This window comes from Limnobacter sp. (genome assembly GCF_046297615.1).
In the GTDB taxonomy this organism is placed as follows: Bacteria; Pseudomonadota; Gammaproteobacteria; order Burkholderiales; family Burkholderiaceae_B; genus Limnobacter.
Map to the genome: position 1 here is coordinate 285984 of NZ_JBKBHM010000001.1, position 456516 is coordinate 742499.

The 456516-nt window shown below is 57.3% G+C and carries 429 protein-coding genes, 3 tRNA genes and 1 pseudogene (2 of these 433 running past the window's edge); 211 read left to right on the forward strand and 222 right to left on the reverse strand.

Features of this window, described 5'->3' with window-relative positions; translation table 11 throughout:
- The 4 genes from metH to ACK4FF_RS01365 all read right to left on the reverse strand — a co-directional run.
- A protein-coding gene (metH, locus tag ACK4FF_RS01350) for a methionine synthase (protein ID WP_409703810.1) crosses the window boundary here: on the reverse strand, positions 1–148 show its 5' end (the start). Its footprint begins 3650 nt before the window's first position; 148 of the gene's 3798 nt are visible here — the first part of the coding sequence; the start codon lies at positions 146–148; its stop codon lies beyond the left edge, outside the window.
- Between the two features lie 109 nt (positions 149–257).
- On the reverse strand, positions 258–962 hold the full coding sequence (locus ACK4FF_RS01355) for a hypothetical protein (protein WP_409703813.1): 705 nt from the start codon (positions 960–962) through the stop codon (positions 258–260).
- Positions 959–2434 (reverse strand): anthrax toxin-like adenylyl cyclase domain-containing protein, encoded by a 1476-nt coding sequence (locus ACK4FF_RS01360; RefSeq protein WP_409703816.1) that lies wholly within the window; start codon positions 2432–2434, stop codon positions 959–961. The genes ACK4FF_RS01355 and ACK4FF_RS01360 overlap by 4 nt, the downstream gene beginning before the upstream one ends.
- Before the next feature lie 102 nt (positions 2435–2536).
- Positions 2537–3058, reverse strand: coding sequence for a YgjV family protein (locus tag ACK4FF_RS01365; RefSeq protein ID WP_409703819.1), 522 nt, complete (start codon positions 3056–3058; stop codon positions 2537–2539).
- A 130-nt stretch (positions 3059–3188) separates the two neighbouring features.
- Here ACK4FF_RS01365 and ACK4FF_RS01370 point away from each other — a divergent pair, with 130 nt between their 5' ends.
- From ACK4FF_RS01370 to ACK4FF_RS01380, 3 genes are all read left to right on the forward strand, one after another.
- Positions 3189–5483 carry an ATP-binding protein gene (locus tag ACK4FF_RS01370; protein WP_409703822.1) on the forward strand — a complete coding sequence of 765 codons (2295 nt, stop codon included), beginning with the start codon at positions 3189–3191 and terminating at the stop codon, positions 5481–5483.
- Positions 5484–5517: 34 nt separating this feature from the next.
- Complete coding sequence (locus ACK4FF_RS01375) at positions 5518–6258, forward strand: TerC family protein (protein ID WP_409703825.1); 741 nt, start codon at positions 5518–5520, stop codon at positions 6256–6258.
- A 123-nt stretch (positions 6259–6381) separates the two neighbouring features.
- Complete coding sequence (locus tag ACK4FF_RS01380) at positions 6382–6990, forward strand: histidine phosphatase family protein (protein ID WP_409703827.1); 609 nt, start codon at positions 6382–6384, stop codon at positions 6988–6990.
- Positions 6991–7003: 13 nt separating this feature from the next.
- Here ACK4FF_RS01380 and ACK4FF_RS01385 read toward each other — a convergent pair whose 3' ends face one another.
- The gene (locus ACK4FF_RS01385) at positions 7004–7912 is read right to left on the reverse strand and encodes a DMT family transporter (protein WP_409703830.1); all 909 of its coding nucleotides are present in this window, start codon (positions 7910–7912) and stop codon (positions 7004–7006) included.
- Positions 7913–7989: 77 nt separating this feature from the next.
- Between ACK4FF_RS01385 and ACK4FF_RS01390 the strand changes: the two genes are divergently transcribed.
- On the forward strand, positions 7990–9375 hold the full coding sequence (locus ACK4FF_RS01390; protein ID WP_409703833.1) for an ABC1 kinase family protein: 1386 nt from the start codon (positions 7990–7992) through the stop codon (positions 9373–9375).
- A gap of 21 nt (positions 9376–9396) precedes the next feature.
- Here the strand turns inward: ACK4FF_RS01390 and ACK4FF_RS01395 are convergent, their stop codons facing one another.
- Positions 9397–10095 (reverse strand): sulfite exporter TauE/SafE family protein, encoded by a 699-nt coding sequence (locus ACK4FF_RS01395; protein ID WP_409703836.1) that lies wholly within the window; start codon positions 10093–10095, stop codon positions 9397–9399.
- A gap of 12 nt (positions 10096–10107) precedes the next feature.
- On the reverse strand, positions 10108–11538 hold the full coding sequence (hemN, locus tag ACK4FF_RS01400) for an oxygen-independent coproporphyrinogen III oxidase (protein ID WP_409703838.1): 1431 nt from the start codon (positions 11536–11538) through the stop codon (positions 10108–10110).
- Between the two features lie 114 nt (positions 11539–11652).
- On the opposite strand from hemN, the gene fnr reads away from it, so the two are divergent.
- On the forward strand, positions 11653–12390 hold the full coding sequence (gene fnr, locus ACK4FF_RS01405) for a fumarate/nitrate reduction transcriptional regulator Fnr (protein WP_409703840.1): 738 nt from the start codon (positions 11653–11655) through the stop codon (positions 12388–12390).
- Between the two features lie 4 nt (positions 12391–12394).
- Here the strand turns inward: fnr and ACK4FF_RS01410 are convergent, their stop codons facing one another.
- From ACK4FF_RS01410 to def, 19 genes are all read right to left on the reverse strand, one after another.
- Positions 12395–12595, reverse strand: a complete 201-nt coding sequence (locus tag ACK4FF_RS01410; protein ID WP_409703842.1) for a lipoprotein transmembrane — start codon at positions 12593–12595, stop codon at positions 12395–12397.
- A gap of 15 nt (positions 12596–12610) precedes the next feature.
- The gene (gene ccoG, locus ACK4FF_RS01415; protein ID WP_409703844.1) at positions 12611–14047 is read right to left on the reverse strand and encodes a cytochrome c oxidase accessory protein CcoG; all 1437 of its coding nucleotides are present in this window, start codon (positions 14045–14047) and stop codon (positions 12611–12613) included.
- A 35-nt stretch (positions 14048–14082) separates the two neighbouring features.
- Entirely contained in the window at positions 14083–14997 is a 915-nt protein-coding gene (gene ccoP, locus ACK4FF_RS01420) for a cytochrome-c oxidase, cbb3-type subunit III (protein WP_409703846.1), read from the reverse strand.
- On the reverse strand, positions 14990–15175 hold the full coding sequence (locus ACK4FF_RS01425; RefSeq protein WP_409703848.1) for a hypothetical protein: 186 nt from the start codon (positions 15173–15175) through the stop codon (positions 14990–14992). The genes ccoP and ACK4FF_RS01425 overlap by 8 nt, the downstream gene beginning before the upstream one ends.
- A gap of 1 nt (position 15176) precedes the next feature.
- Positions 15177–15818 (reverse strand): cytochrome-c oxidase, cbb3-type subunit II, encoded by a 642-nt coding sequence (ccoO, locus tag ACK4FF_RS01430; RefSeq protein ID WP_409703850.1) that lies wholly within the window; start codon positions 15816–15818, stop codon positions 15177–15179.
- Between the two features lie 15 nt (positions 15819–15833).
- Positions 15834–17273, reverse strand: coding sequence for a cytochrome-c oxidase, cbb3-type subunit I (gene ccoN / locus ACK4FF_RS01435; RefSeq protein WP_409703852.1), 1440 nt, complete (start codon positions 17271–17273; stop codon positions 15834–15836).
- 103 nt (positions 17274–17376) lie between these two features.
- A complete protein-coding gene (ccoS, locus tag ACK4FF_RS01440) occupies positions 17377–17532 on the reverse strand; it encodes a cbb3-type cytochrome oxidase assembly protein CcoS (protein ID WP_409703854.1) in 156 nt (51 codons plus the stop codon).
- Positions 17529–19787, reverse strand: coding sequence for a heavy metal translocating P-type ATPase (locus ACK4FF_RS01445; RefSeq protein WP_409703856.1), 2259 nt, complete (start codon positions 19785–19787; stop codon positions 17529–17531). The genes ccoS and ACK4FF_RS01445 overlap by 4 nt, the downstream gene beginning before the upstream one ends.
- 95 nt (positions 19788–19882) lie before the next feature.
- On the reverse strand, positions 19883–20131 hold the full coding sequence (locus ACK4FF_RS01450) for a DUF3567 family protein (RefSeq protein WP_409703858.1): 249 nt from the start codon (positions 20129–20131) through the stop codon (positions 19883–19885).
- 55 nt (positions 20132–20186) lie between these two features.
- Positions 20187–20642 carry a GTP-binding protein gene (locus ACK4FF_RS01455; protein WP_409703860.1) on the reverse strand — a complete coding sequence of 152 codons (456 nt, stop codon included), beginning with the start codon at positions 20640–20642 and terminating at the stop codon, positions 20187–20189.
- Positions 20643–20647: 5 nt separating this feature from the next.
- Positions 20648–22108, reverse strand: coding sequence for a TrkH family potassium uptake protein (locus ACK4FF_RS01460; RefSeq protein WP_409703862.1), 1461 nt, complete (start codon positions 22106–22108; stop codon positions 20648–20650).
- Between the two features lie 12 nt (positions 22109–22120).
- On the reverse strand, positions 22121–23497 hold the full coding sequence (gene trkA, locus ACK4FF_RS01465; protein ID WP_409703864.1) for a Trk system potassium transporter TrkA: 1377 nt from the start codon (positions 23495–23497) through the stop codon (positions 22121–22123).
- Complete coding sequence (locus tag ACK4FF_RS01470) at positions 23494–24216, reverse strand: response regulator (RefSeq protein ID WP_409703866.1); 723 nt, start codon at positions 24214–24216, stop codon at positions 23494–23496. The genes trkA and ACK4FF_RS01470 overlap by 4 nt, the downstream gene beginning before the upstream one ends.
- A gap of 18 nt (positions 24217–24234) precedes the next feature.
- A complete protein-coding gene (locus ACK4FF_RS01475) occupies positions 24235–26508 on the reverse strand; it encodes an ATP-binding protein (protein ID WP_409703868.1) in 2274 nt (757 codons plus the stop codon).
- On the reverse strand, positions 26505–27149 hold the full coding sequence (locus ACK4FF_RS01480) for a DUF4390 domain-containing protein (protein ID WP_409703870.1): 645 nt from the start codon (positions 27147–27149) through the stop codon (positions 26505–26507). The genes ACK4FF_RS01475 and ACK4FF_RS01480 overlap by 4 nt, the downstream gene beginning before the upstream one ends.
- A 10-nt stretch (positions 27150–27159) precedes the next feature.
- A complete protein-coding gene (gene rsmB / locus ACK4FF_RS01485; RefSeq protein WP_409703872.1) occupies positions 27160–28548 on the reverse strand; it encodes a 16S rRNA (cytosine(967)-C(5))-methyltransferase RsmB in 1389 nt (462 codons plus the stop codon).
- Positions 28549–29409 carry a zinc metalloprotease HtpX gene (gene htpX / locus ACK4FF_RS01490; RefSeq protein WP_409703874.1) on the reverse strand — a complete coding sequence of 287 codons (861 nt, stop codon included), beginning with the start codon at positions 29407–29409 and terminating at the stop codon, positions 28549–28551. It abuts the gene before it with no gap.
- Positions 29410–29450: 41 nt separating this feature from the next.
- On the reverse strand, positions 29451–30422 hold the full coding sequence (fmt, locus tag ACK4FF_RS01495; RefSeq protein WP_409703876.1) for a methionyl-tRNA formyltransferase: 972 nt from the start codon (positions 30420–30422) through the stop codon (positions 29451–29453).
- Positions 30423–30438: 16 nt separating this feature from the next.
- Positions 30439–30945, reverse strand: coding sequence for a peptide deformylase (def, locus tag ACK4FF_RS01500; protein WP_409703878.1), 507 nt, complete (start codon positions 30943–30945; stop codon positions 30439–30441).
- A gap of 88 nt (positions 30946–31033) precedes the next feature.
- Here def and dprA point away from each other — a divergent pair, with 88 nt between their 5' ends.
- Together dprA and ACK4FF_RS01510 are read left to right on the forward strand one after the other, a co-directional pair.
- Positions 31034–32146, forward strand: coding sequence for a DNA-processing protein DprA (gene dprA / locus ACK4FF_RS01505; protein ID WP_409703880.1), 1113 nt, complete (start codon positions 31034–31036; stop codon positions 32144–32146).
- A gap of 163 nt (positions 32147–32309) precedes the next feature.
- A complete protein-coding gene (locus tag ACK4FF_RS01510) occupies positions 32310–34847 on the forward strand; it encodes a DNA topoisomerase III (protein WP_409703882.1) in 2538 nt (845 codons plus the stop codon).
- A 7-nt stretch (positions 34848–34854) separates the two neighbouring features.
- Here ACK4FF_RS01510 and mnmC read toward each other — a convergent pair whose 3' ends face one another.
- From mnmC to ACK4FF_RS01540, 6 genes are all read right to left on the reverse strand, one after another.
- Entirely contained in the window at positions 34855–35946 is a 1092-nt protein-coding gene (gene mnmC / locus ACK4FF_RS01515) for an FAD-dependent 5-carboxymethylaminomethyl-2-thiouridine(34) oxidoreductase MnmC (protein ID WP_409703884.1), read from the reverse strand.
- On the reverse strand, positions 35943–38627 hold the full coding sequence (locus ACK4FF_RS01520; RefSeq protein WP_409703886.1) for a CHASE domain-containing protein: 2685 nt from the start codon (positions 38625–38627) through the stop codon (positions 35943–35945). The genes mnmC and ACK4FF_RS01520 overlap by 4 nt, the downstream gene beginning before the upstream one ends.
- An 87-nt stretch (positions 38628–38714) precedes the next feature.
- On the reverse strand, positions 38715–39740 hold the full coding sequence (locus ACK4FF_RS01525; RefSeq protein WP_409703888.1) for an MBL fold metallo-hydrolase: 1026 nt from the start codon (positions 39738–39740) through the stop codon (positions 38715–38717).
- Positions 39741–39743: 3 nt separating this feature from the next.
- On the reverse strand, positions 39744–40580 hold the full coding sequence (locus ACK4FF_RS01530; RefSeq protein WP_409703890.1) for an SDR family oxidoreductase: 837 nt from the start codon (positions 40578–40580) through the stop codon (positions 39744–39746).
- Positions 40581–40596: 16 nt separating this feature from the next.
- Positions 40597–41460 (reverse strand): alpha/beta fold hydrolase, encoded by an 864-nt coding sequence (locus tag ACK4FF_RS01535; protein WP_409703892.1) that lies wholly within the window; start codon positions 41458–41460, stop codon positions 40597–40599.
- Positions 41461–41607: 147 nt separating this feature from the next.
- On the reverse strand, positions 41608–42195 hold the full coding sequence (locus ACK4FF_RS01540; protein ID WP_409703894.1) for a cytochrome P460 family protein: 588 nt from the start codon (positions 42193–42195) through the stop codon (positions 41608–41610).
- A gap of 241 nt (positions 42196–42436) precedes the next feature.
- Between ACK4FF_RS01540 and ACK4FF_RS01545 the strand changes: the two genes are divergently transcribed.
- From ACK4FF_RS01545 to ACK4FF_RS01565, 5 genes are all read left to right on the forward strand, one after another.
- Positions 42437–43813, forward strand: a complete 1377-nt coding sequence (locus tag ACK4FF_RS01545; protein WP_409703896.1) for an alkaline phosphatase PhoX — start codon at positions 42437–42439, stop codon at positions 43811–43813.
- A 33-nt stretch (positions 43814–43846) separates the two neighbouring features.
- Positions 43847–45586, forward strand: coding sequence for an alkaline phosphatase D family protein (locus ACK4FF_RS01550; protein WP_409703898.1), 1740 nt, complete (start codon positions 43847–43849; stop codon positions 45584–45586).
- A gap of 108 nt (positions 45587–45694) precedes the next feature.
- Positions 45695–46609 carry an acetyltransferase gene (locus ACK4FF_RS01555; protein ID WP_409703900.1) on the forward strand — a complete coding sequence of 305 codons (915 nt, stop codon included), beginning with the start codon at positions 45695–45697 and terminating at the stop codon, positions 46607–46609.
- A gap of 50 nt (positions 46610–46659) precedes the next feature.
- Entirely contained in the window at positions 46660–46998 is a 339-nt protein-coding gene (locus ACK4FF_RS01560) for a hypothetical protein (protein WP_409703902.1), read from the forward strand.
- A gap of 84 nt (positions 46999–47082) precedes the next feature.
- Entirely contained in the window at positions 47083–49185 is a 2103-nt protein-coding gene (locus ACK4FF_RS01565) for a TonB-dependent receptor (protein WP_409703904.1), read from the forward strand.
- A 22-nt stretch (positions 49186–49207) separates the two neighbouring features.
- On the opposite strand, the gene ACK4FF_RS01570 is transcribed toward ACK4FF_RS01565, so the two are convergent.
- The 3 genes from ACK4FF_RS01570 to ACK4FF_RS01580 all read right to left on the reverse strand — a co-directional run bounded on the left by ACK4FF_RS01570 (position 49208) and on the right by ACK4FF_RS01580 (position 51458).
- Entirely contained in the window at positions 49208–49765 is a 558-nt protein-coding gene (locus ACK4FF_RS01570) for a copper chaperone PCu(A)C (RefSeq protein WP_409703906.1), read from the reverse strand.
- A gap of 6 nt (positions 49766–49771) precedes the next feature.
- Complete coding sequence (locus tag ACK4FF_RS01575) at positions 49772–50467, reverse strand: DUF4197 domain-containing protein (RefSeq protein WP_409703908.1); 696 nt, start codon at positions 50465–50467, stop codon at positions 49772–49774.
- Positions 50468–50531: 64 nt separating this feature from the next.
- The gene (locus ACK4FF_RS01580) at positions 50532–51458 is read right to left on the reverse strand and encodes a patatin-like phospholipase family protein (RefSeq protein ID WP_409703910.1); all 927 of its coding nucleotides are present in this window, start codon (positions 51456–51458) and stop codon (positions 50532–50534) included.
- 325 nt (positions 51459–51783) lie between these two features.
- Between ACK4FF_RS01580 and ACK4FF_RS01585 the strand changes: the two genes are divergently transcribed.
- Complete coding sequence (locus ACK4FF_RS01585) at positions 51784–53565, forward strand: hypothetical protein (RefSeq protein ID WP_409703912.1); 1782 nt, start codon at positions 51784–51786, stop codon at positions 53563–53565.
- 10 nt (positions 53566–53575) lie between these two features.
- On the opposite strand, the gene ACK4FF_RS01590 is transcribed toward ACK4FF_RS01585, so the two are convergent.
- A complete protein-coding gene (locus ACK4FF_RS01590; RefSeq protein ID WP_409703914.1) occupies positions 53576–54043 on the reverse strand; it encodes an Lrp/AsnC family transcriptional regulator in 468 nt (155 codons plus the stop codon).
- Positions 54044–54201: 158 nt separating this feature from the next.
- Between ACK4FF_RS01590 and leuA the strand changes: the two genes are divergently transcribed.
- From leuA to ACK4FF_RS01605, 3 genes are all read left to right on the forward strand, one after another.
- Entirely contained in the window at positions 54202–55893 is a 1692-nt protein-coding gene (leuA, locus tag ACK4FF_RS01595; protein WP_409703916.1) for a 2-isopropylmalate synthase, read from the forward strand.
- A 146-nt stretch (positions 55894–56039) separates the two neighbouring features.
- The gene (locus ACK4FF_RS01600) at positions 56040–56867 is read left to right on the forward strand and encodes a hypothetical protein (RefSeq protein ID WP_409703918.1); all 828 of its coding nucleotides are present in this window, start codon (positions 56040–56042) and stop codon (positions 56865–56867) included.
- Positions 56864–57628, forward strand: a complete 765-nt coding sequence (locus ACK4FF_RS01605) for an alpha/beta hydrolase (RefSeq protein ID WP_409703920.1) — start codon at positions 56864–56866, stop codon at positions 57626–57628. Before ACK4FF_RS01600 ends, ACK4FF_RS01605 begins: the two co-directional genes overlap by 4 nt.
- A 97-nt stretch (positions 57629–57725) precedes the next feature.
- On the opposite strand, the gene gyrB is transcribed toward ACK4FF_RS01605, so the two are convergent.
- From gyrB to dnaA, 3 genes are all read right to left on the reverse strand, one after another.
- The gene (gyrB, locus tag ACK4FF_RS01610; protein WP_409703922.1) at positions 57726–60251 is read right to left on the reverse strand and encodes a DNA topoisomerase (ATP-hydrolyzing) subunit B; all 2526 of its coding nucleotides are present in this window, start codon (positions 60249–60251) and stop codon (positions 57726–57728) included.
- 25 nt (positions 60252–60276) lie between these two features.
- Positions 60277–61383 (reverse strand): DNA polymerase III subunit beta, encoded by a 1107-nt coding sequence (gene dnaN / locus ACK4FF_RS01615; protein ID WP_409703924.1) that lies wholly within the window; start codon positions 61381–61383, stop codon positions 60277–60279.
- Between the two features lie 248 nt (positions 61384–61631).
- A complete protein-coding gene (gene dnaA, locus ACK4FF_RS01620; protein ID WP_409704825.1) occupies positions 61632–63011 on the reverse strand; it encodes a chromosomal replication initiator protein DnaA in 1380 nt (459 codons plus the stop codon).
- A gap of 201 nt (positions 63012–63212) precedes the next feature.
- On the opposite strand from dnaA, the gene rpmH reads away from it, so the two are divergent.
- Genes rpmH through mnmE form a run of 5 tightly spaced genes read left to right on the forward strand, consistent with a single transcriptional unit; the run spans position 63213 to position 67049 of the window.
- Positions 63213–63347: a 50S ribosomal protein L34 gene (rpmH, locus tag ACK4FF_RS01625; protein WP_284279709.1), complete on the forward strand. Its 135-nt coding sequence runs from the start codon at positions 63213–63215 to the stop codon at positions 63345–63347.
- Positions 63348–63395: 48 nt separating this feature from the next.
- Entirely contained in the window at positions 63396–63728 is a 333-nt protein-coding gene (locus tag ACK4FF_RS01630; RefSeq protein WP_409703926.1) for a ribonuclease P protein component, read from the forward strand.
- 38 nt (positions 63729–63766) lie between these two features.
- Positions 63767–63961 carry a membrane protein insertion efficiency factor YidD gene (yidD, locus tag ACK4FF_RS01635; RefSeq protein WP_409704827.1) on the forward strand — a complete coding sequence of 65 codons (195 nt, stop codon included), beginning with the start codon at positions 63767–63769 and terminating at the stop codon, positions 63959–63961.
- Between the two features lie 9 nt (positions 63962–63970).
- Positions 63971–65686, forward strand: coding sequence for a membrane protein insertase YidC (yidC, locus tag ACK4FF_RS01640; protein WP_409703928.1), 1716 nt, complete (start codon positions 63971–63973; stop codon positions 65684–65686).
- Positions 65667–67049, forward strand: coding sequence for a tRNA uridine-5-carboxymethylaminomethyl(34) synthesis GTPase MnmE (gene mnmE / locus ACK4FF_RS01645; protein WP_409703930.1), 1383 nt, complete (start codon positions 65667–65669; stop codon positions 67047–67049). The genes yidC and mnmE overlap by 20 nt, the downstream gene beginning before the upstream one ends.
- A 25-nt stretch (positions 67050–67074) precedes the next feature.
- Here mnmE and ACK4FF_RS01650 read toward each other — a convergent pair whose 3' ends face one another.
- A complete protein-coding gene (locus tag ACK4FF_RS01650; protein WP_409703932.1) occupies positions 67075–67542 on the reverse strand; it encodes a DUF1499 domain-containing protein in 468 nt (155 codons plus the stop codon).
- 71 nt (positions 67543–67613) lie between these two features.
- On the opposite strand from ACK4FF_RS01650, the gene ACK4FF_RS01655 reads away from it, so the two are divergent.
- Complete coding sequence (locus ACK4FF_RS01655) at positions 67614–68642, forward strand: hypothetical protein (protein WP_409703934.1); 1029 nt, start codon at positions 67614–67616, stop codon at positions 68640–68642.
- Positions 68643–68656: 14 nt separating this feature from the next.
- Here ACK4FF_RS01655 and ACK4FF_RS01660 read toward each other — a convergent pair whose 3' ends face one another.
- Entirely contained in the window at positions 68657–69223 is a 567-nt protein-coding gene (locus ACK4FF_RS01660) for an MOSC domain-containing protein (protein ID WP_409703936.1), read from the reverse strand.
- A 379-nt stretch (positions 69224–69602) separates the two neighbouring features.
- Here ACK4FF_RS01660 and ACK4FF_RS01665 point away from each other — a divergent pair, with 379 nt between their 5' ends.
- From ACK4FF_RS01665 to ACK4FF_RS01770, 22 genes are all read left to right on the forward strand, one after another.
- Positions 69603–71444, forward strand: coding sequence for a phosphoenolpyruvate carboxykinase (GTP) (locus tag ACK4FF_RS01665; protein WP_409703938.1), 1842 nt, complete (start codon positions 69603–69605; stop codon positions 71442–71444).
- A gap of 151 nt (positions 71445–71595) precedes the next feature.
- The gene (locus ACK4FF_RS01670) at positions 71596–72414 is read left to right on the forward strand and encodes a sulfite exporter TauE/SafE family protein (protein ID WP_409703940.1); all 819 of its coding nucleotides are present in this window, start codon (positions 71596–71598) and stop codon (positions 72412–72414) included.
- Between the two features lie 161 nt (positions 72415–72575).
- A complete protein-coding gene (gene mnmG, locus ACK4FF_RS01675; RefSeq protein WP_409703942.1) occupies positions 72576–74522 on the forward strand; it encodes a tRNA uridine-5-carboxymethylaminomethyl(34) synthesis enzyme MnmG in 1947 nt (648 codons plus the stop codon).
- Entirely contained in the window at positions 74519–75199 is a 681-nt protein-coding gene (rsmG, locus tag ACK4FF_RS01680; protein ID WP_409703944.1) for a 16S rRNA (guanine(527)-N(7))-methyltransferase RsmG, read from the forward strand. Before mnmG ends, rsmG begins: the two co-directional genes overlap by 4 nt.
- A 52-nt stretch (positions 75200–75251) precedes the next feature.
- The gene (locus ACK4FF_RS01685) at positions 75252–76028 is read left to right on the forward strand and encodes a ParA family protein (RefSeq protein ID WP_409703946.1); all 777 of its coding nucleotides are present in this window, start codon (positions 75252–75254) and stop codon (positions 76026–76028) included.
- A gap of 14 nt (positions 76029–76042) precedes the next feature.
- Complete coding sequence (locus ACK4FF_RS01690; protein WP_409703948.1) at positions 76043–76927, forward strand: ParB/RepB/Spo0J family partition protein; 885 nt, start codon at positions 76043–76045, stop codon at positions 76925–76927.
- Between the two features lie 156 nt (positions 76928–77083).
- Positions 77084–77416: an ATP synthase subunit I gene (locus ACK4FF_RS01695; RefSeq protein ID WP_409703950.1), complete on the forward strand. Its 333-nt coding sequence runs from the start codon at positions 77084–77086 to the stop codon at positions 77414–77416.
- 2 nt (positions 77417–77418) lie between these two features.
- On the forward strand, positions 77419–78279 hold the full coding sequence (gene atpB, locus ACK4FF_RS01700) for a F0F1 ATP synthase subunit A (protein WP_409703952.1): 861 nt from the start codon (positions 77419–77421) through the stop codon (positions 78277–78279).
- Positions 78280–78372: 93 nt separating this feature from the next.
- On the forward strand, positions 78373–78615 hold the full coding sequence (atpE, locus tag ACK4FF_RS01705) for a F0F1 ATP synthase subunit C (protein ID WP_256763350.1): 243 nt from the start codon (positions 78373–78375) through the stop codon (positions 78613–78615).
- A gap of 74 nt (positions 78616–78689) precedes the next feature.
- Positions 78690–79160: a F0F1 ATP synthase subunit B gene (locus ACK4FF_RS01710; RefSeq protein ID WP_409703954.1), complete on the forward strand. Its 471-nt coding sequence runs from the start codon at positions 78690–78692 to the stop codon at positions 79158–79160.
- A 23-nt stretch (positions 79161–79183) separates the two neighbouring features.
- Positions 79184–79720: a F0F1 ATP synthase subunit delta gene (locus tag ACK4FF_RS01715; RefSeq protein WP_409703956.1), complete on the forward strand. Its 537-nt coding sequence runs from the start codon at positions 79184–79186 to the stop codon at positions 79718–79720.
- A gap of 31 nt (positions 79721–79751) precedes the next feature.
- A complete protein-coding gene (gene atpA, locus ACK4FF_RS01720) occupies positions 79752–81293 on the forward strand; it encodes a F0F1 ATP synthase subunit alpha (RefSeq protein ID WP_409703958.1) in 1542 nt (513 codons plus the stop codon).
- Positions 81294–81369: 76 nt separating this feature from the next.
- Positions 81370–82239 (forward strand): F0F1 ATP synthase subunit gamma, encoded by an 870-nt coding sequence (gene atpG / locus ACK4FF_RS01725; RefSeq protein ID WP_409703960.1) that lies wholly within the window; start codon positions 81370–81372, stop codon positions 82237–82239.
- Between the two features lie 38 nt (positions 82240–82277).
- Positions 82278–83669: a F0F1 ATP synthase subunit beta gene (gene atpD, locus ACK4FF_RS01730; protein ID WP_409703962.1), complete on the forward strand. Its 1392-nt coding sequence runs from the start codon at positions 82278–82280 to the stop codon at positions 83667–83669.
- 68 nt (positions 83670–83737) lie between these two features.
- The gene (locus ACK4FF_RS01735) at positions 83738–84157 is read left to right on the forward strand and encodes a F0F1 ATP synthase subunit epsilon (RefSeq protein WP_409703964.1); all 420 of its coding nucleotides are present in this window, start codon (positions 83738–83740) and stop codon (positions 84155–84157) included.
- A 161-nt stretch (positions 84158–84318) separates the two neighbouring features.
- Positions 84319–84708 carry a hypothetical protein gene (locus ACK4FF_RS01740; RefSeq protein WP_409703966.1) on the forward strand — a complete coding sequence of 130 codons (390 nt, stop codon included), beginning with the start codon at positions 84319–84321 and terminating at the stop codon, positions 84706–84708.
- A gap of 28 nt (positions 84709–84736) precedes the next feature.
- Entirely contained in the window at positions 84737–85561 is an 825-nt protein-coding gene (locus ACK4FF_RS01745) for a metallophosphoesterase (RefSeq protein ID WP_409703968.1), read from the forward strand.
- The gene (locus ACK4FF_RS01750; RefSeq protein ID WP_409703970.1) at positions 85558–86397 is read left to right on the forward strand and encodes a hydroxypyruvate isomerase family protein; all 840 of its coding nucleotides are present in this window, start codon (positions 85558–85560) and stop codon (positions 86395–86397) included. The genes ACK4FF_RS01745 and ACK4FF_RS01750 overlap by 4 nt, the downstream gene beginning before the upstream one ends.
- A gap of 41 nt (positions 86398–86438) precedes the next feature.
- Positions 86439–86870, forward strand: a complete 432-nt coding sequence (locus ACK4FF_RS01755; protein WP_409703972.1) for a CoA-binding protein — start codon at positions 86439–86441, stop codon at positions 86868–86870.
- 24 nt (positions 86871–86894) lie between these two features.
- Positions 86895–87992: a uroporphyrinogen decarboxylase gene (gene hemE, locus ACK4FF_RS01760; RefSeq protein ID WP_409703974.1), complete on the forward strand. Its 1098-nt coding sequence runs from the start codon at positions 86895–86897 to the stop codon at positions 87990–87992.
- A 263-nt stretch (positions 87993–88255) separates the two neighbouring features.
- The gene (locus ACK4FF_RS01765; RefSeq protein WP_409703976.1) at positions 88256–90334 is read left to right on the forward strand and encodes a primosomal protein N'; all 2079 of its coding nucleotides are present in this window, start codon (positions 88256–88258) and stop codon (positions 90332–90334) included.
- A 58-nt stretch (positions 90335–90392) separates the two neighbouring features.
- Positions 90393–92390: a UvrD-helicase domain-containing protein gene (locus ACK4FF_RS01770; protein ID WP_409703978.1), complete on the forward strand. Its 1998-nt coding sequence runs from the start codon at positions 90393–90395 to the stop codon at positions 92388–92390.
- Between the two features lie 10 nt (positions 92391–92400).
- Here ACK4FF_RS01770 and ACK4FF_RS01775 read toward each other — a convergent pair whose 3' ends face one another.
- Together ACK4FF_RS01775 and ACK4FF_RS01780 are read right to left on the reverse strand one after the other, a co-directional pair.
- Positions 92401–93051 carry an NAD(P)H-binding protein gene (locus ACK4FF_RS01775; protein WP_409703980.1) on the reverse strand — a complete coding sequence of 217 codons (651 nt, stop codon included), beginning with the start codon at positions 93049–93051 and terminating at the stop codon, positions 92401–92403.
- Positions 93052–93053: 2 nt separating this feature from the next.
- Entirely contained in the window at positions 93054–93965 is a 912-nt protein-coding gene (locus ACK4FF_RS01780) for an SDR family NAD(P)-dependent oxidoreductase (RefSeq protein WP_409703982.1), read from the reverse strand.
- 134 nt (positions 93966–94099) lie between these two features.
- Here ACK4FF_RS01780 and ACK4FF_RS01785 point away from each other — a divergent pair, with 134 nt between their 5' ends.
- On the forward strand, positions 94100–94792 hold the full coding sequence (locus tag ACK4FF_RS01785) for a TetR/AcrR family transcriptional regulator (protein WP_409703984.1): 693 nt from the start codon (positions 94100–94102) through the stop codon (positions 94790–94792).
- Between the two features lie 28 nt (positions 94793–94820).
- Here the strand turns inward: ACK4FF_RS01785 and ACK4FF_RS01790 are convergent, their stop codons facing one another.
- Entirely contained in the window at positions 94821–95351 is a 531-nt protein-coding gene (locus tag ACK4FF_RS01790; RefSeq protein ID WP_409703986.1) for a c-type cytochrome, read from the reverse strand.
- A 222-nt stretch (positions 95352–95573) separates the two neighbouring features.
- Here ACK4FF_RS01790 and ACK4FF_RS01795 point away from each other — a divergent pair, with 222 nt between their 5' ends.
- Both ACK4FF_RS01795 and ACK4FF_RS01800 read left to right on the forward strand, forming a co-directional pair.
- The gene (locus ACK4FF_RS01795; RefSeq protein WP_409703988.1) at positions 95574–96131 is read left to right on the forward strand and encodes a cytochrome b; all 558 of its coding nucleotides are present in this window, start codon (positions 95574–95576) and stop codon (positions 96129–96131) included.
- An 11-nt stretch (positions 96132–96142) separates the two neighbouring features.
- Positions 96143–96703: a YceI family protein gene (locus ACK4FF_RS01800; protein WP_409703990.1), complete on the forward strand. Its 561-nt coding sequence runs from the start codon at positions 96143–96145 to the stop codon at positions 96701–96703.
- Between the two features lie 15 nt (positions 96704–96718).
- Here ACK4FF_RS01800 and ACK4FF_RS01805 read toward each other — a convergent pair whose 3' ends face one another.
- The 3 genes from ACK4FF_RS01805 to ACK4FF_RS01815 form a co-directional block, all read right to left on the reverse strand.
- Positions 96719–97444: an esterase/lipase family protein gene (locus ACK4FF_RS01805; protein WP_409703992.1), complete on the reverse strand. Its 726-nt coding sequence runs from the start codon at positions 97442–97444 to the stop codon at positions 96719–96721.
- A gap of 95 nt (positions 97445–97539) precedes the next feature.
- Positions 97540–99726, reverse strand: a complete 2187-nt coding sequence (locus ACK4FF_RS01810; protein WP_409703994.1) for a cyclic nucleotide-binding domain-containing protein — start codon at positions 99724–99726, stop codon at positions 97540–97542.
- A gap of 89 nt (positions 99727–99815) precedes the next feature.
- Entirely contained in the window at positions 99816–101321 is a 1506-nt protein-coding gene (locus tag ACK4FF_RS01815) for a CoA-acylating methylmalonate-semialdehyde dehydrogenase (RefSeq protein ID WP_409703996.1), read from the reverse strand.
- A gap of 200 nt (positions 101322–101521) precedes the next feature.
- Between ACK4FF_RS01815 and ACK4FF_RS01820 the strand changes: the two genes are divergently transcribed.
- Complete coding sequence (locus tag ACK4FF_RS01820; RefSeq protein WP_409703998.1) at positions 101522–104206, forward strand: penicillin acylase family protein; 2685 nt, start codon at positions 101522–101524, stop codon at positions 104204–104206.
- 102 nt (positions 104207–104308) lie between these two features.
- Here ACK4FF_RS01820 and ACK4FF_RS01825 read toward each other — a convergent pair whose 3' ends face one another.
- Positions 104309–104797, reverse strand: coding sequence for an acyl-CoA thioesterase (locus ACK4FF_RS01825; RefSeq protein WP_409704000.1), 489 nt, complete (start codon positions 104795–104797; stop codon positions 104309–104311).
- 131 nt (positions 104798–104928) lie between these two features.
- Here ACK4FF_RS01825 and ACK4FF_RS01830 point away from each other — a divergent pair, with 131 nt between their 5' ends.
- From ACK4FF_RS01830 to ACK4FF_RS01850, 5 genes are all read left to right on the forward strand, one after another.
- The gene (locus ACK4FF_RS01830; RefSeq protein WP_409704002.1) at positions 104929–105711 is read left to right on the forward strand and encodes a YdcF family protein; all 783 of its coding nucleotides are present in this window, start codon (positions 104929–104931) and stop codon (positions 105709–105711) included.
- 12 nt (positions 105712–105723) lie between these two features.
- Positions 105724–106740, forward strand: a complete 1017-nt coding sequence (locus ACK4FF_RS01835) for an amino acid ABC transporter substrate-binding protein (RefSeq protein WP_409704004.1) — start codon at positions 105724–105726, stop codon at positions 106738–106740.
- Positions 106741–106748: 8 nt separating this feature from the next.
- Positions 106749–107618 carry an ABC transporter permease subunit gene (locus ACK4FF_RS01840; RefSeq protein ID WP_409704006.1) on the forward strand — a complete coding sequence of 290 codons (870 nt, stop codon included), beginning with the start codon at positions 106749–106751 and terminating at the stop codon, positions 107616–107618.
- Complete coding sequence (locus ACK4FF_RS01845) at positions 107611–108642, forward strand: amino acid ABC transporter permease (RefSeq protein WP_409704008.1); 1032 nt, start codon at positions 107611–107613, stop codon at positions 108640–108642. Before ACK4FF_RS01840 ends, ACK4FF_RS01845 begins: the two co-directional genes overlap by 8 nt.
- 68 nt (positions 108643–108710) lie before the next feature.
- Positions 108711–110000, forward strand: coding sequence for an esterase/lipase family protein (locus tag ACK4FF_RS01850; protein ID WP_409704010.1), 1290 nt, complete (start codon positions 108711–108713; stop codon positions 109998–110000).
- Positions 110001–110027: 27 nt separating this feature from the next.
- On the opposite strand, the gene ACK4FF_RS01855 is transcribed toward ACK4FF_RS01850, so the two are convergent.
- Together ACK4FF_RS01855 and ACK4FF_RS01860 are read right to left on the reverse strand one after the other, a co-directional pair.
- On the reverse strand, positions 110028–110594 hold the full coding sequence (locus ACK4FF_RS01855; RefSeq protein WP_409704012.1) for a hypothetical protein: 567 nt from the start codon (positions 110592–110594) through the stop codon (positions 110028–110030).
- 121 nt (positions 110595–110715) lie between these two features.
- Positions 110716–113910, reverse strand: coding sequence for a DUF748 domain-containing protein (locus tag ACK4FF_RS01860; protein ID WP_409704014.1), 3195 nt, complete (start codon positions 113908–113910; stop codon positions 110716–110718).
- An 83-nt stretch (positions 113911–113993) separates the two neighbouring features.
- Here ACK4FF_RS01860 and ACK4FF_RS01865 point away from each other — a divergent pair.
- Positions 113994–114069 (forward strand) — tRNA-Arg (locus ACK4FF_RS01865).
- Positions 114070–114624: 555 nt separating this feature from the next.
- A complete protein-coding gene (locus ACK4FF_RS01870) occupies positions 114625–116487 on the forward strand; it encodes an ATP-dependent nuclease (protein WP_409704016.1) in 1863 nt (620 codons plus the stop codon).
- 217 nt (positions 116488–116704) lie between these two features.
- On the opposite strand, the gene ACK4FF_RS01875 is transcribed toward ACK4FF_RS01870, so the two are convergent.
- The 3 genes from ACK4FF_RS01875 to ACK4FF_RS01885 form a co-directional block, all read right to left on the reverse strand.
- Positions 116705–118000 carry a Y-family DNA polymerase gene (locus ACK4FF_RS01875; protein WP_409704018.1) on the reverse strand — a complete coding sequence of 432 codons (1296 nt, stop codon included), beginning with the start codon at positions 117998–118000 and terminating at the stop codon, positions 116705–116707.
- Positions 117984–118454, reverse strand: coding sequence for a LexA family protein (locus ACK4FF_RS01880; RefSeq protein WP_409704020.1), 471 nt, complete (start codon positions 118452–118454; stop codon positions 117984–117986). Before ACK4FF_RS01880 ends, ACK4FF_RS01875 begins: the two co-directional genes overlap by 17 nt.
- A 201-nt stretch (positions 118455–118655) precedes the next feature.
- Positions 118656–118856 carry a helix-turn-helix transcriptional regulator gene (locus ACK4FF_RS01885; protein WP_331132268.1) on the reverse strand — a complete coding sequence of 67 codons (201 nt, stop codon included), beginning with the start codon at positions 118854–118856 and terminating at the stop codon, positions 118656–118658.
- A gap of 144 nt (positions 118857–119000) precedes the next feature.
- On the opposite strand from ACK4FF_RS01885, the gene ACK4FF_RS01890 reads away from it, so the two are divergent.
- The 4 genes from ACK4FF_RS01890 to ACK4FF_RS01905 are packed head-to-tail and all read left to right on the forward strand — an operon-like array spanning position 119001 to position 123593.
- Complete coding sequence (locus tag ACK4FF_RS01890) at positions 119001–119225, forward strand: hypothetical protein (RefSeq protein WP_409704022.1); 225 nt, start codon at positions 119001–119003, stop codon at positions 119223–119225.
- Positions 119225–120805, forward strand: a complete 1581-nt coding sequence (locus tag ACK4FF_RS01895) for a tyrosine-type recombinase/integrase (protein WP_409704024.1) — start codon at positions 119225–119227, stop codon at positions 120803–120805. The genes ACK4FF_RS01890 and ACK4FF_RS01895 overlap by 1 nt, the downstream gene beginning before the upstream one ends.
- A 2-nt stretch (positions 120806–120807) precedes the next feature.
- Positions 120808–122028, forward strand: a complete 1221-nt coding sequence (locus tag ACK4FF_RS01900; protein WP_409704026.1) for an HD domain-containing protein — start codon at positions 120808–120810, stop codon at positions 122026–122028.
- A gap of 2 nt (positions 122029–122030) precedes the next feature.
- Complete coding sequence (locus ACK4FF_RS01905; protein ID WP_409704028.1) at positions 122031–123593, forward strand: AAA family ATPase; 1563 nt, start codon at positions 122031–122033, stop codon at positions 123591–123593.
- Positions 123594–124299: 706 nt separating this feature from the next.
- Here ACK4FF_RS01905 and ACK4FF_RS01910 read toward each other — a convergent pair.
- From ACK4FF_RS01910 to ACK4FF_RS01925, 4 genes are all read right to left on the reverse strand, one after another.
- On the reverse strand, positions 124300–124692 hold the full coding sequence (locus ACK4FF_RS01910) for a DUF4755 domain-containing protein (protein WP_409704030.1): 393 nt from the start codon (positions 124690–124692) through the stop codon (positions 124300–124302).
- 946 nt (positions 124693–125638) lie between these two features.
- A complete protein-coding gene (locus ACK4FF_RS01915) occupies positions 125639–126772 on the reverse strand; it encodes an ADP-ribosylglycohydrolase family protein (RefSeq protein WP_409704032.1) in 1134 nt (377 codons plus the stop codon).
- Between the two features lie 159 nt (positions 126773–126931).
- Entirely contained in the window at positions 126932–129229 is a 2298-nt protein-coding gene (locus tag ACK4FF_RS01920) for a hypothetical protein (RefSeq protein WP_409704034.1), read from the reverse strand.
- Positions 129230–129928: 699 nt separating this feature from the next.
- The gene (locus ACK4FF_RS01925) at positions 129929–132103 is read right to left on the reverse strand and encodes a S8 family serine peptidase (RefSeq protein WP_409704036.1); all 2175 of its coding nucleotides are present in this window, start codon (positions 132101–132103) and stop codon (positions 129929–129931) included.
- Positions 132104–132689: 586 nt separating this feature from the next.
- On the opposite strand from ACK4FF_RS01925, the gene ACK4FF_RS01930 reads away from it, so the two are divergent.
- The gene (locus tag ACK4FF_RS01930) at positions 132690–133724 is read left to right on the forward strand and encodes a CsgG/HfaB family protein (RefSeq protein WP_409704038.1); all 1035 of its coding nucleotides are present in this window, start codon (positions 132690–132692) and stop codon (positions 133722–133724) included.
- Between the two features lie 663 nt (positions 133725–134387).
- On the opposite strand, the gene ACK4FF_RS01935 is transcribed toward ACK4FF_RS01930, so the two are convergent.
- Entirely contained in the window at positions 134388–135086 is a 699-nt protein-coding gene (locus tag ACK4FF_RS01935; protein WP_409704040.1) for a hypothetical protein, read from the reverse strand.
- Entirely contained in the window at positions 135083–135628 is a 546-nt protein-coding gene (locus tag ACK4FF_RS01940; RefSeq protein WP_409704042.1) for a tetratricopeptide repeat protein, read from the reverse strand. The genes ACK4FF_RS01935 and ACK4FF_RS01940 overlap by 4 nt, the downstream gene beginning before the upstream one ends.
- A gap of 205 nt (positions 135629–135833) precedes the next feature.
- Between ACK4FF_RS01940 and ACK4FF_RS01945 the strand changes: the two genes are divergently transcribed.
- Positions 135834–136325 (forward strand): outer membrane beta-barrel protein, encoded by a 492-nt coding sequence (locus ACK4FF_RS01945; RefSeq protein WP_409704044.1) that lies wholly within the window; start codon positions 135834–135836, stop codon positions 136323–136325.
- 24 nt (positions 136326–136349) lie between these two features.
- Complete coding sequence (locus ACK4FF_RS01950; protein WP_409704046.1) at positions 136350–137507, forward strand: hypothetical protein; 1158 nt, start codon at positions 136350–136352, stop codon at positions 137505–137507.
- A 722-nt stretch (positions 137508–138229) separates the two neighbouring features.
- Here the strand turns inward: ACK4FF_RS01950 and ACK4FF_RS01955 are convergent.
- Positions 138230–138640, reverse strand: coding sequence for a hypothetical protein (locus tag ACK4FF_RS01955; protein ID WP_409704048.1), 411 nt, complete (start codon positions 138638–138640; stop codon positions 138230–138232).
- Between the two features lie 253 nt (positions 138641–138893).
- Between ACK4FF_RS01955 and ACK4FF_RS01960 the strand changes: the two genes are divergently transcribed.
- Positions 138894–139625, forward strand: a complete 732-nt coding sequence (locus ACK4FF_RS01960; protein WP_409704050.1) for a hypothetical protein — start codon at positions 138894–138896, stop codon at positions 139623–139625.
- 10 nt (positions 139626–139635) lie between these two features.
- Positions 139636–142311: a CHAT domain-containing protein gene (locus tag ACK4FF_RS01965; protein ID WP_409704052.1), complete on the forward strand. Its 2676-nt coding sequence runs from the start codon at positions 139636–139638 to the stop codon at positions 142309–142311.
- Positions 142312–142432: 121 nt separating this feature from the next.
- Here ACK4FF_RS01965 and ACK4FF_RS01970 read toward each other — a convergent pair whose 3' ends face one another.
- Entirely contained in the window at positions 142433–143149 is a 717-nt protein-coding gene (locus tag ACK4FF_RS01970; RefSeq protein WP_409704054.1) for a M48 family metalloprotease, read from the reverse strand.
- Between the two features lie 210 nt (positions 143150–143359).
- Between ACK4FF_RS01970 and ACK4FF_RS01975 the strand changes: the two genes are divergently transcribed.
- From ACK4FF_RS01975 to ACK4FF_RS01985, 3 genes are all read left to right on the forward strand, one after another.
- A complete protein-coding gene (locus tag ACK4FF_RS01975; protein WP_409704056.1) occupies positions 143360–144346 on the forward strand; it encodes a transglutaminase domain-containing protein in 987 nt (328 codons plus the stop codon).
- A gap of 203 nt (positions 144347–144549) precedes the next feature.
- Positions 144550–145251, forward strand: coding sequence for a 3',5'-cyclic-nucleotide phosphodiesterase (locus tag ACK4FF_RS01980; protein WP_409704058.1), 702 nt, complete (start codon positions 144550–144552; stop codon positions 145249–145251).
- Positions 145252–145284: 33 nt separating this feature from the next.
- Entirely contained in the window at positions 145285–145896 is a 612-nt protein-coding gene (locus tag ACK4FF_RS01985; RefSeq protein WP_409704060.1) for a Crp/Fnr family transcriptional regulator, read from the forward strand.
- A gap of 210 nt (positions 145897–146106) precedes the next feature.
- On the opposite strand, the gene ACK4FF_RS01990 is transcribed toward ACK4FF_RS01985, so the two are convergent.
- Positions 146107–147873: an adenylate/guanylate cyclase domain-containing protein gene (locus ACK4FF_RS01990; protein WP_409704062.1), complete on the reverse strand. Its 1767-nt coding sequence runs from the start codon at positions 147871–147873 to the stop codon at positions 146107–146109.
- A gap of 389 nt (positions 147874–148262) precedes the next feature.
- On the opposite strand from ACK4FF_RS01990, the gene ACK4FF_RS01995 reads away from it, so the two are divergent.
- Both ACK4FF_RS01995 and ACK4FF_RS02000 read left to right on the forward strand, forming a co-directional pair.
- Positions 148263–148691 (forward strand): hypothetical protein, encoded by a 429-nt coding sequence (locus tag ACK4FF_RS01995; protein ID WP_409704064.1) that lies wholly within the window; start codon positions 148263–148265, stop codon positions 148689–148691.
- A 387-nt stretch (positions 148692–149078) separates the two neighbouring features.
- On the forward strand, positions 149079–149504 hold the full coding sequence (locus ACK4FF_RS02000; protein ID WP_409704066.1) for a hypothetical protein: 426 nt from the start codon (positions 149079–149081) through the stop codon (positions 149502–149504).
- Here the strand turns inward: ACK4FF_RS02000 and ACK4FF_RS02005 are convergent.
- From ACK4FF_RS02005 to ACK4FF_RS02045, 9 genes are all read right to left on the reverse strand, one after another.
- Complete coding sequence (locus ACK4FF_RS02005) at positions 149461–149805, reverse strand: recombinase family protein (RefSeq protein ID WP_409704068.1); 345 nt, start codon at positions 149803–149805, stop codon at positions 149461–149463. The two genes, ACK4FF_RS02000 and ACK4FF_RS02005, sit on opposite strands and share 44 nt — an antisense overlap.
- 210 nt (positions 149806–150015) lie before the next feature.
- Positions 150016–152856, reverse strand: coding sequence for a CHAT domain-containing protein (locus tag ACK4FF_RS02010; RefSeq protein WP_409704070.1), 2841 nt, complete (start codon positions 152854–152856; stop codon positions 150016–150018).
- A 515-nt stretch (positions 152857–153371) separates the two neighbouring features.
- Positions 153372–153953, reverse strand: coding sequence for a DUF4189 domain-containing protein (locus ACK4FF_RS02015; RefSeq protein ID WP_409704072.1), 582 nt, complete (start codon positions 153951–153953; stop codon positions 153372–153374).
- Positions 153954–154868: 915 nt separating this feature from the next.
- A complete protein-coding gene (locus ACK4FF_RS02020) occupies positions 154869–155759 on the reverse strand; it encodes a hypothetical protein (protein WP_409704074.1) in 891 nt (296 codons plus the stop codon).
- The gene (locus tag ACK4FF_RS02025) at positions 155740–161088 is read right to left on the reverse strand and encodes a hypothetical protein (RefSeq protein ID WP_409704075.1); all 5349 of its coding nucleotides are present in this window, start codon (positions 161086–161088) and stop codon (positions 155740–155742) included. The genes ACK4FF_RS02020 and ACK4FF_RS02025 overlap by 20 nt, the downstream gene beginning before the upstream one ends.
- Positions 161089–161686: 598 nt before the next feature.
- Positions 161687–164383, reverse strand: a complete 2697-nt coding sequence (locus ACK4FF_RS02030; RefSeq protein ID WP_409704077.1) for a DEAD/DEAH box helicase family protein — start codon at positions 164381–164383, stop codon at positions 161687–161689.
- Entirely contained in the window at positions 164373–166298 is a 1926-nt protein-coding gene (locus ACK4FF_RS02035) for a hypothetical protein (RefSeq protein ID WP_409704079.1), read from the reverse strand. The genes ACK4FF_RS02030 and ACK4FF_RS02035 overlap by 11 nt, the downstream gene beginning before the upstream one ends.
- Positions 166295–167791, reverse strand: a complete 1497-nt coding sequence (locus tag ACK4FF_RS02040) for a hypothetical protein (protein ID WP_409704081.1) — start codon at positions 167789–167791, stop codon at positions 166295–166297. The genes ACK4FF_RS02035 and ACK4FF_RS02040 overlap by 4 nt, the downstream gene beginning before the upstream one ends.
- Before the next feature lie 426 nt (positions 167792–168217).
- On the reverse strand, positions 168218–170416 hold the full coding sequence (locus tag ACK4FF_RS02045) for an AAA family ATPase (protein WP_409704083.1): 2199 nt from the start codon (positions 170414–170416) through the stop codon (positions 168218–168220).
- A 181-nt stretch (positions 170417–170597) separates the two neighbouring features.
- On the opposite strand from ACK4FF_RS02045, the gene ACK4FF_RS02050 reads away from it, so the two are divergent.
- Positions 170598–171287 (forward strand): SIR2 family NAD-dependent protein deacylase, encoded by a 690-nt coding sequence (locus ACK4FF_RS02050; protein WP_409704085.1) that lies wholly within the window; start codon positions 170598–170600, stop codon positions 171285–171287.
- Between the two features lie 296 nt (positions 171288–171583).
- On the opposite strand, the gene ACK4FF_RS02055 is transcribed toward ACK4FF_RS02050, so the two are convergent.
- Positions 171584–172366, reverse strand: a complete 783-nt coding sequence (locus ACK4FF_RS02055; protein WP_409704087.1) for a DNA-3-methyladenine glycosylase I — start codon at positions 172364–172366, stop codon at positions 171584–171586.
- Positions 172359–173246 (reverse strand): SIR2 family NAD-dependent protein deacylase, encoded by an 888-nt coding sequence (locus ACK4FF_RS02060; protein WP_409704089.1) that lies wholly within the window; start codon positions 173244–173246, stop codon positions 172359–172361. The genes ACK4FF_RS02055 and ACK4FF_RS02060 overlap by 8 nt, the downstream gene beginning before the upstream one ends.
- A 196-nt stretch (positions 173247–173442) precedes the next feature.
- Here ACK4FF_RS02060 and ACK4FF_RS02065 point away from each other — a divergent pair, with 196 nt between their 5' ends.
- Both ACK4FF_RS02065 and ACK4FF_RS02070 read left to right on the forward strand, forming a co-directional pair.
- A complete protein-coding gene (locus ACK4FF_RS02065; protein ID WP_409704090.1) occupies positions 173443–173757 on the forward strand; it encodes a hypothetical protein in 315 nt (104 codons plus the stop codon).
- Positions 173758–173794: 37 nt separating this feature from the next.
- The gene (locus tag ACK4FF_RS02070) at positions 173795–174007 is read left to right on the forward strand and encodes a hypothetical protein (RefSeq protein ID WP_409704092.1); all 213 of its coding nucleotides are present in this window, start codon (positions 173795–173797) and stop codon (positions 174005–174007) included.
- A gap of 16 nt (positions 174008–174023) precedes the next feature.
- Here ACK4FF_RS02070 and ACK4FF_RS02075 read toward each other — a convergent pair whose 3' ends face one another.
- Positions 174024–174953: a helix-turn-helix transcriptional regulator gene (locus tag ACK4FF_RS02075; RefSeq protein WP_409704094.1), complete on the reverse strand. Its 930-nt coding sequence runs from the start codon at positions 174951–174953 to the stop codon at positions 174024–174026.
- Positions 174954–175064: 111 nt separating this feature from the next.
- Here ACK4FF_RS02075 and ACK4FF_RS02080 point away from each other — a divergent pair, with 111 nt between their 5' ends.
- From ACK4FF_RS02080 to ACK4FF_RS02095, 4 genes are all read left to right on the forward strand, one after another.
- The gene (locus ACK4FF_RS02080; protein WP_409704096.1) at positions 175065–176030 is read left to right on the forward strand and encodes a 5'-nucleotidase; all 966 of its coding nucleotides are present in this window, start codon (positions 175065–175067) and stop codon (positions 176028–176030) included.
- 74 nt (positions 176031–176104) lie between these two features.
- Positions 176105–177232 carry an ADP-ribosylglycohydrolase family protein gene (locus ACK4FF_RS02085; RefSeq protein WP_409704098.1) on the forward strand — a complete coding sequence of 376 codons (1128 nt, stop codon included), beginning with the start codon at positions 176105–176107 and terminating at the stop codon, positions 177230–177232.
- A gap of 42 nt (positions 177233–177274) precedes the next feature.
- Entirely contained in the window at positions 177275–178765 is a 1491-nt protein-coding gene (locus ACK4FF_RS02090; protein WP_409704100.1) for a DUF2779 domain-containing protein, read from the forward strand.
- Positions 178766–179025: 260 nt separating this feature from the next.
- Positions 179026–180330 carry a hypothetical protein gene (locus ACK4FF_RS02095; RefSeq protein WP_409704101.1) on the forward strand — a complete coding sequence of 435 codons (1305 nt, stop codon included), beginning with the start codon at positions 179026–179028 and terminating at the stop codon, positions 180328–180330.
- A gap of 241 nt (positions 180331–180571) precedes the next feature.
- Here ACK4FF_RS02095 and ACK4FF_RS02100 read toward each other — a convergent pair whose 3' ends face one another.
- Both ACK4FF_RS02100 and ACK4FF_RS02105 read right to left on the reverse strand, forming a co-directional pair.
- Entirely contained in the window at positions 180572–180829 is a 258-nt protein-coding gene (locus ACK4FF_RS02100; RefSeq protein WP_409704103.1) for an integrase core domain-containing protein, read from the reverse strand.
- 288 nt (positions 180830–181117) lie between these two features.
- On the reverse strand, positions 181118–181624 hold the full coding sequence (locus ACK4FF_RS02105) for an HPP family protein (protein WP_409704105.1): 507 nt from the start codon (positions 181622–181624) through the stop codon (positions 181118–181120).
- 83 nt (positions 181625–181707) lie between these two features.
- On the opposite strand from ACK4FF_RS02105, the gene ACK4FF_RS02110 reads away from it, so the two are divergent.
- The gene (locus ACK4FF_RS02110; RefSeq protein WP_409704829.1) at positions 181708–182298 is read left to right on the forward strand and encodes a TetR/AcrR family transcriptional regulator; all 591 of its coding nucleotides are present in this window, start codon (positions 181708–181710) and stop codon (positions 182296–182298) included.
- On the opposite strand, the gene ACK4FF_RS02115 is transcribed toward ACK4FF_RS02110, so the two are convergent.
- The 8 genes from ACK4FF_RS02115 to ACK4FF_RS02150 form a co-directional block, all read right to left on the reverse strand.
- A complete protein-coding gene (locus tag ACK4FF_RS02115; protein WP_409704831.1) occupies positions 182216–182602 on the reverse strand; it encodes a DUF2834 domain-containing protein in 387 nt (128 codons plus the stop codon). The genes ACK4FF_RS02110 and ACK4FF_RS02115 overlap by 83 nt on opposite strands.
- A gap of 91 nt (positions 182603–182693) precedes the next feature.
- Positions 182694–183443 carry a hypothetical protein gene (locus ACK4FF_RS02120; protein WP_409704107.1) on the reverse strand — a complete coding sequence of 250 codons (750 nt, stop codon included), beginning with the start codon at positions 183441–183443 and terminating at the stop codon, positions 182694–182696.
- A 127-nt stretch (positions 183444–183570) separates the two neighbouring features.
- A complete protein-coding gene (locus ACK4FF_RS02125) occupies positions 183571–184503 on the reverse strand; it encodes a toll/interleukin-1 receptor domain-containing protein (RefSeq protein ID WP_409704109.1) in 933 nt (310 codons plus the stop codon).
- Positions 184504–184547: 44 nt separating this feature from the next.
- The gene (locus ACK4FF_RS02130) at positions 184548–185333 is read right to left on the reverse strand and encodes a hypothetical protein (RefSeq protein ID WP_409704111.1); all 786 of its coding nucleotides are present in this window, start codon (positions 185331–185333) and stop codon (positions 184548–184550) included.
- A gap of 847 nt (positions 185334–186180) precedes the next feature.
- Positions 186181–186414, reverse strand: coding sequence for a hypothetical protein (locus ACK4FF_RS02135; RefSeq protein ID WP_409704113.1), 234 nt, complete (start codon positions 186412–186414; stop codon positions 186181–186183).
- 579 nt (positions 186415–186993) lie between these two features.
- Positions 186994–187440, reverse strand: a complete 447-nt coding sequence (locus ACK4FF_RS02140; protein WP_409704115.1) for a hypothetical protein — start codon at positions 187438–187440, stop codon at positions 186994–186996.
- A gap of 107 nt (positions 187441–187547) precedes the next feature.
- Positions 187548–189179, reverse strand: coding sequence for a hypothetical protein (locus tag ACK4FF_RS02145; RefSeq protein WP_409704117.1), 1632 nt, complete (start codon positions 189177–189179; stop codon positions 187548–187550).
- Between the two features lie 204 nt (positions 189180–189383).
- Positions 189384–190166, reverse strand: coding sequence for an FRG domain-containing protein (locus ACK4FF_RS02150; RefSeq protein ID WP_409704119.1), 783 nt, complete (start codon positions 190164–190166; stop codon positions 189384–189386).
- 296 nt (positions 190167–190462) lie between these two features.
- Between ACK4FF_RS02150 and ACK4FF_RS02155 the strand changes: the two genes are divergently transcribed.
- Both ACK4FF_RS02155 and ACK4FF_RS02160 read left to right on the forward strand, forming a co-directional pair.
- Positions 190463–191029 (forward strand): DUF1569 domain-containing protein, encoded by a 567-nt coding sequence (locus ACK4FF_RS02155; protein WP_409704121.1) that lies wholly within the window; start codon positions 190463–190465, stop codon positions 191027–191029.
- Between the two features lie 21 nt (positions 191030–191050).
- Positions 191051–191392, forward strand: coding sequence for a hypothetical protein (locus ACK4FF_RS02160; protein WP_409704123.1), 342 nt, complete (start codon positions 191051–191053; stop codon positions 191390–191392).
- Between the two features lie 33 nt (positions 191393–191425).
- Here the strand turns inward: ACK4FF_RS02160 and ACK4FF_RS02165 are convergent, their stop codons facing one another.
- Positions 191426–192304 carry a hypothetical protein gene (locus tag ACK4FF_RS02165; RefSeq protein WP_409704125.1) on the reverse strand — a complete coding sequence of 293 codons (879 nt, stop codon included), beginning with the start codon at positions 192302–192304 and terminating at the stop codon, positions 191426–191428.
- Positions 192305–192319: 15 nt separating this feature from the next.
- Positions 192320–193357, reverse strand: coding sequence for a hypothetical protein (locus tag ACK4FF_RS02170; protein ID WP_409704127.1), 1038 nt, complete (start codon positions 193355–193357; stop codon positions 192320–192322).
- 34 nt (positions 193358–193391) lie between these two features.
- Between ACK4FF_RS02170 and ACK4FF_RS02175 the strand changes: the two genes are divergently transcribed.
- Positions 193392–193898 (forward strand): cupin domain-containing protein, encoded by a 507-nt coding sequence (locus ACK4FF_RS02175; RefSeq protein WP_409704129.1) that lies wholly within the window; start codon positions 193392–193394, stop codon positions 193896–193898.
- On the opposite strand, the gene ACK4FF_RS02180 is transcribed toward ACK4FF_RS02175, so the two are convergent.
- Positions 193899–194150, reverse strand: a complete 252-nt coding sequence (locus ACK4FF_RS02180) for a hypothetical protein (protein ID WP_409704131.1) — start codon at positions 194148–194150, stop codon at positions 193899–193901.
- Positions 194151–194277: 127 nt separating this feature from the next.
- Between ACK4FF_RS02180 and ACK4FF_RS02185 the strand changes: the two genes are divergently transcribed.
- The 3 genes from ACK4FF_RS02185 to ACK4FF_RS02195 all read left to right on the forward strand — a co-directional run bounded on the left by ACK4FF_RS02185 (position 194278) and on the right by ACK4FF_RS02195 (position 197512).
- Complete coding sequence (locus ACK4FF_RS02185; RefSeq protein WP_409704133.1) at positions 194278–194811, forward strand: YaeQ family protein; 534 nt, start codon at positions 194278–194280, stop codon at positions 194809–194811.
- Positions 194812–194939: 128 nt separating this feature from the next.
- Entirely contained in the window at positions 194940–196970 is a 2031-nt protein-coding gene (locus tag ACK4FF_RS02190; protein ID WP_409704135.1) for a TonB-dependent receptor family protein, read from the forward strand.
- A gap of 50 nt (positions 196971–197020) precedes the next feature.
- Positions 197021–197512, forward strand: a complete 492-nt coding sequence (locus tag ACK4FF_RS02195) for an SRPBCC family protein (protein WP_409704137.1) — start codon at positions 197021–197023, stop codon at positions 197510–197512.
- Positions 197513–197540: 28 nt separating this feature from the next.
- Here the strand turns inward: ACK4FF_RS02195 and modC are convergent, their stop codons facing one another.
- From modC to modA, 3 genes are read right to left on the reverse strand one after another with little or no spacing between them, the layout of a single operon-like run.
- Positions 197541–198620, reverse strand: a complete 1080-nt coding sequence (gene modC / locus ACK4FF_RS02200; RefSeq protein ID WP_409704139.1) for a molybdenum ABC transporter ATP-binding protein — start codon at positions 198618–198620, stop codon at positions 197541–197543.
- Positions 198617–199300, reverse strand: a complete 684-nt coding sequence (gene modB / locus ACK4FF_RS02205; RefSeq protein WP_409704141.1) for a molybdate ABC transporter permease subunit — start codon at positions 199298–199300, stop codon at positions 198617–198619. Before modB ends, modC begins: the two co-directional genes overlap by 4 nt.
- Before the next feature lie 29 nt (positions 199301–199329).
- Complete coding sequence (gene modA, locus ACK4FF_RS02210; RefSeq protein WP_409704143.1) at positions 199330–200085, reverse strand: molybdate ABC transporter substrate-binding protein; 756 nt, start codon at positions 200083–200085, stop codon at positions 199330–199332.
- Positions 200086–200194: 109 nt separating this feature from the next.
- Here modA and ACK4FF_RS02215 point away from each other — a divergent pair, with 109 nt between their 5' ends.
- From ACK4FF_RS02215 to ACK4FF_RS02270, 12 genes are all read left to right on the forward strand, one after another.
- Positions 200195–200968 (forward strand): TOBE domain-containing protein, encoded by a 774-nt coding sequence (locus ACK4FF_RS02215; protein WP_409704145.1) that lies wholly within the window; start codon positions 200195–200197, stop codon positions 200966–200968.
- A 121-nt stretch (positions 200969–201089) separates the two neighbouring features.
- Positions 201090–201542 carry a cache domain-containing protein gene (locus tag ACK4FF_RS02220; protein WP_409704147.1) on the forward strand — a complete coding sequence of 151 codons (453 nt, stop codon included), beginning with the start codon at positions 201090–201092 and terminating at the stop codon, positions 201540–201542.
- Positions 201543–201600: 58 nt separating this feature from the next.
- Positions 201601–203217, forward strand: a complete 1617-nt coding sequence (locus ACK4FF_RS02225) for a methyl-accepting chemotaxis protein (RefSeq protein WP_409704149.1) — start codon at positions 201601–201603, stop codon at positions 203215–203217.
- Between the two features lie 457 nt (positions 203218–203674).
- Positions 203675–208183, forward strand: a complete 4509-nt coding sequence (locus ACK4FF_RS02230) for a beta strand repeat-containing protein (protein ID WP_409704151.1) — start codon at positions 203675–203677, stop codon at positions 208181–208183.
- 145 nt (positions 208184–208328) lie between these two features.
- Entirely contained in the window at positions 208329–208754 is a 426-nt protein-coding gene (locus ACK4FF_RS02235; RefSeq protein WP_409704153.1) for a MarR family winged helix-turn-helix transcriptional regulator, read from the forward strand.
- A 2-nt stretch (positions 208755–208756) separates the two neighbouring features.
- Complete coding sequence (locus ACK4FF_RS02240) at positions 208757–209155, forward strand: PaaI family thioesterase (RefSeq protein WP_409704155.1); 399 nt, start codon at positions 208757–208759, stop codon at positions 209153–209155.
- A gap of 1 nt (position 209156) precedes the next feature.
- The gene (locus ACK4FF_RS02245) at positions 209157–209621 is read left to right on the forward strand and encodes a PaaI family thioesterase (RefSeq protein WP_409704157.1); all 465 of its coding nucleotides are present in this window, start codon (positions 209157–209159) and stop codon (positions 209619–209621) included.
- Positions 209622–209625: 4 nt separating this feature from the next.
- On the forward strand, positions 209626–210984 hold the full coding sequence (locus tag ACK4FF_RS02250) for an ATP-binding protein (protein WP_409704159.1): 1359 nt from the start codon (positions 209626–209628) through the stop codon (positions 210982–210984).
- Positions 210965–211642 carry a response regulator gene (locus ACK4FF_RS02255; protein ID WP_409704161.1) on the forward strand — a complete coding sequence of 226 codons (678 nt, stop codon included), beginning with the start codon at positions 210965–210967 and terminating at the stop codon, positions 211640–211642. The genes ACK4FF_RS02250 and ACK4FF_RS02255 overlap by 20 nt, the downstream gene beginning before the upstream one ends.
- Positions 211643–211719: 77 nt before the next feature.
- Entirely contained in the window at positions 211720–214359 is a 2640-nt protein-coding gene (locus tag ACK4FF_RS02260; protein ID WP_409704163.1) for a TRAP transporter large permease subunit, read from the forward strand.
- Between the two features lie 98 nt (positions 214360–214457).
- Positions 214458–215912 carry a hypothetical protein gene (locus ACK4FF_RS02265; RefSeq protein WP_409704165.1) on the forward strand — a complete coding sequence of 485 codons (1455 nt, stop codon included), beginning with the start codon at positions 214458–214460 and terminating at the stop codon, positions 215910–215912.
- 117 nt (positions 215913–216029) lie between these two features.
- A complete protein-coding gene (locus ACK4FF_RS02270) occupies positions 216030–217376 on the forward strand; it encodes a DUF1329 domain-containing protein (protein ID WP_409704167.1) in 1347 nt (448 codons plus the stop codon).
- A 100-nt stretch (positions 217377–217476) separates the two neighbouring features.
- On the opposite strand, the gene ACK4FF_RS02275 is transcribed toward ACK4FF_RS02270, so the two are convergent.
- The 9 genes and pseudogenes from ACK4FF_RS02275 to ACK4FF_RS02315 all read right to left on the reverse strand — a co-directional run bounded on the left by ACK4FF_RS02275 (position 217477) and on the right by ACK4FF_RS02315 (position 228832).
- Complete coding sequence (locus ACK4FF_RS02275; protein WP_409704169.1) at positions 217477–219366, reverse strand: hypothetical protein; 1890 nt, start codon at positions 219364–219366, stop codon at positions 217477–217479.
- Positions 219353–220318: a fatty acid desaturase gene (locus ACK4FF_RS02280; protein WP_409704171.1), complete on the reverse strand. Its 966-nt coding sequence runs from the start codon at positions 220316–220318 to the stop codon at positions 219353–219355. Before ACK4FF_RS02280 ends, ACK4FF_RS02275 begins: the two co-directional genes overlap by 14 nt.
- 5 nt (positions 220319–220323) lie before the next feature.
- Complete coding sequence (locus tag ACK4FF_RS02285) at positions 220324–221049, reverse strand: class I SAM-dependent methyltransferase (RefSeq protein WP_409704173.1); 726 nt, start codon at positions 221047–221049, stop codon at positions 220324–220326.
- Positions 221046–222212, reverse strand: coding sequence for a Gfo/Idh/MocA family protein (locus tag ACK4FF_RS02290; RefSeq protein WP_409704175.1), 1167 nt, complete (start codon positions 222210–222212; stop codon positions 221046–221048). Before ACK4FF_RS02290 ends, ACK4FF_RS02285 begins: the two co-directional genes overlap by 4 nt.
- Before the next feature lie 3 nt (positions 222213–222215).
- Positions 222216–223331 carry an FkbM family methyltransferase gene (locus ACK4FF_RS02295; protein WP_409704177.1) on the reverse strand — a complete coding sequence of 372 codons (1116 nt, stop codon included), beginning with the start codon at positions 223329–223331 and terminating at the stop codon, positions 222216–222218.
- A gap of 2 nt (positions 223332–223333) precedes the next feature.
- A complete protein-coding gene (locus ACK4FF_RS02300; protein WP_409704179.1) occupies positions 223334–224494 on the reverse strand; it encodes an acetyl-CoA carboxylase biotin carboxylase subunit family protein in 1161 nt (386 codons plus the stop codon).
- A 103-nt stretch (positions 224495–224597) separates the two neighbouring features.
- Positions 224598–225698 (reverse strand): annotated as a pseudogene (locus ACK4FF_RS02305) (DegT/DnrJ/EryC1/StrS family aminotransferase); the annotation flags it as partial.
- 132 nt (positions 225699–225830) lie between these two features.
- Complete coding sequence (locus tag ACK4FF_RS02310; protein ID WP_409704181.1) at positions 225831–226874, reverse strand: acyltransferase family protein; 1044 nt, start codon at positions 226872–226874, stop codon at positions 225831–225833.
- A 5-nt stretch (positions 226875–226879) separates the two neighbouring features.
- Positions 226880–228832: an esterase/lipase family protein gene (locus ACK4FF_RS02315; protein ID WP_409704183.1), complete on the reverse strand. Its 1953-nt coding sequence runs from the start codon at positions 228830–228832 to the stop codon at positions 226880–226882.
- Between the two features lie 109 nt (positions 228833–228941).
- On the opposite strand from ACK4FF_RS02315, the gene ACK4FF_RS02320 reads away from it, so the two are divergent.
- Both ACK4FF_RS02320 and ACK4FF_RS02325 read left to right on the forward strand, forming a co-directional pair.
- Complete coding sequence (locus tag ACK4FF_RS02320; protein WP_409704185.1) at positions 228942–230210, forward strand: ATP-binding protein; 1269 nt, start codon at positions 228942–228944, stop codon at positions 230208–230210.
- Positions 230207–230755, forward strand: coding sequence for a response regulator transcription factor (locus ACK4FF_RS02325; RefSeq protein ID WP_409704187.1), 549 nt, complete (start codon positions 230207–230209; stop codon positions 230753–230755). The genes ACK4FF_RS02320 and ACK4FF_RS02325 overlap by 4 nt, the downstream gene beginning before the upstream one ends.
- A gap of 6 nt (positions 230756–230761) precedes the next feature.
- On the opposite strand, the gene ACK4FF_RS02330 is transcribed toward ACK4FF_RS02325, so the two are convergent.
- A complete protein-coding gene (locus tag ACK4FF_RS02330) occupies positions 230762–231325 on the reverse strand; it encodes a hypothetical protein (RefSeq protein ID WP_409704189.1) in 564 nt (187 codons plus the stop codon).
- 32 nt (positions 231326–231357) lie between these two features.
- On the reverse strand, positions 231358–232287 hold the full coding sequence (locus tag ACK4FF_RS02335) for a hydrogen peroxide-inducible genes activator (protein WP_409704191.1): 930 nt from the start codon (positions 232285–232287) through the stop codon (positions 231358–231360).
- Positions 232288–232472: 185 nt separating this feature from the next.
- Here ACK4FF_RS02335 and ACK4FF_RS02340 point away from each other — a divergent pair, with 185 nt between their 5' ends.
- The 7 genes from ACK4FF_RS02340 (at position 232473) to ACK4FF_RS02370 (ending at position 240762) form a co-directional block, all read left to right on the forward strand.
- Positions 232473–233399 (forward strand): ZIP family metal transporter, encoded by a 927-nt coding sequence (locus ACK4FF_RS02340; protein WP_409704193.1) that lies wholly within the window; start codon positions 232473–232475, stop codon positions 233397–233399.
- A gap of 116 nt (positions 233400–233515) precedes the next feature.
- A complete protein-coding gene (locus ACK4FF_RS02345) occupies positions 233516–235672 on the forward strand; it encodes an FAD-dependent oxidoreductase (protein ID WP_409704195.1) in 2157 nt (718 codons plus the stop codon).
- Between the two features lie 767 nt (positions 235673–236439).
- Positions 236440–237951: an IS21 family transposase gene (gene istA, locus ACK4FF_RS02350; RefSeq protein ID WP_409704197.1), complete on the forward strand. Its 1512-nt coding sequence runs from the start codon at positions 236440–236442 to the stop codon at positions 237949–237951.
- Complete coding sequence (gene istB / locus ACK4FF_RS02355) at positions 237941–238753, forward strand: IS21-like element helper ATPase IstB (RefSeq protein WP_409704199.1); 813 nt, start codon at positions 237941–237943, stop codon at positions 238751–238753. The genes istA and istB overlap by 11 nt, the downstream gene beginning before the upstream one ends.
- A gap of 60 nt (positions 238754–238813) precedes the next feature.
- The gene (locus tag ACK4FF_RS02360) at positions 238814–239479 is read left to right on the forward strand and encodes a hypothetical protein (RefSeq protein ID WP_409704201.1); all 666 of its coding nucleotides are present in this window, start codon (positions 238814–238816) and stop codon (positions 239477–239479) included.
- Between the two features lie 95 nt (positions 239480–239574).
- The gene (locus ACK4FF_RS02365; RefSeq protein ID WP_409704203.1) at positions 239575–240255 is read left to right on the forward strand and encodes a hypothetical protein; all 681 of its coding nucleotides are present in this window, start codon (positions 239575–239577) and stop codon (positions 240253–240255) included.
- A gap of 81 nt (positions 240256–240336) precedes the next feature.
- Positions 240337–240762, forward strand: a complete 426-nt coding sequence (locus ACK4FF_RS02370; protein ID WP_409704833.1) for an RNA-binding S4 domain-containing protein — start codon at positions 240337–240339, stop codon at positions 240760–240762.
- On the opposite strand, the gene ACK4FF_RS02375 is transcribed toward ACK4FF_RS02370, so the two are convergent.
- From ACK4FF_RS02375 to ACK4FF_RS02390, 4 genes are read right to left on the reverse strand one after another with little or no spacing between them, the layout of a single operon-like run.
- Entirely contained in the window at positions 240743–241237 is a 495-nt protein-coding gene (locus ACK4FF_RS02375; protein WP_409704205.1) for a peroxiredoxin family protein, read from the reverse strand. The genes ACK4FF_RS02370 and ACK4FF_RS02375 overlap by 20 nt on opposite strands.
- 35 nt (positions 241238–241272) lie before the next feature.
- The gene (locus ACK4FF_RS02380) at positions 241273–241953 is read right to left on the reverse strand and encodes a BON domain-containing protein (RefSeq protein ID WP_409704207.1); all 681 of its coding nucleotides are present in this window, start codon (positions 241951–241953) and stop codon (positions 241273–241275) included.
- Entirely contained in the window at positions 241946–242545 is a 600-nt protein-coding gene (locus ACK4FF_RS02385; protein ID WP_409704209.1) for a phosphoheptose isomerase, read from the reverse strand. The genes ACK4FF_RS02380 and ACK4FF_RS02385 overlap by 8 nt, the downstream gene beginning before the upstream one ends.
- 49 nt (positions 242546–242594) lie before the next feature.
- Positions 242595–243095: a YraN family protein gene (locus tag ACK4FF_RS02390; protein ID WP_409704211.1), complete on the reverse strand. Its 501-nt coding sequence runs from the start codon at positions 243093–243095 to the stop codon at positions 242595–242597.
- Between ACK4FF_RS02390 and rsmI the strand changes: the two genes are divergently transcribed.
- Positions 243094–243996 (forward strand): 16S rRNA (cytidine(1402)-2'-O)-methyltransferase, encoded by a 903-nt coding sequence (gene rsmI, locus ACK4FF_RS02395; RefSeq protein WP_409704213.1) that lies wholly within the window; start codon positions 243094–243096, stop codon positions 243994–243996. The genes ACK4FF_RS02390 and rsmI overlap by 2 nt on opposite strands.
- An 88-nt stretch (positions 243997–244084) precedes the next feature.
- Here the strand turns inward: rsmI and ACK4FF_RS02400 are convergent, their stop codons facing one another.
- The 4 genes from ACK4FF_RS02400 to ACK4FF_RS02415 form a co-directional block, all read right to left on the reverse strand.
- Positions 244085–244741 (reverse strand): hypothetical protein, encoded by a 657-nt coding sequence (locus ACK4FF_RS02400; RefSeq protein WP_409704215.1) that lies wholly within the window; start codon positions 244739–244741, stop codon positions 244085–244087.
- Positions 244742–245072: 331 nt separating this feature from the next.
- Positions 245073–245498, reverse strand: a complete 426-nt coding sequence (gene dksA, locus ACK4FF_RS02405) for an RNA polymerase-binding protein DksA (protein WP_409704217.1) — start codon at positions 245496–245498, stop codon at positions 245073–245075.
- A 49-nt stretch (positions 245499–245547) separates the two neighbouring features.
- Complete coding sequence (locus ACK4FF_RS02410) at positions 245548–246516, reverse strand: CobW family GTP-binding protein (protein WP_409704835.1); 969 nt, start codon at positions 246514–246516, stop codon at positions 245548–245550.
- Between the two features lie 156 nt (positions 246517–246672).
- The gene (locus ACK4FF_RS02415; RefSeq protein ID WP_409704219.1) at positions 246673–247695 is read right to left on the reverse strand and encodes an MBL fold metallo-hydrolase; all 1023 of its coding nucleotides are present in this window, start codon (positions 247693–247695) and stop codon (positions 246673–246675) included.
- 124 nt (positions 247696–247819) lie between these two features.
- Between ACK4FF_RS02415 and ACK4FF_RS02420 the strand changes: the two genes are divergently transcribed.
- The 3 genes from ACK4FF_RS02420 to ACK4FF_RS02430 all read left to right on the forward strand — a co-directional run bounded on the left by ACK4FF_RS02420 (position 247820) and on the right by ACK4FF_RS02430 (position 252379).
- The gene (locus tag ACK4FF_RS02420) at positions 247820–249001 is read left to right on the forward strand and encodes an isovaleryl-CoA dehydrogenase (RefSeq protein WP_409704221.1); all 1182 of its coding nucleotides are present in this window, start codon (positions 247820–247822) and stop codon (positions 248999–249001) included.
- 95 nt (positions 249002–249096) lie between these two features.
- Positions 249097–250947, forward strand: a complete 1851-nt coding sequence (aceK, locus tag ACK4FF_RS02425; protein WP_409704223.1) for a bifunctional isocitrate dehydrogenase kinase/phosphatase — start codon at positions 249097–249099, stop codon at positions 250945–250947.
- A 127-nt stretch (positions 250948–251074) separates the two neighbouring features.
- Entirely contained in the window at positions 251075–252379 is a 1305-nt protein-coding gene (locus ACK4FF_RS02430; RefSeq protein WP_409704225.1) for an OmpP1/FadL family transporter, read from the forward strand.
- Positions 252380–252396: 17 nt separating this feature from the next.
- On the opposite strand, the gene ACK4FF_RS02435 is transcribed toward ACK4FF_RS02430, so the two are convergent.
- Positions 252397–253116 (reverse strand): nitroreductase, encoded by a 720-nt coding sequence (locus ACK4FF_RS02435; RefSeq protein WP_409704227.1) that lies wholly within the window; start codon positions 253114–253116, stop codon positions 252397–252399.
- Between the two features lie 133 nt (positions 253117–253249).
- On the opposite strand from ACK4FF_RS02435, the gene ACK4FF_RS02440 reads away from it, so the two are divergent.
- Positions 253250–254770 (forward strand): flavin-containing monooxygenase, encoded by a 1521-nt coding sequence (locus tag ACK4FF_RS02440; protein ID WP_409704229.1) that lies wholly within the window; start codon positions 253250–253252, stop codon positions 254768–254770.
- Between the two features lie 20 nt (positions 254771–254790).
- On the opposite strand, the gene ACK4FF_RS02445 is transcribed toward ACK4FF_RS02440, so the two are convergent.
- Entirely contained in the window at positions 254791–255315 is a 525-nt protein-coding gene (locus ACK4FF_RS02445; protein ID WP_409704231.1) for a hypothetical protein, read from the reverse strand.
- A 248-nt stretch (positions 255316–255563) separates the two neighbouring features.
- On the opposite strand from ACK4FF_RS02445, the gene ACK4FF_RS02450 reads away from it, so the two are divergent.
- The 9 genes from ACK4FF_RS02450 (at position 255564) to ACK4FF_RS02490 (ending at position 265864) form a co-directional block, all read left to right on the forward strand.
- Complete coding sequence (locus ACK4FF_RS02450; RefSeq protein ID WP_409704232.1) at positions 255564–256172, forward strand: 2-hydroxychromene-2-carboxylate isomerase; 609 nt, start codon at positions 255564–255566, stop codon at positions 256170–256172.
- The gene (locus ACK4FF_RS02455; protein WP_409704234.1) at positions 256172–257782 is read left to right on the forward strand and encodes a carboxyl transferase domain-containing protein; all 1611 of its coding nucleotides are present in this window, start codon (positions 256172–256174) and stop codon (positions 257780–257782) included. Before ACK4FF_RS02450 ends, ACK4FF_RS02455 begins: the two co-directional genes overlap by 1 nt.
- 78 nt (positions 257783–257860) lie before the next feature.
- A complete protein-coding gene (locus ACK4FF_RS02460) occupies positions 257861–258646 on the forward strand; it encodes an enoyl-CoA hydratase-related protein (protein WP_409704236.1) in 786 nt (261 codons plus the stop codon).
- Between the two features lie 85 nt (positions 258647–258731).
- Complete coding sequence (locus tag ACK4FF_RS02465; RefSeq protein WP_409704238.1) at positions 258732–259082, forward strand: hypothetical protein; 351 nt, start codon at positions 258732–258734, stop codon at positions 259080–259082.
- A gap of 71 nt (positions 259083–259153) precedes the next feature.
- Complete coding sequence (locus tag ACK4FF_RS02470; RefSeq protein ID WP_409704240.1) at positions 259154–259711, forward strand: deoxycytidylate deaminase; 558 nt, start codon at positions 259154–259156, stop codon at positions 259709–259711.
- An 82-nt stretch (positions 259712–259793) separates the two neighbouring features.
- A complete protein-coding gene (locus ACK4FF_RS02475; RefSeq protein WP_409704242.1) occupies positions 259794–264749 on the forward strand; it encodes an RHS repeat-associated core domain-containing protein in 4956 nt (1651 codons plus the stop codon).
- Positions 264746–265021, forward strand: a complete 276-nt coding sequence (locus ACK4FF_RS02480) for a DUF6966 domain-containing protein (protein WP_409704244.1) — start codon at positions 264746–264748, stop codon at positions 265019–265021. The genes ACK4FF_RS02475 and ACK4FF_RS02480 overlap by 4 nt, the downstream gene beginning before the upstream one ends.
- Positions 265022–265209: 188 nt before the next feature.
- A complete protein-coding gene (locus ACK4FF_RS02485) occupies positions 265210–265515 on the forward strand; it encodes a hypothetical protein (RefSeq protein WP_409704246.1) in 306 nt (101 codons plus the stop codon).
- Between the two features lie 133 nt (positions 265516–265648).
- Positions 265649–265864, forward strand: a complete 216-nt coding sequence (locus ACK4FF_RS02490) for a TNT domain-containing protein (protein WP_409704837.1) — start codon at positions 265649–265651, stop codon at positions 265862–265864.
- 989 nt (positions 265865–266853) lie between these two features.
- Here the strand turns inward: ACK4FF_RS02490 and ACK4FF_RS02495 are convergent.
- The gene (locus tag ACK4FF_RS02495; protein ID WP_409704248.1) at positions 266854–267126 is read right to left on the reverse strand and encodes a DUF2798 domain-containing protein; all 273 of its coding nucleotides are present in this window, start codon (positions 267124–267126) and stop codon (positions 266854–266856) included.
- On the reverse strand, positions 267123–267617 hold the full coding sequence (locus ACK4FF_RS02500; protein WP_409704250.1) for a DUF2938 domain-containing protein: 495 nt from the start codon (positions 267615–267617) through the stop codon (positions 267123–267125). The genes ACK4FF_RS02495 and ACK4FF_RS02500 overlap by 4 nt, the downstream gene beginning before the upstream one ends.
- Positions 267618–267701: 84 nt before the next feature.
- Here ACK4FF_RS02500 and ACK4FF_RS02505 point away from each other — a divergent pair, with 84 nt between their 5' ends.
- Entirely contained in the window at positions 267702–268160 is a 459-nt protein-coding gene (locus ACK4FF_RS02505; RefSeq protein WP_409704252.1) for a helix-turn-helix domain-containing protein, read from the forward strand.
- A complete protein-coding gene (locus tag ACK4FF_RS02510; protein ID WP_409704254.1) occupies positions 268157–268777 on the forward strand; it encodes a DUF2238 domain-containing protein in 621 nt (206 codons plus the stop codon). Before ACK4FF_RS02505 ends, ACK4FF_RS02510 begins: the two co-directional genes overlap by 4 nt.
- Here ACK4FF_RS02510 and ACK4FF_RS02515 read toward each other — a convergent pair.
- Both ACK4FF_RS02515 and ACK4FF_RS02520 read right to left on the reverse strand, forming a co-directional pair.
- Positions 268774–269646, reverse strand: a complete 873-nt coding sequence (locus tag ACK4FF_RS02515; protein WP_409704256.1) for a metal-dependent hydrolase — start codon at positions 269644–269646, stop codon at positions 268774–268776. The genes ACK4FF_RS02510 and ACK4FF_RS02515 overlap by 4 nt on opposite strands.
- Positions 269647–269673: 27 nt before the next feature.
- On the reverse strand, positions 269674–270813 hold the full coding sequence (locus ACK4FF_RS02520) for an acyl-CoA dehydrogenase family protein (RefSeq protein ID WP_409704839.1): 1140 nt from the start codon (positions 270811–270813) through the stop codon (positions 269674–269676).
- Between the two features lie 210 nt (positions 270814–271023).
- On the opposite strand from ACK4FF_RS02520, the gene ACK4FF_RS02525 reads away from it, so the two are divergent.
- The 5 genes from ACK4FF_RS02525 to ACK4FF_RS02545 all read left to right on the forward strand — a co-directional run bounded on the left by ACK4FF_RS02525 (position 271024) and on the right by ACK4FF_RS02545 (position 276076).
- Positions 271024–271710, forward strand: a complete 687-nt coding sequence (locus ACK4FF_RS02525) for a TetR/AcrR family transcriptional regulator (protein ID WP_409704258.1) — start codon at positions 271024–271026, stop codon at positions 271708–271710.
- A 63-nt stretch (positions 271711–271773) separates the two neighbouring features.
- Complete coding sequence (locus ACK4FF_RS02530; protein ID WP_409704260.1) at positions 271774–272352, forward strand: NMCC_0638 family (lipo)protein; 579 nt, start codon at positions 271774–271776, stop codon at positions 272350–272352.
- A gap of 71 nt (positions 272353–272423) precedes the next feature.
- The gene (locus ACK4FF_RS02535) at positions 272424–273002 is read left to right on the forward strand and encodes an exopolysaccharide biosynthesis protein (RefSeq protein ID WP_409704262.1); all 579 of its coding nucleotides are present in this window, start codon (positions 272424–272426) and stop codon (positions 273000–273002) included.
- Between the two features lie 67 nt (positions 273003–273069).
- Positions 273070–275145 carry an acetyl/propionyl/methylcrotonyl-CoA carboxylase subunit alpha gene (locus tag ACK4FF_RS02540; RefSeq protein ID WP_409704264.1) on the forward strand — a complete coding sequence of 692 codons (2076 nt, stop codon included), beginning with the start codon at positions 273070–273072 and terminating at the stop codon, positions 275143–275145.
- Positions 275138–276076, forward strand: a complete 939-nt coding sequence (locus ACK4FF_RS02545) for a hydroxymethylglutaryl-CoA lyase (protein ID WP_409704266.1) — start codon at positions 275138–275140, stop codon at positions 276074–276076. The genes ACK4FF_RS02540 and ACK4FF_RS02545 overlap by 8 nt, the downstream gene beginning before the upstream one ends.
- On the opposite strand, the gene ACK4FF_RS02550 is transcribed toward ACK4FF_RS02545, so the two are convergent.
- From ACK4FF_RS02550 to gspG, 15 genes are read right to left on the reverse strand one after another with little or no spacing between them, the layout of a single operon-like run.
- Positions 276061–278013 carry a hypothetical protein gene (locus ACK4FF_RS02550; RefSeq protein ID WP_409704268.1) on the reverse strand — a complete coding sequence of 651 codons (1953 nt, stop codon included), beginning with the start codon at positions 278011–278013 and terminating at the stop codon, positions 276061–276063. The genes ACK4FF_RS02545 and ACK4FF_RS02550 overlap by 16 nt on opposite strands.
- Entirely contained in the window at positions 277982–278674 is a 693-nt protein-coding gene (locus ACK4FF_RS02555) for a response regulator (protein ID WP_409704270.1), read from the reverse strand. Before ACK4FF_RS02555 ends, ACK4FF_RS02550 begins: the two co-directional genes overlap by 32 nt.
- Positions 278671–280578 (reverse strand): sensor histidine kinase, encoded by a 1908-nt coding sequence (locus tag ACK4FF_RS02560; RefSeq protein ID WP_409704272.1) that lies wholly within the window; start codon positions 280576–280578, stop codon positions 278671–278673. The genes ACK4FF_RS02555 and ACK4FF_RS02560 overlap by 4 nt, the downstream gene beginning before the upstream one ends.
- A gap of 15 nt (positions 280579–280593) precedes the next feature.
- Positions 280594–281316, reverse strand: a complete 723-nt coding sequence (locus tag ACK4FF_RS02565; protein ID WP_409704274.1) for a response regulator — start codon at positions 281314–281316, stop codon at positions 280594–280596.
- Positions 281317–281326: 10 nt separating this feature from the next.
- Positions 281327–282547, reverse strand: a complete 1221-nt coding sequence (gene gspF, locus ACK4FF_RS02570) for a type II secretion system inner membrane protein GspF (RefSeq protein ID WP_409704276.1) — start codon at positions 282545–282547, stop codon at positions 281327–281329.
- 6 nt (positions 282548–282553) lie between these two features.
- A complete protein-coding gene (gspE, locus tag ACK4FF_RS02575) occupies positions 282554–284023 on the reverse strand; it encodes a type II secretion system ATPase GspE (RefSeq protein WP_409704278.1) in 1470 nt (489 codons plus the stop codon).
- Between the two features lie 10 nt (positions 284024–284033).
- On the reverse strand, positions 284034–286358 hold the full coding sequence (gene gspD, locus ACK4FF_RS02580; protein WP_409704280.1) for a type II secretion system secretin GspD: 2325 nt from the start codon (positions 286356–286358) through the stop codon (positions 284034–284036).
- 49 nt (positions 286359–286407) lie between these two features.
- Positions 286408–287142: a type II secretion system protein N gene (gspN, locus tag ACK4FF_RS02585; RefSeq protein WP_409704282.1), complete on the reverse strand. Its 735-nt coding sequence runs from the start codon at positions 287140–287142 to the stop codon at positions 286408–286410.
- Complete coding sequence (gene gspM, locus ACK4FF_RS02590) at positions 287139–287669, reverse strand: type II secretion system protein GspM (protein ID WP_409704284.1); 531 nt, start codon at positions 287667–287669, stop codon at positions 287139–287141. Before gspM ends, gspN begins: the two co-directional genes overlap by 4 nt.
- Entirely contained in the window at positions 287666–288889 is a 1224-nt protein-coding gene (gene gspL, locus ACK4FF_RS02595; protein WP_409704286.1) for a type II secretion system protein GspL, read from the reverse strand. The genes gspM and gspL overlap by 4 nt, the downstream gene beginning before the upstream one ends.
- Complete coding sequence (gene gspK / locus ACK4FF_RS02600) at positions 288886–289824, reverse strand: type II secretion system minor pseudopilin GspK (protein WP_409704288.1); 939 nt, start codon at positions 289822–289824, stop codon at positions 288886–288888. The genes gspL and gspK overlap by 4 nt, the downstream gene beginning before the upstream one ends.
- A complete protein-coding gene (locus ACK4FF_RS02605; protein ID WP_409704290.1) occupies positions 289824–290561 on the reverse strand; it encodes a prepilin-type N-terminal cleavage/methylation domain-containing protein in 738 nt (245 codons plus the stop codon). The genes gspK and ACK4FF_RS02605 overlap by 1 nt, the downstream gene beginning before the upstream one ends.
- Positions 290558–290938, reverse strand: coding sequence for a type II secretion system minor pseudopilin GspI (gene gspI, locus ACK4FF_RS02610; RefSeq protein ID WP_409704292.1), 381 nt, complete (start codon positions 290936–290938; stop codon positions 290558–290560). The genes ACK4FF_RS02605 and gspI overlap by 4 nt, the downstream gene beginning before the upstream one ends.
- Positions 290935–291417 carry a prepilin-type N-terminal cleavage/methylation domain-containing protein gene (locus ACK4FF_RS02615; RefSeq protein WP_409704293.1) on the reverse strand — a complete coding sequence of 161 codons (483 nt, stop codon included), beginning with the start codon at positions 291415–291417 and terminating at the stop codon, positions 290935–290937. Before ACK4FF_RS02615 ends, gspI begins: the two co-directional genes overlap by 4 nt.
- Positions 291418–291432: 15 nt before the next feature.
- Positions 291433–291879, reverse strand: coding sequence for a type II secretion system major pseudopilin GspG (gene gspG / locus ACK4FF_RS02620; protein WP_409704295.1), 447 nt, complete (start codon positions 291877–291879; stop codon positions 291433–291435).
- A gap of 428 nt (positions 291880–292307) precedes the next feature.
- On the opposite strand from gspG, the gene ACK4FF_RS02625 reads away from it, so the two are divergent.
- Positions 292308–292787 (forward strand): type II secretion system protein N, encoded by a 480-nt coding sequence (locus tag ACK4FF_RS02625; protein WP_409704297.1) that lies wholly within the window; start codon positions 292308–292310, stop codon positions 292785–292787.
- Here the strand turns inward: ACK4FF_RS02625 and ACK4FF_RS02630 are convergent, their stop codons facing one another.
- Positions 292788–293552: a DUF3108 domain-containing protein gene (locus ACK4FF_RS02630; RefSeq protein WP_409704299.1), complete on the reverse strand. Its 765-nt coding sequence runs from the start codon at positions 293550–293552 to the stop codon at positions 292788–292790.
- The gene (locus tag ACK4FF_RS02635; RefSeq protein ID WP_409704301.1) at positions 293549–294034 is read right to left on the reverse strand and encodes a D-Ala-D-Ala carboxypeptidase family metallohydrolase; all 486 of its coding nucleotides are present in this window, start codon (positions 294032–294034) and stop codon (positions 293549–293551) included. The genes ACK4FF_RS02630 and ACK4FF_RS02635 overlap by 4 nt, the downstream gene beginning before the upstream one ends.
- On the opposite strand from ACK4FF_RS02635, the gene ACK4FF_RS02640 reads away from it, so the two are divergent.
- The gene (locus ACK4FF_RS02640) at positions 294027–294725 is read left to right on the forward strand and encodes an HAD family hydrolase (protein WP_409704303.1); all 699 of its coding nucleotides are present in this window, start codon (positions 294027–294029) and stop codon (positions 294723–294725) included. The two genes, ACK4FF_RS02635 and ACK4FF_RS02640, sit on opposite strands and share 8 nt — an antisense overlap.
- Positions 294726–294743: 18 nt before the next feature.
- Here the strand turns inward: ACK4FF_RS02640 and ACK4FF_RS02645 are convergent, their stop codons facing one another.
- The 4 genes from ACK4FF_RS02645 to gpmA are packed head-to-tail and all read right to left on the reverse strand — an operon-like array spanning position 294744 to position 298967.
- Positions 294744–295496 (reverse strand): HesA/MoeB/ThiF family protein, encoded by a 753-nt coding sequence (locus ACK4FF_RS02645; protein ID WP_409704841.1) that lies wholly within the window; start codon positions 295494–295496, stop codon positions 294744–294746.
- 33 nt (positions 295497–295529) lie between these two features.
- On the reverse strand, positions 295530–296909 hold the full coding sequence (locus ACK4FF_RS02650) for a S41 family peptidase (RefSeq protein WP_409704305.1): 1380 nt from the start codon (positions 296907–296909) through the stop codon (positions 295530–295532).
- Positions 296910–296926: 17 nt separating this feature from the next.
- Positions 296927–298213 (reverse strand): murein hydrolase activator EnvC family protein, encoded by a 1287-nt coding sequence (locus tag ACK4FF_RS02655; RefSeq protein WP_409704307.1) that lies wholly within the window; start codon positions 298211–298213, stop codon positions 296927–296929.
- 7 nt (positions 298214–298220) lie between these two features.
- Positions 298221–298967 (reverse strand): 2,3-diphosphoglycerate-dependent phosphoglycerate mutase, encoded by a 747-nt coding sequence (gene gpmA / locus ACK4FF_RS02660; RefSeq protein ID WP_409704309.1) that lies wholly within the window; start codon positions 298965–298967, stop codon positions 298221–298223.
- Positions 298968–299081: 114 nt separating this feature from the next.
- Between gpmA and ACK4FF_RS02665 the strand changes: the two genes are divergently transcribed.
- From ACK4FF_RS02665 to ACK4FF_RS02680, 4 genes are read left to right on the forward strand one after another with little or no spacing between them, the layout of a single operon-like run.
- Positions 299082–299537, forward strand: coding sequence for a rhodanese-like domain-containing protein (locus tag ACK4FF_RS02665; protein WP_409704311.1), 456 nt, complete (start codon positions 299082–299084; stop codon positions 299535–299537).
- A 45-nt stretch (positions 299538–299582) separates the two neighbouring features.
- The gene (grxC, locus tag ACK4FF_RS02670; RefSeq protein WP_409704313.1) at positions 299583–299858 is read left to right on the forward strand and encodes a glutaredoxin 3; all 276 of its coding nucleotides are present in this window, start codon (positions 299583–299585) and stop codon (positions 299856–299858) included.
- Positions 299859–299912: 54 nt separating this feature from the next.
- Positions 299913–300386, forward strand: coding sequence for a protein-export chaperone SecB (gene secB / locus ACK4FF_RS02675; RefSeq protein WP_409704315.1), 474 nt, complete (start codon positions 299913–299915; stop codon positions 300384–300386).
- A 12-nt stretch (positions 300387–300398) separates the two neighbouring features.
- Entirely contained in the window at positions 300399–301421 is a 1023-nt protein-coding gene (locus ACK4FF_RS02680) for an NAD(P)H-dependent glycerol-3-phosphate dehydrogenase (RefSeq protein ID WP_409704317.1), read from the forward strand.
- A 20-nt stretch (positions 301422–301441) separates the two neighbouring features.
- Here ACK4FF_RS02680 and trmL read toward each other — a convergent pair whose 3' ends face one another.
- Positions 301442–301912 (reverse strand): tRNA (uridine(34)/cytosine(34)/5-carboxymethylaminomethyluridine(34)-2'-O)-methyltransferase TrmL, encoded by a 471-nt coding sequence (gene trmL, locus ACK4FF_RS02685; protein ID WP_409704319.1) that lies wholly within the window; start codon positions 301910–301912, stop codon positions 301442–301444.
- The gene (locus ACK4FF_RS02690; protein WP_409704321.1) at positions 301909–302670 is read right to left on the reverse strand and encodes a ComF family protein; all 762 of its coding nucleotides are present in this window, start codon (positions 302668–302670) and stop codon (positions 301909–301911) included. Before ACK4FF_RS02690 ends, trmL begins: the two co-directional genes overlap by 4 nt.
- Before the next feature lie 89 nt (positions 302671–302759).
- Here ACK4FF_RS02690 and ACK4FF_RS02695 point away from each other — a divergent pair, with 89 nt between their 5' ends.
- The 8 genes from ACK4FF_RS02695 (at position 302760) to ACK4FF_RS02730 (ending at position 309034) form a co-directional block, all read left to right on the forward strand.
- Entirely contained in the window at positions 302760–303596 is an 837-nt protein-coding gene (locus ACK4FF_RS02695) for a methyltransferase domain-containing protein (RefSeq protein WP_409704323.1), read from the forward strand.
- Positions 303597–303764: 168 nt separating this feature from the next.
- On the forward strand, positions 303765–304295 hold the full coding sequence (locus ACK4FF_RS02700) for a DUF2244 domain-containing protein (protein ID WP_409704325.1): 531 nt from the start codon (positions 303765–303767) through the stop codon (positions 304293–304295).
- A gap of 54 nt (positions 304296–304349) precedes the next feature.
- On the forward strand, positions 304350–305528 hold the full coding sequence (coxB, locus tag ACK4FF_RS02705; RefSeq protein WP_409704327.1) for a cytochrome c oxidase subunit II: 1179 nt from the start codon (positions 304350–304352) through the stop codon (positions 305526–305528).
- A gap of 20 nt (positions 305529–305548) precedes the next feature.
- Positions 305549–307156: a cytochrome c oxidase subunit I gene (ctaD, locus tag ACK4FF_RS02710; RefSeq protein ID WP_409704329.1), complete on the forward strand. Its 1608-nt coding sequence runs from the start codon at positions 305549–305551 to the stop codon at positions 307154–307156.
- A 26-nt stretch (positions 307157–307182) separates the two neighbouring features.
- On the forward strand, positions 307183–307320 hold the full coding sequence (locus ACK4FF_RS02715; protein ID WP_409704331.1) for a cytochrome oxidase small assembly protein: 138 nt from the start codon (positions 307183–307185) through the stop codon (positions 307318–307320).
- A 17-nt stretch (positions 307321–307337) separates the two neighbouring features.
- Entirely contained in the window at positions 307338–307898 is a 561-nt protein-coding gene (locus tag ACK4FF_RS02720) for a cytochrome c oxidase assembly protein (protein WP_409704333.1), read from the forward strand.
- Positions 307899–307906: 8 nt separating this feature from the next.
- Positions 307907–308119 carry a DUF2970 domain-containing protein gene (locus ACK4FF_RS02725; RefSeq protein WP_409704335.1) on the forward strand — a complete coding sequence of 71 codons (213 nt, stop codon included), beginning with the start codon at positions 307907–307909 and terminating at the stop codon, positions 308117–308119.
- 60 nt (positions 308120–308179) lie between these two features.
- Positions 308180–309034, forward strand: coding sequence for a cytochrome c oxidase subunit 3 (locus tag ACK4FF_RS02730; RefSeq protein ID WP_409704337.1), 855 nt, complete (start codon positions 308180–308182; stop codon positions 309032–309034).
- A gap of 88 nt (positions 309035–309122) precedes the next feature.
- Here ACK4FF_RS02730 and ACK4FF_RS02735 read toward each other — a convergent pair whose 3' ends face one another.
- Positions 309123–309323, reverse strand: coding sequence for a twin transmembrane helix small protein (locus ACK4FF_RS02735; protein ID WP_409704339.1), 201 nt, complete (start codon positions 309321–309323; stop codon positions 309123–309125).
- A gap of 54 nt (positions 309324–309377) precedes the next feature.
- On the opposite strand from ACK4FF_RS02735, the gene ACK4FF_RS02740 reads away from it, so the two are divergent.
- The 5 genes from ACK4FF_RS02740 to ACK4FF_RS02760 are packed head-to-tail and all read left to right on the forward strand — an operon-like array spanning position 309378 to position 313469.
- A complete protein-coding gene (locus tag ACK4FF_RS02740; RefSeq protein ID WP_409704341.1) occupies positions 309378–310202 on the forward strand; it encodes an SURF1 family protein in 825 nt (274 codons plus the stop codon).
- Positions 310203–310212: 10 nt separating this feature from the next.
- On the forward strand, positions 310213–310860 hold the full coding sequence (locus ACK4FF_RS02745) for an SCO family protein (RefSeq protein WP_409704343.1): 648 nt from the start codon (positions 310213–310215) through the stop codon (positions 310858–310860).
- 36 nt (positions 310861–310896) lie between these two features.
- On the forward strand, positions 310897–311913 hold the full coding sequence (locus ACK4FF_RS02750; protein ID WP_409704345.1) for a COX15/CtaA family protein: 1017 nt from the start codon (positions 310897–310899) through the stop codon (positions 311911–311913).
- Positions 311914–311929: 16 nt separating this feature from the next.
- Complete coding sequence (cyoE, locus tag ACK4FF_RS02755; RefSeq protein WP_409704347.1) at positions 311930–312832, forward strand: heme o synthase; 903 nt, start codon at positions 311930–311932, stop codon at positions 312830–312832.
- A gap of 28 nt (positions 312833–312860) precedes the next feature.
- Positions 312861–313469, forward strand: coding sequence for an SCO family protein (locus tag ACK4FF_RS02760; RefSeq protein ID WP_409704349.1), 609 nt, complete (start codon positions 312861–312863; stop codon positions 313467–313469).
- Here the strand turns inward: ACK4FF_RS02760 and ACK4FF_RS02765 are convergent.
- The 8 genes from ACK4FF_RS02765 to ACK4FF_RS02800 form a co-directional block, all read right to left on the reverse strand.
- Positions 313423–313950: a hypothetical protein gene (locus ACK4FF_RS02765; protein WP_409704351.1), complete on the reverse strand. Its 528-nt coding sequence runs from the start codon at positions 313948–313950 to the stop codon at positions 313423–313425. The two genes, ACK4FF_RS02760 and ACK4FF_RS02765, sit on opposite strands and share 47 nt — an antisense overlap.
- A gap of 61 nt (positions 313951–314011) precedes the next feature.
- Complete coding sequence (locus ACK4FF_RS02770; protein WP_409704353.1) at positions 314012–314776, reverse strand: hypothetical protein; 765 nt, start codon at positions 314774–314776, stop codon at positions 314012–314014.
- A 4-nt stretch (positions 314777–314780) separates the two neighbouring features.
- On the reverse strand, positions 314781–315458 hold the full coding sequence (locus ACK4FF_RS02775) for a glutathione S-transferase family protein (RefSeq protein WP_409704355.1): 678 nt from the start codon (positions 315456–315458) through the stop codon (positions 314781–314783).
- Positions 315459–315545: 87 nt separating this feature from the next.
- A complete protein-coding gene (gene rpoH / locus ACK4FF_RS02780) occupies positions 315546–316478 on the reverse strand; it encodes an RNA polymerase sigma factor RpoH (RefSeq protein ID WP_409704357.1) in 933 nt (310 codons plus the stop codon).
- Positions 316479–316576: 98 nt separating this feature from the next.
- Complete coding sequence (locus ACK4FF_RS02785) at positions 316577–319228, reverse strand: chemotaxis protein CheW (protein WP_409704359.1); 2652 nt, start codon at positions 319226–319228, stop codon at positions 316577–316579.
- Between the two features lie 160 nt (positions 319229–319388).
- Complete coding sequence (locus ACK4FF_RS02790) at positions 319389–320033, reverse strand: MBL fold metallo-hydrolase (RefSeq protein WP_409704361.1); 645 nt, start codon at positions 320031–320033, stop codon at positions 319389–319391.
- 95 nt (positions 320034–320128) lie between these two features.
- On the reverse strand, positions 320129–320311 hold the full coding sequence (locus tag ACK4FF_RS02795; RefSeq protein WP_409704363.1) for a calcium-binding protein: 183 nt from the start codon (positions 320309–320311) through the stop codon (positions 320129–320131).
- A 42-nt stretch (positions 320312–320353) separates the two neighbouring features.
- Complete coding sequence (locus ACK4FF_RS02800) at positions 320354–320629, reverse strand: hypothetical protein (RefSeq protein ID WP_409704365.1); 276 nt, start codon at positions 320627–320629, stop codon at positions 320354–320356.
- Between the two features lie 727 nt (positions 320630–321356).
- Between ACK4FF_RS02800 and ACK4FF_RS02805 the strand changes: the two genes are divergently transcribed.
- The gene (locus ACK4FF_RS02805) at positions 321357–321716 is read left to right on the forward strand and encodes a DUF1304 domain-containing protein (protein ID WP_409704367.1); all 360 of its coding nucleotides are present in this window, start codon (positions 321357–321359) and stop codon (positions 321714–321716) included.
- Here the strand turns inward: ACK4FF_RS02805 and ACK4FF_RS02810 are convergent.
- Positions 321665–322711: an AraC family transcriptional regulator ligand-binding domain-containing protein gene (locus ACK4FF_RS02810; RefSeq protein ID WP_409704369.1), complete on the reverse strand. Its 1047-nt coding sequence runs from the start codon at positions 322709–322711 to the stop codon at positions 321665–321667. The two genes, ACK4FF_RS02805 and ACK4FF_RS02810, sit on opposite strands and share 52 nt — an antisense overlap.
- A gap of 105 nt (positions 322712–322816) precedes the next feature.
- Between ACK4FF_RS02810 and ACK4FF_RS02815 the strand changes: the two genes are divergently transcribed.
- Together ACK4FF_RS02815 and ACK4FF_RS02820 are read left to right on the forward strand one after the other, a co-directional pair.
- A complete protein-coding gene (locus ACK4FF_RS02815) occupies positions 322817–324574 on the forward strand; it encodes an N-acyl-D-amino-acid deacylase family protein (protein WP_409704371.1) in 1758 nt (585 codons plus the stop codon).
- Positions 324571–325479: an alpha/beta fold hydrolase gene (locus tag ACK4FF_RS02820; RefSeq protein WP_409704373.1), complete on the forward strand. Its 909-nt coding sequence runs from the start codon at positions 324571–324573 to the stop codon at positions 325477–325479. Before ACK4FF_RS02815 ends, ACK4FF_RS02820 begins: the two co-directional genes overlap by 4 nt.
- 27 nt (positions 325480–325506) lie before the next feature.
- Here the strand turns inward: ACK4FF_RS02820 and ACK4FF_RS02825 are convergent, their stop codons facing one another.
- The 5 genes from ACK4FF_RS02825 to ACK4FF_RS02845 are packed head-to-tail and all read right to left on the reverse strand — an operon-like array spanning position 325507 to position 333210.
- Positions 325507–328644 (reverse strand): efflux RND transporter permease subunit, encoded by a 3138-nt coding sequence (locus tag ACK4FF_RS02825; protein WP_409704375.1) that lies wholly within the window; start codon positions 328642–328644, stop codon positions 325507–325509.
- A gap of 3 nt (positions 328645–328647) precedes the next feature.
- Positions 328648–329838 (reverse strand): efflux RND transporter periplasmic adaptor subunit, encoded by a 1191-nt coding sequence (locus ACK4FF_RS02830; RefSeq protein WP_409704377.1) that lies wholly within the window; start codon positions 329836–329838, stop codon positions 328648–328650.
- Positions 329835–331115, reverse strand: coding sequence for a TolC family protein (locus ACK4FF_RS02835; RefSeq protein WP_409704379.1), 1281 nt, complete (start codon positions 331113–331115; stop codon positions 329835–329837). The genes ACK4FF_RS02830 and ACK4FF_RS02835 overlap by 4 nt, the downstream gene beginning before the upstream one ends.
- A 48-nt stretch (positions 331116–331163) precedes the next feature.
- Positions 331164–332543 (reverse strand): sensor histidine kinase, encoded by a 1380-nt coding sequence (locus ACK4FF_RS02840; protein ID WP_409704381.1) that lies wholly within the window; start codon positions 332541–332543, stop codon positions 331164–331166.
- On the reverse strand, positions 332536–333210 hold the full coding sequence (locus ACK4FF_RS02845) for a response regulator (RefSeq protein WP_409704843.1): 675 nt from the start codon (positions 333208–333210) through the stop codon (positions 332536–332538). Before ACK4FF_RS02845 ends, ACK4FF_RS02840 begins: the two co-directional genes overlap by 8 nt.
- Positions 333211–333380: 170 nt before the next feature.
- On the opposite strand from ACK4FF_RS02845, the gene ACK4FF_RS02850 reads away from it, so the two are divergent.
- Positions 333381–334265, forward strand: coding sequence for an alpha/beta hydrolase (locus ACK4FF_RS02850; protein WP_409704383.1), 885 nt, complete (start codon positions 333381–333383; stop codon positions 334263–334265).
- Here the strand turns inward: ACK4FF_RS02850 and ACK4FF_RS02855 are convergent.
- Positions 334252–335286, reverse strand: a complete 1035-nt coding sequence (locus tag ACK4FF_RS02855) for an AraC family transcriptional regulator ligand-binding domain-containing protein (RefSeq protein ID WP_409704385.1) — start codon at positions 335284–335286, stop codon at positions 334252–334254. The genes ACK4FF_RS02850 and ACK4FF_RS02855 overlap by 14 nt on opposite strands.
- Before the next feature lie 111 nt (positions 335287–335397).
- Between ACK4FF_RS02855 and ACK4FF_RS02860 the strand changes: the two genes are divergently transcribed.
- Both ACK4FF_RS02860 and ACK4FF_RS02865 read left to right on the forward strand, forming a co-directional pair.
- Entirely contained in the window at positions 335398–336570 is a 1173-nt protein-coding gene (locus tag ACK4FF_RS02860) for an alkane 1-monooxygenase (RefSeq protein WP_409704387.1), read from the forward strand.
- A 249-nt stretch (positions 336571–336819) separates the two neighbouring features.
- Positions 336820–337545, forward strand: a complete 726-nt coding sequence (locus tag ACK4FF_RS02865) for a C40 family peptidase (protein ID WP_409704389.1) — start codon at positions 336820–336822, stop codon at positions 337543–337545.
- Positions 337546–337574: 29 nt separating this feature from the next.
- Here the strand turns inward: ACK4FF_RS02865 and ACK4FF_RS02870 are convergent, their stop codons facing one another.
- From ACK4FF_RS02870 to ACK4FF_RS02935, 14 genes are all read right to left on the reverse strand, one after another.
- A complete protein-coding gene (locus tag ACK4FF_RS02870) occupies positions 337575–338465 on the reverse strand; it encodes a DUF3047 domain-containing protein (RefSeq protein WP_409704391.1) in 891 nt (296 codons plus the stop codon).
- Positions 338462–338944 (reverse strand): SpoIIE family protein phosphatase, encoded by a 483-nt coding sequence (locus ACK4FF_RS02875; RefSeq protein ID WP_409704393.1) that lies wholly within the window; start codon positions 338942–338944, stop codon positions 338462–338464. The genes ACK4FF_RS02870 and ACK4FF_RS02875 overlap by 4 nt, the downstream gene beginning before the upstream one ends.
- Positions 338945–338971: 27 nt before the next feature.
- Positions 338972–340987, reverse strand: a complete 2016-nt coding sequence (locus ACK4FF_RS02880) for a SpoIIE family protein phosphatase (protein WP_409704395.1) — start codon at positions 340985–340987, stop codon at positions 338972–338974.
- A 202-nt stretch (positions 340988–341189) separates the two neighbouring features.
- Positions 341190–343397: a catalase/peroxidase HPI gene (katG, locus tag ACK4FF_RS02885; RefSeq protein ID WP_409704397.1), complete on the reverse strand. Its 2208-nt coding sequence runs from the start codon at positions 343395–343397 to the stop codon at positions 341190–341192.
- Positions 343398–343593: 196 nt separating this feature from the next.
- Positions 343594–344763, reverse strand: a complete 1170-nt coding sequence (locus ACK4FF_RS02890) for a zinc-binding dehydrogenase (RefSeq protein ID WP_409704399.1) — start codon at positions 344761–344763, stop codon at positions 343594–343596.
- A complete protein-coding gene (locus ACK4FF_RS02895) occupies positions 344760–345608 on the reverse strand; it encodes an alpha/beta fold hydrolase (protein ID WP_409704401.1) in 849 nt (282 codons plus the stop codon). Before ACK4FF_RS02895 ends, ACK4FF_RS02890 begins: the two co-directional genes overlap by 4 nt.
- A gap of 77 nt (positions 345609–345685) precedes the next feature.
- Positions 345686–347095 (reverse strand): ATP-binding protein, encoded by a 1410-nt coding sequence (locus ACK4FF_RS02900; protein WP_409704403.1) that lies wholly within the window; start codon positions 347093–347095, stop codon positions 345686–345688.
- Positions 347092–347769: a response regulator gene (locus ACK4FF_RS02905; RefSeq protein ID WP_409704406.1), complete on the reverse strand. Its 678-nt coding sequence runs from the start codon at positions 347767–347769 to the stop codon at positions 347092–347094. The genes ACK4FF_RS02900 and ACK4FF_RS02905 overlap by 4 nt, the downstream gene beginning before the upstream one ends.
- Before the next feature lie 51 nt (positions 347770–347820).
- Positions 347821–348468: a tetratricopeptide repeat protein gene (locus tag ACK4FF_RS02910; RefSeq protein WP_409704408.1), complete on the reverse strand. Its 648-nt coding sequence runs from the start codon at positions 348466–348468 to the stop codon at positions 347821–347823.
- Between the two features lie 15 nt (positions 348469–348483).
- Positions 348484–349287, reverse strand: a complete 804-nt coding sequence (locus tag ACK4FF_RS02915) for an SDR family oxidoreductase (RefSeq protein ID WP_409704410.1) — start codon at positions 349285–349287, stop codon at positions 348484–348486.
- Positions 349288–349297: 10 nt separating this feature from the next.
- Positions 349298–349981, reverse strand: a complete 684-nt coding sequence (locus ACK4FF_RS02920; RefSeq protein ID WP_409704412.1) for a TenA family transcriptional regulator — start codon at positions 349979–349981, stop codon at positions 349298–349300.
- On the reverse strand, positions 349978–351462 hold the full coding sequence (locus ACK4FF_RS02925; protein ID WP_409704414.1) for an AMP-binding protein: 1485 nt from the start codon (positions 351460–351462) through the stop codon (positions 349978–349980). Before ACK4FF_RS02925 ends, ACK4FF_RS02920 begins: the two co-directional genes overlap by 4 nt.
- Positions 351459–352088 carry a thermostable hemolysin gene (locus ACK4FF_RS02930; protein WP_409704416.1) on the reverse strand — a complete coding sequence of 210 codons (630 nt, stop codon included), beginning with the start codon at positions 352086–352088 and terminating at the stop codon, positions 351459–351461. The genes ACK4FF_RS02925 and ACK4FF_RS02930 overlap by 4 nt, the downstream gene beginning before the upstream one ends.
- A 115-nt stretch (positions 352089–352203) precedes the next feature.
- Positions 352204–353253: a YncE family protein gene (locus ACK4FF_RS02935; protein ID WP_409704418.1), complete on the reverse strand. Its 1050-nt coding sequence runs from the start codon at positions 353251–353253 to the stop codon at positions 352204–352206.
- A gap of 238 nt (positions 353254–353491) precedes the next feature.
- On the opposite strand from ACK4FF_RS02935, the gene ACK4FF_RS02940 reads away from it, so the two are divergent.
- Positions 353492–354331 (forward strand): alpha/beta hydrolase, encoded by an 840-nt coding sequence (locus tag ACK4FF_RS02940; protein WP_409704420.1) that lies wholly within the window; start codon positions 353492–353494, stop codon positions 354329–354331.
- Here the strand turns inward: ACK4FF_RS02940 and ACK4FF_RS02945 are convergent.
- Complete coding sequence (locus ACK4FF_RS02945; protein ID WP_409704845.1) at positions 354321–355388, reverse strand: AraC family transcriptional regulator ligand-binding domain-containing protein; 1068 nt, start codon at positions 355386–355388, stop codon at positions 354321–354323. The two genes, ACK4FF_RS02940 and ACK4FF_RS02945, sit on opposite strands and share 11 nt — an antisense overlap.
- Before the next feature lie 154 nt (positions 355389–355542).
- Here ACK4FF_RS02945 and ACK4FF_RS02950 point away from each other — a divergent pair, with 154 nt between their 5' ends.
- Both ACK4FF_RS02950 and ACK4FF_RS02955 read left to right on the forward strand, forming a co-directional pair.
- Positions 355543–357093: a flavin-containing monooxygenase gene (locus ACK4FF_RS02950; protein ID WP_409704422.1), complete on the forward strand. Its 1551-nt coding sequence runs from the start codon at positions 355543–355545 to the stop codon at positions 357091–357093.
- 129 nt (positions 357094–357222) lie between these two features.
- The gene (locus tag ACK4FF_RS02955) at positions 357223–357507 is read left to right on the forward strand and encodes a helix-turn-helix domain-containing protein (RefSeq protein WP_409704424.1); all 285 of its coding nucleotides are present in this window, start codon (positions 357223–357225) and stop codon (positions 357505–357507) included.
- Positions 357508–357531: 24 nt separating this feature from the next.
- Here ACK4FF_RS02955 and erpA read toward each other — a convergent pair whose 3' ends face one another.
- Both erpA and ACK4FF_RS02965 read right to left on the reverse strand, forming a co-directional pair.
- Positions 357532–357888, reverse strand: coding sequence for an iron-sulfur cluster insertion protein ErpA (gene erpA / locus ACK4FF_RS02960; protein WP_409704426.1), 357 nt, complete (start codon positions 357886–357888; stop codon positions 357532–357534).
- A 5-nt stretch (positions 357889–357893) separates the two neighbouring features.
- Positions 357894–358352 carry a DUF4864 domain-containing protein gene (locus ACK4FF_RS02965; RefSeq protein WP_409704428.1) on the reverse strand — a complete coding sequence of 153 codons (459 nt, stop codon included), beginning with the start codon at positions 358350–358352 and terminating at the stop codon, positions 357894–357896.
- A 125-nt stretch (positions 358353–358477) separates the two neighbouring features.
- Here ACK4FF_RS02965 and ACK4FF_RS02970 point away from each other — a divergent pair, with 125 nt between their 5' ends.
- From ACK4FF_RS02970 to ACK4FF_RS03010, 9 genes are all read left to right on the forward strand, one after another.
- The gene (locus tag ACK4FF_RS02970) at positions 358478–360526 is read left to right on the forward strand and encodes a S8 family serine peptidase (RefSeq protein ID WP_409704430.1); all 2049 of its coding nucleotides are present in this window, start codon (positions 358478–358480) and stop codon (positions 360524–360526) included.
- A 104-nt stretch (positions 360527–360630) separates the two neighbouring features.
- Complete coding sequence (locus ACK4FF_RS02975) at positions 360631–361689, forward strand: AI-2E family transporter (protein ID WP_409704432.1); 1059 nt, start codon at positions 360631–360633, stop codon at positions 361687–361689.
- Positions 361686–362864, forward strand: a complete 1179-nt coding sequence (locus tag ACK4FF_RS02980; RefSeq protein ID WP_409704434.1) for an O-antigen ligase family protein — start codon at positions 361686–361688, stop codon at positions 362862–362864. Before ACK4FF_RS02975 ends, ACK4FF_RS02980 begins: the two co-directional genes overlap by 4 nt.
- The gene (locus tag ACK4FF_RS02985; RefSeq protein ID WP_409704436.1) at positions 362861–363850 is read left to right on the forward strand and encodes a GDP-mannose 4,6-dehydratase; all 990 of its coding nucleotides are present in this window, start codon (positions 362861–362863) and stop codon (positions 363848–363850) included. Before ACK4FF_RS02980 ends, ACK4FF_RS02985 begins: the two co-directional genes overlap by 4 nt.
- On the forward strand, positions 363847–364902 hold the full coding sequence (locus tag ACK4FF_RS02990; RefSeq protein ID WP_409704438.1) for a glycosyltransferase family 4 protein: 1056 nt from the start codon (positions 363847–363849) through the stop codon (positions 364900–364902). Before ACK4FF_RS02985 ends, ACK4FF_RS02990 begins: the two co-directional genes overlap by 4 nt.
- A gap of 5 nt (positions 364903–364907) precedes the next feature.
- On the forward strand, positions 364908–366137 hold the full coding sequence (locus tag ACK4FF_RS02995; RefSeq protein ID WP_409704440.1) for a glycosyltransferase family 4 protein: 1230 nt from the start codon (positions 364908–364910) through the stop codon (positions 366135–366137).
- Entirely contained in the window at positions 366134–366745 is a 612-nt protein-coding gene (locus ACK4FF_RS03000; RefSeq protein ID WP_409704442.1) for an N-acetyltransferase family protein, read from the forward strand. Before ACK4FF_RS02995 ends, ACK4FF_RS03000 begins: the two co-directional genes overlap by 4 nt.
- Positions 366742–367923 carry a DegT/DnrJ/EryC1/StrS family aminotransferase gene (locus ACK4FF_RS03005; protein WP_409704444.1) on the forward strand — a complete coding sequence of 394 codons (1182 nt, stop codon included), beginning with the start codon at positions 366742–366744 and terminating at the stop codon, positions 367921–367923. The genes ACK4FF_RS03000 and ACK4FF_RS03005 overlap by 4 nt, the downstream gene beginning before the upstream one ends.
- Positions 367916–368509, forward strand: a complete 594-nt coding sequence (locus tag ACK4FF_RS03010; protein ID WP_409704446.1) for a sugar transferase — start codon at positions 367916–367918, stop codon at positions 368507–368509. Before ACK4FF_RS03005 ends, ACK4FF_RS03010 begins: the two co-directional genes overlap by 8 nt.
- On the opposite strand, the gene ACK4FF_RS03015 is transcribed toward ACK4FF_RS03010, so the two are convergent.
- A complete protein-coding gene (locus ACK4FF_RS03015; protein WP_409704448.1) occupies positions 368456–369967 on the reverse strand; it encodes a polysaccharide biosynthesis protein in 1512 nt (503 codons plus the stop codon). The two genes, ACK4FF_RS03010 and ACK4FF_RS03015, sit on opposite strands and share 54 nt — an antisense overlap.
- A 496-nt stretch (positions 369968–370463) precedes the next feature.
- Between ACK4FF_RS03015 and ACK4FF_RS03020 the strand changes: the two genes are divergently transcribed.
- On the forward strand, positions 370464–371300 hold the full coding sequence (locus ACK4FF_RS03020) for a hypothetical protein (protein ID WP_409704450.1): 837 nt from the start codon (positions 370464–370466) through the stop codon (positions 371298–371300).
- On the opposite strand, the gene ACK4FF_RS03025 is transcribed toward ACK4FF_RS03020, so the two are convergent.
- The 4 genes from ACK4FF_RS03025 to ACK4FF_RS03040 form a co-directional block, all read right to left on the reverse strand.
- Positions 371263–372555: a flippase gene (locus ACK4FF_RS03025; RefSeq protein ID WP_409704452.1), complete on the reverse strand. Its 1293-nt coding sequence runs from the start codon at positions 372553–372555 to the stop codon at positions 371263–371265. The genes ACK4FF_RS03020 and ACK4FF_RS03025 overlap by 38 nt on opposite strands.
- Positions 372552–373499, reverse strand: a complete 948-nt coding sequence (locus tag ACK4FF_RS03030; protein WP_409704454.1) for a glycosyltransferase family 2 protein — start codon at positions 373497–373499, stop codon at positions 372552–372554. The genes ACK4FF_RS03025 and ACK4FF_RS03030 overlap by 4 nt, the downstream gene beginning before the upstream one ends.
- Before the next feature lie 227 nt (positions 373500–373726).
- Entirely contained in the window at positions 373727–374719 is a 993-nt protein-coding gene (locus tag ACK4FF_RS03035; RefSeq protein WP_409704456.1) for an IS5 family transposase, read from the reverse strand.
- A 96-nt stretch (positions 374720–374815) separates the two neighbouring features.
- Positions 374816–375751, reverse strand: coding sequence for a UDP-glucuronic acid decarboxylase family protein (locus tag ACK4FF_RS03040; RefSeq protein WP_409704458.1), 936 nt, complete (start codon positions 375749–375751; stop codon positions 374816–374818).
- A 94-nt stretch (positions 375752–375845) separates the two neighbouring features.
- Here ACK4FF_RS03040 and ACK4FF_RS03045 point away from each other — a divergent pair, with 94 nt between their 5' ends.
- Complete coding sequence (locus ACK4FF_RS03045) at positions 375846–377012, forward strand: nucleotide sugar dehydrogenase (RefSeq protein ID WP_409704460.1); 1167 nt, start codon at positions 375846–375848, stop codon at positions 377010–377012.
- Here ACK4FF_RS03045 and rfbC read toward each other — a convergent pair.
- From rfbC to ACK4FF_RS03065, 4 genes are all read right to left on the reverse strand, one after another.
- Positions 376995–377540 carry a dTDP-4-dehydrorhamnose 3,5-epimerase gene (gene rfbC, locus ACK4FF_RS03050; RefSeq protein WP_409704462.1) on the reverse strand — a complete coding sequence of 182 codons (546 nt, stop codon included), beginning with the start codon at positions 377538–377540 and terminating at the stop codon, positions 376995–376997. The genes ACK4FF_RS03045 and rfbC overlap by 18 nt on opposite strands.
- Positions 377540–378430: a glucose-1-phosphate thymidylyltransferase RfbA gene (gene rfbA / locus ACK4FF_RS03055; protein ID WP_409704464.1), complete on the reverse strand. Its 891-nt coding sequence runs from the start codon at positions 378428–378430 to the stop codon at positions 377540–377542. Before rfbA ends, rfbC begins: the two co-directional genes overlap by 1 nt.
- A 150-nt stretch (positions 378431–378580) precedes the next feature.
- Positions 378581–379384, reverse strand: coding sequence for a HipA N-terminal domain-containing protein (locus tag ACK4FF_RS03060; RefSeq protein WP_409704466.1), 804 nt, complete (start codon positions 379382–379384; stop codon positions 378581–378583).
- Positions 379381–379680 carry a helix-turn-helix transcriptional regulator gene (locus ACK4FF_RS03065; RefSeq protein ID WP_409704468.1) on the reverse strand — a complete coding sequence of 100 codons (300 nt, stop codon included), beginning with the start codon at positions 379678–379680 and terminating at the stop codon, positions 379381–379383. Before ACK4FF_RS03065 ends, ACK4FF_RS03060 begins: the two co-directional genes overlap by 4 nt.
- Positions 379681–379822: 142 nt before the next feature.
- Here ACK4FF_RS03065 and gmd point away from each other — a divergent pair, with 142 nt between their 5' ends.
- The 6 genes from gmd (at position 379823) to ACK4FF_RS03095 (ending at position 385058) form a co-directional block, all read left to right on the forward strand.
- Complete coding sequence (gene gmd / locus ACK4FF_RS03070) at positions 379823–380941, forward strand: GDP-mannose 4,6-dehydratase (RefSeq protein ID WP_409704470.1); 1119 nt, start codon at positions 379823–379825, stop codon at positions 380939–380941.
- Between the two features lie 9 nt (positions 380942–380950).
- Positions 380951–381925: a GDP-L-fucose synthase family protein gene (locus tag ACK4FF_RS03075; RefSeq protein WP_409704472.1), complete on the forward strand. Its 975-nt coding sequence runs from the start codon at positions 380951–380953 to the stop codon at positions 381923–381925.
- Positions 381926–382122: 197 nt separating this feature from the next.
- Positions 382123–382782: a sugar transferase gene (locus ACK4FF_RS03080; RefSeq protein ID WP_409704474.1), complete on the forward strand. Its 660-nt coding sequence runs from the start codon at positions 382123–382125 to the stop codon at positions 382780–382782.
- Positions 382783–382785: 3 nt separating this feature from the next.
- Positions 382786–383394 (forward strand): hypothetical protein, encoded by a 609-nt coding sequence (locus ACK4FF_RS03085; protein ID WP_409704476.1) that lies wholly within the window; start codon positions 382786–382788, stop codon positions 383392–383394.
- A gap of 438 nt (positions 383395–383832) precedes the next feature.
- Positions 383833–384726 (forward strand): hypothetical protein, encoded by an 894-nt coding sequence (locus ACK4FF_RS03090; RefSeq protein ID WP_409704478.1) that lies wholly within the window; start codon positions 383833–383835, stop codon positions 384724–384726.
- Entirely contained in the window at positions 384723–385058 is a 336-nt protein-coding gene (locus ACK4FF_RS03095) for a hypothetical protein (protein ID WP_409704480.1), read from the forward strand. Before ACK4FF_RS03090 ends, ACK4FF_RS03095 begins: the two co-directional genes overlap by 4 nt.
- Before the next feature lie 10 nt (positions 385059–385068).
- Here the strand turns inward: ACK4FF_RS03095 and ACK4FF_RS03100 are convergent, their stop codons facing one another.
- Positions 385069–385566: a hypothetical protein gene (locus tag ACK4FF_RS03100; protein WP_409704482.1), complete on the reverse strand. Its 498-nt coding sequence runs from the start codon at positions 385564–385566 to the stop codon at positions 385069–385071.
- Positions 385567–385647: 81 nt separating this feature from the next.
- On the opposite strand from ACK4FF_RS03100, the gene rfbB reads away from it, so the two are divergent.
- Both rfbB and rfbD read left to right on the forward strand, forming a co-directional pair.
- On the forward strand, positions 385648–386679 hold the full coding sequence (gene rfbB / locus ACK4FF_RS03105) for a dTDP-glucose 4,6-dehydratase (RefSeq protein WP_409704484.1): 1032 nt from the start codon (positions 385648–385650) through the stop codon (positions 386677–386679).
- 27 nt (positions 386680–386706) lie between these two features.
- Positions 386707–387672: a dTDP-4-dehydrorhamnose reductase gene (gene rfbD, locus ACK4FF_RS03110; protein ID WP_409704486.1), complete on the forward strand. Its 966-nt coding sequence runs from the start codon at positions 386707–386709 to the stop codon at positions 387670–387672.
- Between the two features lie 39 nt (positions 387673–387711).
- Here the strand turns inward: rfbD and ACK4FF_RS03115 are convergent, their stop codons facing one another.
- The 3 genes from ACK4FF_RS03115 to ftsY are packed head-to-tail and all read right to left on the reverse strand — an operon-like array spanning position 387712 to position 390317.
- Entirely contained in the window at positions 387712–388620 is a 909-nt protein-coding gene (locus tag ACK4FF_RS03115) for a cell division protein FtsX (protein ID WP_409704488.1), read from the reverse strand.
- Positions 388621–388644: 24 nt separating this feature from the next.
- Positions 388645–389379, reverse strand: coding sequence for a cell division ATP-binding protein FtsE (locus ACK4FF_RS03120; protein WP_409704490.1), 735 nt, complete (start codon positions 389377–389379; stop codon positions 388645–388647).
- The gene (ftsY, locus tag ACK4FF_RS03125) at positions 389376–390317 is read right to left on the reverse strand and encodes a signal recognition particle-docking protein FtsY (protein ID WP_409704492.1); all 942 of its coding nucleotides are present in this window, start codon (positions 390315–390317) and stop codon (positions 389376–389378) included. The genes ACK4FF_RS03120 and ftsY overlap by 4 nt, the downstream gene beginning before the upstream one ends.
- Positions 390318–390486: 169 nt before the next feature.
- On the opposite strand from ftsY, the gene ACK4FF_RS03130 reads away from it, so the two are divergent.
- The 5 genes from ACK4FF_RS03130 (at position 390487) to ACK4FF_RS03150 (ending at position 394835) form a co-directional block, all read left to right on the forward strand.
- Complete coding sequence (locus tag ACK4FF_RS03130; protein ID WP_409704494.1) at positions 390487–391932, forward strand: M16 family metallopeptidase; 1446 nt, start codon at positions 390487–390489, stop codon at positions 391930–391932.
- A gap of 19 nt (positions 391933–391951) precedes the next feature.
- A complete protein-coding gene (locus ACK4FF_RS03135) occupies positions 391952–393346 on the forward strand; it encodes a M16 family metallopeptidase (protein ID WP_409704496.1) in 1395 nt (464 codons plus the stop codon).
- Positions 393343–393954, forward strand: a complete 612-nt coding sequence (rsmD, locus tag ACK4FF_RS03140; RefSeq protein WP_409704498.1) for a 16S rRNA (guanine(966)-N(2))-methyltransferase RsmD — start codon at positions 393343–393345, stop codon at positions 393952–393954. The genes ACK4FF_RS03135 and rsmD overlap by 4 nt, the downstream gene beginning before the upstream one ends.
- A gap of 62 nt (positions 393955–394016) precedes the next feature.
- Complete coding sequence (gene coaD, locus ACK4FF_RS03145) at positions 394017–394505, forward strand: pantetheine-phosphate adenylyltransferase (RefSeq protein WP_409704500.1); 489 nt, start codon at positions 394017–394019, stop codon at positions 394503–394505.
- A gap of 18 nt (positions 394506–394523) precedes the next feature.
- Complete coding sequence (locus ACK4FF_RS03150) at positions 394524–394835, forward strand: YfhL family 4Fe-4S dicluster ferredoxin (RefSeq protein WP_409704502.1); 312 nt, start codon at positions 394524–394526, stop codon at positions 394833–394835.
- 19 nt (positions 394836–394854) lie between these two features.
- Here the strand turns inward: ACK4FF_RS03150 and ACK4FF_RS03155 are convergent, their stop codons facing one another.
- The 15 genes from ACK4FF_RS03155 to ACK4FF_RS03225 all read right to left on the reverse strand — a co-directional run bounded on the left by ACK4FF_RS03155 (position 394855) and on the right by ACK4FF_RS03225 (position 410549).
- The gene (locus tag ACK4FF_RS03155) at positions 394855–396087 is read right to left on the reverse strand and encodes a hypothetical protein (protein ID WP_409704504.1); all 1233 of its coding nucleotides are present in this window, start codon (positions 396085–396087) and stop codon (positions 394855–394857) included.
- Between the two features lie 102 nt (positions 396088–396189).
- Positions 396190–397524, reverse strand: coding sequence for a sigma-54-dependent transcriptional regulator (locus ACK4FF_RS03160; protein WP_409704506.1), 1335 nt, complete (start codon positions 397522–397524; stop codon positions 396190–396192).
- Positions 397521–399338 (reverse strand): ATP-binding protein, encoded by a 1818-nt coding sequence (locus ACK4FF_RS03165; protein ID WP_409704508.1) that lies wholly within the window; start codon positions 399336–399338, stop codon positions 397521–397523. Before ACK4FF_RS03165 ends, ACK4FF_RS03160 begins: the two co-directional genes overlap by 4 nt.
- Before the next feature lie 21 nt (positions 399339–399359).
- Positions 399360–400157, reverse strand: coding sequence for an ABC transporter ATP-binding protein (locus ACK4FF_RS03170; RefSeq protein WP_409704510.1), 798 nt, complete (start codon positions 400155–400157; stop codon positions 399360–399362).
- Between the two features lie 2 nt (positions 400158–400159).
- Entirely contained in the window at positions 400160–400972 is an 813-nt protein-coding gene (locus tag ACK4FF_RS03175) for an ABC transporter permease (RefSeq protein WP_409704512.1), read from the reverse strand.
- 7 nt (positions 400973–400979) lie between these two features.
- A complete protein-coding gene (locus ACK4FF_RS03180) occupies positions 400980–401975 on the reverse strand; it encodes an ABC transporter substrate-binding protein (protein ID WP_409704514.1) in 996 nt (331 codons plus the stop codon).
- A gap of 210 nt (positions 401976–402185) precedes the next feature.
- Complete coding sequence (gene ychF, locus ACK4FF_RS03185) at positions 402186–403277, reverse strand: redox-regulated ATPase YchF (RefSeq protein ID WP_409704516.1); 1092 nt, start codon at positions 403275–403277, stop codon at positions 402186–402188.
- A gap of 183 nt (positions 403278–403460) precedes the next feature.
- A complete protein-coding gene (locus ACK4FF_RS03190; RefSeq protein WP_409704518.1) occupies positions 403461–404579 on the reverse strand; it encodes a patatin-like phospholipase family protein in 1119 nt (372 codons plus the stop codon).
- Complete coding sequence (gene pth, locus ACK4FF_RS03195) at positions 404576–405205, reverse strand: aminoacyl-tRNA hydrolase (protein ID WP_409704520.1); 630 nt, start codon at positions 405203–405205, stop codon at positions 404576–404578. Before pth ends, ACK4FF_RS03190 begins: the two co-directional genes overlap by 4 nt.
- Before the next feature lie 184 nt (positions 405206–405389).
- Entirely contained in the window at positions 405390–405980 is a 591-nt protein-coding gene (locus ACK4FF_RS03200; protein ID WP_409704522.1) for a 50S ribosomal protein L25/general stress protein Ctc, read from the reverse strand.
- An 89-nt stretch (positions 405981–406069) separates the two neighbouring features.
- On the reverse strand, positions 406070–407020 hold the full coding sequence (locus ACK4FF_RS03205) for a ribose-phosphate pyrophosphokinase (RefSeq protein WP_409704524.1): 951 nt from the start codon (positions 407018–407020) through the stop codon (positions 406070–406072).
- Between the two features lie 76 nt (positions 407021–407096).
- Positions 407097–407173: transfer RNA gene (locus ACK4FF_RS03210), tRNA-Gln, on the reverse strand.
- The gene (gene ispE / locus ACK4FF_RS03215) at positions 407172–408140 is read right to left on the reverse strand and encodes a 4-(cytidine 5'-diphospho)-2-C-methyl-D-erythritol kinase (RefSeq protein ID WP_409704526.1); all 969 of its coding nucleotides are present in this window, start codon (positions 408138–408140) and stop codon (positions 407172–407174) included. The genes ACK4FF_RS03210 and ispE overlap by 2 nt, the downstream gene beginning before the upstream one ends.
- Positions 408141–408148: 8 nt before the next feature.
- Positions 408149–408730: a hypothetical protein gene (locus tag ACK4FF_RS03220; protein WP_409704528.1), complete on the reverse strand. Its 582-nt coding sequence runs from the start codon at positions 408728–408730 to the stop codon at positions 408149–408151.
- A 25-nt stretch (positions 408731–408755) separates the two neighbouring features.
- Positions 408756–410549, reverse strand: a complete 1794-nt coding sequence (locus ACK4FF_RS03225) for a tetratricopeptide repeat protein (RefSeq protein ID WP_409704530.1) — start codon at positions 410547–410549, stop codon at positions 408756–408758.
- A 113-nt stretch (positions 410550–410662) separates the two neighbouring features.
- On the opposite strand from ACK4FF_RS03225, the gene mutM reads away from it, so the two are divergent.
- Both mutM and mutY read left to right on the forward strand, forming a co-directional pair.
- Entirely contained in the window at positions 410663–411481 is an 819-nt protein-coding gene (gene mutM, locus ACK4FF_RS03230) for a bifunctional DNA-formamidopyrimidine glycosylase/DNA-(apurinic or apyrimidinic site) lyase (protein ID WP_409704532.1), read from the forward strand.
- A complete protein-coding gene (gene mutY, locus ACK4FF_RS03235) occupies positions 411478–412623 on the forward strand; it encodes an A/G-specific adenine glycosylase (RefSeq protein WP_409704534.1) in 1146 nt (381 codons plus the stop codon). Before mutM ends, mutY begins: the two co-directional genes overlap by 4 nt.
- Here the strand turns inward: mutY and rapZ are convergent.
- The 10 genes from rapZ to ACK4FF_RS03285 form a co-directional block, all read right to left on the reverse strand.
- On the reverse strand, positions 412567–413427 hold the full coding sequence (gene rapZ / locus ACK4FF_RS03240) for an RNase adapter RapZ (RefSeq protein ID WP_409704536.1): 861 nt from the start codon (positions 413425–413427) through the stop codon (positions 412567–412569). The genes mutY and rapZ overlap by 57 nt on opposite strands.
- Positions 413428–413435: 8 nt before the next feature.
- Positions 413436–414404 (reverse strand): HPr(Ser) kinase/phosphatase, encoded by a 969-nt coding sequence (gene hprK / locus ACK4FF_RS03245; RefSeq protein WP_409704538.1) that lies wholly within the window; start codon positions 414402–414404, stop codon positions 413436–413438.
- A gap of 6 nt (positions 414405–414410) precedes the next feature.
- Positions 414411–414881 (reverse strand): PTS sugar transporter subunit IIA, encoded by a 471-nt coding sequence (locus tag ACK4FF_RS03250; protein ID WP_409704540.1) that lies wholly within the window; start codon positions 414879–414881, stop codon positions 414411–414413.
- 111 nt (positions 414882–414992) lie between these two features.
- The gene (gene hpf / locus ACK4FF_RS03255) at positions 414993–415319 is read right to left on the reverse strand and encodes a ribosome hibernation-promoting factor, HPF/YfiA family (protein ID WP_409704542.1); all 327 of its coding nucleotides are present in this window, start codon (positions 415317–415319) and stop codon (positions 414993–414995) included.
- Positions 415320–415362: 43 nt separating this feature from the next.
- Complete coding sequence (locus tag ACK4FF_RS03260) at positions 415363–416895, reverse strand: RNA polymerase factor sigma-54 (protein ID WP_409704544.1); 1533 nt, start codon at positions 416893–416895, stop codon at positions 415363–415365.
- Positions 416896–416912: 17 nt separating this feature from the next.
- A complete protein-coding gene (gene lptB / locus ACK4FF_RS03265) occupies positions 416913–417692 on the reverse strand; it encodes an LPS export ABC transporter ATP-binding protein (protein ID WP_409704546.1) in 780 nt (259 codons plus the stop codon).
- Positions 417692–418255 (reverse strand): lipopolysaccharide transport periplasmic protein LptA, encoded by a 564-nt coding sequence (gene lptA / locus ACK4FF_RS03270; RefSeq protein ID WP_409704548.1) that lies wholly within the window; start codon positions 418253–418255, stop codon positions 417692–417694. Before lptA ends, lptB begins: the two co-directional genes overlap by 1 nt.
- Complete coding sequence (gene lptC / locus ACK4FF_RS03275; RefSeq protein ID WP_409704550.1) at positions 418252–418833, reverse strand: LPS export ABC transporter periplasmic protein LptC; 582 nt, start codon at positions 418831–418833, stop codon at positions 418252–418254. Before lptC ends, lptA begins: the two co-directional genes overlap by 4 nt.
- Positions 418834–418836: 3 nt before the next feature.
- Entirely contained in the window at positions 418837–419376 is a 540-nt protein-coding gene (locus ACK4FF_RS03280; RefSeq protein ID WP_409704552.1) for a KdsC family phosphatase, read from the reverse strand.
- Positions 419377–419378: 2 nt separating this feature from the next.
- A complete protein-coding gene (locus ACK4FF_RS03285; RefSeq protein ID WP_409704554.1) occupies positions 419379–420371 on the reverse strand; it encodes an SIS domain-containing protein in 993 nt (330 codons plus the stop codon).
- A gap of 107 nt (positions 420372–420478) precedes the next feature.
- Here ACK4FF_RS03285 and ACK4FF_RS03290 point away from each other — a divergent pair, with 107 nt between their 5' ends.
- Positions 420479–422467: a cation:proton antiporter gene (locus tag ACK4FF_RS03290; RefSeq protein ID WP_409704556.1), complete on the forward strand. Its 1989-nt coding sequence runs from the start codon at positions 420479–420481 to the stop codon at positions 422465–422467.
- Positions 422468–422474: 7 nt separating this feature from the next.
- Here the strand turns inward: ACK4FF_RS03290 and ACK4FF_RS03295 are convergent, their stop codons facing one another.
- From ACK4FF_RS03295 to ACK4FF_RS03330, 8 genes are read right to left on the reverse strand one after another with little or no spacing between them, the layout of a single operon-like run.
- Entirely contained in the window at positions 422475–423107 is a 633-nt protein-coding gene (locus ACK4FF_RS03295; protein ID WP_409704558.1) for a type II secretion system protein, read from the reverse strand.
- Positions 423104–423898 (reverse strand): hypothetical protein, encoded by a 795-nt coding sequence (locus tag ACK4FF_RS03300; RefSeq protein WP_409704560.1) that lies wholly within the window; start codon positions 423896–423898, stop codon positions 423104–423106. Before ACK4FF_RS03300 ends, ACK4FF_RS03295 begins: the two co-directional genes overlap by 4 nt.
- On the reverse strand, positions 423898–425025 hold the full coding sequence (locus tag ACK4FF_RS03305; protein ID WP_409704562.1) for a hypothetical protein: 1128 nt from the start codon (positions 425023–425025) through the stop codon (positions 423898–423900). The genes ACK4FF_RS03300 and ACK4FF_RS03305 overlap by 1 nt, the downstream gene beginning before the upstream one ends.
- Entirely contained in the window at positions 425022–425648 is a 627-nt protein-coding gene (locus ACK4FF_RS03310) for a hypothetical protein (protein WP_409704564.1), read from the reverse strand. Before ACK4FF_RS03310 ends, ACK4FF_RS03305 begins: the two co-directional genes overlap by 4 nt.
- Entirely contained in the window at positions 425645–426568 is a 924-nt protein-coding gene (locus ACK4FF_RS03315) for a hypothetical protein (RefSeq protein WP_409704566.1), read from the reverse strand. Before ACK4FF_RS03315 ends, ACK4FF_RS03310 begins: the two co-directional genes overlap by 4 nt.
- Positions 426556–427617: a type II secretion system F family protein gene (locus tag ACK4FF_RS03320; RefSeq protein ID WP_409704568.1), complete on the reverse strand. Its 1062-nt coding sequence runs from the start codon at positions 427615–427617 to the stop codon at positions 426556–426558. Before ACK4FF_RS03320 ends, ACK4FF_RS03315 begins: the two co-directional genes overlap by 13 nt.
- A complete protein-coding gene (locus ACK4FF_RS03325; protein WP_409704570.1) occupies positions 427614–428588 on the reverse strand; it encodes a GspE/PulE family protein in 975 nt (324 codons plus the stop codon). Before ACK4FF_RS03325 ends, ACK4FF_RS03320 begins: the two co-directional genes overlap by 4 nt.
- A complete protein-coding gene (locus ACK4FF_RS03330; RefSeq protein ID WP_409704572.1) occupies positions 428585–430585 on the reverse strand; it encodes a hypothetical protein in 2001 nt (666 codons plus the stop codon). Before ACK4FF_RS03330 ends, ACK4FF_RS03325 begins: the two co-directional genes overlap by 4 nt.
- Before the next feature lie 198 nt (positions 430586–430783).
- Between ACK4FF_RS03330 and ACK4FF_RS03335 the strand changes: the two genes are divergently transcribed.
- The 23 genes from ACK4FF_RS03335 to tatC all read left to right on the forward strand — a co-directional run bounded on the left by ACK4FF_RS03335 (position 430784) and on the right by tatC (position 446658).
- Positions 430784–431572, forward strand: a complete 789-nt coding sequence (locus tag ACK4FF_RS03335) for an ABC transporter ATP-binding protein (protein WP_409704574.1) — start codon at positions 430784–430786, stop codon at positions 431570–431572.
- On the forward strand, positions 431569–432354 hold the full coding sequence (gene mlaE / locus ACK4FF_RS03340; RefSeq protein ID WP_409704576.1) for a lipid asymmetry maintenance ABC transporter permease subunit MlaE: 786 nt from the start codon (positions 431569–431571) through the stop codon (positions 432352–432354). Before ACK4FF_RS03335 ends, mlaE begins: the two co-directional genes overlap by 4 nt.
- A gap of 20 nt (positions 432355–432374) precedes the next feature.
- Positions 432375–432854: an outer membrane lipid asymmetry maintenance protein MlaD gene (gene mlaD, locus ACK4FF_RS03345; RefSeq protein ID WP_409704578.1), complete on the forward strand. Its 480-nt coding sequence runs from the start codon at positions 432375–432377 to the stop codon at positions 432852–432854.
- Between the two features lie 21 nt (positions 432855–432875).
- Positions 432876–433781, forward strand: coding sequence for a VacJ family lipoprotein (locus ACK4FF_RS03350; RefSeq protein ID WP_409704580.1), 906 nt, complete (start codon positions 432876–432878; stop codon positions 433779–433781).
- Between the two features lie 74 nt (positions 433782–433855).
- Positions 433856–434482 (forward strand): phospholipid-binding protein MlaC, encoded by a 627-nt coding sequence (locus ACK4FF_RS03355; protein ID WP_409704582.1) that lies wholly within the window; start codon positions 433856–433858, stop codon positions 434480–434482.
- A 7-nt stretch (positions 434483–434489) separates the two neighbouring features.
- The gene (locus ACK4FF_RS03360) at positions 434490–434759 is read left to right on the forward strand and encodes a lipid asymmetry maintenance protein MlaB (RefSeq protein WP_409704584.1); all 270 of its coding nucleotides are present in this window, start codon (positions 434490–434492) and stop codon (positions 434757–434759) included.
- A gap of 35 nt (positions 434760–434794) precedes the next feature.
- Positions 434795–435703: an ABC transporter ATP-binding protein gene (locus ACK4FF_RS03365; protein ID WP_409704586.1), complete on the forward strand. Its 909-nt coding sequence runs from the start codon at positions 434795–434797 to the stop codon at positions 435701–435703.
- Entirely contained in the window at positions 435700–436455 is a 756-nt protein-coding gene (locus tag ACK4FF_RS03370) for an ABC transporter permease (protein ID WP_409704588.1), read from the forward strand. Before ACK4FF_RS03365 ends, ACK4FF_RS03370 begins: the two co-directional genes overlap by 4 nt.
- A 32-nt stretch (positions 436456–436487) precedes the next feature.
- Positions 436488–436730 carry a BolA family protein gene (locus ACK4FF_RS03375; RefSeq protein ID WP_409704590.1) on the forward strand — a complete coding sequence of 81 codons (243 nt, stop codon included), beginning with the start codon at positions 436488–436490 and terminating at the stop codon, positions 436728–436730.
- 28 nt (positions 436731–436758) lie between these two features.
- Positions 436759–438015 carry a UDP-N-acetylglucosamine 1-carboxyvinyltransferase gene (murA, locus tag ACK4FF_RS03380; RefSeq protein ID WP_409704592.1) on the forward strand — a complete coding sequence of 419 codons (1257 nt, stop codon included), beginning with the start codon at positions 436759–436761 and terminating at the stop codon, positions 438013–438015.
- A 6-nt stretch (positions 438016–438021) separates the two neighbouring features.
- Positions 438022–438672, forward strand: coding sequence for an ATP phosphoribosyltransferase (gene hisG, locus ACK4FF_RS03385; protein ID WP_409704594.1), 651 nt, complete (start codon positions 438022–438024; stop codon positions 438670–438672).
- A gap of 29 nt (positions 438673–438701) precedes the next feature.
- On the forward strand, positions 438702–440024 hold the full coding sequence (gene hisD / locus ACK4FF_RS03390; RefSeq protein WP_409704596.1) for a histidinol dehydrogenase: 1323 nt from the start codon (positions 438702–438704) through the stop codon (positions 440022–440024).
- Positions 440025–440044: 20 nt separating this feature from the next.
- Positions 440045–441136, forward strand: coding sequence for a histidinol-phosphate transaminase (gene hisC, locus ACK4FF_RS03395; protein ID WP_409704598.1), 1092 nt, complete (start codon positions 440045–440047; stop codon positions 441134–441136).
- A gap of 22 nt (positions 441137–441158) precedes the next feature.
- Entirely contained in the window at positions 441159–441746 is a 588-nt protein-coding gene (gene hisB, locus ACK4FF_RS03400; protein ID WP_409704600.1) for an imidazoleglycerol-phosphate dehydratase HisB, read from the forward strand.
- The gene (hisH, locus tag ACK4FF_RS03405; protein WP_409704602.1) at positions 441743–442375 is read left to right on the forward strand and encodes an imidazole glycerol phosphate synthase subunit HisH; all 633 of its coding nucleotides are present in this window, start codon (positions 441743–441745) and stop codon (positions 442373–442375) included. Before hisB ends, hisH begins: the two co-directional genes overlap by 4 nt.
- 48 nt (positions 442376–442423) lie before the next feature.
- The gene (gene hisA / locus ACK4FF_RS03410; RefSeq protein ID WP_409704604.1) at positions 442424–443173 is read left to right on the forward strand and encodes a 1-(5-phosphoribosyl)-5-[(5-phosphoribosylamino)methylideneamino]imidazole-4-carboxamide isomerase; all 750 of its coding nucleotides are present in this window, start codon (positions 442424–442426) and stop codon (positions 443171–443173) included.
- Positions 443174–443938, forward strand: coding sequence for an imidazole glycerol phosphate synthase subunit HisF (hisF, locus tag ACK4FF_RS03415; protein WP_409704606.1), 765 nt, complete (start codon positions 443174–443176; stop codon positions 443936–443938).
- A gap of 2 nt (positions 443939–443940) precedes the next feature.
- Entirely contained in the window at positions 443941–444360 is a 420-nt protein-coding gene (hisI, locus tag ACK4FF_RS03420; protein ID WP_409704608.1) for a phosphoribosyl-AMP cyclohydrolase, read from the forward strand.
- 7 nt (positions 444361–444367) lie between these two features.
- Positions 444368–444703, forward strand: coding sequence for a phosphoribosyl-ATP diphosphatase (locus ACK4FF_RS03425; protein ID WP_409704610.1), 336 nt, complete (start codon positions 444368–444370; stop codon positions 444701–444703).
- Positions 444704–444764: 61 nt separating this feature from the next.
- Positions 444765–445118 carry a histidine triad nucleotide-binding protein gene (locus ACK4FF_RS03430; protein WP_409704612.1) on the forward strand — a complete coding sequence of 118 codons (354 nt, stop codon included), beginning with the start codon at positions 444765–444767 and terminating at the stop codon, positions 445116–445118.
- A 55-nt stretch (positions 445119–445173) separates the two neighbouring features.
- The gene (gene tatA, locus ACK4FF_RS03435) at positions 445174–445407 is read left to right on the forward strand and encodes a Sec-independent protein translocase subunit TatA (RefSeq protein ID WP_409704614.1); all 234 of its coding nucleotides are present in this window, start codon (positions 445174–445176) and stop codon (positions 445405–445407) included.
- Positions 445408–445480: 73 nt separating this feature from the next.
- Positions 445481–445894 carry a Sec-independent protein translocase protein TatB gene (tatB, locus tag ACK4FF_RS03440; RefSeq protein ID WP_409704616.1) on the forward strand — a complete coding sequence of 138 codons (414 nt, stop codon included), beginning with the start codon at positions 445481–445483 and terminating at the stop codon, positions 445892–445894.
- Between the two features lie 20 nt (positions 445895–445914).
- Positions 445915–446658 (forward strand): twin-arginine translocase subunit TatC, encoded by a 744-nt coding sequence (gene tatC, locus ACK4FF_RS03445; protein ID WP_409704618.1) that lies wholly within the window; start codon positions 445915–445917, stop codon positions 446656–446658.
- Positions 446659–446672: 14 nt separating this feature from the next.
- Here tatC and ACK4FF_RS03450 read toward each other — a convergent pair whose 3' ends face one another.
- Entirely contained in the window at positions 446673–447818 is a 1146-nt protein-coding gene (locus ACK4FF_RS03450) for a Do family serine endopeptidase (protein WP_409704620.1), read from the reverse strand.
- A gap of 25 nt (positions 447819–447843) precedes the next feature.
- Between ACK4FF_RS03450 and ACK4FF_RS03455 the strand changes: the two genes are divergently transcribed.
- From ACK4FF_RS03455 to ACK4FF_RS03490, 8 genes are all read left to right on the forward strand, one after another.
- Positions 447844–448605: a Nif3-like dinuclear metal center hexameric protein gene (locus ACK4FF_RS03455; RefSeq protein WP_409704622.1), complete on the forward strand. Its 762-nt coding sequence runs from the start codon at positions 447844–447846 to the stop codon at positions 448603–448605.
- Between the two features lie 224 nt (positions 448606–448829).
- Positions 448830–449435 carry a ubiquinol-cytochrome c reductase iron-sulfur subunit gene (petA, locus tag ACK4FF_RS03460; protein ID WP_409704624.1) on the forward strand — a complete coding sequence of 202 codons (606 nt, stop codon included), beginning with the start codon at positions 448830–448832 and terminating at the stop codon, positions 449433–449435.
- A gap of 13 nt (positions 449436–449448) precedes the next feature.
- Positions 449449–450714, forward strand: coding sequence for a cytochrome b (locus tag ACK4FF_RS03465; protein WP_409704626.1), 1266 nt, complete (start codon positions 449449–449451; stop codon positions 450712–450714).
- Between the two features lie 26 nt (positions 450715–450740).
- Positions 450741–451505, forward strand: coding sequence for a cytochrome c1 (locus ACK4FF_RS03470; RefSeq protein ID WP_409704628.1), 765 nt, complete (start codon positions 450741–450743; stop codon positions 451503–451505).
- A gap of 73 nt (positions 451506–451578) precedes the next feature.
- Positions 451579–452181 (forward strand): glutathione S-transferase N-terminal domain-containing protein, encoded by a 603-nt coding sequence (locus tag ACK4FF_RS03475; protein ID WP_409704630.1) that lies wholly within the window; start codon positions 451579–451581, stop codon positions 452179–452181.
- Between the two features lie 32 nt (positions 452182–452213).
- Positions 452214–452756, forward strand: a complete 543-nt coding sequence (locus ACK4FF_RS03480; RefSeq protein WP_409704632.1) for a ClpXP protease specificity-enhancing factor — start codon at positions 452214–452216, stop codon at positions 452754–452756.
- Positions 452757–452769: 13 nt separating this feature from the next.
- Positions 452770–452845, forward strand: a tRNA-Thr gene (locus ACK4FF_RS03485).
- Between the two features lie 9 nt (positions 452846–452854).
- Positions 452855–453724 (forward strand): class I SAM-dependent methyltransferase, encoded by an 870-nt coding sequence (locus ACK4FF_RS03490; RefSeq protein ID WP_409704634.1) that lies wholly within the window; start codon positions 452855–452857, stop codon positions 453722–453724.
- On the opposite strand, the gene ACK4FF_RS03495 is transcribed toward ACK4FF_RS03490, so the two are convergent.
- From ACK4FF_RS03495 to prfA, 4 genes are all read right to left on the reverse strand, one after another.
- Complete coding sequence (locus ACK4FF_RS03495) at positions 453721–454335, reverse strand: UbiX family flavin prenyltransferase (RefSeq protein ID WP_409704636.1); 615 nt, start codon at positions 454333–454335, stop codon at positions 453721–453723. The genes ACK4FF_RS03490 and ACK4FF_RS03495 overlap by 4 nt on opposite strands.
- 17 nt (positions 454336–454352) lie before the next feature.
- A complete protein-coding gene (grxD, locus tag ACK4FF_RS03500; protein WP_409704638.1) occupies positions 454353–454682 on the reverse strand; it encodes a Grx4 family monothiol glutaredoxin in 330 nt (109 codons plus the stop codon).
- A 70-nt stretch (positions 454683–454752) separates the two neighbouring features.
- Complete coding sequence (gene prmC / locus ACK4FF_RS03505; protein ID WP_409704640.1) at positions 454753–455637, reverse strand: peptide chain release factor N(5)-glutamine methyltransferase; 885 nt, start codon at positions 455635–455637, stop codon at positions 454753–454755.
- 15 nt (positions 455638–455652) lie between these two features.
- Positions 455653–456516, reverse strand: partial view of a peptide chain release factor 1 gene (gene prfA / locus ACK4FF_RS03510; RefSeq protein ID WP_409704642.1) — the 3' portion only. The gene runs 219 nt beyond the window's last position; only the last 864 of its 1083 coding nucleotides appear in the window; its start codon lies beyond the right edge, outside the window; its stop codon occupies positions 455653–455655.

A 456516-nucleotide genomic window follows, 5' to 3' on the forward strand; every position in this document is an offset into this window, starting at 1 on the left:
GTTTGTAGCGCTGGATCATGGTGCCGGTGGCACCATCCAGAATCAGGATGCGCTTGGACAGCAGGTCTCGGAGGAGGGCTTCGGTGGCAGGGCCGTTGGACTGGGATACAGCAGAGACGGCAGCCGAATCAGCGGGGCGCGTGTTCATCGCGGGGCCTTTTGGCAAATTGGGAAAACCCTTTATTTTACAGGGTAATCACATCAAAAGGCGCCAAAAGAACACCGCCTCAGGCCATTGGCCCGAGACGGGGTGCAGTTTAGCCCGGGTTGCCTGGAAACCAGTCTGGATAGTGCAGCGGTACTGCGGCCAACACCTCCTGACAGAATTCGGCAGCAAGTTTTGCTTCGTTTGCTGCAATCAAGCTGCGGGTGATGCTTTTGAGGTCTCTACTCAAATGACGGTTCCAGCAAAGCGAAGGGTTTGCCCCTTGCAGGGCGGGCAGTGCGCTGCGCAGGGTGGTCATCAAGTTCTGGGCCTTGTCAATGTCGAGCACATAACCATCCGGTTGCCGGCTTTGCGCAAGGCTGCTCATTTGTCGGGCATAGTGAGTTTGGCGTCGTTCAGCCTGGTGCTGGCTTTGCGACAGGGTCAGTTTTTCTGCGGTGGACACCGCTTCTGCCCCAGCCAGGGCCAGTAACGCATAGCACACGCTCTGGCTATGATCGCCTCGCCTGAGAAGAATGTCGCTTAACTCTCTGCTGGCCCCCATATGACCGAGATCGGCGGCCTCTCGAAGATGGTGCTCAGGTGACTTCAAGCTGCCCGTTTTGGGAGGGTTCAGGTAATGCTCCCACTGGTGCTTCATCAAATTGAAGGCCTTCCAGCTCTCCTCGGTTTCGGGGCTCATTGGGCTGTAGCCGGGTTGGGGCGGCTTGCTGCTCATCTGCTCAGCCGCTGGGGCCATGGCATTCAAGTCAATGTTCGACAGTGGGCCAACACTTTGGTTTGTTGTAAACATCATGACTCTCCATGTTTTGGGGGTTCGACAGGAGCAGTGCTGGCCCCAAGGTTACCTGGACCGGCCTCCAGACTGGCTTGTTCGAGTAACAGGTCCAGCGATTTTTTCGGCTCAAACCAAATTGTCGTGCCAGTTTTGCGCAGCTGTTTTAGGGTCAAATCGCTGTAAATGGGCAGGGTGCCGGCTGGCTGATTGTAGTTTCTGTTGGTGTAAACAACGTATCGTTGACCTCGGGCAATCTGGATTGCCGCCTGTACCTGCTCCCAGTTTTCAGTGAGGTAACAACGGTGATTGCTGGTGATGATCAAGATGTGATTGTCCTGCTCCGGTGCGTAAAGGTTGTCCATCTCTGTGGCATGGCGCACCAAGTCATTGTTGTTGGAGGTGGCGCCAATCACTTGATTGATCCTTTTGCGCAACTCGGCATGCCACGATGGCTCACGCCCGATGTTCGGCTGACTGACCAGGCGATCGCCTTGCCCCAGATGATAGGCGCGGACGAAATTGACCGCGTTGCGAAAACGGACCGCACCCCTCGGGGGCCGGTCGGGGTTAGCGTACAAAATATTGGGGTTGATCGGAACGGGTTCGTGGGCAAACCGCGCCGGCCTTCTCGGAGTGCCCGCACGCTTTGAGCCAGTGCGCACGCTCTCTGACCATGGCTCGGCACTCTTGTGCACCAGCTCACAGCTCAAATGTGGTGCGTAGGCAAATGCGTCGTAATCGGCGGTGATCGGGCTGAGGTGATAGGGCCGATCAACCGTACTTGAATCCATTTCCCCTGACCCGACGTAGGCATGCAACACCTTGACCGGCGCCCAGGGCTCCGGGGGTTGCCCTGCAGGCCCCTTTGTTCGGTAGTTCACCATGTAACTGCCGTTGTCTTTGGCGATGAGCTGAAACTCGAAGTGGTTACCCGGATTGCTGTCGCCATCACGAGCCAAGATGGTGATGGCCAGGCCCTCCGCAGGGTCTTTGGTGCGCCAATCGGCCGGCAATTGAATGAGCTTCACCTCGTCAGAGCTCAGGTATTCCAATCTCCCCGGATCAAGCTCCAAGGACCTGACAAAGAAGGAAGTCGCTGCGTCACCAGTCACTTGGTCCGACAAAGGCGCCGCTGACCCTTCTGACAGGTATGTTTTCCACTTCTTGGACAGACGCGGGTCGCTGGGGATGTAGCCGGCCATTGGGCCCCAATCGGAGGTCTTGGCCTTGATGTGCATGCCCTTGGCCACTGCCCCGGCCTCCAGTAGGCCTGTGGACAGCGGGTTGACGGGGCGAAACATCAGGATGACGTTGGTGTCCGCAGCGATGGCCTCCATGGCAGCAACATGCTCAGGCAACAATCCGCATCGACGAATCGCGTCTCTGCCTGTCACAAAAGGGAGGCTGTCAAAGCTGGTGGGGGTGGGCTCATTGAACGCTGAGGGCGCTGGAGCCTGTCTATTCGCGGGATTCACTGGGCTGGATTGCATGGCTGTTTGGTAAACCAATCAACACTGTGCACTTGAGTGGCGTTTCCCGAACAATTGATCCCAATTTCTAAAAAAAAGACCAACAGGGGCAGCGGTGTATCGCTAAGGCTTTGCAGCTTCCAGGCGATACAAGCCAATCAAGGTGGCTGCGGTCAACACCAGCATCGTCAAGCAAAGCTCCCAAGAATTGAACAGATAGCCATGAAGCGCCCAGACGAGGTTGCTGACCATGGTCAGTTTGCGCATGCCGGTGTTGGACAAGACGAAAAAGGCCCAGGTACCCATGATGGTGGCCACCATGGGCAGAAGGCTTGCCAGAGGGCTCTGCCAAGTCAGCGCGGTGACCACCAATGCCGCCGCCGTGAACACCCAAGCCAACAGGCGACGACGGTGGCCGGGCAACGCGATGGTGTAGGCGCTGAGGGCTTGGCGGCATGCGGCCAGCAGCATGATGGCCAAGCCTGTGTGCTGCCCAAGCAGGGCGTACTGTGCACCCCAGGTGGCTGAACAGGTGGCCAACAGCAGTTTGGTTCGACGCTCGTTGATGACCACAAAACCAGCCATGTTTAAACAGAAAGCCACGGCACCGGTCAGGCGGACAAGGAGGTGATCGATTGAGTCCATAGACAAGGTGTTGAATTGGCGGGCTTTTGGGGGTCATCTCCAAGCCTGTAGGGTGCCATATTTTTCTTACAGTTCCTTCATCAGCCATTCCGATTCCGTCTTCACCCTGCCCGCAGGGTGCGTTCAGCCCATGATTCAGTTTTCCCGACAAAGCAGCATGATCAGCCGCCTGGTGGCCGGTAGCCTGGCTGGCTTGCTGGTGGCCGCCATTCCCTTGTTGTTGAGTGGCTACGCGCTGTTTAAGGAACGCATGCTGGTTCAAACCGGGCAAGCGGCCCAGAACCAGTCGGCCCACGTGGCACGGGTGGTGGACCGCTTGCTGGCCGAGCACTTGAAGCAAGTCACCTACACCGCGCAAATTCAAAACTTTGAGGGGCCGTTGGACCGGCAGCGCCTGCACAACATGATTCAGGTGATGCGGGGCAATGCGCCGGGTTATCTCTGGATTGGCGTGGCCAACCCCGAAGGCGAGGTGGTGGCGGCACTGGATGACCTGTTGGTGGGCAAGTCTGTGGCGCAGCGCCCCTGGTTCAAGCAGGGTTTGCAAGGCCCCGGGGTGATGGATGTGCACGAGGCCAAGCTGCTGGCTGCCCTGTTGCCTGAACGCGATGGCGAGATTTATCAGTTCATCGATTTCACCACGCCGTTGAAGAACACGCAGGGGGAGACAGTCGGTGTGTTGGGGGTGCATCTGGACTGGCGCGCTTTTCTGGACGAAGTGCGCTTGGCGGTGGACACGCCCAATGAGTTGGTGACCTTGGTGCTGTCTTCCTCGGGTCAGATCCGGTTTGGCAATCAACCCGGCCTGTCTGCACTTCATGCCAAAACCCAGTGGAATGTCTTGCCGGGCTTTCGCGAGGCCTTGGCTGGGCTGGATGGCGGCTGGCATGAAATTTCCTTGGCCGATGGCGAGCCCCAACTGCTGGCCTTTTCGGGGATTGGGGGTGGTCAAGCGACGGAAAACCTCCACTGGGTGGCCGCCACCATCATGCCGTTGCGGGACGTTCAGGGAGTGGTGGACAAAGCCACCGCTTTTGCCCTGCTGGCTTTGCTGGGCGGGAGCCTGTTCACCGTCGCGCTGGTGGCGATGATGGCCAGGCGGCTTTCCCTGCAGGCCCGCGGCCTGTTGAACCTGTTGAAAAATGGCCAATTGGATGGGGCGCGGCTGGCCATGAAGGACTTGCCGCAGGAGTTTGCCAGCTACTCCGAGGACATGTTGCAGTTGACCGAACACCTCACATTGAAGAACCAGCAACTTGAGCAGGCCCTGAACCACGCGGACCAAGAGCGGGACGCGAACCAGTCAAAAAGCCGCTTCTTGGCAACCATGAGCCATGAAATCAGAACGCCGCTGAATGGCGTTCTGGGTTTCGCCAAACTGCTGCACATGGACCTGCCAGACGGTGAACAGAAAACCCATGCGCAACACTTGGTGCAGACGGCGGAAACCCTGACCGTGATTGTGAATGACATTCTGGACTACTCGCGCATTGAAACTGGCATGGTGAAGCTGAGCCCTGCACCGGTTTGCCTGAGCGACTGGTTAAGGGCCAGCACGGAACTGTCCCGCTTGCTGTGTGCCACCAAGCAACTGGATTGCCAGGTGGACTGCAGCTTGAGCGCGCAGCACTGGCATGAAACCGATGCAGGGCGTTTGCGGCAAATTTTGCAGAACCTGTTGTCCAATGCCATCAAGTTCACTCAGCACGGCGAAGTGCGGGTGGCCTTGGACTGTGTGCGGCAAGAGGGGGAACGGGACTGGATCCGCCTGACGGTGAGGGACACGGGGCCAGGCATGTCTGCGGAACAACTGAGTCGCCTGTTCAAGCCCTACATTCAAGTGCACAACGACCCTGACAACCACTTCGGCGGCACTGGCCTTGGCCTGTCGATTGTTCAAGGGCTGGCCAGCGCCATGGGGGGCAGTGTGGCGGTGCGTTCAACCGTGGGGGCGGGCACGGTGTTTACTGTGGATTTGCCCCTGAAACGTACCCAGGCCCCCAGGAGGGCGGAGACGGGCGTGCCCAAAGCGAGTCGGCCCCTGCAGATTCTTGTGGCCGATGACACCCCTTTGAACCTGCGAGTCTTGCAGGCCTTTCTAAACAAGGCCGGGCACCAGGTGTACACCGCCTGCGATGGCCCTTCGGCGCTTGAGGCAGCGCAGGACAAGGCCTACGACTGGATACTGCTGGACATCGACATGCCGCGCCTGTCGGGCTACGACGTGGCCCGTCAACTGCGGGAAGGTGATGGACCCAACCAACACACACCCATGGCCGCCTTGACTGGGTATGCCTTTGAGGACGATGTACGCCGCGCACTGGATGCGGGCTTTGACTTCCACTTTGCCAAACCGCTGGATTTTGATGCCTTGCTGGATCAATTGGCCCAAGCCCCTCGAAGAGCCGGTAACACCGTAGAATGACGACTCTTAACAATCGTTAGATTCGGGAGTATTCATGGAGTTGTTGACGGATCCCAATGTGTGGATCGCTTTTGCCATTCTGACCAGCCTGGAAGTGGTGCTGGGCATCGACAACGTGATTTTCATTTCCGTGCTGGTGGCCAAGCTGCCAGCAGAAATGCAGGACAAAGTACGCCGCTTCGGGCTGATGTTCGCCATGATCACGCGCGTGGGCTTGCTGTTTTCCCTGTCCTGGATCATCGGGCTGACCGAGCCCATGTTTGAGGTGATGGGCAAAGCCATCACCGGGCGCGACTTGGTGCTGTTTTTTGGTGGCTTGTTTTTGCTGTGGAAAGCGTCCAAGGAAATTTACCTGCAAGTTGAGGTACCCAACCACGCGGAGGAAAGCGCGGGCACTGGCAAAATCGCCGGTAAAACCGGGGCGGTGCTGTTCTGGTCGTCGATTGTGCAGATCGGCATTCTGGACATTGTGTTCAGCCTGGACTCGGTGATTACCGCGGTGGGCATGGTGGACCAAATTGAGGTGATGATTGCTGCGGTGATTGTGGCGGTGGCTGTGATGATGGTGGGTGCCAAGCCCATCGGTGATTTCGTGGATCGCCATGCCTCGGTCAAGGTGCTGGCCCTGTCCTTCCTGATGATGGTGGGCATGTTGCTGATTGCCGAGGCCTTCGGTGCCCACGTGCCCAAGGGTTACCTGTACAGCGCGATGGGCTTCTCCCTGTTGGTGGAACTGTTGAACCTGCGCTCGCGCAGCAAGCAGCCGAAGCACTGACTGCCATCAAACAATATGACACGCTGACCTACTTCGGGTAGTTCAACTTGTGACTGGCCAAACGGGCGATGTACACTGTTGTGCATCGCCCTTTGATTTTGTGGGCCTTTTTTGCAGATTCACATGCCTGCCTGGCACCCCACCTTCAGTATTCGCCCTGTCCGTTTGTTGCCCGCTTGCTTGCTGCCTTTGCTGGCCGCGTGGTCCATGCTGGATGGTGTGCGGCCCAATGCCGCGTGGGAGACGCTGAAACAACCCGGTGTTCATGCCCTGATGCGCCATGCCACTGCACCCGGCGTGGGTGACCCTGCCAACTTTGAATTGGGGCGGTGTGAAACCCAACGCAACTTGAGCACCCAGGGCCGGCAGGAAGCCCGCCAAACCGGGGAAGAGATACGCCGCAACAAAGTGACCTTCACGGCCGTGTACTCCAGCCAGTGGTGCCGCACCCAAGACACCGCCAAGGGCTTGGCCTTGGGGCCAGTGACGGAATTGCCAGCCTTGAACTCGTTCTTTCTGGAACGGGACAAGGAAGCCGAACAAACCCGTGGGTTGCGGCAGTTTTTGCAGGGCCTGAAGGCCGAGGACAAGGTGTTGATGGTGACCCATCAGGTGAACATCACCGCGCTGACGGGCATTTCCCCCAGTTCGGGCGAATTGGTGCTGATCCGTATGCAGCCCGATGGCTCAGTGCGCGTCATGGGACGGGTGCATGGGTTCGAGCCCCGTTAAAGCCAAACGCGCCTCAGGCTTTGCTGGGTGAGCGGGTGACCAAAGCGATCCCCAACGCCACTGGAATGATTCCCCACAGGTCTTGAGCATGCAAGGGCTCGTTCAGTACCCACCAACCGGCCAGCACGCCCAATGGCGGGGTCATGAACATCCACGCGCTGGCTTTGCTGGCGGCCTGCCCTTCCAACATGCTGAACCACAGCAGGTAACCCACAATAGACACCACGCCGATCAACCACAGCAAGGCCCACAAAAAGCGTGGGGTGAGGTGAAGTTCGGCCGGGGATTCCATCAACAAGGCCACGGGCAGCAGGGCCGCTGCACTGAGCAGAATTTGATACCCGGTTGACGCAGCGCGGTGCATGTTCACCGGCCAGCGTTTGTACAGCACCGTGCCCAAGGCCAGTGCACACAGGGCCAAGGCCACTTGGGCAAAGCCCAGCGCGGAATCCAGCGGGCCACCCACCCGGCCCTGAACCACCCAGGCCACCCCGGAAAAACCCAAAAAGAGGCCCAACCACTGCCGCGGCGCCATGGGCTCGCCCAGCAAGGTGCGCGACAGCAGGGACACCACAATGGGGTTGGCGCTGATGATCAAGGTGGCCATCCCGGAGGACAGGTGAGTCATGCCGACCCAGCTTAAGCCAAGGTACACCGCGTGGTTGAACAGCCCCACCACCAACAGGGCGATCCATTCGGGCCGCGTGGGCCAGCGCAACTGCCCAACAGCCGCCGACCACAGCAACAGCAGCGCACCCGCGATGAGAAACCGCACACTCAAGAACAACAGGGGCGGGCTGTCCAGCAAGCCGAGCTTGGCCGCGGGAAAAGCACTGGTCCAGATGAGGACAAAGAGCAGGGGGATCAGCGCCTGCGAAAAGAGGCTGGATTCGCGGCTGGGGTTGGGGTTGGTTTTTTTCACTGCGTGATTGTGCCAAAGTCTGGGCCGTGGTTCTACGGCACTTACCCTAGATCGCCAGTGAAGCGGCCACGGTGTGTATGATGACCAAGTTCACCTCAGCCTGTAGCAACACCATGCCCGACAACAATGACAAAGAACGCGATGAATCGCGCGAAAAAGCAGTGCCCAGTGGCCGCTTGGCCCGCTTGAGCCGTTTTGGCGCACTGGCCACCACCGTGGCTGGCTCGGTGGTGAAAAACGGCACCAAGCAATTGGCCCAAGGCAAGCGGCCCAAACTCAGCGAGTTGTTACTGACCCCCAAAAATGCCCTGCGTGTGGCCAACCAACTGGCGCAACTGCGCGGGGCGGCCATGAAACTGGGGCAACTGTTGTCCATGGATGCAGGGGACTTTCTGCCCAAAGAATTGGCGGAGATTCTGGCCAAGTTGAGGTCTGACGCTCACCACATGCCCCGGGCCCAACTGCTGGACATGCTGCGCAGGGAATTGGGCACTGACTGGGAGAGCAAGTTCTCGCGGTTTGACCTGAACCCGGTGGCAGCAGCCTCCATTGGCCAGGTACACAGGGCGGTGACGCCAGATGGCCACGCGGTGGCGGTGAAAATTCAGTACCCCGGCGTGCGTGAAAGCATCGACAGCGACATCGACAATGTGGCCTCCATCCTGAAGTTCACGGGCCTTGTGCCAGACAGCCTGGACTTGGCGCCGATTCTGGCCGAGGCCAAACGGCAATTGCACGATGAAGCCAATTACCTGCGCGAGGCCGATTGCATGGCGCACTTTCACGCCGCACTTCGCGGGCGGGACGGCTTGGTGGTGCCTGCGCCCCACAAGGCGCTGTGCACCTCGCGGGTGTTGGTGATGGACTATGTGGAAGGCACGGCCATTGAAGACTTGGCCACCGCCCCCCAAGCGGTGCGCGATGCGGTGATGACCCGTCTGTTTGAGTTGATGTTTGAAGAATTGTTTGTGATCAAGGCCATGCAGACTGACCCGAACTTCGCGAACTACCGATACCAAGCCGCCGCTGGCCGGGTGGTGTTGCTGGACTTCGGGGCCACGCGCCACTTTCAGGATTCATGGGTGCAGTGCTATCACGACATTCAGTCGGCCGCGTTGGCTGGAAGCCGCGACGGACTGGACCGGGCCGCGCGGGCCGTGAGTTACTTCGATGACAACACTCTGCCGCATCACCGCGAACTGGTGCTGGACCTGATGACCCTGTGCTGTGTGCCGCTGTGCACCGACGGGCCGTTCCGCTTTGGCCAGACTGACTTGGCCGAGCGCATCAGGGACAAAGGGCTGGCCTTGGCCGAGGACCGCAAGTTCTGGCATGCGCCCCCCATGGACAGTATTTTTCTGCATCGCAAGCTGGGGGGTATTTTCCTGCTGGCAGCCCGGCTGAAAGCCAATGTGGATGTGCGCAAAAGTTTGCAGACGGCCCTGGCCCGCACGCCGGGTTGATGTGCACGGTTGAGGTTCGGGCTACATGCACAGGCCCAAGCCTTGCAGCACCACTGGCGTTGAGCCGCCGTGGAAACGGTGCCAAGCCATCCAGGCAAGGCCAACAAGAATTGCCAAACCGGCCTGCCTGTTCACCCACGTTTCAGACCAACGGCCCAACGCCCACTGTTTGAGTCGACTGCCGCCCCACAGCGCAGGGCTGGACGCCAAGCTGAACACCCCTGCCAACACGGCCCCCTGCACTGCCGAGCCGCTGAGGAACGCCACGGCCAAGGCCGACCACCACACGCCGCAGGGCATCATCCACCACGACAAACCTGCCATGAACGCCGGATTCAACATGCGCCGCCGCACTGGCGCAGGGTTCAACCTTGCGTTCAACGCTGTGGGCAGTTGAACCCGCTGAAACCCGGTGGCACTGACACTTTGGCCACGCACCACCATCCATGTGGCTGACGCAGCCAACACCGTCCAGAACATGGCTTGCACCGCGAGAAAAAGGCCTTGATGCCTCATCACCCAACCCGCCAGCACCATCGATGAACCCCCGGTCACAGCACCAGCCAGCATGGTGGCCAACAGTCGCCCGGTGAGAAAGCTGCCCGCATGCCCACGCTGCGAAAGCCAAGGTGAACCCAAACCGCACCCACACATGGCGGCGCAATGCGGCCAGGCCAGCACACCCAGGGCCATGGCGGTGATGAGCAGGGAAACACTCATGACGGGTTCCCCTTACAACAGCTTGCTGCGCGACAGCGTGGAGTGCCGGCTGTATTGATCCAGACACATGGCAATTGGGCGTATGAAAAACCAGCCCGCTTCGGTCACTTCAATGGAGTCTTCGGTGCGCACCAACAGGCCTGCGGCTTCAAAAGGCTGAAGGCTGTCCAACTCAGCCTGAAAATGGGTTTTGAAATCGATCCAGTGGGTTTGGGAAAAATCGTCAAAATGCAATTCACCCTGGCACAACAAGCCCATGATGGCGCTGTGGCGGATCAGGTCTTCGCGGCTGCTGAGGTGGCCCCTGAACACGGCCAATTGCCCTTGGGCGATGCGGTCTTCGTAGTCATCCAGTTCCCGGGTGTTTTGAACCATCACATTGCCCACCCGGGAAATGGCGCTGACGCCCAGGCCGATGAGGTCGGCGTCCGGCTGGGTGGTGTAGCCCTGGAAATTGCGGTGCAAGCGGCCCTGCCTTTTTGCCACGGCCAGTGGGTCAGTTGGCTTGGCAAAATGGTCCATGCCAATGTAGTCATAGCCTGCACGGCGCATCTGTTCAATGGCCTGCGCCAACAAGGCCACTCGGCCTGCTGCATCCGGCAAGTCTGCGCTGTGAATGCGCCGCTGGGGTTTGAAGCGCTCGGGCAGGTGTGCATACCCGTACAGGGCCACACGGTCGGGGGCCAGTTCGATCAACTGGTCCAGCGTGTGAGCAAAACCCGCCGTGGTTTGCTTGGGCAGGCCGTAAATCAGATCCACATTGATGGACTCGAAGCCCAAACGCCGGGCGGCCTTCATCAAATCGCGCACCGATTCAAAAGACTGTTCGCGATGAACCGCTTTCTGAACCTCGGGGTTGAAATCCTGAACGCCAAAGCTCAAGCGGTTAAAGCCCATGCTGCGCAGGGCAAGCAGGCGGGTGTCGTTCACGGTCCGTGGGTCCACTTCGATGGACATTTCCACTTGCGCAGAAAACGGGAACAAGACCTTCAAACCGTTGACCACGCCCAACAGCTCCTGATCGGTCAGGAAGGTGGGGGTGCCGCCCCCAAAATGCAGTTGGGTCACAGGGCTCAAGTTGCCGGTGGCCGCCTTGGCGATCAACAGCGCCTCCTTTTCAAGGCGGTTGATGTATTGCTGAACCCGGTCGTGTTTTTTGGTGACCACTTTGTTACAGGCGCAGTAGTAACACACCGATTCACAAAAGGGCAGGTGCACATACAGCGACAAGGGGCGTTTAAGCCCACCCACACAGCGGGCCTGCAAGGCGTCCACCAAAGCCTCACCCGACACCGATTCCGTGCATTGGTCGATGGTGGGGTACGAGGTGTAGCGCGGGCCCGGAATGTCAAACTGGCGAAGCAGGGGTGCAAGCCCTTCAGGGGGCAGCGAGGCGTGCGCCAAGGTGGGCAAGGCGTTTAGGGCAATGATGTCAGCGCTCATGGAAACCACAGTGAGTTGAGTGTGGCCCCATGATGAAATGAACCCGCTGTTCGCGCTTTGATCTGTATCAAGCCCGGCCTACAATAGGCCCAATGCCATCGAGGAATTCTGTCCATGAGTGACCACGCCTGCACCGTCACCCTGTCGGAGCTGAAACGCAACTGCTCCAACTGCAACCTGCGCGACTTGTGCATGCCCATGGGGCTGAGCAATGAGGAATTGGTGAAACTGGACACGCTGGTGAGCCAGCGCCGCCGCATTCCCAAAGGCGAGGGGCTGTTTCGCACGGGCGATGATTTTCATGCGCTGTATGCGGTAAAAACCGGCACCTTCAAAACCCGATTGAACAGCAGCGAGGGGGCCGAACAAGTGATTGGCTTTCAGATGACCGGGGAAATTCTGGGGCTGGACGGCTTGGGCAGCGGTGCCCACATGTGTGACGCCGTGGCCCTGGAAGATTCTGAAGTGTGCATCATTCCCTATCAGACACTGGATGACCTGTCGCAGCAATTCCACAGCCTGCAAATGCATTTCCACCGGGTGATGGGGCGGGAAATTGTGAAGGACCAAAGCGTGATGCTGTTGTTGGGCAGTATGCGGGCTGAGCAGCGGCTGTCGGCTTTTCTGATGAACCTGTCGGAGCGGCAAAAGGCACGTGGATTTTCGGCCACCAGCATGGTGCTGCGCATGACACGGGAAGAAATCGGCAGTTACCTGGGCCTGACCATCGAAACCGTGAGCCGCACGCTCAGTAAGCTGCAGAAAGAAGCGCTGATCCGAATCGACCAGAAAAACCTCACCTTACTGAAGTTGGACGCTCTGCAAACCCTGGCCACGGGCCGTTTGCATTAAGGCCCTAGGGCTGCTGGGCGGGTGCTGCGGGGGTGACCCGCTCCACCGTCAGGCCGACTTTCCGGTGGGGCTCATTCGCCATGGTTTGTGGTTGTGAAGCCGCCAGCCAGAAAGTCATCAAACCGGCCACCACCACCACGGTGGGCAAGCCCAACACCAGCCACATCATGGGCTCGGCCCACCATACTTTGTTGTTGCTGTTCATACAGTCTCCTTCGGTTTATCGGGGTGCCAGAAACACAGCATGCTCGTCCACTTGCCCTCGGGCTCCATCGCCCAGGCGCTGGCTGCTGATGCGAAAGATCAGGGGGTTGCTGCCGGGTTGAACCGCCTCTTCGCGGGCCTGTACATGCACCACCACCCAATGGCTTTCTGTGGGTGCAAGCACGGTGGGGCCTGTGTCCGGGCTGTGGAACTGTGTGGCGGGGCCTACAGCCACATGGACTTGCACGGCTTGCTCGGTGTCGTTCATCAGGTTGATGCGGTACACGTTTTCCAGTTCACCGTTGTCCAGTACCCGGGCATTGACCGCTCGGTCTCGCACCACATCGGCACGTATGTCGGGCCGCAAGGCCAAGGTGGTGAACAGCCCGATGATCAAGGCCCACACCACCGCCGAATACACCAGCACCCGTGGGCGCAAAGCCCGTTTAAGCAAGGTTCGAGTGTCCCACCCCTTTGCCACGCCGTTCTGGGTGCTGTAGCGCACCAGCCCTCGCGCATAGCCCATCTTGTCCATCACCTGGTCGCACACATCCACACAGGCTGCGCAACCGATGCACTCGTATTGCAGGCCTTTTCGGATGTCGATGCCGGTGGGGCACACTTGCACGCACAAGGAACAATCCACGCAACTGCCAAGGCCGATTGCGGAGGGGTCAGCCTTTTTGCTGCGCGCACCCCGAGGCTCGCCCCGTTGTTCGTCGTAGGTGACCAGCAAGGTGTCCCGGTCAAACATGGCGCTTTGAAACCGCGCGTAGGGGCACATGTATTTACAGACCTGCTCACGCATAAACCCGGCGTTGCCATACGTCGCAAGGCTGTAAAAACCAATCCAGAAGCCTTCCCAACCACTCACACTGAGGGTGACAAGGCTGTGCCAAAGTGTGCGAATGGGTGTGAAATAGCCCACGAACGTGAAACCGGTCCACAAGGCCAGGGCCACCCAGCCCAGTTGCTTGGTGCCGGTTCGACGCACACGCTCCAGCGTCCATGGCCCTGCGGCCAAACGCAGGCGGGCTGAGCGGTCACCTTCGGCCCAACGCTCGATGGCCATGAACAGTTCGGTGTACACCGTTTGCGGGCAGGCGTACCCGCACCACACGCGGCCCGCCACGGCGGTGAACAAAAACAGGCTGAGTGCACACACCACCAACAGGCCAGTGAGGTAAATGAAGTCCTGCGGATAGAACACCAGTGGGCCCAGGTAAAAGCGGCGTGCGCTCAGGTCGAACAACATGAACTGCCGGTTGTTGGTCTGCACCCACGCCAAACCGTAAAACAGCGCTTGAGTGAACAGCACCATAGCCCAACGCGCGCGAGCAAAGCGGCCAGTCACCGACCGGGGCACTATTTTCTGATCGGCCTTGAACATGGACACCCACTGGGCATCCTGACCCCCAGTGGTCTGTTCCTGACGCTGCATGGCGACACCCATGGTGCAACTCCTGTGTACAAATCAAACACTGATCTTCATTGCGGGTTGGACAAGCCCCACACATACGCGGCCACCACTTGAATTTGCTCCGGCGTCAGCAACTGGGCATGGCTGGGCATGTGGTTCTGTCGGCCATTGCGCAGGGTTTCCAGAATGGCCTTTTCAGTGCCGCTGTACAGCCAGGTGCGGTCGCTGAGGTTCGGTGCGCCCAGCGCAACATTGCCCTTGCCGTCTGCACCGTGACAGGCTGCACACACCTCCTTGAACTTGGCACGGCCCAGTTGGGCCCGCAGGGAATCATTTTCCCGGCCAGACAGGCTCAACACATACTGGGCCACTGCGCGTTGCTCTTCACTGTTGCCCACCGCAGCGGCCATCGGGGGCATCGTCCCGTTACGGCCTTGCTCAATCGAGGTGCGAATCACTTCAGGGTCGCCGCCGTATAGCCAATCGCGGTCAGACAGGTTGGGAAAGCCCTTGCTGCCGCGCGCGTCGGAACCATGACACTGCGCGCAGTTGTTCAAGAAGATGCGCTGCCCAATGTCGCGGGCGTGTGGGTTGTGTGCGACCTGCTCTGGGCTCATGCCCTTGAATTCGCTGAACGCCGCTTGGGCAGACTGATCCAGCGTGGCGCGCTCTTGTTGGTACTGTTGTTGGGAAGACCAACCCAGCCAGCCTTGAATCACGGTCAACCCGGGGAAGGTGGCCAAATAGGCCAACGCAAACACCACGGTGATATAAAACAGGCCCATCCACCAGCGCGGCATGGGGTTGTTCAATTCCTTGAGGTCCTCGTCCCACACATGGCCTGTGGAATTGGTGTCCGGGTCCAGGCTGACCCTGAGCTTCCGGGACGCCTGCACCCACAAAAACAGGCCACAGGCCACAATGCCCACCAAGGTGATGGCGGCAATCAGCCACGCCATCGGGTTCAGGATGAAGTCATGCATGGTCATTCTCCGCATTCGATTCCGGATGGTCGTCGTCGGCCATCAACAGGGCCGAGACAGCCTCAAACTCGTCCTGGCGTTTCACGCTGTAGGCCCAGGCACTGATCCCCAGGAACAATCCCAAGGCCAGTACGGTCAGCAACTCTCGCCAGAACATCACATCGCTCAACAGGTTCATCTCAGCCTCCTTGGTTGGCAGGTGCCGACGCGATTGGGGTGGGGCGACGAACGCCCATGCTTTGCAGGTAAGCCACCAAGGCATCCAGTTCGGTTTTGTCCCGGACCTCTTGCTCGGCACTGCCCAACTGTTCGTCGGTGTAGGGCACGCCCACCGTGCGCAGGGCTTTCATGTGCTCGACCAAGGCCTGGCCGTCCAGCTTGTTACCGGCCAGCCAGGAATAGGCTGGCATATTGGACTCAGGCACCACATCGCGCGGGTTGTTCAGGTGAATGCGATGCCAATCGTCGCTGTAACGCCCACCCACACGGGCCAAATCGGGCCCGGTGCGCTTGCTGCCCCATTGAAACGGGTGGTCATACACAAACTCACCGGCGGTGGAAAAGGGGCCGTAGCGCAGCGTTTCTGCACGGAAGGGGCGAATCATTTGCGAGTGGCAGTTGTAACAACCCTCTTTGAGATACACGTCCCGGCCAGCCAGTTGCAAGGCGGTGTAGGGCACCACACCGGGAGCAGGTTCAGTGGTGCTGCGCTGGAAAAACAGCGGTGCAATTTCAACAGCGCCGCCCACACTGATCACCAACAGAACCAGCACCAGCATCAGCCAGGAGTTGGTTTCAATTTTTTCATGGGTGAAGTTCATCCGAGTTCTCCGAAATCAGGCGTGGGCCAAGGTGGGCAGCACGGGAATAGGGGCGTCTTTGCGTTGACCGCCCAAGGCCGTCATCCACACGTTCCAGGCCATGATCAGCATCCCGGTCACGTACAGCAGGCCGCCCAGAAAACGCACCACGTAGTAGGGGTAAGTGGCTTTCACCGATTCCACAAAGCTGTAGGTCAGCGTGCCGTCGGGGCTGATGTCACGCCACATCAGGCCTTGCATCACACCGGCAATCCACATGGCTGCGATGTACAGCACAATGCCGATGGTGCTGATCCAGAAATGCACCTCAATGGCGGTTTTGCTGTGCATCTCGGCTTTGCCGAACAGGCGGGGCACCAGGTAATACAGCGAGCCCATGCTGATCAAGCCCACCCAGCCGAGCGCACCGCTGTGCACATGGCCGATGGTCCAGTCGGTGTAATGGGACAGGGCGTTGACGGTTTTGATGGACATCATCGGCCCCTCGAACGTGCTCATGCCATAGAAGGACAGAGACACAATCAGGAAGCGCAGGATGGGGTCATCACGCAGTTTGTGCCAGGCCCCCGACAGGGTCATGATCCCGTTGATCATGCCGCCCCAGCTCGGCGCCAGCAAAATCAGACTGAACACCATGCCCACTGACTGAGTCCAGTCAGGCAGTGCGGTGTAATGCAGGTGGTGAGGGCCCGCCCACATGTAGGTGAAGATCAGCGCCCAGAAGTGGATGATCGACAGGCGGTAGGAATACACCGGCCTGCCCACCTGTTTGGGAATGAAGTAATACATCATGCCCAAAAAGCCGGCAGTGAGGAAAAAGCCCACGGCGTTGTGGCCGTACCACCACTGCACCATGGCGTCTTGCACGCCGGCGTACACCGAGTAGCTTTTCATCCAGCCTGCGGGAATGGCTGCGCTGTTCACGATGTGCAGCAGCGCGACCGCAATGATGAACGCGCCATAAAACCAGTTGGCCACATAAATGTGCTTGACCCGGCGTATGGCCAGCGTGCCGAAAAACACCACGGCATAAGCCACCCAAACCACGGCGATCAGCACATCAATCGGCCATTCCAGTTCGGCGTATTCCTTGCCTTGCGTGTAGCCCAGAGGCAAGGAAATGGCGGCAGCCACAATCACCGCTTGCCAGCCCCAGAAGTGAAAGGCCGCCAACTTGTCCGAGATCAGCCTGACATTGCAAGTGCGTTGCACCACGTAGTAGGACGTGGCAAACAAGGCGCATCCGCCAAACGCAAAAATGACCGCATTGGTGTGCAGGGGCCGCAAACGGCCATAACTTAACCAGGCGATGCCGTGGCCCAGTTCGGGCCAGGCCAGTTGCGCTGCAATCCAGCAGCCCACGGCCATGCCCACCACACCCCACAGCACGGCAGCCATCGAGAACTGCCGAACCACAGTGTAGTTGTAGCTTGTTGAAGAAGAAGAGTCGGCCACGTGTGCCTCCGCAAGTGAGTATTCGGAGACTCCATCGTGCCGAGGTGTGGGATGAAGCGCCTTGACCTAAATCAAGCAAACCCGATTTGCCGCCTTGGCCGGTTCAACGCGCCACCGGGGTGTCGTCATCCTGCACCACCTGCAAGGCCTGTTCATCGCCGGTGTCGAACTGGCCTGAATGAACCGCCCAGAACAGCGCCACACCCACCACACCAAGCAAGGCCACACTCAAGGGAATCAACAACATCAGAATGCTCATTCAAGCCTCCCCAAGCGCAAGGAATTGGCGACCACCACTGCACTGCTCAAACCCATGCCCAAAGCGGCCATCCACGGGGTCAGGTGGTTGCTCATGGCCAAGGGCAAAGCCACCAAGTTGTACACCACCGACCACACCAGGTTTTGCGCACCGAGCCGATGGGCCCATCGCCCAATGCCCAGCACATGCTGCAACGGGGTTAGGCCAGGCCTGAGCATCAACAAATCGGCCTGGCTTGCGCTCAGGTTACTGGCCCCCGCCGCGGCCACTGACACATCGGCTTGGGCAAACGGCGCTGCATCGTTCATCCCGTCGCCCATCATCAACACACTCAAACCCTTGGCCTGCTCGCGGGCAATCCACTCAGTCTTGGCCTGTGGGTCCAGCTCAGCCTGGCGGCTGGTGAAACGCAACTCAGGGCTCCAGGTTTCGACAGCTTCACATCGGTCGCCCGACACCACATGCACGGCGTAATTGGACTTGAGCGCAGCAAGCGCGCCCGCCAGGTCGGGGCTGTCGGGCATGTGGAGATCGAAACGCACAAGCACCCAAGGTGCCCCGGCTTGCCCGGCTGGTGCCACCGAAAGCCACACCTGGCTGGCACCGTTGGCCCCCGGGCAGTCCGCCAGTGCACCCACGTGGCGTGCACTGCCCAAACGGGCTGACCACGCTTGAGCGTGATGGCTTAAGTGGGCACTCAAGCCCAAACCCTTTTGCTCCTGAACCGAGTCGAGCACAACAGGGCTCAAAGGCTTGTCGCGGGCTTGCAAGACCAATTCGCGCATCAATGCGCGGGACAAAGGGTGCATGGAATGCCCAGCCAAAGACACCGCCAAAGCCAGCAAGTCGTGCCTCGGCCAATGTGGGCTGGCCGACTGAACCTCGACCCCACGCAACTGCGCCGTGCCACTGGTGAGGGTGCCGGTTTTGTCCAAGGCCAACACCCGCACCGCATGCAATCGGTCCAATGCCTCGGGGTTGCGGATCAACACCCCTGACGCGGCCAAATTTCGCATGGCAAACAGGCGCACCAGCGGTTGAGCCAAGGCCAAGGCACAAGGGCAGGTCACCATCAACACCGCCACCACCGCCGACCAAGCCTGCGCGCTGTCGCCCTGCACCTGGGCCCACCACAGCCCGCTGCCCAGTGCACACAGCGCAACAACCCCCACAAACCAAGGCAATGCCCGGTCCATCACGGAGCGGTGCCCGGGCCGCCCAGCCACTGCTTTGCGCAACAAATGGCCCAGTTGCCCCAGGCTGGACTGCCCATCCAGCCCACGAACCTCCAACTCCAGCGTGTGGGACAACACCCGGCTGCCCGCCAGCACCCAGTCGCGTGGCTGGCGATACACCGGGTCGGCTTCCCCAGTGCGCATGGACTCATCCAGCCAGCCATGCGCACCCGCCGGCAATTGGGCATCGACGGGGCATACCTGGCCTTGGCTTAAGCGAATTCGGTCGCCACTGGCCAAGCGGCTAACGGCCTGTGGGGCCCACTCCTCGTTGCGCCACACCGCCACCTGCACCGGAAAATCGGACTGCTGGGCGGCCAGAAAGGTCAAGGCTTTGGCCGTGTAAAGGCCCATCCACCATTGCACCCCCAGCAGCAGGGTCAGCAACATGGCCACCGAATCAAACCAGACGGGCTGTGACAAGTCGGTCAGCCGCAGGCTGCTCAGCGCAAATGCAAGCCACACCGACACTGCCACCAACTGGTCCATCACCAAACGCCCATCACGGGCAGCACGCCAAGCCCTGGACACATAGGGGCGCACGCAATACAACACCAGGGGCAAGGCAATCACCCACTGGGCCCAACGCAACAGGCTGGCCTCTTGAGTGCCGATGTCGGCCACGGAATAGAGGTACTCGGGTGCGCTGTACATCATGATTTGCATCATGGCCAGCAGCGCCACCAGAAAACGAAGCAGGCGTGAACGCGCCTGTTGGCTGTGGCGTTGCCCGGCCACGCGGTCTGTTGATTCACACGCCTGTACGGTCAAGCCGTACCCCAGGCGCCGGGCCTGCTGTGCCATCGCAGTGATGGCTTGGGCACCGGTGGCCACCCAACTGGCCCAGCCGCTGGCCGGGTTGACCTCGAATTGGTCCAGGCCCTGCACATGGCGCGCCGCCTGTTCAAGGTCCAAGGCACAGGCGGCACAGTCCATGCCCTCCACGCGGGCAAAGCCCTGCCATCGCCCATCAGGGCGCAGGTGCTGGGTATCGGCCAGGGTCAGGGGTGTCGTGTTCATGCAGTCTGAATCCACACTGGGTCAGACTGCACCTTACCCCTTGGGCCAAGGCACCGCCTTGATCTGGATCAAGGACGGTTCAGTGGGGCCTCTGTTTAATGCAAGGCCACGGAGGTCTGCATCCAGGGCCGGTAAGCGTCCATGAAGGCTTCCAGATCGTCCATGTCGGGCGACTGCTGGGCCAGATGGGCCACGTGCTCGCGGAAGCGCTGGGCGGCTTCGCCGTGCAGAAAAAGTTCTTTCTGCGTGTTTTTGTCCACAATTTCGATGCCCATGCTGGGCTCGCCTTCTTGCATCACCAAATCCACAACGCAGTAGTACGGGCTGTCTATCATCATTAACATGGTGAACTCCCTGTGCAGCTTTACTGATTGATATATCGGGTGTCCGCCGGTTTTTTCAAGGGTTAATTGGCGGAGATGGACTCACAGGGTCAGTATGCACGAGTTCAATGCTGCTGAACCACCCCCGCCACTGGGGTTCCTGCAAGAATTCCAACACTTTGTCGGGGTGGCTGGCCGATTCCAGCTCCAACACCAACCAATCGGGTGGGTTCAGGCGCAGGGTTCTGCTCAGGTGGGTGCTCATGATCAAGCGGGAAGAACAACAGGCACAGCCGGGGGCCAGGCGCATCAAATGCACACCGCTGGCTTTCAACGCAGCGTCGGCTTCAAAACGCTGGGCCTGTTGATGCACATCCAAACGGGCGAACAATTCGGACGAGGCCAGCACGGTGACTTTGTCCGCAGGGTGGCGGGTGGCCAAAGCCGAATCCATCCACCGCATACGGGCCAAGGGGTCAATACCAGCCACCAGTTGCACGCGGGTGGCCGGCTGCCTGTCAGGGTTGCTCATTGGGTTCACTTGCGCCAAAACGCGGGGGTGAACAACACCAGAATGGGCAGCAATTCCAGACGGCCCAGCAGCATGGCGAAGGTGCAGATCCAGGTTTGCACATCGCCCAAACCCTGAAAATTGCTGGCTGGCCCAACAGCCCCCAAACCCGGCCCCAAGCAGTTGATGCAAGCGATGATGGCCGAGAAGGCGGTGATGGGGTCCAGGCCGGTGAACATCAGCATCATCGACAACACAATCACACTCAAGCCGTACATCAACATGAAGGCCAGCACCCCGAAGATGACCGGGTTCTCAACCACTTGGTTGCCCAAACGGATCGGGTTGATGGCCCTGGGGTGCAGGGTGCGCGACAGCTCACGCACCGCTTGTTTCACGAGAATGACCGCCCGCATCATTTTCACACCACCCCCGGTGGAACCGGCGGCCGACGCCACCATGCTCAACAGCAACATGGTCATGGGCGCAAAGGCAGGCCACAAGGCGTAGTCCGTGTTGGCAAAGCCCGTGGTGGACGCCACCGACACAATGTTGAACACGGCGTAACGGAAGGCCTCGGAAAAGCGGGTGTATTCCTGATGGGCCAAAAGAAACAAGGTGATCAGCAACACCGAAAACGCCAACAGGCCCATCTGCCAGCGGGTTTCCGGGCAATGCAGGTAGGGTTTGAGCGAACGCCCGCGCCAAGCCAGGAAATGAATGGAAAAATTCACTAGCGCAATCAACATGAACACCACGGCCACGGCTTCAATGGCGGGTGAGTTGAAATGGGCAAAGCTGGCGTCGTGCGACGAAAAGCCAGTCAACGACATGGTTGACCCGGCATGCATGAACGCATCCAGCCAGGTCATGCCGGCCACGCGATACGCCACCACGCAGGCCAGGGAAATGACGACGTACACGGTGTACAAGGCCCGTGCGGTTTCAGTGATTCTGGGCGTGAGTTTGCTGTCCTTCATGGGCCCCGGCGTTTCGGCTTTGAACACCTGGGAGCCGCCCACCCCCAGCAGCGGCAACACTGCCACAGCCAGCACCAGAATGCCCATGCCCCCCACCCAGGACAACAAGTGGCGCCAAATGTTGATGCTGGCAGGCAAGTGGTCAAGGCCGGTCAACACGGTGGCCCCGGTGGTTGTCATGGCGGACACCATTTCAAAATAGGCGTCAGTGAATGACAAACCCTGCAGGTACAACATCATGGGCACCGTGGCCACTGCAGGCATGCTGGTCCACAGTGTGGACACCAGCAGAAAGCCATCACGGGCTTGCAGTTCGCGCCGGTAACGGCGGGTCAGCACGTGCATGCCAACCCCCGCCCCGAAAGTGAGCACAAAGCCTGTTAGAAAGGCGTTGGCCGTGTCTTCACCAGTGAGCACCGCGTAGGCCAGCGGCACCAGAAACGTCACCGAGAACAGGGCAATGGCAAAGCCCAGCACCGACAACACTGGAAACAGGGATCGCCGCATGGCCCAGAGCGCTCAGAAAAAGCCGACACCCACCTGGAAGAGCTTTTCCACGGCGGGAATCAGCTTCCGGTGTTCGACAAACAACAGCACATGGTCTTCGGACTGAATGCGCAAATCATGGTGGGCCATCAACACCTCGCCATCGCGAACCACAGCGCCAATCACCACGCCCTTGGGCAGGCTGATGTCCTCAACCAAACGGTCCACGACGCGGGACGATTTCGCGTCCCCGTGGGCCACCACTTCCAAAGCCTCGGCCACGCCTTTGCGCAAGCGGTGCACTGCCACAATGTCGCCTCGGCGGATGTGTTTGAGCAATTCACTCAGCGTGGCGTGCGAGGGCGTCAGGGCAATGTCGATCTGGCCGCCCTGCACCAGGTCGGCATACACCTTGCGCTGAATCAGCGTGATCACCCGTTCCGCGCCCATGCGCTTGGCCAGCAGCGAGGACATGATGTTGTTCTCATCGTCACTGGTCAATGCGATGAACACATCGGAGTCCTGAACGTTTTCATCGCCCAACAAATCCTCGTCGGTGGCGTCGCCGTGCAACACCAAGGTAGCGGCATCCAATTGACGGGCCAGTTCGTCGCAACGGCGGCGGTCGGCTTCAATCAGCTTGACCTGCACCTGCCCTTGCAAGGCCTTGGCCAAACGCAGGCCAATATTGCCGCCACCGGCAATCATGACTTTGGACACGGGCTTGGACATGCGCCGCAATTCCGACATCACCAACCGAACATGCTTGCTGGCGCACAGGCAGAACACCTCGTCGCCGGGCTGAATCATCGTGTACCCATCGACGGGCAAGTGCTGGTTGTCGCGGATCAAAGCAACAATCCGCACATCCACCTTGGGCAAGTGTTTGCGCAAATCTTCAATCGGATGGGACACCAAGGGGCCACCGGCAAAGGCACGAACCGACACCAAAGTCACCAGCCCGTCGGCGAACTCCAGCACCTGCAAAGCCTCGGGAAACTCGATGAGCCGGCTGATGTGGTCAGTCACGCTTTGCTCAGGGCAAATCACGTGGTCCACATTGAAGCCATCATCGCCATGCAGGGTGGCCTGTTCGGCCAATTCTGCGGAGCGCACGCGGGCAATGCGGCGGGGCACATTGAACATTTGGGCGGCAATGCGGCATGCCACGAGGTTGGTTTCATCGCTGCGCGTCACCGCCACCAACAACTCGGCGTCTTCGGCGCCTGCTTGTTTCAGCACACCCGGAAAAGCCCCGTTGCCTTGAATGGTGCGCAAATCGAAACGGTCCTGAAGGTTGTTCAGGACCGTGATGTCGGGGTCGATGAGGGTGATGTCATTGCGTTCGGACACCAGGTTTTCAGCCAGGCTTGCGCCCACCCGCCCAGCGCCGACGATGATGATTTTCATGCCAGGGTTTTGCGCACCGAACGGCCCACTTCCACACCCAGTTGCTTGAGCTTGCGGTACAAGTGCGTTCGCTCAATGCCGGTGCGCTCGGCAAGGCGGGTCATGCTGCCGTTTTCAAGGCGCAGGTGGTATTCAAAGTAGATGCGCTCGAAGGCATCGCGGGCGTCGCGCAGCGGAGCGTCCAAGTCCAGACGGGCCAGCTCCGCCATGGCTGCGCCCAGCGGGGTGTCATCGTCTTCGGCCTGGGCAGGCAAGGGCACCGAGCCAATCACTGCCGGGCCACCCACACTGGCCGGGCTGGCAGCCTGCGCCTTGGGCTGGGACTGCATCAAGGCCCGGGCAGACTGCACCATCTTGCCCCGCGCCAAACCCTTTTCAACGGCCCCCAACAGCTTTTGCAACGCGATGGGTTTTTCCAGAAAATCGAGTGCGCCGATGCGGGTGGCCTCCACGGCCGTGTCGATGGTGGCGTGGCCAGACATCATGATCACCGGCATGGTCAGCAACCCTTTGACGGCCCATTCCTTGAGCAAAGTGACACCATCGGTGTCGGGCATCCAGATGTCGAGCAACACCAGGTCGGGGGTTTCCGACTCGCGGATGGCGCGTGCCTGGCCTGCATTTTCCGCAAGCAGCACAGCGTGGCCTTCGTCACCGAGAATCTCGGACAGCAATTCACGAATGCCAATTTCGTCATCTACAACGAGAATGGTTGCCATGTGCGAGTGATCCTTCCTTTAAGCAGTCTGACCTGTCGGTTGAGTCTCTGTCAGCACCGGGAACGTCAGTTCCACGGCCGCTCCACATACCTTGCCCTGCGCGTCTATCCTGTTCCTGATGGCGATACGCGCTTTGTGCTCATCGGCAATTTTGCGCACAATCGCCAAGCCCAAGCCAGTGCCTTTGGTTTTGGTGGTGATGTACGGCTCGAAAGCCTTGGCCAGTACATCGGGGTTAAAGCCCGGGCCGTTGTCAGCCACCACCAGCTTGATGGCCACCAAGTGGTGGTCACCCTCCGGCGACAACACACCTTCGGTGCGCACCTCTACCCTGGGCTCTTGGCACTCGCCACAGGCATCCACAGCATTCTGCAACAAATTGTGGATGACTTGTCGCAACTGCGATGAATCTCCGGCCACCTGCGGCAAATTTTTGGACAGTTTCGGTACGAACTGAGAATCCGGCGGCAAGGGCGCTTCGGCCTTCATGTCCAGTTGCAGGTCATAAAGGGTGAGCACGTCTTCCACCAACTCATTCAGGTTCAAGGGGCGAAGCTCTGCGGGCGGCAGGCGGGCGTAATCACGGAAGTCATTGACCAAACGTTTCAGCGATTCAACCTGGTTGACGATGGTGCGTGTCGCCCGGTCGAGAATGCCGGATTCCGGATCCACCAACTTGGGCGCCAACTTCATCTGCAGGCGTTCAGCCGACAGTTGAATCGGCGTGAGCGGGTTCTTGATCTCATGCGCCAGGCGTCGCGCCACTTCACCCCAGGCCATGGTTCGCTGGGCTGAAATCAGCGCGGTGATGTCGTCACACACCAGCACGTGCCCTGCCTTCTCGCCGGGCAAACGCGAACCCCGCACCAACAGCGACTTGGTGGTGGTGGGGTCAAAAGCGCGGGGAATTTCAAGCTGCTTTTGCCAAATACCGCCGTCCTGAAGGCCTTCGCCCTGGTTGTCAGCAATGCTGGCGCGCACGGCGATGGCGAAGCCTTCAAGGCCTTCCACATCGTCCAGCGGGTGGTTCAGGCTACTGGACAGTTCACGGTCAAAAATCCGCAAAGCGCCTTCGTTGACCATGGTCAGGCGCAGTTTGTGGTCCAACACCAAGACCCCGGCCGACAAACTGCCCAGCAGGCTTTGCAGGAAGTTGTTGTTGGCCGCCAGTTGCGCCTGGTTGGCCTGCAGGCGGCGCTGTGCTTCAAACAACTGGCGGGTCATGGTGTTGAACGACTCGGTCAGCTCGCGCAGTTCATCGTCGGCGGTGACCGGCTGCATGGTCTTGAAGTTGCCACTGGCCAGGGCCTTGGTGCCCTCGGCTAGCCACAGCAGGGGGGCCGACAACCTCGACGACAACCAAAACGCCGCCGCCACAGACACAAACACGGTCAACATCAGCGCCAGGGTGAGCGTGATGCCATAGATTTTGCGCAGGCCAGAACGTGACAACTGCAATTCCTGATAGTCCCGGTACACCGCCTGCACCGCATTGGCCCGCTGCGCCAGCGTGGCAGGCACGGGCTGAAGAATCTGCACATAACGCTGGCCCAGGTCAAAACTGGTGAGCGGCGGCGCAATCGGCACCACCACCCGCATGACCAACCGGCCCGTCGGGTCCACCGGGTCGGGTTCAATCTGCTGGAAGGGGCGGGTCATCAAAGCCTGACGCAACATCGAGGGGCTGGGCAAACTGGGCAGCAGGCTTTCCAGCGTGCCACCCGCATTGCCAATCACTTGACCGGTTTCGGTCAGGAGGGTCAACTCTTGCACACCGGCTGCGTCCCGCAAGCGGGTCAACTCTAACAACTGTTGGCTGGGTGTGGCGCGGGACAATTCCACCGAGATGGACTGCCCCTTCAAACCCAATTCATTGATCAGGCTGTCCAGCGCGGTCTGGCCCAGGTTCAGGCCCGACTCCAACGCCCCGTCCACCCGCACATCAAACCAACTGTCGATACTTTTGGCCAAAAACTGGACCGACACGATGTACAGCAGCAGGCCGGGAATCAGCCCCATCAGGGCAAAGGACAGGGACATGCGCAGCATCAGCCGCGAACCAAACACACCCGCGCGGTACCGGCGCACCATGCGCACAATCAGCAAGGTCAGGATGCTGAGCAAACCCAGCGCAATCACCCCGTTCAAGGTGATCAGCAGGGGGTAGTTCGACTCGAAGAAATCGGTGTTGGACGAGGCCGAAGCCAGCACAAACAACAAAACACCACCCAGGCCAGCCAGAATCAGCAGGGTGTACCGCAACCACCGCGTATTCTCAAGCCACGGGTTCATTTGAAGTTCTCTTTGCGCGGCGTGAAGTCGAAGGTCAACCAGTCGGTGGACAAGTCCCACTCACTGTTGACCAGCGCGCTGATCTGGAACGGTTTGGGCAGCTCGGTCAACACCAGGCGGAACCGAACCTGCGCCTGGTACCGTTCATTGAGGCGGACCTGGTCTTTGCGCAGCACCGGCCAGTCGCGGATGCGGGCCATGTTCTCCATGGCCTCCTCAAACTTGGGTGTGTTCAGCACCCCGGCTGGGCCCGCCAATTGGTAGGTGCGGGTCAAGGCGTTGTACGACAGGGTGTACAGGTAACTGGCGTTAGCAGCCTCTTCATCGGCCCAGTACCAACGGTCTTTGGACAGTTTGAAGTCCAGTGAAAACTTCAGGGGCAGGCCCCGGTCCAGCGCGTCTTTCAGGCGTTGGCCCAAGTGAATGTCCAGTTCAGCGGCCAGGTTCCAGCCTGCTTGGGCTCCATTTTTGACCGGCTCCAGCTTCACACCGGTGATTCGGGTGTACGAGTCTTGCTGCGCACGCACCTGCAACGGGGCTGCAAACACCAACACCATCAGCAAACAGGCCAACAGCCACCACCCGCCTTGGCGGGGGGCAGGGCTGCTGACCCTCAAGGCTGACGGGGCGTGGGGCTGCAAGGGGCCTCCGTCAGGGGCGCTTGCTGAAGCGGGCGTAGAAAAACCCGTCTGGCGAGGCCGGGTGGACATGCCCTTGGTCATCCAGCATGGGATACACCAAGCCCGGCGCGGGCAATGCCTGCGCGTCGGAATGCTGTTCTAGGAATGCGGTTGCCAGCAAGGGGCCCTCTTCTTGAAAGATGGAACACGTCACGAGCGTGAGTGTACCGCCCGGCTTGACCACCGACCACAACGCATCCAGCAGAGTGTGTTGTAGGCGCGACAACTGGGTCAAATCCTGAGGCCGCCTCAACCACGGAATGTCGGGGTGGCGGCGCGCAACGCCTGAGCCCGTGCAAGGCACATCGGCCAACACCGCATCAAAAGGCTGGCCGTCCCACCACGCGGTCAAGTCCTGCGCAGGCGCCACTTTGGCGGTGTAACGCCATTGCGTGCCCAAGGTGGGGGCAATTCGGTCCACATTGTCCTGAACCCGGGCCATGCGGGCTGCGCTGATGTCCAAGGCGGTCAGGTCAATGTCGGCGCATTCCAGCAAATGGCCGGTTTTTCCGCCCGGCGCTGCGCAGGCATCCAGCACCCGCTGGCCCGCCTTCAGTTCCATGAGGGGGGCCGCCAGTTGGGCAGCCATGTCCTGCACGGACACCCAGCCTTGGGCAAAGCCCGGCAGGTCGTGAACCGACATGCCCTTGGGCAGCCACACGGCGCTTGGGCCTTCCACATAACCCACCACGCCGCGTTTTTCCAGTTCGGCCACGTAATCGTCGGGCGTGCCCCAACGTTGGTTGACGCGCAGCACAAACGGGGCATGCATGCCGGTTTGTTCCAGCAGTTGGCGGCCCTCGTCAGGGTGTTGGTGCAGCACCGTGTTCACCCACCATTCCGGCAGGTTCCAGCGGCCTTGCACCGTACGTATCACTTCGGCCACCACGGCCGCCTCTTCGCGCTGGAAGCTGCGCAAACAGGCATTGACCAAGCCCTTGGCAGCGACCCAGCCCGGGCGCGAACTGCAGGCCCGCACCACCTCATTCACCACGGTGTGCGCCGGGTATTTGGCGGTTTGGCCGGGCCAGATCAAGCTCAAGCCCAAACCCAGCAGACAACCCAACTCGGTGGGCTTTAAGGTGGGGCGGCCCGACATCAGTTCCACGGCCAGCTCGCCCCGGCCCCAATTGCGCAGGCCGAAATAACTCAAGTCACGGATGGCACCGCGAACACCGGGCATCTGCACGTTGCGCAACACGCCATCGAGGGCGGAATCCAGCGATCGGCCATCAAACACCACGGCGGCCATCACAGACGCCGCGTTGCCCAAGGCAAAAGCCAGGTCACTTTCACGCAAGGGCTCGACATCCGCCACAGGCGGGCGAGGGCGCGGTTTTCCCTGCTTGGGGGCCGCCACTTAGCGACCACCGCCGGCGCCGCGCGCCATGTCCATCAAGCGGCGCACCCGCTCTTCGGTGGGTGGGTGGGTGGAAAACAGGCTGCGAACGCCGCCGCCTGACAAAGGGTTCATGATCATCATCTGAGCTGTTTCCGGGTGGGCTTCAGTGGTTTGGAATGGGATGCCCTGGGCATACCGGTGAATTTTGTCCAGCGCGCTGGCCAAGGCGGCGGGGTCGCCGCAAATTTCTGCGCCGCCTCGGTCAGCCTCGTACTCACGGGCGCGTGAAATGGCCATCTGGATCAGCGAGGCTGCAATCGGTGCCAGCAACGCCACCGCAATGCTGGCAATCGGGTTGACAGGCCGCCCCTCGTCATCGCGTCCGCCAAACAACATGGCGAAATTGGCCAAGGCGGAAATGGCACCCGCCATGGTGGCTGAAATGGTGGAAATCAGAATGTCCCGGTGCTTTACGTGGGCCAGCTCGTGGGCCATCACGCCGCGCATTTCCCGGGCGGACAGCACTTTCAGAATGCCAGTGGTGGCGGCCACCGCCGCGTTCTCCGGGTTGCGGCCTGTGGCAAAAGCATTGGGGGCCGGGTCGTTGATGATGTACACACGGGGCATGGGCAACTCAGCACGCTGGGCCAGGTCTGCCACCATGGTGTAGAACTCGGGGGCGTTGGTGGCATCGACCTCCTGCGCGTTGTACATGCGCAGCACCATTTTGTCGGAGAACCAGTAGGCACCGAAATTCATCACCAGCGCAAACAGCAGGGCCAGGGTCATGCCAGAACGGCCCCCCATGACACCACCCAGCATCATGAACAGGGCGGTGATGGCCGCCATCAGCATGAAGGTCTTCATCCAGTTGAACATGGTGCAATTCTCCTTGCGAGTCTTGTCGTGAAATTGGACTGTCAGTGGCCCAAGAGGTTTCCAGCCACCAGCCCGAGGCTTTGGGCCACTACAGCCGCTGGCCCACGGCGGGCACCGGGCTTTTGCAGGCTGCCCACCCGCACAGCCCCTTGGCCACACTGCACCACCAAGCCGTCAGGCCTCAGGTCCAGCACTGTGCCGGGGGCTTGGGCTTGGCCAGGCCAAGGCAACAACACCGGGTCAAACAGCTTGAGGGCTTCACCCTGCCACAAGCTGTGCGCGCCGGGAAAAGGGTCAAAGGCCCGTATACGGCGTTGAATGGCCTGCGCAGGTGCCGACCAATCCACCAAAGCCTCAGCCTTGCTGATTTTTTCCGCGTAAGTCACGCCTTCATCCGGTTGGGGTTCCATGGGCAACCCTTCGCCTTCCAAGGCGTTGAGGGCCGACACGATCAAACGCCCGCCCAGTTCAGCCAGGGTGTCGTGCAGTTGCCCGGTGGTGGTGTGCTCACCAATCGGCACCGCCTCACGCAGGCGAACCGGGCCAGTGTCCAAGCCTGCCTCCATCTGCATGATGCACACGCCGGTTTCAGCATCCCCGGCTTCAATCGCACGGTGTATGGGGGCAGCGCCCCGCCAGCGCGGCAACAGGCTGCCATGGATGTTCAGACAGCCCAGGCGCGGAATGTCCAGCACCCGCTGAGGCAGAATCAAGCCATAGGCGGCCACCACCAACACGTCCACCGGTTGACCCCGATTGGCCGTGGACAAGGCTTCAATGGCCGCTTCCGCGTCATCGCCTTTGCGCAGGCTGACCGGCTGGGCCACGGGAATGCCCAAGGACAAGGCGGTCTGCTTGACCGGCGAGGCCGTCAGCTTCATGCCTCGTCCCGCGGGGCGGTCGGGTTGGGTCAGCACCAAAGGCACCGAAAAACCGGCGTCAACAATTTGACGCAGGGCCACTTCGGCAAACACCGGTGTGCCCGCGTAGGCCACCGAGAGGGAATGGGTCATGGGGTCTTGGTGCGCCTCACAGTTGGGCGCGTTCCTGTTTTTTCAGCTTGGTTTTGATGCGGGTCTGTTTCAACTGCGACAGGTACTCGACAAACACCTTGCCATTCAAATGGTCAATTTCATGTTGAATGCACACGGCCAGCAGGCCATCGCAGTCAATCTCAAAAAATTCACCTTTCACATTCTGTGCGCGGATGCGCACCGTGTCTGGCCGGTCCACTGATTCATAAATGCCGGGCACAGAAAGGCACCCTTCTTCATACGACTTGCTGTCCGGGCTGGCCTGAACAATCTCGGGGTTCACAAACACAATCAGCCCGGACTTGTCTTCGCTGACATCCACCACAATCACCCGCTTGTGCACGTTGACCTGTGTGGCGGCCAAGCCCACGCCGGGGGCTTCATACATGGTTTCAGCCATGTCTTTGGTGAGTTTGACAAGTTGGTCATCAAACTGGGTGACTGGGGTGGCCACCGTTTTCAAACGGGGGTCCGGGTACTTCAAAATCGGGAGCAAAGCCATGGTGATGACTCCAGGCAACAACGTCTACAGCCCATAAGGATACCGCTTCTGTGCCCTGTTTGCTTCGAGAGTTCGCTCGGGTTGCCCCATGGTGACCGCCCCCCCAACCCTGGAAATCGCCCTGAACCTGGCACTGAACCCGGCATTGGATGGCAAAACCCGTCTTCAGCTTGCAGCCTGCGGCCAATGGTCACAGTTGCCCACACCGTGCGACATGGTGCAGACCTGGACCGAACGCACACTGAATTGGCTGGACCAACACCCCGACGCCTTTTGGCTGGCGTTGGGCCAGGCTGACTACCCGGCCAATCTGCTCGACCTGAAAAACCCGCCCTTGGTGTTGTTTGGCCACGGCAACCGGCACCTGCTGGCCTGCCGAAGCGTGGGCGTGGTGGGTAGCCGAAACGCCACCAAGGTGGGGCTGGGGCATGCGCAAGCCATGTCCAAGGCCTTTGCCCAAGCCGGGTGGGTGGTCACCAGTGGCATGGCCGAAGGCATTGACGGCGCGGCCCACCACGGCGCACTGGACGGGCAAGGCGGCACCATCGCCGTTCTGGGCTGCGGGCCAGACCAGGTCTACCCCAAGCACCACCGCAACCTCACCGAACGGCTGCTGGCCCACCAAGGCCTGTTGCTGTCGGAATACCCACCGGGCACCGCCCCGCAGCCGGCGTTTTTCCCGCGGCGCAACCGGTTGATTGCCAGCCAGGCCGATGCCCTGCTGGTGGTGGAGGCGGCCGTGAAGTCGGGCAGCCTCATCACTGCACAGGTGGCCAGCCGCCTTGGGCGGCCAGTGTTTGCCATGCCCGGGTCGGTGCACAGCAGCCAGAGCCGCGGTTGCCACGCCATGATCAAACAAGGGGCAGGGCTGGCCGATTGCGCGGCCGACGTGCTGGATGAAGCGCTGGCCCAACTCAAACCAGGCCGTGAAACCCACACAGCCCCAATGTTGCAAGAAGCCTACAAAACCCGAGGCCAAGCCCCCGGGTGCATGGCCGAGCCAACCGACGGGCTGGACCCTGCCAGCCAAGCCACACTGGCCGTGCTGGACGGGCAGGCCCGCGAGGTGGACCACATCGCCCGTCACTGCGGGCTGGACGAAGATGACACCCTGGCTGCGCTGACCGAGCTGGAACTGGCTGGCCTGGCTGTCTGTGAGGCCGGTGGACGGTGGGTTCGTGTGGGGCCTGCGGGCCGATGACCACCCCCTCAGAATTGGAGCATGGTGCCAAGTTCAAGTGGAAATCCTTGATTTGTGGGGAACAAGCCACTTACACTTCGGCGCACATGGGTCCGAATCCGCATGGCCTGCGCCAGCCGACCGAACCACCCCTATTAATAGTGCACACGCCAAGAGTAGCCAAGTGAGTAGTGACGCCCCAAAAAAACTGATCATCGCGGAAAAACCCTCGGTGGCTGCGGACATTGCACGTTCCCTCGGCGGCTTTACCAAGCACGACGAATACTTCGAGAGCGACGAGTACGTGCTCTCCTCGGCGGTGGGCCACTTGGTGGAAATCAAGGCACCGGATGAATTCGAGGTCAAGCGCGGCAAGTGGAGCTTTGCCAACCTGCCGGTGCTGCCCACCCACTTCGACCTGAACCCGATTGCCAAAACCGAGTCGCGCCTGAAAGTGCTGACCCGCCTCATCAAACGCAAAGATGTCGTTGGCCTGGTGAACGCCTGTGACGCGGGGCGTGAAGGTGAACTGATTTTCCGGCTGATTGTGCAGTTCGCCAAATCGAACAAACCGGTTGAACGCCTGTGGTTGCAGTCGATGACACCCGCCGCCATCCGCCAGGCCTTCGACAACCTGCGCAGCGACGCTGAAATGCTGCCGCTGGCCGATGCCGCCCGTTGCCGCTCGGAAGCGGACTGGTTGGTAGGCATCAACGGCACCCGCGCCATGACGGCGTTCAACAGCAAGGAAGGCGGTTTTTACCTGACCACCGTGGGCCGTGTGCAAACCCCGACGCTGACCATCGTGGTGGAACGCGAAGAAAAAATCCGAAAATTCGTGCCCCGGGCCTACTTCGAAGTGAAGGCGGGTTTTGGCTGTCAGGAAGGCGCGTATGAAGGCAGGTGGTTCGACCCCGCCTTCAAGAAAACAGACGACCCCGAACACCGCGCTGACCGCCTGTGGGACGAAGCCAAGGCACGCGCCATTGTGGCCGCCTGCGATGGCCAGCCCGGCACGGTGAGCGAAGAAAGCAAACCCGCCACACAGATAGCCCCGCAACTGTTCGACCTGACCAGCCTGCAACGCGAGGCCAACAGCCGCTTTGGTTTTTCAGCCAAGAACACGCTGGGCCTGGCGCAGGCCCTGTACGAAAAGCACAAGGTGCTGACCTACCCGCGTACCGACTCCAAGGCACTGCCTGAAGACTACATGGGCACGGTGAACCAGACGCTGAAGGCCTTTGTGGGCCTGGACCGAGGCCACATTGCAGGCGCCTACGGCCAGTTCTGTGAGGAAATCCTGAAGAACAACTGGGTCAAGCCGAACAAACGAGTGTTCGACAACAGCAAAATTTCCGACCACTTTGCGATCATCCCGACCCTGCAGGTGCCCAAAGCACTGAGCGAGCCGGAACAGAAGTTGTACGACTTGGTGGTCAAACGTTTCCTCGCTGTGTTTTTCCCGGCCGCCGAATACAACGTCACCACCCGCATCACCACCGTGGCCAGTCACGCCTTCAAAACCGAGGGCAGAGTGTTGGTCAAGCCGGGCTGGCTGGCCATTTATGGCCGTCAGTCCGCGGGCGATGACGACACGCTGGTGCCGGTGTCCCAAGGCGAAAAAGTGTCCACCGACGACATTGAAGCCGTTGGCCTGCACACCAAACCGCCCGCCCGCTACAGCGAAGCCACGCTGCTGTCCGCCATGGAAGGCGCTGGCAAACTGGTGGACGACGATGAACTGCGCGACGCCATGGGCGCCAAAGGCTTGGGCACACCGGCCACGCGTGCGGCCATCATTGAGGGGCTGCTGGGGGAAAAATACCTGGTGCGCGAAGACCGCGCCCTGATGCCCACGGCCAAGGCCTTCCAGTTGCTTACCTTGCTGCGTGGCCTGGATGTGGAAGAGCTCACCAAGCCTGAACTGACGGGTGAATGGGAGTACAAGCTGTCCCTGATGGAAAAGGGCGAGTTGTCGCGCGAACAGTTCATGCGTGAAATTGCCCGCATCACCCAAACCATTGTGGAGCGGGCCAAGGACTACACCGAGGACACCATCCCCGGCGACTACGCCACACTGACCACGCCTTGCCCCAATTGCGGCAGTGTGGTGAAAGAAAACTACCGCCGCTTTGCCTGCACAGCCTGCGAATTTTCCATTTCCAAAGTGCCGGGTGGGCGCCAGTTTGAAGTGGATGAGGTGGAAGCCCTGCTGCGCGACCGCGAGCTGCCCATGCTGGATGGCTTTCGCAGCAAAATGGGTCGCCCGTTTTCCGCAGTGCTCAGGCTGAGCAGCGAGCACAAGCTGGAGTTTGATTTCGGCCAGTCGCGGGACGATGAGGACGGTGAAGAAGTCGACTTTTCCGGTCAAACCCGCCTGGGGCCCTGCCCGAAATGCGCATCCAGCATCTTTGAAATGCCGACCAGCTATGTGTGCGAGAAATCGGTGGGACCGTCGAAGTCCTGCGACTTCCGTTCAGGGAAAGTCATTCTGCAACAGCCCATCGAGCGTGAGCAGATGGAAAAACTGCTGCTCCAGGGCAAGACCGACCTGCTGACCCGGTTTGTTTCGTCCAAAACCAAACGGGCATTCAAGGCCTTTCTGGTGAAAAAGCCCGATGGCACCATTGGGTTTGAGTTCGAGCCCAAGGGCGAGAAAAAACCAGCCAAGGCAGCCGCCAAAACCACCAAAGCCAAGAAAACTGCGGATTCCGCCAGTTGAAAACCCGTCAGCCAGCGCCCTGTGCGGCGCTGTCGCTGCCCATCCCTCGCGCCTTGGGCACCCGGGGCAACAAGCGGCGGTGCAGGGGGTTGTCCACGGCGGCTCCTTCGCAGTATTGACGAATCAGGCGCGCGGCCAGTGCCGCCCAAGTCAGGCCGCGCGAAGCAAACCCGGTGCACAGCATCACCCCGGACATGCCCTGCACAGGGCCCACGACGGGCAAACGGTCGTGCCACACAAAGCGCAGGCCGCAGCGCTGGTCCACCACGCTTCCCAAAGGCCAATCGGGCAGCACCGCCCGAAACCGGGCCAGGTTTTCAGCATCGGCCTGGGCACTGGGCGTCAAATCCACCGCTGGGCGCTCATAGGTGGCCCCCAGCACCATGTCAGGCCGCCCTTGTGGGCCAATCGCGTAACTCTCTCCGCTCAGTACCCAAGGCAGGTGGGGCAGGTCGCCCCGATGCACCCGGGTAATCTGCCCCTTCACCACGCCCGTTGACGCGCCCGGTACAGGGGCCAAGGCCAAGCTGGTGTGGGCACACGCCACCACCACCGCGGTGTGGGTTTGCTGCAGTGTTTGCAGGTCGGCCACCGGGCTGTGTTCATGCAGGGTCAGCCTGCCCCGGCACGCGGCCAGGTTGGCGTTCACCCAGGCCACCGGGCTGGCCCAACCGCCCTGCGCAAACCAATAGCCCTGCAACGCGGCCGCCGGGCCCTCGGTGCTGCCGGTGTGCCATTGCACCCAGTCGTGGCAGTCTGTCCGCAGGCGCCAAGTGTCCAGCGCCCGGGCTCGTTCCGTGGCCTCAAACACTTGCAGATGGCCGGGCAAGTCCCAGTCCACGCCCCTGCGCAAGTGGCCTTGGTCCGTCAGCAATTCCAGCGCTTCGCGGGTGGCTTGCACGCCTTCCACGGTGAGGCGGCTCAAGGGGGTGTCCCCACGGGTCAAATGGGGGTGAAAAGCACCCAGCCAGTTGCCAGACGCACCACTGGCGGCGGTGTGGGCCTCGTACAAGTCCACCTGCCAACCGGCTGCACACAGGGCATGCGCCACTGCACTGCCCGCCAAACCTGCACCAATGACTGCGGCGGTGTTGATCATGTCTGGTCAGCGGTTTGCGCCAAGGGCAGATAACGCCTCAAGGTGGACACCAGCGTGGCCATGTTCACTGGCTTGGTGAGGAAATCGTCCATGCCGGCTTCGCGGCTTGCGGCTTCGTCTTCAGCAAGGGCTGCGGCCGTCAACGCCACGATGGGCACCTTGCTGACGGGGCCTTCCATGGCGCGGATGTTGCGGGTCGCTTCCAGTCCATTCATGACAGGCATGTGCAAGTCCATCAACACCAAATCCGGGCTGGGCTCCTGCTGCATCCTGTTCACGGCCTCTTGGCCGTTGGTGCACACCTCAATCTGCAACTTCAGGCGTTTCAGAAAGGCTTTGATCACTTCCTGATTCAAAAGGTTGTCCTCCACCACCAACACCCGGTGGGCCGACCAATCCGGATAAGCTGCAGGCGCTTTGGAGGCGGTCTCGGCCGCCAACATCGGGTCGGGTTTGTTCAGGGCATCGAAGGGCACGGTGAAGGTGAATTCACTGCCCACACCCAATGTGGACTTGGCCACCAGGGTTCCGCCCAGCCACTGGGTGAGGCGCTTGCCCAAGGCCAGACCGAGGCCCACGCCACCATAGGCCCGGGTTTCTGTGTTGTCGGCTTGCTCAAACGGTGCAAACACTTGGTCAAGCAGGGCGGTGTCAAACCCCACACCGGTGTCTTTCACGGTGGCCACCAAGTCGCAACGGCCATCGGGCCTGGCTTGGGTGTGTATTCCCAGAGTGACTGTGCCGGTGTCCGTGAACTTGATGGCGTTGTCCAGCAAAATGCGCAACACCTGCCGATGGTGAGCCACCTCGCCTTTGAGCCTCGCGGGTACGTTGTTGTCGATGTCCAGTTGCAAAGCCAGCGATTTTGCCGTGGCCCTGTTGCGGTGGCTGTCGATCACCTCGCGGCAGTAGGCATTGACATTGAACTCTCTGGGTTCCGACCGCAAAGCCCCAGACTCCATTCGGGTGAAGCTCAACACATCGTCGAGCATGCTCAACAGGCGTTGGGACTCCTGCGCCATGTCCCGCAGAATGGCCAAAGGGCCAGGCTCGGTCAGGTGGCTTTGCAACAGGGTGTTGAACCCGATGATCACGTTCAGCGGTGTGCGTATTTCATGGCTCATGTTGGCCAGAAAACGGCTTTTTGCGGCATTGGCGGCCTGAAGCTCGCGGGTTCGTTCACGCACCAACTCTTGCAACCGGTCCCGATACAGCGTCAGTTCTTCTTCATTGGACTGGCGCTGGGTGATGTCCTGCACCACCCCTTCAATGGACCTGATGTGGCCGTCCTCTTCCAGCACCACATGGTTAAAGCCTTCCACGGTCATGCGGGCATCAGCCCCTGTGCGGACATGCCGTCGGTAGCGGGTACTGGTTTTCAAGGCCAAGGCCTGGGCCAAGGCGCGCACTAACTCCCCCTCAGGTTCATCGCTGCGGGCTTTGCCAATCAGGCTGTCGCCCAGCCGCAAATCCTTCAACCCCAGCAAGCGGCCCAAAGTTGGGCTGGTGTAGGTGAGCCGCCCGCTGCCATCGGTTCTGAAGAAACCGAAGTGGTTCTGCATGCCGGTGACCAGCGCGGTAAAACGGGCTTCGCTGGCGCGCAGTTGCTCATTGGCCTGTCGCAGAATCCTGCGCTGCCTGGACAGGGAACTGATCACCAAAAACAACAGGAAGTCGATGGTCAAACCACCCACCAGCACCGAGCGTGGCGTGGGCGCCAAGGTGTTGGATTCAAAATAGGGGGTCGAACGAAACACAGCCAGCCACTGGCGGCCGGGCAAATCAATGTCCAACCTCACCTCGAACAGGGGCTCGCCGTGTTGTGCTGTGTTCACTGAGTCGGTGGCGTAGAGGCGCTGTGCAGGGGTTTCAATTCGGTCGTCATACAACTCGAAGTCGATGTCTTTGGCACCGCGCCCCAGCACGCCTTTCATCAAGTCACCTGCGCGAAACGGGCTGTACACAAAGCCATCAATGGAGGCTCTTCTGGCCTGCAAATCGGCAGGGGGGTCCCCGGTTTTATACACCGGGAGGTACATGAGAAACCCAGGTTGCGGGTCCACCCCGTTTTCCTGTTTGAGGGTGACCAAACCCGACAGAGCCGTGTCGGCGTGGTCCATGGCAACGTCCATGGCTTGGCGCCTCACCGGTTCGGAATACATGTCATACCCAATCGCGCGGCGGTTGCGTTCGTCCATCGGCTCCAGCATTTCAATGGCGCTGTACTGGTTGCGGGCCTCGACAGGCCAAACACGGTAGTCGGGCAGGCCCTCGCGCCGCACACGCTCCTCGTGCCGCGCCACCTCATCGGGTTTCAGCATGCGTGCGTAGCCCAAACCCTGCACACCGGGCAGGATGTCTTTCAAATTCAACCCCTGCACATACAGCGCCCAGATGCGGCGGTCCACTTGTTCGGTGGCGTGGATCAACGACACCCCACCGCGCAACGCTTGTTCATAGTCACGCATGCGGTTCTTGATGAGCAGTGCGGCTTCTTGGGCCTCGGCGGTGAATTTTTGGCGGGCTGTTTCCGTGGTGGCATGGTCAGCCACAACCCACGCCAGTACAGTGAGTGTCAGCGACAGGCCGAGCACCAGCCACGCGGTGACCTCGTTGTGAAGAACGTCGGCCAACGCCTTGGATGCCTTCAATGAACGCGATTGTCCGGTGTGACGGAACATGCCTTTAACGTGTTGGAACTGCCAGCTTCAAGTATGCGGGATTTCTTCCCTTTCTGCCCAATCTGTGGTGGGGCGGTTCAACCCGCCTCAGTGCTGGGTCACCTGCCAGGCCTGCAACAAGTCAAGGCGCTGGCCACCGGTTTGGGCCAAGGTTTTCAGCCAGGGCAGGCTTCGGTCCATGCGGTCGACCGCATAGGGCATGGGCTTGAGTGCTGTTTCCAGCCCATCACGCATCAAGGGTTGCGTGAAGTCGTCCCAATGAATGAGCAACACGCGTTTGGCCTGAGGGGCTGCCACCACGTTGGCCCAATACTGGGCCACCTGCTGTTCGGTGAGTTTGCCCAAGCCCCCAATGCCCAAGTACACCGTATCGGCCTTGAACGGTGCATTTTGCCCCGGCACAAACCCTGCACTGGGCTGAATCAGCGCCAAGGGTTGCAGGCCGTGGCTGCGGTGGTAGACCGCAAACGCAAAACTGCCGCCTTCCTTCATGGCCAAGGCATGTGCGGGCAAGCGCAATGGCGTGCTGACCACGCCACCCGTATACCCGGTTGGCGCATGGGCCGATCCAATCACCTCGACGGTGAAATCCCCCAGCGCAATGCGGTCCCCTGCCTTGAACACCTGAATCAACGAATCCGGGCAATTCTGGCCCAGTGCAATTTGTCGGGTGGAGGGGCTGCCGATGACCCTGGCACCAAAACGTTGCGCCAGATAGGGCGCATCCATGGCGTGGTCGTAATGGGAATGGGCCACCAGCACCGCCGACAACCCGGGGCTAACGCCCAAGCGTTCAAAAGCATGTGAAGCAGCCTCATCCACCCGGGCATGGTTCACTTCAAGGCGTGTGAACATCACTTGCGGCAGGGCGGGGCGGGACAGAAAACCATCCAACATCCAGGTCGTGGTGCCATCGGTGAACATCAGGCTTGAGGTGCCCAAAAACACACTCCGGACTTGCGCGGCTTGCCGCGCAGGCTCAATCGATGAGCCTGTGATGGCTGACAGGCCGGGGGCGTTGCCCAAGGCCAGTGCCAGCAGGCCGCCCAGCATCAACAGCATCAAGGCAAACGCAGCCCCCAGCCGCTTGATCCATCGCCCAAGTGTTGCCATGGTTCAGTCAAGAAAGAAGTCGCGCTGGATGGACTGGCTGCCCGGCACGGTGGAGTACTGGTCAAACTCGGTTTGGCCTGCCGCGCGCAGCACCGCCTCGTCCAAAAAGAATTGCCCCGTGCTGTCCGGGTCAGCCAGGGTTTTGGACAGAATCACCGAAGCAGCATCAGCCATGATGGCCGGGTTGCGGCAATGCTCGGGTTGAACACCGGGAATCATTTGCATGGCAGCGGTGTAGATACCGGTTTGTGGCCACAGCGCATTCACGGCAATGCCGAAGGGCTTGAATTCCCGGGCATGGCCCAGTACACACATGCTCATGCCGTACTTGGCCATGGTGTAGGCCACATGGGGGCCAAACCACGCGGGGTTCATGTTCAAGGGTGGGGACAAGTTCAGCACGTGGGGGTTGCGGCCCGCCTTGGCCGAGGCTTTCAAATGGGGCAATGCTGCCTGAGTGGTGGCAAACGTGCCCCGCACATTGACGCCGAACATCAGGTCAAAACGTTTCATCGGCGTCAGCTCAGTGGGCATCAAGAAAATGGCGCTGGCGTTGTTGATGACACCATCAATGCCGCCAAAGTGGTCAGCGGCGCGGTCCACCGCAATCTTGAGCGCCTCTTCATCGCGGATGTCACATTGAATCGGCAAGCAGCGCCCACCGGCAGCCTCAATGGCCTGGGCTGCCGAACTCAGGGTGCCCGGCAGTTTTGGGTTGGGGTCGACGGTTTTTGCGGCGATGGCCAGGTTGGCCCCTTGGGCAGCCAGTTTGCAGGCAATCTCCAGGCCAATGCCACGCGATGCGCCGGTGATGAAATAGGTTTTGTTGTTCAGGCTCATGGCCATGTTCTCCGGGTCAGGGTTTCAACAAGGGCAGGGCCAAGGGCCAGCCTGTGGTTTCAAATTGGGGTTTGAAAAAACCGAAATGGCCGATACGGCTTGCGCCCACCTCGCTGGGGTTCAAGCGTCGATGGGTGACCGTGACACCCGGGTACATGTGAAAAATGTCCTCGGTGTTTTGTGCAGACATCAGTTCATCATCGGTGAAGCTGAGCACCTTGAAACTGCGCTTGAAGGCCGCGTAATGGGCTTTGACCGCCGGGCCTTCAACACCCACCAGGTATTCACGGTTCAGGCACCAGCGCCGCCACTGCTGCATCACCCCTGCCGGCAAATCGCCGATCATTTTCAAGGCTTTGCCCGGGTAATAGCCACACAGTGGTGTCATTAGGGGTGCAAACACCCACCACACCAGCCAGGCCTTGGACTTCAGCGCCCAGTCCGCATGCAACCAATACCCGGTGCCCGTCGCGATACCGGCCATGTGGTCCACCAGCTCACGGTCGGGCAAGGCCCCCACAATCTGGCTGCCCAAGCTGTGGCCCAGCCAAATCAGTCGGCCCTGCGTCTGCTGTTTCGCCCACCTCAACACGGTGTTGGCGTCTTGGCTTATCCACGTGTTCACATCGGTTTGAACACGTCGCGCATTGCCTGTGCCTTTCTCCATGCCCCTGTAGTCAAAGGTGACCACGCGGTACCCGTGTTGGTTCAACCACGCAGCAAACGGGCGATAAAAATCTTGGGGCACCCCCATCGCTGGCGAAATCACCACGGTGTCGCAGTCGGTATTGGTGCACTGGTGGCAATAAACCCGCAGGGCGTAGCCGTCGGGTGTGCTCAACGCAATGGGCGTGGCAGAGGCTTGGGGGGCTGTCTCCATGGTCCATGTCCTGTTGTTGTGATTGTCGAATCATCATAGGGCTGGACAGCCATGAAAAAAAGCCACCGGGGCGACCAGTGGCCTTTTATGGCACAAAACAGCGCGCAATTCAGTGTTGCTGAAACTGCATGAATGGCCTGAACAACTTCACTTCACGGCGGCTGCCGCCAAATGCACATCCTCAATCGACAAGGCCATTGAACCCTGCCCTCGGTTCAACATGGCAGCCGACTTGCGGGAATCAAAATACTTGTCGTAGTGAAACACGAAATCGTCTTGGGTCAAGGGCACATGGCAGGCCCTGCAGGTGGCGTAGTCCGACTTCACCGGCTGGCCGTTGGCGTCGAATGCGGCATACACCCAATCACCGGTTTTCAGGCCCTCGGGGGCGGAGGCACCCCAGCCGCTGCCTTTGTACATCACAAACACACGCTCCAGCTCGGCCTTGGCCAACTTGCCATCACCGCCTTTGTTGGCCTTGTAAATGTCCATTACTGCAACCGTACCGTTGGCGAAAGCCTCGCCCTTCTTGGCTTTGGCACCGGTTGGGTTGATGTATATGTCACGAATGTGCCCCGTGGGTTTTTCAATGCCTGCAAGAAACACGGGCCAGCCCCGGTAATCCGTGGGCATGGCCAACTCCCCGTCTTTGGGGGCTGGGCCAAACATCTGGCCCACTGCGCACCCCGTCAACACCACTGCCGCTGCCGATGCAGCCAATACCAATCGTTTCATTTCCTAACCCTCCGGTCTTGTTGTGCCAGCACTTCAGCGTTGGTTGATCAATCACGATAGTGGATGCTCAGACAAAGCTCAATGGTAGGCTGGGGCCTTGGTCGGATGCAAGGGTTTACCCTGTGGGTTCTCGGTCGGTGCATGACAAAAGTGTGGCATGTCACACCGATGATTCGTTCAAAAACCAAATCAGCCGCACCGGCAGTATCAGTGGGTTAGGTTCACCACGCTTTAGCACGCCATGCATCACCCCAATTCAAACCGCCGAACTCTCCTCAAAACATTTCTGCTGGGCGCCAGCGCAAGCAGCCTGCCTTGGCTGGCTGGCTGCGGCAGCGACTCCACATCCACCAGCGCTGGGGGCACCGTTCAGGCCGCAGGCGCCAACCGCTTTGGCGGTAGTGCAGTCAACAACGCGCAATTCCGGTTTCGCAACATCGGCCCGCTGAAAGCGGCCGACGCCAACGGTGTCAGGGTGGCCGAAGGCTTCTCAACCCGCGTGGTGGCCATTGCTGGCCAGGCACCGGCCAGCGGCGCCACGCCTTGGCACATCTTCAACGACGGCGGCGGTGTGGTGCCTCGCCCCAATGGCGGATGGATCTACTGTTCCAACAGCGAAGTGCCCGGTGTGGGCACCTTGGGCTTTCAAGTGCCACAACTGGCGCCGCTGACCAACCCGCTTGAAAACCTGGTGCCCGGCCTGGGCGGTGCAAGCGCACTGGTGTTTGACCCTGACGGCACGGTGGTGGACAGCTACCGAATCCTGACTGGCACCACCTTCAACTGCGCGGGCGTCATCACCCCGTGGAAAACCTGGCTGAGCTGTGAAGAAGTGCCCACCGGCCAGGTGTGGGAATGCGACCCCTTCGGCCAACAAGCCGCCAAGCCACTGCCCACGCTGGGCTTTTTCAGCCATGAGGCTGTGGCCATCGACAGTGTAAGGCGCGTGCTGTACATGACCGAAGACATGCCCGATGGGCGCTTCTACCGCTGGGTACCCTCGGCCACCGATTGGCCGGCCGGTGCGGCGCGCCCAACGTTCAATCAGGGTTTGCTGCAAGTGTTGAAAGTCGGTGGTGCGGGTGTTGAGGCTGCGTTGAAGTCGCCCCAGCCCTACACCTGGGTCAATGCCGCCAACCCGGGCTCCCCACAAAGTGACAACCGCATTGACGGCACCACTGCATTCGACGGCGGCGAAGGCGTGTGGTACCAAAATGACCGGGTGTTCTTCACCACCAAGGGCGACGACCGCCTGTGGATGCTGAACACCACCGCGCAAACCATTGAAGTGGCCTACGACCTGACCACCGCCAAAGCCCCCAACAACATTCTGAGTGGCGTGGACAACATCACCATGACCCCCTTCGGCGAGGTGTTGGTGGCCGAAGACGGCGGCGACATGCAAGTGGTGGTGGTGTACCCCGACGGCACCTTGGTGCCCTTGCTGCAGATTGTGGGGCAAGACCAATCCGAAATCGCCGGCATCGCCTTCAGCCCCGATGGCAAACGCATGTATTTCACCAGCGACCGCGGTGGCCCCGCGCCCGGCGGTGGTTACGGCCTGGGCCTGGGCATGCTCTATGAGCTACAAATTCCGGCCACCGTGCCCAATATCTGATTTCACACAACCCATTCGGCGGAGAACACCACCATGTCTGCACCCCGCAGAAAACGCACCCGGGCCCAGAAGCGCCCGGGGCTGACTCGTCGCACATTCCTCAAAGGGCTGGGCATAGGCTCCCTGGTGGGGGCCAGCAGTGCAACCCTCACCGGCTGTGGCGGCCAGAACTCCGTCAGCGGCGGCAACGGCACCCGCTCCAACCCCAATGAAGTGGCCACACAGAAAGTTCAATTTCTGCACGGGGTGGCCAGTGGTGACCCTACGGCCAGTGCCGTCATGTTGTGGACCCGAATCACCCCGGAACAAGCCAGCAGCACAGTGCTGGGTGAGGTCAATGTCTACAGCGATGCCGGTTTGAAACTGCTGGTCAAAACGCTGGACTTTTCCACCTCCGCCAGCCGCGACTTCACCGTCAAGCTGGACTGCACCGGTTTGTCCGCCGACACCGTGTACTTCTATCAGTTCCTCAGCAACGGCGTGCGCAGCCCGGTTGGCCGTACACGCACCATGCCGGCAGCCAGCAACAAACGCGCCTTGAACCTGGGCCTGGTGAGCTGCTCATCCATGCCGCACGGTTTTTTCAATGCCTACGCCCAACTGGCCAAGCGCACCGACCTGGATGCCGTGGTTCACCTGGGCGATTACATCTACGAATATGGCGATGGCGAATATGGGTCCCTGCGGGCCTGCGAACCCGCCACCGAAATTCTGACCCTCAGCGACTACCGCACCCGCCACGGCCAATACAAAAAGGATGTGGACCTGATGGCCCTGCATGCGCAGGTGCCCTTCATCACCATTTGGGACGACCACGAAAGCGCGGACAACTCCTACACCAATGGGGCCAACAACCACACTGAAGGCACTGAAGGCGTGTGGGCCCAGCGCAAAGCCGCCGCTCAAAAAGCCTATGACGAGTGGATGCCCATCCGCCTGCCCGAGGCGGGCAACCCCAACAAAATTTTCCGCAAAATTCCGCTGGGTGGTTTGGCCGACTTGGTCCTGCTGGACACCCGCCTGTACGACCGCGATCAAGACGCGTCGACGCCCATCAACCCATTGGAAGGCAACGCCTCCAATGGCGAACGCACCATGATCGGCGAAGAGCAATTCAATTTCCTGATCAACAACCTGCGGGCCTCAACCACGCCGTGGAAACTGGTGGGCAACCAAGTGGTGTTCCATCAATGGATCATCAAACCCGGGCTGAACAACCCCGCGCCAGGCCCTGTCAACGACGTGTTGGCCCCCTCCGGCCTGAATGGAGACTCCTGGGACTCCTACGGCGCAGAGCGGCAGCGCATCATCAACGCACTGCGGGGCAGCGATGGCGGCGCACCCATCAACAACGTGGTCATCCTGACCGGCGATGTGCACAGCGCTTGGGTGGCCGACATCACCGACAACCCCAATGTGCCCATCAGCCAGTTGGGCGGCTACAACCCGCTGACTGGCGACGGCAGTGTGGCGGTGGAATTCGTGGTCACCTCGGTCACATCGCCCGGCCTGCCGATTCCCGATGAAGTGGTGCAGGCCATCCGGCTGACCAGCCCACACATCAAACACGTGAAGATGAGCGAACGGGGTTACAGCCTGCTGAAAGTCACCGAAGAAAAAGTGGTGTGCGAGTACTGGGCGGTCAGCACCATCACCGAGCGCGGGGGCAGCGAACGCCTGTCCGCCAGCTTTGAAGTGTTGAAGGACGCCAACCACATCAGCCCGCAATTGCCCGCACTGCCCGGGCCACTGGCTGGCCTGTTGCCGCTCTGAGGCAGGACTGTCGGGGTGTGGCAACCGCCTTCATGGCCTGCCACGCCCTGCCCAAGCCCCAAACTCCGGTAACATCCGGGGCTGTTCACCCATTTCGGAAAACTGCCTGTGTCCGCTTACCGAACCACACCGCCTTGGCTTACCGGGGTTCTCACAGTCGCACTGATGAGTGCCTGCATTACCTTCTGGTTCGTGCTCATGCTGCCGTTCATCGGCCTGCGCTGCATCCCTGTTCACAAGCTACAACGCTGGGCCTCAGACCGTTGTGTGGCCATTGCCACCCTGTGGGTTGGCAGCAACCACCGCATTTACGACGCCATGCATGGTCAGCAGGGGCAAGTGCGCATCGAAGGGCAGTTCAAACCCGGCAGCAGTTATTTGGTGGTGTGTAACCACAGCGCCTGGTCAGACATCGTCTTGCTGTTCGACGCCCTCTATGGGCATGCCCCCTTTGGCCGTTTCTTCCTGAAGAAAGGGCTGATCTGGGTGCCCATCGTGGGTGTGGTGTGCTGGGCCATGGATTTCCCGTTCATGAAACGCCACAGCCGCCAAGCCATTGCCAAAAACCCGGCGCTCGCCTCTCAAGACCTCGAAACCACCCGCAAGGCCTGCGAGAAATACAAAGCCAGCCCAGTCACCGTCATCAACTTTCTGGAAGGCACCCGGTTCACACCCGCCAAGCACGCACGCAGCAAGTCCCCCTACACCCACCTGCTGGCACCCAAGTACGGTGGCCTGTCCGCCACGCTGGACGCAATGGGTGAACAGTTCGCAGGGCTAGTGAATGTCACCATCGCCTACCAACCGGCCGGGCGCAACATCACTTGGTCGTGGTTGTGCGGCCAACAGCCGGATATGGCCATCCACATCGAAGTCACTGACATTCCCCGCGACATGCTCAAAGGCGATTTCCGCAACGACCCTGAATTCAAAACCCGGTTCAAAACCTGGGTCAATACCTTGTGGGCCAACAAAGACCGTCGCTTGGCCGACATGAAATCCAAAACATCCACCACCGCTTGACAGGCTTGGTACACTGTTGAGCTAAGTTGTTGCTGCCTTCCACCCGGTTTATGCGCCATTCCAGACATTCCCTGCTGATTGCCCTGCTGCTTTGGGCAATGCTGCTTGCCCAAGGGGCAGGGGTGGTGCACCGTGTCGTCCATCTGGACCGGCTGAACCCCAAGGCCGCAACGCTGGACAGTGCCAGCACCCACGACCATGGCGTGGCCCACCCCTGTGCACTGCTTGATGTGCTCGGTGGCACCCCGCCAGGTTGCGGCTTTGGTTCAACCACCACCGCGCTTAACCTGCCTGCGGGCCACGAACCCCGCACCACTGACGCCAACCCCTCACGGTTGGCCAGTCGCCTTTGGTCCACACACGCTGCACGCGCGCCCCCATCGGCTTGATCGCCCCGCAAAACCCCAAATAGATCAACCCGCTGACCGCCAGCCCGCCCAGGCCGCTGCGCGGTGCCGTGTATCAGGACAACCATGAACAAGCCATTTCCCATGCGCCCCGTGGCGCACGCCTGCGCCCTTGTGCTCAGCCTCGCAACTTTGCCCGTGAACGCCCAAGAGCGTACCGTGCTCGAATCGGTGGTCGTCACCGGCGATATGCCGGTCGATGCCACCATCAAACCCCTGACGGTGCTGGACAACGCTGAACTGAACAAGACTGGCGCCCCAACGCTGGGCGACGCCCTGCAACGCACCCCGGGTGTCTCCGTCACTGGCTTTGGGCCCAATGCCAGCCGCCCCATCATCCGCGGGCAAGACGGCGACCGCGTGAAAATTCTGCGCAACTCCTCACCCACCATTGACGCCTCCACCCTCAGCTACGACCACGCCCTCACCATCGACCCGCTGACCATCCAGCAAGTTGAAATTCTGCGTGGCCCAGCCGCCCTGGCCTACGGCGGCAATGCCGTGGCGGGTGCCATCAACCTGGTGGACCAGCGCATTGCCCGAAGCCCGCTCACCGGCGTGTCCGGCGGGCTGACGCTGCTGGGCGAAGGCGCAACCCGCCAAAACGGGGCCGGCCTGCAACTCGGCGTGGGCCTGGGCAAAGGCTGGAGCCTGACTGTCGACGGCACACGCCGCCGCTCAGGCGACCTGCGCACCCCCAACTTCACCGACCCGGGTGCCGACCCCACCACCCCCGCTGACGACTTCCAAAGCCGCCGCGTGGGCAACAGCAGCGCACAAAGCCGCAGCGCTGGCGCAGGCTTGTCCTGGGGTGATGACCGGGGTTATGTGGGTGTGTCCACCGAAGAGACGAACCAAAACTACGGTGTACCCAAAGCGCTGGATGTACGCATTGGCATGACCAGCCGCCGCAATGCCCTTGAAGGCCAACGCACCCTGGGCGGCTTTGTTGAACAAGTCAAGTACCGCATTGCCCAAACCGACTACCAACACCAAGAGTTCGAAGGCGGCGCACCCGCAACCCTGTTCAGCAACCGTGGGCTGGACGGTCGGGTTGAGCTGGTGCTCAGCCCAAGCCGCTTCGGTAACTACGCCCTGCGCGGTACCACAGGCCTGCAGTTTGAGCGCAGCGACTTCTCCGCCCTCGGCGACGAGGCCTTCGTGCCCTCCACCACCACCCGAAGCACCGGCGCCTTCTATGTGGCCCAGCTGAAGTCTCAAGCCCAAGGCGCAGGCCAATGGGAACTGGGCCTGCGCAGCGATCAGGTCAGTGTCGATGCAGCCAGCACCGGCACCTCACCGCTGAACGGGCCTGTCGCTGGCGCTGGCGTAACCGGCGGCCCCGCAGAAAGCCGCAACTTCAACCCCAACTCAGTCTCGCTGGGTTACCAGCAGCCCCTGACCGGGGGTTGGACTGTGGGTGGCTCGGCAGCCCGCATCGAACGCGCACCCACCTCGTTTGAACTGTTCGCCGACGGCGTGCACGTGGCCACCGACTCCTACGAAAAAGGCAACCCGACACTGAAGGAAGAACGCGCCAACCACGTGGAACTGAACACAGGTTGGGCCAGCGGCGCCGCGCGCTTCAAAGCCAACCTGTTCCAAACCCGGTATGCCAACTACATTGCACTGATTGGCCGCCCCGGCGCAGGCCCTGGCGGGCTTGAGCAATTCGACAACATGGACCCGGCTGACCCTGTTGTGGTACCGGTGTACGACTTCCGCGCCGTGCCTGCCACCTTCAAAGGGCTGGAACTGAGCGCAGGCACCAGCCTGAACTGGGCTGGCTGGCGTTGGTCACCACAACTGCAATACGACCGTACAAGGGCCAACCGCCGCGACGGTGGGGGTGCCTTGCCACGAATCGCGCCTCAGCGCGTGTTGGGAACACTGGACATTGAACAGGGCGGGTGGAGAATTTCCCCAAGTGTGGAATGGCGCGATTCAAGCCCCGGCGCAGCCAACGACCCAGCGACGGACGCCTACACCTTGGTCAATGTGGGTGTGAACCGCCGCATCAACTTGGGCGGCACCGCAGCCGACGTGTTTGTGAACCTGAACAACCTCACGGATGAGTTGGCCTACTCCGCCAGCACCATCGCCACGGTTCGCCGTTACACACCGCTGGCCGGGCGCAGCGCCCTCATGGGCGTGCGCTGGCAGTTCTAAACCAATCGGCTGCCCGGTGGTTTCAGTGGTGGTGGTGCCCACCACCCTGAGCCACCACGTCCCTGACTTGGGCACGCACGGGCATGTCGATGGCCTTGCCGTCGGCGGTCTTGAATTTCAGCAGCAACTCCAGGTCTTGGCCCGGGGTGACTGGGCCATTCAAGGCCATCAGCATGATGTGATAGCTGCCGGGCTTTAACTCCCCGGGCTGGCCCGGGGCAATGGCCAGCGATTCAATCTGGCGCATTTTCATCACATCGCCATCCATCTTCATTTCATGCACCTCAGCCACTTGGGCTGCCGGGCTTTCAACGCCCACCAAGGTCACTGGCTGGGTGGATTCGATGGTCATGAAGGCCCCTGTGGCGTCCTGCTCAGCCAAGGCTGCGCGCACCCACGGGTTTTTCACCGTCACACCGTCTTGCACCTGTGGCGCCTGCGCGGCCTGTTCAGGGGCAGTGGTGGCGGCCGAGGGGGCTGCGGCGGCTGGTGGCTCAACCGGTTTGTCGGAACACGCGGCCAGTGCAGCACACACGGCGATGGCCAAGGCACTGCGGGTCCAATTGCTGCGAATCATCATCACTCCTTATTGCTGAAATACTTTCTTGAGAATGGCCGCGCCCGTGGCGGCAGGGTTGGCTCGAATGGCCTGCTCCTGTGCGGCTATCCCTTGAAACAACGCATCCATGGCCTTTTTGGTGACATGTTGTTCCAAATTCAAGTCCTCGGGTTTGAACAAACCTGTGGCAGCCGCCTTGTCAGCCAAGGCCTGATACTGTCGTGCAGCGCCCACCTCCGCTGTTTTGCTTTTCACAATCGGCAAAAACAGCGCCGTCAGGTCTGTCTCGGTTTGCCGGCGAAAAAAATCCGTCACCGCCGTGTCGCCACCACTCAGCACCGATTTGGCATCAGCCACCGACATGTTCTGAATGGCTTTCTTAAGCAGGGTTTTGGCTTGCGGTACCGCCGCCTCTGCGGCGCGGTTCATGGACACCTCCAAGGCACCTAGTTGGTCTCCCATGCCCAGCATTTTCAATCCACCCTTGGCTTTCTCCAAAGGGGCGGGCAAGGGGATACGGGCTTGGGGGTTGTTCAGGAAGCCATCCGGTTTGCCCAAATTGGCCATGGCCGCCTCAGCGCCTTTGTCCAAGGTGGTGCGCAGGGCCGACACCGCGTCTTTGGAACTGATCTGGCTGAAATCAGCCGCATGGGCAATTGGGGCCAATGGCCCACCCAAAGTGCCCATCAGGGCGCATGCCAACACCGCACAGTATTTGCGCATCTCATCCTCCCGAAAGCCGTCCATGGCCTGTTGTTTCAAACCATTGTAGAGGATGGCTCAAAGGCTATTTGCCCAAACTCACTGTTTGAGTATTCAAACGCTGACGGCTTTGGGCAATCGCCTGTTGAATCTTCGGCACCGCAGCCTGGGCCACGCGTTCGCCTTCCAGCAGGAATTCATGCCGCTGGTCCAGGTTCAGCGCGTCCGCATGCTGCACACTGGGTTGAATCACCACATCGGCGCGGGCCAGTTCAGCCTTGATGGCCTGTTGGCTCAGAATGTTGATGCTCTGGTCCAAGAGCCCCCACCAGCCCAAAGTGCCCACCCCTTTCTTGGGGCGGGCCGAAATGTCCACCGCAATCACCACATCGGCGCCCAAATCGCGCGCGGTGTTCACCGACACCGGGCTGACCAGCCCACCGTCCACATACTGCTTGTTGCCAATCTGGGTGGGCAAAAACACGTTGGGAATACTGCACGACGCACGCACCGCCTGGCCCGTGTTGCCATAGTTGAACACCACCTTGTCGCCGCTGCCCAATTCGGTGGCTACCGCCGCATAGCGCACAGGCAACTGTTGAATTTGCCGGTTCTTCACCTGCGCATTCACAAACTGCTGCAATTTTTCGCCCACCAAAAAACCCTTGCTGCTCAGGGTCAAATCGCGAATGTCCGCCTCGGTGATGTTCAGCGCTGCACGTTGCAATTCAAACGATGTCATGCCGCTGGCGTACAGGGCACCCACAAAGCTGCCGGCACTGGTGCCCACAATCAGGTTGGGTTTGATGCCCTGGCTTTCCAGCACCTTGATCACACCCACATGCGCAAAGCCCTTCACGCCGCCACCGCCCAGCACCAAGGCCACCACAGGCTCACGCGCCTTGGGCGGCTCAACAGGTTCAGGCTGGGCCGTGTGTTCCGGTGCACTGGCACAGGACACCAGCAACAGCACCGCCACGCCGCGCAGGACGGTTCGTACTAAGGCATTCACGTTCATGACATCCAGAGGGAAGGGTGTTGCGCAGTGTACTTGAGGCCAAACCGGGTTAGTGGATTTCCGATACTAAACATGATCATGCCCTGTTGCGGTGCATCAAAATCAGGGAAAACCCCTTAAATACACTAAATTTTCGCTGATAGTGACCTCGGCTGGGTGATACCCTTTCGGCGCCAGTTTCCCAAAATCGTGAGGTGTGCCAATGTTGACGCACTAAATCGATGCGAAACGCACAAGTTTCGTGCAATTACGGAGACTTGCCCCGGCTATGACTGGTGCTACGGCCATAGGTTCCTCAGGAACCAGGACAATGGAGGGATTGAGTACTGATCAGGTACTCAAGGCCGACGCACGCGTGGCCCGCAAGAACGGCATGAAGCTGGTCAAAGTGGGCAATCACTCACAGTCCATGGCCGTCACACGCAGCCGCATGTCCCGTTTCATGGACTTCTCATCCGGCTCGCGCAACACACACACCGTGGCCAAAGCCCAGCATGAATCCATGCACCTGTTTGCCGCGGGTTTGCTGGCCGAGCAGCACCGGCTGGACCAAGCCAGTCACCTGTCGGATGCCGAACGCTCGGTGTGGCATCAAGTCAAACAACGCCGCCAAGTTCAGCGCAACTTCTGGCGGCAAGACTTGCTCTCCACCCACCCCGAATTGCTCGCCAACAACAATGTTGTCAGCCGCACGGCCACCCGCCTGTCCAAGGCCTGTATGTCCGCCTGCGAATGCACGTCTGCGCCCACGGGTTTCTCGTTTCGGGCACTTCGCAACCTGTTTTGCCGCGGCGTCAGTGACAACAGCATTCGCAACAAAGCCGCCGTGGCCGGTGCGTCGGTGTTCGTGGGTGTAGCCGCTGGCACCATGGTCGCCAGCATCCGGGGTGCCATGGGGTTTCAAGGGGCCATGTGGTCTTCCGTGGGTAGTTTGATGTCTGGGCTCTTTGTGTCCTTCGCAGCCTTTTCAGGCAGCATGGGCCTGGGTTCATTCCTGTTTGGCAATGTGAGCCAACGCGCGGCCGACGCACTGGACCCAACCACCGAACAGAAAGAGTTCATCGAACACCGCATCGACAGCGTGCTCAACAAACTGAACATCTACCTGGCCTCGTGCGCCCAACGCCCCGGGGCACAACACCTGCTGGCGCGTTACCTGAATACCAAAATCGGAGCTTCACACCGGGTGCCCGGTGGCGACCCGTCCACCCAAGTGCCTGAACTGCTGCAACGCTGGACGGCCTTGCTGGCCTCAAAGCCCGCCAACCCGGTTCAGGCTGCCCGCAAATTGGTGGGTGAATACCTGAATGAAGGCGGCCCCACTGAACAACGCCAACGCGAGAAGCACTTCGCCGCTTTAGCGGGTGTGGTTGAACACCTCGATGTCAGCGACCGAAGCGATGACGTAAAAAGTGACCGCCGAGATGGCCGCGTGTGGACCGAAGACACCATGAAAGAAATCAACCGCTGGTTTCTGGCCAAACTGGGCGAATCAACGATCGTTCGCCAGGTGTGCGGCAATCGTTTTTCCAAATGGATGCAGGAACTGGGGCACAAAGACTACGAAAAGATTCAAAAGAAATTGAGGGAGACACCGGGCTTGGGCCACCTGTACAAGCTGGACAGCGACTACATGCAAAACAACCTGCATCAGTATGGCCGGGTCACCCGGTTGCTGATGCGCGCGTCCAACTTTGTACATTCGTTCAACCACAACTACGTGCTGGCGGTGAACGCCCAAAGCTCTCGCGCTTTCAACGCGGTGTTCCGAAGTTTTCAGGAACACGTGTTGGGCCAACACAGTTCACGCACCATGTGCGCTGCCTTGGGGCGGTTCTGTGGCGGCATGCTGGTGGCCGCCGTGGTGTTTCTTGGCACCGCCGGCATTGGCACCCTGCTGGGCTTGGCCACCAAAATCCCGCTCGCTGGCACAGTCATCAACATTTTCGTCACCGGCACCATGATGACGCTGGTGGGCGGCATCTCCTTCCTGCTGGAAGGCGCCGCCAAACTGGCTGTGCAATGGGAAGGGTGGCAAGGCGAAGTGGCGCATCAATCGGCCAAGTACCGCGCCAACCCGGCACACGCCATCGCATTCTGAACCCGGCCATCTACACAGGCAGTGGCATGCCCCGCTGGCCAGCCACCCGGCGCAACACAAAACTGGTGTGCACGCCGGTTACCCCCGGAATCCGCGTGATCTTGCCCAGCAACAGGGCCTGGTAAGCGTCCATGTCCTTCACCACCACACGCAATTGGTAGTCCGCCTGCTGGCCGGTGATGAGCACACATTCCTGCACCTCCTGAATCTGCGCCACCTCCGCCTCAAAGTGCTCAAAACGCTCCGGGGTGTGTTGGTCCATGGATATGTAAATCAGCGCCTCCAGCGCCAAACCCAACTTGCGGGGGTTTAGTCGCGCACTGTAGCCCTCAATGACCCCAGCGTCTTCCAAAGCCCGCAAGCGCCTCAAACAGGGCGAAGGGGACAGGCCGATGCGGTCGGCCAAGTCCTGGTTGCTGATTCGGCCTTCCGCCTGCAACACCTCGAGAATTCGCCGGTCGTATCGGTCCATTTCCATGGAAAAACCCCAACATCAATTCAACGAATCCCAATTATTAGCAATAATCTGCCAATTTTTCACCAAACAGGGCAAACATTCGCAATTTAATTTGGGGGCAATCTGCGTACACTGGTTTTCATTGACTACACACACACCGCCCCGAAGGCAGAGCCGCCATGATTGCCCAACCACACACCAAATACGCCCCAGCCACCCCGGTGAATTTGCCCGACCGCCAGTGGCCCTCGCGCACCATCGAGCATCCCCCTGTGTGGTTGTCCACCGACCTGCGCGACGGCAATCAAGCCATTTTCGAGCCCATGGGTGTGGCCACCAAACTCAAGTTCTTCGACGAGTTGGTGCGCATTGGCTTCAAGGAAATTGAGGTGGGCTTTCCCGCCGCCTCACAAACTGATTTCGACGTCATTCGAACCCTCATCGACGAAGGCCGAATTCCTGCCGACGTCACCCCCATGGTCATGACACAGGCCCGTGACGATCTCATCGAGCGCACTGTGCAATCGGTGATGGGTGCCAAACGCGCCATCATCCACATCTACAACGCCACCGCACCCGTGTGGCGCAATACGGTGTTCCGCATGACTGTGCCTGAAGTGATCGACCTTGTTCGCAAACGCGTGGCCAAGGTGCGCGAACTCACCGACCAACACCCGGACACCGAATGGGTGCTGCAGTACTCGCCCGAGTGCTTCAACATGACCGAACTGGATGTGGCGCTTCAGGCCTGCAACACCGCCATTCAAGCTTGGGGTGCCGGGCCTGACCGCCCGATCATCATCAACCTGCCCACCACCGTGGAATGCAGCACCCCCAACGTGTTTGCCGACCAGATTGAATGGATGCACCGCCACCTTGAACGCCGGGAACACGTGGTGCTTTCCGTTCACCCCCACAACGACCGGGGCACTGGCGTGGCCACCGCTGAATTGGCCATGATGGCAGGCGCACAGCGGGTGGAAGGGTGCCTGTTTGGCAATGGCGAGCGCTGCGGCAACGTGGACATCGTCACGCTCGCCTTGAACATGTACACCCAGGGCGTTCACCCAGGGCTGGACTTTTCCAACATCAACGCCTTGGCGCGCTTGGTGGAAGAATGCACCCAGTTGCCCATCCACCCCCGGCACCCGTACGTGGGCGACTTGGTGTACACCGCGTTCTCCGGGTCGCATCAGGATGCCATCAAAAAAGGCTTCGACATTCAGCGCGAAGGCCAGGTGTGGGCCGTGCCTTATTTGCCCATCGACCCACGCGACGTTGGCCGTACCTACGACAGCGTGATCCGCGTCAACAGCCAGTCGGGCAAAGGCGGCATCGCCTACATTCTGGAACGCGAACACGGCGTGGTCATGCCCCGGCGCATGCAAGTGGAGTTTTCCGCGGTGGTTCAGCGCGAAAGCGAGCGCACGGAAAAGGAAGTGACTGCCAGCGAATTGTGGTCCCTGTTCGAGCGCACCTACCTTGAAGAAGCGCGGCAAACCGGCCTGAGCAGCCGCATGCAGGAACTGGACGGCCAAACCCACACCCAGCTTCAGTGGCAGCACGGGGGCAACACCCTTGACGCCAAAGGCCAGGGCAATGGTCCGGTGGATGCCGCTGTGGCGGCCCTGCAAACCCGGTTTGGCCCATTCACTGTGGTGTCGTACGAAGAACGGGCCCAGGGGCAAGGTGCCCAAGCCCAAGCCGTGGCTGTGGTGGAACTGGCCAGCACCGCACAACCCCAAGGCGTGTTCGGCGTGGGCATCCACAGCAACATCGTGCACGCCACCCTGCAAGCGTTGATGTCCGCATTGCTGCGCATGCAAGGTGCTGCTTCGGCCCTTGCCGCAGCAGAAAAAACAGGGACTTAAAATGAACCGAATTGCAGGGCGGGCCACCAAAGGCACCCACATTGCCCAACAGGCCCGCCATGCAAGCAACCCCCAGTACACAGGCCCCACTGACAACCCATCAAATTGACCACTCTGATTCTTCCAAATCATCTTCCACCCCGGAGATGCGCAGATTTCAGCGTGGTGCCTACTGCTTGGCGCTTCAATTCATCAACAACAACATCAGCCGCGATACCAGCCTGTGCCGCGAGGAATACGTCGACCTCACCACCCTGACCAACCAGCTCGTCCGCATCAGCCCCTCGCTGAAAGGGTATTTCCCCCCAGACCGTTGTACTTTACTGGCGCGGTTACATCAGTTTTCTAGAAAAGCCGCACCCCCAGAATTTGAAGCCAAGCGCGTTGCCATTAGCGCGGCCGATCAGTGCAAACGGGTGAATGGTCAGTACGCCAGTGTGGACACCACACTCACCTTGGCAGCCATGCTCGCCTTTCAATTGACCATGGCCGGCTTTTATTGGCCTGAATGGGACCTTACCCAACTTCGGCTCAACGACAATGCGCAGCCCATCGAACATCTCATTAACGAACCAAGCCTATGTTGCCCGAGGCTGCAATTCTGGTCACCCACCAACCCGGTCAAGTTAGCCCGCAGGCTGGCTTTCAGCAGTGAATTGCAGTTGAATATGCAACGCTACCTTCGCAGACACCATCAAGCGTTGGGCAACACCAACAGCCTCACCGAAGTAGACGACCTGCTCCACCGAATCAAGCTGCAGTTGATTGCCTCCCACCCCCAGGTGCTCCGCCAACATGCCAACGCGGTGGGCCTACTGGTGGCCCACCTCAGCGCTTATGACACATTGGCGCAACGCGGGCCAGACAGGCTGACCGAGGTCAATAACTGCACTTTTGAATTGGGCAAGCAGTTGTTGACGACCTTTGAACAACAGTTGCAGAACGATGCATCCAACCACAGAATAGGGACATGAACAAAACCCTCATCCTCATTCACGGCATGTGGTCCCAAGCGGCTGTGTGGAACCCATGGATTCCCGCCCTTCAAAACGCAGGGTACAACACACTTGCCCTGAACCTGCCCGGGCACGAGCCCGGTGCATCACCCACAGCCATGAAAGGTTTGGGTCTGGCCGATTACGTGGCCCATGTGGTGCAAGCTGCGCAAGGGCACAGTGACGTCGTGCTTGTGGGGCACTCCATGGGCGGGCTGATCGCCCAACAAGCTGCTGTTCAACTTCAACCCAAGGCCCTGGTGCTGGTCAGCAGTGCTGTGCCTGCGCCAATCTTTCCACTGCGCCTGAACACTTTGCTGGGCACCTTGCGCAGCTTCAGTCGGCCCGAACTGTATTGGAGCACTTTGGCGTTGACTCAGTGGGAAGCCAACTACCTGCTTTACAACAAGGTGCCTGAGCACGAACGTACAGCCCAATACAACAGCTTGATTCGGGAATCCGGCAGGGCCGCCTATCAACTGGCCTTCGGTGGGTTGAACCTGGCTGGCAGCAACCGTGTGGACTGGGCAGCCATTACTTGCCCGGTGCTGTATCTGGCTGGAAAGCACGACCGCATTGTTCCCGCCAGCGCTGCACAGGCTTTGGCCAAACGAGTGGGCAATATTCCAGGCTCACTGTTTGAGCTTCATGTTTTCGAAGAACATGCTCACATGATGATGGTTGAAGAAAGCTCAAGAAAAAGGGTCAATGAGATTCTTTCTTGGCTGTCGTCTCAGTGAATTCTGACAATGCCAAAAGCTCATTCCTTGAGCTTCAAAGAAAAACGGCCAACTTGCGTTGACCGTTTTTGGTGTTGGCCCCAGCTGTTCTCAGCCCTCACACATCAATATTGCTCGCCCTCAAGGCGTTGTCTTCAATGAAGGCACGGCGTGGTTCCACTTCATCGCCCATCAGCGTGGTGAAAATCTGGTCTGCGGCAATCGCATCTTCAATCTGCACCCGCAGCAGTCGGCGCACGGTGGGGTCCATGGTGGTTTCCCACAACTGCTCGGGGTTCATTTCACCCAAGCCTTTGTAGCGCTGTTTGCTCACGGAGCGTTCAGCCTGTTCGGTCAGCCATTTCATGGCTTCGCGAAAGCTCACCACCGCTTGCACTTTTTGTTTCTCGCCTTCACCGCGTTGCACTTCAGCGCCTTCACTAATCAGGCCTTTGAAGGTTTCAGCAGCGTGGTGCAACACGGGGTAGTCAGCACCGTGCACGAAATCGGAATCCAGCACACTCACTTTCACATTGCCATGGTGGCGGCGGTGCACCATCACTTGGTGTTTGTCAGTGGCCTCATTGAACTGGGCAAACACTTGAACCTGTGTAGGGTCCAACACAGCCTGCAAGGCCTCGGCTGACGCGCGTGTGCCCTCTGCGTCGTCCAGTGTCAGCTCAATGCCTTCCACAATGGCGTTCAGCACATCGGCATCAATGATTCGCGACAAGCGGCGCACCACGGCTTCCACGGTGGTGAACTGGCGGGCCAGTTCCACCAAGGCGTCTCCGGTGATGGGTTCGGCACCTGTCTGTGGCACCAAGCGTGCACCATCCAGTGCAATGCCCATCATGTACTGCGCTTCTTCCTGGTCGTCTTTCAGGTAACGCTCTTCCTTGCCGTGCTTCACCTTGTACAGCGGTGGCTGAGCAATGTACACGTGGCCTTTTTCAACCAGCTCGGGCATTTGGCGGTACAGCAGTGTCAGCAGCAGCGTGCGAATGTGCGCTCCGTCCACGTCCGCGTCGGTCATGATGATGATGCGGTGGTAACGCAGCTTCTCTAGGTTGAAATCGTCTTTGCCAATGCTGGTGCCCAAGGCTGTAATCAGCGTGGTGATTTGTTCCGAGGCCAACAGCTTGTCAAAGCGCGCTTTCTCCACGTTCAACACCTTGCCGCGCAGCGGCAAAATGGCCTGGAATTTCCGGTCACGGCCTTGCTTGGCCGACCCACCCGCAGAGTCACCCTCCACGATGTACAGTTCGCACTTCGCAGGGTCACGTTCCTGGCAGTCCGCCAGCTTGCCAGGCAAGCCCACGCCATCCAGCACGCCTTTGCGGCGGGTCATCTCACGGGCTTTTCGGGCTGCTTCGCGCGCACGCGCGGCTTCCACAATTTTGCCGCAAATAATTTTGGCGTCGTTGGGGCGCTCTTCCAAAAACTCAGTCAGCGCCTTGACCACGATGTCTTCCACCGGGGCACGCACTTCACTGGACACTAATTTGTCTTTGGTCTGGCTCGAGAATTTCGGTTCAGGCACCTTCACCGACAGCACACAGCACAGGCCTTCGCGCATGTCGTCGCCGCTGACTTCCACTTTCTGCTTTTTGGCAATCTCATTGGTTTCAATGTACTTGCCAATCACGCGGGTCATCGCTGCGCGCAAGCCTGTCAAATGCGTACCGCCATCGCGCTGCGGAATGTTGTTCGTGAAACACAGCACCGATTCATTGAAGCCATCGTTCCACTGCATGGCCACTTCCACACCAATGCTGGTGCCGGGAATACCGCCGTAGGTTTCGGCAGGCCGTTCACCTGCGGCATAAAACGCATTGGGGTGCAGCACTTTTTTGTTGGCATTGATGAACTGCACAAAGCCCATCACGCCGCCGCTGCCTGCAAAGTCGTCTTCCTTGCCGGTGCGTTCGTCTTTCAGGCGAATGCGCACCCCGTTGTTCAGGAAGCTGAGTTCACGCAGGCGCTTGGCGAGAATTTCATAATGGAAATCGTAGTTCTGCTGGAAAATTTCCGTGTCGGGCAGAAAGTGCACTTCGGTGCCGCGCTTGTCGGTTTGACCTGTCACTTTCATGGGCGACACTTCCGCGCCGTCCACCATTTCCAACAAACGGTTTTGCACCGCGCCTCTGGCAAATTCCAGTTGGTGAACTTTGCCGTCACGCCGCACTGTCAGGCGCAGCCATTTCGACAGCGCGTTCACGCAACTCACACCCACGCCGTGCAAACCACCGGACACTTTGTAGCTGTTCTGGTTGAACTTGCCGCCTGCATGCAGTTCGGTCAAGGCAATTTCAGCCGCCGAGCGTTTGGGCTCGTTCTTGTCGTCCATCTTCACACCGGTCGGAATACCCCGGCCGTTGTCGGTAACGCTGATGGAGTTGTCGGCGTGAATGGTCACCACGATGTCATCGCAATGGCCAGCCAAAGCTTCGTCAATCGAGTTGTCCACCACCTCAAACACCAGGTGGTGCAGGCCCGTGCCATCGGAGGTGTCACCGATGTACATCCCCGGGCGTTTGCGAACAGCTTCCAGCCCTTCGAGAATCTGAATGGCACCTTCGCCGTAATCGGCACCGGTGGTTGGCGTGGGCACGGCGGCGCCGTCTTGATGGTCTGTTGTCATGGTGGTGGTGGGTCAGTTCACTGCATCAGATGCGCATGGGCATCACGACGTACTTGAAATCATCCTTGGAGGGGTTGGTCACCAGCGCACTGCTGTTGCCGTCCTGCAGGGTGAAGCACACGGTTTCCGATTTCAGGTTGTTCAACACGTCAACCAGGTAGTTCACGTTAAAACCCACGTCAATCTCCGGCCCTTGGTACTCCACTTCCAGTTCGTCGCGGGCTTCTTCCTGATCGCTGTTGTTGGCCACAATGGTCAGGCTGCCAGCGGCCAGCACCCAGCGAATGCCGCGGAATTTGTCGCTGGTCAGAATGGACGCACGCTGCAAGGCCGACAGCAACACATCACGGCTGATGACCACATGGTGTTGGTGGGTTTTTGGAATCACGCGCTGGTAATCGGGGAATTTGCCTTCGACCAGTTTGGTGATCAATGTGATGTCGGAGAACGTGAATTTGGCCTGGTTGGTGGCCAGGTCGATGGTGACGGGGTCATCGCTGTCCGCCAGCAAACGCGACAGTTCCAGCACAGTTTTGCGCGGAACAATCACTTCATTCTTGCCAGGTCCGCCTTTGCCATCGGCTTCGGCGTAGGCCAAACGGTGTCCGTCTGTGGCCACCGCGCGTACATGGCTCGCATCAATCACCAGCAGCACGCCGTTCAGGTAGTAACGCAGGTCCTGTTGAGCCATGGCGAAGTGCACCATGCCCAGCAGGTTCTTCAGCATTTTCTGGGGCAGGGTAATCTGGCTCACCCATTCCTTGGGTTCTTGCACCAAAGGGAAATCTTCAGCAGGCAGGGTTTGCAGGGCAAACCGGCTTTTGCGGGCCTGTACAGCCATTTTTTTGCCATCCAGTTTCACTGACACATCCGAGTCATCGGGCAGTGAACGCAGAATGTCCAGGAACTTGCGTGCAGCCACGGTAGTGGCCACTTCTTCCCCACCTGAACCCACTTCAGCAGTGGTCTGGATCTGCATCTCAATGTCGCTGGACACCATGGTGACCAAGCCCCCTGTTTTTTTCAGAAGGATGTTGGCCAGAACCGGCAGTGTGTTTCGCCGTTCCACGATGTTGCTGACGATCTGCAGTTTTCGAACCAATGCATCGCGTGAGCTTTGAATCAATTCCATTCAATATTTCCTTATAGGATTAGGTAATAGAGTGGATCACTTTCTGTGGATAACCCACTTTTACCTTTTTAAAACTGACACTTGAGTTGATTGACAACTGGTGTATAACTGCCGGGAGTCAATCTGCACAGTGTGGATAACTTTGAATGCCTTCCCGAGGTTCTTTTTTTTCTGTGGATAACTCGTGGCTTTGTGCCAGTGTAGTACACAGTTATCCACAATTCTAAATCAACCCCGCAACCGTGCCATCAACCTTTCAACGTTTGGTCCAGTACATGCAGGGCATGGTTCAGTTCATTGGACTGATTGCGCAGCTCAGTGATCTTGTTCACCGCATGAAGTACCGTGGTGTGGTCACGCCCGCCAAACAGCTCACCAATTTCCACATAGCTTTTTTCCGTCAATTCTTTCGCCAGGTACATGGCCACCTGCCGCGGCAACACAATATTGGCCTGCCTGCGTTTGGAGAACATGTCGGCCACCTTGATCTTGTAGTAATCCGCCACCGTTTTCTGAATACTTTCAACGGACACTTGCCCGTGGTGCACGGAAATCATGTCCCGCAGGGCTTCGCGCACCAAGTCCATGGTCACCGGCTTGTTGTGGAAGGACGCAAACGCCATGATGCGTCGCAACGCCCCTTCCAGTTCCCGAATGTTCGAGCGCATGTGCTTGGCCACGAAAAAGGCCACATCTTCCGAGAAGTTGATTTTTTGCTGTTCGGCCTTTTTGAGCAAAATGGCCACCCGCATTTCCAGTTCAGGGGGTTCAATGGCCACGGTCAAGCCACTGTTGAACCGTGAAATCAAACGCTCGTCCATGCCCTGAATGTCTTTGGGGTAGGTGTCGCTGGTGATGATGATTTGTTTCTTGGCCGCAATCAGTTGTTCAAAGGCGTAGAAAAACTCTTCCTGCGTGCGGCTTTTCCCGGCGAAGAACTGAATATCGTCGATCAGCAGCAGGTCCAGCGAGTAGTACGAACGCTTGAATTCTTCAAAGGCTTTTTTCTGGTAAGCCTTCACCACATCACTCACATATTGCTCGGCGTGGATGTAGCGGATCTGCGCATTGGGCTTGGCTTCCAGCAGGTGGTTGCCAATGGAATGGATCAAGTGGGTTTTGCCCAAACCCACGCCACCGTACAAAAACAACGGGTTGTAGCTGTGGCCCGGGTTGGCGGCCACTTGTTCGGCGGCTGCGCGGGCCAGTTGGTTGGCGCGGCCCGACACGAAATTGGAAAAGCACAGGTCACGGTTCAGCCTGCTGCGCTCGTACACCGACTGTTGGGCCTCTTCCCGCTTGGCCACAGCCACGGCGCTGCTTGGTTCACCGGCTGGTGCAGCAGGTGCTGAGGCTGCCTGGCTGGGGCGGCCAACCGCAGCTTTGGGTGCAACCTGCCACTGAATGGCCATGTCGGCGCCAAAAAATTCCCGCGCCAGTTCCGAAAACCGGCCACTGTAGTTGTTGATCACCCAATCCAGCTTGAAGCGGTTGGGTGCAGCCAGCGTCAACTGGCCCGTGCTGTCGTCCAGGCCCATCACCGTGAGTGGTTCAATCCACAGTTTCATTTGTTGGGCGGGCAACTCTTTGTGCAGCGCCTCAACACAGTGGTGCCAAAATTCTTCAATCACGGTTGGAAATGCCTATGCGTGCTCCAAGTGCCGGAGCGTCAGTCAAGAGGGAAAGACGGGACCTTCCATTGTATCCAATGCACCACGGTGTTCCGCCTGCCGAAGGCAGTTCTTGCGTTCTGACACAAAAGCCTATGATTTTCTGAAAAAAGTCTTTATAATTTCGGGTTCTTTATCTGTTACATCATTGGGTTAGCCATGAAACGCACATACCAACCATCGAAAGTTCGCCGCCAACGGACACACGGCTTCCTGGTTCGCCAGCGCACTCGCGGTGGTCGCGCCGTGATTCGCGCTCGTCGTGCCAAGGGCCGCGCTCGCCTGTCCGTATAAATCGGCGTTCGAGCTGGCACTTTAGTCGGCCTGCACCGGCCCTGACGTATGCAAGGCATACCATCGTCGGAGTCCTTTGCTGATCTGCTCAAGACCAGGCCACTGAAAAAAACAGCCCGCCTGATGCTGCACCACATCCCGGAAGACCGGGAGTGCGCCATCGGTGTGCTGGTGCCCAAACGGATGGCCAAGCGGGCCATCGACAGGAACACCCTCAAGCGGCTGGCCCGCGAGGCCTGTCGCCTCCGACTGCAATCAGTGCGCGGGCGCGTGCTGATACGCATCACCAAGGCAGTCGTTTCAGTACCCGATTCTGACAGGGCTGGCTGGTGGACGGAACTACATCAACTCCTCGATTGTCTCTCGCAGCCAAAGCTGTGAGGGCACTTGTGCGCGGGTATCAGTTGGGCATCAGCCCGATGTTTCCGCCATCCTGCCGTTTTTACCCATCCTGTTCGGCATACACCCTTGAAGCAGTTAGAATTCATGGCGCATGGCGCGGTCTGGGCTTGTCCCTCGTCCGCATTTGCCGTTGCAACCCATGGAATGAGGGTGGGGTGGACCCGGTTCCGCCAGCCCCCGACACGAAACCAACGCACCGAATCCGGTCATAAAGGAAGTTCATGGAAACCCGCAGGCTAGTCCTCCTGATGATTTTCAGCTTGTCCCTCATCATGTTGTGGGACAACTACCAGGCCTCCAAAGGCAACCCCACCCTGTTTGGCATGCCCACAGGTGCTCAAACCAATGCACCCGCCAAAGCCGTTGCAGCCAAAGGCGCCGATGCGTCAGTGCCCAATGCGCCCAGCGGCGATCTGCCCAAGCCTGCATCCGCCAACGCGGCTGACCCCGCAGCGCTGCCCACCGAACAAGTGGCTGCCACCGCTGAAACCATCACCGTGCGCACCGATGTACTCGAGCTGCAGTTCAGCACCCAAGGTGGCCAGTTGATTGGCTCCACCTTGCTGAAACACCCTGACGGGCAGGACCGCAGCAAACCGACGCAACTGTTCGAGCAATCGGCCAAACGCACTTATGTGGCGCAAATGGGCTTGGTGGGTGCAGCCGGTGCGCCCAACCACCGCAGTGTGATGTCCGTGGTTCAAAAGCCGACCGACTTCACAAACGGCAACCCCAGCCAGAACCTGGTGTTCAAGGGTGTGTCCGGTGGCGTAGAAACCACCATCACCTACACCATTGCCAATGGCCACTACGACATTCCCACCGTGGTTGCCGTGCGTAACCTGGGCGAACAGGCCATCAACCCCAGCGTGTACCAGCAAATCACCCGCGACGACAAACCGCTGGCCACCGATTCTTCCCTGTACGCCACCTTCACAGGCCCAGCCGTGTACACCCCGGAAGGCAAGTATCAAAAAGTGAAGTTTGCCGACCTGGCCAAAAACAAAGCCGAGTATGTGAAAGCCGCTGACTCTGGCTGGGTTGCCATGATTCAGCACTACTTTGTGTCGGCGCTCATTGCCCAGCCTGGCCCGCGCGAAAACTTTGTTCGCAAGGTTGAGGAAGGCCTGTATTCCGTGGGTTATGTCAGCGCTCTGGGCACTGTTGAACCGGGCAAGTCAGCCCAGTTTGCCAGCACCGTGTTCACTGGCCCACAAGACCAGCGCGTGCTCAAAGGCCTGGCCACCGGTCTTGATTTGGTGGTGGACTACGGCTGGCTAACGGTTGTGGCGCAGCCCATTTATTGGTTGCTGGAAAAAATTCACGGTGTGGTCGGCAACTGGGGCTGGGCCATTGTGCTGCTGACGCTGGCCATCAAGCTGGCATTCTTCCCCCTGTCCGCTGCCAGTTACCGGTCCATGGCCAAAATGCGCAAAGTGGCCCCCCGTATGCAAAAGCTCAAGGAGCAGTACGGCGACGACAAAATGGGCTTCCAGCGCGCCATGATGGACATGTACAAACGCGAGCAGATCAACCCCTTGGGCGGCTGTATGCCCATTCTGGTCCAAATTCCCGTGTTCATCTCTTTGTACTGGGTGTTGCTGGCCAGCGTGGAAATGCGCAATGCGCCATGGTATTGGGTGACCGACCTGGCTTCGCCTGACGACCTGATCACCCGCTTCATTCCTTTCAGCATGGGCTTTCACTTGGGGATTCTGCCCATCATCATGGCCATCACCATGTACATTCAGACCAAACTGAACCCCACGCCACCCGACCCCATTCAGGCCAAGGTCATGATGATCATGCCGCTGGTGTTCTCGGTGATGTTCGTGTTCTTCCCCGCAGGTTTGGTGCTGTACTGGGTGGTCAACAACATTCTGTCGATTGCCCAGCAGTGGGTAATCACTCGCAAAATTGAGTCTGGCCAGGCCTGACGGCCAAGACGCCATACTCGCCATCGCCACCGCACCCGGCAAGGGTGGGGTGGGGGTGGTGCGCTTCTCCTTTCCTGCTGCCACTGCCTTTGAGCAGTTCTGTTTGGCGTTCTGCCAAAAAATTCCCCAAGCCCGTCTGGCCACTTTGCTCACCCTGCGCGATGCACAGGGCCACGCCATCGATTCCGGCTTGGTGCTGTCTTTTCCTGCGCCCGCCTCGTTCACCGGTGAGCATGTGCTGGAGTTTCAAGGCCATGGTGGCCCAGCGGTGTTGCGTGCTGTGGTGGAACACGCCTTGGCGCTGGCCAGCAGTCTGGGCTTGGCACTTCGCATGGCCAACCCCGGCGAATTCACCCAACGCGCGTTTTTGAATGACAAGCTGGATTTGGCCCAAGCCGAGGCTGTGGCTGATTTGATCGACGCTGGTTCAGTGTCGGCGGCCAAAGCGGCGGCTGCGTCCTTGACCGGGGTATTTTCCGACCGGGTCCACACGCTGGCTGACCGCATCACGCATCTGCGTTTGTTGCTGGAGGCCACGCTCGACTTTCCGGAAGAAGAAATCGAGTTTCTTGAAAAGGCCGATGCCAAAGGCCAGCTTCGGGACATTCTGGCCGTGTGGACCGAGTTGCTTCAAGGCGCGCAGGAAGGGGTGAAGTTCCGCGAAGGGGTGCAGGTGGTGTTGGTGGGCGAGCCCAATGTCGGCAAGTCCAGCGTGCTCAACGCCTTGGCGGGTGAAGAGGTGGCCATTGTGTCGCCCGTGGCAGGCACGACCCGCGACCGCATCAAGCAGGAGCTGTCGGTGCGCGGTGTGCCCTTGGTGCTGGTGGACACAGCAGGCTTGCGCGACACCGACGATGTGGTTGAACGCATCGGCATTGAGCGGACCCTGCAATCCGTCCACGAGGCTGATCTGCTGCTGTGGCTGTTACCCGCCACGGACTACCCATCCCGCCCGGCCCAATTGCCGCTGCAATGGCCCGAGCATTTGCCGCGTTTGCTGGTCTGGAACAAGGCCGATTTGGCGTCAGCGCCAGCCGAGCCGCTTGCGGCCGACGAGGTGTGGGTGTCTGCCAAAACCGGGCAAGGCCTGGACGCCCTGAAGGACATGCTGTTGCGACAAGTCGGTGTGCAGCACACGCCCGAACACGGTTTCATGGCCCGCGAGCGGCATGTGCAGGCCCTAAAGCGTTGCGGTGAGCACCTGGGTATGGCGCAGGCTTATGCGGCGCAGGACGACCGTATTCTCGATCTGTTTGCCGAAGAGCTGCGCCTTGCGCACGATGCCCTGGGCGAAATCACAGGCCGCTTACTGCCCGACGACCTGCTGGGCCTGATATTCAGCCGGTTTTGCATCGGCAAGTAAGCCACTGTATGGGCGCACCTCGCCCTTACTTGCTCAGCGCGGTCACAATGCCGCGGATTTTCTCCACCCGCTTGCGGTTCACTTCGAAGTCGTAATACCCGGTGCGCGATGCCGAGCGCACATGCACCACTTTCTGGTCCGGGTCGACGCGAAACTCCACATCATCCACAAACCCGAAAATTGCGCTGGTGAAGGTTGCGGCCAGGTAGTTGTTGTCTGCCAGCACCACTTTCCCGCCCAATTGTGTCACCGCTTCCTGCACCAACACCAGGGGCTCGCCCGCCATCTGGGCGGTGATGGGAATGGGTGCGATGGCGTGCTTGTCGGTGGCGCCGCTCTCGCTGTTCACGCAGCAGGGCCGCGAGGGGCAGGGTGCCAGTTTGCCTTGGTTCAACCCCGGCGCAGTCAGCCCTTGTGAATAGTATCCGAAGCCAAAAAATGTCAGGCCGATGGTGGCGGTCAAGCCCAACACGGAGGAGGCCAGTTTGCGCATGGTGTGATGTCCCTTCGTCTATACTTGGTGCATGCTTAATGTAACCCAATGTGCTTCACGGGTGTTGAGCCATGGTTGATGCTTACACGGATGATCCTTTGCGCGAGCGTGGTGGGCCAGACTGGTCGGTCTGGATGTCTGCGCTGGCCGTGCAGTCACCTGAATTGTCTCGGGGGCTGGAGTGTCTTCGTGCTTTGCAGGTCTGCCTGCACCCGTCTGACGGCGCGGCCCCCAACATCAAGCGCGCGCGTCAAGCCGTCATGAAGTATGTGGGCCAAGCCCGTTGCCCTTCCTCGTCCGCCTGCGACAAGCTGGCTTCCCGGTGTGCCTTGTTGCAGTCCTTGCTGCAGACGGAGGCCAACGCCGATCAACAGGCCGAGCCCCACATGTTGGAGCTGCTGGCCCCAGCCATTCAGAAATTGCTGGCCATGTGCGAAGGCGCTGACGACCGCGGTGCCGTGTTGCTGCGCGCAGTTCGTGGCCTGGTGCGCCAATGGCTGGAAGCAGTGGGGCGCTCAACCTTGGGCGCTGTTGAGCGGGCTTATCTGATTTACCCGGTTGCCATGTCTGACCAGGTGGGCAGCGTGGACGCCCAATGGTGGTGGAGCCAGTTGGCCCAATGTGACCGGCTCACTGTCATTGGTCAGGCCCAGGCCGAAGTGGCCGAGATGGACATGACCCAGCCCAGCGTGACGGTGAACTGGAAATCCTTTTACCGGCGCTGGCGTCGCCTTCGCTTAAAAGCCTTGCTGGAACATTTGGGCGACACCTCGGTGCTGGCCGAATTGCTCAGGCGTTCGGCCGTGGACGATTTTGAGGCTGCGCAGGCAATAGGTGCCATGGTGAAGGCAGGGCGCGTTCGTGAGGCCATTGCTCAGGCCGAGCAGTGGGGCCGGTCTTTGCCCAGAAGCCCGGTGTTGGCCCAAGCCTTGTTTGAGCTTTACATCGCCGACGGTTGGGACGAGGAAGCAATTGCGTTGGCCAAAGCCCACTTTGAACTGGACCCCAACCCGGTGTGGTTGGACCGGTTGGCCGCCATGACCAACCCCCAAGCCCAAGCGCTGGCTGAACAGTTCAGGCAACTGGGCGCCGTGCGTTAACGCGGTACGGCGTGTTAAAGCAGGTCCATCTGGCCTTTGCGGGTCAGTTGGCTGAATTTTTCCCGAATCGTCAGGCCCGTGGGGTTGCTGTGCAGTGCCAACGCTTGCCCGGCTGCCAGTGTTCCTGGCTTGACCACGCGCAGGTACCAGCCACTGTTGCCCTGCTGGATCATTTCTTTGGGTGCGGCCCCGTAACCCATGCGTATGGCAAATTTGTGGCAAGGCTCCCGTGGGTCGGTCACCCTCAGCACCACGTCGCCGATGGTGATCTCGTCGCCCATGCGCACCTCATGCTCCAGCAGGCCTTCAATTACCAGGTTTTCCCCCAGCATGCCCCAAGGCAGGTTCGAATCCAGGTTGTGGGCCTGTCGGCGCAGTTGCCAGAATGAGTAGTGTTCGGCCGGCATCATGTACACGGCTTTGTCCAGGCCTCCATGCACGGACAGGTTGCACTGCTCGTCCCCGGCCAGCCCAAGCGGTTTGACTTCCACTGGGGTGGGGTTACTCAAGGTGCTTTTGGCTGTTTTTCCGATGGCACTGGCCACGGTTCGAACCTCGCCCGAAGCGGTTCGATAGATCATGGGGGCCACCACCCCAGTGCATATTGCGAGTAACTTCATTGCCCTGACCCCTGCCGGTTTTGAACCCAAACTCTACCGATTGTTACCCAGTTTTGGTCTCATTGGGCCTGCAGTGTTGCAGCCCCGAGATACATGCATCAACTTGATAGGAAAATATTATTTCCGTTTCGCGACAGCATGTTAAACTCGAAGGCTAAGGTTAAGATCGGGTGATTGTCTCCCCCGATCAGGCGCTGTCCGGTGTAAACAGCCTGGTCTGGTGCGCAGTGAACTCCCCTTGCCCGCTTGGGCATCGTGGTTGAGGTCACAGGCCACTCATAACCCCAAGGCTCCGGTCGCCCAAGCCAAAGAATTAACTTTGACTATCTGGAGGTTTTTCATGAGTGCAGTACTGTCTATGGTCGCTTCGACCGTACCAGCTTACGTCAAGCACAAGAAACTGGTGGCCTGGGTGCAGGAAATTGCTGCATTGACCCAGCCCTCCAACATTGTGTGGTGTGACGGTTCCGAAGAGGAATACAACCGTTTCTGCGATGAAATGGTGAAGGCTGGTACATTGAAGCGCCTCAACCCGGAATTGCGTCCCAATTCTTACCTCGCCTGGACAGACCCGTCCGACGTGGCCCGTGTTGAAGACCGCACCTACATCTGTTCCGAAAACAAGGACGATGCTGGCCCCACCAACAACTGGGAAGACCCCGCCAAAATGCGCGCCACCTTGAACGGCTTGTTCCAGGGTTGCATGCGTGGCCGCACACTGTACGTGGTGCCGTTTTCCATGGGTCCATTGGGTTCCCCCATTGCCCACATCGGTGTTGAGCTGTCTGACTCCGCCTACGTGGCTGTCAACATGCGCATGATGACCCGCATGGGCAAAGCCGTGTATGACGTGCTGGGCGAAGACGGTGAGTTCGTGCCTTGCGTGCACACTGTGGGTGCGCCGTTGGAAGCTGGCCAGCAAGACGTGGCCTGGCCTTGCAACCCCGACACCAAGTACATCGTTCACTATCCGGAAACCCGCGAAATCTGGTCCTACGGCTCGGGCTATGGCGGCAACGCCTTGCTGGGCAAGAAGTGTCTGGCCCTGCGCATTGCCTCCACCATGGGCCGTGACCAAGGCTGGCTGGCTGAGCACATGCTGATCCTGGGCGTGACTTCCCCACAGGGCAAGAAGTACCACGTGGCTGCCGCTTTCCCCTCCGCATGTGGCAAAACCAACTTCGCCATGTTGATTCCTCCAGCGTCCATGGACGGCTGGAAAGTCACCACCATCGGTGACGACATTGCCTGGATCAAGCCTGATGCCAACGGCAAGCTGCGCGCCATCAACCCAGAAGCGGGTTACTTCGGCGTGGCCCCCGGCACCAACACCAAAACCAACTCCAACTGCATGGCCTCGCTGAATGCCAACGTGATTTTCACGAACGTAGCCCTTACAGATGAAGGCGACGTGTGGTGGGAAGGCCTGACCAAGGAAGCGCCTGCTCACTTGGTGGATTGGACCGGCCAGGACTGGACGCCCGACTGTGGTCGCAAGGCTTCACACCCCAATGCCCGTTTCACCGTGGCAGCCGAGCAGAACCCTGTGATTGACAACAACTGGGACAACCCGGCTGGCGTGGAAATCGATGCCTTCATTTTCGGTGGCCGTCGTTCCACCACCGTGCCTTTAGTGACAGAGGCCCGCAACTGGGTGGAAGGTGTGTACATGGCCGCGACCATGGGTTCCGAAACCACCGCTGCGGCGTTTGGTCAGCAAGGCGTGGTTCGTCGTGACCCGTTCGCGATGTTGCCTTTCTGTGGCTACAACATGTCCGACTACTTCCAGCACTGGCTCAACCTGGGCAAGAAACTGGAATCCACCGGTGCCAAGTTGCCCAGCATCTTCACCGTGAACTGGTTCCGCACTGACGAAAACGGCAAATTCATTTGGCCTGGTTTTGGCGACAACATGCGCGTACTGAAGTGGATGCTGGAGCGTGTTGAAGGCCAGGGCGAGGGTGTTGAACACGTGTTTGGCACATCTCCACGCTACGAAGACCTGACATGGGACGGCCTGGATTTCTCCAAAGCCCAGTTCGATGCGATCACCTCCATCGACAAAGCCGCGTGGGAGAAAGAGCTGGAACTGCACGCTGAGTTGTTCTCCAAGCTTAAGCACAACCTGCCCAAAGAACTGGAAGACACCAAAGCGGTGATCGCCCAGCGTCTGGCAGCATAAGCCCACGCTTTTCGTTGATGGCCTCCGCGCCATTCAACGAGTGCTCGTTTCACAGGCGCCTTCGGGCGCCTGTTTTCATTTACGGGTTTCATCGAATGGTTTGTTCGGGCTGACCCGTGTTTAATCTCTGTTTATTCCCTGCAATCCCCCCGTGTTTGATCTGCTTATTGCCAGCCTCCAATCCTTGGACTGGACTGTCTTGCTTGCCCTTTGTGCCGCCTCGTTCTGTGCGGGTTTGATTGACGCCATGGTTGGGGGTGGGGGCTTGATTCAAGTGCCCGCGCTGTTTGGCCTGTTGCCCACCGTGGGCCATGCCACTCTGCTGGGTACCAACAAGGTTTCCAGTGTTGTAGGCACAGGCTTTGCCGCCTACCGATATTCCCGCGCCGTGCCAGTGCCCTGGAACGCAGCCTTGCCTGCCACGGCGATGGCTCTGCTAGGGGCTTACGTGGGGGCGTATGTGGTCACCCAAGTGTCAACCCAAACCCTGCGGCTGTTGTTGCCTGTGCTGCTTGTGGCCGTGGCGGCGTACACCTTTCTGAGGAAAGATCTCGGGTCTGTTCATGCCCCTCGGCTGAATGTTCAGCAAGAGCGCCTCTACGGTGCATTGGCCGGTTTGTTGATCGGGTTTTATGACGGCTTCTTTGGGCCGGGCACGGGTTCTTTCTTGTTGCTGGCTTTTGTGGTGGTGTTTGGTTTTGACTTCTTGGCGGCTACCGCGTCTGCCAAGTTGGTGAATGTGGCGTGTAATGTGGCCTCCCTGGCGTGGTTCGCCCCGGCGGGGCATGTGTTGTTGGGCTTGGGGTTGCTGATGGCGTGTTTCAATGTGGCCGGGGCCAAGGTGGGTTCCGGTTTGGCGATTCGCAACGGGGCCGGGTTTGTCCGCAAGGCGCTGTTGTTGGTGGTAGGGCTGCTGATTCTGAGAACCAGCTACGACAGCTATTGGCCCTTGCTGAAGCCGCTGTTTTGATTGTTTCACGTGGAACAATCAGATGCCTTGGCGTCTGTGGTGTGGAATGTTTCACGTGAAACAAAACACCTAGAACCAGCCCTCTTGGGCAAACCAAGTGTGCAGCCGTATAATCCGACTTCCATCGACGACGATGGGCGCTGATTCTCCCGAGGTGTGTGATGATTTATCCCGAACATTTTGATGTGATCGTGGTTGGTGGCGGCCATGCTGGCACCGAAGCGGCATTGGCGGCGGCGCGTGCTGGTTGCCAAACGTTGCTGCTCACCCACAGCATTGAGACGCTCGGGCAGATGTCTTGCAACCCCTCCATTGGCGGCATAGGCAAGGGCCATTTGGTGAAAGAGGTGGATGCCCTGGGTGGAGCCATGGCCATTGCCACGGATGAAGCAGGCATCCAGTTCCGTATACTCAACAGTTCGAAAGGCCCGGCAGTGCGTGCCACCCGGGCGCAGGCCGATCGTGTTTTGTACCGACAAGCCATTCGCACGCGCCTGGAAAACCAGCCTAATCTGAAGATATTCCAGCAGGCTGTTGAGGATTTGGTGCTCGAAGGTGATCGTGTGTGTGGCGCCGTTACCCAAGTTGGCATCACCTTCAAATCCAAAACAGTGGTGTTGACCGCAGGCACGTTCCTGAACGGCAAGATTCACGTGGGCCTGCAGAATTACTCGGGCGGCCGGGCAGGGGACCAACCCGCCATCACCCTCGGCGAGCGCCTGAAAGACATGAAGTTGCCCCAAGGGCGACTCAAAACCGGCACGCCCCCCCGCATTGACGGGCGCAGCATCGACTTTTCAGTCATGCAGGAGCAGCCCGGTGACACCAACCCTGTGCCCGTGTTCTCGTACTTGGGCAATGCAGCCATGCACCCACGGCAATTGCCATGCTGGATCACCCACACCAACGAACGGACCCACGAGATCATTCGTGGCGGACTGGACCGAAGCCCCATGTACACCGGGGTGATTGAAGGGGTTGGGCCACGGTACTGCCCATCCATCGAGGACAAAATCCACCGCTTTGCCGATAAAGAATCGCATCAGGTGTTTCTGGAGCCGGAAGGCTTGAGCACCCATGAGTTCTATCCAAACGGGGTGTCTACGTCTTTGCCGTTTGATGTGCAGTTGAACCTGTTGCACTCCATCCGTGGCCTGGAGCAATGCGTGGTCACGCGCCCCGGGTATGCGATTGAATACGATTACTTTGACCCCCGTGGGCTGAAGACCACCCTGGAGACCAAACAGATTCAAGGGCTGTTTTTTGCCGGGCAGATCAACGGCACCACAGGCTATGAAGAAGCCGCTGCGCAGGGCTTGCTGGCGGGTTTGAATGCGGCGCTGTGCGCGCAGGACAAGGAACAGTGGACGCCCCGCCGCGACGAAGCTTACCTCGGCGTGTTGGTGGACGACCTGACCAGCAAAGGCGTTGCTGAACCCTACCGCATGTTCACCAGCCGAGCCGAGTTCCGCTTGAGCCTGCGCGAGGACAATGCAGACCAACGCCTGACCCCCATCGGACGCCGTTTGGGCTTGGTCGATGATGTGCGCTGGGCCGCGTACAGTGAAAAGCGCGAACAGGTGGAGCGCGAAAAAGAGCGCATGAAAACCACCTGGATCAACCCGAAAATTGTGGCCTTGGCTGAGGCCGAGCGTGTGCTGCACAAGGGCATCGACCGGGAGTACAACTTCTACGACCTGCTCAAGCGCCCCGATGTGGATTACGCAACGCTGATCACACTCGCCCGCGAGGATGGGAGTTTGGCTTTCGAGGCTGGCCTGAATCGGGAAGAGTGGGTGACACAGCTTGAAATTGAGGTGAAGTACGCAGGGTACGTGGCCCGGCAACATGCTGAGGTGGAGCGCAGTTTGGGCAACGACAGCATTCGCCTGCCTGCCGACCTCGATTACACCCAAGTGACCGGGCTGAGCAAGGAAGTGCAGCAAAAGCTGAACACCCAAAAGCCAGAAACCATCGGCCAGGCTGGCCGCATTCAAGGCATAACCCCAGCCGCTATTTCACTGTTGTTGGTGCACCTGAAAAAGCGCAGTTTGCTCAGTCGCACCCCATTGGTGGACAGCCAAGGCCCCAAGGCGGCCTCAGCGTGAAGCGCGGTACCAAACGCGCACCGGTTCCTCAGGCGTTGACCGCACAAGACCGGGCGCTGTTGTCGGAAGGGGTGGCGGCACTGAGGTTGGGTTTGTCCAAAGCGCAGGAAGACCTCTTGTTTGATTACGCCGTACTCATCCACAAGTGGAACCGGGTGTTCAACCTGACTGCCTTGGTGCAACCCGTCGAGTTGATTACCCACCACTTGCTGGACAGTCTGGCTGTGCTGCCCATGCTGGCCTTTGAGCTTCAGAACAAGCCCGCGCCCAGAATTCTGGATGTTGGGGCAGGGGCAGGCCTTCCCGGTTTGGTGTTGGCCATTGCACAGCCCACTTGGCAGTTGACCTTGGTGGACACTGTGCAGAAAAAGGCCTCGTTCATGCAACAGGCCATTGCTCAGTTGGGCCTGACCAATGCCCGTGCGGTTCACGCCCGCGTGGAATCCATGACGGACGATCAAGGCTACGACTTGATCACCTCCCGTGCCTTTTCATCCATGGTGCAGTTCATCGAGCTGTCCTCCTCATTGATTCGCCAGGATGGTGTGTATGCCGCACTCAAAGGCCGCCTGGAAGTGGACAACACTGTGCCCCGAGGATGGCGAGTGGACGCCCTGCATCCAATAGAGGTGCCATTCCTGAACGAGGAAAGGCACTTGTTCATGATTAAGCGATAAAATCGAACTGCTTCCGGTTTTCTCCCTAATTCAACCCCACATAGGCAAGCCCATGGCCAAAGTATTCTGCATTGCCAACCAAAAAGGCGGTGTTGGCAAAACCACCACGGCAGTGAATCTGGCGGCGGGCTTGGCCATGGCCGAGCAACGGGTGTTGCTGGTTGACCTCGACCCCCAGGGCAATGCCACCATGGGTTGCGGCATTGACAAGCGCAACCTGAAAGCCACCGTGTATCAGGTCTTGGTGGGCTTGGCCACCGTGAAAGATGCGATTGCCCAAGCCGAAGGTTTTCATGTGCTGCCTGCCAACCGCGAGCTGGCCGGTGCTGAAGTGGAAATGGTTGAGCTGGAGCAGCGCGAGGTGAAGTTGCGTGAGGCGCTGGCCGAGGTGGATGCGGATTACGACTTCATCCTGATCGACTGTCCGCCTGCCCTGTCCTTGCTCACCCTCAATGCCCTGTGCTGCGCCCACGGCGTGGTTATTCCCATGCAGTGCGAGTATTACGCGCTGGAAGGCCTGAGCGACTTGGTGAACACCATCAAGCAGGTGTGCAAGAACCTGAACCCCAACCTGACCATCATCGGATTGTTGCGTGTCATGTTCGACCCGCGCATGACCCTGGCCCAACAAGTGTCTGACCAACTGGAAAAACACTTTGGAAACAAGGTCTTCCAGACAATTATCCCCCGAAATGTCCGTTTGGCCGAGGCCCCGTCCTATGGCATTCCCGGCGTTTTGTTCGACAAAACCAGCAAGGGCGCCAAAGCGTATCTAAGCTTTGCCCAGGAAATGGTCGACCGCGTCAACTCGGCAGCCGTTGCCGCTTAACACACACTCCTGTCATGAACGCATTGAAACGCAGTAAAGGCTTGGGCCGTGGGCTTGAAGCCCTCTTGGGCCCCAGCGCTGATGAATCCGACTCCCAGCAGGCGGGCGAACAAGTCATGATGCTGCCGGTGGCCAAGCTGCAGGCGGGCAAGTATCAGCCGCGCACACGCATGGACGAAAGCTCCCTGATGGAGCTTGCTGAGTCCATCAAGACTCAAGGCATCATGCAGCCCATTCTGGTCCGCCCAGTGGGGCAGGGCAAGTATGAAATCATTGCGGGCGAGCGCCGCTTCCGCGCCTCCAAGTTGGCCGAGCTGGAAGAAGTGCCGGTGTTGGTCAAGGCGGTCAAGGACGACGCGGCACTGGCCATGGCCCTGATTGAAAACATTCAGCGCGAGGACTTGAACCCGCTTGAAGAGGCCTTGGGTGTTCAACGCCTCATCGACGAGTTCGACCTCACCCATGAAGAAGCGGCCCAGGCCATTGGCCGCTCACGCAGCGCCACCAGCAATTTGCTGCGCCTGCTCAACCTGGCCGAGCCGGTGCGTACCATGTTGCTGGCCGGCGACATTGAAATGGGCCATGCGCGGTCTTTGCTCAGTTTGAATGCAGCCGAGCAGATTGCCTGCGCCAATGAAGTGATCAACAAGCGCCTGTCGGTGCGTGAAACCGAGAAACTGGTGGCGGCTTGGTCCAGCCAGAACGACCGAATTCACAGCAAGTCGACCCCCAGTGCCGATGTACGCCGCCTTGAGGAAGGCCTGGCCGACTGGATGGCTTGCGCCGTTCAGTTGAAAACCAACGGTGCTGGTAAGGGTAGTGTAACCATTCGGTTCAATAATCTCGATGAGTTGGATGGCGTGCTTGCGCGCATTGGTTTTCCCAAAGAAGACCTTTAACGCAAACACGACTTCGACCGAAACAATGCGGTAAATAGGGTGGTTTTTGTTTGACTACGTGATATCACGACCCTATAATTCGCAGGTTTGTCGAAAACACTTGCGCCATTCTGGGGATTGATCTCCCCGGCTCGTCTGTGGCAGCGCAGCAAAGTCATGTGGAAAATCGTAGGACTCCAGTGGGTCGTTGGGGCACTTGTGTGCCTGCTTCTTGGCCTGGTATCGGTTGCGCATGCCCAGTCTGCGTTGTGGGGCTTGGCGGCAGTGGCTGTGCCCAGCACGGTGTTTGCCGTTCGCTTGGCCTTGGGGTCCAAAACCCCCATGGGTGGCACGGTGGTGTTTTTGGCAGGAGAGTTTCTGAAGGTTGGCGCCACAATCGCAATCATGTTTGTAGCCAGTCAGGTTGACCCGGGTTTGATCTGGTGGTCCCTGGTGCTCACAGCGGTGGTGACCCTCAAAAGTTATTTTTTGGCATTTTTCTTGAGATAAGTATGGCAACTACAGGAACAGGCCCAACGGCCTCGGAATATATCGTCCATCACTTGCAACACTTCCAGTCAGTGAAGCAAGGGTTCATCGTGGACTTTTCCGTACTCAACTACGACACCATTTTCTTCTCGCTGTTGTCCGGCCTCATCACCATCGCCCTGTTGCGCATGGCTGCAAGCCGCGCCACTTCGGGTGTGCCTGGTCGCCTGCAGGGCTTTGTTGAACTGCTGGTTGAAATGGTTGAGAACCAGTCCAAAGCCATCGTTCACGGCAACCGTGAATTCATCGCCCCCCTCGCACTGACCGTGTTCGTGTGGGTGGTGGTCATGAACAGCTTTGACTTCTTGCCCGTTGACCTGCTGCCCCGCATTTGGGAACACGTTGCAACAGCTTTGGGCATCGTGCATGACCCTCACCACGCTTACCTGCGTGTGGTGGCCACGGCCGACCTGAACGGCACACTGGGCATGTCCCTGGGCGTGCTCTGTCTGATGCTGTACTACTCGGTGAAAATCAAGGGCGCCGGTGGTTTTGTACACGAACTGTTCTGTGCGCCGTTTGGCTCCAACCCCTTGCTGTGGTTGCCCAACCTGCTGCTGAACATCATTGAATTTGCCGCCAAAACAGTGTCGCTGGGTATGCGACTGTTCGGCAACATGTACGCCGGTGAACTGGTGTTCATGCTGATTGCATTGTTGGGTAGTGCCGCAGCGCTGTCCATGGGGGGCGCCGCCGCCTTCCTGGGCCACGTGATCGCTGGTTCTATCTGGGCAATCTTCCACATTCTGATCGTGCTGTTGCAGGGCTTTATTTTCATGATGCTGACACTGATTTACATCGGTCAGGCACACACCGCCCACTGAGTTAGCTCAGTCAGCAATCGCGCAATTGGAATAAACGGTTTTCGTTTTTGGTTTTTTTGATTTTTCACTTTTTAAATTGAAGGAGTTGTCGTCATGACTAACGTTGCTCTCGTAGCTCTCGCTTGTGGCCTGATCATTGGTTTGGGTGCGATTGGTGCCTGTATCGGTATCGCGATCATGGGTGGTAAGTACCTGGAAGCTTCTGCTCGCCAGCCAGAACTGATGAACGAACTGCAAACCAAAATGTTCGTGTTGGCCGGTCTGATCGACGCTGCGTTCCTGATCGGTGTTGGTATTGCGATGATGTTCGCGTTTGCCAACCCCTTCGTTGGTTAATTTACAGCCACTTCCTTCGAACAACACCGCACGGGCATTCTGAAGGCGTCCGTGCGATTTAAAGGAAACTTGCCGTGAACTTAAACGCAACGCTGTTTGCACAGCTCGTCGTTTTCTTCATCCTGGCGCTGTTCACGATGAAATTCGTGTGGCCCCCGCTGATCAAGAGCATCGACGAACGTGCAAAGAAAATCGCAGACGGCCTGGCCGCTGCAGAACGAGGCAAGCAGGCTTTGGCCGACGCTGGTCGCAAAGTGGAACAAGAGCTCGCGACTGTGCGCTCCGAAAACCAACAGCGCCTGGCCGACGCAGAAAAGCGTGCCCAGCAAATCATTGAAGAAGCCAAGCAACAGGCTGAAGTAGAACGCAAGCGCATTTTGGCGCAGGCAGAAGCTGAAGCGGCCAACGAAGCACAACGTGCCCGTGACCAGTTGCGCGACCAATTGGCGACCCTCGTGGTCAAAGGCGCCGAGCAGATCCTGAAAAAGGAAATCAATGCTCAGGCCCACGCCGATTTGCTGAATCAACTGAAAGCTGAGCTGTGAGCCAGAGCTGAAGGAAACTGAACATGGTCGAACTATCCACCATCGCCCGTCCCTACGCTGAGGCCGCCTTCGAAGTCGCCAAGACTTCCGGCACCATCGCCCAGTGGAGCACCTGGCTTGAGCCATGGTCTGCAGTGGCAGGCAGCCCCGACATTTCCCTGTTGGCCAACAATCCAAAGTTGTCCGGCAAGCAAGTGCTCGAGGTGTTTGTCGAACTGACCAAGACCCCAGCCGATGCACAGGCCAACAACTTCTTGGCCGCGCTTGTGGACAATGGCCGTTTGCTGGCCCTTCCGGAAATCGCCCGTCAGTTTTCTGAACTCAAGAACAGCCATCAAGGCAGCAGCGATGCCCTCATCGCTTCCGCCTTCCCGATGTCTGACGCCGAGGTTCAGAACGTGCTGGGCGCATTGGAACAGAAATTTGGCACCAAGCTGAACGTTACAGTTCAGGTGGACGAGTCCCTCATCGGTGGCGTGTGCGTCACTGTGGGTGACCAGATTCTGGATGGTTCGGTGCGCGGCAAACTCAACGCGATGAAGACGGCTTTAACAGCCTGACTTGGCCTCAAACGAATTTGGAGCAATCAATATGCAGATTAATCCCTCTGAGATCAGTGAACTGATCAAGAGCCGGATCGAAGGCCTCGGATCATCGGCCGACATCCGGACACAAGGTACAGTAGTGTCCGTGAGCGACGGTATTTGCCGCGTTCATGGTTTGTCCGATGTGATGCAGGGCGAAATGTTGGAATTCCCCGGCAACACATTTGGTCTGGCGCTCAACCTGGAACGCGATTCCGTGGGTGCCGTTATTCTGGGTGAATACGAGCACATTTCCGAAGGCGATCAGGTCAAGTGTACCGGCCGTATTCTGGAAGTGCCCGTTGGCCGCGAACTGCTGGGCCGCGTGGTGAACGCGCTGGGTCAGCCCATCGACGGCAAAGGCCCCATCAACGCCAAGCTGACAGACGTGATTGAAAAAGTTGCGCCTGGCGTGATTGACCGTAAATCCGTGTCTCAGCCCGTTCAAACTGGTGTGAAAGCGATTGACTCCATGGTGCCGATTGGCCGTGGCCAGCGTGAGCTGATCATTGGCGACCGTCAGACTGGTAAAACCGCTGTGGCCATCGACGCCATCATCAACCAGAAAGGCAAAGGCGTTTACTGCGTGTACGTGGCTGTGGGCCAAAAAGCCTCCTCCATTCAAAACGTGGTTCGCAAGCTGGAAGAGTACGGCGCAATGGAATACACCATTGTGGTTGCCGCTTCCGCGTCTGAATCTGCTGCCATGCAATACCTGTCACCCTACGCAGGTTGCACCATGGGCGAATTCTTCCGTGACCGTGGTGAAGACGCCCTGATCGTGTATGACGACCTGTCCAAACAGGCTGTGGCGTACCGTCAGATCTCTCTGCTGCTGCGTCGTCCTCCCGGCCGTGAAGCTTACCCAGGTGACGTGTTCTACCTGCACAGCCGTCTGCTGGAGCGTGCCGCTCGCGTGAACGAAGACTACGTTGAGAAATTCACCAAGGGTGAAGTGAAAGGCAAGACCGGTTCCCTGACCGCACTGCCCATCATTGAAACCCAAGCCGGTGACGTGACTGCGTTCGTTCCGACCAACGTGATTTCGATTACTGACGGTCAGATCTTCCTGGAAACCGACCTGTTCAACGCCGGTATCCGTCCCGCGATCAACGCCGGTATTTCCGTGTCTCGCGTGGGTGGTGCAGCTCAGACCAAAGTGGTTAAGAAGCTGTCCGGTGGTATCCGTACCGACTTGGCCCAGTACCGTGAACTGGCTGCGTTTGCGCAGTTCGCTTCCGACCTCGATGACGCAACACGCCGTCAGCTCGAGCGCGGCAAGCGCGTGGTTGAACTGCTGAAGCAGCCTCAGTTTGCTCCCCTGCAAACTTGGGAAATGGCTCTGGCCCTGTTCGCCATCAACAACGGCTACCTGGATGACGTGGATGTGAAGAATGTTCTGGCCTTCGAAAACGGATTGCGCCAGTTCATGCAGACCAGCCACAAGGACCTGATTGACCGCATCGAACAGACTCAGGAGTTGTCCAAGGACGACGAGCCTAAGCTGCACGACGCCGTGAAGTCATTCAAGAAAACTGGCGCGTATTAATCAGAGCAATCTGGTTGTACCACCGCATAACTGAAAGGGGCCCACAAAGCCTCTTTCAGGGACTGGAGGAAATACGATGTCAGGAATGAAGGAAATCCGGAACAAGATCAAGAGCGTTCAGAATACGCGCAAGATCACCAAGGCGATGGAAATGGTGGCCGCATCCAAGATGCGCAAGGCCCAGGACCGTATGCGTGCGGCTCGTCCGTATGCAGACAAAGTGCGCAACATTTGCGCCAACCTGGCCAAAGCCAACCCTGAATATCGCCACGAGTACATGGTTGCCCGCGACACGATCAAGAACGTGGCTGCAATCGTTGTCACGACCGACAAAGGTCTGTGCGGCGGTTTGAACACCAACGTTCTGCGTCTGACCACCAACAAGTTTCAAGAATTTGAAGCCAAAGGTGTGAAGGTTCGCGCGACAGCCATTGGATCCAAAGGCGCAGGTTTCTTCAGCCGTGTAGGCGTGGAACTGAGCTCCAAAGTGACTGGTTTGGGCGACACGCCCCATCTGGACACTTTGATTGGCGCCATCAAGGTCCAGCTCGATGCCTACGTGGCCGGTGAAGTCGATGCCGTGTATCTGGCTTTCACACGTTTCGTGAACACCATGAAGCAGGAGGCTGTGTTCGAGCAGCTGCTGCCTCTGGGTGGCGACCGTTTGAAGGCTGACGAAGGCGCGACATCCTGGGATTACATCTATGAGCCCGATGCCAAGGCAGTGATCGATGATCTGCTGCTGCGCTACATCGAAGCACTGGTGTACCAGGCTGTTGCAGAAAACATGGCTTCCGAACAATCAGCCCGTATGGTTGCGATGAAGGCCGCGTCCGACAACGCCAAGAATGTGATCAGCGAACTGCAATTGACCTACAACAAAGCCCGTCAGGCTGCCATTACGAAAGAACTGGCAGAAATCGTGGGCGGCGCTGCTGCGGTTTGATTGTGAGTTCAGAACGATTTTGAATTAAGGAAAAAACGATGAGTACTGCGACTAACGAAGGCAAGATCGTGCAGTGTATCGGCGCGGTGATTGACGTGGAATTTCCTCGCAACCAGATGCCGAAAGTGTACGACGCACTGACCATGGAAGGTTCCGAGCTCACACTCGAAGTTCAGCAGCAGCTGGGCGACGGCGTGGTTCGTACCATCTGTCTGGGTGCATCAGACGGCTTGCGCCGTGGCATGGCTGTGAAGAACAGCGGCAAACCGATCAGCGTGCCTGTGGGTCAAGCGACCCTGGGCCGTATCATGGATGTGCTGGGTCGTCCCATCGACGAAGCTGGCCCCGTGAACGCTGAAAGCACACGCGCCATTCACCAGAAAGCGCCTGATTTCGACGAACTGTCTCCTTCCCAGGAACTGCTCGAAACCGGCATCAAGGTGATTGACTTGGTGTGTCCGTTCGCCAAGGGCGGTAAAGTGGGTCTGTTCGGTGGTGCCGGTGTGGGCAAGACCGTGAACATGATGGAGCTGATCAACAACATCGCCAAGCAGCACGGTGGTTACTCCGTGTTTGCCGGTGTGGGTGAGCGTACTCGTGAGGGTAACGACTTCTACCACGAGATGAAGGACTCCAACGTTCTGGACAAGGTTGCGCTGGTGTACGGTCAGATGAACGAACCCCCCGGCAACCGTCTGCGCGTTGCGCTGACCGGCCTGACCATGGCTGAGCACTTCCGTGATGAAGGCCGTGACGTTCTGCTGTTCGTGGACAACATTTACCGTTACACCCTGGCCGGTACCGAAGTGTCCGCGCTGCTGGGTCGTATGCCTTCCGCCGTGGGTTATCAGCCTACGCTGGCTGAAGAAATGGGCCGTCTGCAAGAGCGTATTACATCCACCAAGAAAGGTTCGATTACATCGGTTCAGGCCGTGTACGTTCCTGCGGATGACTTGACCGACCCGTCTCCCGCCACAACGTTCGCCCACTTGGACGCGACCGTGGTTCTGTCCCGTGACATCGCTGCGCTGGGTATTTATCCCGCCGTTGATCCGCTGGACTCCACATCACGTCAAGTTGACCCCAACGTGATCGGCGACGAGCACTACAACACCACCCGTGCTGTGCAGCAAACACTGCAGCGCTACAAAGAACTGCGTGACATTATCGCGATTCTGGGTATGGACGAACTGAGCCCCGACGACAAACTGGTTGTGGCCCGCGCTCGTAAGATCCAGCGTTTCCTGTCCCAGCCGTTCACAGTGGCCGAAGTGTTTACCGGTTCTCCCGGCAAGTACGTACCACTGAAGGAAACCATCCGCGGCTTCAAGATGATTGTTGCTGGCGAATGCGACCACTTGCCCGAACAAGCTTTCTACATGGTTGGTACCATCGACGAAGCGTTCGAAAAAGCCAAGAAAATTCAGTAATCCGATGCAGTGACAAGGCTGGTCTGGCCCGCGTGGCCTGACCAGACCGGCTCACAAAGGAATTGAGTATGTCGACCATACACGTGGATGTTGTCAGTGCCGAGGAATCCATCTTCGCAGGCGAAGTGGAATTCGTGGCCCTGCCCGGTGAACAGGGTGAGTTGGGTATTTACCCCCGCCACACCCCGCTGATCACTCGGATCAAGGCAGGCACTGTGCGCATGAAGGTCCCTGGTCAGGCTGAAGACGAAGTGGTGTTTGTCAATGGCGGCATTCTGGAAGTGCAGCCCAACGGCGTGACCGTGCTGGCTGACACAGCCATTCGCGGTACAGACCTGGACGAGGCCAAAGCGGCTGAAGCCAAGCGTCTGGCCGAGGAAGCCATGGCCAATCGCGGCAGCGATGTGAACTACGCACAGGCCCAGGCGGAACTGGCTTCGGCCATCGCCCAGTTGGCTGCCATCAAGCGCTTGCGCAAGACACGCTGATTTCAACGATCAGTTTGAGCAGTACCTGAAAAAGCCGCAGAGCAATCTGCGGCTTTTTTCTTGACCAACGCGGAAATCGCCTGAACAGGGCACTTTGCCATTCGATCGGAACCAAGCGTCCATCCAGTCCACTTAAGGACAACCATGGAGGTTTTGTGACGATGTACGACAAATTCGACGACCTGTTGCGCGACATGTCCGCCCGCAGGCCAAGCCAGAAAACCCAGTTCGGGCAGGTGTTCTTCATCAATGACCACTCAGTAAGCCTGGTCGCCGGTGAGATGCAAGGCATTCACTGGATGGACATTCAAATTGAAATGCCCCGCTTTCGCGTGGACAACCTTGAAAGCGCCAAGAAAATCCTCATCGCCAACCGTGAAATGGGCATGGCCACGCCCATTCCCACTTGGTTTGCCCTGTCTGAAAAGCAGGATGTGCTGGTGTTCATCAATCGTTTGGATTGGCGCCACGTGACGGCTGAAGTGGTGGATTCACATGTGCTCCGTTGCATCGAGCAAATGGAGCAAGCACTGATGACCGAGCGTGTCTGAGGCCGCCAAGCCACGCTAGAATAAGTGCATGAGGATTGCACTGTATTCTGATCTCCATCTGGAAACCCTGAAGTCTCTGCCCGCGTTCGCACAGGTTCCCCAACCGCGACGCGGCGCAGACCTCATTGTGTTGGCCGGTGACATTCATCAAGGCACTGCGGGCCTGGATGCGCTGGCGGCAGTGGGCGGCCAAGGCCACATTTATGTGGCCGGCAACCACGAGTACTACCACCATGACATTGAAATTCTGGACCAGCAGTTGGCAGAAAAAGCCGACAAACTTGGCCTGCATTATTTGCAGCGCAGGGCCGTGGTGGTTAACGGGGTTCGGTTTTTGGGCTGCACCCTGTGGACCGATTTCAACATTCAGCCTGCTTGGCGAATGGGTGCGGAATTGGTGGCCAAAGCCTTTTTGCCCGACTACAAACTGATCCGTTACCGGGGCAAGCAGTTCACGCCCGCCATGAGCATTGCCTTGCACCACGAAAATGTGGACTGGCTCAAACGCGCCTTGGCCGAACCGTTCGAGGGTAAAACCGTGGTGGTGACTCACCATGCGCCCCATGCCTTGAGCATTCACCCGCGCTTTAACCTCAGCCCCATCAATGCGGCCTTTGTGTCTGACCTTGGGAAGTTGATGGGCCGGGCCGATGTGTGGGCCCACGGCCACATGCACGATTCCTTCGATTACCTGGCCCATGGCCCGGATGCGGCCACCCGCGTGCTGGTGAACCCGCGCGGTTATGTGCGCAAGAAGGGCAAGGCCCGCCGCATGGACAAAGGCGACATTCAACCCAGCTCGGCGGTGTTTGAGAACCCCTTCTTTGATTCGAACCTGGTATTCACCCCATGAGGCTGGCTGCCAACCTTAGCCTGATGTATGGCGAGTGGCCTTTTCATGAACGGCTGTTGCGCGCGGCAGAGGATGGCTTTGAATGGGTGGAGTGCCTGTTTCCCTATGAGGTGCCCAACTCGGACTGGCTGACCCTGATGGCCGCCACCGGGGTGAGATGGGCCTTGTTCAACGCACCGCCGGGGAACTGGCAGGCCGGTGACCGTGGCTTGGCATGTGACCCGCAGCGCGTGGGTGAATTTCGCGCCAGCGTTGAGATGGCGCGGGAAACAGCCCTGGCATTGAATGCACCTTGTGTGCACGTGATGAGCGGTACCCTGGCCTGCTGGGCAGGCCAATCTGCTGGCGCGCCTGAAGCCACCTTGCGGCAGCACGCCCAAGACCCATGGTTGAAGAACATGGACTGGCTGTTGAGCCAGACCGCCAATGACCCCATCGACTGGCTGATTGAGCCACTGAACTCCCGGGACATGCCGGGCTACTTTCTGAAAACCCAGCAGCAGGCCCACGACCTGATTTCGCAACTGGACCCAAGCGGAGAACGCCGCATTGGCGTGCAGATGGACCTGTACCATTGCCAGATCACCGAAGGCGATGTGGTGACCAAACTGCGGCAGTTCTTGCCCACTGGGCGCGTGCGCCACATTCAGATTGCCGGTGTGCCCGAGCGCCATGAGCCCGACTGGAGTGAACTGAATCTGCCGCGTGTGCTGGATGAGTTGCGTGCTTTGGGGTATCAGGGGGCCTTGGGGTGTGAGTACCGCCCACGTGCAGGCACGAGAGCCGGGCTGGGGTGGATCAAGGCCCATGGTTTTTCAGGCACAATGGCGGGATGAACACATGGCGCGGGCCGTCCGCGACGCCAGACAGGGTTGCTATGAATGATCAGGCATTGCGTGAGCTGTTGACCAACACCAAGACGATTGCGGTGGTGGGCTTTTCTTCCCAGGCCCACAAGCCAAGTTTCTTTGTAGCGAAGTACCTGCAATCGGTGGGCTACCGCATTCTGCCCATCAACCCTCTGCTCAATGGCCGCCCCAGTGGGCTAATGAATGAAACCTGTTACCCTGACCTGCGAACCGCGCACGAAGCCACGGGCTTGAAGATTGACTTGGTGGACGTGTTTCGCCGCGAAGAGCACACCCCATTGGTGCTGGAAGAGGCGATGAATGTCGGAGCAGGGGCTGTGTGGTTGCAGCAAGGCATACGCAATGAATGGGTGGAGGCCAGGGCCAAGGCAGCAGGCCTGCCCTTTGTCATGGACCGCTGCCTGAAAACCGAACACCAGCGCCTGTTTCTGGGCGCGTAAAACCATTTCGCCCTACCTCGTCCAATGAGCACATTCACACCGGTCAAGAACGACACTTTTCTGCGCGCTTTGCGCCGCGAACCCACCGAGTACACACCGGTCTGGCTGATGCGGCAGGCAGGCCGTTATCTGCCCGAGTACCGGGCCACACGTGCACGCGCGGGTAACTTCATGGGCTTGTGTACCAACCCCGAGTTGGCCTGTGAGGTGACGCTGCAGCCGCTGGCGCGTTACCCGCTGGACGCAGCCATTCTGTTCTCCGACATTCTGACCGTGCCCGATGCCATGGGCTTGGGGCTGTATTTCGAAGAGGGCGAAGGGCCCAAGTTCAAAAGCCCGATCAAGGACGAAGCCGATGTGGCCAAATTGGCCGTTCCCGACGTGGGCACTTCGCTGAAGTATGTGACTGACGCAGTCAGCACCATCCGTGGTGCGTTGGGTGGGCGTGTACCGCTGATCGGCTTTTCCGGAAGCCCGTGGACACTGGCCTGTTACATGGTGGAGGGCGGCTCCAGCAGCGATTTTCGCAAGGTCAAGGCCATGATGTACAAGCGGCCTGATTTGATGCACCAAATTTTGTCAGTCACCACCGAGGCGGTGATTCAGTACCTGAAGGCGCAGATTGAGGCGGGTGCACAGGCGGTGATGGTGTTTGACAGCTGGGGCGGTGCCTTGGCCGATGGCGCATTCCAGCAGTTCAGCCTGGCGTACCTGAAACGCATTGTTCAGGCCTTGCCGCTGGAAGCCAACCGGGGCTCATTCAAAGAACACATCCCGAGCATTGTGTTCACCAAAGGCGGCGGCTTGTGGTTGGAGGACTTGGCCAGCACCGGGGCCAGCGCCTTGGGGGTGGATTGGACCGTGAACCTGGGGCAGGCGCGCGCCCGCGTGGGTGAACGTTGCGCTCTGCAGGGCAACCTCGACCCCAATGTGCTGTTTGCCAACCCACCCCAGATTGAGGCGGAGGTGGCCAAGGCCTTGGAAAGCTTCGGGGTGCCCCAAAACGGGGTGGGCCATGTGTTCAATTTGGGCCACGGCATTTCCCAATTCACCGACCCGGAGGCAGTGACTGTGATGGTGAACGCGGTGCACAACTACAGCAAACGCCAACGCGCTCAGTGAGTTATACACATTTTTACACCAAGCAGTGTGAATATCTCATGTGCGGCGCAGCAAGGCCTGCAGCCCACGAAATTGAAGTAACTTGTTGATCTGAATGGTGTAATTGAGAAGTGTAAGATTTAGACTTGACAAATCAATGTGACTTGTCACTTGCAATTGCACTCCCGTTTCCCAGATGTCCACAAAGTTATCCACAGCCCCTCAGCGGCTTGGGCATAAACCCTCGGCTTCTGAACCACTTGGCTTCTAACTTAAAGTAAGCTGTGAAGAACTCACCCATTCAGGATGCCAACGAATCCACCAGAAGGGTATCCCCCACGCTGGTGGGCGTCCTGGTGTCTGTCCCTTTGCCGGGGGCATTCACCTACAGTTGGGCCTTCGATACCCCACCCTGTTTTGGGCAGCGGGTGATTGTTCCTTGGGGCAAAAGCCGACGAATTGGCTTGGTGCAGGGGGCGGTGGATTCCGTCCCTGAGGGCACGACGATCAAGCCTGTTGAAGCCCTGTTGGATGAGGGAGACCTGCTGCAAGGTGAATGGAAGGCCTTGGTCGAGTTTGCCGCTCAGTACTATCACCACCCCTTGGGCATGGCTGCCCTGGACTGCTTGCCCAAGGCGCTGCGTGTTCTGAATGCCAAGGGTGACGAGCCTGTGATGGTGCGCCGTGCCCGGAAAAAGGCCATGGAAATGACTCCGCCGCAGGAAGACGCTGGTGCGGCAAGGAACAACACCCCACCCGTGCTGACCGATGACCAGCAACAGGCCCTGCGCGCACTGACCGACACCACAGGTTTTGACCCGGCTTTGCTGTACGGCATTACCGGCAGTGGAAAAACCGAGGTGTACCTGCACTTGGCCCAAGCCAAGATTCAGGCGGGCCAGCAGGTGTTGGTGCTGTTGCCGGAAATCAACCTGACGCCTGCAGCCCAACGCCTGTACGAAGAGCGCCTTGCGCCCTACCGGGTGGTGGTGCAGCACAGTGGCTTGAGTGAAGCCCCGCGTACCCAGCATTGGTTTGAAGCGGCTTTGGGCCGCGCTGATGTGGTGATTGCAACGCGCATGGGCGTGTTTACACCCATGCCCCGGCTGGGTTTGGTGATTGTGGACGAGGAGCACGACCCGTCCTACAAACAACAGGACGGCATTCGTTACCACGCCCGCGATCTGGCCTTGCTGTTGGCCAAGCTTCATCAGGTGCCTGTGGTGTTGGGTTCGGCAACGCCGTCGCTGGAAAGCTGGCTGAAGGCGCAGGAGCAGCAGTTCAAGCGGGTGGATTTGACCCGCCGCGCCGTTCCAGGGGCGCGCTTGCCGCAGGTGGAGTTGATCAACACCGCCAACTTCCAGCCCAAGGACGGTTTGTCCGAGCCTGCCATGAAGGCCTTGTTGGCCACGTTTGAGGCAGGGGGACAGTCGATTGTGTTTCTCAACCGCCGTGGTTATTCACCGCAATTGGCCTGTGGGGCCTGTGGCTGGGTCGCCAACTGTGCCCATTGCAGTGCGCATGTGGTGTGGCACAAGGGCGAGCGGGCTTTGCGCTGCCACCATTGCGGTGCTGCCCAGCGCGTGCCCAGCCAGTGCCCCACCTGCGGCAATCAGGATTTGACCGGGTTTGGCCGGGGCACCCAGCGCATTGAAGAAACCCTGAGCCACCTGATGCCCGGGGCCCGCGTGTTGCGCATTGATGCCGACAGCACCCGCAACAAAGGCCAGATGCAAGCCATGCTGGACCAAGCCCAAAGCGGTGAGGCGGATGTGTTGGTGGGCACGCAGATGATTGCCAAGGGGCATGACTTTTCAAAGGTCAGCCTGGTGTTGGCCTTGAATGTGGATGCGTCGCTGTTTTCGCACGCCTACCGTGCGCCGGAGCGTCTGTTCGCCCAGTTGATGCAAGTGGCAGGCCGGGCAGGTCGCCGGGGTGGAGAGGCGCGTTTTCTGGTACAGACGCGCTACCCGCAGCACCCTGTGTTTGAGGCGTTGAAGGCGCATGATTACGCGCAGTTTGCGACCTATGAGTTACAGGCGCGCCGCGAGGCCCGCATGCCGCCCTTTGCGTTTCAGGCCACGCTGCGTGCAGACCACACCCAACTGGCGCGATGCATTGATTTCCTGCGCACTGCCCGGGCCTTGGGTGAGGCTTTGGTGGACCCGGATGCCCCGGTATTTCTGTGCGACCCGGTGCCGCTCACGGTGGTGAAGGTGGCTGGGGTGGAACGTGCGCAATTGTTGGTGGAAAGTGAAAGCCGCCCGGCCTTGCAGCGTTTTCTGAGCCGCTGGATTGAGGGCCTGTACGAGGCCGGTGGGCCGGTGCGCTGGTTTGTGGAAGTGGACCCCACTGACCTGTGAGGGGCTTACCCCGCGCTGTGCTCTGTTAAAGTGAAAGTCTTCTTGAGTTGACCCCCCCATGTCGTTTGGTTTGAACAAAGCCCAAAATGAAGCCGTTCATTATGTGGATGGCCCATGCCTGGTCCTGGCGGGTGCCGGGTCGGGCAAGACGCGCGTGATCACCCAGAAGATCGCGCACTTGATTCAAAACCAAGGCGTGCAGGCGCGGAACATTGCGGCAGTCACCTTCACCAACAAGGCGGCCCGGGAAATGCAGGAACGGGCGTCCAAGCTGTTGAATGATGGTGAAGGCAAGGGCCTGTTGGTGTGTACCTTTCACAGCCTGGGCATGCACATTCTGCGGGAAGAGCACGCGCACGCTGGTTTGAAGCAGCGCTTCTCGATTCTGGATTCCACCGACACCTACGGGCTGGTGCAACAGTTGTACGGCACCACCGACAAGCAACTGATTCGCAAGGCGCAGGGGGTGATTTCCCTGTGGAAGAACGGCCTGATTGACCCTGATGCCGCCTTGGCGCAGGCGCAATCCGAGGACGATGCCCAGATTGCCCGCCTGTACAAAAGTTATGAGGCCACGCTGGCGGCCTATCAGGCCGTGGACTTTGATGACCTGATTTTGAAACCCACCCGCTTGTTGGCCACCAATGAGGACGTGCGCAACCGCTGGCAAAACCGGTTGCGGTATTTGTTGGTTGACGAGGTGCAAGACACCAATGCCTGCCAGTACGACTTGCTGCGCCTGATTGCCGGGCCACGCGCCATGTTCACTGCCGTGGGCGACGATGACCAGGCCATTTACGCCTGGCGCGGTGCCACGCTGGAAAACCTGCGCCAGTTGACCGAGGATTACCCGCAGTTGAAGGTGATCAAGCTGGAGCAGAACTACCGGTCCACGTTGCGCATTTTGCAGGCGGCGAACCGCCTGATTGAAAACAACCCCAAGCTGTTTCCCAAAACTTTGTGGAGTGAGCACGGGGCTGGCGAGCCGATTGTGGTGACCGCGATGAATGACGACGAGCATGAGGCTGAGCAACTGGCCATGATGCTCAGTGGCCACCGGTTTGAGCGCCGCACCCGGTATGGCGACTATGCCGTGCTGTACCGCAGTAACTTTCAGGCGCGTATTCTGGAGCAGGCCCTGCGTCGCCAGAAGATTCCGTACATTCTCAGTGGCGGGCAAAGTTTCTTTGAACGCGCGGAAATCAAGGATGTGTTGGCCTACCTTCGCCTGCTGGTCAATTCCGACGATGATCCAGCGTTCATTCGTGCCGTCACCACGCCCAAGCGCGGCATTGGCCAGAAAACGCTGGAGGCCCTGGGCACCTACGCGGGAGGCCGGGGTGTGTCCCTGTTCGAAGCCCTGTTTGAAACCGGTATTGAAAGCCATTTGAACGAGGGCATGGTGGATGCCCTGCGCACCTTCGGCACTTACATCAACAACCTGGAGTACCGCGCCCAACGCGAGCCTGCGGGCGAGTTGCTCAATGAGCTGATTCGCACGATTGGCTATGAGCAGTGGCTGTATGAGCAGCACGACGAACGCGGTGCGCAGTCCAAGTGGCAGAACGTGCTGGACTTTGTGCAGTGGATGGGCGAGAAGGGCGAGTCTGATGGGGAAAACCTGCTGGATTTGACCCAGAAAGTGGCTTTGATCACCATGCTGGACCGGCAGGACGAGGACAGCCACCCTGACGCGGTGCAGCTCAGTACGCTGCATGCGTCCAAGGGTTTGGAGTTTCCCCATGTGTTTTTGATTGGCTGTGAGGAGGGCATTCTGCCCAGCTTCGGCGATGGGGAAGGGCGTGAGCTGACCGAAGACAGGCTGGAAGAAGAGCGCCGCCTGATGTATGTGGGGGTGACCCGCGCGCAACGCAGCCTGAACATCACTTGGTGCCGCAAGCGGCGCAAAGCACGGGAGATGGTCAGTTGTTTTCCGTCACGGTTCATCAAGGAACTGCAACTGGACGACGACAAGGACATGCCCGATGACACACCCAAGATGAGCCCCAAGGACCGCTTGGCGGCCTTGAAGGGGTTGCTGAACAAATCGGCTTAGTGCGGGCGCCTTACTGAAAGGCGTCGGATTCCAGAATGGTGACACCCGGTGTGCCGCCCAGCGCCTGGGCCAGCATCGCTTGCGCCAGTTTGGGCACCTTCACGCTGCGCCAGCGTTTGGGCAGCAAGGGGTTGGCCAGGCGAGACAGCTTGATGCCAATTTCTTCGCCCAAACGGAATTCTTCGCGATGGCCGTCGAGTAAACCGGGCCGAGCCAGCACCACACGTTTGAACCCTGCGTTCATCACGGATTGTTCAGCCTCGCCTTTGGTGCGCAGGTAAAGCCCGCGCGCTTGGGGGTTGGCCATGGTGGACGAGTTCAACACGAAGGTGTGTGTGCCATGCTGTGCGGCCGCTTGCGCAACGGTTTGGACCAAATGCAGGTCGATGGCCCGAAAGCGGTCGGCAGAACCTGCTTGCTTGATGGTGGTGCCCAAGGTGCAGATCAGGGCGTCAGCCCGCCACCACGGTGCCTCGGCGGGCAAGGCCGCCATGTCCACCACAGGGTTACTCAGCTTGCCGTCGTGCTGGGCCAGTAGGCTGGCCGGCAACGGCCGGCGAGTCACTGCCGTTACCCGGCTGACCAGTGGATTGGCCAAGGCCTGCTTGAGCACTTCCAGGCCCACCACACCGGTGGACCCGAACAGCAGCAGTGTGGTCACACTCAGGCCTTTTGCGTTTCTTTGGCTTCGGCCGCTTTGCGTGTTTTGCGGGCTAGGGCCTTGTCACGCATTTTCTTCATCTGGCTCACGATGATGGCTTGATAGGACTCAGGCAGTGTGCGCACCAGTGCGTCCATGGCCACAGCGTCTGGGCCAACCAGCACGCGGCGCTTGTTGCTTTTCACGGCTTTCAGAATGATGTCGGCCGCTTTTTCAGCGCTGGTGATGAAGAACTTCTCGAAGAATTGCTTGCCAGCTTCGGGGTCGGTGCCGGTGAATTTTTCAATGGCAGGCGACGCCACGCTTTTACGGGCGATGGCAGTTTTGATGCCGCCGGGGTGCACGCTGGTGGCTGACACGCCACAGTTCAGGAAGTCCAGTTCCTGACGCAGGCTTTCTGTAAAGCCACGCACCGCAAACTTGGTGGCGTTGTAGGTGGACTGGGTGGGCTGGGCACACAGGCCAAACAGGCTGGAGGTGTTGATGATGTGGCCGTCGCCGGAGGCTTTCAAATGCGGCAGGAAGGCTTTGGTGCCGTACACCACGCCCCAGAAGTTAATGCCCATGATCCAGTCGAACTTGTCGTAGTCGATGTCTTCAATGGGGGAGGCGTAAGCCACGCCGGCGTTGTTGAACACCAGGTTTACTTTGCCGTGGTCTTTGGCGGTTTTGTCGGCCCAGGCGTACACTTCGCCACGGCTGGACACATCCAGTTCCTGACTGGTGATTTTCACGTCTTGACCGGCTTCTTCGGCAGCGGCTTTGGCCAGTTTCACTGTTTCGGCCAGGCCTTTGGTGTCCACGTCGGACAGCGACAGGGAGGCGCCTTCACGGGCCAGTTGCAGGGCCAGTGTGCGGCCCATGCCGGACGCTGCACCAGTGATTGCGGCCACTTTGCCTTTGAATGATTTCATGTGTGTCTCCGTTTTTTGGTGGGGTGGACTTGCAGGGTGCAGGTCAGCCGATTGGAATGTGACAATCTTGGTTGTCAATTTATCCAGCGTCCCTCATACTGTCAATGCCTATTTTTTGAGTACCGATTCCAATCATGAGTGCCAATGCCCCCACCCCAGCCAACGCAACGGCCGGTCGCCGATACCGGGGCGTGAGCAATGAAGCCCGCAAAACCGAGAGGCGGATGAAGCTGATTGATGCGGGCATTCGAATTTTTGGCACCACCGGCTACCACGCGGCCACGGTGAAGGGCATTTGCCAGGAGGCGGGCCTGACTGAGCGCTACTTTTACGAGAGCTTCGCCAACGCAGAAATGCTGTTCACCGCGTGTTACCTGCACATCACCGACACCCTGAAGGCCCGCCTGCAAGCCGTGTTGTTGAGCATGGACGATGAAGGCCTGGCCCACGCAACAGCCACTGGCCTGCGCGTGTTTTTCACGCAGTTCAAAGAACAGCCTGAAGCAGCGCGCATCATTTTGGTGGAAGTGCTGACGGTGAACCGCCATTTGGAAGAACTGTCCCTGAAAACCCTGTACAGCTTTGTGGACATGCTGGAGACGCTGGCGCGCCCACTGATTGAGCAAGCCAAACAGGGCAACAAGGGCGAGGGCCAAAGCGCCCATCTGGATTCAACCCTGCTGGCCTCGGGCTTGGTGGGGTCGGTGCTGTACATGGCCGCCCGCTGGGCGCTGGACGGTTGCCGGCAGCCCGTGGACCATGTGGTGGACAACGCGATGCTGATATTCACCGGCGTTGGATTAAGCCTGCTGGGGCCAGAGCGCTGAAGCACCCCAGCCTGCGCAGTGCAGAAGATTACTTGGCCGCTTCGGGGGCTGCGGCAGGCGCTGGGGCCTCAGGTTCCTTGAAGTTGGCACCCACTTCTTTGCCCATGTAGGCCACGGCGCGGGCCACTTCGATGTCATCCAGGTCGGCGTTGCCACCCTTGGCTGGCATGGCCTTGTAACCGCCCACGGCGTGTTTCACCAGTGTGTCGAAGCCTTGGCTCAGGCGGGCAGACCACTGCCCTTTGTCACCAAACTTGGGTGCGCCAGCCGCGCCCGCGTTGTGGCAGGCACCGCAGGACTGGTTGTAAACGTCCATCCCGGCTTTCAGCACTTTGGGCGCATTGGCATCCACAAACTCAATTTGACCGACAGGCTTGATGCGCTCAGCCACGGATTCGGGCGCTTGGGCGTTGGAACCCGCGCCCGGTTTGTTGCCCGTGGACACGTAGTTGGCCAGCAATACAATGATGAAAATCGGCACCACAAACGCTGCAACCACAGCAACAATCAGCTGCTTGGGGGTCTTGATCAGCAATTCGTGTTCGTTGGAGTCACTCATACCACATCCTGTCTTTGTAATTGGAGTATTGGGAAACCTGAAGCAGCCCCACCGCACCACTGAATGAACCGTTTTGGCCCGGTGCGAAGGTTGCCTTCAAAAAACAACGGTAAATTCTATCTTGAAACGTTTGTAAATCCCAAGGACATTTGCGCTGCAAGCCTTTGGAATTCCATTGAAAGCAGGGTGTTGGGCCCGGGGGCCCGCAACAAGGAGAAGACGGTGGGTAACCTGAACCGCGTTAAAACCTACAACTGGCCCATGGTGCTGATCCACTGGCTGATGGTGTTGGGCATTTGGACCGCCATTGGTGTGGGCCTGTACATGGTGGAGATTCCGGGCATTACCCCCACCAAATTGAAGCTGTACAACTGGCACAAATGGCTGGGCGTCAGTTTGTGGATGTTGGTGATGCTGCGCCTGGTGGTGCGTGGCTTTAGCCAGAAGCCCGATTACCCGCCCCACTGGGGGCCGGGCATGATTCGCGGCGTGAAGCTGGGCCACGCCCTGCTGTATGTCCTGATGATTGCGGTGCCCAGCTTCGGTTACCTGTTCAGCCTGGCGGCTGGTTACCCGGTGGTGTGGTTTGGGGTGATCGAATTGCCAGTGCTGATTGAGCGCAACGCGGAACTTAAAGCGCTGTTTCAGACTCTGCACAAGGTGTCCGCCACCACGCTGATGGTGGTGGTGATTGGCCATGTGTTGATGGCCGTCAAACACCATGTCATAGACCGTGACCGAATTTTTGGCCGGATGATTCCCGGCCTGCGAGTGGATTGATGGAGTTGTTGATGTATTCGATGCGAATGATGCAGCGTGGCTTGTTGGCGGCCAGCCTGCTGGCGGGTGTTTCAGTAGCCCAAGCCGCCCCGGTGGACCCTGCCCAAAGCCTGGTGCGTGCCACGTTCAAACAATTCAATGTGCCCGTGAGTGGAGACTTCAAAACTTTCAGTGGCGACATTGCTTTTGACGCGGCCAAGCCTGAACAGGCCAAAGGCCAACTCACGGTGAGTACAGCCAGCTTTGATTTGGGCGACCCGATGTACAACAAGGAAGTGGCCAAGCCGGACTGGTTTGATTCAGCCAAACACCCCCAAGCCACCTTGACGCTGGTCAGTGTGAAGCCCGCGGGCAAAGCCTTTCAGGCCACAGCGGACCTGACCATCCGGGGGATTAAGAAAAACATTCAGTTTCCAGTCACGGTGACTGCCAAAGCGGGCGGCAAACAGGAGTTTGCAGGCAAGGCCAGCATCAAGCGCCTGGACTACAAAGTGGGCGCTTCGGGCGACTGGGGCGACACCAGTTTGGTGGCCGATGAAGTGGTCATCGACTTTCGGCTCCAGACCCGCTGAAGCCGTCAAGGCGCCTCACTTCAGTGGGGTGCCCAAGGCGTAGGGCAGCAGGTCCATGACCTCGCGGCTGACTGTCATGCCGGTGTGTGGGGTTTGAATCTCGATGTGCTCGACGTTGGGCGAGAAGCGGTCGATACAGGCCTGCCAGCTCACAATGCTGTCTTTTTTGCAGTACAGGGCCACGATGGGGCACACGATGGGGTGCTCGTACCGTTTCAGGGTGGCGTTCTCAATGGATTCCACATCGGTGCCTTTCAGGTCGTACAGGCCCTTGAACGCGGTGTACTTGGGCCCGCCCACCACGGGGCTGCCCAAGGTGACGATGCGGCTGACATGGTGCTGCACTTCACGGGCTGCTTCTCGGGCCAGGTAGCCGCCCAAGCTCCAGCCCACCAGTTTGATCGGGCCCTGGTTTTCTTCAGCCAGCCGTTTGATGTCGGCAATGACGCGGGGCATCAGTTTGCCCACTTCCCCGTTGTTGAAACCCGCGCTCCAGTATTCGGCCTTGTAGCCCAGCGATTCAAGGTAGCGTTTCACCAAGCTCATGGCCGATGAACTGGCCCCAAAGCCCGGCAGCAGCAGGACGGTTTGGCCTTGCCCCACATTTTTGCGCGGCAGGAAGCGCCACTGAACCGCCAACTTGGCGGCTTCAAGCGGGGTGGTGGTCTCGCCCAGCAAAAGGCTGAGTTTGGGCTTGCGGATGGTGTTGCCGTACCGTTTTTGAAACTCGGTTTTGTTCATGGTTCAACACAGAAGGTGGGTGCGTTTACACCCGTGACCATACGGCATGCCGACCTTGCCCACAACGAGGATTCCCTCTAGGTGGGGTGGCTGCCCTAGTGGCCGCTGTGCTGAACCAGCGCCAGGCTTTGGTTGGCGGCGCGTACGCGTTGCGCCAGCTCGCTGGCCAGCCCTTGCAACAATTGGTGTGCCAGTGGGTCGGGAAGCTGCTGAAATTCACTCAGCGACAACTCCAGCACGGTGCCGGGCAGGTCAGCAACCACAGTGGCTGAGCGGGGCTGGCCATCCACCAGCGCCATTTCCCCCACCACGCAACCGCGAGTCAGCCGCACCACGCGTTCGCTGCGCAGGCCGCTGTGGTGCCAGGCGCTTAACTGGCCGTGGGTCAGCACAAACAGGCTTTGGGCCTGGTCGCCTTGGCGAAACAACACATCCCCAGCGCGCACGGGGCGGCGTGCCCAGTGCGTGGCGAGTGTTGCAAGGTCGGTGTTGTTCATTCGGTGGGTCAGTGTGGTTTGGGCCAGCACTTGGGCGTTGTCGGGTTCGTCTTCAGGCTCACGGGGTGAGCTTTGTTCGCTGAGCAACAGGTTTTCGATCCAGAAGAAGGCGTCATCGGCCGACCAGCAACTGAACAGGGAACACCGCTGGACAAGCCGTTCAAGCCATTCACAGTCGGCCGTACCCACACTGACACCGGGCATGACGACACAGGTGCGGGCCCTCAGGCTGGCCAGGGGGCCGAGGAAAGCCCTTTGCAGGGCCAAGGCCGCCGTTTCGTCCACCAACCGCACCGCAGAGCAATCCAGAATAACCGCCCGCTGCACCTGCAACTCATCGGTGAGGCGAATGGCCAGCGAGGCGGCGTTGCCAAAAAACAGGCTGCCCTCCAGCGTGACCCGGCAGCACCCCTGCATGACTGTGGACAGGGCTTGGACATCGGCTTGCGGGCGAAGGGTGCGCGACCGGGCCGACGGCCCATGTTCAATGGTGTGCAGGCCCCCCTGGCTTTGCTGGCGCATGAAGTAAACGGCCACAAACAGAACACCCACAAAGGTGCCGACCAGCAGGTTGCTCATGCCCGCTGCAGCCAGCATGGTGAGCACCACCCAAACGGTGAAGCGTTCTGTGGCGTCCATGCTGTTGCGGCGCCAGGGGTTTAGAAACCGGCCTATCCAGCGCAGGGTTTGGCCTTGAATCAAAAACAGCGAGCTGACGGCCACCAGCGTGGCCAGAATGTTCAGGGGCAGTTGAGGCAACACCGGCACACAGGCCCAGCACAACACAGCCAGCAGCAATGCACACCAGCCTTCGCTGGCGCGGCTGCGCGCACCAACGCCCAGCCCGGCATTGCTTCGTGAGGCGTAATTGGCGCTGGGCAGTGCGCAGGCCAGCCCGCACAGCAGGTTGGCCAGTGCCTTGGTGCCCAGTTCGCGGCGGGTGTTGTGGCGGTGGTTCAAGGTTTGGTCCACCTGCAACAGCGATTGCATGCTTTCCAGCACCACCAAAAGACTGATGACGGCTGCACCCATCAGCAGTTGCACAGCCAGGCTGGGGGTGCTGTAGATGAGTTCAAGCGCTTGGGCAAAGCCCAGTGCCCAATCCGACGTGCTGGGCCAAGGCAGTGCAAGGCCAGTTTGAACAGTCAGGTTGTGCTGCACACCCAAGGTGAGTGCATGCAAGGCCAAACCTGCGGCCAAGCCAATCAGCAAGCCCAAGGGGTTGGGGCGAACCAGCCTGAAAAACACCAGAATGCCCGCTGTGGTGAGTGAGATGACCAAGGCCCACGGGGAGAACAGCGCAGGCTGGGCCACCACGGTATTGAGTTTGGCAAACACCGGGTAACCCGCCATGGCGGGCAACAGGGTGTACGCGGAAAACAGGCCCAAGGTGGTGTTCATGCCGATTAACACAGGGGCGGGCAAATGTTGCATCAGCCGCCCCACGCCCTGCCGTTCGGCCAGCAGCACAAAGCCTGCAGCCAGCATTACTTCAAGGCCAAGCAGGCCCAGCAGGGTCGGAATGTGCGGGGTGTGCGCCATGAAGGTGAGCAGCGAGCCCGCCAGAATGAGGGCAGTTGACGAGCGTGGCCCGCCGAATTGCACGGGCGCCCGGCCACCCAGCGCACCAATGCTGCAGCCGATGAGCGCACTGGCCAAGCCAGCATACACACCCAAGGCCAGCCCGGGGGCACCCAAGGGCGCAAAGGCCATCAGCCCGTAAACGATGGCTTGGGCCATGCCGCCCAGCGCAACCACGCCACCTGCTTTGAATTCCTGAGTCATGCCCGGGCAGCCCCAGATTGCACAAGCGGCCCAGTGTAGCAAAGCAGGTTCGCCCTCCAAAATGAAGGGCCGGGTCTAGTTCAAGGGGGTTAGCTGGACACCGGCATGGTGAACTCCGCGCCTTTGACGGCGCTGTCGGGCCAGCGTTGCATGATGGATTTTTGACGGGTGTAAAAGCGCACCCCTTCCTCGCCGTAGGCATGCAGGTCGCCAAACAGGCTGCTTTTCCAGCCGCCAAAACCATGCCACGCCATGGGCACTGGAATGGGCACGTTGATGCCCACCATGCCCACCTGAACCTGCCGCGCAAATTCACGGGCGGTGGCACCGTCGCGGGTGAAGCAGGCCACGCCGTTGCCGTATTGGTGGGCATTGATCAGGGCCAGCCCTTCCGCGAAACTGGGCACGCGCACACAGCACAGCACGGGGCCGAAAATTTCTTCCTTGTAGATCCGCATATGCGGCTGAACATGGTCGAACAAAGTGCCGCCCGTGTAAAAGCCCTGTTCAAAGCCAGCGGGTTTCACACCCCGCCCATCCACCACCAGTTGCGCGCCTTCGTCCACACCCACTTGCACGTAGCCTTCAATGCGGGCCAGGGCATCGGCGCTCACGATGGGGCCCATTTCTGCCTCGGCGTTCATGCCGTCAGTGATGCGCAGTGCGCGCACCCGCTGGGCCAGCTTGGGCATGATGCGGTCGGCCACATCACCCACCAGCACAGCCACCGAGATGGCCATGCAGCGCTCGCCCGCGCTGCCGTAGGCAGCACCCACCAAGGCATCCACCACTTGGTCCAGGTCCGCATCGGGCATGGCAAGCAAATGGTTTTTGGCCCCGCCCAGTGCCTGTACCCGTTTGCCGTGTTTGGCGCCGGTCTCGTAAATGTGGCGTGCGATGGGGGTTGATCCCACAAAGCTCAAGGCGGACACATCGGGGTGCGACAGCAAGGTGTCCACAGCCAATTTGTCGCCATGAACCACGTTGAACACACCCTTGGGCAAGCCGGCCTGGGTCAGCAGTGCAGCCATGAAGTTGGCCGCGGACGGGTCGCGTTCGCTGGGCTTGAGCACAAAGGTGTTGCCGCAGGCCAAGGCCACGGGAAACATCCAGCACGGCACCATGCATGGAAAGTTGAACGGGGTGATGCCTGCCACCACGCCCAGGGGTTGGCGTGTGGTCCAGTTGTCGATGCCGGTGGACACTTGTTCGGTGTAATCGCTTTTAAGCAGTTGGGGAATGCCACAGGCAAACTCCACAATCTCAATGCCTCGGGTCACCTCGCCCTGCGCGTCTGAAAACACCTTGCCGTGTTCACTGGTGATCAGCCGGGCCAGTTCATCCCGGTGTTCATTCAGCAGCGCCAGAAACCGGTTCATGATGCGGGCCCGCTGCAAGGGCGGTTTGGCGGCCCAGTCCGGCAGTGCGTCCCGCGCGCTGGCCACGGCTTTGTGCACCGTGTAGGCATCGGCCAGGGCCACCTGTTTGGTGACGCGGCCCAGGCTGGGGTTGTAGACCGGTGCCAGCAGGCTGTCCGGGCGGGAGAATTCGGCACCGTTGATGTAATGGGGCAGGGTGGGCAGGGCAGCAGACATGGCAAAACGACGTGAAACGCAGAATGTCCTGATTGTCGGATGCGTGTGGCGCGGCCATCTATCGGTGCTTACACCAACGCATCCAGTTTGATGGCCTGCAAGTACCACTCAAACGGACCCCAGAAAGACACACGACCCGCGCCAACGCGGGCAAGCCGCATGCGGCCAGGGGCATTGAATTCGCAGTGGAGGAGACATCTGTGCGACAAGGACGGGGATTTGGCCCAGCCCGCTGGCTGGCCGTGGGTGCAGTATCTGTGGTGTTGGCGGGCTGCCTGGGCAGCAATGACACCGTGGTCAGCGGGGATGGGCGAACCACCCCCAGCGAAGCGGACCTGAAGTACAACGTCAGCATCACCCGCACGGAAATGGGCATTCCCCATGTGCGCGCCAAAGACTACGGCAGCCTGGGCTACGGCCAGGGCTATGCCTTTGCGCAGGACAACCTGTGCGTCTTCCTTGAAGACCTGTTGACCATTCGCGGCGAGCGTTCCCGTTACTTCGGGCCCGATGGCACCTACACCATCGAACCGAATGACAACACGTCCAACAACGTCGACAGCGACTTCTTCTGGAAAAGCCTGTTTGCCTATGAGGAAACCGGTGCCGATGGCGTGAAGCGCAACGCCTGGCAGCGCACCCGCGACAAAACCATTCCCGATTATCAAAAGGTGGTGGACGGCTATGCCGACGGCGTGAACCGCTACATAGCCGAGTTGAAAGAAGGCAAGCACCAGTACACCAAGGCCGATGGCAGTAAAGTGACTGCGCATGCGGCCTGCGCAGGCGCAGAATGGCTGCAGCCCATTACTTCGGCTGACATGTACCGCCGCTTTGTGCGCCTGGCCGTGCTGGCCAGCAGCTCGGTGTTTGTCACTGAAATTGGCAGTGCCCAGCCCCCCGGTGGTGGCCTGAGTGCCTTGCCCGTACCCATTCCCGCCGCCAGCCAGGGCAAAGGCCAGAAAGTGGCCAAGGCTCAACGGTTGAGCCCGGCCCAGCAGGTTGCTTTGCTCAAGGGCAACCCCAACCCGTTCACGGCGATGCAGGACAAAGACAAGTTCGGCAGCAACATGTACGCCATCGGCAAGGATGGGTCAGAGACCGGCCAGTCGATTGTGTACGGCAACCCGCACTTCCCCTGGCGCGGCACCGAACGGCTTTACCTGCAACACAACACCTTGGAGCTGAACGGCGAAAAAGCCATGGACATCATGGGTGTGGGCCTGTACGGCGTGCCTGCGGTGTTGATTGGCTTTAACGAGAAAGTGGCCTGGAGCCACACCGTGTCCACCGCCTACCGCTTTACCCTGTACCAATTGCAGATCAACCCGCAGAACCCCACCCAGTACATGGTGGACGGCCAAGCGCGCGACATGATTGCCCTGCCCACTGAAATTGAAGTGAAGCAGGCCGACGGCACAGTCACCAAAATGCAGCGCACGCTGTACCGGTCGCACTATGGGCCGATGATGGTGTTGAAAGTGAGCGGCATTCCCGTGCTGGGCTGGAACCAGTTGATGGCCTTCACCATCCGCGACGCCAACCTGGAAAACGACCGCCTCATCAACCAGTTCGCCAAGTGGAACATGGCCGGTTCGCTGGAAGAGTTCATGAGCCTGCACAAGTCCGAGCTGGGCGTGCCTTGGGTGAACACCGTGGCCAGCGGCCCCAACAAACCGGCCTACTACGGTGATGTGACGGTGGTGCCCAATGTGAGCAACGCCAAAACCGCCGCCTGCAAGGCCGAGCCTTTCCACACCGTGGTGAACCAGTTGTCCCCGGGCCTGCCTGTGCTGGACGGCAGCAAAGAAGCCTGCGCTTGGGACACCGACAGCGATGCCCCCGCCCCCGGCATTTTTGGTGGCGGCAACCTGCCGACCATGACACGCACGGACTATGTCCACAACTGCAACGACAGCTACTGGCTGACCAACCCCCGCCAACCCATCACCGGTTTTGCGCGCATCATTGGCGATGAAAACGCCGAGCGCACGCTGCGCACACGCCTGTGCATTCTTCAGGCTGAACGGCGTTTGGCTGGTCAGGATGGCCGCCCCGGCAACAAGTTCACGCAGGACAACCTGAAGGACATCGTGCTGGACAGCGAGATTTACTCCGCCACCCTGGCCCGGGCTACCGTGACCGACCAACTGTGTCAGTTGCCTGGTTTGCCCACCACCAGCGGCCCGCCCGTGCAAACTGCAGCGGCCTGTGCAGCCCTCAAAGCCTGGGACGGCAAAGCCAACCTGGACAGCAAGGGTGCCCACCTGTGGCGCGAGTTCTGGCTGAGGGCCATTGCCAACCCCGGCGGCTTGCCCCTGGGTGTGCCCCAGTTGCATTTGCCGCCAGCCATTCCTTTGCCTGCGTTGCCGGTGTCCTTGCCCACCAACTTCTGGGCCAGTGGCTTTAACCCGGCCGACCCGGTGAACACCCCCAAAACCTTGAACCTGCTGAACCCGTTCACCGCCTTGGCCTTGGGTGATGCGATTGCAGCGGTGCAGGCCTCGGGCTTTGCGTTCGATGCCCCGGTGAAAGACGTGCAACAGAGCGGCGTGCAGAAGAACACACGCATTCCGATTTTCGGCGGCACCAGCCCGGAAGGGGCGTTCACCATCGTGTCCTCATCCCCGTCGCGCTTGAGCAAAACCGGTTACGACGTGGTGTATGGCAACAGCTATATTCAGGCGGTGACTTGGCGTGCCGACGGCACCCCCAAGAGCGACGCGATGCTGACCTACTCCCTGTCCACCGACCCGGCCAACCCTCACTTTGACGACTACACCAAAGCGTATTCGGCCAAGCAGTGGTTGACCCTGCCGTTCACCCAGGCTGAAATTGACGCCCGCAAAATTGCAGAACCCTTGGTGCTGCAACAGGCCAAGTAAGCCCGGCAGTTCCTGGGCCCGACAGGCTCCCAACAGGCTCACCAACGGGCTCATTGAGTGAGCCTGTTGGGAGCCTGTTGTCATTTCAGGGGCAAGACACGCTCAGAAGGCGGTGGTTTGAATCGCCTTGGCGTATTCGTCATCGAATTGGCGCCGCAGTTTTTTGCGCAGCACCGCCGCAGCGTGCCGCTTTTTCTGCAGGGGTGTTTCCGGCACGTATTGGGGCACAGGCGAAGGCTTGCCCTCTTCGTTCATGGCGACCATGGTGAAGAAGCAACTGTTGGTGTGTGTGGCCACACCCTTGTGAAAGTCCTCGGACACCACTTTGATGCCCACTTCCAGCGAGGTGGTTCCGGTGTGGTTGATGCTGGCCAGAAAGGTCACCAGTTCGCCCACACGAATGGGCTGCAAAAATTGCACACGGTCCACAGACAGGGTAACCACATACATGCCTGCGTAGCGGCTGGCGCAGGCGTAGGCCACCTGGTCCAGCAGTTTCAGAATGTGGCCGCCATGCACCTTGCCACTGAAGTTGGCCATGTCGGGGGTCATCAGCACTGTCATGCTGAGTTCGTGGTTGGGAAAGGGCATGGGGCTCACCGTGCATTCAGTTGTTTGTTCTCAACAGTGTAACGGCCTAACCCTTGGGTGAGGGCCACTACAATGCTGCACAGCGTCATGACTAATTCGGCCTTGTTTGGGCCATCTCGGAGGACTCAGCGGTGTTGGCGGAACTGACCAAAGTGGCGATCTGGGCGCTCAGCCCTGTGGGGGTCTGGGTGTGGCTCACTGCGCTGGCCCTGTGCCGGGCCTTTGGGCGTGGCCACCTGCGCACCGCCATGCTGTGGCTGGCTGGCCTGCAATTGCTGGCCTTTGCCACGCCCCCTGTCAGCGAGGCGCTGTTCGGTGGCCTGGAACAGCAAGGCCGCGCCTTGCAGGCAGCCCGCCCGCTGGATGGGCCAGTCAAAGCCATTGTGGTGTTGGGCGGTGGCATTGAAGGGCCGTACCGTGGAACACCCCCCATGGGCGACATGAATGAAGCTGCTGACCGGGTGTTTGAGGCGGCGCGCCTGTACAAACAGGGCGTGTCTGCACGGGTGGTGGCTTCTGGCGGCAGTTTCTCCGAAGACCCGACCGTGCCCACTGAAGCACTGGCCATGCGCACCGTGCTAGAGCAGTTGGGGGTGCCCGCCCACAACGTGCTGACCGAAGAACAATCCCGCACCACCTTTGAGAATGCGTTGCGAACCCGCGATGCCTTGGGCCCCGGCCAACACCGAATCGCCCTGGTGACTTCGGCCTACCACATGCCACGCTCAGTCATGTGGTTTGAGCACGTCGGCTTTGACGTGTACCCTGTGGTGTGTGATGTGCGCGTAGAGCCCACCCCGCGCCGGTTCTGGCAATGGTTGCCCAGCCCGCGTGCGTTGGCCCACAGCACATTGGCCATCCAGGAACATTTGGGAGTCTTACAGCGCAAGGTGGCCCGCTGGTACAGCCGATGAGTGGCCTTTATCGTGGTTCGAGCCCTGTGTTTACTGTTGTTGCTGTTGCCTGCCCTGGGCCATGCCGGGGCCACACTGGATGCGGTCCGTCAGCGTGACAGTCTGCGTTGCGGGGTCAGCCACGGGGTGCCGGGGTTTTCTGCGCTTGGCTCTGACGGCCAATGGCGCGGGCTGGACGTCAGCGTGTGCCGCGCCGTGGCCGCTGCGGTGCTGGGCAATGCCAACAAGGTTGAATTCATTCCGCTGAGCGCCCAACAGCGCTTCGCCGCCTTGCAGGCCGGGCAGGTGGATGTGTTGTCGCGCAACACCACATGGACTCTGGGGCGGGATGCAGGCCTGGGCCTCACCTTCGCCGCCATCACCTACTACGATGGGCAAGGCATTCTGGTGCACACGCGGTTTGGCGTGAAGTCCACCCGTGAATTGAACGGCGCGGAAATCTGTGTGCAGTCGGGCACCACCAATGAAAAAACACTCAATCAATACCTGCGCAGCCAGGGCATACGCGCCAAAGCCATTGTGTATGACAACTTTGAAGCAGCCACCAAGGCTTACTTTTCGGGCCGCTGCCAAGCCTTTTCCACCGATGTGTCGGCGCTGGTCAGCCTGAAAACCAGCAAGTCGGGCCGCCCTCAAGACCACCAAGTTCTGCCCGAGGTGTTTTCCAAAGAACCCTTGGGCCCCGTGGTGCGCCGTGGCGATGAAGCCTGGTTCTCGGTCGTGCGTTGGGTGGTGTTTGCCTTGCTGGAAGCCGAAGAGGCGGGCCTTGGGCAAGCGAACGTGGCCCGCGCACTGGCTGACCCCGACCGCCAAAGCCCTGCTGTGCAACGCCTTTTAGGCCTGAGCGATGACTTGGGCCAGCCACTGGGCCTGGACAAACTGTGGGTGCGGCGGATTATTGAACAGGTGGGCAATTATGGCGAGGTGTTTGACCGCACCTTGGGCCCAGGCTCGCCCTTGAAACTGCCCCGTGGCCAGAATGCCCTGTGGACCCAAGGCGGGCTGATGATTGCGCCCCCGTTGCGCTAAGGCTGCGCATGGACTTGTCGTTCGCCTTCCTCAACAAGCCGGGTGGTTTTGCACTCAGCGAAGGGTGGTTGGTCGTCAATGGCTTGAACCCCTATTGGCAGGTGTTTCTGTCGGGCCTGTTGAACACCCTCAAAGTGGCATTCCCCGCTGCCTTTCTGGCCTTGCTGCTGGGCCTGCTCAGTGGTGTGGGGCAGGGTGCCGCCAACCCGGCGTGGCGTGGCGTGGCGCGCCTGCATGTGGATGTGTTTCGCAACACCCCGCTGTTGGTGCAGTTGTTGGGCTGGTACTTCGCCATAACGGCCTTGCTGCCCTTGGCCCACACCCCGTGGGCTTTGCACGGCGGGGTTTACCTCAGCAAAAGTGGCTTGGCCCTTCCTGCCCTGCATTGGTCAGGCTCATGGTTTGAGCCTGTGCTGGTATGGCCAGTAGTGGGCCGTTTCTCGGTGGAAGGCGGCTGGGTGCTCAGCCCTGAATTTCTGGCCGTTTGGCTGGCCCTGAGTGTGTACACCAGCGCCTATGTGGCCGGGGTGGTGCAGGCGGGTTTGGCCTCGGTGCCGCAAGGCCAACGGCAGGCCGCACTGGCCTTGGGCCTGCGCCCGGTGCAGGCCTTCACGCAGGTGGTGTTGCCCCAAGCTTTCCGTGCCATGGTGCCGCCTTTGGCCAACCAATGGCTGAACCTGCTGAAAAACGCCTCGCTGGGTGTGGTGGTGGGCTATCCGGAATTGGTGTCGGTCAGCAACACCGCCCTCAACCAAAGTGGGCGCGTGGTGGAATGCGTGTTGCTGGTGATGGTGCTGTACGGTGCGCTTAGCCTGTTCAGCACGGGTTTGCTGAATGCCTGGAACCGGCGATTGCTGCGCAGGGGCCAACATGCGTAGGTGGGGGTTAAATGCGTGGGCTCCGTGGCTGTTGGCCATCGTGGCGCTGGCTTGGCCCGTCTGGGCCTTGTTGAACTGGGCTGTGTTTCAAGCGGTGTGGGTGGCCGATTTGCCCGCCTGCCAAGCCGCAGTGGGCCAAGGGGCCTGTTGGGGTGTGGTGGCCGAGAAGTGGCGGGTCATTCTGTTTGGCCGTTACCCCAGCACCCTGTGGTGGCGGCCTGCGCTGGCTACAGTGTTGTGGACGGCGGCGCTGTGGTTGTGCACCAGCCCACGTTTCAGCATGCGTGCACGGGCCACCGCTTTGGCTGTGGCCTTGCCCCTTGGGTTGGTGTTGATGGGCGGGCAACTGGGGCCGTGGGCCTTAACCGAGGCCGTGCCCACCGGCCAGTGGGGTGGTTTGCCACTGACCCTGCTGATCAGCATTTGCGTGTTTCTGCTGGCCTGCCCTTTGGCCTTGCTGCTGGCTTTGGGCAGGCACTTCGGGCGTGGTTGGTTGGGGCGAGTGTGTGCGGTGTACATCGATGTGGCCCGCGCCCTGCCCTTGGTGAGTGTGTTGTTTTTGGCGGCGTATGTGCTGCCGCGTTTGCTCAAAGGCTCATCGTTTGAGCCCGACCTGCTGTGGCGGGTTGTCGCCACCATCGCCTTTTTCACTGCCGCCTACCTGGCCGAGGTGTTGCGCGGTGGTTTTCAGGCTGTGCCCCGCAGCCAGTACACCGCAGCATTGGCCCTCGGTTTAAGCCCGGCCCAAGCCGTGGCCCATGTGGTGTTGCCGCAGGCCCTCAGGCTGGCAGCCCCCAACCTGGTCAACAGCTTTATCACCCTGTTCAAGGATTGTTCACTGGTGGCCATTGTGGCCCTGTTTGAGTTGACCGGGTCGCTGGGCTTGGCGGTGTCGGGCGATGTGCAGTGGCGCGACTTCTACCTTGAGGCCTTGCTGTTTGTGGCTGTTGTTTATTGGGTGTATTGCCGTGCGCTTGCCAAACAGACCACCACAAGCCACCATGCCTTAGAACAGAAGTTCTAGCAGCGCAATTAAAGTCAGTGTACAGTTGTGCACAATTAGACAGCGCCCAACAGGGCACGGAGCAGGCGATGAGCAAATCCACCCCCGAGCACACTGAAGCCACCCCCGGCCAAGCCATTGAAGGCACGCTGATGCTGGTGGGCGACACCATTGCCCAAGCGGCTTCCCGGGTGCAGGAGTTTCACCAAGCCGTGGCGGACATTCCGTTCAAGGCCGTGGGCGCGGCAACCTTGTCGGCCAGCAAACCGGTGGAAATTGCCCACAACGAGATTTCCAACCTGGTGTACACCGCAGTGCGCGAGGCGGGCAAAGGCATATTTTCGGGGGCTGCGTGGGTGGTGCGCCAGTCCAACCAAAGCCTGGCTTCCCCGCAGGTGATGGATGAAGCCCTGGACGGTGAGCTGACCGAGCAGATCAACCACCTGCCCGGCGCGCCGATGGATGCGACCGCCAAGCGGGTGTCGGCCATTTCCAGCGCCATCAACGGGGTGTTTGGCGACCACCTGGCCGCCACGCGCAACCCCATGGAAGTGAAAATGAACCTGTATGCGGGTGGCCGGGCGGTCAACACCGAACAGGAGGCGCTCATGCAGCAGTTCCCCGATGCCCGCAAACACCTGGTGGTGTTTGTGCATGGGCTGTGCTGCAACGAGGACAGTTGGTCCCTGTACATGGACGAAGCCTTGCCCCACACCCGCCCCTATGGCGACCGCCTGCAAGAGGATTTCGAAGTCACCAGCCTGTACCTGCGCTACAACACAGGCCGCAACATTGAATCGAACGCCCGCCAATTCAAGCGCCTGCTGAACAAACTGGTGCGCAATTGGCCGGTGCCCGTGCAGGGCCTCACCTTGGTGGGCCACAGCATGGGTGGTTTGGTCAGCCGTGCGGTGGTGGAATTGATCGACAACGACGACCTCATTCTGCGCCAAGCCATTCGCGATGTGGTGTGTCTGGGTTCCCCGCACGACGGTGCGCCCTTGGCGCGCCTGGCTGCTGCGGGCGAGCAGTTGCTCAACCGCTTTGATTTGTCCCGCCCCATTGGCCGGGTGCTGGGTGTGCGTTCGCGCGGCATTCGCGATTTGAAAGACGGCTTGGGCCCCCTCAAAACCCACACCGGCAAGGATGTGATGTTCCACCTCATCGGCTCCACCGTGGCGGCGGACACGAATTCATGGCTGAGCAACACGGTGGGCGATGGGCTGGTGACGATGAATTCGGCCTTGGCCGACGAGACTGGCCGCGCCCAACGGCTGGCCATGACGCAGAAGCATCACATGCTGCTGCTGAACGATGCGGAAGTGTATGAAGAATTGGCGATGGTGCTTCGCCAGCACTTGCGCCAGCGTATTCAGTAAACCGCCGTAGGCCGGGCGCGCTGCGAGTTAACCCGCGAGTTCCGAGCGGGCGTAACTGGCCCGGAAGGTGGCTTGCGTAATGCGCAGGTAATTGGCCAACAACTGTGCGTAGCGTTTTTTGGCGCGGGGGCTGGCCAGTTCACGGTCCAGCAATTGCAGGGCCTGGTACTTCAGCGCCAGCCGCGCACGGCTGCATTCGGTGGACCAGTCCGGGTCTTCGTCCAGCACCTGCCCCACGGCATCTTCAAAGGCTGTGGAGAAATTCAACACATCCTGCGTGTCCATGCCATGCACCATGTTCTGCGCCTGTTGCAGGATGCGTTCGTGCGGGCGGTCGCCCCGGGCGGCTTTGCGGGCCTGAAAGGTGCGCAGGAAATCCATCAGCAGGTGTTCGTCCAGGTCCACAGCGGGCACGCCATACAGCAGGTTCACGCGGGTGAGGTCGATTTGCAGTTGCAGCCCGAAGTAACCCGACACGTTGCGGGCGCTCAGTGCCCAGCAGGCACCCAGCGTTTCGTAAAACACCTCGCGCTCCAGGCTCATGGCGCGGGGTGCGGGGCGGTGCAGCGTGCAGTAGGGTGCTCGGATGGACATGGCACATTCCAATGATCATCTGGGAGACCATTGTCTGCCTTGCTTTTGCAGGTGAACATCACGTGACCGTGTGTCCACCAAAGGTGTGAGCCCATTCACCCACACCCACTCGGCCACCCCATCAGGGTTTGAAGGGGGCAAGGTCCATTTTCAGGGTGGCGGTGTTGCGCTCGCCCGCCTCCACCTGCGTGGGCTTGCCTGCCTGAAGGCGGGGCTCGGTCAGGCCGCTGTTTTTCAGCAGGCCATAGGCCAAGTCCTGGCGGCTGCGGGCCAGTGCCAACAACTGCGCGTTGGTCACGGTTTCCGCGTCGCGCAGCCGGTCGGCCAGCACGGCGTAGAAATTCTTGCCTTTCAGGGCTGCCACTTCAGCGGGTGAGGGTTGGCGCGGTTCCTTGAACAGTTTGCCCAAACCACCCATGGCCTGCTCTGCCAGTGTGGGTGGCAACTGCCCCGGGTTCGCTTGGCGGAAAGCGTTTTTCAGGGTGGCCAATTCGCCGTCAGCCAGCTTTTTGCCTGCCAAGTCTTCCAAGGCTTTTTGCACTTTGGGCGATTGCAGGGCCAAGGGGCCCGGGTCTTCATTCGGGTCCAGCTTTTCACCGGCTTGGGCCGCCACAGCCTTGCGCAACTGCTGGCTTTGCAAGGCCACTTTGTCGGCGGGGGTGTACACGCCATTCACGGTGATGCCCAAGGTGGGGCGGCCTGCCAAGGCTTCCGCCAACTTCTTCAGGTTCTCACGTTCGGGTGGGGACAACGTGGGTGCCCCCGCCTCGAAGGTGGCCGAGCCCAAGGCCTCTTCGCTGCCACCAAACAGCGAACCCAGCGCGCGGAAGGGGGCAGTCACAATTTTGGTGAGCACGTTGGTGAAGGCTTTCCACACCACTGCACCGTAGCTGAATTGCGGGTCGTCCAAACTGCCGGTGACAGGAATACCCAAGTCGATACGGCCATTGCTGTCTTGAAGAATGGCGATGGCCAAGTCCAGCGGCAGGTCCACTGCTTGCGGGCTTTCAACCCGTTCGCCCAGCACCAGCTTGTCGATGGTCACCTTGTTGTTGCTTTGCAGGGCCCGGTTGTTGATGCGGTAGTCCAGGTCCAGGTTCAGTTTGCCTGACTTGATTTTCCGGTTCGCAAAGGTGGCGGAATAGGGCGTCAGGTTGTTCATTTCCACGTTCTGGAATTTCACGCGAATGTCCAAGAACGCCAGCGGGTTGAACAGGTCGAGCTGGCCTTGGGCCAGTGCTTGGCCGTAGTCGTCAATCTGGCCGTTCATTTCCAACTCGCCACGGCTGCCGGGCAGGCTGCTTAAGCCGGTCATTACGCCGCTCAAATCCTTGATGTTGGTGCCGAAGGGGATGAACAGGGACTCATCCGCAAACTTCAGTTTGCTGTCGGCAATGGTGAAACGGTCAATGGCGAATGCAAAGGCGGGTGCTGCACTGCCCTTGGTGGGCGCTGCGTTTTTCGCAGGCTCATTTGTTGAGCCTGGCTGCTCCACCAAAATGCGGCTGATGTTGGTGCTTTTGTCGCGCGCAATCAGCAAGGCGGTGTCCAGCCCTTTCAGGTTGAGGCGGCTAATGCGTACCGCCTGTGGGCTGGCCGTGAACTGCGGGGCACTCAAACTGCCCATTTGCAGGAAGGGTGTTTTGGTGCCTGTTTCATTCAGGCGCAGGTTTTGCAGCAACAGGTTGCCGGTGTACTGGGTGGTTTTGCTGTCGATGTTTACCTTGCCTGCGGTGGACAGTTCGCCGTTCACCAGGTCGAGCTTGGTGTATTGCTTCACAAAAGGCTGGGCCACTTTCAGGGCCAGGTTCTTAAGCTCCACCGTGGCTTGCACGGCGGCGCTGGCGGGGGTGACTTGCGCATCCGCTTTCACGGTGCCGCCGCTGTCCAGCGTCAGGCTGGCGTTCACGGGCAGGGGCTTGTTCAAGTCCTGCGTCAGCGGGCCGGTGGCCACAGTCAGGTTGCTGATGCCCACCGCAAAGCCTTTGGGCAAGGTGGCGTCGGTGAATTGCAGGCTGCTGCCGTCCAGCGCAACGCGCTCAACGGTGTAAGTCCAGGGTTTGGCGGGGGCCTCTTGCGCAGGCTTGTCGCCGCCTTCGGCTGCTTTGGGCTTGGGCTGGCTGTTGGCGGCCTGCACAAAGCCATCCACCCAGGCCAGCAGGTTCAACTGGCCTTTCTCGTCCCGGTTCAGGGCGGTGTTCAGCCCGCTCAGGTTCAGGCCTTGGGCTTGAACGTCCTGCGCGGCCAAGTCCACTTTCACTTCACCCAGCTTCACGTTGTTCAATTGCAGGGCCTGCCCACCTTGGGCGTACAGCGCTTGCAGGCCCGCCAGTTCAACACCGGCCACACTGACTTGTTGTGCAGAAAGGTCCACCACCGTGGGTTGCACCCGCAGGGTTTTGAAGGCCAGGGCAGGGCCGTTCGCGCTGGCTTTCACGGCGAAGTCGTCCAGCCCCATGGTAAGGCCGTTGAGGGTGATCAGCGGTTTGCCCTCGGCCATGCGCACATCAAAGGCGGTGGCCAAAGCGGCGGTGCCCTCGGGTGGGCTGACGGGCAACAGGGGTTGCAGTGCGTCCTTCAGTTTGCCCAGGTTCACGCCGCTGATGTCCAACTGCCCCTTCACGGCGGGGCCCGCCAAATTCACCGCAGCCTTCAGGGCCACCGTGGCATCAAAACTGGTGTTGGCTTGCAGTTCAAGCTCGCCAGCGGCGTTGGCCTTGGTGGCCAGGTTGTGCAACTCAACGTTCAGCGGTTCGAAACGGGTGTTGAAGCCTTTCTCGGTGCGCTTGTCTTGAAGGCCGATGGACGCATTGCTCACCGCCAAATGGCCCAGCCGAAAATTCGGCGGCTCGCTGTCGGGCTTGGGTTCGGGGTCGGCGAAGGCGTCGATCAGGTCGGAAAAGTTCAGCCGCCCGTCGGGCAGCAGGGCGGCATTCACCCTCAGACCATCCAGCGTCAGCGACTCCACATTGATGGTGCCCTTCAGCAAATACAGGCCCGCCACATTCACGGCCAGCCGGTCGAACTTCAACAGTTCTTCGCCATCGGCTTTGGCCAAGGCCAGGTTGGGCACCTCGACCGTCCACGCCAGCGGGTTGATGCTGGGTTTGCCCAAGGTGAGCACATGGCCCGACTTGTTTTTGATGAACTTGGGCAACTGGCTTTGCACAATGGCAGGCACCGCCAGCGCAACAAACAACAGAAGCACCACCAGAGCGCCCAACACCCCCAAGGCCCAGCGGGCGGGTTTGTTCAGGCGCATGAGTGAATGCGGACGGGTTTCTTCAGGGGTATTTGGGGTGTTTTGCTCAGTCATGGACGGGCTCGAATACGGGTAAGCCTTTGTAGTGTGCTCAGTATCCCCTATCCCTTGGCTGGTGTACACTACGGGCTGCTTGCGCGGCCGTAGCTCAGTGGATAGAGTACTGGCCTCCGAAGCCAGGGGTCGTGGGTTCGATCCCCGCCGGCCGCGCCAACTGTTTTGAACCTGAAAGCCCCGCTGGTCGGGGCTTTTTTGTTTTTGCGCTCGAGATTCCCCAACCCATCAAGTATCTGCTGTGACACCTCTGTGACATATTCTGCGACAAATTTTTGTCACAGGCCCTAGCGTGAGTATTGGTTGATAGTCGGATCGAACTGATTTGTCACAGAGGTTAGCTTAGCGAAGAAAAGCCGCATTTTCAGAAATGCTGAGAGTCAAATTTCTTTCCGTCAGGAAATTCAGATCAAGTTGCAGAATGACGGTTTTTCGGCCTGAGCAGACATCAGAACCGACGGTTGGAACATCTGAGTTGCCAACGAGAGCGGACTTTGAAACTTAGGCCTTCATCAATGATGACGCTATCCTTGGGAATCGATTTTCAGGCAAGTCGTTTGGTGGTGAATAACCAGAGATATTTTTCATTCCGTTCATGCAATGCTTCGCAAGCATTTGAAACAATAAAGCTAAGGGGATAATTTGCGATATTCTGACAGATAGATATCGTTGTTATTGTTTGATAAGTCAAGTTATGCACAAGGAGTATTACCGATGAGTTTCCCGTTGCAACTGACAGCACAAATCAACAGCGCCAATGGAGACTTCAATCGCTCCTTCACGTTGAACCGCGGGCTTACAGTTCTTCTTGGACCAAACGGATCGGGGAAAACGCATCTACTCAGGGGGCTAAAAAATAGTCTCTCGCAGTACACAAATGGTAAGCGAGTTCGGTTTCTCTCTGCAGGTCGAATAGGTATGTTGGAGCAATTCAGGTCGGACTATGACGGCCAACGTGGTGGCACACCTAACTATGACAATGCAACTTATGGCGGTAAGAAGGATGCATCTCGTCGTCACCAAACAGAAACGTTGACCGGAGATTTTCAAACACTCGCGGAGCGTGCCGATATCTTGGTAAAGATTCAGGAGAGACTCAGGAAGCTATTTAAGAGAGATCTCCTAATTGAATGGGATGCGGGAACCCTGAAGATTGCGTTTTCCAGACTTGATATTGATGCAAAACCATATTCCTCAGGCCGAGAGGCTTCAGGTCTTATGCACTTAGTTGGAATACTAGCGGCGCTTTACGATGATGAAGTCGGGGCGCTACTTCTTGATGAACCTGAAGTGTCTTTGCACCCTCAATTGCAGGCATTTCTTCTCAAAGAGATTCTCAGCGTTGCCGGACATCCAGGAGTCGGTGAGAATAAAAAGATCATAGTTATTGCAACACACTCTACGGAGATGCTGCAAATCCAAACTCCAGAAGATCTGTTGTCTCTCGTTTTCTGTTACGACCTCATGGTCGATCCGGTACAAATTCCGGCTGATGCAGGTGAACTGAAAAACAAAAAAGTGCGAAGTTTAATTGCCAGGCTTGGACAAGAGCATAAGCTTTCACTGTTTTCCAAACGGCCTCTAATTGTTGAAGGGCCATCTGATGTAATCATTTGTAGTGCTCTCGCCGCCAAACTAGGTATGCACTTGGAGGCTGCAGGGTCTCAACTTCTTCCGGTTATTGGCAAAGGGCAAATGCCAACTGTTGCTAAGTTGCTTCGTCTGCTTGGAAAGACGCCCCTAGCTCTAGCAGACGCAGATGGAATATCTGACGGAGTTGAATTATCTAACTCCTTTCTCAACGATAACCCTGCTGCTGATGCACGCGCAAGCACCCTCGGTTTCCCATCTGCGCATCAGATGGCAGGTGCAATATTCGATGACTTCTGTAAACAGGTAGATCATCGATGGAATGAAATCATGGGTATTGCAGAGTCACACCCATATTGGATCAACAGAAATCCTGAAGAAGAAGAAAAGGCAAAGCGCCGCGCTGCTTTTTGCGTGCTTTTTACCACCGATGATATTGATCTAGACAAGTTGGCCACTGATAGTGCTTGGGTTGCAATAAAAGCTCGATTCACTGCGCTGCTAGATTTATTGGAGCAATGTGGCCTATTTATTTTGCGGAGGGGCTCGATAGAGTCTTACTACCTCAGTTCTGACCAACGTACTTCGATTGGGAAACCAAGCGCTGCTGTTAGTGAAATCGAATGTTTCAGCCAACTTGCTCAAAAGGATGTGGAAGTTGCCTATGGTGATGTTATGCGATGCATGCGCAGTGCATCCGATGCAGAAGTGATTTGTGAAGCTGACGCATTGAGAGATCTTTTGCTTTCGGTCGTTGCGCCCGCGCATGCACGGTTTAAGAGTGGCGACCATTCGACTAATTTCAACGTCTTGGCCCGATCGATCCTAGGAGAACGATCCAAGATATTTGGCCTAATCGTCAAAGACGATAGGCTCGTTGTTTCGATTGAAAGCAAGATACTCAACGTCAGTGGCTTCCCAGTAGCGCTTGGAAAAGACGATGACGTACTAAAGTCGATTAACGTCGCCCTTGCAACCAATGCATAACCTGACAGTCCACATGGATGCTGCGCGATGAAGCCGCGTAGCGCCGGTTATCTAGGAAGTCATTCAACGTCGGTTCAAGCCCACTTTAGAGACGTTCTAAGTCGAAAGTCTCACGGCTGCTCCGGCCGAATATCAGCCTTCCATTATCATTGATCCATCTTGCAACTTCGCCGAAAGTACAGTCTTAGCACTAGTGCGCCTATTGCTTCATGGCCATTTAAAAAACGCTGGGTAAACACTCCCAATCCGTCGTGTAGTGCGGACTACGGTTGCTGCACTTCATAGTCCATCCCCGCTCGAATCCCGAGGAGGCACAGATCAATGAATCTCGCCCAAAGCGACCATTGATCTCATCCAGCGTTTTCATCAATTGAGCTGATTTCTTCAACTGAGTTGTATCAGTGAAGAGATCAGCCTGATAAGAATCCTTGGATATCAATCCCGTAAGCATCACACCGGCTTTTTTGTATACATAGCCTGGCTTGTACAGGTGTTTGATCACTCGGGAAGCAAGGTCCGAGATAACACGAGTGTCGTCCGTGGGCACACCCAACGAAACATGGTGATTCGCTGCATATTGAGCTGCACGTGGATCAAAAGGATTCGTTCTCAGAAACACATACAAACCGCTGGCCAGGGATTGTTGATGCCTCAGCTTTTGCGCAGCCCGCTCCACATAGGCGGAAATCGCTTCGCACAGTTCAGAGACCATTAGAACAGGCTGACCAAAGCTTTTTGAACTCATGATTTGCTGCTTGTCCGGCGCAACTTCCTCCAGATCCAGACAGGGGATTCCTCGCAACTCCTCACAGGTTCGCTCCAGCACTACATTGAAGTATTTTCGGATCTCGGATGGCTTCGCATTCCGCATATCCAGAACGCTGTGGATACCCATCTTATTCAAACGTATCGCAATGCGCCGCCCCACGCCCCACACTTCACCCACATCGATCTGGGACATCAATTCAATCCGATGGGCTCGGGGGATCGCATGCAAGTCGCAGACTCCATCGAACTGGGGCATCTTTTTGGCCATGTGATTGGCAAGCTTGGCCAAGGTCTTGGTGGGGCCAATCCCAACACACACCGGCAGGCCCAGCCACTGGCGCATGCGCTGTCGGATCTGTTGTCCCATCTCAGTAGCGGAGGGGTACAGGTTCAGTACCGATTCAATCTGCAGAAAACTCTCATCAACGCTGTAAACCTCCAAATGAGGAGAAAACTGGGACAGCACTTCAACCGCCCGCTGACTCATATCGCCATACAACGTGTAATTCGAGGAGAAAGCCAGTACACCATGACGACGGGTTAGGTCTTTGACTTTGTGCCACGGTTCTCCCATCTGGATACCCAAAGCTTTGGCCTCTGCGCTGCGGGCGACTGCACAGCCATCGTTGTTGGACAGGACCACCATGGGAACCCCTTCGAGCTTGGGGTTGAATACGCGCTCACAGGACACATAGAAGTTGTTCACATCCACCAGCGCAAAAACTGGATTAGGCTTGGCTTCCATAGCGTCGTACCACCCCAACCACCACACCCCAGATTTCCAGCTCACGACCTTCTTTGAACACAATCGGCTGATAGGCTGGGTTCTCCGGACGCAACTCCACCTTGCTAGATGTTTTATAGAGCCGTTTGATGGTGTATTCCCCGTTTACGACCGCGACCACAATGTCCTTGCTCTTGGCATTGAGAGAACGGTCAACAATTACCTTGTCCCCATCCACAATGCCGGCATTGAGCATGGAATCGCCCTTCACCGTGAACATGAAGGAAGCTGGTTTGTTGCGAACCAGGTAGTCATTTAGATCCAACCCATCCTCAGCATAATCCGCGGCAGGAGAGGGGAAGCCAGCCGAGATCCGATGGGAAACCACACGCACCTGAGAGCCCGGCGGAGATAGAGAAACTTGCGAGGGCGCTTGTGACAACGTGGCGGCAGGATTGATGGAGAGTCCTGACATGAGAGGCCTCACTTTTTCATAATACTGTATATTACAACAGTATTTTGAGATGGCAGCTCTCTTCAAATTACGTGCAGTGCGACTTCACGCACTAATAGGAAATCTTTTGACATGGCCTAGTCCAAGAAACCGGGTAAAGCCAATCAGATCGATGCCCAGCGGCAGCTAAGGCCTAGCAGCAGCCCAATCTACTCTCCCAGTTTATTGCTTGACCCGTTCAAGCAACTCGCCAACCTCGCAGTCAAAGTAGTCACACAGCGACTGCAGGATCTCCAGGTCAACTCTCTCGGCCGTCTCGTGATACATGCGAGTCAGTGTTCCTCGGTTAATTCCTGTGTCCCGAGCTACATCAGTAATTTTCTTTTTGTGCTCGCCCAGAAGTCTAGCGAAATGAATCCTCATGATGCTCTCCAGATACAAAACGATCTATAGAAGATCGAAATGACTTGCAAAAGATCTAAATGTGTGCATAATGATCTACAGGAGATCAGAATAGCCCTTTAAAGATCAAAATGATCTCTAAGTGTAAACCCATATGGAGGCAGCATGGCTACCTATTTGACAACTGAAGAGTTATCCGCGCGCATCAAGTACGACACTCGAACGATCAGAGATCGATTGAAAGACTCTGTCTTAATTGAAGGCAAGCATTACTTCCGGCCTTTCGGTGGACGAAAAATTTTGTTTATCTGGGAGCAGATTGAACAAGACATGTACAACGCGGCTTCATTAACCGGGTCCATTACCATGACTGCGTCCAGGGGGATGTGATGGGACACATACGTGTTAGACCTGAAACTGGCCTGCTGTATTTCGATTTCCAGTATTTAAAGATTCGTTGTCGTGAGCAGGCGAATCTTCAAGATACACCCGACAATCGGAAACTCATGGAGCGGGCTCTCCGAAACATCGAGGCGCAAATCGCAAAGGGGGATTTCCGTTACCGTAGCGCGTTTCCGAATAGTCGAAATCTGGAAAAAATCGAGACTCTTGAAAACCATCAACGCATGCCGATACCTGGCACGGTTTCAATCCCGATGGCACAGCAACCGATGATGCAACCAGGAGAGCTACCAAACTCAACTGGACACCCTACCTTCGGTGAGTTTGCAGAGAAGTTCATCGCAGAAAACGAGTCAATCTGGAAGCGATCGAACCTTCGAACCAAACAAGAAACCTTGGAGAAGTGGTTAAGGCCACATTTCGGCACCAAGGTGATCAGCAGTATCACCAAACAAGACATTCTGGAATTTCGCTCAGTTCTCGCCAAAGCCCCGGGCAAAAAACCAGGAACAACAATGTCAGCTTCGCGGATTAATCATGTGATGACATCCGTAAGCCAGATCTTGAGTGAAGCCGCTGATCGCTTTAACTTTACCACTCCCTTCCAAAACATCAAAAGGCTGCGCATCAAAAAAACCGATGTGCATCCCTTTACGCTGGAGGAGGTGGAGCTGATCCTGAAGTACTGTCGGCCAGACTTTCGCAACTACTTTGCCACCAAGTTTTTCACAGGGATGCGTCCGGGTGAAATTCATGGTTTGAAATGGAAGTACGTCGACTTAGGCAAGCGAATCATTACGATTCGCGAAACGGTGGTTGAAGGGTACGAAGAGACCCCCAAAACTGCGGGCTCCAATCGCGACATTCGAATCTCGCCCCAGGTGTATGAGGCCCTCAAAGCTCAATTGGAAGTGACAGGAAACCGTTCTGCGTACGTGTTCGCCAATGCCAATGGTGGGCCGCTCACCAACCGCAACATGAGCAACCGGGTGTGGTATCCCCTGCTGCGCTCATTGGGGTTAAAACCACGCACTCCGTATCAAACTCGGCACACCTTTGCCACGTTGATGTTGGCTGCAGGTGAATCGCCAGAATGGATTGCATTTCAGATGGGGCATTCCTCCACAGAAATGCTGTTCAAAGTGTATTCACGATATGTGCCCAACCTGACACGTCAGGATGGTTCTGCCTTCGAGCGGATGCTAGCAGCTAATTTTGGGGCACACCATAAACCAGAGCCGCAGACTTCAGTCGAGGCTCAAAGTGCAGAGGATGCAGATACCCAGGCAGACCCGCAGCGTACCTCCACATCCAAATCACCGACCAAGACCAACTCTGGTCGATCTGGGCAGCGTGGGAATCTTAGCAATCCATCTCATCCCACAACAAAAGCTGATCACGCTATCGCAACAGGTTATGCCAGGTCACTCGTGGCTCATGGCACAGCGGGTGAGATCAATCATAGGGTTGCCGAAATGCCCCGCGATCAGCAACAACCTATCGAAGTCGCTGATCAGAAAAACCCATGGCTTGCCATGTTCCAAAGCTATAACAAAAAGGATCAATAATCATGAAACCTCAGAATCGCAGTACAGACCGAGCCACTACTCAGTTCTCCGTTAATAAAAACCCCCGCCACGTCGATGTTGCAGAGCGCATCCGGGCCGCATTTCTTGCGCAAAATCCTCGGCATCACTTCGAGGTTGCCACACCAAAGCTCTTGGGCGGTGGCCAGGTCATCAATCAAGGGTGTGTGTATCGCGAGAACCAACTCAGCAAACACGCCCAGGTTAAAAATGGTCAAGCCTTCACGGTTGGCGCCTATGGCGAAATCCTGACGATTGAGAACAGGTTGGTGCCCCACTTTGATAAGACCAAAGAATTGACCAAGCAATATGCGAGGGTGGGCGTACCGCTTTACTGCGCAAAAACCTATGGATTGATTGACCACGCACAGTTGAGTATGAATTGGGTGCTCAAAGACCGCGAGTGGGAGCAGGGTGAGATGATTCGACTCAGCGATGTTGATGTCCTGGGCCCTCATGGTGTCGGTCTAAGGCGCGTTTGGTCTACACCGCAGGCTAGTTACCTTCCCGCCGACACGAACCCCTTTGATTATGCCGGACTAGGTATGCCCGTGTATTTGAGGGCGCTGGTGGGTGGTTGCTCTGAGCACAACGCAGTGAATCTCAGCGACGTGTGTGCATTCTTGAGCGCCGTGATCAACCACCTTAATCCTGAGGACAGATCACTGTTCCTGGCCGTGGTCGGTCAAGAGTCACGATGGAACAAATTCTTAACCTACCCAGCATCGCTGCGTAGCCACCATAACTATGAGCGAGGTTTGCTCGTGCACACCGCCGAAGTGGTGGCCTATGTGCTGTTGGATTTGGCGAATCTTAAAGAGCCGGCCGACGTAAGTCTTACCATTCTGGCAGCGTTGCTGCATGACTTTGGCAAGGTAGAAGACTATATCCGCCTGACTGAGGGAGCCTACATCGGCAACCAGAACTGCCAGCTGATTGGACATGAGCAGACCATGCTCAAGTGGATCTCAGGTGCCTGTCAATGTGAGGTGACCTACCCGAAAGAACGGCAACTGGCTTTGGAACACGCAATCTGCGCAGTTAAACGTCAACACGATCAATCCGGGGTACGTAAGCGCAAAACCATCGAGAGCTTTTTACTCCATGACGCGGATTGTCAAAGTGCACGAGCCGACAGCTTAAAGCGAACCAGCATCCTGATCGAGGCTGGATTGGTCTCAGCAAAGCAATATGCAGGAGTGTAATCATGGTTAACAAATTCTATGATGATTCTCACTCTACTCGCATTAGCCGAGGCTTCACTGATCCTGTTCAGCAGCCTGGTTTCATTGAATTGGGCAATACTGGCTTGCTGGTGCCCAGAGACGAAAGTGCGTTGATGGCGACTTTTGTTAAAGGGTGGCGCACTGACCTTGTCAGAAGCGCATTGCGCTCAAATGACTACATTGATGTAGCCAAGGACTACATCACCAGTCCCCGCTTTGTTGCGCATTGCAGTGAGCTGACTGAGGAGCAAATTGCATGGGTCTATCGTGAGATGAGCGACGTAGTAAAGACGCTGGTCAGCAAATCGGGTGGGTCGCAGGTCAATGAAAACAAATCAGGCTTCGGTGCTCGTCGGCGACGAGATCGCCATGCCAGGCTTATGAGTCAGTATGAGGCTGGGTCGCAGGTGGGAACCCCCAATTCGCCCCAGGGCTCTCTTCTAGATCCCCATATGTTTGAGGAGAGCATCTATGGATTCAAAGATCTTGAAAAGCTCATTGATCGCTGCATGAGTGATGCGCCACAACATCAGCACAAAGACTCGAAACACTTCAGGGTGTTTACCGCCAAGAACGCGCTCAAGCTGGCCAAAGACTACGACAGCTCAAAAGATCACAAAGACACCATTGAAGAATTCATCAGAGATATGGCCACAAACAACGGCTATCGGCAGCGTATAACCGCGACCGAAAGCCGGCGCAAGAAACTCACAGCACTGCTGGACTCCTATCCGAACTTCCGTAAAGTGACACAGCATCTGCTCGACCAGATGGACTCATGGGCGTTGCGACAACCAAAGCGCCGTTGCTTTGAACCGATCCTGTTGAATGGGCCCAAAGGTTGCGGAAAAACTTCATACGCAAAATCACTGGCTCAGGCATTGCACACCGATTACGAATTCGTAAATATCGCTTCGGTCAGCATGGGTGGGGTATTGGTTGGAACCAGTGAGAAGTGGAGTAACGCCCAGCCCGGACTCCTGTTCAAATCCCTGAGCAGAGGCGAATCGGCTTCACCGCTCATACTGCTTGACGAGATTGACAAGGTGCAGGACCTTGAGAGCAAATACCCTATCGGACCCGTATTGTTGGCCATGTTAGAGCCTGAGACCTCGAGCGAGTTGCGAGATGAATTCAGCCTAATTGAATTCGATGCATCACAGATTTTTTACGTCGCAACCTGCAACGATGCCAGCTTGATTTCCCCGCCGATCAGATCAAGGTTTAAGACCTTCAATGTGATCTACCCAAACGTGGCACAACGACGGACAATCATTGCCAGGCGCCTTAAGGCCGACTATCGAAATGTCGAGCTTTCGGAGAAGGCATTGGTGCTGCTAAGCCGTCAGATGGGCGACTTGCGCCATCTGAGAGATTTAATCGATCAACTGGTCAACCATCATGTACAGACTCAGCTAAAAAGCATGGGGCGGGGTCGAGCTCAAGTGCTGAAGGGAAAGCAGATCATCACTGAGCACACTGCGATGCAGGTTCTGACGAAACGCGGTGGTGCGAGCAGATTATTCGATCGGGTTGAAGTGTAGGATCTTGATGGAGAGATATTCGGAGCAAAGAAGAGTCGCCGAGTCTACTTTGCAACGACCGAGCAAACCACAAGTGCTAGAGATATTTAAAAACAACCGACCAGGCGCATATAGAGCGTTGAGCGATTGAATTAAGCATCGCTGCAGACAAAAATGTTTTCAAAAGCGGAACGTCACGCGCGTGCCTGCCTCCGGGCAGCAAGGGTAATGCGAGAGTTTTGGGAAGAGAAAGGCAGCAGCGACACGCGGCTCTTACTTGAGCCGTTAGTACCAGAGGAGCTTGTGTTAGTGGGAGAATCCCTGAACGGATTTGAACATAAAGAACATGTAGTTCCTAGCTTGGTCATATGCCAGTTGTACCATGAGATATTCGAGTGTGGAGGCAATGAACCGACTTCGTCAACGGGTGCAGCCTTTCCTGCCGTTGCACAACACTTAAATAAGCATCTAGCCACAGACTTGTGTGTGTTTACTGCGGTAAAAACGGCTACTCCAGTTTGGCCTTGTTGATTGACCGCCACACATGCGAATTTCAGTTTTACAGTACTAAAGTCCTCGCTAGGCACAGGGCATGAGAACACCCGCTGAACACGACCAGTTTGCGGCCTAAACTGCGTAGAAATAACTGGGTAGTCAAGAAACTTCTTTCGAAAAGATTTAAATTATTGAAGGAGTGCTGCATACCTACACCCATTGCTGGGTCAACTCATGCTCTATCTTCATTCAATGTCTGGTTGAAAATCTCCATCCAACGCTCAAGTTGAGTCTGCATCTTTTTCTGGTATTTGAATTCCACCCGCCATTTTGGATTATCAATATCTCTCACTTTTATAAAAAAACCCGTGCGTTCTTTTGCGGATTTTATATTTTTAACGTTAGCTGTAGCCACATGAAAACCGCCACCGTGGATCTTTCCCGCAAACTCGCAGTTAAAACTCCATTCTCGCACATCTGAAAAACTGTAAGTGACCTCATTTTTGCCCTTGAAAATAGAGACTAATCGGTTTTTTGTGTCGATTGCCATTCCACTATCATTAAAAGCGTGTTTGAATTCGCAATCTTTATGTTTGGCGAGAAAAGATTTATTACGTGAAGTCACCGCATAGCTCTTGATCGCCCGGTAACAAATAAAAAAAAATGCAATAACGAGTAAGTAACTCATGGAGGCAAAAAATGAAGAACATTTCCGGAGTATTACTTGAGATGGAGTTTAATGGAAGTCAAAACTTACCTACAAGTGAATTGGAAAAAATCTGTGGTAGTCGATGTTTGGGGGTGCAAGTTTCCGCATGCAACTTTTCTAATCGACGTTTACCAATTAAATAAATACCTTAGCTTTATGGCAACCATTGTCATATGGTGGAACATAGCTTCAAGAGCAATGGATAGATATCCGAGTAATTGACGAAAAATGAAATTTTATGTGACAGATAAGCTGTTTCTACGCAGTTTAGGCCGCAAACTGGTAGTGCCCACCGGGTGTTCTTATGCCCTGTGCCTAGTGAGGATTTGAGTATTGTAAAACTGATCCGCTCTGTGATTACTCGGCTAGCCTGCTGTACAGTCTCAAATCGATGGCGGTGCACCTATTGTTCTTTGAGCATTCGAATCACCGGTGTGGTGCACCAGGACGGTGTAGCTTCGGGAGCAAAACACCAGTCGATTGTCCGAACGCAACAATAAGTGTTTCGAGACCTACCCAAGTACACCACAGCGGCTGATAAGCTCTTGCTCGAGCGCGGATATTGCCGTGACTGGTCTACTGCTTCTACTCCAATTCCAACCCAATGATTCGCATGTGTCGCGGTCAATCAACAAGGCCAAACTGGCGTATCCATTTTTACCGCACTATACACAGCACAAGTCTGTGGCTCGATGCTTGTTTAGGCGTTTAGCCGCCTCCATGACCGCATCTTTGTCTGTTTTCCTCATGATTCGAATGATCTTTTTCATCACTTAATCGGGCTCGTTTTATTTCGCCTCTGTGAGTTGAGAGACCATTGCAGTTAAGTCCAGTTAGATCGAAAAATTCGGGGCAGGTCAGATCAGGTTGGTGGGTATCGCTCAGAGTGTGCCTTTGCAGTACCCTCTCTCTCGCAATAAGACCATGACATTGAGTCGTAAAGGTCATGCGCTACAGCTCGAATCAAGTCCAGGTGCTCCAGCGCCTCCAAGTCCTCAATCCCGGTTAAGGCATGTGGCCCGTGAAGAGCGCCCAAGATTTGGCCGCACATTGACCCAGTGGAGTCTGAGTCGCCAGTGATGTTGACGGCATAGCAGACTCGATCACGGTCAGTCGGCGCATCCAGCAGGGCGCTGTAAAGCGCGATTGCCACTGCTTCTTCTGCCACCCAACCCTGTCCAAGTTCAGAGGGCAGTTCGAGTTGTAGGTCCCCAGATCTTGATAAATCTAAAGCAATGGCTACCGCTTCAGCAGTCTCCTCAATGCCCAGCAAGTTTTCAGCGGGCGTTCGAAAATGCCCATTCTCCAATTGGGTCAGACAGTCAACGGTGATCTGGCGAAGGTCGCCAGATTCACTGGTCAAAGCCAGATAAATCAGCACTGCGAAAAAACCACTAGCGACTTTACCTGTGGGGTGCCCGTGCGTTAAACCAGCTAACTGGCACCCAACGTTGAACACCCATTCGACAGGTAGGTCTCTGGCTGCAGCAAATGCAGCCACCGGGGCGATACGCATTACACCGCCATTGCCTTTACTTTCATTATCAGCTTGCGCACCAACCTTGGTTTTTCTATGCAAAGCCCCGATGCAGGTGTTACCAGGCGCCCTAGGTGCATATGACCCCAAAGCCTGAACCAGAAACGAAGGCGGGTCCAAGGCACGCTCGGTAAGTTCGGTGCTAACCCCTTGAGTAGCCAACCATCGAAGATATGCGTAGTCGACCACCGAGTCTGCGTGAACAATACCTCGGGTCATTTCCCGCCGGAGAGCGCGCAAAAGACCTTCAGCAGTGAACAAGGTCATTTGCGTATCATCAGTGATGGCACCAACACGTCCATAGGCCCGGGCCAAATGCTTAATACCCTTAGGTGTGTACTGAGCATGAATCTGCGCCCTATCGAGAAACTCCACGGGAGCACCCAGTGCATCACCATAGGCACCCAGTATCAGGCAGGCTTCAATTCGTTGCCTCAAGAGGTCGGAATTTATGTGCATTTCTTAAAGATGATTAGCTGGCTGAATTTGTCATGGTATCAACCGGCATGACAGTTTACGTCGCAATAGCCGATGATCTGCGACGGATTTTTCGATCCGACGCAAGTTATCTATAACGACATCTCAGCGAAGTGAGAGACAACAGGCAACGAGCCTGGTTCAGCGCCGCGCCGCTCGCTCAACCCTCTCCCACAACTGAAGGTAGGCCTCGGCGGACCTGAAGAGGGTGGCCACTGCGGCACCCCCACCGGGTTGCATCATCATGTCTGCAATGTAATCGGGATAGAGGCCATAGTGGGCCACGCCGTCGGTGTTTAAATCAAACACCCGTTGGCCGGTCACCTGACGCTCGAAGGTCACGTCACCCATGGGTGATTTGAATGGATAGCGCAGTGGTTTGGCCTGCGCATCGGGGCGAGGCTCGGCCTGTTGGTGAATGCCGTTGATGTCCGATCCAAACCCGCTGGCTGGGCTTTTCCCGGCGGGGTACAAGCTGCTGAGTTGTTGGATGTATTGCACTGCTGACGGGGAGGGTTTGTCCGGCAGGTTGGAAATCAGCCCCCCGCCATCCACGATACGTTGACTGTCCCTCGCTGCACTGATGGTGCCTGAGTGGCCGGACACCACAGGCACCCCTCGGGCTTTGGTCATGGCCAACACCCGTTTACGAGCCAGTGCGCTCATGTGGTCTGTTTCAATGATCACGCCTTTGCGCATCAGTGCCTCAATCAGAAAATCGCCCAGCTTGGTCAGCCCACGGGCGTTGCGTTGGCAGCTTCGCCCGGGAACGTTCTCTGGGGTAGGGGGAAGGTTCATGAGCTGTAGCAAGGCCAGTTCAAACAGACCGTAGTCTTTGCTCTGCACATCCTTGGGCTCGGTCTCATCAATGGCATCGCACCCTGTGGTGGCGTAGGGGTGGCCGGTTTCCCACACATTGCCCGCGTTGAACACCTGCATGAGGGCTGCATCGCGGGTGAAGCGACTGATTTCGGTGCCACCAAACGCGTTGTCGAAAATGTGCAGGGGAAATACACTGCGAATACCCAAGGCATAAAACTCGTCGAGCCGCTCAAGCACCTGTGCTTCGGTGCACTCGGCTTGGCCAAGGTACTCCCCGCAATTGAAGAGTTTTTCATTTTCTATGCCCATCACCACGGCCAGCTTGCCCTGTTCAACCACCTGCCGGGCGGTGCGTGAGTCGTAGACAATTCGGAACCAGCCCCGTCCGGGGCCACCCTCTTGGGCATCAATGTATTCTTCCAGATCCAGCAGCAGTTGCCGTTGCAGCCGGACGCTGTTCATTTCATCGCAGTCATGCTGTTTGAGTGGCCACACCTGACAGATCACTTCGTTGGCGACAAAGTGATTGACCATGATTCGTTGGCCACCCATCCAGGCCCTTTTTAGCCAGATGTAATAAGTTTGGTGGTGGGTTTGCGACCGCGGGTTGGGCCAACCGCTGAAGGTGGGCCAGCCGTCTGTGGCGTGGCGGTTCACGGGGCTGCCGGTGGCCAGCAGGTTGTCCAGCACACCCAGGGTGCCTTGCGGGCCGTGGTCCGCATCGCAACTGTTCAGGGCCTGAGGAATACCGAAGGGATGAAAGGGGCGCCCGTGGGCCAGTCGACCCCCCAAGGCTTCGCTGCCACCGATATGGATGTGAGTGTCTACCCAGCCAACGACTTCGCCTGTTGAAGTGGTTCCTGTGAATGGCGTTCCACTGGCATTCAGTTGGGCTTCGGGATACTGGGCGCATCCTTGAGCCGCTTTGACGCCGAAGGGGGTGGCTGCTTGGGCAGTGCTGGCCAGTGCGATTGCGCCATCTTTGATGGCCAGGTACTGACCTGTTACCGATTGTTTGATCAGGAAACGCCCCGGTTCAGTGCTGTTCTCTACTACCCACACGGCCAGAAACGAGGCCTCGGAGGCTCGCGACGGTGTGCTGTCGGCTTGTGGGTTGCCCAGAGCCGACGCAGCTCGGGTACCCAGCTCGTCGCTGCTGCTGCGCAGTGCATCGCTGGCGGGCCTTGCAACCTCAAGCACTTCCACCAAATCACCCAAGCCGGACAGGAAGTCGGTTGCCGCGCGCACATAGCTGCCTAGCTTGGCCTGATTGAAGGGGTTGCTGTCATTGAGGGCCAGATAACGTCCGTCGGTGTCGTACAGCAGGTAATGACCCAGGCGGCTGGGTTTGAAAAAAAAGCCAGAGGCCTGACTGGCCAAGGTGTAGCCTGATTCCAGGACGGCGAGACCTGCAGTACCTCCGGCTGGGTGGACGCTGAGGCATTGGTTGGCCAGTGTAAAACGGTCGGAGGGGTTGAGCTCATTGGAGGTGACCCGCCCTGCCACCGCAGAGTCGTCCGAGTTGTTACTGCAGGCCCCGACCAGCAGCCCGAGAAGCGGAATCAGAACAGTGAGAAGCGCTGTGGAAATTGACTGGTTAGTTGGAGTGCGCTTCATAGGGCTCCTCACGCTGTGCTGATTGTTATGCGCACAGTGTAGGACATGGGTGCAATTGCCCATCTCGTGAGATTGACATACCCGAGTGACAGTCTCTAGAGACTCATCACGCACATATTCTGAGAGTCACTTTTTGGCAGAAGGAGGGTAACGCAAGACACATCAGAAGCGGTAATGACCCGGAATTCGTCGCCACCAAGCTTCCGGAATGCGCAGTTCAAGAAAAACTTGACTGCAAACCAATTGATCTGGGAAAGCCATGGCAAAACGGGGCTAACGAAAGCCTGAACTGAAAACTCAAGGATCAATGCCTCTTGATGGAGTCATTTCGTAACAGGCAAAGGGCACAGGTGAATATTGAGGACTGGAGGTAGCATTACACTGCAGTCCCACTGCATTTCAGCTTGAACTACCTTGCCCCGAATGAGTTAGTTGCAGAATTGAAAAAGTGATTTACCAACCAAGACCAGAAAGTTAAGCCCTCAGTGGTAGCAAATTCCCTGGTAGGTCAGATGATGTTCGACACAGAACGCGCTGTAGTCCGAGAACGCCAAACTACGGAAAACACCGGAGGCCGTGAGTACGAAATCGAGGTGATCGAGGAAATCAACAAAACGACTGACGAGAGTGCAAGCGACTCTGAATCAGGTGAGTTTGATATACAGGGGGACTTCGCCCCCTGCTTTTAGCGCGAGGTATTTACCTTGTTGTTCTCTTGTAAACCAGAAGCCCAGCAAACAATGCAAACAAACCCAGGAAGCCAAATGAACCACCGCCTCCACCGCCTCCACCTGAGCCGCCGCTCGAGGCTGACGGTGTGGTAGGGGTTGATCCAGACGTGGTGCTTGGGCCAGTAACTTCGGATGCGCTTACCGCGATGGAGTCATCAGAACTGCGGACTGCTGTTAGGTTGAAAGTTTTAACATCAGTGCTTGAGGCTTGAACACCTTTTGCAGAGACACCTTGCTTGCTGCGTCCCGTCACCTTGAAATTGTAGCTTTTACCCACTGTTTGCAGTTTGAAGGTCAACACATTGTTGGATACGGATACGGTGCTACCGTCTTGATCTTGACCTTCAATAATTGACTCTACGCTGCTTAGGTTACTACTGTCACTCGCCTCGAATTCGACTTCAGGCGCCTCCCCCGCTACTGCATTAACCGATGCTGAGATCGAACGGTCTTGCTGGGCGACAACTTCAATCTTATAGCGCGCCTTGACCTTTTGGGACTTCTGATTCGAACTCTTTTGACCATCGATTGTGAAGGTGTAAACCTTGCCGATAGTCTTGAGACTGAAACTTAGCGACCCGGAAGACAACGCGACCGAAGATCCATCTTGATCTGACCCGGTTACAACGGAGTCAATCCTGACCATATCAAGCTGTGACGCCGTCTTAGTTCCAGTAACGGGTTGGGGGGCAGGTTCCACAGTGCTAGCGAACAATGAAGGGGCGACAAGATTAAGAAATGCAGTTGCGTTTAAGATTCCACCGCAAGATCCGACGCCCTGATCGTTGACCGCACCGCAGTTAATGTCGCTAGTGTTGTATCGGGTGTTTGATGCCTTAACAGCAGATAGTAGGTCCGAGTTGGTTTTGGAACCTTTTGTAGCTTCTACTGCCATAGCCAATATGGCTGCAACGTGCGGCGCAGCGAAGCTTGTTCCTGATACTCGAGCCAAACCATCTGGACTGACCGTAGTAGATGTTAGCGTCACAACTGGATTTTGGCCTCCGCCGCCAATGGTTGACGTTACCGTCTCACTCGAAATGTTTGAGTAAGATTCGGAGAATCCGCTTACGGTATTAGCACCAACTGAAAACACACCAGCGCAATTAGCTGGCGCATTCATTCCTAAAAAACTACCATTCCCAACTGCAGCAACTACATGGGCACCAGCAGCAATTGCCTTATTAACAGCATCTTGCATAAATGAAGGGCACTTCTCAGACGAACCGAGCGAAAGGTTTATTACCTTCGCGGGATTGGGATTTGCCGGCAGAGAGGACAACTGATCGTTCGTCAAATCACTGACCCCCGCAGCCCACATGATTGCTGTCGCCACATCCAAGGTCCCTTCTGCATCTGAACCGCAACGGCCAAGGGCCTTGATGTGAGTGATCTTCTGGGTCGAAAGAATACCTGTGACGCCGATCTTGTTACCCCTAACGGCCCCGATCACACCACTTACCTGTTGACCATGGTACGGCGTCGATGAAAACCCATCTTCGCAAGTTTCATCTGCGGCATCTGTTTGCTTCTCATCAACAGAACTTGAATTCTCCTCAACCAGATTCAAAAAGCCGTTGAAAATCCCATTGTCATCATCATTTGAGCCCAATCCCGAGTCAATCACTGCAACATTAACGTTCGAACCTAAGGTCGGAAACCGTTTCATCATGTCCGAGATTCCAGAGTTAAGTCCGTCAGTCGAGGCAACTGAACCACTCAGGTAACCTTCTTGAGTAGACCAGTTTGGATCGTCGAAGTTAAATGCATGCGCTTTGCGAACAATCTCAGATGAAGATACGCCTATTACCCCGGAGATCTGTTTCGAGATAGCCGAGGCGTTGGCGGAGTTCAGGCCTGATACTTCAACCTGATACCTGCCGGCTCCCAGTCGACTAAGAACCTTGATACTCTGTCCAGTCAGTCGCCCAATCTCATTAAAAACCAGTTGTGCGTTTTCTATGGGCAAAAAGGCCTGTCCAACGTTACTCAGTGTGACCACTAATCGTCCTGTTGAGTCGTTCTGAGCAATTGTTGCTGACAGAGGTCTGCCCCCCTTCTTCACTGAAAAATTCGCGGAAATTGCCATCGCCGTCGTAAGGGCTAAACTGACGGTCAAGCCAATTTTTATTTTAGCTAGCATCCCTCATTCCTTTTATTGAACGTTCGTAACCAATGGAACATTGCATTGAACGGTTATCTATTTATTGAGTTCGCCACCACAATCTCAGTTCCTAAAAGCCTTACTCTTCGAATGGCTGGTCAGATTCGCGCTCAAGGAGATCTCCCAAACGAAAAACGATCTTTTAGAGTCGCTAAGTAATTGGTAAGTAAAAAGAAAACAGAAGTGTATATAAGTCAATGTGATTCAAAATTCTGACAATTGTTCACGGTATTGCTGATGTGGTTTGGTCAGTAATTTTTCTTAAATTCTTAATCATGTCGGTATCGTCTCTACGATCAGTTCCTGATTATTTTTCATTGATTCTTAGGCTAAAGTGTGAAGTTGATTACGAAGCCTAAATTGCGTCGATATCGATCAACATTTCAACAACAGCCAAGTTTTGGTGTTTGTGTTTTGGCGCTTGAGAGCCGGACCACGCAACGCTTTTACGTTCAAAACTTGTTCTCCTTGTTCGAGAAGTCTGTCGTTGTTTGGCCTTTGTCGTTTGTTTTCGCTTTTCTGTTCTCGCCGCGGTAAATGGTGGTTTTTTTATGGAGCTTGGTTAATGAAGTTCGTTCCTTACGTGGTCGCAGTTTCCTTTTCGCTAGCCTGCAACTCAAACGCCATCGCGCAGCAAGGCTATAAACTAGGAGAAGGTGCTGGCCCAATAAGTGGTCAGGCTGGACCAGATGGCTCCTCTGGTGCAGCAGGCGCGTTGGAAAAGTGCCCTAAGCCGCTTGGCACCTTGGCTGTTGTTGAGCCACAAGACTTCGGTCAAAAGTTTCTAGCTCAATTCAATCTTCCTTCGCCGAACGGACTAATTCGATTGTTGGTCCAGCAATCCAATTGCTTTCAGGTAGTGGAACGTGGTGTGGCAATGCAGAATATTCTCCAGGAGAGAAGCCTGGCAGCTGGTGGGCAGTTGCAGTCCGGTTCGAACGTTGGTGGCGGTCAGATGGTCACAGCCGATTTTTTGATGACACCTGAGGTAAATTTCAAAGAGAACAATTCAGGTGGGATTGGGGGGGCAGCAGCCACCCTAGGTAGTTTCTTTGGTGCTGCGGGTAGTATCATCGGCGCAGTCGCAGGGGGCTTGAAATTCAAGCAGGCACAAACGACCCTTATCCTCTCTGACACTAGGTCGGGTCTACAAGTGGCTACCGCTACTGGAGCAGCAGAAAAATCCGATTTTGGAATTGGCGGTTTGTTTGGTGGGGGCGGAGCCGCAGTTGGATTGGGGGCGTATCAAAACACAAACGAAGGCAAAGTAGTAGCAGCCGCTTTCTTGGACAGCTATAACAATCTTGTTAAGAGTGTCAGAGATAACCCCAACCTCGTGCAGGCCAAGGCAGGATCAGCAGCGCAGGCCAACGCTAAGAATTCTGTGCAAGCTGGATTTGCATTTAATGTCGGTGACGTTGTATACCCCAAAATCGCCGGTGTCAAAATGCACAAGAAAGCTGATGAGTCGAGCCCTACTGTAGCGCGCCTGCAAAAGGATACTGAGGCATTGGTCTCAGGTTCTGAGGTCAATGGCATGATTGAGGTCGAGACAGCTGATCACAAGGGCTGGGTGGCAGTGAGTAGGTTGCGCAAATAGAAAGATATAAACTTTGGTAGATTTTTCTCCAACTTCAATAACAAGTTTCTACATCATACTGATTCAATCTTGGGTATTGCCCAAGAAGCTAACTGGTATGGGACACATACCACCGATAGTTTTGTGCAGAAAGGCTGTTAGGTTGAAGCGAGTATAGGTTTGGTACAAAGTGGTTTCAGCTGAGAAACAGGCGGGTACTATACAAAACTTGGTGGTGTTACATTTGAATTGATGAACAAGGACCTTCTTTCGCTGCCGAGTAAGTTGGCTTCCGAGGCCAAGAAGGAGAATGCAAACGTTATCCTAGGTTATCGCCTTAACTATGCTGCTGCTGGTACGGAGCCGAATGGCTCACAGCCTTCGCGACGGGAACCGCTGCAATTGTTAAGTGTAATAAGTAGGTCTGGTTGCAGATGGTCGGGTTCTTTGACGAGGCGATGTTTGTTGTTTGGCCGATTCACATGCCTGTATAGCCAGATATGCCTCCAGGCGTTTGTCAGTAGGAGATTCTGTATGGCCAAACCTATTGCTGCGTCTCTGATCAAGTGCAGTAAATCTGACTAACACTGACAGTTTCTATGCTGGGCATAGCAAAGATTAACTTATGCGTGGCAAATCAGCCCAAAACTAGGGCCTAAAGATCAATTCAGTAATCGTCCCCTGCTAGTCGCTACAAAACAGCACGCACTTCTTCTTAAACTGCAGGGTATTTAGAAATCGCTCGAATGTTGGGCGGTTTTTGTTCCACTCGTTGAGCTCCGGCGCTGAATACTGGATGAGCCAATAGTCGCCTTCATGGAATAGACCGTAGGAGGCGGTTCGATACCTCAACCCCCAAGAGTTAAGGCTTGTTGTGTCAAGGCGAAAGCTCGGACGGTTGTCAATTACCGCTGGCGAGATATCTAGCTGCTCAACTGAGGCTGGGCTAGGCAATGAGTCGATCACCGCAAAGGCCGACAAGAAGCCTTCCTCATCGGGTTTTTCCTTCTCCATACGTACCTTCAGATCACTGCGCAACTGCCTTGCCTGATAATTTGCGAGTGTATCTAATGGCGTGGTATCCCAGTCGCTGGATTTAAACCTTCGGGTTTCAGGAACGTCTGGGAAGGCTTTGTCTAGATCAAAACGATAAATTGAAATCTGGTTCAACGATAGACCATCTTTACTCAAAACAAGATGGTCAGAGTCAGTGGTAGGGGCCCGATTCCATCCTGTTGGTAGTACCACGGTATAGGCGCGCCCAGGCCCTTTAAAAAACTGTTCTTTCTCAATCTTCTCCCACTGCGAGGCGCAGCCGGGCAAGATGAGTATGCAAAAAAAAAGAAGATATTGGCCCCTGCTAGGTGTCACTTTCTTCATCATTTACTCTTCCCCCTCATCAATCTCATTGCCTTGTCTTTACTGTCCTCGATGAAGTGAGCTTCCGTAGGATTAGTGTTTAGCTGAAGTGCTTGGTCATAGTTTTGGACAGCGCTACTGAATTGCCCGAGTTGAAAGTACAAATCGCCGAGAAGCCGATGCCGGGTTGCTCTATTCTCGGCTGACGAAAGGTTTTCCTCCAGTAAGGAAGCTACTAGCTGCTTACTGGCGCGATTCGTTGAACGCTTCGCTGCCTCAGCCTGAAGATCGATGACTTGGCTTGATTGAACAACGCCGAGCCGGATTAATCTCGCTACGTTACTCAAGAATCGTTCAGGGGGGCCGTGTTTCGATTCAAACTTTAATGATTCAAGCAAGAACCCGGCAAGATCGGATGCCGGTGTTTCGAGTCGTTCGCCTTTGACGACAACTTCAGCTTGTTCTACTGATTCCGTGGAACGAATCTCCCCCAAATCTGCATGCACCGAAGAGTCTCTTGCATTTGAATCGTTTGGTGCTTCTTGAGAGGTGTCGGGTTGCGCCATAGCTAGGCTACAGACCAAAAATGCTCCAAGAGGCCATCTCTTATATATGCACTGGCGTAGACACAATTTTTCGAGGTGAGTTACGTACTTGGCCATTGGGTACATGCGGTCTGGGGGAAGTCGAAAAGTCGACAAACAACCTTCAGCATTTTTTCGAAAATTCAGTTGTGCTCAACACCGAGCCGATCACTAACTGGAGATCATCATGAAAAAAATCATCGCAAAAGCTGCTCTTTTTGTACTCGCTTCCGGCGTAACCGTTACTTGCTTCGCCAACCCTTACTTTGGCGCAAAAGCCGATCGTATTCAAGTCAATGTCGATGGGGTTTCTTTGAACTACGGCGGAGCAAGGGTTACTGGCGGCTACCAGTTGACCGATCACTTTGCGGTAGAGGGCCATGTTGGTACCGGGGTGTCGGATGCAAAAATCGCCGGTCAAACCAGTCAACTAGGGACCTACTACGGAGTGGATCTGGTCGGGAAGTTGCCGGTGACAGAGAAGATCTACGCTCGGGCCAACGTGGGATATGGATCCATTGAAATCGATGGGATCAAGGACAACGACATTCGCTTTGGCGTGGGCGCAGGCTATCAATTGAGCGCCAATACTGACCTGACATTTAGCCTGGAGCGTTGGTATTCCAAGGAGGGCGTCACCATCAATAGCTTGAACACTGGCGTTTCATACAAGTTCTAACTGTCAATTTAGAGGGAGATGGTTATGAAAACTTCATTGAGCGCCCTTTCTGTGGCTGTGCTTCTGGCTTTGACCGGATGCAATAGTGATGGGAATTCATCAAGCAGCACCTCCGCCCCAAGTGGTACTGAACCCCGAGATTTTTCTGGAGTAACTTTTGGTTACAACACTACCCCGATGACCGTGGAGGCGGCCGAGCGGATTCAATTGGATGAGTCTAATGCTCTTGAGTTCGCTAGGTTGGCGCTGGTTAAGGCGACTGCCTACGCCATTAACGGTATTGTTAACTCTCGAGGGTTGGAGCTGTCAGAGCAATTTTTTCAGGAGGACAGCGATCAGTTGGAGGATTCTTGTTCAGGCAGCGGCAGTATCTCGCTGCAAAAACGTGACGCGAACGGGAATGGTCAAATTGATCCGAAAGACGTGTTCACGGCGACCTTTAAACAATGTCAAAACGCTAACGGTACTTTGAGAACTGACTTTGAAACCTATGCCGGGTCAGTGAGTTCCGGAGTATTGACAACTAACCACTACGTTACTGCGAGTAACTTTGCCGGAACACAGCCTAGCACGGGAAGCAGTGCAAGCGTCGATGGGACAGAAGGACGTCGGATCATCTTGGGAAGTGGACGGTTTCAATACATCGTACATGCTCCAGCAAACGCCATTGAGGAGTCTGAAGGTGGAAGGGGGCGTGCTCAGTACAAGGCCAATAGCTTTCTGGACATTCAGGGTAATTTGAGTGGAGCGGGGACGTCCACTGTTAAGATGAATTACAAAGAAACGGGCGATGTATCGACTCGGATTGACACGCCCACATCTGGAGCATATACGACATACTCGGACGGACTATCTGTCTTGCTGGCTGACAGCGCTGTGTCAAGCGGGAGTTTAGAGCTTCGAAGTGGTGGGATAGTTCGCGTGCAGGCGCTGGGTAACTCATCTGGCCGCTACCGCGTACGGGTCGGTTTGGATACCAACGGCGATGGGACCAATGAGCGTTCCTGTGATTTTGATTATCAGGATATCTTGAACAGTACTGCCTCATTTTCGGCCAATCAGTGCGCAGCTCAGCCACCAGGGGGGCAAGACAATCTGCCACTTCTCACTCAGGTTCCTTTGGTCGGACCTTTGTTGAGTACTCTGGTCAATCCCATTCTCAGTACGGGACTAAATCGCTGATACGACAAACCAGATCCCGTTCGAGTCTATTTGGCTGACACAACCAGATCATGTTGGTGTGTCAGTCACTTTTTATGTAGTGGACTGTCCAATCAATGTGCCCGTTTGATTGCACGATGTCTCTTGCTTTTCGTTCGAGATCCACAATGAAATGCAGTGCTACCCTGGACTCCGAGTAACAACTTCAATTCCGATGAATTAGTTATTTGATAAACCCCTAAAAGATGCTTACGATCCGCACAGCCATAGCTCTTCTCGTACTGACTGCAGGTCCAGCAATGGCGTCCAAGCCGCCCATTCCTGCGTGGGCCCCGAGCTTTATCAGCTTGGCTGATTTGGAATGCATGGATGAATACTCGTTGTCCAGTACGAGTCAATCTACTCACAAAGACCAAGTGCTGCGGGACAGCATTGAGTTCTGCGTTTCTCCAAACCGAAGTCAGCCGGTGCTGATTGAAGTCCTTCGCTTAAGGATAAAGGGGGGCAATAGTAACCCTCATTCACTTCCACAGGCGTTGACAATCGTGAAGCAAAGATATGCAGTGACTTATACCATTCTTGAGTTCCTATGTAGACCCCAATCTGTAGGGGCCTGTGTGAGGACAAGGGGCGTACTAGAGCCTAGAGATGCTCTCCTTTCTCGATAAGACCATTGTTGAGTCTGTAAAAACGAAAAAGGGGAACAAAGTTCCCCATCACAGCAATTACTGATCACGCTCAGCTCATGGTTGTGTCAGCGTCACTTGCAGTTGGTCTGGATAGTTAAATGCTGCACCGGTCTGTCTGTCAACTATGGCGCCGACCGGCCCGCCTAGAGCTAAGTTACCCCATATGGCAGCGCCGGACCTGCTTTCAACCTCAATTTTTCCTGCGGCGTACCCTGCTTTTCGGCATTTGATAGACAAACTCTCCGCTGATTTATTGATGGTTACTGTACCTGGGGTATTCACGGCCCATTTGCCTTTATCGTTTGACACAACGCATAAAGCTCCTTTGAGTTCACCGGCTGCGGCCATGGTTTTGACCGAGACAAGCTGCGATGAACCCTGAGTAATGGAGGCGCATCCACTGCTGACGATAGCCAATACGCCAAGAAGTGCCAATGTTTTTGGTGAATATTTGTTCAGTTTCATAAAGTTCCCCGTATGGGTTAGGTGAAGTTTTTGAGTCGGGAGCAAGCCCGAACTGAACTAATCATCTCTTGACGTGGATATGACCAATGTCGACTAATCGACTCACTTTCTGCAGGTGATTGCTGAGAATGGGCTTTCTCTCCAACGAATTCCATGCAAGGGTGAGGGAAAGCGATGAACTTGAATCCAGTGCCGCGCGCTCGTCGGTAAACATCGGAGTATGTCGAATAAATCTTATTGAGGCAGACAATCTATGCGCACTCATCTGTGGCTTATGCTGATTCTCGTCGGAGGGTTGCAGTCATGTGGCTACCGAGGTTTGGTGAATCCGAATGTGACTCAGGTTCCAGCAGGTGGGCAAACCAAGGTAATGGTTGTTCCAGCAGACTTTGTGATCAATGAAGTTGGTTTTGGAAGAAGTCAGGAGCGAGTTGTAGCCTGGGAGTTGACGGCATCCAAAGCGTTCGAAAATGCCGTTAAAGAGCTATCGGATAATCAGACATCCTATGTGGTCGCCAATTATGATCAGCTCTCGTCTGACGAGCATGATGTGCTCGATCAGCACCGTGCCCTGTTTGCCACGATGGTCCCAATACTTTTGCAAATCAAGGAAGGTAAAACAAAGGTCTGGACCGAGAAAAGAAGTAACCTCACCTATTCACTGGGTGATGGACTGGCGTTTCTTAAGCAAAAGTACGAAGTTGATTACGTCATTTTTGTGATCGGTAAGGATACTGTACGTTCAACTGGACGCATTGTATTAGACCTGTTTAAGGCTGTTATACCGGGTGCGGAATCGTTGTCAGCCAGCAATGCCTATGTCGTGGTGGGTATAGCGAACGCCGCAAATGGAGAGATCCTCTTTTTTGATACAGATACGGCTAAGCGTAAATCACTTAGCAACGAGGGCGATGTTAAAGAGATGGCGAGAAACAGCCTATCTGACTTTCGCAATTTGACTAGACAAAAAGTCAATAGCAAGTGAGGTGATTGGTATGTTGAGACTCATCAGTGAAAGGTGTTGGCCCACTTACGGCCTAGCGCTGATACTGGCTATCTGCCCCTTAGGTGCATCAGCCAGGTATGAGCCATTTACAACCATCGCCAGTCTTGCCCCAGAAGACGAATCAGAAACACGGTTATGGGAGGAATCTAGAACGCTTCACAAGCGCTTAATTCGCCGAGAGGATTCGTCTTATCTGAAACCAGCTACAGAGCTTTTGCGTGCTGTAGTAGCCAAAAATCTGCCAGGAATTGAGCAGACCTTTAAGTTCCATGTTTATCGAAGTTTCGAGTCTGCTTGCGTGACTACGCCGGCAGGGGAGATTTTTGTTTCTAGTGGTCTATTGCTTCGAATCAATGATGAACAAGAGCTGATGGCTCTACTGATTCGGGAAATGGGGCATGTTTACTATCGGAGCACTGCTAGTGCCTGGGCCGATGCAAAGGTTGGTGCGTCAATCAAAGAAGTTGCCATCACTGCACTATCAATTTATCAGGCTGCAATGACCATCTCGATGCTCAACACTGTTAATGGTATTCCATCCTCTGATGGAATTACTGAGGTGTACAGCTCTACGCCAGGTCAACCTATGACTCTTATATATTCCAACAAGGCTCCTACCTTCAGTGAAGAATTGAAGTACTTGTATGGGATCACTGCTACAGAAAGAACCAGAATATCCGGTGCAAGGGCGCTGGAACAGGCGTTGATAAGTTTGACGAAAACCTCGACGTTTGGTTACTCAGAAGATCTTGAGACCGCCGTAGATCGCTTCGCCTTAAGCTACCTAAATGAACGGTACGGGAGTGGTCAAGCATTCAAATCTTTGATGTTGAGATTGATGACACAGGCGCAACTTGACGGCACTCAAATCTCCGATAAGTTCTACAGTAACCCTGAGAGACTCAAGAGAAGATTGGAAGTCTACGAACGTTGGCAAAGTGATAGATCAGTACATCCTTTGGCGGTTCAATTGGCGAAGCTGAATTCATCCAATAAACCAGCTAACTCAGCCTTGCTATTTCCTGTGGCATCAAAGGGTTCCGAAGCTGGGGTAGTGCAGGTTGAGCCTTTTGTCGGGCAGGTTGTTTCAGAACAGCCTTCCGAGGCTGACGAGAAATCTAATGTTGAAGTTTCTGATGCACTTTCATTGGTCAGGATAGGAATCAATGAGCATCTACAGTCCGGGGAGGATTTCGAGCGTATTGGTGATGAAGCGCAGGCGCTGGTTTTTTTTGGTAAGGCGTTAGAAATGGCATTGGCTAGCCAATTGTCTGTGCAGACATGGGTAGCCAAGGCCAAGCTCATGACACTTTATGCACAAGGCAAAAAGGTGCGTAGTACGGTAAAGGCCTTGGAGATTGGTGCAGACCTTCTGAATACCTATGTTGCGTCTCCAGAGCAGTTCAAAAATTCCTCTGCCTCTCAGTCTCAAGTACCTGATCAAACTGTTTCCAATGTTTACCACCAGATGTATCGATTGCTGCTTCAAGCAGGTCAGACAGCGCAAGCGGAGCAGGTTCTGGTCATGCTCAAAGAGCGTGAATTATTGAATTTTTTGGGGTTGGATTCAGATCTTGCTCGTTCAAATTTAAAGTCGTTCGATACTACCTCGAAGGATACCGCAGCAATAAGCCAAATTTTTGTAAGGCAGGATTCAGGTGTTGCTGTACTGCAGTATGTGCTGGACGAGCAATTCCTAAGCATAACCTTAACTTCGACTAAGGGCGTTGTAGTCAAAGAGGTTCGGGTAAGTCGCAGGAATATCGAAATGCAGATCAGTGGGCTTCGCACAGCAATCAGTAATCGCCTGGATACTTCACCGTTTTCTCGCGCACTCTGGGATGTGTTGATCGAACCAGTGTCCACTGAGTTACAGCTGCTCAAGCCCCACACACTAATTCTTGGTTTGACTGGACGACTTCGCTATTTGCCGTTCGCAGCATTGACCGATTCCACAGGGTCCGTATTGATTGAGCGTTACGCGTTAGCTTACTGGGGGCAGGCCGGCGGACAGGCAACCATTGACTCGCCAAAGCCCTTTGAATCCGTCGCGGGGTTGGGTGTGAGTCAAGAGATTCACGGGCAATCAGCCTTACCTCGGGTGAAGGATGAGTTGTCAGCCATTGTGCGAACTGAGAACACACCCAATGGATTAGTTTCAGGGTTTGTGGCTCTCGATGAGGAGTTTGATCGGGATAGATTCGAGAAGACGGTTACTCAGCCAGGTGATGCTGTACATATTGCGAGTCATTTCAGCTTCAATCCAAACAGTGCAAGCAGAAATCTTCTGTACCTCGGGAAAGGTGAGCCAATAAGCCTGCAGGCCCTCAGCAAATTGGACTACTCAAACATCAACACTATGACGCTATCGGCATGCGAAACCGCCAACGGTGGCGGGGTAGACGAGTACGGTGTTGAAATCGAAGGGCTTGCTTCAACTTTGTTGCGTGCAAAGTCCAAGACTGTGATCGCAAGCTTGTGGAAGGTTGACGACAACTCTACCGCGGCCTTAATGGAAACTTTTTATCGAAGTAAAACTGAATTGAGTATGAGTCACGCTCAGGCGTTACAAAGAGCCCAGCTAGAAATCAGGTCTGGCAAGGGCCAACAGAATGATCATCCATTCTATTGGGCTCCCTTTGTTGTATACGGCAATTGGCGATGAACGAGATACTTCAACATGTGCCGACGCCGCAAGACCCTTCGAAGTAACTTTGATTCACCTCGGGCGAAACTAGAAGTAGTTGTAGCTGTTACATGTGCGACGGATCTTTAGTAACTGCCGGTTATTTAGCCAGCAATTGTTCGATTGTGTGAAGCCGCTGGTCCGCTGGAGGATGCGTCTCTGAAAGGCCCGAATCCTCAACGCTTTTAAGCTTCTCGAACAAAGTTCGATAATCGTTCGGTAGTTTGTGCCTCGATAAGAACTGCGTAGCCCAAAGGTCGGATTCATGTTCGTGACGCCACTTCAGGCGCCGCAACACTGGCCCCAGTTCAGTAGGTTCTTCTAGATTTTTTCGGATACATTGGCCAACTTGTAGAATGAAATCCGGAGCATCGCCTTCATACATAGGACAATCGTGGGCTGCTAACTTAATGACAGCCTTAAGGTGTTGAAGTTCGATGTGAGCTAATTCATGGGCGATGATGAAGTGTATTTCGCCCTCAGTGAAGCGATTCATTCCACGCGCAGGAATCAGAATTTCACCGCTGGCCAGCGATGCCGGGTTGCTTAGGCCCTTGACGATTCGAATCTGAACTTTTTTATTCGATAGACGTACGAGTTGTTGAGCGATTTGCTCTGTGCGTTGTGCCGCAAGGTCACCTGGAACAGATTCAAGACTCTCGCTTTTGTGCTCAAGGCTCTTCGTTGTCATGGCCTGGATAACAAGTTCCTTCAGGCGTGTACCTTCATCATTGGTTTCTGCACAGATCGGTGTTTGACCAAGAAGAAACAACGAAAGGATCAACATCCTCCCGAGCGGCTTTTCATAAGTGTGCATCTTCCCTGGTCCATCTCTTCATTGAGACTCCTCTATCTTATTCACATGCTTTTTTCAGACTGTCGAAAAGTCGACTATCGAACCTGCGCGAAACCCTTAGACTGCTCGAAGTTAGTATGCTTTTTCATAAGCTTTTAGATAGCTGTTGTACGCAGGCAATAGCGACTGGTTCGCTCCTGCTCCAAGTATCTTTTCGGAGTCCATATCGCCATGAGTCACTCTGTCTACAGAACGAGACTACTTGTACTTCTTGCAAGTTTCTGGATTGCCTTTAGTCCTCCTGCGAGTGCATTTTCTTTAGGGCAATTCTGGGACAGGATCACAGGTAAGGAGTTTTCACCAGAGCGCATGGCCAAGGAGTTGACAAAGGGTGTCAAGGATGAGCGTCAGAAGGCTCAGCGACTTTTTGATTGGATCACCGAGAACATCGTTTACGATGTCGAGGCCTACCGAACCGGACTACCAGTCACCCGAGATCTTGATCAACTGATGCGGGTGAAAAAGGGCACCTGTGATGACTATGCGCAGCTGTTTAACGCAATGGCCACTTCCGTGGGCTTGAGCTCAGAAATTAAAACAGGTGTGGTTCATGATGCTTCGAGCCCTACTGGCGTTGCAGGCCATGCCTGGAATGTGGTGAATATCAATGGCCGTACCTTGATCGTCGATACTACGTGGGGGGCGGGGTATTACGACCATCTATCCAAGCAATTTACGAAAGGGCGCGACCTACGCTATTTTCTGGCAGATCCGGCCCAGATTCTATTGAGTCACCGCGAAGAAGATCAAAATGGTCAACCGGTCGAGTTACCAGGGTTCTCGTTTGAACAGTTTAGACAGGCCCAGACAAATACCCGTAGGTTGGCTCGGCTTGGTGTGCCTGCCCAGCAATTGATCTCCCGCTTAGGTTCTGTCCTTGAGGGCAAAATGCCTGTGGCGGAAGACGCGCTGGATGAACTACTTCGAATTCGTAGAGTGCCGCTTGAGAGACCACAGGGTAGTCGTAGCGTTCGATTCGAGATTAGTCACTCATTTGGAACAACCCTTGCTCTGCGGACTGATAAGAATGAGATTCCATTTTTGCTCTCTACTGACAAGACGGTATCAACCCTCGATTACAACGCAGCCGAGGGGAATCCCTTTGTGATTGTCTACAAGCTAAGCGACGCAAGGTATTTCAAACTGCTGAGTTACTAACCTGTACGTATGACTGACGTTGATCGTTTTGACCCTTTAGCCGGTCTTTCCGGCGATCACTTGCCCGTCACTATGGTGCTGAGCCGGTCTGCCCGGTCATTCTCTAGATTCAAATTTTCGGGGGCTCCATTCTGAATAACACCATCGAAGTAATTGGCTGCAGTGGGGGTGCGGGCGACCCAGGCAATGGCACCACTTCTCTGATGATCAATTCAACGGTGTGTCTTGAAGCTGGTAGTGGCCTTTTGAATCTTTCAATCGAGCGTCTGTTAAAGATTGAGTCAGTTATTCTGAGCCATTCGCATTTCGATCACATTTGTGGGTTGCCCTTTTTGTTGGAATTGCGCAAGCAGCAGACCTCACAGCCATTGCGGGTGTTTGCCCACCACAACACGATAGAGTCTCTGAAGACCCACCTATTCAACCAGCATTTGTGGCCAGACTTCACCCAAATACCAACAATTAGTGAACCAGTACTCGTGATGGTGGCGCTAACAACTAAGCAGTCTCACAATATTGCAGGGCTCGAAGTGGTGCCTGTCGAGGTCAATCATACGGTACCCACTCTAGGGTTTCTCATCCGCGGAAGGTCAGGCTGTTTTGCCTACTCAGGAGATACTGCTGCTTGTCAGGCATTCACCGGCGCATTGGGGAGTTGGCCTGATTTAAAGCACGTCATCATGGAGTGTTCGTTTCCAGACAATCAGCAGTCCCTAGCTGAGTTAACCGGACATCTACGCAGTTCGGATCTTATAGCACTCAGGTCTGAATTGTGTGCTCAGGTACCTTTGTGGGCCACCTCAACCAAATCATGGTACCGGGCCCAGATCGAGGCCGAGTTGGCCATGTGGCGCGGCGCGTCAGTGCTGCAATGCCTCAAAGTAGGTCAGACAATGAGTTTCTGATACATTTAGATCATGTCCTGAATTTCTTGGCTCATGATGGATTTAATTGATTTTTTCGAACGATTCGGTGTCTCTAAAACCTATCCGAAGGGCACCCAAATTTTTAAAGAGGGTGCGCCAGCCACTTTTGCCTTATTGATTGCCGATGGGGTAATTCAAATCAGCAAATCGGACGAAGACAAACACTTTATCGTGGCTTTACGCGGTGAGGGTGACATCATCGGGGAAATGGTTTTTGACGGGCAGCCGCGCTCAGCCACGGCCGCAGCGTTAACCGAAGTCCGTGCCTTTTACCTAGCCACTGAGACCTTCAAGCGGATTGTCTTCGAAGAACCTGAGGTCGCCATGAAACTCTTTGCTGTTTTGCTTCAGCGGCTAAGGCAGGCTACTGACCAGGCCAGTGATATGGCTCTCATTGGAGTTTACGAGCGGCTGCGCAAGTTCCTGCTGGCTCGACTAGTGGATCAAGCCGACTCACAAATAGGCCCAACTGATGTCGATGTTAACTTTCAGACCATCGGAAATCATCTGGGTGCCTCGCGCGACATGATCAGCAAGATATTCAAGGAGCTTGTGAAGGGTGATTACGTGAGGCTTAACGAAGGCAAGGTGTATCTGCTGCGGCGCTTGCCGCCCAAGATGTGAGTAGGCCTTCCACGCACAGATTCAAGTCCGTGTTCTGTACTAACGAGCGTTGCAAAAGCCGTGGGTGACTCTCGTCTGTTATGTCGAGGCCAATCTCATTAAACTCGAGTGTTAAAGAATTCGCATCTTATATGGATCTTCGAGGGGCATGAATTTTTTTCCTATTGCCATTCAAGTCAGGTTTACATAGCCCGCGAACTAGCGTCAGTTTCAGCTCCTGATATCAAGCCCAGTCAATTCAACTTCTGGATGTTTAGGGTGACGAAGTGCCAGGTTATGCAGTGACCACGATTCGCCCAGAGTCCCAAGGCTGGCATGATCGACAACTACCGGGTAGGTGACTGGGTCAGCGAGGCTTTCAAAATGAGCGGCCCGATTTGCTGCCAAGCCGGTGACCGCTAGGTCGAATCGTTCAGGATCACCCACTTGGCCCAAGATCACCTCACCGGAGCTAATTCCGATTCGGATGCGTTGGTTAAACTGACTCAAAACAGGAGTGTTTGTCTTGTGCAGCAGTGTCAGAATGTCTTTAGCTGCATTGAGGGCTTCGCCTAGCGGGTTTGTCGAGAGTATCGGAGCACCGAAATAGGCAAGCAGACCATCTCCTCGGAATCGCTCAACACAGCCCCCATGTTGATGAATGATCTTTGTGGATGCAGCTAACAGAGCATTTGTATTGGTATACAGGTTTTCCACAGACTGTGAAGTCGCGTCACGTGAGTAGCCTTGCAAATCAAGTACCAATACACTGGCGCTTTCAAATCGACGTGTCTGCATGAACAGGTCTGGATTTTTAATACATTGTTGAAACACGGCTGGACTCAGTAGGCCACCCAACAGATTTTGAATTTTACGTTTGAGCAACAAGGCATCCAGAACTCTGCTAGCAGTGAGCACAAGCCCTCCTGCGAGGCAGAATAGAGCTAGGGTGATGGCATCAAAGTAGACTCGGTGTTGGTTTACTGCAATCATTTCGATCAACAGTATGACCGTCCCCAGCAGTAACAGGGTAGTTGGTGCTGCGACTCCGCGGACTGGCCAAACCAGAATAAGCAGCGCGATGGGCAGCAGCAAATAGACCCAGTAATCCTCCTCAAGCCATGCAACCCTGTTCTCTAGCACTGCCTCAGTGTTCAGAGCATGAACCAGTCCGCCTTTCATCCGTGCATGGGCAAGGAACCCCACGCGTTGATGAACAGACATCAATTCATCTTCGTACGGGAAGTTGGATCCCACTACTACGATGGCCCCTTCCAAGCGTATATCCGTTCCCGTCTGAGTCAGCAACTGTGCTGCCGATATCTCCACCACGGAGTTCAGACCCCTGGTCAGTATTAGACCCTCTTGTTCGACAGTGGCGTTCAGATACTGTGCTGCTGTAGCTGCCATGGATTGCTGTGCATTCCTTGGACAAAATGGCGATGGAAATTGTTGAAAGTGCCTTACGACCTGATCCTCATCCACGTTCAGTGCCATACAGGCTTTAATGAGGTTTGTGTTCTGTTCGACTTCACGCAGTGTGAAGGCCCGAGTATCTGGGCCTTCAGATTGGGGTGACAAACCCATAATCAACCCACCGTAGCGGGAGATTTTCAGTAGCCGCTGCTCAAATCGCGTTGCCTCTCCGGGGAGTACTGATTCGAATCGCTTGGGGCTGAACTGGTAGTCCACCATTAAGACGGCCGGTTTTGCTTGATGAATACGCTCAAGCAGATCCCCCCAACGTTTGAATTGCATGGCCAGTGCTAAATCTGGATCTAGGAAGGTGTCGTCAATCTGTACAAAGACAGCATGGTAGGCGGGGTCGTCTACCGGTTCCAACATCTGGTTTGAGATAACTAGTAGATCCCGCCAAAGAGGCGCTACAGTCGACTGCAGGCCTATGACAATCACGACACTAATCAAGATATGCAGCAATGTTCGAATCAGCACTTGAATCCTAGGACTTGGCGAAATGCTTACAAAACGATCCGACATGAGACAGGGCAGGTCAAAGGTTGTCGTTCAAGGTAGACTAAATTCGTCATTGTTTATCACAGTTTAGAGCATATGCCACATTCTAGATGTCGACTATTCGACTGATATTCTTACTTGCTTGTACTCTACTTAAAGTATGTAGAACCACTGCTTCATAGGCCGTGAATCTTATGTTCATTAGCGCACCCCATTCCTTGATCAGTTTTTTGTTGGTTTCGCCGTTGGTTATGACTTCAGCCATGGTCTGTGCTCAGAGTCCGCAACCGTCCCAAACCACGATACTTGTAAAAGCCAATGAGCCGTCCAATAGATCTTTGGGCGCCTTCTTCAGTGAGTTTCGCAAAAAGAGAGCCACTGTGGGAGGGACTGTACTTCGGGGTGATTCACGCGTGGCCATGCCTAACAATTCGCTTAACCGTCCTGTCATGCTTACAGACCTGGCGGTATTCAAGGTCCTACCAGGTGGCGATAAGCTGACGCTCAGATGGGACTCTACACCTGAACAACAATGGCTCCTGAAAATTGCTCAGCATGAGGTCGTTGTCCGTGGCGGATCAGCTGATTTGCCAATGCCGCAGGTCAGCCAGGATGTGGTGCATGTATGGGAGCTCACAGAAGTCGGCGTACCTACCAAACAACTGGTGGGTCATTGGTTCATGATCAACGGCGTTGAGGCTACAGATGTCCAGAAACTCACTAATCTGCTGGCAGATTATCGATCAAGTGGCCAGTCTCAGGCCGTTGACTACCGGGAGGTTTGCCAATGGCTGTACGAGGAGCAACTGGTTCACTTTAACCAGTGGTGCCTGAATCCATGAGTTCGTTCGGGGACATTCGTCAAGGGTTCTTAATCAAGCCCACGACACTAACCAAGCGCAAATGGCCGCAACCGTCTTATCGAGACGCCTTGGACACGGCCTCGCTGTGACCTACCGGTCTGGTTTTGTGCGTGTCGGGCTATGCCGTCCAACCGACCTGACGGTCGTCGTACGGCTGCCGATGGTCGTACTCATCCAAGGCGGCAATGACGAAAACCCCAGTGCGGCAGGAGAGGGGGGTGCCCTATACCTGCCAGCCCATTACCGACCGCTCTGAGGGCGTTTAAAACGGTCTGTAAGGGTTTTACGATGCAAAATGTTTGGCTTTTCTTCACGCAGAGATTTGAGATAATTTCACTGCTGACAAAAAACTACTGAAGGCACATCATGAAGAAATTGTTGGTCGCAGCTGCATTGGTGGCAGCGTCTCAGGCTGCGATGGGGGGGGAGTTTTATTACACCCCCAGAGGCTCGCTTAATGTCGCTGACCTGGACGGAAAGATTAACGATTTAGTGTCTGATAAGTTCACTAAAAGATATCCGCACAAGTCGTGGGGGATTTATATTTACACCTCTACTGCCAATGCGGGTACAGATGGATCTGCACTTGCTTTCGCTAGCGTTGGGGTGGCAAAAAGGGGACTAGCTGGCTTGCAGCCCGCAAGCCGTCAGTTTGATTCTTTGGGTAACCATCCTGCGATCATAAACGCAACGCTTGTGCAGAAGAAGCCATACCTCATCGAACATGTCCGCTACGCATTACGAGATCTCATGGACAAATGCGAGACAAGCCCGAACTGCGACATCGATTAATAGCCATCACCCCGCAATGCTGGGGGAAGGTCGGCCGTTCAAGCACCTGCTCGGTTCTCCCGAAGGTGAACCCGTATTCGACAGAACCGCGGTAACGGGGATTCTCCAAGATGTTCGACACCGTCGTGGGCGTCGCCTTGCGACCTTGGGCAGTGGAGCGAAACAGTGCGTTCAGGTCGGCGGTCATCTGACGCAGAGATGACCCGCGGGAGCGCAGTAGGAATATCCGGCGCACGGTGTCGGCTTGGTCGTCATCAACGTGCAGACTGCTGTCGCCGGCAGCTCGGTAACCAAACGGCATTCGACCACAGGCATAGTCACCCCGGCGTGCCTTTTCGTTCCGGCCGTTCAGGGCGTTAGCAAGAAAACAGACTTATTCCGGATCGACAAGAAATCCTCAGTGCTAATTCGTACGCCTAGAGAATCAAAGACTGGAAGTGATGCAACATATTCTGGCGAATCAAGGGCTTTTAGCGCAGACGTGTCCAGCTGTACCGCGCTGAGCACAGAGTTAGCGTTTGGTTAAAGTGAGGCCCGCCCAGTATTTTGGATTAGGTGTTTTTTCCATCTGTTCAAGTTTTGCCGCACGTAGGGAATCCTCGAAACTCAGTTTGTTTGCTAGATTACGATAAAACAGAGCCATCACTTCGCTGGTTTGCGCGTCAGGCAATGACCAATTAGCTGCTATAACATTCAAAACGCCTAGTTTGAAAAACATATTACGCATCGAAACGTAATCATTGGCTTGGGTGAAATCCGAGACACTGGTGTCACATGCAGCCAGTACCACCAAGTCCGTTCCGTGTAGGTCTGGTTTGCTCACTGTATTCACAGTGAAAAGGGAACGGGGATCCTCATTGGCACCCGCAAAGGCGATGCCAGTCAAGTATTGAAGTGACTCGCCTCGGTAAATCGCTTTGTCCGATTGAACAAATCCATGAAGGGCAAGATGCAAGATGTTGGGACGCTGAACAGTCATGAGATTTTCTATAGTAGCTGCTTTCCCGTCAAAGATGGTGATGTCAGCGCCTAGCGAGGAAAGGTTGGACTTGATCGCAATGGCCTCGTTGCGAGTGTAAGGCAGTGGTTGCAGCCCGGTCAGAAAGGAGCCTGAGCGATTTGGGTTGGCTTTTTCAACTTCAATTGAATTGCGTAGAGCTAATGTGATTGCCGATTCTGGCATCTGACCATAGTCGGCATCAGCAAAAACGGCAACATTCTTGATCTGAGCAACATCCGAATTCCCTGCATCCAGACTCTGCCCAGGAAGCGCTTGATAAAGAATTGAATGCGTCTGAATCAGAAAACGGTCATCGTTTGTCAACAAGATATCAACTGGAATCACGCTGAGGAAGCCCTCTGCATAAACATCAATTCTTCTACCCGGGTTGTTGGCCAATATGACTCTTACTGGCTCTGGCAAAGCTGCCTGTGTGAGTAGCTTTAACGAGGCGCGCGTCAGCAAGCCTTGGACCGTAGAATCAGATCGCATGGTTTCGCTAACTAAGATCGTGTATTTCTGGATTCGGCGCAGATCCAGATCATAAATTGCGAAATTTCCAGCTTCAGCAGTAATCAGCTTGACTTGTCCCGTGTTTTGATCCTGTAACCAAACAAGTTGCATAGCCTCACTGGTTGGAAGTGGTCGGTTGTGAAGAAAAGAGCCAAAATTTCTTGACAAAACTTCCTTACGAATACTACTTGAGATGGGATTCCCGACATTGATTGCTACGATCAACTGGAGGAGCCGTTCATTGGTGTTCCGGAAGTTAACTCGGTTAGCCTCAGAGGGACTGGCTTTAAAGCGAGCCAAATCCAACTCCCACTTGTATTTCAATGGCTTTGTAGCCTCGTTCAACTGAGCCAAAGAGGTTTCGTTCAGCCGTTGATCCATTCGATCCAGTTTTTCATTAACTAGTCCAATTAGTCGGACAATCCGATACAGAGTCTTAGCCACCTTTGCTTTTTGGGGCTGGTTCAGGGCATGAAAATCTACGACCTGAAATAGATACTCTCGCATCACCTGATCAAAAACCTCCGAATTGAACCGTCCGGCGTAGATCCAGTTTCCATAAGCCAGTGCCTCAACTTCGGCTAGGAACTGTGTCAGAAACGACTCACTCAGATCATCCAAACCCAGTTGTAGTGAAGCCAAGTGCGCTTCAAGATACATCGCAAGCGAGTAAATGCTGGGTGTGAAGATTGGATCTCTAGGGTCAGTGGAAGACAATCTTGGCACATGAATCGGGAAATCCACCTCAATAAACTGCTCAAAGGACTTTACATTCCCGAACTTCGCATAGGCACGCATTAGATCAATAGCAAACAGGCCAGAACCGCCTGTAGCAATTGCGAAGTTCATCTTTAATGGTCCCGGCTCAAACTTTTCCAACTTTTGGCGCTTTAATTCCCACTGGACATCGGTTAAATCGAGGCCGTACGCAAATCGAGCTTTAAGCATCTGACTTTTAGCGATAGCGAGGAATTTAGAGATTGTGTCCTGTGCATGCGCAGTGGCCCTTGCCTGAGACAGGGTAGGATGCGTTGAGTACTCTTCCCGGTATTGCTTAGCAATTAACTCTAACTTGTCCAACCACAGCTTTTTCTCATCCTCAGTTTTGAGAGGTACAGATCTCGGAACAAGAGTAACCAGTATTTCAGTCAATCTCATCACGCTAGGGTCGATACCGAGGGATCGATGAGACTCGTAGTACGCCTTGAGGTGGCTGACAAGCCCCTCAGAGACCTGAATAAACTCGCTCAACGACTCAAAACGGCGATTGAGTAAATAGGAGCGAACATAACCCGCAGCAATGAGCAAGTATTGGGTTTCTAAGACGTGAATTGAAGGAACTAGTTCAAATCCAGGCAAAGAGAAACCGGGATGGTCTCGCAGAATGAACACCGGTGGCGTGGCCTTGATTACTGACGCCATTTCATCCAGGTTTTCCTGTGTATATTGACCGCAATTGATTTTGGCTTCAGCGGCTTTAAATCTCAGGCTTAAATCATGCACATAAACGGTTTGAAATGGAAAAAGCTTTGGTCCATAATTATTTAGATAAGAAAGAAGCACCTTTTGTTCTTGAATGGCCGAATTCATGGAGTCAAGCTCACACAATAGAGCGGATTCACTTATCAGGTTGGTAAGATTATTATTCTTTATTTGAAGTCGTTGACCAGGATCAAGCGGTTGGCCGTTGATAACCTCAGGAATATCTTGAATGATTGCCAAAATTTCGATTCGCTGCTCATCTTTGCTTTTTTTCTTAACATCGACAAGTTGTGCATGAGCAGTGCCCACAAGAAAGTAAACGCTGCTAAGAATAGCTAAAGCTTTTCTGAAATACATTGACTGGGTTCACTATGGATTAATTTATGGAAAATTAATTTATTGTCCGTTTTTAACCCACCTATAAGGACTGACGATATTCATTTAAATGAAGGGTGTGCTAATAAGATTTATGAATTATCTGAAATGCCTTGGCGGGAGGCATGCGTTAATCCTTCTATTCGACACTTTAAAAATCATTTCTACGTTGATTTCTGTGGGATATACTTGACCTAAGCACCTTCTAGGTGACCATTGGAGAATTTCCCAGTTCAGATCGATGGCTGTCGGAGCTTCCAACGTGATGACTAGGGTGACATCACGCTGTACAAATTACAAGCCTCTCTGGACTCCTATTTTTATGAGGCAGCAATTGCCGCTTACGTCTAAAAAAATTTGTGTTGTCAACTAAATTCAATTAGAACTGTAATTAAAAATGTACAGGTCTGCCATAACTGAGTAAATTTTTTGGCCTAATCTGGAAGTCGATCTTTTTGAAAGATTGCGACTGACAGACTAGGCCGTAATACTGGAATTTAACAGCCAGGCGATGGATAAAACCAGGTGTTGTTCAAGCCGTCATACTGTTGCCTAACCTGGACACGCTTTTTCTCACCACTTGAGTAAGTCACATAACAGTCACCATTGATGCACTTGCTGTTGCAGGTGGTCACCCCAGGTTGGGCCTTTGGTGCGGGGGGATATTTATTGGATTCCATTTTTTGAACCGTTGACTTCGACAGTGATGGTTCCACAACGCTTGCTTTTGAGTTACAGCTCACTTTGGATACCTTCTTGCAAGATTCATATGCATGGTCAATGGAGGCCTGGCGATCGCTATCGAATGCCCAGCCATATGATCCGTCTGGACTATCAATAACCGATAGGTAACCTTCCCCTTTGTCCGCATAGATGCTCTCGCAGTTCTTTGAATCGTATTTTTTGGCGCACATTTGTAAGCTTCCCTTTTTCGCTTCCGCAAGTGATTTCTCGCTGTTTGCGACGAAGAAGGTTCTACCTTGGTTAGACGCGCCTATGTGAACTGATGTAAAGAAGTTGGCCGCGTTTGCTGTTGTTGATACCAGTAGCAGAACAAAGACTTTAGTCAAGAATTTCATGGTGAGACCTCTTAGTTGGAGTGTTTTCAAAATGACTGGATTGGTGAACCCATGACCATAATTCTATTGATCACAAAAAATGAAAAAGTAGAATTTTCGACAACCACACTCCAATGTGAACAGCCCCTTGAATGACAGTACCGGAGGTGTCCCTTAAACTTAGGCCTGGCAATACACCTAAGTTTACGACTATGAGTTCAGATGGCAACCCGAGCGGGCGGTAGATGTGATTACCGCTGTTCAGCACGCACGGGGTTGAAAACTTGTCGGGAGGAAAAACAGTTTCCCTGGTAGCCCGCAAATCAGGCATCACTGCCAGTCTGTTGTCTCTATGGCGCAAGGCACGTAGAGACAGTTCTCTGGTTATTCTTCGCGCCAACAAACTCGCGATGCCACCCTTGGGCATTTGGACGAGTGTGGACTCGCTGTAATAACTTTAAGACTGCCTGTGTAGCCTTTACCTTGGATTGCTGTAACTGTGAGACTATGCGCCGGGTGCTAACGAGCAAAGATGTTGCCACTGGTCTGCTTGGAGATTTAGTGATGCATGTGTTGGAGCATGGGATTGGCTATGACAGAACGACACAAGCTTTCGTCGACTGGCCGAAGGACAACCGTGCTGGTTACACCACAATTGAAACAAGGCTCTTTGCGCAACAACAGCAATTCCAAGTCGTCAGACGGCAGATTGAGAGTTAGTACAGCAATTGCACTGTCGAGAGATTTGTGAAAACCTGTAAGCCACCTATGTTCGTCTGAGCAATCTACTTGATCCGAAAGCTGATGTTCGTGAGTTGAACTTGTGGTTTGAAAATCACAATGAAAAGCACCCTCGACCTACCTGAGAGCGCCTGCCACCGGGAGCTTAGCTGTGAGGTCGCGGCTGGATGGTAGGTTGGTAATTCTGCCGAATATTCATGTGAAGTCATGCGATTCAGATCGGCCAATGTTGGGAGAGTCTTGAGGCGCATCAGGGGGGTTGAAGCCTACTCTCATCTCCTCCATTAGGTCTAGTCGAACATAGTTCCCAGAGCTTAGCCTTAGATAGTGAACGGTGATCACAGGATACGGTTCAATACAATACCGATGAAAGTAGGCCTCTTGACCAGCACTTAAAATTTCATCTTCAGAAAATCTGAATCTAATCTTTGTCCCCTTCTCATCGCCACCTTTTTCTTCACCTGTATGTTCGAGTAACGTAAATTGCCGATCATCGTAGTTGAAATCGATTACTACACCTGTGGCCGTGTACACATGATTCGGGTCTGTGCCAACGTCGTTGGATTCTTTGAAACTTACCTTTAGATTACTAAGGCCAATGTCATGCTCTTCAAAGAATCCGGTCAGTGTAATCCGTCCCTTGCTTGCAATGCTTTCATACAGATATTTTTCAACAAAAGCACTGATTGTAGGGTCAAGAGTTTTAAGTATGTCGTGATTTTTAATCAACGGTGTTATTGATTTGGAGAAGGCGAGTTTTTCGCATAAATAAAGGTAGTAAGGAAAATTGTCTATCAAATTCTTGACGTTATTCTTAATTGTTTCGTATAGATTTTCTTCTTCGTTTTCAATGTGGAATGAGTGAAAAATAATTAGGTGTGTGGAATCGTCGCTTTTATCCCATTTTGGCTTGACCTCACTGGTTTCACCGGCACTTTTTAGTAATAAATGGATCAAGCTGCTAGTGATATTAGATCTTGCTGACCTGAGTAGGCGCTCGGCTTTCTCAGTGTCGGCTTGCGAGAATCCATTAGACTCGTCAGACATTTTTTCAGCTAGTGGGGTTTTAATGATCTCGAGTTTCATGGTTAGCCAACATCAAAATTTGTAGGGTGATTCCGTAGAGATACAGTTTCGAATTGTCGAACGCACGAACGATCTTAGACTTTTCGGTATTCTTCGAGCCTTTTGGTCTGCCTCGACGCTTCTTTTTAGCATTGTTTACAATTGTGTCCTTTGCTGGATTTGCCTCATGCGTATCCATTGAGGATTCTGGGGGCCGAGCGGTGAAGAGCCAATAATGGCCATGTTCCAAGTTGAATTCTAGAGACTTTCGATGGTCGTGTTTGGTTAAATAAATCTCACCGAAACCAAGGTCGCGTAAAATTTGGTTGATGTATTGATCTGTGGGTGAATTGGACTTGAAGCAATAGTCGCTAAAAGTTGTCTCGCTGAGTTTCATTATTGAGAGAAACAGTGAGAAGTCTAGGTAAAAGTTATTCTCCCGGACTGCGAAAAGTTTATCTTTATTGAAATTGCCGATAGGTTGGTTGTTGTGGACTCTAGAAAGAAAACTTCTAACTTGGATTGCTAACTGTTCCCGAATATATTTCGACTCGTGTCTAAGGAAAGGTTCTAGCGAGTTGATCGAGAAACTAAAAACTTCGCTTAGGCTCTCTTGACATGTACTACGTAAGATATTGGAGTCTTGAAGTTCACGCAAAAAGACACGAGAAGGTTTTAGATATTTTTTATCAGAGTTCGATCCCAAAGATGGACGGTGTGTGTCGGGCAATGAATTCAGATACTTAGAAAATTCCAGAATCTCCAGGGATTCATTTATTGGTATAACACTATCAAGTTCAGAAAATTTTCTTGTAATAAAATCGATTGCTCTTGGTTTTGTAACTGCGATTGATTTGCTTTTTGGGTTGCTCGTTACCACCTCTAGTGGTGTTGTGTTTTGATCATCAGTCGAATTATGTTTAATTTGGTGTGCTTCATCAAATGCAGCTTCGTCGTGGTTGGATTGGCGGTAAATGCTGTCCAGTACGTCGAATCCACAATGAGAATACGTGGTTAGCAACATCTTGGGTGTGCTGTGACCTAAAAGTCTCGCAGCGGCTTGTAGCGTGTGGCGCCGTATGCCCTGTGGTGTAGTTACCGATATGCACCTTGGGGTGGCTGAGTCAGGTTTGCGAACCCCCCAAATCGCGTAGTTCAAAAGTTCTCGGAGCAGGTTATCGCCATAGTTATGCCGAAGCACATGGATGTGGCCACGGCTTACGATTGATTTGATTGCGCGAGTAATGTTGCCAACGATGATTTCATGATCGCTTTTTGATACCAGATACGGTGAGGCAAGATCGCGACCCTGTCTCAGGCGTACCTTAAAGGCGTTGACGGCTGCGGTGGGCAGAGGCCATAAACTTCTGGCATTCCGGTTTCCTCCAGGAGTTTTTGTTCGAAATGTCGAATCACCCTTTATTTGGATGATCATCTCCGACCCACTATCGAAGACTCGTGACACACCTTGGTTTAGACCTTCACGTCGTCTGAATCCGAAGTATCTGTAAAGGGCATAGACAGAGATATCTTGATCTGAATGGCCTTCGTAGACAATTTTGTCGATCTGTTCAAGTTCTTGCCTGCTAAGAAGCATCGTACTCGGATTGAAATCTGGATCGATGTATGGGACCGACAATGGTCCTGGGAAGCCATTTGCCAATAGCGCTTTGCAAAAAGCACCAATCTGTCGCGCGTCATCAATGACAGTGTCGATATACGCACTGCGCTCGTCCAGGTAAACGTCGATCGTCTCTTGAAGATCCTCTTGGTCCAGCGCTTGTATCGCAGATTGGGCATCTGTTCTACGGAAAAACTCAGCAATCCGCCCAAGATACAGTCTCTTGGTTGAGTCAGCCAGATATGGCCGACCCAGACCTCGTCTTTGGAATAAATCTCGAGTGAAAGTTATCAGAGCCCGGTGCGCGATCGATTTATGCCAAGTACCGCGCTCCAGTTGATCGAAATCGATAGGTTGAACGCCAATTGACCGCACTAGGTCCCGAATGCTTTTCGTTATGTCTGTGTCTCTGTGTGTGAACTCACATGAACTTGGTTTTGGCATCTCCGATTCGGTGACGGTGGGTCGGGGTTCGCCGTTGATCGCAAGCAGACTTGCTCTATCAATGCTTCTGTGTTTTGTAGCACCTCGAGCCACTTCGGCAAGTGCAGCAGGGAGGGTGAATCGCTGATGAGCATACTCTATCGCCTGCAGGTGCTGGACAAGGTCTTCTGCTGTTTTCCCGCTCTGCGTATTTCCAAAGATCTCCGACAACCTATCTGTAAGGTCGTCGGAGAGTTTTACATTTGTTGCTCGCAATGGATGATCGCTGAATGCGCTCAGAGTATCAATGAATCTCCTTGAGTTTGCGGAAAGTTGGTGGCGTCTGCATGTTTCATTTGGTCTCGCAATTTTTCCTGGGTAAATTTCTATGTGGATTTGATCCTTGAGTATTAGTGTCTCGAATCGTCTATTGGTTAGCTGTTGGAAAAGTTGTGGGTCGGTGATCCCATTGTTCTTCACAAGTGATAGAGCCAATAGGGTGAATGCATCAGACTTTGATCTAGGCCTTGCCTCCCTTAACAATTTCATAAAGGCTGGGTGTGTTGAGGCTCGTTCATTCAACAGCGTCAGAAAGTGTGAGCTGAATACCGGCTTAGGAGTTCGGTTTCTTGATGGGCTATCGAAGAGCTCTGTCATGTCAGGAAGCAAAAGTCGGAATTGCTTCGTACAAATTCGCTTCAATAAAGTACGTTCAAAGTCTGAGGTAATTCCGGCAGTTGTTTCTTTAATTACCGTTTGTAGAAGATTCAACGGCTTATCAATTTCTCCGTTTCGACGTTCTTCAGCGATCCGCGCTTTTATAGAATTTTGAATATCGCGTGATAGCGACTTCCACCTCGCCATCATGGCAGCGTTTCGCTTCCTCTTGCCGAAGCTGGTAGGTAGATGTGCTGAGACGTTTAACTGTTCTATTGCTAGCTCTGGTGCATTAGGAACAACAATACTTTGATCATCAAAAAACTTCTGAAATGCGTTGGCCAACGCTTTTAGGTCATTTTTGAGAGTTCGCAGGCTCGTGGGACCAAAGCTGTATAGCCCCTCAATTTGATGACCCAGTTGGATAGAAATCAGCTCTCTATCGTCAATCTGCAAGTGATTTGAAATTAGGTGGCGTGCGAAGTTAGGTGGTAGCCCAGGATGAATGCTACTTGCCACTTTACCGAAATGAACATGCTCGATCCCCTTCTCGGTCAAATGGAAAAACAAAGGGATCCTAGCCTCAGACCTGTGCTGAAGTAGATCGTCGATACCCGATCGGATTGGGTGATTGGTAGGGAGCTTGTTCTTGAGGCTTCTTAGGGATTGGAGGTACTTTTTGGCTAGCAATGATGATACGGTTTTTGGAAGTTGAACGATCCTTCTGGAGTCGCGTGTCACCACCTCCTTGTCATCAATAAGGACCAAAGAGAAGTCTTTGGAAAAATTTTCGACTTCCGCAAACATATCGACTACTGGTCTTATTCCAGTTGCACAAGCCAAGATGGCAAGTATCTTGTCAGTCCATAGGTTCCACGCACAAAGAGAATCCGCCGAGTACTCCTGATTGAGGAATCTTTTGAGATGACCCCCAAACTCGTCAAGCCTGAAGCAATACGGTGAGCCAGCTATATTCAGTGGTCCCGCTGGATGATCCTCGATAACTGAGTAATACGCAGCATCCGATGTAAATTTCGTATGTGCGTTTGATTGAAGGAGTAGGGCGTGGGTTTCGTTATCTTTTGTTTTGGCAATGGACGTGCGCAATAGATTGCTCGTCCAGTCGATTTTTGTTTGGCCGAGATGAAGGCCAATCTCCGTCATCACCTGTCTCAGAAGCTTGTTACTCAGCTTACAAATTTGACCCAAGTGCGTAAAGTGTGTTTTCCACAGACGATCTAGATCAGCTACAAGATGATCGGGGAAGCTTCGTTTTTCAATCGTTGCTAGAGGTAAAAAGATGTCACAACTGACCTCTGGAGTATTCTTTTGTTGTTGTGATCTAGTGCGCCAGATACCCGACAGGTCCGGTTGTAGACCAAACTCTTTTTGTGGCGTGTAATGAATGACCATTGAGGCGGCAGCATCAAGATGGCCTCCGATCTGAACGGCTGTCCAGATTAGAATCGCTAAGCCCTTCAGCTCACTTGCTTCACTCCCAATTGATTGATTCAGTCTGTGGTTGTTCTCCAGGATTTCTTCAAGATCAATGCCAGAGAGAAATTGATAGACATCTAATTCTTGTTTGTAAGACAAGAAGGGGTTTTCAGCATAAACGGCGCGCTGCGCGAACTCCAGGTTGATTGAGCCAATTTTTCCACTAGTGCTACGTAGGAAGTTTTCCTCATCAGTTTCTTCAACTTTGGGTTGCGGGTCTTTGCTTGAAGAGTCTTTTGTGTTTGGTAGCCTTCCCCTCTTTTTGCCAACTGCATCACCTGTGGATGAGCTAACTGGCAGTGGATTCGGCTGCTCTGGAGGGTCGTCATAGCCTAGCCCGAAGCGCTGAATGACAAGTAGCCTGTCCGATTCACTCAGCGTTTCTTTTGATCCTAGATAAACAGCCGGATTGTGAATGACTCCTATTTTTCTGATGTTTCGACTGATTTCAGGCCAGCATTCATCATTGAAGTATTCATCGGCTTTTCGCAGGAAATGGGTCCTCACCTCGTCTGGCGTTCTGACTGGTTGCATGTCATGCAAGGCGTTATTCAATGAAAGCCACTTTTCTCCTCCGTTTTTTTCTGGAGCAATTGCATTCCGAAGCTGACTTATGAGATCTAAGATTGGGGCGTCAAAGACAGATCTGTTGTGAGTTTTCGTGTAGGCGTCGTGATTTAAGTAAGCTGCCCACAGAACTGTTTGGGGGATTCCGACAGGCCTGCTGGCCTTCCACGTTCGGAATAGGAGTTCTGGAAAAGGCAAATGACCGCGTTTAACGTATGACGCACCATCAATCAACCGACCAGAGACCATTTTAATCGGGCCGCTTAAACTGTAGCGGAAGGGTTCCAACCCTCTGAGAACCTTGGCTAACTGATACAAATTTTGGAAAAACGGTTCATGTGTTCCCCATCGCGTGAGTACCTCGAGATAAGGGTCGGTTGCTAGCCATCCTGCGACATAGTGGAGTGCACCATCAGGGTGTGTTGGTTTTGGAGGGCCAGATTTCCCAATGGTCAAATATTGATGTTCCCAGACGGCCGAGCCGACTCCGAAGGCGTGTTGGAGGTCTGTTATCAACTCTGGGTCGAGCGAGGCCTCCGACGCTGCTTGCCTCAGGGCTTGCGCAACACCGTTGCTTTCGCTCACTTGGTGAGGGCTCCAGATCGGTAATCCAATTGACGCTGTCAAATCCGCTCCTTTGCAGCCAACGCTCGCAAAATGCCTAAAGATCAACAGGTTGAGATGATTGACTGTACAAGTTTAAGTGATCTTAAGTCGGAGGGTTAGACTTTACAACAGAACTTAATAACGCCTAGGGTCCACTATTGGCGCCGTTTACTCAGAAATAAAGCGATTTGACAACTATCGGTATCTATTTGGCCTTCGAATTCTGATAGGGCGGAAATTTGGACGGATGGCTTAAACATCGGAGTGACTGACGGAACCGAAATGAGGCATTCAATTAACAGGTGATCATGATTATGGCTTTAGGAATGCTTGTCTAAAACGACAATTTTGGCAGTGAACTACAATCTGAGTTTGTTTTTCATCCGTCCATGGAATGCAGAACGATTGCATTAGATGGTTAGTATGAATACATGAGTCGCGATATTCTGACAAACTGACATCGCCGTTACTCTTCAATCCAACGTGACTTAATTGCAATGGTCTCTCACCGCAATATCGCGTTGTCGCCTGCGAGCTCATCCATTCCTTCTCGTTCTTTGCAAGGGAAGCGCTCGCTTTACGAGTCGTCGGCGTACCCATCGGCCAAGTGTGGCATGTAGACACCGTCTGGACCTTCTTCCTTTGGATTGAACGGATACGGATCGACCAGGTTCGACGCTACCATGTCCTCGCGCGGCGTGCGCAGGTAGCTACGCCAGGCATCGCTCGCACGCCGCAGGTCGATTTCGGCGCTAACCGGCAACTGTCGGCATGCATCCATGCGCTCTTCGACAAGATGCTTCTCGCGAACAAACGATGCCAGTTGTTCCTCGTCGAACGAGCGTGCCAAGTACGGGTACTGGATCGCTAGTTCGGCCCGGCCGTCGCGCTCCAGCAGTGCATTCACCTTGCCGAAGAGCCGATCCACCCGCCCCACGCGTTGCTCGTTGTCGCCCGGCGTCCATGCGATGCCGTAGTGGTGTACCTTGCGACACTGCAAGTGCAGATTTACACCCTCCTGAAGTACCGAGGTCGCGGCCAACACGTTCGGGTAGAAGGGGCTATTGAAGCCTAGGATAAGCCGCTGCCGGTCCTTGACCGCGCCACTTGCATAGAAAGCGGGGCTGCTTAGCCCAGTGAGCTTGTGCCAGCCCTGGCGGTCTTCGCCAGACACGTTCTCCCACACGGCATCGAAGGTCTGCAGCGCGGCGCGGAAGTAGGCCAAAGCCATCGAGTCCTTTAAACGTGCGTCTAAAAAATCCAGAAAGGCCAGATAGCGCTGCTGAGCATCGCCAGTTTCTCCGCGTTTACGGAGCTCAGCGTACCAGCAGTAGAGTTCTACGATCACCGGACTGGCGAATAGAAAGCCGTTCTTCAGGTAACGGCCGAAGCTCTCGGCCTTTACCGGCTCTCCCGCTAAGCGGTCGACTCGCTCACGGTCGGCGGCGGCGAGTTGGCAATACATCAGCCCCCAAAGCGTCGGCATCGGCTTCACGAAGTCCAGCTTCTCGTCTGCCACCACGCCGCCGCGCCTCTCGCCGGTGCCGCGCGCCTCCATTGCCGCCGAGGCGTATTCGTCGCGCAGTCGGCCACCGGACTGCTTTCGGTAATGGTAGCCGTAAGTTCCTGACTTGTAATCACTGGCCGGCTCCAGGAGCAGCGTGAACAAGCTTTCCGGCTTACGCAGCCGCAGGCTGAAGTTCGAGGCGTCGGTGCTCCGCTGCGAGCCCGTCTTCTTCACGACAAACAGATCGGCCACCTTCGAATGCACGTTGGCATCCGCATCCGCGTGCTCTTCAACCGCAGCGTCATTGCCCTCCAGAAGCGTTTCTTCGTCGGCCTCGCCATGGCCGCCAAAGTGCCGGTTGAAGACCTCGCGCGACCAGTAGCTGGCCTCCCACCGCCTCAGCAGCCCCCTTGCGTCGTCCGGAGCTAGCGCCTGTACGATCCGCCGCCCCATCTGCCGGTCGTAGGCAGCGTTGACGCGCGCAACGATCTCGCGTACCGAGGGAATCCTGCGTACGAACACCAGGTGTTTGTGCTCATGGATATCCACTCCCGCATCGAACACGTCGACCGGTACGCAGGCGTTTACCAGTGCGTCGTACTTGGGGTGCGCTGGCAAGCCGCCCAGGCTCTCGTGCATAAGCGCCAGCCGGGTGAGGATCTCGGTGTCGCGCGCGCCCTGAAAGTCGGGCTTGGCAACGTCTTCCTCGGTCTCTTGCTCCACTTCGGGCGCCTGAACCTTGAACGATTCGAAGCCTTCTAGGTAGCCGTAGAGAAAGCGCCGGCCATCTTGCACCTCCTTGCTCACTAGCAGCTTCTGGTACAGCGCGAAAAATAACTCGGCTGCCGGGTCGTGCGCCAGGTCTGCCGCCACCGCTCGTTCGTGGCGGTAACCGTACTTGTCGTAGCTGCCGTCGCGCCCCTTCATGCGGCGCAGGCGGCGTAGGGCGTACTTCTTTAAGAGCGCCTCCGGCTTGTCCTGGCCAACCTCTGCCACGTAGCCCAAAATCGCTGCCACGTCATCCATCGAAGCGTGGCTGGGCGTTGCCGTAATCAGCAGCGCCCGCTCGCCCAAGCGATTACCAGGTGGGCCGAAGAACTTGCTCGCCGCATGGGCGCGTTGCGACCTGCCTCGGCTGTTTCGGAAGTAGTGCGCCTCGTCCACAACAAGCAGGTCGAAACCTCTGCCGCCCAGCGCAGCCTTCAGGCGGCGGTGGATACCGGCTGCGGCTACTGCGGCGCCCTCAAGCTTGTCTACGCCCTCATCGTGCGCGTCGCGCATCAACCCACTCAGCGAGTAGATTGTCGTGATAAAGAACCGATGCGTCTGCGCTTCCACGGCTTGAGCCAGATCGGCCAGCGACCAAGCTAGTTTGGCCACTTTCACTGGCTCGCCGTCGCGCATGCGCCGCACTATATCGTCGGACTGCTTGTAGTGTGTGCGCACGAACTTGGCGTACTCACGCTCCCAGTGGCGGCAGATGTCGCGGTTAGGCGCCAAGACCAGAACACAGGCATCGGGGTTCGCCTTCCAGAGCAACGCCATGACGCCCAGCGCCTGCAGCGTCTTGCCCGTGCCCACCTCGTCGGCCAGCAAGGCCGCGCGGTGGCGGCCCAGCTTGTTCCACAACCCGGCCACGCCCTCGGTCTGGCGCGCTGCCATGGTTCGGTCGCCTTCGCGATAAGTCCAGTCCGCGCGCTCGCGGTCGAAGGTAATCCAGCCAGACACCTGCTCCGGCGTCAACGCGCCCCAGCGCTCAGCGTTCATAGCCGCAAGCCTCCAGTAACTGCCGCATGTATTCGGCATTGCCCCGAATATTCGGCGGAAGGCGCGACAGCCGTGTGTTGGGCTTCAGGCTCTGCCACTTTGCGCCTTCCGGCGACGCGGACCGCGCATACTTCGCGCGCGTGCGGCGGTATGCTTCTAGCGCCTCCGCATAGAGCGAATTCGCCTCCTGCAGCAGAAACCAGTTGAACACAACGCTGCCGCCGGGGGCCGCCGCCTGCGCGTTCACCTTGGCCACCAGTTCCTGCAGACTCCCGACCTGTACGAACAGCAGCCTCTCCAGAAGGTTCCGCGAATCAACCTGGCGTAGCCGCTGGCGGAACTGTTCGAAGGCATGGAATACGCGGAAGTAGCTCAGCCCAGCCGCATCGGCTGCGATTGTCGGCGGCACTGGCCCATCGTCGGGAACGTCGTCGTTGCGCAGAACTGGGCGCAATCGGGGCTTACCGCTGCCGCCAGGCTCGACGCCTTCAACCCAGTCGTTCAGTAAGTCCTTTAAAGAGTCGTAGCCTTGGGAGCGCCGATGGGTCTGGTTAGTCTCAAGCACCAGGCCGCGGTACTCTAGGCTATTACCGCGCCAGACCTCGTAGCTATGGTCAGCAAGCAGCGCCTCGTTGTCGGGCAGATTCAGCGGGATGGCTTCCAGCGGCCAAGCACCATCGATGCGGCGCTCCTTCCACCGCAATGCCTGGCGCTGCTTCACTCCAGGTAGGCGCAGCGTGTAGCCTGTGCCCTCGTTCCTTTCGTACAGCCGGCCCTGAACCTCGTAGCGCCCCTGCGCCCAGTCGAAACTGACCAGCAGCTCGAACGGCAAGGGATAAGGTGGTGGATTCAACTCGTCGTCCTGCAGAATCTCATCGGTGCCGAAGTCCTTGGCACCCATGGCCAGTGGCAGTCCGGCAATTTGCGTTGCGGGCGCCACATCGAGTAAGATGCCGGCCTCCACGTTACGCAGCTCGAAGCTCGCGCTGCCCGGTTCGGTGCAGTTCCACGAGCCGACGGCTAGGCGCGCCCTCCGCCCTTGTGCCAGCCAGAGCTTGGCGTGGGTCATCTCGATCCCGTCCGCCCGCGGCAAAGGCCGGTCATGAAAGGCGAGCCCACCCTCGTCCAGCAGTTGCCCGATTGCCTCCGACCATTTCGTGCGCACATGCCGGTTGCCGACGCGATCGGGCACGATGGAGAAGGCGATCCTCCGGCCCGCCAGTGCCCGGATCCTCTCAATCAGCCCCGCGAGGTCGCGCGAGAAGTACGGCGACCACACCGTCAGCCGCTCAGCCTGAGTATCCGCTAGCAGGAGTTCCAGAAAACTCTCGCGCTCAAAGCTGTGTACAAAGCGCCAGCCCTCGTCGTCGCCCTTGAACTGCTTGCGCACACCCAGCGCCTCGCCTAGCCCAGCCGCCGCGAACAGCGGCTCGAAGAAGCGTTTGATCTGCTTGTACTGCTCGTTGTTGCTAACAGCGTGGAAGCAGAAGACCTCCTGATTGCGCCCCCAGCCGCTGACGCTGAGGTTGGCGCTGCCTGCGCCCAGCACCATGTGGCCACCTTCGTCTTCCAGAAATATCACCTTGGGGTGGAAAAGCGACTCGAGGCCGAACCGCTCCAGTCCCATCCGCCCTGGCAGCATGCCGTGCACCGGTAGCCCTGTGCGTTTAAGCTGGTCGGCTTCCATCATGCGCAGGTCGCAGAACACGCGTAGGTCGATACCGCGCTCAGCCAGCCGCAACTGCATGTTCTCGTAGTCCATTCGGTTGGCGGGCGGATCGGCGTCGCCCTGTAGCAGTTCGGGCAGCACATGCGTCTCGAAGAACGGGATACTCAGGTTGAATGTGGTGAACCAGGCCCGCTTGAGCGGACCTAGCGCCCGCACCTGTTGGCGAAAGGCATCCAGCAGCTTCATGCAAGCCCCCTCATCCCGGAGAGGAGATGGCGAAACTGCGGCACGTAGTACTGGTGGACCCAGGTACCCACTGGCCGGTCTTCCTTAGCCGGCAGCTTGCGGGTGCGCACGTCGATCTTCAGCTGGCTGCCATTCAGCAGCCGCAGCCAAGGCGACTGGCCCCGCGCCTCCATCACCTTCTCGTGGTACTTGAGCAAACGCTCCACCTGCTGCTGTACGCTGTTGCTGCGCGCCAACGCCAACAACTCCGTCAGTCGCTCGGCGGCCGTTCCCGACACCTGCGAACGCATCGTGACATCGCGCTCAATGGGCATTGCTAATTGAGGTAAGACAGCTTCATCGCGGCCGAGCGACGTCCAGCCCGCCAACACCTCGTTAACCGACTGGGATTTAGCAGAGAGCATTACCCCCATCAGCAATTCCAGCTCGGCAAGGAAGGGCTCCAGCAATCGCACGCGTTCGAGCTTGTCGCGATCGCCTGCCGCAAGCGATGCACGCCCGACCGCGAGCGCGAACACCTGCTCGGTCGGTCGCTCCAGCACCTGACCATCCGGCAGCCACTCCTGTTTCAGCTCCTCGTACAATGCGCCGGGCGCGCCCTGGTCCAGTTCGGTAACACCGAGCCATAAGTCGCGCGCATACGCTCCCACCCGCGTCGGCGACCGGAAAGCCTCGACGAAGGCCTGCTTCAGCTCCGCTGGCAATTCGGTAAAGTTCAACTCAGGCTCTCGACGTGGGTCCGCCAGTAGTTTGGCCAAGTGCCCGTGCAACAGCGCTTGCAAGTGCGCCAGAGGTTTGCCTTGTGCAAACAACTGCGCTTGCGCTTTCAGCCACTGCGGCCGCGACGCGGGCAGCGCGTAGTCATAGCTGCCGTCAAAGAAATCCATCTCCACCAACGGAGTCTTGTAACGCCCGCTAACTCCGAGCGAATTCTGCCGCACTAGCACGTGGGCTCGGGCGCTAGGGCTGAAGACTAGCCGCGGATTGCCTTTAGTCTCTTCCCAGCGCCGACGAGCCTTGGAAATACCGAGCACACCAGCGGTCTCTACGTTGTTCTGGGCCTGCGCTTCCACCATCGCGAAGGTGAACAGGTTCTCCAGGTAGATCAGGCAGGCCTGCTTAAAGGCGGTTGAATCCTTGCCCCGGCCCGCGTAAGCCTTGTCCTGCTGCAGCCCCTTGCCCAGCTGCACAGCATCGTCATCGACCAGGGCCTTGGTCACCCGGTGGTTAAAAAGGTTGAGCGTGTAGTTGCGGACGTCGTTGGAAATGGAGCTGATGCGGTTACGGAAGATCTTTTGCCCATAGGCCGACCAGATGACCTGCAGGCCTAGTGGGTCCATGTTCAGCTCGCTGCTAATGCGCTCGTCGAACTCTGTGAGAAGGTCGCTGAGTGCAACTCGACGTATTATCCTAGTTTCGCCATCTTGTGTGTCGAGAACAATCGGCAATCTGTGTACCTCGAAATAAGCTGCTGGCCGTTCAATTATAAGCATGGTTAACTTTCTAGGTTAGATGACAACTCGAGCCAAGAAGTCTCCAGAGCAAAGATACGGCAACGATGATACGTTTCGTGATAGAGCCGTTCGACTTCCAATTGATCACCGCACAAAATTCAGCATCACCAATACCAGCAGGGATCCCCACACAAAAGGGTCAGGTAACTCCGTGCTGTCACTTTCGGCTTCTCGTCAAACGATTCCATAATGTCAACCAACGCATCATCGGTAAGCTCACTCAACGCGTTCTTTTGCAGGGCATTCAAGTTCATTGTTTCGGCGATGTAATATACGCACGCTGCCGCAAAGCCTCTTCCCGGGTGTTCCATTCCTCATCACTCAACTCCTCTTCAGAGGAGTCGTCGTCTTCAGATTCCCAAGCATTGCAATCCTTATCTTCTTCAAGGCTGTCGTCGTAAATCTTCAGTTCAAGAACCCCATCGGTCGGGATTCTTTATGTCGCAGCGCCAAATCGGCTTTCAATCGGCAGGCGAAGTCAGCCACTGAAGTCACCGGATTGAATCGGTGTTGGCGAACTACAGCCGCTATATCCCCCGCAGTGCATTTCAGGTGGCCGCTGAGTTCATGCTTAATGCCGCTGATCAACTGCTCTGAGTCTTGATCTTGCAAAACAGACTGTAGTTCACGAATGACCAGTTGATGAAGCTGCTGTGTTGTCAAATAGTCGAAATGAAGTTTTAGGTCAAAGCGCCTGAACGCTGCATGATCCAAATTGTCGTTGAAGTTCGTCGAGGCCAAAAACAACCCATCAAAACTTTCCATCTGCGTCAGCATCTCATTGACCATGGAGACCTCCCAACTGTGGTTTGCTGACCCCCTAGGCCCCATGAAGCTGTCAATTTCATCGATCATTAAAATACAGCGTTGTCCATTGGCCTGTTCGAAGGCCTCTGCGATATTTTGCTCAGTTTGTCCTACATACATCCCAAGCAGGTCGGATGCTTTCTTGATTAACAGCGTAAAGCCAAGTTCACGGGCTAGCCAATGCCCAAACGCAGTTTTTCCGGTTCCCGGGGGGCCGTAGATGAGAACCCGTCCGCAAGGGCGAGCGCGTAGCCCCTGAGCCAGCCGATCTAAAGCCGTGGGACAGTTGACGAACTGCGGTTCGTAACGATCGGCTACCCTCATACGGGATACCGATGGTGTTTTGTCGAAATACTGGGCGTTCAGGCTCTGATCGATGATGCCTTGGCACAAAGTAGAGGGGTCCGTTACCTGGTCACCGATAGTGGTCAGCACCTTTGCGGTACGGCTCAGCATGGCAGGGGACACATTGGGATGTGATGCAATAGCACGCACTGTCAGTTCTGACACCCTTTCGCCCACCAAGGCTTTGATCTGGGCTTCGCGCACGGTGGTGGGAGGTACTGGCAAATTCAATACAAAATCGAACCTACGAATGTAAGCGCGATCCATGGAGTAAGTGCTGTTTGAGATCCAGATGGTGGGCACAGTAGCCTCCTCAAGCACACGATTGATCCATGCTTTTGAGATCTTTCCCTTCTCCTTTTTCTTGAGGAATACAGGTTCGGGGTCTTCCTGAAATACATCCTCAACCTCATCAAAAACGAGCAGAGACCTTTGTGCCTTCAAAATGGTCTGTGCCGCCTTTAACGAATTGATTCGTCCAAGCGGAGTTACTGATCTGCCTTCACTGTTCTCGCAACTGACTTCTGAAACCAGCACGCCCAGTTGTTCACCCAGTAGCCGAGCCAACTCAGTTTTACCTGTGCCAGGGGGGCCATAGATCAACACATTACCGCCTACACCGGGTTGCTTCGTGATGGCTGCTAAGTAAGCCTTCAAACCAGACAACAATGGCTCAAGGTGCTGGTAGTTCGCCCATGTCAGCGAACCCTTTGGCGCAACTCGCCACTCAGTGCGAAACAAGTCATTGTGAGCGGTGTGGTCTTCAACAAAGTTACGCAGGAAGCCGTCGTTTAGTGGCCGAATCGCGTCGGTAAAGTCATACATGGAGCCAATATCGAACGTAATCAGGCCCCCTTTAATCAGCATGGATTGACGAAGCAAGGTTTGGCGAACCGACTCCTGATCAAGGCGCAAGATTGCCGCTAGCAACTCATGTAATTGGCTGATCGAACTGCCCTTGACCATCTTGGCACACACATTCAGAGTGGCGTCGTAATGCATCAGGTAAGAAAACAGCAGCAACTTCTGTTCAGACTGGCTCAATGGAATAATTTTGAGTAAGGCACGAAAGTTTTGACCCATGGCCATTGGAAGGTGGTCAGCCCACTGATCAACCTCAAGCTTGCTGATTGCTTCATCAGCCTTGGCAAACTGAGCCCTCAATTTACGAGAAATAGTGGGAATCTGCTTTTTGAGATCGTCACTGTCATCTCCTTCATAAAATGGGTCGTCTGCTGGATCGTTCAAAGCGTCAAAAAGGTGCTGTGTAGCAGACCCACCAATGATTTTCTTGGCTTGGTACACACCGAGCTGATCGCACACATGAATAGCATCAAAATCGCCGCTCTTCAGATTGCGGAACAAGCGGTGTTTCAGGGACAGGCGCTCAAGCAGAAACAAGGAAAAGTAGTTGGCGAGAAGGTTGCTAGATGTAGGGGCCAATTTGCTCACTTTGATCTCTCTGTCTCATTCAAGATGCGTTAATCATCCCAAAAACAGCGACGAAAAGCGTCGCTTAGTTCGGTGGTTTCAAACTGATAGTTATCGCTGAGTTAACGTGGTAACGACAGAAAATGTCGGGCTTTAGGCAAAGCTCGGCAGCGTCTAAAGTGAATCAAACGTGTCTGCGACTATGAAACCGCCCATCATTCGAGGGAAGATTGCATTTTTCACTGGCGCTGGGTTAAGTGCAGAGTCTGGCTTGACGACATTCCGCGGGGAAGGGGGCTTGTGGAATGGGGTTGATGTGCACACCCTGGCTTCACTGCAGGGGTGGAATGCCAACCCTGCTCAGGTATTGGATTTTTACAACCAGCGCAGAATGCAGGCGCTGGCCGCCCATCCAAATTCAGCGCACCAGATCATTGCGGACTTGCAAGCACACCGAGAAGTGGTTGTCATTACCCAGAACATTGATGATTTACACGAGCGTGCGGGCAGTGAACAGGTCATACATCTGCATGGGGACATTCTGCATGCGCGCAGCGCGAAAAGTGCGCAGCGAATCTACCCTGTCGGGCCAGAGGGTATCCGGCTGGGCGATCTCTGCGAGTATGGCTTTCAACGTCGCCCCAATGTGGTTTGGTTTGGCGAAGAGATTAATCATCTAGAACTGGCCAAGAAACACGTGATGGAAGCAGAGGTTGTTGTCGCGATTGGAACTTCACTTGCGGTTCAGCCTGCCGCTAGCCTGCTTAAACACGCACGCTTTCATGCACGTAAATTGTTGATCACTTTGGATCTGGCGGGCAAAGTGCCTCATGGCTTTAAATGGCTGCGTGCCAGGGCGTCCCAAGTACAGACGCTTCTGCGCAGTTTGTGAGAATTGAGTTTACTAAGTGACGCAGATAATGAACAGGAAGCCGTATGCGTAAAATACTCAAAGCGCGCTTAAAGCGTAACTCAGTGGCCAGAGTGATGTGGGTTAGTCAGAAGAAAGTGCAGCGCCATGTCCCTTCTAACAGGAGAATAAAGCGCGAGGAGAATAAGTTGAACAAAACTGCGGGCTCCACGGATGAGTAGGGCCCTCCTGGATGTACTTTGAAATGGAAATTCGACTTCGAGTGATCTGTCTTATTGCATTGCGCCACGCAGTCTCAGGCTTGGTTGGAGGTTTTCCTAGGCAGCGTATTGGCAGTGGCTCTTAGCTTTGCAAAGCGTACACCGGGGTTCAAGCAAACACACCCCTTGTTTGATTCCCAGCTTTTCAAAGCTTATTTGCCCGAAAGCAACCAGAACGATGTCGATGTAACGAATCTGGTGGCCTGTAGCCTGAGCAAATTTGCGTCCGAGCAAGACCGCCTTCAGTAGTTGATTACTGTTTTCCAACAGACCTAGCCGTTCAAAAATTCGGCAAACCACACGGTCTGGTTTGAGTACTGGAAGCCCGATGTCTGTCATAAAGTGATAGGCCGTTATACCGCCAAGGTATTCAAATTTTTCCTCAAGAAATTCTTTCAGCAACAGTAGGTTCTCTAGCGACTGTTCGGCCTGAAAACTTGAGATCAAATTGTCCAGGCTTCCATGCTGTGTGGCGATCGCTTGAATACGCTTTGCGTTTTCCACACAGGCACGAATCTTCCTCCCGTGCCTGATCATCTGGGAATCAGCCAGTATGTGTGCGATATCGCTTTCGTTGTACCGGGCGACTTTCTGGCAGTTTGGGAAGTGTTTTTTGATGACCTCCCTTTTCTGCGTCACAGTCTCTGCCTTGAAGCCAGAATAGAAAGTCACCATGACCAGAATGTTGAAGTACTCATCGTCAGTCCGACTTTCCGCCTTCAGTACCTTGTACTGATCAAGTTGCCCACGAATAGCAGATTCAGGAAGATTCTTCTTGCCTTCCTCGATGAGGCTTGTCTCAATAAGCTCAAACACTGCTTTGTAAGAAAAATTATTCATTGTTGTTTCCGTTCTTGCTCAATAGGCGATTGATTTCTGCAAGTATGTTCAAAGCCCCTTCAGAAAAGCCCAAATCAAAAGGTTTTAGTGCTGACACTGCGCTGTCCAGCTTGTTGATTCGAATCAGAGGGGTGGGCAACTGGTTCGCCATGTTTCTGATTCTGGGGATGCTAGTACCGGCACCAATTTCAATGGTAAGTAGGTTGCTTCCACGCCCTAGAACCCCCTCAAGCCAGGTCCTGAAGTGCATGATTTGCGACTCTGTTCGTTGGCTATCCCACATGTGGTCGTCAAACATCAGGATATTCGGCCTAGCCAGCCCGCCACAGTGGGCGCAGCGTGGGTATTCATTGGTCAGCTCGCATCGTTGTTCATCCACGATGGGTTCAAACCCATCAGCCAGCCAAATTTGGCCGCGGCAGTTCTTCATGCATTGCAGGTGATGGATGCTGCCGTGGCATTCCACAATATAGGTGTTGTCAAAGCCCGCCTTTTGAAATTGGCCATCCACGTTGCTGGTGTACAAGTAGTGGCCGTTGGGCATGCATAAGGCCCACTGTTTGAGAATACCGAACCCAGCATGCGGTTGGGTGTGACGGTACAAGTTAAGCCGATGGCCATAGAAGCCCCAAGCCCGCCGCGGGTTTTTTTGAAACTCTCGGTGGGTGGCGATGTCTTGAAAGCTCAACCCAGACTTGCCTAGCGCCGGATAGGCCTGCCAGAAGCCGTCGTTCCCCCTGAAATCGGGCAGCCCCGAATCAACCCCCATGCCCGCGCCTGCAAGTATCAGCAGCGCATCTGCCTGTTTCACAAGTTCTGCGGCCTTCCTCAGTTTTTCTTGTAGCTCTGTGGGCTGGTCGGCAGTTGAATTGGAAGTCATGGCTTCAGCCTCAGAAGAAGAGTATTCGTCGAAGAGTATAGGCTGTAGCGACAGTTTATGTCGCTTAATTGTTCAACATGAAGCCATTACATCTTGGGGTGTCAGCATGCATCGAAAGGTTCTCACTTGTGTATTCGTCTTTCTCTTTGCCCCCTCATGGGTTTGGGCGACAGACTTAGAGCGATTGTGTCATTCAATGACTGAACGGATAAAGCGTGAGGGAATGTTGGGAGCAATCAATCACATTGAAGCATGTTATGAATCTGCCGGTCGAAAGCGGCGTGTGCAGGATGCAACTCTTGATTGTGTGATCAAGGACATGATGGCCCTGCATTATGACGCGGCGGTTGCTGAATTTGTTGGTTTTCCCCGTCAGCCGTACTTGATGGACGACACGGCCAGTCAGCGGGTTCATGAGCGATTGGTTGCAGCAAAGCTGAGCCGTTCAGTTCAGGACAGCGTCGCCATCATGGCGTACTTCAATCCTCGCGTTATGGCGTGCGTCAAATGAGCGCCACTACTAACTTCCACTTCAACAGGAGTTTGAGATGAACAGAGTCATCATTACTGCGGTGCAACGGGGCAATTCGGTTTACGCCTATGGGGAGAAAAACGCCGTGTTGCTCACCATCACCATCAACGCTGCAAACGGCGATGGCTTGGTGGGGTACACCAGTTCGACTTTGTCCGTCAGAAAGGGCAAGCGTGTGTACACCTACAACACGCGGGGTTCCTGCATTAGTAATGTGTCCGCAGGGTGACCGGGCCAGGTAATGCTCAGACGGGGTGTTTGCTAAAGCCTTGAATGTTTTCCCCGTAACTTTGAACCCACCGAGTCAGCAGCAGTGAATCGACGACGGTGGCTTCAAACTGAAAGCCCCCTTCAACTGGTTTCGCGGTTTGGTCGGCGCTCAGTGGGGTTTCAAGCAGGTTCTGCCCAGACGATTTGCTCATCCAGAACTTCACCTTGACTTTCTCGCCCAAGCCCCAATTGATTCTGGCCTCCTGCTCAATGTCGTCGAGGTTGAAGTTCTCCATCGGGGTGAAGGAATGAGAAGTCATGTGGGCTGACTGAATTCGGTGCACAGCCCAGGCCACAGCCTTGCTTTTGTTCTGCTTCTTGGCAATCAGATAGGTTCGTGAACCTTGCTGCACCAAGCCCAGCGGCTCAACACGGTGACTGCTCACCTTCCCGTTGAGCGTTTTGTATTCAATGTCCAACACTTTGTTGTTGTAAAGCGCATCAGACAACTGATGAAAGGCATCGTGGTTGATGGCCGGGGGAAGCAGGGGCTGGGTTGCAGGTATTACACGCACCTTGTCCAGCCATTGTTTTTCCAGGTAAGCGCGGCCTTTGTTGTTTCCAAGTATTGCCCTTGCTTCCTGAAAATGCGCTGTAAAAACACTGCTTAGTGAGCTGGGTAAAATGTCTTCCAGATAACGTTCGGCCAGCAGCAACAACACCGATTCCGAGGGCTTCAATGTGGTCAACGAAAATGAGTGGGCACCTTTCACCCGCTTGTAACGGTAAGGTCTGCTGTTATCTTCACGAACCAACAACCCTTCCTCTGCCAGTTCGCCCAAAGCACGTTGGATTGAACGTTTATCCCGGTCGATTCCTTCAGCCTTAAGTTGTTGATGAATATCGTCGCTGGTCAGCATGGCTGCTTGCCCTATGCATTCTAGAACCTTGATTTTGAGATTCATGTGATTTCTTCGGTGCGAAAATGCTCTTAGTGTACGACGATAAATGTCGCAAATGCTGGCAGTATTTCATGGTACATCCACAGTAATAGATTTTTCATGGGGAGCAAAGCAATGGACAGTGGCAAGTTAGTCAACTCCTCGGAAGTGTCAGGCGATGGACCGTCTACGCCGTACTTGACGATTGCAATCGCTTCCAGTGCCTTATTTGACCTGACTGAAAGTGATTCGGTGTTTAGAACCCAGGGCGAAGAGGCCTATGCGAAGTATCAGCGCAATCACGAGTCCGTGCCGTTAAATCCCGGCCCAGCATTTGGCCTCGTTTCGAAGTTGCTTGCTTTGAACAAAGGTCGGGCTTCACCCTTGGTGGAGGTGGTGCTGGTCTCCAAAAACAGTGTGGATACAGGTCTGCGCATTTTTCATTCCATACGTCATCATCACTTGGGAATTACCAGGGCTTCTTTCTCTCGCGGCCGCTCGCCTTTTGTTTACGCACAGGCCTTCGGGGCGAACTTGTTTTTATCAAGCAGCGAAAGTGATGTGCGTGAGGCGATTGCTTCCGGTATTCCCGCTGCGCGGCTGATTGGGTCATCAGCGCAGAATACTTTGGAGAAGACAGAGATTCGGCTTGCGTTTGACGGGGACGCAGTCATTTTTTCCGATGAAGCCGAGCAGATATTTGCAGCCAGTGGGCTATTGGCATTTGAGCAAAGCGAGGTTGAGTCAAAAGACCAGCCGATGGCTGAAGGCCCTTTGCATGGTTTGCTGGCGGCCATACATCAATTGCAGAGCGTATTTCCATCGGGCGCATGCCCGTTACGCACTGCATTGGTGACTGCGCGTGCAGCGCCGACTCATGAGCGGGTGATCAACACACTGCGAAGTTGGGGCATTCGAATTGACGAAGCGGTCTTTCTGGGTGGGCGCCCCAAGGGCCCATTTCTTAGAGCGTTTGGGGCAGATATCTTCTTTGACGACCAAATGCATCACCTTGAATCGACAAGGCAGCACGTAAGTTCAGCCCATGTTCCTTATGGGGTCAAGAACTTACCTTTGGAACGAAAACCTGATTGTAAATAAGTGGGAATTGCGACGTAAATTGTCGTTCCTGTGGATACGATGACAACCTTAGCTGATTAATCGTACTGACGAAAATGCACATAAACGCTGACCTTCTGAAGCATCGAATTGAAGCCTGCCTGGTACTGGGTGCCTATGGAGATGCACTGGGTGCTCCCGTGGAGTTTCTCAATAGGGGCCAGATTCTCGCGCAGTACACACCCACTGGCATCAGAAGTTTGTCACGGGCCTATGGACGGGTTGGCGCCATTACAGACGACACTCAAATGACTCTGTTCACCGCTGAAGGCCTTTTGCGCGCTTGCCTTCGGGAAATGAGCAGAGGCGTTGTTCACGCAGAATCAGTGGTCGACTATGCATATCTTCGGTGGTTGGGTACTCAGGGCGTAAGCACCGAATTTACCGAGCGCGCCTTGGAGTCGCCTTCGTTTTTGGTTGAGGCTTTGGGCGCTTATGTACCCAGGGCCCCAGGCAACACCTGCATCGGGGCTTTGCATAGAAAAACCAAGGTAGGCTCGCAGGCTGAGAATGACAGTAAAGGCAACGGCGGAGTGATGCGTATTGCCCCTGTTGCTGCGCTGGCAGCAGCCAAAGGCTTGCCCGCTGAATGGGTGTTCACCGTGGGGTGTCAATTGGCCGGCTTAACGCATGGCCACCCTACAGGTAAAGTCGCCAGTGGCTTTTTCGCGGTTCTGATCTACATGGCGTTGAGGAGTGAGTCTGGCGACCTTCGCCAGATCACCATTGACTGCCTGACCCAACTGGAAAACGGGCAGCTTCCAACACCCGCTGAAAACTTGTTAGGCATTGAAGAAACTTCTGAAGCGGTGTCCACCGCGCTGGAACTGTCAAAAAGCGGACATCTACATCTCGACCTTCCTGAGGAACTGGGGCAGGGTTGGGTGGCGGAAGAGGCAGTGGCAATTGCCCTGTACAGCGCTTTGCTGAACGCCCCAACTGACCATGATCGGGTGTGCTATGCCGTCAACATCACCGGCGACTCAGATTCCACCGGGTCAATGTGCGGCCAAATTCTGGGAGCACTTCATGGACCACGTGCTTTAAACGGGGTTGAAGACCTGGAGACGCTCGAACACCTCGAATTGGTTCGATCTGTTGCGCATGACCTGTATAACTCAAAGTCGTGGTCGTATGGGGATGGGGTTTCAAACGTACTTTTTGAGCGTTACCCGCCAACCTGATCCATCTCAATCACCTCGGAACTCTCAACAAAAGGCCGCTTGATGAAAACACTTTCGAAGTCCAAGATTCTGGCATACCGGCAATGTCCGAAACGTCTCTGGCTTGAGGTTCACAAGCCTGGGCTACGCGAGGATTCTGCGGCCACAAAAAATAGCTTCGCAGTGGGGCATCAAGTCGGTGACATCGCAAGGCAGTTGTACGACCCTAAAGGAAAGGGCGTTTTGCTTGACCCACAAGAAGAGGGCTTCGATGCTGTGTTCGATAGAACGCAGGTACTTCTACAGACGGCCCAGCCCATCTTCGAAGCGGGCTTCTGTGCTGAAGGGGCACTGTCACTGGCCGACGTTATGCTGCCCGTCAGAAAATCGGGGGAACTGGCGTGGCGCATGATTGAAGTGAAATCATCCACCTCGGTGAAAGACTATCATCAAGACGATGCCGCCGTGCAATCGTTCGTTGCTCGCTCTGTGGGTGTCCCCCTCACGAAGATCGCTTTGGCTCATATCGATAGCGATTGGGTCTACCCCGGCAACGGCGATTACGACGGGTTGCTGCTGGAAAACGACATCACCGATGAGGTGTTCAATCGTGGGGATGAGGTGCGCAGTTGGATTGCTGACGCTCAGCAAATTGTCGCGAAGAGGCTTGAACCCAAAGTGGCGACGGGGGCGCACTGCGGTAGCCCTTACGAGTGCGGTTTCCTGCAGTATTGCCAAAGCGCTGAGCCGCAGGCTGAACAGCCAATCCAGTGGCTACCTAGTTTGAGCAAAAAACTGAGGGTGCAACTAAAAGCCCACGGCGTGACTGAGATACGAGAGGTACCAGATGACTTGCTTAACGAGAAGCAACGGCGTGTAAAAGCCGTTACCTTGTCGGGCAAGGCGTATTTTGATCACCAGGCTGCAGCGAAGGCTCTTGCCGCGTACAAACTACCGGCCTATTTTATGGATTTCGAAACCATCCAGTTCGCCGTGCCGATTTGGAAGGGAACGCGGCCCTACCAGCAGATTCCTTTCCAATTTAGCGTTCATCACCTTTCTCGCACAGGAAAGATTAAGCAGCACGCCTTCCTTGACCTTTCCGGCAGCGACCCCTCCAAGGCTTTTGCGGAAGCGCTGATTGCAACGTGCGGCGAGCGCGGACCCATTTTCGTCTACAACGCCGGTTTTGAAACCGCTCGAATTCGTGAACTGTCCGAACGCTTTCCTCGATTAAAGAGGCAGTTGTTGGCACTGAATGAACGTGTGGTAGACCTATTGCCGATTGCACGCGATTACTACTACCATCCCAGCCAATGCGGCAGCTGGAGTATCAAGGCTGTTCTTCCCGCACTTTGCCCAGATCTGAATTACGGTGACCTTACCGGTGTTCAAAATGGCGGTATGGCCATGGAGGCATTTCTGGAGGCCATCAACCCACAGACCAACAAAGAACTTAAGGCTGAGATTGAGGAACAACTGTTGGCTTACTGTTCGCTAGACACCTACGCAATGGTTAGGATGTGGGCTGTTTTTTCTGGTACAGCATTGTAAGAGCTGATGAGTCAAAGCTGAATATGTATTACATCTTCAAAATCAAGTCCAGGGCACAGCGTTATAGGTGGAATTAAGTATGGACAAACCATATGACGCTGAACGCAAAATAAAGCAGGCGCATCTAGGATGCATCATCGTGGATGTTCATTTGAGTGATTGACATCCAAGGGTATTCAATTGGTGATCAGCCCGCCGATACAGGTAGTCAGTTACTCCTATGGCTACAATCTTTCTAACTATAAATGTCTAATATTTCTATGAAAAAAAGTGACTTCCTCGATAATCCGGATGTAAATGAATTTGCTGGCTGGCTTTCTGATCATGCACCTAATATCGAGGTGAATCTGGAAATACGTAGGTCTAAATTCGTTCCAAACCGAGTATCAGCTAATCTTAAGGGTTTTTCTGAGATCTTGAATTGCTATCAGTGGAAGTCCAAAGACGTGGTATCCGGAGATTGGACTGAGTCAGTTGAGAAACTCAAACATCTGTCCGAGCAACTTCGCGATGCGGTCTCCTCAGGAAGTGAGCAAGAGGCGCTTCGGGCATGCATCAATGTTTTGGATTGGGGTGGAGATAGAAACCCACATCGTGGGTCTCGACCATTCTTAGAAAGAAAGGCAAGAAAACAAAACCTGCTTACATATCTACGGGGTGTGACGAATGCGCTCAATTTGGAAGAGGCGGATACTCGATTGCTAACTTCTGAAAGTAGCCCTGTAAAAAAAATGAATTCCATGTTGACGAAGGTTCACTCGCTGCTTTCAGTCGATGGACTGCCCATTTACGATTCGCGAGTGGCGGCCGCGATTGCATCCCTGGTGGAAATGTGGCGCATGGATAGAAAACTGACGGATAAGCCCTTGCCAGATGCTTTACGTTTTCCTGCGACAATGAGAAGCCGTAGTGTGCTTCATGTATTCCCAACTGAACATCATCCCGGCGTTCTGAACTACAACAGCGATAGCACATCTGGGGAATGGGCAAGCGCCAAGGTTCGATTGGCATGGTTGATTCAACTAGTATTATTGAAGACTGAGTCGCCCCTGTTTCCCGGCTGCGCTGACCTAGCCGCCCGTATGCATGCATTTGAGGCGACGCTATTCATGATTGGTTACGACGTTCGCTGCCTCAATCCAGCGCTGGGGCCAAACAAACGATTTGTTGTACCGGTAGAGGCCAAAAAACTCCTGAATCAACTGGAAGAATCAGGTAAACCGACAAAGTCAGTAGGGACGCTGAACGGTCGTGGCCAATCCATAAATTATTCAGGAACTACTTCTACTGGGTTCAATGTTTCCTGGGGTTCCCTAAAGTTCACTCTTGATCCAGAAACGATTGATCACTTATCTGCAGAATTCCACGGACGATCCGATGTACCCCTCGGCGCAAGTATGACCGGTGGCACTCCCGATGATTCATTAGGTCAATGGTTGGTCAACAATGGATGGCCATCAGCAAGGTATGCGTCCGCAATCGCTCCCATACTTCTTGAGGAGGGTGAACTTAGTGTATCTAGTGGCGGACAGCGATTCCTGCTTAGTTTCGCAACAAACTGCTGACGCCATTACCTTTAAGCGGGTTGGCCTAATCAGCGTCTGCTCAAGAGTGATTTAGTTTCTATTTTCCATGAGCGGAACGCCCTGTGAACGTTGCACTTGCTTATATTGCACTGATAGCACCCGTTGTTGGTCAAGCGCAAGGTTGTGCTCGATTAAGCACGGATCGGTGCATTGCAAGCCACATTGAACTTTGAATGGATTTTTGCAGTTTATAGTAACGACCCAGCGGAATCTGCACTGTCTAGGCCGCTAATTGGCACTGCTCAGCGGGTATTCTTATGCCCAGCGCCTGGTGAGGCCTTTGGGTGTTGTAAAACTGAATCCAGTCTGCAATCGCTCGGCTGCCCTGCTGGACGCTCTCAAGTTTGCGGCGGTGCACACACTGCTCGTGAAGGTTCAAATAGCCCGCCCCCCAATTACGTTTTGCTGAGGGCTCCAGACCGGCAATCCAATTTAGGCTGTCACATCGGCTCCTTTTCGGCCAATGCTCGCAAAACACCAAAAAATCAAAGGGTTGAGATGGTTGGCTGAGCGAGCTTAAGTGATCTTAAGTCGGAGAGTTAGATTTCTCGACAGAATTTAATCATGCCTAGAAACACGTATTGGCGCCGTTTCCGCAGAAATAAAGCGATTTAACCACCTTCGGTAATTATTGGCCTCCGAAGGTCGTGGGTTCGATCCCCGCCGGCCGCGCCAACTGATTTGAACATGAAAGCTCCGCTGGCCGGAGCTTTTTTGTTTTTGGGGTGGCCAGGGCGGAATGCCCCAGGGCCTGGGCCCGGTTGCGCTACCAATACTTGGGGTAAGCGCTTGGCCGCGCCAGGTTGTTGTACACCAAGGCCACCAGCACAAGCAGCAATGCGCCCGTCAGCGTGGGAAACCACAGAAAGCCCCACGCCGGTTGGGTAAGAAAAACGATGACGGGGTTAGACCCTGCCGGTGGGTGCACCGTGCGCGTCAGCATCATGCAGGCGATGGCGGTGCCCACTGCCAAGGCCAACGCCCACCAGGTTGGCCCAAACAAGGCCAAGAAACACAAACCAATGAGCGAGCTGATGAAATGCCCCACCACCACGTTGCGCGGCTGGGAAAAGGGCAGGTCGGGAAAGCCGAACACCAACACGCAGGACGCACCGAAAGAGCCGAGCACCAACTGTAGCGACAAACCATCGCCCACCTTCGCCACCACCGCAATGGCCAAACACCCCCCCAGCCAGGCCAAGGCCACGTTTTTCAGCGGTGGCTTGGGCACTGAGGCCGCGCTGGTTTCCCCTTTCAATTTGTTCAAGAACATGTGCACGCCCCCTGTTGTTGGTGCAATGTAGACAGACCTGTCTACATCGGGGAGTATGGCGTGTGTAGACAAACTTGTCTACCATGCTGGGCATGAAGACCGCCAAGCAACCCAAACACCTGCCCGAGCAAAGCGCCCGCGAGCGCATATTGCACACCGCCCATGACTTGTTTTATGGCGAGGGCGTGCGCGCCACAGGGATAGACCGAATCATCGAGCAGGCCGGGGTGACGAAGGTAACCTTTTACCGCCATTTCCCGAGCAAGAACGACCTGATTGCCGCTTACCTTGATTACCGCCACGAGCACTGGATGGCCTGGTTCTGTGATGCGCTGGCCCGCACCCCGGGACGTGCCAAGTTTCCGCTGGCGCCCGTGGTGGCTGCGATGAAGGCGTGGTTCAACTCACCCGGCTACAGGGGCTGCGCCTTCATCAACAGCGTGGTTGAACTGGACGGTATTGGGCCATGGGTGGCCGAGGTTTCGCAACGGCACAAAGGCGACATGGTGAATGCCATTGCCGCCTTGCTGCCCAACAATGAACAAGGCAAGGCGGTGGCCCAAGCGGCTGCGATGGCTGTGGACGGCGCAATTATTCGCGTGCAGATGGAGAAGAAACCGGAGGCTGCGCTGAAGACTTTGGAGTTGATGTTGAAAGCATTGACACCTGTTTGATTCGAAGCAGCAGGTAAACGGTAAACCCCACGGCAACACCGGGCACCACGCCAAGCACCAAGGCAACCCAACCGTGCCGAATGCCGAGGGTTTTGGCCTCGTACACCACCCACGCCGCCAGCACCGCCCAAGTGAAGAAAATGTCCAGCGCGTAGCCCGATGAATAGGGATTGACAAAGCCAGCCCCGAACGCACCGATGACATCAGGATTTTGCAGGAATGGGGGGATGCAAATTGCGGTGAACAGTGCTGTAAACCCTGTGGCCGAAAGGATTAGAACGGTGCGGAAAGTTGTGTGGGTCATGGGGGGGTTGATTTGGTTGGTCTGACGTTTGAGCTGAGAGGCGCGCAGCGATCTGGGTCCTATGCCGTTGCGCGTCACCTCGACTGAAGGGTTAAGCTTCTTCTGGGACGATCGTGCTGAGGTGCCGAATGATCTCAACTAGGCCAAGACGGCGACCGATTTCCAACGCCGACCGTGCACTTGCGACAGTAGCAGCATTGCATACTATCTCCGCTTTTACGCGAGGAAGCGCGCGCGAGTAATATGCAGCCCACATCAGCGTTTCTGGGGGCATTTTCATTGCGAAGCTTGGCAAGTGATCTGTAATCAAGATGCCTAGCAGTTCGGACGTTCTATCGACGTACTGGCTCGTTCGGAGCGCAGCCCTAGCCCAGGCTGCGATCTCTTCATTCACTGTTGGATAGCGCAGAAGGCGATTGAGGATATGCGATGATCTCGGCGCCTGAGAGATTAGCCAACGGATCTGTTCTTTAGGAAGTTCGCGATCTTTGAGATAGATGCTGACGCACCAGCGGATCTCCTCCTTGGCTGAATAGACGTAGTGCTGATACAGACGGAACAGTAGGTCAGCGGTGTGAAGTGAGAACTGGGGTGGCGTGGCAGAGTAGCGGATGATTTGTCGAATTGTCCTGAGGGAATCGTATGTGCGGAAGCGCGAACCGGAGTCCAACGTAGTGACGACCAAATTGGCTAGTAAGCCAATAACGAAGTCTGTGCACGGAGCCATGCGAATGAAAGCACGGTTTTCGTGCATCGCACGAATGTTTGGTGCCAGGACCGGAAGAACCCGTTCAGGCTCGAATACCACCAAGTGGTTGTCAACGATGCGACGAGTCAGCAAGTGCGTCTCCAACATGCCTAACGTTTGAGTTAACCGGCATGCGACAGAGTGACGAAGCCGGGCGAAAATGAAATGAAGCCCGGCGTAGGAACGGCGGAGCATGTCCAGTTGAACGGTGGATTAGGCCTCACTTGGCGAAGGATGAAGACTTCGTGGGTGCGATCCTGTACTCCAAGCTCACTTCATCGAGCGCGTTTCCAGAACCACGAACCTTCACAGAAAGAATCTTGGTAGCGAGGAAGTACCCAGCTGTGTTTTGCCAAACCAGTATTTCATCGGTATAGGGCGTACGCACCCTGGAAGACGGATCGTACTGGGTTGCGTCTGAAATCTCTGATATCTCCTTCGCTCCGACGGCGATTGCGACGCTGCGGATGCTCGGCGGGTCATTGTACGCGTGAATTGAGTTGTCTCCAGCCCGCGACCATGCAGTCTCGAATGCCATGTCGCCGGAACCGAACGTGAAGCGCCCATTGTTGTTTGAGTAGTCATAGGTGACCACGCCACTTGATGCAGGAGCTACGTAACGCTCTGCGCCAAGGGAAACGACTGGTGCGATTGCTGGTGTCGTCATAGTGAACGGATTCTGGCCAAGTGGCGGGCGCGGCTTGACTTCTTGACCGTGTATGTCACGGATCAGTTCACCATACTTGGCTTCGAAGGCCAAGTCGTCTCTGAAGTCTATATAGACGCGAGACGACAAGAAGGTGGGAACAGGTGGAACCAGAGCATTCGCACGGACAACAGGGACAATTCGGTCTGAGGTGACATCCTGCATGAGTTGCGCGGTCAAAATCATCTTCTCGTATCCAACGCCGCCACGACCAGCATTTGCCTTATGCACGTAAGGTTCCGTACAAACTGCAAGAACTCGCTGCGCAGAGGAGAGGCCTTGCTCCATGAATCTTGGTAGATCGCTCCCGAGCGTTAGATCCCATTGATCAAGAATGACGTCAACTCCGTTCGCTACCAGGCGTGTTGCGAGAGCAAGCACCCAATCCTTGTGGGGCTCGCTGTCGTGCGAGTAGGAAAGGAAGACTTTCGGCGAAGGTGTTGTCATGGGGTTTGTGAGGCCTAACGTCCTCTAGATGGTAGGGTTGGGCGTCACTGCACTGCTCCACGATCAGCGTAGAGAGCTTCGACCTTCTCAAGAGAACTTCTCCATCCGTCATAGTGCAATGGATCTGAGTCTTTCATATGGTTTTCTACGTAATCGACAAAGTAGGCTCTTGTCTCTGAGACAAGGGTCGGGTGAACGCTTTTGATGGTGAAAACGCGGGTCTTTCCGTCGACTGTATCTATGTCGACAAGCTGCATTGCATCCATGCAAGCCAGAAATCCAGACATGTAGCTATCCAGCCTTGAGCCTGTAGCCGCACAGAAATCCGCAATAACTAGCTCACGACCTTCTCGATTGGCCAATACGGCGGCGTGGGCTAGCAAGTTCGTGGTAAGAGACGAAAATTGAAGGAAGCGCTTTACTAGTGAAGGGTCAACTAGGTTTTTGGTGGCAACTGGCGGAGCAATAATTGTCTTCTCTCCGAGGGATCTTGCTGCGTCCACAACTGTGGACTCCAGCTTGTCCAGTCTCGTCGGAAGATCACCAAGCGATCCGTACAAGGACTCAGTGTGCGTACGAATGGCTGAGAGCGTTTGCGTTAGTGCGGCTAGGTTCTCTGAGACATTGGAGGAGGCCGCTTGAAAAGCGGCGGCATTCCGTTCGGCGGCATGGGCGGTAGTCTGGGTGAGCGCGACATGCTTTGCGATTTGTTCCTTTGATTGGCGCACTTCATCAGAAACCGTCGTAATGCTCCCTAGACTCTTAGACAAGCCATCGTTTGAAATGAATGAGTAAAAGATCGCAACCAAGCCAAGGAGAAGGGACGTCATCGTGGCTGCGTTACTAAGAAACTCAGTAAACTTTGGCTGCAGAGTCCAGCGATCAGTGGCTACGGCGATTAGGACGAGTATCAGGATCAGCGAACAGTAGAAGAAGTGAAGGCGTAGCGCTTGAAGTTTCCCGTCCATTGTGTTCCTTGTGTGTTTACTTACTGAGAATACGAACACCAAGAGCGCAGCGTGTCCGCGTCGAACGACTTGTTGGGGCGCATCGGGCGCGAGGCTGGATTAGTAGTCCATGGACGCCCGATAGCCAAACTCCAGCGAATGGGGCTGGAGAGTTGTAATTCGTTCCCGTTCAGCAGCCATGTAGAGGAGCATCCAGGTCGCGGCCTCAAGAAACTGGTCTTGCAGTGAAGGACTCCCGTGGCCTTGCTCCCATTTCCGGCTACGGTCGAGGATACCATGGGTTTGCGAGAGAGCGACCACGCGCGCGCTTGTTCCTCCATCCTCGAATCTGAACCCCTTCGATTCATGTGCGACCTCGTTGCGAATGCGTCAAATGATATGCATGTCGCGACAGAACTGGGGACTCAAAATTCCCAGTCGATACGCTATGTCGATCTTCGCGCTAAAAGAGCCGAAAGGCGACATCGGGCCGTCGAAGAGAGGATCCGACCAGACGAACTTGGAACCAGGCGAGCCAGCATCAGCTCTTGAAGTGCTGCCTTAAGCATGGTCGCAGAAACAAGAACTACTCCTCTCGGAGACTCCGCGCGGAGCTCTGCTTGCAGTCTGCCAACGGCATCGAAATCTGGGCCTTGCTCGGGACGGTTCATGCGCGCTCTAACCGTTTGAATAAGAGGCACGCTCTAGCGTGGCCATCTTGAATGATGGGTTAGGAGTTTTGCGGTAACTCATAACTTAAATCATCTAGTTCTGGTGAGACGTGTAAAAAGATTCTTTCATCTAATGTTGGAAAATCAACTTTTGAGTCGATAACACCCTCGATATAGCCGCGCTTCCATTTGATACGGCCAGCAGCAGCAAGGTCTTTCCATAGCTGGGAACCCACTTTGATAGCTTTTGGGTAAAAAGGATGCGCTGCAATTGCTTGATCGAGAATACTCACTGACATAAATGCTCCTAACGTTGGAAATAACCTGCCGCCAGAATGCCGGAGGCATGAAGGGAACCCAAAGCGCAGCTTTGGGCGCTCGGGTTGATTGAAGGGTTAGCCACTCATGCGGTTCCATATTGGCTTTAGCCGCCTTATCAAATTAGCTTCAATACTATTTATATCGACCCATTCACCAGCATTACTAAGCTGACTACGTATTAGTTCCTCTGTCTCAGCATAAACAGTGAGAGGAGTGTCGTCAGCAAGAGCGGTAGCAATGTCACTGCGCTTAAAGTGATAGACGTATCCAAGCCGGGTATAGAGCCACCTTTTGGATAAAGTGCCTGTGTATTTTCCACAGTACAGTACATCTGTAGGCGTCGCCACGATATAAACCCCCCGAGATTTCTTGAGAAGTTCATTGTCTAGCACTTCAAATCTTACAATGGGGCCATTCTCGTCCATTCCATCTACGGGACCGAGTTTTAGGGCCGGACGAAAAGTAAGTGATGCGACGTGCATGTAAAAGCCTCTGCAGGGAGTGGCTAACGTTCAAGGTAAGCGGCACCGGAGCCGAAGGCGGACGCCCAGTTAGGCGCTGAATTTTGATTGAAGAACACCGAGAACCCTCGCGTACATCGGATAAAGTTGGTCAGCCCCATAGCCGCTCCATTTGCGAAAGTCTGATTCTTGCCCTGACTCCGTATCGAACTGCATGTGCCAGGACGAAGAACTCGACACTATTACGCCCGTTGGCGCATCGGGAAACTGATCTGCGGTTAGGTCAACCACAAGGTCGTCGCGTTGCAACCAAGCATGTGATGTCCAGGTATTGTCCGCCTGGCTGCCGCGCTCTCCGCAGATGTACTGGAAACCGGGAATGCCGTGATCAACTAAGAACGCTCCAAAGAGCAGCGCAGTATCACCACATGCGCCATTTGGAAAGCTCTGCATGCAAATTGATCTAGCCTCTGGAGGAATGCTCTCAATTGCCCCTCGAAAGCGCGTAGCCATTTCGAGGATTTGCGATGTTTCCATAGTGGCTTAACGTTCAAGGTAAGGGGCGCTGCACGGCGCCTTTTAGCGCAGCGTCCAGCGACCGAAGGGAGCGGCCTTGATCCAAGTGTTAGCTGCGTTGATAATCACTACGATGCACGCGTTTCGAGATGGGCCGGCAAGCTACCTATCACTACCAGTTGCCGGTCATCGTCCCACAGGAAATAAATGCGCATGCAGAACCTATCATCTTTAGTGCTTCCAAACTTCAGATGAGGGCCTAGAATTTGTTGTGGGCTTTGCCCAATACGATAGTCAATTGTGTAGGTAGAGCGAAACTCACCTAAACGGTTTGGCGAAATAGATTGGTGGTTGTATTCCAAGCGTAAGTTTTTAACGCCATCCTCCCACTTCTGCGACAGGATTTGACGCTGCTCTGGGTCATGATTTGCCCGCATATCCCAATACGCGCTGGCAAGCAGTCTAAGGGAGTTGCATACAAGCGTTACATCTTCAAATAACGCTTCTTTCAAACCACGAATAGCGCGACCATGAAGGGTTAAACGATCAGAGAAGTATGAGTCAATCCAACGCTGAATGTCAGCATAGCTAGTCGGCGTTGGAATGACAGTATCGCCACGAGCCTCGCGTAGCTTCTTCAGTTCATGGGCTAGAGTGTGATTTTGCGCTTTAAGGTTTCGGTTCTCATCTTCATATCCGCGAGCCTCCGCATCGCTATCCAGTGCTTGAGTTTTCCATGCCTCTTCATTTGCACGTGAGACTTCAAGGTCAAGGCGAAGTGCTTGTATTTCCTCTCCCGTTGTTTTGTTGGGCTTCTCGAGCAATGCTCGTCGAATAGAAAAGTATGACGGCAACTGTTCAATTTTGGTTGGCTTGCCAACACTGAAAGTGTGTAACTGCCTAGACAGAAACTGTCCGAATGCTACGGCCCCTGTTCCGTAGTCATCTGACCATTCGGCAATTCTTTGAGGAAAAACCAAGTGATGTTGGTGCGGGTCTGAGTTGAGAGAAAACCCGGGGTAATAGGTTCGAACAGCCCCATGAAAAACACTGAGCATTTTTCCAACGGCATCCGAAAGACTGAAAGTTTGCGATGCCGGTAGGCAAAAGACATGTGCTAGACCCTGTGTATCACGGGCTAACTTTGCAGGATCTAGTGCGTATGCAGTTGTCTCAGGCAGTTGAGTAAGTACGATGACTGGTAGCACCCGATCAGATGAACAAAGCAAAGAAAGAAACTTTTGCAACGTCTCTGGATCGCCCACGAGGTGGGATGTGGCCGTCACTGGAAACCCAGCATCGACAAGAGACAGGTGTGCTATGAAGTCGCGTAGAAAACGTGGAGAAGTTGCTGGGATTTGATCTCCGCCGAGAGTGCTGCATGAGTTTCTTACACCGAATGCATCGGTCTCCCCTAGGTTTGCAACTAACGCTTCTGTAACCCAAGTGCGTGATTCTTCGCTATCTAGGTGTTCTGAACGAAATGCCCAAATTGTTCCATCCGAATTACTGGTTGCAGCAATACGCAATCCTGCTTGGTCGTGCTCAAATGCATTTCCATCATAAGCAAAAGGCGGGATCAGGCCGGGCCACTTGGTGCGAGCCCAGTCAAGGACACGAGTGCGTGCTTCAAGGCGCCCTGCTTCTAAATGCTTTGCGCTCGGCAAGAACGCTTGCATTACATAACGCAAGCGCGGCACCTGTGCATAGCGAGTTCGCCGAAGTTCAGAAAGTTGTTGTGAAAGCGCTGAGTTGTTCATGGCTATCTAAAATTTCGCACACGGAGGAGAGGTGTGAAGCAGCTAACGTCCAAGTTAACCGGCGCCGGAGCGCGAAGCGCGCAGGGTACCAACGCTGGCTATGAAAATGGCGAAGCCATGACCAGTGTTGGCGTCCGCGTTGAACGCCCAGTTAGGCCACGGAGCGTAGTGGCCAGTAGATATATTTACTTTGTGGTGCATTTTTCAACTTAGTTTTATCTCTGTCCTTAGGGTCACTATCTGCATTTTGCCGTTGGCAACAGGGTCGAATTGGTGAGCCTTTATTTCGGATGCAATTCCTGCAATGCCAGGATAAATGAAGGATGTTGATATGCCAAGCATTCTTAGGCGGCACCGTATTTCTGGCTTCCAAGCGCCTCTTACTGCGATGGTTTTTATATCGGGAATATTTGGTGGATTGAATGGGTCTTTGGGGCAGGAAAAGATTGATTTTTGATTAATGTAGCGTTCGTCGGTGTATCGCGGTCTAATAAATATGAATTCGCCTTGATGCGGCTGAATGGCGAAGATGCTGGCAGGCTTTGCTGCCTCATTCTTCGTATAGTTGGCCGTTTTGTAGTCAAAGAGTTCGTACTGATCTGTGACGGCGTGCTTCAAGTAATAAATGGCGCCATCCTTGGTGTCATTCCGCTCAGTGGCAAAAAATAGCGCCACAAGTGGATTTGATGACCAGTCAAGCAGCCTTGTTGGAAGGCCGTAGTGCTGGGCTAAAAAAAGCCATTCAAACTCTGATTTTGGCGGATCTTTTTGGAGTGGAACTGTCAGGCGCTTGAACTCATTGAGTATGTTGGTTTCAAGGGATTCAATGTCTCCATGTGTGTGGTCCATGGTGTTCCGTCCGATTGACGGTATCAATTGGTGGCTCGAATCCGTTACGCCTCGATAGATTGTGTCCGGTCCTCCGAGAGATGTATGCGGCAACGCAAAAAAATCTCGCCAAAAGTCGTCCAGTGTTTGATTCATCATAGGTGTGAATTGGTGCGGCCTAACTTGATATATCGAACAATAACGGCGATATACATTTATCCGCACATCGCAGTGTCCTAACTTTACTTAGTCATTTCAACGGCCTCTAAAGAATTACATAAAAATCGCGGAAAATAAACCCTGTTTATCCGCACCTAGAAAACCAGCCTTATTCCGCCCTTCATCCAACCCCTCGCCTAACCCGCCCAAACATAACCCCTCCCGTCTTGCCCGCCCCCAACCCCACATGCCATGATGTAACCATTCCAACCCACCCACTCGGCAGGTATAACAACATGGAACAGCCCCACAACAAAACACGCCGTCGCTTACTGGTTCTGGCCGCGCACGCGGTGCCTGCTGGTGTGGTTGCCACGGGCGTTAGCGGCTGCGCGCAAGCCTCCGCGAACGACCGGCAGTTGGTGTTCAAAACCTTGAATGAAGCATTGGCCGAGTTGGCCCGCTTGACCAGCCCACAGGCGCTTCCCCCGGCAACGGCGTGGAATTGGGCGCAAACGCTGACCCACCTTGCGCAGAGCATCGAGTTTTCCATGTTGGGTTTTCCGCAGCCCAAGCACCCGCTGTTTCAACGCACAGTGGGGGCGGCTGCCTTCAATGTGTTTGCCTGGCGCGGGCGCATGACTCACAACCTGGCCGAGCCCATTCCGGGTGCCCCTGCGCTGGATGCAAACACGGGAGTGGACGCCGCACTGGCCCGCCTGAAGCTGGCCGCTTCGGCCTTTGCCAATTGGGCAGGGCCGCTAAAGCCGCACTTCGCCTATGGCGAGTTAAGCAAAGCCGAATACGAGCAGGCACACGCCATGCACTTGGCCAACCACTTTTCGGCGTTTCAGCAGGCTTAAGCCGCACGGCCCTTATTGGCGATGTACGAACGTAGAACCCAACAACCTGTTCCCCGCGCGGTTTTCCTGAGGCGGCTGGCAAGCCAGTTGTTGTGGGTGGTGCTGATGCTGATGGCCTCGCTGGGCATTGGCATGGTGGGGTATGTCACATTCGAAAACCTGTCGTGGATAGACGCCTTCCTCAATTCCGCCATGCTGCTGGGTGGCATGGGGCCGGTGAATCCGCCGCAAACGTATGGTGGCAAACTGTTTGCGGGCTGCTATGCCCTGTATGCAGGGCTGGTGTTTATTGTGGCGGCGGCCATGGTGTTCACGCCCATTCTTCACCGGGTCATTCACCGTTTCCACTGGGACGATGAGTAAGCCCTGAGCCATCCTGCAAGCTTTGGCTCGATGTCACTGCACGATACGCCAGCGTTTGGGCCCTTTGTCCAGTTGTTCATACGCCTGAACATGTTGGTTGAAGAGTTTCAAGTTGAGCCGTCGAATTGGGGCGGGCAGGTGGTACTTCACATAGTCATGACGCCACTTCATGCGGGTTTTCATGTCGCAATAGACAAAGCTCGGGATTGCCTGCTTGCGCTGGAAGTAAATCAGGTACAGCGACTCTCCGATTGTGACGCCAGTAAAAGCGTTGATGATCAACGCTGGGACGGCAAAGCAAACCCCCATGATGAGAAACCGGAGATAGTTGGGGTTAGTCAGGGCGATTGCATTCTCGATCACCCACATCAACGCAAAGCCTGCCAAAGCAAGCAGCACCGTCAAGCCTTTGAACTTCCTGGGTTGAAGATCAATGTCATAGGTGCCGCTTTTAGGGCACAGAGTGAATTGCCAGAGTTCAATTTCGTCGCCCTTGGCGAATGTTTCCGGAGTCACCTTCCGCGCGGTGTTCAGGAACGCTCCAATGACACACAGTGCCAGAGTGACGCAGTTGAAGATTAAAAACCTCCACTTTAGATACCCCTCGAATTCGAGTTTGGCAAAGCTGGTGTGTAGTACCAATAAATCGTACTGAAAGGTAACGACGCTGGTGCCCCACAACCCGATGATGCTGCAGTAGACGAGTTGGTGTGGCTTTAGCTCGTAGACAAAGATCACCTGATAAATGGTGACTACACCAAGGCAGGCACCCCCCACTAGAATCAATACCAACAACGGCGCATTGAGCGGGGTGAATTGGGCAACCAGCAGTAGGGTGCTCAGCGGGAGTCCGATTGCTAAGCAAAGCGCTTGAGCAAAGAAACCGTAGTAATGACTGCGAATTCCGTACATGTTCAACCTGTGACGCTAGTCGTTGCCGAAGAATGATTTGGCCCGTTGTTCAATCTCGTTCTTCAGCTCTGAAGTGTCGTACAACATACCGATACCTATTCCGACACCCAAGCCAAGAATCACGATTGGAGCCCCCGCAGTACCGACGATAGCCCCCACAATTCCCCCAATTGCAGCACCCCCAGCCATCCCCAAGATATTCCCCGTTTGGTTCTTCGCGCTGTCCACCGCAAACTGCTTGACGTTGAACCGTTGTCCTAGGTCGGCGTGGTGGTTGTAGTTGTTCAGGAAGTCGGTAATGAATGTGGGCCCCAAGCCAAGCAGCCCGCCCACTTTGACCGAGCTTAGCCATGGCGACCCTGTCAAGCGGCGCAATTGCCACAAGTCGTCAGAAGCTTGTCTGCTCAGGCTCAGCACCTTCTTGGTTTTGAACCCGTCAGCCCCGAGAGATTTGACATACATGTTTTTGCTGACCGCTTGAAACTGGGCCGCTTCCATGAGCGTGATGATTTTTGCGTTCGGTTGCCGAATCCGTATCATCACATCGGCGTGCTTGCCCAGTTGGTTCACCCCTTTCAAGCCGACCACTTTGAGTTCAATGCCGTTGCCCAGTTTCACCAACCGGGGCTGCCCGTTGGCGAGCACTTTGCGCAGTTCCGTTTTCATTTGATGGGTGAAACGCGCTTTCACTGTTGCTTCAATCACGCTGGCCAAGTTGGCAGGCAGGTTGTTAAAGCCAAACAATTGGGCCAATAAGGCACTGCTTAAATCACCCGACTCGGCGGCCTTCACCAACACGTTCCCCTGTTGGGGCTCTAGTTGGCCGGTTAGCAGCAAGATGCCAGCCACAGGGTCCAGATTCATAACCTCGGGTGCCATGGCCAGGCTGACTTGCGTATCGGGCACAAAGTGGCCCAGAAAATCGGTCTCTTGATGCAAGTACAGCGGCGCAGAACCATTGTGGCTATTGACTGCACGGGTGTACGCCAACTGCAGGGCCTGTGCCCTGCGTTGCAGGTGGTCTTCGTTGAAGGTTCGGGCTTGGGTGCTCATGCCGGTGTCTGTGTTCAACCGAGGTGGCGGCAGTATGCGTGAAACTGCTTCAGGGGTAGAAACCAGGGCCTTGTTGACCCATGGCTGGGGTACCCGCCCCCCACCCTTTGAAGTACAGTGGTGTTTTACATTCACGCGCATGGGGGCAGCCATGGTTAAGGACGGGGAAATCATCACGGTGCGGCCCAGTGTGCCCATCGACACGCTGCAAAAGTTGCCCAACTACGTGGGCATTTCCCGCGACACGGCGGGCGCCCAGGGCATTTCCATGAATGTGGTCATTATTCCCGCTGGGGCCAAGGCCAAGCCGCATTACCACGAGGGCTTTGAAACCGCCATTTACATTCTGAAGGGCGAGGTGCAAACCTTTTACGGCGAGGGGTTGGCCAAGTCGTGCATCAACAAGCAGGGCGATTTTCTGTACATTCCCGCCGGTTTGCCGCACCAGCCCGTGAACCTGAGTGCCGACACGGATGCGATTGCCTTGGTGTCGCGCACCGATGCCAGCGAGCAGGAAAGTGTTAGGGCTTATGAGCCTTGATTAGGCTATGGTTTGCACAGTGAATTTGCTGTTATTGAAGGTGCCCACACCTAGCCGAGTACCGTCGGGTTGAATCAATTCAATCAACATCGGGTTGCGTGGGCAGGCTTGGTACAGGAAGGCCGTCTTTGAAGCAATCCATGACCGAGCAACCGCATTCGATTGTTGATTTTGATGCCCCATGGCGAGTGCGATGATGTCTACTGATGGGATAGCTTGGCGCATCATGCTTGCTCCATTCGATGTATCCATCAAGTTTACTCGGCCTGCAATTCATAGGCATCGTCAAACGAAAGGTACTTTGGGTCTGCTCATTGCTGCTCTGTGGGTGCTGTATCGGTCATAATCCCGTTTCCCCATTACAACCCCGAGTGCCCCCATGGCCTTGCGCGCCACTGTTTATAAAGCTGTGCTGGATGTGTCCGACCTGGACCGCAACCATTTCTCCCAATACCCGCTGACGCTGGCGCTGCACCCCTCAGAAACCGAGGAGCGCCTGATGGTGCGCATGCTGGCCTTTGTGCTGTATGCCGGGCAGGACACGCAGTTTGGCAAGGGCATTTCTGCGGAAGACGAAGCCGCCGTGTGGGAGGTGGACCCGACAGGGCGCATCAAGGTGTGGATTGACGTGGGCCAGCCCGATGAAACGCGGGTGCGCAAGGCCTGTGGCCGGTCCGACCAGGTGGTGATTGTGTGTTACACCCGCGCCGCCGAGGTGTGGTGGAAACAAAACCAGGACTGGCTGAACAAGCTGGACAAGGTGCGTGTGCTGCAACTGACACCCGACGACAGCGCGGCCTTGGCGGGCCTGGCCCAGCGCAATATGGAGCTGGCCTTCACCGTGCAGGAGGGGCTGGTGTACGCCGGTGAAGTAACCGTGGCCCCGGTGGAATTGAAGGCCGCAGCGGTGTAAGGCGGTGTTGTGGTGCGCAGCGGGCAAGGTTTTTGCACCTTCAGCCCAAAATGCCCGATCAACCTGTGTTGGCAGGTACGGGTGTGTCAATTCGACACACTTGGCCCGCTGAAAGCCGCTGCTCCGCCATGACCATTAAACCACTGACCACCGCATTGCAGGCCGCTGGCCTGGCCACTTTGTTTCTTGCCCTGCCGGTGTGGGCCGAGCCCACGCTGGACGACATGGTGGTGTCGGCTACCCGCGACCCGAAGGACGCCTTTGACATTCCCGCATCCGTGGACAAGGTGAATGCTGAAACCCTGCGCAACGCGGGTGGCTTTCAGGTGAACCTGTCGGAAACCCTGGTGCGGGTGCCCGGTTTGGTGATCAACAACCGCAACAACTTTGCGCAAGACCTTCAAATTTCCATTCGTGGCTTTGGTGCTCGGTCCACTTCCGGTGTGCGTGGCTTACGCCTGTTTGCCGACGGCATACCGGCCACGATGCCTGATGGGTCGGGCCAGATTTCCCATTTCAGTTTGAGTTCAGCGGAATCGATTGAGGTGTTGCGCGGGCCGTTTTCTTCGCTGTACGGCAATTCGTCGGGCGGGGTGATTGTGGTCACCACTGAAGACCCGAAGCCCGGCCAGTCGATTGAGTTCAGCGGTGCGCTGGGCAGTGACAGCACACGCCGTGCGGGCGTGAAGTTCAACACGGGCAGTGAGAACTTTGGCTGGGTGTTGGATGCGTCGCGTTTTGAAACCGACGGCTACCGCGACCACAGCAAAGCCACGCGGGACAACCTGAACAGCAAGATGAAGTTCAAGCTGGGCGACACGCGTTTGACTTGGCTGGTGAACACGGTGGACATGCCCGATGTGCAAGACCCACTGGGCCTGACCGCCAACCAATTGGCCGCCAACCGCCGCCAGGCAGGCACCAACGCAGTGGCCCGCAACAGCCGCAAGAGTGTGCAGCAGTCGCAAACGGGCTTGGTGGTTGAGCATGACTTCACACCCACCACGGGCTTGGTGTTCAGCCCCTATGTGGGCGAGCGTTCCATTCGGCAGGTGTTGGCCAGCGGCACGGTGATTGACCTGAACAACGAGTACTACGGCGCAGACCTGCGTTTGCGACACCAAACCAGCCTGTTAAACATGCCGCTGTTGCTGAGTGTGGGCATGACGGTGGGTGAGTTGGAGCAGGCGCGCAAGGGCTTTCCGGATGAGGTGAGCCCATTGAACCGGGATGAGTCCAACACGGCCAGCCAATTTGACCAATACGTGCAGGCGGAGTGGTTGTTGTCGGACAAGTGGAGTGTGTTTGGTGGGCTGCGCAGTTCCACGGTGGAAATTCGCTCCAAGGACCAGTTTCTGAGCAATGGCGATGGCAGCGGCTCGCGGGACTATTCCGCCACCACCACCAACGCCGGGGTGACTTACGCCTTAAGCGACACGCAGAAGGTGTATGCGTCCTACGGTGAAGGGTTTGAGACACCCACCTTGCTGGAAACCGCGTACCGCTTGGTGCCCGGGGCCCCCAACTTCAACCCTGATTTGAACGCCGCCAAAAGCCGCCAGTATGAGGTGGGTTACAAGGCGCGTTACGACCAAACCAAAGTGAATGTGGCGCTGTATGCCGTGGACACCACCGATGAAATTGTGGTGCGCGCCGCTTCAGGGGGTGTGACTGCATTTCAGAATGCGGGCCAAACCTGGCGCGAGGGGCTGGAGCTGGGCCTGCAGCACCGTTTCAACACGCAGTGGCAGGCGGCCATGGCGCTGAACCTGATCAATGCCGAATACAAAACCACCAACACTGCGATTACCGCAGGCAACAACCTGCCGTCCATTCCCGGCCAAACTGCGTTTGCGGAACTGGTGTACAAGCCCGCAGACCGTCTGGAAACTGCGGCTGAATTCAGGTACATCGGCGGCCTGTATGCCAACGACGCCAACACCGCTGAAACCGCCACGGCCACGGTGTGGAACTGGCGCATCAACCACAGCCTGCCTTTGGGTTCGGGCTGGACGCTGCGCACACAGGCCCGCGTGGACAATGTGTTTGCCAAGGAATACGTGGGCTCGGTGATTGTGAACCAGGCGCAGGGCCAGTTCTACGAACCCGCAGCCACTCGGCAAGTGCTGGTGGGTGCAAGCTTGGCATACCGCTGGTAAGCCGGGACGCTACAATCAGGGCTCTTATTCATTTTTTATTGTGACGCCCTATGCCCTGGTTCAAGCTCAGCCCCGTGACGGATGAGCGGTTCTTCGACACCGCCCCCATCCGCTTTGATTATGAAATGCACTTGCCCGTGTCTGCCGATGAGGTGTGGGCTGGCTTGACCGCCGACCGCCCTTTGGGCTGGTGCAAAATGCTCAGCGTGCGTTACACCTCCCCGCGCCCGTTTGGTGTGGGCACCAAGCGGGAGGTGGGTGTGCAGTTCAACATGGCCCGCATGAAAGAACACTTTTTCATTTGGGACGAGGCCAAGCGTTGCCACGCGTTTTATGTGGAAGAGTCGAACGCGCCGCTGCTGGACAAGTTTGCGGAGTACTACGAGGTGACACCCACCGACAACGGTTGTGTGTTTGTGTGGCGCTTTGCCATGCAGGCCAAACCGGGTGTGGCCACGGTGTTGGGCTTGAGCAAAGGGCTGGTGAAGAAGCTGGTGTTTGACCGCCTGATCAGCGACACGGAGAAGTGTTTCCGCCGCTAAGCCCTGTCGTTTGCCGTGTGCCCCGCGCTTAATCGAACAGGGCCGCCGATTTGATGTGGCACCACACGGCTTGGCCGGGCTGCAGGTGCAGTTGGTCCACCGCGCGGCGGGTGAGGGTGCCCAGCACTTGGGCGGTGCCGCACAGCACTGACACTAGCATTTGTGAAGGGTGTTCGCCCGGTGTCAGCGCCTGCACGTTGCCTTGCAGAATGTTTTGAATACTGCTGCCCTGCGGTGGCTGGATGGACAGGCTGACGCTGCGCGCAGGCACGCGCACCCGCACGGCATGGCCCAGGGCCAAGCCCGGGTCGCGCACCCACAATGGGCCTGCGGTGCTGTCCACACGGGCCAGTTGGTAGGCGTGGTCCAATTCACCCACGCAGCCTTCCAGCACTACGCAGGCGTCGTCGCCCAGCAGGCGGGTTAGCGCCGGGTGGGCCATCACGGTGTGCACGGGCCCGCAGGCTTGCACTTGGCCGCTTTCCAGCACCAGCACATGGTCGGCCAGCCGGGCCAGTTCGTCGGTGGAGTGGGTGACGTACACCATGGGCAGGTTCAGTTGGTGTTTCAGGCGTTCCAGCCAGGGCAGGATGTCCTTTTTGCGGGCAGGGTCCAGCGCGGCCAGCGGTTCGTCCAGCAGCAGCACGCGGGGCTGGGTGGCCAGTGCGCGGGCGATGGACACGCGTTGGCGCTCCCCGCCGGACAAGGTGTTCGCAGGCCGGCTCAACAGCGGGGCAATGCCCAGCAAGTCGATGGCGTGTTGAAGGGCCTGCGGCCCGCCGGGCTTGGCGCTGCGGCGCAGCCCGTAGGCCAGGTTGTTGCGCACGTTCAGGTGCTCGAAGAGGCTGGCCTCTTGAAACACATAGCCCAAGTCGCGTTGCCAGGTGGGGGTGTGGTGTTGCGGGCCTTGCCAGTGCAAGTCGCCCACTTGAATGCTGCCCTGCGCTTGTTCAAGCCCGGCGATGCAGCGCAGCAGGGTGGTTTTGCCCGAGCCCGATGGGCCAAACACCACGGTGATGCCGGGCATGGGCAGGTCAGCCTGCACATGAAGTGCAAAGCCTGCACGCTGCAGGTTGAGGTGGATGGACAGGGTTTGCAGGGCCGTCATGGTGCAACCGGGTTGGGCCGTTGGCGCAGGCGCGTCAGCAGCAACAGCACCACAAACGAGAACACCACCATGCCTGCGGCCAGCACGTGGGCGGCGTCATATTCCATGGCTTCCACATGGCCGTACAGTTGGGTAGACACCACGCGGGTTTGGCCGGGGATGTTGCCGCCGATCATCAACACCACGCCGAATTCGCCCACCGTGTGCGCAAAGCTGAGCAGGGTGGCGGTCAGCAGGCCAGGGCGGGCCAGCGGCAGGGCGACGGTGAAAAAAGTATCCAGCGGGCGGGCACGCAATGTGGCGGCCACTTCAAATGGGCGGCGGCCCAAGGCTTCGAAAGCGTGCTGAATGGGTTGTACTGCAAAGGGCATGGAAAACACCACCGACCCGATCAACAGGCCAGTGAATGAGAAAGACAGCACGCCCAAACCCAGCGACTGTGTCAGTTGCCCCACCCAGCCTTGTGGCCCCAGCAGCACCAGCAGGTAGAACCCCAGCACCGTGGGCGGCAACACCAAAGGCAGCATGACCATGGCCCCCACCGGCCCGCGAAACCGGGAATGGGTTTGCGACAGCCACCACGCCAGCGGGGTGGCCAACAGCAACAGCACCAGGGTGGTGGCGGTGGCCAGTTTCAGGGTGAGCGCAATGGCTTGCAGCGCTTCGGGGCTTAATGGCATGGTGGGGGCATTGCAATGGCCTTGGGGGCTTAAAGGTCGTAGCCAAATGAGCGAATGATGGACCGCGCTTTGTCGCCCTGCAAGTAAATCAAGAGGGCTTGGGCTGCGGGGTTGTCTTTCCCGGCGTTGAGCAGTGCTGCGTCCTGCCGGATTGGGTCGTGCAGGTTACCGGGCACCACCCACGCGGAGCCTTCTTTCAGTGTGCCGTCCGCCCACACTTGCGACAGGGCCACGAAGCCCAGTTGGGCGTTGTCGGTGCTGACAAAGTGAAATGTTTTGGCGATGTTCTCGCCCTGCACGAACTTGGGTGCGAGGCTGCTGGCCAGCCCCAGTTTGTTCAGCGTTTCCATGGCGGCAGCGCCATAGGGGGCCAGCTTGGGGTTGGCAATGGCGATGCGGCTGAACTCGCCTTGGCTAAGCACTTTGCCTTGCGGGTCAACCAGTGTGGGGTTGCGGCTCCACAGCACAAGTTTGCCGGTGGCGTAAGTGTAGCGGCTGCCGGGCACCACGGCCCCTTCTTTCTCAAGCTTGTTGGGGGTGGTGTCGTCAGCGGCTAAAAGAACATGGAAGGGGGCGCCATTCTTGATTTGCGCATAGAAGTTGCCGGTGGCCCCGAAGGACAGTATCGCCTTGTGCCCTGTGTCTTTTTCAAACTGCTCGGCAATTTGCTTCATGGGCGCGGTGAAGTTGGCGGCCACGGCCACGCTGACTTCGGCCGCTTGAACCGGGAAAGCCAGCAGGGCAGTGGTGGCGATTGCGCAGAGGCGTTGAATGGCTTTGAACATGGTGCTGCCTTGGGGTGGGTTGATTTACACTGATGCATCATAGCACCGCTATTCTTATTGGGAATAGCGCGTTATCCCTGAATATGCATTGAACCAAGGTTGAGCCTTCATGAGTAAAGCAGCCATTCGGTACGACTTGGCTTTTGACAACCCGGTGTCCGACAAACGGGTGGACATTCTGCGCGCCTTGGGCGAGACAGGCTCCATTTCCGAGGCGGCGCGCCAGTGCGGGGTGAGTTACAAGGCGGCGTGGCAGGCGGTGGAAACCCTGTCCAACCTGGCGGGGGTGCCGCTGGTGCACAAGTCGGTCGGCGGTACAGGCGGTGGCGGTGCGCAATTGACGGAAGCTGGCCTGCAGGTGTTGGAGGCGGCCGCTGAATTGCAGGAGGCCCAGCGCCGGGTAATGGACCGCTTGAAAGGCAGTGCCGGTTTTGCACTGGACACTGGCCGTTTGGCCGGCTTGGGTTTGCGCACCAGCATGCGCAACCACTTGCCTGCAGTGGTGAGGGCTGTGCGCGCGCAGGCGGGCCATGTGCGGGTGCAGATGGAGCTGCTGGGTGGCTTGCCGCTGCATGCCACCATCACCCGAGAAAGCCGCCAGTTGTTGGGGCTGGAGGCGGGGTTGCAGGTGTTGGCCTTGTGCAAGGCGTCGGGCGTGGTGTTGAACCGGGACGATTGCCCAAGCCCCGGCGTGAATGCCCTGCCCGGGCAGGTCAGCCGTGTGGCACCCGCGAAGGGCCCGGCGGAGGCCACAGTGCAGTTGGCACCCGGTTTGCAGTTGGTGGGCTTTGCTGACCCTAACCTGCGCCAGCGGCTTGCCGTGGGCCAGCCTGTGACAGCCCATGTGCCCGAGGCGGCCGTGGTGATCGGCCTTCTGGGCTGATTCACCAGAAATGGCTAGAGAAAATGGGGGTGTTTATTCGTTCGGTTTGAAGGGCTTGCGGGTTAACTGGTGAACCTGGGGGTGCTGTCCGCACCCCAATTCCAATACCCAAGGAGCATTCATGAAGACACTGCCATTTGTTGCGGCCCTGCTGGCCGTTTTGTCCACATCTGCCATGGCGAACGATAACTTTGCCACCCCCAAACAAGCCGAGCAAATGGTGGCCCAAGCGGTGAAGGCGGTGAACGCCGACAAAGCGACCGCGTTCAAGGAAATCACCGGCAAAGACAAAAAATGGGTTCAACTGGACCTGTACCCTGTGGTTTACGGCATGGACGGCAAGTGCCTTGCCCACGGCCAGAATGAAAAGCAGGTGGGCAAAGACCTGATCGAGCTGGCCGATGCCGATGGCAAGGAATTCATCAAAGAGCGCGTGGAACTGGCCAAGTCCAAAGGCAAGTTCTGGCAGGACTACAAGTTCACCGACCCGGTTACCAAAAAAGTGCTGCCCAAGTCCGCTTACTGCGAGAAGGCAGGCGACCTCATTGTGTGCGCGGGCGTGTACAAGCGCTGAACCCTGTACGGCATGGCTGACCCCACGTGGTGGCCCATGCCGGTGAGTGAGATGTCTCATGAAAATCAAAGCCAAAGTATTTTTACCCTCGGCCATCAGCGTGTTGATGTTGCTGATTGTGGGGGTGGTCAGCGTGATGGGTATGCGCTCGCTGAATAGCGCCCTGCATGAAGTCACAGACAAGGGTGTGCACCAGGTGGAGGTGCTGCGTGATGCCCGCGCGGCGCTGTTGCAGGCGAACCTGGTGACTTATCGCCTGTTTTCGACCATCGTCAACCTGGATGAAGGGCGAATCAAACAGGAAACCAGTGTGGCGCTGGGGCATGCTGACCGTGCCATCGCCAGCATGAACACCTTGGCAGAGGATGCCCTGTTGTCGCCGGAGGACAAAGCAGCCTTGGCGCAATTGGCAGAACCGTTGGCCAAGTACAGGAAATCGATTGCCCAAGCGATTGACATGGCTGATTCAGACTTGGCGGCGGCCACTGGCATGATGCAGGCGGCCGACAAGCGCTTTCTGCAAATCAGCGAACCCCTGCAAAAATTGATTGATGCCAAGAAAAGCCACACCAAGGAATTGATTGCCGAGGCGAACGGGCAGGCCAACTGGCTGCTGGTGGTGACTGCCGTGGTGTTTTTGGCCGGCGTTGCAAGCGCGGTGCTTGTGTCGCTGTTGCTGGCCGGGCGCATTGTCAGCCCCATGTTGTTGGCCATTGGGGCGGCGAAGTCGATTGCGGCGGGCAACCTCACCAACACCATCAACACGGAAGGCAAGGATGAAACCGCCGAATTGATGGGCGCGTTGGATGGCATGCAAACCAGCCTGCGTAACCTGATTGGCCGAATTGGCGAGAACGCCGGGCGCACCGAGCAGTCCTGCGGGGCCATGTCCTCGGCGTTGAAAGACATCACTCATTCCGTGAATGGCCAAAATGAGGCCACCAGTTCAGTGGCCGCCGCCGTGGAAGAAATGACGGTGAGCATCAACAACATTCACGACAATGCCACTCAGGCCTTGAAAGTGAGTGCCGAGTCTGCCGAGCTGGCGTCCAAAGGCGTCAGCGTGATTCAGAGTGCATCGGATGAAATGCTGAATATTTCAGCCACCGTGAGCAAGGCCGCCGAGGTTATTAACTTGGTGGGCCAGCAAACCATCGAGATTTCCAGCATTGTGAACACCATTCGTGAAGTGGCCGAGCAAACCAACCTGCTGGCTTTGAACGCGGCCATTGAAGCAGCGCGGGCTGGGGAGCAGGGCCGTGGCTTTGCCGTGGTGGCTGACGAGGTGCGCAAGCTGGCCGAGAAAACATCCAGTTCATCAGAAGAAATTCGCAGCATGATTGAAGCGGTGCAAAACAGCGCCGACCAAGCGGTGGGTAGCATTCATCACATGGTGACCCAGATGGGCACCACCGTGGAACAAGCCACCAGTGCCCGGTTGGCCATTGAGCAGATTCAGGCCAGTGCCGCGCAAAGCCAGGGTTTTGCAAGGGACATTTCCATGGCCTTGGGTGAGCAGTCGTCGGCCAGCCACCTGATTGCCCGGCAAATTGAGCACATTACGCAGATGAGTGAAGTGAACGCCAACAGCGTAAGCCAGGCTGGGCATGCCATGCAGGCGTTGGAACAGGAATCGCGCCAGTTGGGTTCTGCGGTGGCGTGCTTCAAAGTGTGAGTTGTCAAACATCGCCTTAGGCGGTGAGTTTCAAAGCCCGGTTTCCGCAAGGAGCCGGGCTTTTTTGCGTCCGGCCTTTGCTGCTTTCGTTCGCACCTTCCTTGGGTAGGTCTACAACATTACATGCTGTTAACTTATTCGGACAAAAACTTCCGAACATTCAGCAACATTAAGTTGGGTTGGGTGTAGAGTGTTCTCTTGTAATAATTTGGTCGACATTCTGTAAGAATAGCTAGCCTTGATATCACTGGGCTTGAAAGCGGTTTTGATTATTTCGACACCGAATTGCATGAGTGTGTACAGATTGAAAATCACACCACGCGTTGATTTATCAAAAATTAACAGTTTGTTCGAATCCAGTTGTTCAAAAATTCAGTAAATTGCATACAAGCCCACAGTCTTTGTAAGAAAAACACTGACAATTGCGCCTGGCCGTATTCGTATCTTGGAGATTCACGTGAGTAAAAAGCCAACCACCCCACAGCACACCGCACCTCAGAACACCAAAAAAGACGCGGTCACTGACCTGCGCCTGGGCAAAACATTGCCTGTTGCGCAGGCCAAAGCCAATGCGCGCAAGCCCGGCCAAGAGGAGCTTCAGGCCCAGATTGCTGAGCAAGTGGCGCAGCAGGATGAGCAATTGCTTGAGCAGGCGGCGGTAGAGCAACAGGGCGGTATGCAGTTGGCCCAAGCCGCTGCTGAAGGTGCAGCCACAGCGACAGACGCCGCAGCCGGTGGCAGCGCCGAACAGGGTTTGGTTGGCCCCTTGGCTGGCGCATTCAACCCCCTGCTGGCTTTGGCCGGTGTGGGGGTGGTGGCAGGTGCTAGCGGTGGCGGTGGTGGTGGCGCAGCCGCACCTGCGCCAGCAGCGGTGGTGAACAAAGGCTTGGCGGTGGATGGCTACATTGAAGGCGGCCAGATTTTTGTACAGGCCGAGAACGGCACCCGCACGCTGGTGGGCAGAACTGGTGACAAAGGCCAGTTCATCGGTTTGGACAACACCCCCGGATTGAAGCTGACCGAAGCGCAATCCAAGTTGGTGCTGGTGTTGACCGGCGGAACCGACACAGGCGATGGCGACCAAGACTTGGGTGCAAACACCCTGACCTTGACAGCCCCTCCCGGGTCGAGCGTGATTTCCCCATTGACCACGCTGGTTGTGGCCTTGAAAGAAAAGAATGGCGACATCAGCTTTGAGCAAGCAGAAAAGCAGATCAAGCAGGCCTTTGGCATTCCCGACAGCACAGACCTGAACACGCTGGACCCAGTGACAGGCGAAATCATCGGCAGCGAAGACAGTTCCGTGTCGGCTGCTGTGGCGTTGGAAGCTTTGCAGGCCGGTGCTGCAGTGAACCAGATTCTGTTCGCGGTGTTGGGTGCAACCGCCAACAGCGGCGTTGACCAGGAAGACGTAATCGCCAGCGTGCTGGACGCCATTGAGGACGCAGGGGGTGAATTGTCACCCGCAGCACTCGCCTTGGCTGCAGTGGGCGACCTGGACCTTAACGATTTGACCAAGATCGCATTGCAGAAGGCCATCGCTGATGACCTGAAGGCCATTGAAGACGCTACCTCAGTTGACGGCACTTTCACTGCCCAGCAAGAAGCGGAGAATTCACCGACCCCAGTGGTGACGATTGGCGAGGCAGATCCAGCAGGCGTGTTGGTGTTTGGTGAAACAACCATTGATGTAGAAGGTGGCTTGCTGACTGTAACCAGCGGGGAAGACGTTCAAACATTTGCTTACCTAAACACCGTCGAAACTGATGATGTCGATGTCAACGAGCCCGAAGTTAACGTGAACCTGCGATCTGGTGTTGAGCCCATGGTGGCCATCACCACAGGCGATGTGACCGTCACTTCCGAGCAACCTCGCGAGATTCTGGTTCACGGCAAAGACACCTTTGTGGTGGATTCTGAAGATCCGATTGATGCTGAGCAGATTGGTCTGTCCAGCCTTGCCAGCACCGTGTTCGCCCCTGGCTTCATTGGCGGTGTTGATGTCGCCGGCGGTGCCTTGACCTTCAACACCTCGCTGGACTACCCCAGCCTGACGCGGGTGTCCGAAGGTGCGAACTCCGCCACCATTAACTTGAATGCTGATGGCAGCACCAGCTATTCCAATGTGGAGGCGCTGGCCAAAGACGTCACCGTGAATGTCGCGGGTGATTCATCTGACTCCGCCACCCTGGTACTGGGCGGCGGTGCCACCGTTGCTCTGTCCAGCAACAATGGCGGCCAACAAAGCACCCGCAGCTTGGACGCAGCAGACTCTGTCACTGTCAACTTTGAGTTGAGTGAAGGTTCCTCCAGTGCAGCCTCCGAAATTGCGGCGGACACCGTGCAGTTCAATTTGGCCAACACCACCCTGAGTAACTTGGTAGTGCATGGTGGCCGCACTGTGTTCACTGACAGCAATGAATTCAAGCAAGCGGTTGCATTGCCGCAAATTGTGGCGCCGATTATTGTGGCCCCCTCTGGGCCTGGCGTTGCCGATACACCGACTACGCCGGTGGCTCAGTCAATTAGTACCTATGCCTTGCAAACAGTGGACACCTTGGCCGCCAGTTCAGTGACTGCATCGCCAGGCGATGCCGAGGTAACTAACCTGTTCTTTGGTGTGTCTGTTTCAGCCGACACCGTGGCGTTTGAGAATGCGACCAACTTCTACAGCAGCTCTTCAGATTTCGGCGGCATTGATGGCGGCAACAGCCGTTCAATCAGCAACAGCCAGACTGGTGAGGTGACTTATGACGTCGTGAGCGGTGAAGATTTCTTCACACGTTTCAGCTCCTCGGATGAATACCGCCTGAGCCGCGCCGCCGCCGACGAAGTGACCATTTCACTGGCCGATGTCGCCGATGCACAGATTGTTGCCGTGACCAGCAACTTCACGCTGAACCAGGATGTGATTGAAGACACCAACGGTGGTTATGCCTCCGTCAGCGTAAACGGTGGTGTGGAAGTTGAGTACAGCCGAACCAGCAGTACACCGGGCAACGGTGTGCCCAACACCTTCGCGTACCAAACAGCACGGACGACTGAAGCCGCCGACCGGGTGGACATCAACACCAATGGTGCTGTTCAGGTGATGGCGTTGACACCGCAGGAAGGATCCATCCGTGATTTCGCCGCTGTGGTGTTGAACCCAGGTATCGCAGCCAACAATGTAAGCCTGGCTGCCAACAGTGTTCAGTTGAACATGATCTCGGGTGCTACGCAGTATGGCGAAGACAGTCAGAGCATGAACAGCAAAGAGGCCTATTCAGGCCAGAGCGAAGCGAGCATTGTGGTTGAGGGCGCCGAGTCCGTGTCCATCACCGCAGAAAGCCTCAGCATTTCGAATGACTGGAGAGCCCCCTCCGCTGGTCTGATTGTTGCTGACACCATCAATCTGAATGCCGGTAGCATTCAGCCCGTGAATCTGGCAGGTGGCATTGAGTACAGTAACATTGGTAGTTACAGTGGAAGCTACTTGGATGGAACCAGCGAGAACAAAGACAGTACTACCACGGTGACCACTGCTGCGTCCGAAGTGAATGTGGTGCTGGGCTTGGCTGGCGGTTCTTCATCCCTGACGGTTGTCGCTGACAAACTGAGTGTCGTGAACACGACCGCCGCCCGAGTGCAAGCCACCGAGTTGGTGATCGATGCCCCAGCAACAGTGTTCAACTCCTTCACCTTTGAAGCCAACGGCGGATTTGAGGCGACACTCACCAACGAGTCCAGCAATACACGCACACCGACCACCTACACCGGCAATGTGTCAGTTCCGGATGGATTCACAACCACCTTTGTCCAGGTAACAAGCGGGGGTAACACGTCCAGCTCGGTGTCCATTCAGGCTGCCAGTGAGGTGTCTGTACAGGTGCAGGGCAACATCAACGTGAACCAGAACTCCGAGTTTTTCTCCTCGGCCGTCAAGTCGCGCTTTGAACTTCCTGGAATTGTTGCCAAAGACGTCACCTTGTCCAGCGATGGCATTTACCTTGAAAATGGTATCAGTGGTGCTGTGACTGTTTCCGAAAGCAGCGGGAACTCCAGCTTCACCACCAACGTGATCTTCACGGACAGCAATGGCAACGTGACCAACCCCAACGGCAATATTGTGCAGCAGGGCTTCTCCAACTCCAGCAGTGCAGAGTTGCACATCACTGCCGCTGATTCTGTGGTGTTGACGGCTGAATTCAGTGTGGAAGGCCCCGGGCGCAGTGGGTTTATCCATGCGGATTCTTTGGAAGTGACGGCCAGCTACATCAGCAGTCTGCAAGTTGGGGGTGATTTGAACGGCGAGCAAAACTTGTCCCGCAGCTTCTCGACACAGGCTGGCAATACAAGCAGCTCGACCCAGGATTTCACCATTGAAGGTTCCTCCAACGTTGAACTGCGCGCTGAAGTGGAGAACAACGGCGAATATGGCACTGTTAGCGAGGTGATCGTCTACGGTGGTTCAGACAGCACCGATGTGGTGACGGTGTCGGCCTACGGTATCTATGACCTCACGATTCAGGGTGAAACCCGATTCAGTTCCGGTGAAGGTGAAAGCTACCAAAAGGCAGCCAATCGGGTTGAAGTGTCGACTGTCATTGAAGGCGAAAGCTTCAGCAGCAATGACAACGTGACCATCATGGCGAAATCAGGCTTTGTCAATTTGGGCAATGGCAATGACTACATCGAGTTGCGAGACTCCGTGACTGAAGCTCAGGCACTTTCAGTGGATTTGGGTTCCGGTGACGACACCCTTGCCTTTGACGACTACAGCCGCGACGACTTTACCGTCACCTTTGACGCTGCTTCCGGCGCATTGACTTTCACTGCGGTGAATACCGAGGCGCGTGACATTTACACCGTGAAAGGTGCGGAAGTTGTTGCATTCAGCGACGGTAACTACAACGTGGTCAATGGCACATTGCAGTTGCAGTCACAGGTCATTGAGTTGCTTGCACTGCAAAACGACGTGGTCTAAACCCAATCAAGCCCCTTAGGGCTTGATGCCAGAACCCCGGTGCTCACAAGGTGCCGGGGTTTTTGTTTATGGTGTGTTGCCAACTGACTTGATGTAGATCATTCGTATGTGTATTATTCGCATACGAACTATAAGTGAGCCCAGCTTGAAACGTCGCCTCTACTTTCTATTAAACCGGGCACGCACCGTACTACAACGCTACGCCGACAGCGGGGTGACCCGTGAAATCGGTGTGCCTGTGGCCCAGGTCAGTGTGCTGTTTGCCGTGGAAAAGCACCCGGGCGCCACCTTGGCCGAGTTGGCCAAGGTGATCGGCTTGAACAACCCGGGAATGACCAGCCTTGCCCAGCGCATGGTGGAGGCAGGTTTGTTGGTGAAATGCCCCGTGCCCGGGGACCAACGGGCATGGTCGCTGAACATGACTGACCGTGGTTTGCAGGCGTGTGCCGCTGCAAAGCCCCTGCTGGCCAAAATGAACCGCCAGCTGGAAGCCGGGTTCACCGCTGAAGAGCTGGATGTGGTGGCCCGTTTTCTGGAAGCCGTCACCCAACGTTTTGACACCAAGGAATGAACATGAGCACTACTGAGCAGTTGGCCCAGCGCATCGCCAACAACCCATTTTTGGGCTTTCTCAAGCTGCGCGGTGCAGAACGGCAAGGCACGGTGGCGCAATTGCCCTTTGAGCCTCTGCTGAAAAACCACGTGGGCACCTTGCACGCAGGGGCGTTGTTTGCCACAGCCTTTGTGAGGGCCCAAGCTGAAGCCCAGGCTGTGTTGGGCCCGGGGGTGAACGTGCACCGCTTGAAATCCTCCTCATCCATACAGTACAAGCGCCCGGGCAAGGGGCCTGTGTGGTGCACAGCGACAGCCCACCAAACAGAGGCGGGGCTTCAGGTGCAGTGTGTGCTGCACAGCGAGGCCGATGAGCCCTTGGCGGTGTTCAACACCACATTCAGCCTGACGGAGGTGTGACTTGGACGCGCTATTGAATGCAGTGATGCGCCCTTTGGTGCGCTTGCAGATGGACGGGAAAGTGCCGTTGGCCAAAGCCATGGGGGTGACATTGCTGAACATGGGCAACGGCGTGGCCAGCAGTGCCCTGGCCGCCAAACCCGAACTGATGGATGAGTTGGGCCATGTGCACCCATGTGCGGTGTTTACACTGGCTGAAACCTGCTCGGGCGGGGCGATGGCGGGTGGTTTCGCATCGGTGATCCTGAAAGTCCGCCCCGTGGCCGCTCAGGTGGACTTTGAAACCCTGGCGCCTGCCCAAGGGCGTTGTATTGCCCGCTCACGCATTGATGGCGATGTGCCTGCATTGAAGCAAGAGCTGCGCAAGGCTGGAAAGGTATTCTTTCCGGTGTTGGTCGATGTGATGGATGAACAAGGCCGCGACGTGGCCCGCATGCGGGTGCTGTGGAACCTGAAGAGAACCTGAGCGAATGCGCACGCCATCAAGCCTGTGGAGGCAGGCGGCTCAGGCCTTGGGTTTGTTGGGGCTGGTCACGCTCCTGGTTGAATGGGTGCTGCTCGATCTCAGCCCGCTTGCAGGCATTATCGTCTACTTGTTTGCGGTCATGGTGGCCGCATCCTCGTTTTCATTCAGGGTGTCGCTGGTTACTGCTTTGGTGTCCTATTTGCTGGTGAATTACCTAGTGGTGCATCCCCGGTACTCACTGCAAATTCTCGACACAGGTTCCGCGCTGGTTTTGGTGTTGTATCTGTTGACCTCTATCCGCATCAACACCCTGGTTCACCGCTTGCGCGAGAAGTCTGCCGCCCTTGAGCAGGCGTTGTCCTACACCGTGTTTGCACGGCGCTTGAGTGAAGCACTGATGTCGCCGGAAACTGACGAGGAAGCTGCCCAAGCCGTGCGTACCGTCTTCGATGATGCGCTGGGCAAACGTGTGAATGTGGCCTTGCACCCTGATGTCCGCCTCACGACTGAAGGGGCCGCCGTAGAGCCAAGCCTGCTGGCCCTGGCCACTCAGCAATTGCAGGCCTGCCTGCAGCGCTTGCGCAGCGTGGAACGGGCCAACCAGGCGCAGGTGCTGGCCCGCGAACGGGAGGTTCGCAGCCAGTTGCTGCTGTCCATTTCCCACGATTTACGCACCCCGCTGACCACCATTCTTGGTGCAGCAACAGCCTTGAATGCACAGTCGGACAAACTCAGTGCTCAAGAGCAGACCCGCTTGCTGCAATCCATCGAAGCTGAGGCCTATCACATGGCCACCTCCACGGAGAATGTGCTGTCGCTGATACGCTTGGGCCAACTGTCTGCATTGCCTGAGCCTTTGGCGGAAGTGTTTCCCGATGAGTTGCTGGAGGTGACGGTGCGCCGATACACCATGCGCCAGAACCCCCCGGTGTTTCAAATTGACAATGAGTTACCGCCTTGTGTGATTCCGGGCAACTTCGCCTTGTTGTCTCAGGCCTTGGCCAACTTGGTTGACAATGCACTGGCCGCACAACACCCAGAACGCAGTTTGCGCCTGCATGTTCATCCTTGGGCCCACGATGCCATCGACCCAATCTGCATCACGGTGCTGGACAACGGCCCCGGCTTTCCGGACGGGTTCAGCCCCGCACATTTGCGACCACTGTTGACTGACCCAACGCGCACCCACCGTGGCCACGGATTGGGCTTGACCATTGTTCAATCCATTGTCGAGTTGCATGGTGGCCGACTGTTGTTAGACAATCAGCCCGGCGGCGGCGCTGCGGCGTCACTGGTGTTGCCAGCCCGGTGGCTGGACCTGGACAGTGTGGGAGATGGGCAAGATGAGTCTGATGCTGATTGAGGATGACCTGGCGATTGCCAGCATGTTGTCCACGGCGCTGACCGTAGAGGGGTACACCGTCCACCATGCCACCACGCTGGCGCAGGCTCGCGCCCTGTGGGCAGCGCAACCTGCCAGTGCCGTGTTGCTGGACTTATCCCTGCCTGATGGCGATGGCGTTCAATGGCTGAAAGAATTCCGGACACAGTTCAAGCAGCCGGTGTTGGTCTTGTCGGCCCGGGGTGACGAAGCCGACAAGGTAAAGGCGCTGGATGGGGGGGCTGACGATTACGTCACAAAGCCCTATGCCTTGCCGGAACTGCTCGCCCGTATTCGAGTGGCATTGCGGCGTGTGTCAGCGGCCCAGCCTGGCCCCAGGCTGGTGGAGTTTGGCGATGTGCGCATCAACCTGGACAGCTTTGAATTGTCCAGACAAGGCGCACGGCTGCACTTGACGGCCAAGGAGTGGCGGGTACTGGCCGCATTGGCCGATGCGCCGGGGCGCTTGGTGCGTCAACGCGAGCTGATGACGCACGTGTGGGGCCCTGAATACGCCGACGATGTGCATTACCTTCGCATCATCATGAGCAAGCTGCGCGCCAAACTGGAAGCCGACCCCGCTCAACCACGACACCTGATCACCGAGCCCGGGCTCGGATATCGCCTGCTTGTGCAATGATTTGACACCAGTTTTACGTTTTTTTTACTGCGCTCGTGGTTCCATGTCAGTCCAAAAAAATAGGGACAAGAGACACCATGAATCCACGCGGGAGACAACTGCTTGGGCGTACACCGGCTGAATGGCTGGTCAGCCTGCCGGTCATTTTATTGTTGCTGTTCACCTTGGTGATTGGCACCGGCGAAATGGTACACAGCCAGCTGCTCAAGCTGGGCGAAACCATGTTTGGCGAGCCCGCCAAGGGTTTGCAGTACTTCATGCTGCGCGGCGACAACCCCATGCCGTCGTGCAGCGTGGTCACCGACATCGACGCTGAGGTGGCCAAACAGGCCGAGTCCGCGAATGCCTCAAGCGGTGAGTTGGGCGACTTGTTCGGTGTGTCGGAACCCGTGGACCCCGCGGTGATTCGCAATGCGATTGTGTCTGCAAACGAGTTGTGCCAAAAGCAGTTGGACCAGTATCAGATGGTCAAAGCAGCAGACAGCCCGAAACTGCGTCAGTTTGTGGCACTGGAAACCGGGTTCCACCATGTATTCAGCAAGGGGATTGAGAACCGTCCGCTGATTCTGTTGGTGATGTTGGCCTTGGCCGCGCTGACTACCACGCGTGGTGTGCACCACGTCTCCATCCGGCCGCCCTTGACGCGTTTGGACTACCGCTTCGCTGTGGGTTCCGTGGCTTTGGCCAGCGCCATTACCGCCACCTCGTTTGTGTCCTATTACTTCGTCTCTAAAAGTTCGGGCGTGGCGATGGAACACGAGTACATGTATTTCATCTGGGTGTCGCTTTTTCTGGCGCTGACTGGCATTTCCGTGGCCCAGTGGTGGCGTCCGCCTTCGGACATGCAGCCCGGTGGCAAAGTGTCGTCGGCGCTGTTGTCCGTGCCGCTCTTCGGGGCCATGGGTGTGGTCTGCGGGCTGTACTTTTTCCTGCACCTGAATTTGCCCGGCGTAGCCATCTATGTGAGTACACTCCTGGAGTTGCCCAGCATTTTCCTGAGCCTGGCACTGTACATCTGGGCGGGCATGTTGCTCAAGCAAAGCCGAGTGGTGGACCTGTTCATGAACATTCTGCGGCCGTGGAAACTGTCGCCAGAATTGCTGACCTACATCATCTTGCTGGCCGCTGCATTGCCCACAGCCTACACCGGTGCGTCGGGCATTTTTGTGATTGCCGCGGGCGGTATTGTGTACAACGAAGTGCGTGCTGCGGGCGGCACCCGGCAGTTTGCCCTGGCGGCTACGGCGATGTCCGGGTCTTTGGGTGTCGTGTTGCGGCCCTGCCTGTTGGTGGTGTTGATCGCTGCGCTGAACAAGCAAGTCACCTCCAACGATTTGTACCACTGGGGGCACTATGTGTTCCTGCTGACCTCCACCCTGTTCTTCCTGTTTTCGCAGTTGACGCGCAGAAAGAAAGCCAACCTGGAGCGCCCCTTGGTGGCCATTCCCAAGATGCTGCGAGAGGTCGTGCCCGTGCTGCCTTACGCTGCGCTGGTGGTTGCGGTGGTGTGGTTTTATGAGTACTTCCTGAACACCCCGCTGAATGAGTCCACAGCGCCGGTCATCATGCCGTCCATCATGTTCTTCGTGCTCATTTTCGACAAACTGCGCACCCCCAAACCTTCAGCCCCAACACACACTGATGCGGCTGTTGAGTTGGCGCCGGTCGCCGATGCCCACCACAAAGACCGTCAGGAGGGGGTAGAGAAATCAATTCGGTTTGCGACATCCGAGGCCACCGGGCACATTGGCGCGTTGATCATGCTGATGGCCATGTCGCTGGCGGTGGGTGGCTTGGTGGAACGTTCCGAGGTGATGCAACTGGCGCCTGCCGAGTTTTCCAGCGCGTGGACTGCCATGACCTTCCTGATGATCACCAAGGTGATTCTGGGCATGTTCATGGACCCGTTTGGTGCGGTGATTCTGGTGTCCGGCACCTTGGCCCCGATCGCCTACAACAACGGGATTGACCCTTTGCACTTCTGGATGATGGTGCTGGTGGCTTTCGAGTTGGGTTATCTGATGCCGCCTGTGGCGTTGAACCAATTGCTGACCCGCTTGGTGATTGGGGACAGTGAGGTGAGGCTGGCTGATGGCGAAGTCAAGCGCAAGAAGTTTTACTGGCGTTACGAGCGCTGGATACTGCCCAGCATTGTGATGACAGTGGGAATGCTGATTACTGCGTATGGCCCGCTGGCGGTTCAGAAATGGACCGTGTTGCGCCCAGTGGCCAATTACTTCATGCCTGAGGGCACCGTGCTTCAAGAGCAGCCCACCACGCCTAACCGACAAGACCCCGATGTGGACCTGAGTGCTGCCGCTGCTAGAAGCGGCCCAGCACCGGCCCCACAGCCCTTGGAGGAAGCCGCGCCACCCGCGGCGGAGGCTGAAGTGGCCCAAGTGGTTCAGCAATGGGCTACCGACTGGTCAGGCAAAAACGTGGAGGCCTACCTGGCCCATTACGCACCCGAGTTTGTGTCTGCCGATGGTGTGCCACGGCCTGCTTGGGACGACCAACGCAAAACCCGTTTACTGGGCAAAAAGCAGATTCAGGTATCCGTTGAGGGCTTGAGTGTGGCTGCACAGACGGACAAAGCGGTGGCCTTGTTCACGCAGGTGTATCAGTCCGATTCCCTGAATGAAACCGTGACCAAAGAGCTGACATTCAAATCCCTCAATGGGCGGTGGCTGATTGTTGCGGAGCGAGTATTGAAATAAGGCCGTGGCAGGCGGGGTGTCGGTAAATTGCGGATTGTTGCCGCTCGCCCGCCTGGTTTAATCTGGCACTCTGAATGTCAATAGTTTTGGAGTGGCCTGTGCGCGTTCTGTTTCTGCCTGTTCTGACTCTGGCTCTGGCGGCCTGCATGGGCAATGAGCCCGCCGGAACCAGCAGCGGCAGCACGGCCCCGGCGTCTGGCCCGTCGGTGTTGACTCAGGAAAGCCTGATGTCTGCGGTCAGTGGCGGCCCCACGCCGTTGGGGCTGGGGTGTGGCTGGGTTGCTGCGTCCGACGCTGACAAAGCCAATATTGCATTTCCCGATTCCGCTGCCAAATACTGGGTGGCGGCTGCGCCGGTCACCCCCGGCACTCGGGTCCGCATCGATGGCCGTTTCCCCGACGCCCGCTACTTCTCATTCAACGCCTACGACCTTGCGCTTCGCCCAACCGATGCCATTGCTGATGTTGAGCTGGCCCCGGACGGGGGTGCGACAAACCCCTTCGTCAACGGAGGGGCTGCCGGTGGGGCTTACACGGCGTATTTGAAACACGGCGCATCACCCACCCAAAACCCGGAAGTCAGCCGTGAGCCGAACACCTTCTATGCAGGCGAAGTGAAGGTGGGGCCACTGCCCGTGCCCAACTCAGGCGTGGTGTTGTTCATCTACCGAATTTATGTGTCGGCTGCGGGCCAGTTTGGCGACGGCGGCGTTGGCCTGCCCAAATTGAGCATTGAAACTGCGGATGGCAGCCGCAACTTGGGCGCCCTGCCAGACTGCGCAGAGCCCTTGCTGCCCAACCTGGGCGGCGCATTGCCCGCCCTGGGCTTGAATGAACGCCTGCTGGCTTTAGACTACCCCAACGCTTTGGCGTTGGATTTTCCGACAGCCACCTACCCGCCGCGCACCAACAAGTTTTATGGCCTGGGCGAAGTGGCCACCCAGATTCTGGACGCGCGCACTGGTATTGCTTTACCCACACCGGGCAATGTGAGCCTGGGTGGTGGCGGCTTCCTCAGCAACATTCACAACGCGTACACCACCACCACATTCGCGCGGCGCTATGGCAGCCTGGCCTTGGTGCGCGCCAAAGCGCCGACTTACCGCAGCCAGCCCGGTGTGGCGCGTGGGGAGGAAAACCTGCGGTATTGGTCGCTGTGCGGCAATGAATTTGCGACCCAGCGGTACACCGACTGTGCGGCCGATTACCAAACTCCGCTGGACAACGAAGGCTACTTCACGGTTGTGCTGTCTGACCCGGCAGACCGGCCAGCCAACGCCACAGCGGAAAACGGGTTTTTGTGGTTGCCTTGGGGCCCTTACCCAGACCAAGTGTTGATTTATCGACACATGCTGGAGAACCCCGCGTTTGCCCAAGCCATTCAGCGGGTGAATAAACAGTCGCCGCTGGTGAACCAGATGGGGCCATTCACCCCTGTGGGCACCTACTGCAACCCCGCTGTGTTCACGCAGGCCAACCAAGCCAAAGCGGTGTTTGAGCAGTGTTTGGCTGACCAGCAGGCCAACCCGCCGGTGCAGGTGGCCAAGCGCTGAAGGCCGGTTCTGTCGAGCAGCCGACACTCAGAGGCATGGGGCTTGCATCCGTTTGAGTTACCGTTCAGTATCTGACACAGAAAAGAATTAAACCAAAATCGACAGGAGACACAAGGCATGCTGATCCGTTTTACCCAACCCGTTCGCACGGGCCTGTTGGCCGCTGCGCTGACCTTGGCCATGGGCGCTGCCCACAGCCAGAGCCTGGATGAATTGGGCAAGTCCCTCACCCCCGTGGGCGCCGAGAAAAAAGGCAATGCCGCGGGCACCATTCCTGAGTGGACCGGCGGTATCGCCAAGCCCCCAGCAGGCTTTGACGTCAACAAGTTCTCGACCTATCCGTTTTCGGACGACAAGCCGCTGTACACCATCACAGCCGCCAATATGGAGCAGTACAAAGCCAACCTGGCCCCCGGCCAGATGGAGCTGATGCGCCGCTACCCCACTTACAAAATCACTGTATACCCCACACGCCGCACGGCCGCTTACCGCCAGAGCGTGTATGACAACGCGAAGGCTGAAGCGGCCAGTGTGAAACTTGTTGAAGGCGGCAACGGCCTGACCGGCATCAAGAAGTCCAACATTCCGTTCCCTGTGCCCAAGAGCGGTATTGAGGTGATCTGGAACCACATTTTCCGTGACCTCGGTGGTTCTGTGACCCGTTACTCCGCCGACTTCCCTGTGCAGTCAGACGGCACTTTCACAGCCGGTAAGCGGATTGAAACCATTTCGTGGGCGTCCTACATGGACAACCCGGAGCCCAATCGCATTCTGTACTTCATGAACCAGATCACCGCGCCTGCCAACTCGGCCGGTGAAGTGGCCTTGGTGCACGAGCCCATCAACCAGGTGGAAGAACCCCGCTTGGCCTGGCAGTACAACCCCGGGCAGCGCCGCGTGATTCGTGCCCCAGAACTGGCCTACGACAGCCCAGGGATTGGTGCGGACGGCCTGCGGACCAACGACGACCTGAACGGCTTCAACGGTGCACCCGACCGCTACGACTGGAAACTGGTCGGCAAACGCGAAATGATCGTGGCCTACAACAACTCCAAGCTGGCCGACCGCAGCCTGAAGTACACCCAGATCATTGGCAAAACCAACATCAACGCTGACTTGCTGCGCTACGAGCTGCACCGTGTATGGGTTGTTGAGGCCAACCTGAAGCCGGGCAAACGCCACATTTACGCCAAGCGCGTGTTCTACATTGATGAGGACTCCTGGGCGATTCTCCACGCCGACCAGTACGACTCTCGTGGCCAGTTGTGGCGTATCCGTGAAATCTTCGGTACCCAGATCCCCTATGTGCCTACCTTTGGCGCGTCTGGTGAGGTACTGTATGACTTGCAGTCTCGCCGTTATCTGGTGAACGCACTGACCAACGAAGAGAAGTTGCCCGAGTTCGGCAAGAAGTACGAAACTGGTGATTTCTCCCAAGCTGCCTTGCGCCGCATGGGCCGCTGACCGAATAAAACCAAGAAGACACCCGACGGGTTGCCTGGCAACCTGAATGGGTGGAGACAATCAAGCCAAGCTAACGGCGCAGTCACCTGCGCCGTTTTTTTTACCAGCGGCCATCCGGCGTATAAGCCAGCCCGCGTGGATTCTGCACGGCTTTTGGGTTGGCGTAGGCCCATTTCAGGGCTTTGCAGAATTCCTGGCTCAGTGGGTTCTCATCTTGCGAGTGCCGTTCCAGAAAGTTTTTGCTGCGGATCAATGTGCGCAGTTCGTCCAGCAATTCTGGCGTGTTGATGTAGCGTGCCGCGCCCTGCACATAATTGTCGACACTCGTGGCCACGCAATAGTCTTCAAGTTCAAAGGCGGCCAGCACGTCATAGTCGCTGCGTGAATGGGGCTCCTCACCCAGCCAAGCCACCACGGGCAGGCCCAGCAGCAGGCAGTCGATGGTGGAGGTTGCGTTGCCAAACGGGAAGGGGCTGAGGGCCATGTGGTGGTGCGACAGCAGAGTCAGGTACTCGGTGTACGTGGTGCGCCGTGCCACCAGTGCGTTGGGGAAGTGGGCCTTCAGGCGCCGTTCCGCAGACAAATGCGACACGCCGTATTCGTTGGGGAAAAAGGTGAAGCGCACGGGCTTTTCGGCAAGCCGTTCGATTTCCTTCAGCGCCGTCACAAAATGCAGGTTCAGTTTCATGGCATTGCACGGCACGGCAATGTGCACACAGTCGCTGGCCAGTTGTGCAGTGGGCACTTGGTCCAGCTGCACGTGTTTCTCGATCAGGCTGCCGATTTCACTGTCCAGCACCAGCATGTTTTCCTGAACCACACCGGTGTCCACCACCGTGCGGGTGTTGATGAAGGCCACGTCCATGTGCGGGCTGTGGGTGGAGGCCGGGTGGCCAAAGCTCATCACCTGCAAAGGCGCCCAACGCAGGTTGGCTATGGAGATGCCCCATGCACGCATGCCCACGCTGGTGAAATAAGCCACATCGGGGGTGCATTGGTTCAGCACCGGTTGCAGGTTCATTTCATCGCCAGCGGGCACTTCGATGTAGCGGTCGAACAGGGCCATGGAGGTGTCGTCCACGTCACCACGCAAGGCGACCAGCACCATGAAAAAGTCCTTTTTCAGTTCACGGATGATGGGGGCATACCAGCGGTACATGGCATGTACTGAGGTGAAACTTTCCGCCACCACGGCCATCACGGGTTTGTTGTCCACATTGCCCGGCTGGGCCACACTGCCTGCTGGTTTGGGGGCAATGCCTTTGGCTTTGTGCAGGCGTTGGAACCATTGGTTCAGGTGTTTCTTGACCTCGTGCTTCTGGGGTGAACTGGCGTAGCTGCACAGCATCCACACATTGGCTACCACAGCGGCGTAATGTTCCAGCGGCCGAAGGTGATTGAACACGGTGCCGTTTTCCAGCAGGTAATTCCGGCTGGCTTCGCCAGTGACGGACAAGGGCAAACGATCCAGCAACAGCCCGATGCACAGCATGGCCGCGGTCTCGCTGTCCTCCAGGCTTAGCGCCACCAAGTCTTCGGTGTCCACTTCATTCACGGTGCCCAGCAAGGTGGCCCGAAGCAGGCCGGGGTTGTCGGTGAATTCGCGGGTTTTTTTCTCGCGGCCTTTGGCCAGCAGCAGGCGGCGGGCAAATTGGCTGGACCGGTAGCCCGACACTTCAAACACCTGGGTCATGAAGCGTTTCTGCAGGGTGAGGTGAAACACCTCATTGAATGTCAGCTTGTCAGTCAGGTTGGTGAGCACGTGCGCATACAGGCCAGCCAGACGTGTGCACAGTTCCACCGTGCCTTGAATGTCCAGTTGAAGCAGGTTGGCGTAAGGTTTTTGTTCACAGCGGTTCACCAGTTTACCCAAGGCTTGCAGAAAGGGCCCGGGCGCCTGGCGGCGCAGGTAGAGGGCCTCTTCCACTTGAGTCAGCTCGCTGTCCAGTTCTTGGTAAGTGGTCTGAATCTGTTCTTCAAGCGCGTTCATGGTTCAAAGGCCTTGTGCGGGGTGGGGTGTTGGGCATGCGCAGGCTGTCCCAGTGGGGGCGAAGGCCCGCCTCGGTGTGGGGTAGTTGGCTCAGCAGGGCTTCCCGAAGGGCGGGCAGCTTGCAATAGGGCACTGCGGGGTACATGTGGTGTTCAATGTGGTAGTTCATGTTCCAGTAGAACAAGGCGAGCCAGGCGGGCAGCAGCACAGTGCGGCTGTTGTGTCGATAATCATCAACGCGTTCGCAACGGCTGTGCTGCAATTTGGCCAGTACGCGGTTCGGCCAGGTGCAGATGAAGGGCGCCAGCGTGACCAGCAGCACCCAGGGCCAGAAGCCCACAGCAAGTGCTGCGACAGCCAGGCCGCAGTGAATGCCCACGTGCCAGCGCGCCGTGCCCACCAGTGCACTGCGTGCGGGTGTGCCACGCCGGAAGGCCTGTTCACCGAAGGGGCCACGTACGTGGTCGGTGGCATTGTCTTTGTAAATGTGAAAGGCACGCTGCAGGGCGGCCCAGTCCACAAAGGCGTAACGCCACCATTGCTCAAGCAAAGGGTAGGGCGCTGGGTTCACTTCGTGGTCTTTGCCCGCCTCAAGGGTGTGGCGGTGGTGAATGCTGTGGCTGGCCCTGAAGTACACCGGGTTGTTCCACGTGAGGAATGACACCACTTGAAACAGGGCGCGGTTCAAGGCCTGCGAGCTGAACACCGTGCCATGGTGCAGCTCGTGCCCCAAGCCCGCATAGCCGAAAAAGGTGGTGATGCAGCCGTGCAGCATCAACACAGGCACCGCCAGCAACCAGGCCCACCAGTGGCCGGACAGAGTCAAACTGGCGACAGCCGTGCCTGTTGCCAGCCAAGCGCCCACATGAACCGCCAAACGCCAAACGCTGGCGGCGTTATTGCGGCGGCTCAGGTGTTTCAGCGTGGCGTGGTCCAGTGTGGCCCTTGTCATGGCATTCAGGCCCCAATCAATCGGCGGTGTTTGCCCAGCAGTTCAAACACCAGCATGGTGTTTTCAACATGCACCAAGTGGTGGTTCTGGCTGTGGCGTTGCAGGAAGTGAGTGACGTCGGCGTGAATGTTGGACGCATAGTCGTGCCAAACAATCACTGCGTTCTCGCTGGCCATGTCGTAAGCCTTCTCGGTGTCGCTGCGTACAATGTCGTACTGGTGCCCACCGTCAATGAAAATGAAGTCGAACCGTTTGGCCAGCCCTTGCTGCTGCACATCCAGTGTGGTGCTGTCCTGAAACATCTGGGTGACTTTCGCCCGGGTGTCTGCATCGGCACGGGTCAGGCAGCGCGCGCCTTGTGCGCCGAAGGTTTGGCGCAGGTAGGCGTCATTCACATTGCCGTCGCGCAGTACGCCTTCGGCGTTGTCGGCTGCAGTGGCTTCGACATGACCAATGTCCACGGTGACCACTTGGGCCTCGGCGGGCGAGTTCTGCGCCAGCAGCAAGGTGGTGGCACCCATGAAGGTGCCGAACTCAAAGAAGCGCAGGGCGCCTGTCAAGCGCGCCAGACTGACGAGCACACTGCTTTCCAGCAGTGTCATGCCGCCGATGTCCGGGCTGGGAATATTGACCGTGAAGCCGATGTTCTGTCCGGGGAACCGCTCCTCAATGGCCTTGAACAGCACCTTGGGGCGAATGGCGTGAATGTGGGATTGGTGACGGGCATTCATGCGGGGATGCTCCTGTGGATGGGTGTACCTGTGGGCGATGTGTGGGTGGCCAGTTCGATGGTTTGCCCAAGGCGTGATGATTGTGCGATGGCCTGCGCCACCTCAAGCCCTTCCACAGCAACGCCCACTGACAAGGTGTATTCGTTGAGGGCCTGTGCGTGGATGGCCTGTGCGATGTCGGTGTAGTAGTTGGCAAAGGCCTCGATGAAGCCAGAGGGGTGCCCTGCCTTAAACCGCTGATAACGCCCTTGCGGGGTGATGGAGGAATCGGTGGTGATGCGGTCCAGGGTCATGCGGTTGCCCTGTGCGTCGGCCATGCGGATCAATTCCGGTTCTTCCTGAAACCATTCCAGGCTGCCTTCGGTGCCCAGCACACGAACCCGCAAGCCATTGCGGTGGCCAAGCGCAGCCTTCCCATACCAGGCGTTCACCATCAGGTTGTTGGTGTACTCAAGCACGGCGTCTACTTCGTCGATCAACCCTGGGGCCACCTGCGAAATGGCGCGCGACCATGCCGTGACTTTCCGTGGTGTTTCCCGGCACAGAAAACTCACCAGGCTGTGCAGGTGCACGAACAGGTCCAGCGACACGCAGGCGATGTCGCCATCACGCAAGCGCCAGTCTTGAATGGCCGAGGTTTTCTGTTGGTTCTTTAGCCGTATGTAACTGTCTTGCGGCATTTCCACCATCACTTTGAACACGGTGCCCAGTTGGCCCTGTGCAATGCGGCTGCGCATTTCACGAACCGCCGGGTAGCCGGTGTAATTGAAGATGGAAAACACCTGACAGGTGTCGGGTTGAACGCGGCGCAACAACTCGCGGCCCTGGGCCACATTGGCCAGCAGGGGCTTGTCGGAGATTACGGTGAGGCCATGGTCCAGCGCCAGGTGAATGTAATCGGCGTGGGAATCGATGGGTGTGGCGATAACTACTGCATCCAGTTCCCCGGCGCGGGCCTCAATCAGGTGCTCGGCGCTGCGGTGAACGGCGCTACTTGGCAGGCCGTAGTGTTCGCCACTGGTGGTGTTGAATTCAGGGTCGCGACTAAAGCAGCCAGCCACCAATTCAAAGGCGTGGTCCATGCGCAAGGCCAGTTCATGCACCCGCCCCACGGCGGAATTCACGCCGCCACCGATCATGCCAACTTTCAATGCACGTGCCATGGCTTACTCCTCGGTGAAATACATCACGGTTTCAGACCAGCCTTGGGTGTAGTGGCCAAGGCGAACTTTGTAGTCCGGGTGCAGGTTCAGCACAAAGTCCAGCACCTCACGGAAATGACTGGCTTGGTGGTACACCGCAATGGCCAGTGCAGGCTTGTGTTGGCGGATGTGGTTGGCGCTGCCGGCCAGCGCTTTAAGCTCCCAGCCTTCCAGGTCCATTTTGATGAAGGTGGCGGGCTCGGGGATCAGTGTGTCCAAGGTGTCCACCAGTATGCGTTCCTTGCCTTCCCCGCTGACTGAGCTGGCTGAGCCTGCGTCAGGGTCAAAAGCAAGTTCACCGGCTTGGTCAGACAAGCCTGTTTGAATGAACACGATGTCGCTGTGGTGGGCCAGGCGTTTGCGGGCTGCGGCCATGTTGCGCGCGGAAGGCTCGATCAGATACACCCGCCGATAGGTGGGGGCATGCATACAAAACAGTTCGGTGGTGTCCCCGTCAAAGGCACCGGCATCCACAAACACGTCTTCGTGAAACTGCAGGAATGGTTCAAAGTACTGTTCAGCCAGGCGCACCGAGTAATTGTTCATGTAGCTGGGGTCGGCAGTCAGCCGGAAGCGACACGCATCGAGCAACACCTGCCGCGATGCATCGTCAGCCAGCCGCTTGTACAGCGCTTCCCACGCAGGCATGTGTCGGCTCAGTTCCTGGTGCTGGTCGCTGACAAAATTCGGGAGCAGGGCAGTGGGGCAATTGGGCTGGGCCAGGCAATCACTCAGGCGCAACACGCGTTCAAATGGTTGGCGGGCCAGGGCCAGTTCCACATCCACAGGCGCAATGGAGGTGGCGCAGTTCATCACCCACGCGTCTGGCGGGGCTTCCTTGAAAGACACCAGTGGAATGCCTTCCCACACCTGCCCGGCGTGGCGGTCATCCAGAATGCCACTCAAGGGCACATGCTTGTTCAAGGCCAGGCTTTCCGCATTGCGCCCTACAGCAAAGCGTGGGTGGGCAAGGCCCGGGTTCAACCAGTCTTTGACCCAGTTGTTTCGTGCAGCATCCGTGTGGCTGCCTTTGATGGCGGAATCGACTGCTTTGGCAAAGGGGGATCGGGGGCTGTGCATGGTCAGGCCTCCATGTCGATGACTCGGTAAAGCGAGCGTTGGCGGGCGGCCAGGCTAAGTGCACCCAGCTCACGGTTGGAATCTGCGCGAATGAACATGACCCCGATGCGCCCTGCCGGGCTGGCCTGAAGGCGGTCTCCATGGCTGCTCAAGGGCACCCAACGGGCCACCCTCAAGGGCACGAGGTATTCCACGTGGTCTAGCGTGAGTGGTGCAGGCACGCTCACGGTGTGCCGCAACACGGGTTGAGGGGGCCGGTGTTCCATAACCCGGTCCAGCGTATCGCCCAGAAAGGCTTTGGCGTAGTTGGCTGCATAGCGGTAACCCGTGGACAGTTCAATGAGTTGGCTGTACAGGTCGCCAGGGCAACGGCGGGTCATTTCCACCCACACAAAGCCGTTGCGGGTGCGAATGAATTGGCCATGCAGCAGACCGTCCTTCAATTGCAGTGCGGCAGCCAGGTGCTCCACTTCCAAGGTCAGGGCCTGCGTCAGCGCAGGCTCTTCATGGTCCAGCACATGGCTGGTGTCCACCACGAAGGGGTTGGCTGAACCGTGCTCAATCACTGTCCAGCAGGCCACCACCCGTTGGTGATGCAAGAAGCAGGAATAACTGTGCAGTTGTCCGCTCACATGGTCTTCAATCACGGCGTGGCCGTCTTTGCTGGCTAGCCTGGCTTGTTCAACCGCGGCCTTCAGGCTGCTGGCGGAGGGGGTTTGAAGCACGGTGATACCACGGCCGCTGTAGCCGTCCACCGGCTTGACAATCAAGGGTGTGGTGGGTGCCGCGTCTTCGGTGTAGGTTCGTGGGCTGGACAGGCCCAGTTCTTCGCACACCGCTCTGAATCGTGATTTGTTGTGCAGCTTCACCGTGGTGTCCCACGGGTCGATGCCTTTGAACCGACCATGATCGTTGATCCGCGCACAGCTCAGGTAAGACACATCCGTGCAGCCAGGCACCAACACCTCGAAACCGTGGTGCTCCACCAAGCGGGCCAACGCCGCTGTGTCGGCGTAATTCAATTCGATGTAATTCGGGTCGGCTTTGGCCATGAATGCCTGTGGGTTGCCACCGCAAATCCAGACATCGTGGCCAGCGCGCCGCAAGTGCGACACCATCGGCACCGATGAAAAATTGGTGTCAACCAGCAACACCTTAGCCATGCAGGGGCTCCCTGTTGGGGATGCTTGCTGCCGGCGTGGCTGTCGAGGCAGGCTCAGTCGCCAATGTGTTGTTCACCGCAGCCACGGCTTGCGGGCCCAGCGCAGCAATGTGATCGCAAATGCGTTCCACATCCTTATAGGCCAGGTTCGGATAGATGGGCAGGCACAGCACTTGGTCTGCTGCGGTTTGTGCGTGGGGCAAGTTGGTGGCTTGGGCCGACGGCAATCCACGGTACATCGGCATGTTGCTGATGAGCGGGTAGAAGTAACGGCGCCCGAACACGCCAATGCCTTGCAGCGAGGCATACAGCGCGTCTCGGCTGTGGCCATATTCGGGTTGAACAAACACCGGAAAGTAGGCGCCGTTCCACTGCACATCGTGTGGGATGTTCAACATCCGGATGCCCGGCACCTCGGCCAGCAATTCCCGGTACATCGACTGAATGGCCATGCGCCGGGCCAAGGCTTCGTCCACATGCTTGAGTTGCAGCAGGCCCATGGCGGCATTGATTTCACTCATCTTGCCGTTGATGCCCGGTGCCATCACGGTGACTTCATCGGCGAAGCCGAAGTTCTTGAGGTAGTCGATGCGTTGTTTGGTTTTCGCGTCCTTGCAGATGATGGCCCCGCCCTCGAAGGTGTTGAACACCTTGGTGGCGTGCAGGCTGAGCACTGACAAATCGCCCGCGTTGAGCACACTGTCGCCTTGCAGGCGCACGCCGAAGGCATGGGCAGCGTCGTAGATCACCTTCAAACCGTACACATCCGCAATCCGTTGAATTTCGGCCGTGTTGGCGGGTAAGCCATAGCAGTGCACCGGCAAGATGGCGGTGGTTTGCGGGGTAATGGCTTCCTCGATGCGGCGCGGGTCGAGGTTCAGGGTGTCGGGGTCAATGTCCACAAACACCGGTTGCAGGTTGTTCCACAGCAGGGAATGGGAGGTGCAGACAAAGGAGTAGGGCGTGGTGATGACCTCGCCGGAAATGCGCAACGCCTTCAGTGCAGTGATCAGGGCCAGCGTGCCGTTGGCAAACAAAGACAGGTGGGGAACCCCCAGGTACTCGCCCAGCGCTTTTTCCAGTTGCTGATGCAGCGGCCCGTTGTTGGTCAGAATCTTGTTGTTCCAGATTTCTTCAAGGTACGGAACAAACTCCGCCAGCGGAGGCAGTGTGGGTTGGGTGACATAAATGGGGCTTTGGCTCATGATGCACTCGACACGGGGAGGTCCTGCCATTATTGGCGGGGGCCCTGTTAACCCATGTCTTGAACATCAATGGTTTATCCCTTCAGTCTTGCGCTTGATCCCCTCGATAGGGGGGTAATCACACTGGGCTGATCAGCGTTGCACTTCAATCCAGCGGTGCATGACCCAGCCCACGGCCATGCTCAGCGCCCACGTGGCCAGCAGGGCCAGCCCCATGGCAGCGGTATTTTCAATCCCCATCCACAACACCACCGCACTGGTGAACACCAGCACCGGGTAATGGATCAGGAAGACACAATAGGACATGTCCGCCATGGCCTGCATCAAGCGCCCGTTCAGCGCGCGAAGCACTGGGGCCAGCGCGTCACTGTAAATCATCAGAATGGCTGTGATGCCGGTGATCAAGAGGCGCTCGCGCCACTGGAACCACAGCGCCGCGGCCAGCACCAAGGCGATGGCAGTGGCCACCGACACGCGGCGGTGGTGGGCCACTGCCCAATGGGCCAGCACGCCCAGGCCATAGGAACCGGCGAAGTACACCGCCCATTCATCCAGCTCGGGCCGGGTGTTCCACCACAGCAGGGACAACACCGTGATGGACGAGGCGGCCACCACCCAAGTGGTGTGCGGTGTCCACCACTGGCCGATGGGTGAGTCGGCCAGGCGGCGGCAGGCCCACACCAGGAACACGGCGCCAGCAAACAGTTGAAGGTCAATGGCCACGTACCACACCCCAGCGGACAGGGCTTGTACGCCCACAATGTCATGCAACAAGACCAAGTGCGCCAACACCTGCCACAGGCTTGGCCGTTCGGCATCCATCGGGCTGCCCGCCAGCCACGCGGCACTGGCCCCCAGCACCAAGGCGGCGGCAATGGCCACCCAGTATGGTTTGACCAAACGCCAGTACCGCTGGGCAACCAAGGTGATTGCAGTTTTTGGGCCCAGGCCGCCAGCCTCTTCCTTCAGAAGGCGGGTGAGGCTTTTCGCGGCCAGGTAGCCCCCGATGACCAGAAAAATCTGAACCACATACCGGGCTTCATTGCTCAGCAAGCCGTGCAGGGCTGGCCACAGCTCAGCCACGGAGTTGGACATGGGGGTGTACAGCATCAGGTGATGCAGCACAATCAGTTGTGAGGCCAGAGCCTTGAGAATGTCTACAGTGGGGTTACGCATGTCAGTCAGAGACCCAGTTCTTCAAGGTGTTGTCGCAGAATTCGGCGGATCTCCACGATGGCTTCGGGGTCCTCCTGAACGCTGTGCCAACTGTCAATCACCAGCTCGGACTCAACGCCCTCCAGGTGGGCGCTTCGGTAGGGAACCACCCCGTCCGTGCTCTCGCCCAAAGGGCGGCCGGGGGTGTCGTTGCCAATCAGGGAGTGAAGTTTCACCGATGGCGAAATGGGTAGCTCGGCCGAACGATTCACAAAGGGGTCTAGGTCACTCAGATTGTCGATGCTGTTGAATGGCCGGTTCAGGGCCACAGGGGCGGCCGAGTCGGGGTCCACCAGCAACTGGGCCACCTCGGTGATGCGCCCCAGCACATTGGCTGGCAGCTTGATGAGGCTGGACACAAACCGCGCGAAGCGATTGTCGGCGAAATCGGTGCCCCGGTGCGGGGTGGCCACGAAAATGGCGCGGTTCACGAAGGGCAATGGCTTGAACACCAACAAAGGGCCCAGGTTGTCACGCAGGCGTTCGCGTCGGCGTTCGCTGAGGTTTTGGGGCTTGATCAGCGCGTTCCACAGCTCATCGCCGGAATCCGACACCATCAGGCGCGCCAACACCCCACCCATGCTGTGGCCCAGCAGAACCATGTCCCGCGAAGCCACGTGCTTGCCCTTGGGGTCAAAATGGGCGAGGGTGGCCGCCAAGGCCTGCCGAATTTCCTGATTGTTCAGCGCCAGCGGCAGGTTGGTGGGGTAATACACCTGCCAAATCTGAAAGTTTTGTCGAAGGGTTTCATCGCCCAGCACTTCATTGGCCACATTCACCCACGCTTCCGGGCTGCTGGCCAGGCCGTGCAGCATCACCAGAATTTTCCGGTTTGGGTCGTAAGGCTGCATCAGGTAAATCTGGGGGGATTCCAACACATCCCCCCGGCCAATCAGGGTCAGCAAGCTTTGACGGGCAAAGCCGGAACGGGCCAGCCACAGGCCGTAACCTGCTGTGAAATTGCCCGCCACGGGCACTTGGGTGCGGTGCAGGGTGACGGTGCGTTGGCGGTGCGGGTCCAAGCCCAGCACTTCGATGCGCTGGGTGGCCAGTACTTCCTCCAGCGTCTGGCCCTCAAAGCGCAGAAGCAGTGTCACCGCCGGAAATGGCGTTTCCGTCCAAGGTTGGGGTGTGCGGCTGCTTTGCGCCACTTGCCTGGCGTACACCGCCACCACCTCTGCGCCCAGCCCGTCGCGGCGGTACTGGTTGCGCAGGCCATTGAACTGCAGGGTAGAAGCACTGACCAATTCCTGGGGCAGACCCGCCCCATGCACCAGCCCTTCTGTGCGGCCATACAAAGTCCATGGCCCGAAGGGCAGCACAAACTGGTTGTCGTCACCCATCAATTTGGCAATGTCTTCACGGGACTCATTGAACAACCCCACCAGCGCTTGCTGCGTGGCGTAGTTGTAGTAGTCCCTGACCTGCGCCTGTCGGTCCTCCAGCGCACGGTCGGCTGGGTTGCGCTGGGTGAAGAACAGGTAGGCATAACTGTGCTGAACCACTCTCAGGTGGGCCAACCGGGCCGTAGTTTTAAGCTCGGGGGTGAATGGGTCACGCCGGGCGTCTTCGTCCAGTTTCAGGGCTTCATCCAGCCAGATTTCCGCCAGGGCCGATTGGCGCTGCTCGTCATTCAGCCCTTCGCGCTCCACCAGTTTTTGGCGGCACTGGTTGCGGTCTTTCAGACAGCGTGATTCGTCCAGCCCAAGCACTTGCAGGGCACTGAGGGTGGCGTTGCTCCATTGCCCGGTGGTCAACACATCGCCCCGTTTGCTGGCCACGAAGTCCTTTGGGCGCACCGATTCCACCTGCACCATGGCGCAGCCAGCCAGCAGACTGACCAGGCAGAAAGCCAGCAGCAGGCGAAGCAGGGAATGACCAGAGGAAGGGGTGCGACATTCTGTCGCGGTGCGGACCACCAGTAATGCTCTCAAAAAGTCTTAAAAATCAAAGATCGGTGTCACAATACCGGGCATGCAAACCGATCTCAAGTCTTTGTCTAGAGCCCTTAGTCGACCCGGGGCCCCTGTGTCAGAACGTTTACTGTGGGTGTTTTGGATACGCAACACTGTCGTGGGTGTCCAATTGCTCGTGTGGTTCGTCGCCCACCAGTTTTTGCAGGTGGTGGTGCCGTGGGGTGCCTTGCTGTGGGTGGTGGCTTGCCAACTGCTGCTCAATGCCGTGCTGTGGGTGGCCAACCGGCAGGTTCGCGCTGGCAGAAGGCCCCAGCCCTCCGCCAATGAACTCTTCATGCACATCGCTGGGGATGTGACGGCGTTTTCCCTCTGCCTGTACTTCACCGGCGGGGCCACCAATCCCTTCGTGGCCCTGTACTTGCCCTTGTTGGCTGTGGCGGCCACTTTGTTGCCTTTGGGCCATGTGCTGGCTTTGGGTTTGCTGAATGTGTTGGCCTACAGTCTGCTGATGCAGAACTACATTCCCCTGATTCTGGGCAACCCGGCCGATGGCGTCATGTTCCACCTCTTTGGCATGTGGATGAACCACATCCTGGTGGTCAGCCTGTTGATCGGCTTTGTTTGGCGTTTAAGCCATGCGCTTCAGAATCGCGAATCAGCACTCATCGCCGCTCAGGGTTCCCTGTCCCAAGCCCAGCGTTTGTCGGCCTTGGGTGGCCAGGCTGCATCCATCGCCCACCGGCTGGGTACGCCCACCGGCACATTGACGTTGTTGCTGGACGAGCTTCAATCCGACCCGGCCTTGGCTGCCCACAGGCCGCAGTTGGAGGTGATGGGCGCGCAATTGGAGGCCATCCAGCGCACCTTGAACACCCTGCGCACCCAAGTGGACCAAGCGGCTTCCCGCCCGCCCGAGCCAGCGGACCTCAGCCTCAAACACTGGCTGGACCTGCAACTCGACGAGTGGCGGACACTGCACCCCGGCCAGGAAGTGCTGGCCCAAACCCCCCCCGAGGCTGAGGGTGCGCTGGTGCCAGTGGACCATGCCACCTTGGCAGTGGCTTTGGCCACAGTGCTTGATAATGCAGCCCAAGCCCATCAGCGGGCCGGTGCCCAGGCCTCCATTCGTTTGGTGCTGGGGTTGCGCCAAGGTCGCTGGGTAATTGAAGTGCTCGACCAAGGCGGCGGGTTTCCCGAGGCCTTGCTGCCCACCCTGGGCCACAAACCGGTGCCCATCGAGCAGTTCCAAGTCCACGGCCAGGGCCTGGGCCTGTACCTCATGGGGCAGGTGCTTCGCGCAAGGCAGGTTGAACTGGAACTGGGCAACCACAACGGTGGCGCTCGTGTGGCCCTGCATTGGCCTCAAGGGGCGCGGGCATGAGCCATGTGTTGGTCATCGATGATGACGTGGTGTTTTCCCAAACCCTGCAGCGTGCGTTTGGCCGCCATGGCTGGGCAGCGGATTTGGCCCACGACCGCAGCCAGGCCCTGCGCATGGCCACAGTGGGGCAATACACCCACTTCGTGCTCGACCTGAACTTGGGCAGCGATTCAGGCTTGTTGCTGGTGGAGCCCCTGCGCAAGCTCTGCCCCGAAGGCCCACTGGTGGTGCTGACGGGTTATGCCAGCATTGCCACCACCGTGCAGGCCATGAAGTGGGGGGCCACCAATGTGTTGCCCAAGCCAGCCCGGATGGACGAAATTCTGGCCGCCTTGGGTTTGGGGGCAGAACCTGTCAAGCCTGCAGACAGTCCGGTTGAACCTTCGGACGATTTGGTGCCCATGTCGGTGCAGCGCATGGAATGGGAGCACATCGCCCGTGTGCTGGCCGAGCATGACGGCAACGTGTCGGCCACAGCACGGGCCCTGAACATGCACCGCCGCACCCTGCAACGCAAACTGGCCAAGAAACCCGTCAAACGCTGAACCGGTTCAGGCCGATTTCCCCAAGGCGCCCGGTTGGGGCAGCAGTTTGTCCAGCCATGCGGGCAGGGCTTGAAGTCCCAACACATTCAATTCGCGGTGCCCCTGCTCACTGAACACCCGGGTGCCCATCAGGTAATCAAACCAAGGCCGGGTGACGCACCAATTGGCCCCCGGGTTGCGCCCCATGTGGTGGTCATAGTGCCAAGGCACATGTTGCTTGCCCCACGCGGGGTTGTTGTGGCTTTTCTTGTGGACGCGGTAGTAGTTGAATGCGCAATACCACAGCGTGCCGACAAACCAGGGGGCCAGGGGAAAGGCGGGCAACAGCGCCACGCTGGCAGCAATCAGGGCCCAGGTTTCTTTGCCCTGGGCATGTAGCCCCAATGGAAAACGTTGATAGTTGGGGTCGTAATACCCATGTTGGCGAACCACCTTGTGGTGTTCGTGAAAATGAAAGGCCCAAAAGGTGCCCGGTTTCTTGCCCAAGCCATGCAGTACGTACTTGTGCATGGCCCATTCCACCGCATTGGCAGTGAACAAGGCCACGGGAATCTCCAAGGGACCGAACATGGGCGCCTCCAAGTGTGGGTGTTGAACCGGCTTTAACTTTGGTCACATTTCATCAGCACCGGCAGCACTTGTCCACGCAAGAATTCCAGATGCGGGTGGCTTGCGCGCGTCACGAGCGCGATTGTCCGTTTTGGTACTGGTTTGGCCAAGGGCAGCACCACGGTTTTGGTGCCTTTCAAAATACCGGCGCGGATGGCCATGTCGGGCAGCAATGCGCAGCCCAGGCCTGCATTCACCAACTGCACCATGGTGCTCAGGTTGGTGGCTTCAACGCTGTGGCTTTCGATGCTGGCCGCCTTCTGTGCGCTGCATGTGGCCAGCGCATGGTCCCGCAGACAGTGCCCCTTCTCCAGCAACAGCAATTGCCCTTCCTGAATGTGGTCTATTTTCAGGTTTTTGCGCTGGACCATGGGGTCATCGGCGTGGGCCACCAGTTGAAGCACCTCGTCAAACAAAGGCAGGGTCAGCAGCTTGCCTGCATCAATGGGCAAGGCCAACAGGGCTGCGTCCAGCTCGCCTTTGCCCACTTCCTCCAGCAGCACATGGGTCTGGCTTTCACGCACCGCCACGGACAGGTCCGGACAGGCCTTGCGCAACAGGTTCAAAAGTCGGCCCAATACAAAGGGCGCAATCGTGGGAATGACACCCAGATGCAACTCGCCCCGGTGAGGGTCGCAGGACTCCTGAGTCATCCGCACCAAATCCACACTGGCCGCCAGCAGGGCCCGGGCCCGATTCACCACTTGCTGGCCGATCGGCGTCAGCGCCACTCGTTGCCTGTCCCGCTCAACCAGCTTCACACCCAGTTGGCGCTCTAACTCAGCCAGCCCGCCACTCAATGTGGATTGGGTGACAAAACATTGTTCAGCCGCGCGGGTGAAATTCAGGGTTTCGGCAATCGCCAACAAGTAAGTCAGTTGCTTGAGCGACAGGTTCGACGCAAGAGTTAACGGGTTGCTCATGGGGGGCGACGCTGATCGGAAAAGCCGATTGTATCCAGAGTTATTGCCATGTGGCATGTCAAGCCAATCAATAGACCAACACGATATCTAAAAAACCGATTGAAATCATCGAGACAATCGGTTGGTCATTCCATGTGAAGGCCATCAAAATGAGGCTTGTCGATTACCCCCCCGTGGAGAGCCCCATGAGTTTCCAGACTGTCACCAGCCTTGTTGGCCTGAACGCTGCCCACACCGCACGGTTTAATGCGGCTCGCGCAGCACGTGGGGTGGTTGGCCTGTTGATCGCAGCCTCTGGCCTTGTCATCCTGATTGCGGCAGTAATGCCTTGGGCGTCTCATGTGCTGCACGCCGTGATGAACGACCCGTTGAAGGCCCGCGCCGTGGGTGATTCCCTCATCGCTGGTGCAGCCACGGGGCTGGGGGGCTTGGCCCTTCTGGTGATGCGGAAAATTGACCAGCGCGGCCTTGGCCTGTTCATGGCGATTGCTGCCGGCATGATGGCCGCCGCAGCCTGTGTCTCCCTGCTGTTGCCTGCGGTGCGCACCGAAGGAGCGCTTGACGTGGCCTTGGCAGCAGCATTCGCCGGCTATGGCCTGATGGCCTTGTTGGACCAAACACTGCCGCATGAGCACCCAGTTCAGGGCCTCAGCCGTGCAGGCGACAGCACCGTTCGCACCGCCTTGTTAATGACAGTGGCCATTGCCATTCACAACCTGCCCGAGGGGTTTGCGGTTGGGGCCAGCGCGGGTGCCGTGCCAGGTGGTTCCAGTGGTACTGCCTTGTCCATCGGGCTTCAAAACATTCCCGAGGGGCTGATTGTGGCCACTGCACTGTGGAGCATTGGCTTGCACAAAGCGATTGCGGCCACTGTTGCACTTCTGACGGGTCTGGTCGAGCCCGTGGGTGCTGCGGTTGGTACCGTGGTGTCCGAGGTGTGGGCCCACGGCACCCCGGCCTCGATGGCTTTCGCCGCTGGTGCCATGGCTTTTGTGGTTTTGAATGAAATGTTACCGGAGAGCATCAACATGACTGGACGAATCACCACCTACTTGGCCACCGGTCTGTCCACCGTGGCCACCGCTTTGGCACTGGGCTGGATGGGGGCCTGACCCCGCAAACCACTCGTCTGCCCGTGCTGGCCGCTACGCAAAACCGCCCCAAGCGTGTATGGTTCAGGCGTGGTGGGCTGGCGGAATCATCCCCAGCCGCATAAGGAATAGGCTGGATGATGAACAAACGAGTGGTGTTGCTGGCGGTGGTGGCCGCGCTGATCCTGGCTTGGGCCGAAGACTTGCCCAGCCTGCTGACCTTGGACAGTCTGAAAGCCCGAATGGACGGGTTTCAGGCCCTGCGGGCCGAGCAGCCCTGGTTGGTGGCGGGCGTGTATGCCTTGGTCTACGTGGCTGTCACAGCCTTGTCCATTCCGGGGGCGGCCATCCTGACCTTGGCAGGCGGCGCACTGTTCGGCCTTTGGCTTGGGTTGGCCATCGTTTCTGTGGCCTCAACCGTCGGTGCAAGCCTTGCATTTCTTGGCGCACGCTATCTGCTTCGGGATGTGGTTCAGGCCCGCTTCGGCGAACGGCTCTCTGGCTTTCAGCAGGGGCTTGAGAAAGACGGGGCTTTTTACCTGTTCACCCTCAGGTTGGTGCCTGTAGTGCCCTTCTTCCTGATCAACCTGCTCATGGGCTTGACCCGCATGCCCCTGCGCACCTTTTTCTGGGTCAGCCAGTTGGGCATGCTGGCCGGCACAGCCGTGTATGTGAATGCCGGCACCGAGCTTGCCCGCATCGAAAGCCTTTCGGGCATTGTGTCGCCCGGCCTGTTGGCCTCCTTCGCCTTGCTCGGCGTTTTTCCCTGGCTGGCCCGCAAAGTGTTGGCCGTGTTACAGGCCCGTCGCGTGTACGCCCCTTACAGCAAGCCAGACCGCTTCGACCGTAACCTGATTGTGATCGGTGCGGGTGCAGCCGGTTTGGTGACGGCCTACATTGCTGCCGCCGTGAAAGCCAAAGTCACCCTGATTGAGGCACGCGACATGGGCGGCGATTGCCTGAACACCGGGTGCGTGCCCTCCAAAGCACTGATTCGCAGTGCCCGCCTAGCTCAACAGATGCGCAAGGCGGACCAGTTCGGGCTCGCCCCCACCGAACCCAACATCCCCTTTGCCCAAGTGATGAAGCGCATTCGACAGGTCATTCGCGACATTGAGCCGCATGACAGTGTCGAGCGATACACCAGTCTTGGTGTGGATGTGGTCAAAGGCTACGCCCGTCTGATTGACCCGTGGACAGTCAGCATTGCCGACGCGCAAGGCCAAGCCCGCACCCTGACCGCACGCCACATCGTTCTGGCTACCGGGGCCGAACCGCTGATGCCCAAACTACCCGGCATGGACGAGGTTGGCGTGTTGAACAGCGACACACTGTGGGCTGCGATGGATGGCCGCCAGCAGGCCCCAGCCCGCTTTCTTGTCATGGGTGGCGGGCCGATCGGGTGCGAACTCGCGCAAGCTTTCGCTCGGCTGGGTTCCGCAGTCACCTTGGTTGAAATGGGCGAACGCCTGCTGGCCCGTGAAGACGAGGAAGTCTCCGCGTTGGTGACTGAGCAACTGCGCACCGAAGGAGTGACCGTATTGCTCGGCCACCGCGTCACTGCCTTCGCCAGCAACCCTCAAGGCCGCGAGGCCGTGTTGGACAACCACGGGCACGAAGTGCGTGTGCCGTTTGATGATGCACTCTGTGCCTTGGGGCGCAAACCCCGTGTGCAGGGGTATGGCCTTGAGGCCTTGGGTATCAGCGCCCAGCCCACCATTGAAACCAATGAGTACCTGCAAACGCGGTTCCCGAACATTCTGGTGGCCGGTGATGCCGCAGGCCCCTACCAATTCACGCACGTGGCGGCCCATCAGGCCTGGTATGCCGCTGTCAACAGCCTGTTTGGACACCTGCGCAAATTCAAGGTCGACTACCGAGTCATTCCGTGGGTCACTTTCGTTGACCCCGAAGTGGCTCGGGTCGGTTTGAACGAGACCGAAGCCAAGGCCAAGGGCATTGCTTACGAGGTGGTTCGCTACGGGCTAGACGACCTTGACCGGGCCATCGCCGACGGTGAAAACCACGGTTTTGTCAAAATCCTGACCGTACCCGGTAAGGATGTCATATTGGGCGCTACCCTCGTAGGCAGCCATGCCGGTGACTTGCTCGCCGAACTCGTATTGGCCATGCGCCATGGCCTGGGACTCAACAAAATACTGGGCACCATCCACCCCTACCCGACCTGGACCGAAAGCAACAAATACGCAGCCGGGGAATGGAAGCGTGCTCATGCCCCACAAGGTTTGCTGCGCTGGGTTCAGCGATACCACGCGTGGCGAATTGGGCAGTGAGGCCAAAGGGTCCCAACTCACGGATTGACCAGGCCGCAACCACGACTGACCCGTGGGGTTGATCCAATTCATTGGGTTGGGTGTCCCTGCCACATGGGTACAAACGCTGGCGTCCGCTTCATTGGGGGCAGCCTCGTTGAGCCATGTGACACTCCAAGGGTCCATCAGCCCGCCCGCGGTCAGGTGCAAGCCTGTCTGCGCCTGCGCATGGTGCCCCGGGCTTCGCAGCCCGCATGGCCATTGCCGCACGGGGGTATAAGCGCTTTGACCATGACACAGTGCGCTTTGCGCCCACCCCACTTGTCCTTGCGCGTCGGTCACTTCCCTCGCCTGACCGCGCCGGTCCGTGTGTACATGGCCAAGTTCACTGCCGCGAACCATGGCCAAGGGCTCAAAGCTGGTCGGGTTGCTCAGAAACAAGGTTGTTTCATCCGGCCTTGTTGAATCCGCCAGTCGCCGTTCTGCAAGCAGGCTGGCTCCCAGCCAGTAGAGCGTCGTGGTGTGTCCGGTGCCGCTGTCGTTCTCCACGGCAATTCGGGCAGGGCGGCCCAAGGGGTCATATTGGAGGGCTACGGTGCTTCGGTCGCCGCTGGGCCCAGTCCGCTCAATTGTTTGAATCCTGCCCAGTACATCACGCTGATAGCCCAATGTGTGTTGATTCATTTTGAGAACTGAGCCAATCTGAGTCGAATTCACGTTGAATTTTGAGCCACGTTAACCGCATATCCTGCTTATTTTTTGGGCAGGAGCGTGTAGGAGTGATTAACGTGGGAACACTGAGTAAATTACGCCGCATGGTCCGCAGAGATGGGCTGTCGGTGCGCGAGGCTTCTAAGAAGCTTGGGATCGCCCGCAACACTGCGGCTCGTTGGCTGGCTGTGGACCAGATGGTCGAGCCTAAGTACCCTAAGCGGGTGACAGTTCAGTCCATTCTTGACCCTTACAAGGAGCAGTTGAGCAACTGGCTCAAGGCTGACAGCCACCGAGGCAAACGGGACAGACGCACGACCAAGGCGCTGTTTGAAGCGGTTCGGGCGCTAGGCTACAGCGGCTCGCGGGGGCCGGTGTATGAGTTCTGCAAGCACTGGCGTGACGAGCAAACTAATAAATCCCGGCATGCTGGATTCGTCCCCATGAGCTATGAGCTTGGAGAGGCATTTCAGTTCGACTGGAGTTGTGAGTACGCCTTTATTGAGGGGCTGCGCAGACGACTGGAGGTGGCGCATGTCAAGCTGGCGTCAAGTCGGGCGTTTGTGATGGTGGCGTATTACACCCAATCACATGAGATGTTGTTTGATGCCCATGCACGGGCATTCGAGATCTTCGGCGCAATCCCCAAGCGGGGCATCTACGACAACATGAAGACCGCCGTCGATAAAGTTGGCCCTGGCAAGCAGCGCAGCGTCAATGCTCGGTTTGAGTCAATGACGGGCCACTATCTGTTCGAGGCTGAGTTCTGCAACCGCGCTGCCGGTTGGGAGAAGGGCATCGTTGAGAAAAACGTTCAGGACCGACGCCGGGGGATTTGGCGCGAGGTGAGCGAACGGCGCTGGGTCGATCTCGATGAGCTGAACGTGTGGGTTCGGCAAGCTTGTCTAAAGGCCTGGCAAGAGATCAAGCATCCAGAGTGGCCGGAATTGACAGGGGCTGATGTTTGGCAAGACGAGCAGGTTCGCCTGATGCCTTGCCCAACACCGTTTAACGGCTACATCGAACAGCCTGTACTGGTCTCACCGACATCTTTGATCCATTACCAACGAAACCGGTATAGCGTCCCATGCGAGTGGATTAACAGCACAGTCAGCCTGCGCGCCTACCCTGCACATTTGCTGGTTGTGGCTGCTGATGGGGAATGTGTGACGCTCAAGCGCAGCTTTGAACGCGATCAGACGATTTACGACTGGACGCACTACATCAGCCTGATTGAGAGAAAGCCTGGGGCGTTACGCAACGCAGCGCCCTTTAAATCCATGCCCGAGCCTTTACTGGAGTTGCAGCGGCAACTGCTGAAGAACCCGGGAGGCGATCGTGTCATGGCCAAAGTCCTCAATGCTGTCACTTTGCATGGCTTGGAACCCGTTGTGGTGGCGGTGGAGTTGGCATTGCAAGCTGGTCGGATCAGTGGCGAGCATGTGCTGAATATCCTGTACCGCTTACAAGAGCCAGGCAAGCAGGTTCAGGAACTGCCGATGGTTATTGAGCTAGTTGAGCCGCCCCAAGCAGATGTCCATCGCTACGACGCTCTGCGCCCGAACAAGGGGGGCGACCATGTCCAATGACGTTGTTGCAGCCCTGAAGGGGTTGAGTTTGCATGGAATGGCTGGGGCATGGCCCGAGGTCTTGGGCACGGCACGCATGAAGTCTCTGGACCATGAGGCGCTGATGCATCAACTGCTCAAGGCAGAGAGTGCGTATCGGGATGTACGGTCAATGGCCTATCAGATGCGAGCCGCCAGATTCCCTGCGCATCGAGATTTGACCGGCTTTGCCTTCGATGAAGCTCAAGTCGACGAAGCTTTGGTGAGGGATCTGCACAAGATGAAATTCATTGAATCAGCCCACAACGTGGTCTTCGTTGGAGGTCCGGGAACTGGCAAGACGCACCTGGCAACCAGTATTGGTATTGAAACCATCAAGGTTCATAGCAAACGCGTGCGGTTCTTCTCAACGGTTGAACTGGTCAATGCGCTTGAGCTGGAAAAGTCTCAAGGTAAGGCAGGACAGCTGGCCCACAAGCTCATGTACGTCGATCTGGTGATTCTGGATGAAATGGGCTATCTGCCGTTCACTCAGTCTGGCGGTGCCTTACTCTTCCATCTATTGTCAAAGCTGTATGAGAGAACCAGCGTGGTGATCACCACCAATCTGAACTTCTCTGAGTGGGCCAGTGTGTTTGGCGACGCCAAGATGACCACAGCGCTTCTTGATCGCCTGACTCATCACTGCCATATCGTGGAGACAGGCAATCAAAGTTGGAGGTTCAGAAATTCCAGTGCTCAGGCCAAAGCAATAACCCGATCCAGAACGAAGAAAGGAGTCCCTGATCCATCAATGCCCTTAGACTTATCCACAACTGTGTGAAGAAAAAACCATCAACCAAGTGGCTCAATCTTCAACGTGAAAACTGGCTCAGTTTGCTAGATGTATCAACAGCAGGTGGTCAAACAGGACGTGGAGGCCACCATGCGCCAACACCCGTTGGCGGCCATCCGCCAGTTGGCCCAGTCGCCATTCATTGCCGACAATACGCGTATCCGGGTGGCGCTGGACGCCAACCTTGGCGTATTGCCCGAGGCGCGCGATGCCCCTGACGGGCTGGTTCTGGCCCAGGAAGAGCGCGACTGGTTGGCCCTGCGTTCGGCCGTTTGGCCGGCAGATGTCATTGCCCAAGCCCAAACCTTTCTGGAGCGCTACCCCGCCAGCGCCATGCTGCCCCAAGCCCGAGTGCTCAAGCAAGGCGCTGAGACTGCACTGGCTGTGTTGCGCAATCGGGATGTAAAGCTGTACCGCAGTTCATTCATCACGCCGGACAATGCCCAGGAAGACTTGAAACGGGCAGCACGAGGGGACAAAGACGCCGCCGCCCGCATTGCCCGCAGCCACCGAGCCCTGAACACAGACCTTGGCCTGCTGCGCTACGAAGGCTGGTTGCAATACGCGGCCGGGTTGGGCAATGGGATTGCCAGCTATGAACTCGCTTTGTACTACCGGGCGGGCCAACAGCCCATCTTGGCGGCGCAGGCCGAGGCGCGCGCTGTGGCCCTGGGTTATGTGCCGCCCCGTTCCCTGCAACATGAGCGCAAATGACGGTGATTTTCCGCTGTGTTCAAGTCATTCCCCCGAGTGGGGTTCTGACACACTGCACCATGGGCAAAGCATGACTACATGCGAGGAGTCGGGGTGTGAACACGGGGCGGATTTTCAGGACAGTGATGGGTGCAGCCATGGCGACAGTGGCCTTGGCCGCGTGTAACCCGCGCAGTATGCTGACCGACAGCAATCTGCTTAAAGGGGCCAGGGCAGAAACTTTTGTGCTCAGCCACGGTGCTTTGTGTGCCCGCCTGCCCAGTGGAACCGCCATTGAACAATACGCCCGTGACGAGGTACCCGAAACCAGCGCCGTGGGGCGTGAAGTCAAGGCTTGGGATTTGTCCGGCCTGCTCGATATTCTTCAAACCCGCGATGGCCGCTGGGTGCTGCTGCCTTCCCCCGGCCTGAAAACCCTCAAAGGGGTGCACTTTCGCAAAGGCCCCAGCGGCGAGAACGATGCCCTGTGTTTTGGGCGACTGTGGATTGAAGGCGTGATTGATTACCGGGAAGACAAGCCCTTTGGCCTTGACAAGGCGGTGACTGCGCGCTTCAAAGCCAACCTGAAAGACGCTGAAATGCTGCGCCATTTCAGGGGCCTGAAGGTTGAAAGTTTCGACCCCGCCATTTTCACCCTGAGTACAGGCACTGCCTTCGCCGACGACCTTCAGCCCGAGTTTGTGGTTGAAATGGCTCTACACCCGGCGTCGACGGGTTGGTACTTGGCCAAGGGGGCCGATGAGGTTCATGCCATAGAGCGTGTCGCAGCGCCTTGAAGGGGTGGTCTGGCATAATTCAACTCATTGAATTGTTGCAGAGCCCCCAGCGTGAGCCGACAGAACAAACACCGCCCTGAAGTGGCCTTGACCCCGAACGGCAAGGTGGATTTTTCCGCACCCGGTGCCAAGGTGCGTGTGGACAAATGGCTGTGGGCGGCTCGCTTTTTCAAAACCCGCAGCCTGGCCACCGAGATGGTGGACGGTGGCAAGGTCAAATGCCATGACGAACGCGTCAAACCTGCTTATCCGGTTCAGGTGGGCGATGTGTTGAGTATTCCAGTGGGTTGGGATGAGATGGTGGTGGTGGTCAAAGCCTTGTCCGACAAGCGCGGCAGTGCTCCGATTGCCCGCACACTGTATGAAGAAACGGCTGAAAGCCAAGCCTTGCGCGCCCAACGGGCGGCCAACCGAAAACTGGCGATGGACCCTGCACTGGACATCAAGGCCAGGCCCACCAAACGTGACCGGCGGGCCATTGATGACTTCAAATGGGGCGAGGGCTAGCCAGCGATTTTTCGATCAGCGCATGCAGGGCTGCAAAGTCGGGCTCGCCCACATAGGTTTTGACAATCGCGCCCTTGCGGTCGATCAGGAAAGTGGTCGGTGTGATGCGCACATCGTCGAATGACTTGGCAATTTTCCCGTCAATGTCCAGCGCCACATCAAATGGCAGGTTGCGGGTCTGCGCAAAATTCATCACGTAGTCCGGCCGGTCGTAACTCATGGCCACCGCAATGGTGCGCAGCCCTTGGGCCTTGTATTTGTTGTGGGTGTCGATGAGGGCGGGCATTTCCTTGACGCAGGTGGTGCAACTGGTGGCCCAGAAATTCACCACCATCACCTCGCCTTGGTAATCGGCTGGCTTGAGCACCTGCCCGGTCAGTGTGGTGTAGTCCACCCGGGGCGCCTGGCTGGACAGACAGCCTGCCAGCACCCAAGCCGACAAGGCCAAAACGACTGTGCGCAACATGGCGTTCATGGTGTTCCCCGGGGGTTGATGCGTCAAAAAATGGTTTAAGGCCTGCTGTTGATGGGGGCTTGGTTGCTGCCGTTATTGGGTGTGGCAGTCAAGCGGGTCAAGTCCTGTTCGGTGATGGTATCCACCACTTTCACCACGCGGTTCACACCGCTGACGCCTGAAGCGATTTGAGCGGCCCGATTGGCCTCACGTTCTGTGACCAGGCCCATGATGTACACCGCACCGGCTTCGGTGGTGATCTTGAACGCATTGGCGAACAGGTCTTGCGCATCAAACAGAGAGGCCTTGACTTTGGTGGTCAACACCGCGTCATTGGAACGCGACGAGAAGGTGCTCTTGGGGCCGATCTGAATGTCATTGACCAGCAGGCGGATGTTCTGCACGTTGGCCACGGCCGCTTCCACCGCACTGCGTGTGGCTTCATCGGGGGCTTCGCCCGTCAACAGCACTTGCCGGTTGTACACGGTGGCGTTCACATGGACATTCTCACCAAAGCGTTGGCTGATGGCGCTGTCGGCCTTCAGCTGAATGCTGCGGTCTTCGACTTGAATGCCGACGGTGCGGCGGTCCACTGCGGCCATGGAGCCGGCGGTGATGGCGGCGGCTGCACCAAAGAAGCACCCGCCCAACAAGGGGGCAGTCAATGCTGCGCACAGGCCAAGGGCCATGGCGCTGCGAAGGGCTGGGCGGTGGTTCAGTCGGAGGCTACTACGCATTGTCTTCTTCTCCCAAAAGGCACACGTCAATGCCGTCACACAGGCAGTGAATCGTGAGCAAGTGAATTTCCTGAATACGGGCTGTGCGGTTGTGGGGCACACACAGGTGAAGGTCGTTCTCGCCCAGGGCTTGGGTCATTTGGCCGCCGCCTTTGCCGGTCAGGGCGATGACTGTCATTTCCCGTTGGTGCGCCGCTTCAATGGCCATCAGCACGTTGCGGGAGTTGCCGCTGGTGGATATGGCCAGAAGGATGTCACCGGGTTGACCAATGGCCTGAACCTGCTTGGAAAACACCTCGTTGAAACTGTAATCGTTGCCAATGGCCGTCAGCGCAGAACTGTCGGTGGTCAGCGCAATGGCGGCCAAGCCTGGACGCTCGCGTTCAAAACGACCAACCAGTTCAGCCGCGAAGTGTTGGCAATCGCCGGCCGATCCGCCGTTACCGCAGGCCAGAATCTTCCCGCCATTGGTCAAGGTGGCCACCATCAGCTCCACGGCCGATGCAATGGGGCCAGCCATTTCTTCGGTGGCGTTTTGCTTGGCCTGGATGCTTTCGTCAAATTGTTGGGTGATGCGGGTGATCAGGTCCATGATTGTTCTTCGGGCCTCGGCTGGAGTGGGCGAAGCCCTATTATAGGGGTTAGCTCTCTGGCAGCCAGGCGTTGGGCAGCCAAGTGGGCTCATTGTCCTGGTGCAAAGCCACCACATCAAAACGCAGATGTCGGTAATGATGTTGACCATGGGTCACCCACCAAAGTTTCGCGCACCGCTCAATTCGCTGGATTTTCCCTCGGTTGACCGTGTCCAGCGCCGTGCCGTGGGAGTGGTTGTTGCGCAGGCGCACCTCCACGATCACAGCGGTGTCGCCCTCGGCCATGATGAGGTCCAATTCGCCACAGCGGCAGCGGTGGTTGCGGGCCAGCAGTGCGAGCCCATGGCGTTCCAGCCAGCGCAAAGCCCGGGTTTCGCCATCGTTGCCCAGCGCTTGGGTGTCCCATCGGCGGGGTTTGGGCGCCTTCTGGGCTTGTGGTTGACGCCCAGGCTGCCAAGGCAGCGGTGGCTGCGCCGGCGCTGAAGGTTTGTCAGCACCCCATGGAATGCCTGACAATGCGCGTTTAGAGCGCTTTTCTGCCTTGCCCATGTCGCATCCTGATTCTTCTTCCTCCGCGGATTCTGACGCAGTGCGTCCGGGATCACTCTTTGTGGTGGCTACGCCGATCGGCAATATGGGTGATTTGTCCCCCCGGGCACGTAGCGTGCTGGCGCAGGTGGACCGGATTGCCGCCGAGGACACCCGCAACACGGCTCGCCTGTTGGAGCAACTCGGCCTGCGCAAGCCGTTGATGGCACATCACGCCCACAATGAACACCAGAGCGCGCAGGGCATTGTCCAGTGTTTGGCGCAGGGTGAGTCGGTGGCCTTGGTGAGCGACGCGGGGACTCCCGCAGTGTCAGACCCGGGTGCGGTTGTGGTCAGGGCGGTGGCTGAGGCTGGGTACACCGTGGTGCCGGTGCCGGGGGCCAGCAGTGTGCTGACCGCGGTGGCGGCGAGCGGTTTGGTGGATGGCCCATTCACGTTCCGGGGGTTTTTGCCTGCCAAAGGGCGTGAGCGCACCGCGCAGCTACAGGCTTGGTTGGCCTGTGAAGAACCCCAGGTGGTGTTTGAGGCCCCACACCGGGTAATGAGCCTGGCAGATGACCTGGAGGCCCTTGGGCTTGCCGACCGGGCGGTGTGCGCTGGCCGTGAGATGACCAAGCAATTTGAAACCTTCTACCGGGGAAGCATTCAGGAGGTGATTGCCCAGGTTCGCGCAGACCCGAATGCGACACGGGGCGAATGGGTGTGGGTGTTTGCAGGGGGCCCACCGGCAGGCGCCGCAGGCGAGGATAGTGCTGCCGGCGGCCTGTCTGATTGGTTGGCCCCGTTGTTGGAGCAGGTGCCGCTGAAGACTGCGGTGTCGATTGCGGTGAAGGCCACCGGTTGGCCCAAAAACCAGGTGTATGAGTTAGCCCTCAGTTTGAAGAACAGCGCTGAGGAATAAAAAACGGCCAGCATCAAGCTGGCCGAATACCACTGAACTCACTGTCCATGAGGCGGGCGGGCCCCATGAACACTGCTTCTACCCGCGATCAGACGGGCAGGGGCAGTTCGGGAACTGAAGGGGCTTCAAGCCCGCCCAGTGAAGCGGTGATGGCGATGGGGGCTGAGCCTCCGCCCAGAGAAATGGTCAGCGTGCCGTCTTCGAAGCTGATCGGGGACTCGGGAAGCCCGCCGCCGCCTGGCAGTTCGGGCAATCCGCCGCCCAGCAGGTCGGTCAGTGCAGCCACCAGTTCCTCAGGGCCTGCGGGCAGGCTGGGAGCACCGGGCAGTGAAGGCAGACCTGGCAATTCGGGCAGGCCGGGGATGGAAGGCACTTCGGCAGCGCTCAATGTGGGCAGCTCAGGTGCGCCGGGCAAGCCAGGCAGTTCGGGGGCGCCTGGCAGTTCGCCAGCGGCCAGGCCAGTCAGCAGGGCGACCAGGTCTTCAGGGCCTACCGGCAGTTCAGGTGCGCCGGGCAGAGAGGGCAGGGCAGGTGGCTCGCTGGGCAATGCGTCAGCCAGGCTCATCAGTGCAGCAACCACAGCGTCAGGGCTGGTGGGCAGGCTGGGCAGTTCCGGTGCTCCGGGCAGTGACGGCAGTGAGGGCGCTTCCGGGGCAAAGCCTTCCAGCGCGTTGATCACGCCAACCACCACTGGACCAACCACGGGGATAGTGTTCAAACCGGACTTCAGTTCATCGAGGGCCATTTGTCTCTCCAATGTAAAAAAGGGGATTTCCTTTTTGAGTTTTTACGTAGGCAATCTCTGTTGCCTGCCTTATAAAAACAGAGGAAATGCTCTAGGCCAATTCGCACAAGTCGCAACTTCTGTCAGTAAAGCCCTGTAATTTAATTTCTGAATTTAATTAAATTATTGAATAAAAAGGGAAAATTTAGAGAAAAGTTTGTTGCGTTAAATTGTGCAAAATGTGGCGGGTTTGCGAATGTCCGATATTCGCCATTGCAATGTCAGTTTGCTGATAGACAAAGAAAAACCCCGACAAGCGGGGTTTTGGGTCAAGCCTGGTGTTGTGGGTGACTCAGTCGCCGTACATCCGCTGCTTCAATTCCCGGCGTTGCTGGGCTTCCAGTGACAGGGAGGCGGTGGGGCGGGCCAGCAAACGGGCCAAGCCGATGGGGTCGCCTGTTTCTTCGCACCAGCCGTATTCGCCACTGTCGATTTTCTGCAGGGACTGCTGCACTTTCTTGAGCAGTTTGCGTTCCCGGTCTCGGGTGCGCAGTTCAAGCGCGTGCTCTTCCTCGATGGTGGCGCGGTCGGCGGGGTCGGGCACCACCACGGTTTCACGCAAGTGTTCAGTGGTTTCGCCCGCGTTGGCCAACAGTTCTTTTTCCATGTCCTGAAGGCGTTGCCGGAAAAAGGCCAATTGAACGTCGTTCATGTAATCATCGTCAGACATTGCGAGCAGTTGTTTCTCGCTGATGATGGGCACTTTCTGCGTTGTCATGTCAGGCCTCAAATGCTTGGGATTGGTTCACTATATACCAGTATAGCGATTATCGGGCCAGACAAAGCTCTAACCCTTGGGTGATGAAGTCCTTGGGCAATTTGCGCCCAATGAACACGATTTTGCTTTCTTTCTTCTCGGCCCCATCCCATTTGCGGCCCCAATCCAGCCCCATCAGCATATGAACGCCCTGAAAGAGTGCGCGGCGGTCGCTGCCTTTGATGCTCAGAATGCCTTTGTAGCGCAGCATGTCGGGCCCATACACCTGGGTGACCGAGCCCATGAATTCTTCAAACTTCTGCCCGTCGAAGGGCTTGGCGCTTTTGAAAACGAAGCTTTGGATTTCATCGTTGTGGGAATGTTTGTCCTCGTCCAGGAAGTCGGGGGCAATGTCCAGAATGGAGTTGAGGTTAAAGCCACGCACATCCAGCAGTTTGTTGACGGGGGCTTTGCCGTGGTCGCTGATCATCACTTCGGCACGGGCATTCATTTTGGCCAGGCGTTTGCGCAGCACCTGAACCTCGTCCTCGGTGGCCAAGTCGGTTTTGGACAGCAGCAGGCGGTCAGCAAAGCCCACTTGCTGTTGAATTTCGCGGTGCTCGCTCAGTTGTGTCATGGCGTGTTTGGCGTCGACCACGGTAATCACCGCGTCCAGCACATAGTGCTCGGCCACATCGTCATCCACGAAGAAGGTTTGCGCCACCGGGCCCGGGTCCGCCATGCCGGTGGTTTCAATCACTACCCGGTCGAATTTGATTTCGCCAGCAGCGCGCCGTTTGGCCATGTCGCCGAGAATGCGCACCAAGTCACCCCGCACGGTGCAACACAGGCAGCCGTTGTTCATTTCCACGATGTTTTCCTGCTCGTTTTGCATCAGCAGGTCGTTGTCCACGCCTTCTTCCCCAAACTCATTTTCAATCACAGCGATTTTCATGCCGTGGTTTTCCTTGAGGATGCGGTTGAGCAGGGTGGTTTTGCCGCTGCCCAAAAAGCCGGTGAGGATGGTGACGGGAATCATGGGTTTAGGGGTGTTGCTCATGGTTTAGGCTCGGGATGTTGCACACACAGGCCCCTAGATGGGGGCAAGGTGCTCAATATAAAGGGGCAAGCCGCTGCTTGCCGAACGGCAACAGTGTACCTGCCCCGGCTGCCACTCGTGCTGCGGTGGTGGCGATCAGGCGGTTTCGAACTTCCAGACCCCGTCCGCTTGAACCCGTTTTGCCTGGCCTGCGTGCCACAAGTGGTGAAGGTGGGCGATGGCCTCGCCCATGGCAAAGCTCATTTGGTGGCCGTCCATTTCACGTTTAAACAGCACGGCGATGGCTTGGCGGGCTGACAGCGGGCCATTGCGCAGGGCGTCCCGCAGTTCGCTCAAGCGGTGGTCATGGTGGCGCAGCAATTGAGCACACCGGTCATGCACGCCCTTGAAGGGGACGCCATGGGAGGGCAGCACGGTCAGTGTGTTCGGCAGTTCCGCCATACGTTGCACGCTGGCCAGAAAGGCTTTGAGCGGGTTGCCTTCGGGTTCTGTGCCGTACACGCTGACGTTGGTGGAGATGGTGGGCAGCAGCATGTCCCCGCTGATCATCAGTTGTTGGCTTTCAGACACCAGACTGATGTGTTCGGGGCTGTGGCCAAAACCGGTCAGGCAGCGCCAGTCATGCCCGCCGATGGTCAATACGTCGCCTTCCTGAATGCGGTGAAAACTCAGCGGCGGCTCGGGCACCAGGCGCGCAAACAGGCCACCCCGGGCCTCGCGGGTTTCTTCGGCCTTTTGCTCATGGGCCAAGCCGTGTTCGGCCAGGAAGTTGCCCAGTGTTTGGCCATCAAACCCGGGCAGGTTGGCGCACAGGCTGCGGGCAATGAAGTACTCCGCTGCAGACATGTGCACCTGCAGGCCGAACTGCCGTGCCAGTGGGCCAGCCATGCCAATGTGGTCGGGGTGGGCGTGCGTCACAATGATGCGGCCCAGAGGTTTGTTCTTGAACAGTTTTTCAGACAGCCCCGCCCAGATGGCTTGTACGTCGGGCAGGCCAACGCCGGTGTCTACCAAGGTGTATTGGTTCGCTTCTTCCAGCAGCCAGACATTGATGTGATCCAGCGCGAAAGGCAAAGGCAGGCGTAACCAATGAACGCCGGGGGCCACTTCAAAGGGTTGGCCAATCGCCGGGGGTTCGTAAAGGCGTTCAATTCCCATGGGTGTCTGTGCTGTGGTGAGTGACTCGGAGGATGCGCCGCGAAATGCGCCGCCTAATTCGAACAATCGTTCGATTGTAGGGCATCATTAAGCCAAAGAATGCAAAACACAGGAGACTTGCCCCATGTTGAACGTACCCGGCCTGCAATTTGAACTCGGCGATGACATCGACGCTTTGCGAGATGCAGTGCAAGCCTTTGCGCAAAAAGAGATTGCACCACTGGCTACAGAATTGGACCGCACCGATCAATTTCCCATGCACTTGTGGCGCAAATTGGGGGACATGGGCCTGCTGGGCCTGACAGTTGAGGAGGAGCTGGGCGGTTCGGGCATGGGTTACCTGGCGCACATTGTGGCGATGGAGGAGATTTCCCGCGCCAGCGCATCGGTGGCACTGAGTTATGGTGCCCATTCCAACCTGTGCGTGAACCAGATTCGCCGCAATGGCAATGAATGGCAACGCAACACCTTCCTACCCAAGTTGATTTCTGGCGAGCACATTGGTGCGTTGGCCATGAGCGAGCCCAATGCGGGGTCGGACGTGGTCAGCATGCAATTGCGCGCCGATAAACAAGGCGACCGCTACGTGCTCAATGGCAGCAAGATGTGGATCACCAACGGGCCGGACGCAGATGTGCTGGTGGTGTATGCAAAAACCGATTTGGCCGCCGGGCCGCGCGGAATTACTGCATTCCTGATCGAGAAAGGTTTCAAGGGCTTCTCGGTGGCCCAGAAGCTGGACAAGCTGGGCATGCGTGGCAGCCACACCGGTGAATTGGTGTTTGAAGACTGCGAGGTGCCTGAAACCCATGTGCTGGGCCGCGTGGGTAACGGCGTGAATGTGCTGATGAGCGGGCTGGATTTTGAGCGCGCCGTGCTGAGCGGTGGGCCTTTGGGGATTATGGCGGCAGCCATGGATGTGGTGGTGCCCTATGTGCACGACCGCAAGCAGTTTGGCCAAAGCATCGGCGAATTCCAGTTGATACAAGGCAAGTTGGCCGACATGTATTCCACCATGATGGCCACGCGGGCTTATGTGTACCAGGTTGGCAAAGCCTGCGACAAAGCCACGCCCGAGACAGTGCGCAAACTGCGCAAGGACTGTGCAGGCGCCATTTTGTTTTCAGCGGAGAAGGCCACCTGGATGGCTGGCGAGTCCATTCAGATTCTGGGTGGCAATGGTTACATCAACGACTACCCCACCGGGCGTTTGTGGCGCGATGCCAAGCTGTATGAAATCGGCGCGGGCACCAGTGAAATTCGCCGCATGCTGATTGGCCGGGAGTTGTTTGCGGAAACGCTCTAAAGTAGACAGGCTGGCGGCCGTTTTTTGGGCTTGTCAGCCTTTGTAAAGCCCTTTTGCGTAGAATCGGAAGCAACCACTCACTTTCGGATCACGCGATGAGCTCTTTGCCCTTTGACATCAAAACCCTGGACGACGAAGCCACCGGTGAGTTGAGCGAGCACAGCGGCCTAAGCGAAGAAGCCGAACGCGAGTTGTCCAAAAAAGTGGCCGCGGATATTTTGGCGGGCTTTGACAAGCACTACCGCTTGTTTCGTTACTGTGCACAGCAGGCGAAAAAGCTGTTCGAGGAAGGCGACTGGCACCTGATCCAGCGCTTGGCCCGTGACCGTATTGATTTCTACGATGAGCGCGTGAAGGAGGCGGTCGACCAGATTCGACGCAATTACGGCCCATTACTGCAGTCCGAGTCCGTGTGGCAGAAAATCAAGACCCGTTTCGTGACTTATCTGGTGGACCACAAGCAGCCCGAGCTGGCCGAAACGTTTTTCAATTCCGCGGTCACGAAAATTCTGCACCGGGACTACTTTCACAACCGCTTCCTGTTTGTGCGCCCGGCGGTGAGTACCGAGTATGTGGAGAGCAACCCACCCTCATACCGCAGCTATTACCCGGCCAACCCGCTGTATGGTGGCATACGCCAATCGCTGCGCAAGCTGATTCAAGACTTCGATCTGAAGGCGCCTTTCGTGGACCTGGAGCGTGATCTTCGCTACGTGGTGCATGCCACGCGGCAGGTGATGCCCCGGCCCATCAAGATTGACCCGGACTGCCAGATTCAGGTGATGTCCAGCCTGTTCTTTCGCAACAAGGGCGCTTACATCATTGGCAAGTTCATCAATGCCAACATGCCACAGCCCTTCGCCATTCCGATTCTGAGGGATTCCAGCGGACGCTTGTACCTGGATACAGTATTGTTCAACGTACAGCAGATTGCCACGCTGTTCAGCTTCACGCGGGCTTACTTTTTGGTGGACATGGAAACGCCGGGGGCCTATGTGCAGTTTTTGCGCACCTTGCTGCCCAACAAACCCAAGGCCGAGATGTACACCATGCTGGGTTTGCAAAAGCAGGGCAAAACGCTGTTCTATCGCGATTTCCTTCACCACCTGAAGCACAGCCATGACGAGTTCATTGTGGCGCCCGGCATCAAGGGTTTGGTGATGGCGGTGTTTACCTTGCCGTCTTACCCGTATGTGTTCAAGTTGATCAAGGACAAAATTGCACCGTCCAAGGAAATTGACCGCGCCGGCGTGATGCAGAAGTACCAGTTGGTGAAGTGGCACGACCGTGTGGGCCGCATGGCCGACACGTGGGAATACAGCCATGTGGGCTTGCCCCTGGACCGCTTTTCCACTGAATTGCTCGACCACTTGAAAGACACCTGCGAGAGTTCACTGAGCATTGAAGGTGACATGGTGGTGATCAAGCACCTGTACATCGAGCGCCGGATGACACCGTTGAACATTTACCTGCAGCAAGGCACTGACGCCGAGGTGGAACACGGCATCACCGAGTACGGCAATGCCATCAAGCAGTTGGCGGCGGCCAATATTTTCCCGGGAGACATGCTGTTCAAGAACTTTGGTGTGACCCGCTTGGGGCGCGTGGTGTTCTACGACTACGACGAAATCGAGTACATGAGCGACTGCAATTTCCGGCGCATTCCCGAGGCCCCCAACCCCGAGGCGGAAATGTCGTCCGAGCCTTGGTACACCGTGGGGCCCAAAGATGTGTTTCCCGAGGAGTTTGGCCAGTTCCTGCTCGGTGACCGCCGGGTGCGCCGTGCATTTCTGGACAAGCACGCCGACCTGCTGACCTATGAATTCTGGCAGGCCCGCAAAGAGCGTGTGGCCGATGGTCACATTGAAGACATCTTCCCCTACGCCGAGGCCATTCGGTTCACCAACCGGTTCCGCAAGCGGAGCATTGCGTTGCCAAGCCAGTAAATTACTGACGGTTTTTGGGTATAAAGCCATTCCAAAAATGGTGTTGGTCCCGAGAGGGTGCTGTTATAGACTGCGGGAAATTGCCGGTTCAACGGCACCTCGTACTTGATCTGACAGAGACCTTCTCATGCACTCCATTTTGATTGGCAGGCTGCGTCCCGCTGGCCTTGCCTTGGCTTTGCTGTTGGCTGCAACTTCTGCGTATGCCACGAACGGTTATTTTTCCCACGGCTATGGCACCAAGGCCAAAGGGCGCGGTGGCGCATCGCTGGCGATTGCCGATGACACCATGGCCGGTGCCAACAACCCGGCTTTGCTGGCCGATGTGGGCAATCGTTTTGACGCAGGTTTCGATGCTTTTGTACCCCGCCGGGGTGCCGAGCGCACGGGCGGGCCGTTGGGGCAATTTGATTTCTCCGAAAAAAGCGACCGCAACCTGTTCATCATTCCCGACTTCGGCGTCAGCCGAAAACTGAGCCAACGCATCACCGCAGGGGTGACCATCTACGGCAACGGTGGCTTGAACACCGATTACCAGCGTGGCAACACTGCCACCTGCCCCACCAGCCTGCTGTCCGGCGGTCGGGGCAACCCCTTGTGTGGCAGTGGCCCAGCAGGCGTGAACCTGGAGCAGTTGGTGGTTGCGCCGACGCTGGCTGTGCGCATCAACGACAATCACGCCCTTGGTGTGTCGCCGCTGTTTGTTTACCAACGCTTTTACGCCCAAGGCCTGCAATTGTTTGGCAGCTTTGGTTACAGCTCGGATTCCTCCAAGCTCACCAACAACGGCACCAGTGGCAGCCAGGGCCGTGGTTACCGGGTCGGCTACTTGGGCACCTTCGGCCCGGTGAATGTGGGCCTGAGTTATTCGCCCCGCATCGACATGAGCAAGTTCAAAGAGTATTCAGGCTTGTTCGCGGGCGGTGGTGACTTTGACATTCCGACCAACAAAGGTGTGGGCGTGTCCTGGAAGGTGACCAATTCGCTGCGGCTGGCGGCTGATGTGAACAAAATTCTGTTCAGCGAAGTGGCCTCGGTGGGCAATTCCCGCGACGGCGCTACGCCGGGTTGTAACTGTTTGGGCACTGAAAACGGCCCGGGATTCGGCTGGAGCGATGTGTTGGTCCGCAAGTTTGGCCTTGAGTACGCGGCCACGCAGAACCTGACGTTGCGGGCCGGTTACAACAAGGGCAACAACCCGGTAGGCAGCGAGGATGTGACCTTCAACATCTTGGCGCCTGGCGTGGTCACCAAACACTACACCGCAGGTTTCACGTACAAATTGAGCCCATCAGCCGAGTTGTCGGCGCACTACATGCGTGCGCCCGAGGTCAGCGTAACCGGCCCATCGGCTTTGCCTGTGCCGGGGCCCGTCGAGAAAATTTACATGAATCAGGAAAGCCTGAGCATGAGCCTCGGATTCACGTATTGAGGCTCAGGCTCATGTGGTCATTTCAAAGGCAACAACAATTCTGAGGCCTTGATCTTTTCCGGTTGAAACTTGTTCACCGGAACATCCAGTTCGTAGCCCAAGGCCACGCCGCACAGCAGTTTGTATTGCTTGGGGATGTCAAAGTGCTTGTCCAAGGGGCTGCGGAACAGGCCCAAAGCCCCTTGGGCGCAACTGCCCAGGCCCGCATTGGTGGCGGCCAGCATCAAACTTTGCAAGTACAGGCCCGCGTCCAGCGCGCTGTAGATGCCCACACCCTCGTGCACAAACACGAACACGGCGGCGGGCGCGCCAAACAGGCGGAAGTTGTCGGCCATGGCTTGGTCACGCGCTTTCAAGTCGTTGCGCGCAACGCCCAACACACCGTACAGGCCTTTGCCACACTCCACCCGGCGGGCCTGTAGGTCTTTCGGGTAATTCACCACGGGTTTTACGTCGCCATCCGGAATGCCTGGGTCGCGCGTCAGTAGGCCCTTCAGTTGAGCCAATTTGCCACCACGCTGCAGGGCGATGGTGCGTTGAAAGCGGCTGTACAGCTCCTCACGCAGGCTTTCCAGCACGGGCCCGGTGGCCAAAGCCAGCCGGTAAGGATGGGTGTTGGACCAACTGGGCGAGAGCGCCGCTTGCTGAAGAATGTTGTCCAGCAGGTGTTGTGGGACAGGGCGTGTATCAAAGGCTCGAACGCTGTGCCGGGCTTTCAGTGCATCCAGAAATTCCATCTTCAACCTTACTGTGTAATGATGAGTTCAAGTTTAGAGTAATTATTCCTAGCCAAGCGGACAACAACGCTACTATTCTATAAAGTGACAATGAACAATGTCACAATATAAAGGTCAACCACAGGGGACAACCATGGCCAATCCACACGTCGATGTACTGATTATCGGAGCCGGACTTTCTGGCATCGGTGCTGCCTGCCACATCAAAAAATTCTGCAAGGGCAAAAGCATTGCCGTGCTGGAACGCCGCAAAGCCATTGGCGGAACATGGGATTTGTTCCGTTACCCCGGTATTCGGTCTGACTCTGACATGTTCACCTTGGGCTACAGCTTCAAGCCCTGGAAAGGCGAGAAAGTGCTGGCCAACGGTCAGGAAATCCGCGAATACGTGACCGAAGCTGCCCAAGAATTCGGCGTGACCGAGGACATCCATTTCGGCCTGAAAGTGGTCAGCGCCAAGTGGAACACCCAACAATGCCAGTGGACAGTGGAAGCGTTGAATGAGGAAACCAGCAAAACCGAAACCTTCACCAGCCAGTACCTGATTGGCTGCACCGGCTATTACAACTACGACCAAGGCTATGCGCCTGAATTCCCCGGCTTGTCCAAATTCAAAGGCACCGTGGTCCACCCCCAACAATGGCCAGAAAACCTTGACTACACCGGCAAGAAGGTGGTGGTCATCGGCTCGGGTGCCACAGCCATCACGCTGGTGCCTGCCATGTCTGACAAGGCCGGGCATGTGACCATGCTGCAGCGCTCGCCCACCTACATTGCGTCCATCCCCTCGGTGGACCCACTGTCTGTGGTGCTGAAAAAATTCCTGCCCGACACCGTGGTGTACAACTTGGGCCGTGCCCGCAACATTGCCTTGCAGCGGCTGATTTTCAAGCTGTCCAAAGAGCGCCCCAAGGCCATCAAGCGCCTGCTGCTGGGCGCAACCCGCCTGCGCATGGGCAAGGGTTTCGACATGAAGCACTTCACCCCCAGTTACAACCCTTGGGACCAGCGCCTGTGCGTGGTGCCTGACGGTGACCTTTTCAAAGTGCTCAAAGACGGCAAGGCCGACATTGTGACCGACCACATTGACACCTTCGTCAAGGAAGGCATCAAACTGAAAAGCGGCCAGGTGTTGGAAGCCGATGTGGTGGTAACCGCCACCGGTCTGGACCTGCAGATTCTGGGCGGCATGGCACTGGAGGTGGATGGCCAGAGCCTGACGCCGGACCAGACACTGAGCTACAAAGGCGTGATGATGAGTGGCATTCCCAACTTCGGGATGGTGTTTGGTTACACCAACGCCTCGTGGACGCTGAAGGCCGACTTGGCCGCCGAGTTCATGTGCCGCGTCATCAACCACATGGATGCCAAAGGCGCCAACAAAGTGGTGCCCAGTGCCGAAGGTGTTGGCACCACAGCCAAGCCGCTGTTCGACCTGGAGGCTGGTTACATGAAACGTGCCGCCGACCGCCTGCCCAAGCAGGGCGAAGCGTACCCTTGGAACATCGAAAACAACTACCTGGCTGACCGCCCCGTGCTCAAGAAGGGGGCGTTGGAAGACGAGTTCCTGAAGTTCGAGTCAGTGGCTGTGCAGGCGTCTGCACCCAAGGCGGCCAAAAAGCCCGCCCGCAAGGCCGCTGCGAAAGCAGCCTGATTTACCCTCGCATTGGGCGCTTACAGTCGCCCAAAACGTGAGGGTGCCCGCCGTGCGCTGATCAGCCTTTGCTGTTCCGCACGGCGTTGTTCTGCCCGGCTGGGTTGGTCAAACAGGCTGACCCGGTCAAAGCGGCTTGGCCTGTCGAAGCGGCTGGTGCGCCCAAACCGGTTGGTTTGTACAAAACCCACCGCTTCCTCCATGTCCACGGCGAAGTCTCCGCCCAAGGGTGTTTCCAGCGTACTCACCTCAAACGGGTCTCGGTTGCCATCCAGGCCGATCAAATCAAGCCGCCCCAGCACCAGCAATGCACGCGCCAGCGGGAAGGCTCCCCGGTCTTTGAACTGCTGTAGAAGCGTGTCTTCAGACATGGCGGCTTGCATGCAATCCAGCCATGCGAATTCGTCAATCGGGCGCGCAGGCACCTCTTGCGTGAAGCGTACTTCTTCCTGTTCGGCCAATGCAGTTTGGTGAAACAAGGGGGCAGCCAAAGCCAGCATGCCAATCAACATGGGCCGGGACAGCAGGGCAAGGGATGCGTGCATGAGGACTCCTGAGCAGTTGAAGGGCTTCATGATGTCAACGTCATCAGTCACCCTGGGTGATACATCATTCGTTATACGGGGCTGGTTCTGGCTTGTCCATCAGCCGAATTCCTACTCACAAAGTGGGTGGTGCAGGCCGTAAACGCCCCGGTTTGACCATGGTCAAGCCAAGCTGAATCGAATCAAATCACCCGTTTTGGTCATCACTTCCGCTAGAATCAAGGCAGCCAAAGGGGGAATGTTGTGCCATGACAACCAAACAAACGATTGATTTTTATTTTGACCTCACCAGCCCATACAGCTATGTCGCTGCTGAAGTCATTGAAGACATTGCACGTGCAGGCCAACGCACCGTGAATTACAAGCCCACCCTGTTGGGCTTCATTTTCAAGGCCACTGGCAATTCCGCCCCCATGATGGTGCCTGCCAAGGGCAAGTATTCCGCCCGCGACTTCGCCCGCACGGCGCGTTTCCATGGCCTCACCATCAACTGGCCCAAGCAGTTTCCGATCAATGCGACCACTGCGTCCCGCGCCATTCTCAAACTGGCCGAAACATCGCCTTCGCAGGTGGGCGATTTCACCCGCGCCTTGTACCGCGCGTACTTCGTGCAGGGGCAGGACATCACCACCGAGGACGGGGTGAAGGCCGTGGCCGATGCCATGGGCCTGGACGGTACAGCCCTGGCCGCAGCCAACAACGACGAAGCCATCAAAGCGGCATTGCGGGCCGCCGTACAAGAGTCGATCGATGTGGGCATGTTCGGCGCACCGTATTTCGTGGTGGATGGCGAGCATTTCTGGGGCCAGGACCGCATGGAGCAACTGCGCCGTTGGGTGGTGGAAGGGCCGTTCTGATGGGCGTACTCGAGCACAACAACGTACAGGCCCGGCCCGATTTTTCGGGCAACCAGCAGGCGATGCAGGCCTTGGTCGCGCAGTTGCGCGAACGCCTGGCTGCGGTGGCCCAGGGCGGTGGGCCCAGCGCCCAAGCCAAACACACTGCGCGGGGCAAACTGCTGCCGCGTGAACGGGTGGCCGGTTTGCTGGACCCGGGTTCCCCCTTCCTTGAGTTGGCCCCGTTGGCCGCTTGGGGCCTGTACGACAACGCTGCGCCCGGTGCCGGTGCCATTGCAGGCATAGGCCGGGTCAGCGGTGTGGACTGCATGATTGTGTGCAACGACGCCACCGTGAAAGGCGGTACCTATTACCCCCTGAGCGTGAAAAAGCATTTGCGCGCACAGGAGGTTGCGGCAGAAAACAACCTGCCGTGTATTTATCTCGTGGATTCTGGCGGGGCCAATTTGCCCAATCAGGATGAAGTGTTCCCGGACAAAGACCACTTTGGCCGCATCTTCTTCAACCAAGCCAACATGAGCGCACAAGGCATTGCGCAAATTGCCGTGGTGATGGGCAGTTGCACCGCTGGTGGTGCATACGTACCCGCCATGAGCGATGAAACCGTCATCGTTAAAAAGCAGGCGACAATTTTTCTCGGTGGCCCCCCCTTGGTGAAAGCGGCCACCGGTGAGGAAGTGAGTGCCGAAGAATTGGGCGGGGCCGATGTGCACACCCGCCTGTCGGGCGTCGCCGACCACTTTGCAGAAAACGACCAACACGCTTTGCAGATTGCGCGCCGCATTGTGGCCAACCTGGGCCGTGGGCCCAAGCCATTGCCGTGGGCTGTGCTGGATAGCCGTGAGCCACTGTACCCCGCCGAGGAAATGTACGGCATTGTGCCCACCGACACCAAGAAGCCTTTTGATGTACGCGACATCATTGCACGCTTGGTGGACGGCAGCGAGTTCGACGAATTCAAAGCCCGCTATGGCACCACCTTGGTGTGTGGCTTTGCCCGCCTGTATGGCATGCCTGTTGGCATTGTGGCCAACAACGGCATTCTGTTCTCAGAGTCTGCCCAGAAGGGCGCGCACTTCATCGAGTTGTGCTGCCAGCGCAAAATTCCATTGCTGTTTTTGCAGAACATCACCGGGTTCATGGTCGGCAAAAAGGCCGAGAACGAGGGCATTGCCCGCCACGGTGCCAAAATGGTGATGGCGGTGTCCTGCGCCAAGGTGCCGAAATTCACTGTGGTGATTGGCGGCTCATTCGGTGCCGGAAACTACGGCATGTGTGGCCGAGCCTACAGCCCACGGTTTATGTGGATGTGGCCCAATGCCCGCATCAGCGTCATGGGCGGCGAACAGGCTGCAGGTGTGTTGGCCACCGTGAAGCGCGCACAAATTGAAAGCAAGGGCGGCACCTGGAGTGCCGAGGAAGAGGCCGCATTCAAGGCCCCCACCTTGAAGCAGTTTGAAGAGCAAAGCCAGCCCTATTACGCCACTGCCCGTTTGTGGGACGACGGCTTGATCGACCCGGCAGACACCCGGCGTATTGTGGGCATGGCCTTGTCTGCCAGCCTGAATGCTGAAATTCCGGAAACTCGCTTTGGTGTGTTCCGCATGTGATGAACCTCAGGCTCAACGCATGAGCCTGAGCTTAGAAACCAACAACACCCCAATGCAGAGGGTGGAGGATGACAACCCATGAGCAGCAGCCCTGTTGTAGAAGAACGCCGTGGCAAATTTGCGTGGCTGACGCTGAACCGGCCTGAAGTCAAAAACGCCATGAATGGCGAAATGATTCACGCCTTGGTTGAGGCATTTCAGCGCTTGGGGCAGGACGCTGATACCCGCGCCATTGTGTTGGCGGCCAACGGCGATGCATTCTGTTCCGGGGCCGACTTGGCCTACATGATGCAGCAGGCCCAACAAGCCAGCAGTAACCAGCAGGGCGGGCTTACGCTGAGCAGCCTGTTCCGCACCATTGCCGAATGCCCCAAGCCCGTGGTGGCCCGCGTGCACGGCTTGTGTTTTGCCGGGGCCATGGGGCTGGTGTCAGCCAGCGACATTTTGGTGGCCAGCCGCAACGTGAAGTTTGGTTTGCCGGAAGTCAAGCGCGGTTTGATTCCCGCCACCATCAGCCCTTATGTGGTTCAAGCGATGGGGGTGCAGGCGGCGCGCAGATACTTCGTCACTGGCGAAAGCTTCTCCGCCGAACAGGCCTTCAACATGGGCATGGTGCATGAGCTGTGCGAGCCTGCCGACCTCGATCAACGGCTGGATGCCATTCTGGCTGAGTTGGACAGTTGTGCCCCCTTGGCCATGGCCGAATGTAAAACCCTGGTGCGCGATGTCAGCCGCATGGACATCACCGCAGATGACACCCACCACGATGTCGCCATGCGCTTGGTGAAGGTGCGCGCCAGTTCTGAGGCCGCCGAAGGCATGATGGCTTTCATGCAAAAGCGCAAACCCCAGTGGGCCCAGTAAGGCTGGGCTGACCGAACCCCGGTGGTGCATCCCGAGCCTGCACATGTCATGGTACGGGCTGTTTTCACCTTCAAACGGGGTTCTCATGTTTCCATGGTTTTTCATGTGGGCGCCTACGCTGCACCTGCCCTGGAGTGGCGCAGTGGCCCAGCAGATTGATCCAGACATCAGCTGGTTTTTCAAAGGCATCAACCCGGCTGCAGGCCGGGGCGACATTGAAGAACAAGCCTTTGCGCTGGCAAGCTACGGCAAACAACTGGGTTTGCTGACCCAAGTGCTGCTGGACCTGGCCCAGCAAACAGCCCCCAGTACCCCACAGGCGCGTGACGCGCTCGAGCAATTGCAGTGGATTGCGCAGGGCATTGAACGCATCAAGCAACAGGCCGGGTTCCCGGTTGTGAACGTGATCAACAGCACGCCGCGCATTCAACCCTGATGCCGTGCGGCTCGGCTTGCGCAGCCTTGCTGTGGTACCCTGCCACACAGGCCCACAGCACTGCACACCTCATGAGACTGGACCCACAACGCCCACCGGAAACTGACGATTACTACATGGGCATCGCCTTGGCTGTTCGACGCAAAGCCAATTGCACAGGCAACAGGGTGGCCGCCGTCATCGTCAAAAACAACCGGGTGATTTCTACCGGCTACAACGGTGTGCCCGAAGGCATGCCCAATTGCCTGGATGGTGGCTGCCTGCGTTGCCAGAACCCGGGTGGGCGGTTCAAGTCAGGCACGGGTTACGACTTGTGCATTTGTGTTCACGCCGAACAAAATGCCCTGCTGGCCGCAGCCCGCTTTGGAATTTCCGTGGAAGGGGCCACCATTTACACCACCATGCAACCCTGCTTTGGCTGCGCCAAAGAACTGTTGCAGGCCAAAATCGAGAAGGTGTACTACCTGCACCCCTGGGTGCCCACCGACCTCGACCCCGACATGACCGAGGCCAAGGTCAAAGAGTACGACAAGATCATGGCCCGGCTTGGGCCAGTGCACATCAACAACTTTGACGACCCCGCCGCGCAGTGGGCAGTCACGACATTGCGCAACTTGCCATCCCCCTGATCCCTTGCCCGGGTGATGCAATTGGTTGAATGACCCGCATGCAGCTAGCGTTGAGGCTTTTGGCGTCTGCGCTTGGGCTGCAATGTTCACACAGGTCTACCCGGTGCCGGGTCAAACAGTCAAACCCGCCTTGGGCGTGGCCCTGAATGGCAATTTCTGGTTGTTTCTGGAGCAGGCCACACGCCTGCCAGCCTGGCTGGTCTTGCATCGTGAGTCGGTCAATGACGCCGAACTGGATGCTGTGCTGGCCAGCCGCTTCACAGGCATTGGCACCGGCCACAGCCTAGATTACGACGTTCTAACCCACTTTGGCCTGGCCAATCGGCAAACCTACCGCGCCGACTGGATGGCTAGCCAGCATGGCCGCATGGGCCGTGCAGTGTTCACCAGCCAGTTGCAAGTCGTCAAACTACCGCTGACGCGCGAAGTGACCGAAGGCCTACGCAACCCGGCCAGCTTGTATTGGGCCAGTGCTCAGTCCCTGATGGCACACACCGAAGGCAGCGCCGAGTTTGAGCGGGGCCATGCCCTCGTGGAAATGGCCAGTATCCTCATGGCGCGCTGGGGCCAGCAGCGCCTTCAGCACCTTGATTTCGACAGCCGCAGCCGCATTGGCCAATTGCTGCAAGAAGCCGGTGCATTGGCTGAAGGGGCTTACAACGCAGCCGCCAGTTTTTTGGGCGGCTTGTGGGACATTGTGCGGGCCACCCTCACCTTCGCCGGGCAGGCGTTCAAAGTGGCGGTCAATGGTCTGGAAATGGCGGTGCGGGGGCAGTTCAAGGCCATTCAACAGGCCTTGCTCAAAGCAGGCATGGGCGTGTACCACACCGCTGAAGAGGTGATTGCAGCGGTTAAGGAGGGCACCCGTCTGCTCACCGTGATTGGCAGTGATTCCACCTTGCGCCAGGCGCTGTGGGAATTTCTTGATGGGTACACCGAAAGCTCAGCCCACCTGAACCGGCTGAAGGCGGGCGCCCAAGCGGTTGTGGAAATCGGCATTGAAGTGCTGTTGGCCTTGGCCACTGCCGGGGCCACCTTGGTGGTGGCCGGTGCCCGGCTGGCAGCGCGTGTAGGGCCATTTACCGCCAGGTTGATTCGCCACATGGCCCGGTTTGCACGTGCCTTGGAACAGCGCATTGCCGAAGCGGCCCGGCGTTTGCCGGAACCCAAGAAAGCACCCACCTCGCCCAGTAACGCCCGCAAAGCGGCAGGCGACAAAGCGCCTGAACCCTCCGCCACCCGCACCACCCCCAGCAACACAGAGAGCAAGGGCCGCAGTGGCCCCGCTGCGCGGGACAACACCACCGGTGGCGAACCCGTCAGCTTGATCAACGGTGAAGAGTTGCTACAGTTCGAGGACTTCAGGATCAAGGGCCTGATTGATTTGCCCTTTGTTCGAAGCTACGCCAGCAAAGCGGCCGAAGAGGGCATGGGCAGTGCCTTGGGGGCGGGATGGTTCCACCCATTGTCCACCCATCTGCGTATTCAGGCTCATGGTTTGAGCCTGATTGATGGCGAGGGCCGCAGCATTGACTTCACGCCCCTGCAAGTGGGGCAGCGGTGTGTGCACACGGTTGAGCAAACCGTTCTACAGCGCACAGGCCCAACAACCTACACCCTGCGCCCACGACACGGCCTTGGGTTGACATGGCACTTCAGCGCCTTGGCCCAAAGCCCAGCAGCCCGCGGCACCACACTGGCCCTGCTTGAAGCCATTGAACACCCCAGCGGCCACCGCTTGTGTGTGGACTATGCGCCCGCCCAGGGGGGGGCGGTGCCAACCCTGCACCGCGTGCGCAACGGCAGTTACACCTACCAGTTTGAACATGGTGACGATGGCCTGCTGAAACGGGTGGTTCAACTGGCACGCCACAACGCGGATGAGCAGTTGGCCCAGGCCCCGGTGCAAAGCCGAAGCCTGGCCACCTACACCCACAGCACTGATGGCGACCTGGCCAGCGCCGCCGACCCCTGCGGCCACGCGGAGCACTACCGCTACACCGACCACCGTTTGGCCCAGCGGACACTCAAGAGTGGATACACCATTCACTTTGAGTGGGCACAACTGCCCGGTGAATTTCACCACCGCTGTACACGCCAGTGGGGCGACCCGGTTGATGGGCAAGCCACCTACCTGTACCGCTTTGAATGGGCCCGCCCGGATGGCAGCCATGCCGTCATTGACAGCCGGGGCGCCTGCAACGCCTGGCGGTTCAATGAACTGGGCTTGCCGGTTTGGCACAGCGACCCGCTGGGCCATGTCACCACCCACCGGTACAACGCCTTGGGCCAGCGCATTCAGACCACGGCACCCACCGGTGCCCAATGGCATTGGGAGTGGACCGAACAGGGGCAGTTGGCCCAAGCCACTGACCCACTGGGCCATGCCACGCGGTGGACCTACGACGCACGCGGGCAATGCACGGCGGTCACCGACCCTGAAGGCCATACACACCGCTTTCAGTACGACAAGCAAGGCCACATGGTGCGCCACACCAACCCCTTGGGGCATGTGCGCACCCTTCAATACAACGCCCATGGGCAAGTGGCCAGTGTGCTTGACCCCACAGGCCGACGAACCCGTCAACTGACCGACGCCGATGGCGCATTGCTGGCGGTTGAAGGGCCGGGCGGTGCCCGCCAAGTGGCGCATTACGATGTGTGGGGCCAACTGGCCAGCGTCACCGACCCGCTGGGCCAAACCACACGCTACGGCTACGACTTGGCTGGCCGCTGCACGGCCATCACCAATGCCCAAGGACAAACCACCCGCTACGAATACGCCCCCTTGGGTGTACTGGCCAGCGTGACCGACGCACAAGGGCAGGTTACACGGTACGAATACGCGCATGGGCTTTCACAACCCACCGCACGCATCAACCCCTTGGGGCAACGCAGGCTGTATTGCTATGACACCGAGCGCAATTTGGTGTGGCTCACCAATGAAAATGGCGACACCGCCCGTTTCACCTATGACCTGAACGAACGGCTGATTCGCGAAGAAGGGTTTGATGGGCGTTTGCAAACCTACAGCCACAACCCCATGGGCCATGTGCTGGCCCGCCATGATTACGGCACTCCGCTGGCCCACCGGCACGGCAGTGGCCCGCTTCAGTGGCCTGATCAGCCCTTGGTCAGCACTCACATGCAACGCGACGCGCTGGGCCGTTTGCACCGGCAGCAGGCGGGGCAAGACTGGGCCGAGTACCACTACACCCCGCTGGGCCACCTGCACACCGCCAGCAATGCCCACAGCGAACTGTGCTGGGCCTACAACGCGTTGGGCCAGCCCATCGATGAATGGATCACGCTGCGCGGGCCCAGCCCCCAAGGCCTTGCGAATGCGCAATACCACCTGCACCGTGACTACGATGCGGCCGGTGCCCCGGTTCGCCTGCACGCCCAAGGCCCGGGCCTGGATGAGGTGCATGAACTGGAATTGAGTGCCACAGGGCAAGTCAGCCAGGTGCTGCGCAACCAACAATTGATTGCCCAGTTTGAGCACGACCCTGCGGGCCGAGAAGTGCGAAGCCTGTTGGGCAATGGTTTGGAAACCCTGTTGCAGCACGACCCGCAAGGCAGGTTGATTGCACAGCGCACGCAGCATGTACAACACAAACACGGCCTGGGCATTGGGAACAAGGCCGAGTTCAGCCGACGATACCATTACAACACCGTGGGCCAACTGGTGCGGCTGGACGACAGCCTGCATGGCTCCAGCCGGTTCCATTACGACCCCACCCACCGGCTGACCCACATTCAGGGTCCAACGCCGGAGGCCTTCCTGTTTGACCCCGCCAGCAACCTGCTGGAAGCACTCAGTGGACCGAATGCCGAGCAGGCGTTAGACAGGGGCAGCTTGCCACCGCCAGCCAGCCCCAACGCCCGAAGGCCCATGCAAAGCCCTGGCAACCGGCTGCTGAACCAGCAAGGCCAGCAGTACCGTTACAACGCATTGGGCCAACGCGTACAGGTGCAGAGCGGCAAGAAACGCACCGATTTGCACTACAACGCCCAGGCTCAATTGGTGAGCCTGAAAGTGTATGTCGAAGGGCAACCGCAACAGAACACCGCAGCCCTGTACCGCTATGACCCACTGGGCCGGCGCATCGGCAAAGTGGTGTGCAAAGGCCTGGCAGGGGCAGAGTCCGTTCAGGAAACAAGGTTCATCTGGAATGGCGATGTACTGCTGGCAGAGCAGCAGGCCACGCACACCACCAGCTACCTGTTCAAGCCCGGCACCTTCACCCCCTTGGCACAAGTGGTGGACGGGCAGGTGGAGCACATTCACACCGACCACCTGGGCACCCCGCGAGAATTGACCAATGCCCAAGGGCAACTGGTGTGGCAAGCCCGTTTCAAAGCCTATGGCAACCTGGCGGTGCAGCCTGTCGGGTTAAGCACTTGCCGACTGCGCTTTGCGGGGCAATACTTGGACGAAGAAAGCGGCTTGCACTACAACCGCCATCGGTACTACGACCCCGACTGCGGGCAATTCATCAGCCAGGACCCGATCGGCCTTGCGGGTGGATTGAACCTGTACCAGTACGTGCCCAACCCGATGACGTGGGTGGATCCGTGGGGGTTGACGTGTAAGGAAGGTAGGCACGAGATAGGGGGGCACAGTCTCGGTAGGGTAACTGGTACCTTCTCCGCTATTGACCCTGGACCTTTGCGAGATCATTTAGCAGGTACCTTTGCTGGCGGTAGATATAACTCCATAGTCTTGGACCATGACATTGTTCTCTATCGGGCTGGCACTGTTGATCAACCTCTAGGTCAATTTTTCAGTTTGGAACAACCAACTGGGGTTTTGCAGACCCGCATCGATAAAGCTGTTTTGCCATCGTGGCCAACTGGCGCAAAGTCGCCGATTGATTCATCATTTGCTGTCAAAATTCCGGCTGGTACGGAGGTTTACGTCGGAGAAGTTGGTAGTCAAGGCGGATTCTTTGTCGGAGGTACACAACAAATTGTTGTTCCTACGCCGTGGAAAATTGACGGAGTTCAAGTGATGAGTTCGAGTCCACTACGATGAAGAATGTGCAAAAAACTGATGCTGTGCTACTGCAAATGATTGATCTTCTTCGTGACGGCGGCGCCAACGACTGGGCAAATCTCCTCGAAGAGCTTAGGTGTGAAATGCACGCAGAGCCGAGTGACGCTGCATCGAAGATACTATCTCTGTTTGGTGGTATGGGTTCGTTAAACGACGTCGTCTTGTACAAAAACGGGGTACCACTTGTTGCTGAGAATGATGAATTGTTCAAGTTGAGTGCGCTGCTTTTTGAGTCCTGTCGACAACCTTGAGTACGCCCAGCGCAGCGCAAACATGCCGGTTGAGGTGGCATAGGTTACAAGTGCCGGGGACCACTGTTTCTGAAGATCCGTTGGGGCTCAATCAGGCCCGATTTTGGTGATCGAAGTATGATGCACACCTTTGTTTTTGAACCATGGAAAATTAAGGGTTTCAAGGTCATCTCAGAGGTCCAGCCAAGATGAGTTCCGTACTGGCCGATCTCTTGAAATCCTTTCAAAGTCTTCTTGCGGTATCTAGGCAAGAGGATGAAAAGTATCTGGTAACTGGCCTCAGTCAGTGCTGTGAAATAATTGACGCAATACAAAAAAATGATTTGGGTTACGACGATGGTTTGAAATTGCTCAAATCAGAGTTCCACTCTATGCTGACTCCCCACGCCGGATTATCTGAGCTTTTTGTCTGGAGTGACGATGCGAAGGAAAGGGCCCGGATCAACACTGAAATTAGCGCACATTTAGATTATCTATGGAAAGTTTTAAGGTAGGGTTCCTTGTGACAAATTTGTTCGATTGAGACCCTAGCTATACCTCCCCAATCGTCACATTTGTACATTCAATGGCCCGAGGGGTACCCCACATGCTGGGTAACGAGCTTGCACCCACCATATAGGACGGAATCTGAGGCTTCAAAGGGCATTACCTCCTGGTACAGATCAAAAACCTTTATCTGTGTATAGAGTGGTGAGAGAAATCCCAGACGTTCCAAGCAGTCCAGCAGCATCTTACTTTGGTGAGATTGGTGGGGGAATTCAACACGAGTTACCGATGCCCATACAGAAGCATTTAGACAGCGGCCATCTGCAACTCATTCAGAGAACATTTCCTGGTCAATAAGAAAAATTTGGAGCGCAGATGAGCATACGATTTATCGAGAACTACAGAATAGATTCCCCTCCGGTGGGACCAGATGTTTGGTACCTCTGTACGCTTTGTAACTCTAAAGTAAGGTCAATTCCTGTCCATGCTGAATCCTGCGCATGCTACAACGTGATTGTTGATATCGACGCAGGCAGATTTTCACTAAAGAACCCTTCAGAATTTAAGGTTTTCGTACTCGAATGACCGAGACGTTGCTGTTGCATCGTCTGGAAGGGTTCAGAGACGACCTACAGGGGAAATTACCGAAACCTAGAGCCACTGGTACTGTTGTTTCAGGCCTTGAATCTGCCCAGAGTTGTATCAATGGAGCGAGCAAGTACTCTGGAGTCTGCGTTTGGTCTGGAGCCAGGTTCACTATCCTCGGGTTTTAAAATTAGGGAGATTAGTGATGTTCAGATCCGATCGCCGCGCAGTCCCTTGGAGGGTAATCGATTCTTTTTGGGAGCGGGAAATCATCTTCCAGGCGGTGCGCCAGAGATGGTCGTAGATTCAATTTCATCGATAGATGGTCTAGGGGTGGGAACTATTTCAACCGTAGGGGTCGTACCGTGATAACTGTCCATGGTTTCCTGGCTGATGTTGCTCATAATTCTCTGAGAGTTGTAAGTTTGAGCGACTGCGGTACTGAGTTTCTTTTGAGTCAGAATGCCCGACATTCTGATTCAAATATTCACTAGTTGGATTTTGATGATCGGGATCAGCAATCGAAGTTATTCGATACGCTTAGAAAGAACCGAATCGGATTCTCAGTTGGTCCCGGCTGGTCACCTGCAGAGCTATTCGAGTTCTATAGAGACCAAGGGCTTGTGGCGGGGGAGTACATTCGGGTCTCATGGCGATCCCCTAAAGACATGCCAGTCGAGTTGGCTTAGTTGGTGATGGTGTGGGCTTTGTACGTTTGAATCCCTTTTTCGTACTTAGCCCATATCATTCCCCGCGTTCTCTCAGCGTGTTGACGTCAGCGCAGCCACAGTCTTTCTGACGACCGGCACCAGCAGCATAACCGTAGGAAATGCCAAGGCCCAAGCCGGCAACCACGCATGAATCCATTGGCCCGGCAACTCTGGGTTAATGCCCAAGGCACGGGCTGTGGACACACCAGATACCAACAGTGACATCAATCCCGAGAGAATGAATGAAAAAAGAATGTTGCTGAATCGTTGTGGAAGCATCATGACTCCTTGTTTTGAAAGTGGGGGGGTGACGTAAAGGCTCATCCCATAAGCCTGTTAGAGAGAAGGCCACCGATGTAAAGGCCAAACCCAAACACGGTGTGGTTAATCAGGTTGCGCAATGCGTTGCCCAAGGGCGCCGGTGTTTTTGACGCAGCGAAGCCCAGGCCCATCGCCGGTTGCATCAAAAGCCATGGGCACAGCACGGTGGTAATGCCCGTGGCCATAGCTGCCAACGGTGTTGGGCTGATCAGCCAACCTTCACCCGCAAACATTATTAATGTGGCTGCAAACAACAGGCCGGTCAGGTAATGGGTCAGCCAACCGAGTATCAGTTCACCAGCAACAGCTGGGCTCTTGCTGATTTGGGTGTGCAAGGCTCTCCCTTTGAAGAGATGCCCCACCCAGCGGCCCAGCAGGCCAAAGTTCATGGTGGGTATTCCGGCCCGTTTAAGGCCAATCAACCAGATGTCCATCAATGCCGTAGCGGCCAGGCCGATGATCGCGGTGTGTTGCGCAATCAGTGTGATTTTCATCTTGAATCTCTCCTTGTTCGTTGACCCGATGGGGCATTTGCGATCACTATAGAAGTTCAAGTCAACTTGAGGTCAAGGGGTTTGATGGATATTTCTGAAGTCAGTCGGCGGTCGGGTATGCCTGCGTCCGCACTTCGCTACTATGAAGAGAAGGGGTTGATCGTCTCGCTGTCGGAAAAGGGCCAGCGACGGCGTTTTGCACCTGCTGTGTTGGATCAGTTGTCGATGATTGCACTGGGTCAAGCCGCAGGCTTGTCTCTGGATGAGATTCAGACGATGCTGTCACCCAACGGTGAGCCCAATATCGACCGGCAGATGCTGGCCGAAAAGGCGGCTGACATTGATCGGCAGGTCTTGAGACTGAAGGCGATGAGTAAAGGGCTCAAGCATGCCGCGCAGTGCCCGGCCCCTCATCATGCGCAATGTCCGAGCTTTCAGGCGCTAATGAAGGCGGCTGCATCTGGGGCGTTAGAGCGCCGCTGGGGTAAAACCCGTTTGCCGCCTTTGTCCTCTACCACTGTCGACCCCAAGGACCAAGAATGACCTATACAAAATCACTCGGCACGCTGTTGATCGCTTGGTGCGTCATGTTGCTCGCCTCAGGCCTCGCGCCCTACGACCGCTTGACATGGTTGATGGAGGTGGCCCCGGTGTTGTTGGTGGCCCCGGTGTTGTGGCTGACGCGTGAGCGTTTCCCGCTCACCACCTTGTTGTTGGTCTTGGTGGGGCTTCACGGGGCGGTGTTGATGCTGGGCGGTGCCTACACCTATGCGCGTGTCCCTTTGGGGTTTGAGTTGCAAGACTTCTTCGGTTTGTCCCGCAATCCTTACGACAAAATCGGTCATTTCTTCCAGGGCATGGTGCCGGCTTTGGCCGCCCGTGAAATTCTGGTGCGTGGGCAATTTGTGCGTGGCGGGCGAATGTTGGCCTTTTTGGTGCTGTGTGTGGTGTTGGCCATCAGCGCCACCTATGAGCTGGTGGAGTGGGGCGCGGCCTTGGCTTTGGGGCAGGGGGCTGAGGAGTTTCTGGGCACGCAGGGCGACCCCTGGGACACACAATCCGACATGTTCATGGCCCTGTGCGGTGGCCTGTTCACGCTGGTGTGTCTGGCGCCCTGGCACAAGGTGCAGCTTGAGTATCTGCCCAAGCGCAGCACTTAAGCCATGTGGGCTGTCAGGCTTCCTTGTTCACCAAACAGGGCCTGCCGCCATGCCTCTTCCAGCGCACGGGTATCGTGTTGCTCGGGGTGAAAGCCATCCTTGAGGGAGTGTTTGAAGATTTTGGGTACGCGGTTCATCAGGCCGTAGCGCCCGAAAATCAGGCCGAAGCCTTCTTTGTACATGCCCCGTTTGAACAGGGACCCTTCACGCGCCAGCATGCAGGCCAAGGCCACGGCAAAAGTGGGCAGCAAGGCGGCCAGCACCAAGCCCACTGCCACACGGCGGCGGCGGTCGGTGCCGCCAACCTGTTTGTACACGCTGAAGGCCACTGATTTGTGTTCCAGTTCTTCCACGCAATGCCACAGCCAAATGCCCCGGTTCGCCGGGTGCACTTGGGCTTGAAACTCTGGGTTGCGCAGCAGGCTTTCAGCCAGTGCAGCGGTGAAGTCTTCCATCACCGTGGTGCAGGCCAGTTGCATCAGGGGCGACAAGCGCCGCAGGGGCCACAGGCCAATTCGCACGGCCCGTTCGGCATACCCAACCGGAATGCCCAAGGTGCGAAGTTGATCGTTCAGCCGGTCATGTTCCCTGCCGTGCAAGGCTTCCTGCCCGATAAACCCCGAGACTTTGGCTTGCAACACCGGGTCGGTGATCTGTTGGCGGTAGTGCTTCACGGAATCCATGAAGAACCGTTCACCCTCAGGGAATACGCCGCTGAGTAAACTCACCGCATGCGAGGCGAACGGGTTGTTGCCGCAGAAGTAGCGGTTCAGTTCGCCATGCGGGAAGCTGATGCGCCGCGGGGGGATGCCCACCGATTCTCCGGTGGGGCGTTTGCGACTGGTGTCTGCTGTTGATGCGGTGGTCATCGCGCCCCCTGCGGTGTCGGGTGTGGATCAGACTGAACGGGAGATCAGTTCTTTCATGATCTCGTTGGTGCCCGCATAAATGCGGTTGGCTCGTGTGTCGATGTAGGCCCGCGCAATCGGGTACTCCAGCATGTAGCCGTAGCCACCGTGCAATTGCACGCATTCGTCCACCACTTTGCTGCACATGTCGGACACCCAGTACTTGGCTGCACAGGCGGCTTCCACGGTCAGTTTGTCTTTCAGGCATTCTTCAATGCAGCGGTCGGTGAACACGCGGGCAATCTGAATTTCCGAGCGAATTTCAGCCAGTTTGAAACGGGTGTTCTGGAAGCTGGACACGGGTTTGCCAAAAGCTTTGCGGTTCTTCACGTAATCAACCGTGTGGTTCAGCGCGTATTCGGCGGAGGCGGTGCAGATGATCGCGATCATCAAGCGTTCCCAGGCCAGTTCGCGCATCAGCATGGGAAAGCCCATGCCTTCGGCGCCCAACAGGTTGGCCTTGGGCACTTTCACGTCGTTGAAGAACAGCTCGCAGGTGTCTTGGCCGCGCATCCCGACTTTCTTCAGGGGTTTGCCTTTGGTGAAGCCTGGGGCGTGGGCATCCATGATCAAGAGGGATACGCTGGCCGCACCCATGTCTTCCGGCCCGGTTTTGACGGCCACCACAGCCATGTCGCACAGGTAGCCGTTGGTGATGAAAATTTTCGAACCGTTGACGAGGTAATGGTCGCCTTTGTCCACGGCGGTGGTTTTGATGCCTTGCAGGTCCGAGCCTGTGCCGGGCTCGGTCATGGCGATCGCAGACACCACTTCACCGCTGGCCATGCGGGGCAGCCACGCTTGCTTCTGCGCTTGATTGCCGAAGTTGTTGATGTAGTTGGCCACGATGTCGGAGTGCAGGCCAAAACCCGAGGCGGAGTCGCCTGCGCGCGCTTGTTCTTCCAGCAGGATGGTGCTGAATGTGCGGTCGACACCGGAGCCGCCGTATTGTTCGGGCATGGTGGCGCACAGCAGGCCGAGTTCCCCGGCGCGGTTCCACAGTTTGCGGTCGATGTGTTGCTGCTCTTCAAAGCGGTCCAGGTGGGGAACCACTTCTTCTTCAAAAAAGCGGCGGGCGGTCTTGCGAAAATCCTCATGGTCCGCATTGAACAGGGTGCGGGGAATCATGGGCTTTACGTTGTAGGAAGACACATTCGCGTTCACGGGCTCTACTCCTTGCTGGCAATGCGCACATTGCCTTGTCATTGTTGTGGTCTGTCTGAATTGTAGTTACAGTACGAACGTACTGTTAATCGATTTATGGCTGTGCTTTGCGTTTCTGTCAACCGGCTCAATTTGAGTTAACCTTCTAAAAAATAGACTACCCTGACCTGTTTCATGCAACGCAACACCCTTGATCATTTGCCTGAAGAGGCGCGCCGGACGCAGGAAGAGCGCAGCGACCAGATGCGTTTGAGGCTGATTGAGGCCACCATGCACTGCATTGCACAAGAGGGGTACGTGGGCACCACAGTCACCCGAATCGTGGAGCGTTCACGCGCGTCGCGGGGGGCATTTCTGCACCACTTCCCGACCAAGGCGTCGCTGATTGAAGCCACGGTGGAACATTTCACCCGCATGCTGTACCGCGAGTTGGGTAACACCATCGCCTCCATGATCGACGCGGAAGATCGGCTGGATGTGTTGTTGCAGTCGGCGTTTGACCGTTTGGTGGCCAGTACCGAGTTCTCTCTGTTTCAGGAAATGCTCACCGCCAGCCGGACCGACCCCGAGTTGCTCGCCCTGATGAAGCGCCTCGGGGTGTCGTTTCTGGACATGCTGTTGACCGCCACCCAGCATTATTTCGAGCCACGCGCCCGCTCTGAAAGCCCTGAAGACTTGATGCTGCTTACCCAGTGGGTGATTCGTGGCATGGCTGCCGACCACCACCTGATGAACCGTGTGGATGTGCTGCAGCGTTATTTTGATGTGTGGGTTCGGCTGTTGCGAACCCAGCTCAAACCCAGGGCTGGCGTGAAAGGGCCACCCCCGAAACCGAAATTCTGGGACCGCGGCCTGGGCTAGGCCCGGAACTCTGCCCGCGTTCTTCCACACCCATGGGCATCCCGAATGGGCGGTGGAGGATGTGTGAAATTTCCAGTGACGGTCAATATTGCGTTGTGTGGTGCCTTGCTGATGGGCACTGCCCCTGGGGTGTCCGCCAACGTCATCCCGGTGAACGTGAAGGCCCAAGCCGAGGCTTTGGTGGCCACTTACTCAGCCCTGTGTGTGCGTTACATGGGCAATGTGCCCGGTTTGCGCCAGCAACTGCAGCCTTTCATCACCGTACCCACACCCGCTGTGCTGGGGGACAACCGAACCGGGCCCGCATCCTCATGGCTGGTGCCCAGCCGCCATGGCCGTTTCATCCTGACGCTTACGCAAACTGGCGATCAATGCTGGGTGCACACGCCTGATGCCTCGGCCAGCGACGTGCAACAGGTGTTTGCCCGGTGGGCCAAAGCCGTGCCCAGCCCAAAGCGGCTGGGCCTGTGGCAGGAGAAGCTGGGGCGGTCCGAGCAGATGGGGCGGATGAACATGGCCGTGGCGCGTTGGGCCAGCCCCGGCAACCCCAGGGTGCTGGCCTTGAGCCTGAAGACCACTGAGGCGCTCGACGCCCCTGTGCAGGCGGTGTTGTCTGCCCGCTGGCTGCAAACTGGCCTGTGAACGGTGGCCTTGTCACAGGCTGGTCTTCCTCTGCCTATACAATGGAGCGCAAGCAAAGCTGTGGAGGCGTGATGCAAGACCTGTTGGACCGAATGCAAGCAGCGGTTGACCGCATTCAGGATGACAAGGTGTCCATCGGAGAACTGGCCGATTTGCATGGCCAATCGGCACACGGTGCCATGCTGGTGTTTTTGTCGGTGCTCACCATTTTGCCGGTGCCGTTTTCCGGGCTTGCCTTTTCTTTTGGTCTGTTTGCCGTGGCATGGATGATGTGGAAAGACGACCACAGCCATGGCTTGCCGCAAGCGGTGTGCAAGGTCACCATGCCCCCGGCTACTGCGCGCCGCATGATCAATACCCTCAAGTGGATCTACACCCAGGCCGCCCGCTTCAGTCGCCCCCGCTTGGGCATGCTCACCGGCCCGGCCACCCGGGTGTGGATGGTGCCTTTTGTGGCGCTGATGGCCTTCATCATTTTTTTGCCCATACCCTTTGGCAATGGCGCGCCTGCGGTGGCCCTCATCTTTCTGGGCTTGGGCCTGATGGGGCGGGATGGCTTGGCGGTGTTGTTGGGCTTGCTGACCGGCGCAGTGGCTGTTGGGGTGATTGTGGTACTGGCTTGGTCAGCCCTGTGGGTGATTGGCGCCTGAGCTGGCCGAACTGGCGGCTGTGCAGGCGCTATACTCAAGCCAAAACACATCACAATAATCGGGGACCATGATTACCACTTTGCTCATCGCCAACCGGGGCGAGATAGCCCGCCGCATTCACCGCACAGCCAAGGCCATGGGCCTGAACACGGTGGCGGTGTATTCCGAGGCCGACAGTCACGCATTGCACGTGAAGGAGTGTGACCAAGCCGTGGCTTTGCCCGGCACCAGCGCGGCGGACACCTACCTGAACATTGAGCGCATTATTCAGGCCGCAAAAGCGACTGGTGCGCAAGCGGTGCACCCGGGTTATGGCTTTCTGTCCGAGAATGCAGCGTTTGCACAGGCTTGCGCGGATGCGGGCCTGGTGTTTGTCGGCCCCAGTGTGCATGCCATCCGGGTGATGGGGAGCAAAAGCGAAGCCAAGGCCTGTGTGCAGGCTGCGGGTGTGCCTTTGATTCCGGGTTACTTCGGTGCCGACCAAACACTGGACACCTTGCTGCGAGAGGCTCAAACCATCGGTTTTCCGCTGATGATCAAGGCCGTGGCCGGTGGTGGTGGCAAGGGCATTCGATGCGTCAACAACGCCGATGAATTGCCCCAGGCGTTGGCCAGTTGCCAGCGTGAGGCCGCTAATGCCTTTGGTGATGCCACCGTGATGCTGGAGAAACAGATTGTTGGGCCGCGCCACGTGGAAGTGCAGGTGTTTGGCGACACCCACGGCAATGTGGTGCATGTGTTTGAGCGTGATTGTTCCGCGCAGCGCCGCCACCAAAAAGTGATTGAAGAGGCCCCGGCCCATGGTTTGTCGCCGCAGTTGCGACTGGCCTTGGGCGAGACCGCCGTCAAAGTGGCCAAGGCCGTGAACTATGTGGGTGCAGGCACCGTGGAATTCTTGCTGGATGCCAACGGTGCTTTTTACTTCATGGAAATGAATACCCGTTTGCAGGTGGAGCACCCAGTCACCGAAATGATTGCAGGCCACGACTTGGTTGAATGGCAACTGCGTATTGCACAGGGCCAAGCCCTGCCGGTGAAGCAGGCTGACATTCGCATTGAGGGCCATGCGCTGGAGGCCCGTTTGTATGCAGAAAACCCTGACCAGGGGTTTCTGCCGGCCATTGGCCAGGTGGCGGTGTGGGAAGCGCCGCAGGCCAGCCACTTCACCCACCAGCGGGCTGGCAATGCCCCGGTGGTTCGGCTGGATGGGGCCATGCAATCTGGCCTGTCGGCGACACCCTTCTACGACCCCATGGTGGGCAAACTGATTGTGTGGGCGCCCGACCGGGCTCAAGCCGTGAGCCTGATGACCCAAGCCTTGGGCGAGATTCGCTGTGTGGGTGTGAAGAACAACATTGCTTGGCTGCGGCGTTTGTGTCGCCACCCAGGCTTTTTGGATGGCGGGTATGACACCCGCCTGATTGATACCATGAGCCCTGAACAAGCCCGTGCATCCCTTTCGCCAACCCTGTGTGCTGCCGCCGCAGGGCTGGCGCGTTGGGCCCGGCACACGCACGAGTCCGCCAGCCTGAACACCAGCGACCCGATGACTCTCGCTGACGGGTTTGCCTCGTCGGTACCCCTGATGCGTGTGGATGCCTGGCAGCAGCAGGACGACACATTCACGGTGCGTAGCCATGTACGCGCTTCGGGCGCCCGGTATGAACAGTTGTCTGTGACCGGCACTGTGCAGGGGCCGAATGCCAGTACACCTCAGCCATTCACCCACGATGTACTCGACTGCCGTGTACGTGCACAAGGTGGGTTGATCCGCGTTGAGGCCCAACTGATGGACAACAAGCAGCCAGTGCCGCTGGATTTGTTCTGGCAAGGCGACCTGCTTTGGTTGCACGCGCAAGGCGAGGCCGTCCAGTGGTTGTGGTTGAACCCTGCCCACTTGAAAGCCGACAGCGGCCACGACGGCCAGGGCGTGCGTGCCCCCATGCCGGGCAAAGTGTTTGCCGTGCATGTGAAACCGGGTGATGTGGTTCGCAAGGGGCAAGCCTTGGTTGGTTTGGAGGCCATGAAAATGGAGCACACCCTGAATGCACCCCGTGATGGCGTGGTGAAGGCCGTGGCGCATCAGGTGGGTGAGCAGGTGAGCGAGGGCACCGAATTGGTGGAGTTGACCAACGATGAATGATCGACGTGTCAGTGTGGTTGAAGTGGGCCCGCGAGATGGTCTGCAAAACGAACCGCAGCCGGTGTCAACCGCAGACAAGTTGGCCCTGTGCCAAAACTTGATTGAGGCGGGCGTCTCACGGCTGGAAGCGGCTGCTTTTGTGTCGCCCAAGTGGGTTCCGCAAATGGCCGATGGCTTGGATGTGTTGGCCGGTGTGACGGCTTGGTTGAATACCCAAGGCCAGGCTCAACGCATGAGCCCCAAGGTGGCCCTGTCTGCACTGGTGCCCAACCAGAAGGGCATGGAGTTGGCTGTGCAGGCGGGTGTGGATGAGGTGGTGGTGTTCACTGCCGCGTCTGAAGCATTCACACAGAAAAACATCAACTGCAGCATTGCCGAGAGTATTGACCGTTTCAAGCCCGTGATTGCGCAGGCTTTGCAGGCAGGCATGCATGTGCGGGGTTCCATTTCCTGCGCCTTGGGTTGCCCCTATGAAGGCGCGGTGCCCGCAGCCAAGGCGGCTGAAGTGGCACAACGCCTAGCCGATGTCGGGGTGATGGAATTCGACGTGGCTGACACCATCGGTGTAGGCACCCCCGGGCAGACACGCGCAGTGTTTCATGCGGTGGGTCACGCTGTTGGGTTGAGTCGTGTGGCGGGGCATTTTCATGACACCTACGGGCAGGCGCTGGCCAACACCTTGGCTGCGCTTGAACTGGGAGTCAGAACCTTTCACAGCTCGATTGGTGGTTTGGGTGGTTGCCCTTACGCCAAAGGTGCCACAGGCAATGTGGCCACTGAAGACTTGGTGTACATGCTTGAAGGCATGGGCTATGAAACCGGGTTGAATATGGCTGGTTTGATTCACGCTGGCCAAACCATTGCTCAAGCCTTGGGCCGTCCCTATGCCAGCCGTGCAGGGCGGGCCTTGTTGGCTTATCGCACCCGCTGACGGGGAATGGTGAGCACCACACCAAACCCCTGACCATTCAGCCCCGGGCCCAGGCTGAGGCCCAAGCCGATGGCTTTGGCCCTTAGGGCCATGTGGGCCAGGCCGCGGCCCCGTGAGGGCTGTTGTGGATCGGTGTGATTGCCTTGCCCGTCATCCAGAATCGACAGTGTCAGTAAATCCTGCGTGTTGTCCCACACCACGGACAGCACAATTCGACTGGCTTTGGCGTGCTTCAGAATGTTGCCAAATGCTTCCTGAACAATCCTCAGCAGTTCGAACATATCCCGTGAGCTGTAGTCCACAAGGGTTGGCGCATCAGTCACTTGCCAACTCAAACTCAGCCCGCTGAGTTTCAGCCGTCGTTCATAACGCCAGCGGAAATTCCCCAGCAAGGCCAGCAAATCGTCACTTTGTGGGTCCAGTGAGTCGATGGCCATGCGAAGGTCGTCGAGGCAGTCCTGAAGCACCGTCCGGGTTTCTTCCTGCGACAGTGAACGGCTTTCTGTTTCACTGAGCGCGGATACAAGGCTGGAACCCACGCCATCGTGAATGTCCTGCATGATGCGCCTGCGCTCTTCGTCTTTGGTGCGTTGCTGTTCAATGGCGCGAATGGTGTTGAATTGCTCAAGAAGTTGGGCTTCGCGTTTCATGAGTTGCGCATTCAGCCGCTGGTTCATGGTTTGCTGCTCGGCGTACATCAACCTGAAGCGGCGAAGCAACACCCAGCAGCCGCTGAAGAACATCATGATCCCGCTGTACTGGGACATCAACACGGTTTCGCTGGGCAGCCAACCCGCGCCCACCATCAAGTCTCGAAAGCTGAGCAACAGAAACAACAAGGTGCTTGAGCCAAGAATGGTGGATTCAACACTGTGTTGTTGCCAGGCTTGGTGCAACAGCATGATGTTGAGCACCAGCAGGAAGGGCATGACCGGGCTGATCAGTATCAATGTGTAAGCCAGCGCGTCCTGTTCATTCAGAACAACCGTCAATACCGTCACGCAGGCCGCGTAGCACCACAGGCCCAAGCGCAAGGGGGCCCAGCGTTTACCCATGTAACGGATCAAGAACTGACCGAACAAGCAGGCAAACCAAGCGTGAGACACCCGGACCACCGTGGCCCAGTTGTCATGCCCCAAGGGCACCCAGTCGTTGAAGAATCCAAAGTTCCGGACTGAGAAATCCAGAACAGCCAAGCCCAAAAAAACCAGTCCGTTGTTGGCATGGCCTGCCTTGGAAAAAATCACCAGAACCAAGCCGCACAGCAGCGCAATCAGCGTGGCCATCATGGAGCCCGTGATCTGCCAACGGTAGGACATCTGATAAAGCGTTTGCAGTTCATCGCGGGGCCCAACCCACACCCGCCCCAAACCGGAGTTGTAGTCCCGATACCCGGCCACCTGAACCAGCATCACATTCTCAGTGGCTTTGAGCAACTCAGACGGGAAGGGCATGATCATCGGATGATTCCACATCCGCGTGAGCTCGCCTTCCATAGCCCCCAGACCGCCGATTTTGATGCCGTTCAAATACACCTGTGCATTCATCACCACCTTCGGCAGATACACCGAATCGGGTGTGGGCTTGTCGGGGTCCAAGTCAAAATGGATCACATACCATGCTTGCCCTTCAAACCCGGGGTTGATGTCGTCCCACTGGTTGGGCAGGGTGACTCGGGTACCGGTGCCAGCGGCAAGCAGGTCATTGGCGCTGATATTCGGGGGGGTGGAAAAGGTGACTTCAGCCCGGTCCAGCAGTGTGGCTAATTGGGCGGTGTCGTCATCACCCCTGGCGGGAAACGGTGCAAAGAAGGCGGCCCAGCCAGTGATGCCCAGCGCAAGGGCCAGCATGAGCCCGTAGAGAATCTGAAACCGAGGCATTCGGCTCAGGTCAGCCCGAATCATGTCAATCCAAAAGGCCGATGACTGAAGCCTCATAGACCGCCTCAGCACGGGTGTGGACGTGAAGCTTGCGGTAAATCCTCTTCACATGGGTGGACACGGTGTGGGTGGAGATGCCCATTTGTTCTGCAATTTCCGGCACCGTGAACCCTTTGGCCACTTGCTGGATGACCTTCAACTCGCGGTCGGTGATCATGTGTTGGCGGGCCGCTTCTTGGGCTTGATTGCTGGCCCCTGCTGCAGGGGCCTGGGCTGGGCTGCGCGGTTGCATTCGGCTGAGCAATTGCCTGGCGATGAGAGGGCTGATGGGCGAGCCGCCTTGGGCCACTTCAAGAATGTGGGCTTCCAATTCCTCGGCCGAGTAGTCCTTGAGCAGGTAGCCACTGGCGCCCGCTTCAAGGCTGCGGATGACATGGTCGTCATCTGCGAAGGCCGTAATCACCAGCACTTCCACTTGGGGTTTGTTGCGTGATAGCCAGTCGATCAGTGTCACGCCCGATGAGTCAGGCAAGCCCAGGTCGATGAGAGCCACGTGCGGTGTTTGCATAAAGAGCAGGGACTGTGCATCCGAAGCTGTGGTGGCTGTGCCCAACAGATTGAGCCGACTTGATTGGCTGATGATGTTGCCAAGGTGGTCCAGTGTGTTGGGGTCGTCCTCAATCAGCACCACATCCAGCGTGGCGTTGTCGGTGTTCATGCAGTGGTGTCCTCAAGTGTAAGCGGCAGGCCGATACTGACTCGGGTTCCTTGCCCTGATGCCGTGTCGATACTCAGGCTTGCTCTCAATTGCTTTGCCCGTTGTTCGAGGTTGCCCAAGCCTCGGCCGGGTTGGCTTGTCGCCCTGTCAAATCCTACACCGTTGTCACTGACCTGGACAGTGATGCCGTGCCCATCCAAAGACACATGAAGGTCGATGGCACTGGCTTGGGCATGTTTCAGGATGTTGGTAAAAATTTCCTGAAGCATGCGCAGCAGTTGCAGCGCATTTTTGGGGTCGAGGTAGGGCAGGGGGGGAATGGGGTCCTCAATACGCCAGGTCAAGGCGATGTCTGCTGCATTCAGCGTCGACGACATGCGGTAGCGGAAGGTGCCCAGCAGGGTGGTGAGGTCCTGCTCCAGAGGCTCAAGTGAGTCGATGTTGAACTGCAGGTCTTGCAATGCCTGGCCCAAGAGGGCCTGGGTGGATTCGCGGTCAAACTGCGGCGAGCGCATTTGGTGCAAGGCCGCCACCAGGTAGGCACCAAGGCCATCGTGCATGTCGGCCATCAGGCGTTGCCGTTCAGCAAGCTGTACGCGCTCCTCGTTCATCTGCTGCACCAGTGCAAACTGTTTGGCGAGGGTTTTTTCCTGTTCCAACAGCCGCTCTTTCAAGGTGTCATTGAACTGGTCGGCTTGGGTCATCAGGTTGTTGTAGTGGTCAATCAGGAAGTAGCACAGCACGAGGAACATCACCACACCCATGTATTGGGTCAGGAAATGGCCTTCAAAACTGCGTTCGCCGATCAGCATGAAGAAATCCAGAAAGCCAAGCAGGGTAAAACACAAGAGGCCAAAGGCAAGGGCATGGGCAACCAGTTGCCTGCGCGCATTGCCATGTTGCCAAAGCAGCCTGACACTCCACAGGTAGGCCAGCAAGGCGAGCAAGCCATACACGCCCACCAGTTGCAGGGCCCAGTCTGAACGACTCAGCAGCAACACCGGGAAGCTCAGCATGTAGGCTGCGCGCAGTCTGCGCTCCCAGCGCTTGGGCGGTACCTCGCAGAAGTCCAGCACCAAGCGGAAGACCACACCGCCAAACAGCAATAGCCCGGCCTGCGCAAACTGAACCCATTCGGTGTGGCCCAGCGGCGGGTTGGTGGTGAGGAAGGCTAGGTTACGCACGGTCCACAGCAAACAGGCCGCCGCCAGCAACAGTATTTTCGCGGTGAAGCGCCGCTGAATGGCCTGAACCAGCAACAGCACGATGCCCGCACCGAGCATGAACGCGGTGCTGATGAACACGAACTGAATCTGAAGACGCTGCCGCGCCAAGAAGGCCTCGTGCAGATTCTCTTGGCTGCCCACCCAAAGGCTTGACAGGCCTGCGATGTAATTGGGAAAGGCCCGCACTTGAATGCTGACGGTGTTGGGCCCAGGTTTTAGGCGGCTGCCCAAATGACGAATCAGTTTGGGTCGGTTCCAGTTGCGTTCGGCGTACTCGCCCATCATGGTGCCGAAGTTTTCCAGAAGCTCCCCGTTGAGGTACACCTCGCCATTCATCGCAAGGCGCGGAATGTAAAGCGCTTCATACGCGTGGTCGGGGTGTGCATGCAGTTCAAACTGGTACCACACAAAGCCGCCACCGAAGTTCAAGTGATGGTCGATGCGGTTCGACAGGCTGACCGATGGGGCTTGAGCCAACGCAGCCGGCACTGTGCTTTGGTAGTGGGCAGCCACCAGTGTGCGGGCCTGGGTGATGTGCAGCGCCTGGCCCTCGGTGGGGGTGCCCAGGTTCACTTCATGTTGGAAGAAACTGGCCATGGCAACGGCCATCAGCATCGCCATCGCGTAGAAGCGCAATACCCGGTAGCGCCACCCGCTTTGTTCAGCACTGGCCGCCATGTCTGTCCCCCTGTGTCAGGACTTGTCTTTCTGCATGTCCCGCAGATTGATCAGTCCCAATTCATTGGCCTTGTGCACAGCGCCAGTGCGCGTGTTCACAGCCAGCTTCTTGTAGATGCGCTTGACATAGGTGCTGATGGTGTTGATGGACACCTCCATCAACTTGGCGATTTCGGCTTGCATGAACCCCTTGGCCACCATTTCCAGCACTTGAAGCTCCCTCTCTGACAGCAGGGGGGCTGATGGGGTGTCTTCAGCAGCACGCGGTGTGGTTGGCGCAGCGCCTTGAGGGGGGCGTGTGTCCAGTGCCCTGAAGCGGCTGAGCAAGCGCCGGGCGATCACCGGGCTGATGGGCGAGCCACCTGCATGCAATTGAAGCAGGCGGGCCACAATGTCTTCGGGGCGGGTGTCTTTGGTCAAGTAGCCGGTAGCCCCCGCTTCAATGCTGGCCATGACATGGGACTCGTCGCCGAACACCGTGAACACCATGGACTCGCATTCCAGATGGGCTGAATGAATGTGGGCGATCAGCTCAAGGCCATTGCCATCCGGCAGGCCTAAATCCACAAGCACCAGGTGGGGTTTTTGTGTGTCCACCAGGGTGTATGCATCAGCCAGATTCGCGGCACCACCCACCCAATGAAGGGCTGGGTGGCCTTCGATGATGGCTTTCAGGGCCACTTGCATGCGTTGATCATCATCAACGACACAGACGCGCACCGGGCTGCTTGATGTCATGCCCCAGCCCTCACTGAACCAGTTGGTTGACTTCGATGATGGGCATCATCACGGCCAGCACAATCAGCAACACCACCAGGCCCATCACCAGAATGAGAATGGGTTCCAGCAGGCTGGTCAGCCACAAGGCCTTGCGTTCCACTTCCGCGCGTTGTGATTCAGAGGCCCTGTCCAGCATGGTGGAAAGTTGCCCTGTCGACTCGCCGCTGGCCACCAGGTGGGTCAGCACGGGTGGGAACAGACCGGACTTGCCCAAGGCCTTGGACAAGCCACTGCCTTCTTTCACGCGTTCCTGAACGTCCACCATGGCCCCTTGCAAGGCCCGGTTGCCCAAAGTGCGGTTGGCTGCAGACAGCGCCTTCAGCATGGGTACACCGCTGCCCACGAGGATGGCCAGGGTAGAGGCGAGGCGGGCGGTATTCACCGACCTTACAAAGGGCCCCACCACAGGAATGCGCAACACCGCGGTGTCGAAGCGAAGCCGGAATGCCGGATTGCCCAGCGCCCGCTTGAAGAGCCAGCCCGCAGCCAGCAGCACCAACGCCATCAACCAGCCCCAGTGCCGAAGCAGGTCAGACAGTGCGATCATCACCACCGTCAGGGTGGGCAACTGTTGATTGGTGTTCTCAAACACAGCCACCACTTGGGGCACCACATAGGTCAGCAAGCCAATCACCACCATCAAGGCCACCACAGTGACCACGGCCGGGTAGATGAACGCAGCACTCACTTTCTGGCTCAGGGCTTGTCGGGCCTCCAGCGCATCAGCCAAGCGTGACAGCACTGTGCCCAGTTCCCCGGTTTGTTCCCCGGCAGACACAGTGGCTACCACCAGTTCCGGAAAGGCTTTGGGGAAACGGGCCAAGGCCTGTGACAGGGGGGTGCCTGCGGTTACATCCGAGCGGATGCTGCTCAGCCGCTCGCGCAGCAAGGGTTTTTCGGCTTGGTCAATCAGTGCAGTTAACGCTTGGGCCAGGGCAAGCCTGGCTTGCAGCAGGCTGGCCAGTTGGCGGATCACCAACACCACATCGCGGCTGCTGAGTTCCCGGCTGAAGCGGGCGTTCAGCCCAAGCGGCTGGTTGGCTGGCGTGTGGTTGATTTCGTCCACCGCCACGGGGGTCATGCCCAGCATGCGCAACTGGGCACGTGCTGCACGGGCCGAGTCGGCCTCGAGTGAACCCTTGCGGGCCTTGCCCTCGGCATCCATGGCTTCATAACGGAACACGGCCATGGGGGTTTAGTCCTTCGTCACACGCAGCAATTCTTCCTGCGTGGTTTCACCGGTGCGCACCCAGCGTTCACCGTCATTGCGCATGGTTTGCATGCCCAGGCTCAAGGCATGAGCCCGAAGCTGGCTTTCAGCCGCGCCATTGTGAATCAGCGTGCGCACGGCATCGTCCACCGTGAACAGTTCGTACACCCCGGTGCGGCCCAGGTAGCCAGTGTGTCCGCACTGTACGCAACCCACCGGTTGCCAGTGCACATGGCCCTGCTCGTCGGTGTGTGAGGTTTTGCAGTGTGGGCAAAGCCTGCGCACCAAGCGCTGGGCGAGTACACCCAGCAGGCTGGATGACAACAAAAAAGGCTCAACCCCCATGTCCACCAAGCGAGTCACCGCGCTAACGGAATCGTTGGTGTGCAGTGTCGCCAACACCAAGTGCCCGGTGAGCGAGGCCTGCACCGCGATTTGCGCAGTTTCAAGGTCGCGGATTTCCCCGATCATGATGACATCAGGGTCCTGACGCAAAATGGCACGCAGTGCTTTGGCAAAGGTCATGTCAATCTTGGGATTGACGGGTGTTTGGCTGATACCGGGCAGGTCATATTCAACCGGGTCTTCAACCGTCATCACGTTGGTGGTGGCTGAGTCAATCCGCGACAGCGCTGCATACAGCGTGGTGGTTTTACCCGACCCGGTTGGCCCAGTCACCAGCACAATGCCGTGCGGGGCGCGGCACAGGCGGTCCATTTCATCCAGCGTGTGCCTGGGCATACCCAGTTTGCCCAGTTCAAGCCGCCCCGCTTCTTTGTCCAGCAAACGCAGCACAGCCCGTTCACCGTGGCCGGTGGGCAGTGTGGAGACGCGCACATCCATGGGTTTGCCACCGATGCGCAAGGTGATTCGACCATCCTGCGGCAGCCGCTTCTCGGCAATGTCCAGGCTGGCCATGATCTTGATTCGGGAGATCAGCGCGGAGTGCAACTCGCGGCGGGGCTGAAGAATGTCCCGAAGGGTGCCGTCAACGCGAAACCGCACCGAGGAGTGGGTTTCAAAGGCTTCAATGTGAATGTCTGAGGCACCGTCCCGGCTGGCTTGGGTCAGCAAGGCGTTGATCATTCGGATGATGGGCGCATCGTCCTCGGTTTCCAGCAGGTCTTCGACCGCTGGAATATCCTGCATCAATTGGGTCAGGTCCATGTCGCCGGCCACTTCATCGGCCACTGCGGCAGCACTGGTTTCCTGGGTGGAGTAGGCGCGGTTGATGGTCTGCTCCAGCAACAGTGCATCCTCGCAATACACCCATTCAATCGGCACATCCACCACACGTTGGGCCTCGTTCAGGGCCTGTGTCGGCGTGCGTTCGCCGAAAGCCACGGTCCATTGGGTGGGCCCTGCTTGCAGGCAAAGCAACTGGTTTTGCCGGGCGAACGTATAGTTCAGCCGGCCAACAGCCTGTGGATTGTATTGAAGCGCAGTGGTGGTCACGTCAGGCCCTTCAGTTGCTGGCTGGTCTGGGGACCACCAGAATCCGTTTGGAGGGTGACAATTGCACCGTGCCTGTGCCGTCAGGGCTGCCTGTGCCGGGGGCCTGCTGGTTTGGGCTCACCGGTTGAGCCTGCCCCAAGGGTTGGCCCGGCGGCGTGGCCCTTAATTCCTGCGGAACCCGTGCGGGCAGAACAGGTGCCTTCATGTCAGGCAGACCAAACCGGCTTTCGGGCTGGTTCAGTTGCTGCTGGCTGCGCATGTAGTCGTAACGGTTGGTGACAATGCCTTGGGCTTGGTCTTCGTTGCGTACTACCACGGGGCGCAGGAAAACCATCAGGTTGGTTTTTTGCCGGCGGCGGTTGTCATAACGGAAGAACTGGCCGAGGAAGGGCACATCGCCAATGCCCGGTACTTTTTCCACGCCACCGGTGACCCGGTCTTCAACCAAGCCACCCAGCACAATGATGTTACCGGTTTCCACCAGCACGTTGCTTTCAATGGAGCGCTTGTTGGTGATGATGCCCGACACATTGGTGGCGTCCACCACCGAGGACACCTCCTGAAAAATCCCCATCTTGACCACGCCACCTTCAGACACCTGGGGTTTGACCCGCAGTGTCAGGCCCACGTCCCGCCGCTCAATGGTCTGGAACGGGTTGACGGCGCCGTTGTTGCCGCCCGTGTTGGAGAACTGCCCGGTGATGAATGGCACGTTTTGGCCGATGACGATTTTTGCCTCTTCATTGTCCAGGGTCAGAATATTCGGCGTGGACAGGATGTTGGCGTTGGCTTGTGTTTCCAGGGCACGGGCCAAGAAGCCCAGGTTGGAAATGGTGCCCAGGCCTGGAATGTTGACCTGCCCGTCGATGATGCCGATGTTCAAGCCCTTGGCCACCGAGCCCAAGTTGGCGGCAGCACCCAGGATGTTTTTGCCCGAACCGATGTCGTTGAAGTTGGTGCCACCAATGACTTTGGCCCCGTCCTTCGTGGCCCCGGAAAGCCCTTGAAATTGAATGCCGAATTCGGCTGCTTTGTCGGTGGACACTTCGACAATCAGGCTTTCAACGAACACCTGGGCGCGCCGCACATCGAGTTTCTCAATGATGGCCCGCAGGTTGCGGTACATCGGTTCCGGGGCGGTGATGATCAGCGAGTTCGTGGAGGGGTCTGCCTGAACAATGCCACCGCTGTTGGTGTCGGTGATGCCCGAGGCTGCGCTCAACTGGTTGCTTGTCCCACTGCTGCTGCCCAGGCCTGTGCCTGAGGTGCTGCTACCCGGTGTGGACGAGGTGCTGCTGCCTGTCAAGCTGCTGGACGAGCCCAAACCGCTGGTGCCTGTGGAGGGTGTGCTGCTGAGGTTGCTGCTGGTGTCCGACTTGATGGGGCTGTTGGTGAGCACCCCTTGAAGGGTTCTGGCCAGCTTGGCTGCTTCCGCGTTTTTCAGGTAAACCACCCAAACATTGCCCGGTTGCTTGGTGGGTTGGTCCAGCCGGCGAATCAGGTTCTTGGCCAGGTTCAAACGCGCTTGGCTGGAGGTTCGCAGCAGCAGGGTGTTGGTGCGTGGGTCGGCCATCACGGTCAGGCGTTGGCCAGCGTCCACGGCGGCCCCCGTGCCCCGGTTGCCTTCGTCCAGCATGCGGTTCAGGATGGCGGCCAGGTCAACGGCCAGGGCGTGTTCCAGATTCACCACTTCCATGTCGCCGGAACTGGGCCCGTCAATGGATGCAATGATGCGGGCGATGCGTTGCAGGTTGTCTGCGTAATCGGTGATGACCAGTGTGTTGTTGTTGGGGTAGGCCGCAATCGTGTTGTTGGGCGCAATCAAGGGCCGCAGCACCGGAACCAGCGCGGTGGCTGATTCATAGTTCAACTGGAACACTTGCGTCACAATGGCCCCGCCACCGTGGTTCATGGCGCGTTTGGGGTCCAGGTCATTGGCGGCTTGAATCTTGGCGTCGTTTTCGGGCACCACCCGCGCCACGCCACCGCTTTCCACAATGGTGAAGCCTTGCAGGCGCAGTGCGGCCAGCAAGGCATTCTTGGCGTCTTTGGCGCTCAAGGGTTCCGGCGACACCAGTGAAATGGTGCCACGCACCCGTGGGTCAACCACATAGGTTTGATTGGTGAAGGAACCGATGGCCCTGACCACCGCATCAATTTCAGCATTGACGAAGTTCAAGGCGTAGCGGTCGCCGCCAGGCTGGCCGCGCACTTTGCTGCTCTGTTGCGCAATGGCGCTTCCCGTGGCCAAGGCAGCAGGCAAGCCCAGGCACAAGGCTGACAGGCTCAGGCTGAGCAGTGACTTCTTCCAGGTTGTGACTTCTTGGGTGTTCACACACGCTTCCTTTGTTGTTGTCTGGCGGCGCGCCGCTGGCACACTGCGCTCAAAATACACCGAGCCGGTATCGGTCGCCTTCCAAGCGGCCCATCTGGCTCAACAGCCCGGTCAATGCTTCTCTGGCCTGGGGTTGTGCACTGGCGTATCCATTAAACACCACCCGCTGACCTGTTTTCCACTCCCCGTGTCCTTCCATGAGCAGCGGGCCCTTCACCGTGCTCAACCTCATGGCCCACTGGCCCGATGCTGACCCGTTCAAGCCCAAGGTGTACTCCCCCAGCGGGCGTATGCTGGCCAGGGCCGCTTGGGCATCCCGCCAAACCACCTCCAGGCGAAAGTCTTGCCCACGCGCCCAAGCAGGCATGTTCAGCACCAACACCCCTTCAGGTTTGATGGTGTTGAACGGGGCGCCCAGCCCGGTTAACCACGCTGCCGGCCATTGAAGAGCCACCGCATCCACATTGATACCCTGCCAATCGCCACGTAGATGCACGGGGCTTTGCAGGGTTGGGTGTTCAAGGCTGATCGACAGGCCGGGCCCGCTGGCCCAATGCATGCCCAGTTGCCACTGCCACACCCCGGGAATGGCCTGTGTTTTGCCGCCATCGTTCAAGCCCAGCAGGGCTGAGCCGTGCCACCATGCGCCTTGAGTCATCAGCACTCGAACCCGGCCGCCGGTGGCCTGTTCAAGGGGGCTTTTGACCAGGCTGGCGGGCCAAAACAACAGCACCCCCAACACCACGGCACCCAGCCCGAGGGCTGCTTGTTGCCAACGGCTCATGGGTTTGGGCCTGCCTTGGCTGCCGCAGTGGGCACAAACACCACCACGCCGGTCATGACGCCCGGCCCTACTTTTTGCACATTCATCTGGTTCAGTCGCAGGCTGGTGATGGCCTCTGCCCGCCCTAGCCAGGCCAGCAGGCCCACGGCGGGGGCTTCTGTGAACTCCACCCTGAATTCCCCTTCTTCGGTGCGAATCAGCACCGCCTGGCTTTGCAGGTTCTGGTCAATCAGCAACTGGTTCAGGCGTGGTTCCAGGTCTTGCTCACGCACCTGAATGCGCGCGCGTGCGCCGCGCAGGGCGTCCAGTTCATCGGCGGCACTCATCACCGCAGCCACCTTCTGAGTGGCCGCTTGTTCCAGGCCGGGCGCTGTACGCAAGGTTACCCAAGCAGGCTCGATCAACACGCTCCACACCAAAGCCAGCAGCGCCAAGCCTGCACCCCAGGTCACCAGTTTGCGTTCGCGGGGGTTCAGGCTGTCCAGTCGCGCCAGCACCGCTTGCCGCAATTGCTCGGTTCTTTTCATGGCTTGCCCCCTTTCACCTGCAAGGTGGGCCACTTTTCAAGGCCAGTGGTGGTCCATCGGGCTTCCAGCCCACGGGCTTTCAACTGCGTCAGCGCCGCGTCTTGGTGTTGTTGGGTCAAGGTGTTTGCAAACTTCAGGTTCAGGGTGTTGTCCGACCAACCGATGTCCAGCAGGCTGTTGAATGGCGCTTGGTTCATGGCCATGCCCACCTCGTGCAGCAGGCCCGAGGCGCCTTGTTGGCTGCTTGCGGACTGCCCTGCAGTCAAGCTCTGCTTTTCCCGGTTGATCAACAACAGCGGGTCAGCCACCATGGGCACGTTGGGCAAAGCCTGCTTATAGCGGGTGTTGATCGCGTTGTCCAGCGCATCCAATTGCCGGTTCGCTTTGAAGGCCAGCAGATTAAGGCCCAGCACCAGCAGCACTGCAGTGGCCCCAGCGGCGCGAAGCAAGGGGGTCCATTCCGACGACTCGCTTACCCCACTCAAACCCGATTTGCGCAATTCCTGCGCTGGCACCAAGCCTTTGTTCTTCAAACCCACGATGGGGCTGGCCACCGCCTTGCCTGCCAATTGAGTGGCCAGGCCTTCTTGGTTGAGAAGGCTTTGAAGCCGTTGCTGGTCAGGGGCTGACATCAGCAACGGGGAAGTGTTCGGCCCAGCCAGGCGGGCAAAAAGGCGTGGGAACAGGGCGGGCTGGCTGGCATCCAGCGCCACGGGGATGGATTGCCCGTCAATGACCAGCAGGTTCAATTCACTGAACCAGGCACACCGGGCTACTTGAGCAGGCTCGCGCAACAATTCGCAACTGAGCGCGGACACATTCAATTTCAGCTGTTTGCAGGCACGCAACACAGTGCGCGCAGTGCTTTTGTCCACCACGGCGGCCAAGCGTTTGCCTTGGGCAAGGTTGCCAAACAGGCTCACCCAGTTGTCTTCCGGGTCGTTGAGCAGGTGGGGTTCTACCAGGTAGGGCAGCGCGTCCTGCAGTTTCCGCCCAGACAGCTTGGGCACCGACACTTCAAACAGGCCTACATCGCCCGGGTGCAGCAGCACCAGGCATGACAAACCCTTGGGCAAAGCCGACGGGGGCTCCATGCCCCCGCTCAGGCGGCCTGAGGGCCCGTGCACTTCATAGCGCAAGCGGGCTGGCAGGCTGTCATCGTCCTGCCGTGCATTGGCCTTGGGCCACCACACCACCAGTGTTGTCTGGCTTGTTGTCAATATTGTCTCCAAATCACGAACACCCGCTGGTCGCGCCGTTCAACCAGCGCACGGGTCCGAATGGTGGCGCCCTCCACCTTCGCAGACCCGTCGATCAGAAAGTAAGCCGTACTCACCGCCATTAAATCATTGTTTGGCCGACTTGAAGGCCCCAAGGCATTGTTCAGGTCGTTCAGGTCCTTGAAACTCACCCGTGCGCGTTGGCTGATCACCGACTGGGCCTGCGGGAAACTCAACCCGGGTACGCTGGCGTACAGCACCTCCGCCGACGCCGTGTTGGCATTGACCGGCGTAAAGCGCGGCAAAATCACCACCAAAGGCCTCAACTGCAGCCAGGTTTCTTCCGCCAGCCCGTATTGCCCTCTAAGGTCGTCCCAAGTGCGGGCGGGCACCAGCCCAAGCACCTGTTTCTCGCCTGGCTCACTGCCGCCTGCTGGCAGGTACATCCTGCCCAGCACGTCGGCCAGTGTGGCCCTGTCCTTGGGGTTCACGGCCAGCAGGTCACACAGCTTCATGAACCCTTCCAGCCATTGCGCCCTTTTGCTGTTGTCCAAGCCCAGGTTGCGCAGGTTGAACCGGCCCTGCGCGTCTTCAATTCGCCCGCTGAGCAACACTTCCCGCTCGTTGGCCTGCTCAATGGTTTCGCCTTTGCGCATCAGCCCTTCGCTGATCCGGCTTTCGGCCAAGGGCACCGCCCAAGGTTCGGTCAAGGTGTCCGTGGTGGACACGCGGCCATCCTCGCGAAGAATCACACGGGCCCAGTCCACACCGCTGCGGCTGACCAGTTCGGCTTGGTCCCGCGCGGCGGTCACCGACACGGTTTTGGCGCTGGCAAACAGGTTCCACAGCAGGGGGCCAACGGCCAGTGTGCACAGGGTCACCACAAACAAGGCCATGACCACGGCGGCCCCCCGTTGCGTGCAGGTGCGCTTCATCAGTACACCCCGCCGGTCAGCAGCACACGGCGGACAGTGCCGAAACGCGGGTGGGTCAAGGCCAATTCAACAGCGCGAATCACCCCGGCGGGCGTTGTTTGCCCACCGTCAGCCCCTGTGGCCGGGGTTCCGTCCTGCCCGCTGTCGGCGCCGGTTTTTCCGGACACTGGGGTGGCCTGCGCAAAGCGCGCTGACAAGGCGGTCATGGCGGTGCCTTCCAGTTCGAGCTTGAAATCCGACGCCAGTTTAATGGGGCCTTGTGACAATACGGTTTGCCAGCCGGTGCCTTCCCGGAAAAAACGCACTTGCCAGCCCTGAAAGCGCAAAGGGTCGGAGCGGGTGGCGGGCACGGGGTTGCCCTGGATGCCCGTGTCCAGCCGCTGAACCACACGAATCAGGCCATCGGTGCTTAACTGCCAAACCACGGCCTCCCGATAAGGCGGCTGTTCTGGCAGGCGTCGTGTGCCCGAAATGCGCAGGGTCTGCCCGTCGACCAGCAGCATGTCAGCCTGTTGGCCTGGCGCGGTTTCCAAGCCGAGTTGCAGCATGGCCAGGTCGCGTTCAAGCTGGTTGAAGGTGGCGGTCAACAGCGCCTGTTCGGCGTCCACTGAATTGACGCGTTCGGCGCTGCGGGTGACCTCGGTCAACCCACGCCACGACAACACCGCGATGACAGCCACCACGGCCAGTGCAACCAGCACCTCAAGCAAGGTGAACCCACGGGCGGTTGTTTTCATGGCGCGCTGCTCAAGAACAGAACCAGGCGGGCCAAGTGCCGGTTGACGTCGGCGTCGCCCAAATCACGCACACGCACCTCCACCCGCCGGAAATTGGGGTTGGGGGTGTTGGTGATGTCCACGGTGCAGATGAACCGGTACGGGCCTTGGTCGCAGGGGGTTTGCACCACCTGGGCCCCGGGAAACACGCTGAGCACCGTCACCGTGTTGGCCGCATTGCGGGCGCTCCACTGGGCGTATTCGCGCTTGAGCAATTGGTCTTGCTGAAGGTTCATGTTGCCCGCCGCCTTGATGCAGGCCATCAGCGCCACGGCCACAATGGTGAGGGCAACCAGTGCTTCAATCAGGGTAAAGCCTGTATCCCGGCGTACACTCATCGCGCCCCCTGCACCACAAGCACCTGCGGTTGGCCTGTGCGATACAGGCCACCGTTGCGGCTTTCCAGCATGACGCCAGTGGCATTGCGCACCAAACGGACCTGCTTGAGTTCCAGCCGGGTCTGGGGCTCCAGGGTCAAAAACGGCACTTGGCGGCCTTCCAATTGAAGCTCAACCCGCACAGGCGTGTGGTTCCAGTTTCTTGGCCTGAGCATCGGTTCGCCCTCCAGAGGGCGCCATGTGTTGTTGGCCAGTTCTTCAAACCGGAACCCTTGATCATTGGCGTGGAAGCGAATGTCCCGTGACTTCAGGATGGCGTCCTGTTGGGCAATTCGCAGAATTTGACTCAGACGCTGGGCTTCGCTGAGTAACAGGTTGCCGTCACTGGGCGTGCCGCGCACCACCACCAAGCCGGTGGCAATGGACAAAACCACCAGCACCACCAGCAGTTCCAGCAAGGTAAAGCCCCGTGCGTTCACCTCGGTGGCCCTTGTTTACAGGCCCCAGGAACCAATGTCCGCGTTGATGCCTTCACCGCCTGGTTTGCCGTCAGCGCCAAAGCTCATCACGTCGATTTCGCCTTTCAGGCCAGGGTTCAAATACTGGTAGGGGTTGCCCCATGGGTCAGTCGGCACTTTGGACAGGTAACCGCCTTGCTTGTAGTTGCTGGGCTGGGGTTCGGTGGTGGGGCGTTCCACCAGGGCTTTCAAGCCTTGCTCGTTGCTGGGGTAGCGGCTGTTGTCCAGGCGGTACAGGTTCAGGGCCTGCATGATGGAGGCGATGTCCTGCTTGGCGGCCACGCCGCGGGCTTCGTCGGGGCGGCCCATGATTTTTGGGACCACCAGCGTGGCCAGAATGCCGAGGATGACCACCACCACCATGATTTCGATCAGCGTGAAGCCGGATTGGCGGGGTGTTGGGCGTTGGGTGAGGTTTTTCATGGTGCTTGACAGTGATCCTGACTGTTTGAAATGTAGGGCCGAATAAGGCAAAAACGGGTGGGTGGCAAGCCCCATCCCATCCTTCGAGCTTACACCGAATACCCGCACCGTGGCGCGGTGCTTGGCTGCGCAGTCGACGGGCTGTGGGAGTGGGCTGACCTGTTGGGTCAATTCTGTGGGCCATTCTGCCAGAAATGTATTATGTGTAAATTACCGATGCCCCAAGGCAGGTTTGTCACATAAACAGGGGCTTTTGACCCGCGGGCCCCAATGTCATCATGGGCACATTGTTGGCGATGACGCTGACAATACCCTTGAAGCATGGCTTAAACCGGGACGAGTGAAGCGGCCCGGTTTTTTTTCGCCAGTTGGGGCACAATCCCTACATCCATTGTTCATCGCCCAACTGCCCCATGCCCGGACTGTCTTTGAATCGCTTGTCCCTCAGCGGTGTTCGTCACCCCTCGCCACGCACCGTGCGTTTTTTGGCCGGTGTGGTTTGGTTGCTGGCTATTTTGTGGTGCGTGTGGGTGGTGATGCAGTGGCTGCGCCCAGCCCCTGAAGTGGCGCCAGCGTTGCCCAGCGGCCCGTCAGCCCAATATCAGGTTGACCAGTCTGCCGAAGCGCGCCTGTTGGGTGTGGAAACAACTGGGGGGCTCACCCCGCCGGCCGTCACTTTGCTGGGCGTGTTTGCCGGCGTGGATGGTGCAGGCGCTGCGGTGATGTCCATTGAAGGTCAAGCCCCAGCGTCACGCCGCGCTGGCGACGAAGTGGCCAACGGTTGGACTTTGGACCGGGTCGAGGCCGACAAAGTGGTGCTAACGCGCAGTGGACAGCGCCACACCATCAGCATGCCAGCCCCTGCCAACGAAGCGTCATTCATGCAGCGGGTGCCCAGCGCGCCCTAGTTATTCTTGCGGCCCAGTGCCCACCAGTGTTTGGGTGATGCTCTTGCCGTCCTGCTCGGCCACTTGAATGCGCACGGGAACCCAGCCCATGGATTTGGCGTACCACACCCGGATCAGGTCATCGTCGGCGTTCTCGGGTTTGGTTTCAAACTGAATGGCCGTCACCTTCTTGTTGCCTTGGGGCAGGTTCAAGGTCAACTCTTCCGTGCCTTTCATCACAAACTGTTCGGGGGTCACACGCCCGGTGCTCATCACCTTCAAGGGCCAAACCTCGCCCGCTTTCGGGGTGCTTGCTGAGCACTTGAGCAACGCTGACAGCTGATACACCATGCTCAAGCGGTCCTGCAGGCCGGGTGAGAATGGGGCAGTGGTGTTGTTCTTGCGGAAGGTGATGGTTTGTTGGTTGTCCACCACCACCTCAGCCACAGGCTTTTTGCCGCGTTTTTCCGAATACATGCGGGGCACCAAGCCCACTTTGGGGTCAATCACCCCTTCGCTGTTCTGAAGCAGTTGGCCCGAGAACATGACGGCCAGCATGCCTTTGGCCTGCGACACGGAACTCAGTTTGTACTGGTCGCCCTGCACATTCAGCACATGCTCGGTAATGGCCAGTTGCCCCGGCACCTGGCTGTGCGTCAGCGAAAAGCGCAAATGGGTGGGTTCAATTTGCTTGCCCGGGTTGGGGCACACCGGTTCAGCATGGGCGGGCAGGGCCAACGCCAAGGCCAGCAACAGGAGGGGTTTGCTCAGTTTCAACACTGTCATCGCAGAATCAATCCTTCAAGATAACCTTCATCACTGGAAAAAATCGACAGCACTTCACGCCGCGCTGTTTGCCCCGCAGGTGGCACAGACACATGCACCCAGCGGTTGAATTCCAGAATCAATTGGTCAAATTCCAGTTCGGGGGCTGCCGCAATGGCGGTAGCCAAGGCATACGCTGTGCCCATGGACGGGCAGCGAAGGTCAACCGCCAAACCCAGGCAATGCTGGCTTTCAGGAACACCGCCCACCAGGGCATTCAAGGCCTCGTTGCGGTAGCCGCTGTTGATGGTCAAATCCGCCGGTGCCACATTCAGCCGCTGGCAAATTTGCCCCAGAAAACCAGACAGGCGGGCCAGATTGGCCAGGTGTTCGCCTTCGCACCGGTTGTCCAGGCCACAGCGCACCGCAGTGTCCGAATGGCAGAGCGCATCCCGGGTAAAATCGGGGTGGAAACACACATCCAGCAGGTCTGAGTTGCGCATACGTCTGATTCGTCGTCCTTCACCATCCACGCCCAAGCAGGTTTATCTGCTCGACCTGGACAACACCCTGCACCGGGCCTCGGCCCACATTCTGCCGGAAATCAACCGTCAGATGACGCGTTACCTGTCTGAGCAACTGGCATTGACCCCCGAGGCGGCCAGCCAACTGCGGACTGAGTATTGGCGGCGTTACGGGGCCACTTTGCTGGGCATGATCAGGCACCACGGCACGGACCCGCACCATTTCCTGCATCACACCCACCAGTTTGAAGAACGTTTGGACCGCATTTCCGGACGACATGGCAGCGTGCCGCAGCAACTGCGCCGCCTGCCCGGCGTGCGGGTGCTGCTGACGAATGCGCCCCGAAACTATGCCGTGGCGCTGTGCAAAGCCTTGGGTTTGTACAAACACCTGCATGCGGTGGTCAGCATAGAAGACATGGTGATTCACGGCCAGTGGAGGCCCAAGCCCGCGCAGGTGTTGTGGCCCCGCATGAAGCAGGGCACACGCGCCAAGCGCCCCGTGTTTGTGGACGACACCTTGGAGCACCTTCAGGCGGCGTCACAACATGCAATACGGCCCGTCTGGATCACCCCCCCCGGCCTGGGGTTTGGGGCGCGCCGCCCACAGGGGCGGGTACGCCACCGCATCCGGCATTTTCGGGACATGGCCCGCATCAAGCTGGGGTAAGGGCCCCGGTGCCAAGCCTCAATGGCGGTGGCCGCAGACCGGGCATTCCGGGTCTTTTTGAAAGCGGATGCGGGTGAACTCGCCCCGCCGGGCGTCAAACAGTTGAAGCGTTCCAAACAACGGTTGCCCAAAACCACCCAGAATTTTCAGGGCTTCGGCCGCTTGTAAAGTGCCGATGATGCCGGTCAGCGGAGCAAACACACCCATGGTGGCGCAGCGTTCCTCGGTGACGTCGTCACCGTCCGGGAACAGGCAGTGGTAGCAAGGCGCTAGGGCCTGACCCAAGTCGAAACAGGCCAGTTGGCCGTCCATGCGCACCGCCGCGCCCGACACCAAGGGCTTGCCCAAGGCCACGCAGGCCCGGTTCACGGCGTGTCGGGTTTTGAAATTGTCACTGCAATCCAGCACCACGTCGGCCTGCGCCACTGCGGCGTGTAGGGCATCGCCTTCAAGGCGGGTTTGCAGGGTGTGGATGTCGATGAGCGGGTTGATGTCAGCCAAATGCACCTTGGCCGATTCCACTTTGGCCGTGCCCACCCGTGAGGTGGTGTGCAGCACTTGTCGTTGCAGGTTGGTTAAATCCACCGTGTCGTGGTCAGCCAGAATCAGTCTGCCCACGCCCGCGCTGGCAAGGTAAAGGGCGCTGGGGCACCCAAGCCCGCCGGCGCCCACCACCAGTGCGGTGGAGTGGGCAATGCGGGTTTGGCCTTCGATACCAATGTCGTCCAGCAGAATGTGGCGAGAGTAGCGCAGCAGCGACTCATCGCCCAATTCCTGCCGTTCCATGGTCAAAGGCCCCGGGGCTTACTTGCTCTTCTTGGCGGTCTGGTCGGCGGCCTTGCGGTTCTGCACCACGGGCTTGCCTTTCAGGTAATTCAGGGCCTGTTGCAACTGGTAGTCGTCATCCGATCCAAACACAATCGGCTTGGTGTCGGGTGTGGCATTCTCACCGTCCTTTTTCTGGGACGGCGTTTCAGTCTCACCCTTGTCATTGCTCAAGTGGCGGGTCAGGTCCGCCTCGCGCACCCGTTCAACCACATCGCCTGTCGGGGTTTCTGTGACTACAAAGTCGGGCTCAATGCCCTTGGCCTGAATGCTGCGGCCTGACGGGGTGTAGTAACGGGCTGTGGTCAGCTTGATGGCGGTGTTGTTGTTCAGGGGCAGAATGGTTTGCACCGAACCCTTGCCGAATGTTTGCGTTCCCAGCACCTTGGCCCGACCATGGTCCTGCAGCGCACCCGCCACAATTTCGGACGCAGACGCCGAACCACCGTTCACCACCACAATCATCGGCACTGTTTTGGCAATCTGAGGCAGGTCGCGCAGGTAGTCTTTTTCCTTGCCGCGCAGGTAATCGTCGGACGAAGCCACCAGCTTGCGCTTGGAGTCTTCGGTGCGGCCGTCGGTGCTTACCACGACCGTGTTCTGCGGCAGGAATGCAGCGCTGACGCCCACGGCTGCGTTCAGCAGGCCGCCCGGGTCATTGCGAAGGTCCAGCACCAAACCCTTCAGGGATTTCTCGCCCTGCAGTTTGTTCAGGGCTTTCACCAGGTATTCGCCGGTGTGTTCCTGGAACTGGGTGATGCGCACATAGCCGTAGCCGCCTTCCAGCATTTTGGACTTCACGCTTTGCACACGAATCACGTCGCGCACAATGGTCACCACAATGGGCTTGTCCTCGTTCTTGCGCAGCAGGGTCAGTTTGATCTCGGTCTTGGGCTTGCCGCGCATCATGCTGACGGCTTCGGACAGGCTCATGCCTTTGGTGGGCTTCTCATCGATTTTCACGATCAGGTCGCCCGCCTTCACACCTGCTTTCTGGGCAGGGGTGTCTTCGATGGGCGCAATCACTTTCACGAAACCGTCTTCGGTGCCCACTTCAATGCCCAAGCCGCCAAACTCGCCTTGGGTGCCTACACGCAGTTCCTTGAAGGCGTCTGCGTCGAGGTAGCTGGAATGTGGGTCCAGGTTGGACACCATGCCGCTGATGGCACCGGCAAACAGCTTGTCGTCACCCACCGGTTCGACATAGAAATTCTTGATGGCACCGAACACTTCGGTGAACTGTCGCAGTTCCGCCAAGGGCAGGGCTTCAGGCTGCTGCCGTTGAGCCACGGCGCTGATGCCCAGGCTGACCATCACACCGGCAATCACCCCTGCCGACACCAAGCTCACTGTTTTCATTTGTTGCTGCATAGTCCTTACTGACCTTTCGTCCACGACAGGGGGTCAAATGCCACGCCTTGTCGGCGAAGCTCAAAATACAAACCGTTGTCTAGATTACCACTGCTGTTGCCAGTTTCGGCAATTACGTCCCCCGCACTCACACTTTCACCCGTGCGCTTGAGGAGCTTGCTGTTGTTGCCATAAACGCTCAGAAACTCGTCGCCATGGTCAATCACCATGATCTCACCAAACCCGCGCATCCAGTCTGCGAACACCACACGGCCATTGCCCACCACCCGAACGGGTTGCCCAGCATCGGCCGCAATGAACAGGCCTTTCCACGATGGGCCTTGGCCGTCGCGGGTGCGCGTGGCGCCGAAACGGCCCACCACGGTGCCTTGCACTGGCAACACCAAGCGGCCCTTCAGCTTGGCGAATTCGCCTGTGCTGGGCATGGGCGGTGGGGCGCTGTATTCGCGGTTGCGCGGGCCTGTGCCTTTTTTGATGTCCGGCAAGGTGGTGGACTTGGCCGCCTGTTCAGCCTGCTTGCGACGGGCTTCTTCAATGGCTTTGGCCAGGCGGTTGATGACGGAAGTCAGTCGCTCATCGTCCCGTTGCAAGCGCTTGCGTTGCAATTCCTGGTCGCTCAGCTTTGAACTGATGTCCTCCAGCAACTGGCTGCGTTCTTCCTTCTGCGAGGCCAAAGTTTGCCGGGCGCGGTTTTGCCGCTCGATGGTGTCTTCCAGCTTGTCTTGCTTCTGTTCAAGCCCCGCACGCACCTGTTCAAGGTGGTGGGCCTGTTCGGCCTGTTGCTCAGCCAGTTCCTTTTCGGCTTGCGACACCCGTTCAAACCAGTAGCTTTCACGGGCGGCCTGGCTGGCCGATTGCCCAGCCAGCCACGCCTGTGTGGGGTTGAGTTCATGGCGCCGGTACTGGTTGCGCAGCACTTTGCCCATGCGGGCTTGGGTTTGGTCCAGCGCTTGCGCCAGTTGGGTTTCCTGCCGTTTCAGGCTTTCAACTTCCTGTTCCAGCGCTTGGGCCTGTGCGTCCAGCTCCTTCAGTCGGGCTGTGGTGTCTTTCAGGCGCCTGTCCACCTCGACCAAGGCCTTGCTGGCCCGCTTTTTCTCGCTGCTGGTTTCCCGAATGGCTTTGTTGACTGCGTCCAGTTGCTTGCGCACCCGGTCCCGCTCGGCTTGTGCCCCTGCCGCTTCCTTGCTTGGGCTTTGGGCTTGAGCAGGCCCCGCCGCGCCCAGCACAAACACCGCAAGCGCAAAAGCGCCCGCGGTGAGGGTGAAGACGGTGCGGTGACGGGCAGGCTGCACCGGAGGCTTACTTGGCCTTGCCTTGGTTGGCCACGGCGGCCATGGCCGCTTCAATTTCAGCCTGGTCGCCCAGGTAGTAGTGGCGCAGGGGCTTCAGGTTCTCGTCCAGTTCGTACACCAAGGGGCGCGCTGTGGGAATGTTCACCTTGAGAATGTCTTCTTCGCTCAGGCCATCGAGGTACTTGATCAGCGCGCGCAGCGAATTGCCGTGCGCAGCCACCAGCACCTTCTTGCCGGCCTTGATGGCCGGAGCAATGCCTTCTTCCCAAATGGGAATTACACGGTCAACCGTGTCTTTCAGGCACTCTGTGAGCGGCACTTCCTGGGGTTTCAGTTTCGCGTAACGGGGGTCGTGGCCTGCAAAGCGCGGGTCATCCACCGTCATGGGGTTGGGCGCAATCGCGTAGGCACGGCGCCAGATCAACACTTGTTCTTCACCAAACTTGGCCGCTGTTTCGGCCTTGTTCAGGCCCTGCAGGTCGCCGTAGTGGCGCTCGTTCAGGCGCCAGGTTTTGACCACGGGCAACCAGCTCATGCCCATGGTGCGCAGAGCGATTTCAAGGGTGTGAATGGCGCGGGTCAGTACCGAGGTGTAGGCCACATCAAAAGAATAACCCTCTGATTTCAGCAATTCACCCGCTTTGCGGGCTTCGTCGCGGCCTTTGTCGGTCAGGTCAACGTCGGCCCAGCCTGTGAATCGGTTTTCCAGGTTCCACTGGCTTTCGCCGTGGCGCATCAGCACGAGTTTGTACATGGTTCGGCCTTGTGAGATCGGTTGGTTGCAATGGTTTGGAGTTGGCCGACATTTTAGCCTTGATTCAAGGCGATATAATGGGATTCGACCCGAGTCCCACTTCAGTAAACACGCATGACACAACAATTTTTGCTTCAAAACAGCTGGCTGATCGCGCTGGCTTTCGGTTCCGGCCTCATGCTGGTCTGGCCTGTCCTTATGAAAAGCGGGGCCAGCCGTGTGTCCGTGGCCCAAGCCACCTTGCTGATGAACCAGAAAAAGGCGGTGTTTGTGGACATTCGTGACGCGGATGTGGTGAGCACCCAAGGCACTGTGGCCAATGCCCGCCGCATTGATGTGGGCGACCTGCAAGCCAAGGCGGACAGCCTGAGCAAGAACAAGGAAACACCGGTGGTGGTGCTTTGCCAGTCGGGCATCAAGGCCATTCCTGCGGCGAAAATACTCAAGGCCAGTGGGTACACCGATGTGCATGTGTTGGACGGCGGTATCAATGCCTGGAAAGAAGCAGGCTTGCCGCTGAAAAAGCAGGCCGCCAATGACGACAAAGTCACCAAGGCCAAAAGCAAGTAAACCCGGCCCCGCCGCCTTGGCACGGCCTATCACAGGAGTTTCACGATGAGCAGCACCCACGCCCCAGTTCGCATGTACAGCACGGCCGTATGCCCCTATTGCATCCGCGCCGAGCGCTTGTTGACCGAGCGCGGTGTGCAGCAGATCGAGAAAATCCGGATCGACCTGCAACCCGACATGCGCGAAAAAATGATGGCCGAAACCGGCCGCCGCACCGTGCCGCAGATTTACATCGGCGACACCCATGTCGGTGGCTTCGATGACCTGGCTGCGCTGGACCGCGAAGGCAAACTGCTGCCCCTGCTGCAAGCCCAATCATAAACACTACCCCGGGGTGCAATTGCCCCATTTTTACCTGTCAACGAAGGATTTTTCATGGCCGAACAAGCCCAAGACGCCGTATTCCAGATGCAACGCGTCTACATCAAAGATGCCTCTCTGGAATTGCCCAACGCCCCCCAAATTTTTCTGGAAAAGACACCCCCCAGCATTGAAGTGCAGGTGGATGTGGGTGCGCAGCGCCTGGCCGAAACCATTTTTGAGTCGGAAGTCACCGTGACCGTGACCGCCAAAATTGGCGACAACGTGGCCTTTCTGGTGGAATGCAAGCAAGCGGGTATCTTTGAGATTGCCAATGTGCCGCAAGACCAGTTCGACCCCTTGCTGGGCATTCTGTGCCCCGGCATGATTTACCCCTACCTGCGCGCCAACGTGGCCGATTTGATTACCCGCACTGGCTTTCCACCTGTGCATTTGTCCGACATCAACTTTGAGCAGTTCTACCAGCAACGCTTGGCCGCTGCCCAGGAAGCCGCTGCCCAAGAGGCCGGTTCAACTGCCAACGCCTAAGGCGGAGGCCCCTTGAACATCACGGTTTTCGGTTCCGGTGCCTGGGGCACCGCGGTGGCCACCCACATGGCCTTTGCCCATCGCGTGGTGTTGTGGGGCCGCGACTCGGCGGTTCTCCAGGCGATTGCCCAGAACCTGGAGAACCCCCGCTATTTGGCGGGCATCAAGCTCAATCCAGCCCTTCGGGTTCAGTCCGATTTTGCGCTGGCTGCCAGCCATGCCTTGGTTGAAGGGTCGGCTGAGGGCTTGTGGGTTTTGGGTGTGCCCATGGGCGCTTTGCGCGCCACGCTTGAACAACTGCGCAGCTTGGTGCCCTTGGCGCAATGGCCCGCGGTGGCTTGGTTGTGCAAAGGTTTCGAAGTGGGCACAGGGCTGATGCCGCACCAAGTGGTTGAGGATGTGCTGGGTCAAAGTGTGGGTGGCGCCCTCACCGGGCCGTCGTTTGCAGCCGAGGTGGCGCGGGGTTTGCCCTGCGCGCTGACTGCCGCCTCCCCTTGCGAGCGCACCCGGCAAGCTTTGGTTCGGTCGGCCCACCACGCAGCCATGCGGGTGTACGAATTGGACGACTTGGTGGGTGCCGAGGTGGGCGGTGCCGTGAAAAACATCATGGCGGTGGCCACCGGCATGTGTGACGGCATGCAACTGGGCTTGAATGCCCGTGCAGCCCTCATCACCCGGGGCATGGCGGAAATCAAGCGTCTTGCGGCAGCTTTGGGCGCACAACCCGACACCCTGAATGGCTTGTCTGGTTTTGGCGACCTCATTCTCACCTGCACCGGCGATTTGTCCCGCAACCGGCGTGTGGGTTTGATGCTGGCCCAAGGCAAATCGCTGGACCAAGTGCTGGCCGAGTTGGGCCAAGTGGCTGAAGGCGTGAAATGTGCGCCCGTGGTTCACGAGTTGGCCAAGCGCCTGAATGTGGACATGCCCATCACGGCGGCGGTCAATGCCACCCTGTTTGAAGGCATCAGCCCCGGCGAGGGCGTGATGCGTTTGTTGTCCCGTGGTGCCAAGGCCGAACAGACTGATGCTTGAACACCGGCATCTATTTGGCCTCAGGCTCCGCCCTCAAAGCCCAGCTGTCGCCAAGCCTCGTATACGCTGATCGCCACCGAATTCGACAGGTTCAGCGACCGGCTGGTGGCCCGCATCGGCAGGCGCAGCCAGTTCTCGGGCGCAAACCACTGCCTGTGGGTTGGGCTTAACCCACGGGTTTCGCTGCCAAAAAACAGGAAATCCCCGGGCTGGAAAGCCACGTCAAATGGTGAGCGTTGCCCCTTGGTGGTGAAGGCAAAGCAGCGTGCCGGGTTTGGTTGGCAGGTGGCCAGAAAAGCTTCGAAGCTGGCATGAACCTGCATGTTGGCGTATTCGTGGTAATCAAGGCCAGCGCGACGCATGCGGGCGTCGTCCAGTGGAAAGCCCAGGGGTTCAATCAAGTGCAGCTGCGCGCCGGTGTTGGCGCACAGCCTGATCACATTGCCCGTGTTGGGCGGAATTTCCGGTTCAACCAAAACCACATGAATCATTCGGGTGTCCTGCACAGGGCAAAGGTGTGGATGTGTTGTGCGCCCGCCAGCATCAATGCCGAGCGGCACCGCGCCACCGTGGCCCCGGTGGTGATCACATCGTCCACCAAGCCTATCGTCAATTGACTGGTCAACGCGCGGGTGCACACCATGCGGGCGCCCGAGTCATTCAGCCGCGCAGAACGGCCAAGCCCGGCTTGGTTTCGACGCTCGTCCAACCGCTGAAGCAAGCGGGTGTCCACGGGCACACGCCAGCGGCTGCCCAGCGCATGGGCCAACAACGCGGCCTGATTATAGCCCCTTTGCCGCGCACGCTTGGGCGGGGAGGGCACCGGCACCAACAGGTCGGGGCGTGGTGCACCTGCGCTCACCGCCGCTTGGAACAGCAATTGCCCCAGAAAATCGGCCATGTCCCATCGGGCTTGGTATTTGAACTGGGTGATCCAGTCGTCCCAGGGTGGGGCGTAGTCGGCACACACCACGGTGGTCTGGCCGGGTTGGGGCTCGGCTTTGCAGTGTCTGCACAAGGTCCAGCCCCATTCGGTGGGCTTTTCGCCCAAGCGCAGCCCACACTGGGTGCAGCGCGACACGGTGCTGCGAAGGCCCGCCAGTGTCGTGCAGCCGGGGCACAAGCCGAGTCGTTGGGAAACGTGTTGGTCCGTCTCGCAGTGTCGGCAACGTTGGCTCAGCAGGCCCAGCCATTCGAGCGCGTTGAAGGCACTCCGGTACAATGAGGTGTTGAAGTAGTTCCCCGGCATCGCCCTCACCATTTATGACTCAACTCTGGAAAGTTTCACGCTCCAATGCCCGCTGGGTTGCCCAATGGCGTCGAAGGGTGGTGCAAGACATGCCCTTTCTTCTGGGCGAAGTGCATCGGCGTATGGTGGAGCGTGCGCGCATCATGCGCCCGGTCGAGGGGGGATTGCTTCACCAAGGCTGGCTACACCCCGACACACTGAACCCTTTGCGTGACCTCTTTCCCGAGCGGGATTGCACCGTGTTGGCCCCGCAGCCCATCGACTTGCCCACGCACCCCGCAGTTCAAAAAAACCAGTCGCTGTTTCGAGCCCTGTGGGCCCAGTGGGGCCAAAAGGCCGAACGTGCGCTGGTGGCGGAGCCTGGTCAGGCCTTGCCTGTGGGCGACGGCGTGGCGGGCATGGTTTGGTCGCCCCTGTGGCTGCACCATGTGGAAGACCCTGCCTTTCAGTTTCAAGAATGGCATCGGGTGTTGCGGCCAGACGGGGCCTTGTTTTTCTCCACCTTCGGGCCAGACACTGGCCTGGAGCTGCGTCAGGCTTTGGCGCGGCTGGGTGTGGACATGCCTGATTTCGTGGACATGCATGATCAAGGCGATTTGCTGGCCAAGTCCGGGTTTTCCGACCCGGTCATGGAAATGGAAAAGCTCACCCTGACTTATTCCACACCGGACAAGCTGCTTGACGATTGGCGTGCGTTGGTGGTGAACAACACGCCCAGCGGCGGCTCCGCGTGGCGCGACCGCACCTTCCCTACACGGTTAAAGGCTGAATTGGAAGCCCTGCGACAACCTGCCACAGGGCGCATTCACCTGACTCTTGAGCTCGTGTACGGCCACGCCTGGCGTGTTCAGCGCGTGCCCAAAACCCATGTGGCCACAGTCAAACTCAGCGACATCGGCGGTCGGAAGCCCGGCCCGGCTACCTGAAACCCTTGTATTGAAATGTATTTTGATCAATTCGGGAAATTATCATTTGTTGTACGTCTCGATATTGATTGGAATGGCGTAGTTAGGCCATAATCCGAAGGTTTCCTCTACACAGGATCACTCTTGTGTGGGGTGGCTGAATGACTGCTCTTCAGAAGGTGTGTGGGCATGATTCCAGACGGATCTCAATCGACGTCCTGTTCTCAGGCTTCTCTTGAGGCCGCTGCCGGCCAAGCTCAAAGCCGTTGGGTGTTTCGCAAAAACTGCGCACTCACTCCCCGGCAATTGATGGCGTGGTACTTGGCTATCTGCGGTTTGACGCTGCTGATCGCCTCCGGCTTCCTGCTTGCAGGGTACTGGGTTGTGTTGCCGTTTGCCGGGCTGGAACTGTTGGTGTTGGGTGGCGCGTTTCTCATGTATGCGCGCCATGCAAACGACTTCGAGATGATCGAAGTGCGTCCCGATGCCCTCAGGCTGGTCTTTGCTCATGGCGCCCAACAAACCGAGATCTGCCTGTCCCCTGGCTGGGTTCGACTCAGCTACGACGGTCGGTTCAAGGCACCCTTGATGATCAGTTGCAAAGGCCAACACGTAAAAATAGGCAAATTTATTGCTGATAAAGACAAACCAGCGCTGCTGAAGGAACTGAGGCAAGCGTTGGAGGGGGCGACCGGTATGGTCCGGAGCGTGGCGATGTGAGTGATGTTGCGCAAGCCCTGCACACAGATGGTATTTTTTTAATTGAGGATCGCCATGTTGAAGTCGTCCTTGGGGTTGCGCAGAGCACTGGCTGGTGCCGCTGCGGTTGCACTGACCAGTGTTGGTGGCATTGCTGCTGCTGAAAATGTGTCAGGGTTGCCGCGTCAATACAACCTCACAGAGCCTGTCACTGAAATCGCCCGCCAAATTTATGATCTGCACACGCTGATGCTGATCATCTGTCTGGTGATTTTCATCGCCGTGTTTGGCGTGATGTTCTATTCCATCTACGCCCACCGCAAATCGAAAGGCGCCAAACCCGCCAGTTTCCACGAAAGCATCAAAGTGGAAGTGGCCTGGACTGTGGTGCCATTCTTCATCGTGATCGGTATGGCCTTGCCTGCGACGAAAGTTGTGGTGGCCATGAAAGACACCTCCAACGCGGACATCACCATCAAGGCCACGGGTTACCAGTGGAAGTGGGGCTATGAATACTTGGCCGGCGAAGGCGAAGGCATTTCCTTCCTGTCCGCACTGGCCACCCCGCGCGACCAGATTGAAGACCACAAAGGCCAGTCCAAGGCCCGCAGCGAAACTTACCTCGTGGAAGTGGACAACAACGTGGTGGTGCCCGTGGGCAAGAAAATCCGTGTTGTGACAACGGCCAACGACGTGATTCACGCGTGGATGATTCCGGCCTTCGGCGTCAAACAGGATGCGATTCCCGGTTTCGTGCGCGACACCTGGTTCAAAGCTGAAAAGCCCGGCATTTACCGCGGCCAATGCGCTGAACTGTGCGGCAAAGACCACGCCTACATGCCCATCGTGGTTGAGGTGAAAACCGAGGAAGAATATTCCAAGTGGGTGCAAGCCAAGCTGACCGAAATGAAGGTCAAGCAAGACGACCCCACCAAGGAATGGACCAAGGAAGATTTGGTGGCCCGTGGTGAAAAGGTGTTCAACGCCAACTGTGCGGCCTGTCACCAGGCCAGCGGCCAAGGCATTCCCGGTGCGTTCCCCGCGCTGGTGGGTGCTGCATCCGTGTTGGGCCCCCAGGACGGCCAGATCGGCATCCTGCTGAACGGCAAGGGTGCAGGCATGCCAGCCTGGAAACAACTGTCTGACGTGGAAATTGCGTCAGTCATTTCGTACACACGCAACGCCTGGACCAACGCCGGCGCTGGTGCGGATCCGGTAGTACAGCCCAAGGCTGTGACCGCTGCACGTCAATAATTGCTTAGGGAGATGCACAAATGAGCACGACTGCTGCAGACCTGGCCCACGGCCATGATCATGGTCATGACGACCACGCGCACGACCATCCCCATGGCTGGCGCCGCTGGCTGTTTGCCACCAACCACAAAGACATCGGTACCCTGTACCTGATCTTCTCGTTCGTGATGCTGCTGGAAGGCGGCATTCTGGCCCTGATGTTGCGCGCCGAGCTGTTCCAGCCCGGCTTGCAATTGTTCCAGCCCGAATTTTTCAACCAACTGACTACCATGCACGGCTTGGTCATGGTGTTCGGCGCGGTGATGCCTGCATTCGTGGGTTTTGCCAACTGGATGATTCCGCTGCAGATCGGCTGTTCTGACATGGCCTTTGCCCGCATGAACAACTTCAGCTTTTGGCTGATGGTGCCCGCCGCCATTGTGCTGACAGCCTCGTTCTTCATGCCCGGCGGTGCCACTGCTGCAGGCTGGACGCTCTATGCGCCCCTGTCCGTGCAGATGGGCATTGGCATGGATGCGGCCATCTTCGCGATGCACATCCTGGGTGCCTCGTCCATCATGGGTTCCATCAACATCATCACCACCATCCTCAACATGCGTGCCCCTGGCATGACCCTGATGAAGATGCCGATGTTTGCCTGGACCTGGCTGATCACCGCTTACCTGTTGATCGCTGTGATGCCCGTGCTGGCAGGCGCCATCACCATGGTGCTGACTGACCGCCACTTTGGCACCTCCTTCTTCAACGCCGCTGGCGGTGGTGACCCTGTGATGTACCAGCACATTTTCTGGTTCTTCGGTCACCCCGAGGTGTACATCATGATTCTGCCGGCCTTCGGGATCGTCAGCCACATCGTGCCCACTTTCGCCCGCAAGCAGTTGTTCGGTTACAGCTCCATGGTGTACGCCACAGCGTCCATCGCGATTCTGTCCTTCATTGTGTGGGCGCACCACATGTTCACAACCGGCATGCCCGTCACAGGCCAGTTGTTCTTCATGTACGCCACCATGCTGATTGCGATTCCAACCGGCGTGAAAGTGTTCAACTGGCTGGCCACCATGTGGAAAGGCTCGATGACTTTCGAGACGCCCATGCTGTTCGCCGTTGGCTTCATTTTCGTGTTCACCATGGGTGGCTTCACCGGCCTGATTCTGGCGGTTGCGCCCATCGACATTCAGTTGCAGGACACTTACTACGTGGTGGCCCACTTCCACTACGTGCTGGTGGCCGGTTCGCTGTTTGCCCTGTTTGCAGGCACTTACTACTGGCTGCCCAAGTGGTCCGGCCGCATGTACAGCGAAAAGCTGGGCAAGCTGCACTTCTGGTCCAGCCTGATCAGCTTCAACGTGACCTTCTTCCCCATGCACTTCCTGGGCCTGGCTGGCATGCCCCGTCGCTACGCGGACTACGCCACTCAGTTCACGGATTTCCACGCCATTGCAACCGTGGGTGCTTTCTGGTTCGGTCTGTCACAGCTGATTTTCCTGTGGTGCGTACTGCGCGCCTGGTTGTTCAGGCAGGGTGAGCCTGCGCCTGCAAGCCCTTGGGAAGGTGCTGAAGGCCTGGAGTGGACTGTGCCTTCACCTGCACCGTTCCACACCTTCGAAACGCCCCCGTTGGTGAAGTAAGCAGTCCATTTGCAAAGGCAGTAACCGTGAAGCACGACGACAAAGACAGAGCCGCGCAAAACAAGCGCACAGGATTGATTCTGATGTCGGTGGCATTGGTCTTCTTTCTGGGCATTGTGGCCAGAAAGGTGCTGGAGCCCAACATCCTGAACCTGTTGAACTGAGCGCAGGCGAGGTCGGCATGAGTGAGGCGCGCAACACGGTGTTGGGTATTCACCGGCAGATGTTGGTGCGGCTGTTGGTGATTGTCGTTGCCATGTTTGCTTTTGGTTATGCGTTGGTGCCCATTTACCGCGCCCTGTGCGAGGTGACCGGCATCAACGTGTTGACCAAGCAGGACAAAGCTGCGGCAGCGCTGGCCAAGAACACCCAGGTGGACACCAGTCGGTCGATCACGGTGGTGTTTGATGCCAACGAGCGCGGTAATTGGGTGTTCAAACCCGAAACCCGCTCCATGACCGTTCACCCCGGTGAGCTGGTCACGGTGAAGTACGAGATTGTGAATAACCTGCCCAAGGATGCTGCGGGCCAGGCCATTCCCAGCTACCTGCCGGCCAAGGCGGCCGAGCATTTCAACAAGCTGGAATGTTTCTGTTTCAAGCAGCAGCCTTTCAAGGCGGGTGAAAAGAAAGAGTTTCCTGTGGTGTTTGTGATCAATCCGAAGTTGCCTTCCGATGTTCACACCATCACCCTGAGTTACACATTTTTTGAAGTGGCCGGTGCAACCGCCATGGTTCAATAAGGCGGCCAATGACCGACAACAAGAAGAACCAGGCGACTTTCTGGCAAACGCTCAGCGCAGTGCTGTGGTCGTTTTTCGGAGTGCGCAGGTCGAAAGATCACACCGATGACATGAGCAGGTTGAACCCTGTGCACGTCATCATCGTGGGTATATTGGCAGCGGCCATGTTTGTATTGGGCTTGCTGGCTGTGGTGAAGTGGGTTGTGAGCCAGTCCGTCTAACGGGCACCGAATATTAGAAGCAGTAGTAGCACTACACATCAGAGTAAGGAGAAAACCACCATGCGTGCGAATGCACCGTATTATTTTGTGCCCGGGCTGTCGCAATGGCCCGTATTGGGTGCAGTGGCCATGTTCTTTTTCGTCGTGGGCATGTCCAACTGGGTCAATGGCGCAAGCTGGGGTGCAGCCTCATTTGCATTGAGCCTGGCCATCCTGTTCTACGTGCTGTTCGGCTGGTTCAAGAACGTGATTGCCGAATCGGAAGGCGGGATGTACAGCGACCGTGTGGACGTGTCTTTCCGTTGGTCCATGGGCTGGTTCATTTTCTCTGAGGTGATGTTCTTTGCCGCCTTCTTCGGCGCGCTGTTCTACGCTCGCACCATTGCCATGCCATGGCTGGGCGACCTGGACAACAAAACCTTCCTGTGGCCCGACTTTTCCGCCCAGTGGCCCAACACCGGCCCCGCTGGCGTGGTGGACAAGTTCCAGACCATGGGCCCTTGGCCCATTCCCACCATCAACACCGCGTTACTGCTGACCTCTGGGGCCACCCTGACTTGGGCACACCATGCGCTGATCGCCAACAAGCGCGGCGCCGTGGTGTGGGGCTTGGCTTTGACAGTGCTGCTCGGCGCCATCTTCATGGGCTTTCAGGCCTATGAGTACTACCACGCCTACAACGACCTCAACCTGCGTTTGGACTCCGGCATTTTCGGTTCCACCTTCTACATGCTCACCGGGTTCCACGGTTTCCACGTGACCATCGGTGCAATCATGCTGTTCTTCATCATGATTCGTTGCATCAAGGGCCACTTCACACCCCAGCACCACTTCGGTTTTGAAGCCGCGGCGTGGTACTGGCACTTCGTGGACGTGGTGTGGTTGGGCCTGTATGTGGTGGTTTACTGGCTGTAAGCTGCGAGGTGGGCCGCAAGGCCGCTTGCAGTGTCATGAAAGCCACTGGCATGCCGGTGGCTTTTTTTATGGAGTGCTTGTTGTGGCTTCAGCGGATGCCGGTGGATTGGATCCAGCCCATGTGATGGGCGAACAGAATCAGCAGAAACAGGGCGATGGACATGCCGATTCGCACGGTCAGTGCGTTGACCGTGCGTGAGGATTTGCTTTTGTCCTTCATCAGAAAGAAAAACGCAGAACCCAAACTGCCCAGAATCACCAGAAACGCGATGCCAATGACTACTTTCATACTGCCAACCCATGCAATAAGCGCCGAACCCGGCCAACTGACAGGCAGTATCGCATGGATGACAGGCTCATGACGCTGAGGCAGATTGTCGCGTTGCTGCTCGGCCTGAGCATGGCAGTGCTGACGTTCAACCTCGGGAACTGGCAAACCCGCCGGGCCGAGGAAAAGCAGGCTTTGTTTGAGCGGCAGGCACAAGCCTTGGCCGCAGCGCCGGTGTCCCCTGCCAGCGGGAACCTCGACTTGGACAATTTGTCCTATCGCCAAATTGAGTTGCATGGTGAATATTTGGCAGGAAGTGCGGTCTACATCGACAACAGGCAGGTGTCGGGAAGGCCAGCGGTGCAGGTCATTCAGGCCTTTCGACCTGAAGGCCGCGATTTCCTGATTGCGGTGGACCGAGGTTACCTGTTGCGTGACCCAGCCCGCCCCCGTGAAGCGCCGCCCCTGCCGCCAAGCCAAGCCAGCGGGCCTGTGCAGCTGAAAGGCACTGTGCTGCCCCGTTTCGCGCAGGCGGCTGAACTGCGCGGCTTGTGGATGAAACAGGTGTCGGACGACCCGGCTTCAGTGGTGGTGGACACCCAGAACGGACAGGCAGTGTGGTCGAACTTCAACCCAACCCTGTATGCCCGCCAGTTGCCGATGAGCCTGGCCAATTTTGTGGTCACCGTGCAGGCCATGGCGGTGGTTGGTCAACAAGGGGCAGGCCTGTCTGCCACGCAGGTGGATGGCTTTTGGCAGGCGCCTGTGGCCCTGCCTGAACAGGTGTCCAAACACCGGGGCTATGCCTTTCAGTGGTATGGCCTGACTGCGGTGTTGGTGGTGCTGACAGCCTTGCTGCTGTGGCGCGACATGAACCGCAAAAGCGACAAGAACACGTGAGGATGAGACGATGAATACCCCCGATACGGCTCCGCAGAAGGCCCAAGGCACACGCGGCAAAGCCCGAAGAACGCTGATTCTGGTTTTTCTGACCTGCGCTTTGCCCATCGTGGCCGCGCTGTATTTCTATCTGGTTGACCGGCCAGACACCACCAACAACTACGGCACCATCCTTGAACCCCAGGTGGAAGTGCCGGGTACTGTGTTCAAGAACCTTGCCGGTAGCGACTTCACCATGACCAGCCTGAAAGGCAAATGGGTGCTGGTGCAAACCATGGCCAGTGACTGTGATGCCGTGTGCCAGAACACCCTGTTCTTTCAGCGGCAGGCCCGCACCTCCAAGGGCAAGGACCAAGGGCGGATTGAGCGAGTGGTGTTTGTGACGGACAACGGCCCCTTGGAAACCATGCTGCTGCGCCAATTCCCGGATGTACATTTTGTGCGGGCCCCGGAAAGCGAGTTGACAGGGTGGTTGTCCCTGCAGAAAGGGATTGTGGGCACCAAAGGATCGACCGAGGTGTTGGGGCTGCGCGACCATGTGTTTGTGGTGGACCCACTGGGCCACGTCATGATGCGGTTCCCGCCGAACGCCCAACTGGAGTTTGACAAGTTCCGCAAAGACATCAGCCGCCTGCTGTGGGCATCCAACATTGGCTGACGAACAACACACGGTTACACCCTGAGAGACATTGGTATGAGCTTCAAACGACTGGTGATTTTCACCACCCTGCTGACCTTCGGACTGATTATGTTGGGCGCCTATGTGCGGCTTTCCGACGCCGGCCTGGGTTGCCCTGACTGGCCCGGCTGCTATGGCAAGCTGACCCCAAAAATGGCGGCTGAGCACATCGCCGACGCGGTGGCCGAGCAGGGCGGCGAGCATGGGCCAGTGTCCATGCACAAGGCCTGGAAAGAGATGGTGCACCGCTACATTGCCAGCTTCTTGGGTTTGTTGATCATTGCCATCGCGGTGATGGCCTGGAAAAAGCGCGAGGAGTTAGGCCAGTCGCCGACCCTGGCCACTGTCTTGGTGGGCGTGGTGTGTTTGCAGGGCGCGTTTGGGGCGTGGACAGTGACCATGCTGCTGAAACCCGCCATTGTGACCGGGCACTTGATTGGTGGCATGACGGTTCTGGGTTTGCTGGTGTGGTTGTGGCTGCGCCAGACCAGCCCGGCCCGAACCGTGGCCCCGGTGCACGACACCCGTGGCCTGCTGTGGCTGGCCCGGCTGGGTTTGGTGGTGGTGTGCGCGCAAATCATTCTGGGTGGTTGGGTCAGCACCAATTACGCGGCCGTGGTGTGTACCGACTTCCCGACCTGCCAGGGCAGTTACTGGCCAACCATGGAATTCAACCACGCTTTCCACATGGTGCGTGAGTTGGGCGAAACCCCTGACGGGCAGATTCTGAACGTGGCCTCATTGACGGCCATTCACATGACCCACAGGCTGGGCGCCTTGGTGGTTACGGCGGTTTTGCTGTTGCTGGCGGCACGTTTGTGGCGCAACCCCGGCACCAAGGCCCTGGCCATCAAGGTGGTGGCTGTGCTGGCCCTGCAGGTGACCATGGGCATTGGCAATGTGGTGATGCACCTGCCTTTGTGGTTGGCTGTGGCCCACAATGGTGGCGCAGCCCTTCTCTTGGTGACCCTGATCTTGGTAAACTATCGGGTTGACAACCATGCCGTTCGCGGCCATGGTTTTACCCGATAAAACAAGCACCTGCACCATGCCCAGCGTGAACACGCCCAAACCTGCCAGCCCCTTGGGGCATGTGGCCCGCCAATACTGGACACTGACCAAGCCCCGAGTGGTGGCCTTGATCGTGTTTTGCGCCGTTATTGGCATGTTTTTGGCCACGCCCAGCGTGCCCAGCACCCAAGTGCTGCTGGCCGGAACTTTCGGCATTTGGCTGGTCGCTGGTGCGGCTGCGGCGTTCAACTGCCTGGTAGAACAGCAGATTGATGCCGTGATGGCCCGAACACGGGCCCGCCCCTTGCCCCGTGGTGAGTTGAATTCGCTGCAAACCCTGGTTTTCTCGGGCCTTGTGGGTGGCGTAGGCGTGTGTGTGCTGTACGTGTTTGTGAACCCCTTGACCATGTGGCTGACACTGGCCACCTTTGTTGGCTACGCCATCATTTACACGCTGATTCTGAAGCCCAATACCCCCCAGAACATTGTGATTGGCGGGGCCTCCGGGGCAATGCCACCGGTGCTGGGTTGGGCCGCAGTCACCAACACCGTGTCGGCCGAGGCCTTGGTGTTGTTCCTGATTATTTTTGTGTGGACGCCGCCGCATTTCTGGGCCCTGGCCTTGTACCGCACGCAGGAATACGCCAAAGCAGGCTTGCCCATGCTGCCCGTTACACACGGCCCAGAATTCACCCGCTTCCATGTGTTTCTGTACACGTTGATGTTGGCGGCCACCACTTTGATTCCGTTTGCGATGCACATGAGCGGGCTGATCTACCTCGTCAGTGCGGTGGTGCTCAATGCGGTGTTCATCTGGTATGCCTACCGCATCTGGAAGCATTACACCGACGCGGTGGCCAAGAAGGCCTTTGCCTACTCCATCGCTTATTTGTCTTTCCTGTTTGCAGCCTTGCTGGTGGACCATTACGTCTACCTGTAAGGTGCGCTACCCACCGAGGGCTTTGCCAATGTTCAGCCGTATTCTGTTTGCCCGGGTTCTCGCGGTGCTCATGGCCGTCACGGGTCTTGCTGGCTTGTCGGCTTGTTCCGAGCGGCCTGCCCGCTTCACCAACACGGACATCACCGGGTCGGCTTTGGTGGCGCGTTTCAGCCTGAAGGATTTACAAGGCGAAACCCGCACGCTGGACAGTTACAAAGGCAAAGTGGTGGCCATGTTCTTCGGCTACACGCACTGCCCGGACGTGTGTCCAATCACCTTGCAGCAATGGGCACAGGTGAAGTCGGAGTTGGGCGAACTGGGCAACAACCTGCAAGTGATTTTTGTGACCGTGGACCCCGAGCGGGATACCCCCGACCTGTTGGCCAAATACGTGCCTCGGTTTGACCCGACCTTCCAGGCTTTGCATGGTACACAGGATGACTTAAAGCCCCTGTTGGCTGGCCTGAAGGTGTATGCCCAGAAAGTGGAGAACAGCAAGGGCGAAGGCTACCTGATGGACCACACAGCCGCCAGTTTCGTGTTCGACCAACAAGGCCGCACCCGTTTGCTGGTGCGCCACAATGCCGACACTAAGCCTGTGGTGGCGGATGTGCGGCAGATTCTTCAGGGCAAGTAACAGGCGGTGGTGTAACCACCAAGCGATCGGTCCGATCGCTGTCTTCGTCATCGCACACCTCTGAGTAGTAATGGAAGTGCAGGGCCGTGTTGCGAATCAAAGCTTCGAGTGCGGTGCTGGATTCAAACAGTGATGCTGCCGCCATCGCATATGCCTTCTTGCCCGCGTCCAGCAGCGCTGGCTCACACAAGCCCTTGGCCTCTGATTCTTTCATGGCCGATATGATGGTGCGTAGCCGCGCCGACTCGTGCAGGCAGCTTTGGATGTGCGCAAAGCCATTCACCAAGTCTTTGGGGGCTAACAGGCCGCCAATGAAGTCTTGAACCTTAAGTTCCTGCTTGAGAAACGCCTCTGCAAGTGCAACGGCTGTTCTGAGAAACACCCGTCGAATGGTTTTGGCCTCCAACTGTGGATCGGTGGTGTCGGTGCTTAAAGCGGACCCGGAGGAGACGTGGTTGATTGCGGATTTAATGGGATACACACCTAGCTTCTTGCATTGTGAAAGAAGTTAGGTGAACCTGCGTAGCCGCAGGTTCCTTCGTTTACGCAGTGGGTAGTCCGCTCAGGGGCAATGCGCTGGTCAGGCTGGTCGCGCTCAGGCTGCTCAAGGGGCTGGCCGAGGTGTCGGGCAGTGGCAAAGCCGACAGGGCAGAGTCCAGTGGGTCAAGCACCGGCGACAAGGCAGATGTAACGGGTTCCAGCGCGGCAGCCAAGGGTTCGGGCAGCAGCGTGCTCAGCAAACTGGGTTGAGGGTCCGTGGGGGTGTCAGTACCCGTGTCCGTGCCAGTGTCCGTGCCAGTGTCGGTGCCCGTGTCTGTCCCGGTGTCTGTGTTGGTGCCAGTGCTGGTCGTGGTTGTGGTTTCAGACCCGCCGCCTGCGTCAGACGCAATTGCAGCGGTGCCCACCAAGGCGGCCACTGTCTCCAGAATAGGCACACCGGCCAGGGTTTCAACGCCCACCAAGCCAAAAATGCCATCGTCACCGGCCGATTTTGCCGTGGCGTCCTGAGCCTGAAAAAACACGCCTTCGCCCATCAAATCAACCACCACCCACTGGGGCGTGGTTTCGCCTTCCAGGGCCTGAAAGTCCAGCGTGGCGGCTGAACCTTGTTCAATCACCAAGGGGTCGGCCACGCCGCTGAACTGAACCACGGCGCGCGCAGCTTCGGCAGTCAGGATGCGGTCGCCCGCCAAGAGGGCCATGCCTTCGGTGGCGTTTAGGAATTGGCCATCGCGCAGCACCTGCACACGGCCTTTGAGGCTGGTCAGGACGGCGTCCTGACGGGTTTGAAGGGGCGATGTGTTCATGGTGTCAAGCGTAAGCGTAAGGGCCGCCTACTTCAAGTGCTTTTTTGTAGGTGGGCATGGCGTGAATGCGGTCTACAAAGGCCTTCATGTGGGGGAACGTACCTGCGCCGCCCGCGCGGTCCATGGCGGCCTCCAGCGGGAAGCTCATCATGATGTCGGCGGCTGTCATGTCAGCACCGCAGAACCACGGTTGTTGGGCCAACACGCCGTCCAGGTATTTGAACTGGCGTTCCAGGTTGGGGTTGAGAAAACTCTTTTTCACTTGACCGGAAATGCCTTTGGCAATCGGCAAAATCAGCGGCTTGAGCAGCAGGGGCACAGGGGCTTGCTCAATTTTGTTGAAAATCAGGGTCATGACCAAAAAGGGCATGGCCGAGCCTTCGGCAAAGTGCATCCAGTAGGTGTAATCGCGGTGGGCTTGGGTGCCCAGTGCGGGGCGCAGTTTGCCCCCCGCTTTGTCCACCAGGTATTCAATGATGGCGCCGCTTTCGGCCACGGTGATGTCGCCATCGGTGATGACAGGGCTTTTGCCCAGCGGATGGATTTTGAACAGCTCGGGTGGAGCGAGAAAGGTTTTGGCGTCGCGCTTGTAGTGCTTGACTTCGTAGGGCAGGCCCAGTTCTTCCAGTAGCCACAAAATGCGTTGTGAGCGGGAGTGTTCCAGGTGGTGGACAACAATCATGAGGGGCCTCGGACCAACAAAAAAGGGCTTGCGAACAAGCCCTTAGTGTAGGGGAGAAATGTCTCCGTACGATGTCGGCAAGACGACTTAAGCCCCTTCGTACTTGAGCAGTGCGGTTTTCATTTTTTTCATGGCAGCCACTTCAATTTGGCGCACACGCTCGGCCGACACACCCAGCTCTGCGGCCAGGTCGTGCAGGGTTTTGGCGTTGTCGCCAGCCAGCCAGCGGCTGGAAATGACACGCTGGCTGCGTTCGTCGAGGCTGCTGAGGGCCAACTGCAGGCCTTCGGCGTGCAGGCGCTCACTGTTGGCGGCCTCCAGCACTTCGCTGGGTTCGGCGCCTTCGGCAGCCAGATAGCGCACCGGGTTCAGGGCGGTTTCGTCGCTGTCTACGTCGATGACCGGGTCGAGGCTGAACTCGGCACCGGCCATGCGGCGTTCCATGTCGCTGACGTCCTCGGGGCGCACATTCAGTTCGGCGGCCACTTCGGCAATTTGGTCTTGCGACAGGCTTTGGCCGTACTTTTTGAAGCTGTTCAGGTTGAAGAACAGCTTGCGGTGGGCCTTGGTGGTGATCATTTTCACCATGCGCCAGTTGCGGATGATGTATTCGTGAATTTCCGCTTTGATCCAGTGCAGGGCAAAGCTGACCAAACGCACACCCCTGCTGGGGTCAAAGCGCTTGACGGCTTTCATCAGACCAATGTTGCCTTCCTGAATCAGGTCGGCGTGGGGCAGGCCATAGCCCAGGTACTGGCGGGCCACAGCCACGACAAGGCGAAGGTGGCTGAGCACCAGGCGGCGGGCGGCTTCAAGGTCGTTGTCGCGTTGCAGGCGCTGGCCAAGGTCCTGCTCTTCCTCGGGGGTGAGCATGGGGATTTGGTGGGCTGCGGAAATGTAGGCGTCCAGATTGCCCAGCGGGCCGCGGGCAACAAGGGCCCAGGGGTCGCGCAGGGCCAGGGCCGTGCTGCTGGAAGCGGCCATGGGGGCGGTGTTCAAGGCTAATGCGGTGGTGGTCATAGGTCCGGATTCTCCAGAAAATAACCGAATTCAGGGGGTTAGTTTAGCACTCTTCCGCTTGGAGTGCTAAGGGGGTGGGAAGTTCCCGGGATGGGGGGCTAGACCTGAGCCACAGCCTCGGAACTGTTGGCGCTTGTTTGCAGCCGGCGTTGCATGCGCTCCACAGACAGCAGCATGAGAATGCCTTCCGCGGGGTCTTCACCGCTGGGCTTGACGATCCCTTCGACGATCCCAAGCTGTTCGTCGGCCATCTTGGGCATCTTGCACAGCCTGTCGAACTCGATCTCGGCCATTTCTCCGAGGTCATCAACCAGAATTCCAAACTCTTCTGCCGATGAGTCTGTTTTAAGCACCAGTACTTGTTGTCGATCGGTGTCTTGAGACATCTGCGATGGCACGGCGAGACTAGGTTCGCTCAGGAGCAGCATGGACAGGTCAAACACCGCAATCGGCTTGTTGTTGAAGATGAGGTAGCCCATCATTTCTGCACGGGATGAATGGGCTGGCTGCAGGTTACGGGCATCGACTGCCGCCAGTATCGAGGCCGGTGGCAGCCCGTACCCATGGTTGCGAATGAAAAACGTGGCAATGTCGATGGATGCCACACCTCGGGGGGCCTTGAGTTCCTGGGGTGTGCGCTGCAGCACCCCTCGCAGGCCTGTGGTGTTGAGGTTTACATTCTCAGACAAGGGCATGAAGACCAGTGCAAAGACTTCACGTTTGTCTTTGGAACGAACGCCCATGTATTCACGGTAGCCCGCACTGACGCTGGCCCCAATGGCGTAGTACCGCTCACCAAACTGAATGAGGTTGACCGTGGACTCGCCCCTGTCTAGCGACGATAAGCCGCGATCGAGTTCGATTTTTGAGCCCGGCGGAAAATCAGGGCAGGTGCCAGAGATGACCGAGCCATCCGATTCCACAAACACGGCGAAGGAATCGGGTGCGATCTCTCCCCCTTGGTTTCGGGGCAATACGTCGCTGAGCATGGCCTTGAATTGAGGTTCCGAGTCGAACACCACAGCAATGCCCCCCTGGACGCCGGCCACCCCGCCCAAGCCGCGTACGGCTGCCGCGAACACATAGGTGGGCTTGTTGAAGTACAGCGGGGTCTCAACGAATTGGGAGGTGACGTAGGATTGGGTGTCTTTCAACTCCAGCGTTTCGCGGACCCAGGGTTCTGTCAGTACTGAACCCAACAGCGCTGTGCAGGCCGGGTTGGAGACTGACACGACGCGCCCGTGCATGTCGAACAGGATGATGTTGCTGTAGACGGTGTACAGCGAGTTGATCCGGCGCAGGATCAGCGTCAACTGTTCAAGTTGACCTGGCCTGCCTTGGTTGATCTCTTCAAGTTCCAGCCGGAATTCTTTGGTCAGGGCCCACCAACGGCAGTCGTTGGCACGCTCGTAGAGGTTGCGGTCCATGATGTCGATGGCCAAAGTGGCTTGTGCGGCGCAGTCGAACATCAGTGAGGCCACCACTGTTTTGTACAGATTGGTGGTGGACTCATTAAAGACATCACGGGTCTTGACGCCTGTGCGGCCAATCTCACGCAGCAGGATTTTCGCGAACTCTGTATTGGCGCTGCCTTGCTGGCGCGCCAGACTGATGTTGCCATTCCAGACCGAGCGGTTGAGTTCTTGCTGGATTAACGCAGCCCGTTTGGGAATGCTTTTCAGCTCATTGCTGAACAGGGTGGCCGCTTCAAGCACATCCATCAGAAAGCCTTCGGAGACAGACCCAAGTTCGGGTGCGTCCGAGACATCGAAGGCGTGGTTAAGGGGCGCCATGGCGTGCCCCAACCACCCCGGAACGCTGTAGCCTTGATAGGCACTGGCTTGGCGGGTGGCCGCAAGGTACTCCCGCCCGCCAAAGCGGATGACACCACACTCACTGTTGTCCACAGCCTTCAGTTTCGATCCGACGGGGAACTGATACGGGTCGCTGCTCGCGATAACGTGGCAGTTGCTGTCCAGCAGGGTGACCACGCTCCAGTCGTCTTCCATCACCAGGTTCTGAAAAATTCGCTGGCATTCGTCTTCAAACCGGAAGCACAGGCAGAGCACGCCTACTGGCCGAAGGCCATCCGCAGACATCACGCGACAGGCATAAATCAGTGGGCTTCGATAGCCCGGCAGCAGTGTGGTTGGCCGGAAGACCTCGATGTGACCTGCGGATGTGTTCATGGCCTCGGCAATCAACGAGGAGTCTGTCTGCACGACCACATTGGCCTCATCAAGCTGAGCCAGAATCTCGCCCTGAGTCGATAGGAGAATGATGTTGTGATACACGGAATACTTGCTGACGTACTCCCGGAAGTGTTGCACCAGTTCGGCCAGTTTGTTGCTGTCTTGCCCCTCCTGTTCACCGGCCTGCAGCATTTCTGCAAAGGCGCAAACCTGTCGATCTGTGGCCAGAAAGCCGATGTCCGCAGTGCGTTCAAACAGGTTCCGGGTCAGCACATCCACGGCTATGCGTGCATTGGAGGTTAGGGTCAGGCTCGCTTTTTTGTAATGTTCTTGCGCCAACTGATCGAGTAGAACACCGGCCAGGCTTTGGAAATCCAGCCGCATCTTGGTGATGTCAGTACCCGCGCCCAGCAGCTGCCCCATCAGCGTCAAACTGTCATAGACCGCCTGAATCTCCCCGAGTTTTTTCTGGTCGTTGAACAGCGCGCCCATGAAGCGCGCGTAGTAACTCAAGGCAGGCTTATCCTGGGTGGCTGGGCTCCTGGTGGTGATGCGCATGACGTACCCGCGTGCAAAATGAGGGGTTAATCCAAATGGGAAGGGTTAACCTCATTTCAATATGAGACGGGGGAACACAATCGCAGGAGAAAATTGTTAAATCCCGTCCAATTCACCCTTTGGAGGGGTACTGGCGATATCCAGCGTGTGCTGCGGTCGATCAGTACTGCAAATCCCTCACGTACGGGTTACGCCTGCGTTCTTCGCCAAAGTTGCTTTCTGGGCCATGGCCGGGGATGAACACGGTGTCGTTGCCCATGGGCCACAGGCGTTGTTTGATACTGTCGATGAGGGTGTCGAAATCGCCGCCCGGAAAGTCGGTTCGGCCAATGCTGCCTGCAAACAGCACGTCGCCCACAAAAGCGCGTTGCGCTTCGGCGGAGTGGAACACCACATGCCCCGGGGTGTGGCCGGGGCAGTGACGCACGTTCAGGGTGCTGTGGCCCAAGGTAACGGTGTCACCGTCGTTCAGCCAGCGGCTGGGGGTGAATGCACGCGATTGCGGGAAGTTGAACATGCGGCTTTGGTCGGCCAGCCGGTCGATCCAGAATTGGTCGCCTTCATGCGGGCCGATGATGGGCAGGCTTAAGCGGTCTGCCAGTTCGGCGGTGCCGCCTGCGTGGTCAATGTGGGCGTGGGTCAGCCAGATTTGTTCCAGCTCAACGCCCAGTTTCTTGACGGCGGCCTGCAGTTTGTCCAAATCGCCACCCGGGTCGATGATGGCCGCTTTGCGGGTTTGGTCGCACCACACGATGGAGCAATTCTGGGCAAAGGCGGTGACGGGGATGGTGAGGTACTGAAGCATGGTGAAATATGGGTGAGGCCTCTGTTGGCCTCACATGGTAGACAATCTGCCCGGTGCGTTCAATGCGATTCGAGCAGATTGTCGGCCAGTCGAGCTCAGCTGTAGTCAGGGTTTGTTGGCAACATTGCTGTGGCTGCGTTGATTGTTGCGATATTCCAAGTCGCTCCATCCGCAAAAATTATTTTGTCTAAGGATGAAGCGGTGTTGCTGTTACCCACGAAGTGATCCATCACCCTGACATGGTTTGAGGGCGATCCCAGTTGCGTGAAAGCCTTCATATGCGGCCGTTCCCTCTTCGGTTAACTTGCCCCAGTTAATAGTCATTTTGTCAGCCCCTTAAAAAGATGGGAAATTGCTGTCATTATCAGTATAATGGTTAGTAGTTTTTTTCCGGTTTTCTCTGGTTCTTGATAATAAAAACGGCCTTCTATTTTTTTTATCCCGGAGTAAATATAAAAAGAGTATACGGAAAGGGGTGTTGTTATGAACGCTATTACTGCCCTCGCTTGACTTTCAAGTGGTGGTGTAGGTGACGTTGTTGGGGTGATGGCGAGGGCAAGGAAGAGGAGGGAGAGTATTAAGGCAATTACGGGCATTATTTTTCCCTTTGTTGGTTTTGGGAAAAATAGATGCTTGGCTGGAATAATTTCCTTTTCTTGAATGTAGAAATGCAGTAGGCTGGAATGTCCAATAAGTAAAAAAATAAAGATATTATAAGTGTGGCTAGCATAATAATCCTTTTTTTGTAAGCGATGATTTTTACTATTTCTATTGTTGAATTAAATGATGTAATTGGCTTCGAGTTTTTTGGGTTTTTTCATTGTTATGGTTTTTGAAGTTGTTTAAGGCTTTTTATTGGCCTAATAAAAAGCCGCCAAATTTTTCTAGAGAGTCGGATAGCCATGCTATGTAGTCTAGTGCAGCGCTAGAAACTCACCAAAATAGTGAGGTTAACCGCAGCCTTCATGGGTGAGTATCAAGCCGGTGTTTCAGAAACGCTTAAGGGTGCTGTCGCTGATTTCGGCTGGCTCAATCAATAGGGTTCTTTCTTGTTCTGCTTTTGCTTTCCCCGTAAGGCTCAGCAGAGCTACATAGGATTTGATGGCGGAAATCAACTTATCTTGATGTTTGACTTCAACTCGGCGACTTTTTCGTCGTGTGGCAGTAGGTCCGGCGGACTGTTCAGCGAATGATTGATTGCGCCTCGATTTTTCTTTGGATGATGTAGAAACATGCCGGTAAGGTCGTGAATAACAGGTATAAAGTTCAAACCAATTTCACTGACTCAGCGAGCTAACCCTTCGCGAAACCCTGGAGCCTGTCATGACCCTGATCGCCAACGCTGTGGTGGCTTTGATTGCTGTGTTGCATGTGTACATTCTGGTGTTGGAGATGTTCCTGTGGACCAAGCCTGCAGGCCGCAGGGCCTTCGGCATGTCTGCTGAACAAGCGCAGGCCACGGCGGTGTTGGCTGCCAATCAGGGTTTGTACAACGGCTTTTTGGCGGCTGGGCTGTTTTGGGGTTTAAGCCTGGGTGAGGCGGGCTTGTCCGTGAAGGTGTTTTTCCTGGCGTGTGTGTTGGTGGCGGGCCTGTATGGGGCTGCAACGGCCAGCCGGAAAATTCTGTTCATTCAGGCGGTGCCTGCCGCGCTTGGTTTGGTACTGTTGCTGGCGGGGCGTTGAGCCTGCCGCCACGCCCGTGGGCTGTAGCCTGTCCATGCCTTGAAGTGGCGTGAGAAGACGGCCAGCTCTGCGTAGCCCAGGTTCATGGCCAGGGTGGTGAGGTCGATCCGTGTTTGGGCCAAGTGGTAGCAGGCCAGGCTCAGCCGTGTTTCATGCAACAGGGTGCTGTAGCTGACGCCATGGGCGGCAAGCTGAAGTTGCAGGCTGCGCGGGTGTAGCTTGAGCAGGCGCCCTACCACGGGCAGTTGGCATTCCCCGGTGGGCAGTAGGGCGGTGATTGCATGCCGCACCTGTTGAATCAAGTCCGCCTGATCGCTGGGCCAGGTGCGTTGGCGCCAATGGTCGTTCAGTTTTTGGGCCAGTGGTTCAGGCAGGCTGACTGGCAGGCCAATGAGGCTGGCGGGGTAGGTGACCCGGTTGTGCCCCCGGCCCCACAGCACCGGGCACCCCAAGTGGTTTTCCAGCAGGCCCGGGCGGAGTGTGTCGGGTGGATTGAAGGCCAGTTCCACTTGGGCCGGCGGCAGGCGAAACCCCTGCAGTTGGCCGCAGCCTTGCACCAGCAAGGCGATGTTCAGCATGTGCAGTTGCATGTACTCCCGTGGCGGGGCGAATTGCACATCAATGTCTAAGAGGATGTGGGTGCCCTGCAGTTGCCAGCCCAGTGCCACCCCCCGTGCATGAAAACTCAGGTTGCGTTGCAGCAGCCACAGGGCTTCGCCCACCGTGGGTTGCAGTGCCATGAAGGCCCCCAGCGCGCCCACCACTTCCAGCCCTTGGGCCAGGCCCAGCCGCACGCCAAAGTCGGCGTGGCCAGTGGCGGTGCTGCTGCGTTCCATCAAATCGGCCAGTTGGGTGTAGTCGATGTAGCGGTCTGGGTCGTCAAGGTCGGCGGTGCTCAGGCCACTGGCTTTGAGCAGTTGCGCAGGGTTGCCTCCCAGTGCCTGGGTCAGCGCCGGGTAGTTCACCAGTGATCCGCTGCGTGCGAAGTAATCCATGCCACATCCTTGATGGTCATTCGCAAAAAATCAAGTATTTTCCAGCGGGCTTGTTTACTCTGTCCAAAAAACACAGTGGGCAAAATGCCCCGGAGGAGACTGACCATGAACACCGCGTTCGACGTGATTGTGAAAAACGGCCTGCTGATGGATGGCACGGGTGCCCCGGCAGTGCGCCGCCATGTGGGCATACGGCAGGGCCGGGTGGCTGTGTTGAGCGAAGCGCCCCTGGACGAGGCCGGTTGCCCCACGGTGATTGATGCCCAAGGCCGCTGGGTAACGCCGGGTTTTTTGGACACGCACACCCATTACGATGCCGAGCTGATTGTTGCACCTTCCCTGTCGGAATCGGTTCGGCACGGCGTGACCACGGTGTTGGTGGGCAGTTGTTCCTTGAGCATGATTTGCAGCGAGGCTGAGGACGCGTCGGACATTTTTACCCGCGTTGAAACCGTGCCGCGCGACAAGGTTTTGCCGATTTTGCAGCAACACAAACGCTGGTCCACGCCCGAGGAGTGGGTGGGCTTTTTGCAGAAGCACCCCTTGGGCCCGAATGTGATTTCTTTTCTTGGCCACAGCGATTTGAGGGTGAGTGTGATGGGGCTTGAGCGCTCCACAGACCGTTCGGTGGTGCCCACTGCGCAAGAGATGACACAGATGGAGAGGGGGCTGGAGAGTGCCTTGAAAGCCGGGTTTTTGGGCTTGTCCACCATGTCGCTGAAGTGGGACAAGGTGGACGGCGACCGTGCATGGTCCAAAAGTTTGCCCAGCACCTATGCGCGCTGGAAAGAGGTGCGCCGCCTGAACGCCTTGCTGCGCAAGTATGGCCGGGTGCATCAGGGTGCGCCCAATGCAGCCAACCCTTTCCAGATTCTGGAATTTCTGTTTGAAACCATCGGTACATGGTTGCGCAAACCGCTGAAAACCACCTTGATTGCCTTGATTGATTTGAAAGGCAACAAGACGGTGAAGCCTATGGCCAAGTTGGCCTCATGGGTGGCCAATGCCTTCGGTGGAAACTTCCGCTGGCAATTGTTGCCCACGCCGTTCACGGTGTATGCCGAGGGCATTGATGTGGAGTTTTTTGAGGAATTTGGTGCCGGTGAAATGGCGCTGGATTTGCGTACACAGGTGGAACGCAATGCCTTGCTGAAGGATGAGGCTTACCGCCGCAATTTCCGCAAGTTTTATGGCGAAAAGCTGAGCCCCCGGGTGTGGCAGCGCGACTTTGGTGATGCGCTGATTCTGGAGTGCCCGGACCAATCCTTGGTGGGGCGTAACTTTGCAGACGTGGCCAAGGCCCGTGGCATTCACGTGGTGGACCTTTTTCTGGATTTGGTGGTGGAGTTTGGCCGCAGCATTCGCTGGTACACCACCGTGGGCAACCACAAGCCTGAGGTGGTGCGTTCGCTGGTGCAGCACCGCCATACGCTCATCAGCTTTTCTGACGCAGGGGCCCACATTCGCAATATGGCGTTTTATAACCTGCCCTTGCGCTTTTTGAAATTGGTCCACGAGGCTGCGCACACTCAGAAACCCGTGATGCCCATTGAGCAGGCGGTGTGGCGTTTGACAGGCGAGCAGGCTGACTGGTTTGGCATTGAGGCCGGCAAGCTGCGTGTCGGTGACCGTGCGGATTTGGTGGTGTTGAACCCGCAGGCCTTCAACCAGGATTTGGAGGCGGTGCATTGGGCCGACATGGAGAACTTTGGTTTGCAGCGTTTGGTGAACCGCAACCCCGGAATTGTTGAGCATGTACTGATCAACGGGAAGGTGGCGGTGGCGCACGGTGAGGTGCAGGCCGAGCTGGGGCATGCGACGGGTTATGGCCAATTCTTGCCGGTTGTACAGGGGCTCAAATGATGAGCCTGAGCCCGATTGAAACCCGTGTGCCTTGCGACGGCCTTGAGTACCCGGTGCTGCAGGCAGGGGCCGATGGCCCTTTGGTGTTGTGTTTACATGGTTTTCCGGACAACTATGAGGGTTACAGGGGTATTGCGACGGAATTGGCTGCTGCAGGCTACCAAGTGGTGTGCCCACTGCTGCCGGGTTATGCCCCCGCGAACCAGCGGCGGGATGGGGGCGTGCACGATGCCTTGTATGTGCGTGATGCTTTAATCAAGCTGATTGAAACTTTGTTGGCCGAGCGTGGCCAGACGCGCTGTTTTCTGGTGGGGCATGACTGGGGTTCGGTGATTGCCTGCCTGATTGCGCAAAAGCGGCCAGACTTGTTTGTTTCCCTGTGCGCAATGAGTGTGCCCTATGGCATGAGTTGGCGAAAGATTGCACTGCGCTGCCCCGTGTACATGCTGCATGCGTGGTACATCCTGTTCTTTCAGTTCAAGGGCCTGGCCGATGCCATCATTCGCCGCAAGGGTTTTCGTTTTCTGGCGTGGATGTTGAAATTCTGGAGCCCCAAGCTGGAGAGCCTTGCCCAGATGCAGCGCTCGGTGATTGCCACCTTCAGCCAGCCCGGTGTGCTGGCTGCAGCACTCGATTACTACCGCACTTCCATGTTTGCTTTAACGCCCAAGGCCTTTCACATTCGGGCGTTGTTCAACAAAACCATTGAGGTACCCACACTGGCGCTTCGGGGCGAGTTGGATGTGACGATGCCCTCTGCGGTGTGGGAGGTGGTCAGCCCGCAGGCGTATCCGAAGGGCATTACGCTGGAGGTGTACCAAGGGGCAGGGCACTTTATTCAGTACGAGCAAGGCCCTGCGATTGCCCAGCGCTTGTTGCAGTGGTTTTCACAACACCCGGCGTGAGCGGGTGTGTGCGACAGGGCGACAGGTTTAGTCTTCGTCTTGAGCGTCGTTGCCTCGGTTGTCATTGACTGGCATGCGGGCCTGTTGTGTACGGCGCAGGCCCCACAGTGCCAGTGGAGGCAGCAAGGTCAAGGTGAACAGGGTGGCGGTGACGATGCCGCCCACAATCACCACGGCGAACGGCTTCTGCGTTTCTGACCCGATCGCGTTGGACAGCGCGGCAGGCAACAGGCCCAAGCCTGCCATCAGTGCGGTCATGAGGATGGGGCGCAAACGCGAGATGGCCCCCTCGGTGACTGCACGCAGCAGGCTGGCGCCGTTTTCCACCAGGTTCACAATTTCTTCCAGCATGATCACGCCGTTTTGCACGGAGATGCCTGCCACTGCAATGAAACCCACCGCAGCAGAAATGGACAGGTGCAAGCCGGCCAGGCCCAGCGCGTAAAAGCCCCCTGCAATGTTGAATGGCAGCATGGCCAGAATGAGCAGTGCAAGACGCACGGACCGGAACGCACCAAACAACAGCGCGAAAATACCCACCAATGACGCAGGCACAATGACGGCCAAGCGTTTCAGGGCCCGTTGCTGGTTTTCAAATTGGCCGCCCCACACAATGCGGTAGCCTTGGGGCAAGTGCACTTGCGAGGACACCTTGGCCATGGCTTCAGCCACGAAGCTGCCTTGGTCGCGGCCTTGCAGGTTGGCCTTCACGGGTACGTTGCGCCCGCCTGATTCCCGTGCAATGCGCGAGGCGCCTTCACGCACTTCCACGCTGGCCACATCGCCCACACGCACGGTGCCTGCATTGTTGGGCAGGGGAATGGCAATGGCGCTGATGTCTTCCACCGAGTTGCGGTAGCCGGAGGCGTAGCGCAAGGTGAGATCGAAGCGGCGTTCACCGTCATAGAAGCTGCCAGCCGCCGTGCCGCCCACGGCGGTTTGCACGGCATTGCCGACGTCGCTCATTGACAGGCCAAGGCGGGCCAGTGCATTGCGGTCAGGCACGATGGCCAATTCAGGTTGGCCACCGGGCAGAATGGCGGCCACATCGCGGCTGCCCTGAATACTGCGCAGAATGGTGGCGATTTGCTCGGCTTTGTCTTGCAGCACATTCAAGTCGGGCCCAAATACTTTGACCGCGATTTCCCCTTTCACGCCGGACAAGGCTTCTTCCACGCTGTCCTGAATCACTTGCGAGAAGTTGGTGGACAAACCGGGGATGCTGCGCAGGTGTTGGTCCATGTCGGCCACCAAGGCTTCCTTGCTGTGAAAGCGCCATTCACCCCGGTTTTGCAGGTCTGCCAGTATTTCGATGTTGTTGGGGCCTTTGGGGTCAGTGCCGTCGTCAGGGCGGCCCACATGAGACACCACCATTTTCACTTCCGGGTAGGTGCGCAGGGTTGCGCGCACGGCCCGTTCCACGTCCTTGCTTTGTTCAAGCGACGAAGAAGGGGGCAGTGAAATGGTGAGCCACAAATTGCCTTCGTCCAGCCGGGGCAGGAATTCACTGCCCAGTGCGGGCACCAGCGCAAAGGCCAGTGCAGTAATGGCACCGGCCAGACCAAAGGCCAGCCGGGGTGCGCGTTGGCAGTGCCCCAACAGTTTGCGGTAGCCCTGTTGCAGGCGGGCAATCCACTCAATGTGTTTCTCGGCCAGGTCGCGCCGCACCAGCACCACGGACAGCAAGGCAGGAACCACTGTCAGCGTGAAGATGACCGCACCCAGCAGGGAGAATGACAGGGTCAGCGCCACAGGCGAGAAGATGCGGCCTTCGATGCGTTGAAAGGTGAAGATGGGCAAGAAAGCCAGAATGATGATGGCCTTGGAAAAAAGGATGGGCTTGGCCAAGCCGCTGGTGACCCAGCGCAGGGCGTCCAGCCTGCGGCTGATTTGTGAGTCGATGGCAGCAGGCACGTGATGCACCGCCAGCCGCACCATCAGCGCTTCCACCATGACCACGGCACTGTCGATGATGATGCCGAAGTCGATGGTGCCCAAGGAGATGAGGTTGGCCGGTACGCCCTTGAGGTCCATCAGTGTGAATGCAAACAGCAAGGTCAGCGGAATGATGGTGGCCACCACCAGGGCGGCGCGCCATTCCTGCAGGAACAACACCAGTACAAACAGCACCAGCAGTGCACCCACCACCAGGTTTTCAGTGACGGTGTGCAGGGTGTGGCGCACCAGGTCGGTACGCTGATAGATGGGCTGCACGGTGACGCCTTTGGGCAACTCGCCGTCGTTCAGTGCCGCCACCCGGTCCAACACCTGTGCCACCACCTTGGAAGGGTCGCCGCCCTTGGTCATCAGCACAATGCCTTCAACCACGGAGTCTTGATCATCATGGGCCACGATGCCGGAAAGCGGGTGGTCGCCTTCCATCACCTCGGCCACATCGCCCACCGTCACGGTTTTTCCCGCTTGGGCGGTGACCACGGCTGCGCGGATATCCTCCAGTTTGGTGAACAGCCCCACAGTGCGCACCACCAACCCTTCGTCACCACGCTTCATGACACCACCCGCAGCGTTCTGGTTGCCGTTGAGCAGTGCTTGGCTGACTTGGTCTTGCGTCACACCGTATCGGGCCAGTGCGGTGGGGTTTAAGCGAACCTGATACTCCTTGACCGCGCCGCCGAAGCTGGTGATGTCGGCCACGCCGGGTACGCGGCGAAGGGCGGGGCGGATCACCCAGTCCTGAATGGCGCGTGCTTCGCGGGCGGGCATGGTGTCAGGCGTGGCCAGCACGTAGCGGTACACCTCGCCCACAGCCGTGGCCAAGGGGGCCAATTGGGGCTGTACGCCGGGTGGCAGGTTCACGTTCTGAAGCTTCTCCAGCACTTGGTTGCGGGCGAAGTAGTCGTTGGTGCCGTCCGCAAACGTGAGGGTGACCACGGACAAACCCGTGATGGACACTGAACGCACTTGCGTGGCCTTGGGCACGCCGCTCATTTCGCGTTCGATGGGCACGCTGATGGCGCGCTCCACTTCTTCGGGCGACTGGCCCGGGTACTGCGTGGCGATTTGCACCTGCACGTCCTGCACATCGGGAAAGGCTTCAATGGGCAGGTCCTGCAGTGCCCGCAAACCGACGATGGCGAGAATGGCCGCCATCACCAGCACGAACAGCCGTTGCCGGATGGCAAATGTGGCGAAGTTGGTCAGCACTGCTTATTCCCCTTGAGTCATTTCAGAGGCCAGCAAAATGGTGCCGCGTATCACCACCTTGTCGCCTGCATGTACATTGCCTGAGGGGTCGAGGTAGGCGGATTGGTTGTCCTGCCGCAGCACTCTGACGGTTCGCCGTTCGAAATCACGGGGCCCGGTTTGTACAAACACCTGGGTGGTCAAACCCGTGGTCAACAGTGCGCTGACCGGCACCTTCACCACTGGGTCAGCCTTGGCCTGGCCCAGGGTGGCGCGTGCAAACATTTCTGGTTTCAGCCGCCCGTCGGCGTTTTGAACCACAGCACGCACGGGAATGCGCCGGGTGGCGGGGTCCACCATCGCACCCACACGCTCCACCTTGGCGGTGAAGGATTCCCCGGTGTAAGCGTCTACGGTGAAATTCACAACGGCCCCCGGGGTGGCGGCACCGAGTGCTTTTTCGGGCAGGTCGATGTTTAACCACAATTGGCGCGTGTCGGAAATCACGAAGAGCGGTGTTGCACTGTCGGGCCGAACTTCAGTGCCCGGGTTGGCCTGTCGGTCAACCACCAACCCGCTCAGTGGTGCGCGAAGCACCAAGCGCTCACCCTCAATGCGGCTGCCCGAAGGGGCCAGATTGGACAGACGCAGGCGGGCCCGTTCAACCTCGGCCAATGCAGCGCGGCTGTCGGCTTCGGTGGCTTCCAGTTCGCGACGCGACATGGCGTCACCCTCAAACAAAATGCGGGCCCGTGTGAGTGACTTGTCACGTTGCGATGCGGCGATTTCCGCTTTGCGCAAATCGGCAATGGCTTGGCCGAAATCGGGTGCATCAATCACAGCCAGTTCAGCCCCTTGTTTGACTGCATCGCCGATGTTGGCCTGCAGCCGGATGAGGCGACCTGCCAGCGGTGCAAAGACGCGGGCGGTGTTGTCGTCCGACAGTGTGAGCCGTGCATTCAGGGGTTCAGAGGCGGGCAAGTCGGCCACTGTGGCCGCTTCCATTTTCAGGAAGTTCAACTGGCTGGCGTCCTCGGCCAAAGTGAGGTGATTCGGCTGGGCTGTACTTGTTGGGGCTTGAGCCTCTACGCCTTCATGGCGCTCTGTCCAATAGGCCTTGCCCCCCAAGAGGGCAGCCAGGCCAAGCAGTGCCACGGGCACCAGCAGTTTGGGTTTGAACAGGGTTTGTTGGGTTTTTGATGAGGGGCGATTCATGGCATGTCTTGCAGTTCGAGTGCGGCAGCCCAGGCTGCGCGGGCTTTGGCAGCGTCGGCCAAGGCTTTGGCGGTGTCGGTTTCGGTGGAATACAGGCTGCGGCGGGCTTCAATCACGTCCAGCGCGGAAGCGGCGCCATGGGTAAAGGCCAGTTGAACTGCGGCGAATGCCTGCCGGGCAGAGGGCAGTGCAAAGTCCTGCAGTTGTTGGGCGCGTGCGCACAGCCGCTCAACTTCAAAGCGGTTTTGAGCCACCTCGGCCATGGCGGTGGCGCGAACCCGTTCCAGTTCATCGCGGGCCAGGTCGCGGTCAACCCAGGCTTTGCGGATTTCGCCTCGATAGTCGTAGCCGGTGAAGAGGGGAATGCTGACACCCAGGCCAACCAAATTGCCGCGTTCAGTCTGGTCGCGCTCCAGTTGGGCGCCCACCGTCACATCCCGTGTTTGCAGGGCGTTGGCCAGTTCTACCGCTTTTTCCGTGGCGGCAACACGCCGTAGTGCGGCTTGAATGTCGGACCGCCGTTCAATGTTCCAGTCCTGATCGGCAGGCAATGCGGTCATCGCCGGCCATGGGCCTTGGGTCACCAACTGCGGTGCCATGCTTTCTTGGGCCAGTAACTGGGCCAGTTGCAGGCGGGCACGTTGAAGGTCAACACTGGCCTGTACGGCGTCGGCCTGGGCTTTCAGGCTGTCGGTACGAATGCGGGCCACTTCGGAAGCCGACAGGTCGCCGGCGCGCTGCCGAAGCTCGGCCTTGCTCAGGGTTTGCTGAGCGAGAGTGGCGGAATCAGCCGCCAAGCGGGCCACTTCTTCGGCGGCTTTCAAGTCGAAGAACGATTGCCGTGCGAACAAGCGAACCTGGCGCAGCACATCGGCTTCATCCAGCCTGCTGGCCGACACCAAGGCGTCGGACACAGCGATTCGCAGGTCCCGTTTGTTGCCGCGCTCAAACGGTTGGTCGATTCGCACAATGGAGTCCAGGCTTCCGGTGCCGGTGGGCCGGCTGATGCGGTAGCCACTGGTGTTCAGCGACACGGTTGGGTTGGGGCGGGCGGCTGCCATGTCCTGCCCAGCCTGGGCACTCTGTGTGGCCCGTTGGGCGGCCACCAAGGCGCGGTTGTTCAGTGCAACCAGCCGGTCCAGTTCCGCCAGTGACACAGGCCGGGTGGCCGCCACGGTTGGGCTGGGCTTGGTGTCGGCCATGGGTTTGGCGTGGCCCACTTGCACGCACGCAAGGGCCAGTGGGGTGAGCAGTAGAATCGAGAATAGGTTACGCATGGACAGGAAGATAACGACACCTTCCTGTCGATCCCCTGACAAATTGCGTCAGGCAAGCCCGCCTTGCGGAAAAGTGACACGGATGGCCAGGCCCCGGCCTGTGCTGCCCTCACGCAGTGTGACATTGCCGCCATGGCGGTCTGCCACTTCTTTCACGATGGCCAGCCCAAGCCCGGTGCCGGTGCCCGGGCTGCCGTCGGGGCGGTAGAAACGTTCAAGCACTTTGTCGCGTTCGTGAACCGGAATGCCCGGGCCGTCGTCATCCACTTCAAGGAAGGGGCGGCCCTGTTCATCAAGCCCGCTGCGGGCGGTCACATGTCCGCCGCTGGGGGTGTATTGAAGGGCGTTGTCGATGAGGTTGGCCAGCAATTCACGAATCAGCCAGGGGGCGCCTTCTGTGGGTGCGCGCTCGGGTTCAAAGCCCAGGTCGATGCCCTTGGCCATGGCTTGGTCAAACCAGCGCGATGCGTTTTCTTCCAGCAGGGTAGACAAGTCGAATGGGCTGGTCTGTATCGCTGCCGCAGCTTCAGGGGCAGAGCGGGCCAGCGCCAGCAGTTGGTGTGTCATGTGCCCCAGCCTTGTGGTGGCCTCCTGCAATTGCAGAATGCGGTGGCGTGATTGCTCGGGCAACTCAGCGGCGGCCAGTTCCAGTTGGGTTTGTAAACCAGCCAGTGGAGTTTTCAGTTGGTGGGCGGCGTTGGCCAGAAAGGCTTGCTGCGCCAGCGCCGCAGTGCGCAGGTCCATGATCAGGCTGTCCATGGCCTGAACCAGCGGTTCCGCTTCACCGGGAATGTCTACTTTGGGCAAAGGGCTGAGGTCATGCGGCGAGCGCCGCGCAATGTCCTTGCTCAGCAGGGTCAGCGGGGCAAGACCGCTGCGCACGCCCACGTACACAAGCACCAGTGTGAGGGCAATCAAGGTTAAGTTGGGCAACAGCATGGCGGCCAATATGCGCGACTCTGCGCTTTCCCGTTTCCGTGTGGTTGCTGCCACCACCACGGTCACTGTGCCGTTGGTGGTGTCCAGTTGATAGGTGGCCTTGCGTACTTTGTAGCCCCGAATCACATCCTCCGACAAATGCGGTTTGATGCGCGCATTCACCGCTGTGGGGTGCAGGTCGGCATCGCCCGAGAGCAAGCGGCCACGGGGCCCACGGATGGCAAAAAACTCGATGTCCACGGTGTTGCTGCGAAGCACGGCTTCGGCGGCAGCGGGCAGGTCAACGATGGTGTCAGGCCCTTTGGTGCGAATGCGGCTGGCCAGGGCGAATGCGTTGTCGATGAGCGCCTCGTCGTAACTCTGCATGGTCGGCCGAAACACGATGCGGTAATCAATCACCATGCTCAGCAGAAACACGGTCAACAGCGGCACAAGCAGAAAGCCCAGCAAGCGCCTGCGCAGGATGACCCGTGGCCGTTGCTCAGTCATCGGGCTGCTCATCCAGTCGGTAGCCGATGCCACGAATGGTGCGAATTTCCACACCGCTGCCTTGCAGCTTGTTGCGCAGGCGGCTGATGTAGATTTCGATCGCATTGGCGGTGATTTCATGGTCCCATTGGCTGAGGCTTTCGGCCATTTTTTGTTTGGGCACCACGCTGGGGGTGGCCAGCATAAGCTGCTGGAGGATTTCCCATTCCCGGCCAGTGAGGTCCAGTGGTGTGTCGTCCACCAGGGCTACACAACGGGCCAAGTCCATCACGATGTGGCCCATGCTGAGTTCCGACGAAGCCGCTGAGCGGCTGCGCCGAATCAGCGCGCGCAAACGCGCCTGCAGTTCGGGCAGTTGGAAGGGTTTGACCATGTAGTCATCCGCCCCCAAGTCCAGCCCGAGTACCCGGTCATCCAGCCCATCGCGTGCGGTGAGAATGATCACCGGTACATCAATTTGCCGCTTTCGAATTCTGCGAACCAGTTCGTGACCGCTCATGCCGGGCAAGCCAATGTCCACAATGGCGGCATCGTAATGGGTCAGTTTCAGTGCATTTTCGGCGGGTTCTGCGCTGGTGAGGTGATCCACTGAAAAGTTGGCCAGTTCAAGGCCTTCACGAATGCCTTGGGCCACCAGTGTGTCGTCTTCAACCAAAAGTATGCGCATGCCGTTGCAAGGAGCCAGTGCTGTGATGGCCCGATGATAACCCGAGGTTTGCCCGGTGGGCATGCGGGGGCAGGGTTTGAATTGTCAGGCTAAGGAAAGGTTGTGGCCTTGAGAATCGAAGCCACATACGCGGGGTGATGGTTGCCCCGGCCACAAGGGGTTAAGTCCACATGAACAATCGATCCGGTCAGGCGCTGTTGACCGGAACCCACGGCTTTTTTCTGGAACGCGGTGAATGCGCCGTGTTGCTGGTGCATGCCATCGGCGGCGCACCCGCGCAGTTGCGGTACGTGGGGCACCAGCTGGCCCATCAGGGTTTGACGGTGCTGTGCCCGCAATTGCCGGGGCATGGCGAGTCCATCAATGTGTTGGCGAAATCGCAGCCAGCCGCCTGGCTGTTGGCCTTAGGCGAAGCGCTGGATTACCTGGCTACCCGATACACGCACGTGGTGGTGGCGGGTTTGTCCGATGGCGCGCTGTTGGCCACCTTGTTGGCCCACCAACACCCGGCCAAAGTGCGCGGCCTGGTGTTGATGTCTCCATTGTTCACACGCGACGGTGTTGCTGCAGGCAGCCCTGTAACCCGGTGGTGGCAGGCCATGTTGCGGCGCAGCCCTGTCGGCCGCTGGTTCAGTTGGCGAATTCATCACCCTTACGGCATCAAAGATTCCCACCTGCGCCTGCAATTGCTGCAGGCTTACCGCCAAGCCCGGCCCAAGATGGCAAGCAAACTCGGCCATGCACAATTGCCCACCCGAGCTGTGCTTCAAAGCCAGGCCTTGGCCCACGAAGCTTTGGCAGTGCTGAGGCATGTGCAATGCCCGGTGTTGTTGGCGCACGCCGAACAGGATGACCAAGCCTCGGCCCACAACGCCCAAGTGGTGCAAGCGGCTGTGCCACCCCAGTGCCTGGATGTATTGACCCTGACCAACAGCCACCATTTGCTGACGCTCGATGGCGAGCGCGACCTGCTGGTTGACCGATTGGTGAGGTTTGTTCAGCAGGTGCGCAAGGGTGCTTGCCTGCCACAGGCCGCGCCGTTCATTGGCCTTTAGCCGCCTGTTGACGGTAGGCCGAGGGCGTCATTCCAAACCAGCGTTTGAAGGTGCGGCTGAAATTGGATGGGTCCTGACAGCCGACAGCCAGCGCAATGTCGTCCATGCTGTGTTGGGTGTTGTCCAGCATCCAGAGCGCGCGGTTCTTGCGTAGTTCGTCGTGAATGGTCTGGAAGCGCTGGCCTTGCGCGGCCAGTTTCCGAATCAAGGTGCGGGGTGTCAGGTGCAACTGCTCAGCCACCTCATCCAGTGTCAACGCCAGTGACTGTTCGTCTTGTTCCAGCAGCATGCGTACACGGTCGCTCAGGTTTTCGCCTGCACAGGCCCGGTGTAGCGCCACATCACATTCCCGAAGGTGCGCCTGAAGGCTGGCTGGGTCTGCAGCGATGGCGGGGGCCAGCGCCACGTCACTGGACACCTGAATGCGCAACTCGGTTTGCCCAAACCGGTTGTGTGCGGCCACTCGCTGGTACTGCTCGGCCCAGGGGGGCTCATCAAAGGGCCAGTGCACTTCCAGCCAGGGTTGCAGGTCTTGCCCGGTTAAAGTCCCGAACAACTGAAACAGGCCCGCCACCAACTGGCCGTACAGGTATTCCGACATGGCACCCAGCGGCACCCAGTGCACCAAGCGCATGCAGTGGCGGTGGTCCACCGTGGTGATGTCCACAGCGGCCAGATTCTGCCGCAGCCGGGCGTACTTCTGCAACAACAGCACCGCATGGGCCAGGTTCGGGCTGGCCATCATGGCGGCGCCCAGCACGCCATGGGCAGCCGCCTGGGTGCGGAAACCCACTTCAAGGCCCAGCCAAGGGCATTGGCTAAGCCGCATGCCCTGAAGGGCCAAGCCTTCCATGTGGTGCACTGTCAAAAACTCGGTGTTGGTGTGCAGCCTGTCCCAGTCCAGCGGCAGCCCTTCGAGAATGGCCTCGCGCGAGAACCCGCGGCGTTGAAGTTCAGCACACAGCAGGCGGGCGTACACCGGGTGCAGCGCTGGGCGCAATGCGCGGTCTGCCTCAAGCATGGTGGGTGTCCTTTGTCACTGAATGACGAATTTATGCCACAAGTGGCGGTGTTGCTGTCAAGCAGAACTTCTTAATCTGAACACACTGATTACACTCCAATGGAGATCTGCATGAGCGCCGTTCATCCCCCCTTGCCGCATCACAGCGAATACCGTGATTCCAAAAAAATGCTGTGGCTGTTGTCCGTGATTGCCCCAGTGGCGGCCCCACTGGGCCCGGTGTTGTACCTTTGGACCGGCAACACCACGTGGTTGTGGATTTTTCTGGCCCTGTTCTATGTCGGCTTGCCGATTCTGGACCGGGTGTTTGGTGAAGACCGCCAGAACCCCCCCGAAGCCGCTGTACCCAGGCTGGAGAACGACAGCTATTACCGTTGGGTCACCTATGCGATGGTGCCTGTCCTGACGTTCTGTTTTCTGTTCAACATTGCCTTTCTGGCAACGCAGCCCCTTGAACCCATTTACTGGTGGGCCGTGGCACTGACCACAGGCAGCATGTTGGGCTTTGGCCTGAACCTTAGCCACGAGCTGGGCCACAAGAAACGCAAGCTGGACCAATGGCTGGCCCTGTGGACCCAGTCGTTGGGCGCTTACGGGCATTTCTCGATTGAGCACAACCGCGGGCACCACCGTGATGTGGCCACCCCTGAAGACCCGGCCAGCTCACGCATGGGCGAAACCATCTACCGCTTCATGCTGCGCGAATTGCCCGGTGCCTTTCTGCGGGCGTGGCGGCTGGAGGCTGAACGCCTTGCCCGCAAGGGCCATGGGGCCTGGAGTGTACGCAACGAGGTGGTTCAAGGCCTGCTTTTGACAGCGCTGGTGCATGGCGGCCTGATTGCAGTGTTGGGTTGGCCCGCTGTGCCAGCATTGCTGGTGGTGAGTTTTTGGGGCGCATTTCAACTGACCTCAGCCAACTACATTGAGCACTATGGCCTTCTGCGCAAAAAACTGGACAATGGCCAGTACGAACGCTGCCAGCCCCACCATTCCTGGAACAGCAACCACTTGGTGAGCAACTTGGTGGTGTTGCAGTTGCAGCGCCACTCTGACCACCACGCCAACCCCGCCCGTGGCTTCCAGAGCCTGCGCGACTTCCCGGACTTGCCCAGCCTGCCCTCGGGGTATTTCGCGATGTTCCTTGTGGCCTATGTGCCGCCGCTGTGGTTCAGGGTCATGAACCCTCGCTTGGTGCGCACCGTCAACGGCGATGTCAGCCGCATCAACTTCCTGCCCTCACGCCGTGCAGCGCTGGTGAAACAACACGGCTTGCAGGCACACTGAATTGTTTCTCCGCTGAAACAATGTCACCAAGGCCCCAGTAGGGGGCTTTGATGACATTGTCAGTAAAAATAGGTGTAGATGCCCGGAAATCTGTGAGTATTCGCGCAATTTATTACCTAAAGCAGTACTCTAAAACCCCGGTTTTGGCCCAAGATTTCAAAAATATTTACACATCGATAGTTTCATTGTTGATATTGTTCGCCCCTGACACGAATTCATTTGAACATTCAGGCAGTGCAGGGGGGAGACATGGTGGCAATCCGGACAGCAGCGTTGATCACAGTCGGCGCAGTCATGGTGATGGGGTCCCAGGGGGCGATGGCCCAAGGGAATGCCCAGCGCAGCTCCTTCTTCGACTTCCTCAAATGGGGCCAGTCTGCCCCGGTGCATCACAACGACACACGCCATGTGCACAACCCTGAGGTGAGCACCGTGTACCGGGTGGTGCGCACCCACAGCATCAAAGCTGTTCCCCTGCATGAGCCGACTCACTACTTGGCGTCTGCGCCTGCGGTGGATGCCCTGGCCAAGCCCGTGATTCAAACCGTGATGTACCACGAGCGTCAGATGATTGCTGAGGCTGTGGTGCACATGAAAACCCGCCTGGAGCAGACTGTGGACAGCCTGTTGGGTGTGAAGTACAAATTCGGCGCCAATGACCCCTCAAAAGCATTGGATTGCAGTGCCTTGGTCAAGCGCCTGTACGAAACAGTGGCCAATGTGAACCTGCCCCGCACGGCTCGTTCCATGGCCACCACCACACAAACCATTCAGAAAGACGACATCAAGGCCGGTGACTTGGTGTTCTTCAACACCCGTGGCCACGCGTTCTCACATGTCGGTGTGTACATGGGCGAAGGGCAGTTCGTGCATGCTTCTTCCAAGGCAGGCCATGTCACCATCAGCTCGCTGTCCAACAAGTACTACGCCAAGCGCTTCACTGGCGCCCGCCGTGTGGACCACAATCCCTCTTGATCACGCTGTAAGCGGCTGGCGGCTCGGGCTCATTCCTTGAGCCCGATCAATTCCAGATCGGTGATGTAGGCCCTGCTGCTGGCCTTGGTGTTGTCCGCATCGCCCATGATGGCCACGCTGAGCAGGCGCCCCGGTTTTTCTCCGAACGCCTTCACAAAATCTTCTTCAATATTGCGGTCAAACAGCCGCCATTGCCCCAAGCCGTTGCGGTCCTGCTGGGTCTGCACCGCTTTGATTTTCACGGTGTGCGTGTGTGCTGAAGTGATGACGTCGTACTGCGCAACCCCGGCACCCAAGGAGTACATCAAGGTGGCGTAGGGTGCTGGTTTGCGTGTCAGCATGTCCATGCGTTGAAGGAATTGTTGATCCTGTTCGCTCAGGCGGCTTCGGTCACCCTCGAAAGCCAGCACCACACGGATGGGCGAATCTTCAAGGCTTCGGTCCAGCGTTTTGGCTTTGGTGTTGGGTTTGGCAATCCACCACTTCCAGCGGATTCGGCTGTCTGGCCCCGCCTGCAGGTTCAAAGGGCGGATCATCGACGAGGCGGAAGACCGTGCATCGATTCGAACCAATTGGCGCTTGTTGTCTGCGCCACACTGCATCACGCTGTACTGCGTGGGCAATTTGAACGGGAAAAAGCTCAGGTGTTCCCAGTCCCGCAGAGGGCTGTTCTGGCTGAGTGGGTTGACCGGCACCACCTCGCCCTTGAGCAGTGCCGTCGCCGTGGCAGGGCTAGCTGCGGCCTCTGGAAGCTGGGCGCACACCTGGGCCTGTTCCTGGGCATTCGCTTCTGCCGACATGGGGCGCTCGCCGCCACCCAGCAAGGCACAACCGGCCAACGGCACACTCAGCAGAAAAGCCACGCCGGCGCGCGCCGTGGGCCGCAGGCGGACTTTGTTGTTGGTCGGGTCAATGCTCATGGTGCGCTGCGTTCAAGCAATAGCAAGGTCAAGTCTTCGGTGTCAGTGGATACGCCAAGTGTATCCAACCAATGTTGCAGCGTGTTGTACACCGCGTCCAGTGGTTCAAGGGTGGACAGTTTCATGAGCCCCGATAGGGTGTTCAGTACACTCGGGGAGGTTTTGTTCAAAATTCTCATCAGGCCGTGGGTGAGCATCAACAATCGGTCGCCCGCCTGAAGGACAAACTCGTGGTCGTCATAACGGGTAACCGCAGTTTGGCCCACCGGTGCACTGTCTGATTCAAACACTTGAATGTCACCGTTGTTGCGGCACAGAATGACCGGCACCGAGCCTGCCAAGGCCAGTCGGGTTCGCCCGTCCCGATGGTTCATTACGCCATACGCCAAAGAGAATGTCATGCCATGTGCATGCGGGGACTCAAGCACCTTGTGATTCACGATGGTCAAGAGCAGAGAGGGGGGTTGGATCACCTTCATGCCCACTAAGCTGTCCGGCATTTGATGTTATTTGCCGGTTTCACCACTCATGCCCAAAATGGCGTTGCTGATGGCCCGCGACTTGATGCCGTTCAGCAGGCCAGTGCCTTGCCCACCCAGGGCAAAGAACACGGTGGTGTCGTCTGTGGCGGGGGCCAAACCCAGCATGTCGCCCGACAGCGATGTGGCTGACCGATAAAGCCAGCGTGCCTGAAGGCCGCATACAGGGGAGTCTTGGGGTGGCAGGGTGGCTTTCTGACGTCTGGACACCCGTTCCAGATCGTGTTTGACTTCCCGCCGCAAGGTAGCCAGCTGCTCGTGTTTGAGGTCTAGCGCACCGATGTACTGGATGTGGCGGCTACAGGTTTCCAGGTGAAAACGGACTTCGTTGGGCCCACAGGGCATCCGCACAATTTTATGCGCGCCCAAGGCCAGCAAGGCTTGGGCATCGGGCAGAGTGGGCAAGCGGTGACAAGCCACCACCAGGGGCTTCTGACCCTGTTTGCGCTGGCTGAGTGTTTCCAGCCAACGGTTTGTTAAGGAGTTGTTGCCTGTGGCTTCCAGCAGCACCAAGTCCACCTCGTCGAACAAGGCGTCATCCGCAGTGGGTAGGTCTTCAAGCCGAACAAGGTCGTGGCTGATCCCGAGTGCATGCAGGGTGTTGAACAGGTTGTCCGATGGCGTGTACTCCGAAAACACCAGCAACACACGCTGTACGAAACCCGCCAGGTTATTCAGGCTGACAGAAATTCTTTCCGGCTTGCTGGATGGGGCTGTGGGGTTGACGCCAGTGTTTGCTTGACTGTGAAACAGGTCCATGCCGACCACGGTGAGGTCGTCCGACAGCATGTGGTTTTGCGGTTTGTTCGACCACCGCATCAATTGCAGACGCAAGGCATCCTGCAACGCGGCAAAACCGTGTGGGGCATGGCTGCGCACCACATGGTCGAGCATGTCATCGGTGATGGATTGTCCCGAACTGTTCAGGATGTCGGTCAGCCCGTCCGAATAGAGCATCAAGGCATCACCCGGGCTCACTGTGGTATGAACAGTTTCATAGGCGGGCTCATCGAGAATGCCCATAGGGACGTCGTGAGTGCCCAGTTTGCAGACTTCGCCGGTGTGCCTGATCAGGTAAGGCAGGGGCATGCCTGCAACGCTCAGGCTGAGTGCACCGCTTCGCGTATTCAGCAAGCCGTACATGCCACATACAAAACCCAGGTCATCCAGTGACCGGGCACACACGTGGCTGATGGCATTGAGCACCTCGCCAGGGCTGCGGGGTACGGGGGGTTCGGCCATGGATTGCCGGGGCTTGAACAAGGCACTTTCAAATGGGGAGGGGGAGAACAGGCGGGATATAGCCATGGCCCGAATGGCCGACGAAATACCATGGCCCACGACATCGATCATGAAGAAGGCCAGCACCCCCTCACTCAATTCGAAGACATCGTACTGATCACCCGACACAATGGTGTAGGGCCAGGCATAGGCGTGCACACGGGTGCCGCACACGCTAGCCTGATTCTTCACCTGCATCGATTCTTGCTGCTGGCGGATGTGGTGCAGTTTGTTTTCCAGCAGGCGTTGTTCGGCGGGCAGGTCCAGTTCCTGGGTGTACAGGGTGTGCTGGTGCTGCAGGGTATGTAGGCCCTCCGCCACACAGGTGCTGAGGCTGGCCTTGGGGGCGTCGTGCGTGATGATCTGGTCCAGTTGCGCGACACAGGCCTCGGCATGAAGGGCTTCGCTCACATTGGGGGCCCAATGCACCACGTACGTGTAAAGCCCGTAGCGCAATGCCCGTATCTGCCGGCACAAGTCGAACGCGGAGTCGGTGTGTTCCGGCAGGGCAAGGACAATGAAATGGCTTTGCCCCAAACGCACGCGCTCCAGTGCGTGGGCCGTGGATGAGGTTTCACTGACTTCCATGGCCTGAGCCTGCGCGGTTTCACGCCATACGGCCGTGTCCAGCCCTGCCGGATTCACGATCAGGAGGTTCAGGTTTGACTGCGTCGTTGCAGGCAAAAGTGACAATTCGTACATTTTTACGCGCCAATAAGGGCGCATTAATTGGAATTAAATGCAGTAATGATGCAAGCCCAGTGTAACCGGAATGCATGGGGACAGGTGGGGTTTCGCGAAATTACAGATTGACCAGAATAACCCGACCGCGCGAAAAAAAAGCCCTCTCGTGGAGGGCTTTTTCAGGGCAGTGAAGGCCCACCGCGCAGGTGGGCTTGGTTCATCAATGGTGAATGTCGAAGCGGTCAGCATTCATGACTTTGACCCAGGCTGCGACAAATTGTCGCACCAGTTGAGCCTCGCCGCCAGCCTGGCCATACACCTCGGCCAGTGCCCGCAATTGCGAGTTGGAACCAAACACCAGGTCGGCCAAGGTGCCTGTCCATTTCAATGCGCCGGTTTTGCGGTCACGGCCTTCGAGCACCCCGGGTGCGCTGCTGGATTTTTCCCAGCGTGTCGCCATGTCCAACAGGTTCACAAAGAAGTCGTTGGTCAAGGTTTCCGGGCGTTTGGTGAACACACCGTGTGGGCTGCGGCCGGTGTTGGCATTGAGCACCCGCAGGCCACCGACGAGGGCAGTCATTTCAGGCGCGGTAAGGCCCAACAGGTTGGCCTTGTCCAGCAAGCGTTCAGCCGCGCTGTTTTCCAGCCCAGGCTTGGCAAAGTTGCGGAAGCCGTCTGCCTGGGGCTCAAGCACTGCGAACGACTCTGCATCGGTTTGCTCGGCCGTGGCGTCGGTGCGGCCGGGGGCGAAGGGCACATTCACGGTGTGCCCCGCACGGCGCGCAGCCTCTTCAACACCTGCATTACCCGCCAACACAATCAAGTCGGCCAGAGAGACCCGTTTGCCACCGCTGGCGGAGGCGTTGAAGTCTTTCTGAATGGCTTCCAGTTTCGCCAGAATTGTGCCCAACTCGGCAGGGTTGTTCACGGCCCAATCTTTCTGGGGGGCCAGGCGAATGCGGGCGCCATTGGCTCCGCCCCGCTTGTCGCTGTTGCGGAAGCTGGCTGCCGAGGCCCACGCGGTGTTCACCAACTGGGCCACCGTCAAGCCGCTGGCCAACACTTTGGCTTTCAAGGCGGCTTGGTCAGCCGCATCAATCAAGGCGTGGTTGACGGCGGGCACTGGGTCTTGCCAAATCAGGTCTTCTTTGGGCACCAATGGGCCGATGTAACGGCTCTTCGGCCCCATGTCCCTGTGGGTCAATTTGAACCAGGCCCGGGCGTACGCATCGGCAAACTCGTCCGGGTTGGCCAGGAAGTGGCGTGAAATTTTTTCGTACGCTGGGTCGAAGCGCAGGGCCAGGTCGGCGGTGGTCATCATGGGCGCATGGAACTTGGTCGGGTCGTGTGCGTCCACCACGGTGCCATCACCGCTGTTGCCTTTGGGTTTCCACTGGTGCGCGCCGGCTGGGCTCTTGGTCAATTCCCATTCGTACTTGTAGAGAGTTTCCAGGTAGCCCATGTCCCAAGTCGTGGGGTTGGGTTTCCAGGCGCCTTCAATGCCGCTGGTGGTGGCGTGTGCACCCACACCAGTGCCGTGCTGGTTGATCCATCCAAAGCCTTGCGCTTCAATGGGGGCTCCTTCGGGTTCAGGGCCTACCAAGGAGGGGCTGCCGGCGCCGTGGGCTTTGCCGAATGTGTGGCCACCGGCCACCAGCGCGACGGTTTCATAGTCGTTCATGGCCATGCGGCCAAAGGTTTCCCGGATGTCGTGGGCGGACAGTTTCGGGTCCGGGTTGCCGTCCGGGCCTTCCGGGTTCACGTAAATCAAACCCATTTGCACGGCACCCAGCGGGTTGGCCAGGTCACGCACGCCGGAATAGCGGCTGTTGGGCTTGTCACTGGTGGCCAGCCATTCCGCTTCCGGGCCCCAGTACACTTCCTCGGGCTCGTAAACGTCTTTGCGGCCAAAGGCGAAGCCGAAGGTTTTGAAGCCCATGGTGTCCATGGCAAGGGTACCTGCCAACACCAGCAAGTCAGCCCAGGAAACCTGGTTGCCATACTTTTGTTTGATGGGCCACAACAGGCGTCGTGCTTTGTCGAGGTTGCCGTTGTCGGGCCAGCTATTCAGTGGTGCAAACCGCTGCATGCCGGTGCCAGCGCCACCGCGGCCATCTGCAATTCGATAAGTGCCTGCGGCGTGCCAGGTCATGCGTACAAACAGTGGGCCGTAGTGGCCGTAGTCGGCAGGCCACCAGTCTTGGGAGTCGGTCATCAGGGCGGTCAAGTCCTTGATGAGTGCGTCCACATCCAGTGTTTTAAGGGCTTCAACGTAATCGAACCCGGCGTCCATGGGGTCAGTCAGGGGCGAGTTCTGGTTGAGCAACTTCAGGTTCAACTGATTGGGCCACCAGTTGGCGTTGGTGGGGGTTCCGGCAATGGCGGTTTTTGGTCCGTGTCCGGTGAATGGGCATTTTCCGTCTGACATACATCCTCCTGCGGGTGTTTATTGGCTCAACTGGAACGTTGAATGAAACCCAGTGTATTGAGGAGAGACCCTGAGGTCAAAATGGAATTCCCTATGGTTTTAATCGGATTTTTCGATTGAGGGGGAATAACTTGCGTATAAATGCGATCAGACCGGTCTGCGTCTGCAGAACCAAGTCTGATCGTTCATGGCGTTGTCACATCACTGCAATTTTGTCGCCCAGTAGCGTGTCACTGGGGTTAATCAAAATCTTGGCGTGCTTTTCAGGGTTGGCGAGTGCGTCAAAGGCGTTGGCCACCCCTGACAATCCAACTTGCCCCGTGATGAGGTGTTTGGCGGCCACCTTGCCTTCGGCCAGCAGGTGCAATGCATCCCGGTATTCCAGCGGTGTGTAGCCCAGCACAAAGCGCAATTCAATTTCTTTGTTGATGGCCAGGGCTGGTTCAATCCGGTCGGCTTCCATACACACACCGACCACCACAATCCGTGTCATGAAGGGTGCGCCCTCCATCAAGTGGTTCAACACGCCGGGAACACCTACACACTCAAACACCACGGGGCGTTTAGGCCCAAGGCCGGCTGCTTCCGCAAGGCGCCACGCGTGCCACCATTTGGGCACGGCGTCGATTTTTTCGCGGGTGCCGACACCCAGTTCCAGCAACTGCGGCAGCTCGCCAATAAAGCCATAGTCCTTCCAGTCTGCGAATGGGGAATTGTCCGAAGGGTTGACCACCATGTCAGCACCACTTTGTTTGGCCAATGCACGCCGGCCCGCAGAAAAGTCGCTGGCAATCACAGTGCGCACGCCACGGGCCTTGAGCATGGCAATCACGGCCAAGCCCACGGGGCCGCAACCCACGACAATGGCCACATCGCCTTTCTTGATGTCGCTTTTGTTGACAGCGTGCAAGCCAACTGCCATGGGCTCTGTCAGTGCGGCAACTTCCGAGGACAGGCCGTTAGGGATGGGTTCCATCATGGCTGCTTGAACAGCCACGTATTCCGCATAGGCCCCCGGGGCCGTGGGGGACAGGCCAGTGAGGTCCACCCGGTCTTTCAGGCGAATCATGGGCACCGCACACACACGGGTGCCGACCTTGATTTTCTTGTTGGTGCGTGGCCCGTGTTCCATCACTTCGCCACAGAACTCATGGCCGAAAACCACCGGGTCGTTGCTGGTGGGGAAGAATGGGTAGCCCACCCGCTTGGCCAGCGCAGACATGTGGTCGCAGTGGGTCCGCATGTGCAGGTCCGAACCGCAGATGCCGCAGCGCAGCACTTTCAGCACCGCTTGGCCGCGTTCCGGTTTTGGGTCTGGCAGGGTGTCTACGCGTAGGGCTTTGTTTTCACAGATCACGGCTTTCATGCGGCAGCCTCCTGACGGCTCTGCTTGGTTTGGCTGTCCAGAAAGCTCACCAACAACGCAGAAGTTTCCTCTGGTTTTTCAATCTGAAACCAGTGGCTTGCCCCCACCACTTTTTCATAGCGCCAAGGGCCTTTCACAATCTGGCCGCTATTCTTCATTTGGGATTCACTCAGGAAGCGGTCGCCATCGCTGTAGATGCCCATGACCGGTACATGAATGTCGGGGTACTTGCGTGGCAATATCAGCGACACGTTCGCGCGGTAGTAATTCAGGCCAGCAGTCAGACGGCCAGGGCGTTGCAGCTTTTCAATCCAGCGCGGTGTTTCCTCGGCCTGGCCGACAAATTGGCGGATGGCGAACCAGTTGCCGGTGCGCATCAAAAACTCAGCCACCTTGCGCAACTGGAACGCAGCGGTGTACCAGCCCTTGATTTTTTGGGCCAGGCCGCCCTGCGCGTAGGCCAAGGGGTGGCCCACCGACATGGCGGTGTAACTGTTGACCCGGTGCGGGTAGTTCATGGTGAAAAACCACCCAATGATGGAACCCCAGTCGTGGCCAATCACATGTACTTTCTCGTGACCCAGCTCAGTCAACAGGGTGTCCAGGTCTTGGGTCAGTTTGCTCAGGTGGTAGTCGCTGGTTGCGCCGGGCAGGGACGATTCGCCGCACCCGCGTGTGTCTGGTGCAATCACTTTGTAGCCCGCGGCAACCAGGGCAGGAATCTGTTTGCGCCACACTTGGTGGTCGTCAGGAAAGCCGTGAATCAACAGCACGGCAGGCCCTTGGCCCGCCTCCAGCACGTTCAGCGTGGCGCCGTCGACCGAGACCGATCGGTAGCTTGTCATCTTGAGTGTCCCCGTGTTTTGGATCGTTATAGCCCCCAGCTTGGGCTGAGGTTGTCAACGATTGTAACGGTTTAGGCTCAAGTCGTCTGGACAGTCAACGACACAAACAGTCTGCCTTCCGAGTGGCGGATGGACAGCGGCCAACCGTGGTGGCTGGCAATTTCCTGCACCATCGCCAGCCCCAGACCGTTGCCTTGCCGCGTGGCCGAGGGCATCCGGAAATAGGGCTCTGTGATTTGTCGGCACTGCTCAGGGCTGAGTGGTTCGCTGGAATTGTCGATGGTTAATGTGGCCTGTTCAGCCGGCTTGTGTTCGAGTGTGACTCGAATTGGGCTTTGTGGGTCAAGGCTGTACTTGCAGGCGTTGTCCAGCAAGTTGCGAAGCAGGCGCTCCAGTTCGCTCCTGCGCGCTTGTACCATCACAGGGTGCTGAGGCAGATTGAGTTCAATACTCAGCCCGCTGCCCTCAATCAATTGCCGCTGGGTGTCCACCAAGTACTCCAGTTCTTCACTCAGGTTATTGGCGGTGGTGGCTTCCCTTGAATTGCCCGCCTGCATGCGGCTGTAGGTCAGCATTTGGTCGACCAAGTGGGTGGCGCGTTGTATGCCCGTCATCAATTGGGCCATGGACACTGCACGCTCTTCTTCAGTGGCTGCACCAATGGCGTTTTGGGCGTGAATGCGCAGTGCGGCCAAGGGTGTACGCAACTCGTGCGCGGCAGAATCGGTGAAGCGCCGCTCACGCAGCACCGCTTGGGAAATCCGTGTGAACAGGCGGTTCAAAGCGCCCACCACGGGGCTGATTTCCGAGGGCGTTTTTTCGATGTTCAAGGGCCGGTAATCTTCAGGTGCACGCAGTTCCAGTGTGTGGGCCAGGTTAGACAGCGGCTTGAACCCGGCAATCACAATCAGGTTCACCATCAACAGCAGCACGAGGAAACCAATCAGCATCGGGTTGACCAAAGTGAGCGCAACATCACTGGCAATTTCGCCACGCAACCCGGCCTGTTCAGCCACTTCAATCCACAAGTCGTTCGACTTCATCGAAAACACGTGCCAGGCAATGCCGTCCGATTCTTCCTCTGAAAACCCGGCAACACCCGAGCCCAGCCTGTCGATGGGGGGTGCAAAGGCGGAACGAACCAGCAATCGCCCATCGTTGCTCCAAATCTGAAAGGCCAGCTTGGTTTCGTAGGGGTGGCCCAAAGGCCCGGGTTCGTCGCCACTGTCTTTCAAGCCTTCGGGCAATTCAATCACCACCGGTTTCACAATGGTGGCGTGTTCAATCTGCCGCGTCAGCAGGCTGTCCAGCACTCGGGCGGAGGTGGCCAATCGTGCACTGAAAATCTCGTCGGCCTCGTGCAAGGCCACCGCATAGCCTGCACCGCCGGCCACCCCCATGATGACCAAGAGGGCAGCCAACAAGCCCACCATGATGCGAAACCGCATGGAGTAATGAAGTTCGGGTTTCAGCGCAGGTTTGCTCATGGCTTGTCACTCACAAGCTCGGGGTCCAAGCGGTAGCCAATGCCCCGCAGGGTCTTGATCACGCCGGGGTAAATCTTTTTGCGAATGTTGTGGACGTACACGTCAATGGTGTTGCTGCCCACATCAGTGGTCCAGCCATACAGGCTTTCTTCCAGTTGTTCGCGGGTGAACACTTGCCGTGGGTTCTCCACCAGCTTTTTCAGAAGGCTGAATTCACGCCGTTGCAGGCTCACGGGTTGAGCCTGAAAGTGAACGGTGAGTGCATTGAGGTCCAGGGTCAGTTCGCCGATGGTCAGGGCGTTGCTGGCTTTGCCGGTTGTGCGTCGTTCAATGGCCTGAATTCGGGCAAAGAGTTCGTCCAGGTCAAAGGGCTTCACAATGTAATCGTCGGCACCTGCATTCAATCCGTCCACGCGGTGACGGGTGGTGTCCCGCGCACTGGTGATCAGGGTTGGGGTCAGGTTCTGCTTTTCCCGCAATTTGCCCAGCACGTCCATGCCGTCCAGCCCGGGCAGGCCCAAGTCGAGAATGATCAAGTCAAAGGCGTTGTCCAGTGCGGCATTCAGGCCCTGACGCCCATCGGGGATCCAGTCCACTTGATAGGCCCGCCGCTTCAGGGCCATCATCACCCCACGGGCGATGCTTTCGTCGTCTTCAATCAGAAGTATGCGCATAATCTGGTCGGCAGCTTGTCCATGGCCTGATTATGCGCAGACCGTTGGCATTTATCCACGCTTGGCGCGCACTTTGGTCAGCAAGGCATCGATTTCGCCACGGCGGCCTTGGTCGGCCAGTTCGCGGCCGGGGCGTGCCGGTGCAGCCAGCGCCTTCGTCAACGCAGCTTCGGCTTCGTTGTAGCGGCCTTTGCGGAACAGGAAGTCGCCATAGAAGTAGTTGGGGTCGATGCCGTTGGGGTTGATGGTCAAGCCCTTTTTCAGGTATTGCTCTGCCTTCTCATCGTCACCAAAACCCAGGGGCCAGCCGGGCACCTGGTAGTACAGGGACCCAAGGCTGGTCAGGGCTGAACCATCCAGCGCTTTGGGGTCGATGCTGATCGCTTTTTCAAACGCCGCTTTGGCTTCTTTCACCAGGCCCAAAGCGCCAAGGCCGCCTTTGGCACCTGCGTAGCTGCCCAAAACAATGCCTTCCCAAATCAGGGTGTCGGCGTCTTTGGCGCTGGCTTCAGCCTGTTTGCGGGCTTTGTCGGCCAGCTTTTCCAGCGCTTGTTCTTTGGCGTTGCCACTGTACTGGTACATGGCTTGTGCCCAGTCCGCTTGAAGGGCCTTGACGGAATCGCTGGTGTCCGCCCAAGCGGTGGTGAATGTCAGCAGCAGCGCGGTGGCTGCCAAGGTGGTGCGAAGTGTACGGATCATGGGGGGCTCCCGAGTTCAGAAATATTGACGGATGGTGGGCAATTGCCCTGCGATGGCTTTGTCGTTGATTCCGGGGACCAACTGGTTCAGCATCACGAACAGGCGTTCAGGCCAGCCAAGCTTGCGTTCAAAACGGTTGTCGGCCAGGCATTTGATCAATTCGGCAGCCACGTATTCAGGGCTGTCACTCTGGGTACCCAGGGCCTTGTTCAGTGCCACCACCTTGTCGGTGTTGATGGCAGTGCTTGTTGCCCGGGGGGCAAAGTACTTCACTTGCACCGGGGTGTCTGACAGTTCCCGTCGCAAGGCTTGCGCATACCCCCGCAAACCGAATTTGCTGGCGCAGTAAGCGCTGTTGCCCGGGTAGCCGATGTACCCAAAGATTGAGCCAACCTGCACCACCTGCGCTGCCTGCTGTTGCATCAGCGCGGGCAGCATGGCCTGGGTCAGTGTGATGGGGGCCATCAGGTTCACCGCCAGCACTTCTTGCTGGGCGTGGGCAGGGGTGCTGACTGCGGATCCAAAATGGTTGATTCCCGCGTTGTTCACCAACACGTTAATCGACTTTTCGCGGGCGGTTTGCACCAAAGCAGCCACATCGTTGGCCTGTTGCAGGTCAGCCACCACAGTCACAATGTCGCAGGCACCGGTGGGGTTCTTGTGGGCCAGCTCGGTGGCCAGTTTGGTCAGTTCATTGGCCTTTCGACCCACCAGTACCAAGCAGGCGCTCTGGGGCAGCAGTGCGTGGGCCATGGCTTGTCCGATGCCACCGGTGGCCCCGGTCAGCAAAACACGATACAGCGTTGAAGTGGTGGTCATGCGGGCACCCTCACACAGTTTCTTCAAACAGCGCATGGCTGTTGGATTGCGGCAAGCTGCGGAACATATTGCCGTACAGGTGGTACATCGCATGGGCCGTGTCAATGATGGCTTGCTTGTCCTCCTCGCGTGTCAACTGGTTCACCAGGCTTTCAAAAAAGCGCACATGTTCCAGGTCCAGGCTGCCGTGCGAGGTCAGGTAACTGAAGGCGTTGGGCGGCAAGCCCAGTTGGGTTTGCAATTGCTCGGCCGCCAGTGTGGCCAGGGCGGTGCTGGTGCCTTCCAGTACATGTACCATGCCAAAAAAGCCGACTGGGTTGCCACGGTCCACTTGGTGGTAAGCGTAGGCCACCATGGCCGCGGTGCTCACATGCGGTTTGGCATTGCGTACCTGTTCGGCATCACCACCTGCCGCGGCGATATCGTCCAGAATCCAGTGTTCATGGCCATACTCTTCTTCCACATATTCCACAATCGCCTTCTTCAAGAACTCGTGTTCAGGGCCAAGGCGGGAACCGCAGGCCATCAGCAGGGGCACTGTGTGTTTAACGTGGTGGTAAGCCTGCCCCAGAAATGCCAGGTATTGCTGGCGGGTCACCTCGCCTCGAAGGGCATCCTGAATGATCGGGGTGCCCACCAGCGTTTGACGGCTGGGCTCGGTGGCTTGAATCAGTTGCTGGAAAAACGTGGTCATGCAAAAACTCCTGAATAGTGGCGCGCAATCGCATCGCGCCGAATACGGCCATTGGCGGTGGCCATGCCGTTGTCAAATGTGAATGGTTCGGTGGCCATCACCCGTTGGCCGATGCGTGCATAGTCGGGCAATTGGGCATTCACTGTGGCCAAGGCTTGGTCCACGGTGTCGTCGTTCATCGGCATGCGGGGCACCAGCACAGCAGACAGTTGCTCCTGCCCGTCACCCATCACCATGGCCTGCAAAAATAGCCCTGTGGCCAACAGCAGGCTCTCGGGCCATTCAGGGCTGACGTTGCGCCCAAAGCCGGTGATGATGAGGTTCTTTTTCCGGCCATTGATGCTGACAAAGCCGTCGGTGTCCACGGTGCCCAAGTCGCCTGTGGGCAGCCATTCGTCGGCCACCTGTGCATCGGCCTGGCCCTGCAGTTCATGCAAGTAGCCCATGTATCCGCGCCCGCGCACCAAAATTTCGCCGTCGTCGGCCAGCTTCACCGACACGCCGGGCAGTGGTTTGCCCACCGTACCTGCTCGGGTGAATTCGGGTGTGTTCAGGCAAACGACAGAGGCGCATTCGCTGAGCCCATAGCCTTCAAACACGGGCAGTTTCAGTTGTGAGGCCCACGCCAGCAGTGATGGTGGAACTTTGCCGCCGCCCACCGCAATGAACTTCAGGCTGCGAACCCGCACGTCGTTGGCTGACGTGGCTTGCAACAGCGCGAACAGCATTTGCGGCAGCAGAATGACACTTTCTGCCTGATAGCGCCCAATCGTGTCCAGGCATTGCTGCGCATCGAACGACGACGCACCTTTCAGGCCTGTTTCTGCCAAGGGTGGGCAGGCAATGTCTGCATCGCTCAGCAGGGGTGCATAAATACCGGCAATGTTTTCCAGCAGCACCGACATGGGCAGCAGGCACAAGTGGCGCCGAATGTTCAAAGGGGCTGTCACCTGTTTCAATGCATTGGCCACAGCCATTTGCTGATTCAGTGACAAACAGACCCCTTTGGGCTGGCCTGTGGTGCCCGAGGTGAAGGTGATTTTATGCACCCCTTCCGGCAAACGCTGCGCAGGTGCGAATGCCCTGTGGCTGATCAGAATGTCATGGCTGTCCACGCTCGCTTCAATGCCGTGTACTGAAAACCCCAGCGCAGCGGCTTTGTCGGCTTGGGTGGTCAACAGCACACCCACTTGCGCCTGGCTCACCAAGTGGCGTTGTTGGTCCACTGTGAAAAAGTCGGGCAGGGGTACCACGGCCACGCCGAGCATTGAGCACGCCAGGTCCAGAGCGATCCAGTGGGGCCCGTTGTCCAGCAGCAAACCGACACTGGCATGGCCACTCAACAACTCAGGAAACTCGCGCAGGCGGTCACGCCATTGGCTGACTTGGGCCTTCAGTTCTGCGGGCGTCCAGGCACGGTCGGGCGCGCTCAGCACATTTCCTCCGCCGCACAGCCCATCATTCAAGGTGAATTGGCTCATTGCAGCAATTCCGGTGGGGTAAGGCTGGCCAGGTTCTCTAGGTGTGCAAAGCCTTGCCCAATGTTGCCCAGCACCACCCAGGGTTGTTGGTCGTAATAGCGGCCCCAGTTCTCAGGGTTGCGAACCCGGTCGGGGGTGGCCTGTTGCAGTGGAATGGGCGACAGGCCCATGCGCTGGAAGCTGTTGATCAGTTGGCGTGTCGCCGTGAACACCACCCAGCGTTGTCCGAGTTTATGCAGGTGTCGGGTCATCATGGCGATCAATTGGCGAGCGCCGCCTGCCTCTACCGTGGCCAGGTTGCCCACTTCCACCAAGTCGCTGCGGGTCAGGTCCAGCCCCAGCTTGTCCTTCACGAACTCCTCAACCGGCACACCCAGGTACTGTTCCAGAAACAGTGGGCCTTCTTCAGCAAGGTTGTAGCCTGCTGCGGCCAGAATTCGGCCCTCTTTGTCCCGCTGGGCCATCAACTGGTTGCAGAAGGTGTCAACCCGTGCGTTGTAGTGGTTGGCAAAGACCCGGGCAATGAATTGACGGGTGTCCTGCTCATCGGCAATACGCAGTGCGTCGTCGGCACCGGGTGCGGCGGCTGGAATCACACTGTGGACGGGTCGGGGTGCTGCGCTCATTCATCGCTCCTTGGGCTTGATGAGTCGCACTGTAAAAATCAAAAATTAACGAAGAATTAAGGATGGCCCAAGGCAAGAAATACCCCTTTGTTCGGGGTTTTGAAGGCTTTGCGGTTTATTGGGCAGGCGTGGCCGCAATGGCTTGTACCACGGGCCTGCGCAGTGCATAGGCGGCTTTGGGGCTGGCGGGTAGGGAAAGGCTTCCGGTGTGTTCCCCGGTCGTCGTGTCAAACACCTGAAGGGTTTGGCCGCACAGCAGGATGAGTTTTTTGTCACGCGGCCCGAAAACCGGCGTTTGGCAATCCCGGGGCAGGGCCCACTCCTTCACCACGGCATCGGTGTCGGTGTCCAGAATCTGTACGGCATGGCTGCGTTTAAGCACCACCGCCAGCCACTCATCGTCCTCGCTGAAAGACAATTGATCAGGCACTTCACCGGTCGGAATCTGGTTCTGCACATTCAAATTCTCGTCCAGTATCAGCACTGTGTTGCCGTAAGCCAAGGCCACAGCCACTTGTTTGCCATCATTGGACACTGCCAACGTGGTGGGCTTTAACCCCCGCTCCCGTGTGTCCAGTAGCTTTTCCACTTGCCCGGTTTGTTGGTCCATCACCAGAATCTGATGATCGCGGGGCTGCGTAGCCACCAAGGCTTTTGATCGCGGGGCCAGAACCACATTCAGCGCTGGCCCGGCCAGCCATTGTTGGCGTTCTTGCAGATCATCCAGGTCAATCAATTCAACGTGTTTGATTCCCTGATGGGTGAAGGTGAGAAAGGCCTTGCGGCCATCCACGGCAAGGCTGTCACCCCCGCGCCCAATGGCCAGGTGCTCGTCGGGTTCATCATCCCGCGTGTCGAACGACACCAGCTCGCCAGTGCCTCGGGTCAGAAACCACAGTCGGTCAGCGTCTCTGTCCAGGCTCATCGCTACCGCCCCACCCGGCAGGGCGAGAGGGCGGGTGACCTGCAGCGTCGTTAAATCAATCAGCAAGGGGTTGCCTTTGTCCAGCAAAACCACCAAAACATCCTCCATGTCCCTGTTCGCCTCAACTTTCGCTGCGGCGCCCGGGGCGTTGGGTTTGGAAGGCTCTTCGGCTTGCCGGGTGCAGCCCAAGGCCAACACGGCCGAAGCGCACACAAGGAGGAAGCGAAGCAGGTGGGTCATGGGCTAGGCAAAAACGCAGAAGGGCGACATGTCAACCCACTATTGTTGCAAATCCTGAGCGGCTCGGGGCTTTTGACATGTCATCTGGGCAAATCATTCCAATAGCGGCGCCTTTTGTTGTTTTGTGCGCAATTCAATCCACGGAAAATTGGCCGGTTGCGTACACTGAATTGACTCTATGACCGTTCATGCCATGGTCACAATTGAACCAGTCTTTGTTTTGCGAGCACCCAGCAGTATGAAGTTCCACGCCTCCGTCCCCGCCAAAGCCATGCCCAAGGTCGCCCTTTCTGCGTCTGTTGGCTTGGCCGCCTATTGGGGCTACCTGTTTTTCAACCAGACCCGGCATGTGTTTTCACCCGCCGTGCGCAAGCACGTGGTGGAGCATGCAGACCACCCCAACATCACCCCCGTGGAATTGCCCGTGGCCCCAGGTGTGGTGCTGGAAGGCTGGGTGGTGCAGCCGGCTGGCCGCGATGTTCAACCAACGCCGGGCCCCTGCGCCATTTACTTTGGTGGCCGAAGCGAGGACGTGCGTTGGTTGTGCGAGGAGGCCTCCGGGTTTGGGCAACTGCCCTTGGTGTTCTTCAATTACCGGGGGTATGGGCGCTCGGGCGGCGTGCCCAACGAGCAAGTCATGGTCTCTGACGCCAAGGCCATTCACGCTTGGGTGAAAACCCAGCCCTGGTGCGACCCCTCGCGCCTCAGCCTGATTGGCCGAAGCCTGGGCACCGGTGTGGCCATGCAACTGGCCAGTTCAGTGCCCGTGCACAAGCTGGCCCTGTTCACCCCTTACGACAACCTAGTCAGTGTGGCGCGCCGCAAAGTGCCCTTGGCACCGGTGTCGTTGTTGTTGCGCAGCAAGTTCAACTCCGCCGCCCATGCCGTGCAGGTGCGTTGTGCAACGCTCATTTTGCTGGCTGAAAAGGACACCGTGGTGCCCCACAGCTCCTCGTTGGGCTTGATGAAACATTTCCCGGTCAAACCCCTGGTGGCCACGGTCAAAGGGTCGGACCATGTGTCGGTGCCGCATGACCGCGACGCCCAAGCCCTGGTGGGCCAATTCCTCACGGCTTGAGCTTGCCCATCCACTGACGGTGTTCGGTGGGTGTGCGTCCGGTTAATTTTTTGAATGCACGCGTGAAATTGGCCCTGTCCTGATAACCCAAGCGCTGGGCAATTTCGTCAATGCTCAAACGTGTGCTTTCCAGCAGCATACCCGCGTCGCGTTGAATGATCTCACCCAGCAGCGCCGTGTAATTCGTGTGGTGCAGGGCCAGCCGACGCTTGAACGTGCGTGGGCTCATGTGCAGGTGCTGCGCCATGTCGTCCACAGAGGGGTAATGCCCATCCCGGCACAGCATCAGGTTTTTAACCCGCGCCAGCCAGTCCCCGCTGTACCCCAAGCCCTGCATTTCCTGTTCGCACTGCTCCACCACCCAACGCGCTGTGGCCTCATTGGCCGTGGGCAGGCGCATGTCCAGCCAGCGGGCTGGTGTACGAATCTGGTTGCTTGGGGCATTAAAGCGGCACACCGGCAGGCTGCTGGCATACGCGGCGTAGTAAGTGGGCTCCGGCCAGTCAAACCACAACTCAATGCCGCTGCGCTCGTCCCTTTGCCCCATGGGGTTGAACAGCGATTCAAACAGCCGCCAAACCTCAACCATGAAATTCTCGATGGCAAATTTGCGCACCGGGGCCAGTGGAAATGCCTCGGCAATGTGGCACACCAGCCCGTGTTCATCCTCGCTGGTGTCAATCGCGTAAAAAGGCACTTTGGTGGGCAGGAAACGGATGCCCAAATTGATGGCCTCACGCAGCGTGGCGCAGCTCATCAGGCCAAAGCCAATCATGCCGGCCTTGGTCAGGCTGCTTTGTAGCCCAATGTCAATCGCAATGTGCTCGCTTTGAAACAGGTTCAGCAGGTTCATCACAATCACCCCGTGTTGGGCGGCGGGTATCCGTGCTGAGGGCTCCTGAAGCTGCTGCAGGGTCAAGCCCGTGTGCGCCAGCACCTGGGCCTCGCTAAAGCCGCGAGTGATGGCGTAGTTGGCAAAGACCAGCGGATAGGCCTGAGCCACCGTGTGGTGCTCCAGTTGGCGAAGGGCGTGGGTCCAGTCCTCGAGGTTGGGCATGGCGTGAGCGGCGGTTTCAGGAAGATTCATTATGGCATGGTTGGTCACGCATGGCCCAAAATGACTCCTAACTTGTCCCGCTGAACACTCTCGCTGGTGCGCGGCTGCGCCCTAGAATAGGCCCACTTTCAAGCAATGTGGTCTGGAGCAATTCATGGGCAAGGCAGAGACTTTCGAGGGTGTGTTGGATGTGCTGGTGGTGGGCGCGGGTGTGTCCGGCCTGGGCATGGCCATTCGCCTCAAGCAGAGCGGTATCGATAACTTCCGCGTCATTGACAAAGGGCAGGACGTGGGCGGCACCTGGCGTGACAACACCTACCCGGGTTGCGGCTGCGACGTGAAGTCGGCCCTGTACTCCTACTCCTTCGAGCCTTGGCCGGAATGGAGCCATGTATACGCCAAGCAAGGCGAAATCTACAAATACACCCGCCATTGCGCCTCCAAGTACGGCATCTACCCGCACATTCAATTCAACACAGCGGTGACTGGCGCGCGTTACGACGAGTCCACAGGCCTGTGGACCGTGAACCTGAGCACCGGCGACAGCGTGCTGGCCAAAAATGTGGTCACTGCGGTGGGTCCGTTCTCAGCCCCGAAAATGGCCGAGTTCAAAGGCGCGTCGGCCTTCAAGGGCAAGGTGGTACACACTGCAGCCTGGGATCATTCGGTGAGCCTGGAAGGCAAGCGGGTGGGCCTGATCGGCACGGGTGCAACCGCCATTCAGGTAGGCCCCGCAATTGCCGACCAGGTCAAGAACCTGGTGGTGTTCCAGCGCACTGCCAACTGGATCATGCCCCGCCCAGACCGCGAGATTCCAGAAACCGAAAAGGCCACGTTCCGCCAAAGCAAGCTGGCCATGAAGCGTGACCGCCTTGGGGTGTACTGGTACAACGAGCTGACCGCGCCGTTCCTCATCCTGAAGTACGACTTCTTCAAGCAGCAGCCAGAAAAACTGGCCCTCAGCTACCTGCGCAAAAAGGTGAAAGACCCTGATCTTCGCAAGAAGCTGACCCCCACCATCAAGTTCGGCTGCAAGCGAGTGCTGGTCAGTTCCGACTGGTACACCACGGTGCAAAAGCCCAATGTGCACCTTGAAACCACCGGCATTGACTGCATCACCGAAAAAGGCATTCGCCTCACCGACGGCACCGAACACGAACTGGACGTGATCATCTATGCCACCGGCTACGAAGTGCGCCACACAGGCTCGCCTATTGACGCCAAAGGCGTGGGTGGCGCGTCATTGAATGCGAAGTGGAAAGATGGCTCCGAGGCCTATCAAGGTGTGGCCACCACCGGTTTCCCCAACCTGTATTTCCTGGTGGGTCCGTTCACAGGCCCGGGCCACACCTCAGTCATTGCTTATGCCGAGTCGCAGATCGACTATGTCATTCAAGCGGTGCAGTTGCGCAACCGCCGTGGCTTGAAGGCCATTGAGGTCAAACCCGCGGTGGAGGCTGAATTCGTGAAAACCATGGACTTCCGCAGTGGCCACACCGTGTGGAAGTCCGGCTGTTCCAGTTGGTACCTTAGCCCCAACGGGCGAAACAACACCCTCTACCCGGGCCTGAATGCCGAATACCGGGTTCGCATGGCCCGTTTCAACCCGGCGGATTACCGGCTGGTGTCTGCGCAGGGCAATGAAGTGAAGGCCAGTGTGCTGGACCACCTGCGCACCGGCGTGGCTGCCGTGAAGTCACTCTGAGGGAGTGGGGGCCTAGTAAAAACCCGAATCCGGTCTGCAGAGCCAAGCCCCTCGTTGTAGGGGTTTGGGTTTGCTGCAACACTTTTCCCATCATCCGTCCACAGACACGTGACAAGAGCAGGGAATCGCATGGCAGTCCGGAAAACCACGGTGGGAGATTTGAGTCAGTTGCTGCGCGCAAGGCGCCGTGAACTGGGTTTGACCCAGCGCGATCTGGGTGAACGGCTGGGCATTGACCAGCGCACAGTGTCAGCCCTGGAGAAACGGCCGGGCTCCATCAGCGTGAACCGGCTGTTTGCCGTGTTCAATGCCCTCGACATGATGGTGTACACGTCGAACGACACACGGGATGAATCGCACCTTCAGCGGTACTTTCCCGAGCTGTCTGCCCAGCGCATGCGGCGAATGTTCTAAACCGCAGGCCCAGCCAAGCCCCGATTATTCGACCGAGAAGCTGGACCCACACCCACAGGTTGTTTTGGCCTGCGGGTTGTGAAACACGAAACGAGAACCCATCGTGTGGCTTTCGTAGTCAATGGTGGTGCCTTCCAGGTACGGGGCGCTGAACGGGTCCACAAACAGTTGAATGTAGGGGTTCACGTCCACCCGAATGTCATCGTCGGCCAGTTCTTTGGCCAAATCAATCTTGTACTCAAACCCCGAGCAGCCGCCACCCTGCACATACAGCCGAATCATGGCAGGTTTGTGCATGTTGTCGCGCAAATCCAGAATGCGTTCCTGGGCTGCGTCGCTCAGGTGGATTGTGCATTGGGGGGTGTCAGTCAGTGATTCCATACGTATCAGATGAGGTCGATGGCGGCTTTTTCAATGTCACAACTCGAAATTCGCCATTCGCCTTTGGGAAACTTCTCAAGCAGATAGTACACGTTCCACAGCACCATGTTCTGGTCGACCATCTGCACCGCGTGGATCACCCGTGGCCCCTGGCTCTGGAATTTCACAAACTGGACTGAAGAGGGCCGATACACGACCGAGTAGTCACGTTTGACCATGGTGACAAAGGTGTTGGGGTCCCGGAACAGACGTTGCACCGAGGGGCTGGCCAATTTGAAGGCACTGGGCGCGTCATCGTTCTGGAAGGCCTTCAGTTGGGCTTCAATCACTGCCTGGCTGGCGGAGCGGTCCTGTTCTTCGGCGGCCATGGCCTTGTGCGTTGCTGCAAAACCCAAGCCCAGCACGATCATCACCAACCAGATTTTCCACACGCGGGCCCGGAAGCTGGTTTCCCTGTCTTCCATGCGGGTTCCTCCTGCTGCTAACCCTGAAAGTTGAGTGTGCCATGCCCGCGCGCGCACCTCAAGGGGGGTTGAATCCAGCCCGTCTTTGTGCGGGTAAAACTAGGGAACCCAAACCGGAGTCAGCCGTGCCCCCAGCCTTGTTTTCTGGCCTTTGCCGAATCGTCGGCGTGTGCCTTGCTTCTGCTTCTTTGCTGTCTTTCACGGCGGGCCCCGCTGCCCATGCGGCTGAGCCGGCCGTGGTGCCCCAGCCCACCCAAACCATGCCCCTGCGGTGGATTGTGAACACAGGGGAGTTGCCGATCGAGCGGGTGTTGACCGCTTTAAACCTGCGCTTGGGGGTGCCGGTGAAAGTGGTGCGCCCCATGTTGCAGCCGGGCAGCACCTTGGTGGAGTTGGGTCGATTGCCTCTGCTGGGTAACCTGCAGCAGGTTCAGGACGTTGCCGCCGTGCTGGGGAATATCCCGGGCGTCGTCTTCGCCAGCCCCGACCTGTCGCTGAGGCGTGCTGCCGTGCCGGCGCCCAACGACCCCTTGTATCAGTCCGCGCAAGCAGCCTATCTGGACCAAGGCGCCTACGCAGCCCTCAACATGCGTCGGGCATGGCTAACTACCCGTGGCAGCGCATCAGTCACCGTGGCTGTGCTGGATTCTGGGGCGTTGTACCAGCACCCGGAGTTGAAGGGGCGGCTTTTGCCGGGTTACGACTTTGTGTCTCAGGTAACCCCCATGACGGGCACCCGCGAAACAGGTACTTTCAGCACCAGCGGGTCCAATGATGGCGATGGGCGCGATGCCGATGCCTCTGACCCGGGTGACGCACCGCCTGCAGGCTTTCGTTGCCCGGACACCAGCACCACAAGCTCATTCCACGGCACCGCTGTGGCCTCTGTGCTGGCCGCGCAAAGCAACAATGGCAATTTTCTGACTGGCATGGACTGGAATGCGCGAGTGCTGCCAGTGAGGGTGTCCGGGCGCTGCGGCATTGCCTTCTCATCGGACATTGCCGACGCCATGTATTGGGCGGCAGGCACTGGGCGCTCGGTCGCTGGTGTGCCCGCCAACCCCAACCCAGCCCGTATTCTGAATTTCAGTTTCGCGGGGGACAGCCCTTTTGCCGGTGCCTGCGCGCGTGATGCGGTGGGCGTGGCTATCGCCCAGTTACGCGCCCAAGGCGTGTTGGTGGTGGTGTCGGCAGGCAACAACAATGGTGGCCCAATTCAGTTCCCGGCCAACTGCCCCGGTGCGGTGGCTGTGGGGGCTGCTTCCAGTGATGGCCGTTTGGCTGCCTATTCGGCCAAGGGCACAGCCTTGGGTGTGGTCACCTTGACCGCACCGGGCGATGCCCAAGCCCGTTATGTGGGGGCCAACAACAGCGGGGTGGCTTCGGGTGCCAACCGTGGACAACCCAGCGCAACAGGCCACAATACCCTGTTGTTCCAGGGCACCAGCTTTTCAGCGCCCCTGGTGGCCGGGGCATTGTCGCTTGTCATGGCTGCGCGGCCCGATTTTACGGCCCAACAGGCTTTGGATACCTTAGTGGCCACAGTCAGGCCTTACCCTGCGGGTGCTGACTTCCGGTTTGGCTTGCTGGGCGGCTTTTCCCGGTCCAATTGCACCAGTTCCAGTTGTGGCCGGGGTTTGATCGACCCCGTCGCGGCTATCGAGTCTGCCGTCAAGGATCGGCCCGTGGCCAATGTCCCGCAGTCTGTGCTTGCCACCTCCAGCGGCGGTGTTGTGATTGACGCCAGCTTGTCATCCAATGCAGCCCGGGTGAGCAGCGGCCTGACCTACCGATGGGATCAAACACAAGGCAACCCCACCGTGCTGCAATCGGTCACCTCCCCTGTGCTCACCGTGCAGTCTGGCCTTGCGGGCAATGTGGCGCAGTACCGGCTCACGGTGACCGACACCCAAACCAACCAAACACATGCCAGTGAGGTGCGGGTGGTGTCGGCTGGCGCTGATGAGCGCACCTTTTCCGCAAGCGGCAGCTCCGCTGGGGGCGGCTCGGTGGTTACCCCCAGCGAAACCGGCGGCAGCAGCGGTTCCGCATCCACCAGTGCTGGGGGTGGCGGTGGGGGCGGTGCATTCGGTTTGCCGGGCCTGTGTTTAATGGCTTTGCTGATGCTGCTGTGGCACCAGCCTAAAGCAGCAGGCAGGGGCCTGCGTCGTTAAAAGCCCACGCCCCAAGGCCTTGGGGCGGTGACGGACAGGCAAGTGGGATAGAATCTTTCCTCAATTGCACGGTCACACACGGGTCCGGTCCGTCATATGTCTGCATGAACAAACCCAACACTGCCCTGGCCTTGCGCTGGGAATACGCCTGCGTGGCGGCCATCATTGCCCTTTGGGCATTCATCATGATCTCCAAGATCGGGGTGGGGCTTATTGCGGGCTTGGCCATTTTTTCCATGACCCGCTTTGCGCGCCGGTCTTTCCAGCGCCTGTTTGGCGACCCCCCGGTGCAACGTGACAAGGTGGCCTTGCGCTGGGCCTTGGCATTTCTGCCCACCCTGCTCACCACCATGGTGGTGGTGCTGGGGGTCACGCTTCTTGTGTTGGGTTTCGGGGCAGCCTTGCGGTTCGTGTTTGAAAGCGTCAGCACCCAGGGCCCCCAATTGATTGAGGAGGCCATACGCAGCATCAACACCGTGGCGGGTAGCCTGCCACCCGAAATTCGGGACAAAATCCCAGGCAACTCTCAGGAGTTTTTCGAGATGTTGCGCCACGCCACGGGCGACATTATGGGCTACGCCCGCAACTTCGGCGGCGCCAGTTTTTTCATCTTTTTGCAGTTGGTGTTCGCCCTCATTCTCGGCGTGTCCGCAGCGCTGATGACCGCTGCACCCGAAGGCAAGCCCCTGGCCCGTACCTGGATGGAGGTGATGGAGCGATACGTGCGCTGCTTCACCCTGCTGATGGGCGCGCAGGTGTACGTCAGTATCTGGAACACCTTATGTACCGCGGTGTTCATCTACGGCATTCTGCCGTCCTTCGACGTGGTGCTGCCGTTTCGCGAACTGCTGCTGATGTTCACGGCCATTGCCAGCCTGATTCCCGCTGCGGGCAACATCATGGCCAACACGCTCATTCTGGTGCTTACCATCCGGTTTGGTGTCTTTGTCGCCTTGGGGTCGGTCATCTACCTGTTTGTGATCCACAAACTGGAATACTTCGTCAACGGCTACATCATCGGCCGCAATGTGCAGGCCAGCGTGCCTGAAATGCTCATCGCCATCATTCTGGGCGAAGTAGCCTTTGGCCTGCCCGGGTTGATTACTGCGCCCGTGACCTATGCGTTTTTGAAAATGCACTGGCAGAAGTGGGGGTGGGTGTGAGTCTGTCCCAGTTTAAAAATCCGGCACTTTACCTGGCTCTTTCAGCATTTTTCCTGCCCATCAAGCCTGCACCGGTAAATCTTTTTCTTGTGGCCGCATTAATCACATTGCTACTGCAAAGCGAGGTGCTTCAGCGCCTCAAGTATGCTTTACTTCATCCCATAAGCCTATCCGCCTTTGCGTTGTTGGCCTACTTGTTGTTGACCATAGCATGGCCGGAAAGCACTTGGGAGGAGGCTCAAGGCTACATCAGCAAGTATGCGCGTTTTGCTTTATTGCCATTCATTGCTCTTATGGCTTCTCGTGATGAAGACCGTATCGCTGTTTTTGACGCCTTCTCACTGGGTGTTGCAGTCAGTGTGGCAGCTAGTATCGCATTGCAGCTGGGTTGGTTGCCTGGCGAAGGTTCCACTTATTTCAAGATGTATCTCACTCACAATTTCTTCATTGTCATGGCAGCGGCCTACGCTGTATGGCGTATTGAGCGATCTTGGGGGCTGTGGCCGGTCGGAGTCAGAGTATCGTTTCTCGCTTTATGTGCTGTTTGCTTCTATAACTTCCTGTTTATGGTGGAAGGGCGTTCGGGCTGGGTAGCTATGGCCTGTATTCCGTTGGTATTGGCTGCACGTCGAACTGGTTTCAAAGGCGTGCTGGGCACAGTCCTCGTGTTGGCTGCTCTGTCATGGGCTTTGTACGAATGGGTTCCGTTTGTTCATGCTCGAATCGGTTCTGCCATTCTTGAAGCCCAGCAATTCATGAACGGCCAAGCTGTGTCGGTCGATACCAGCAATGGCCGTCGGCTCAATTTCTGGATGTGTTCCTTAGAGGCTATACAGGCTGCGCCGTGGTTCGGTCACGGCATGGGTGGGTTTGGCCCCGCCATTGAACCATGTGCTCAGCGTGTTGGGCTGTGGGTGTTCGATAACCCCCACAATCAGTACCTATTGTTTGCTGTTCAGGGCGGCCTTATGGCCTTGTTGTTGTATGCGGTGTTTGCATTCAACGTAGCCCGAGCAGGCAGCCCACACAAAACCACCTTGCTGTGCATATTGGTGGCTTACCTAGTGCTCAACGGTTTGAATTCATTCCATTACGATTTTGCAGAAGGCGTATTTTTCTTGTATGCGATTGGGTTGATGGCATTTGCTGATTTGAACAAGGAATCGAAAACTTGAATACCAAAACGGCCTTGATACTGGGCGTCACCGGACAGGACGGTGCCTATCTCGCCCATTACCTGTTGTCCAAAGGTTATCGGGTCGTTGGCGCCTCTCGCGATGCTCAAGTGGCCAATCTGAAGAATCTGCATACCCTGTCTATTGAATCGCAAGTGGAAATGGCATCCGTGTCCATTTCGGATTTTCGGAGTGTCTATCAATTATTGCTACGCGTTCAACCCGATGAGGTGTACAACCTCGCAGGTCAGACCTCAGTTGGTTTGTCGTTTGAACAGCCCGTAGAGACTTTAGAAAGTATCTCTGTGGGTACATTGAATTTGCTGGAAGCGATTCGTTTTACCGACCGCCCTATCCGTTTTTATAGTGCAGGGTCTAGCGAGGTATTTGGGGACACCAATGGGGCACCAGCCAATGAGAACACCCCTTTTCGCCCGCGCAGCCCATATGCCACTGCCAAGGCTGCTGCACATTGGCAAGTTGCCAACTATCGAGAGGCTTACGGTTTAAATGCTTGCACCGGTATCTTGTTCAACCATGAAAGTCCTTTGCGTCCTGCTCGCTTTGTGACGCAAAAAATTGTGGCAGGTGCGGTCATGATTTCAGAAACAAAGCAGGGTCGCTTAAAGCTCGGCAATATCGATATTTCAAGAGATTGGGGATGGGCCCCAGACTACGTTCAAGCAATGTGGCTAATGTTGCAGCAGTCACAGCAGGATGACTATGTCATCGCTACAGGACGAACCGTATCTCTAAAGTACTTTATCGAGTTGGCATTCAGGGCGGTTGGACTTGATTGGCACGAGTGGGTGGATTCTGATCCTGGGCTGTTCAGACCCTCCGATCTGACCGAGGGCAGGGCTGACCCGAGTAAAGCCAAAATCCACTTGGGTTGGCAATCCACTATTCAGATCGAGGAAATCGTGGAGCGTATGGTTCAGGCTCAACTTGGAGACTTCCCTCCAGCAGGTGGAAGTAGGCCATGATCGCGTTTGATGGAATTGTTTTTTCGCTACAGCGTTATGGGGGCATTTCTGTATATTTCAACGCCTTGATGTCTGAGGTTGCAGCTAGGCACGAACCATTCAAACTCTTGTTGCCCAATAAAAACCTGATTGGCAAACCTGCGGTGGGATTGCAGTCGCATTATTCGTACTACCCGCCCAGATGGCTGGAACGTTATCGAGATGTTGAGATTGATGATAGTTTATTTCACTCCTCGTATTACAGGCTTCCCAAGCAGCGTCACACAAAGTCAGTAGTCACGGTGTATGACTTCACCTACGAGCGGTATTTTTCGTATAAGCAAAAGATTGTGCATTCATGGCAAAAGTTTCGTGCCGTTCGGGCTGCGGATGTAGTTCTGTGTATTTCCAATAGCACTCGGCGCGACTTGTTGGCCTATCTTCCTGATGTCAATCCCGCCAAGGTTAAAGTGACTCATTTGGCGGCCAATCCAGTCTTTTTTGACCTCTGTGCTACTGCAGTCGACTTACCAGTCAATCGAGCGGCGCTGTCAGACGGATTTATCTTGTTCGTAGGGGCTAGGTCAACTTACAAAAACTTTATGCCGGTAGTTCATGCGCTGGCGGACTCACACCTTCACTTGGTCTGTGTCGGTGGTGGCGCATTCACCGATCAAGAAATGCAGGTTTGCGAACAGCGATTACACGGACGCTATCATCATCTGCCATGGGCGGATGAGCAAGTGCTCCGCCAGTTGTATCGTTCGGCCGTCTGTTTTGTTTTTCCTTCCTTGTACGAAGGTTTTGGTATCCCGGTGGTGGAGGCCATGGCATCGGGCTGCCCAGTGATTGCCAGTAACGTGTCGTCAATTCCTGAAGTGGCTGGAAAAGCAGGAATTCTGCTCAACGAGGTATCTGCCGATTCGCTGCGCAAGGCGATAGAGCAAGTTCAATCGCCCAGCCAACGTCTCGATATGGTTGAACTTGGAAAGCTTCAAGCCGCGCAATTCACATGGACCCGTTGCGCTGAGGCCACCTTGGATACATATCGGTCGATCGGTGCCTGCAGGTAAGCCATATGTTAACTGCTGATCACAAGCGGGTGCTTATCCTGTCCCAATGGTTTCCACCCGAGCATGCCCCCATCGGCTACATGCTTAAGGAGTTGGCGGAGCATCTCGCCGGGCAAGGGTTCCATCTTGAGGTAGTGACTGGCTTTCCCAACCATCCCACTGGGCGGGTTCAGTCGCCCTATGTTAAGAAGTGGCGATTGGTTGAGAAGCTCAACAACATCACGATCACGCGTTTGTGGTTGTTCACGTCCGAGCGGCGCAGCTTGATCACCCGGGCGCTCAATTTTCTGTCATTTGTCCTTCGGTCATTCCTGTATCTGCTGACCTGCCCAAAACCTGATCTGGTGTTTGCAGTATTGCAGCCTTTGCCCGTGGGCGTCATGCTGTTGTTGGTCGCTAAGCTGCGCGGGTTCAAGGTGGTGTTCAATGTTCAAGACCTTCACCCCGATGTCATGGTCGACCTCGGCCTCATTCGCAATACAGCACTGATTGCACTGCTCAGATGGATGGAGCGCAAGGCTTATGCCCGTGCAGACGCGCTGGCTGTCATTTGCGAGGGTTTCAAGCAGCATGTACGTGGTCAAGGGGCTATTCGGCCTGTGGCGGTTATCCCCAACTGGATTGATGTGGATGAAGTTCATCCCGACCCAGCAGCCGGTGCGGTGTTTTTAACCGCACAAGGCCTTGACCCCGCAAAACCTGTGGTGCTGTATGCGGGCACCATCGGCCATGTGTCCGGTGCTCAGGTCGTGATCGAAGCTGCCCGGCAGTTACCCAACATCCAGTGGTTGTTTGTGGGTGAAGGTCCTGTCTTGTCGGGTCTGAGAGATCAGGCTCACGGCATGAGCCACATCCATTTTTTACCCTTTCAGCCACGCCAACAACTCAACGCGGTGCAAAACTGCGCCACCCTGTCGTTGGTCAGTTTGTTGCCTGGCAAGGGCACCTATTCAGTGCCCAGCAAAGTATTGGGTTACATGGCGGCTGGCAAACCGGTGCTGGCCAGTGTGGATGCCGGTAGCGAAACAGCCCACCTGGTGAACAGCGCTGGTTGTGGGTGGGTTGTTCCAGCAGGTGATGCAACCGCTTTGGCCGACGCTGTACAAGCGCTGCTGAATGACCCGGTTGCTGCGCAAACAATGGGCCAGAAAGGCCGTGTCCACCTGGAAAGCCGCTACACCCGGAGCGCTGTTTGCACCCAGTACGAAAACCTGTTCCGGCAAACATTGTCATGATCACCATTCGTACTGCCAATCCCGAAGACGTTCCTGCCATTGTAGATGTGCACATTCAAGCCTTCCCGGGATTTTTCCTCACATTGATGGGGCGACCATTTTTGCGCTTGCTGTACCACGGTTTCATGCAATCCAGGCAGGGCATGGTTCATGTAGCGGTTAATGGGCAGGGGCATGTTGTGGGGTTTGTGGCTGGCACATCGCAACCGCAGGGTTTTTTCACGCAGTTGCTCGTCAAGCAGTGGTTTCGTTTTGGTTTGGCTGCCGTGTGGCCGCTGCTCCGAAGACCTTCGCTGGTGGGTATCAAATTGTGGTCTGCCCTGTTTTACCGTGGAGAAAGCCTCCCCGACCTTCCGAATGCGGCCCTGCTTAGCAGCCTGGGGGTGCATCCGCAGGCCCACCGGCAAGGTTTGGGGCGCCAGTTGGTGGCTGCTTTTGTGGCATGGTCCGTACGGCAAGGTTGTCCGGCGGTGTATCTCACCACCGATCAAAGTAACAACACCAAAGCCAATGCTTTTTATCTGGAGTGCGGCTTCCAGTTGGCGGGTACCTGCAAACGGCCACCTAACCGTATACTTAATCGATACTTACTTCGAATCCAGCCATGAGTGCTTTGCCCTTTTTGCCCTTTGCCTTGCCTGAAATCGGCGAAGAAGAAATTCAGGAGGTGGCCACCTGCCTGCGGTCTGGTTGGTTAACCACAGGGCCCAAAACACGTCAGTTTGAGCAAGACTTTGAAGCCGTTCTCAATACGATGAACCCAGAGTTACCGCCGGTGCAGGCCATTGCTGTGAACTCTGCCACAGCGGGTTTACATCTCGCCCTAGAGGCGTTGGGTGTTGGACCAGGCGATGAGGTGATCGTACCCACGCATACCTTTACGGCCACAGCCGAAGTGGTGCGGTACATGGGCGCTGATGTGGTCTTGGTCGATGTTTTACCCGGCAGTCTCAACATCGATCTGCAAGCAGCGCGCAAAGCCATTACTCCGCGCACCAAGGCCATCATGCCTGTACACTACGCGGGCTTGGCAGTTGACATGCCTGCGCTGTTGGCATTCGCTCAAGAGTTCAATCTCAAAGTGGTGGAAGACGCAGCCCATGCGTTTCCCACCATGCACAACGGTGTGGCCGTTGGGAAATTCCAAAGTGATGCCGCGGTGTTCAGCTTTTATGCTAACAAAACCATGACCACCGGCGAAGGCGGCATGGTGGTGTCCCGCCATCCAGAGCTGATTGCCCGTGCAAAAACCATGCGCTTGCACGGCATCAATCGGGATGTATTTGATCGCTTTACCGCTAAAACGCCGAGCTGGTATTACGAAGTGGTGGCACCAGGTTTTAAATACAACCTGACCGATATTGCCTCCGCCATTGGTATTCACCAGCTCAAAAAGTCCAGTCAGTTTCAGGAACGGCGCGAGGCCATTGCCAATCGATACTCCGAGGCATTGGCTGACCTGCCGCTGGTATTGCCAGAACATGCGGGCCCCAATGGTCTGCATGCCTGGCACCTTTATGTAGTGCGCCTTTCAGACTACACCTCCAAAACCCGCGACGAGGTGGTCGAGGCTTTGTATGCTGAGGGTATTGGCTGCAGCGTGCACTATATCCCTCTGCATTTGCAGCCCTATTGGCGCGACCGTTATTCGCTCCAAGCCAGCGATTTCCCAGTCAGCCAAAAAGCCTATGAGCGCATGCTGTCCATACCCTTGTATTCCAAAATGACGGATGCGGATGTCGAGCGAGTAATCGCAGCAATGCGCGTGGTGTTTGCCGATGCTTAAGCGCCTGTTTGACATCGCCGCCAGTTTGGCTGGTTTGGTCGTGTTGTCGCCCGTGCTGGTTGTTATTGCGGTGCTCATCAAGTGCGATTCGCCGGGCCCGGTCTTTTTCCGCCAGGAACGGATCGGGCGTGGTGGCGTGCCGTTTCGTATTCACAAGTTTCGAACCATGACTGTGCAGGCACCCAGTTTGGGTCCGCAAATCACCATCGGAAACGACAGTCGAATTACCCGCATTGGCGGGTTTCTTCGCCATTACAAGCTCGATGAATTGCCGCAATTGCTGGACGTATTGTTGGGCAGCATGAGCATTGTCGGCCCAAGGCCAGAGGTGCCCAAGTATGTAGCACTTTACCCTGCCGACATTAAACAAACAGTGCTGTCTGTTCGCCCTGGTATCACCGATCTAGCTTCGATTGAGTACCGCAGTGAAAGTGAACTTCTGGGCAAAAGCAGCAACCCGGAACACACCTACATTCATGAGGTGATGCCGGCCAAACTGAAGTACTGTGTACAGTATGTTGAGCAACAAAGTTTAATGCTCGACATCCGCATTATTCTCCGAACTTTTTTGGCCATTTTGAAGTAGGGCATTGTGGGTGTCTGCCTCGGGCTGATACCCATCCACCAAGCGCAGCAGCAACTGTTTCAATGCGGGCACATCACGGCTCTCCATGATGTGCTGTAACGTGGTCACCTCTTGTTCAACAGCCTCGTCTGTCAGGTGGGCCTCGTGGGCTTTCATGATTTTCGGATGGTCCGTGGGCTGGGGGTTGTGTCCGATCAACAATTCCTCGTACAGCTTTTCGCCCGGGCGCAGGCCGGTCACCTTGATTTCAATGTCGCCCTCGGGCTGCGCATCCGTCTTTGGGGTGTAGCCCGCCAGTTTAATCATTCGAATGGCCAAGTCCACAATGCGAATAGGCTCGCCCATGTGTAGCACAAATACTTCACCGCCTTGGGCCATGGCCCCAGCCTGAATTACAAGCTGAGCCGCTTCCGGAATGGTCATGAAATAGCGTGTTACTTCCGGATGGGTAATGGTGACCGGCCCCAGCTTGGCAATTTGCTGCCGGAACAGGGGCACCACAGAGCCACTGGAGCCCAGCACATTTCCAAACCGCACCATGCAAAACCGAGTCGTTACATGGGGTTTGGCCGCAAGCGCCTGCAAGGCCAATTCAGCCAGTCGTTTGCTGGCCCCCATGATGTTGGTGGGGCGCACGGCTTTGTCGGTGCTGATGAGCACAAAGTCAGCCACGCCCGTTTCGGCGGCCACTTGTGCGGTAATGCGTGTACCCAAAAAATTGTTGCGTACGCCCTCAAACGGGTTCAACTCCACCAAGGGCACATGCTTGTAGGCCGCCGCATGGTACACCGTGTGTGGCCGCACAGCAGCAAACACCTCTCGCAGCCGTTTGGCATCCCGCACATCGCCCAAAATTGGCGACAGTTCGACCCCTTGGTAAAAGCTGTTCACCCGCTGTTCCAGCTCGTGGTGAATGCTGTACAAGGCAAACTCGTTGTTTTCCAGCAGCACCAAGCGGTTGGGGCGGGTGGCCAGCACCTGCCGACACAATTCCGAGCCAATGCTGCCGCCCGCACCGGTCACCACCACCACCTTGCCGTGGTTTTTGCGGTTCAACAATTCCACGTTGGGTGGCACATGTCCGCGGCCCAGCAGGTCATCAATGTCCAGTTCGCGAATGGAGGCATGCTGGTCGCCCAGAGTTAGACCTGCTGTTTGGATGTGTACCGGCAAGCCCTGGCACTGCTCAATAATTTGTTTTCGTTTGCCCTCCGAGCCTGCTCCCAGTGCAATCACTAGGTCCGACACCTCGTAATTCACAATCACGTCCCGCAACTGCGCACTGGAAAATACCCGGTGACCCAGCATGTTACGGCCTACCAGTTGTGGGTCATCGTCCACAAAGCCCAGTTGCAGGTACTCCGGCGACGCTTTCAGGGCTTCGGACAGGCGTATGGCTTCATCGCCGGCACCCACAATCAGCAAACGCCGACGCAATAGGCGCAGGCGTGGATCCAACTCAGCAGAGCGAAGCCAGAAACGCGCAAATGTACGGGAAAGAACAATAAAGGCTATCAAAACTAGCGCCTGGAGTACACCCAGTGAGCGCGGGATTGGCTCGATGTGAAATAAAACCAAAAGAGTTGTGTAGATAAATGAATAGCAGATTCCCGCCTTTGCTATATTAAACAGTGTGGACAAATCTGTGTACCTAAAAATGGCGCGATACAGTCCGAAACGAATAAAGATGGGCAAGGCTAAAATTGGACCAAAAATATAAGGGAGCCATTCAATTCCAGATGGCGTGTGTATGGAATCAATTCTAATGCAGTAGGCTATCCAGGTGGATAGCAGTCCAAGGAATAAATCCGTGGTCGCTGCTATGCTCTGTTTTTTGCGCAACGTAAGTCTGGTAAGCGATTTAGGATTCATATTGTTTTCAGAAAAGGTGTCTGTGATTTAAGTTCGATATTACAGCAATTATTTGTAATTATACTAATTGATTATTTAAGCTATGAAAAATAAAAAAATTGGATTATTCTTGGTGCATAATTATAATAAAGACAGAGACTCTTTCGACAAGAGCCGTCAAGATTTTGATGAATTGGTTGGCGGCCTGAGTTCGGAGATGGTTTATGGTCAGTATGGTTGGCAACCGGAGGTGGCACCATTATCGAGATGGCGATTTTTTTGTAGAACGGTGCGATATATTGCTCTGCAAGTGTCTTGGAGTGGATATTTGAGTGACCGCAGGTCTAAGCTTCGAATAATTCTGTCGTTTGTTCCTACGCTTTTTAAATCTTTAGGTTTATCAAAAAGCGGGTCAAGTTTAAGAAAAAGAGCTTGTATTGAAGGTTTTGTGACGGATAAACATATTCGTTGCTGGAGCAGGGCTTTAGAAGAAAAATGTAGTTTGGCAATCATTTTTGAGGATGATGCAATAATTGATAGGAGTTCTTTGATTAACCTCGTTAGGGTTTTGAGTAGTAAGATTATCGACTTTCAGGACGCGTTATACGTTGACTTGGCGGGTGGCTTTCCTTTGGAGAAGGTGAGTGGGGGTTTGCTAAAAAATAATGAAAAGCTGCCCGCTGATTGGATTCACCTGGTACGTCCCATAACGAATACTGCTTGCGTGTATGCAGTTAACGATAAACTTATCGAGTATTTTTTGAGCCGTGCTCTTTCGAGTCCAGCTATGCGAGAGTTGCCAATAGACTGGTTTATGAATAACATTTTTCTAAGGTCGGAAAAGGAAGGCTTCAAGGTAAGTTGCTTCCATGCATTTCCGTCGGTTTTTGAGCACGGGAGTTTTACTGGTAAATATCCTTCTTGGGGGGCTGTCCTTTGATTCGGTATTGGAATCCGAGCTGAGCTAAAAAAACATTTTTATTTATTACCGCATTGATTAGAATCGCGGCGATTAACTGTGAAATTAGCGCGCTAATCGCTGCTCCTGACAGTCCATATCTGGGAATTAAAATAACTCCAAGCAAGAAAGAGGTCGTTGCACCCAAAGTAGTCTTTATCAATGCTAATACCCCATTTCTTTCCATGACTATCAGCATTTGATTTGCTGACCCAAGGAACATTGGGAGTGCGATAAGGGCATAGATTTTTAGTATTTCAATACAGGTTGCATACGTGTCTCCGTAGAGCGTCGTAATGATAAAGCTGGAGGATATATAAATAGTAAATGAGCTTGCTAGTCCTATGAAAAGATATGCTCTAAAAATGATGGTTATTCGCCTGCAGTATTCAATTGAATTTACGCTAAGTCGAGCTAGGCGAGGGGAGATAATTGTGTTAAGGACCACTGCTAATGTTCCAAATGCCGTGACTATTGGTGTTAATGCGCTATAATAGCCGAGCTGAGTCGAGTCAAGATATTTAATGATAAGAAAGTGATCTAGTCGCATATAGGCGGCTATTGCGAGTCCGCTAATCGCGTAAGGTAGGGCCTCCTTTATTTGATGGATTGCTGTTCTAATGTTTGGTTGAAAATTAGTGTCGCGCTCTGTGAATTTATAGACGCTGTAGAGTACTAGGGATGCTGTTGCGAACTCAATAGAGACCAGTATGGCTAAAGTTATAAGTGAGCATTCATTTGAGATGAAGTATATTTTTACAATGCTTAGAGCCATCACCGAAACATTTTTGCTTATAACCGTATTTTTATTCTTGTTGTTAGCTTGAAACCAAAGGTCTACTGTCTCTAATGGAAAGATTAATACGCTTATAGCAACAATAATAGCTATTGTTTCGTCCGGGTGTGAGTCTATTGCATATTGAGCGTATGCAATCAACATGACGCCAAAAATAAGAGCAATGGTAAATCGCGTCACAAAAACATTACTAAGAACCTCATTTTTTCTTTCGGGCCTTCTACTTAATTCTAGCACTGTGGGGCCGTCAAAGCCAAAACTTACTATCGTTTGAAGAATTAATAGGGACGATAGACCGTATGCAAGTTTGCCATACTGTGCAGGACCAATTTCCCTAGCGATCCAGGCGTTCAAGAAGATTGCGACAAGGATTTTCAGTCCTCTGTCTATAAGAAGCCAAGATCCGTCCGAAATGATGTGCTTTAGAGTAGGTTTTTTCATTTAAATTTATTCAATTGATCTCTCAATCTCCTTGCTATTGAGTAAATTTTTGGAAATCTTCTTAGATAAATAAGGAGGGTCGATATAAATCCGATTTTTAAAACTTTTTTGTAGATTATATTTTGGTATTTATGATCAAAAGCTATTGCTGGTGGATGTTTCTCAATTGATGTATATTTATGATCTGGGTTGAAGCTAATATAATCTGGTTTGCATCCTGAGGTGTTCGTTGAGTTAATTCCAAATCCGATGTTGTCTACAAGGGATTTTTTTGGAACGATTGAAAGACCGTCATTTTTAAAGTGGGCGAATTGCCACTGATGATCCCATGTTGGAATCAGGTTGAGTTCGGTACATTCGAATACCTGTTTCCAATAAATCTTTTCTTTCGGTTTTAATTTACTGGCGTTGAGCCATTCTCTCCAATTCTTTAATGAGACGTCATAGAGTGACCATGCTCTTCTCCAACTAGCCCAACCCCAAACGTGTACTGTTCTTGAGAAAAGGTAGTCGTCATCTGGTTGGTAGTAAACTTCTGTTAAGTTCATTCCAGAAATTGATAGCACAGAGTCGCAGTGTTTGTACTCGGAAAGCATTTCATCGCAAAATTTAAAAAATGAAATGCTGGGTATGGTGTCATCTTCTAAGATAATTCCTTGCTCTTCATGAGAGAAAAACCAATCTATTGCTGATGATACGGCTCCTTTGCAGCCTCTGTTTTCTGATAAATAGCGTTGATGTACTTCGCAGTCCCAGTCTACTGTATTAAGAATATTTTTGACTTCAGCAATTTTGTTTTCATCATCATTGTGGCTGCTTCTTTTTCCATCGCAGGAAATGTATAACTTTTTGGGTTTTACATTTCTTATCGACTCTAAGGCTATTTTGGTGAACTCGGGTCTATTAAATACAATTAGTAGAACTGGGTTTTTTGTTTCATACATTTTGATCATCCGAGGTGATGGGTGATTGGGTGCGCAAACTTGTTAAAATACACTTAAGCTTCTCTGCGGCGCCTAAGCATGTGTTGAAGAATTTATGATTCGCAGTGGTTAAAAGTGCAGCTTTCTGTTTATGAGCTTTCAGACTATAGTTTCGCGGAGTTAAGCTAGAAACAGCCGTTTTTTTCATTTTTGTTGCTTTTTGAGTCAAGCTTTTACACACTTTGGGCTCAACAAGCTACACCTTGGGCATGAAGAGCGCATTTTCTTTTGTTGGTGATCAGTAGATTGGCAATGGCAAACAGCATGTACGGCTGGGCCGTGTTCTTTGCCAGACCTATGTATCGGATCTTCTTCAAACCAAAAATGTTTTTGATGTAATGGAACGGATGCTCTAAGCTGACCCTTATTGAGAATTTCATCCGCTCCAGTAAGCAGGTGACTTGGTCTACACATTTCTTGCCTGTGGTCTTGCGCTTGCTCGGCCGTATGCCCGCACACCATGTTGCGTTCGAGTTGGTGTTTACTTGTGTGGGTTTTTCAATGCCGTGGTAACTTGTATCGGCAAACTCTAGCTTCTCTTCCCCGTGCAACAGGCCAAGGCCTTTGGTGATGTTGGCCGTGTTGGCGGATTTTGTTTGCAATGTATGAACTGCCCCATTGCGGGCGTCCACGTTGATGTGGGCTTTCATTCCAAAGTGCCACTCATTGCTCCTTTTGGTCTGATGCATCTCAGGGTCGCGCTCTTTATCCCTGTCCTTGCTCAAAGAGGCAGCAAGGATAATGGTGCCATCGACCACCGCGCCATCTTTGGAAATCGAACCCTGCATGTTCAGAAGGTTGGCGATGGTGGCAAACACTTGTTTGGTCAACTGGTTGTCTTCAAGCAAGCAGCGAAACTTCATCAAATTCGTGGCATCGGGCGTTTCTTTCGCGCTCAAAGCAATGCCTCCACAATTGCGTATGACCATGCACTCGTGGATCGCATCCTCAATGCCTTCATCGGGAAGATCAAAGCACTGCTGGGCTATATACATTCGAAGCATCGTGTATATACTGCGAGGCGGACGCCCAAGGCTTGTGGACTTGGGATAGTGCGGCTCAAGCTCGACAATGAACTCTTCCCACAGGGTAATGCGCTCGATCTCCGCAAGGAATCGATCACGCTGAGTCTTAAGTTTTTTGCCGCTGTATTTGGCTTTGGAGAAAGAGCGGTGCCTCATGGATACTGGAAGTTATGACAACTACTCTAGTTTACTCATCTCCACAAAATCCGAAGAACTCAGCGAAATAAATCAATATTGCCCTAGATAAAATCTTCATATCACACCTTTAAAATACTCAATTGTTTTCTGTAGGCCGTCCTCAAGTTTCACCGTCGGTTCCCAGTCTAGCTTTTCTTTCGCTAGTTCAATATTTGGCTTCCTTTGCTTGGGGTCGTCCTGTGGTAAATTTTTGAACGTGACTTTACTCTTAGAGTCTGTTAACTCAATGATCTTGTTGGCAAGTTCGATCATTGTAAACTCACAAGGATTGCCGAGATTTACTGGGCCTATGAATTCTGGATCGGTATTCATTAGTCGAACAAATCCATTAATTAAGTCGTCAACGTAACAGAAGCTGCGTGTCTGGCGTCCATCTCCGAAAATGGTTATGTCTTTTCCTTGTAGGGCTTGCACGATGAAATTGCTCACAACTCGCCCATCGTTGGGGTGCATTCGTGGCCCATATGTATTAAAAATCCTAGCAACCTTAATCTCTAGGTGATGTTGTCGATGATAGTCAAAGAATAGTGTCTCGGCACAACGTTTGCCTTCGTCGTAACAACTCCGTATGCCAATCGGGTTCACGCGTCCCCAGTAGCTTTCGGGTTGCGGATGCACTTCAGGGTCGCCATAGACCTCGCTGGTACTGGCTTGGAGAATCTTGGCCTTAACACGCTTTGCTAACCCCAGCATGTTGATGGCACCGTGTACGCTGGTTTTCGTTGTTTGTACAGGGTCATACTGGTAATGCACAGGGCTGGCTGGACAGGCTAAGTTGTAAATCTCATCTACCTCTATATACAGCGGAAATGTCACGTCGTGTCGGATCAATTCGAAGGACGGGTTCCGAAGCAAATGTGTAATATTTTTTTTGCTGCCGGTGAAGTAGTTGTCCACACAAACTACTTCATGGCCATCAGTTAAAAGGCGTTCGCACAAGTGCGATCCGAGGAAGCCCGCGCCTCCAGTCACAAGGATTCGTTTTATCATGCTGTAGTTTGCTCTATGTGTTGTCGTTGTCGTTGTAGGGGTTGGCTCTGCATCTGTACTATTCAACATGTCTCGCGCATCTCGCGGAATCTAAATGAAAATCACAATTGTCGGTACTGGGTACGTAGGTTTGTCGTTGGCTGTCTTGCTGGCGCGTCATCATGAAGTGGTTGCGTTGGACGTTGTTCGCGACCGAATTGACATGATCAATAGTGGTCGTTCCCCTATTAAAGACACTGAATTAAGTGCGGAACTGGCTAGCGGTTCGCTTAACTTGCGCGCATCGCTAGATTCGGCCGAGGCATACAACGGCTCAACTTACGCAGTGATCGCCACACCCACCAACTATGACCCTCTAACCAATCGGTTTGATACTACCAGTGTCGAGGCCGTCGCGCGGCAGGCTTTGTCGGTAAATCCCAATATCAGCATTGTAATCAAGTCCACTATCCCGGTGGGTTTTACTCGAGGGTTAGCGGCGGATCTTGGTTCCGAGCGTGTATTTTTTTCCCCTGAGTTTCTTAGGGAGGGCCGGGCGCTACATGACAATTTTTATCCAAGTCGGATTGTTATAGGCAGCCACTCCCCTGAGGCAGCTCAATTCGCTGAGCTTTTGCGGAGTGCCTCAAAGAGGCCGGACGTCTCTGTTCTTTTCACTGGTGCCGATGAAGCAGAGGCGATCAAACTGTTCTCGAACACCTATCTGGCGATGCGTGTGGCCTTTTTTAATGAATTGGATACTTACGCTTTAAGCCACAACCTTGATACCCGGCAAATCATTGATGGGGTGTGTCTCGACCCCCGAGTTGGGAATGGATACAACAACCCTAGTTTTGGGTACGGTGGTTATTGTTTACCCAAGGACACCAAGCAGTTGTTGGCCAACTATTCTGACGTTCCTCAAAACTTGATTCGCGCAATTGTGGAATCGAACATTACGCGAAAGGACTACATCGCCGAAGATGTGCTCTCAAAGGGGCCGCGTACAGTTGGTATATACAAGCTCACGATGAAACACGGTAGTGACAACTTTCGAGCTTCTGCTGTTCAAGGCGTGATGAAGCGGATCAAGGCAAAAGGGGTTGAAGTGATTGTCTACGAGCCTGCGCTGAATGACCGTGAGTTCTTCAGGAGTCAAGTGTTTACTGATTTGAATCTGTTCAAAGAGCGTTCAGACGTAATTCTCTGTAACAGGGCGAGCGATGATTTGGCCGATGTTATGCACAAGGTTTACACAAGGGACTTATTCGGCACCGATTGAGTTAAAGCTGAAACCTGACAGATCTTTGGCACTCACTGTAGGCCTACCTTCAATTGGCCATGTGATTTGTAGGCCGGTGTCATTCCAAGCCAAACAGCGCTCATGCTCTTTGCTCCAGTACTCGGTCACCTTGTACTGCATGCGGGTGTTGTCCTCCAGCGCCAAAAAGCCATGCGCAAAGCCAGGCGGAATCCACAGTTGGCGGTGGTTCTCCGCACTCAGGTTGAACCCCTCCCATTTTCCGAATGTGGTCGAATCAGGGCGAATGTCCACCACCACATCAAAAATGCTGCCCTGGGTCACCCGCACCAATTTACCTTGTGCTTTTGGTGCAACTTGATAGTGCATGCCCCGCAGTACCCCTTTGTGCGAAAGGCTTTCATTGTCTTGCACGAAGCAGCCGGTATAACCGGTAAGCTCGCTGAATCGCTGGGCGTTGAAACTTTCGAAAAAATAGCCCCGCTCATCGGTGAAAATGGTGGGCTCCAGCAACACGATGCCGCTCAGCATGGTGGGAATGGCCTTCATCAAAAAACCTTATGCTCAAGTAAACTATTCATGTATTTTCCGTAACCGCTTTTGGCCAGAGGCGCTGCCAGTGCGGCCAATTGCTCATCATTAATCCAGCCATTGCGCCACGCAATCTCCTCGGGGCAAGCCACCTTTAGGCCTTGTCGTTTTTCCAGGGTTTGAATGAATTGCGATGCTTCAATCAGGCTGTCGTGTGTGCCGGTGTCCAACCACGCATGCCCTCTGCCCATCAGTTGCACGTCCAATTGCCCTTGCTCAAGGTACTGTCTGTTCACGTCGGTAATTTCCAGTTCACCACGGGGGCTGGGGCGAATTGTTTTGGCTATGTCCACCACCTGTTGATCGTAGAAGTAAAGCCCGGTGACTGCGTAGCGGCTGCGGGGGTTTGCCGGTTTCTCTTCGATAGACAGCACATGGCCTTGGGTATCGAACTCGACGACACCATACCGTTCAGGGTCTTGAACCGGGTAAGCGAACACAGTCGCCCCGTGGGTGCGGTCGCTGGCGGTTCGCAGGTTGCGGGCAAAGTCGTGCCCATAGAACAGGTTGTCGCCCAAAATCAAGGCGCTCGGGCTCTCGTCCAAAAAGTCTTCACCGATCAAAAACGCTTGGGCCAGGCCTTCGGGTTTGGCTTGAATTGCATACTGAATGGTGAGGCCCCAGGCTTCGCCAGTTCCCAACAATTGTTCAAAGCGCGGAGTGTCCTGTGGGGTTGAAATCAACAGAATGTCGCGAATGCCAGCCAGCATCAGTGTGGCTAGGGGGTAGTACACCATGGGCTTGTCATACACAGGCATCAGTTGTTTGCTCACTGCCAATGTGGCAGGGTAAAGGCGTGTGCCGCTGCCACCGGCAAGAATGATGCCTTTCCTTGTTGGTGTACTCACGCCCCAGCCTCTCGTTACGTCGTTAACCTGAACGTTATAGTACCCCGAACCATGTCAGTACTGCGGGCGTGGGCTGTGTGCGTATTGTGCCAGTGCGTGGCAAAGAGGATTGAAATGCCGTCGAATACTGGGGTAGTCGGCCTGTTTATCTCAGCCCAAACGTAAGTGCTGCAGCTCTGCATTCACCCAGCGCCAGCGTCTCTCATCGCGTTTCAGTCGATCGAAATCCGCTCGACTAAGTCCGAGTCGGCTATGGGTGCTTTCCCATGATGTTCGCAAGCCGTCGATATTTAGATCGGTGCGTTGTGCCCAGCAAATTCGTTGTCCGTGTCGAATTGTGTTGTGTTGCAACGGCAGCTCGTTTAGCCATTGTCTCGTCTCGTGTTCGGTACTGCGCCAAGCCACTGCACTGGGCAAACTGATCGATCGGTCTGCGTAAATCAATGCAGCACATTCGCCGTTGCCATTCAAAGTACGCAGCAGTGGAGCCGCTGCATTACCCAGTTGGTGCAGATCTCTTTGAGTTAATTCGCCATCGCTGATCCAGCTCCGTGGTCGAACGTAGGGTGCGTCAGGATTGGCAAAAGAGAGGGGCCCCAAGGTGTCTGCGCCTATTAGACTCAATAGCTCCAAGGGGCCTAATGTCGAGTTTGGGTAGAGGGTCTGCAGAAAGTCGCAGCCGGCTGTGCAAGGCAGGTGCTGTTCAAACACCGGGAAAAGGCTGTGCCATCGGTACATTGTCCTGTTTGCGGGCATTAGAGCGCATATCGGGTATTGGCTGATGTTGCCACTGGCGTAGTGAAACCAGTAGCCCATGTCGCCTGGGGCTTCTTCCCGCCCTAACCAGCCACAGGCTTGTCCTCTGTTGAAGACTTGCAGAACTTTCACCGTCCCGTTGATACGAGGTAATTGCTGAAGTAGGTTGGACGCCTGCACATTGTTGTTCAGACTCATGTTGTAAGCCCTGATGTTTTGAAATACTCAGCTGCCGTGTATAGGTCTGGCGCTTGCGGCCTAGTGGCATGTAGAACTAAGTCAAATACGCGAAGTACTCGCATGGCTGTAGAAAAAGACACGTCCTCACCTCGTTCAATGCGAAAAACAGTATCGCGGCTGACCCCGGCAAGTTTGGCCAAGGTGTCGGCCGTCATCTTTCCGCCTGTGGGGTTGCCATCTTTGGGAGCCGCTTTCAAACGGTGAGATTTGACCAAGTGGGCTAAGTCCAGAGGGTTTTTGAGGTTTCCTTGCATGATGGAGTCGAATCGTCAGTCATAAATAAGAATAATCAGATAATACGGAATATCTCAGACTATTTTTTGCGATAAGGCTCTGTTCAAACCCATCAGGCTTGCCCTAAGCTTCACCGTGTTAACCACCTCTCAAAGTTTTGCCATGGCCAAAATCGCATTGATCACCGGAATCACTGGACAGGACGGCTCCTACCTTGCTGAGTTTTTGCTATCTAAGGGCTACGAAGTGCATGGCATTAAGCGACGCGCTTCCCTGTTCAACACGCAACGGGTCGACCATATATACGAGGATCCACATGTTGAGAATGCTCGTTTCAAATTGCACTACGGTGATCTGACAGACAGCTCTAACCTGACCCGCATTTTGAAAGAAGTACAGCCCGACGAGGTCTACAACCTCGGTGCCCAAAGCCATGTGGCTGTGAGTTTTGAAAGCCCTGAGTACACCGCAGATGTAGACGCCATGGGTACCCTGCGTTTGCTTGAAGCGATTCGTTTTTTGGGTCTAGAGAAAAAGACCCGGTTCTATCAAGCCTCTACGTCCGAGCTGTATGGCTTGGTGCAGGAAATTCCACAAAAGGAAACAACCCCCTTTTACCCCCGAAGCCCGTACGCCGTCGCCAAGATGTATGCCTATTGGATTACGGTGAATTACCGCGAAAGCTACGGCATGTATGCCTGCAATGGCATTTTGTTTAATCACGAAAGCCCTCGTCGCGGGGAAACATTTGTAACGCGTAAAGTGACTCGTGGCTTGTCCAATATTGCTGTGGGGCTTGAGCCCTGTTTGTACATGGGTAATATGGATGCGCTACGTGATTGGGGGCACGCCAAGGATTATGTTGAAATGCAGTGGTTGATGCTGCAGCAGGATGAGCCAGATGATTTTGTGATTGCCACCGGAGTGCAGTACAGCGTTCGACAGTTCATTGAGATGAGCGCGAAGGAGCTGGGGGTGAGCTTGCGTTGGCAAAACACTGGGGTCGATGAAGTGGGGGTCGTGTCGAAAGTCGAGGGCAACAATGCGCCAGCCCTGAAAGAGGGCGATGTGATCGTCAGAATTGACCCCCGCTATTTTCGCCCAGCTGAAGTGGAGACATTGCTGGGAGACCCAACAAAGGCCAAAGAAAAATTGGGTTGGGTGCCGAAGATCACCCTTCAAGAAATGGTCGCTGAAATGGTGGCCACCGACCTTGAAACTGCAAAGCGCCATGCCCTGCTGAAACAGCACGGATACAGTGTCGCCGTGAGCCGAGAGTAAGGGGCTTGTATGTTGAACCGCAATTCGAAAATTTATGTCGCTGGCCACAGAGGAATGGTGGGTGGTGCGATTGTTCGCCGTCTCCATGCGCTGGGTTACACCAACTTGGTGACGCGCGCCCATAGCGAGCTTGACTTGTGTAATCAGGCGGCAGTGGAGGCATTTTTTGATTCAGAAAAACCCGAGGCAGTGGTATTGGCCGCGGCAAAGGTGGGCGGTATTCACGCCAACAACACCTACCCGGCGGACTTCATCATGGATAACTTGCTGATGGAGTGCAATGTGATCCGGGGGGCGCATCACTTCGGTTGCCAGCGCTTGCTGTTTTTGGGGTCTAGTTGTATTTACCCAAAACTGGCGCAGCAACCTATGCGCGAAGACGCCTTGCTTACTGGTAATCTTGAATCAACTAACGAGCCTTACGCAGTCGCAAAAATTGCGGGAATCAAGCTGTGCGAAAGCTACAACCGACAATACGGTCGTGACTACCGAAGTGTGATGCCTACCAACTTGTATGGCGAGAACGACAACTTTCACCCGGAAAACAGCCACGTCATTCCAGCAATGATGCGCCGTTTCCACGAAGCGAAACTGCGGGGTGATGAGGAGGTTGTAGTGTGGGGAACAGGCACCCCCATGCGTGAGTTTTTGCATGTGGATGACATGGCAGCTGCGAGTGTGCATGTGTTGTTGCTGGACAAAGCGACTTATGACGTCAACACTCAGCCCATGCTGAGTCATATTAACGTGGGCACAGGCGTGGATTGCACGATTGCAGAGCTCGCCAGCACAATGGCCCGCGTCATTGGTTACCAAGGGCGTGTGGTGTTTGATACAACTAAACCAGACGGTACTCCTCGAAAGCTCATGGATGTGGAGCGACTTGCTGCTTTGGGCTGGCGTTACAGCATCCCTCTTGAGGTGGGGTTGGCTCGCACCTACGCTTGGTACGTTAATCACTATGGGGAGGTTCGCCAGATCTAGGGTTCAGTTTTGGTACTCAAGGGTTACCCCGAGGGTTGCCCAGAACGAACCCTCCATTTCTCCCTCCCGCTCATATCCCGTTAAAAAGCACGGAAAGATATGAGCGCACTATGATGCCGCTCGCCCCAGCAGGGACGGAGTAGACAAAACCGCCACGCAGCACAGCGTGTTTTGTGTACTTGTTTCTGGTGAGCGCCATGAATCTGAATGAAGTTGATTTCCAGCCCGCATCGGCCGTTCAAGTCGTGCCGTACTTGCGGTCTTCCGTTAAACGTGCGTTCGACATCACTTTCGCAATCACAGTTTTGCTGATAACCGCGCCATTGTGGGCCTTATTGGTGTGTTTGGTAGCGGCCGACGGCGGCCCTGTGTTTTATGCGCAACGCAGAGTAGGGCAGGATGGTCGAATTTTCCGCTGCTGGAAGTTTCGAACCATGGAGGTGAATGCGGAGCAACGCCTTCATGAATTGATGCTGAGTGACCATCGCATTGCCAAAGAATGGCAAGAGTCCCAGAAGCTTCATGATGATCCTCGTGTAACCAAAATAGGTCGTTGGCTAAGGCGCACCAGTGTCGACGAGCTGCCTCAGTTCATCAATGTATTGAATGGCACCATGAGTGTTGTTGGTCCTCGTCCGTTTGCCCAGGACCAGATCGCTCTCTATGGGCGTAGCACATTGGCCAAGTACTTGGCTGCTAAGCCTGGTCTGACCGGGGTTTGGCAGGTGGTTGCGCGTCATGACACCACATTTGAGTGCCGTGCCCGTCACGATGAGTACTATTTCCAGCGAGCGAGCCTATGGGTTGACCTTTCGCTGGTTTTGAAGACTCCTGTTGCCATGCTTAAAGGGCGCTAACAAGTGCGCGGCGATCCTGGGGGATACATCGCCTATGCCGGCCGAAGTGATCAGGATGCCACTTCGCCACTACGCCCCCCAGTCGACCTCTCCACCGAAGCGTTGGCGTTACGCCGGCAGGTTCGTCATTTGCGCGCGGAGGTGCAGCGGGGGCAATGGAGCGACAAAGTGGCCTGGATGCTGGCTGAAGCCCACCGAAGGCTAAGGCAGCCCAGGCGCTGCTTGAACATGCTGGACCGGTGTGGTGTGCGTGCCCAAGCCAGCGCACCTGTGATGCAAACCCGTGCGCTGGCTTTGCAGGCGTTGGGCCAGCACGATGATTGCATCCGGCTTTTGTTGGCGCCGGGGCAGGCCCACTTGATTGAGAACGCCACCGTGCTGCATGCTGTGGGGGTGAGCTTTCAGGCCCTCGGCGATTGGCCTTCCGCCGAGCTGTTCTACCGCCGTGCATGGCTTTACGACCCATTGCACTGGCCAGCCGCCACGGCATTGATGGATGTGTTGCTGGTCCAGGGCCGCCGAAGCGAGTTTCAGCGCGTGTTCAGTGCCTTTGTGCTTCAGTTTCCCGGAAAACACCGTTTGATTCAGGCCTGGGGTCGTTGGGCCAGTTGATGGTACCTGGCAGGTCTGTGCTGCCGCAGTGTGGGCAGGTCAGTACCCAGGCCCGGATGGGCAAGCGGCAATCTGGGCATTTTACGGTGACGGCATTCAGGGCTGGCCTTGGGTCTCCCTCGGCGATGGAGCGCCTGGGCGACAGCAGTGGCCGCCGTAACACTAAAAGCAGCATGATCGCCACCACAGGCGTAACAACAGCGCTTCCCAAGGCCCACAAATAAGGGTTGCGGCCCCGGGCGTGGGCCAACCATGCCACGCCGATGAAGCCAAAAAACGCTGCCAATGCGAGGGTGAGGGTATTCATGCCGTCAGTGTAGGGGGGCGGTTCACCCACGCCTCCCCCTTGAATGGGTTAAGCCCCGTGTCCCAAGCCTGTGCTTTTCACCTCGGTGGTTTTCTGGCTACTGTGCGTGATCATCACCCTTGCGCCAATTCATGTCTCATTTCATTCTGCCGCGACCCTCTTTGTTCGGCGTACTTGCGCTGTGCATGGCTTTGCAGGCCTGTTCCAGCCTGACTGCCCGAAAAACAGCGGACTGGGCCGAACAAGGGCAGCAGTATGTCTTGGTGATGCGCGAGGTGAACAGCTTGGCGCAAGACGAATCCTTGAATTTCACCGCCGACGTGTTACCGAATTTGCCCCGCACATTGGACACCCTGAAAACCCAAACCGATGAAATGCGCAAGCGCATTCGTTTGGCGCAGGCCATGGACGAGTGTCACGCCCAGTTGGGCCTTTACTTCAAGTCACTGGCCCAGTTGGCCCAAGGCCAGCAGGTGGCGCAGGCTGAGCGCACTGCCCGAGAGCTGGCGGCCTCGTTGAAGGGCATGCCCACGGAACTCAAAGCCCAGTTGGCTGTGCCTGAGGTCAATGCCGGGTTTGCTGGCAAGCTGGCTGAGGCTGTGGCCAAAGGCCAGCGAAACGCCACCCTGGACCGCCTGTTGACCGAGCATGCGGCCACAATCGGCGAGGTGCTGGCCCTGAATGAACAGGTGCTGGTTGAACAAAGCCGATGGATTACGCTTCGCGCCCGACTGGCGCGGGAAGTGACGTACCGGGATCAAGTGGAGAAGCCATTTCTGGCGGACAAGCCCTTGGGCGAGGCCTGGAAGAAAGCGTGGATCCGCGAGTTGAAGGCACCTTCGACCATCGCGCTGCTCGACGACGCCCGACAGGCCAGCGTGGCGATGCAGGACACCTGGGTTCAGGTGGTTTCCGGGGTGCAGCAACCTTCGACGCTGACTGCCTTGAACGAGCGTTTAAGAACCCGCGTTCAGGAGTTCAAAACCCGAATTGGAACGGCTGACAGGGAGGCTGCCCGCCCATGAGCGACTTCACTCAATTGCAGTTTCTCACGTTCAGGAATCAGGTCGAAACTGCGTTTCGAGAGGCCTATATCTTGGACACCACCACGCTGAGCGTGGAGGAGCATCAGGCGCACAAACGGGTCTTGCAGGCCACCCAACTGGCCCAAGTCAGGCTGGAAAATGCGGTGTTTGAGCAATTGACCGAGCAGGTCAGAAATCAGCTTGCGCAGTTGCGCACTTCGGTGGCCGAGCTTGATTCAGCGTTGGCCAGCGCGCGCTCCTCAGCCCAGAAAGTGGCGCGCTTGACCAGCGCCTTGGACACCTTGGGCAAAGTGGCGGCAGCGCTGGTCTAGGCCCGAAGGCTTACTTGGGGCGGTTCCAGTCGTTCACACAGCTTAAACCCACACGCATGGCCATGGCGGGTGCATTCAGGGTCAGAGTGCGGCTTTCACCGGGGCGGATGTACACCTCATTCACACGCTGGCCAATCTGTACCTTGCAGCGCTTGGGGTGTTCCTTGTGCTCGTTGGCAATAAACACTTCGGTGGAATCGCAGGTCTGAGTGACCTTGGCTTTGGTGGTGCCGTTGGACAACTCCTGCACATCGGGTGTTTCAATATTGCACAAGGTGACCGGTTGGGGTTCAACTGGTGGAATGGTGCCCGTGCTGTCAGTCTCATTGCGGCCCAGGTCGGCGGGAATGGGGGCGACGGCCACGCAGGCTGTCAGAAGCAGGCCTGAAAGGGCGGCCACCCAGGGCAACACGCCTTGGAAAACGTTTTTCATCTCTGTCCTTTTGACCAAAAACCGGTCAGTTGTCGGCTCGGTGCGCACACCATGGCCGATTTTAGGAAATTTCATTCGGAATGGCCGGGCGGCGGGCAGTACAATGCCACCAAGGCTTTACCTCATTCTAGTTCAATTCCTTAAGAAATTGCCAAGATGACCATATTAGTAACCGGCTCCGCCGGTTTCATCGGTTCCTGTTTCGTGCGCCAGCACCTTCGGTGCAGCGACGAACCCGTGGTCTCGTTGGATGCACTCACATACGCGGGGCATTTGAGCACCTTGAGTGAGGTGATGGACACGCCGGCGCACACCTTTGTGCACGCGTCCATTGGCGATGTGAATGCCGTCACCGCGATTTTCCGGGAGCACGCCCCCCGCGCCGTGGTCAATTTCGCAGCCGAAAGCCATGTGGACCGTTCCATTCTTGGCCCCGAGGCGTTCATTCAAACCAATGTGGTGGGTACTTACCGTTTGCTGGAATGCGCGCGCCAATACTGGTCAGCCTTGCCCGCAGAGCAGGCAGCCAAGTTCCGTTTTTTGCATGTGAGCACCGACGAGGTGTATGGCACCCTGGGGCCTGGCGATGCACCCTTTGCTGAAACCCACCGTTACGAGCCCAACAGCCCTTATTCAGCCAGCAAGGCCGCCAGTGACCATTTGGTGCGTGCGTGGCACCACACCTATGGCCTGCCGGTGTTGACCACCAATTGCAGCAACAATTACGGCCCGTATCACTTTCCCGAAAAGCTGATTCCCTTGTGCATCATGAATGCACTGGCTGGCAAAGCCTTGCCGGTGTACGGCGATGGGCAACAGATTCGGGATTGGTTGTTTGTCGAAGACCACACACGCGCCATTGCACGAGTGCTGGATGCAGGGCAGGTCGGCGAGACATACAACATCGGCGGTTGGAATGAAAAAGCCAATCTGGAGGTGGTGCAAACCTTGTGTGCGCTGCTTGACGAGCTACGCCCCAAGGCAGGCGGCGGCAGTTATGCGGACCAAATCCAGTTTGTGACTGACCGCCCGGGCCATGACCGCCGCTACGCCATTGATGCCCGCAAGATAGAGCGTGAGCTTGGCTGGCGCCCGAATGAAACATTTGAAACCGGCTTGAGAAAAACTGTGCAGTGGTACCTGGATCACCAGGACTGGGTTCGCACGGTCACCAGCCGAACACCTTGACGATCAACCATCGGAGCATTTTCTACTGTGGGTATTCGCATTCTGGTTCTGGGGGCTAACGGCCAGCTCGGACACACCTTGGGACAACACGCCAAGCCAGCGTTGCTGGACACACTGGATGGTTACATCGGCTATGACATCGACAAGCTGGACATGACCAACCCCGACCAGTTGGTCAATGCCATGAAGGACATTCGCCCTGATGTGGTGATCAATGCCGCCGCTTACACGGCTGTGGACAGGGCCGAAGACGAGGAGGTGGCTGCCCGGGCCATCAATGCGCAGGCGGTGGGTGTGTTGGCTGAACAGGCGAAAAAGCAGGGGTGTGTGTTGGTGCATTACAGCACCGATTATGTGTTTGATGGCCAGAAAAGCGGGCCTTACGTGGAAACTGACCCTGTGAACCCGATCAATGCCTATGGGCGCACCAAGGCTGAGGGTGAGCGCTTTTTGAAAGAAGTGGGCGGCGACTGGGTGTGTTTTCGCACCAGTTGGGTGTTTGCCCAGCGCGGTGGCAATTTCTGCAAAACCATGATTAAGGCAGCCAACGAGCGGGACACATTGCGCGTGGTGGATGACCAGCGTGGCGCGCCAACGCCAGCCAACTTTTTGGCGGAATTGGGGCTGCAGGTGGCGGGCGTTGTGGCCATGAGCCGCTACAAGGCCTTGGGCAAACTCACTCCATCGTTTTTGCCCGATTTCCCGGGGCAGGTGCCTTCAGGCGAGCTGTTCCACGCCAGCGGTGCCGGTGAAACCACGTGGTTTGATTACGCCACTTTCGCGCTGGATGCAGCCCTTCAACAAGGCCTGGTCAAGCGCATGCCCGTGATTGAGCGGGCGCAGTCGGAACAGATGAATTTCAAAGCCGCGCGACCTGCCAATTCACTGTTGGACAACAGCAAGCTGGTCGACACATTCCGCGTGAAGCAGCCCGACTGGAAACGTGCTGTACGCCATTTGATTGCAAACCTGGCGCCTGACCAAGCCGCTTGACCCACAGGCCTGAGTGTCTCAGGCCTGTGTTCATTGGCGTCAGTGGATACGCCAAACGGTGGCGCGTACGGAGGCCCAGGCCCCCATCATCACCAACACCACCCACACCAGCACCATGCCGATCACGGTGAGGCCGCTGGGTGCCTGGAAGCGGAAGTCGCTGTCGAACTGACGTATCCACTGGCCCACGGCGTCGTCGGCCATCAGCATGGCCCCTGTGACCACACCAAAGGCCAAACCAAAGGCCACCAAGGCCAGGCTGACAGACCACCACAGGGTGGGGCGACCCACCTCGGCGTCTGTTGCCCCCAAGGCTTTCAGCACGTGCACTTCAGCCTGGTTGCGAATCAACTGAAGCCGCACGGTGTTGAACGTCACCACCAGCACCAAACCAGCAATCAGCACAGCCAGCGCGGCGGCAATCTGCTGGGCGCTGTTCAGCAGGGTTTGCAGCTTGCGCACCCATTGAGCGTCGTATTGCACATGCTCTACCCCGGGGGTGTTCTTCCACTGGGCAATTTTTTCATCAATGAGGCGTGTGTCCGTTTGGGCATCCACATTCAAAGTGACCACCAAGGTAGTGGGCAGGGGGTTGCCCGGCAACGCGTCAATCAGGTCCGGGGTCTGGCTTTGTGCCTTCAGTGTTTTCAGGGCTTGTTCAGGGGTGATCAAGCGCACATCGCTGAGGTCGAAGTCGCGCTTGAGTTTGGCTTGCGCGGTTTGTATGGCCTCTGGTGTGGCGTCCATGCGGAAGTATAGGCTCACCTCAGGGTCGCCTACGGCCCGGTCCATAGAGGGCAGCAGCGCTGCGAGGCCTTGGGCCACAGCCCAGGGCATGGCCAGTGCAATGGCCAGTACAAGGGCGTTGAACAAGTGTCCGAGGGGTTCGTCCAGCCACAGCTTCAAGCCTGCTGACATGGAAAACCATTGAAGTCGCAACCAGCGCATGGGGTGTCCTGTGTGTAGTGGGGTTCAGGCGCCGTAGGCCTTGTTCAGGAAATCGCGGGAAAAACTTTGTGTGCCTGTCTCTTGGGTAGCCGGTTCAACGGGGGCTGACCCGGTGGGTAGCACCTGTCCGTCACCCAGCCGCAGGCGGTGGGTCACCCGGCTGAAGCGATGTGCCTCGTGGGTGGCCACAATCACGGTGACGCCTGCGCGGTTGAATTCTTCCAGCAGGTTCACCACTCGGCTTGCGGAGTCGTCATCAAGCTGCGCGGTGGGCTCGTCAGCCAGCACGAGGGCAGGGCGGTTCACCACGGCGCGCGCAATTTGAAGGCGCAATTGTTGACCACCGGACAGTTCGCTGGGCAGCATGCGGTCCATGTGGGCCAAGCCCACGCGGGACAAGGCCGCCGACACCCGGCTTTGTACATCCGCCTCAGGCAGGCCAACCACCCGAAGCGGCAGGGCCACATTGTCAAAACAACTGCGGTTGGGCAGTAGTTGTACATCCTGACCGGTGTAGCCCACGGAACGGCGGTAATGGGCCCGTTCGCGGCGGCTGAGCCGGGCTATGGAACTGTTGCCCACCAATATGTCGCCACTGCTGGGGGTTTCGAAGGTGGCCAGCAGGCGAAGAATCGAGCTTTTGCCTGCCCCGGAGTGGCCTTCCAGCAAAGTCAGCGACCCTTTGGGCAATTGAAACACCACGTTTTTCAGTGCGGCGTGTTCGCCATACACCAGGGAGACGTTGCGGAATTGAATCATGCGAGGGCGTGTCCTTCTGCGTCGATACCCACCAAGGCGTTGGCAAATTCACGCGGGCTGAATGGCCGGAGGTCTCCCAGTTTTTCGCCCACACCGATGAAGGCCACGGGAACCCGTGTGCTCATGCTCATGGCGGCCAGAATGCCACCCTTGGCGGTGCCATCCAGTTTGGTCACCACCAGTGCGGTCAGGCCGAGCGCATCGTTGAATGCCTTGATTTGTTGAAGGGCATTCTGGCCGTTGGTGGCATCCACCACCAGCACAATTTCGTGTGGTGCATCGGTTTTGGCTTTGCCCACCACCTTTTTGATCTTCTTGAGCTCTTCCATCAGGTGCAGTTGCGTGGGCAGGCGCCCGGCCGTGTCGCAAATCACGATGTGGCTGTTGCGTGCAATGCCGGACTGCACGGAATCAAACGCCACGGCACCCGGGTCGCTGCCCTCGGCAGAAATCACGTCCACATTGCTGCGCTGGGCCCACACATCGAGTTGCTCGCGAGCGGCCGCCCGAAAGGTGTCCCCCGCGGCCAGCAGTACGTTGTACCCAATTTCCGCATAGTGGTTGGCCAGCTTGCCGATGCTGGTGGTTTTGCCAGCGCCGTTGACGCCCACCACCATCATCACCAGCGGGCGAGCCCGGTCCACACCCATGCTGGTTTCCAGCGGGCGAAGCAGGTCGAACACGGCATCGCGCAGCACCAGGCGCACGCCTTCCGGGCTGGTAATGCCCTTTTGGTACACCTCATCGCGCACTTTCTGCATCAGCAGTTCGGTGGCCGGCAGGCCGCAATCGGCCAGCAGCAGGCGCTCTTCAAGGTCCTCGAAAAAGGCGTCATCCACCTTCTCGCCGGTGAACATGGACGACAGGTTGGAGCGGGTTTTGGACAACCCGGACTTGAGGCGACCAAGCCAGTCTTGACGCTGACCGGGGATTTGCATGAGGACACTCCAGGAAACGCATGCCCCGGTTGGGGCAAAATGGCCTGTGAACAAAACGTCAGAAATGCGGTCACAGGCAGGTACGGTGATGACTTTATTCTACCATTGCGTCCACCAGCCTGATTTTGCAGGCCACACAATGCACACACGCAGTCCGAGAGGTGCTTCTATGTTCCTGATCAGTTTCGCCAAGCAATTCACCCAGCGCAGCCCCATACAATGGCCTTGGGTTCGCATGTTCACCCTCTTGGTGTTTGGCAGCGCTTTGGCCTTCATGGTGGAGCCTGCAGGCCTTGCGCGCGCGGCAGATGGCGATGTGTCGCAATATGTGCTGCCCAATGGCTTGCGCCTCGTGGTGAAGGAAGACCACCGCAGCCCGACCGTGGCGCACATGGTGTGGTACAAAGCCGGTTCCATCGACGAGGTGAACGGCAAAACAGGCGTGGCCCACGTACTGGAGCACATGATGTTCAAGGGCACCCGCACCCTCAAGCCGGGCGAGTTTTCCAAGCGGGTGGCCGCCTTGGGCGGGCGCGACAATGCGTTCACCAGCCGAGACTACACAGCTTATTTCCAGCAGTTGCAGGCCAAAGACCTGAAAGCCGTGATGGCGCTGGAAGCCGACCGCATGAACAACCTCACCCTGAGTGAGGCAGAGTTCAAGAAAGAGATTCAGGTGGTGATGGAAGAGCGCCGCTGGCGCACCGACGACCAAGCACAGGGCAAACTGTACGAAGCCTTCATGGCCACTGCTTACCAGGCCAACCCAACCCGCACCCCGGTCATTGGCTGGATGAACGACCTTGAGGCCATGACCTACAAGGACGCACAGGCTTGGTACCACACTTGGTACACCCCCAAGAACGCTGTGGTTGTGGTGGTGGGTGATGTGAAGCCGGTTCAAGTGAAGGAATGGGCGCTACAAACCTACGGTCGCATCAACAACCCCCGCGCCTTGCCCGAACGCAAGCCTCAACTGGAACCCGTGCAGGAGGGCGTACGCCGGGTCGAGGTGAAAGCCCCCGCCGAAAATCCGTACGTGATGATTGGCTTCAAAGTGCCCAAGCTGGTAAATCCGAAAACTGACCGTGACCCTTATGCGCTCACGGTGCTGTCTGCGGTGCTGGATGGTTACTCTGGGGCGCGCATGAACCGAGAATTGGTCCAGGACAGCAAAGTGGCCATTTCCGCTGGCGCTGGGTATGACATGACAGGCCGGGGACCCTCCATGTTCTTTCTGGATGGCACACCTGCGGACGGAAAAACCGTGGCAGACCTTGAACCGTTGCTGATTGGGCAAGTGCGCAAAGTGGCCGAGAGCGGCGTGTCCGAACAGGAATTGGCAAGGGTGAAGGCCCAGTTGATTGCCGGGCAGGTGTACAAGAAGGATTCCGTGTTTGGTCAGGCCATGGAGATTGGCCAGAACCTGATGATCGATTTCGAGGTGGCGGACATTGACCGCATGATTGAACAGATCAAATCGGTGACCCCCGCCGAAGTGCAAGCTGTTGCGCAACGCTATTTCCAGCCTGAGCAAATGACCGTGGGCACCCTGTACCCCCTGCCGCTGGACCCGAACAAAAAACACGACCGCCCTAAGGGCTTGACCCATTGATCCGTGGGAGCAGCACACCATGAGAACCATGAATGAATTGAAGTCGTTCAATGCCCAAGGCATGCGCGCTTTGAAGCGCACCTTTGGTGCCGCACTGACCACCGTGGCCTTCGCAACCCAGGCCTACGCTGGTTTGCCCATTGAAACTTGGACTGCACCCAGCGGTGCCAAGGTGGTGTTCATGCGGGCTGAGGCTTTGCCGATGGTTGATGTGCGGGTGGATTTCCCTGCTGGCCAGCGCAATGACCCAAAGAACAAGGCTGGTTTGGCCTCCACGGTGGCGGACCTGCTGGGGCGTGGTGCCCAGGGCCTGGACGAGAACCAGATAGCGGACGGTTTTGCAGACACCGGCGCGAAGTTCAGTGCCTCCGCGGCGGACGACTTTGGCGGGGTGCAATTGCGCACGCTGACCACAGAGCCCGAATTTTCCAGGTCGGTCAGCCTGATGCGCCAAGTGCTGCAAAAGCCGGTGTTCAGTGAGGCTGTTTTTCTGCGGGAAAGGGCCCGAACCTTGTCGGCCTTGCGGGAGTCGCTGACCAAGCCAGACACCTTGGCTGAGCGGGCATTTTCGAGCGCCTTGTACCCGATGCACCCCTACGGAGTCCAGGTCACGGAAAGCAGCCTGAATGCGATTACGCTCAGCGACATTCAGGCGTTTTACAAGAGCCGTTACTTGGGCAACAAGGCGGTGGTCAGTGTGGTGGGTAACCTGACCCGTGCGCAGGCTGAACAATTGGTCAACGACCTGACCGCAGGCCTGCCCAAAGGCGAACTGAACGATGCGCCCTTGGGCCAAGGCAGCCCCAAGGCTTTGCAGGCGCAGATGAAAGGGCAGTTCATCAACATTGAACACCCGGCCGCCCAAAGCCATGTGATGGTGGGCCTGCCCTCCATTCAACGCGGCCAGCTTGATTACTTTGACCTGCTGGTGGCCAACCATGTGTTGGGCGGCGGTGGTTTTGTGTCACGCCTGATGAATGAGATTCGTGAGAAGCGAGGCCTGGCCTACAGCGCCTATTCCTACTTCGTGCCCTACGGCGATGCGGGCCCATGGCAGGCGGGTGTGCAAACCAAGAAGGAGCAAACCGCCCAGGCCTTGCAAGTGATGCGCAAAACCATTGAGGAGTTCATTGCCAAAGGGCCGACCGAGTCGGAACTGACGGCGGCCAAGCAGAACCTGATGGGCGGTTTTCCCCTGCGCATCGACAGCAACAGCAAGTTGATCGCCAACCTGTCCATGATGGCTTGGTACGGCCTGCCGCTGGATTATCTGGACCAATGGACTGCCCAGGTGGACAAAGTCACCGTGCAGAGTGCCCGCCAAGCCTTTGCCCGCGCAGTGGACCCTGCCAAACTGGTCACCGTGGTGGTGGGGGCCAAAGTAGAGCAACCGCAGCCTGCCACAACACCATGAGCGGGCATGTCCGCATCATCGGCGGGGCGTGGCGGCGATTGCAACTGCCTGTTGCGCCGGTGGAAGGCCTGCGGCCCACACCCGACCGTGTACGTGAAACGGTGTTCAACTGGCTGGGGCAGGACTGCACAGGCTGGCAAGTGCTGGACCTGTTTTCGGGCACCGGCGGTTTAGGGTTCGAAGCGGCTTCACGCGGGGCCACTCGGGTTCAATTCGTAGAACAACACCGCACCGTGGCCAAACAACTGCAGGACAATGCGCGTTATTTGCTGGACCGCTGGCCAGCGCAGGCAGGCACAGCCCCACAGATCAAGGTGCATCAGGCTGATGTGTTGGCCAGCTTGCCGCTGTTGGCCCAGCAAGCCCCTGCGGGTATGGACCTGATCTGCCTGGACCCTCCTTTTCGCAGCCCCTTGCTGCACCAAGCCCTGCCTTTGCTCAAAACCCTGCTCAAACCCGACGGGCTGCTGTATGTGGAATGGCATGCGCCTTTGTTCGACGATGCGCCCGCTTTGGCTGTCGCCCTGGGCGTGCCCGCAATTGAGCCGCTGCGGCATTTAAAAGCCGGGCAAGTGCATGCCCATTTGTTTGCGCCTGCGTCGGTGTGATACAAAGCGGTTATTCCTAGAAAAAAACAAAACCCTCTGACACAGACACATGGAGACCAGCAATGCGGATTGCGGTGTATCCCGGCACGTTTGACCCCCTGACGCGAGGCCATGAGGATTTGGTCCGACGTGGGGCCAAGATTTTCGACAAGCTCGTGGTGGGTGTGGCTGACAGCCCCAACAAGCGGCCCTTTTTCACCATGGACGAGCGCGTGGAGATTGCCCGTGAGGTGCTGTCCCACTACCCCAACGTCGAGGTGCGAGGGTTTCGCGGCCTGCTCAAGGATTTCGTGCGAGACAATGAGGCCAGCGTGATTATCCGTGGCTTGCGCGCAGTCAGTGACTTTGAGTACGAGTTCCAGATGGCCGGGATGAATCGTTACCTGTTGCCCGATGTGGAAACCATGTTCCTGACCCCATCGGACCAGTATCAGTTCATTTCTGGCACCATCGTGCGTGAAATCGCCTCGCTGGGCGGCGACGTGAGCAAGTTCGTCTTCCCGTCCGTTGAGCACTGGCTGAACCAAAAGCTGGGCTTGAAAAAGTCCTGATTCAAGGGTTGTTGGCACATGGCGTTGATCATCACCGATGAATGCATCAATTGCGATGTGTGCGAACCGGAATGCCCCAACGGTGCCATCACCATGGGCGAAACGATTTACGTGATTGACCCGGGCAAATGCACGGAGTGTGTGGGTCATTTTGACACGCCCCAGTGCGTGGAGGTTTGCCCGGTGGAATGTATTCCCAAAGACACCGCGCACCCTGAGGACCAGCCTGCGTTGTTGGCCAAGTTCTTCAGATTGCACCCTGACAAATCCCCCTATCTGTCAGGCTCACCGGTTGAGCCCGGGCGCTCCACTGGCGATCACGGCTGCTAGGCCGTACACTTCGCGGGCATCACAAGGTGGCCTGAAGGCACAGTCGTGTTGCGGGTGTGGACGGGTTGACTTCGTCCGACAATTCAAACCAGCCATTGACCCATGCCCAGACCGCCTGCAAGCCTGGTCGCATGGCTTTGGCCAGGTCAAGGTTGCTGCAGTCCGTACTGCGGCGCTGGGGTGTTACAGGTTTGGCTTCGCTGCCCTCAAGGGTCTCTGGTTCCAGTTCAAGCTGAGTCGAGGCCGGGTCCCACTTCAGGTTGAAACTCCAGGCATCGGCCTCTTCATGGGTGTAGGTCCATTCCGCGCCCCGGAAATGCCAGGGCTGCAAAGGAAAGCCACCCTGGAAGCTCTGGCTGGACCACGCCGCTTGGTGCTCGTCCGGCGCATCGTCCCTGCGCAAGTAGGCGCGAAGGTTCTGGCCCAAGGCCCGAAGTATCGGCAGGCCACCGGCTGTGCCGCGCGCGGGGGTCAACAGCACCTGTTTGCCCGCCAGCGAGAACGTCCACGGGTGTGTCAACAGCGTGCCTGAGGCGTCGGTGCTCAGGTCTGCCAATTCGAGGGTCCATGGCCCCTCTTGGGGCTGCAACAGGCGTATCGAGGCTTGTTGTCGCCCAGTGAGTTCGACCGGGGCACCTCCCCATTGGCCTTGCAGGCGCCAGCCTGTCCGCCAGTGGCCGCTTTGCCCTTCGGTGGGCAAGTCAAGCACCCATTCATCCACTGTGGTGGTGCCTTGCCAAGCGCCCAGCCCCAGGTTCAGTTGGGTTTGGTTCAACTCCATCCGCGCCAGTTGCCGAAATGTCGGTTGGGGCAAGCCTGCCCAAGTGCCATGACTGGCCGCATGCCTGGCCACTGCAGACAGCAGCGGCGGTAGGCAACTCAAGGGGCTTTCACACGCTTGGCCTGCCGCCCATTGAAGGCCCAGGCCTTTCACCGTGATGGCTGTGACTGTGGCCGATGCTTTGGGGTTCAGGCTTTGCCAGCCGTCCAGGTCGATGCGCAGTAGCCCCACGGACCAACGCTCACCCGTGGCTGGGTTGTTCAGGCTCAGTCCACTGACCATGAGGGCGGGTTGGCTGGACAGGGCCAGCACCACCCGGTCAGCCGTGGCGTTGTAGCCCGGGAGTTCCTGCGTGAGCAAGGCCAGTCGGTCGGCCCACAGGGCTTTGGGTACGATGATGCCGTGGGCCACAATGGCGGCCAAGCCAATCAAGGTGGTGACGACGATGGTCCACAGGACAGGTTTGCGCACAACAGGGTCCAGGGTTGTTCAGGCTGCTGTTTGAGCCTTCAGTGACGACAGGGTTCCCACGATTGTAGGCAATCTTGCTTGGATTGACACCCCGTGTCGGCGTCAACGGCGGAAATCATCCGGCACGATGCCGTGTCGGCTGAGTTTGTCGTAGAACGTCTTTCTTGGGGTTTGCAGCATTTGCGCGGCCAGCACCACATTGCCTGCGTTGCGCTTGAGCGCATCGGTCAGCAAAGCGCGTTCAACCGCATCCAATTGCTCGGCCAGCGATGACGCACCTGCGGTGCTGGCCTGAGGGTGCATGGTCAAGCCGTCGGGCAGGCCCAGCGCCCAGCGGTCGGCGACATTCTTGAGTTCGCGCACATTGCCGGGCCAATCGTGTTGCTGCCAACGGGCAAGGTCGGTTGGGTTCCACACTGCCACGGGCCGTTGATAGCGCTGTGCCGCTTCGGCAAGGAAATGAGCCATCAGTGGGGCGATGTCTTCGCGGCGTTCTCGCAAGGGGGGCAGGTCAACACTGACCACATTCAGGCGGTAGTACAAGTCGCTGCGGAATCGGCCCGCATCTGCGGCTTGTTTCAGGTCCACTTTGCTGGCGGCAACCAGCCGAAGGTCTAGGGGCACTGGGGTGTTGCTGCCCAGGCGTTCGATGCTGCGCTCTTGAAGTACCCGCAGAAAACGCACCTGCAGGCTCAGCGGCATGGTTTCAATCTCGTCAAGAAAAAGGGTGCCGCCACTGGCGTGCTCAATTCGCCCAATGCGCCGTTTGCTGGCCCCGGTGAACGCGCCCGATTCATGCCCGAACAATTCGCTTTCCACGATGCTTTCCGGCAGTGCCCCGCAGTTGATGGCCACGAAAGGGCCGGTTCTGCCGCTGGCATCGTGAATGGCGCGGGCCACCACTTCTTTGCCAGCCCCTGTTTCGCCATTGATGAGAATGTCGACGCCGGTGGGGGCCAGTGTTTCCACCCAGTGCCGAAGGCGTTGTACAGACGCCGTTTGGCCGATGATGTTGGCCACGCCATGGTGGCGCAGGCGGGACTTCAATTGCCGGTTTTCCAACTCAAGCCGGCGTGTCTGCAGCGCCCGTTGCACCGTGGTGACCAACCGCTCCGAGGCAAAGGGTTTCTCGATGAAGTCCCAAGCCCCGTCGCGCATGGCGTCCACCGCCATGCTGACGTCACCGTGCCCGGTCATCAGCACCACGGGCATGTCTCTGTCGGTTTGTCGCAGTTCTCGCATCAGCGTCAGCCCGTCCATGCCGGGAAGCCGAACATCGGTGACCACCAAGGCGGGAATTTCAGTCGCAAGCGCCTTCATCATGTGTTCGGCGTTTGCAAAGGTGCGCACGCGAATGTCGGCCAGGCTCAGGGCCTGTTCGCAGCCTTTGCGAACGGCCTCATCGTCTTCAACCAGAAACACAGCGGTGGGGCTCATGAAGTTACAGTCCATTCAGGGGCTTTGGGCAGGGTCAGCAGAAACTCTGCACCGCCCTCGGGTCGGTTTTGTGCCTGGAGAGTGCCCCCATAACTTTCGGCGATGGTGCGGGAAATCGTCAGGCCCAGCCCCAAACCTTCACCACTGGGTTTGGTGGTGAAGAAGGGTTCAAACAGGTGGTTCAGCGCTTCGGCACTCAAGCCTGGGCCACTGTCGCCAATCGCAAGGCCCCAGTGTTTGCCCAGGTCCCGGCATTCGACGGTGAGCATCGGGGCGTCCTGCCCGGCCATGGCATCCAGTCCGTTGCGGATGAGGTTCACCAGCACTTGTTCCAGTCGGCCCGACTCGGCCATCACCTCACGGCTTGAATCGGCCGGTGGGGTGCTCACCGTGGCATTCAACTCGCGTCGGCGAGGCTCGACAATCAGCAGGGCGTGTTCGATGGCGCTGTCCAGGCTGACCGGGGTGGGGGTGGGGGCTTCTTTGCGGGAAAAGGTTTTGAGCTGGCGAACAATGCGGCCTGTTCGGCCCACCAAGCCGGAAATCATGCGCAGGTTGTCTGCAGCCTCGTTCAGTCGGCCTCGGTCCAGCAGGGCACGGGCATTGTCCGCAAAGGTTTGCAGGGCAGCCAGCGGTTGATTGAGTTCATGGGTGATGCCCGCTGACATTTGACCGAGCATGGCCAGTTTGCCCGCTTGCATGGCGGCGTCTTGGGTTTCACGCAGAATGGCCTTGGTGGTTTCCAGTTCTGCAATTTGTGCGCTCAAGTCGGCTGTGCGTTCTGCAATGCGTTGCTCCAGGCTGGCGTACACGCGCATGAGTTCTTCCCGGCGGCGCGCCCTGTGCCTAAGGTGGGCCATCACAAGCAACACCATGGCGCAGGCCAGCGCCACCGCTGATGCTTGGGTTGCGGCGGTGTTGCGCGCCTCGTTCAGGCTGCCCAAGTGGACCAGTTGCCAACCTTGCAGCCCCACCGGGCGTGCCATCACCAACCGTTCACGGTTGCCTTCACCGGGCAAGGCCACACGCTGGGGTTGTTGCTGGTTCACTTTCAAGGGCGTGTTGGCCAGCGTTGGAATGGGTTGGTTGCCGTACTGGCGGGTTTGGGCCAGCCGGGCTTGGTCGGCCTCGTTGAGGGTGCGCAGGCTGCGGTAATGCAGGGTGCGCAATGAGGCCAAAAACACGATGCCGTCGCCATCGACCAGCAGCAGTGGATCTGCGCTGTTGCTCAGCGCCTGTTCGAGTTGATCAAGTTGTTGCTTGACCACAACCACGCCCAAGGTTTGTCGGCCTTGCCGTATGGGCACGGCCAGAAAGTAGCCCGGCTCGCCGGTGGTGACCCCCACACCATAAAAGCGCCCCAGCCCTTTGTCCAGCGCATCGCGGAAATAGGGGCGAAAGCTGTAGTCTTGCCCCATGAAACTGCGGGCCAATCGCCAGTTGCTGGCGGCCACGGTAATGCCTTGGGGGTTGATCAAAAAGGCCGCAGACACCTGCGCACTTTGCTGGGCAGCCTCCAGGTAGGCATTGGCCGCGCTGACCCGTTGGGTGTCGGTTGGGTTTTCCAGCAAGGCTCGCAGGGTGGGGTCCAAGGCCAGAAGACCGGGCAGGGTTTCGTGGCGGGCCAGGGTGGCCTCAAGCGTGAGGGCCAAGGCGTCCAGATTGCGAAGCGATTCCTCCCGCAGAGCATCTGTTTGCCGGGCCAGCAGGCTGGTGTAGGCAACCCACGCCACCAGCAACCACAAGGCCATGGCTACGCCGGCCAGAAAGGCTGGGCGGCGCAGCATGGGATGGTCGCGGAGTCGAGGGTTCACCAGTCCATTCTACCGAGTCTGTCAGTCGACCGCAGCCAACTTCATCTCAGCCTCGGCGTGGCGTTGCTGCTCTTCCATCACCAGTTGGCCCAGTTCGCGTTTGAGGTCATTGAACGCCGGGGAGGCCGGGTCGCGGGGGCGGGGCATGTCCACCCATTGGTCACGTTTGACTGTGCCGGGCCGGTAGGTCATGACCACGATGCGGTCGGCCAGGTAAATGGACTCTTCAATGGAGTGGGTGACAAACAGAATGGTTTTGCCCAAACGCTCCCAAATGCGCAGCAGTTCATCCTGCAGGTTGCGGCGGGTCAGGGCGTCCAGCGCACCAAAGGGTTCGTCCATCAACATGATGGGCGAGTCCAGGGCCAGAACCCGGGCGATGGCCACCCGCTGGCGCATGCCGCCGGACAAGTCTTTGGGAAAGCGTTGCCGGAAGTCTTTCAGGTGCAGCATGTCCAGCAGTTGGGTGACGGTGGCTTCAATTTCATCGTGGGTTTTGCCTTGAATTTCCAGGCCAAACTGGATGTTTTGTTCCACAGTCATCCAGGGAAAGAGGGCGTATTCCTGAAACACCATGCCCCGGTCAGGCCCTGGGGTGAGAATGGTTTTTCCGTCCACTTTGATGCTGCCCTTCGAGGGCGGTTGAAACCCGGCCACCGCATTGAGCAGGGTGGATTTGCCACACCCCGAGGGGCCCAGCAAGCAGACGAATTCGCCCGGTTGAATGGTGAGGTTAATGTCTTTCAAGGCCACAACGTCACCGCCCGGTGTGGTGAACACTTTGTGCACGTCGTCAATTTCGATGGTGTTGTGATTCATGTTCAATGCTCCAGTCCACGGTGCCAGCGCAGCAGGTAGTTGTTCAGGCGGCTTACGCCGGTGTCGATGGCCAGGCCCAGAAAGCCGATGGTGATCATGCCGGCGATGATTTTGTCGGACCACATGAATTCACGGGCCTCCAGAATCCGAAAGCCCAGCCCATCATTCACTGCGATCATTTCGGAAACGATCACCACAATGAATGCCGTACCGATGCCGATGCGCACCCCCGCCAGAATGTAGGGTGTTGCAGCCGGCAGCATCACGCGGGTAAACATCGTCCACTGGTTGACGCCCAGGTTGCGCGCAGCGCGGATGTAGATGCCATCCACTTGGCGCACCCCGGCAATGGTGTTCATCAGCACCGGGAAAAATGCCCCGATGGCGATCAGGAAAAACGACGGTGGATTGCCCAGCCCAAACCACAAGATGGCCAAAGGAATATAGGCAATCGGTGGGATGGGCCTGAGGATCTGCACCAGTGGGTTGAGCAGGGTGTAGATACGGGGCGTGGCACCCATCAGCAAGCCAATCGGCAGTGCCAGGCCTGCACCGATCAAAAAGCCCACCACCACCCGGTACAGGCTGGAGTACGCGTCATGAATTAGCTCGCCGGAGAACAGCCATTGAAGGGTGGTTTGCCCGGGTTCCTGCGCTTGCAGGGGCATGAGGTAAGCCCACCATTTGGCCGCTACAGCGGAAGGCGCAGGCATCACGACTGGTGAGAACAGCCCCGCGTGCGAGGCGGCCTCCCACACAATCAGCACCAGCACGGGTACCAAAGCACCCTGCAGGAATGCATTGATTTTTTTCATGTTGATCTCACTTGATTTTCAGGTCGGACTTGGCCTTTTGCAGCAGGTCCAGCTTCACCCACTCGCTGGCTTTGGGCGGCTTTTGCATGCGGCCTACACCGTACTTGTTCATGAATTCGGTGGTGATGTCGATGTGTTCCAAGGTCACGTCATAGGTGTAATCGGCGTTGTCCATGGCGTCGCGGAAATCGTCCGAGGTAATCTGCCCTTTGAACATCTGGTCACGAACATACTTTTCCGCCAGTGACATGTCCTTGTTGAACAGCGCGGTGGTTTCCACAAAGCACTTCATGAGGCGTTGGGCCACATCCCTTTTCTCGGTGTACATCTTCTCGGTCATCACCAACAGGCGCACAGGTTCGCCCATGCTGGTGTTGTAGGGCTTCATGATTTCCACGCCAAATTTCTTGTTGATGGCTTGGGACGATTGCGGTTCGGATTGACACATCGCATCAATCTGTTTGGCCGCCAGCGCTTGGTTCAAATCGGCAAACGCCAGAAACACGATCTGCACGTCCTTGCCGGGTTTGTCCGACCAAGTCAGGCCCGCTTTCTCAAGCTCGGCGTACAGCAACAGTTCATGGGCGCCGCCCCGGGTCACGCCCACCTTCTTGCCTTTGAGGTCTTGCAGGTTTTTAATGCCCGTATCCACACCTGCCACAATGCGCGCACCCCCTTTGGCAAAGCCTGCCACCGTGAAAATGGGCACCCCGTTGGCGCGGCCTGCAATGGCACCGTCCGAGGCCAGCGCGGCAATGTCGATTTCCCCAGCCACGATGGCGGGCATGATGTCAGGCCCCTTGGGGAACATCCGCTCTTCCACCTTCAGGTTGTACTTGCTGCACGATTCCTTCATGTACGACACCGCACCGTAGTGTGCGAACTTCAGATTGCCCAGCCGAACCACGTCAGGCTGTTGGGCCTGCGCGGGTGCGCTGAACGCGGCGGCTGCACTGGCCATCACCAGGGCTGTGCGGGTTATTGCTTTGCGAATGTTCATCATCACCAACTCCTCCTTGTTTGTTGTGGAGGACTACTGTGCAGATGCCGTGCCAGCGCGTTGCTTGCGTGTAAAGCAATGATCTAAATGAGTTAATTAAAACTGGGGGTGTGGGAGTGTGTGCGGAGTTTCGCAGAGGGTGCTGGGTGGTATGTGTGGAAAGTCGCACACCAGTGTGCGGTGAGCAGAATGCCACTCACCGCTGCATGCAGGTCAGACGTTGAACAGGAAGTTCATGACGTCGCCGTCATGCACCACATATTCCTTGCCTTCCGCCCGCATCTTGCCGGCTTCCTTGGCACCGTTTTCACCCTTGAACGTGATGTAGTCGTCAAACGCGATGGTTTGGGCGCGAATGAATCCGCGCTCGAAGTCGGTGTGAATCACGCCCGCCGCTTTGGGGGCCGTGTCGCCAATGCGGATGGTCCAGGCGCGCACTTCCTTCACCCCGGCGGTGAAGTAGGTTTGCAGCCCAAGCAGCTTGAAGCCGGCGCGAATCACGCGGTTCAGGCCAGGCTCATTCATGCCGATGCTTTCCAGAAACTCCATTTTGTCCGCATCATCCAGGTCGGCAATTCCTGCTTCGATGGCGGCGCACACCGCCACCACGGGTGCGTTCTGTTTGGCCGCGTAATCTTTCAGGCGGTCCAGGAAGGCGTTGTTCTCAAAGCCGTCCTCAGCCACGTTAGCCACATACATGGCTGGTTTGGCGGTGATCAGGCCAAAGCTCTTGATGGCGAACAGGTCTTCAGCGTCCAGCCCCAGCGCGCGCACGGGCTTGACCTCATTCAACTGGGCCTGACACTTCTCCAAAATGGCCAGCACTTTGGCGGCTTCCTTGTCGTTGGCGCGGGCCTGTTTGGCGTAGCGGATCACCGCCTTTTCAACCGTGCCCAAGTCGGCCAGGCACAACTCGGTTTCAATGGTTTCAATGTCGGACAAAGGGTCCACCTTGCCATTGACGTGCACCACGTTGTCGTCTTCAAAACAGCGCACCACATTCACGATGGCATCGGTTTCGCGAATGTGGGCCAGAAATTGGTTACCCAAGCCTTCGCCTTTGGAGGCCCCAGCCACCAAGCCGGCAATGTCCACAAACTCCACGGTGGCGGGCACCACGCGTTCGGGCTTCACAATCTCAGCCAGTTTGTTCAAACGCTCATCGGGCACTTCCACAATGCCCACATTGGGCTCGATGGTGCAGAAGGGGTAGTTCTCAGCCGCAATGCCGGCTTTGGTCAGGGCGTTGAACAGGGTGGATTTGCCCACATTGGGCAGGCCGACGATGCCGCATTTCAGAGTCATGGTGGTTCCAGTGCTGTGTCCGGTTTGGCAGAAGGGCCGCAACAGGGCGGTGCCGTGGACTGATCATCAATCCAGCATTGTACCCCGAACCACCTCGGGTCAAAAACCTCTGTGAACTCTTAAGCTTGCGTTCATGTGGCGGCTGCAGTTGTGGTGGCTGGTGTGAAAGAGCGCTGCTAAGTCTCATGCATAGGGTTCAATCCGCCTTGTGCTGGGCTGCTCTGCCCAGTGGGCGAACTCTTCAGCAAGGCGGTGGCTTTCTGCAATGGCTTGTCGCCAGTGCGCCAAGCGCTGGTCATGGTTCAGGCCATAACGTTTGAAGTCGCTGCGGTCGGGGATTTTGCCGGCGGGCAGGCTTTTGACAAATTCGTCCGTGGGGCACAGCAGCACCACATTGCTCATCCAGTCCGGCCGAGCTTTGCGCAGCTTAAGAAACTTGTCCAGCCAACCGGGCGTGACCGTGTTGGCAAAGTGGGGGTACAACACCAAGCCATCCAGCCGGTGATAGGGCAAGGCCAGGTGATAGTCGGTCAGGCCGCCATCCCAAAAAGGGCCCTGATAGGCGTTCTCGGCGCTATGGGCCTGCGCAATAGTGTGGATGGGGTTCAGTACAAACGGAATGCTGCCCGAGGCCAGCAGGGCTTGGCGAATATTCACCTCGCCCAACGGAGCGCTGTGGGTTGGAATGCGGTCGAACGGTTGTTCCAGCCAGTCGACTGCGGCACCTGGGCTGTGAAAAATCCACCGCTCAAAATAATGGGCCAGCTTGTCCCGGTTCAGGCCATTGGCCAATACCGCCGCTGCAAAACCGCGTTTGCGGGCTCTGGCTTGGCGAGCGTGGTGCAAAGGCGGCAAGCCGCGGTTGACCCACACCAGCAGTTCCTTGCCTTGCGGCAGGCTCATGCTTTGAGCCTGATCCCCAACCACCGCATTGACCATGCTTTGGCACACGTCACTGATGGTGTGCCGGTCTACCCCCTTGGGGTAACGCTGCGCATCGCAGTACTGGTCGGCAAGGCGTTTCAGCGCGGTCACAGGCTCGCTGCTGGCTGCGGCCGCCATGCGCCATGCACCGATGGACGCCCCCAGCAATTGCAGGGGTTTGACCCCCGCCTGCTGCCGGGCCGACAAGTGGGCTGCGTTGAACCAATCTCCAAACAGAAAGTGGTCCAGCCCCTGAAGGATCAGCCCTTTAGGCCCCCCTGCCGCGCCCGGAATGGCCTGTACATCCAGTGGCGATAAGCCGTGTTGTTCAATGTGTCGCCTGGCCCTGTCCCCGGCGATGATGCGCAATGCCTTCATGCGGGTCCCTTGGGGTTCAGCCCCTTGTACCATTGGTCGCCATCGGTGTGTATGCGTGTCGTGGCTTGGGCCAATTCGCCTTTGAGCAGCAGGTCGCTGTGTTTGTGAAGAATGTCCAGAACGCCATCGATGGCTTTTTGCTGTTCGGCGCTGGGGCGGTGCAGCACAAAATCAGCCACGCCCTGTTGCAGGTTCAGGCTGCGTGGGTGCCCGATGCCAATCCGGGCCCGCCAGAAGTCGGCTGTGCCCAAGTGGGCGACGATGTCTTTCAAGCCATTGTGGCCGGCATGGCCACCCCCTTTCTTCAGTTTCAGTTGGCCCGGCAGAAGGTCCAGTTCATCGTGAGCCACCAGCACCTGTTCCGGTTTGATTTTGAAGAATTTGGCCAGCCCCCCCACCGCCTGCCCCGACCTGTTCATGTAGGTGGTCGGGAACAGCAGCCAAACGTCTTCACCGTTTGCCTTGATGCGGGCCAAATCACCGAGAAAGCGTTTGTCGGCCTGCAGTGGCGCGTTGTGCTGGCGGCAAAGCCGGTCCAGGTACCACACCCCAGCGTTGTGTCGGGTGTCTTCGTATTGGGGGCCGGGGTTGCCCAGGCCCACCACCAGCTTGATGGGGTCGGTCATGTCTGCTTGTGCGCATTGTGGGCGCAGTTCATGTTCGGGGTGTCGTTAGCTGCATGCTAAACCATCGGCTGCCTTCCGGCATCTTGACTTGTACAAATGCCCGCGGCCAACAAAAAACCCCCGCAGCCGGACTGGTCGGGGGTTTTGGTCAGGCTCAACAGGTGAGCCTGAATCAAGGGCGGGATTACTCGTCGCCAGCGGCCTTGGCGGCAGCGTTCTTGATTTTTACGGTCACCAGTGACAGGTCGTCCTGGCCGTGGTTGGGGATGCCAACGCCGGCTGGGAATGTCAGGTCGGTGACGTGGATGGAACGCTTGGTGATGTCCAGGATGCTGCAATCCACCGCGATGAATTCGGGCAGGTCAGCAGGCAGACATTCCACTTCGATCTGGTTGGCTACGAAAGTCACTTGGCCAGCGTACAGCTTGACGGCTGGGCTTTCCAGGTGGCCGGAGTAGTGCAGAGGCACAGGCATGTGGATCTTCTGGTTGGGGTCCACGCGCTGGAAGTCGATGTGCAGAATCTGCTGCTTGTAGGGGTGCAGCTGATAGTCACGCAGCACGGCTTTTTCTGCCTTGCCGTCGATTTCCAGGTCCAGAATGGAGGAGTGGAATTTTTCTTTCTGCAGGGCGTGCCACAGAGGATTGTGCTCGATGGACACAGCCACAGCTTGGGTTTGAGCCCCATACAGAATGCCAGGAACCTGGCCTGCACGACGCAGGCGGCGGCTCGCTCCGGAACCCTGCTCAGTGCGGGATGTTGCAACTACTTTCATGTTGATCTCCTAATTGGGGCCGACCGCGACCAGTAAACCCCAGCATGCAGCACTTTGTGAGGGCGGCTGCATTCAACCCAAAAAAACGTTCAGTCGATGAACAGCGAGCTCACCGAGTCGGAGCGCACAATACGCCGAATGGTTTCAGCCAGCAGTTCTGCCACGCTCAACACCCGGATGGTGCTGCTGTTGCGCGCTTCTTCGGACAGCGGGATGGTGTCGGTCACGACCAGTTCATCCAGGTCGGAGTCTTCGACACGCTGCACGGCCCCACCCGACAGCACCGGGTGTGTACAGTAGGCCAGCACTTTCAACGCGCCGTTGGCCTTGAGGGCCGAGGCTGCCTTGCACAGGGTGTTGGCTGTGTCGACCATGTCGTCCATGATCACGCAGGTGCGGTCTTTCACGTCACCAATGATGTTCATGACTTCGGCCACGTTGGCGCGAGGACGGCGTTTGTCGATGATGGCCAAGTCGCAATCCAGACGCTTGGCCAGCGCACGCGCACGCACCACACCGCCGACGTCAGGCGACACCACCATCAGGTTTTCAAATTTCTGTTTCCACACGTCGCCCAGCAGCACGGGGGACGCGTAGATGTTGTCCACGGGGATGTCGAAAAAGCCCTGGATTTGATCGGCGTGCAAGTCCATGGTCAGCACGCGGTCAACACCGGCCACCTGCAGCATGTTGGCCACCACTTTGGCGGTGATGGCCACGCGGGAGGAGCGCACGCGGCGGTCCTGGCGGGCATAGCCGAAGTAGGGAATGGCTGCGGTGATGCGGCCAGCAGACGCGCGTTTGAGCGCATCGATCATGACCATCATTTCCATCAGGTTGTCGTTCGTCGGGGCGCAGGTGGACTGCAGCACGAACACGTCTTTGCCGCGCACGTTTTCATTGATCTCGACGGTCACTTCGCCGTCCGAAAAGCGGCCAACGGACGCTTTGCCCAGCGGGATGTTCAGCTGTTGGGCCACGGACTCCGCCAGCGCGGGAATCGCGTTGCCGGTGAAGATCATCAAACTGTCGCTTGCCATTGTGGTTCCCCGGGGCTAGACAAAGGAATGAACGCAATAAAAAAGGGCCAACCGTTGGCTGGCCCTTTCGAGGTTTTGGCAGGGGAGGAAGGACTCGAACCCTCGAATGCCGGAATCAAAATCCGGTGCCTTAACCAACTTGGCGACTCCCCTAAAACTTGTTCGATCCGAGGCTACAACTCATGCAGCGGCCGGTTTGCAACAACTGGCTGCTCAGCACGGCTTGCCGTGCCTTGCTGAGTTGACTTGGGCTAGCAAACACAGCGAACATGGCAGAACCAGAGCCAGTCATTCGGGTCAACAGGGGCAGGTGTGTGGACACCTGCGCTTCAAACTCCCGGTAATGCGCAAGCCATAGGGGCATTGCATCTCTAACCACCTGTTCCAGCGCATTTTCAGTGCTGTGTTTCAGAACATGGACCAAGGCAAGCATGCTTGCACTGGCGTGGTCAGGCCGACAGTTTGTTGCCTGTTCAACCCGGCGAACCGAATCGAAGACCGAAATTTTGACGTCTTTTGCGTTCCGTGTCAATTGGTTCGAGGCAAAAATTTGCCCTGTGGGGCAGGAAACCGGGGGCTTGTACAGCAGCACCGGGGCATAAAGCCCGGGCAGCGGGGTCAGCGTTTCGCCAATGCCTTCCACAAAGGCGCAGTCGTCCTGCAGAAAAAACGGCACATCCGCACCCAGGCTGAGCGCGATTCGGGCCAACTCCACTGCGGGCACTGATCCGTCGAAATGCTGGTTCAAGAGGCGCAACACCGCCGCGGCGTTGCTGCTACCGCCGCCCATGCCAGCCTCTTCGGGGATGTGTTTGATCACATCCAGCGTGATGTTCAGGCCGCTTGCCCGGTGGGGCGTATGGGACTGAAGTGCCTGCCAATAGGCCCGTGCCGCCCTCGCGGTCAGGTCCTTGGTTTCGGGCAGGTGCAGAAGGTCCCCGGTTCGGCTCAGGTGCAGGCCTGAATCGCCCTCGGCAAGGGTCAGGGTAATGGTGTCACACACATCCACCGGACAGAACAGGCTTTGGAGCAGGTGGTAGCCGTCAGGCCGGCGCCCGGTGACATGCAGAAACAGGTTGATTTTGGCCGGGGCCAAAGCAGTCAGGGTGTGGTTGGCCATGCGGGCGCTTATCGCAGCAGTTTGCCTTTGGGAATCAGGTCGATTCGGCCTGAGGTGTTGCTTTGAACAAACAGCACACGGTAGCGCCCGTCCAGGTTCTGCCAGGTCCAGTTGGCGGGCAGGGGTGGCAGGGTGTCTGGGTTGGGGTTTTTCATCCAGTCCACGAGTGCGTTGGCGGGCAGTTTGATGGGGAACATCAGGTCAAACAGGGTTTGCCAGTCTTGTGCCAGGTACACGCGGCCATCAGCGGCCCGCACTTCGTAGAAGTCTCCCGACCGCTTGGCCTGTCCAAGGCTAGGGCCCAGTTTGGAGTTCACTTCCAGACTGGCCACTTCCATGGGACCCCGGTTGGGTGTGTTGATTTGGGCAGAGCGCCACTCGTAGCTGCCAGAGATGCTGTCGGCCTGAACCTGTCCATCGTCTTGAGTGGTTTTCCAGATCAAGCCGAATCGCCCCTCGTGGCAACTGGCCAGGGGGGCTGTGCAGTCAATGCCGCTGGTGTGTGGCCCGGTGCTGCTGCAGGCGCCCAGCAGGGTGCAGAACAAGGTGGTCAGTGCGATTGGCCAGCCGGGTATGCGGAGTGCATTCATTTGCGCGTGGTGTCCCTGTCGGTCATCAAACGCCCGGCAGCGTCTGGATCAGGGTTTTGAGCCGTTGGCTGTCCGGGTACTTCGGCAATAACGCATCAGAAAGCGATTTGGCATCAGCCAATTGCCCTTTTTTGATCAAGACTTCCAGCAGATGTACTCCGATTTCTTCATCCTGACGCAGTGAGTAGGCTTTGCGCAAGGCTTGTTCCGCCTTGTCCAGGTCGCCCAGCCGGTAATGCACCCAGCCCAGCGAGTCGAGTATGAACGCATCGTTGGGGGCCAGTTCAGCCGCCTTGGTGATGAGGGTCAAGGCCTCGGGCAGGCGGATGTTGCGGTCAGCGAAGGTGTAACCCAAGGCATTGTAGGCGTGTGCATTGTCGGGTTTGACTTCCATCAGTTTGCGCAGGTTACCTTCCACGGCGCTCAGGTCGTTCATGCGCTCGGCCACCATGGCCCGCTCGTACAGCAGTTCCGGTTGGTTGGGTTGGGTGCTCAGCGCGGCGTCCAGTTCACTGGCGGCCTCTTGGGGGCGTTTGCGGCTTTCGGCCAGTTGGCTTTTGGCCAGCGCCAGACGCACGGCCTGTTCATCGTTGGCGGGTTTGAACTGCTGAAGCACCCGCGCTGCGCCCTCGGGTTTGCCTTGCAGTTCTTCAAGGGCGGATTTCTTCAGTTGAATGTCGAGGTCGGTTTTGGCGTTGGGCGCACGGTCCAGCCAGGCGTAGGCGGCGGCGAAGTCTTTGTCCTGGGCGGCCATGTCAGCCATGGTGATGTGAATCAAGGCTTCGTTTTGTCGCTCAGTGGCCGGCACTTTGGACAGGTACACATTGAATGCTTTTTCAGCCGCCTTGCGTTCGCCCGTCTTGCTCAGCACAAAGCCCAGGCTGGAGTACAGCGGGTAATTCTCGGGCTGTAGTTGCAGCATTTCATTGAACCGCTGTTTGGCCAGCGGCCATTGTTCCTGCTGGGAATAAACCCGTGCCAGGTAAAGGCGGGCGCCGAACCATTTCGGGTTTTGGTCGGTCAGTGGGGTGATGTAGGCCAAAGCCGCGCTGGGGTTGGTGTCGCGGCGCTCCATCAACTGGGCTAACTGCACCACATAGCGTTCTTGCGGTGAAATGGCGGCCAGGTTTTGCAGGTGAACAATCGCGGTGGCGAACTGGTCGGCAGACTCGCTGATTTGCGCCAAGAGCAGTTGGGCGTCAGCATCCTTGGGGTTGTTGCCGAACAGTTCAATGGCGGTGTTGTACGCCTTGGTTTTGTCGGGAATGCGCATCAGCATTTCCGTGGCCACTTTGATGGGCGTGGCATGGCTGATGCCCGGGTTGGCCTGCTCGGCCTCTTTAACCTGCGCCAAGTATGTTTTCAAGGCAGGCAAGGCTTCGTCCACACGGTTGGTGCCCAATTGCAGCACCATCACTGAACGGCGGGCCTGTGCATCGGTGGGGGCCACGTCGGCCCACACTTGCGCTGCTTTCAGGGCTTCTTCCAGTTGCCCTTCGCCCAAGCTGATTTCCAGCGCACGTTTGGCCAGTTCTGGGTCCTGCAGTTGCTTGGCGGCTTCAAGGTAAGCCAGCATGGCCGAATAGGCATCCCCACGTTGCTGGGCAATTTCAGCGGTCATCAGGGCAAACAGCGGGTTGCGCTCAACCAGCCTGGCCACTTTGGCCTGGTAGTCTTCGCGTTTCATCTGGGCTTGCGATTGGCCCGGGGCGGCCACCGGTAAGCCCGAGTCCTCCACGGGTGAGGTGGCGCAGCCTGCTACAATGCTTGCAAGGCCCAAGACAACGGTGCAACTGCGCACCCATTTCAGACGAGTCATGTTTTACAACCTGATGGATAGACCGGTTCATCAACCAAGCCCATTATTACCACATTCGCCCAGCGGTGTGGGGTGCGCCCCCGGCGCTGCGGTGCGCACAAGGGTTCATTTGTATGCCTGAGTTGCCTGAGGTCGAAATCACCCGCAGGGGTGTGGCACAACATTTTACGGGGCAAACCCTCCTGGATGTCACCGTGCGGCAACCGCGCCTGCGTTGGCCCGTGCCTGATAGCCTGTCCAGTTTGGCTGGGGCCCGGCTGGATTCGGTGGAGCGGAGGTCTAAATATGTGGCCATGCGGTTTGGTGCGCAGGTGGTGTTGGTGCACTTGGGCATGTCGGGCACGCTGAAGGTGGTGGATGCGCAATCGGCGTGGGACAAGCACGACCACGTTCAGTGGCTGTTCGAGGGCAAGGCCCTGCGCCTGAATGACCCGCGCCGCTTCGGCAGCGTCGACCTGCTGGCCGCCCGCGATTACGAGGCCCAAACTCACCCACGCTTGGCCAGCCTTGGCCCGGAACCTTTGGGCGTCGGTTTTACCCCCGAGCAATTTTTCAAAGCCACGCGTGGCAAAACTTTGTCGGCCAAGGCGCTGTTGTTGTCGGGCGCCGCGGTGGTGGGGGTGGGCAACATCTACGCCTGCGAAGCCTTGTTCAGGGCTGCGGTCAGGCCGGGGCGGGCGGCTGGCCGCCTGAGCCGAGCCGACTGCACCCGCCTTCACTCAGCGATCGTCGCTGTGCTAGGCGAGGCCATCGAGCGGGGTGGTTCCACGCTGCGTAACTTTCAGGCCATTGATGGTGAGTTGGGGCATTTTCAAACCCATTGCGATGTGTATGGCCGCGAAGGGCAGGGTTGCAAGCGGTGTGAGGGGGTGATCAAGCGCCGTGTCATGAACCAGCGCAGCACCTTTTATTGCCCCGGTTGCCAACGATGACGGCCTTGATTCCCGAGGAGCCTTTGCGGGGCGAGGTGTTTGCCCGCACCTTGCTGGAATGGCAGGCCAAGGCCGGCCGCCACACCCTGCCTTGGCAAAACACGGGCGACCCTTACAAGGTGTGGTTGAGCGAGGTGATGCTTCAGCAGACCCAGGTGGCCACCGTGTTGGCGTACTTTGAGCGTTTTCTGCAGGCCTTTCCCACCGTACGCGATTTGGCAGCAGCGCCTTCTGAGCAGGTGATGGGCTTGTGGGCTGGTTTGGGCTACTACAGCCGTGCCCGCAATCTGCACGCCTGTGCCAAAGCAGTGGTGCAACACTTTGGCGGTGAGTTTCCAAGGGCGGTCAAGGACCTGGCATCTTTGCCCGGCATTGGCGAGTCCACGGCAGGGGCTGTGGCGTCGCTGGCTTATGGTGAGCGCGCGGCCATTCTGGATGGCAATGTGAAACGGGTGTTCTGCCGCTATTACGGCATTGAGGGCTACCCCGAGCAAACCGCGGTGAAGCGGACCTTGTGGGGGGTAGCCCATGAGAATGTACCTGCGGTGGAGCCCGGCCGATACAACCAGGCTTTGATGGACTTGGGGGCCACGCGCTGCACGCCTCGAAAGCCTCAATGTGAGGCTTGCCCCTTGATGGCCAGTTGCCAGGCCCTCAGGCAGGGCAAGGTGGGCCTGCTGCCCGAGCCCAAGCCCAAAAAAGCCCGCCCGGTGGTTCAGGGGGTGGCCCTTGTGCTTCGGGACAGCCGGGGTTACGCCCTGTTGAACAAACGGACTGAGAAAGGGGTTTGGCAGGACCTCTGGCTGCCCCCAATTCTCAATGGTTCCTTCGGTGGGCAGGCTGACGATGCACGAGTGGTGCACGCCGGTCTTGAGGCTTTGTTGGCGTCGTCGGGCTTGGGGCTGCAGGCGCTGCCTTCTGTTCAAGCCATAGCGCAAGCCTTGCAACTGCCCGCTTTGCAACATGAGTTAACCCACAGGCGCATGGTATTCCATGTGGTTCAACATCAGGTGCACCACCCGCTTGAACCCTGTGTGGACCCCGCTGGCGTGGCCCTGCCCAAAGTGGTTCACAAAATGCTGGAATCAACCCAAGGTTCGGTGCCGAATCAGGATGTGATCAATTTCAGCCAAGGGGGCTGACCCCAAGCGCTTGGCCAGGGTTTCTGCAATGTACACGGAGCGGTGCTGGCCCCCGGTGCAACCAATGGCCACAGTCACGTAGCTGCGCTGTTCCATCAAGTAGTTCGGCAGCCACTTGCGCAAATACTGTTCAATGTCATTCAACAGCTCGGCGCTGCGTGTGTCTTGTTCAATGAACTCGATGACGGGCGCATCACGGCCTGTCAGCGGACGCAGGGCTTTGTCGTAGTAGGGGTTGGACAGGCAGCGCACATCGAACACCAGTTCGGCATCGGTGGGCAGGCCTTTTTTGAAACCAAAGGTTTCGAACACCAAGGTCAGCCGTGATTTGGCGCTGTCAACCGCGTCCAGAATCCATTTGCGCAGGGTGTTGGGGTGCAGGGCGGTGGTGTCAATGCAATTGGAGAGGTCTTTCAGCGGCGCCAGCGCTTTGCGCTCGGCAGCCACGCATTCCTGCACGGTGGCTTGATCACCCAGTTGCGCGCTCATGGGGTGGCGTCTGCGGCTTTCGGAGTAACGGGTGGCCAGCGTGTCGTCATCAGAGTCCAGAAAAATTGGCCGCGCGTCCACGCCCTGGTTTTTCAGATCGACGAGTACTTTGGGCACGTCCACGATGTCTTTGCCCGAACGGGCGTCCACCGCGATGGCCACTTGCGTGTGGCCTTGGTCGTCCAAGCGTTTCAGCACGGCGCTGATGAGGGGTGGGGGCAGGTTGTCGACGCAATAAAAATTCGCATCTTCCAGGGCCCGAATGGCCACCGATTTTCCGGAACCGGACAGGCCGGTGAGCAGCACAACCTTCATGGCAGTCCTCAGTGGTCCAGGTCCGGGTCACCCTCGGGGGGCACATCACCACCGAGTTCACTGAGCATGGCCTTTTGTTGACGCACCATGAATTCATCCAGGGTGTTGATGCCCCGCATCTGCAGAATGGTGTTTCGCACGGCAGCCTCCAGCAACACCGCCAAGTTGCGGCCAGCCGCCACGGGCAGCATGACCTTGCGAATGGGCAGCCCAAGCACTTCCTGAAACTGGGCCTCGGTCACCAGCCTTTCCTGCTGTTGTTCCAGCGAGGCCCGGCGCACCAGGTGCACAATCAGTTTAAGCCGCATTTTTCGGCGGACTGCGGTTTCACCAAAAATGGCCTTGATGTCCAGCAGGCCTACACCGCGCACTTCCATGAGGTTGCGAATCAACTCAGGGCAGCGGCCTTCAATATAGTTCGGGGCCACGCGGGACAGTTCGACCACATCGTCGGCCACCAAACCATGGCCGCGCGAGATCAGTTCAAGCCCCAATTCGCTTTTGCCCAGCCCTGATTCGCCGCAAATCAGCACACCCATGCCCAACACGTCCATGAACACGCCGTGCATCATGGTGCTGGGGGCCAGCCATTTGTTGATGAAGACCCGAAGGAAATCGATGATCTCTGCGGCGGGCAGTGGGGTGGTCAACAGGGGGACATTGGCCTCGTCGCAGCCCTGGGTGAGGTAGGGGTGTGGCTGAAAAGACTCAGCCACAATGATGGCCGGTGGGTTGCCATCAATCAGTTTGCGGATTTGGTGCTGTTTGCGCGAATCTTCAATGCGCGCGAAGTACTCAATTTCCTGCCGACCAAACACCTGGATACGCCCGGGGTGAATGGTGTTGAGGTGGCCCACAAGGTCAGAGGAAGCAAAGCACTGAAGGTCCAGCTTGCGGCCACCGCCTTGGCGGCCAGCCAGCCAGTGAAGCTTGAGTTTGTCTCGGTTCGCTTCGATCAGTTCTTTGAGTTGCTTCACTGCAGGTCAGCTCGCGGGTTGGTAGGGCTCCCAGTTGGTGATGAGCTGGTGTACAGCGCCCGGTTCGGCGCTGGACAGCAGTTGCTCGCGAAAATCGCGGTCAGACAACATTTGAGCCAGTTCGGACAGTATATCCAGATGGTGCTGGTTTGCGCTTTCAGGCACCAGCAAAAAAACCAGCAGCTTGACGGGTTGACCGTCCGGGGCATCGAAGGGGATTGGGTCCTGGACACGAACCAGGCAGGCCACGGGCTCTTTCAGCCCTTTAATGCGGCCATGGGGCACGGCGACTTGCTGGCCCAGGCCAGTGGAGCCCAGACGCTCCCGGGCGAACAGGCTGTCGAAGACTTTGGACCGCGCAATGCCTTGGTTGTTTTCGAAGACCAGACCGGCTTGTTCAAAAACCCGTTTCTTGCTGGTGACCTGCGCATCCAAAAGTATGTTGGATGGGGCCAGGAGGTTGGCTATCAAGTTCATCGGACGGAATCCCGCTACCCGCTACAAAAAATTGTGGGCCGATTATACGCCAAACCAATGAAAAAGGCGGAGTGCCCTCCGCCTTTTGATTTTCCCTGAAAATTCAGATGTTTATTCCGCTTCGACCGGTTGGTGCTTGATCGGGGAATGGCTGTGGTTGGTCAGTTTGTCCTTGTGTCGCAGAACCTGCCTGTCCAGTTTGTCGGCCAGAGCGTCAATGGCTGCGTACATATTGGCATCCGAGGATTCTGCGTGAATGTCTTTGCCGCGTACGTGCAGGGTGACTTCGGCTTGGTGGACCAACTTCGTGACCGACAGGGTCACTGAGGCGTCAATCACATGGTCGAAGTGTCGCTTGACCCGGTCCAGTTTCTCAACCACATAGGCGCGAATGGCGGGGGTTACTTCCAGATGATGACCATTGATGTTCAAGTTCATACGGACTCTCCTTCTCAAGCTGCGCCAGCCCTGCGGTTGGTTACTACAGCGACTTGCGCATGTTCACCGGTGGAATCTTCAATGATTCCCGGTATTTAGCCACCGTACGTCTGGCGACGACGATGCCCTGCTGGCCAAGTAATTCGGCAATTTGACTGTCAGATATCGGTTGCTTTGAATCCTCCGAGGACACGAGTTGCTTGATTAACGCACGAATCGCCGTGCTGGAAGCCTGACCACCCGAATCGGTGGAAACATGACTGCCGAAGAAATACTTTAGCTCAACTAACCCATGCGGCGTCAACATGTATTTTTGCGTGGTGACCCTCGAAACAGTCGATTCATGAAGGCCCAAAAGGTCTGCGATTTCCCTCAATACCAAGGGCTGCATGGCGATCTCGCCGTGGTTGAAGTAGCCCATTTGACGTTCAACGATGGCTTGGGAGACCCGCAAAATCGTGTCAAAACGCTGTTGAACGTTTTTTAGCAGCCACCGGGCCTCTTGAAGCTGGGTGCTCAACTGCCCAGCCTGCCCACGGTGTGAGCGCAGAATGGAGGCGTACATCTCATTGATGCGGATGCGTGGCATCACTTCCGGGTTCAACTGAACCTGCCACTTGCCGCTGGCCTTGCGGACAATCACGTCCGGCGTGATGTGTTCGTCATCCACGTGGCGGAAGCGCGCTCCGGGGAAGGGCTCCAGCGACCGAATGACCTGATGGCAGATTTTCAGGGTGTCTTCGTCGACGTTCAGGACCTTTTTCAGCTTGGTGTAGTCGCGTTGGGCCAGCAGGCCCAAGTGCTCAGCCACGATGCTCAGGCAGGCCTGAAGTTCCTCAGGGGTCAAGGGCAGGTCGTCACGGTGGCGCAACTGAATGGTGAGGCATTCCGAGGCGTTACGCGCGCCCACTCCCAAGGGGTCGAAACTTTGAAGCAGGCTCAAGGCAGACTGCAGTTCTTCAAACTCCAGGTCTGGGGCGTCCTGAAGGGTTTCCCACAGGTCTTCCAGTTCAACCGTCAGGTAGCCATCGTCGTTCAGGTAGTCAATCAACCACATGACGAGGTTTTTGTCCCGTTCCGAGGCTTGGGTCACCCGCAATTGGTCCAGCAGGTGCTGAGCCAGGCTGCTTTCGGGGGCGGCCAGTTGTAGCCCCGGCTTTTCCTCGTCCCCATCGTGGTTGTTGCCACTGTTGTCCCGCCAGTCCCCCTCCCAATTGTCGACAATGCCGTCGATGGAGTCGCGCTGAACCACGTCGTCGTAGTCCTCGTCCGGCGAACTGCTGGGGGCTGTGTCGCCCAGGGCTTCGCCTGGCCCGTCTTCGCGTTGGGCTGGCGCCACCTCACTGGCTTGAAAGGCACTGTCTTGTTGGTCATCGAGCTGGGCGTTGGCGTCCAGGCTGACCATCTGGTCAGTGCCTTCATCGTCCGCCAGTTCCAGCATGGGGTTTTCAGCGAGCGCCTGCTGGATTTCCTGTTGAAGTTCCAGCGTGGACAGTTGCAGCAGGCGTATGGACTGCTGAAGCTGCGGAGTCAGCGTCAGGTTTTGCGAGACTTTGAGCTGGAGTGACTGTTTCATCGCAATGTGTGCCAGCCTTACATGCGGAAATGTTCGCCCAGATACACCCGGCGGACATCGTCGTTTTCAATGATTTGGTCGGACGTGCCCGAGGCCAGCACACGGCCTGCGCTGATGATGTACGCCCGGTCGCAGATGCCCAGGGTTTCGCGCACGTTGTGGTCGGTGATCAGCACGCCGATGCCTTTGGACTTGAGCAGGTTCACAATCTTCTGAATTTCCAGCACAGCGATCGGGTCAACGCCTGCAAAGGGTTCGTCCAGCAGGATGAAGCGGGGTGAAGTAGCCAGGGCCCGCGCAATTTCCAGGCGACGGCGCTCACCACCGGACAGCGATGCAGCCAATGAGCTGCGGATGTGGCTGATCTGCAAGTCGTTGAGCAGGCGTTCAACCGCGTCGTCCACGCTCTCGTTCTGGGGTGGGTTGATTTCCAGCACCGCGCGGATGTTGTCCTCGGTACTGAGCTTCCGAAAGATCGACGCTTCTTGGGGCAGGTAGGACAGCCCGGCCCGCGCCCTGTCGTGGATGGGCTTGAGTGTGATGTCTTGCCCTTCAAGGCAGATGTTGCCTTCGTCTGCAGACACCAGGCCCACAATCATGTAGAAGCAGGTGGTTTTGCCCGCGCCGTTTGGGCCCAGCAGGCCGACCACTTCGCCGGTGTCCACATGCAGGGACACGTCTTCAATCACCTTGCGGCTGCGGTAAGCCTTGCGCAGGTGTTGTGCTTGAAGCCGGCCTTGTCCGGTCAGTGTGGTTGCGGGGGTGTCGTTGGGTTTGCTCACGGTGGATGGGCTCATCAAGGGGTGACCGGTTTGGGCTTGATAACCGCCTGAACCCGGGAGGGTTTGCCGCCCGCTGCATTGTTGCCGCCAACCACGTTCAGCGTTTCGCTGTTTTGTTGATAGACAATGCGGTTGCCGGAAATGGACTCGGTCAGCTCTCCATTGGTGGATTTCTGCAGGTTGGCCGAACCGGTGAGGGTGATGGTGGATTGCACACCATCCATCTCGATCAGGTTGGCCGTGCCGTTGATCAGCAACACTTCGCCGGGTTTTTCCGAGTCACGTTGCTGTTTGAAGCGTGCCGGGCTGCCTTCGATGCGCGCGGACTGGCTGCCATCCTTGTTCTCGGTCAGGGTGAGTTTGTCACCGCGAACGACCAGACTGCCACGGGTGAGCAACACATTGCCGGTGAAAACATTGACACTGGATTTGTCGTTGTAACTCATCTGGTTGGCGTCAATGGTGGTCGGCTGCTTCTTGTCAGCCTCCAGTGCCATGGCGGATTGGCCCGCCCATGGGCTTGCCAAGGCAATGACCAACATCACGGCGGTGGTTTTAAACAGGGAAAGGGTTTTCATCGTTTGCCCTCGATTTGGAGCTTGACAGGGCCCAGGCTGCGCATCTCGCCGGTGTTGTTGTTGTATTCAACGCCCTTCATCTGCATGACCTGTGTGGCACGGGTCACTGTGACGGGCGTTTTGGTGTGAACGGTGTTCTTTCGGTTGTCCAGCGTGAGTTCCTCTGCCTTCAGCAACGAGGTCTGCCCTTGCCGAAGCGCGTGGACCTGCACGTTCTTTTTCAGGATGATCTGATCGGTGTCCAGCAGGTACTCACCTTGCTCGGACTCGCCCTGAATGGCGGTGCCTTTGGCGCCGTATTGCTCGACTTCCGGTTGATCGATGTTCCACACGTTGCCCTGCGGAATGTGTTCGGCGTGGCTGCTGCGCACCAAGGAGAACCGGTTTTGGGTCAGGTCGTGGCTTTGCACCGAGAAATTGCGCATGTAGTAGTCACTGACCGTCGGGTCTTTGGCCCCGCTGAACCGGAACAGGTCCAGTTCACTTTGCATGGCGTACCAGTACGAGGCAGCGGCCAACACAAAGGTCAGCAACAGCGGTATGAATTGGGACAGGTGGTTGGCCAGGTTGCGCAGCATGGGTCAGGCATCCAGCCAGGGGTTTGTGTAATTGGCCTGATGGGCCAGAATGAAGTCACACAGTTCGCGAACGGCCCCATGGCCCGCTGGCCGGCTGTTGGTCCAATTGGCCACGGCACGCATTTCTGCGGGCGAATGGGGGGTGGTGCAGGCCAATCCCACCGCTTTCAGCACCGGGAAATCGGGCCAGTCGTCCCCAAAAAACGCGCACTCATCCCAAGCCAGGCCCAACTGGGTTCTGATGTTGTCCATGGCGCTCAGTTTGGTTTTACAGCCTTGCACCAAGTCAAAAATGCCCAAGTCACGGGCGCGCTTTTCAACAATCTGGCTTTGGCGGGCGGTGATCCAGACGACCTTCACCCCGTGGTCCATCAGCAGGCGCAGGCCTTGGCCGTCGAACACGGAGAAGCGTTTCATCACTTCGCCGTCCTGGCCGAAGTACAAGCCGCCGTCGGTCAATGTGCCATCCACGTCCAAACCCAACAGGCGCACTGTGGCGGCGGCTTGGCTGGCAGCTTGTTTTGAAGTGGGTGCCGCTGACATGTTCAAACCACCTTGGCTTCGAACAGATCGTGGAAGTTGAGCGCACCGATCACGGTGTTGTGCTCGTCGGTCACAATGACCTGGCTGATGTGGTTGACTTCCATCATTCGCACGGCTTCAACCGCCAAACGGTCCGGTCGAATGCTCTTGGGGCTGCCCCGCATCACTTCAGACACCAGCAGGCCACGCAAGTCCAGGCCCTGTTCGATCAGGCGGCGAAGGTCGCCGTCGGTGAAGACGCCGAGCAATCGGTTGTCGTCATCCACAATCGCCGTCATGCCCAAGCCCTTGCGGGTTACTTCGAGAATGGCGCTGGATAAGGTGTCCGAGGGGCGTACCTTTGGAATGCGGTCGCCTTGCCGCATCACATCACGCACGTGGGTCAGCAGTTTGCGACCCAAGCTGCCGCCTGGGTGCGAGAGGGCAAAGTCTTCTTCAGAAAACCCGCGTGCCTTCAGCACACACACCGCCAACGCATCGCCCATGGCCAAGGCTGCTGTGGTGCTGGCTGTGGGCGCAAGGTTCAGAGGACAGGCTTCTTTGTCTACGCCGCAATCCAGCACCAAGTCGGCCTGACGCGCCAAGCTGGATTCCAGCTTGCCCGTCATGGCGATGATTTTTGCGCCGCGCCGGGCGATGGCTGGCAGCACACCCACCAGTTCTTCGGTCTGCCCTGAATTGGACAGGGCGACAACTACATCGTCGGCCGTGATCATGCCCAAATCGCCATGGGAGGCCTCGGTGGCATGCACGAAGAAAGAGGGCGTGCCTGTGCTGGCGAATGTGGCCGCGATTTTTTTGGCGATGAGGCCCGATTTGCCCACCCCGATCAGGATGACCCTGCCCGGGCAGGCCAGCACCAGGTTGGCCGCTTCCACGAAGGCGGAATCCAGCCGGTCAGCCATGGCTGCAATGGCCGAGGCTTCGATGGCCAAGGCCTCTCTGGCCATGGCCAGAAAATCGTGGTCGCGCAAGGCGTTGAGCGTGGTTGACATGGTGTGGCCCTGTTAGACTAAGGCGAATGAGGTCTTGAGACTCTCTGATTTAAGCGGCAGTATAGCAAATGCCGTGCCAATTCTGACCCGTTTCTTTCCCTTTCATTGTGCCCAACGCCCTAGAGCTTTCACTGATTCTTCTGTTGGTTGCTGTGCTTGCAGTAACGCTCTTCAGGCACTGGAAATTGCCCGCCATGTTGGGCTACCTGTTCGCAGGCACACTCATTGGTCCTTATTCATTGGGCGTTGTTCCCGATGCGCCGGAAACCCGCCACCTGGCTGAATTTGGCGTGGTGTTCCTGATGTTCTCGATCGGCCTGGAATTCAGCCTGCCCAAACTGCACGCCATGCGCCGGGTGGTGTTTGGCTTGGGGCTTGCGCAGGTGGGTTTTACCATCCTGGGTGTGGTGGGTTTGGCGTGGGCGCTCAATTTCCTGACGCCCATTCCCATGAGCACGGCCTTTGTGTTGGCGGGCGCAGCAGCCATGTCATCCACGGCGATTGTGAGCAAGATGCTGGCCGACCGTCTGGAACTGGACTCGCCCCATGGCCGACAGGTGATGGGCATTCTGCTGTTTCAGGACCTGGCTGTAGTTCCCTTGCTGATTGTCATCCCTGCCTTGGCCAACCCCTCCGGCCAATTGACAGTGACACTCAGCCTGGCCTTGGTGAAAGCCGCGATGGTGCTGGGTTTGATGCTGGTGTTCGGTCAACGCCTGATGAACTGGTGGATGACTTTGGTGGCCCGAAGTAAGTCCCAAGAGCTCTTTATGCTCAATGTGCTGTTGATCACTCTGGGCTTGGCTTGGCTGACTGAGCTGGCTGAGTTGTCCCTGGCCTTGGGGGCCTTTGTGGCGGGTATTCTGATTGCCGAAACCCAATACAAACATCAGGTGGAAGAGGACATCAAGCCATTTCGCGATGTGCTGTTGGGCCTGTTTTTTGTCACCACCGGCATGTTGCTCAACCCCAGCGTGGTGTTTCAGCACTGGTACTGGGTCATTCTTCTCGCTGTGGTGCCTGTGGTGGCCAAGTTGGGCTTGATCACGATGCTGGCCCGCGTGTTTGGGGCCACCCAAGGCACGGCCATGCGCACTGGGCTGTACCTCGCCCAGGCCGGTGAATTTGGCTTTGTGTTGCTGGGCAACGTGGGGTCGACCGGCCTGGGGTTGGTGCCCGATCCTTGGTTGCAGGTGATTTCAGCCAGTATGGTGTTGTCCATGTTGGCTGCGCCTTTCATGATCCAGCACGCCGACAGGATCGTCTTGAGGCTGTCCAGTCAGGAATGGATGCAGAAATCCCTCGAGTTGCATCAGATTGCCCAAAAAAGCCTGGCCACCCGCCAGCACGTGTTGATTTGCGGGTTTGGCCGAAGCGGTCAACATTTGGCCCGTATTCTGGACCGCCAGGACTTGCATTACGTGGCGCTGGACCTGGACCCTGACCGGATTCGGGAGGCCACGGCCGCTGGCGATTCTGTGGTGTTCGGCGATGCTGCGCGAAGAGAAACCTTGGTGGCCGCTGGTTTGCTGAGGGCCAGTTGCGTGGTGATCAGTTTTTCCGAGACGAAAACTGCGGAAAGGGTGTTGCGGGTGGTTCGCCAACTGACCCCTTCGGTGCCGGTGATTGTGCGAACCACTGACGAAAGCGACCTTGAGCGCTTGACTGCTGCGGGCGCCACCGAGGTGGTGCCCGAGATTCTCGAAGGCAGCCTGATGCTGGGTTCGCAGGCACTGTTGCTGCTGGGCATTCCCGTGTCCCGGGTGGTTAAGGAAATTCGGGCGATTCGAGAATCCCGCTATCAAATGTTTCGCGGGGTTTTTCGTGGCGTGGATGATGAGGCGGATACGCCCGAGAACCAGTGGGTTCGTCTGCATTCTGTGCATGTTGAACCGGGGGCCAGTGGCGTTGGCAAATCGCTGGAGGAGCTGGGCCTTGCAGAAATGCGGATTGAGGTCAGCGCCATCCGCAGGCGCGGGATTCGGGGTGGCGACCCCGCCCCACAAACCCGATTGGAGGCCGGAGACATTCTGGTGCTGAAGGGGCAACCCGAGGCTTTAAGCCGAGCCGAAAGCCTCATTCTGGGCCGCCGTTAGTCGGGCTTTATCGCAAGGTGTACACTGCGGCGCATCGCGCGTTGCCCGCTTCATTCCACGCCTGGCCAGTGGTGCAGGCCTCGGTGTCGGCCACCAGCACCTGCACGGAGCCGCGCAAGGGGTTGCCGTCGTCGAGTTTCCGGTCAATTTCCGCCAGCAACTTCACCGGCGCACCGTCCGCAACCAGCACCGACAAAGCGCCCTCGGGTGTTGTGGGGCCAGTCAGGTTGTTGCTGATGATCATCAGGCCTGACAGTACACTTTCCTTGCACACCCGTGCTGTACAGGCCGTGGCCTGCGCGCCCGGGGTTTCAAAGTTGCCCTTCAGAAAGCCGGCTCTGGCCAATTGAACATACACACGGGCTTCTTCAGCGCCTTCAATCAAGCCGTTGCCGTTGCCATTGCCTCCGGGCAGGCCTGCTGCTTCAGCCGCTGCGAAGTCGCCGGGTAGTGCGGCATAACGGCTCTCAAAACCGAGCAGGGCGGTTTCAAGGCTACTCAAATCACTGATCACCGATTGCACTTTGGCGCCGGAGAGCAGTTCCCGCCCTTGCAGGATGCTGCCCGCAAGGATGGCCAGCACGGCCAGGGCGATGGCCAGTTCGATCAGTGAAAATCCACGGTGTTGTTTGGGGGTCATGAAGGCTCCGGGTTCAAATGGTTGGGGGTTCGAAAAGGGTGAAGTGCGCCAGACTGCATCCACAGCCACATCAAGCGTTCGAATGAAAGCCAGTGAGGGTTGTCGGTGGGGTGGTGCGGGTCGGCAAAAAACTGGTGGGTGCGCGCCTCGTTCGCCAGCCGGAAGGCTTGTGCATCTTCTGTGAGTGAGGTTTTTGCAGGCTGGGTTCCGCTGGGCAAAATTACCGCCACCGCAGTTGAGCTGAGCAGGGGTGCGTTGCCGCAACCGTAATTGGACGCTGCTACGGGCGGTGTCGAAAGGCCGCAGATGTGCAGCGCTGGCAAAGGCCCCAGCCCCACAGCTTGGTTGGCTGTTGTGGTCATGGTGATGATTTCCGCCAACAAAGCCGGGCTGATCTGTTCAAGTGGACGGTCCGCCGTCAAGCTGCCTTGGGCCGGTGGCCCAGCTTTGGCGAGGTCTGCCACATGGAAGCGAAGCGGGCTTTCCAGCACCACCCCCAAGCTGGCTGTGGGCAACCAGCCCTGCAGGCTGTCGCATTGCCCCGCTTGTCTTGCTTCCGGCCCGTTGGGGGCCTCTGCCGGGCAGGGCAAACGCTGGCGGCTGAGTATGAAACCTTCCAGCGCTTGCATGGCAAGGGCACGTTCCTGTGTCTGTTGTTGTATGTTCAGGCTCATGCGTTGAGCCTGAACAAACGTCACCAAGGCAAAGCCGATGGATGTTGTCAGCGCCAGCACCAGTGCCAGTTCCAGCAGCAAATAACCGCTGTTGTGTCGGGTTTGCAGTTTCTGCATCACTGTTGCATCTCCAATTGCCAGCCAGAGGCCGAGGAGGCTTTTACCTTGATCCTGTCAATCCACGGCAGGCTGGCGGTGGGCCAACTAAAGCGGCAGATGCAGGCATTCCCGGCTTGAGCGCTGGTTGGGCAGAGGTGGTGTATGGCGGGTTGGCATGATTTGTTGATCGCCGCCGGGGGTTCGTATTGCGACACCGGCCACGCGCTGAGCAGCCCGGCAGGCCCTCGAAATACGCAGGCTTCGGTGGCTGTATTGGTGCATGTCCAGCCGGCTGTGGGTGAACCGCCGCCAGCAGGGCGTGGGGTGCACGCTGCCGAACCCGTTGCACACGGGTGAGCCGAGTCCCACACACCTGGCGACGAGCAGGTGCAACTGCAGCGGGTGCTGGTGCAGCGGCATTCGCAGTCGGACCGAACCGCCCCCCATTGACCTTGCTGCAATCGAAGGTTCTCCTGAGGCAGCCACTGCTCTATAGGGCGTCCCCAGCGCATCAACTGATGTGTCGCCATGGACAGGGCGGTCTGTTCCCGCTGCCGTTGCCAGGTCTCTGGCGCCAGCATGGCGTACTGGCCATGAGCCCGCACGGTATTTGGTGCCATGGTTTCAAGCCGCTCGGCCACCACAGCCATGGCTTCTCGGGTGTCCCCCTCCGGGGTTTCAAGCCACAATGCGGGTGCCGACTCATTCACCCATTGCCCCCAGCCCAGGGTGTTTGGCTGAACCAACTTGGGCGACACTGCGTAGTGCCAGTTGGGTGCGCTTGCTGAGGCCATCACGGGCCATGCCGTGGACAGGCCGATGTTCAGGTAATTGACTTTGGACACACTTTGAATTGGCAGATATCCAGCCAGTGCATTCAGGCAAACGGTTTGCGGCGGCCCATTGGGCACGGCTGCTGGGCAGGGCAAATGACCAACATGGGTGTGGCTGTTGTGCCCTTGCAGGGCGGAAAAGGTTTCCAGCGCATCCATACTCAGGCTCAGGCTTTGAGCCTGTGAGTACAAGGCCTCTTGTTGGCGTTCGCGCAGCAGATAGCGCGATGCAGCAGCACTGGCTCCAATCAGGCAGGCACCAATCAGCACCACCGAGGTCAGCAAGATGGCATGCCCCCGCTGTCGGCTCATTGCGGTCTCCACGTGCCCCGTCGCGGGTCATACAGATGGCGCTGTTGTTCCCACTCCACCCAACCTCGAGCAGGTTTCTTGGGTTCGGTTGTGGCGTCTGGTACTTGGGCCGCCGTTTGCCTGCCCTTGGAGTGTGGGCTTTGGGTGGCGATGCGGGCCTTGGCCGGCGCCAGCAAAGTTTGGTTCGGAACAGGCATTTGTGCGGAGGGCGCAAGGGCGTCGGCTACTTTGCCGTGGCGCCGTGCACCTATGCAGGTCAGTGTCCATGTCGCGTTGGTTGTCGCTGGCCGATTGCCCGGTTGGATGCTGCAACTGCCTTGCTCAGGTTGCTGCAGGCCATACCAGGTTTGAAACGCTTGCCAAAGCACCGTTTCATCTTCAGCCATTGCGTTCAGTGGTTCGACGCCTTTGGGGTGTAATTCCAAGTTGGGGGTCGAGGGTCGTGGCATGCGCCGTGACAATTCCGTCCAGTCTTCCTGATGTTCAATCCAAACCAGGCCAAAGGCCACTGCACTCAGCATCAACAGGCCGACTGCGTGTGCAGTTGCCCGTAGTATTCTGGCTTGCCGCATCAGTACTGCGAGTGAAGGCCCTGCGAGGGGCTGTTTCGAACGCGTTGTCATCGCGTTCTCCGGGCAGCGCTTTTGCTGGGGGTGGCGAGCAGGTCGCACTGAGCTTGGGTGTGTCGAGCTGTGTCCGATGATGGGTTGTCCGTGGAGATGGGCACGCAGCCTTTGGGAATCCTTGCTCGGTCCCTGTTCAAAGTCACCAGTGCCTGAATGGGTGTGTGGCGGTTCCAGCTCCAATGAAGCCCGTCAATGTTGGCTCGGTCGTTGCGCCCGAATCGGGCCAGACTCTCGTACGCCTCAGTCCAAGGTTGAGGCGTGAAGGTCATCTCTGCGGGTGGGGCTTGAATGGCATTCAGGCGGCGCAGGTCATTTTGAAATTGTTCAGCGCCAGCCAGCGAGTGCAAGCTGAGCCCACAGTGCAATACCCCAGCGAAGGCCAGAATGCTCACACTCAGCCACATCCTCGCCATGGACCAGCGCGCAGAGCCATTCCAGACCAAGGGCGCTATGACTCTGGCCCACGCCAGATGGGACCCCTGTTGGTGGAGCACTTTCCATTCCTCGCGGCCAAGCAAGTGGTACAGCGGTTCTTGGCCTGCAAGGGCTCGTTCGGGCTGGTCGCAAGCCACCACCTCGACACGTGCTTTCAAGCCAAGTAACTCACTGTGAATCGCCATGGCTTCGCCGCTGGCGGCCAGGCCATGCACCCTGTCCGGGCTGCTGAGCCAGGCGGCCCAAACCAGCTCGGGCACCTGCTCACTCGTCAAGGGCTCCCCCTTGGGCAGGGCAATGATGCAGCGGGTGTTGGGGTCGTCCATGCTCAGCAAAAAAGCCGAGGTGTTTCGGCCTTCAGACCATGGAGTCGTGTGCGCCTGCGTGTACCCGCCGCCCAGTGATTGCAAGCCATACGTGCCTTGCCCGGCTTGTGGTGCCATCCACCAAACGCTGCCGGGTTCTGTGTTCATTGCATCCATGTGCCGCTCCCCAGTTGGCCATAGAATTGACCCAGCGTGTTGTGCGCGGCCCAACCCAGAATGAGTGCTGCGAGCGCCAGCGTGGCAGGTGCCAGAAGCGTGGTGAGGCGTTGTTGAAGTATGTTGGCCCGCGCTTGATGAACCGAGGCGCACAGCCTGAAACATCGGCCCAAGTCGCCATGCTGTTCTGCCAATTTGCACTGTTCAACCATCAAGCGCGGCGCGCCCGCGGACAATACGACCTGGCTCAGTGGCTGGCCTTGGTTAAGGCCCAGAGACACCTGTCGAAGAAAACGCCGCCATGCGATGCGTGTGGGTCCGCGATTGCTTCGGTCAAAGCCCAGAGTGTGGTCAATCACCGCCATCAATGGAATGCCCGCATCCAACTGGGCGGCCATCAGGTTCAATTCTTCAGCGAGATAGCGGTGGGCCCACAAGGCTTTCACGCCCCGTGCTGCAGGGTAAAGCGCAACAGCGCGGGTGCTTACCTTCCCCTGTTTGCGGCGATTGAATGTACGTATCGAGCCAGCGGCGATGAATACCACGATGCCGACGCCCATCAGGACTTGACCGATCGGCCAGGTGTGTTGGCCAGTTGACTGCTCCGGCACTGCGGCCATGTTGCCCAGTTGGCTGTGCATGAGGGCTGCGGTGAACAGGCTCATCGCCATCACTGTGACCGGGTACATCAGGCTGCGCAGCAGTTCGTTTCTCCAGCGCAACTGCCCTTGCCACGCGTGTACCTGTGAGGACAGGGAATCGGACAGTTGCCCGGATGATTCGCCACACATCAATGCAATGTGCAGCGGCCGGGGCAGCGGTTGGAACACACTTGCAAAACTGCCTGTCAGGTTTTGTCCTTTGCTCAGCAGGTGCTTGACCTGGCCCAAACGCTTGCACAGGCCTTGTGCTCCACCGCCTTGAGGCAGGAACTCAAGGCTGGTGTCCAGTGCGTCGATGACTGGCAATCCTGCGGCACACAGTTCGGCCCACACGGTCATCCATTGCAGCACTTGGCTGTCGCGTATGCGCCCGCTGAGAAGCTTCATGCAGCCTGCCCCTGCAGGGACAAGCGGTGTCTGTGCACCAGAGCGTGTACTTCAGACAGTGCGGTGCATGCAAGCAGGTTGGCCCTGGGCAGCGCCAGCAGGTTCATCCACTCAACCTCCAGTTGTTGGGCCTGTTGGCCCTGTGCAGGAAGCAGCCGCTGGGCCAGTACACCATTGGTGCAATTGAGCAGACTGTTCAGGCGGACACCGAGTTCGATGAGCCGTGCCAATGCGCCCAAACAGTCAGGCGCGTGCAGGGACGCGAGCACCCGATGGCCCGTCAATGCCGCCTGAATACACAGTGCTGCGGTTTCTTCATCCCGAATTTCGCCCACCATGAGCGTGTCAGGGTCCTGCCGCATCAGTGAGCGCAGGCCAGAGGCAAAATTCAGCGCCGGGCTGCGTGTCAGGTCTGTTTGCAAAGCCCGGGGGTGAATGATTTCTACCGGGTCTTCGAGAGTGGCGATTCGGCCTGCGCCATCGCCCAGGTGGTGCAGCAAGGCGTGCAGGGTGGTGGTCTTGCCGCTTCCTGTGGCACCGACCACCAAAGTGAGGCCTGCCACCTTGTCCAGGCTGGCTTGCAGGCTGGTGAGCACTGCCGGTGCCAGGCCCAGTTCATTCAGGGTTAGAAACACCCGCCGGTTCAGGACGCGCAATACCAAACTTTCCCCATGCACGCTGGGGTGTGTCGCCAAGCGAACGTCAAACTCGCCTTGGCTGATGCGGCCATCCTGCGGCCTGCGTGTGTCGGCAATGTTCAGTTGCGCGCTGGCCTTGAATGCTTGAATCAGGCTTCGTGCTTGAGTGGACGACAGTTCGCCGACCGTGTGCAGATGGCCTTTTTTGCGCAGGGTCAGGCAAACGGACTCGGCCCCCGGCGTGAAGTGAAGGTCGGACACCTGCTCATCTTGGGCCAGCTTCAATAAGGCCATCGGGCCTTGAAGGCAGGCTGCCTGCCACTGTGGATTCATGGTGTGTACTCCAGCAAGGTGCTCAAGGTGTGCAGTGGCAGTTCGCAGCGCTGGATTGGGCAAATCTTGAACACCTCCTCCAGTGTGGCTTTGGCGGTGGCGCGCTGTTGGTCCATGGCGTACAGCAGTGCGAGATTGAATCTGACTTCGGGGTGAGTCGGGTGTGTTTTGGTCAGCCGGTTCAACAAGCCGATGGCGCTGCCCAACTGTTGCTGGCTGGCTAGCCTGTGGGCGTGTTGCAAACCTTGCGTAAGCTGGGTGTGTTCGCTCGAGTTGTCCAGCCGGGCATTGGGGCCTGGGCCAAGCTCGGGTTCAATCACCGTGGCTTTGAGCAGGATGACCAACTCGGTTTGGTCGGTCTGTTGGCGGTGGGAACTGCTCAGTGGCTTGTTTTCATCGGTTAACCCGGGCAGGCCACGAAGCAGATTGCCCCCTTCCCGTTGATGAAGCCCGCCCAGCAGCGTGGTTTGCCCGCTTTGAATTTTCAACACCGACTCCAATTCCCGGGTCTGAATTTCAGGCACCTGGCTGATGATGTTGAACTGGCGAAGCGCGGGGTTTGGGTCCTGAACAAAACCGAGAATCCGGCTCAGGGTGGGTCGCACACGAAGTTGCACCTGTTGGTGGTCGGACACCTGAGGGGTGACCGTCATCAGAAAGCCCACCGGCACGGTCTGAACCTGGGTGTTGAACACGGAAAAGGCAGGGCTGGTGCTGGTTGGTGCGCTGGTCTGCACATCGGTGGTGAAGTAGACCCGGTTGTCCACCACTTTCAACACCGCCGCCTGTTGGTTCATCACCACCACCCTCGGGGCTGACAGCACCGAGGTGTTGCCAAACTCCTCCAGCAGGCGCAGTGCCACGCTGGTCTCACTTTGGCCGGTGGTGCGGTTTAGCGTCAGGTTCAACACCGGGTTGGTCAGGGCAAGGCCTTGCACCATCAAGCCCAGCTCAGTGCCTTTGTTGGTGAAAACGTTCCAGTCCACTCCGCGGGCGTATCGGGAGTTCAGGGTGATTTCGGTGATGGTGGCTTCAATCAGAATTTGCCGGTCCAGCCGGCGCTGCACCTGGGTTAACCAGTGTTGCACCCGTCGATGCCCTGCAGGCGTCGTCAACACGGCCACAGTGCCACTTTCCGGGTTGGCCACCACGCGGCCTGAGCGGGTCTCGCGCCGTGTGGTGGTGATGTCGCGCCGGTTGCTGCTGTTCACCGTGCTGGTTTGCCGTGGTGTGCTGAAGCGGTTTCGCCCGCTGTCCCGGGAGCTTTCAAAATTGCGGTCTGAGTCCTCGTCCACAACACGTTCCCGGGTGGCAATTTCCTCAGGTTTGACCTGTGCCTGAATGAGTTGCTCAATCTGAACCGTCAGGCGATCCCACAAGCGGTGATCCTGCTGGCTGGTGAGCAGCAATTCGCTCACATTGCCCGCATCGCGCCGCTGGCCCACCTCGCGGTTCTGGTTGGCCACCGAGGCAGTCAGACTGGACCTGTCGAGCATTTCACGGTTCAGCGCCAGATAATCGACCGCATACACCTGAAGCTCATCACGTTCGCACCGCAAATCCACATGCTTGCCCCGTGTGGTCAGGGTAGCGCCGGTCTGTTCCTCCAACGAGGCCAGCACCAAGCTCATGGGCATCTCTCGGCCCATCAGGCTGACGCGCTTTTCGCCGCACTGGTCAAAGCTGTAACCCCAATTCAGTTCTTTGGCCATCAAATCCAGCACATGGCTGGCTGGCATGTCTTCAATTCGCAGGTTAAAGGGCCGGTCTTGACCCGGTGGGTTGTTCTGAATGCCTTGGCTGGCGTGGCCCCACAAGCGCAGATCCAGGCCGGGTGGCAGGGCCGCTGGGGGTGCGCCTGCGGTCTGCGGTGCCTGACCGGGTGTTTGAGTGGGTGTTTGAGGGGAAAGGCCTGTACAGGCCGCCATCAGCAGGCATGCGCCCCACGTGGCTGGGGCGTGCAAGGCCCTGGGGTACCGCTGAAGCAGGCTGGTCATGGCAAGGTTCCGATGGCGAATGCGCCACTGTAGTTGAGCGCTTGTGGCTCCCCTCGGAATGGTCAAGCTGGCCGGGTGACGTCCGGTATGACCCGCCTGGCTTGGGTCATGTTCCAGACCCACGCAGCTTCCAGCCCCGCCCCGGGCAGAAGTGGGTACAATGGGAAGTTTCGAAGTACAAAAGACAGGGGAGCCCCAATGGGCTTTGTAGCAGAACTGAACAAAGTCGACTTTGGTTACGGCGACCGGCTTATCCTTCAGGACATTTCCTTGCGCATACCCAAAGGCAAGGTGGTGTCGGTGATGGGCGGGTCCGGCTCGGGCAAAACCACCCTGTTGCGCCTGATGTGTGGCCAATACGCTGTGAACCGGGGCGACATCCAAGTCCTGGGGCGCGACTTGAACCGAGCATCCACGGCCGATTTGTATGCTTTTCGCAAGCACATCGGGGTGTTGTTCCAGTTCGGTGCTTTGTTCACCGACCTGTCTGTCTTTGACAATGTGGCCTTCCCCCTGCGGGAACATTCCAACCTGAGTGAATCCGCCATCCGGGATCTCGTGTTGTTGAAGTTACACGCGGTCGGTTTGAGGGGGGCGGCGAATTTGTTTCCATCCGAGATTTCCGGGGGTATGAGCCGCCGGGTGGCCTTGGCCCGCGCCATTGCGCTGGACCCTGAGCTGATTTTCTATGACGAGCCCTTTGCCGGGCTGGACCCGATTTCTTTGGGCATTACGGCCAACTTGATCCGTACCCTGAACGATGCACTGGGGGCCACTTCGGTGGTGGTGACTCACGACATCCACGAGTCTTTTGCCATCAGCGATTACGTCATTGTGATTGCTAGCGGCAAAGTGCTGGCCGAAGGCACACCCGAAGAAGTGAGTGCGAACCCCGACCCTTACGTGCAGCAATTCATCCAGGGTCTGCCTGAAGGGCCGGTGCGTTTCCATTACCCCTCAGTGGACCTGCGGGAGGATTTCGCATGAATCCCGTGACCTGGATCAGTGCGCTGGGGGCTGGCACCCTGGCCACCATTGCGGGCTTGGGCACCTTCGCCCGCTTTGTGGCCAATCTGTTTGGCCAGTTGCCCAAGGCCTTGGCCCGGCCTCGGCTAATCGTGGACCAGATCCACTTCATCGGCAATTACTCGCTGGTCATCATTGTGGTGTCCGGCCTTTTTGTGGGTTTTGTTTTGGGTTTGCAGGGTTACTACACCCTGAACCGGTACGGTGCTGAACAGGCGCTGGGTTTGTTGGTGGCCTTGTCGCTGGTGCGTGAATTGGGCCCCGTGGTGTCAGCACTGTTGTTTGCGGGGCGGGCGGGCACTTCGCTGACTGCTGAAATTGGGCTGATGAAAGCCGGTGAACAGTTGACCGCCATGGAAATGATGGCTGTGGACCCGCGAACCCGAATTCTGGCGCCCCGCTGGGTGGCGGGTTTGATCTCTATGCCCCTCTTGGCTGCTTTGTTTTCGGCCGTGGGCGTGGTTGGTGGTTATCTGGTCGGCGTTCAGTTGATTGGGGTGGACTCGGGCGCCTTTTGGTCCCAGATGCAGGCCGGGGTCGATGTGCGTGATGACATCCTGAATGGCGTGATCAAGAGTGTGGTGTTCGGTGTGGCAGTCAATGCCATCGCCCTGTTTCAGGGGTACACCTGCCAGCCTACGCCTGAAGGCGTTTCCCGCGCCACCACCCGCACCGTGGTGATTTCGTCCCTGACCATTCTGGGCTTGGACTTTGTATTGACTGCGCTGATGTTCAGCGTGTAACTGACGATTGGATTGTTGCCATGAAAAAGAATGCCGTGGATTTCTGGGTGGGCCTGTTTGTGCTGCTGGGGGCGCTGGCTTTGGTGTTTCTGGCGTTGAAGGCCGGTAACCTCAGTTCCTTCACCACAGGTGCGCAGTACCGCGTATTGGCTGAATTTGACAACATCGGTGGCCTCAAGCCCCGTGCCCCCGTCAAAAGCGCGGGCGTGGTTGTTGGCCGTGTGGCCAAGATTGATCTGGACCCAGTGACATTCCGTGCCGTGGTGGCGCTGGACCTGGAAGAGGGTTTCAAGTTTCCCCGCGATACTTCGGCGAAGATTCTGACATCCGGTTTGCTGGGTGAGCAGTATGTAGGGTTGGAGCCCGGCGGCGACGAAGAGAACCTCGTGGCCGGCCAAAAGTTTTCGCGGACCCAGTCAGCGGTGGTTCTGGAAAACCTGATCAGCCAGTTTTTGTACAGCAAAGCCTCGGATGCCCCGGCGTCTGAGGGCAGCAAATAATTCGATCGCAGGGAGATCACCGTGATTGCCTCCATTCGACAATTCCTGCTGGTGGCCTGCGTGGCCAGCCTTGCCGCGGGGTGCAGCACTATGAGAGCCCCTTCCGGGGCTGACCCGCTTGAAGGTTTCAACCGCAGCATGCACGGGTTCAACGAAGTGCTGGATGCGGCTGTGCTGCGGCCATTGGCCAAGGGTTACGACGCGATTACCCCTTCGGAAGTGCAAACCTGTGTGGGTAATTTCTTCTCAAACCTCAAAAACATCAGCAACGCGTTCAACAACCTGCTGCAGGGCAAGCCCGGGCGGGCGGGCAGCGACCTTTGTCGTTTTGCATTGAACAGCACCTTGGGTATTTTGGGTTTCGCTGACGTGGCTACCGAGTTGGGTTTTCAGAAAAGCGAAGAGGACTTTGGCCAAACTCTGGGTGTTTGGGGGGTAAAACCCGGCCCCTATTTGGTCTTGCCTTTGTTGGGGCCAAGCACCGTGCGTGATGCATCTGGCCGCGTGGTTGATTCACCACTGAACCCCGTTCGCCATGTGGACGATGTGCCCACCCGCAATTCCTTGTTTGCGCTGGACATCATTGACACGCGTGCCCGTCTGTTGCCTGCCACCGACCTGGTGGACCGGGTGGCGTTGGACAAATACGCCTTTATTCGTGATGCGTTTTTGGCGCGGCGTGAGTCGCTGATTCGAGATGGTGCCGTAGACCCAAAGTCCCGAGACGAAGAAGAACCCGATGACGGTGCATTCCTTGAACCACTGAATACACCTTTCCGGGCAGCGCTTGAAGACCACGCGTGGCCTGTGAACGCGGTGGCTGAGGGCTTTACCTTGCCCACGCACCACCAACAAAGCGCTCGGGCCAGGGCGGCTCTGGGTTTGCCGGTCCCCGCTGATGTTGATCAAGCGAATGAACTTCACTGAATGACCGGGGTCAACTCCAAAGGTGGCCCCGGCGTTAAACAACAACACTTCCAGAACAATCAGGAAACAGGACTATGAGCATTACCCTTTCCAACCCTTTGCGCGCGTTTGGCGCAGCCATGTTGTCGGCCACATTGTGGCTGGGCTTGGCCCCAGTGGCTCATGCGGATGATGTGGCAGCCAACGAATTTGTTGAAAAGTTCAGCAACGACATCCTCAACGAAATCAAGGCCCGCAAGAAGGAGCTGGTGGCTGACCCCGCCAAGCTGGACGCCTTGGTGGACCAAAAAGTCATGCCCAACGTCAATTTCCGACGCATGACCCAGCTGGTGGTTGGCCGTCCTTGGCGGGAAGCCACGCCTGCCCAGCGTGACGCCATTGTCGACCAATTCAAAGTATTGCTGACCAAAACCTACGCCGGGGCTTTGTCTCAAGTGGGCGATCAGACCTTGCAGGTGGACAAGCTGCGCGCCCGCCCCGATGAAACCGATGTGGTGGTGACCAGCCGCGTGCTGCGCAAAGATGGCCCCCCCATCGACTTGGCTTACCGGGTTGAGAAAAAAGACGGCAAATGGAAGGTGTACGACCTGAGCGTGTTGGGTTTGTGGCTGGTCGATTCCTACAAGGCCCAATTTGCCCCAGTGCTGAACCAATCCGGCATTGACGGTTTGATTGCAAGCCTGAAAGCCAAGAACGGTTAAGATTGCCATGCAGATTGAATTTGACAGCATTTCGGTCCGCAATGGGGACCGAATTCTGGCCCAGGTCACCGAAGCGGTTGGCAAGGGCGATTGTGTGCTCGATTTCTCGCGGGTCAAATCCGTCGATTCCACCGCCTTGGCCGTACTTCTGACGGCCCAGCGGGTGGCCCGTAAAACCGACAAAACACTCCAACTTCAACACCTCCCGGCCCAAGTCGGGAGTTTGGTCAAGGCCTACGGGGTACAATCCCTGTTTCCAGAAATCAGCGTGCCTTGACCCGGTTTGGGCACGTCTCGGGTGCCTGAACCACCATGCCAGCCGCATTACAGCTCGATTCCGTTTCCAAGTATTTCGGTGAATTCCGCTCCCTCCACCAAGTCAGTCTGACCGTGGAGCAGGGTGAGTTTTTCGCCCTGCTGGGCCCCAATGGCGCCGGTAAAACCACGCTGATCAATCTGATCGCTGGCTTAAGCCGGCCCAGTTCTGGCAAAGCCTCTGTCATGGGTTTTGATGTGCAGGGCCAGTTTCGTGACGCCCGGCGCAGCATCGGCATCGTTCCTCAAGAGCTGGTGTTCGACCCCTTCTTTTCCGTGCGCGAAACCCTGCGGTTCCAATCCGGGTATTTCGGTTTGAAGAACAACGACGCATGGATTGACGAGCTGCTGTCCTCGCTGGGCCTAGCCGACAAGGCCGACAACAATATGCGCACCCTGTCTGGTGGCATGAAGCGACGAGTCATGGTGGCCCAGGCCTTGGTGCACCGCCCGCCCGTCATCGTGCTGGACGAGCCCACCGCAGGCGTGGATGTGGAATTGCGCCAAACCCTGTGGAAGTTCATTGCGGGCCTGAACCGTCAGGGGCATACCATTTTGTTGACCACCCACTACCTCGAAGAAGCCGAAACCCTGTGCAACCGCATCGCGATGCTCAAGAAAGGCGAAATTCTCACGGTGGACACCACGCCCAACCTGTTGGCACGCCATGCCAGCCTCAGTCTGAACTTGGTGATCAACGGTGTATTGCCCGCCAGCTTGGAAGGGCAGGTTCTCAAGTCCAATGTGGTGGAAGGCCGTTACACCTTGGCTGTTAAAAGGCCATCCGACATGGAGGCGGTGTTGGCGGCATGTCGGCAAGATCACCTCGATGTGCGTGAATGCAACCTGCACAAACCCGATCTGGAAGATGTGTTTGTGCAATTGATGAGCGGGGTTCAACAATGATCGGCTGGAAAACCCTGTTTTACAAAGAAGTGCTGCGCTTCTGGAAGGTGAGCTTCCAAACCGTATTGGCCCCGGTGGTCACCGCCCTGCTGTACCTGATGATTTTCAGCCACGTGCTGGATGGCCAAGTGGAGCCTTATCCGGGTGTGGGCTATGCGGCCTTTTTGGTGCCCGGGTTGGTGATGATGTCGGTGTTGCAAAATGCCTTTGCCAACTCATCCTCCAGTCTCATTCAATCGAAAATCACCGGGAATTTGGTGTTCGTCTTGTTGCCGCCCTTGTCGCATTTGGAGTTCGTCAGCGCCTATGTGTTGGCCGCCATGGTGCGCGGTGTGGTGGTTGGTTTGGGTGTTTTGCTGGTGACCGTGGCGTTCGTCGGTCTGCACATGCACAACCCCTTGTGGATTCTGGCCGTGGCTGTGGTGGGTTCGGGCCTCTTGGGCACCATGGGCCTGATTGCGGGCATTTGGGCTGAGAAGTTCGATCAACTGGCCGCTTTCCAGAACTTCATCATCATGCCCGCCACCTTCTTGTCGGGTGTGTTTTACTCCATCCACTCCCTGCCCGATGTTTGGCAGGCGGTGTCACATTTCAACCCCTTTTTCTACCTCATTGACGGTTTTCGCTACGGCTTTTTCGGTGTCAGCGACGTCAGCCCCTGGTTCAGTTTGATGATCGGGGTGGTGGCTTGGGCGATTCTGAGCGCAATTGCTCTGCGCATGGTCGTTTCTGGCTACAAATTGAGGGGATAATACTGCTGTTGAATCAAAAGGATACAAAGCACATGTTGTTGCCCGAGACGGTCAGCGGATACATCGCCCAAGGTCTGTCATGCGATCACCTTCAAGTCACCGGCGATGGTCGGCATTTTGAGGCGGTCATTGTCTGTGCGGCCTTTGAAGGCTTGCGTTCGGTGCAGCGGCATCAAAAGGTGTATGCAGTGCTGGGTGACAGGATGCGCGAAGAGATTCACGCCCTGTCCATGAAAACCTTCACGCCCGCCGAATGGGCGCAACAGGGCCAATAACAATCCACAGGACTAGCCCCTCAATACCATGGACTCCTTTCTGATCCGCGGCGGCAAGCCGCTGCATGGCGAAGTCGCCGTGTCTGGCGCCAAAAACGCCGCCTTGCCCATTTTGTGTGCCAGCCTGCTGACCGCTGAACCCGTGCAGGTTCACAACGTTCCACGCCTGCGCGACATCAACACCTGTCTGCGCCTGCTCGGCTCCATGGGTGTGCAGTGCTTCTGGCATGGCGAAAACTCCCTGGCCCTTCGGGCCGAAGAAATTTCTGAGCCTTTGGCCGGATACGACCTGGTCAAAACCATGCGCGCCAGCATTCTGGTGCTCGGCCCCTTGCTGGCCCGGTTTGGCGAAGCCACCGTCAGCCTGCCCGGCGGCTGCGCCATTGGGCAGCGCCCGGTGGACCAGCACATCAAAGGTCTGCAGGCCATGGGTGCTGAAATCCACATTGAAAAAGGGTATATCCACGCCAAGGCCAAACGCCTGAAAGGCGCCCGCATTGTGACTGACATGGTGACCGTCACAGGCACCGAAAACCTGATGATGGCTGCCACGCTGGCCGAAGGCACCACCATCATTGAAAATGCGGCGCGTGAACCGGAGGTGGTTGACCTGGCCAATATGCTGGTGAAAATGGGTGCGCAGATTGACGGTATCGGCACGGACACGCTGACCATCCAGGGTGTGCGCCGCCTGAACGGCTGTACCCATGCCGTCATGCCTGACCGCATTGAAGCCGGCACCTTCCTGTGCGCCGTGGCCGCGTGTGGAGGCGACATTACCCTGCATCAGGCCGATGCGCCCAGCATGGACGCCACCCTGGAAAAGTTGCGCACCGCAGGCCTTCAAATCGATGTGGATGGCAACAGCATTCGCGCCATCATGGAAGGCCGCCCCAAAGCGGTGGGCGCCCGCACTGCCCCGTTCCCCGGTTTTGCCACAGACATGCAGGCCCAGTTGATGGCCGTGAACTGCGTGGCCGAGGGCACCTCGGTGATCAACGAGACCATTTTCGAAAATCGGTTCATGCACGTGCAGGAATTGGTGCGCTTGGGCGCTGACATTGCCATTGAGGGCCACACGGCGGTCATCAAGGGTGTTGAGCAGTTGGATGGTGCCACCGTGATGGCCACTGACCTGCGCGCATCGGCTGGCCTGGTGATTGCCGGCTTGGCCGCCGAAGGCGAAACCCGTGTGGACCGCATTTATCATCTGGACCGCGGGTATGACAAAATGGAAGAAAAACTGCGCAAACTGGGCGCGGACGTGAAGCGACTGAGTGAGTAAAGCACCATGATCACCCTGGCCCTGTCCAAAGGTCGAATTTTCGAAGAAACGTTGCCCTTGCTTGAAAAGGCGGGCATCGTGCCTTCGGAAGACCCTGAGAAATCCCGCAAGCTCATCATTGGTACCAACCAGCCGGATGTGCGCATCATCATCGTGCGTGCCACCGACGTGCCCACCTACGTTCAGCATGGTGCAGCCGACCTCGGCGTGGCGGGGCGTGATGTGCTGATTGAACATTCCGGCGATGGCCTGTATCAGCCGCTGGACTTGCAGATTGCCAAGTGCCGTTTGTGCGTGGCTGCGCCTGAAGGGTTTGACTATCAAAGCGCCGTGAAGCAGGGCGCACGCCTTCGCATCGCCACCAAGTACGTGAACAGCGCGCGTGAGCACTTCGCCAACCGCGGTGTGCACGTAGACCTCATCAAGCTGTACGGCTCCATGGAACTGGCCCCCTTGGTTGGCTTGGCCGACGCCATTGTGGACCTGGTGTCCACCGGCTCCACCTTGCGCGCCAACAAGCTGGTTGAGGTTGAAGAAATTTGCGACATCTCTTCCCGGCTGGTGGTGAACCGTGCCGCCCTCAAAATGAAAGGTGAACGGCTCCAGCCCATGCTGGATGTGTTCACCCAAGCGGTGACCGAACCCGCCATTCAATAATCCGTCAGACCACACAGGTAGTTTCAAGCATGTCGTCTCTCATTGCCCGTCTGTCCACCGAAGATGCCCAGTTCGCCGAGCGGTTTCGCGCACTGTTGGCTTACGAGGAGCAACGTGACCCGCAGGTCGAATCCGCTGTGGCGGACATCGTCCATGCGGTGCGCACGCGGGGTGATGACGCCTTGCTGGAGTACACCCGCCGTTTCGACCGGGTGGAGGCCGACAGCGTTGCCGCGTTGGAAATTCCCCAGTCTGAATTGAAAACCGCTTTCGACACCCTGGATGCCGCCCAGAAAGCGGCCCTGCAAGTGGCTGCGCAACGGGTGCGGGCTTTCCACGAACGGCAAGTGGCCGAAAGCTGGGAATTCACCGAAGCCGATGGCACGCGCCTGGGGCAACGAGTCACCCCCCTGGACCGCGCTGGTCTGTACGTGCCCGGTGGCAAAGCCGCCTACCCCTCGTCGGTGTTGATGAACGCCGTGCCCGCCAAAGTGGCTGGTGTGCGCGAGGTGGTGATGGTGGTGCCCACCCCCAGCGGCGTGAAAAACCAGATGGTACTGGCCGCGGCCCACTTGGCCGGAGTGGACCGTGTGTTCACCATTGGCGGCGCCCAGGCGGTGGCCGCATTGGCCTACGGAACTGCCACGGTGCCCCGTGTGGACAAAATCGTCGGCCCGGGCAACGCCTATGTGGCGGAGGCCAAACGACGTGTGTTTGGTGCAGTGGGTATCGACATGATTGCCGGCCCATCGGAAATTCTGGTGATTTGCGACGGCAGCACCAACCCCGACTGGATTGCCATGGACCTGTTCAGCCAGGCTGAGCACGATGAAATGGCCCAGTCCATTCTGCTGTCGCCCGACAAAGCCTTTCTGGGCAATGTGCAGGCCAGCATCAAGCGCTTGATGGACTCCATGCCTCGCGCCACCGTGATTGCTACCTCATTGAAGAACCGGGGTGCGCTGATTCAAGTGCGTGACATGGACGAGGCTTGTGAACTGTCCAACCAGATCGCGCCCGAACACCTTGAGTTGTCGGTGCAAGACCCCGACGCCTGGGTGGGACGACTTCGCCACGCCGGTGCCATTTTTATGGGCCCCTACAGCAGCGAATCCTTGGGCGACTATTGCGCCGGCCCCAACCACGTGCTGCCCACTGCGGGCACCGCGCGTTTCAGTTCGCCCTTGGGGGTTTACGATTTCCAGAAACGGTCCAGCATCATTTACGCCAGCCGCGAAGGTGCCAGTACCCTGGGCGAGGTGGCTGCCGAGTTGGCCTATGGCGAAGGCTTGCCAGCCCACGCCCGTTCTGCCGAGTACCGGGTTGGCCCGAAATTTCGCAAGCCTGAATAAGGTGGGTCATGAAAAACCTCATGCGTAAAACCGTTCGCGCCGATGTCCAGGCCACACAGGCCTACGTGGTGGCCGATGCCAAAGGCATGGTCAAGCTGGACGCGATGGAAAACCCCATGACGCTGCCTGCCGAATTGCAGGAAGCACTGGCCCGCGAACTGGCTGCCGCCAGCCTGAACCGTTACCCAGAGCCCAAAGCGCTGGCGCTTGAGCAGGCCCTGCGCGCCGCGTCGGCCATTCCCAAGGCAGCCCACGTCATTTTTGGCAACGGTTCGGACGAGCTCATCGACCTCATTATTCGGGCCTGTTGCATGCCCGGGGATGTGGTCATGTCACCCGTGCCCACCTTTGTCATGTACGCGGTTTACAGTCAGTGGAGCCACGCCCAGTTTGTGGGGGTGAACCTCAATCCCGACTTCAGCCTGGACATGCCGGCCTTGCTCAAGGCCATCTCCACGCACAAGCCCAAAGTGGTGTTTCTGGCTTACCCCAACAACCCCACTGGTGTGGCCCTGCGTGAAGCGGAGATTGTGCAGGTCATTGAAGCTGCGCCCGGCTTGGTGGTGGTGGACGAAGCCTACGAAGCCTTTGCCAGCGCCTCGTTCATGGCCCGCGTGCTGGAGTTTCCGAATGTGCTCGTGCTGCGCACTTTTTCCAAATTGGGCCTGGCCGGTGTGCGGCTGGGTTACGCCGTGGCCAGCAAACAGTGGGTGGAGCAGATCGACAAGGTCCGCCCGCCGTACAATGTCAACGTGTTGACTCGTGTGGCTGTGCAGTTTGCCTTGACTCACTTTGAGGTGTTGGCCGGCCAGGCTGAACAGCTCAAGCGCAACAGGCTGGCACTGACCGAAGCACTCAGGGCGTTGAAAACCCCGTCTGGGTCATTGCAAGTGTTTGATTCTTGCGCCAATTTTGTGCTTTTCCGCATTGACGGGGCTGCTGAAGTCTTTGAGGGATTGAAAAAGCGCGGTATCTTGGTTAAGTACGTGGGCAAAGCCCATGCGCTGCTGGCCGACTGCCTGCGTGTCACCGTCAGTACCCAACAGGAAAATACGCAGTTTTTGAATGCTTTGACCAACATCATCGACGAGATGGCACCCAAGGCCGCGTGAGAACCACCGGCCAACACACATCATGAGAACCGCAGAAGTCACTCGCAATACCCTGGAAACCCAGATCACCGTGAAGGTCAACCTGGACGGCACCGGTCAGCGCCACCTGGACACCGGTGTGCCCTTTCTGGACCACATGCTGGACCAGATTGCCCGCCACGGCCTGATCGACCTGCACATCGAAGCCAAGGGCGACTTGCACATTGATGCGCACCACACGGTCGAGGACACCGGTATTACCCTGGGCATGGCCTTTGCGCAGGCGTTGGGTGACAAAAAAGGCATAGTTCGCTACGGGCACAGCTATGTGCCTTTGGACGAGGCGTTGTCCCGCGTGGTGGTGGACCTGTCGGGCCGCCCCGGTCTGCACATGGATGTGGACTACACCCGAGCCATGATCGGCCAGTTCGATGTGGACCTGAGCTTTGAATTCTTCCAGGGCTTCGTGAACCACGCCCTGTGTACCCTGCACATCGACAACCTCAAAGGCAAAAACGCCCACCACCAGTGCGAAACCATCTTCAAGGCTTTCGGACGTGCCCTGCGCATGGCCGTTGCCCATGATGAGCGCCAACAGGGCGTAATCCCCAGCACCAAGGGCGCGTTGTGAGCCTTGTTGCAGTGGTCGACTACGGCATGGGTAACCTTCGATCGGTTGCCCAGGCCCTGTCGCATGTGAAACAGGACGGGCAGGAAATCCGAATCACCACCGACCCCGCAGTGATTGACCAAGCCGACCGCGTGGTGCTGCCGGGCCAAGGGGCCATGCCTGATTGCATGAGGGCCATCCGTGAGTCCGGCGTTCTCGACGCCGTTTTGCGGGCAGCGGCCAGCAAACCCCTGTTTGGCGTGTGCGTGGGTGAGCAAATGTTGCTCGAGCGCAGCCACGAAGGCCCCGCCGACAGCCTGGGTCTGTTTGAAGGCGAAGTCATCCGCTTTAACCCCGCCTTGACAACCGCCCGTGGCCTGAAAGTGCCGCACATGGGCTGGAACCGGGTCTACCGAGCCAAGCCCCACAGCCTGTGGGATGGCATCGACGACGGGGCCTGGTTCTACTTCGTGCACAGCTACCATGCCCAGCCCGTGAATGCCGCCGATATTGCTGCCCAGTCAGACTACGGCCTGCGCTTTACCTGCGCCATTGCACGGGATAACATCTTTGCAACACAGTTCCATCCTGAGAAAAGCGCGCACGACGGTTTGCGCCTGTACGCCAACTTTCTCAAGTGGAACCCCTGAACGGCCTTTGAAGCCCAACTTTCACCCAGCCCCATCGAAGACAGTGTCATGTTACTCATCCCAGCGATCGACCTGAAAGACGGTCAGTGTGTACGCCTCAAGCAGGGCAATATGGACGACCCCACCGTATTTTCGGCCGACCCGGTCGAGATGGCGATGAAATGGGTCGAGGCTGGCGCCCGCAGGCTGCATTTGGTGGACCTGAATGGGGCGGTGGCTGGCAAGCCGGTGAACGAGGGTGTCATCATCGACATTCTTGATGCCGTAGGCGGTCGCATTCCTGTGCAACTGGGTGGCGGTATTCGTGACCTTGACACCATCGAACGTTACCTCGACGACGGCCTGAGCTACGTCATCATCGGCACGGCGGCCGTCAAGAACCCCGGTTTCCTGCACGACGCTTGTGGGGCCTTCCCGGGGCAAATCATTGTGGGCCTGGACGCCAAGGACGGCAAAGTGGCCACCGACGGCTGGAGTAAAATCTCTGGCCACGATGTGGTGGACCTGGCCCTGAAGTATGAAAACTATGGCGTTGAAGCCATCATTTACACCGACATCGGCCGCGACGGCATGTTGGGCGGCGTCAACATTGAAGCCACGGTGAAGCTGGCCAATTCCTTGACGATCCCCGTGATCGCCTCGGGCGGCATCACCAACCTCGACGACGTGCGCAAGCTGTGCGCTGTGGAACACGAAGGCATCTCCGGCGCCATTTGTGGGCGTTCCATCTACGAAGGCACGCTGGATTTTGCACAAGGCCAAGCCTTGGCTGACGAATTGAACGGGCGTACCGACTAAATGCTCGCCAGCCGCATTATTCCTTGCCTGGACGTCACGGCAGGCCGTGTCGTCAAAGGCGTGAATTTCGTTGAACTGCGCGACGCAGGCGACCCGGTTGAAATTGCCCGCCGCTACGACGAGCAGGGTGCCGATGAACTGACCTTTCTTGACATCACCGCCTCCAGCGACCAACGCGACATCATTCTTTACGTGATTGAGGCTGTCGCCTCGCAGGTGTTCATTCCCCTGACCGTGGGCGGTGGGGTGCGCAAAGTCGAAGACGTGCGCCGTTTGCTCAATGCCGGGGCCGACAAAATCAGCATCAACACCTCCGCAGTGACCAACCCCGACCTGGTCAGCGATGCCACAGCCAAGTACGGTTCGCAGTGCATCGTGGTGGCCATCGACGCCAAGGCCAAAGCCAATGGCGAACCCGGTTGGGAGGTGTACACCCACGGTGGGCGCAACCCAACGGGCCTGGACGCCGTGGAATGGGCCCGCAACATGCAGGCCCGGGGTGCCGGAGAAATTCTGCTGACCAGCATGGACCGCGATGGCACCAAAATCGGCTTTAACCTGCCACTCACCCGCGCCGTGGCGGACGCCGTGGACATTCCCGTGATTGCCTCCGGCGGTGTGGGCAACCTCGACCACCTGGTGGACGGCGTGCTGCAAGGCCACGCCAGTGCGGTGTTGGCGGCCAGCATCTTCCATTACGGCGAATACACCGTGCAAGAGGCCAAAGCCCGCATGGCGCAGGCCGGCATTGTGGTCAGGCGCTGATCATGAGCAAAGACGTCCTCATCACCGACAACTGGATGGACAGCGTGGCCTTCGATGACAAAGGCCTGGTCAACGTGGTGGCACAAGACCACCTCACCAAACGGGTGCTCATGGTGGCCTGGATGAACCGGGAGGCGTTGGAAATTACGGCAGCCACCCGCATGGCAACGTATTTTTCACGTTCGCGTGGCAAACTCTGGCACAAAGGCGAAGAAAGCGGCAATCAGCAGAAGGTTCATGAGATTCGGCTGGATTGCGACGGCGATGTCATCATCCTGATGGTTGAACAGATTGGCGGTGTGGCTTGCCACACCGGCCGTGAAAGCTGCTTTTACTACGCGCTTGAAGGGGATACGCCGCGTTGGGTTGCCAAAGACCCGGTGCTCAAAGACCCCGCCCAGATGTACAAGAAAACCACCTGAGATTGACATGACTGCAAGCACGCCCAACTCTGCCGACCTTCTGGCCCGCCTCACCGAGGTGCTGGAAGAGCGCAAGAAGGCTGACCCGGACAGCTCGTATGTGGCCAAGCTGCACAGCAAAGGGCAGGACGCCATCCTGAAAAAGGTGGGCGAAGAGGCCTGCGAGCTGGTGATGGCCTCCAAAGACCAAGACCCCGCCAAAGTGATTTATGAAACCGCTGACCTGTGGTTTCACAGCATGGTGGCTTTGTCGTGGCATGGCCTGTCAGTGGCCGACGTGCTGGCCGAACTGGACCGCCGTATGGGCCTGTCAGGCCTCGTGGAAAAAGCCAGTCGCCAATAAGCCAGCAACGCCACACTGGGCAACACACAACACCGGCCTTTTGCGCCATCGGGAGTGAGCCATGAGCACCAACTGTATTTTCTGCAAGATCATTGCAGGGGAAATCCCCAGCAGAAAAGTCTACGAGGATGAGGATATCCTTGCCTTTCACGACATCAATCCGGCGGCGCCCGTGCATTTTCTGATCATTCCGAAAAAGCATATCCCCACCCTGGCTGACGCAACACCGGAAGACATCCCGGTGCTGGGCAAGATCATGGCGATGGCGGGCAAGCTGGCCAAACAGGAAGGGTGTGACGATGGTTTCAGGACCATTGTCAACACCGGGCGTGTCGGCTGTCAGGAGGTGTATCATCTTCATGTACACATTCTGGGTGGCACGCAACCCTTGGGGCCCATGCTGGTCAAACACTGACCGGTGGCGGGCACCACCCCAAACCACACAGACACAATTATTCGAGGAGTGAATCATGGGTTCTTTCAGCATCTGGCACTGGTTGATTGTGCTGGTCATCGTCATGCTGGTGTTTGGTACCAAGAAGCTGCGCAACATTGGGTCCGACCTGGGCGGTGCAGTGAAGGGTTTCAAAGAAGGCATGAAAGACGGCTCGGGCGAAGCCAAAACCGACACGGCCAAGATTGCCGATGCAGGGGCTACCCAATCCACCAACACCATTGATGTGGATGCCAAGGAAAAGCGCTGACCCCAGCAGGCCTGCCGTATAACCCACACGCCCCGACTCGACTCGGGGCTGGTTTTTTCAATGGTCGTGGATCATGTTTGACGTTGGTTTCTCGGAAATGATGGTGATTGCGGTCGTGGCCCTGGTGGTCATTGGCCCGGAGAAATTGCCACGTGTGGCCCGCACTGTGGGCCACTTGATGGGGCGCGCTCAGCGCTACGTCAACGATGTGAAAACCGAGATCAACCGCGAAATGGAAATTGAAGAGCTGCGCAAGTTGCAGGCCGAAATGCAAGACGCCGCCCGCAAAGTGGAGAGCGATGTGCAAACCACGCTGCGCGATGCTGAATCCACCGTGAATGAGCAGGTTCACAAAATTGAACAGGATGTGGCCGAGATGGAGCATGCCTTTGAGGCCGGTGCTTCGCCTGCACCCACTTCGGCGCCAGCCCAATTGCCGGTAGAGCCCGCCGTTGCGGCCAACCCCGAGTCGCCTTCCAAGGCCTGAGCCGCACCCCGACACACACCATGAGTCAAGAAGAGAATTTTGTAAGCCACTTGGTTGAATTGCGAGACAGGTTGCTGCGCGCGGCGGCCGGTTTTGCGGTGGCGTTCATCATTTTGATGATTTACCCCGGTGCTGCCGCCATTTTTGATTTTCTGGCCCTGCCGATTCAATCTGCCTTGCCCGAAGGCACCAAGATGATTGCAACCGGCGTGATCACCCCGTTCATGGTGCCCATCAAGCTCACGGGCATGGTGGCTTTTGTGGTGGCCTTGCCGGTCATTCTGTATCAGGTGTGGGCATTTGTTGCACCTGGCCTGTATCAGCATGAAAAGAAGATGGCGCTGCCCATCATCGTGTCCAGCACCTTGTTGTTTTTGGGTGGCGTGGCCTTTTGCCATTTCATCGTGTTTGGCAAGGTGTTTGCATTCATCAACGAATTCGCACCCAGCAGCATCACCCCGGCACCGGACATTGAGGCCTACATGAGCTTTGTGCTCACCATGTTCATGGCCTTTGGCGTCACTTTTGAAGTGCCCATTGTGGTGGTGGTTTTGGTGTATATGGGCGTGGTCACCGTTGAAAAGCTGGTGGACATTCGCGGTTATGTGATTGTGGCGGCCTTTGTGATTGCCGCCATCGTGACACCGCCCGACGTGATGTCTCAACTGTTCCTGGCCATTCCCATTTGTGTACTGTACGAAGCGGGCATCATCGCGGCCCGCTTGGTGGGCAAAAAGCGGCAGGACATCATCGAGCCGAACTGAATCGGCTCGACGTTTTACTTCTTCAAAAAATCCCCCGGCTTGGGCCTCACGCCAATTTCAATGGTCAGTGAGGTTTTCTTGCCGTCTCGCATCAGGGTCACCGGCTTTTTGTCGCCGGGCTGACAGGCTGCAATCAGGTTCAGCATTTGGGTGGTGTCGCGAATGGCTTGCTTGTCGATGGTCAGCAGAATGTCGCCCACCTTCAGCCCGGCTTTGTCCGCAGGCCCGTCTTTCACAATGCCTGCAATGATCACGCCTTCCTGTTGGGGCAGGTTGAAGGCCTTGGCCAATTCCTCGGTGATGTTTTGTTGTTCAACGCCGATGTAACCCCGGGTGACCACGCCGTTCTTGATGATCTGCCCCAGCACGTTCTGGACAGTTTTGGCCGGAATGGCAAAGCCAATCCCCAGCGACCCCCCGGTACGGCTGTAAATGGCGGTGTTGATGCCCAAAAGGCGCCCTGCGGTGTCCACCAAGGCGCCACCCGAGTTACCGGGGTTGATGGCCGCGTCGGTCTGAATGAAATTCTCGAAGGTATTGATGCCCACGTGGTTGCGGCCCAGCGCGCTGACAATACCCATGGTCACCGTTTGCCCCACACCGAAGGGGTTGCCCATCGCCAGCACCACATCGCCCACCCGCACCCCATCTTCGTGGGCGAATTTCACCACAGGCAAGTCGGGCAGGGTAATGCGCAACACGGCCAAGTCGGTTTCCGGGTCGGTGCCCACCAGTTCGGCTTTGGCTGTTCGGCCATCGTTCAAGCCCACCTCGATGGATTCGGCTTCGTCCACCACGTGCTGATTGGTCACCACATATCCGTCGGCGCTGACAATCACGCCGGAACCGAGGCTGGACGCCGGGTCTTCATCGCCAAAACCATCTTCCCCTTCGTCGCCGAAAAACTTGCGGATTTCCGGGTCTTCAAAGAAGGGGTGCTTGGCGGCGTTGCCTGCTTTCGAGGTGTAAATGTTGACCACCGCAGGCATGGCTGCTTCCACCGCTTTGCGATACCCCAGCACACCCTGGGTGTTCAGCCCTCCTGCCGGGGCCTTTAGCCACTGGGGGGTCCATTCCGGGCGTAACACGTCGGTGATGAAATACAATGCCAGCAATACGGCCAGCGTTTGGCTAAACGTCAGCCACAGTTTCTTGATCATGTTGCCTGCGTGGAAGGGGTTAGTTGTGAACACCGTTGATCGTGATGCGTTGGAGCGGGAACTGGCATTGCTGCTGGAGCCCGCACGTGTGCAAGATTATTGCCCAAATGGTCTTCAGGTGGAAGGCAAGTCGCAGATCCGCCGCATCGTCACCGGCGTGACGGCCTCCGCAGCCCTCATCGACCTGGCGGTGGCCCGTGGCGCCGATGCCATTCTTGTTCACCATGGGCTGATGTGGAAAGGTGACCCTCAGGTGTTGAAGGGCTTTCGCAAGGCGCGTATGGAAGCAGTATTGCGGGCCGGACTGAATGTGTTTGCCTACCACCTGCCGCTGGACAAACACCCGGAGCTGGGTAACAACATTCAATTGGGTGCCATGTTGGGTTGGCCCACCGACCGGGTGGTGGGTGACAAAGGGTTGGTCCACATCGGCGCACTGGCTCAGGCTCAGCCATTGGGCAGCTTGGCCGATGGGGTGTCGAAGGTCCTTGGGCGGCCGGTCCAACTGGAAGGGGTGACCGACCCACAGCGCATGATCAGTACGGTGGCTTGGTGCACCGGCGGCGCACCCGGTTATGTGGAGGAGGCCGCATTGGCCGGGGCAGACCTGTACTTGACTGGCGAGTTGTCCGAGCCCGCGGTGCATGTGGCCCGGGAATGTGGGCTCACCTTGGCTGGCGCCGGGCATCATGCCACCGAGCGATGCGGCGTTCAGGCCTTGGGGCGTTGGGTGGCAGCGCGTTTTGGCGTGGAGGTGGAGTTCCACGACCTGTTTGTGGCCGTGTAGCCCTTGCGGTGCTAGCGCACCGGGGTTCATTTTTGGCTTGAATTGTCACGAAATTCTCTTGAGGAAGTGTTCTAGTTTGAAAACTGCTGAGTTACAATCGTAGGTTGCATAAGCCACCCAAAGTGGTGTGTGCCCGGAGCAGTCCGTCCACTCAAGCCAGCAGGTTTCTGGGCGGAACGGGTTCAAAAGGGATGTGATACGCATATTTTTCGGGGTTATTCTTGATGAGCGACAATCAGGCAGTAGACAAAGAACGGCGCGTTTGGATGATCGCGTGCGGTGCTGCAGGTGGCGTAGCCGCTGCAGCCACTGGCGGGGCATTTTTGACGACACTGGCCCCTTCCGAGCGGGCCAAGGCAGCCGGTGCACCGGTGGAGTTGGACATTGCCGACCTGAAGCCCGGTGAGATGAAAACCGTGGAATGGCGCGGACAACCCGTATGGGTCATTCGCCGCAGCGAGCAGCAGGTGTCTGAACTGGCCGCGCTGGATGCGCAACTGGCCGACCCCAATTCAGAGCGTAACCCCAAAGAACTGACGCCTGAATACGCCCGCAACACCTACCGGTCCATCAAGCCTGAATTTCTGGTTGCCGTGGGCATTTGCTCACACCTGGGCTGCTCGCCCACGGCCAAGTTCGATGCGGGCCCCCAGCCCAGCTTGCCCGACGACTGGAAGGGCGGTTTCCTGTGCCCCTGTCATGGCTCGACCTTCGACATGGCTGGCCGGGTGTTTGCCAACAAGCCAGCACCGGACAACCTGAAGGTGCCCCCTCACAAATACCTGTCGGACACCAAGCTGTTGATTGGTGTGGACGAGAACAACGCTTAATCGAGAGGTTCACATGGCTGCTGACAAACAAGTCGAGACGACAGGCCTGTTGGGCTGGATCGACCAGCGTTTCCCGCTGACCTCCACCTACAAGGCGCACCTGTCCGAGTATTACGCGCCCAAAAATTTCAACTTCTGGTATTTCTTTGGGTCACTGGCCCTGCTGGTGCTGGTGATTCAGATCGTGACCGGTATTTTCCTGGTCATGCACTACAAGCCCGACGCCGCCAAGGCCTTCCAGTCGGTTGAGTACATCATGCGCGATGTGCCTTGGGGCTGGTTGGTGCGTTACATGCACTCCACAGGCGCCTCCATGTTCTTCGTGGTGGTTTATCTGCACATGATGCGTGGCCTGATGTACGGCTCGTACCGCAAGCCCCGCGAGCTGGTGTGGATCTTCGGTGTGGCCATTTTCCTGTGTCTGATGGCTGAAGCCTTCATGGGCTACCTGTTGCCTTGGGGCCAAATGTCCTACTGGGGTGCGCAGGTGATTGTGAACCTGTTCACAGCCATTCCCTTCATTGGGCCTGACCTGGGTATCTGGATTCGTGGCGACTATGTGGTGTCTGACGCCACACTGAACCGCTTCTTCTCCTTCCACGTGATTGCCGTACCGCTGGTGCTGTTGGGCTTGGTGGTGGCGCACTTGGTGGCCTTGCATGAAGTGGGTTCCAACAACCCTGACGGTGTGGAAATCAAGGACAAGAAAGACGCCAATGGCGTGCCACTGGACGGCATTCCTTTCCACCCTTACTACACCGTGCACGACATCATGGGTGTGGGTGTGTTCCTGATGGTGTTCTCTGCCATTGTGTTTTTCGCCCCTGAAATGGGCGGTTACTTCCTGGAATACAACAACTTCATTCCGGCTGACCCGCTGAAAACACCCGCCCACATTGCGCCGGTGTGGTACTTCACACCGTTCTATTCGGTGCTGCGTGCCATCACTTACCCGTTCCTGGGTGTGGATGCCAAGCTGTGGGGTGTGATCGCCATGGGTGGTGCGGTGGTCATTCTGTTCTTCCTGCCCTGGCTGGACAAAAGCCCGGTCAAGTCGATCCGTTACCGTCCAACCCTGCACAAAATCATCTACGGCGTGTTCATTGTGTCGTTCCTGATTCTGGGTTATCTGGGTGTTCAGCCACCGTCACCTGTTGGCGAGAAGGTTTCCCAGTTGTGCACGCTGATTTACTTCGCGTTTTTCCTGGCCATGCCATGGTGGTCCAAGAAGGGGCAGTTCAAGCCCGTTCCCGACCGTGTCACGTTCGAAGCGCATTGATGCTGGCCGCAGAAGGAAACTGAGGAATGAAAACAATGAAAAAATTGCTCGCAATGCTGGCACTGCTGCCCACCTTGGTGTTGGCAAGCGGCGGCGGCCACCCGCTGGACAAGGCGCCTGACCTGACCAACGACCTGGCTGCCCTGCAGCGGGGTGCCAAACTGTTTGTGAACTACTGCTTGAATTGCCACGCTGCCGAAAGCATGCGTTACAACCGCTTGGCCAACATCGGCCTGACGGATGAGCAGATCAAGCAGAACCTGCTGTTCGCCTCCGAAAAAGTGGGCGACACCATGACCATCGCCATGGACCCGCAGGATGCCAAGAAATGGTTTGGTGCCACCCCGCCTGACCTGTCCGTGATTGCGCGTTCGCGCGCATCAGGCGCAGGTTCCGGGGCGGATTACCTGTACACCTACCTGCGTACCTATTACAAGGACCCTTCCAAGGCCACAGGCTGGAACAACCTGGCTTTCCCGAACGTGGGCATGCCCCATGTGTTGTGGGAATTGCAGGGTGAGCGCACGGCCAAGTTTGAAGATGTGAAAGACCCGCATGATGAGTCCAAGGTGGTTCATAAATTTGTGGGCTTTGAGCAGGTCAAGCCCGGCACCATGGACGCAGCAGAGTATGATCGCGCCATTGCCGAGTTGACCAGTTTTCTGGTGTACATGGGCGAACCCGCGCGCCACGACCGCATCCGTCTGGGTGTGATTGTGCTGCTGTTCTTCGGTGTGTTCACCATCTTTGCATGGCGCCTGAATGCGGCCTACTGGAAAGACGTAAAATAAGCACGCCTGAAATTGAACTCAAGGCTGGGGCGATGTGTCGCCCCGGCCCTTTTTTGTTTGGGAAGACAACATCATGATGGTTCTTTACTCCGGAACAACCTGCCCGTTCTCACAGCGTTGCCGCTTCGTGCTGCACGAGAAAGGCATGGATTTCGAGATCAAGGACATTGACCTGTTCAATCGCCCTGACGACATCAGCGTCATGAATCCTTATGGCCAGGTGCCGATTCTGGTCGAGCGTGACCTGATTCTGTACGAGTCCAACATCATCAACGAATACATCGATGAGCGTTTCCCTCACCCCCAGTTGATGCCTGCTGACCCGGTGATGCGGGCCCGCACCCGCCTGTTCCTGTTCAATTTTGAGCGCGAACTGTTTCAGCACGTCAGCGTGATTGAGAAGGGGGGTAACCCCAAAGCCATGGAAAAGGCCCGCCTGGCCATCCGTGAGCAGTTGACCCAGTTGTCGCCTGTGTTCCTCAAGAGCAAGTACATGCTGGGCGAAGAGTTTTCCATGCTGGATGTGGCCTTAGCCCCCCTGTTGTGGCGCCTGGAGCATTACGGCATTGAACTGCCGAAGTCGGCTGCTGCACTCATGAAGTACGCTGAGCGTATTTTCGCCAAGCCAGCGTTCATCGACGCCCTGACCCCTTCCGAGAAGGTGATGCGCCGCTAAGGGTGTGTGTTTTTGCTGTATGAGGTGTAGCCGTGACTGAAGAAGTATCCACCAAGCCCTATCTGATCCGTGCCATTCATGAGTGGGCTGTGGACAACGGCTACACGCCATACCTGGCGGTCGCGGTCAATGAGCAGACTCAGGTGCCCCGTGAGTTCGTGAAAGCCGGCGAGATTGTGCTTAACGTGTCGCCGTTTGCCACCAACAAGTTGCAGTTGGGCAATGAGTGGATTGAGTTTGAAGCCCGCTTTGGTGGTGTAGCCCGCAGCATCATGGTGCCCGTGGACCAGGTCAGCGCCATTTATGCCCGTGAAAATGGCCATGGCATGGCGTTTGAGGTGCACAAACCCTTGTCCGAGATTGAGGGTGACGGCAACGAGGCTGTGCAGTTTGTGTTCGATGAGGCCGATGAAGAGGCCTCTGAACCGGCTGAACGCGGTGGCCTTAAGCCCGTCAGTGGTGCAGCGGAACAGTCCGATTCTTTGGTTAGTGTGGTGAAAAGTGAACCCGGTGACGAAAATTCACCGAAAAAACCGGGTCCAAAAGGCAAATCCCACTTGACCCGTGTAAAATAGTGCCTCTTCGCGTGCCGCTTTAGCTCAGTTGGTAGAGCAACCGCCTTGTAAGCGGTAGGTCGTCAGTTCGAATCCGACAAGCGGCACCACTTCCTCCCTTGAAAAAACCAGTCCCTTCCCCCGCTGAAGCGCTCAATCTCAGGCCCGGCCAATCGCTGGAACTGCTGAAGTCCTTGCACATTCTGACCCGCGACGGACAGATCAACCAAGACAGCCGCCGAAAGCTCAAGCAGATCAATCACCTCGTTCAGTTCATTGAACCCATCATCGACGCCATTCGACAAGACACTGGCGGCCCGTTTACCTTGGTTGACCATGGTGCAGGCAAGTCTTATCTGGGCTTCATGCTGTATGACATGGTTCTGAAGGCTAAGCCGGAGGGGGCGTGTGTGGTGGGTGTGGAGACTCGACAGGCCTTGGTGGACACCTCACGCGAACTGGCCACCAAGGCTGGCTTTGCGCAGGGCATGCGCTTTCTGAACATGGCTGTTCAGGACAGTGCGGAGCACCCGGAGCTGCCAGACACCATTCACATGGTGACTGCGCTGCACGCCTGCAACACAGCAACGGACGACGCCATTGCCTTTGGTCTGGCCAAACAGGCACGCGCCATGGCCTTGGTGCCTTGCTGCCAGGCCGAGTTGGCTGAGCGCTTGCGGGCGAGAAAGTCGGGCCAGTTGGGGCGCAGCAGTTTGGTGGAATTGTGGCGACACCCTTTGCACACCCGCGAGTTCGGCAGCCAGTTGACCAATGTGCTGCGGTGTTTGTGGCTGGAATCGCAGGGGTACCAAGTCACGGTGACCGAGCTGGTGGGTTGGGAACACTCCATGAAAAACGAGTTGATCCTCGCCCGCAAACACCAGCGCAGCAACCCCAAGGCTGCCGAACGTTTGAAAGCGTTGCTGCTTGATTTGGGCTTGGGTGAGGATGAGGCGCTGTTGTGCCGCTACGGCTTGGCCCAGGCTTAAAGCCCGTTCCACTGAGGGCGGTTCAGTTCGACCCCTGCTTGGCCCGCCGGGCTGGCCACGGGCGGCAAATTCAACAGTTCAATGGCGTGTTGGGCGGTGTGCGTCACCAGCTCGTCGATGCTTTGCGGGCGTTGATACAGCGCGGGCACCGGGGGCATCACAATGCCGCCCATTTCAGTCACGCTGACCATGTTGCGCAGGTGCGCAAGGTTCAGCGGGGTTTCACGGGGCAGAATGACCAAGCGGCGCCGCTCTTTCAGGCACACGTCTGCTGCGCGGGTGATGAGGTTGTCGGACAAACCCAGTGCGACACCCGCCAAAGTGTGCATGCTGCACGGGGCGATGATCATGCCCTTGGATGGGTAGGAGCCACTGGCAATGCAGTTGCCCACAGCCTTGGGGGAATGCACCACATGGGCCTTGGCCTCCACGGCTTCACGGCCCAAGTCGGTTTCGCTGCTCAGTGTCAGCCAACCTGAAGGGGACACCACCAAGTGCACCTCGGTGTCGCCCCGCGCCCTGAGCAACTCCAGAATCTTCAGGCCATACAAGGTGCCGCTGGCGCCTGTGATGGCGACAGTCACCTGATGGAGAAAGGCTGGGGCTGACATTCGCGGCGTGATTGCTGTCAGGCCTGCTGGCTTTCGTTGGCTTTCGCCACGAGTTGTTGCAGTTCACCGTTCTGGAACATTTCCGTCATGATGTCGCTGCCGCCGATGAATTCACCGTTGATGTACAACTGGGGAATGGTGGGCCAGTTGGCGTATTCCTTGATGCCTTGGCGAATGTCGGCGTCGTCCAGCACATTGACGGTGACCACCTTCTGGGCGTCACAGGCTTTCAGAATCTGGATGGCGCGGCCGGAAAAGCCACACATGGGGAACTGGGCGGTGCCTTTCATGAACAGCACGATGGGGTGGCTGGTGACGGTGTGGTGAATGGTGTCGCGTACGCTCATGGCACTTCCTTCGGTATTGGGTGAGACAAACAATTGAATTGTAATGGAACTGGGGGCGATCCCGGGTGTTTCAAGGGTTTTCACCGCCTTCGGGGGCCAAGTGGGCCATGACCATGCGCGGCGTGCCGGCCAGGTCGTTCAAACCTTGAATCCGGTGGTAGGGGCCTGCCTGAAACAGGGCAATGATGTCGTGCTGTTGGGTGTGGCCATGTTCGACCAACACGGCGCCACCGGGCCGAAGCAGTGTGGGGCTGTGTTCGGCAATGCTGCGGTAAAAATGCAGGCCGTCGCCGAAGTCGGTGAGGGCTTTGGCGGGTTCAAAGCGAAGGTCCCCTTGGGCCAAATGCGGGTCGCCTGCCTCAATGTAGGGTGGGTTGCTGCAGATCAGGTCAAAAGCCAGTGGGGGTGACTGGTTCAACAGGGCTTCAAACAGGTTTGACTGCACAAAACGAACATTCCGCGCACCCAGCGCTTGGGCATTGGCTTGGGCCATGGCCAGTGCATCGGGGCAGATGTCGGTCGCGGTCACTTCAAGAATCGGGTTTTCAAGGGCCAGTGTGATGGCGATGGCACCGCTGCCGCAGCCGATGTCCAGCACGCGGGTCACGAGGTTGCGCTGGCTGGGTTCATGCAGGAAGGCCAGTGCCTGAGTCACCAGTTCCTCGGTTTCAGGCCGGGGAATGAGGACGCTGGGGCTGACTTTGAAGGGGCGTGAATAGAATTCTTTGTAGCCCAGCAGGTAAGCCACGGGCTCGCCTTGTTGGCGGCGGGTGGCCAGGTGCTTGAAGGCGGTGATGGTGTCTGCGGCCAGTGGGTCTTCCCCAAGGCTGACTTGCCGGGCGCGGGTCCAGCCCGTTACTGCTTCAGCCAGAATTCGCAACTCGCTGATGGGCAGGCCGGTTTCACCCGCCGTCAGGCGCAGCAGGGCATTCAAGCTGAGTGAGGTGGGGGGCATGGGTGCGCGCGGGCCTTACTCATTCGCCGTCATTTCGGCGAGCAATTCGGCTTCATGGAAGGCGGTTAGGGCGTTCATCAGTTCGGTCAGGTCGCCGTCCATGATGTAGTCCAGTTTGTACAGGGTCAGGTTGATTCGGTGGTCAGTCATCCGGCCCTGCGGGAAGTTGTAGGTGCGGATGCGTTCAGAGCGGTCGCCCGAGCCGACCAAACTTTTGCGCTGGCTGGCTTCCTGCGCTTGGCGCTCGCGGTCGATGCGGTCTTGCAGGCGCGTGGCCAGCACCTTCATGGCTTTGTCTTTGTTGCGGTGTTGGCTGCGTTCGTCCTGGCATTCCACCACCAAGCCTGTGGGCAGGTGGGTGATGCGCACGGCGGAATCGGTTTTGTTGATGTGCTGGCCGCCCGCTCCGCTGGCACGGAAGGTGTCGATGCGCAGGTCCGAGGGGTTGATTTCAATGGCCTGCGCTTCGTCAGGCTCAGCCATGACGGCCACGGTGCAGGCCGAGGTGTGAATGCGGCCCTGCGATTCAGTGGCTGGTACGCGTTGCACGCGGTGGCCCCCCGATTCGAACTTCAGGGTTTTGTACACCTGGTCGCCTGCGATGCGCACGATCACTTCCTTGAAGCCGCCCAGTTCGCTGTCGTTGGCGCTCATCTGCTCCACTTGCCAGCCTTGGCGTTCCGCAAAGCGGGTGTACATGCGGTACAGGTCACCTGCGAAGAGGGCTGACTCGTCGCCACCGGTGCCCGCCCGAATTTCCAGCATGACATTGCGGTTGTCGTTCGGGTCCCTGGGCAGCAACAGGCGTTGCAGCTCGGCTTCCAGGCTCAGCAGTTGAGCCTGGTTGGCGTCAATTTCCTCCCGCGCCATGTCTCGCAT

Excerpts from the sequence above, each read along its gene's own strand:
- ACK4FF_RS01355 (WP_409703813.1), bottom strand. The coding sequence starts at position 962 with ATGATGTTTACAACAAACCAAAGTGTTGGCCCACTGTCGAACATTGAC.
- ACK4FF_RS01360 (WP_409703816.1), bottom strand. The coding sequence starts at position 2,434 with ATGCAATCCAGCCCAGTGAATCCCGCGAATAGACAGGCTCCAGCGCCC.
- ACK4FF_RS01365 (WP_409703819.1), bottom strand. The coding sequence starts at position 3,058 with ATGGACTCAATCGATCACCTCCTTGTCCGCCTGACCGGTGCCGTGGCT.
- ACK4FF_RS01370 (WP_409703822.1), top strand. The coding sequence starts at position 3,189 with ATGATTCAGTTTTCCCGACAAAGCAGCATGATCAGCCGCCTGGTGGCC.
- ACK4FF_RS01375 (WP_409703825.1), top strand. The coding sequence starts at position 5,518 with ATGGAGTTGTTGACGGATCCCAATGTGTGGATCGCTTTTGCCATTCTG.
- ACK4FF_RS01380 (WP_409703827.1), top strand. The coding sequence starts at position 6,382 with ATGCCTGCCTGGCACCCCACCTTCAGTATTCGCCCTGTCCGTTTGTTG.
- ACK4FF_RS01390 (WP_409703833.1), top strand. The coding sequence starts at position 7,990 with ATGATGACCAAGTTCACCTCAGCCTGTAGCAACACCATGCCCGACAAC.
- ACK4FF_RS01395 (WP_409703836.1), bottom strand. The coding sequence starts at position 10,095 with ATGAGTGTTTCCCTGCTCATCACCGCCATGGCCCTGGGTGTGCTGGCC.
- hemN (WP_409703838.1), bottom strand. The coding sequence starts at position 11,538 with ATGAGCGCTGACATCATTGCCCTAAACGCCTTGCCCACCTTGGCGCAC.
- fnr (WP_409703840.1), top strand. The coding sequence starts at position 11,653 with ATGAGTGACCACGCCTGCACCGTCACCCTGTCGGAGCTGAAACGCAAC.
- ACK4FF_RS01410 (WP_409703842.1), bottom strand. The coding sequence starts at position 12,595 with ATGAACAGCAACAACAAAGTATGGTGGGCCGAGCCCATGATGTGGCTG.
- ccoG (WP_409703844.1), bottom strand. The coding sequence starts at position 14,047 with ATGGGTGTCGCCATGCAGCGTCAGGAACAGACCACTGGGGGTCAGGAT.
- ccoP (WP_409703846.1), bottom strand. The coding sequence starts at position 14,997 with ATGCATGACTTCATCCTGAACCCGATGGCGTGGCTGATTGCCGCCATC.
- ACK4FF_RS01425 (WP_409703848.1), bottom strand. The coding sequence starts at position 15,175 with ATGAACCTGTTGAGCGATGTGATGTTCTGGCGAGAGTTGCTGACCGTA.
- ccoO (WP_409703850.1), bottom strand. The coding sequence starts at position 15,818 with ATGAACTTCACCCATGAAAAAATTGAAACCAACTCCTGGCTGATGCTG.
- ccoS (WP_409703854.1), bottom strand. The coding sequence starts at position 17,532 with ATGAGCATTCTGATGTTGTTGATTCCCTTGAGTGTGGCCTTGCTTGGT.
- ACK4FF_RS01445 (WP_409703856.1), bottom strand. The coding sequence starts at position 19,787 with ATGAACACGACACCCCTGACCCTGGCCGATACCCAGCACCTGCGCCCT.
- ACK4FF_RS01450 (WP_409703858.1), bottom strand. The coding sequence starts at position 20,131 with ATGTTAATGATGATAGACAGCCCGTACTACTGCGTTGTGGATTTGGTG.
- ACK4FF_RS01455 (WP_409703860.1), bottom strand. The coding sequence starts at position 20,642 with ATGAGCAACCCTGACAGGCAGCCGGCCACCCGCGTGCAACTGGTGGCT.
- ACK4FF_RS01460 (WP_409703862.1), bottom strand. The coding sequence starts at position 22,108 with ATGCGGCGATCCCTGTTTCCAGTGTTGTCGGTGCTGGGCTTTGCCATT.
- trkA (WP_409703864.1), bottom strand. The coding sequence starts at position 23,497 with ATGAAAATCATCATCGTCGGCGCTGGGCGGGTGGGCGCAAGCCTGGCT.
- ACK4FF_RS01470 (WP_409703866.1), bottom strand. The coding sequence starts at position 24,216 with ATGGCAACCATTCTCGTTGTAGATGACGAAATTGGCATTCGTGAATTG.
- ACK4FF_RS01475 (WP_409703868.1), bottom strand. The coding sequence starts at position 26,508 with ATGAACCCGTGGCTTGAGAATACGCGGTGGTTGCGGTACACCCTGCTG.
- htpX (WP_409703874.1), bottom strand. The coding sequence starts at position 29,409 with ATGTTCAACTGGATGAAGACCTTCATGCTGATGGCGGCCATCACCGCC.
- fmt (WP_409703876.1), bottom strand. The coding sequence starts at position 30,422 with ATGACCCATTCCCTCTCGGTGGCCTACGCGGGCACACCGGTGTTTGCC.
- def (WP_409703878.1), bottom strand. The coding sequence starts at position 30,945 with ATGGCTTTGCTCCCGATTTTGAAGTACCCGGACCCCCGTTTGAAAACG.
- dprA (WP_409703880.1), top strand. The coding sequence starts at position 31,034 with ATGGTGACCGCCCCCCCAACCCTGGAAATCGCCCTGAACCTGGCACTG.
- mnmC (WP_409703884.1), bottom strand. The coding sequence starts at position 35,946 with ATGATCAACACCGCCGCAGTCATTGGTGCAGGTTTGGCGGGCAGTGCA.
- ACK4FF_RS01520 (WP_409703886.1), bottom strand. The coding sequence starts at position 38,627 with ATGTTCCGTCACACCGGACAATCGCGTTCATTGAAGGCATCCAAGGCG.
- ACK4FF_RS01525 (WP_409703888.1), bottom strand. The coding sequence starts at position 39,740 with ATGGCAACACTTGGGCGATGGATCAAGCGGCTGGGGGCTGCGTTTGCC.
- ACK4FF_RS01530 (WP_409703890.1), bottom strand. The coding sequence starts at position 40,580 with ATGAGCCTGAACAACAAAACCTATTTCATCACCGGCGCATCGCGTGGC.
- ACK4FF_RS01535 (WP_409703892.1), bottom strand. The coding sequence starts at position 41,460 with ATGGAGACAGCCCCCCAAGCCTCTGCCACGCCCATTGCGTTGAGCACA.
- ACK4FF_RS01540 (WP_409703894.1), bottom strand. The coding sequence starts at position 42,195 with ATGAAACGATTGGTATTGGCTGCATCGGCAGCGGCAGTGGTGTTGACG.
- ACK4FF_RS01545 (WP_409703896.1), top strand. The coding sequence starts at position 42,437 with ATGCATCACCCCAATTCAAACCGCCGAACTCTCCTCAAAACATTTCTG.
- ACK4FF_RS01550 (WP_409703898.1), top strand. The coding sequence starts at position 43,847 with ATGTCTGCACCCCGCAGAAAACGCACCCGGGCCCAGAAGCGCCCGGGG.
- ACK4FF_RS01560 (WP_409703902.1), top strand. The coding sequence starts at position 46,660 with ATGCGCCATTCCAGACATTCCCTGCTGATTGCCCTGCTGCTTTGGGCA.
- ACK4FF_RS01565 (WP_409703904.1), top strand. The coding sequence starts at position 47,083 with ATGAACAAGCCATTTCCCATGCGCCCCGTGGCGCACGCCTGCGCCCTT.
- ACK4FF_RS01570 (WP_409703906.1), bottom strand. The coding sequence starts at position 49,765 with ATGATGATTCGCAGCAATTGGACCCGCAGTGCCTTGGCCATCGCCGTG.
- ACK4FF_RS01575 (WP_409703908.1), bottom strand. The coding sequence starts at position 50,467 with ATGCGCAAATACTGTGCGGTGTTGGCATGCGCCCTGATGGGCACTTTG.
- ACK4FF_RS01590 (WP_409703914.1), bottom strand. The coding sequence starts at position 54,043 with ATGGAAATGGACCGATACGACCGGCGAATTCTCGAGGTGTTGCAGGCG.
- leuA (WP_409703916.1), top strand. The coding sequence starts at position 54,202 with ATGATTGCCCAACCACACACCAAATACGCCCCAGCCACCCCGGTGAAT.
- ACK4FF_RS01600 (WP_409703918.1), top strand. The coding sequence starts at position 56,040 with ATGCGCAGATTTCAGCGTGGTGCCTACTGCTTGGCGCTTCAATTCATC.
- ACK4FF_RS01605 (WP_409703920.1), top strand. The coding sequence starts at position 56,864 with ATGAACAAAACCCTCATCCTCATTCACGGCATGTGGTCCCAAGCGGCT.
- gyrB (WP_409703922.1), bottom strand. The coding sequence starts at position 60,251 with ATGACAACAGACCATCAAGACGGCGCCGCCGTGCCCACGCCAACCACC.
- dnaN (WP_409703924.1), bottom strand. The coding sequence starts at position 61,383 with ATGGAATTGATTCAAAGCTCACGCGATGCATTGGTTCGAAAACTGCAG.
- rpmH (WP_284279709.1), top strand. The coding sequence starts at position 63,213 with ATGAAACGCACATACCAACCATCGAAAGTTCGCCGCCAACGGACACAC.
- ACK4FF_RS01630 (WP_409703926.1), top strand. The coding sequence starts at position 63,396 with ATGCAAGGCATACCATCGTCGGAGTCCTTTGCTGATCTGCTCAAGACC.
- yidD (WP_409704827.1), top strand. The coding sequence starts at position 63,767 with ATGTTTCCGCCATCCTGCCGTTTTTACCCATCCTGTTCGGCATACACC.
- yidC (WP_409703928.1), top strand. The coding sequence starts at position 63,971 with ATGGAAACCCGCAGGCTAGTCCTCCTGATGATTTTCAGCTTGTCCCTC.
- ACK4FF_RS01650 (WP_409703932.1), bottom strand. The coding sequence starts at position 67,542 with ATGCGCAAACTGGCCTCCTCCGTGTTGGGCTTGACCGCCACCATCGGC.
- ACK4FF_RS01655 (WP_409703934.1), top strand. The coding sequence starts at position 67,614 with ATGGTTGATGCTTACACGGATGATCCTTTGCGCGAGCGTGGTGGGCCA.
- ACK4FF_RS01660 (WP_409703936.1), bottom strand. The coding sequence starts at position 69,223 with ATGATCTATCGAACCGCTTCGGGCGAGGTTCGAACCGTGGCCAGTGCC.
- ACK4FF_RS01665 (WP_409703938.1), top strand. The coding sequence starts at position 69,603 with ATGAGTGCAGTACTGTCTATGGTCGCTTCGACCGTACCAGCTTACGTC.
- mnmG (WP_409703942.1), top strand. The coding sequence starts at position 72,576 with ATGATTTATCCCGAACATTTTGATGTGATCGTGGTTGGTGGCGGCCAT.
- ACK4FF_RS01685 (WP_409703946.1), top strand. The coding sequence starts at position 75,252 with ATGGCCAAAGTATTCTGCATTGCCAACCAAAAAGGCGGTGTTGGCAAA.
- ACK4FF_RS01690 (WP_409703948.1), top strand. The coding sequence starts at position 76,043 with ATGAACGCATTGAAACGCAGTAAAGGCTTGGGCCGTGGGCTTGAAGCC.
- ACK4FF_RS01695 (WP_409703950.1), top strand. The coding sequence starts at position 77,084 with ATGTGGAAAATCGTAGGACTCCAGTGGGTCGTTGGGGCACTTGTGTGC.
- atpB (WP_409703952.1), top strand. The coding sequence starts at position 77,419 with ATGGCAACTACAGGAACAGGCCCAACGGCCTCGGAATATATCGTCCAT.
- atpE (WP_256763350.1), top strand. The coding sequence starts at position 78,373 with ATGACTAACGTTGCTCTCGTAGCTCTCGCTTGTGGCCTGATCATTGGT.
- ACK4FF_RS01715 (WP_409703956.1), top strand. The coding sequence starts at position 79,184 with ATGGTCGAACTATCCACCATCGCCCGTCCCTACGCTGAGGCCGCCTTC.
- atpA (WP_409703958.1), top strand. The coding sequence starts at position 79,752 with ATGCAGATTAATCCCTCTGAGATCAGTGAACTGATCAAGAGCCGGATC.
- atpG (WP_409703960.1), top strand. The coding sequence starts at position 81,370 with ATGTCAGGAATGAAGGAAATCCGGAACAAGATCAAGAGCGTTCAGAAT.
- atpD (WP_409703962.1), top strand. The coding sequence starts at position 82,278 with ATGAGTACTGCGACTAACGAAGGCAAGATCGTGCAGTGTATCGGCGCG.
- ACK4FF_RS01735 (WP_409703964.1), top strand. The coding sequence starts at position 83,738 with ATGTCGACCATACACGTGGATGTTGTCAGTGCCGAGGAATCCATCTTC.
- ACK4FF_RS01740 (WP_409703966.1), top strand. The coding sequence starts at position 84,319 with ATGTACGACAAATTCGACGACCTGTTGCGCGACATGTCCGCCCGCAGG.
- ACK4FF_RS01745 (WP_409703968.1), top strand. The coding sequence starts at position 84,737 with ATGAGGATTGCACTGTATTCTGATCTCCATCTGGAAACCCTGAAGTCT.
- ACK4FF_RS01750 (WP_409703970.1), top strand. The coding sequence starts at position 85,558 with ATGAGGCTGGCTGCCAACCTTAGCCTGATGTATGGCGAGTGGCCTTTT.
- ACK4FF_RS01755 (WP_409703972.1), top strand. The coding sequence starts at position 86,439 with ATGAATGATCAGGCATTGCGTGAGCTGTTGACCAACACCAAGACGATT.
- hemE (WP_409703974.1), top strand. The coding sequence starts at position 86,895 with ATGAGCACATTCACACCGGTCAAGAACGACACTTTTCTGCGCGCTTTG.
- ACK4FF_RS01770 (WP_409703978.1), top strand. The coding sequence starts at position 90,393 with ATGTCGTTTGGTTTGAACAAAGCCCAAAATGAAGCCGTTCATTATGTG.
- ACK4FF_RS01780 (WP_409703982.1), bottom strand. The coding sequence starts at position 93,965 with ATGAAATCATTCAAAGGCAAAGTGGCCGCAATCACTGGTGCAGCGTCC.
- ACK4FF_RS01785 (WP_409703984.1), top strand. The coding sequence starts at position 94,100 with ATGAGTGCCAATGCCCCCACCCCAGCCAACGCAACGGCCGGTCGCCGA.
- ACK4FF_RS01790 (WP_409703986.1), bottom strand. The coding sequence starts at position 95,351 with ATGAGTGACTCCAACGAACACGAATTGCTGATCAAGACCCCCAAGCAG.
- ACK4FF_RS01800 (WP_409703990.1), top strand. The coding sequence starts at position 96,143 with ATGTATTCGATGCGAATGATGCAGCGTGGCTTGTTGGCGGCCAGCCTG.
- ACK4FF_RS01805 (WP_409703992.1), bottom strand. The coding sequence starts at position 97,444 with ATGAACAAAACCGAGTTTCAAAAACGGTACGGCAACACCATCCGCAAG.
- ACK4FF_RS01810 (WP_409703994.1), bottom strand. The coding sequence starts at position 99,726 with ATGACTCAGGAATTCAAAGCAGGTGGCGTGGTTGCGCTGGGCGGCATG.
- ACK4FF_RS01815 (WP_409703996.1), bottom strand. The coding sequence starts at position 101,321 with ATGTCTGCTGCCCTGCCCACCCTGCCCCATTACATCAACGGTGCCGAA.
- ACK4FF_RS01825 (WP_409704000.1), bottom strand. The coding sequence starts at position 104,797 with ATGCCCTTTCCCAACCACGAACTCAGCATGACAGTGCTGATGACCCCC.
- ACK4FF_RS01840 (WP_409704006.1), top strand. The coding sequence starts at position 106,749 with ATGGACTTGTCGTTCGCCTTCCTCAACAAGCCGGGTGGTTTTGCACTC.
- ACK4FF_RS01845 (WP_409704008.1), top strand. The coding sequence starts at position 107,611 with ATGCGTAGGTGGGGGTTAAATGCGTGGGCTCCGTGGCTGTTGGCCATC.
- ACK4FF_RS01850 (WP_409704010.1), top strand. The coding sequence starts at position 108,711 with ATGAGCAAATCCACCCCCGAGCACACTGAAGCCACCCCCGGCCAAGCC.
- ACK4FF_RS01855 (WP_409704012.1), bottom strand. The coding sequence starts at position 110,594 with ATGTCCATCCGAGCACCCTACTGCACGCTGCACCGCCCCGCACCCCGC.
- ACK4FF_RS01860 (WP_409704014.1), bottom strand. The coding sequence starts at position 113,910 with ATGACTGAGCAAAACACCCCAAATACCCCTGAAGAAACCCGTCCGCAT.
- ACK4FF_RS01870 (WP_409704016.1), top strand. The coding sequence starts at position 114,625 with ATGAGTTTCCCGTTGCAACTGACAGCACAAATCAACAGCGCCAATGGA.
- ACK4FF_RS01875 (WP_409704018.1), bottom strand. The coding sequence starts at position 118,000 with ATGGAAGCCAAGCCTAATCCAGTTTTTGCGCTGGTGGATGTGAACAAC.
- ACK4FF_RS01880 (WP_409704020.1), bottom strand. The coding sequence starts at position 118,454 with ATGTCAGGACTCTCCATCAATCCTGCCGCCACGTTGTCACAAGCGCCC.
- ACK4FF_RS01885 (WP_331132268.1), bottom strand. The coding sequence starts at position 118,856 with ATGAGGATTCATTTCGCTAGACTTCTGGGCGAGCACAAAAAGAAAATT.
- ACK4FF_RS01890 (WP_409704022.1), top strand. The coding sequence starts at position 119,001 with ATGGCTACCTATTTGACAACTGAAGAGTTATCCGCGCGCATCAAGTAC.
- ACK4FF_RS01895 (WP_409704024.1), top strand. The coding sequence starts at position 119,225 with ATGGGACACATACGTGTTAGACCTGAAACTGGCCTGCTGTATTTCGAT.
- ACK4FF_RS01900 (WP_409704026.1), top strand. The coding sequence starts at position 120,808 with ATGAAACCTCAGAATCGCAGTACAGACCGAGCCACTACTCAGTTCTCC.
- ACK4FF_RS01905 (WP_409704028.1), top strand. The coding sequence starts at position 122,031 with ATGGTTAACAAATTCTATGATGATTCTCACTCTACTCGCATTAGCCGA.
- ACK4FF_RS01915 (WP_409704032.1), bottom strand. The coding sequence starts at position 126,772 with ATGCACATAAATTCCGACCTCTTGAGGCAACGAATTGAAGCCTGCCTG.
- ACK4FF_RS01920 (WP_409704034.1), bottom strand. The coding sequence starts at position 129,229 with ATGAAGCGCACTCCAACTAACCAGTCAATTTCCACAGCGCTTCTCACT.
- ACK4FF_RS01925 (WP_409704036.1), bottom strand. The coding sequence starts at position 132,103 with ATGCTAGCTAAAATAAAAATTGGCTTGACCGTCAGTTTAGCCCTTACG.
- ACK4FF_RS01930 (WP_409704038.1), top strand. The coding sequence starts at position 132,690 with ATGAAGTTCGTTCCTTACGTGGTCGCAGTTTCCTTTTCGCTAGCCTGC.
- ACK4FF_RS01935 (WP_409704040.1), bottom strand. The coding sequence starts at position 135,086 with ATGATGAAGAAAGTGACACCTAGCAGGGGCCAATATCTTCTTTTTTTT.
- ACK4FF_RS01940 (WP_409704042.1), bottom strand. The coding sequence starts at position 135,628 with ATGGCGCAACCCGACACCTCTCAAGAAGCACCAAACGATTCAAATGCA.
- ACK4FF_RS01945 (WP_409704044.1), top strand. The coding sequence starts at position 135,834 with ATGAAAAAAATCATCGCAAAAGCTGCTCTTTTTGTACTCGCTTCCGGC.
- ACK4FF_RS01950 (WP_409704046.1), top strand. The coding sequence starts at position 136,350 with ATGAAAACTTCATTGAGCGCCCTTTCTGTGGCTGTGCTTCTGGCTTTG.
- ACK4FF_RS01955 (WP_409704048.1), bottom strand. The coding sequence starts at position 138,640 with ATGAAACTGAACAAATATTCACCAAAAACATTGGCACTTCTTGGCGTA.
- ACK4FF_RS01960 (WP_409704050.1), top strand. The coding sequence starts at position 138,894 with ATGCGCACTCATCTGTGGCTTATGCTGATTCTCGTCGGAGGGTTGCAG.
- ACK4FF_RS01965 (WP_409704052.1), top strand. The coding sequence starts at position 139,636 with ATGTTGAGACTCATCAGTGAAAGGTGTTGGCCCACTTACGGCCTAGCG.
- ACK4FF_RS01970 (WP_409704054.1), bottom strand. The coding sequence starts at position 143,149 with ATGCACACTTATGAAAAGCCGCTCGGGAGGATGTTGATCCTTTCGTTG.
- ACK4FF_RS01975 (WP_409704056.1), top strand. The coding sequence starts at position 143,360 with ATGAGTCACTCTGTCTACAGAACGAGACTACTTGTACTTCTTGCAAGT.
- ACK4FF_RS01980 (WP_409704058.1), top strand. The coding sequence starts at position 144,550 with ATGATCAATTCAACGGTGTGTCTTGAAGCTGGTAGTGGCCTTTTGAAT.
- ACK4FF_RS01985 (WP_409704060.1), top strand. The coding sequence starts at position 145,285 with ATGATGGATTTAATTGATTTTTTCGAACGATTCGGTGTCTCTAAAACC.
- ACK4FF_RS01990 (WP_409704062.1), bottom strand. The coding sequence starts at position 147,873 with ATGTCGGATCGTTTTGTAAGCATTTCGCCAAGTCCTAGGATTCAAGTG.
- ACK4FF_RS02000 (WP_409704066.1), top strand. The coding sequence starts at position 149,079 with ATGAAGAAATTGTTGGTCGCAGCTGCATTGGTGGCAGCGTCTCAGGCT.
- ACK4FF_RS02005 (WP_409704068.1), bottom strand. The coding sequence starts at position 149,805 with ATGCCGTTTGGTTACCGAGCTGCCGGCGACAGCAGTCTGCACGTTGAT.
- ACK4FF_RS02010 (WP_409704070.1), bottom strand. The coding sequence starts at position 152,856 with ATGTATTTCAGAAAAGCTTTAGCTATTCTTAGCAGCGTTTACTTTCTT.
- ACK4FF_RS02015 (WP_409704072.1), bottom strand. The coding sequence starts at position 153,953 with ATGAAATTCTTGACTAAAGTCTTTGTTCTGCTACTGGTATCAACAACA.
- ACK4FF_RS02020 (WP_409704074.1), bottom strand. The coding sequence starts at position 155,759 with ATGAAACTCGAGATCATTAAAACCCCACTAGCTGAAAAAATGTCTGAC.
- ACK4FF_RS02030 (WP_409704077.1), bottom strand. The coding sequence starts at position 164,383 with ATGAACGCTGAGCGCTGGGGCGCGTTGACGCCGGAGCAGGTGTCTGGC.
- ACK4FF_RS02035 (WP_409704079.1), bottom strand. The coding sequence starts at position 166,298 with ATGAAGCTGCTGGATGCCTTTCGCCAACAGGTGCGGGCGCTAGGTCCG.
- ACK4FF_RS02040 (WP_409704081.1), bottom strand. The coding sequence starts at position 167,791 with ATGCTTATAATTGAACGGCCAGCAGCTTATTTCGAGGTACACAGATTG.
- ACK4FF_RS02050 (WP_409704085.1), top strand. The coding sequence starts at position 170,598 with ATGAAACCGCCCATCATTCGAGGGAAGATTGCATTTTTCACTGGCGCT.
- ACK4FF_RS02055 (WP_409704087.1), bottom strand. The coding sequence starts at position 172,366 with ATGAATAATTTTTCTTACAAAGCAGTGTTTGAGCTTATTGAGACAAGC.
- ACK4FF_RS02060 (WP_409704089.1), bottom strand. The coding sequence starts at position 173,246 with ATGACTTCCAATTCAACTGCCGACCAGCCCACAGAGCTACAAGAAAAA.
- ACK4FF_RS02065 (WP_409704090.1), top strand. The coding sequence starts at position 173,443 with ATGACTGAACGGATAAAGCGTGAGGGAATGTTGGGAGCAATCAATCAC.
- ACK4FF_RS02070 (WP_409704092.1), top strand. The coding sequence starts at position 173,795 with ATGAACAGAGTCATCATTACTGCGGTGCAACGGGGCAATTCGGTTTAC.
- ACK4FF_RS02075 (WP_409704094.1), bottom strand. The coding sequence starts at position 174,953 with ATGAATCTCAAAATCAAGGTTCTAGAATGCATAGGGCAAGCAGCCATG.
- ACK4FF_RS02080 (WP_409704096.1), top strand. The coding sequence starts at position 175,065 with ATGGACAGTGGCAAGTTAGTCAACTCCTCGGAAGTGTCAGGCGATGGA.
- ACK4FF_RS02085 (WP_409704098.1), top strand. The coding sequence starts at position 176,105 with ATGCACATAAACGCTGACCTTCTGAAGCATCGAATTGAAGCCTGCCTG.
- ACK4FF_RS02090 (WP_409704100.1), top strand. The coding sequence starts at position 177,275 with ATGAAAACACTTTCGAAGTCCAAGATTCTGGCATACCGGCAATGTCCG.
- ACK4FF_RS02095 (WP_409704101.1), top strand. The coding sequence starts at position 179,026 with ATGAAAAAAAGTGACTTCCTCGATAATCCGGATGTAAATGAATTTGCT.
- ACK4FF_RS02105 (WP_409704105.1), bottom strand. The coding sequence starts at position 181,624 with ATGTTCTTGAACAAATTGAAAGGGGAAACCAGCGCGGCCTCAGTGCCC.
- ACK4FF_RS02110 (WP_409704829.1), top strand. The coding sequence starts at position 181,708 with ATGCTGGGCATGAAGACCGCCAAGCAACCCAAACACCTGCCCGAGCAA.
- ACK4FF_RS02115 (WP_409704831.1), bottom strand. The coding sequence starts at position 182,602 with ATGACCCACACAACTTTCCGCACCGTTCTAATCCTTTCGGCCACAGGG.
- ACK4FF_RS02125 (WP_409704109.1), bottom strand. The coding sequence starts at position 184,503 with ATGACAACACCTTCGCCGAAAGTCTTCCTTTCCTACTCGCACGACAGC.
- ACK4FF_RS02130 (WP_409704111.1), bottom strand. The coding sequence starts at position 185,333 with ATGACGTCCCTTCTCCTTGGCTTGGTTGCGATCTTTTACTCATTCATT.
- ACK4FF_RS02140 (WP_409704115.1), bottom strand. The coding sequence starts at position 187,440 with ATGGAAACATCGCAAATCCTCGAAATGGCTACGCGCTTTCGAGGGGCA.
- ACK4FF_RS02145 (WP_409704117.1), bottom strand. The coding sequence starts at position 189,179 with ATGAACAACTCAGCGCTTTCACAACAACTTTCTGAACTTCGGCGAACT.
- ACK4FF_RS02150 (WP_409704119.1), bottom strand. The coding sequence starts at position 190,166 with ATGATGAATCAAACACTGGACGACTTTTGGCGAGATTTTTTTGCGTTG.
- ACK4FF_RS02155 (WP_409704121.1), top strand. The coding sequence starts at position 190,463 with ATGGAACAGCCCCACAACAAAACACGCCGTCGCTTACTGGTTCTGGCC.
- ACK4FF_RS02160 (WP_409704123.1), top strand. The coding sequence starts at position 191,051 with ATGTACGAACGTAGAACCCAACAACCTGTTCCCCGCGCGGTTTTCCTG.
- ACK4FF_RS02165 (WP_409704125.1), bottom strand. The coding sequence starts at position 192,304 with ATGTACGGAATTCGCAGTCATTACTACGGTTTCTTTGCTCAAGCGCTT.
- ACK4FF_RS02170 (WP_409704127.1), bottom strand. The coding sequence starts at position 193,357 with ATGAGCACCCAAGCCCGAACCTTCAACGAAGACCACCTGCAACGCAGG.
- ACK4FF_RS02175 (WP_409704129.1), top strand. The coding sequence starts at position 193,392 with ATGCGTGAAACTGCTTCAGGGGTAGAAACCAGGGCCTTGTTGACCCAT.
- ACK4FF_RS02180 (WP_409704131.1), bottom strand. The coding sequence starts at position 194,150 with ATGGATACATCGAATGGAGCAAGCATGATGCGCCAAGCTATCCCATCA.
- ACK4FF_RS02185 (WP_409704133.1), top strand. The coding sequence starts at position 194,278 with ATGGCCTTGCGCGCCACTGTTTATAAAGCTGTGCTGGATGTGTCCGAC.
- ACK4FF_RS02190 (WP_409704135.1), top strand. The coding sequence starts at position 194,940 with ATGACCATTAAACCACTGACCACCGCATTGCAGGCCGCTGGCCTGGCC.
- ACK4FF_RS02195 (WP_409704137.1), top strand. The coding sequence starts at position 197,021 with ATGCCCTGGTTCAAGCTCAGCCCCGTGACGGATGAGCGGTTCTTCGAC.
- modC (WP_409704139.1), bottom strand. The coding sequence starts at position 198,620 with ATGACGGCCCTGCAAACCCTGTCCATCCACCTCAACCTGCAGCGTGCA.
- modB (WP_409704141.1), bottom strand. The coding sequence starts at position 199,300 with ATGCCATTAAGCCCCGAAGCGCTGCAAGCCATTGCGCTCACCCTGAAA.
- modA (WP_409704143.1), bottom strand. The coding sequence starts at position 200,085 with ATGTTCAAAGCCATTCAACGCCTCTGCGCAATCGCCACCACTGCCCTG.
- ACK4FF_RS02215 (WP_409704145.1), top strand. The coding sequence starts at position 200,195 with ATGAGTAAAGCAGCCATTCGGTACGACTTGGCTTTTGACAACCCGGTG.
- ACK4FF_RS02220 (WP_409704147.1), top strand. The coding sequence starts at position 201,090 with ATGAAGACACTGCCATTTGTTGCGGCCCTGCTGGCCGTTTTGTCCACA.
- ACK4FF_RS02225 (WP_409704149.1), top strand. The coding sequence starts at position 201,601 with ATGAAAATCAAAGCCAAAGTATTTTTACCCTCGGCCATCAGCGTGTTG.
- ACK4FF_RS02240 (WP_409704155.1), top strand. The coding sequence starts at position 208,757 with ATGAGCACTACTGAGCAGTTGGCCCAGCGCATCGCCAACAACCCATTT.
- ACK4FF_RS02250 (WP_409704159.1), top strand. The coding sequence starts at position 209,626 with ATGCGCACGCCATCAAGCCTGTGGAGGCAGGCGGCTCAGGCCTTGGGT.
- ACK4FF_RS02255 (WP_409704161.1), top strand. The coding sequence starts at position 210,965 with ATGAGTCTGATGCTGATTGAGGATGACCTGGCGATTGCCAGCATGTTG.
- ACK4FF_RS02260 (WP_409704163.1), top strand. The coding sequence starts at position 211,720 with ATGAATCCACGCGGGAGACAACTGCTTGGGCGTACACCGGCTGAATGG.
- ACK4FF_RS02270 (WP_409704167.1), top strand. The coding sequence starts at position 216,030 with ATGCTGATCCGTTTTACCCAACCCGTTCGCACGGGCCTGTTGGCCGCT.
- ACK4FF_RS02275 (WP_409704169.1), bottom strand. The coding sequence starts at position 219,366 with ATGAACGCGCTTGAAGAACAGATTCAGACCACTTACCAAGAACTGGAC.
- ACK4FF_RS02280 (WP_409704171.1), bottom strand. The coding sequence starts at position 220,318 with ATGACAAGGGCCACACTGGACCACGCCACGCTGAAACACCTGAGCCGC.
- ACK4FF_RS02285 (WP_409704173.1), bottom strand. The coding sequence starts at position 221,049 with ATGAATGCCCGTCACCAATCCCACATTCACGCCATTCGCCCCAAGGTG.
- ACK4FF_RS02290 (WP_409704175.1), bottom strand. The coding sequence starts at position 222,212 with ATGGCACGTGCATTGAAAGTTGGCATGATCGGTGGCGGCGTGAATTCC.
- ACK4FF_RS02295 (WP_409704177.1), bottom strand. The coding sequence starts at position 223,331 with ATGCACAGCCCCCGATCCCCCTTTGCCAAAGCAGTCGATTCCGCCATC.
- ACK4FF_RS02300 (WP_409704179.1), bottom strand. The coding sequence starts at position 224,494 with ATGGCTAAGGTGTTGCTGGTTGACACCAATTTTTCATCGGTGCCGATG.
- ACK4FF_RS02310 (WP_409704181.1), bottom strand. The coding sequence starts at position 226,874 with ATGCGTAACCCCACTGTAGACATTCTCAAGGCTCTGGCCTCACAACTG.
- ACK4FF_RS02325 (WP_409704187.1), top strand. The coding sequence starts at position 230,207 with ATGAGCCATGTGTTGGTCATCGATGATGACGTGGTGTTTTCCCAAACC.
- ACK4FF_RS02330 (WP_409704189.1), bottom strand. The coding sequence starts at position 231,325 with ATGTTCGGTCCCTTGGAGATTCCCGTGGCCTTGTTCACTGCCAATGCG.
- ACK4FF_RS02335 (WP_409704191.1), bottom strand. The coding sequence starts at position 232,287 with ATGAGCAACCCGTTAACTCTTGCGTCGAACCTGTCGCTCAAGCAACTG.
- ACK4FF_RS02340 (WP_409704193.1), top strand. The coding sequence starts at position 232,473 with ATGAGTTTCCAGACTGTCACCAGCCTTGTTGGCCTGAACGCTGCCCAC.
- ACK4FF_RS02345 (WP_409704195.1), top strand. The coding sequence starts at position 233,516 with ATGATGAACAAACGAGTGGTGTTGCTGGCGGTGGTGGCCGCGCTGATC.
- istB (WP_409704199.1), top strand. The coding sequence starts at position 237,941 with ATGTCCAATGACGTTGTTGCAGCCCTGAAGGGGTTGAGTTTGCATGGA.
- ACK4FF_RS02360 (WP_409704201.1), top strand. The coding sequence starts at position 238,814 with ATGTATCAACAGCAGGTGGTCAAACAGGACGTGGAGGCCACCATGCGC.
- ACK4FF_RS02375 (WP_409704205.1), bottom strand. The coding sequence starts at position 241,237 with ATGAACGCCATGTTGCGCACAGTCGTTTTGGCCTTGTCGGCTTGGGTG.
- ACK4FF_RS02380 (WP_409704207.1), bottom strand. The coding sequence starts at position 241,953 with ATGCGTAGTAGCCTCCGACTGAACCACCGCCCAGCCCTTCGCAGCGCC.
- ACK4FF_RS02385 (WP_409704209.1), bottom strand. The coding sequence starts at position 242,545 with ATGGACCTGATCACCCGCATCACCCAACAATTTGACGAAAGCATCCAG.
- rsmI (WP_409704213.1), top strand. The coding sequence starts at position 243,094 with ATGTCGCATCCTGATTCTTCTTCCTCCGCGGATTCTGACGCAGTGCGT.
- ACK4FF_RS02390 (WP_409704211.1), bottom strand. The coding sequence starts at position 243,095 with ATGGGCAAGGCAGAAAAGCGCTCTAAACGCGCATTGTCAGGCATTCCA.
- ACK4FF_RS02400 (WP_409704215.1), bottom strand. The coding sequence starts at position 244,741 with ATGGCCCTCGATGAACTGAAGTCCGGTTTGAACACTATCCCCGTGGTT.
- dksA (WP_409704217.1), bottom strand. The coding sequence starts at position 245,498 with ATGACAACGCAGAAAGTGCCCATCATCAGCGAGAAACAACTGCTCGCA.
- ACK4FF_RS02410 (WP_409704835.1), bottom strand. The coding sequence starts at position 246,516 with ATGATTCCCGTCACCATCCTCACCGGCTTTTTGGGCAGCGGCAAAACC.
- ACK4FF_RS02415 (WP_409704219.1), bottom strand. The coding sequence starts at position 247,695 with ATGGGAATTGAACGCCTTTACGAACCCCCGGCGATTGGCCAACCCTTT.
- ACK4FF_RS02420 (WP_409704221.1), top strand. The coding sequence starts at position 247,820 with ATGTTGAACGTACCCGGCCTGCAATTTGAACTCGGCGATGACATCGAC.
- aceK (WP_409704223.1), top strand. The coding sequence starts at position 249,097 with ATGAGCTCTTTGCCCTTTGACATCAAAACCCTGGACGACGAAGCCACC.
- ACK4FF_RS02430 (WP_409704225.1), top strand. The coding sequence starts at position 251,075 with ATGCACTCCATTTTGATTGGCAGGCTGCGTCCCGCTGGCCTTGCCTTG.
- ACK4FF_RS02435 (WP_409704227.1), bottom strand. The coding sequence starts at position 253,116 with ATGGAATTTCTGGATGCACTGAAAGCCCGGCACAGCGTTCGAGCCTTT.
- ACK4FF_RS02440 (WP_409704229.1), top strand. The coding sequence starts at position 253,250 with ATGGCCAATCCACACGTCGATGTACTGATTATCGGAGCCGGACTTTCT.
- ACK4FF_RS02445 (WP_409704231.1), bottom strand. The coding sequence starts at position 255,315 with ATGCACGCATCCCTTGCCCTGCTGTCCCGGCCCATGTTGATTGGCATG.
- ACK4FF_RS02450 (WP_409704232.1), top strand. The coding sequence starts at position 255,564 with ATGACAACCAAACAAACGATTGATTTTTATTTTGACCTCACCAGCCCA.
- ACK4FF_RS02455 (WP_409704234.1), top strand. The coding sequence starts at position 256,172 with ATGGGCGTACTCGAGCACAACAACGTACAGGCCCGGCCCGATTTTTCG.
- ACK4FF_RS02460 (WP_409704236.1), top strand. The coding sequence starts at position 257,861 with ATGAGCAGCAGCCCTGTTGTAGAAGAACGCCGTGGCAAATTTGCGTGG.
- ACK4FF_RS02465 (WP_409704238.1), top strand. The coding sequence starts at position 258,732 with ATGTTTCCATGGTTTTTCATGTGGGCGCCTACGCTGCACCTGCCCTGG.
- ACK4FF_RS02470 (WP_409704240.1), top strand. The coding sequence starts at position 259,154 with ATGAGACTGGACCCACAACGCCCACCGGAAACTGACGATTACTACATG.
- ACK4FF_RS02475 (WP_409704242.1), top strand. The coding sequence starts at position 259,794 with ATGTTCACACAGGTCTACCCGGTGCCGGGTCAAACAGTCAAACCCGCC.
- ACK4FF_RS02480 (WP_409704244.1), top strand. The coding sequence starts at position 264,746 with ATGAAGAATGTGCAAAAAACTGATGCTGTGCTACTGCAAATGATTGAT.
- ACK4FF_RS02485 (WP_409704246.1), top strand. The coding sequence starts at position 265,210 with ATGAGTTCCGTACTGGCCGATCTCTTGAAATCCTTTCAAAGTCTTCTT.
- ACK4FF_RS02495 (WP_409704248.1), bottom strand. The coding sequence starts at position 267,126 with ATGAGCCTTTACGTCACCCCCCCACTTTCAAAACAAGGAGTCATGATG.
- ACK4FF_RS02500 (WP_409704250.1), bottom strand. The coding sequence starts at position 267,617 with ATGAAAATCACACTGATTGCGCAACACACCGCGATCATCGGCCTGGCC.
- ACK4FF_RS02505 (WP_409704252.1), top strand. The coding sequence starts at position 267,702 with ATGGATATTTCTGAAGTCAGTCGGCGGTCGGGTATGCCTGCGTCCGCA.
- ACK4FF_RS02510 (WP_409704254.1), top strand. The coding sequence starts at position 268,157 with ATGACCTATACAAAATCACTCGGCACGCTGTTGATCGCTTGGTGCGTC.
- ACK4FF_RS02515 (WP_409704256.1), bottom strand. The coding sequence starts at position 269,646 with ATGACCACCGCATCAACAGCAGACACCAGTCGCAAACGCCCCACCGGA.
- ACK4FF_RS02520 (WP_409704839.1), bottom strand. The coding sequence starts at position 270,813 with ATGATTCCCCGCACCCTGTTCAATGCGGACCATGAGGATTTTCGCAAG.
- ACK4FF_RS02525 (WP_409704258.1), top strand. The coding sequence starts at position 271,024 with ATGCAACGCAACACCCTTGATCATTTGCCTGAAGAGGCGCGCCGGACG.
- ACK4FF_RS02535 (WP_409704262.1), top strand. The coding sequence starts at position 272,424 with ATGCAAGACCTGTTGGACCGAATGCAAGCAGCGGTTGACCGCATTCAG.
- ACK4FF_RS02540 (WP_409704264.1), top strand. The coding sequence starts at position 273,070 with ATGATTACCACTTTGCTCATCGCCAACCGGGGCGAGATAGCCCGCCGC.
- ACK4FF_RS02545 (WP_409704266.1), top strand. The coding sequence starts at position 275,138 with ATGAATGATCGACGTGTCAGTGTGGTTGAAGTGGGCCCGCGAGATGGT.
- ACK4FF_RS02550 (WP_409704268.1), bottom strand. The coding sequence starts at position 278,013 with ATGAGGCTTCAGTCATCGGCCTTTTGGATTGACATGATTCGGGCTGAC.
- ACK4FF_RS02555 (WP_409704270.1), bottom strand. The coding sequence starts at position 278,674 with ATGAACACCGACAACGCCACGCTGGATGTGGTGCTGATTGAGGACGAC.
- ACK4FF_RS02560 (WP_409704272.1), bottom strand. The coding sequence starts at position 280,578 with ATGGCGGCCAGTGCTGAACAAAGCGGGTGGCGCTACCGGGTATTGCGC.
- ACK4FF_RS02565 (WP_409704274.1), bottom strand. The coding sequence starts at position 281,316 with ATGACATCAAGCAGCCCGGTGCGCGTCTGTGTCGTTGATGATGATCAA.
- gspF (WP_409704276.1), bottom strand. The coding sequence starts at position 282,547 with ATGGCCGTGTTCCGTTATGAAGCCATGGATGCCGAGGGCAAGGCCCGC.
- gspN (WP_409704282.1), bottom strand. The coding sequence starts at position 287,142 with ATGAGCCGTTGGCAACAAGCAGCCCTCGGGCTGGGTGCCGTGGTGTTG.
- gspM (WP_409704284.1), bottom strand. The coding sequence starts at position 287,669 with ATGAAAAGAACCGAGCAATTGCGGCAAGCGGTGCTGGCGCGACTGGAC.
- gspK (WP_409704288.1), bottom strand. The coding sequence starts at position 289,824 with ATGAAGCGCACCTGCACGCAACGGGGGGCCGCCGTGGTCATGGCCTTG.
- ACK4FF_RS02605 (WP_409704290.1), bottom strand. The coding sequence starts at position 290,561 with ATGAAAACAACCGCCCGTGGGTTCACCTTGCTTGAGGTGCTGGTTGCA.
- gspI (WP_409704292.1), bottom strand. The coding sequence starts at position 290,938 with ATGAGTGTACGCCGGGATACAGGCTTTACCCTGATTGAAGCACTGGTT.
- gspG (WP_409704295.1), bottom strand. The coding sequence starts at position 291,879 with ATGAAAAACCTCACCCAACGCCCAACACCCCGCCAATCCGGCTTCACG.
- ACK4FF_RS02630 (WP_409704299.1), bottom strand. The coding sequence starts at position 293,552 with ATGACAGTGTTGAAACTGAGCAAACCCCTCCTGTTGCTGGCCTTGGCG.
- ACK4FF_RS02635 (WP_409704301.1), bottom strand. The coding sequence starts at position 294,034 with ATGCGCAACTCAGACCTGCTGGATGTGTGTTTCCACCCCGATTTTACC.
- ACK4FF_RS02650 (WP_409704305.1), bottom strand. The coding sequence starts at position 296,909 with ATGAAAACAGTGAGCTTGGTGTCGGCAGGGGTGATTGCCGGTGTGATG.
- gpmA (WP_409704309.1), bottom strand. The coding sequence starts at position 298,967 with ATGTACAAACTCGTGCTGATGCGCCACGGCGAAAGCCAGTGGAACCTG.
- ACK4FF_RS02665 (WP_409704311.1), top strand. The coding sequence starts at position 299,082 with ATGACACAACAATTTTTGCTTCAAAACAGCTGGCTGATCGCGCTGGCT.
- grxC (WP_409704313.1), top strand. The coding sequence starts at position 299,583 with ATGAGCAGCACCCACGCCCCAGTTCGCATGTACAGCACGGCCGTATGC.
- secB (WP_409704315.1), top strand. The coding sequence starts at position 299,913 with ATGGCCGAACAAGCCCAAGACGCCGTATTCCAGATGCAACGCGTCTAC.
- trmL (WP_409704319.1), bottom strand. The coding sequence starts at position 301,912 with ATGATTCATGTGGTTTTGGTTGAACCGGAAATTCCGCCCAACACGGGC.
- ACK4FF_RS02690 (WP_409704321.1), bottom strand. The coding sequence starts at position 302,670 with ATGCCGGGGAACTACTTCAACACCTCATTGTACCGGAGTGCCTTCAAC.
- ACK4FF_RS02695 (WP_409704323.1), top strand. The coding sequence starts at position 302,760 with ATGCCCTTTCTTCTGGGCGAAGTGCATCGGCGTATGGTGGAGCGTGCG.
- ACK4FF_RS02700 (WP_409704325.1), top strand. The coding sequence starts at position 303,765 with ATGATTCCAGACGGATCTCAATCGACGTCCTGTTCTCAGGCTTCTCTT.
- coxB (WP_409704327.1), top strand. The coding sequence starts at position 304,350 with ATGTTGAAGTCGTCCTTGGGGTTGCGCAGAGCACTGGCTGGTGCCGCT.
- ctaD (WP_409704329.1), top strand. The coding sequence starts at position 305,549 with ATGAGCACGACTGCTGCAGACCTGGCCCACGGCCATGATCATGGTCAT.
- ACK4FF_RS02720 (WP_409704333.1), top strand. The coding sequence starts at position 307,338 with ATGAGTGAGGCGCGCAACACGGTGTTGGGTATTCACCGGCAGATGTTG.
- ACK4FF_RS02725 (WP_409704335.1), top strand. The coding sequence starts at position 307,907 with ATGACCGACAACAAGAAGAACCAGGCGACTTTCTGGCAAACGCTCAGC.
- ACK4FF_RS02730 (WP_409704337.1), top strand. The coding sequence starts at position 308,180 with ATGCGTGCGAATGCACCGTATTATTTTGTGCCCGGGCTGTCGCAATGG.
- ACK4FF_RS02735 (WP_409704339.1), bottom strand. The coding sequence starts at position 309,323 with ATGAAAGTAGTCATTGGCATCGCGTTTCTGGTGATTCTGGGCAGTTTG.
- ACK4FF_RS02740 (WP_409704341.1), top strand. The coding sequence starts at position 309,378 with ATGGATGACAGGCTCATGACGCTGAGGCAGATTGTCGCGTTGCTGCTC.
- ACK4FF_RS02745 (WP_409704343.1), top strand. The coding sequence starts at position 310,213 with ATGAATACCCCCGATACGGCTCCGCAGAAGGCCCAAGGCACACGCGGC.
- ACK4FF_RS02750 (WP_409704345.1), top strand. The coding sequence starts at position 310,897 with ATGAGCTTCAAACGACTGGTGATTTTCACCACCCTGCTGACCTTCGGA.
- cyoE (WP_409704347.1), top strand. The coding sequence starts at position 311,930 with ATGCCCAGCGTGAACACGCCCAAACCTGCCAGCCCCTTGGGGCATGTG.
- ACK4FF_RS02760 (WP_409704349.1), top strand. The coding sequence starts at position 312,861 with ATGTTCAGCCGTATTCTGTTTGCCCGGGTTCTCGCGGTGCTCATGGCC.
- ACK4FF_RS02770 (WP_409704353.1), bottom strand. The coding sequence starts at position 314,776 with ATGAACACATCGCCCCTTCAAACCCGTCAGGACGCCGTCCTGACCAGC.
- ACK4FF_RS02775 (WP_409704355.1), bottom strand. The coding sequence starts at position 315,458 with ATGATTGTTGTCCACCACCTGGAACACTCCCGCTCACAACGCATTTTG.
- rpoH (WP_409704357.1), bottom strand. The coding sequence starts at position 316,478 with ATGACCACCACCGCATTAGCCTTGAACACCGCCCCCATGGCCGCTTCC.
- ACK4FF_RS02785 (WP_409704359.1), bottom strand. The coding sequence starts at position 319,228 with ATGCGCATCACCACCAGGAGCCCAGCCACCCAGGATAAGCCTGCCTTG.
- ACK4FF_RS02790 (WP_409704361.1), bottom strand. The coding sequence starts at position 320,033 with ATGCTTCAGTACCTCACCATCCCCGTCACCGCCTTTGCCCAGAATTGC.
- ACK4FF_RS02795 (WP_409704363.1), bottom strand. The coding sequence starts at position 320,311 with ATGAAGGCTTTCACGCAACTGGGATCGCCCTCAAACCATGTCAGGGTG.
- ACK4FF_RS02800 (WP_409704365.1), bottom strand. The coding sequence starts at position 320,629 with ATGCCCGTAATTGCCTTAATACTCTCCCTCCTCTTCCTTGCCCTCGCC.
- ACK4FF_RS02805 (WP_409704367.1), top strand. The coding sequence starts at position 321,357 with ATGACCCTGATCGCCAACGCTGTGGTGGCTTTGATTGCTGTGTTGCAT.
- ACK4FF_RS02810 (WP_409704369.1), bottom strand. The coding sequence starts at position 322,711 with ATGGATTACTTCGCACGCAGCGGATCACTGGTGAACTACCCGGCGCTG.
- ACK4FF_RS02815 (WP_409704371.1), top strand. The coding sequence starts at position 322,817 with ATGAACACCGCGTTCGACGTGATTGTGAAAAACGGCCTGCTGATGGAT.
- ACK4FF_RS02820 (WP_409704373.1), top strand. The coding sequence starts at position 324,571 with ATGATGAGCCTGAGCCCGATTGAAACCCGTGTGCCTTGCGACGGCCTT.
- ACK4FF_RS02830 (WP_409704377.1), bottom strand. The coding sequence starts at position 329,838 with ATGAATCGCCCCTCATCAAAAACCCAACAAACCCTGTTCAAACCCAAA.
- ACK4FF_RS02835 (WP_409704379.1), bottom strand. The coding sequence starts at position 331,115 with ATGCGTAACCTATTCTCGATTCTACTGCTCACCCCACTGGCCCTTGCG.
- ACK4FF_RS02840 (WP_409704381.1), bottom strand. The coding sequence starts at position 332,543 with ATGACTGAGCAACGGCCACGGGTCATCCTGCGCAGGCGCTTGCTGGGC.
- ACK4FF_RS02845 (WP_409704843.1), bottom strand. The coding sequence starts at position 333,210 with ATGCGCATACTTTTGGTTGAAGACGACACACTGGTGGCCCAAGGCATT.
- ACK4FF_RS02850 (WP_409704383.1), top strand. The coding sequence starts at position 333,381 with ATGAACAATCGATCCGGTCAGGCGCTGTTGACCGGAACCCACGGCTTT.
- ACK4FF_RS02855 (WP_409704385.1), bottom strand. The coding sequence starts at position 335,286 with ATGCTTGAGGCAGACCGCGCATTGCGCCCAGCGCTGCACCCGGTGTAC.
- ACK4FF_RS02860 (WP_409704387.1), top strand. The coding sequence starts at position 335,398 with ATGAGCGCCGTTCATCCCCCCTTGCCGCATCACAGCGAATACCGTGAT.
- ACK4FF_RS02865 (WP_409704389.1), top strand. The coding sequence starts at position 336,820 with ATGGTGGCAATCCGGACAGCAGCGTTGATCACAGTCGGCGCAGTCATG.
- ACK4FF_RS02870 (WP_409704391.1), bottom strand. The coding sequence starts at position 338,465 with ATGAGCATTGACCCGACCAACAACAAAGTCCGCCTGCGGCCCACGGCG.
- ACK4FF_RS02875 (WP_409704393.1), bottom strand. The coding sequence starts at position 338,944 with ATGAAGGTGATCCAACCCCCCTCTCTGCTCTTGACCATCGTGAATCAC.
- ACK4FF_RS02880 (WP_409704395.1), bottom strand. The coding sequence starts at position 340,987 with ATGTACGAATTGTCACTTTTGCCTGCAACGACGCAGTCAAACCTGAAC.
- katG (WP_409704397.1), bottom strand. The coding sequence starts at position 343,397 with ATGTCAGACGGAAAATGCCCATTCACCGGACACGGACCAAAAACCGCC.
- ACK4FF_RS02890 (WP_409704399.1), bottom strand. The coding sequence starts at position 344,763 with ATGAAAGCCGTGATCTGTGAAAACAAAGCCCTACGCGTAGACACCCTG.
- ACK4FF_RS02895 (WP_409704401.1), bottom strand. The coding sequence starts at position 345,608 with ATGACAAGCTACCGATCGGTCTCGGTCGACGGCGCCACGCTGAACGTG.
- ACK4FF_RS02900 (WP_409704403.1), bottom strand. The coding sequence starts at position 347,095 with ATGAGCAAACCTGCGCTGAAACCCGAACTTCATTACTCCATGCGGTTT.
- ACK4FF_RS02905 (WP_409704406.1), bottom strand. The coding sequence starts at position 347,769 with ATGCGCATACTTCTGATTGAAGACGACGAAAGCATCGCCCGTGGGGTG.
- ACK4FF_RS02910 (WP_409704408.1), bottom strand. The coding sequence starts at position 348,468 with ATGATCCGTACACTTCGCACCACCTTGGCAGCCACCGCGCTGCTGCTG.
- ACK4FF_RS02915 (WP_409704410.1), bottom strand. The coding sequence starts at position 349,287 with ATGACCACCACTTCAACGCTGTATCGTGTTTTGCTGACCGGGGCCACC.
- ACK4FF_RS02920 (WP_409704412.1), bottom strand. The coding sequence starts at position 349,981 with ATGACCACGTTTTTCCAGCAACTGATTCAAGCCACCGAGCCCAGCCGT.
- ACK4FF_RS02925 (WP_409704414.1), bottom strand. The coding sequence starts at position 351,462 with ATGAGCCAATTCACCTTGAATGATGGGCTGTGCGGCGGAGGAAATGTG.
- ACK4FF_RS02930 (WP_409704416.1), bottom strand. The coding sequence starts at position 352,088 with ATGAGCGCAGCACCCCGACCCGTCCACAGTGTGATTCCAGCCGCCGCA.
- ACK4FF_RS02935 (WP_409704418.1), bottom strand. The coding sequence starts at position 353,253 with ATGACCCACCTGCTTCGCTTCCTCCTTGTGTGCGCTTCGGCCGTGTTG.
- ACK4FF_RS02940 (WP_409704420.1), top strand. The coding sequence starts at position 353,492 with ATGAAGTTCCACGCCTCCGTCCCCGCCAAAGCCATGCCCAAGGTCGCC.
- ACK4FF_RS02945 (WP_409704845.1), bottom strand. The coding sequence starts at position 355,388 with ATGCCCAACCTCGAGGACTGGACCCACGCCCTTCGCCAACTGGAGCAC.
- ACK4FF_RS02950 (WP_409704422.1), top strand. The coding sequence starts at position 355,543 with ATGGGCAAGGCAGAGACTTTCGAGGGTGTGTTGGATGTGCTGGTGGTG.
- ACK4FF_RS02955 (WP_409704424.1), top strand. The coding sequence starts at position 357,223 with ATGGCAGTCCGGAAAACCACGGTGGGAGATTTGAGTCAGTTGCTGCGC.
- erpA (WP_409704426.1), bottom strand. The coding sequence starts at position 357,888 with ATGGAATCACTGACTGACACCCCCCAATGCACAATCCACCTGAGCGAC.
- ACK4FF_RS02965 (WP_409704428.1), bottom strand. The coding sequence starts at position 358,352 with ATGGAAGACAGGGAAACCAGCTTCCGGGCCCGCGTGTGGAAAATCTGG.
- ACK4FF_RS02975 (WP_409704432.1), top strand. The coding sequence starts at position 360,631 with ATGAACAAACCCAACACTGCCCTGGCCTTGCGCTGGGAATACGCCTGC.
- ACK4FF_RS02990 (WP_409704438.1), top strand. The coding sequence starts at position 363,847 with ATGATCGCGTTTGATGGAATTGTTTTTTCGCTACAGCGTTATGGGGGC.
- ACK4FF_RS02995 (WP_409704440.1), top strand. The coding sequence starts at position 364,908 with ATGTTAACTGCTGATCACAAGCGGGTGCTTATCCTGTCCCAATGGTTT.
- ACK4FF_RS03000 (WP_409704442.1), top strand. The coding sequence starts at position 366,134 with ATGATCACCATTCGTACTGCCAATCCCGAAGACGTTCCTGCCATTGTA.
- ACK4FF_RS03005 (WP_409704444.1), top strand. The coding sequence starts at position 366,742 with ATGAGTGCTTTGCCCTTTTTGCCCTTTGCCTTGCCTGAAATCGGCGAA.
- ACK4FF_RS03010 (WP_409704446.1), top strand. The coding sequence starts at position 367,916 with ATGCTTAAGCGCCTGTTTGACATCGCCGCCAGTTTGGCTGGTTTGGTC.
- ACK4FF_RS03020 (WP_409704450.1), top strand. The coding sequence starts at position 370,464 with ATGAAAAATAAAAAAATTGGATTATTCTTGGTGCATAATTATAATAAA.
- ACK4FF_RS03025 (WP_409704452.1), bottom strand. The coding sequence starts at position 372,555 with ATGAAAAAACCTACTCTAAAGCACATCATTTCGGACGGATCTTGGCTT.
- ACK4FF_RS03030 (WP_409704454.1), bottom strand. The coding sequence starts at position 373,499 with ATGTATGAAACAAAAAACCCAGTTCTACTAATTGTATTTAATAGACCC.
- ACK4FF_RS03035 (WP_409704456.1), bottom strand. The coding sequence starts at position 374,719 with ATGAGGCACCGCTCTTTCTCCAAAGCCAAATACAGCGGCAAAAAACTT.
- ACK4FF_RS03040 (WP_409704458.1), bottom strand. The coding sequence starts at position 375,751 with ATGATAAAACGAATCCTTGTGACTGGAGGCGCGGGCTTCCTCGGATCG.
- ACK4FF_RS03045 (WP_409704460.1), top strand. The coding sequence starts at position 375,846 with ATGAAAATCACAATTGTCGGTACTGGGTACGTAGGTTTGTCGTTGGCT.
- rfbC (WP_409704462.1), bottom strand. The coding sequence starts at position 377,540 with ATGAAGGCCATTCCCACCATGCTGAGCGGCATCGTGTTGCTGGAGCCC.
- ACK4FF_RS03060 (WP_409704466.1), bottom strand. The coding sequence starts at position 379,384 with ATGAGTCTGAACAACAATGTGCAGGCGTCCAACCTACTTCAGCAATTA.
- ACK4FF_RS03065 (WP_409704468.1), bottom strand. The coding sequence starts at position 379,680 with ATGCAAGGAAACCTCAAAAACCCTCTGGACTTAGCCCACTTGGTCAAA.
- gmd (WP_409704470.1), top strand. The coding sequence starts at position 379,823 with ATGGCCAAAATCGCATTGATCACCGGAATCACTGGACAGGACGGCTCC.
- ACK4FF_RS03075 (WP_409704472.1), top strand. The coding sequence starts at position 380,951 with ATGTTGAACCGCAATTCGAAAATTTATGTCGCTGGCCACAGAGGAATG.
- ACK4FF_RS03080 (WP_409704474.1), top strand. The coding sequence starts at position 382,123 with ATGAATCTGAATGAAGTTGATTTCCAGCCCGCATCGGCCGTTCAAGTC.
- ACK4FF_RS03090 (WP_409704478.1), top strand. The coding sequence starts at position 383,833 with ATGTCTCATTTCATTCTGCCGCGACCCTCTTTGTTCGGCGTACTTGCG.
- ACK4FF_RS03095 (WP_409704480.1), top strand. The coding sequence starts at position 384,723 with ATGAGCGACTTCACTCAATTGCAGTTTCTCACGTTCAGGAATCAGGTC.
- ACK4FF_RS03100 (WP_409704482.1), bottom strand. The coding sequence starts at position 385,566 with ATGAAATTTCCTAAAATCGGCCATGGTGTGCGCACCGAGCCGACAACT.
- rfbB (WP_409704484.1), top strand. The coding sequence starts at position 385,648 with ATGACCATATTAGTAACCGGCTCCGCCGGTTTCATCGGTTCCTGTTTC.
- ACK4FF_RS03115 (WP_409704488.1), bottom strand. The coding sequence starts at position 388,620 with ATGCGCTGGTTGCGACTTCAATGGTTTTCCATGTCAGCAGGCTTGAAG.
- ACK4FF_RS03120 (WP_409704490.1), bottom strand. The coding sequence starts at position 389,379 with ATGATTCAATTCCGCAACGTCTCCCTGGTGTATGGCGAACACGCCGCA.
- ftsY (WP_409704492.1), bottom strand. The coding sequence starts at position 390,317 with ATGCAAATCCCCGGTCAGCGTCAAGACTGGCTTGGTCGCCTCAAGTCC.
- ACK4FF_RS03130 (WP_409704494.1), top strand. The coding sequence starts at position 390,487 with ATGTTCCTGATCAGTTTCGCCAAGCAATTCACCCAGCGCAGCCCCATA.
- ACK4FF_RS03135 (WP_409704496.1), top strand. The coding sequence starts at position 391,952 with ATGAGAACCATGAATGAATTGAAGTCGTTCAATGCCCAAGGCATGCGC.
- rsmD (WP_409704498.1), top strand. The coding sequence starts at position 393,343 with ATGAGCGGGCATGTCCGCATCATCGGCGGGGCGTGGCGGCGATTGCAA.
- coaD (WP_409704500.1), top strand. The coding sequence starts at position 394,017 with ATGCGGATTGCGGTGTATCCCGGCACGTTTGACCCCCTGACGCGAGGC.
- ACK4FF_RS03150 (WP_409704502.1), top strand. The coding sequence starts at position 394,524 with ATGGCGTTGATCATCACCGATGAATGCATCAATTGCGATGTGTGCGAA.
- ACK4FF_RS03160 (WP_409704506.1), bottom strand. The coding sequence starts at position 397,524 with ATGAGCCCCACCGCTGTGTTTCTGGTTGAAGACGATGAGGCCGTTCGC.
- ACK4FF_RS03170 (WP_409704510.1), bottom strand. The coding sequence starts at position 400,157 with ATGAATCACAACACCATCGAAATTGACGACGTGCACAAAGTGTTCACC.
- ACK4FF_RS03175 (WP_409704512.1), bottom strand. The coding sequence starts at position 400,972 with ATGAAAAAAATCAATGCATTCCTGCAGGGTGCTTTGGTACCCGTGCTG.
- ACK4FF_RS03180 (WP_409704514.1), bottom strand. The coding sequence starts at position 401,975 with ATGATGAACATTCGCAAAGCAATAACCCGCACAGCCCTGGTGATGGCC.
- ychF (WP_409704516.1), bottom strand. The coding sequence starts at position 403,277 with ATGACTCTGAAATGCGGCATCGTCGGCCTGCCCAATGTGGGCAAATCC.
- ACK4FF_RS03190 (WP_409704518.1), bottom strand. The coding sequence starts at position 404,579 with ATGAAGGCATTGCGCATCATCGCCGGGGACAGGGCCAGGCGACACATT.
- pth (WP_409704520.1), bottom strand. The coding sequence starts at position 405,205 with ATGACCGACCCCATCAAGCTGGTGGTGGGCCTGGGCAACCCCGGCCCC.
- ACK4FF_RS03200 (WP_409704522.1), bottom strand. The coding sequence starts at position 405,980 with ATGAAAGTAGTTGCAACATCCCGCACTGAGCAGGGTTCCGGAGCGAGC.
- ACK4FF_RS03205 (WP_409704524.1), bottom strand. The coding sequence starts at position 407,020 with ATGGCAAGCGACAGTTTGATGATCTTCACCGGCAACGCGATTCCCGCG.
- ispE (WP_409704526.1), bottom strand. The coding sequence starts at position 408,140 with ATGGCCAACCACACCCTGACTGCTTTGGCCCCGGCCAAAATCAACCTG.
- ACK4FF_RS03220 (WP_409704528.1), bottom strand. The coding sequence starts at position 408,730 with ATGAATGCACTCCGCATACCCGGCTGGCCAATCGCACTGACCACCTTG.
- ACK4FF_RS03225 (WP_409704530.1), bottom strand. The coding sequence starts at position 410,549 with ATGACTCGTCTGAAATGGGTGCGCAGTTGCACCGTTGTCTTGGGCCTT.
- mutM (WP_409704532.1), top strand. The coding sequence starts at position 410,663 with ATGCCTGAGTTGCCTGAGGTCGAAATCACCCGCAGGGGTGTGGCACAA.
- mutY (WP_409704534.1), top strand. The coding sequence starts at position 411,478 with ATGACGGCCTTGATTCCCGAGGAGCCTTTGCGGGGCGAGGTGTTTGCC.
- rapZ (WP_409704536.1), bottom strand. The coding sequence starts at position 413,427 with ATGAAGGTTGTGCTGCTCACCGGCCTGTCCGGTTCCGGAAAATCGGTG.
- ACK4FF_RS03250 (WP_409704540.1), bottom strand. The coding sequence starts at position 414,881 with ATGAACTTGATAGCCAACCTCCTGGCCCCATCCAACATACTTTTGGAT.
- hpf (WP_409704542.1), bottom strand. The coding sequence starts at position 415,319 with ATGAACTTGAACATCAATGGTCATCATCTGGAAGTAACCCCCGCCATT.
- ACK4FF_RS03260 (WP_409704544.1), bottom strand. The coding sequence starts at position 416,895 with ATGAAACAGTCACTCCAGCTCAAAGTCTCGCAAAACCTGACGCTGACT.
- lptB (WP_409704546.1), bottom strand. The coding sequence starts at position 417,692 with ATGAGCCCATCCACCGTGAGCAAACCCAACGACACCCCCGCAACCACA.
- lptA (WP_409704548.1), bottom strand. The coding sequence starts at position 418,255 with ATGAAAACCCTTTCCCTGTTTAAAACCACCGCCGTGATGTTGGTCATT.
- lptC (WP_409704550.1), bottom strand. The coding sequence starts at position 418,833 with ATGCTGCGCAACCTGGCCAACCACCTGTCCCAATTCATACCGCTGTTG.
- ACK4FF_RS03280 (WP_409704552.1), bottom strand. The coding sequence starts at position 419,376 with ATGTCAGCGGCACCCACTTCAAAACAAGCTGCCAGCCAAGCCGCCGCC.
- ACK4FF_RS03285 (WP_409704554.1), bottom strand. The coding sequence starts at position 420,371 with ATGTCAACCACGCTCAACGCCTTGCGCGACCACGATTTTCTGGCCATG.
- ACK4FF_RS03295 (WP_409704558.1), bottom strand. The coding sequence starts at position 423,107 with ATGACCCCCAAACAACACCGTGGATTTTCACTGATCGAACTGGCCATC.
- ACK4FF_RS03300 (WP_409704560.1), bottom strand. The coding sequence starts at position 423,898 with ATGCAGAAACTGCAAACCCGACACAACAGCGGTTATTTGCTGCTGGAA.
- ACK4FF_RS03305 (WP_409704562.1), bottom strand. The coding sequence starts at position 425,025 with ATGAGCCGACAGCGGGGGCATGCCATCTTGCTGACCTCGGTGGTGCTG.
- ACK4FF_RS03310 (WP_409704564.1), bottom strand. The coding sequence starts at position 425,648 with ATGACAACGCGTTCGAAACAGCCCCTCGCAGGGCCTTCACTCGCAGTA.
- ACK4FF_RS03315 (WP_409704566.1), bottom strand. The coding sequence starts at position 426,568 with ATGGATGCAATGAACACAGAACCCGGCAGCGTTTGGTGGATGGCACCA.
- ACK4FF_RS03320 (WP_409704568.1), bottom strand. The coding sequence starts at position 427,617 with ATGAAGCTTCTCAGCGGGCGCATACGCGACAGCCAAGTGCTGCAATGG.
- ACK4FF_RS03325 (WP_409704570.1), bottom strand. The coding sequence starts at position 428,588 with ATGAATCCACAGTGGCAGGCAGCCTGCCTTCAAGGCCCGATGGCCTTA.
- ACK4FF_RS03330 (WP_409704572.1), bottom strand. The coding sequence starts at position 430,585 with ATGACCAGCCTGCTTCAGCGGTACCCCAGGGCCTTGCACGCCCCAGCC.
- ACK4FF_RS03335 (WP_409704574.1), top strand. The coding sequence starts at position 430,784 with ATGGGCTTTGTAGCAGAACTGAACAAAGTCGACTTTGGTTACGGCGAC.
- mlaE (WP_409704576.1), top strand. The coding sequence starts at position 431,569 with ATGAATCCCGTGACCTGGATCAGTGCGCTGGGGGCTGGCACCCTGGCC.
- mlaD (WP_409704578.1), top strand. The coding sequence starts at position 432,375 with ATGAAAAAGAATGCCGTGGATTTCTGGGTGGGCCTGTTTGTGCTGCTG.
- ACK4FF_RS03355 (WP_409704582.1), top strand. The coding sequence starts at position 433,856 with ATGAGCATTACCCTTTCCAACCCTTTGCGCGCGTTTGGCGCAGCCATG.
- ACK4FF_RS03360 (WP_409704584.1), top strand. The coding sequence starts at position 434,490 with ATGCAGATTGAATTTGACAGCATTTCGGTCCGCAATGGGGACCGAATT.
- ACK4FF_RS03365 (WP_409704586.1), top strand. The coding sequence starts at position 434,795 with ATGCCAGCCGCATTACAGCTCGATTCCGTTTCCAAGTATTTCGGTGAA.
- ACK4FF_RS03370 (WP_409704588.1), top strand. The coding sequence starts at position 435,700 with ATGATCGGCTGGAAAACCCTGTTTTACAAAGAAGTGCTGCGCTTCTGG.
- ACK4FF_RS03375 (WP_409704590.1), top strand. The coding sequence starts at position 436,488 with ATGTTGTTGCCCGAGACGGTCAGCGGATACATCGCCCAAGGTCTGTCA.
- murA (WP_409704592.1), top strand. The coding sequence starts at position 436,759 with ATGGACTCCTTTCTGATCCGCGGCGGCAAGCCGCTGCATGGCGAAGTC.
- hisG (WP_409704594.1), top strand. The coding sequence starts at position 438,022 with ATGATCACCCTGGCCCTGTCCAAAGGTCGAATTTTCGAAGAAACGTTG.
- hisD (WP_409704596.1), top strand. The coding sequence starts at position 438,702 with ATGTCGTCTCTCATTGCCCGTCTGTCCACCGAAGATGCCCAGTTCGCC.
- hisC (WP_409704598.1), top strand. The coding sequence starts at position 440,045 with ATGCGTAAAACCGTTCGCGCCGATGTCCAGGCCACACAGGCCTACGTG.
- hisB (WP_409704600.1), top strand. The coding sequence starts at position 441,159 with ATGAGAACCGCAGAAGTCACTCGCAATACCCTGGAAACCCAGATCACC.
- hisA (WP_409704604.1), top strand. The coding sequence starts at position 442,424 with ATGTTACTCATCCCAGCGATCGACCTGAAAGACGGTCAGTGTGTACGC.
- hisF (WP_409704606.1), top strand. The coding sequence starts at position 443,174 with ATGCTCGCCAGCCGCATTATTCCTTGCCTGGACGTCACGGCAGGCCGT.
- hisI (WP_409704608.1), top strand. The coding sequence starts at position 443,941 with ATGAGCAAAGACGTCCTCATCACCGACAACTGGATGGACAGCGTGGCC.
- ACK4FF_RS03425 (WP_409704610.1), top strand. The coding sequence starts at position 444,368 with ATGACTGCAAGCACGCCCAACTCTGCCGACCTTCTGGCCCGCCTCACC.
- ACK4FF_RS03430 (WP_409704612.1), top strand. The coding sequence starts at position 444,765 with ATGAGCACCAACTGTATTTTCTGCAAGATCATTGCAGGGGAAATCCCC.
- tatA (WP_409704614.1), top strand. The coding sequence starts at position 445,174 with ATGGGTTCTTTCAGCATCTGGCACTGGTTGATTGTGCTGGTCATCGTC.
- tatB (WP_409704616.1), top strand. The coding sequence starts at position 445,481 with ATGTTTGACGTTGGTTTCTCGGAAATGATGGTGATTGCGGTCGTGGCC.
- tatC (WP_409704618.1), top strand. The coding sequence starts at position 445,915 with ATGAGTCAAGAAGAGAATTTTGTAAGCCACTTGGTTGAATTGCGAGAC.
- ACK4FF_RS03450 (WP_409704620.1), bottom strand. The coding sequence starts at position 447,818 with ATGATCAAGAAACTGTGGCTGACGTTTAGCCAAACGCTGGCCGTATTG.
- petA (WP_409704624.1), top strand. The coding sequence starts at position 448,830 with ATGAGCGACAATCAGGCAGTAGACAAAGAACGGCGCGTTTGGATGATC.
- ACK4FF_RS03465 (WP_409704626.1), top strand. The coding sequence starts at position 449,449 with ATGGCTGCTGACAAACAAGTCGAGACGACAGGCCTGTTGGGCTGGATC.
- ACK4FF_RS03470 (WP_409704628.1), top strand. The coding sequence starts at position 450,741 with ATGAAAACAATGAAAAAATTGCTCGCAATGCTGGCACTGCTGCCCACC.
- ACK4FF_RS03475 (WP_409704630.1), top strand. The coding sequence starts at position 451,579 with ATGATGGTTCTTTACTCCGGAACAACCTGCCCGTTCTCACAGCGTTGC.
- ACK4FF_RS03495 (WP_409704636.1), bottom strand. The coding sequence starts at position 454,335 with ATGTCAGCCCCAGCCTTTCTCCATCAGGTGACTGTCGCCATCACAGGC.
- grxD (WP_409704638.1), bottom strand. The coding sequence starts at position 454,682 with ATGAGCGTACGCGACACCATTCACCACACCGTCACCAGCCACCCCATC.
- prmC (WP_409704640.1), bottom strand. The coding sequence starts at position 455,637 with ATGCCCCCCACCTCACTCAGCTTGAATGCCCTGCTGCGCCTGACGGCG.